The 454,452-nt window shown below is 62.0% G+C and carries 424 protein-coding genes, 4 tRNA genes and 8 pseudogenes (2 of these 436 cut by a window edge); 221 read left to right on the plus strand and 215 right to left on the minus strand.

Annotation, left to right across the window (positions count from 1 at the left end):
• The 3 genes from BLR13_RS22670 to BLR13_RS22680 all read left to right on the plus strand — a co-directional run.
• Nucleotides 1-118: the final stretch of a calcium:proton antiporter gene (locus BLR13_RS22670; protein WP_074819399.1), read on the plus strand. The gene continues 980 nt to the left of window position 1, outside the view; only the last 118 of its 1,098 coding nucleotides appear in the window; its start codon lies beyond the left edge, outside the window; its stop codon occupies nt 116-118.
• Between the two features lie 46 nt (nt 119-164).
• Nucleotides 165-449: a cupin domain-containing protein gene (locus tag BLR13_RS22675; RefSeq protein WP_074819397.1), complete on the plus strand. Its 285-nt coding sequence runs from the start codon at nt 165-167 to the stop codon at nt 447-449.
• Nucleotides 450-614: 165 nt separating this feature from the next.
• Nucleotides 615-1,580: a hypothetical protein gene (locus BLR13_RS22680; protein WP_074819395.1), complete on the plus strand. Its 966-nt coding sequence runs from the start codon at nt 615-617 to the stop codon at nt 1,578-1,580.
• 156 nt (nt 1,581-1,736) lie between these two features.
• Here the strand turns inward: BLR13_RS22680 and BLR13_RS22685 are convergent, their stop codons facing one another.
• Together BLR13_RS22685 and rpsU are read right to left on the minus strand one after the other, a co-directional pair.
• The gene (locus BLR13_RS22685; protein WP_244524918.1) at nt 1,737-2,333 is read right to left on the minus strand and encodes a tetratricopeptide repeat protein; all 597 of its coding nucleotides are present in this window, start codon (nt 2,331-2,333) and stop codon (nt 1,737-1,739) included.
• 242 nt (nt 2,334-2,575) lie between these two features.
• The gene (gene rpsU, locus BLR13_RS22690; protein ID WP_074819392.1) at nt 2,576-2,881 is read right to left on the minus strand and encodes a 30S ribosomal protein S21; all 306 of its coding nucleotides are present in this window, start codon (nt 2,879-2,881) and stop codon (nt 2,576-2,578) included.
• A gap of 258 nt (nt 2,882-3,139) precedes the next feature.
• Here rpsU and aqpZ point away from each other — a divergent pair, with 258 nt between their 5' ends.
• Complete coding sequence (aqpZ, locus tag BLR13_RS22695; RefSeq protein WP_074819390.1) at nt 3,140-3,862, plus strand: aquaporin Z; 723 nt, start codon at nt 3,140-3,142, stop codon at nt 3,860-3,862.
• A gap of 13 nt (nt 3,863-3,875) precedes the next feature.
• Here aqpZ and BLR13_RS22700 read toward each other — a convergent pair whose 3' ends face one another.
• Together BLR13_RS22700 and purE are read right to left on the minus strand one after the other, a co-directional pair.
• The gene (locus BLR13_RS22700; protein ID WP_074819388.1) at nt 3,876-4,979 is read right to left on the minus strand and encodes a 5-(carboxyamino)imidazole ribonucleotide synthase; all 1,104 of its coding nucleotides are present in this window, start codon (nt 4,977-4,979) and stop codon (nt 3,876-3,878) included.
• Nucleotides 4,976-5,464 carry a 5-(carboxyamino)imidazole ribonucleotide mutase gene (gene purE, locus BLR13_RS22705; protein ID WP_074819386.1) on the minus strand — a complete coding sequence of 163 codons (489 nt, stop codon included), beginning with the start codon at nt 5,462-5,464 and terminating at the stop codon, nt 4,976-4,978. The genes BLR13_RS22700 and purE overlap by 4 nt, the downstream gene beginning before the upstream one ends.
• A 302-nt stretch (nt 5,465-5,766) precedes the next feature.
• Between purE and BLR13_RS22710 the strand changes: the two genes are divergently transcribed.
• On the plus strand, nt 5,767-6,300 hold the full coding sequence (locus BLR13_RS22710) for a GGDEF domain-containing protein (RefSeq protein ID WP_244524919.1): 534 nt from the start codon (nt 5,767-5,769) through the stop codon (nt 6,298-6,300).
• 158 nt (nt 6,301-6,458) lie between these two features.
• Here the strand turns inward: BLR13_RS22710 and BLR13_RS22715 are convergent, their stop codons facing one another.
• Nucleotides 6,459-6,710 (minus strand): hypothetical protein, encoded by a 252-nt coding sequence (locus BLR13_RS22715; protein ID WP_074819382.1) that lies wholly within the window; start codon nt 6,708-6,710, stop codon nt 6,459-6,461.
• A 26-nt stretch (nt 6,711-6,736) separates the two neighbouring features.
• Nucleotides 6,737-6,943 (minus strand): hypothetical protein, encoded by a 207-nt coding sequence (locus BLR13_RS22720; protein WP_074819380.1) that lies wholly within the window; start codon nt 6,941-6,943, stop codon nt 6,737-6,739.
• Between the two features lie 91 nt (nt 6,944-7,034).
• Between BLR13_RS22720 and BLR13_RS22725 the strand changes: the two genes are divergently transcribed.
• A complete protein-coding gene (locus BLR13_RS22725; protein WP_074819377.1) occupies nt 7,035-7,256 on the plus strand; it encodes a hypothetical protein in 222 nt (73 codons plus the stop codon).
• Between the two features lie 10 nt (nt 7,257-7,266).
• On the opposite strand, the gene BLR13_RS22730 is transcribed toward BLR13_RS22725, so the two are convergent.
• Nucleotides 7,267-7,473, minus strand: a complete 207-nt coding sequence (locus BLR13_RS22730) for a YdcH family protein (protein WP_027538800.1) — start codon at nt 7,471-7,473, stop codon at nt 7,267-7,269.
• Between the two features lie 238 nt (nt 7,474-7,711).
• Between BLR13_RS22730 and BLR13_RS22735 the strand changes: the two genes are divergently transcribed.
• Nucleotides 7,712-7,897 (plus strand): YdcH family protein, encoded by a 186-nt coding sequence (locus BLR13_RS22735; protein ID WP_074819376.1) that lies wholly within the window; start codon nt 7,712-7,714, stop codon nt 7,895-7,897.
• 145 nt (nt 7,898-8,042) lie between these two features.
• Here the strand turns inward: BLR13_RS22735 and BLR13_RS22740 are convergent, their stop codons facing one another.
• Entirely contained in the window at nt 8,043-9,146 is a 1,104-nt protein-coding gene (locus BLR13_RS22740; protein WP_074819374.1) for an NAD(P)/FAD-dependent oxidoreductase, read from the minus strand.
• Nucleotides 9,147-9,405: 259 nt separating this feature from the next.
• Here BLR13_RS22740 and BLR13_RS22745 point away from each other — a divergent pair, with 259 nt between their 5' ends.
• Nucleotides 9,406-12,114 (plus strand): sensor domain-containing protein, encoded by a 2,709-nt coding sequence (locus BLR13_RS22745; RefSeq protein ID WP_074819371.1) that lies wholly within the window; start codon nt 9,406-9,408, stop codon nt 12,112-12,114.
• 40 nt (nt 12,115-12,154) lie between these two features.
• Nucleotides 12,155-13,624, plus strand: a complete 1,470-nt coding sequence (locus BLR13_RS22750) for a glycerol-3-phosphate dehydrogenase (protein ID WP_074819369.1) — start codon at nt 12,155-12,157, stop codon at nt 13,622-13,624.
• Nucleotides 13,625-13,630: 6 nt separating this feature from the next.
• On the opposite strand, the gene BLR13_RS22755 is transcribed toward BLR13_RS22750, so the two are convergent.
• Nucleotides 13,631-14,938 carry a tetratricopeptide repeat protein gene (locus BLR13_RS22755; protein ID WP_074819367.1) on the minus strand — a complete coding sequence of 436 codons (1,308 nt, stop codon included), beginning with the start codon at nt 14,936-14,938 and terminating at the stop codon, nt 13,631-13,633.
• Nucleotides 14,939-15,090: 152 nt separating this feature from the next.
• Here BLR13_RS22755 and BLR13_RS22760 point away from each other — a divergent pair, with 152 nt between their 5' ends.
• Genes BLR13_RS22760 through BLR13_RS22770 form a run of 3 tightly spaced genes read left to right on the plus strand, consistent with a single transcriptional unit; the run spans nt 15,091 to nt 18,010 of the window.
• Nucleotides 15,091-16,284 carry an ABC transporter ATP-binding protein gene (locus BLR13_RS22760; protein ID WP_079586063.1) on the plus strand — a complete coding sequence of 398 codons (1,194 nt, stop codon included), beginning with the start codon at nt 15,091-15,093 and terminating at the stop codon, nt 16,282-16,284.
• Nucleotides 16,281-17,195, plus strand: a complete 915-nt coding sequence (locus tag BLR13_RS22765; protein WP_074819365.1) for an ABC transporter permease — start codon at nt 16,281-16,283, stop codon at nt 17,193-17,195. Before BLR13_RS22760 ends, BLR13_RS22765 begins: the two co-directional genes overlap by 4 nt.
• Complete coding sequence (locus BLR13_RS22770) at nt 17,195-18,010, plus strand: ABC transporter permease (protein ID WP_074819363.1); 816 nt, start codon at nt 17,195-17,197, stop codon at nt 18,008-18,010. The genes BLR13_RS22765 and BLR13_RS22770 overlap by 1 nt, the downstream gene beginning before the upstream one ends.
• Before the next feature lie 28 nt (nt 18,011-18,038).
• Here the strand turns inward: BLR13_RS22770 and BLR13_RS22775 are convergent, their stop codons facing one another.
• From BLR13_RS22775 to BLR13_RS22785, 3 genes are all read right to left on the minus strand, one after another.
• Nucleotides 18,039-18,890: a carbohydrate ABC transporter permease gene (locus BLR13_RS22775; protein ID WP_074819361.1), complete on the minus strand. Its 852-nt coding sequence runs from the start codon at nt 18,888-18,890 to the stop codon at nt 18,039-18,041.
• Nucleotides 18,887-19,756: a carbohydrate ABC transporter permease gene (locus tag BLR13_RS22780; protein ID WP_074819359.1), complete on the minus strand. Its 870-nt coding sequence runs from the start codon at nt 19,754-19,756 to the stop codon at nt 18,887-18,889. Before BLR13_RS22780 ends, BLR13_RS22775 begins: the two co-directional genes overlap by 4 nt.
• Nucleotides 19,757-19,968: 212 nt before the next feature.
• Complete coding sequence (locus BLR13_RS22785) at nt 19,969-21,354, minus strand: ABC transporter substrate-binding protein (protein ID WP_074819357.1); 1,386 nt, start codon at nt 21,352-21,354, stop codon at nt 19,969-19,971.
• A 382-nt stretch (nt 21,355-21,736) separates the two neighbouring features.
• Here BLR13_RS22785 and BLR13_RS22790 point away from each other — a divergent pair, with 382 nt between their 5' ends.
• Nucleotides 21,737-22,021 (plus strand): hypothetical protein, encoded by a 285-nt coding sequence (locus tag BLR13_RS22790; RefSeq protein WP_074819355.1) that lies wholly within the window; start codon nt 21,737-21,739, stop codon nt 22,019-22,021.
• Nucleotides 22,022-22,142: 121 nt separating this feature from the next.
• On the opposite strand, the gene BLR13_RS22795 is transcribed toward BLR13_RS22790, so the two are convergent.
• The 4 genes from BLR13_RS22795 to BLR13_RS22810 all read right to left on the minus strand — a co-directional run bounded on the left by BLR13_RS22795 (nt 22,143) and on the right by BLR13_RS22810 (nt 27,931).
• Entirely contained in the window at nt 22,143-22,949 is an 807-nt protein-coding gene (locus BLR13_RS22795; RefSeq protein ID WP_074819352.1) for an RMD1 family protein, read from the minus strand.
• A 16-nt stretch (nt 22,950-22,965) separates the two neighbouring features.
• Complete coding sequence (locus BLR13_RS22800; RefSeq protein WP_074819350.1) at nt 22,966-23,526, minus strand: GNAT family N-acetyltransferase; 561 nt, start codon at nt 23,524-23,526, stop codon at nt 22,966-22,968.
• A gap of 10 nt (nt 23,527-23,536) precedes the next feature.
• On the minus strand, nt 23,537-25,894 hold the full coding sequence (locus tag BLR13_RS22805) for an Orn/Lys/Arg decarboxylase N-terminal domain-containing protein (protein WP_074819349.1): 2,358 nt from the start codon (nt 25,892-25,894) through the stop codon (nt 23,537-23,539).
• A gap of 114 nt (nt 25,895-26,008) precedes the next feature.
• Complete coding sequence (locus BLR13_RS22810) at nt 26,009-27,931, minus strand: AsmA family protein (RefSeq protein ID WP_074831207.1); 1,923 nt, start codon at nt 27,929-27,931, stop codon at nt 26,009-26,011.
• A gap of 280 nt (nt 27,932-28,211) precedes the next feature.
• Here BLR13_RS22810 and BLR13_RS22820 point away from each other — a divergent pair, with 280 nt between their 5' ends.
• From BLR13_RS22820 to BLR13_RS42605, 3 genes are all read left to right on the plus strand, one after another.
• A complete protein-coding gene (locus tag BLR13_RS22820) occupies nt 28,212-28,919 on the plus strand; it encodes a CoA transferase subunit A (RefSeq protein WP_074819344.1) in 708 nt (235 codons plus the stop codon).
• A gap of 33 nt (nt 28,920-28,952) precedes the next feature.
• Nucleotides 28,953-29,603 carry a 3-oxoacid CoA-transferase subunit B gene (locus BLR13_RS22825; protein ID WP_074819341.1) on the plus strand — a complete coding sequence of 217 codons (651 nt, stop codon included), beginning with the start codon at nt 28,953-28,955 and terminating at the stop codon, nt 29,601-29,603.
• A 242-nt stretch (nt 29,604-29,845) separates the two neighbouring features.
• Nucleotides 29,846-30,388: a hypothetical protein gene (locus tag BLR13_RS42605; RefSeq protein WP_074819339.1), complete on the plus strand. Its 543-nt coding sequence runs from the start codon at nt 29,846-29,848 to the stop codon at nt 30,386-30,388.
• A gap of 103 nt (nt 30,389-30,491) precedes the next feature.
• Here the strand turns inward: BLR13_RS42605 and BLR13_RS22835 are convergent, their stop codons facing one another.
• The 6 genes from BLR13_RS22835 to BLR13_RS22860 all read right to left on the minus strand — a co-directional run bounded on the left by BLR13_RS22835 (nt 30,492) and on the right by BLR13_RS22860 (nt 38,259).
• Complete coding sequence (locus tag BLR13_RS22835) at nt 30,492-32,717, minus strand: xanthine dehydrogenase family protein molybdopterin-binding subunit (protein ID WP_074819337.1); 2,226 nt, start codon at nt 32,715-32,717, stop codon at nt 30,492-30,494.
• Nucleotides 32,714-33,208, minus strand: coding sequence for a (2Fe-2S)-binding protein (locus BLR13_RS22840; RefSeq protein ID WP_074819335.1), 495 nt, complete (start codon nt 33,206-33,208; stop codon nt 32,714-32,716). The genes BLR13_RS22835 and BLR13_RS22840 overlap by 4 nt, the downstream gene beginning before the upstream one ends.
• On the minus strand, nt 33,205-34,527 hold the full coding sequence (locus tag BLR13_RS22845; RefSeq protein WP_074819334.1) for a cytochrome c: 1,323 nt from the start codon (nt 34,525-34,527) through the stop codon (nt 33,205-33,207). The genes BLR13_RS22840 and BLR13_RS22845 overlap by 4 nt, the downstream gene beginning before the upstream one ends.
• Nucleotides 34,528-34,638: 111 nt before the next feature.
• Complete coding sequence (locus BLR13_RS22850; protein WP_074819332.1) at nt 34,639-36,006, minus strand: MFS transporter; 1,368 nt, start codon at nt 36,004-36,006, stop codon at nt 34,639-34,641.
• 76 nt (nt 36,007-36,082) lie between these two features.
• Nucleotides 36,083-37,612, minus strand: coding sequence for an aldehyde dehydrogenase (locus BLR13_RS22855; RefSeq protein WP_074819330.1), 1,530 nt, complete (start codon nt 37,610-37,612; stop codon nt 36,083-36,085).
• Complete coding sequence (locus tag BLR13_RS22860; protein WP_074819328.1) at nt 37,609-38,259, minus strand: GntR family transcriptional regulator; 651 nt, start codon at nt 38,257-38,259, stop codon at nt 37,609-37,611. Before BLR13_RS22860 ends, BLR13_RS22855 begins: the two co-directional genes overlap by 4 nt.
• Before the next feature lie 173 nt (nt 38,260-38,432).
• On the opposite strand from BLR13_RS22860, the gene BLR13_RS22865 reads away from it, so the two are divergent.
• Complete coding sequence (locus BLR13_RS22865) at nt 38,433-39,227, plus strand: alpha/beta fold hydrolase (RefSeq protein ID WP_074819327.1); 795 nt, start codon at nt 38,433-38,435, stop codon at nt 39,225-39,227.
• Between the two features lie 112 nt (nt 39,228-39,339).
• Nucleotides 39,340-39,825 (plus strand): Crp/Fnr family transcriptional regulator, encoded by a 486-nt coding sequence (locus BLR13_RS22870; protein WP_074819326.1) that lies wholly within the window; start codon nt 39,340-39,342, stop codon nt 39,823-39,825.
• Here BLR13_RS22870 and BLR13_RS22875 read toward each other — a convergent pair.
• Both BLR13_RS22875 and BLR13_RS22880 read right to left on the minus strand, forming a co-directional pair.
• Nucleotides 39,764-40,591 (minus strand): metallophosphoesterase family protein, encoded by an 828-nt coding sequence (locus tag BLR13_RS22875; protein WP_074819324.1) that lies wholly within the window; start codon nt 40,589-40,591, stop codon nt 39,764-39,766. The two genes, BLR13_RS22870 and BLR13_RS22875, sit on opposite strands and share 62 nt — an antisense overlap.
• A 144-nt stretch (nt 40,592-40,735) precedes the next feature.
• Nucleotides 40,736-43,996, minus strand: a complete 3,261-nt coding sequence (locus BLR13_RS22880; protein WP_074819323.1) for a PAS domain S-box protein — start codon at nt 43,994-43,996, stop codon at nt 40,736-40,738.
• Between the two features lie 328 nt (nt 43,997-44,324).
• On the opposite strand from BLR13_RS22880, the gene BLR13_RS22885 reads away from it, so the two are divergent.
• The 6 genes from BLR13_RS22885 to BLR13_RS22910 all read left to right on the plus strand — a co-directional run bounded on the left by BLR13_RS22885 (nt 44,325) and on the right by BLR13_RS22910 (nt 47,574).
• Nucleotides 44,325-44,699 (plus strand): phasin, encoded by a 375-nt coding sequence (locus BLR13_RS22885; RefSeq protein WP_074819322.1) that lies wholly within the window; start codon nt 44,325-44,327, stop codon nt 44,697-44,699.
• Nucleotides 44,700-44,973: 274 nt separating this feature from the next.
• Entirely contained in the window at nt 44,974-45,408 is a 435-nt protein-coding gene (locus tag BLR13_RS22890) for a phasin (protein ID WP_074831205.1), read from the plus strand.
• 303 nt (nt 45,409-45,711) lie between these two features.
• Nucleotides 45,712-45,788: transfer RNA gene (locus BLR13_RS22895), tRNA-His, on the plus strand.
• A 140-nt stretch (nt 45,789-45,928) separates the two neighbouring features.
• Entirely contained in the window at nt 45,929-46,309 is a 381-nt protein-coding gene (locus BLR13_RS22900) for a hypothetical protein (RefSeq protein WP_074819319.1), read from the plus strand.
• 94 nt (nt 46,310-46,403) lie between these two features.
• Nucleotides 46,404-46,712 carry a hypothetical protein gene (locus BLR13_RS22905; RefSeq protein WP_074819317.1) on the plus strand — a complete coding sequence of 103 codons (309 nt, stop codon included), beginning with the start codon at nt 46,404-46,406 and terminating at the stop codon, nt 46,710-46,712.
• A gap of 181 nt (nt 46,713-46,893) precedes the next feature.
• A complete protein-coding gene (locus BLR13_RS22910) occupies nt 46,894-47,574 on the plus strand; it encodes a ParA family protein (RefSeq protein ID WP_074819316.1) in 681 nt (226 codons plus the stop codon).
• Between the two features lie 207 nt (nt 47,575-47,781).
• On the opposite strand, the gene BLR13_RS41105 is transcribed toward BLR13_RS22910, so the two are convergent.
• Nucleotides 47,782-47,919 carry a hypothetical protein gene (locus tag BLR13_RS41105; protein ID WP_171944945.1) on the minus strand — a complete coding sequence of 46 codons (138 nt, stop codon included), beginning with the start codon at nt 47,917-47,919 and terminating at the stop codon, nt 47,782-47,784.
• A gap of 312 nt (nt 47,920-48,231) precedes the next feature.
• Between BLR13_RS41105 and BLR13_RS40285 the strand changes: the two genes are divergently transcribed.
• The gene (locus tag BLR13_RS40285) at nt 48,232-48,372 is read left to right on the plus strand and encodes a hypothetical protein (RefSeq protein WP_154070798.1); all 141 of its coding nucleotides are present in this window, start codon (nt 48,232-48,234) and stop codon (nt 48,370-48,372) included.
• A 162-nt stretch (nt 48,373-48,534) separates the two neighbouring features.
• Here BLR13_RS40285 and dapA read toward each other — a convergent pair whose 3' ends face one another.
• The 3 genes from dapA to trxB form a co-directional block, all read right to left on the minus strand.
• Nucleotides 48,535-49,467 (minus strand): 4-hydroxy-tetrahydrodipicolinate synthase, encoded by a 933-nt coding sequence (gene dapA, locus BLR13_RS22915; RefSeq protein ID WP_074819314.1) that lies wholly within the window; start codon nt 49,465-49,467, stop codon nt 48,535-48,537.
• Between the two features lie 703 nt (nt 49,468-50,170).
• Nucleotides 50,171-51,094, minus strand: a complete 924-nt coding sequence (locus tag BLR13_RS22920) for a LysR family transcriptional regulator (protein WP_074819311.1) — start codon at nt 51,092-51,094, stop codon at nt 50,171-50,173.
• A gap of 2 nt (nt 51,095-51,096) precedes the next feature.
• Nucleotides 51,097-52,062, minus strand: a complete 966-nt coding sequence (gene trxB, locus BLR13_RS22925) for a thioredoxin-disulfide reductase (RefSeq protein WP_074819306.1) — start codon at nt 52,060-52,062, stop codon at nt 51,097-51,099.
• A gap of 259 nt (nt 52,063-52,321) precedes the next feature.
• On the opposite strand from trxB, the gene BLR13_RS22930 reads away from it, so the two are divergent.
• Nucleotides 52,322-52,801: an Lrp/AsnC family transcriptional regulator gene (locus tag BLR13_RS22930; protein ID WP_074819304.1), complete on the plus strand. Its 480-nt coding sequence runs from the start codon at nt 52,322-52,324 to the stop codon at nt 52,799-52,801.
• A gap of 72 nt (nt 52,802-52,873) precedes the next feature.
• Here BLR13_RS22930 and BLR13_RS22935 read toward each other — a convergent pair whose 3' ends face one another.
• From BLR13_RS22935 to BLR13_RS22960, 6 genes are all read right to left on the minus strand, one after another.
• Nucleotides 52,874-53,287, minus strand: coding sequence for a DoxX family protein (locus BLR13_RS22935; RefSeq protein WP_074819302.1), 414 nt, complete (start codon nt 53,285-53,287; stop codon nt 52,874-52,876).
• Between the two features lie 10 nt (nt 53,288-53,297).
• Nucleotides 53,298-53,693: a DoxX family protein gene (locus tag BLR13_RS22940; protein ID WP_074819300.1), complete on the minus strand. Its 396-nt coding sequence runs from the start codon at nt 53,691-53,693 to the stop codon at nt 53,298-53,300.
• 162 nt (nt 53,694-53,855) lie between these two features.
• Nucleotides 53,856-54,137, minus strand: coding sequence for a hypothetical protein (locus BLR13_RS22945; protein WP_074831204.1), 282 nt, complete (start codon nt 54,135-54,137; stop codon nt 53,856-53,858).
• A 52-nt stretch (nt 54,138-54,189) separates the two neighbouring features.
• A complete protein-coding gene (greA, locus tag BLR13_RS22950; RefSeq protein ID WP_074819298.1) occupies nt 54,190-54,666 on the minus strand; it encodes a transcription elongation factor GreA in 477 nt (158 codons plus the stop codon).
• 215 nt (nt 54,667-54,881) lie between these two features.
• Nucleotides 54,882-58,346 carry a carbamoyl-phosphate synthase large subunit gene (gene carB, locus BLR13_RS22955; RefSeq protein WP_074819297.1) on the minus strand — a complete coding sequence of 1,155 codons (3,465 nt, stop codon included), beginning with the start codon at nt 58,344-58,346 and terminating at the stop codon, nt 54,882-54,884.
• Nucleotides 58,347-58,804: 458 nt separating this feature from the next.
• The gene (locus BLR13_RS22960; protein WP_074819295.1) at nt 58,805-59,500 is read right to left on the minus strand and encodes a class I SAM-dependent methyltransferase; all 696 of its coding nucleotides are present in this window, start codon (nt 59,498-59,500) and stop codon (nt 58,805-58,807) included.
• A 120-nt stretch (nt 59,501-59,620) separates the two neighbouring features.
• Between BLR13_RS22960 and BLR13_RS22965 the strand changes: the two genes are divergently transcribed.
• Nucleotides 59,621-60,160, plus strand: coding sequence for a Dps family protein (locus BLR13_RS22965; protein ID WP_074819293.1), 540 nt, complete (start codon nt 59,621-59,623; stop codon nt 60,158-60,160).
• A gap of 107 nt (nt 60,161-60,267) precedes the next feature.
• Here BLR13_RS22965 and BLR13_RS22970 read toward each other — a convergent pair whose 3' ends face one another.
• Complete coding sequence (locus BLR13_RS22970; RefSeq protein WP_244524920.1) at nt 60,268-60,798, minus strand: hypothetical protein; 531 nt, start codon at nt 60,796-60,798, stop codon at nt 60,268-60,270.
• Between the two features lie 72 nt (nt 60,799-60,870).
• Nucleotides 60,871-61,968, minus strand: coding sequence for a mandelate racemase/muconate lactonizing enzyme family protein (locus BLR13_RS22975; RefSeq protein WP_079586061.1), 1,098 nt, complete (start codon nt 61,966-61,968; stop codon nt 60,871-60,873).
• A 154-nt stretch (nt 61,969-62,122) separates the two neighbouring features.
• Between BLR13_RS22975 and BLR13_RS22980 the strand changes: the two genes are divergently transcribed.
• Nucleotides 62,123-62,878 (plus strand): SDR family oxidoreductase, encoded by a 756-nt coding sequence (locus BLR13_RS22980; protein ID WP_074819288.1) that lies wholly within the window; start codon nt 62,123-62,125, stop codon nt 62,876-62,878.
• Between the two features lie 157 nt (nt 62,879-63,035).
• Here BLR13_RS22980 and BLR13_RS22985 read toward each other — a convergent pair whose 3' ends face one another.
• A complete protein-coding gene (locus tag BLR13_RS22985; protein WP_074819286.1) occupies nt 63,036-63,536 on the minus strand; it encodes a PaaI family thioesterase in 501 nt (166 codons plus the stop codon).
• A gap of 237 nt (nt 63,537-63,773) precedes the next feature.
• The gene (gene carA, locus BLR13_RS22990; protein ID WP_074819285.1) at nt 63,774-64,964 is read right to left on the minus strand and encodes a glutamine-hydrolyzing carbamoyl-phosphate synthase small subunit; all 1,191 of its coding nucleotides are present in this window, start codon (nt 64,962-64,964) and stop codon (nt 63,774-63,776) included.
• Between the two features lie 149 nt (nt 64,965-65,113).
• Here carA and BLR13_RS22995 point away from each other — a divergent pair, with 149 nt between their 5' ends.
• From BLR13_RS22995 to BLR13_RS23020, 6 genes are all read left to right on the plus strand, one after another.
• Nucleotides 65,114-65,815, plus strand: coding sequence for an alpha/beta fold hydrolase (locus BLR13_RS22995; RefSeq protein WP_074819282.1), 702 nt, complete (start codon nt 65,114-65,116; stop codon nt 65,813-65,815).
• Between the two features lie 180 nt (nt 65,816-65,995).
• Entirely contained in the window at nt 65,996-66,451 is a 456-nt protein-coding gene (locus tag BLR13_RS23000; protein ID WP_074819280.1) for a GatB/YqeY domain-containing protein, read from the plus strand.
• Nucleotides 66,452-66,580: 129 nt separating this feature from the next.
• Nucleotides 66,581-67,444 (plus strand): macro domain-containing protein, encoded by an 864-nt coding sequence (locus tag BLR13_RS23005; RefSeq protein ID WP_074819278.1) that lies wholly within the window; start codon nt 66,581-66,583, stop codon nt 67,442-67,444.
• Entirely contained in the window at nt 67,444-68,001 is a 558-nt protein-coding gene (locus tag BLR13_RS23010) for a TIR domain-containing protein (RefSeq protein ID WP_074819275.1), read from the plus strand. Before BLR13_RS23005 ends, BLR13_RS23010 begins: the two co-directional genes overlap by 1 nt.
• A 114-nt stretch (nt 68,002-68,115) precedes the next feature.
• Nucleotides 68,116-69,726, plus strand: a complete 1,611-nt coding sequence (locus BLR13_RS23015) for an acyl-CoA synthetase (protein WP_074819274.1) — start codon at nt 68,116-68,118, stop codon at nt 69,724-69,726.
• Nucleotides 69,727-70,069: 343 nt separating this feature from the next.
• Nucleotides 70,070-70,336, plus strand: coding sequence for a hypothetical protein (locus tag BLR13_RS23020; protein WP_074819272.1), 267 nt, complete (start codon nt 70,070-70,072; stop codon nt 70,334-70,336).
• 54 nt (nt 70,337-70,390) lie between these two features.
• Here the strand turns inward: BLR13_RS23020 and BLR13_RS23025 are convergent, their stop codons facing one another.
• The 4 genes from BLR13_RS23025 to BLR13_RS23040 are packed head-to-tail and all read right to left on the minus strand — an operon-like array spanning nt 70,391 to nt 72,140.
• Nucleotides 70,391-70,903: an SRPBCC family protein gene (locus tag BLR13_RS23025; RefSeq protein ID WP_074819270.1), complete on the minus strand. Its 513-nt coding sequence runs from the start codon at nt 70,901-70,903 to the stop codon at nt 70,391-70,393.
• Nucleotides 70,904-70,911: 8 nt separating this feature from the next.
• Nucleotides 70,912-71,373, minus strand: a complete 462-nt coding sequence (locus BLR13_RS23030; RefSeq protein WP_074819268.1) for an SRPBCC family protein — start codon at nt 71,371-71,373, stop codon at nt 70,912-70,914.
• On the minus strand, nt 71,366-71,833 hold the full coding sequence (locus BLR13_RS23035) for an SRPBCC family protein (RefSeq protein WP_074819266.1): 468 nt from the start codon (nt 71,831-71,833) through the stop codon (nt 71,366-71,368). Before BLR13_RS23035 ends, BLR13_RS23030 begins: the two co-directional genes overlap by 8 nt.
• A complete protein-coding gene (locus BLR13_RS23040) occupies nt 71,826-72,140 on the minus strand; it encodes an ArsR/SmtB family transcription factor (RefSeq protein ID WP_074819264.1) in 315 nt (104 codons plus the stop codon). The genes BLR13_RS23035 and BLR13_RS23040 overlap by 8 nt, the downstream gene beginning before the upstream one ends.
• A gap of 131 nt (nt 72,141-72,271) precedes the next feature.
• Here BLR13_RS23040 and BLR13_RS23045 point away from each other — a divergent pair, with 131 nt between their 5' ends.
• Complete coding sequence (locus BLR13_RS23045) at nt 72,272-73,195, plus strand: NADP-dependent oxidoreductase (protein WP_074819262.1); 924 nt, start codon at nt 72,272-72,274, stop codon at nt 73,193-73,195.
• Nucleotides 73,196-73,244: 49 nt separating this feature from the next.
• On the opposite strand, the gene BLR13_RS23050 is transcribed toward BLR13_RS23045, so the two are convergent.
• The gene (locus tag BLR13_RS23050) at nt 73,245-73,778 is read right to left on the minus strand and encodes a cytochrome P460 family protein (protein ID WP_074819261.1); all 534 of its coding nucleotides are present in this window, start codon (nt 73,776-73,778) and stop codon (nt 73,245-73,247) included.
• A gap of 152 nt (nt 73,779-73,930) precedes the next feature.
• Here BLR13_RS23050 and BLR13_RS23055 point away from each other — a divergent pair, with 152 nt between their 5' ends.
• Both BLR13_RS23055 and BLR13_RS23060 read left to right on the plus strand, forming a co-directional pair.
• A complete protein-coding gene (locus BLR13_RS23055; protein WP_074819259.1) occupies nt 73,931-75,373 on the plus strand; it encodes an LVIVD repeat-containing protein in 1,443 nt (480 codons plus the stop codon).
• A gap of 11 nt (nt 75,374-75,384) precedes the next feature.
• Complete coding sequence (locus BLR13_RS23060; protein WP_074819257.1) at nt 75,385-75,933, plus strand: hypothetical protein; 549 nt, start codon at nt 75,385-75,387, stop codon at nt 75,931-75,933.
• A 91-nt stretch (nt 75,934-76,024) separates the two neighbouring features.
• On the opposite strand, the gene ggt is transcribed toward BLR13_RS23060, so the two are convergent.
• On the minus strand, nt 76,025-77,698 hold the full coding sequence (ggt, locus tag BLR13_RS23065; protein WP_079587849.1) for a gamma-glutamyltransferase: 1,674 nt from the start codon (nt 77,696-77,698) through the stop codon (nt 76,025-76,027).
• Between the two features lie 272 nt (nt 77,699-77,970).
• Here ggt and BLR13_RS23070 point away from each other — a divergent pair, with 272 nt between their 5' ends.
• Nucleotides 77,971-79,974 carry a hypothetical protein gene (locus BLR13_RS23070; RefSeq protein ID WP_074819255.1) on the plus strand — a complete coding sequence of 668 codons (2,004 nt, stop codon included), beginning with the start codon at nt 77,971-77,973 and terminating at the stop codon, nt 79,972-79,974.
• A gap of 79 nt (nt 79,975-80,053) precedes the next feature.
• Here BLR13_RS23070 and BLR13_RS23075 read toward each other — a convergent pair whose 3' ends face one another.
• The 5 genes from BLR13_RS23075 to BLR13_RS23095 form a co-directional block, all read right to left on the minus strand.
• Entirely contained in the window at nt 80,054-80,611 is a 558-nt protein-coding gene (locus tag BLR13_RS23075; RefSeq protein WP_074819254.1) for a sugar O-acetyltransferase, read from the minus strand.
• Nucleotides 80,612-80,743: 132 nt separating this feature from the next.
• On the minus strand, nt 80,744-81,157 hold the full coding sequence (locus tag BLR13_RS23080) for a DUF1801 domain-containing protein (protein WP_074819252.1): 414 nt from the start codon (nt 81,155-81,157) through the stop codon (nt 80,744-80,746).
• Nucleotides 81,154-81,369, minus strand: a complete 216-nt coding sequence (locus tag BLR13_RS23085; RefSeq protein WP_074819251.1) for a hypothetical protein — start codon at nt 81,367-81,369, stop codon at nt 81,154-81,156. Before BLR13_RS23085 ends, BLR13_RS23080 begins: the two co-directional genes overlap by 4 nt.
• Nucleotides 81,370-81,452: 83 nt before the next feature.
• Nucleotides 81,453-81,863, minus strand: a complete 411-nt coding sequence (locus BLR13_RS23090) for an SRPBCC family protein (protein WP_074819249.1) — start codon at nt 81,861-81,863, stop codon at nt 81,453-81,455.
• A complete protein-coding gene (locus BLR13_RS23095; protein ID WP_074819248.1) occupies nt 81,860-82,183 on the minus strand; it encodes an ArsR/SmtB family transcription factor in 324 nt (107 codons plus the stop codon). The genes BLR13_RS23090 and BLR13_RS23095 overlap by 4 nt, the downstream gene beginning before the upstream one ends.
• Before the next feature lie 261 nt (nt 82,184-82,444).
• Between BLR13_RS23095 and BLR13_RS23100 the strand changes: the two genes are divergently transcribed.
• Entirely contained in the window at nt 82,445-83,062 is a 618-nt protein-coding gene (locus BLR13_RS23100) for a LysE family translocator (RefSeq protein WP_074819246.1), read from the plus strand.
• Between the two features lie 87 nt (nt 83,063-83,149).
• The gene (locus tag BLR13_RS23105; RefSeq protein WP_074819244.1) at nt 83,150-84,139 is read left to right on the plus strand and encodes a DUF3592 domain-containing protein; all 990 of its coding nucleotides are present in this window, start codon (nt 83,150-83,152) and stop codon (nt 84,137-84,139) included.
• Here BLR13_RS23105 and BLR13_RS23110 read toward each other — a convergent pair.
• Nucleotides 84,136-84,945: an N-formylglutamate amidohydrolase gene (locus BLR13_RS23110; protein WP_074819243.1), complete on the minus strand. Its 810-nt coding sequence runs from the start codon at nt 84,943-84,945 to the stop codon at nt 84,136-84,138. The two genes, BLR13_RS23105 and BLR13_RS23110, sit on opposite strands and share 4 nt — an antisense overlap.
• A gap of 97 nt (nt 84,946-85,042) precedes the next feature.
• On the opposite strand from BLR13_RS23110, the gene BLR13_RS23115 reads away from it, so the two are divergent.
• The 3 genes from BLR13_RS23115 to BLR13_RS23125 are packed head-to-tail and all read left to right on the plus strand — an operon-like array spanning nt 85,043 to nt 87,287.
• Complete coding sequence (locus BLR13_RS23115) at nt 85,043-86,041, plus strand: transglutaminase family protein (protein ID WP_083387592.1); 999 nt, start codon at nt 85,043-85,045, stop codon at nt 86,039-86,041.
• 2 nt (nt 86,042-86,043) lie between these two features.
• On the plus strand, nt 86,044-86,856 hold the full coding sequence (locus BLR13_RS23120; protein ID WP_074819241.1) for a transglutaminase-like domain-containing protein: 813 nt from the start codon (nt 86,044-86,046) through the stop codon (nt 86,854-86,856).
• 32 nt (nt 86,857-86,888) lie between these two features.
• Nucleotides 86,889-87,287 carry a gamma-glutamylcyclotransferase family protein gene (locus tag BLR13_RS23125; RefSeq protein WP_074819239.1) on the plus strand — a complete coding sequence of 133 codons (399 nt, stop codon included), beginning with the start codon at nt 86,889-86,891 and terminating at the stop codon, nt 87,285-87,287.
• 98 nt (nt 87,288-87,385) lie between these two features.
• Here the strand turns inward: BLR13_RS23125 and BLR13_RS23130 are convergent, their stop codons facing one another.
• Nucleotides 87,386-87,952, minus strand: a complete 567-nt coding sequence (locus tag BLR13_RS23130; RefSeq protein ID WP_074819238.1) for a chlorite dismutase family protein — start codon at nt 87,950-87,952, stop codon at nt 87,386-87,388.
• Between the two features lie 197 nt (nt 87,953-88,149).
• Here BLR13_RS23130 and dnaG point away from each other — a divergent pair, with 197 nt between their 5' ends.
• Together dnaG and rpoD are read left to right on the plus strand one after the other, a co-directional pair.
• Nucleotides 88,150-90,183, plus strand: a complete 2,034-nt coding sequence (gene dnaG, locus BLR13_RS23135; protein WP_074819236.1) for a DNA primase — start codon at nt 88,150-88,152, stop codon at nt 90,181-90,183.
• Nucleotides 90,184-90,542: 359 nt separating this feature from the next.
• Nucleotides 90,543-92,672, plus strand: a complete 2,130-nt coding sequence (gene rpoD / locus BLR13_RS23140; RefSeq protein WP_074819234.1) for an RNA polymerase sigma factor RpoD — start codon at nt 90,543-90,545, stop codon at nt 92,670-92,672.
• 96 nt (nt 92,673-92,768) lie between these two features.
• Here rpoD and BLR13_RS23145 read toward each other — a convergent pair whose 3' ends face one another.
• Nucleotides 92,769-93,005: a hypothetical protein gene (locus BLR13_RS23145; protein ID WP_074819231.1), complete on the minus strand. Its 237-nt coding sequence runs from the start codon at nt 93,003-93,005 to the stop codon at nt 92,769-92,771.
• A gap of 138 nt (nt 93,006-93,143) precedes the next feature.
• Between BLR13_RS23145 and BLR13_RS23150 the strand changes: the two genes are divergently transcribed.
• Complete coding sequence (locus BLR13_RS23150; protein WP_074819228.1) at nt 93,144-93,524, plus strand: thiol-disulfide oxidoreductase DCC family protein; 381 nt, start codon at nt 93,144-93,146, stop codon at nt 93,522-93,524.
• 82 nt (nt 93,525-93,606) lie between these two features.
• The gene (locus tag BLR13_RS23155) at nt 93,607-94,425 is read left to right on the plus strand and encodes a lytic murein transglycosylase (RefSeq protein ID WP_074819226.1); all 819 of its coding nucleotides are present in this window, start codon (nt 93,607-93,609) and stop codon (nt 94,423-94,425) included.
• Between the two features lie 219 nt (nt 94,426-94,644).
• Here BLR13_RS23155 and BLR13_RS23160 read toward each other — a convergent pair whose 3' ends face one another.
• Entirely contained in the window at nt 94,645-95,490 is an 846-nt protein-coding gene (locus tag BLR13_RS23160; protein WP_074819224.1) for an SDR family NAD(P)-dependent oxidoreductase, read from the minus strand.
• Nucleotides 95,491-95,637: 147 nt separating this feature from the next.
• Here BLR13_RS23160 and BLR13_RS23165 point away from each other — a divergent pair, with 147 nt between their 5' ends.
• From BLR13_RS23165 to BLR13_RS23190, 5 genes are all read left to right on the plus strand, one after another.
• Complete coding sequence (locus tag BLR13_RS23165) at nt 95,638-96,051, plus strand: response regulator (protein WP_074819222.1); 414 nt, start codon at nt 95,638-95,640, stop codon at nt 96,049-96,051.
• Between the two features lie 135 nt (nt 96,052-96,186).
• Nucleotides 96,187-96,804 carry a LysE family translocator gene (locus tag BLR13_RS23170; protein WP_074819220.1) on the plus strand — a complete coding sequence of 206 codons (618 nt, stop codon included), beginning with the start codon at nt 96,187-96,189 and terminating at the stop codon, nt 96,802-96,804.
• A 743-nt stretch (nt 96,805-97,547) separates the two neighbouring features.
• Nucleotides 97,548-98,777 (plus strand): GGDEF domain-containing protein, encoded by a 1,230-nt coding sequence (locus BLR13_RS23180; protein WP_074819216.1) that lies wholly within the window; start codon nt 97,548-97,550, stop codon nt 98,775-98,777.
• 31 nt (nt 98,778-98,808) lie between these two features.
• Nucleotides 98,809-99,447, plus strand: a complete 639-nt coding sequence (locus BLR13_RS23185; protein WP_079586057.1) for a peptidoglycan recognition protein family protein — start codon at nt 98,809-98,811, stop codon at nt 99,445-99,447.
• Nucleotides 99,448-99,513: 66 nt separating this feature from the next.
• Complete coding sequence (locus BLR13_RS23190; RefSeq protein WP_091976676.1) at nt 99,514-99,996, plus strand: hypothetical protein; 483 nt, start codon at nt 99,514-99,516, stop codon at nt 99,994-99,996.
• A 200-nt stretch (nt 99,997-100,196) separates the two neighbouring features.
• Here the strand turns inward: BLR13_RS23190 and rpoH (BLR13_RS23195) are convergent, their stop codons facing one another.
• Entirely contained in the window at nt 100,197-101,096 is a 900-nt protein-coding gene (rpoH, locus tag BLR13_RS23195) for an RNA polymerase sigma factor RpoH (RefSeq protein ID WP_074819215.1), read from the minus strand.
• Between the two features lie 216 nt (nt 101,097-101,312).
• Complete coding sequence (locus BLR13_RS23200; RefSeq protein WP_091976679.1) at nt 101,313-102,359, minus strand: RluA family pseudouridine synthase; 1,047 nt, start codon at nt 102,357-102,359, stop codon at nt 101,313-101,315.
• Between BLR13_RS23200 and BLR13_RS23205 the strand changes: the two genes are divergently transcribed.
• The 4 genes from BLR13_RS23205 to BLR13_RS40290 all read left to right on the plus strand — a co-directional run bounded on the left by BLR13_RS23205 (nt 102,358) and on the right by BLR13_RS40290 (nt 104,516).
• On the plus strand, nt 102,358-102,696 hold the full coding sequence (locus BLR13_RS23205; protein ID WP_074819213.1) for a hypothetical protein: 339 nt from the start codon (nt 102,358-102,360) through the stop codon (nt 102,694-102,696). The genes BLR13_RS23200 and BLR13_RS23205 overlap by 2 nt on opposite strands.
• Before the next feature lie 150 nt (nt 102,697-102,846).
• Nucleotides 102,847-102,921 (plus strand) — tRNA-Glu (locus BLR13_RS23210).
• Between the two features lie 333 nt (nt 102,922-103,254).
• Nucleotides 103,255-103,932 carry a hypothetical protein gene (locus BLR13_RS23215; protein ID WP_074819211.1) on the plus strand — a complete coding sequence of 226 codons (678 nt, stop codon included), beginning with the start codon at nt 103,255-103,257 and terminating at the stop codon, nt 103,930-103,932.
• A 38-nt stretch (nt 103,933-103,970) separates the two neighbouring features.
• A complete protein-coding gene (locus tag BLR13_RS40290; protein ID WP_074819210.1) occupies nt 103,971-104,516 on the plus strand; it encodes a hypothetical protein in 546 nt (181 codons plus the stop codon).
• A 126-nt stretch (nt 104,517-104,642) separates the two neighbouring features.
• Here the strand turns inward: BLR13_RS40290 and BLR13_RS23225 are convergent, their stop codons facing one another.
• From BLR13_RS23225 to BLR13_RS23235, 3 genes are all read right to left on the minus strand, one after another.
• Nucleotides 104,643-105,671 carry a RelA/SpoT domain-containing protein gene (locus BLR13_RS23225; protein WP_074819209.1) on the minus strand — a complete coding sequence of 343 codons (1,029 nt, stop codon included), beginning with the start codon at nt 105,669-105,671 and terminating at the stop codon, nt 104,643-104,645.
• Nucleotides 105,672-105,888: 217 nt separating this feature from the next.
• The gene (locus tag BLR13_RS23230; protein WP_074819207.1) at nt 105,889-106,299 is read right to left on the minus strand and encodes a hypothetical protein; all 411 of its coding nucleotides are present in this window, start codon (nt 106,297-106,299) and stop codon (nt 105,889-105,891) included.
• A 26-nt stretch (nt 106,300-106,325) separates the two neighbouring features.
• Nucleotides 106,326-106,742 (minus strand): hypothetical protein, encoded by a 417-nt coding sequence (locus tag BLR13_RS23235; RefSeq protein ID WP_074819205.1) that lies wholly within the window; start codon nt 106,740-106,742, stop codon nt 106,326-106,328.
• Nucleotides 106,743-106,944: 202 nt separating this feature from the next.
• Here BLR13_RS23235 and BLR13_RS23240 point away from each other — a divergent pair, with 202 nt between their 5' ends.
• The 3 genes from BLR13_RS23240 (at nt 106,945) to ltrA (BLR13_RS23260) (ending at nt 112,875) form a co-directional block, all read left to right on the plus strand.
• Nucleotides 106,945-107,316 (plus strand): hypothetical protein, encoded by a 372-nt coding sequence (locus BLR13_RS23240; protein WP_074819203.1) that lies wholly within the window; start codon nt 106,945-106,947, stop codon nt 107,314-107,316.
• Between the two features lie 1,110 nt (nt 107,317-108,426).
• Complete coding sequence (locus BLR13_RS23255) at nt 108,427-110,883, plus strand: arylsulfatase (protein WP_074819199.1); 2,457 nt, start codon at nt 108,427-108,429, stop codon at nt 110,881-110,883.
• A 660-nt stretch (nt 110,884-111,543) separates the two neighbouring features.
• Nucleotides 111,544-112,875, plus strand: coding sequence for a group II intron reverse transcriptase/maturase (gene ltrA / locus BLR13_RS23260; protein ID WP_143039567.1), 1,332 nt, complete (start codon nt 111,544-111,546; stop codon nt 112,873-112,875).
• 275 nt (nt 112,876-113,150) lie between these two features.
• On the opposite strand, the gene BLR13_RS23265 is transcribed toward ltrA (BLR13_RS23260), so the two are convergent.
• From BLR13_RS23265 to BLR13_RS23300, 10 genes are all read right to left on the minus strand, one after another.
• Entirely contained in the window at nt 113,151-114,224 is a 1,074-nt protein-coding gene (locus tag BLR13_RS23265) for a CHAT domain-containing protein (RefSeq protein ID WP_074819197.1), read from the minus strand.
• A 230-nt stretch (nt 114,225-114,454) separates the two neighbouring features.
• Entirely contained in the window at nt 114,455-115,186 is a 732-nt protein-coding gene (locus BLR13_RS23270; protein WP_143039697.1) for a hypothetical protein, read from the minus strand.
• A 519-nt stretch (nt 115,187-115,705) separates the two neighbouring features.
• Nucleotides 115,706-116,479, minus strand: a complete 774-nt coding sequence (locus tag BLR13_RS23275; protein ID WP_074819194.1) for a hypothetical protein — start codon at nt 116,477-116,479, stop codon at nt 115,706-115,708.
• Nucleotides 116,479-117,120: a hypothetical protein gene (locus tag BLR13_RS23280; protein WP_074819192.1), complete on the minus strand. Its 642-nt coding sequence runs from the start codon at nt 117,118-117,120 to the stop codon at nt 116,479-116,481. The genes BLR13_RS23275 and BLR13_RS23280 overlap by 1 nt, the downstream gene beginning before the upstream one ends.
• A gap of 142 nt (nt 117,121-117,262) precedes the next feature.
• Complete coding sequence (locus BLR13_RS40295; RefSeq protein WP_143039696.1) at nt 117,263-117,826, minus strand: hypothetical protein; 564 nt, start codon at nt 117,824-117,826, stop codon at nt 117,263-117,265.
• 7 nt (nt 117,827-117,833) lie between these two features.
• A complete protein-coding gene (locus BLR13_RS23285; RefSeq protein ID WP_074819190.1) occupies nt 117,834-118,190 on the minus strand; it encodes a hypothetical protein in 357 nt (118 codons plus the stop codon).
• 893 nt (nt 118,191-119,083) lie between these two features.
• On the minus strand, nt 119,084-121,162 hold the full coding sequence (locus tag BLR13_RS23290) for an AAA family ATPase (RefSeq protein WP_083387591.1): 2,079 nt from the start codon (nt 121,160-121,162) through the stop codon (nt 119,084-119,086).
• Nucleotides 121,155-121,463: a hypothetical protein gene (locus tag BLR13_RS40300; RefSeq protein ID WP_143039695.1), complete on the minus strand. Its 309-nt coding sequence runs from the start codon at nt 121,461-121,463 to the stop codon at nt 121,155-121,157. The genes BLR13_RS23290 and BLR13_RS40300 overlap by 8 nt, the downstream gene beginning before the upstream one ends.
• Nucleotides 121,464-121,468: 5 nt before the next feature.
• Entirely contained in the window at nt 121,469-121,831 is a 363-nt protein-coding gene (locus BLR13_RS40305; protein WP_143039694.1) for a hypothetical protein, read from the minus strand.
• A 458-nt stretch (nt 121,832-122,289) separates the two neighbouring features.
• Nucleotides 122,290-123,561 (minus strand): tyrosine-type recombinase/integrase, encoded by a 1,272-nt coding sequence (locus BLR13_RS23300; RefSeq protein WP_074819186.1) that lies wholly within the window; start codon nt 123,559-123,561, stop codon nt 122,290-122,292.
• A gap of 149 nt (nt 123,562-123,710) precedes the next feature.
• Here BLR13_RS23300 and BLR13_RS40310 point away from each other — a divergent pair.
• The 3 genes from BLR13_RS40310 to BLR13_RS23315 all read left to right on the plus strand — a co-directional run bounded on the left by BLR13_RS40310 (nt 123,711) and on the right by BLR13_RS23315 (nt 126,808).
• Nucleotides 123,711-123,779, plus strand: a tRNA-Glu gene (locus BLR13_RS40310).
• A 390-nt stretch (nt 123,780-124,169) separates the two neighbouring features.
• Nucleotides 124,170-124,352, plus strand: coding sequence for a helix-turn-helix domain-containing protein (locus BLR13_RS42610; RefSeq protein ID WP_074819184.1), 183 nt, complete (start codon nt 124,170-124,172; stop codon nt 124,350-124,352).
• 1,259 nt (nt 124,353-125,611) lie between these two features.
• The gene (locus BLR13_RS23315) at nt 125,612-126,808 is read left to right on the plus strand and encodes an aspartate kinase (RefSeq protein ID WP_079586040.1); all 1,197 of its coding nucleotides are present in this window, start codon (nt 125,612-125,614) and stop codon (nt 126,806-126,808) included.
• Between the two features lie 21 nt (nt 126,809-126,829).
• On the opposite strand, the gene BLR13_RS23320 is transcribed toward BLR13_RS23315, so the two are convergent.
• Genes BLR13_RS23320 through BLR13_RS23330 form a run of 3 tightly spaced genes read right to left on the minus strand, consistent with a single transcriptional unit; the run spans nt 126,830 to nt 129,667 of the window.
• Entirely contained in the window at nt 126,830-127,858 is a 1,029-nt protein-coding gene (locus BLR13_RS23320) for an SIS domain-containing protein (protein ID WP_074822108.1), read from the minus strand.
• Nucleotides 127,845-128,738, minus strand: coding sequence for an N-acetylmuramic acid 6-phosphate etherase (locus BLR13_RS23325; protein WP_074819182.1), 894 nt, complete (start codon nt 128,736-128,738; stop codon nt 127,845-127,847). Before BLR13_RS23325 ends, BLR13_RS23320 begins: the two co-directional genes overlap by 14 nt.
• Entirely contained in the window at nt 128,732-129,667 is a 936-nt protein-coding gene (locus BLR13_RS23330; RefSeq protein ID WP_074819180.1) for a BadF/BadG/BcrA/BcrD ATPase family protein, read from the minus strand. The genes BLR13_RS23325 and BLR13_RS23330 overlap by 7 nt, the downstream gene beginning before the upstream one ends.
• 155 nt (nt 129,668-129,822) lie before the next feature.
• Between BLR13_RS23330 and BLR13_RS23335 the strand changes: the two genes are divergently transcribed.
• On the plus strand, nt 129,823-131,049 hold the full coding sequence (locus BLR13_RS23335) for an N-acetylglucosamine-6-phosphate deacetylase (RefSeq protein WP_074819178.1): 1,227 nt from the start codon (nt 129,823-129,825) through the stop codon (nt 131,047-131,049).
• A 356-nt stretch (nt 131,050-131,405) separates the two neighbouring features.
• On the opposite strand, the gene BLR13_RS23340 is transcribed toward BLR13_RS23335, so the two are convergent.
• Nucleotides 131,406-132,254: an ImmA/IrrE family metallo-endopeptidase gene (locus BLR13_RS23340; protein WP_074819175.1), complete on the minus strand. Its 849-nt coding sequence runs from the start codon at nt 132,252-132,254 to the stop codon at nt 131,406-131,408.
• A gap of 1,181 nt (nt 132,255-133,435) precedes the next feature.
• Here BLR13_RS23340 and BLR13_RS41800 point away from each other — a divergent pair.
• Nucleotides 133,436-133,720, plus strand: a complete 285-nt coding sequence (locus tag BLR13_RS41800; RefSeq protein WP_244524921.1) for a transposase — start codon at nt 133,436-133,438, stop codon at nt 133,718-133,720.
• On the opposite strand, the pseudogene BLR13_RS41805 reads toward BLR13_RS41800, so the two are convergent.
• Nucleotides 133,714-133,974 (minus strand): annotated as a pseudogene (locus tag BLR13_RS41805) (DUF983 domain-containing protein); the annotation flags it as partial. The gene BLR13_RS41800 and the pseudogene BLR13_RS41805 overlap by 7 nt on opposite strands.
• 119 nt (nt 133,975-134,093) lie before the next feature.
• Between BLR13_RS41805 and BLR13_RS41810 the strand changes: the two are divergent.
• The 3 genes and pseudogenes from BLR13_RS41810 to pqqA all read left to right on the plus strand — a co-directional run.
• A pseudogene (locus BLR13_RS41810) lies at nt 134,094-134,312 on the plus strand (GntR family transcriptional regulator); the annotation flags it as partial.
• Nucleotides 134,313-134,357: 45 nt separating this feature from the next.
• Nucleotides 134,358-134,588, plus strand: a pseudogene (locus tag BLR13_RS41815) (c-type cytochrome); the annotation flags it as partial.
• 199 nt (nt 134,589-134,787) lie between these two features.
• Nucleotides 134,788-134,868 (plus strand): pyrroloquinoline quinone precursor peptide PqqA, encoded by an 81-nt coding sequence (gene pqqA, locus BLR13_RS40320; protein WP_143039870.1) that lies wholly within the window; start codon nt 134,788-134,790, stop codon nt 134,866-134,868.
• A 451-nt stretch (nt 134,869-135,319) separates the two neighbouring features.
• On the opposite strand, the gene BLR13_RS23370 is transcribed toward pqqA, so the two are convergent.
• Nucleotides 135,320-135,550, minus strand: coding sequence for a hypothetical protein (locus tag BLR13_RS23370; RefSeq protein WP_143039693.1), 231 nt, complete (start codon nt 135,548-135,550; stop codon nt 135,320-135,322).
• Between the two features lie 372 nt (nt 135,551-135,922).
• Here BLR13_RS23370 and BLR13_RS41115 point away from each other — a divergent pair, with 372 nt between their 5' ends.
• On the plus strand, nt 135,923-136,093 hold the full coding sequence (locus BLR13_RS41115) for a hypothetical protein (protein ID WP_171944944.1): 171 nt from the start codon (nt 135,923-135,925) through the stop codon (nt 136,091-136,093).
• A 246-nt stretch (nt 136,094-136,339) separates the two neighbouring features.
• Here the strand turns inward: BLR13_RS41115 and BLR13_RS23375 are convergent, their stop codons facing one another.
• The 6 genes from BLR13_RS23375 to BLR13_RS23395 form a co-directional block, all read right to left on the minus strand.
• Nucleotides 136,340-137,806, minus strand: coding sequence for a cytochrome-c peroxidase (locus BLR13_RS23375; protein ID WP_091976686.1), 1,467 nt, complete (start codon nt 137,804-137,806; stop codon nt 136,340-136,342).
• A gap of 122 nt (nt 137,807-137,928) precedes the next feature.
• Complete coding sequence (locus BLR13_RS23380) at nt 137,929-138,498, minus strand: NADPH-dependent FMN reductase (RefSeq protein ID WP_074819169.1); 570 nt, start codon at nt 138,496-138,498, stop codon at nt 137,929-137,931.
• Between the two features lie 283 nt (nt 138,499-138,781).
• On the minus strand, nt 138,782-139,216 hold the full coding sequence (locus BLR13_RS23385) for a class I SAM-dependent methyltransferase (RefSeq protein WP_143039692.1): 435 nt from the start codon (nt 139,214-139,216) through the stop codon (nt 138,782-138,784).
• Nucleotides 139,209-139,400, minus strand: a complete 192-nt coding sequence (locus BLR13_RS40325) for a class I SAM-dependent methyltransferase (RefSeq protein WP_143039691.1) — start codon at nt 139,398-139,400, stop codon at nt 139,209-139,211. The genes BLR13_RS23385 and BLR13_RS40325 overlap by 8 nt, the downstream gene beginning before the upstream one ends.
• Nucleotides 139,401-139,674: 274 nt before the next feature.
• Nucleotides 139,675-140,262, minus strand: a complete 588-nt coding sequence (locus BLR13_RS23390; protein WP_074819162.1) for a thermostable hemolysin — start codon at nt 140,260-140,262, stop codon at nt 139,675-139,677.
• A 378-nt stretch (nt 140,263-140,640) separates the two neighbouring features.
• Entirely contained in the window at nt 140,641-141,618 is a 978-nt protein-coding gene (locus BLR13_RS23395) for a helix-turn-helix domain-containing protein (protein ID WP_079586032.1), read from the minus strand.
• A gap of 128 nt (nt 141,619-141,746) precedes the next feature.
• Between BLR13_RS23395 and BLR13_RS23400 the strand changes: the two are divergent.
• Nucleotides 141,747-141,946 (plus strand): annotated as a pseudogene (locus BLR13_RS23400) (formaldehyde dehydrogenase, glutathione-independent); the annotation flags it as partial.
• 77 nt (nt 141,947-142,023) lie between these two features.
• Here BLR13_RS23400 and BLR13_RS23405 read toward each other — a convergent pair.
• Nucleotides 142,024-142,770 carry an MIP/aquaporin family protein gene (locus tag BLR13_RS23405; RefSeq protein ID WP_074819158.1) on the minus strand — a complete coding sequence of 249 codons (747 nt, stop codon included), beginning with the start codon at nt 142,768-142,770 and terminating at the stop codon, nt 142,024-142,026.
• A 125-nt stretch (nt 142,771-142,895) separates the two neighbouring features.
• Nucleotides 142,896-144,359 (minus strand): catalase, encoded by a 1,464-nt coding sequence (locus tag BLR13_RS23410; protein WP_244524922.1) that lies wholly within the window; start codon nt 144,357-144,359, stop codon nt 142,896-142,898.
• 425 nt (nt 144,360-144,784) lie between these two features.
• Here BLR13_RS23410 and BLR13_RS23415 point away from each other — a divergent pair, with 425 nt between their 5' ends.
• The 9 genes from BLR13_RS23415 to BLR13_RS23455 all read left to right on the plus strand — a co-directional run bounded on the left by BLR13_RS23415 (nt 144,785) and on the right by BLR13_RS23455 (nt 153,027).
• The gene (locus tag BLR13_RS23415) at nt 144,785-145,738 is read left to right on the plus strand and encodes a hydrogen peroxide-inducible genes activator (RefSeq protein ID WP_074819153.1); all 954 of its coding nucleotides are present in this window, start codon (nt 144,785-144,787) and stop codon (nt 145,736-145,738) included.
• Between the two features lie 192 nt (nt 145,739-145,930).
• Nucleotides 145,931-146,176 carry a hypothetical protein gene (locus BLR13_RS23420; RefSeq protein ID WP_074819151.1) on the plus strand — a complete coding sequence of 82 codons (246 nt, stop codon included), beginning with the start codon at nt 145,931-145,933 and terminating at the stop codon, nt 146,174-146,176.
• A 6-nt stretch (nt 146,177-146,182) separates the two neighbouring features.
• The gene (locus BLR13_RS41820) at nt 146,183-146,920 is read left to right on the plus strand and encodes a hypothetical protein (protein ID WP_171944943.1); all 738 of its coding nucleotides are present in this window, start codon (nt 146,183-146,185) and stop codon (nt 146,918-146,920) included.
• A 485-nt stretch (nt 146,921-147,405) separates the two neighbouring features.
• Nucleotides 147,406-148,644 (plus strand): molybdopterin-dependent oxidoreductase, encoded by a 1,239-nt coding sequence (locus tag BLR13_RS23430; protein WP_074819143.1) that lies wholly within the window; start codon nt 147,406-147,408, stop codon nt 148,642-148,644.
• Nucleotides 148,645-148,656: 12 nt separating this feature from the next.
• A complete protein-coding gene (locus BLR13_RS23435; protein ID WP_074819140.1) occupies nt 148,657-148,989 on the plus strand; it encodes a sulfite:cytochrome C oxidoreductase subunit b precursor in 333 nt (110 codons plus the stop codon).
• 306 nt (nt 148,990-149,295) lie between these two features.
• Complete coding sequence (locus tag BLR13_RS23440) at nt 149,296-150,210, plus strand: ABC transporter permease (protein ID WP_074819137.1); 915 nt, start codon at nt 149,296-149,298, stop codon at nt 150,208-150,210.
• Complete coding sequence (locus tag BLR13_RS23445) at nt 150,207-151,085, plus strand: ABC transporter permease (protein WP_074819135.1); 879 nt, start codon at nt 150,207-150,209, stop codon at nt 151,083-151,085. Before BLR13_RS23440 ends, BLR13_RS23445 begins: the two co-directional genes overlap by 4 nt.
• A complete protein-coding gene (locus tag BLR13_RS23450; protein ID WP_074819133.1) occupies nt 151,082-152,074 on the plus strand; it encodes an ABC transporter ATP-binding protein in 993 nt (330 codons plus the stop codon). Before BLR13_RS23445 ends, BLR13_RS23450 begins: the two co-directional genes overlap by 4 nt.
• Nucleotides 152,071-153,027, plus strand: a complete 957-nt coding sequence (locus BLR13_RS23455; RefSeq protein WP_074819131.1) for an ABC transporter ATP-binding protein — start codon at nt 152,071-152,073, stop codon at nt 153,025-153,027. The genes BLR13_RS23450 and BLR13_RS23455 overlap by 4 nt, the downstream gene beginning before the upstream one ends.
• A gap of 15 nt (nt 153,028-153,042) precedes the next feature.
• On the opposite strand, the gene BLR13_RS23460 is transcribed toward BLR13_RS23455, so the two are convergent.
• The 5 genes and pseudogenes from BLR13_RS23460 to BLR13_RS23480 all read right to left on the minus strand — a co-directional run bounded on the left by BLR13_RS23460 (nt 153,043) and on the right by BLR13_RS23480 (nt 158,891).
• The gene (locus BLR13_RS23460) at nt 153,043-154,569 is read right to left on the minus strand and encodes an ABC transporter substrate-binding protein (RefSeq protein ID WP_074819128.1); all 1,527 of its coding nucleotides are present in this window, start codon (nt 154,567-154,569) and stop codon (nt 153,043-153,045) included.
• 128 nt (nt 154,570-154,697) lie between these two features.
• The gene (locus BLR13_RS23465) at nt 154,698-155,879 is read right to left on the minus strand and encodes a serine hydrolase domain-containing protein (RefSeq protein WP_074819127.1); all 1,182 of its coding nucleotides are present in this window, start codon (nt 155,877-155,879) and stop codon (nt 154,698-154,700) included.
• A 385-nt stretch (nt 155,880-156,264) separates the two neighbouring features.
• Nucleotides 156,265-156,783 (minus strand): annotated as a pseudogene (locus BLR13_RS23470) (transposase); the annotation flags it as partial.
• A gap of 427 nt (nt 156,784-157,210) precedes the next feature.
• Nucleotides 157,211-158,086 (minus strand): amidohydrolase family protein, encoded by an 876-nt coding sequence (locus BLR13_RS23475; protein WP_197679486.1) that lies wholly within the window; start codon nt 158,084-158,086, stop codon nt 157,211-157,213.
• A 61-nt stretch (nt 158,087-158,147) separates the two neighbouring features.
• The gene (locus BLR13_RS23480) at nt 158,148-158,891 is read right to left on the minus strand and encodes a GntR family transcriptional regulator (RefSeq protein WP_074819125.1); all 744 of its coding nucleotides are present in this window, start codon (nt 158,889-158,891) and stop codon (nt 158,148-158,150) included.
• A 236-nt stretch (nt 158,892-159,127) separates the two neighbouring features.
• Between BLR13_RS23480 and BLR13_RS23485 the strand changes: the two genes are divergently transcribed.
• The 8 genes and pseudogenes from BLR13_RS23485 to BLR13_RS23520 all read left to right on the plus strand — a co-directional run bounded on the left by BLR13_RS23485 (nt 159,128) and on the right by BLR13_RS23520 (nt 167,839).
• The gene (locus BLR13_RS23485; RefSeq protein WP_074819123.1) at nt 159,128-160,111 is read left to right on the plus strand and encodes an ABC transporter substrate-binding protein; all 984 of its coding nucleotides are present in this window, start codon (nt 159,128-159,130) and stop codon (nt 160,109-160,111) included.
• A gap of 8 nt (nt 160,112-160,119) precedes the next feature.
• A complete protein-coding gene (locus BLR13_RS23490) occupies nt 160,120-160,929 on the plus strand; it encodes an ABC transporter permease (RefSeq protein WP_074819121.1) in 810 nt (269 codons plus the stop codon).
• Between the two features lies 1 nt (nt 160,930).
• Entirely contained in the window at nt 160,931-161,713 is a 783-nt protein-coding gene (locus BLR13_RS23495; protein ID WP_074819119.1) for an ABC transporter ATP-binding protein, read from the plus strand.
• Between the two features lie 2 nt (nt 161,714-161,715).
• On the plus strand, nt 161,716-162,444 hold the full coding sequence (locus BLR13_RS23500; RefSeq protein ID WP_074819117.1) for a maleate cis-trans isomerase family protein: 729 nt from the start codon (nt 161,716-161,718) through the stop codon (nt 162,442-162,444).
• A gap of 4 nt (nt 162,445-162,448) precedes the next feature.
• Entirely contained in the window at nt 162,449-163,453 is a 1,005-nt protein-coding gene (locus BLR13_RS23505; protein ID WP_074819115.1) for an NAD-dependent epimerase/dehydratase family protein, read from the plus strand.
• Complete coding sequence (locus BLR13_RS23510; RefSeq protein WP_074819112.1) at nt 163,450-164,229, plus strand: SDR family NAD(P)-dependent oxidoreductase; 780 nt, start codon at nt 163,450-163,452, stop codon at nt 164,227-164,229. Before BLR13_RS23505 ends, BLR13_RS23510 begins: the two co-directional genes overlap by 4 nt.
• Nucleotides 164,230-164,258: 29 nt before the next feature.
• Nucleotides 164,259-165,680: a dihydropyrimidinase gene (gene hydA, locus BLR13_RS23515; protein WP_074819110.1), complete on the plus strand. Its 1,422-nt coding sequence runs from the start codon at nt 164,259-164,261 to the stop codon at nt 165,678-165,680.
• A gap of 803 nt (nt 165,681-166,483) precedes the next feature.
• Nucleotides 166,484-167,839, plus strand: a pseudogene (locus tag BLR13_RS23520) (tyrosine-type recombinase/integrase).
• Between the two features lie 184 nt (nt 167,840-168,023).
• Here the strand turns inward: BLR13_RS23520 and BLR13_RS23525 are convergent.
• Nucleotides 168,024-168,395, minus strand: a complete 372-nt coding sequence (locus BLR13_RS23525; RefSeq protein WP_074831188.1) for a response regulator transcription factor — start codon at nt 168,393-168,395, stop codon at nt 168,024-168,026.
• 63 nt (nt 168,396-168,458) lie between these two features.
• A complete protein-coding gene (locus BLR13_RS23530) occupies nt 168,459-172,403 on the minus strand; it encodes a trifunctional serine/threonine-protein kinase/ATP-binding protein/sensor histidine kinase (RefSeq protein WP_074819109.1) in 3,945 nt (1,314 codons plus the stop codon).
• Between the two features lie 47 nt (nt 172,404-172,450).
• On the opposite strand from BLR13_RS23530, the gene BLR13_RS23535 reads away from it, so the two are divergent.
• From BLR13_RS23535 to BLR13_RS23550, 4 genes are all read left to right on the plus strand, one after another.
• On the plus strand, nt 172,451-175,444 hold the full coding sequence (locus BLR13_RS23535) for an autotransporter outer membrane beta-barrel domain-containing protein (RefSeq protein WP_433994285.1): 2,994 nt from the start codon (nt 172,451-172,453) through the stop codon (nt 175,442-175,444).
• A 185-nt stretch (nt 175,445-175,629) separates the two neighbouring features.
• Complete coding sequence (locus BLR13_RS23540) at nt 175,630-176,346, plus strand: helix-turn-helix transcriptional regulator (protein ID WP_143039689.1); 717 nt, start codon at nt 175,630-175,632, stop codon at nt 176,344-176,346.
• A 105-nt stretch (nt 176,347-176,451) separates the two neighbouring features.
• Nucleotides 176,452-177,132, plus strand: coding sequence for a hypothetical protein (locus tag BLR13_RS23545; RefSeq protein ID WP_074819099.1), 681 nt, complete (start codon nt 176,452-176,454; stop codon nt 177,130-177,132).
• Nucleotides 177,129-177,857 (plus strand): iron-containing redox enzyme family protein, encoded by a 729-nt coding sequence (locus BLR13_RS23550; protein ID WP_074819095.1) that lies wholly within the window; start codon nt 177,129-177,131, stop codon nt 177,855-177,857. The genes BLR13_RS23545 and BLR13_RS23550 overlap by 4 nt, the downstream gene beginning before the upstream one ends.
• Before the next feature lie 73 nt (nt 177,858-177,930).
• Here BLR13_RS23550 and BLR13_RS23555 read toward each other — a convergent pair whose 3' ends face one another.
• The 3 genes from BLR13_RS23555 to BLR13_RS23565 form a co-directional block, all read right to left on the minus strand.
• Nucleotides 177,931-179,430: a tetratricopeptide repeat protein gene (locus BLR13_RS23555; protein WP_074819091.1), complete on the minus strand. Its 1,500-nt coding sequence runs from the start codon at nt 179,428-179,430 to the stop codon at nt 177,931-177,933.
• 94 nt (nt 179,431-179,524) lie between these two features.
• Complete coding sequence (locus BLR13_RS23560; RefSeq protein ID WP_074819087.1) at nt 179,525-180,031, minus strand: GDSL-type esterase/lipase family protein; 507 nt, start codon at nt 180,029-180,031, stop codon at nt 179,525-179,527.
• Between the two features lie 310 nt (nt 180,032-180,341).
• The gene (locus tag BLR13_RS23565; RefSeq protein WP_079586021.1) at nt 180,342-180,920 is read right to left on the minus strand and encodes a MarR family winged helix-turn-helix transcriptional regulator; all 579 of its coding nucleotides are present in this window, start codon (nt 180,918-180,920) and stop codon (nt 180,342-180,344) included.
• Nucleotides 180,921-181,128: 208 nt separating this feature from the next.
• Between BLR13_RS23565 and fabA the strand changes: the two genes are divergently transcribed.
• The 4 genes from fabA (at nt 181,129) to pyrC (ending at nt 185,088) form a co-directional block, all read left to right on the plus strand.
• Nucleotides 181,129-181,659, plus strand: a complete 531-nt coding sequence (gene fabA / locus BLR13_RS23570; protein ID WP_074819082.1) for a bifunctional 3-hydroxydecanoyl-ACP dehydratase/trans-2-decenoyl-ACP isomerase — start codon at nt 181,129-181,131, stop codon at nt 181,657-181,659.
• A 33-nt stretch (nt 181,660-181,692) separates the two neighbouring features.
• The gene (locus BLR13_RS23575; RefSeq protein WP_074819079.1) at nt 181,693-182,940 is read left to right on the plus strand and encodes a threonine ammonia-lyase; all 1,248 of its coding nucleotides are present in this window, start codon (nt 181,693-181,695) and stop codon (nt 182,938-182,940) included.
• Nucleotides 182,937-183,869, plus strand: a complete 933-nt coding sequence (locus BLR13_RS23580; protein WP_074819076.1) for a Gfo/Idh/MocA family protein — start codon at nt 182,937-182,939, stop codon at nt 183,867-183,869. The genes BLR13_RS23575 and BLR13_RS23580 overlap by 4 nt, the downstream gene beginning before the upstream one ends.
• Before the next feature lie 124 nt (nt 183,870-183,993).
• Nucleotides 183,994-185,088, plus strand: a complete 1,095-nt coding sequence (gene pyrC / locus BLR13_RS23585) for a dihydroorotase (RefSeq protein ID WP_074819074.1) — start codon at nt 183,994-183,996, stop codon at nt 185,086-185,088.
• Nucleotides 185,089-185,185: 97 nt separating this feature from the next.
• Here pyrC and BLR13_RS23590 read toward each other — a convergent pair whose 3' ends face one another.
• Nucleotides 185,186-186,184, minus strand: a complete 999-nt coding sequence (locus BLR13_RS23590; protein ID WP_074819071.1) for a Bug family tripartite tricarboxylate transporter substrate binding protein — start codon at nt 186,182-186,184, stop codon at nt 185,186-185,188.
• Nucleotides 186,185-186,270: 86 nt separating this feature from the next.
• Between BLR13_RS23590 and pgm the strand changes: the two genes are divergently transcribed.
• The 3 genes from pgm (at nt 186,271) to BLR13_RS23605 (ending at nt 189,037) form a co-directional block, all read left to right on the plus strand.
• The gene (pgm, locus tag BLR13_RS23595; protein ID WP_074819067.1) at nt 186,271-187,911 is read left to right on the plus strand and encodes a phosphoglucomutase (alpha-D-glucose-1,6-bisphosphate-dependent); all 1,641 of its coding nucleotides are present in this window, start codon (nt 186,271-186,273) and stop codon (nt 187,909-187,911) included.
• Between the two features lie 230 nt (nt 187,912-188,141).
• A complete protein-coding gene (locus tag BLR13_RS23600; RefSeq protein WP_091976692.1) occupies nt 188,142-188,468 on the plus strand; it encodes a hypothetical protein in 327 nt (108 codons plus the stop codon).
• Between the two features lie 152 nt (nt 188,469-188,620).
• The gene (locus BLR13_RS23605; RefSeq protein WP_244524924.1) at nt 188,621-189,037 is read left to right on the plus strand and encodes a helix-turn-helix domain-containing protein; all 417 of its coding nucleotides are present in this window, start codon (nt 188,621-188,623) and stop codon (nt 189,035-189,037) included.
• A 140-nt stretch (nt 189,038-189,177) separates the two neighbouring features.
• Here the strand turns inward: BLR13_RS23605 and BLR13_RS23610 are convergent, their stop codons facing one another.
• Nucleotides 189,178-189,732 carry a hypothetical protein gene (locus BLR13_RS23610; protein WP_143039687.1) on the minus strand — a complete coding sequence of 185 codons (555 nt, stop codon included), beginning with the start codon at nt 189,730-189,732 and terminating at the stop codon, nt 189,178-189,180.
• Nucleotides 189,733-189,800: 68 nt separating this feature from the next.
• Here BLR13_RS23610 and BLR13_RS40335 point away from each other — a divergent pair, with 68 nt between their 5' ends.
• Nucleotides 189,801-190,151, plus strand: a complete 351-nt coding sequence (locus BLR13_RS40335; protein WP_143039686.1) for a hypothetical protein — start codon at nt 189,801-189,803, stop codon at nt 190,149-190,151.
• 207 nt (nt 190,152-190,358) lie between these two features.
• Nucleotides 190,359-192,440 carry a BTAD domain-containing putative transcriptional regulator gene (locus BLR13_RS23620; protein WP_171944942.1) on the plus strand — a complete coding sequence of 694 codons (2,082 nt, stop codon included), beginning with the start codon at nt 190,359-190,361 and terminating at the stop codon, nt 192,438-192,440.
• Nucleotides 192,441-192,442: 2 nt separating this feature from the next.
• Here the strand turns inward: BLR13_RS23620 and BLR13_RS23625 are convergent, their stop codons facing one another.
• Both BLR13_RS23625 and BLR13_RS23630 read right to left on the minus strand, forming a co-directional pair.
• On the minus strand, nt 192,443-192,856 hold the full coding sequence (locus tag BLR13_RS23625; protein ID WP_074819048.1) for a hypothetical protein: 414 nt from the start codon (nt 192,854-192,856) through the stop codon (nt 192,443-192,445).
• Between the two features lie 40 nt (nt 192,857-192,896).
• Nucleotides 192,897-194,645, minus strand: coding sequence for a peroxidase family protein (locus BLR13_RS23630; RefSeq protein WP_143039685.1), 1,749 nt, complete (start codon nt 194,643-194,645; stop codon nt 192,897-192,899).
• 264 nt (nt 194,646-194,909) lie between these two features.
• Between BLR13_RS23630 and BLR13_RS23635 the strand changes: the two genes are divergently transcribed.
• The 3 genes from BLR13_RS23635 to BLR13_RS23645 all read left to right on the plus strand — a co-directional run bounded on the left by BLR13_RS23635 (nt 194,910) and on the right by BLR13_RS23645 (nt 201,057).
• Nucleotides 194,910-197,591, plus strand: coding sequence for a M1 family metallopeptidase (locus tag BLR13_RS23635; RefSeq protein WP_091976695.1), 2,682 nt, complete (start codon nt 194,910-194,912; stop codon nt 197,589-197,591).
• Between the two features lie 151 nt (nt 197,592-197,742).
• Nucleotides 197,743-198,618, plus strand: a complete 876-nt coding sequence (locus BLR13_RS23640; RefSeq protein WP_074819044.1) for a dihydrodipicolinate synthase family protein — start codon at nt 197,743-197,745, stop codon at nt 198,616-198,618.
• A gap of 114 nt (nt 198,619-198,732) precedes the next feature.
• Nucleotides 198,733-201,057: a xanthine dehydrogenase family protein molybdopterin-binding subunit gene (locus tag BLR13_RS23645; RefSeq protein WP_074819036.1), complete on the plus strand. Its 2,325-nt coding sequence runs from the start codon at nt 198,733-198,735 to the stop codon at nt 201,055-201,057.
• 212 nt (nt 201,058-201,269) lie between these two features.
• On the opposite strand, the gene BLR13_RS23650 is transcribed toward BLR13_RS23645, so the two are convergent.
• Genes BLR13_RS23650 through BLR13_RS23660 form a run of 3 tightly spaced genes read right to left on the minus strand, consistent with a single transcriptional unit; the run spans nt 201,270 to nt 204,485 of the window.
• Complete coding sequence (locus BLR13_RS23650) at nt 201,270-202,466, minus strand: acyl-CoA dehydrogenase family protein (protein ID WP_074819035.1); 1,197 nt, start codon at nt 202,464-202,466, stop codon at nt 201,270-201,272.
• Nucleotides 202,467-202,480: 14 nt separating this feature from the next.
• A complete protein-coding gene (locus BLR13_RS23655; RefSeq protein ID WP_074819034.1) occupies nt 202,481-203,614 on the minus strand; it encodes an acyl-CoA dehydrogenase family protein in 1,134 nt (377 codons plus the stop codon).
• Nucleotides 203,615-203,633: 19 nt separating this feature from the next.
• Nucleotides 203,634-204,485, minus strand: a complete 852-nt coding sequence (locus BLR13_RS23660; protein ID WP_074819032.1) for an enoyl-CoA hydratase — start codon at nt 204,483-204,485, stop codon at nt 203,634-203,636.
• 185 nt (nt 204,486-204,670) lie between these two features.
• Here BLR13_RS23660 and BLR13_RS23665 point away from each other — a divergent pair, with 185 nt between their 5' ends.
• From BLR13_RS23665 to BLR13_RS23675, 3 genes are read left to right on the plus strand one after another with little or no spacing between them, the layout of a single operon-like run.
• Nucleotides 204,671-205,297 carry a LemA family protein gene (locus BLR13_RS23665; RefSeq protein WP_074819031.1) on the plus strand — a complete coding sequence of 209 codons (627 nt, stop codon included), beginning with the start codon at nt 204,671-204,673 and terminating at the stop codon, nt 205,295-205,297.
• Nucleotides 205,298-205,330: 33 nt separating this feature from the next.
• Complete coding sequence (locus tag BLR13_RS23670; RefSeq protein WP_074819028.1) at nt 205,331-206,236, plus strand: TPM domain-containing protein; 906 nt, start codon at nt 205,331-205,333, stop codon at nt 206,234-206,236.
• A gap of 28 nt (nt 206,237-206,264) precedes the next feature.
• Nucleotides 206,265-206,762 carry a TPM domain-containing protein gene (locus BLR13_RS23675; protein ID WP_074819026.1) on the plus strand — a complete coding sequence of 166 codons (498 nt, stop codon included), beginning with the start codon at nt 206,265-206,267 and terminating at the stop codon, nt 206,760-206,762.
• A 175-nt stretch (nt 206,763-206,937) separates the two neighbouring features.
• Here the strand turns inward: BLR13_RS23675 and BLR13_RS23680 are convergent, their stop codons facing one another.
• From BLR13_RS23680 to BLR13_RS23690, 3 genes are all read right to left on the minus strand, one after another.
• Nucleotides 206,938-207,552: a glutathione S-transferase family protein gene (locus BLR13_RS23680; protein ID WP_074819023.1), complete on the minus strand. Its 615-nt coding sequence runs from the start codon at nt 207,550-207,552 to the stop codon at nt 206,938-206,940.
• 175 nt (nt 207,553-207,727) lie between these two features.
• The gene (locus BLR13_RS23685) at nt 207,728-208,540 is read right to left on the minus strand and encodes an MBL fold metallo-hydrolase (protein WP_074819021.1); all 813 of its coding nucleotides are present in this window, start codon (nt 208,538-208,540) and stop codon (nt 207,728-207,730) included.
• Nucleotides 208,537-208,911 (minus strand): Crp/Fnr family transcriptional regulator, encoded by a 375-nt coding sequence (locus BLR13_RS23690; protein WP_074819019.1) that lies wholly within the window; start codon nt 208,909-208,911, stop codon nt 208,537-208,539. Before BLR13_RS23690 ends, BLR13_RS23685 begins: the two co-directional genes overlap by 4 nt.
• 248 nt (nt 208,912-209,159) lie before the next feature.
• On the opposite strand from BLR13_RS23690, the gene BLR13_RS23695 reads away from it, so the two are divergent.
• The 5 genes from BLR13_RS23695 (at nt 209,160) to BLR13_RS41125 (ending at nt 214,974) form a co-directional block, all read left to right on the plus strand.
• A complete protein-coding gene (locus BLR13_RS23695) occupies nt 209,160-210,179 on the plus strand; it encodes a hypothetical protein (protein ID WP_074819017.1) in 1,020 nt (339 codons plus the stop codon).
• 219 nt (nt 210,180-210,398) lie between these two features.
• Nucleotides 210,399-211,940, plus strand: coding sequence for a hypothetical protein (locus BLR13_RS23700; RefSeq protein ID WP_433994227.1), 1,542 nt, complete (start codon nt 210,399-210,401; stop codon nt 211,938-211,940).
• Nucleotides 211,941-212,030: 90 nt separating this feature from the next.
• A complete protein-coding gene (locus BLR13_RS23705; protein WP_074819014.1) occupies nt 212,031-213,266 on the plus strand; it encodes a flavin-dependent oxidoreductase in 1,236 nt (411 codons plus the stop codon).
• Between the two features lie 96 nt (nt 213,267-213,362).
• The gene (locus BLR13_RS23710) at nt 213,363-214,793 is read left to right on the plus strand and encodes an MFS transporter (RefSeq protein WP_074819011.1); all 1,431 of its coding nucleotides are present in this window, start codon (nt 213,363-213,365) and stop codon (nt 214,791-214,793) included.
• Between the two features lie 13 nt (nt 214,794-214,806).
• Complete coding sequence (locus BLR13_RS41125) at nt 214,807-214,974, plus strand: RnfABCDGE type electron transport complex subunit D (protein WP_143039684.1); 168 nt, start codon at nt 214,807-214,809, stop codon at nt 214,972-214,974.
• Nucleotides 214,975-215,069: 95 nt separating this feature from the next.
• Here BLR13_RS41125 and BLR13_RS23715 read toward each other — a convergent pair whose 3' ends face one another.
• The 3 genes from BLR13_RS23715 to putA all read right to left on the minus strand — a co-directional run bounded on the left by BLR13_RS23715 (nt 215,070) and on the right by putA (nt 220,275).
• Nucleotides 215,070-215,717 (minus strand): glutathione S-transferase family protein, encoded by a 648-nt coding sequence (locus BLR13_RS23715; protein ID WP_074819008.1) that lies wholly within the window; start codon nt 215,715-215,717, stop codon nt 215,070-215,072.
• 26 nt (nt 215,718-215,743) lie between these two features.
• Nucleotides 215,744-216,949, minus strand: a complete 1,206-nt coding sequence (locus BLR13_RS23720) for a CaiB/BaiF CoA transferase family protein (protein WP_074819006.1) — start codon at nt 216,947-216,949, stop codon at nt 215,744-215,746.
• 314 nt (nt 216,950-217,263) lie between these two features.
• On the minus strand, nt 217,264-220,275 hold the full coding sequence (putA, locus tag BLR13_RS23725; protein ID WP_074819004.1) for a bifunctional proline dehydrogenase/L-glutamate gamma-semialdehyde dehydrogenase PutA: 3,012 nt from the start codon (nt 220,273-220,275) through the stop codon (nt 217,264-217,266).
• Nucleotides 220,276-220,382: 107 nt separating this feature from the next.
• Between putA and BLR13_RS23730 the strand changes: the two genes are divergently transcribed.
• Nucleotides 220,383-220,847 carry an Lrp/AsnC ligand binding domain-containing protein gene (locus BLR13_RS23730; protein ID WP_074819001.1) on the plus strand — a complete coding sequence of 155 codons (465 nt, stop codon included), beginning with the start codon at nt 220,383-220,385 and terminating at the stop codon, nt 220,845-220,847.
• Nucleotides 220,848-221,003: 156 nt separating this feature from the next.
• Nucleotides 221,004-221,606, plus strand: a complete 603-nt coding sequence (locus BLR13_RS23735) for a hypothetical protein (protein WP_091976698.1) — start codon at nt 221,004-221,006, stop codon at nt 221,604-221,606.
• 207 nt (nt 221,607-221,813) lie between these two features.
• Here BLR13_RS23735 and BLR13_RS23740 read toward each other — a convergent pair whose 3' ends face one another.
• The 5 genes from BLR13_RS23740 to BLR13_RS23760 form a co-directional block, all read right to left on the minus strand.
• Nucleotides 221,814-222,014, minus strand: coding sequence for a cold-shock protein (locus tag BLR13_RS23740; protein WP_028351035.1), 201 nt, complete (start codon nt 222,012-222,014; stop codon nt 221,814-221,816).
• Nucleotides 222,015-222,335: 321 nt separating this feature from the next.
• Nucleotides 222,336-222,647, minus strand: coding sequence for a sulfite:cytochrome C oxidoreductase subunit B (locus tag BLR13_RS23745; RefSeq protein ID WP_074831181.1), 312 nt, complete (start codon nt 222,645-222,647; stop codon nt 222,336-222,338).
• Nucleotides 222,648-222,658: 11 nt separating this feature from the next.
• Complete coding sequence (locus BLR13_RS23750) at nt 222,659-223,858, minus strand: molybdopterin-dependent oxidoreductase (protein WP_074818997.1); 1,200 nt, start codon at nt 223,856-223,858, stop codon at nt 222,659-222,661.
• Between the two features lie 200 nt (nt 223,859-224,058).
• Nucleotides 224,059-224,316, minus strand: a complete 258-nt coding sequence (locus BLR13_RS23755; RefSeq protein WP_074818995.1) for a hypothetical protein — start codon at nt 224,314-224,316, stop codon at nt 224,059-224,061.
• A 199-nt stretch (nt 224,317-224,515) separates the two neighbouring features.
• Nucleotides 224,516-226,258, minus strand: a complete 1,743-nt coding sequence (locus BLR13_RS23760; RefSeq protein ID WP_433994228.1) for an adenylate/guanylate cyclase domain-containing protein — start codon at nt 226,256-226,258, stop codon at nt 224,516-224,518.
• Between the two features lie 278 nt (nt 226,259-226,536).
• On the opposite strand from BLR13_RS23760, the gene BLR13_RS23765 reads away from it, so the two are divergent.
• A complete protein-coding gene (locus tag BLR13_RS23765) occupies nt 226,537-228,087 on the plus strand; it encodes a glycosyltransferase family 39 protein (RefSeq protein ID WP_074818992.1) in 1,551 nt (516 codons plus the stop codon).
• Nucleotides 228,088-228,867: 780 nt separating this feature from the next.
• On the opposite strand, the pseudogene BLR13_RS23770 reads toward BLR13_RS23765, so the two are convergent.
• Nucleotides 228,868-229,059, minus strand: a pseudogene (locus BLR13_RS23770) (heme-binding protein); the annotation flags it as partial.
• Between BLR13_RS23770 and BLR13_RS23775 the strand changes: the two are divergent.
• A complete protein-coding gene (locus tag BLR13_RS23775; protein ID WP_074818989.1) occupies nt 229,046-229,234 on the plus strand; it encodes a hypothetical protein in 189 nt (62 codons plus the stop codon). The pseudogene BLR13_RS23770 and the gene BLR13_RS23775 sit on opposite strands and share 14 nt — an antisense overlap.
• A 675-nt stretch (nt 229,235-229,909) precedes the next feature.
• Nucleotides 229,910-230,434, plus strand: a complete 525-nt coding sequence (locus BLR13_RS23785; RefSeq protein ID WP_079586017.1) for a hypothetical protein — start codon at nt 229,910-229,912, stop codon at nt 230,432-230,434.
• A gap of 58 nt (nt 230,435-230,492) precedes the next feature.
• Here BLR13_RS23785 and BLR13_RS40340 read toward each other — a convergent pair whose 3' ends face one another.
• Together BLR13_RS40340 and BLR13_RS23790 are read right to left on the minus strand one after the other, a co-directional pair.
• Nucleotides 230,493-230,684 carry a hypothetical protein gene (locus BLR13_RS40340; RefSeq protein ID WP_143039683.1) on the minus strand — a complete coding sequence of 64 codons (192 nt, stop codon included), beginning with the start codon at nt 230,682-230,684 and terminating at the stop codon, nt 230,493-230,495.
• Nucleotides 230,685-230,857: 173 nt separating this feature from the next.
• Nucleotides 230,858-231,196 (minus strand): GlcG/HbpS family heme-binding protein, encoded by a 339-nt coding sequence (locus tag BLR13_RS23790; protein WP_074818982.1) that lies wholly within the window; start codon nt 231,194-231,196, stop codon nt 230,858-230,860.
• Between the two features lie 201 nt (nt 231,197-231,397).
• Here BLR13_RS23790 and BLR13_RS23795 point away from each other — a divergent pair, with 201 nt between their 5' ends.
• The 6 genes from BLR13_RS23795 (at nt 231,398) to BLR13_RS23820 (ending at nt 235,180) form a co-directional block, all read left to right on the plus strand.
• Entirely contained in the window at nt 231,398-231,628 is a 231-nt protein-coding gene (locus BLR13_RS23795) for a hypothetical protein (RefSeq protein ID WP_074818979.1), read from the plus strand.
• Entirely contained in the window at nt 231,629-232,519 is an 891-nt protein-coding gene (locus BLR13_RS23800; protein WP_074818976.1) for a DUF1259 domain-containing protein, read from the plus strand.
• A 116-nt stretch (nt 232,520-232,635) separates the two neighbouring features.
• Complete coding sequence (locus BLR13_RS23805) at nt 232,636-233,391, plus strand: sulfite exporter TauE/SafE family protein (RefSeq protein ID WP_074818973.1); 756 nt, start codon at nt 232,636-232,638, stop codon at nt 233,389-233,391.
• A 7-nt stretch (nt 233,392-233,398) separates the two neighbouring features.
• Nucleotides 233,399-234,295, plus strand: a complete 897-nt coding sequence (locus tag BLR13_RS23810; RefSeq protein ID WP_074818970.1) for a YncE family protein — start codon at nt 233,399-233,401, stop codon at nt 234,293-234,295.
• 34 nt (nt 234,296-234,329) lie between these two features.
• A complete protein-coding gene (locus BLR13_RS23815; protein WP_074818968.1) occupies nt 234,330-234,794 on the plus strand; it encodes a chromate resistance protein ChrB domain-containing protein in 465 nt (154 codons plus the stop codon).
• Nucleotides 234,795-234,919: 125 nt separating this feature from the next.
• Nucleotides 234,920-235,180: a DUF1127 domain-containing protein gene (locus BLR13_RS23820; protein ID WP_074818965.1), complete on the plus strand. Its 261-nt coding sequence runs from the start codon at nt 234,920-234,922 to the stop codon at nt 235,178-235,180.
• 48 nt (nt 235,181-235,228) lie between these two features.
• On the opposite strand, the gene BLR13_RS23825 is transcribed toward BLR13_RS23820, so the two are convergent.
• Nucleotides 235,229-235,609, minus strand: a complete 381-nt coding sequence (locus tag BLR13_RS23825; RefSeq protein ID WP_074818962.1) for a nuclear transport factor 2 family protein — start codon at nt 235,607-235,609, stop codon at nt 235,229-235,231.
• A gap of 514 nt (nt 235,610-236,123) precedes the next feature.
• Entirely contained in the window at nt 236,124-236,255 is a 132-nt protein-coding gene (locus BLR13_RS42270; protein ID WP_283808254.1) for a hypothetical protein, read from the minus strand.
• 127 nt (nt 236,256-236,382) lie between these two features.
• On the opposite strand from BLR13_RS42270, the gene BLR13_RS23830 reads away from it, so the two are divergent.
• Nucleotides 236,383-237,423 carry a hypothetical protein gene (locus BLR13_RS23830; RefSeq protein WP_074818959.1) on the plus strand — a complete coding sequence of 347 codons (1,041 nt, stop codon included), beginning with the start codon at nt 236,383-236,385 and terminating at the stop codon, nt 237,421-237,423.
• Here the strand turns inward: BLR13_RS23830 and BLR13_RS23835 are convergent.
• Both BLR13_RS23835 and BLR13_RS23840 read right to left on the minus strand, forming a co-directional pair.
• Nucleotides 237,420-238,457 (minus strand): YcjF family protein, encoded by a 1,038-nt coding sequence (locus BLR13_RS23835; RefSeq protein ID WP_074818957.1) that lies wholly within the window; start codon nt 238,455-238,457, stop codon nt 237,420-237,422. The two genes, BLR13_RS23830 and BLR13_RS23835, sit on opposite strands and share 4 nt — an antisense overlap.
• Nucleotides 238,454-239,917 carry a YcjX family protein gene (locus BLR13_RS23840; protein ID WP_074818954.1) on the minus strand — a complete coding sequence of 488 codons (1,464 nt, stop codon included), beginning with the start codon at nt 239,915-239,917 and terminating at the stop codon, nt 238,454-238,456. Before BLR13_RS23840 ends, BLR13_RS23835 begins: the two co-directional genes overlap by 4 nt.
• Nucleotides 239,918-240,110: 193 nt before the next feature.
• On the opposite strand from BLR13_RS23840, the gene trhA reads away from it, so the two are divergent.
• Both trhA and BLR13_RS23850 read left to right on the plus strand, forming a co-directional pair.
• Nucleotides 240,111-240,806 carry a PAQR family membrane homeostasis protein TrhA gene (gene trhA / locus BLR13_RS23845; protein WP_074818951.1) on the plus strand — a complete coding sequence of 232 codons (696 nt, stop codon included), beginning with the start codon at nt 240,111-240,113 and terminating at the stop codon, nt 240,804-240,806.
• 23 nt (nt 240,807-240,829) lie between these two features.
• On the plus strand, nt 240,830-241,627 hold the full coding sequence (locus BLR13_RS23850; RefSeq protein WP_074818947.1) for an SDR family oxidoreductase: 798 nt from the start codon (nt 240,830-240,832) through the stop codon (nt 241,625-241,627).
• Nucleotides 241,628-241,715: 88 nt separating this feature from the next.
• Here the strand turns inward: BLR13_RS23850 and mdlC are convergent, their stop codons facing one another.
• From mdlC to BLR13_RS23880, 6 genes are all read right to left on the minus strand, one after another.
• On the minus strand, nt 241,716-243,332 hold the full coding sequence (mdlC, locus tag BLR13_RS23855; RefSeq protein ID WP_074818944.1) for a benzoylformate decarboxylase: 1,617 nt from the start codon (nt 243,330-243,332) through the stop codon (nt 241,716-241,718).
• A gap of 116 nt (nt 243,333-243,448) precedes the next feature.
• The gene (locus BLR13_RS23860) at nt 243,449-244,309 is read right to left on the minus strand and encodes an FAS1-like dehydratase domain-containing protein (protein ID WP_074818941.1); all 861 of its coding nucleotides are present in this window, start codon (nt 244,307-244,309) and stop codon (nt 243,449-243,451) included.
• Entirely contained in the window at nt 244,306-245,436 is a 1,131-nt protein-coding gene (locus BLR13_RS23865; protein WP_074818938.1) for a CaiB/BaiF CoA transferase family protein, read from the minus strand. Before BLR13_RS23865 ends, BLR13_RS23860 begins: the two co-directional genes overlap by 4 nt.
• Nucleotides 245,437-245,445: 9 nt before the next feature.
• Nucleotides 245,446-246,609, minus strand: a complete 1,164-nt coding sequence (locus BLR13_RS23870) for an acyl-CoA dehydrogenase family protein (RefSeq protein ID WP_074818935.1) — start codon at nt 246,607-246,609, stop codon at nt 245,446-245,448.
• 159 nt (nt 246,610-246,768) lie between these two features.
• Entirely contained in the window at nt 246,769-248,043 is a 1,275-nt protein-coding gene (locus BLR13_RS23875) for a cytochrome P450 (protein ID WP_074818931.1), read from the minus strand.
• 25 nt (nt 248,044-248,068) lie between these two features.
• Entirely contained in the window at nt 248,069-249,340 is a 1,272-nt protein-coding gene (locus BLR13_RS23880) for a cytochrome P450 (protein ID WP_074818928.1), read from the minus strand.
• Nucleotides 249,341-249,567: 227 nt separating this feature from the next.
• Here BLR13_RS23880 and BLR13_RS23885 point away from each other — a divergent pair, with 227 nt between their 5' ends.
• Nucleotides 249,568-250,740, plus strand: coding sequence for an isovaleryl-CoA dehydrogenase (locus tag BLR13_RS23885; RefSeq protein WP_074818926.1), 1,173 nt, complete (start codon nt 249,568-249,570; stop codon nt 250,738-250,740).
• 13 nt (nt 250,741-250,753) lie between these two features.
• On the opposite strand, the gene BLR13_RS23890 is transcribed toward BLR13_RS23885, so the two are convergent.
• Entirely contained in the window at nt 250,754-252,646 is a 1,893-nt protein-coding gene (locus BLR13_RS23890; RefSeq protein WP_074818923.1) for a caspase family protein, read from the minus strand.
• 153 nt (nt 252,647-252,799) lie between these two features.
• The gene (locus BLR13_RS23895; RefSeq protein ID WP_074831176.1) at nt 252,800-253,258 is read right to left on the minus strand and encodes a hypothetical protein; all 459 of its coding nucleotides are present in this window, start codon (nt 253,256-253,258) and stop codon (nt 252,800-252,802) included.
• A gap of 259 nt (nt 253,259-253,517) precedes the next feature.
• On the opposite strand from BLR13_RS23895, the gene BLR13_RS23900 reads away from it, so the two are divergent.
• On the plus strand, nt 253,518-254,489 hold the full coding sequence (locus BLR13_RS23900) for a Bug family tripartite tricarboxylate transporter substrate binding protein (RefSeq protein ID WP_083387587.1): 972 nt from the start codon (nt 253,518-253,520) through the stop codon (nt 254,487-254,489).
• Between the two features lie 12 nt (nt 254,490-254,501).
• The gene (locus tag BLR13_RS23905) at nt 254,502-255,305 is read left to right on the plus strand and encodes an amidohydrolase family protein (protein ID WP_074818920.1); all 804 of its coding nucleotides are present in this window, start codon (nt 254,502-254,504) and stop codon (nt 255,303-255,305) included.
• Between the two features lie 175 nt (nt 255,306-255,480).
• On the opposite strand, the gene BLR13_RS23910 is transcribed toward BLR13_RS23905, so the two are convergent.
• The 3 genes from BLR13_RS23910 to BLR13_RS23920 form a co-directional block, all read right to left on the minus strand.
• Complete coding sequence (locus tag BLR13_RS23910) at nt 255,481-256,479, minus strand: LysR family transcriptional regulator (protein WP_074818917.1); 999 nt, start codon at nt 256,477-256,479, stop codon at nt 255,481-255,483.
• A 118-nt stretch (nt 256,480-256,597) separates the two neighbouring features.
• Complete coding sequence (locus tag BLR13_RS23915; protein ID WP_074818915.1) at nt 256,598-257,410, minus strand: DUF2927 domain-containing protein; 813 nt, start codon at nt 257,408-257,410, stop codon at nt 256,598-256,600.
• A gap of 90 nt (nt 257,411-257,500) precedes the next feature.
• Nucleotides 257,501-258,079 carry a L,D-transpeptidase gene (locus BLR13_RS23920; RefSeq protein ID WP_074818912.1) on the minus strand — a complete coding sequence of 193 codons (579 nt, stop codon included), beginning with the start codon at nt 258,077-258,079 and terminating at the stop codon, nt 257,501-257,503.
• Between the two features lie 239 nt (nt 258,080-258,318).
• On the opposite strand from BLR13_RS23920, the gene BLR13_RS23925 reads away from it, so the two are divergent.
• From BLR13_RS23925 to BLR13_RS41130, 3 genes are all read left to right on the plus strand, one after another.
• Nucleotides 258,319-259,866 carry an acetolactate synthase large subunit gene (locus tag BLR13_RS23925; protein ID WP_074831173.1) on the plus strand — a complete coding sequence of 516 codons (1,548 nt, stop codon included), beginning with the start codon at nt 258,319-258,321 and terminating at the stop codon, nt 259,864-259,866.
• Nucleotides 259,867-259,900: 34 nt separating this feature from the next.
• Nucleotides 259,901-260,416 carry a hypothetical protein gene (locus BLR13_RS23930; RefSeq protein WP_074818909.1) on the plus strand — a complete coding sequence of 172 codons (516 nt, stop codon included), beginning with the start codon at nt 259,901-259,903 and terminating at the stop codon, nt 260,414-260,416.
• A 194-nt stretch (nt 260,417-260,610) separates the two neighbouring features.
• Nucleotides 260,611-260,787 carry a hypothetical protein gene (locus tag BLR13_RS41130; RefSeq protein ID WP_171944941.1) on the plus strand — a complete coding sequence of 59 codons (177 nt, stop codon included), beginning with the start codon at nt 260,611-260,613 and terminating at the stop codon, nt 260,785-260,787.
• Nucleotides 260,788-260,933: 146 nt separating this feature from the next.
• Here BLR13_RS41130 and BLR13_RS23935 read toward each other — a convergent pair whose 3' ends face one another.
• The 4 genes from BLR13_RS23935 to BLR13_RS23950 all read right to left on the minus strand — a co-directional run bounded on the left by BLR13_RS23935 (nt 260,934) and on the right by BLR13_RS23950 (nt 262,919).
• The gene (locus BLR13_RS23935; protein ID WP_074818906.1) at nt 260,934-261,167 is read right to left on the minus strand and encodes a hypothetical protein; all 234 of its coding nucleotides are present in this window, start codon (nt 261,165-261,167) and stop codon (nt 260,934-260,936) included.
• A gap of 3 nt (nt 261,168-261,170) precedes the next feature.
• Nucleotides 261,171-261,542, minus strand: coding sequence for a DUF4118 domain-containing protein (locus tag BLR13_RS23940; RefSeq protein WP_074818903.1), 372 nt, complete (start codon nt 261,540-261,542; stop codon nt 261,171-261,173).
• 188 nt (nt 261,543-261,730) lie between these two features.
• A complete protein-coding gene (locus BLR13_RS23945; RefSeq protein WP_074818899.1) occupies nt 261,731-262,495 on the minus strand; it encodes an alpha/beta fold hydrolase in 765 nt (254 codons plus the stop codon).
• Nucleotides 262,496-262,532: 37 nt separating this feature from the next.
• Nucleotides 262,533-262,919, minus strand: a complete 387-nt coding sequence (locus BLR13_RS23950; RefSeq protein ID WP_074818894.1) for a carboxymuconolactone decarboxylase family protein — start codon at nt 262,917-262,919, stop codon at nt 262,533-262,535.
• A gap of 153 nt (nt 262,920-263,072) precedes the next feature.
• Between BLR13_RS23950 and BLR13_RS23955 the strand changes: the two genes are divergently transcribed.
• Together BLR13_RS23955 and ltrA (BLR13_RS23960) are read left to right on the plus strand one after the other, a co-directional pair.
• On the plus strand, nt 263,073-264,053 hold the full coding sequence (locus BLR13_RS23955) for a tripartite tricarboxylate transporter substrate binding protein (protein WP_157793714.1): 981 nt from the start codon (nt 263,073-263,075) through the stop codon (nt 264,051-264,053).
• 1,539 nt (nt 264,054-265,592) lie between these two features.
• Nucleotides 265,593-266,924 (plus strand): group II intron reverse transcriptase/maturase, encoded by a 1,332-nt coding sequence (ltrA, locus tag BLR13_RS23960; RefSeq protein ID WP_143039567.1) that lies wholly within the window; start codon nt 265,593-265,595, stop codon nt 266,922-266,924.
• A gap of 694 nt (nt 266,925-267,618) precedes the next feature.
• On the opposite strand, the gene BLR13_RS23965 is transcribed toward ltrA (BLR13_RS23960), so the two are convergent.
• The 3 genes from BLR13_RS23965 to BLR13_RS23975 form a co-directional block, all read right to left on the minus strand.
• Nucleotides 267,619-267,693 (minus strand) — tRNA-Val (locus tag BLR13_RS23965).
• Nucleotides 267,694-267,788: 95 nt separating this feature from the next.
• Nucleotides 267,789-269,090 (minus strand): hypothetical protein, encoded by a 1,302-nt coding sequence (locus BLR13_RS23970; protein WP_074818887.1) that lies wholly within the window; start codon nt 269,088-269,090, stop codon nt 267,789-267,791.
• 152 nt (nt 269,091-269,242) lie between these two features.
• Nucleotides 269,243-269,848: a DUF1134 domain-containing protein gene (locus BLR13_RS23975; RefSeq protein WP_074818884.1), complete on the minus strand. Its 606-nt coding sequence runs from the start codon at nt 269,846-269,848 to the stop codon at nt 269,243-269,245.
• 155 nt (nt 269,849-270,003) lie between these two features.
• Between BLR13_RS23975 and BLR13_RS23980 the strand changes: the two genes are divergently transcribed.
• Entirely contained in the window at nt 270,004-270,468 is a 465-nt protein-coding gene (locus BLR13_RS23980) for a YHS domain-containing (seleno)protein (RefSeq protein ID WP_074818882.1), read from the plus strand.
• A 160-nt stretch (nt 270,469-270,628) separates the two neighbouring features.
• On the opposite strand, the gene BLR13_RS23985 is transcribed toward BLR13_RS23980, so the two are convergent.
• Nucleotides 270,629-271,453 carry a 3'(2'),5'-bisphosphate nucleotidase CysQ family protein gene (locus tag BLR13_RS23985; protein WP_074818879.1) on the minus strand — a complete coding sequence of 275 codons (825 nt, stop codon included), beginning with the start codon at nt 271,451-271,453 and terminating at the stop codon, nt 270,629-270,631.
• 140 nt (nt 271,454-271,593) lie between these two features.
• On the opposite strand from BLR13_RS23985, the gene chpT reads away from it, so the two are divergent.
• From chpT to BLR13_RS24015, 6 genes are all read left to right on the plus strand, one after another.
• Nucleotides 271,594-272,241 (plus strand): histidine phosphotransferase ChpT, encoded by a 648-nt coding sequence (gene chpT, locus BLR13_RS23990; RefSeq protein ID WP_074831172.1) that lies wholly within the window; start codon nt 271,594-271,596, stop codon nt 272,239-272,241.
• A gap of 282 nt (nt 272,242-272,523) precedes the next feature.
• Nucleotides 272,524-275,247: a hybrid sensor histidine kinase/response regulator gene (locus BLR13_RS23995; protein WP_074818876.1), complete on the plus strand. Its 2,724-nt coding sequence runs from the start codon at nt 272,524-272,526 to the stop codon at nt 275,245-275,247.
• A 12-nt stretch (nt 275,248-275,259) separates the two neighbouring features.
• A complete protein-coding gene (locus BLR13_RS24000) occupies nt 275,260-275,733 on the plus strand; it encodes a chemotaxis protein CheW (RefSeq protein ID WP_074818873.1) in 474 nt (157 codons plus the stop codon).
• Nucleotides 275,734-275,805: 72 nt separating this feature from the next.
• On the plus strand, nt 275,806-276,171 hold the full coding sequence (locus tag BLR13_RS24005) for a response regulator (RefSeq protein ID WP_074818870.1): 366 nt from the start codon (nt 275,806-275,808) through the stop codon (nt 276,169-276,171).
• 80 nt (nt 276,172-276,251) lie between these two features.
• On the plus strand, nt 276,252-277,412 hold the full coding sequence (locus BLR13_RS24010; RefSeq protein ID WP_074818867.1) for a protein-glutamate methylesterase/protein-glutamine glutaminase: 1,161 nt from the start codon (nt 276,252-276,254) through the stop codon (nt 277,410-277,412).
• Nucleotides 277,409-278,281 carry a CheR family methyltransferase gene (locus BLR13_RS24015; RefSeq protein WP_074818865.1) on the plus strand — a complete coding sequence of 291 codons (873 nt, stop codon included), beginning with the start codon at nt 277,409-277,411 and terminating at the stop codon, nt 278,279-278,281. The genes BLR13_RS24010 and BLR13_RS24015 overlap by 4 nt, the downstream gene beginning before the upstream one ends.
• A 126-nt stretch (nt 278,282-278,407) precedes the next feature.
• Here BLR13_RS24015 and BLR13_RS24020 read toward each other — a convergent pair whose 3' ends face one another.
• The 5 genes from BLR13_RS24020 to ctrA all read right to left on the minus strand — a co-directional run bounded on the left by BLR13_RS24020 (nt 278,408) and on the right by ctrA (nt 281,568).
• Nucleotides 278,408-279,565 carry a glutathionylspermidine synthase family protein gene (locus BLR13_RS24020; RefSeq protein WP_074818861.1) on the minus strand — a complete coding sequence of 386 codons (1,158 nt, stop codon included), beginning with the start codon at nt 279,563-279,565 and terminating at the stop codon, nt 278,408-278,410.
• On the minus strand, nt 279,565-279,786 hold the full coding sequence (locus tag BLR13_RS24025) for a hypothetical protein (protein ID WP_074818857.1): 222 nt from the start codon (nt 279,784-279,786) through the stop codon (nt 279,565-279,567). Before BLR13_RS24025 ends, BLR13_RS24020 begins: the two co-directional genes overlap by 1 nt.
• 111 nt (nt 279,787-279,897) lie before the next feature.
• Nucleotides 279,898-280,308 (minus strand): hypothetical protein, encoded by a 411-nt coding sequence (locus BLR13_RS24030; RefSeq protein ID WP_074818854.1) that lies wholly within the window; start codon nt 280,306-280,308, stop codon nt 279,898-279,900.
• A 2-nt stretch (nt 280,309-280,310) separates the two neighbouring features.
• Nucleotides 280,311-280,715: a DUF350 domain-containing protein gene (locus BLR13_RS24035; RefSeq protein ID WP_074818850.1), complete on the minus strand. Its 405-nt coding sequence runs from the start codon at nt 280,713-280,715 to the stop codon at nt 280,311-280,313.
• A 151-nt stretch (nt 280,716-280,866) separates the two neighbouring features.
• The gene (gene ctrA, locus BLR13_RS24040) at nt 280,867-281,568 is read right to left on the minus strand and encodes a response regulator transcription factor CtrA (protein ID WP_015688285.1); all 702 of its coding nucleotides are present in this window, start codon (nt 281,566-281,568) and stop codon (nt 280,867-280,869) included.
• 366 nt (nt 281,569-281,934) lie between these two features.
• Here ctrA and fliI point away from each other — a divergent pair, with 366 nt between their 5' ends.
• From fliI to BLR13_RS24060, 4 genes are all read left to right on the plus strand, one after another.
• Nucleotides 281,935-283,260, plus strand: a complete 1,326-nt coding sequence (gene fliI, locus BLR13_RS24045; RefSeq protein ID WP_074818847.1) for a flagellar protein export ATPase FliI — start codon at nt 281,935-281,937, stop codon at nt 283,258-283,260.
• Nucleotides 283,261-283,369: 109 nt separating this feature from the next.
• Nucleotides 283,370-283,789, plus strand: a complete 420-nt coding sequence (fliJ, locus tag BLR13_RS24050) for a flagellar export protein FliJ (RefSeq protein ID WP_074818845.1) — start codon at nt 283,370-283,372, stop codon at nt 283,787-283,789.
• 177 nt (nt 283,790-283,966) lie between these two features.
• Nucleotides 283,967-284,512 (plus strand): sigma-70 family RNA polymerase sigma factor, encoded by a 546-nt coding sequence (locus BLR13_RS24055; protein WP_074818841.1) that lies wholly within the window; start codon nt 283,967-283,969, stop codon nt 284,510-284,512.
• Nucleotides 284,513-284,539: 27 nt separating this feature from the next.
• Nucleotides 284,540-285,412, plus strand: a complete 873-nt coding sequence (locus tag BLR13_RS24060) for an anti-sigma factor (protein WP_074818838.1) — start codon at nt 284,540-284,542, stop codon at nt 285,410-285,412.
• Between the two features lie 426 nt (nt 285,413-285,838).
• On the opposite strand, the gene BLR13_RS24065 is transcribed toward BLR13_RS24060, so the two are convergent.
• On the minus strand, nt 285,839-286,039 hold the full coding sequence (locus BLR13_RS24065) for a hypothetical protein (RefSeq protein ID WP_074818835.1): 201 nt from the start codon (nt 286,037-286,039) through the stop codon (nt 285,839-285,841).
• Between the two features lie 315 nt (nt 286,040-286,354).
• Nucleotides 286,355-288,487, minus strand: a complete 2,133-nt coding sequence (gene flhA, locus BLR13_RS24070) for a flagellar biosynthesis protein FlhA (RefSeq protein WP_074818831.1) — start codon at nt 288,485-288,487, stop codon at nt 286,355-286,357.
• A 486-nt stretch (nt 288,488-288,973) separates the two neighbouring features.
• Here flhA and BLR13_RS24075 point away from each other — a divergent pair, with 486 nt between their 5' ends.
• Nucleotides 288,974-289,168: a hypothetical protein gene (locus BLR13_RS24075; RefSeq protein WP_074818828.1), complete on the plus strand. Its 195-nt coding sequence runs from the start codon at nt 288,974-288,976 to the stop codon at nt 289,166-289,168.
• 702 nt (nt 289,169-289,870) lie between these two features.
• On the opposite strand, the gene BLR13_RS24080 is transcribed toward BLR13_RS24075, so the two are convergent.
• Entirely contained in the window at nt 289,871-290,374 is a 504-nt protein-coding gene (locus BLR13_RS24080; protein ID WP_074818825.1) for a ferritin-like domain-containing protein, read from the minus strand.
• Between the two features lie 116 nt (nt 290,375-290,490).
• A complete protein-coding gene (locus BLR13_RS24085) occupies nt 290,491-291,693 on the minus strand; it encodes a DUF2252 family protein (protein ID WP_074818823.1) in 1,203 nt (400 codons plus the stop codon).
• On the opposite strand from BLR13_RS24085, the gene BLR13_RS40345 reads away from it, so the two are divergent.
• The 3 genes from BLR13_RS40345 to BLR13_RS24100 all read left to right on the plus strand — a co-directional run bounded on the left by BLR13_RS40345 (nt 291,683) and on the right by BLR13_RS24100 (nt 295,708).
• A complete protein-coding gene (locus tag BLR13_RS40345) occupies nt 291,683-292,075 on the plus strand; it encodes a hypothetical protein (RefSeq protein ID WP_157793715.1) in 393 nt (130 codons plus the stop codon). The genes BLR13_RS24085 and BLR13_RS40345 overlap by 11 nt on opposite strands.
• 307 nt (nt 292,076-292,382) lie before the next feature.
• Nucleotides 292,383-292,859, plus strand: a complete 477-nt coding sequence (locus tag BLR13_RS24095; RefSeq protein WP_143039681.1) for a hypothetical protein — start codon at nt 292,383-292,385, stop codon at nt 292,857-292,859.
• A 20-nt stretch (nt 292,860-292,879) separates the two neighbouring features.
• On the plus strand, nt 292,880-295,708 hold the full coding sequence (locus BLR13_RS24100; protein ID WP_244524925.1) for an autotransporter outer membrane beta-barrel domain-containing protein: 2,829 nt from the start codon (nt 292,880-292,882) through the stop codon (nt 295,706-295,708).
• Between the two features lie 54 nt (nt 295,709-295,762).
• Here the strand turns inward: BLR13_RS24100 and BLR13_RS24105 are convergent, their stop codons facing one another.
• The 4 genes from BLR13_RS24105 to BLR13_RS24120 all read right to left on the minus strand — a co-directional run bounded on the left by BLR13_RS24105 (nt 295,763) and on the right by BLR13_RS24120 (nt 301,182).
• Nucleotides 295,763-298,921 (minus strand): efflux RND transporter permease subunit, encoded by a 3,159-nt coding sequence (locus BLR13_RS24105; RefSeq protein ID WP_074818812.1) that lies wholly within the window; start codon nt 298,919-298,921, stop codon nt 295,763-295,765.
• Entirely contained in the window at nt 298,918-300,318 is a 1,401-nt protein-coding gene (locus BLR13_RS24110) for an efflux RND transporter periplasmic adaptor subunit (protein ID WP_074818807.1), read from the minus strand. Before BLR13_RS24110 ends, BLR13_RS24105 begins: the two co-directional genes overlap by 4 nt.
• A complete protein-coding gene (locus BLR13_RS24115; RefSeq protein ID WP_074818806.1) occupies nt 300,315-300,722 on the minus strand; it encodes a FixH family protein in 408 nt (135 codons plus the stop codon). Before BLR13_RS24115 ends, BLR13_RS24110 begins: the two co-directional genes overlap by 4 nt.
• Nucleotides 300,723-300,804: 82 nt before the next feature.
• Complete coding sequence (locus tag BLR13_RS24120; protein ID WP_074818804.1) at nt 300,805-301,182, minus strand: hypothetical protein; 378 nt, start codon at nt 301,180-301,182, stop codon at nt 300,805-300,807.
• A 287-nt stretch (nt 301,183-301,469) separates the two neighbouring features.
• On the opposite strand from BLR13_RS24120, the gene BLR13_RS24125 reads away from it, so the two are divergent.
• On the plus strand, nt 301,470-302,687 hold the full coding sequence (locus tag BLR13_RS24125; RefSeq protein ID WP_074818801.1) for an MFS transporter: 1,218 nt from the start codon (nt 301,470-301,472) through the stop codon (nt 302,685-302,687).
• On the opposite strand, the gene BLR13_RS24130 is transcribed toward BLR13_RS24125, so the two are convergent.
• Nucleotides 302,675-303,082, minus strand: coding sequence for a DUF4864 domain-containing protein (locus BLR13_RS24130; RefSeq protein WP_074831169.1), 408 nt, complete (start codon nt 303,080-303,082; stop codon nt 302,675-302,677). The genes BLR13_RS24125 and BLR13_RS24130 overlap by 13 nt on opposite strands.
• 117 nt (nt 303,083-303,199) lie before the next feature.
• Nucleotides 303,200-303,523: a hypothetical protein gene (locus tag BLR13_RS41825; RefSeq protein WP_244524926.1), complete on the minus strand. Its 324-nt coding sequence runs from the start codon at nt 303,521-303,523 to the stop codon at nt 303,200-303,202.
• Here BLR13_RS41825 and BLR13_RS24135 point away from each other — a divergent pair.
• The 4 genes from BLR13_RS24135 to BLR13_RS24150 all read left to right on the plus strand — a co-directional run bounded on the left by BLR13_RS24135 (nt 303,480) and on the right by BLR13_RS24150 (nt 308,145).
• Nucleotides 303,480-306,629 carry a CHAT domain-containing protein gene (locus tag BLR13_RS24135; RefSeq protein ID WP_433994229.1) on the plus strand — a complete coding sequence of 1,050 codons (3,150 nt, stop codon included), beginning with the start codon at nt 303,480-303,482 and terminating at the stop codon, nt 306,627-306,629. The two genes, BLR13_RS41825 and BLR13_RS24135, sit on opposite strands and share 44 nt — an antisense overlap.
• 86 nt (nt 306,630-306,715) lie before the next feature.
• Nucleotides 306,716-307,165 carry a hypothetical protein gene (locus tag BLR13_RS24140; protein ID WP_244524928.1) on the plus strand — a complete coding sequence of 150 codons (450 nt, stop codon included), beginning with the start codon at nt 306,716-306,718 and terminating at the stop codon, nt 307,163-307,165.
• Nucleotides 307,165-307,371, plus strand: a complete 207-nt coding sequence (locus tag BLR13_RS24145; RefSeq protein WP_074818790.1) for a hypothetical protein — start codon at nt 307,165-307,167, stop codon at nt 307,369-307,371. The genes BLR13_RS24140 and BLR13_RS24145 overlap by 1 nt, the downstream gene beginning before the upstream one ends.
• A 6-nt stretch (nt 307,372-307,377) precedes the next feature.
• Nucleotides 307,378-308,145 (plus strand): hypothetical protein, encoded by a 768-nt coding sequence (locus BLR13_RS24150; RefSeq protein ID WP_074818787.1) that lies wholly within the window; start codon nt 307,378-307,380, stop codon nt 308,143-308,145.
• Nucleotides 308,146-308,209: 64 nt separating this feature from the next.
• Here the strand turns inward: BLR13_RS24150 and BLR13_RS24155 are convergent, their stop codons facing one another.
• On the minus strand, nt 308,210-308,401 hold the full coding sequence (locus tag BLR13_RS24155; protein ID WP_074818785.1) for a hypothetical protein: 192 nt from the start codon (nt 308,399-308,401) through the stop codon (nt 308,210-308,212).
• Between the two features lie 341 nt (nt 308,402-308,742).
• Between BLR13_RS24155 and BLR13_RS24160 the strand changes: the two genes are divergently transcribed.
• Nucleotides 308,743-309,111, plus strand: a complete 369-nt coding sequence (locus tag BLR13_RS24160; protein ID WP_244524929.1) for a response regulator — start codon at nt 308,743-308,745, stop codon at nt 309,109-309,111.
• A 108-nt stretch (nt 309,112-309,219) separates the two neighbouring features.
• Nucleotides 309,220-309,987, plus strand: coding sequence for a sensor histidine kinase (locus BLR13_RS24165; protein WP_091977587.1), 768 nt, complete (start codon nt 309,220-309,222; stop codon nt 309,985-309,987).
• A 78-nt stretch (nt 309,988-310,065) separates the two neighbouring features.
• On the opposite strand, the gene BLR13_RS24170 is transcribed toward BLR13_RS24165, so the two are convergent.
• Nucleotides 310,066-310,614, minus strand: coding sequence for a cupin domain-containing protein (locus BLR13_RS24170; protein ID WP_074831166.1), 549 nt, complete (start codon nt 310,612-310,614; stop codon nt 310,066-310,068).
• 203 nt (nt 310,615-310,817) lie between these two features.
• Here BLR13_RS24170 and BLR13_RS24175 point away from each other — a divergent pair, with 203 nt between their 5' ends.
• Both BLR13_RS24175 and BLR13_RS24180 read left to right on the plus strand, forming a co-directional pair.
• Nucleotides 310,818-312,098 (plus strand): aspartate aminotransferase family protein, encoded by a 1,281-nt coding sequence (locus BLR13_RS24175; RefSeq protein ID WP_091977591.1) that lies wholly within the window; start codon nt 310,818-310,820, stop codon nt 312,096-312,098.
• Between the two features lie 197 nt (nt 312,099-312,295).
• Complete coding sequence (locus BLR13_RS24180) at nt 312,296-313,561, plus strand: D-amino acid dehydrogenase (protein ID WP_074818775.1); 1,266 nt, start codon at nt 312,296-312,298, stop codon at nt 313,559-313,561.
• A 7-nt stretch (nt 313,562-313,568) separates the two neighbouring features.
• Here the strand turns inward: BLR13_RS24180 and BLR13_RS24185 are convergent, their stop codons facing one another.
• On the minus strand, nt 313,569-315,161 hold the full coding sequence (locus tag BLR13_RS24185; protein ID WP_074818772.1) for a gamma-glutamyltransferase family protein: 1,593 nt from the start codon (nt 315,159-315,161) through the stop codon (nt 313,569-313,571).
• A 69-nt stretch (nt 315,162-315,230) separates the two neighbouring features.
• Nucleotides 315,231-316,091 carry an enoyl-CoA hydratase-related protein gene (locus BLR13_RS24190; protein ID WP_074831164.1) on the minus strand — a complete coding sequence of 287 codons (861 nt, stop codon included), beginning with the start codon at nt 316,089-316,091 and terminating at the stop codon, nt 315,231-315,233.
• A gap of 208 nt (nt 316,092-316,299) precedes the next feature.
• Here BLR13_RS24190 and BLR13_RS24195 point away from each other — a divergent pair, with 208 nt between their 5' ends.
• A complete protein-coding gene (locus BLR13_RS24195; protein ID WP_074818769.1) occupies nt 316,300-317,031 on the plus strand; it encodes a gamma-glutamylcyclotransferase in 732 nt (243 codons plus the stop codon).
• Nucleotides 317,032-317,250: 219 nt separating this feature from the next.
• A complete protein-coding gene (locus tag BLR13_RS24200; protein ID WP_074818766.1) occupies nt 317,251-318,915 on the plus strand; it encodes a flavin-containing monooxygenase in 1,665 nt (554 codons plus the stop codon).
• Between the two features lie 19 nt (nt 318,916-318,934).
• Here BLR13_RS24200 and BLR13_RS24205 read toward each other — a convergent pair whose 3' ends face one another.
• The 6 genes from BLR13_RS24205 to BLR13_RS24230 all read right to left on the minus strand — a co-directional run bounded on the left by BLR13_RS24205 (nt 318,935) and on the right by BLR13_RS24230 (nt 328,404).
• Nucleotides 318,935-319,882: an IS110 family transposase gene (locus BLR13_RS24205; protein WP_074818763.1), complete on the minus strand. Its 948-nt coding sequence runs from the start codon at nt 319,880-319,882 to the stop codon at nt 318,935-318,937.
• 326 nt (nt 319,883-320,208) lie between these two features.
• On the minus strand, nt 320,209-320,643 hold the full coding sequence (locus tag BLR13_RS24210; protein WP_074818760.1) for a hypothetical protein: 435 nt from the start codon (nt 320,641-320,643) through the stop codon (nt 320,209-320,211).
• Complete coding sequence (locus tag BLR13_RS24215) at nt 320,640-321,671, minus strand: phosphotransferase family protein (protein WP_074818758.1); 1,032 nt, start codon at nt 321,669-321,671, stop codon at nt 320,640-320,642. The genes BLR13_RS24210 and BLR13_RS24215 overlap by 4 nt, the downstream gene beginning before the upstream one ends.
• Nucleotides 321,668-322,771 (minus strand): hypothetical protein, encoded by a 1,104-nt coding sequence (locus BLR13_RS24220; RefSeq protein WP_074818756.1) that lies wholly within the window; start codon nt 322,769-322,771, stop codon nt 321,668-321,670. The genes BLR13_RS24215 and BLR13_RS24220 overlap by 4 nt, the downstream gene beginning before the upstream one ends.
• Before the next feature lie 244 nt (nt 322,772-323,015).
• Complete coding sequence (locus BLR13_RS24225) at nt 323,016-327,512, minus strand: hypothetical protein (RefSeq protein ID WP_074818752.1); 4,497 nt, start codon at nt 327,510-327,512, stop codon at nt 323,016-323,018.
• 34 nt (nt 327,513-327,546) lie between these two features.
• Complete coding sequence (locus BLR13_RS24230) at nt 327,547-328,404, minus strand: tetratricopeptide repeat protein (RefSeq protein WP_074818749.1); 858 nt, start codon at nt 328,402-328,404, stop codon at nt 327,547-327,549.
• Between the two features lie 100 nt (nt 328,405-328,504).
• On the opposite strand from BLR13_RS24230, the gene BLR13_RS24235 reads away from it, so the two are divergent.
• Nucleotides 328,505-329,812, plus strand: coding sequence for an IS701 family transposase (locus BLR13_RS24235; protein ID WP_083387697.1), 1,308 nt, complete (start codon nt 328,505-328,507; stop codon nt 329,810-329,812).
• On the opposite strand, the gene BLR13_RS24240 is transcribed toward BLR13_RS24235, so the two are convergent.
• The 6 genes from BLR13_RS24240 to BLR13_RS24265 form a co-directional block, all read right to left on the minus strand.
• Nucleotides 329,792-330,763: a hypothetical protein gene (locus BLR13_RS24240; RefSeq protein WP_143039680.1), complete on the minus strand. Its 972-nt coding sequence runs from the start codon at nt 330,761-330,763 to the stop codon at nt 329,792-329,794. The two genes, BLR13_RS24235 and BLR13_RS24240, sit on opposite strands and share 21 nt — an antisense overlap.
• A gap of 421 nt (nt 330,764-331,184) precedes the next feature.
• Entirely contained in the window at nt 331,185-331,994 is an 810-nt protein-coding gene (locus tag BLR13_RS24245) for a GntR family transcriptional regulator (protein ID WP_079586008.1), read from the minus strand.
• Nucleotides 331,978-332,481: a MaoC family dehydratase gene (locus tag BLR13_RS24250; protein ID WP_074818742.1), complete on the minus strand. Its 504-nt coding sequence runs from the start codon at nt 332,479-332,481 to the stop codon at nt 331,978-331,980. The genes BLR13_RS24245 and BLR13_RS24250 overlap by 17 nt, the downstream gene beginning before the upstream one ends.
• A gap of 4 nt (nt 332,482-332,485) precedes the next feature.
• Complete coding sequence (locus BLR13_RS24255) at nt 332,486-333,610, minus strand: CaiB/BaiF CoA transferase family protein (RefSeq protein ID WP_079586007.1); 1,125 nt, start codon at nt 333,608-333,610, stop codon at nt 332,486-332,488.
• Complete coding sequence (locus BLR13_RS24260) at nt 333,607-334,776, minus strand: CaiB/BaiF CoA transferase family protein (RefSeq protein ID WP_074818739.1); 1,170 nt, start codon at nt 334,774-334,776, stop codon at nt 333,607-333,609. Before BLR13_RS24260 ends, BLR13_RS24255 begins: the two co-directional genes overlap by 4 nt.
• Nucleotides 334,773-335,948 (minus strand): acyl-CoA dehydrogenase family protein, encoded by a 1,176-nt coding sequence (locus BLR13_RS24265; RefSeq protein ID WP_074818736.1) that lies wholly within the window; start codon nt 335,946-335,948, stop codon nt 334,773-334,775. Before BLR13_RS24265 ends, BLR13_RS24260 begins: the two co-directional genes overlap by 4 nt.
• 219 nt (nt 335,949-336,167) lie before the next feature.
• Here BLR13_RS24265 and BLR13_RS24270 point away from each other — a divergent pair, with 219 nt between their 5' ends.
• From BLR13_RS24270 to BLR13_RS24310, 9 genes are read left to right on the plus strand one after another with little or no spacing between them, the layout of a single operon-like run.
• Nucleotides 336,168-337,031: a branched-chain amino acid ABC transporter permease gene (locus tag BLR13_RS24270; RefSeq protein ID WP_074818732.1), complete on the plus strand. Its 864-nt coding sequence runs from the start codon at nt 336,168-336,170 to the stop codon at nt 337,029-337,031.
• Complete coding sequence (locus BLR13_RS24275; RefSeq protein WP_074818730.1) at nt 337,028-337,993, plus strand: branched-chain amino acid ABC transporter permease; 966 nt, start codon at nt 337,028-337,030, stop codon at nt 337,991-337,993. The genes BLR13_RS24270 and BLR13_RS24275 overlap by 4 nt, the downstream gene beginning before the upstream one ends.
• A complete protein-coding gene (locus tag BLR13_RS24280) occupies nt 337,990-338,694 on the plus strand; it encodes an ABC transporter ATP-binding protein (RefSeq protein ID WP_079586006.1) in 705 nt (234 codons plus the stop codon). Before BLR13_RS24275 ends, BLR13_RS24280 begins: the two co-directional genes overlap by 4 nt.
• A gap of 37 nt (nt 338,695-338,731) precedes the next feature.
• Nucleotides 338,732-339,901 (plus strand): amino acid ABC transporter substrate-binding protein, encoded by a 1,170-nt coding sequence (locus BLR13_RS24285; protein WP_157793716.1) that lies wholly within the window; start codon nt 338,732-338,734, stop codon nt 339,899-339,901.
• A 7-nt stretch (nt 339,902-339,908) separates the two neighbouring features.
• On the plus strand, nt 339,909-340,673 hold the full coding sequence (locus tag BLR13_RS24290) for an ABC transporter ATP-binding protein (RefSeq protein WP_074818719.1): 765 nt from the start codon (nt 339,909-339,911) through the stop codon (nt 340,671-340,673).
• The gene (locus BLR13_RS24295; RefSeq protein WP_074818716.1) at nt 340,666-341,382 is read left to right on the plus strand and encodes a nitroreductase; all 717 of its coding nucleotides are present in this window, start codon (nt 340,666-340,668) and stop codon (nt 341,380-341,382) included. Before BLR13_RS24290 ends, BLR13_RS24295 begins: the two co-directional genes overlap by 8 nt.
• 3 nt (nt 341,383-341,385) lie before the next feature.
• Entirely contained in the window at nt 341,386-342,345 is a 960-nt protein-coding gene (locus tag BLR13_RS24300; protein WP_074818713.1) for a hydroxymethylglutaryl-CoA lyase, read from the plus strand.
• Nucleotides 342,342-343,298: an HpcH/HpaI aldolase/citrate lyase family protein gene (locus tag BLR13_RS24305; protein ID WP_074818710.1), complete on the plus strand. Its 957-nt coding sequence runs from the start codon at nt 342,342-342,344 to the stop codon at nt 343,296-343,298. Before BLR13_RS24300 ends, BLR13_RS24305 begins: the two co-directional genes overlap by 4 nt.
• Complete coding sequence (locus tag BLR13_RS24310; protein WP_074818707.1) at nt 343,295-344,485, plus strand: CaiB/BaiF CoA transferase family protein; 1,191 nt, start codon at nt 343,295-343,297, stop codon at nt 344,483-344,485. Before BLR13_RS24305 ends, BLR13_RS24310 begins: the two co-directional genes overlap by 4 nt.
• 131 nt (nt 344,486-344,616) lie before the next feature.
• Here BLR13_RS24310 and BLR13_RS24315 read toward each other — a convergent pair whose 3' ends face one another.
• From BLR13_RS24315 to BLR13_RS24360, 10 genes are all read right to left on the minus strand, one after another.
• Nucleotides 344,617-345,765 carry an acyl-CoA dehydrogenase family protein gene (locus BLR13_RS24315; protein ID WP_074818702.1) on the minus strand — a complete coding sequence of 383 codons (1,149 nt, stop codon included), beginning with the start codon at nt 345,763-345,765 and terminating at the stop codon, nt 344,617-344,619.
• Nucleotides 345,762-346,823: an acyl-CoA dehydrogenase family protein gene (locus BLR13_RS24320; RefSeq protein ID WP_074818698.1), complete on the minus strand. Its 1,062-nt coding sequence runs from the start codon at nt 346,821-346,823 to the stop codon at nt 345,762-345,764. The genes BLR13_RS24315 and BLR13_RS24320 overlap by 4 nt, the downstream gene beginning before the upstream one ends.
• A 39-nt stretch (nt 346,824-346,862) precedes the next feature.
• Nucleotides 346,863-348,146: a TRAP transporter large permease gene (locus BLR13_RS24325; protein WP_074818695.1), complete on the minus strand. Its 1,284-nt coding sequence runs from the start codon at nt 348,144-348,146 to the stop codon at nt 346,863-346,865.
• The gene (locus BLR13_RS24330) at nt 348,143-348,709 is read right to left on the minus strand and encodes a TRAP transporter small permease (RefSeq protein ID WP_074818694.1); all 567 of its coding nucleotides are present in this window, start codon (nt 348,707-348,709) and stop codon (nt 348,143-348,145) included. The genes BLR13_RS24325 and BLR13_RS24330 overlap by 4 nt, the downstream gene beginning before the upstream one ends.
• Nucleotides 348,706-349,170 (minus strand): MaoC family dehydratase, encoded by a 465-nt coding sequence (locus BLR13_RS24335; protein WP_074818691.1) that lies wholly within the window; start codon nt 349,168-349,170, stop codon nt 348,706-348,708. The genes BLR13_RS24330 and BLR13_RS24335 overlap by 4 nt, the downstream gene beginning before the upstream one ends.
• Complete coding sequence (locus BLR13_RS24340; RefSeq protein WP_074818686.1) at nt 349,167-350,393, minus strand: CaiB/BaiF CoA transferase family protein; 1,227 nt, start codon at nt 350,391-350,393, stop codon at nt 349,167-349,169. The genes BLR13_RS24335 and BLR13_RS24340 overlap by 4 nt, the downstream gene beginning before the upstream one ends.
• Before the next feature lie 63 nt (nt 350,394-350,456).
• Nucleotides 350,457-351,482 (minus strand): TRAP transporter substrate-binding protein DctP, encoded by a 1,026-nt coding sequence (gene dctP, locus BLR13_RS24345; RefSeq protein WP_074818682.1) that lies wholly within the window; start codon nt 351,480-351,482, stop codon nt 350,457-350,459.
• A 41-nt stretch (nt 351,483-351,523) separates the two neighbouring features.
• Nucleotides 351,524-352,252, minus strand: coding sequence for an IclR family transcriptional regulator (locus BLR13_RS24350; protein WP_074818679.1), 729 nt, complete (start codon nt 352,250-352,252; stop codon nt 351,524-351,526).
• A 154-nt stretch (nt 352,253-352,406) separates the two neighbouring features.
• The gene (locus tag BLR13_RS24355) at nt 352,407-353,537 is read right to left on the minus strand and encodes a CaiB/BaiF CoA transferase family protein (RefSeq protein WP_074818675.1); all 1,131 of its coding nucleotides are present in this window, start codon (nt 353,535-353,537) and stop codon (nt 352,407-352,409) included.
• 28 nt (nt 353,538-353,565) lie between these two features.
• On the minus strand, nt 353,566-354,360 hold the full coding sequence (locus tag BLR13_RS24360; protein WP_074831160.1) for an enoyl-CoA hydratase/isomerase family protein: 795 nt from the start codon (nt 354,358-354,360) through the stop codon (nt 353,566-353,568).
• Between the two features lie 164 nt (nt 354,361-354,524).
• Here BLR13_RS24360 and BLR13_RS24365 point away from each other — a divergent pair, with 164 nt between their 5' ends.
• Entirely contained in the window at nt 354,525-356,081 is a 1,557-nt protein-coding gene (locus BLR13_RS24365; protein WP_074818671.1) for a long-chain-fatty-acid--CoA ligase, read from the plus strand.
• Here BLR13_RS24365 and BLR13_RS41830 read toward each other — a convergent pair.
• A complete protein-coding gene (locus BLR13_RS41830; protein ID WP_244524930.1) occupies nt 356,074-356,265 on the minus strand; it encodes a hypothetical protein in 192 nt (63 codons plus the stop codon). The genes BLR13_RS24365 and BLR13_RS41830 overlap by 8 nt on opposite strands.
• Here BLR13_RS41830 and BLR13_RS24370 point away from each other — a divergent pair.
• Nucleotides 356,257-357,342: an ABC transporter substrate-binding protein gene (locus BLR13_RS24370; protein WP_244525269.1), complete on the plus strand. Its 1,086-nt coding sequence runs from the start codon at nt 356,257-356,259 to the stop codon at nt 357,340-357,342. The two genes, BLR13_RS41830 and BLR13_RS24370, sit on opposite strands and share 9 nt — an antisense overlap.
• Before the next feature lie 51 nt (nt 357,343-357,393).
• On the opposite strand, the gene BLR13_RS24375 is transcribed toward BLR13_RS24370, so the two are convergent.
• The gene (locus BLR13_RS24375) at nt 357,394-358,227 is read right to left on the minus strand and encodes an IclR family transcriptional regulator (RefSeq protein ID WP_244524931.1); all 834 of its coding nucleotides are present in this window, start codon (nt 358,225-358,227) and stop codon (nt 357,394-357,396) included.
• A gap of 346 nt (nt 358,228-358,573) precedes the next feature.
• Between BLR13_RS24375 and BLR13_RS24380 the strand changes: the two genes are divergently transcribed.
• On the plus strand, nt 358,574-359,437 hold the full coding sequence (locus BLR13_RS24380) for a MaoC/PaaZ C-terminal domain-containing protein (protein ID WP_074818666.1): 864 nt from the start codon (nt 358,574-358,576) through the stop codon (nt 359,435-359,437).
• 30 nt (nt 359,438-359,467) lie between these two features.
• On the opposite strand, the gene BLR13_RS24385 is transcribed toward BLR13_RS24380, so the two are convergent.
• Both BLR13_RS24385 and BLR13_RS24390 read right to left on the minus strand, forming a co-directional pair.
• On the minus strand, nt 359,468-361,003 hold the full coding sequence (locus BLR13_RS24385) for an acyl-CoA synthetase (RefSeq protein WP_074818663.1): 1,536 nt from the start codon (nt 361,001-361,003) through the stop codon (nt 359,468-359,470).
• Between the two features lie 120 nt (nt 361,004-361,123).
• Nucleotides 361,124-362,263, minus strand: a complete 1,140-nt coding sequence (locus tag BLR13_RS24390; RefSeq protein ID WP_074831158.1) for an acyl-CoA dehydrogenase family protein — start codon at nt 362,261-362,263, stop codon at nt 361,124-361,126.
• A gap of 142 nt (nt 362,264-362,405) precedes the next feature.
• Here BLR13_RS24390 and BLR13_RS24395 point away from each other — a divergent pair, with 142 nt between their 5' ends.
• The 10 genes from BLR13_RS24395 (at nt 362,406) to BLR13_RS24440 (ending at nt 372,355) form a co-directional block, all read left to right on the plus strand.
• Nucleotides 362,406-362,819 carry a Zn-ribbon domain-containing OB-fold protein gene (locus BLR13_RS24395; RefSeq protein WP_027538065.1) on the plus strand — a complete coding sequence of 138 codons (414 nt, stop codon included), beginning with the start codon at nt 362,406-362,408 and terminating at the stop codon, nt 362,817-362,819.
• 5 nt (nt 362,820-362,824) lie between these two features.
• Nucleotides 362,825-363,964, plus strand: coding sequence for a thiolase C-terminal domain-containing protein (locus BLR13_RS24400; protein ID WP_074818660.1), 1,140 nt, complete (start codon nt 362,825-362,827; stop codon nt 363,962-363,964).
• Between the two features lie 151 nt (nt 363,965-364,115).
• Entirely contained in the window at nt 364,116-365,030 is a 915-nt protein-coding gene (locus BLR13_RS24405) for an SDR family NAD(P)-dependent oxidoreductase (RefSeq protein ID WP_074818657.1), read from the plus strand.
• Between the two features lie 134 nt (nt 365,031-365,164).
• A complete protein-coding gene (locus BLR13_RS24410; RefSeq protein WP_074818654.1) occupies nt 365,165-366,385 on the plus strand; it encodes an ABC transporter substrate-binding protein in 1,221 nt (406 codons plus the stop codon).
• 40 nt (nt 366,386-366,425) lie between these two features.
• A complete protein-coding gene (locus tag BLR13_RS24415) occupies nt 366,426-367,610 on the plus strand; it encodes a lipid-transfer protein (RefSeq protein WP_074818651.1) in 1,185 nt (394 codons plus the stop codon).
• A gap of 218 nt (nt 367,611-367,828) precedes the next feature.
• Entirely contained in the window at nt 367,829-369,073 is a 1,245-nt protein-coding gene (locus BLR13_RS24420) for an ABC transporter substrate-binding protein (protein ID WP_074818648.1), read from the plus strand.
• Between the two features lie 9 nt (nt 369,074-369,082).
• The gene (locus BLR13_RS24425) at nt 369,083-369,802 is read left to right on the plus strand and encodes an ABC transporter ATP-binding protein (protein ID WP_074818643.1); all 720 of its coding nucleotides are present in this window, start codon (nt 369,083-369,085) and stop codon (nt 369,800-369,802) included.
• Nucleotides 369,795-370,499: an ABC transporter ATP-binding protein gene (locus BLR13_RS24430; protein ID WP_074818640.1), complete on the plus strand. Its 705-nt coding sequence runs from the start codon at nt 369,795-369,797 to the stop codon at nt 370,497-370,499. The genes BLR13_RS24425 and BLR13_RS24430 overlap by 8 nt, the downstream gene beginning before the upstream one ends.
• Before the next feature lie 12 nt (nt 370,500-370,511).
• Nucleotides 370,512-371,378, plus strand: a complete 867-nt coding sequence (locus BLR13_RS24435; RefSeq protein ID WP_074818637.1) for a branched-chain amino acid ABC transporter permease — start codon at nt 370,512-370,514, stop codon at nt 371,376-371,378.
• Nucleotides 371,375-372,355 (plus strand): branched-chain amino acid ABC transporter permease, encoded by a 981-nt coding sequence (locus BLR13_RS24440; protein WP_074818634.1) that lies wholly within the window; start codon nt 371,375-371,377, stop codon nt 372,353-372,355. The genes BLR13_RS24435 and BLR13_RS24440 overlap by 4 nt, the downstream gene beginning before the upstream one ends.
• A gap of 16 nt (nt 372,356-372,371) precedes the next feature.
• Here BLR13_RS24440 and BLR13_RS24445 read toward each other — a convergent pair whose 3' ends face one another.
• Complete coding sequence (locus BLR13_RS24445) at nt 372,372-373,076, minus strand: substrate-binding domain-containing protein (protein WP_143039679.1); 705 nt, start codon at nt 373,074-373,076, stop codon at nt 372,372-372,374.
• Between the two features lie 85 nt (nt 373,077-373,161).
• Nucleotides 373,162-374,118 carry an alpha/beta hydrolase gene (locus BLR13_RS24450; RefSeq protein WP_083387586.1) on the minus strand — a complete coding sequence of 319 codons (957 nt, stop codon included), beginning with the start codon at nt 374,116-374,118 and terminating at the stop codon, nt 373,162-373,164.
• Between the two features lie 259 nt (nt 374,119-374,377).
• Here BLR13_RS24450 and BLR13_RS24455 point away from each other — a divergent pair, with 259 nt between their 5' ends.
• The 4 genes from BLR13_RS24455 to BLR13_RS24470 all read left to right on the plus strand — a co-directional run bounded on the left by BLR13_RS24455 (nt 374,378) and on the right by BLR13_RS24470 (nt 379,609).
• A complete protein-coding gene (locus tag BLR13_RS24455) occupies nt 374,378-375,997 on the plus strand; it encodes an FAD-dependent monooxygenase (RefSeq protein WP_074818629.1) in 1,620 nt (539 codons plus the stop codon).
• A gap of 94 nt (nt 375,998-376,091) precedes the next feature.
• Nucleotides 376,092-377,138, plus strand: a complete 1,047-nt coding sequence (locus tag BLR13_RS24460; RefSeq protein ID WP_074818627.1) for a serine hydrolase domain-containing protein — start codon at nt 376,092-376,094, stop codon at nt 377,136-377,138.
• A gap of 56 nt (nt 377,139-377,194) precedes the next feature.
• On the plus strand, nt 377,195-378,490 hold the full coding sequence (locus BLR13_RS24465; RefSeq protein WP_074818623.1) for a spinster family MFS transporter: 1,296 nt from the start codon (nt 377,195-377,197) through the stop codon (nt 378,488-378,490).
• Between the two features lie 138 nt (nt 378,491-378,628).
• Nucleotides 378,629-379,609, plus strand: coding sequence for a Bug family tripartite tricarboxylate transporter substrate binding protein (locus BLR13_RS24470; RefSeq protein WP_074818622.1), 981 nt, complete (start codon nt 378,629-378,631; stop codon nt 379,607-379,609).
• A gap of 75 nt (nt 379,610-379,684) precedes the next feature.
• On the opposite strand, the gene BLR13_RS24475 is transcribed toward BLR13_RS24470, so the two are convergent.
• Nucleotides 379,685-380,359 (minus strand): FadR/GntR family transcriptional regulator, encoded by a 675-nt coding sequence (locus BLR13_RS24475; RefSeq protein ID WP_074831155.1) that lies wholly within the window; start codon nt 380,357-380,359, stop codon nt 379,685-379,687.
• A 744-nt stretch (nt 380,360-381,103) separates the two neighbouring features.
• On the opposite strand from BLR13_RS24475, the gene BLR13_RS24480 reads away from it, so the two are divergent.
• Both BLR13_RS24480 and BLR13_RS24485 read left to right on the plus strand, forming a co-directional pair.
• Nucleotides 381,104-382,078 (plus strand): hypothetical protein, encoded by a 975-nt coding sequence (locus tag BLR13_RS24480; protein ID WP_074818619.1) that lies wholly within the window; start codon nt 381,104-381,106, stop codon nt 382,076-382,078.
• A gap of 486 nt (nt 382,079-382,564) precedes the next feature.
• Nucleotides 382,565-382,900, plus strand: a complete 336-nt coding sequence (locus BLR13_RS24485; protein ID WP_074818613.1) for a GYD domain-containing protein — start codon at nt 382,565-382,567, stop codon at nt 382,898-382,900.
• A 709-nt stretch (nt 382,901-383,609) separates the two neighbouring features.
• Here BLR13_RS24485 and BLR13_RS24490 read toward each other — a convergent pair.
• A complete protein-coding gene (locus tag BLR13_RS24490; protein ID WP_074817232.1) occupies nt 383,610-384,665 on the minus strand; it encodes an IS110 family transposase in 1,056 nt (351 codons plus the stop codon).
• Between the two features lie 505 nt (nt 384,666-385,170).
• Here BLR13_RS24490 and BLR13_RS24495 point away from each other — a divergent pair.
• Nucleotides 385,171-385,563, plus strand: a complete 393-nt coding sequence (locus BLR13_RS24495; RefSeq protein ID WP_074831154.1) for a hypothetical protein — start codon at nt 385,171-385,173, stop codon at nt 385,561-385,563.
• 362 nt (nt 385,564-385,925) lie between these two features.
• Nucleotides 385,926-387,146 carry a tetratricopeptide repeat protein gene (locus tag BLR13_RS24500; protein ID WP_074818611.1) on the plus strand — a complete coding sequence of 407 codons (1,221 nt, stop codon included), beginning with the start codon at nt 385,926-385,928 and terminating at the stop codon, nt 387,144-387,146.
• Between the two features lie 85 nt (nt 387,147-387,231).
• Here the strand turns inward: BLR13_RS24500 and BLR13_RS40350 are convergent, their stop codons facing one another.
• The 3 genes from BLR13_RS40350 to BLR13_RS24510 form a co-directional block, all read right to left on the minus strand.
• Nucleotides 387,232-387,435 (minus strand): hypothetical protein, encoded by a 204-nt coding sequence (locus BLR13_RS40350; protein ID WP_143039678.1) that lies wholly within the window; start codon nt 387,433-387,435, stop codon nt 387,232-387,234.
• Between the two features lie 217 nt (nt 387,436-387,652).
• On the minus strand, nt 387,653-387,970 hold the full coding sequence (locus BLR13_RS24505; RefSeq protein ID WP_074818608.1) for a hypothetical protein: 318 nt from the start codon (nt 387,968-387,970) through the stop codon (nt 387,653-387,655).
• 310 nt (nt 387,971-388,280) lie between these two features.
• A complete protein-coding gene (locus tag BLR13_RS24510; RefSeq protein WP_074818604.1) occupies nt 388,281-388,511 on the minus strand; it encodes a hypothetical protein in 231 nt (76 codons plus the stop codon).
• A gap of 429 nt (nt 388,512-388,940) precedes the next feature.
• Here BLR13_RS24510 and BLR13_RS24515 point away from each other — a divergent pair, with 429 nt between their 5' ends.
• From BLR13_RS24515 to BLR13_RS24530, 4 genes are all read left to right on the plus strand, one after another.
• Nucleotides 388,941-389,618, plus strand: a complete 678-nt coding sequence (locus BLR13_RS24515) for a response regulator transcription factor (protein ID WP_074818602.1) — start codon at nt 388,941-388,943, stop codon at nt 389,616-389,618.
• Between the two features lie 67 nt (nt 389,619-389,685).
• Nucleotides 389,686-391,050, plus strand: a complete 1,365-nt coding sequence (locus BLR13_RS24520; protein ID WP_074818599.1) for a sensor histidine kinase — start codon at nt 389,686-389,688, stop codon at nt 391,048-391,050.
• 343 nt (nt 391,051-391,393) lie between these two features.
• A complete protein-coding gene (locus BLR13_RS24525) occupies nt 391,394-391,657 on the plus strand; it encodes a hypothetical protein (RefSeq protein ID WP_074818593.1) in 264 nt (87 codons plus the stop codon).
• A 156-nt stretch (nt 391,658-391,813) separates the two neighbouring features.
• Nucleotides 391,814-392,050 carry a hypothetical protein gene (locus BLR13_RS24530; protein WP_074818590.1) on the plus strand — a complete coding sequence of 79 codons (237 nt, stop codon included), beginning with the start codon at nt 391,814-391,816 and terminating at the stop codon, nt 392,048-392,050.
• A 91-nt stretch (nt 392,051-392,141) separates the two neighbouring features.
• On the opposite strand, the gene BLR13_RS24535 is transcribed toward BLR13_RS24530, so the two are convergent.
• Both BLR13_RS24535 and BLR13_RS24540 read right to left on the minus strand, forming a co-directional pair.
• On the minus strand, nt 392,142-393,020 hold the full coding sequence (locus BLR13_RS24535) for a LysR family transcriptional regulator (protein ID WP_074818587.1): 879 nt from the start codon (nt 393,018-393,020) through the stop codon (nt 392,142-392,144).
• A gap of 6 nt (nt 393,021-393,026) precedes the next feature.
• Nucleotides 393,027-394,112 carry a YeiH family protein gene (locus BLR13_RS24540; protein WP_083387584.1) on the minus strand — a complete coding sequence of 362 codons (1,086 nt, stop codon included), beginning with the start codon at nt 394,110-394,112 and terminating at the stop codon, nt 393,027-393,029.
• Nucleotides 394,113-394,317: 205 nt separating this feature from the next.
• On the opposite strand from BLR13_RS24540, the gene BLR13_RS24545 reads away from it, so the two are divergent.
• Nucleotides 394,318-395,607: a molybdopterin-dependent oxidoreductase gene (locus BLR13_RS24545; RefSeq protein ID WP_079585996.1), complete on the plus strand. Its 1,290-nt coding sequence runs from the start codon at nt 394,318-394,320 to the stop codon at nt 395,605-395,607.
• A 9-nt stretch (nt 395,608-395,616) separates the two neighbouring features.
• Nucleotides 395,617-395,961, plus strand: coding sequence for a hypothetical protein (locus tag BLR13_RS24550; protein WP_074818583.1), 345 nt, complete (start codon nt 395,617-395,619; stop codon nt 395,959-395,961).
• Nucleotides 395,962-396,085: 124 nt separating this feature from the next.
• Here BLR13_RS24550 and hemA read toward each other — a convergent pair whose 3' ends face one another.
• The 5 genes from hemA to BLR13_RS24575 all read right to left on the minus strand — a co-directional run bounded on the left by hemA (nt 396,086) and on the right by BLR13_RS24575 (nt 401,570).
• Nucleotides 396,086-397,348, minus strand: coding sequence for a 5-aminolevulinate synthase (hemA, locus tag BLR13_RS24555; RefSeq protein WP_074818579.1), 1,263 nt, complete (start codon nt 397,346-397,348; stop codon nt 396,086-396,088).
• Nucleotides 397,349-397,512: 164 nt separating this feature from the next.
• Nucleotides 397,513-398,988, minus strand: a complete 1,476-nt coding sequence (locus BLR13_RS24560; protein WP_074818576.1) for a catalase — start codon at nt 398,986-398,988, stop codon at nt 397,513-397,515.
• A 43-nt stretch (nt 398,989-399,031) separates the two neighbouring features.
• A complete protein-coding gene (locus tag BLR13_RS24565) occupies nt 399,032-400,033 on the minus strand; it encodes an agmatinase (protein ID WP_074818574.1) in 1,002 nt (333 codons plus the stop codon).
• Nucleotides 400,020-400,712 carry a winged helix-turn-helix domain-containing protein gene (locus BLR13_RS24570; protein WP_074818571.1) on the minus strand — a complete coding sequence of 231 codons (693 nt, stop codon included), beginning with the start codon at nt 400,710-400,712 and terminating at the stop codon, nt 400,020-400,022. Before BLR13_RS24570 ends, BLR13_RS24565 begins: the two co-directional genes overlap by 14 nt.
• 216 nt (nt 400,713-400,928) lie before the next feature.
• On the minus strand, nt 400,929-401,570 hold the full coding sequence (locus BLR13_RS24575) for a glutathione S-transferase family protein (protein WP_074818568.1): 642 nt from the start codon (nt 401,568-401,570) through the stop codon (nt 400,929-400,931).
• Nucleotides 401,571-402,516: 946 nt separating this feature from the next.
• Between BLR13_RS24575 and BLR13_RS24590 the strand changes: the two genes are divergently transcribed.
• The 3 genes from BLR13_RS24590 to BLR13_RS24600 all read left to right on the plus strand — a co-directional run bounded on the left by BLR13_RS24590 (nt 402,517) and on the right by BLR13_RS24600 (nt 406,406).
• Entirely contained in the window at nt 402,517-405,252 is a 2,736-nt protein-coding gene (locus BLR13_RS24590) for a PAS domain-containing protein (RefSeq protein WP_074818563.1), read from the plus strand.
• Nucleotides 405,252-405,911 (plus strand): response regulator transcription factor, encoded by a 660-nt coding sequence (locus BLR13_RS24595; protein WP_074831149.1) that lies wholly within the window; start codon nt 405,252-405,254, stop codon nt 405,909-405,911. Before BLR13_RS24590 ends, BLR13_RS24595 begins: the two co-directional genes overlap by 1 nt.
• Nucleotides 405,912-406,013: 102 nt before the next feature.
• Nucleotides 406,014-406,406 (plus strand): response regulator transcription factor, encoded by a 393-nt coding sequence (locus tag BLR13_RS24600; protein WP_074818560.1) that lies wholly within the window; start codon nt 406,014-406,016, stop codon nt 406,404-406,406.
• Nucleotides 406,407-406,502: 96 nt separating this feature from the next.
• On the opposite strand, the gene BLR13_RS24605 is transcribed toward BLR13_RS24600, so the two are convergent.
• Nucleotides 406,503-407,225, minus strand: coding sequence for a transcriptional initiation protein Tat (locus tag BLR13_RS24605; protein WP_244524932.1), 723 nt, complete (start codon nt 407,223-407,225; stop codon nt 406,503-406,505).
• Between the two features lie 269 nt (nt 407,226-407,494).
• On the opposite strand from BLR13_RS24605, the gene BLR13_RS40355 reads away from it, so the two are divergent.
• Nucleotides 407,495-407,677, plus strand: a complete 183-nt coding sequence (locus BLR13_RS40355) for a hypothetical protein (protein WP_154070785.1) — start codon at nt 407,495-407,497, stop codon at nt 407,675-407,677.
• Nucleotides 407,678-407,833: 156 nt separating this feature from the next.
• Here BLR13_RS40355 and BLR13_RS24610 read toward each other — a convergent pair whose 3' ends face one another.
• Nucleotides 407,834-408,748 carry an AraC family transcriptional regulator gene (locus BLR13_RS24610; RefSeq protein ID WP_157793717.1) on the minus strand — a complete coding sequence of 305 codons (915 nt, stop codon included), beginning with the start codon at nt 408,746-408,748 and terminating at the stop codon, nt 407,834-407,836.
• A gap of 310 nt (nt 408,749-409,058) precedes the next feature.
• On the opposite strand from BLR13_RS24610, the gene BLR13_RS24615 reads away from it, so the two are divergent.
• The 5 genes from BLR13_RS24615 (at nt 409,059) to BLR13_RS24635 (ending at nt 415,138) form a co-directional block, all read left to right on the plus strand.
• Nucleotides 409,059-410,081 carry an NAD(P)-dependent oxidoreductase gene (locus BLR13_RS24615; RefSeq protein ID WP_074818559.1) on the plus strand — a complete coding sequence of 341 codons (1,023 nt, stop codon included), beginning with the start codon at nt 409,059-409,061 and terminating at the stop codon, nt 410,079-410,081.
• A gap of 59 nt (nt 410,082-410,140) precedes the next feature.
• The gene (locus BLR13_RS24620) at nt 410,141-411,166 is read left to right on the plus strand and encodes an aldo/keto reductase (RefSeq protein WP_349517533.1); all 1,026 of its coding nucleotides are present in this window, start codon (nt 410,141-410,143) and stop codon (nt 411,164-411,166) included.
• Between the two features lie 234 nt (nt 411,167-411,400).
• On the plus strand, nt 411,401-412,816 hold the full coding sequence (locus BLR13_RS24625) for a cytochrome ubiquinol oxidase subunit I (protein ID WP_074818554.1): 1,416 nt from the start codon (nt 411,401-411,403) through the stop codon (nt 412,814-412,816).
• 70 nt (nt 412,817-412,886) lie between these two features.
• Entirely contained in the window at nt 412,887-413,870 is a 984-nt protein-coding gene (gene cydB / locus BLR13_RS24630) for a cytochrome d ubiquinol oxidase subunit II (protein WP_074818551.1), read from the plus strand.
• A gap of 14 nt (nt 413,871-413,884) precedes the next feature.
• Nucleotides 413,885-415,138, plus strand: coding sequence for an arsenic transporter (locus BLR13_RS24635; RefSeq protein WP_074818549.1), 1,254 nt, complete (start codon nt 413,885-413,887; stop codon nt 415,136-415,138).
• 48 nt (nt 415,139-415,186) lie between these two features.
• Here the strand turns inward: BLR13_RS24635 and BLR13_RS24640 are convergent, their stop codons facing one another.
• From BLR13_RS24640 to BLR13_RS24665, 6 genes are all read right to left on the minus strand, one after another.
• Nucleotides 415,187-415,603, minus strand: coding sequence for a thioesterase family protein (locus BLR13_RS24640; protein ID WP_074818546.1), 417 nt, complete (start codon nt 415,601-415,603; stop codon nt 415,187-415,189).
• Nucleotides 415,604-415,698: 95 nt separating this feature from the next.
• Nucleotides 415,699-416,946, minus strand: coding sequence for an oxalate decarboxylase family bicupin (locus tag BLR13_RS24645; RefSeq protein WP_074818544.1), 1,248 nt, complete (start codon nt 416,944-416,946; stop codon nt 415,699-415,701).
• 129 nt (nt 416,947-417,075) lie between these two features.
• On the minus strand, nt 417,076-417,615 hold the full coding sequence (locus BLR13_RS24650) for a cytochrome family protein (RefSeq protein ID WP_074818542.1): 540 nt from the start codon (nt 417,613-417,615) through the stop codon (nt 417,076-417,078).
• Nucleotides 417,616-417,820: 205 nt separating this feature from the next.
• Complete coding sequence (locus BLR13_RS24655; RefSeq protein ID WP_074818538.1) at nt 417,821-418,225, minus strand: cupin domain-containing protein; 405 nt, start codon at nt 418,223-418,225, stop codon at nt 417,821-417,823.
• A 139-nt stretch (nt 418,226-418,364) separates the two neighbouring features.
• Nucleotides 418,365-421,475 carry an efflux RND transporter permease subunit gene (locus tag BLR13_RS24660; protein WP_074818535.1) on the minus strand — a complete coding sequence of 1,037 codons (3,111 nt, stop codon included), beginning with the start codon at nt 421,473-421,475 and terminating at the stop codon, nt 418,365-418,367.
• Nucleotides 421,472-422,659 carry an efflux RND transporter periplasmic adaptor subunit gene (locus tag BLR13_RS24665; RefSeq protein ID WP_074818532.1) on the minus strand — a complete coding sequence of 396 codons (1,188 nt, stop codon included), beginning with the start codon at nt 422,657-422,659 and terminating at the stop codon, nt 421,472-421,474. The genes BLR13_RS24660 and BLR13_RS24665 overlap by 4 nt, the downstream gene beginning before the upstream one ends.
• A 113-nt stretch (nt 422,660-422,772) precedes the next feature.
• On the opposite strand from BLR13_RS24665, the gene BLR13_RS24670 reads away from it, so the two are divergent.
• On the plus strand, nt 422,773-423,165 hold the full coding sequence (locus BLR13_RS24670; protein WP_143039676.1) for a hypothetical protein: 393 nt from the start codon (nt 422,773-422,775) through the stop codon (nt 423,163-423,165).
• A gap of 788 nt (nt 423,166-423,953) precedes the next feature.
• Nucleotides 423,954-426,290, plus strand: coding sequence for an FdhF/YdeP family oxidoreductase (locus tag BLR13_RS24675; RefSeq protein WP_074818527.1), 2,337 nt, complete (start codon nt 423,954-423,956; stop codon nt 426,288-426,290).
• Between the two features lie 186 nt (nt 426,291-426,476).
• Here the strand turns inward: BLR13_RS24675 and rpoH (BLR13_RS24680) are convergent, their stop codons facing one another.
• Together rpoH (BLR13_RS24680) and BLR13_RS40360 are read right to left on the minus strand one after the other, a co-directional pair.
• Nucleotides 426,477-427,409 carry an RNA polymerase sigma factor RpoH gene (gene rpoH, locus BLR13_RS24680; protein WP_079585992.1) on the minus strand — a complete coding sequence of 311 codons (933 nt, stop codon included), beginning with the start codon at nt 427,407-427,409 and terminating at the stop codon, nt 426,477-426,479.
• 297 nt (nt 427,410-427,706) lie between these two features.
• Nucleotides 427,707-428,102, minus strand: a complete 396-nt coding sequence (locus BLR13_RS40360; RefSeq protein WP_143039675.1) for a hypothetical protein — start codon at nt 428,100-428,102, stop codon at nt 427,707-427,709.
• Nucleotides 428,103-428,683: 581 nt separating this feature from the next.
• On the opposite strand from BLR13_RS40360, the pseudogene fdhD reads away from it, so the two are divergent.
• Nucleotides 428,684-429,518 (plus strand): annotated as a pseudogene (fdhD, locus tag BLR13_RS24690) (formate dehydrogenase accessory sulfurtransferase FdhD).
• 8 nt (nt 429,519-429,526) lie between these two features.
• Entirely contained in the window at nt 429,527-430,585 is a 1,059-nt protein-coding gene (locus BLR13_RS24695) for a GlxA family transcriptional regulator (protein WP_244524933.1), read from the plus strand.
• 87 nt (nt 430,586-430,672) lie between these two features.
• Here BLR13_RS24695 and BLR13_RS24700 read toward each other — a convergent pair whose 3' ends face one another.
• The 3 genes from BLR13_RS24700 to BLR13_RS24710 are packed head-to-tail and all read right to left on the minus strand — an operon-like array spanning nt 430,673 to nt 432,805.
• Nucleotides 430,673-432,034, minus strand: coding sequence for a PQQ-dependent sugar dehydrogenase (locus BLR13_RS24700; protein WP_074831143.1), 1,362 nt, complete (start codon nt 432,032-432,034; stop codon nt 430,673-430,675).
• Nucleotides 432,035-432,039: 5 nt separating this feature from the next.
• Nucleotides 432,040-432,510 (minus strand): DUF2231 domain-containing protein, encoded by a 471-nt coding sequence (locus BLR13_RS24705; RefSeq protein WP_079585989.1) that lies wholly within the window; start codon nt 432,508-432,510, stop codon nt 432,040-432,042.
• A gap of 43 nt (nt 432,511-432,553) precedes the next feature.
• Nucleotides 432,554-432,805: a hypothetical protein gene (locus BLR13_RS24710; RefSeq protein ID WP_074818518.1), complete on the minus strand. Its 252-nt coding sequence runs from the start codon at nt 432,803-432,805 to the stop codon at nt 432,554-432,556.
• Between the two features lie 326 nt (nt 432,806-433,131).
• On the opposite strand from BLR13_RS24710, the gene BLR13_RS24715 reads away from it, so the two are divergent.
• From BLR13_RS24715 to BLR13_RS24725, 3 genes are all read left to right on the plus strand, one after another.
• Nucleotides 433,132-433,377, plus strand: coding sequence for a hypothetical protein (locus tag BLR13_RS24715; RefSeq protein ID WP_074818514.1), 246 nt, complete (start codon nt 433,132-433,134; stop codon nt 433,375-433,377).
• 347 nt (nt 433,378-433,724) lie between these two features.
• Nucleotides 433,725-435,014 (plus strand): sulfite dehydrogenase, encoded by a 1,290-nt coding sequence (soxC, locus tag BLR13_RS24720; protein WP_074818509.1) that lies wholly within the window; start codon nt 433,725-433,727, stop codon nt 435,012-435,014.
• Nucleotides 435,001-435,564 (plus strand): c-type cytochrome, encoded by a 564-nt coding sequence (locus tag BLR13_RS24725; RefSeq protein ID WP_091976718.1) that lies wholly within the window; start codon nt 435,001-435,003, stop codon nt 435,562-435,564. Before soxC ends, BLR13_RS24725 begins: the two co-directional genes overlap by 14 nt.
• A gap of 125 nt (nt 435,565-435,689) precedes the next feature.
• On the opposite strand, the gene BLR13_RS24730 is transcribed toward BLR13_RS24725, so the two are convergent.
• Nucleotides 435,690-437,114: an MATE family efflux transporter gene (locus BLR13_RS24730; RefSeq protein ID WP_079585988.1), complete on the minus strand. Its 1,425-nt coding sequence runs from the start codon at nt 437,112-437,114 to the stop codon at nt 435,690-435,692.
• A gap of 102 nt (nt 437,115-437,216) precedes the next feature.
• On the opposite strand from BLR13_RS24730, the gene gcvA reads away from it, so the two are divergent.
• The gene (gene gcvA / locus BLR13_RS24735) at nt 437,217-438,095 is read left to right on the plus strand and encodes a transcriptional regulator GcvA (RefSeq protein ID WP_074818499.1); all 879 of its coding nucleotides are present in this window, start codon (nt 437,217-437,219) and stop codon (nt 438,093-438,095) included.
• On the opposite strand, the gene BLR13_RS24740 is transcribed toward gcvA, so the two are convergent.
• Nucleotides 438,092-438,979 (minus strand): LysR family transcriptional regulator, encoded by an 888-nt coding sequence (locus BLR13_RS24740; protein ID WP_074818495.1) that lies wholly within the window; start codon nt 438,977-438,979, stop codon nt 438,092-438,094. The genes gcvA and BLR13_RS24740 overlap by 4 nt on opposite strands.
• Before the next feature lie 143 nt (nt 438,980-439,122).
• Here BLR13_RS24740 and BLR13_RS24745 point away from each other — a divergent pair, with 143 nt between their 5' ends.
• Complete coding sequence (locus BLR13_RS24745) at nt 439,123-439,800, plus strand: hypothetical protein (RefSeq protein ID WP_244524935.1); 678 nt, start codon at nt 439,123-439,125, stop codon at nt 439,798-439,800.
• 59 nt (nt 439,801-439,859) lie between these two features.
• Nucleotides 439,860-440,765, plus strand: coding sequence for an SDR family oxidoreductase (locus BLR13_RS24750; protein ID WP_074818492.1), 906 nt, complete (start codon nt 439,860-439,862; stop codon nt 440,763-440,765).
• Between the two features lie 154 nt (nt 440,766-440,919).
• Here the strand turns inward: BLR13_RS24750 and BLR13_RS24755 are convergent, their stop codons facing one another.
• Nucleotides 440,920-442,419, minus strand: a complete 1,500-nt coding sequence (locus BLR13_RS24755; RefSeq protein ID WP_074818489.1) for a helicase HerA domain-containing protein — start codon at nt 442,417-442,419, stop codon at nt 440,920-440,922.
• A gap of 225 nt (nt 442,420-442,644) precedes the next feature.
• On the opposite strand from BLR13_RS24755, the gene BLR13_RS24760 reads away from it, so the two are divergent.
• From BLR13_RS24760 to BLR13_RS24785, 6 genes are all read left to right on the plus strand, one after another.
• The gene (locus tag BLR13_RS24760) at nt 442,645-443,892 is read left to right on the plus strand and encodes an MFS transporter (RefSeq protein ID WP_079585987.1); all 1,248 of its coding nucleotides are present in this window, start codon (nt 442,645-442,647) and stop codon (nt 443,890-443,892) included.
• Nucleotides 443,893-444,245: 353 nt separating this feature from the next.
• Nucleotides 444,246-444,809, plus strand: coding sequence for a GNAT family N-acetyltransferase (locus BLR13_RS24765; RefSeq protein ID WP_074818482.1), 564 nt, complete (start codon nt 444,246-444,248; stop codon nt 444,807-444,809).
• 94 nt (nt 444,810-444,903) lie between these two features.
• Nucleotides 444,904-445,500 carry an adenylate kinase gene (locus BLR13_RS24770; RefSeq protein WP_074818479.1) on the plus strand — a complete coding sequence of 199 codons (597 nt, stop codon included), beginning with the start codon at nt 444,904-444,906 and terminating at the stop codon, nt 445,498-445,500.
• 48 nt (nt 445,501-445,548) lie between these two features.
• Entirely contained in the window at nt 445,549-446,394 is an 846-nt protein-coding gene (locus tag BLR13_RS24775; protein WP_244524936.1) for an SDR family NAD(P)-dependent oxidoreductase, read from the plus strand.
• Between the two features lie 51 nt (nt 446,395-446,445).
• Complete coding sequence (locus BLR13_RS24780; protein WP_074818476.1) at nt 446,446-447,225, plus strand: esterase/lipase family protein; 780 nt, start codon at nt 446,446-446,448, stop codon at nt 447,223-447,225.
• A gap of 183 nt (nt 447,226-447,408) precedes the next feature.
• Entirely contained in the window at nt 447,409-447,618 is a 210-nt protein-coding gene (locus BLR13_RS24785; protein WP_143039674.1) for a hypothetical protein, read from the plus strand.
• Nucleotides 447,619-447,654: 36 nt separating this feature from the next.
• Here the strand turns inward: BLR13_RS24785 and BLR13_RS24790 are convergent, their stop codons facing one another.
• From BLR13_RS24790 to BLR13_RS24805, 4 genes are all read right to left on the minus strand, one after another.
• Nucleotides 447,655-448,500, minus strand: coding sequence for an HD domain-containing protein (locus BLR13_RS24790; RefSeq protein WP_074831137.1), 846 nt, complete (start codon nt 448,498-448,500; stop codon nt 447,655-447,657).
• A 111-nt stretch (nt 448,501-448,611) separates the two neighbouring features.
• Nucleotides 448,612-448,803, minus strand: a complete 192-nt coding sequence (locus BLR13_RS24795) for a hypothetical protein (protein WP_074818469.1) — start codon at nt 448,801-448,803, stop codon at nt 448,612-448,614.
• 924 nt (nt 448,804-449,727) lie between these two features.
• The gene (locus tag BLR13_RS24800) at nt 449,728-450,591 is read right to left on the minus strand and encodes a tetratricopeptide repeat protein (RefSeq protein ID WP_074818466.1); all 864 of its coding nucleotides are present in this window, start codon (nt 450,589-450,591) and stop codon (nt 449,728-449,730) included.
• A 99-nt stretch (nt 450,592-450,690) separates the two neighbouring features.
• Complete coding sequence (locus BLR13_RS24805; protein ID WP_074818462.1) at nt 450,691-451,347, minus strand: FecR family protein; 657 nt, start codon at nt 451,345-451,347, stop codon at nt 450,691-450,693.
• Between the two features lie 304 nt (nt 451,348-451,651).
• Between BLR13_RS24805 and BLR13_RS24810 the strand changes: the two genes are divergently transcribed.
• Nucleotides 451,652-454,452 carry the 5' portion of an Ig-like domain-containing protein gene (locus tag BLR13_RS24810; protein ID WP_143039673.1) on the plus strand. It continues 1,360 nt past the right edge of the window, so the window shows 2,801 of its 4,161 coding nt (coding positions 1-2,801); it begins with the start codon at nt 451,652-451,654; the stop codon falls past the right edge of the window.

The raw sequence follows: 454,452 nt of genomic DNA on the forward strand, positions 1-454,452 counted from the left end.
GGTGCTGACCTTCATCATCAGCATGCTCACCTTCGGCACCGGCCGCACCAATATCCTGTTCGGACTGGTGCATATGGTGGTGTTTGCCGTTTTCCTGTTCATGGTATTCGTGCCTTAACGTCCCGGAAATTGCCCGTCCCGGGAATGATCTGGAGTGCCTCGCGATGCTCAGCGCCAAATCCGATGTTCAGGTCGACACCGCCGAAGTCCGCGTCACCGAATGGCGGCTGGCGCCCGGCAGCGCAACCGGCCATCACACCCACGGCATGGACTACGTGATCGTGCCGGTGACTTCGGGCGAGATGACCATCGTGGCGCCCGACGGGACGCGGTCCAAGGCGCAACTTGGGGTCGGAAAGTCCTATTTCCGGAAAGCCGGCGTCGAGCATGACGTGCTCAACGAGACCGCGACCGAAATCGTGTTTCTGGAGGTCGAACTGAAGCCCTGAATCCCGGTCCGCGACCGGGTCGAGGGGGCAGGCGTCAAGTTCCCGGAACAGGTCCCGGGGACACGAAACGTTGCGGGGAAAAGCCAATTGCCACCGATCCGTCGCAGTTGATCCCTGAATATGCCCAGAAGTTCCCGCATCAAAGCCCCTCGGGGAGTGGCCGGAATGCTGAATTACCTGAAGAAGTTTGCTTTGGACATCTTGCCCTCGGTGGCGGCGACGATCATCGGGGCGTATATCGTCAACCACTACATCGCGACCAAGCCGGGCGCCGAAGCGCCGGTCGCGGCCGCCGTATCGCCTGCCGCCCCCAAAGCTGTCGACCTGAAGGCCGCCGACGTCGGCAACCTCCCGGCTGCGGGTGTCAAGGCCAAGGGCGTTTCCGAAAAAAGCCTGATGGAGAAGACCGCCGCCGAACGGCCGACCGTGGTCGAAAAGGCGCAAGAAAAGGCGCAGGACAAAGCCCAAGATAAGGCCGAAACCAAGACCGAAGCCAAGACCGAAGCCAAGACCGAAGCGAAGGCTGACGTGAAGTCCGTCGACGCACCCGTCGAGACCGCCAGTATTCCCGCCGATCCGCGCCGCCATGCGGCCGCGCCGCGTGAAAAAATAAGGGTCGTGCTGCCGTCGCTGGTGCAGCCCGCGACGCCTGCCGCCGCTCCGGTTGCCACAGCGCCTGCGCCCGTTCCGCCGGTCGAGGCCGCGGTTGTGCCGGAAGAGCGCCGCGACGCCAACGATCTGGCGCGCGCCGCCATCGAGCGTCTGCGCGGCAATGGCGACACCGCACCGCGGGTGCAGGAGGCTTCGCGAACTGTCGATGCGCCGCACATCGTGACGGCGCCTGCAGTCGCCGCCCCCGCCGTGCGGCCGCTGCCGCCGCCGATCATGGTCTCGGCGCCCCCGGCGGATTCCTATGGTCAGGGCTCGGCGCCGCCGCGGCCGCCTTACGCGGCCAATGCCGGCGCCGCCGATCCGAGCCGTCCGACGCCGCCGGCCGACATTCCGGTTTCACGGCCGCTCGACCTGCGTGCCGAGGTAGCGGAGCCGTCGGTACGCGAGCGCACCACGGCGGTTGCCGAAGACGTGCTGTCGACGGCGAAATCGCTGTTCCACGCCGTCCTGCCGAAATAATCCAGCCGTAGCGTTTTCGAGCGAAGTGGTTTCCGGTTCGCGTAAAGAAAACGCGTCAAGAACAAGAGGCTATCGCGTTTTCGAGCGAAAGCCTGCCCCGGAATTGATTCGGGGTGGTTTGCGGTTCGCGGGAAGAAGACCCTTCAATAACCAGAACTAGCCGCCGGTGCGCGCGAGGCCGCTTCGCGCGCTTTCGTCCCTCGGGCGCAGCGCAAGCGCGCGGCTGTAGGAAGCGGATGCGTTGGCCTTGTCGCCCAGCCGCTCGTAGGCGGCGCCTCGGCTGGACCAGGCTTGCGCGCTGTTCGGATCGGCCTGTACCGCTTCGTCGAGATCGGCGACCGCTTCCTTGGCCTTGTCGAGCGCGAAGTAACTGTTCGCGCGGGCGAGCAGCGGCTCGGCCTTCTGCGGTGACAGGCCATTGGCCGCGGTGAAATCCTCGATCGCCTGCTGATGCTCTTTCTCGGACTGACGGATCAGGCCGCGCCCGTAGAGCGCCCGCACATTGTAGGGATCAAGCGCCAGCGCGCGCTCGAATTCGGCGAGCGCTTCCTCGTTGTTGCCGGATCTGGCGAGAACCTGACCGTGCGCGGCGTAGCCCTGGGCGTCGCTGACGCTGCGGGCGCTGATATTGTCGGTCGATTTTGTCTCGGCCTGCTGCTGCGGCTTTTCCTTATCCGGCCCCCACGATCCCAGGTCGAACGAGCATCCGCCAACAGGCAGCGAACATGCCATCGCCAGCAAGATGCTCGGCACCGGCGCGTGGCGCCAGAACCGCGAAACTCCGGACAAAAGCGGGGGCGCCGGGTGGGCCATTACGGGAAATGCTCGCGCGATCAATCCGGAATTGGTAGCCCGCCATAGCGCAAAATGCATCAGCGGGTACGGCACAAAAGCCGAAACGAACTTTGCGCGTGGAACACGCACGATATCCAGGCAGAAAAAAATAACGCGGGCGCAAGGCCCGCGTTATCGAACTTCCAGATCCGTGGAATCACTCAGCGCGGCGGGCGACCTGCGCCCGGGCCACCACGGCCGCCGCCAGCACCACCGCGCTCGGCACCGGCACCAGCGCCGAACACCGGCTTCGGCTTCATCGGCAGCAGGCCTTCGCGCTGCAGCTTCTTGCGGGCCAGCTTGCGCGCGCGGCGCACGGCCTCGGCCTTTTCACGGGCCTTCTTCTCGGACGGCTTTTCGTAATGGCCGCGGAGCTTCATCTCGCGGAAAATACCCTCGCGCTGCATCTTCTTCTTCAGCGCCTTGAGGGCTTGGTCGACGTTGTTATCGCGGACGAGAACCTGCACGCGGCATCCTCTTTCAATTGATCGGATAGGAATCTGGTAAAGCAAAGGGCTGGCGAAAGGCCTAGCCCTTAACCTGAAGGCGGGCATTTACCAGACAAAACCCGGAATGTCCACCTGAGAAGGCGGATTTGGACCGCGGAAAACCACGAAATTCCGACCAAATTCGGCCCGTAGACCTCAGATTTGGGGGTTAGATATCTTCAACGGGGGCGTGTTAGTTTTCCGACGACTCAAAAAAGCACCACGGGGAGGGGCCCAATGAATACCAAAAAATATGCCGCCGAGGCGATCGGAACCTTTTGGCTTACCTTTGCGGGTTGCGGCAGCGCCGTCATCGCCGCGGGCTTTCCGCAGGTTGGTATCGGCCTGGTCGGCGTGTCGCTGGCGTTCGGCCTGAGCGTCGTGACAATGGCCTATGCGATCGGCCATGTGTCGGGTTGCCATCTCAATCCTGCCGTGACGGTCGGCCTTGCCGCAGGCGGCCGTTTTCCGGCCGGTCAGATCCTGCCCTATGTGATCGCACAGGTCGTTGGCGCGATCGCCGCCGCCGCGCTGCTCTATGTGATCGCAAGCGGCGCTGCCGGATTCGATGTCGCCAAGGGCTTTGCGTCGAATGGCTATGACGCACATTCACCCGGTCATTACAGCATGGTGGCCTGCTTCATCACCGAAGTGGTGATGACCATGATGTTCCTGTTCATCATCATGGGCGCCACCCACGGCAAGACACCCGCGGGCTTTGCGCCGCTGGCGATCGGATTGGCGCTGGTGATGATCCATCTCGTCAGCATCCCCGTCACCAACACCTCGGTCAATCCGGCGCGCAGCACCGGGCCGGCGCTGTTCGTCGGTGGATGGGCGCTGGCGCAGCTCTGGCTGTTCTGGATCGCACCGCTGATCGGCGGCGTGCTGGGCGGTGTGATCTATCGCTGGGTCAGCGACGAGCCGACCGGCACGGTGGAAGGCACGCAAAAAGCGTAGCTGCCATTGCGGGCTATATCTTGGAACGCGGGGCCACTTCGGTGATGTGGCCCATTTTCCGGCCCGGCCGGGGCGGGCCCTTGCCGTAGAGGTGCACGGTGGCGCCGGGCACCGTCAGCCACTGCTCGTAGCTCAGGATATCGTCGCCGATCAGGTTGGTCATGGTGACCGGGCCGTGGCGGACCGGCTTGCCGAGCGGCCAGCCGGCGATCGCCCTTATGTGCTGTTCGAACTGGGAGATCGAGGCGCCATCCAGCGTCCAGTGCCCGGAATTATGTACCCGCGGCGCGATCTCGTTGACCAGCACGTGAGGGCCGCCGTTCCCGGCGACCACGAACATCTCGACCGCGAGCACGCCCACGTAATCCAGTGCATTGGCGATCTGGCCCGCGATGTCGCGCGCCTGCGCCGCCAGTTCATCCGATATCGCTGCCGGCGCGCGCGAGATCTTCAGGATGTGATCGCGGTGTTCGTTTTCGGTGACGTCGTAACACTCGACATGGCCGTCCGCCGAGCGTGCGGCGATCACGGAGATCTCGCGCTCGAACGGAATGAAGGCCTCGAGGATCGCGGACTTGGTGCCGAGGTCTTCCCAGACCCGGCCGGGATCATCGCCCTCGCGGATGATCGCCTGACCCTTGCCGTCATAGCCGAAGCGGCGGGTCTTGATGACGGCGGGCAGGCCGATGCGCGCGATCGCGGTGCGCAAGGTCTCGGCCGACGACACGTCGGCGTAATCGGCGGTGCCGATGCCGAGCCGCTTGATGAAGTCCTTCTCGACCAATCGGTCCTGCGTGGTCTCCAGGATCTTCTGCGCGGGCAGCACGGGGCGGCGCGCGGCCAGCACCATCGCGGTCGCGGCCGGCACGTTCTCGAATTCATAGGTGATGACGTCGACGTCGTTGGCGAACAGTTCCAGCGCCTCGACATCGGCATATTCCGCGCAGGTCGCGTGCTGCACCACGTCGAAGGCGGGTGAGTCCGGATCGGGCGAGAACACCTGGCTTTTCAGCCCGAGTCGCGCCGCCGCCATGGCCAGCATCCGGCCCAACTGCCCGCCGCCGAGAATTCCGATGGTGTCGCCCGGCTTCAGCTTCACCGGATGGGAAGCCGTCACGCCGAACCCTCCGGACGCTCTTTGACGGCGTCGGTCTGCTGCTTGCGCCACGCGGCCAAACGCGCCGCCAGCGCCGGGTCGTTCAGGGCCAGCACGGAAGCCGCCAACAGCGCGGCGTTGATAGCGCCGGCCTTGCCGATCGCGAGCGTGCCGACGGGAACGCCGGCCGGCATCTGCACGATCGAGTAGAGCGAATCGATACCCGACAGCGCCTTGGATTCGACGGGAACGCCGAACACCGGAAGCTCCGTCAGCGCCGCCGCCATGCCCGGCAGGTGCGCAGCCCCCCCGGCGCCGGCGATGATGATCTGGAAGCCTTCGGCCTTGGCGCCCTTGGCGAAGGCGAACAGCCGGTCCGGGGTGCGGTGAGCCGAGACGATGCGTTTATCGCAATCGACCCCGAGCGCGGTCAGCGTCTCGGCGGCATGACGCATGGTCTCCCAGTCGGACTGGCTTCCCATGATGATGGCGATGGGTGCGGTCATTTCGTCAATTCTGTTCGGGAATCCAGAAACATAGGCCGGATTATAGAGGCGGCCGCGGCGTCATCCAAGGCGTGGCAAGGGGTCAGGAATGGACTATCCTGTCTTGGTGAATCCCGGCAAGCCTTCATAAGCAAGCCTGCACAGAGAAGGCCATGAAGAAGAAATCCACGGCGACGGCCTCGAGGGCCCCAAAACGCCCCAAAAGCGCGGCTGAGAGGCAAAAAGCCGCACCGCGCCGGAAGGCTGCGGTCACACCCCGACCGCCCGCCGCCCCGGTAGACCAGCGATCGACGATTCGCCGGTTGAAGGCGGAATTGGCCAGGGCCGAGGCGCGAATCGAGGAGCTGCAGGCTTCCGCCGATACCGACTTCCTGCTCGATATTCCGAACCGGCGCGGCTTCGAACGGGAACTCCATCGCTCGATCGCCTACATCAAGCGCTATCACGCCAGCGGCGCCCTGATCGTGCTCGACGTCGATCGCCTGAAGCCGATCAACGATACCTTTGGTCATGCCGCTGGCGATCAGGTGCTCAAAGCCATCGTCGCCACGCTGCTGGGGCAGGTACGCTCCTCTGACGTGATCGGCCGACTCGGCGGCGACGAGTTCGCGCTGCTGCTGTGGCATCTCAGCGAGACCGATGCCAAGGCCAAGGCCGCCGCGCTGGAGGAGATGATCGACCGGCTCACCTTCGTTTTCCGTGGCCGCACCGTTTCCGCGGGCGCATCCGCCGGTGTCACCATCCTCGACAGCCATTCGGAGGCGGGCCGCGCGCTGGAAGCGGCCGACAGCGCGATGTATGTGCGCAAGGCGCAGCGGCGCCACGAGGTGTCGTGAAAGAAATAGGGTGGGCAAAGGCGTTCTTCACGCCGTGCCCGCCATCGACCCGACGGATTGGAAACGGTGGGCATGCGGAGCCGGTCATCCGGGCGCGCATTCGCGCGACCCGTTGGCTTTGCCCACCCTGCGGTCTTCGCGCCTTGCAATGACAGCTGCTAAAGCCCGCTGAGATCGTCCGGCACGCTGCCGAATTTGCGCAGCAGTTGCGCGTCGCCGAATTCGCCGATCATGGGATCGCCGGTGCGGCTGAACGCGACCGCACCGATGCTGCCGGGCGTGCGCGACAGGATCTCGGCGCGGCGCAACGCCATTGTCGAGCTCTGACATTCCTCCGCCGCGCCCGCGACCGGCGAGCCGCTGTCGTCCTGCAGGAACGGCATCGCGACGTAATAGGTGACATCAGCCATTTGATCGCTCCTTGATCGCTCCGGTTTCAGGCCGCGTTGCTGCTCGAATATTTGGCCGGCACGCAGCCGGCGGCGACGGCGGCCTGCAATTCCTCCAGCTCGGTTTCCAGATATTCGTTGGCCATGATCAGCGCCTTGATGGTCGAGCGCAGATTGCCGTCGCACATCGCGATGGCCTGATCGCAGGCCTGCTCGTAGCGGCTGTTGTCGGACAGGGACGACGGGGCGGACATGGCAAAACTCCCTTGGCTGGCGGCAGGAAGATATGTTCCTCTTTTGTTCTACTGGAGTCAAGCATGAGGTGGGCGATCTGACGATCTGGCGGTGGGTCAGGAGCCCTGGCCGCCGATCAAGATCGTCGCGGCATCTGCCCTTGTGGATGTCGGGGAAAAGGATTTGCCAGGACGGCGGGCGGCTTTTGCCAAGGCGCGATCGCGCAAGGCAGTTCGCAGCGATGCGGCGCGAATTGACGGACATTTGGAGTTCGTCATTCCCCGATGCGCAATTGCGCATCTGAGGTTCGATGCTCCGCAGCGCCCGGAATGACCGTCAACTATCAGGCGATGATATCCGGCGTGATCTGGTCTTCGATGAAGGCGATGCGGTCGCGCAATTGCAGTTTGCGTTTCTTCAGCCGCTGCAGCCGCAGCAGATCCGGCGCCGGCGATTGATGCAGCGCGTCGATCGCTGCGTCGAGATCGCGGTGCTCCTGCTGCAGCCTGGCGAGTTCGTTTTCGAGCTCGCGCTCATCTTCGTCGGTCATGGTGTACGCTAGCTGGAGAGCACGATGAGGTTGTGAACGATTTGCGGAAGCTGGCGGTAAATATCGTCCCTGCAGAGCCGCTCCGCAAGCTGGCCGGGTTCCATACTCACGATTGGTTACAGATAAATCCGAAAATATGAGAGGCCCGATTCTGGATAGCCATCGACAGATTCGGCGGCTGGTGTACACTCCGTTGTCCGGATCGAATCTGAGGTTTCACCCACCGAGGAGATTTCGTATGGCACTACAGGCGCATCTTGTTGAACTTGAACGTAAACACAAGATCCTCGAAAACGAATTGCACGACGCCCTCGTGCATCTTTCCACAGACGATTTGCAAATTGTCGAGTTGAAGCGCCGCAAGTTGATGGTCAAGGACCAGATCGAGCGGTTGAGACACACCAGCAGCGAAACGCTGCACTAGTCGGTTTCCCCTGCACAATATCGAGAACCACACTTCATCGCAGGATGGGCGCTGACGCGCTCATCCGCGGAAGGGTTGTGTTTTCGCTGAAGTATTGCATCCGCGGCGATCGTTTGGAGCGACGATCGTTTGCGGATTTGCAAGCTTACGGATTTGCCAGTCCGCCGACATGGTCCGCGATGGCCAGTGAGGACGTCAGTCCCGGCGATTCGATACCGAACAGGTTGATCAGCCCGGTAACGCCGTGGTCGCGCGGTCCCTGGATCAGGAAATCCTGCGTGGCGACCGCGGGCGGCACGATCTTCGGCCGGATTCCGGAATAGCTCGGCATCAGCGCCCCGTCCGGCAGCGTCGGCCAATAGCGCCGGATCGCGGGATAGAATTTTTCCGCACGCGCAGGGTCGACCGCGTAGTCGATGCTCTCGACCCATTCCACGTCGGGGCCGAAGCGGGCCTGGCCGGCCATGTCGAGCGTGAGGTGCACCCCGAGGCCGCCGGGCTCCGGCACCGGATAGATCAGGCGTGAAAACGGCGCCCGCACATTGCAACTGAAATAGTTTCCCTTGGCGAGATAGGCGCACGGAATCAATTCGACCGGCATGCCCTCGATGCTGCGCGCCGCCGCGGGCGCGCCCAGTCCGGCCGCGTTGACCAGCAGATCGCAGGCAAGCGTCATCGGCGCGTCGCCGCCGGCCTCGATCTCGATGTGGCCTGCGTTCGCGCGTGCACGCAACAGCGGCGTGTGGAATGCGTAGGCAGCGCCGGCCGCTTCCGCGTCGCCCTTCAACGCCAGCATGTAGGCGTGGCTGTCGATGATGCCGGTGGAGGGCGACAGCAGCGCCGCATCGCAGTTCAGCGCCGGCTCGAGCGCGCGGGCCGCTTCGCCCGCGAGCAACTGCATGTCGTCGACGCCGTTAGCCTCGGCATGCGCCCGGATCGATTGCAGCTTCTCGGTTTCTTTCGGGGTCGTCGCTACGATCAGCTTGCCGCAATTGCGATGCGGAATGCCGTGATCGGCGCAATATCGGTAGAGCGCATGCCGGCCGCTGACGCACATCTGCGCCATCAGGCTGCCGGCACGGTAGTAGATGCCGGCATGGATCACCTCGCTGTTGCGCGAGGAGGTCACCGTGCCGATGCCCTCCGCCGCCTCCAGCACGATCACTTCGCGGCCGGCCAGCGCGAGTTTGCGTGCGACCGCAAGCCCGATCACCCCCGCTCCGATAACGACGCAATCAACTCTGTCCATGTCAGCTTCAGGTCCGGGATTATGACGCGAGATGGGGCGATGGCCGCGCCCGGTTACTATCATTCCGCGCACAGAAACGTCCAAGCAACCCGTTGGTTTGCCTTGAGATACGCCTTTAGCGCGGTCCCGTTAGTGAAGCATTAATCATGTCAGGGCAATTGCCGTAATTTGTGTCACATTTTTGAGTTGCAAGGGTACGCGTTTACCCGATCCAAACCCGTCAAGCCGGACACTCCGCCTGGAAATCCGCGGGTGAGTGATGGCTGGCAAGAATTGGCAGGCAGGCGGGAAGAATTCGATTCCGGCGCAGGCCGTCTTGTGCCTGTTGGCTGCCGCTGGGCCGTGCGGATTGGCATGGAGCGCGCCGGTGTCCGGCCGCGGCTTCGCGCCGGCTAGCTATATCGGCGAGTTCGATCCCAACCTGGTGTGGGAGCTCCTGATCGGCGGCATCGTCGTCGCGTCCTTTCTCGGCGCGGTCGGCCTCTGGGTGCTGAGCGCGTTGCGCAAGTCGCAGCGTGCCAAATTGCGGCGCAACGCGTTCATCAGTTCGGCGCTGAACAATCTCAATCAGGGGGTGCTGATGTCCGACGCGCAGGGCCGCGTCGTCTTCTGCAACGATCGCTTTCTCGATATCTACGGATTCACGCGCGCCGACATCGCAACCTGCAAGACCGGCCGCGACCTGATCGAGTTGCGACGCACGCGCGGCCTGTTGAATGTCACCGCCAAGGAATTTGCCGCATTGGCGCGCCGTCCCGAAGGCTTCGTCACCGAAATGCCCGGCGGAAAATCGGTGCTCTCGAAGATCTTTCGATTGCCGAACGGCGGCACGATCGGCACCCATGAGGATTGCACCGAACAGCGCAAGCTGTCGCGCAAGCTGGCCTCGACCACCCAGTTCCTGGAATCCGTGCTCGACAACGTTCCGGTCTGCGTCGCCGCCAAGAACATCGAGGACGGCCGCTATATCTTCGTCAACCGCGCGTTCGAACGCTTCTCGCGGTTCTCCCGCGATCATATCGTCGGCAAGCGCGCCGACGAGATCTTCCGGCCCGAAACCGCGAAGAGCATCGACGTCGCCGATCAATCGGCGCTGCAGGCGCCGGAGGGCCATCATCGCAGCGAGCTCACGGTCGAGCGTGGTTCGGAGAAGCGAATTCTCGCCTCCAACCGGGTGATCGCGCGCAACGAGCACGGCGAGCCGGAGTTCCTGATCGCGCTGTTCGACGACGTCACCGAACGCCGCTCGCTGTCGCGCGAACTGGAGAACACCAAGAAGTTCCTGGAACTGGTGGTCGACAACATTCCGGTGTCGCTGATCGTCGAGCGCGTCAGCGACGGGCGATACCTGCTCGCCAACCGCAGCGCGGAAACCATCCTCAATCGCCGCCGCGAGGATGCCACCGGGCTGACCGCTGCCGATATCTTCAATCCCAAGGAAGCCAAGCTGATCATCGCGCGCGACGAGGCCGCGATCAAGAAGCGCGGCCTGCTCACCGAGGAACACCCGATCTCCACCAAGGACGGCTTGCGGCTGTTCCTGACCCGCCGCATGACCGTGCTCGACGATGCCGGCGAGCCGCAATATCTGATCAAGACCCATGAGGACGTCACCGACCGCCGCCAGACCGAGTCGCGGATGGCGCACATGGCCTATCACGACGGCCTGACCGACCTGCCGAACCGCGCCGCCTTCCTGCAGGCGCTGGCCCAGATGATCGAGGCCTGCGCCGGTACCGACGAGGAATTCGCGGTGCTGTGTGTCGACCTCGACGGCCTGAAGGAAATCAACGACGTGTTCGGCCACGCCATGGGCGACAAGCTGCTGATCGAGGTGGCGCGCCGCATCCAGGCTTCCGCGCGCGGCGGCGTGGTGGCCCGGCTCTCCGGCGACGAATTCGGCATGATCATCGACGGCAAACAGCCGGAGGCCGGCAAGGCGCTGGCCGAAAAGCTCGCCGAGGCGCTGTCGAACGAATTCCCGATCGACGGCAAGTCGGTCCGCACCGGCGTCACCACCGGCATCTCGGTATTTCCGCACAACGGCTCGGATGCGGCCTCGCTGCTCGCCAATGCCGGCGCGGCGCTGTTCCGCGCCAAGGCGAAGTCGCGCGGCTCGATCAGTCTGTTCGAACCCGAGATGGACCAGCAGATCCGCGACCGCCGGGTGCTGCACCAGGATCTTTCGGTTGCGATCAGGAACGGCGAACTGTCGCTGTACTACCAGCCGCAGGCCACCTCGGGTGCGACGGTCGCCACCAGCGAGGTCATCGGCTTCGAGGCGCTGGCGCGCTGGCAGCATCCGCTGCGCGGCTTCGTGTCGCCTGCCGATTTCATTCCGCTCGCGGAGGAAAGCGGCCTGATCGTCGAGATGGGCCAATGGATCCTGCGCGAAGCCTGCCGCGAGGCCGCCTCCTGGCCGGTGCCGCTGCAGATCGCCGTCAACCTGTCGCCGGCGCAGTTCATGCACGGCGACGTGGTCAGCCTGGTGCATTCGATCCTGCTGGAAACCGGGCTGGCGCCGGACCGGCTCGAACTCGAAATCACCGAGGGCGTGCTGATCGAGGATTTTGACCGCGGCCTCGCGTTGTTGCGGCGGTTGAAGGCGCTTGGCGTGCGGATCTCGATGGACGACTTCGGTTCCGGCTATTCCTCGCTCAGCTATTTGCAGGCGTTCCCGTTCGACAAGATCAAGATTGACCGCGCCTTTGTCATGAATCTCGGGCGCAACCCGCAATCGGCGGCGATCGTTCGCGCCGTCATTGACCTCGGTCATGGTCTCGAAATGTCGATCGTCGCCGAGGGCGTGGAAACCCAGGAACAGCTCAGCTTCCTGTCGGAAGAGGGCTGCGACGCGGTGCAGGGTTATTTCATCGGCAAGCCGTTCCCGATCGGGAAGTACGCAACCCTGGTTGGCCGCAGCGATGGCGATGTCATTGTCGTGGAGCCTGCGCGCAAGACCGGCTAGAGTCCTGCTCGGTTGGGACTCTCTCCGGTAAGCGTTGCGTATGGCGGACTACGATCTGGCGATTATCGGCGGTGGCCTGAACGGCGTCAGCATCGCGCGCGATGCCGCCGGACGCGGTCTGCGCGTGATCCTGCTGGAGCAGGGCGATCTCGGCGCGGGCGCGTCCTCGGCCTCGCCGCGGCTGATCCATGGCGATCTGGCCGGGCTGGAGCGCCGGCGCTTTCTTCGTGTCCACCGCGCGCTGGCCGAGCGCGACATCTGGCTCCGGATCGCACCGCATCTGGTGCGCCCGATGCGCTTTGCCATCCCCGCCCATTCCGACGAACGCCCGGCCTGGCAGTTGCGGTCGTGGTTGTTGCTCTACGACCGGCTGGCCTCGCGCAACGGCCTGCCGGCCTCCGCTACCGTCGACGTTACGCATCATCCGGTCGGCAATGCGTTGAAGCGGCCGTTCGGCACCGCGTTCGAATATTCCGACTGTGTGGTGGACGATTCCCGGCTGGTGATCCTGAACGCGGTCGATGCGGCGGCGCGCGGTGCGGTGATCCGCACCGGCGCGCGCTGCACCCGGGCGGAACGGGGCGCAACGTGGCGGCTGGTGATGATTGATCGCGGCCATCGCCAGGTCGTCACCGCGCGCGCGCTCGTCAACGCGACCGGGGCCTGGACCGCCTCCGTCGCCGAGACCGTGTTGCGCCAGCCGCCGCCGAACGCGGCCATCGTGCAGATGAGCCAGATCGTGGTTCGCCGCCTGTTCGACAGCGACAATGTCTATGTGTTCCAGAACAGCGACGGCCGGCTGATTTTCGCCAGCCCCTATGAGCGCGACTTCACGCTGATCGGCACGGTGGGCCGTGCCTTCAGGGGCGATCCTGCCATCGTGGCGACGTCGGCCGGCGACGTGGCCTATCTTTGCGACGCGGCGAACCGCTATTTTCGCGAGCGGATCGAGGCCGTCGATGTGGTGCGAACGGTTTCCGGCGTGAACATGGCGATGGGCCCCGCAAGCCAGCGATCGCCACGCGATGGTGCGATGACATTCGATCATGGGCGCGGCAAGGCGCCGCTGATCACGATCTTCGGCGGCGACGTCACGACCTCGCGCCGGCGCGCGGAGAAGGCCGTCTCGAAGCTGACGCCGTTCTATCCGATGTCGGCACGCTGGACGGCGAGGACGCCGCTGCCGGGCGGCGATTTTGCCTGGGGCCGCTTCGAGAACGAAGTCGACGCGGCGCGCGAGCGTTGGCGGTTTCTCGGCGAGGAGCAGGCGAGGCGTCTGGTCGCCGCTTATGGCACCAACGTCAAGACGATCCTTGGTGAGGCAAAGGACCGCGCCGACCTCGGCCCTTCCTTCGGCCCCGAACTGACGGGCGCCGAAGTGCGCTATCTGATGGCGCAGGAATGGGCGCGTTTCCCTGACGATATCCTGTGGCGCCGAACCAAACTCGGCCTCACCATGCCGCCTGGGGATCGTGAGGCGCTGGCGGCGTTCATGGCGAAAGCGACGTAAGGTTTGTCACGCCTTGGCTTGCCGTGACCAGGCTTCGTCCCGTGCGGAAGGCCTGCGGTCGAGCCGCGTGGAAATGCGGCGCGCGGCCTTGTCGCCGCGGCCGGCGCGCAGGCAGGCGACGATCAGCGTGTCTTCCCACAATTCGCGCTGGGCGTGGCTGCCGCCGATCCGGGCCAGTTCCGATATCGCAGGTTCGAGCAGCCGGATCGCGTTGTCGTTGTCGCCGTCGGCGAACGCCTTGATGCCGCGGCAGAGCTCGATTGCGGTGCGGCCCGGCGCCAACCGGCCGGCGGCTTCGCGTTCTTCCAGTTGGGCCATGCGGGCTTCGAGGGCGTCGCCGCCGATCATCGCTCCGGCCAGCGCATAATGAACGTCGGCGAAATGCGCGCCCGCCTGCCGAAAATATTTCTCGCCATAGGCGGCGATCTCCCGCCAGTGCGGCTCCAGCCCGGTTTGTCCGGCTAGCGACAGTCGCCACAGCAGCGAGGCGCCGTCGGTGAAGATATTCAGCGGCGGGTAGGGCCGCCCGGCCGGCTTGATCTGCTGTTCGTAGATCGCGAGCGCGCCGTCGAGGTCGCCGGCATCGAGCGCGCTCAGCGCGCCGTGCCAGGCCAGATGACCGTGCAGGAAACTCTGGCGGTCATGCGCGGGCATCCATTGCGCGAGAAATTGGCGGCCGGCTTCCATATCGCCCTGCTCGAACATCGCATGCGAGAGACCGTGCGCGGCATTGCCGTTGGCCGATCGCAGCTCGACCGCGCGTTCGCTCAAGGCCCGTCCTTCGCGCAGGTTTCCCGCTTCGGTATGCGACCAGCCGAGATAGCTGATGAACCACCAGTCGTCGCCGTAATGCGTGGCATTGCGCGTACAGATCGCGAGCTTGGCGGCATCGTGGTCAGCGCGGCCGGAGAAGGCGTAGAGGCCGAAGGCGCCCAGCAGCAGCGCCAGCACCAGCGCATCGCGCGGATGCGCGTCGAGATGCGCCTCGGCACCATCGATGGCAATTTTCGGCTTGCCGTCGATGACCGCGGCCATGACCTCGACATAGTTGATTTCCCGGGGCGTCGCGCCGGCCACGAGCTGTCTCGCGTGCGCGGCCATGGCGCGGGCTTCCTTGCCTTCCATGTTGAGCTGATGCAGGCGGGCGCGCGCGATATGGGCCAGCGCGAAGCCGGGGTCCTGCGCAATGGCGCGATCGAAGGCGGCCTCGGCGCCGTGCCAGGCCGACAGCATGCAGTCGACGCCGTCGCGGTAATGCGCCGCGGCCTGGTCGGAGGTGGTCGTCAGCACCAGATCGTATCTGTCCCGGTTCATTTTTATTCCATCATCGCGAGGGTTGCGCCAAGTCTGGCAGAGACGTGACCGGCGGCAGGCACAGTATAATATTATGGATGGCGCGTTGCGAAGCGGTTGAGCGGATGTCGATCCGCCGCTAGCGTGCAGCGACGATGGGGCAGGCAGGGGACATGACCGAGGAATCGCCGGAAATCGACGCGCCGAAAATCGAGCTGGCGACAGCGGAGGTCAAGCCCGAGCCGCCGGCCGTGGTGACCGCCGACATGCCGCTGCTCCGTATCGAGGGGGTCGGCAAGAGTTTTGGCAATTTCCGTGCGGTGGACCGGCTCTCGCTCGACATCCGGGCCGGCGAGTTCTTCGCGCTGCTCGGTCCGAGCGGCTGCGGCAAGACCACGCTGCTGCGAATGCTGGCCGGTTTCGAGACGCCGGACGAGGGCCGCATCCTGCTCGACGGCAAGGACATCGCTCAGGTCGCGCCGCATCAGCGGCCGGTCAACATGATGTTCCAGAATTACGCGCTGTTTCCCCATCTCAACGTGCGGGACAATATCGCGTTCGGCCTGAAACGCACCGCGATCACCAAGGTCGAGATCGCCGCCCGCGTCGCGGAAATGGTTTCACTGGTCAAGCTGGAGGGGATGGAGAAGCGCAGGCCCGATCAGCTCTCCGGCGGCCAGAAGCAGCGCGTCGCGCTGGCGCGCTCGTTGGCGCGGCGCCCGCAGGTGCTGTTGCTCGACGAGCCGCTGGCGGCGCTCGACAAGAAGCTGCGCGAGAGCACGCAGGCGGAATTGATGGAGCTGCAGCGCCGTCTCGGCACCACCTTCGTGATCGTCACCCACGACCAGGAGGAGGCGATGACGATGGCAAACCGGATCGGCGTGATGGATGCCGGCCGGCTCGAACAGGTCGCAATCCCGCGCGAGCTCTACGAGGCGCCGCGGTCGCGCTGGGTCGCCGAGTTCGTCGGCGACATCAACCTGTTCAACGGCGAGGTCACGTCCGGCGACCATAACCGCCTCGATGTTTCGACCCGGGAGGCCGGAGCACTGGTCGTGGCCGCGCCGCGTCAGCCGGTGACCAAGGCTACTGTCAGCGTCGCGATCCGGCCCGAGAAGGTCAAGCTGTCCCGCCGCGGCCCGGTATCGGACGCGGTCAATTCGCATGCGATCAACCGGCTCGACGGCGTGGTCACCGAGGTCAGTTATCTCGGCGGCCTGACGGTCTACAAGGTCAAGCTCGATTCCGGCGCAGTGATGCGCTCGTCAATGGCCAATACCGCACGGCTCGATATCGACGCCTATATCGCCGGCCAGCGCGTGGTGGCGTGGTTCACGCCCGACGATTGCGTGGTGCTCGAGCAATGAGCGCCCGCCGCATCTTCGCCCGGCCCGCGCGTTACGCCGCGATCGCGCCTTACGTCTGGATGGTGCTGTTCTTCCTGGTGCCGTTCGGCTTCGTGCTCAAGATCAGCCTGTCGCAGACCGCGATCGCGCAACCGCCCTATCTGCCGCTGTTCAACCTCAGGGAAGGCTGGGGTGCGATCAAGGCCGCATTCGCAGCGCTGTCGCTGGATAATTTCAGGCTGCTGCTTTCCGACAATCTCTACATCACCTCGTACCTGCGCAGCCTCGTCGTCGCCGTGACGTCGACCTTGATCCTGCTCCTGATCGGTTACCCTATCGCCTATGGCATGGCGCGGCTGCCGCAGCGCTGGCAGGGCATCGCGATGATGCTGGTGATCGTGCCGTTCTGGACCTCGTTCCTGATCCGCATCTATGCCTGGATCAACATCCTGCAGCATGACGGCCTGCTCAACCAGATTCTGCTGGCGCTGCATCTGGTGTCGGCGCCGGTGGTGTGGCTATCGACCGACACTGCGATGTATCTCGGCATCGTCTATTCCTATCTGCCGTTCATGATCCTGCCGCTCTATGCGACGCTCGCCAAGCTGGATCCCGCGCTCTTGGAGGCCGCGGGCGATCTCGGCGCGTCGCCGCGGCAAGCGTTCTGGCTGGTGACGTTTCCGCTGTCGCTGCCGGGCGTCGGCGCCGGCGCGCTGTTGTGCTTCATTCCTGTTGTCGGCGAATTCGTGATCCCGGATCTTCTGGCCGGCTCCGGTTCGATGATGATCGGGCAGACGCTGTGGCTGGAATTCTTCACCAACAGGGACTGGCCGGTGGCCTCGGCGGTTGCGATCGCGTTGCTGCTGCTGCTGGTGCCGCCGCTGCTGCTCTACGACCGGCTGCAGCGCCGAACGCTGGAAGGGGCGGGCTGATGGCGCGCCGGGTCAACCGGATCTCGCGGTTCAACGTCACCTCGCTGGCGCTGGGGCTGGCGTTTCTGTACCTGCCGATCGTCATTCTCGTGATCTATTCCTTCAACGCCTCGCGGCTGGTGACGGTGTGGGGCGGCTGGTCGCTGCGCTGGTACCACGAATTCTTCAACGACCGCGCCATGCTGGACGCCGCCTGGATGAGCCTTCGTGTCGCGGCAGTATCGGCCACGGCTGCGACGCTGCTCGGCACGCTGGGCGCCGTGGCGCTGGTGCGCGGCGAGCGCTTCAAGGGCCGTGCGCTGTTTTCCGGCATGCTGTATTCGCCGCTGGTGATGCCGGAAGTGATTTCCGGCCTGTCGCTGCTGCTGTTGTTCGTGGCGCTGAACGCCGAACGCGGGTTCTGGACCGTCACGATCGCGCACACCACGCTGACCATGTGCTTCGTCACGGTCGTCGTGCAGTCGCGGCTGGCCTCGCTCGATCGCAGTCTCGAGGAAGCCGCGATGGATCTCGGCTGCGGCCCGGTGCAGGCGTTTCTCGCCGTCACGCTGCCGCTGATCGTTCCGGCGATTGCAGCAGGCTGGATGCTCGCCTTCACGCTGTCGCTCGACGACGTCGTGATCGCGAGCTTCACCACCGGGCCGGGCTCGGCGACCTTGCCGATCCGGATCTATTCCGAGGTGCGGCTCGGCGTGAAGCCGGAGATCAACGCGATCTGCACCATGGTGATCGCGTTCATCGCGGTGGTGATCGTGGTGGCTTCGTTCGCGTCAAAACTGTCGAGTTCGCAAGCCGAGAGCGCGGCGCCGCTGTAGTTCCATCGTCATTGAGGGGATGTCAGCTTCACGACTTCACTGCACCTGCGGTCAATCCGCCGACCATGTAGCGCTTGAAGGCGTAATAGATCGCGGCCGGCGGCAGCGCGTAGATGAAGCCGGTGGTCATCAAGAGTTCCCAGGGCGAGTCGTCGGCGGCGAGGAAGTTGCCCAGCGCGACCGGAAGCGTGATGTCGGTGTCCTTGGAGAGCAGCAGGAACGCGTAGAGATATTCGTTCCACGCCAGCAGCAGCGCGTAGGTGCCGACCGCGACCAGCGAGGGCATCATCAAGGGCACGTAGACCAGCCGGAACAGTTGCAGCGTGGTGGCGCCGTCCATGGTGGCGGCTTCGTCGAGTTCGACCGGCAGCTTGTCGGAGGCCTGCTTCAGCACCCAGATCGCGTAAGGCGAGGCGATGGTCACCATGGCCAGAATCAGCGACCAGTGATTGTTGAGCAGGCCGTAAGTGCCCATGGTGCGGTACATCGGCACGGCGAGGAACGCCGCCGGAATGAAGTAGGTGAACAGCGCCATGTTCATCACCGTGCGGCCGCCGGGCACGCGCAGCCGCGAGATCGAAAACGCCGCCGCGGTTGCGATGATCAGCGTCAGCGCGCCGGCGGACACCGCGATGACCAGCGAATTCCAGAACTGGATCCAGAAATCCCTGAGGAAGTAATGCTCCTGGTAGAACACGATGTGGAAATTGTGCAGCGTCGGATGCGTCGGCCACAGCTTGCCGGAGAACGCGTCTTCCTTCGGCGAGATCGCGAACAGGAACATGTGGTAGATCGGCACCATGGTCCAGATGAACACGGGAATGCCGATCAGCAGCAGGCGCGCCTCGGTGCCGACTTCCCTGAGTGTTGGTAGCTTCATCGCGACAACCGTTTCATCATGAAATACATCAGCGGCAGCACGAACGGCAGCGCGCAGACGATCGACGCCATTGCGAGGCTGAGCTGGTCGAGCCGGAGATAGCGGATGCCGAGCGTCGCCAGCACATGGGTGAGATCGGCGGGGCCGCCGCCGGTCAACAGGTATACGCTGTTGAAGTCGCCGAGCGTCCAGATCATCGAGAGCAGCGTACAGGTGATGTAGAGCATCTGCATCGAAGGCCAGGTGATGAAGCGGAATTTCTGCCACCAGCTCGCGCCATCGACTTCGGCGGCTTCGAACAGGTCGTGCGGGATCGCCAGCCGGCCGGTCAGCAGGATCAGTGTCCAGAACGGCAGCGATTTCCAGATGTGGACGCCGATCGCCATGGTCAGCGCCACCGTGGGATCGTTCAGCCAGTTCGGGCCGTCCTCGCCGGTGAGTTTGAAGATCAGCGTGTTGATGACGCCCCATTCCGGATTGAACATGAAGCGCACCGACAGGATGGTCGGGATCGACGGCACCGCCCAGGGCAGGATGAACAGCACCGACAGCCATTTGATCCAGGGGCGCTGCTGCGCGAAGAAGCCGGACAGGAACAGCGCCACCAGCATCTTGAAGTTGATGCCGATGACCAGGAAGATCAGCGTGTTGACCGCGGCGCGCGCGAAGATCGGGTCGTGATAGAGCGCGACATAGCTGGCGGGATGCCGCGCCAGCCATAGCCCGTAGCAGACCGGATAGACCACGAAGGCCAGGAACACCAGCAGGTAGGGCGTCAGCAGCACGATGCCCCAGACCTGCGGCGTGCTTATCCGCGCCGACAGCGGCGGGCTGGGGATGTCGGATGCTGAGAGTGTAATCGCCATGTGTTTACTCTAGTTACGATGTCGTCCCTGCCTAGTGCGCAATTGCGCACGGGAGCAGGGACCCATAACCACAGGCCGTTGTGGCTGCGCAAGGTCGTTGAACAGCATCTTTCATAACGACCGCCGCGGAGTATGGGTCCCTGCTCCCGTGCGCAATTGCGCACTAGGCAGGGACGACGACATACTTTCGCGGCGGCCGGCATCGCTTACTCCTAACCCGCGACCTGCTTGAGGCGGGCGATCAGTTCGTCGACGGCCTTGTCGACCGGTACCTTCTCGCTCACCACCCGGTTCATCGCCTTGGCCCAGACGTTCTCGTTGTTCAGGATAGTGAACTTCCAGTTCTTGGTGAAGTCGAACGGCGTGGTGCCGCCGGTGAACTGGGCGTGGACCGCCTTGCGATGCCGGTCGGCCTGCCAGAACGGGCTCGCCTGGCTGGCGGTCGTGACCGGGAACCAGCGGCCGAGCGCGCCTTCGACATAGGGCCGCAGGTTTTCTTCCTGCATCAGGAAGGCGACGAACTGCTTGCCTTCCGCCTTGTTCTTCGCATTTGCGAAGATCAGCCCGGTCTTGACGTCGGAACGGTACTTGATCGGTGTGCCATCCGGCTTGTTGGGGAACGAGGCGGTGATGATGGTTTCCTCATACGCCTTTTTGCCGGCCGCGCGCTGTTCCGGGGTCAATGCCGGGTTGTTGGCGTCGTCGAGCCACTTTGCCGCGATCGAGATCGTGAAGTTGTGCGTCATCACGATCGTTCTGTTGTGGAACGCGACGTTGTTGTCCGGATCCTTCCAGGTGGTGGAGGAGGGCGGCGTGCAGCCGCGGACATAGGTGTCGGTGTAATCCTTCAGCGCGCTGATCAGGTTGGCGCGCACCTTGGGATCGTCGACCAAAAGCTTGCCGTCGTCGTCGACCAGCTTGACGTTGTAGGCGTCCATGAAGGTGTAGAACGACTGGAACGAGTCGGTGGATTCCACGCCCATCGGCTGGCCGACGGCGTAGATGCGCTGGCCGGTGGCCTTGCGGATCGCGGGCTGCACCTTGTCGCACCAGAACGACCAGTAATCTTCCCATTTGGTCGGGATGTCGCTCTGCTTGAAGCCGGCCTGTTCCAGCATGTCCTGCCAGATCTGGACGTGCATGCTCTGCTGCTTCAGCGGGAAGCCGTAATAGGCCTTCTTCTTGGCGACGTCGTTATAGAGCAGCGCCGTCTCCAGCGTGTTCGGCGCGAACGCCCCCTTCATCGGCAGCAGGATGTCGGAGAGGTCTTCGAGCTTGCCTTCATAGGCCCACTTGCCCTGCGCCTGCACGTCGTAGCTGTCGGAATAGGCGACATCGGGCACGGTGCCGGAATCCAGCGCCGCCACCGTCTTCGGGATCATGTCCTGGATGGCGTATTGCGACAGTTCGACCTTGATGCCGGTCTTGGCCTCGAATTTCTTGATCGTCTCCAGCAGCGCGTCGTCCTCGGACTTGTAGAAGCCCTTGCCGAACCAGACCGTGATCGTCTTTTGCTGAGCGAACGCGGGCGCTGCGGCATACAACAGCCCGGCAGCGGCGATCGCGATTGAAAGCGCACCAATTCCCTTGGATCTCACGTAGTCCTCCCTTGGATATGCCCGGGTTTTTAACCGGTTGGATAAAAGATAGCGCAACCAAGCGGCGTGATCCAGATGGAGAATTGCCTACTTCTGTAGGGGGCAAGCCCTCATCGGGCAAATGGTTCAACCATTTTGGTTCCGACAATTCGTTCCGCCAATTGGCGTCCCCGGAATGCCTTTCTAATGGCACCTCCGATCTGGGTACGAGTCTACCCGGTATTCTTTAGGTGCAAGTGCACCATATGCACAATTCGGTCCGCTTCGACTTGATCCATTCGCTGAAATCCATGTAGCTCTCCCGCGACTGTGGCTTGGCAGGGTATACCCGCATTGCTGCGGTCGAGAATCTGCTTTCGACGACAGGCAACACGGGAGCTTCATGTCAAACCGCATCGACAGGTCATGGACCGTCTTTGTCAGCGTCGAAAACTTCGAGCACGACCGATGCGTAGATATTTTTCGCAGAGCAGATGGCAGTTACGGATTCGAGGAATTCAGGCGGGACACCGAAGATAACGGGCAGTGGACGCCTGTGCAGTACTATTCAGGTGTTGCCTACACCTCGCCCGGCGATGCGCTGGACACGGCCGAGCGCTGTATTCCCTGGCTGCCCCACGTCCTTGCGCAGAAGCCGGAACTAAAGACGCGGATCGGTTTGGGTTGACCGCAGTGAAGCGTTGCCAAAGCAAGTACAACGGGCACGCCTTAGGGCGTGCCGCTCGTGCCAGCCGCGGGCCACCCCGCAGCGGCGCCGAGGCGGCTGGTGGCGGGCCACAGCGCGTCCTTCAATGCGTCCCGCGCGCAATGAAGATCTGATAGAAGCTTGTCGCGATTTCGATTGCGATCAGCAGGACCACGATGATCTCGAGACGAAGCGAACGCCGTGTGTCGATGATGTCGGCCAAGGTCTCCGCGGTATCGGCAATCACGGTCAGTTTCCGGTCGAGGGTTTCGACCCGCTCTTTCAATTCGTACTCGTCCTCAAGCCGGGCATAGAGCCGTTCCAGATCGGGCCGGTCCCACAGTGCGTCCGGCTTCTCCGCAACGGCAACGCGGCCGGACACCCGGTGCTGAACCAGCAGGGCGTTACCGACCAGCTTCAAAATCTCGGTCCGGTTGCGGCGGGTGCGGCCATGCGCGGCCAGCTCCGCGGCAAAGGGTTCGATCACGCCGAACACTTTCGTGACGTCGCGCTCGTCGCTGGCAAGTGCTACGCTCTTGGCCAGGGTGTCGGCGACAATGAGCATGCGCGGCAACGACATGTCGCCAAGCCCAATCGGGCCGCCCGCGGAGATCTGGTCTTCAGCGCCTTCGGCGATCTCGACGAACGCATTCTCTTCCTCGGCAACGCCGAGCCTGCCGACGACACGGGTCGATATCTTCCGCAGAAACGCAGCTTCTTCTTCCGGCGTGAAGCCGATCAGGACGGCGACGCCATAGCGGAACAGCACCGCGACGCCGCTCTGCCCGTTTCGAACGGCCAGCGGCACCGCCGAGAGTATTTCGCCGTCGTAGCCGACCGTGTTGATCCGGTCGCCGAGATGAAGGGCGTGGACCGAAAGGCGTCGTCCTGGTTGCGGAGATTTATCCATTAGAGGATTTTTCCATTCAGGGCGCCGTCGTGCTGCCTGACGCGAGCGAGCGCTGAACCATGATGGTATCGGCCCAGCGGCCGTGCCGATAGGCGACACCGGGCAGCAAACCTACCCTGGAGAATCCGAACCTCGCATGAAGGCCAAGGGAGGCGGCATTGTCCGCATCGATATAGCCGATGATTTGCCGAAAGCCCGCCGCGGCGCAGACGTCGATCAGTTCCTGCATCAGGATTCGCCCGATGCCCTGGCCGACCTGCGCGTGATGAACGTAGATCGAGTGTTTGACCGTGTAGCGATAGGCCGGCCGCTTGCGAAACAGCACCACATAGGCGTAACCGACCACCTCGCCGCCGCGCGTCGCCACCAGATGCGGGAAGCGGCGGCTGCGCAGGTTCTTGCGCCGGTCGCGCAGGTCGTCGGGCTGCGGCGTCTCGGCGTCGCTGACGCCTTCCTCAACGCCTTGGCGAATGTGGCGGCGATAGATCGCCAGCATGGCCTCGACATCGGTGTCGCGCGACGGCCGCACCAGGATCGGCTGTTCGGGCTCGTCTGCCGTTCGGGCTTCCGCTTCCATACGTCCCCCGCTATTCGCTGACCACGTAAGTATAAAGCCGGATGCGGCCGTTGGCATCCACCTTGCGGTAAACGCCCTGGATCTCGACGTCGAAGCCCGGAAACGTATTGAAGCAGGTCTCGAACATCCTGAGATAGTCGATCATGGGCTGGGCCCGCTCCGTGAGCCGCTCGCCCGGCACGATGGTGGCGATGCCGGGCGGATAGACCACGAAAGGCGTGGTCGCGATGCGGCCGGCGATCTCGTCGATCGGGAGATAGTCGACGTCGTTGCGCACCAGAGCGCGCGCCGCGGCGTGGGGAGAGATCGCGATCTCGGGCAGATGTTCGGACGCGAATTGCCTGGTCTGCAAGGCGCTGACATCGGCCTGCCGGAAGAAGCGATGCATGTCCGCGCAGAGGTCGCGCAGCCGGATGCCGGCATAGCGCGCCGGCCGGCGCCTCGCGAATTCGGGAATCGCCTCCTCGAGCAATGCGTTGTCGTCGTGCAATTTCTTGAAGGCGACCAACCCGCTGATCAGCGTGCCGGCCTTGCTGGCTTCGACGCCGGGCGTGAGCAGGAAGAGCAGGGAGTTGAGGTCGTTCTTTTCCGGGACGATGCGGTTCTCGCGCAGGAACTGCGCCACCACAGGGGCCGGGATGCCGTGCTCGGCGTAACCGCCGGAGGCGCGGTCAAAACCCGGCGTCAGCAGCGTCAGCTTGTTCGGGTCGGTCATGGCGAAACCGGCCGTCATGCCCGGAAAACCATGCCAGGTGACGTCAGGCCCCAACTGCCAATAGGAGGGATTGGTGGCGAGCTGGTCGGTACTGACGCTCTCCCAGGGTACGTTGTGCACGGCGCCTTCGCGGGATACGTCGGGAATCTCGACGCGCTCGGGCACGAACGGCTCGAAGAACCAGCGCCGCTCGGGACGCGGCTCCTTTTCCTCGAATTCGCGACGCACCGCGCGGATCTTCTTGCGCAGTTCGATGCCGAGCCTGATCGTGTCGTCCCACAGCACTTCGCCGGAGCGTCCCTTCATCATCTGCGCGCCGACGTCCAGCGACGCGAACAGCGGATAGAACGGCGACGTCGAGGCGTGCTGCATGAAGCTTTCGTTGAAGCGCCGATGCTCGACCCGACGCTTCTGACCGCGGATATGGCGATCCTTCATGTGGATCTGCGACGCCTGCGAGAAGCTCGCCAGTTGCTTGTGCGTCGACTGGGTGGCGATGATGCCGGGCGAGTCCGGCCCGAGTTCGGTCAGCCCCATGGCAAAGCGGCCGGCATAGAGCGGATGGAACTTCATGAAGCCGGCCCAGGCTTCGTCGAACAGGATGTAATCGCAGAGATGACCGATGCGCTTGATGATCATCTCGGCAGAGTAGATGGTGCCGTCATAGGTGCACTGTTCGACCACGGCGACCCGGAACGGGCGCGGCCGGCGCCACGCCTCGGGATCCTTGACCAAAGGATTGGTGCGGATGCGTTCGCGAAGTGCGTCTTCCTCGAAGGCCTGCCAGTTCATCGGGCCGATCAGGCCCCAGGGATTGCGCACCGTCGGAACGTAGATCGGAACGCCGCCACTGATCATCAGCGCGCCATGCAACGCGGCCTTGTGGTTGTTGCGATCGAACAGCACCAGGTCGCCGTCGGTCACCAGCGCCGACAGCGCGACCTTGTTGGAGGTCGAGGTGCCGTTGAGCACGAAATAGGTTTTTTCCGCGCCAAAAATCTGCGCGGCCTCCTTCTGGGCCTGCAGCGCCGGGCCTTCATGGGTCAAGAGGTCGCCGAGATCGAGCACCGAGTTGTCGATGTCGTCGCGGAAGACGGCCTCGCCGAGGTGCTCCATGAACACCCGTCCGATCGGGCTGCGGCTGTAGAACACCCCGCCATTGTGTCCCGGGCAGGTCCATAGCTGGTTGCCTTCCTCGGCATAATCGACCAGCGCCCCGAAGAACGGCGTCTTCAATGTCTCGGCGTACTGCTTCAGGCGGCTGACGAGATTTTTGGCGATGAACGGCGGCGTTTCCTCGGACAGGAAGACATAGCCGTCGATGAAGTCGAGCACCTCGACCGGGACGTCCTCAAACCGCTTGCGGCGGATCAGGAGGATGATCGGGAAGTCCAGCCCGCGGCGGCGCATCAGGTTGATCAGCGCCGCGGTCTTGCCTTCCAGGCCTTTCTTGCCCCAATCGACCACCATGCAGCCGATGGCGGCGTCGGTCTGAACCGCGATCTCGGCGTCTTCGAGCTTGCGCGCCTTCACGACCTCGAAGCCGGAGCGCTCGATCTCATCGACGATCTGATTGAGGCGGATGCCTTCGAGATCGTCGGCGTCGAACGTCGGCATCGCGAACAGGAAGGTAAAGCGTCTGAAATAGTCCATCCATGCACCAAATGTTATTCAGTGCACTCTCTCGCTGCGTTACATGACAATTGGGTGACCATGCTCGCCTGCAGGCATTCTGGCCCTGAAAACCTTTTCGGAAGGCCAGCAGCGTTAGTTCGTCTTGCCACCCTCTGCAGCCGCCGGCGCTGGCGGCCTTGCGCCACCGCCGGTAAACCGTTCGATCACCGATTTCACGGCGTCGCGGGCCTTGGTGTCCTTGATCGAATCGAGCAACTGCGCCGCACCCGGCGAGCGCCGGATCAGGCTTTCCGGATCGGGAAACACCAGCGGGTCGTCCCACGGGCCTTGCACCACGAACGGCAGGTCGAAGCCGGGCGGGGCTGACGGCGCCGAGGTCAGGCTGGCGACGCCCTTGAGATCGTATTCGCGCGACGGCACGGAAGCGGTGCCGGTCAGGGTCAGGCGTGTTGCTGTGCTTTCGAGGCGGACGTCTTCGGCGGTGGCGACGCCTTCGTTGAACTTCACCGAAACGGTGAGATTGTCATAGGGCGTCGAGCCGGAGCGGAAATTGCCGCCGCCGGACAGCGGCCGGCGCTCCAGCCGCTTCAGCAGTTGCTCGACATTGAAGCCCGCGATGGCGCCGTCATGGCCGGTCAGCGTGGCGGAGCCGTCGATCGAGGAGGCGAGGCCGAACGGGCTCGTACCCGACGCCACCAGCGAGACGCTGAGATTGCCGCGGCCGGACAGTTTGTTGATCCCGAACAATTCGCTGGCGCAGGCCTGCAGGTCGACGTCGGTGAACTGGAACTGGGCCTTGACGTCGGCGATCGTGTCCGAGCGCGCGATGCCGAACGAGCCCTTGGCGATGCCGCCATAGACCTGCGCTTCGCCGACCGAGAGCGCCAGCGCGCCGCCGCGCAAATTGGCGCCGAACGCCGTCCGTCCGAGCCTGGTCGCGCCAACCGTCACTTTCGCGGCCGACAGCCGCATGTCGAGGTCGGTGGTGGACAGTGCGTTGAGGTCGAAGAGTTGCCGGTTCCAGTCGCGGGCGCCGCTGGCGAGCAGCCGGAAGGTCGAGATATAGGGCGTGAAATCCAGCGCGCCGGCGGCGAGCGTCGCCTGCAATGTCTGGCGGCCGTTGTTGGTTACCGTCATGACGCCCTCGGCGACATTGCTGTCGAGTTCGACGTTGACGTTGGTCAGCGCAACCGAGGCGCCGACGACATTGGCGCGGGCCTTCAGCGCGAAGCGGCCGAACCCGCCGCCGCCGGGCACCGACTGTCCCATCCACCGCAGCGCATTGCGCAACGACAGGCTGTCGATGGTGACGGTGCCTTCCATCATCATGCTGGTGCGATTGGCTACCGTGCCGTCGAAGGCGAGTTTCAGCGGCGCCGAGGCCAGCCGCGCCTTCAGGCCGGAGCGGTCGCCCGACAACATCGCGACGAAGTCGCTGGCGCTGATCGAGCCGTCGACGCGCTCGCCGCGCCAGTCGAATTGCCCGGTCGCGGCAAACGAGCGCGAGATCGACGGCCAGGCCAGCGACAGATCGATATCGCCGAGCTGTTCGGAAACATGGTTGGTGGCGTCCTCGTAATTGAGCATGCCGTCCTGGATCCGGATTTCGGAGAACGACACCTGATTCTCGGCACCGGGCGTCATGGTGCGCGCGATGGTCTCGACGAACGGCGTCCAGTTGCTCTCGCCATTGCCGTCCCTGACGACGCGGATCAGCGGCCGCAGCATCATGACGTCGGCGATCTCGAAACGCCGCAGCAACAGCGGCAGCAGCCGCAAATTCGCGGTCAGCACGTCGACCCGCAGCGCCGGGTCGGTGGTGCCGCCGCCCTTCAGCCCGACGTCATGGAACGAGACATAGCTGCCGGGAAATACCGAGACGTCGATCGAACCGTTGACGACGAGGTCGAGGCCGGTGACGGCGCGGATCTGCGCCTCGACCGCCTGGCGCAACGCGTCCCGGTTGAGGAACCACGACGTCCCGATCAGGCCGATCATGGCCACGCCGAGCAGCGCCGCAATCGGCACCGCGAGGCGCTTCATTCCTTGGGCCATCGTCAATGACATATCCGGGTCTGGCTAAACCGAAGTCGGCTTGCGGTATTGAGGTCAGGGTTGATGGGGCAGGCGGCGCATGTGTGAGTGCCGGTGCCAACCCACACAACTTGAAGGCTTTTCTTGACGCTTTCAAGGCCATCTTCAAGGCCATCCCGCACCCCGGGGTAGGGGTGGAGGGGCAAAATCCCCCGTCATTGACGCACCGCGAAGAATTCGCCTAATAATCCCGGGATCAACGCGGGCCTCAGGCCACCCCCTCCATCAGGTCATAATTTCCATGAAAAAGGTTTACCCCGACGCCAAATCGGCTCTCGACGGCGTTCTCAAGGACGGCATGATGATCATGTCGGGCGGTTTCGGTCTGTGCGGCATTGCCGAGACCCTGTCGGACGCGATTCGCGATTCCGGCGTCAAGAACCTGACGGTGATCTCCAACAATGCCGGCGTCGACGGCATCGGCCTCAGCCGGCTCCTGGAGACGCGGCAGATCAAGAAGATGATCTCGTCCTATGTCGGCGAAAACAAGCTGTTCGCGCAACAATACCTCGCCGGCGAACTGGAACTCGAATTCAATCCGCAGGGCACCCTGGCCGAGCGCATCCGCGCCGGCGGCGCCGGCATTCCGGCCTTCTACACCAAGACCGGCGTCGGCACGCTGATCGCCGAAGGCAAGGAAGTAAAGGAATTCGACGGCGAGAAGTACATCATGGAGCGGGGCCTGTTTGCCGACCTCGCGATCGTGCATGCCTGGAAGGGCGACACCGCCGGCAACCTCGTCTATCGCAAGACCGCGCGCAACTTTAACCCGATGATGGCAACGGCTGCGAAGGTCACCATCGCCGAGGTCGAGCACCTGGTGCCGGCCGGCGAGATCGATCCCGACCACATCCATACGCCCGGCATTTTCGTCCAGCGCATCGTCGACGTCGGCACCGGCAAGAAGCGCATCGAGTTCCGCAATACCCGCCCGCGCCCCGCCGCATAAGCATCAACGCAAAACCAGAAGCAGGAGAGCCTCATGGCCTGGACCCGTGAACAGATGGCCGCTCGTGCCGCCAAGGAGTTGCGCGACGGTTATTACGTCAATCTCGGCATCGGCATCCCGACGCTGGTCTCGAACTACATCCCCGATGGCATCGACGTCTCGCTGCAGAGCGAGAACGGCATGCTCGGCATGGGACCGTTCCCCTACGAGGGCGAGGAAGACGCCGACCTGATCAACGCCGGCAAGCAGACAGTCAGCGAATTGCCCGACACCAGCTATTTCTCCTCGGCCGAATCCTTCGCCATGGTGCGCGGCGGCCATATCGATCTGTCGATCCTCGGCGCGATGCAGGTGGCGCAGAACGGCGACCTCGCCAACTGGATGATCCCCGGCAAGATGGTCAAGGGCATGGGCGGCGCGATGGATCTCGTCGCCGGCGTCAAGCGCGTCGTCGTTGTCATGGAGCACTCCGCCAAGGACGGCGCCAAGCTGCTGAAGAAGTGCAACCTGCCGCTGACCGGCGAGAAGGTCGTCGACATGGTGGTGACGGATCTCGCCGTCTTCACCATCGACAAGCACGGCAAGGACGGCATGGCGCTGATCGAGCTCGCCGACGGCGTCACGCTCGACGAAGTGAAGTCCAAGACCGAAGCCGAGTTTCGGGTGGCGCTGAAGAACGCGTAAGCGGCCATGGGGCGGTCGTTTCCGACGATACGCCCCGCGCGCGCCGAAGACGCAAGCTTTATCGTCCGCAACATTCTGTCATCGCAGCGTGGCCCGCCCCGGCGGGCGGCAGCCTCTAATCGGTAGGCGGTGGTTCGTTCCGCCCAAGCGCGGCCGCCACTGAGTTGCCCGCGCATTACCGCAATTTGGTCAAATATCTAGGGATTTCTGGGCTGAGGGCAGGTGCTAAACCGGAGCCCTCTATGCTTAAATATGTATACGTTGCGTTGGCGTTCCTTGCTCTCACTTCAACCGCTTCGGAAGCGCGTTCGTTCCGAACGATGAGCCAGGCGCCCGGCTGCAACGTCACGATGCCTTGCGATTTTTCAACATCGCAAACCAATCAATCCTTCGTACAAGCACAGCAACATCGTCGCGTTTTGCAGCAAAGTCGCCTCGATTACGGTCGGCAAGACGTTGCGCAAGGCGATGTTGCGAGCGCACGGACCGTCAGCGGTCGTCGTCCTTCCGGCTGCCCTCGATCTTTCTGCGGTTGCGGTGCTTCCTTACGCGTTTTCGGCCGGATCGTTCCGGAATTGAACCTGGCGGCTAACTGGCTTCGCTTTCCTCGAACCGCTCCTGCCCCAGGCATGGTTGCGGCACGACACGGGCATGTATTCGTTTTAGAGCAGCATGTCGCAGGTGATACCTGGATGGCATACGATGCCAACTCTGGCGGCCACACGACGCGGATACACGCGCGCTCGCTTCGCGGATATACGGTCGTTAATCCGCGCGCAGCCTGACGGTTCAGCCCAGCGCTGTGCGATGGGCGTGGCTTATGTCGAAAGATACGGGCCACGCTCTGTCCGGTCTAATCCGTTCAAGGCGGATTAGAGCACGCTGCCCTCACGCGTCGATGGCGCCCTTGATCCGCTTTCGCGTCAACGGCAGATCGCGCAACCGCTTGCCGGTGGCGTCGGCGATCGCGTTGGCGATCGAGGCGGCGGCCGGGCCCTGACCGGTTTCGCCGCTGCCGAGGAACGGCTGGCCGGGGCGGTTGATGATGTGGACGTCGACCTTTTCGGGCACGGCGTCGAAGCGCAGGATCGGATAGGTCTGCCAGTCGATGCTGGTGATGCGCGTGTCGTCGAAGGTGACGCTCTCATACAGCGTCCAGCTCATCGATTGCAGGATCGCGCCTTCGATCTGGTTGGTCAGCCCGTCCGGATTGACCACCTGGCCGCTGTCGACCGCCGCCACCGCGCGCACCAGCCGCGGGCGACCGCTCTGCCGGTTCACCTCGACCTCGGTGGCAATGGCGCAATAGGCCGCGAGGTTCTTGTAGCGCGCGAAGGCAAAGCCGTAGCCGCGATCCGGCGGTGCCTTCTGGCCGCTCTGCCAGCCGAATTCCTTGGCCGCCTTCTCGATCACGTCGCGTCCGCGCGCGTCGTCGAGATGTTTCAGCCGGAACGCGACCGGGTCGGCGCCGGCGGCGACCGCGAGTTCGTCCATAAAACTCTCGATCGAAAACACGTTGTGATAGGCGCCGAGCGCGCGCATCGCCGAAATCCGCAACGGCATCGCCGGGATGAAGTGATGCACGACTTTCGCGTTCGGAAACTTGTAGAACGGGATGGCGTTGCGGTCGCCGCCGCCTTCCGGCAGTGGAAGCGGTTTTGGCGCCGGCACGGCGAACGGCTGCGCCATGTGCTGGGCCGCCAGCATCGAACCGGCGCCGCCCGGCCGCATCGAATGGGTGTTGCTCCAGACGTCAAAATTCCAGTCGACGATGGCGCCGTTGCCGTCGAGCGAGGCTTTCAGTTTTGTCACCATCGCCGGCCCGAACGGTTCCCAGGCGTGTTCCTGCTCGCGCATCCATTGCACGCGAACGGGCACGCCGGGTAGTGCGCGCGCGATCAAGGCGGCATCGGCCGCGGCATCATCGGCGCCGTTATGGCCGTAACAGCCGGAGCCTTCGACATGGATCAGGCGAACGCTGGCCGGCGGCGCCCGCAGCATTTCCGCAATGCCGGCGCGATCGGGATAGACGCCTTGCGTGTGCGTCCACACCGTCATGGCGTCATTGATCGATTGCGCCACCGCGCAGGACGGCCCGATCGAGCCGTGGGCCTGATAGGGCCGCGTGTAGGTCGCCTCAAACGTCCGCGTGCCCGATGCCGACGGATTGCTCTGCGTGTAGATGGTGGTGTCCTGCGACGGCAGGCCGGTAATCACGTTTGGCAGGTCATCCTGCTTCGGCAGGCGTGCAGTCTCGCGCCACTTCGCCACGCTTGCGAGCGCGCGCATCGCCTTGACCGCCTGGTATTCCCCGGCGGCCACGACCGCGAGGAAATTTCCGTCGCGCACAATCTTGACGACGCCGGGCAGCGTTTCGACACTAGCGGAATCCAGCGCGATCAATTCCGCGCCGTAGCTCGGCGGCCGCACCACGCGGGCATGCACCATGCCCGGCAGCCGCATGTCCTGGATATAGGCCGCACCGCCGGTGACTTTGGCGGGAATGTCGACGCGCGGCACCGGCTGTCCCATGATCGAATACGTCGCCGGGTCCTTCAGCTTCGATTTGGCCTGCGCCTGCACATGCAGCATGTCGCCGGCGACCAGTTCGCCGTAACCGAGTTTTCGCCCGTCCGGCGCGATCACCGCGCCGCCTTCGGTCTTCAGCGATTCCGGCGGCAGTTCGAAGCGCCGCGCCGCCTCCGCGATCAAGAGTTCGCGCACCTGCGCGGCCGCGTTCTGGATCGCGGTGCCGCTGTATTTCGTCGAGTTGCTGCCCGACGTGTAGCCCTCATTGGCGGTGCGGCGCGTATCGGCGGTAACGACGTTGACTGCCTTGAAGGGAACGCCGAGCTCTTCCGCGGCGATCTGCTGGAACGCGGTTTTGAAACCCTGGCCGAGTTCAGCCTTGCCGGTAAAGGCCGTGATGGTGCCGTCGGCATCGATGCGAATCCAGGCATCGAGATAGGGCGTCTCGGCGAGACTGCCGGGCGGCTTCGGCGCGGGCGGCGCGCTTTGGTCGTCGGCGAGAGCTTCACCCAGCGAGAAGCTGACGATCAACGCGCCTCCCCCGGCGAGCACGCTGCGGCGATTGAGCCTGATAGGGCCGTTCATGGCGCGCTCCTCTGCACGGGCGAGGCGTCGGCGGTCTGCATCAGATGGCTGGCGCGGTGCACGGCGCGCAGGATCCGCATTTGGGTGCCGCAGCGGCAGAGATTGAGCTGCAGCTCGGCCCTGATCTCGGCGTCGGTCGGCTTCGAATTGCGCTGCAGCAGCGCCTGCGCCCGCATCACCATGCCGGCGATGCAGTAGCCGCATTGCGCCGCCTGTTCCTCGATGAAGGCGCGCTGGATCGGCGCCGGCGTCTCTGATGTGCCGAGGCCTTCCAGGGTGGTGACCTTCTTGCCTTCCAAGAGCAGCAGCGGCGTCACGCAGGACAACACCGCCTTGCCGTCGACGATGACGGTGCAGGCGCCGCACTGGCCGAGCCCGCAGCCGAACTTGGCGGCGTTGAGCTTCAAATCCTCGCGCAGCACGTAGAGCAGCGGCGTTTCCGGATCGGCGTCGATCTGATGGTCCTGACCATTGACCTTCAATGTCATCATGGCTGATCTCGCTGCAGCAATACGGTCTGGGTTCGTCGGATATCGCGAACGATGTCGGCGGTGTTGGTCCATGGCGGCGCGTTGCCGAAGCGTGCGCGCAGATAATCGAGTACCGCAACAATCTGGCCGTCGCTCATGCTGTCGGCAAAGCCGGGCATGATCGGGCTGCGCTCACCCGCGGTAGGGCGAATTCCCGACAGCACGATGTTGGCGGCGTTGCGCGCGTCGGGGCTCGTAAGCGCGGTCGAGAGCGCCAGATCGATTCCGCCGAACGGCGGCGCCCGGTCGGTGGCGTGGCAGATCGCGCAGGCCGCGGCATAGATCTGCGCGCCTGATGTGGTGCCGTCGTTGGCCGGTTGCGCCGGGCGGGAATTGGCCTGCGCCAGCACTTCATCGCCGCGGCGCTTGCGCGCTTCCGTCGGCGCGCCGAACACGCCGGCCATGTAGGTCGCGATGGCGCGGACGTCGCTTTCGGGCACTTCGGACAGATTGCTGACGACCTCGGCCATCGGCCCGCGCGCGACGCCGTGATCGGGATGCCAGCCCTGGCGCAGATATCTAAACAGCGCTTCCGCATCCCACGGCACCGGCGCGGATGACTGGCTGTTGATCGCGTAGGCGTGCCAGTTGTCGACGTCGCCGCCGGCGAACGACGCTTGCGTCTTTTCCGCGCCTAGCGCGTTGCGCGGCGTATGACAGGCGCCGCAATGCGCCAGTCCCTCGACCAGATAAGCACCGCGATTCCATTCCGCGCTCTTCGTGCTGTCGGGCTGGTAGCTGCCGTGGCGCAGGAACAGGACTTTCCAGCCCGCAACCGCGATACGCTGGTTGAACGGAAACGCCAGATCGTTTTCGCGGGCCGGCGCGCGAACCGGCCGCCGCGTCATCAGGTAGGCATACAGCGCGCGGTCGTCGTCGTCGGACACATGGGTGAAGTGGTCAAAGGGAAAGGTCGGATAGAGATGCTGGCCGTCGCGGTTGACGCCGGACTGCATGGCGCGGCGGAACGCGGCTTCCGACCAGCGGCCGATGCCGGTCTCGGCATCCGGCGTGATATTCGAGGAATAGATGGTGCCGAACGGCGTCGGTACTGCCAGTCCGCCGGCAAAGTCCTTTCCGCCGCGCACGGTGTGGCAATTGTTGCAATTGCCGATTGCCGCCAGGTCGCGGCCGCGCTTGACCAGCGCGCTGTCGAACGATGACGGCGCCGGCGGGTCGATCGCTGCAATCGCCGGCCGCCACACGATGGCGGCCGCCGCGATCGCGCCGGCGATCACGGCTATGGCGACGACACTCCCGATGATCCGCGGCGATGCCATTGGATGCGCACCTGCTCTTGAGCCGCCCTGACGTCCGCGTTGTAGCACGGACGCCATTCCGGTTGCTTCACTAAGTCGAAATCAAGCCGCGCGTTCCCGTCGGGAGTGCGCCTACGAAGCCTCTTTCAGAACGCCCGGCGCGGTGTCGTCGCGCTTGAGTTCCTCGAGGCTGCGATGCCGCGGCTCGATGCCAAGCGCCCACACCGTGACGATCTGCACCACCAGCAGCCCGATCATCAGCGCCATCACGCCGGCGACGCCGCGGGCCTCGAACAGCATCACCACCAGGAACGGCGTCACGATGGTGGCGCCGCGGCCGAGCGTGTTGACGATCCCGGAGGCGCGCAGGCGGACTTCGGTCGGGAACAGTTCGGGGATGTAGACGCCGAACAAGAGCGCCACCAGCACATAGATCGGTACCGTCAGCGCAAACCCCACCGCTGGCAGCAACATCGGATCCGAAATCATCGGATAGATGATGCCGAGCACGACCGTGATCAGCGAAGCGCCGATGATGGTCGGCTTGCGGCCCCAGCGGTCGGCCGTCAGCGCGCCGATCGCCGAGCCGATCGGTGCGCCCAGCGCCATGATCAGGGAATAGCTGAACGACGTCGCGACCGTCAGTCCCTGCTTGATGAAGAACACCGGCAGCCAGGTGACGAAACCATAGAGCAGGGTGTTGATCGTGATCAGGCAGACCGAGCCCACGATCATCCGCGACAGCAGCGGCGCGGTGAACAGCGTGCCCAATTCACTGGAGGCGGCGACGGTTGCGGCGGCAGCAGGAGCCGGTAACGGCTGGCCTTGCGCTGCTTCCTTTTCGATCGCCTGCATCAGCGCCTCGGCCTCCGTGGTGCGGCCGACGGCTTCGAGCCAGCGCGGCGATTCCGGCAACGACTTGCGCAGGTACCAGACGATGAGCGCGCCGACGCCGCCGAGCACGAACATCGCGCGCCAGCCGAATTCGGGTACCACGATCGAGGCCACCAGCAGCGAGATCGGCAAACCGGTGACGACGCAGACCGCCATCAGCCCGAGCCATTTGCCGCGCGTCTTGGCCGGCACGAATTCGGTCATGGTCGAATAGCCGACCACGTTCTCGGCCCCGAGCCCGAAACCCATCACGAAGCGGCAGGCGATCAGGATTGCCATATTGGGTGCAAAGGCCGCCGCCAGCGAGGCGAGGCCGAATACCAGAAGGTTGAACTGGTAGGTGAAGCGGCGGCCGTAGCGGTCGCCGAGAAAACCGGTCGCGAACGAGCCCAGCATCATGCCGACAAAGGTCGCCGAAATGAACATGGCGTTCTGCGGCAGCGTGGAGAAGCCGGACTTCAAGGTCACGCCGAGCACGGTGCCGGCCAGATAGATATCGAAGCCGTCGAAGAACATTCCGATGCCGATCAGGAACATGATGCGGCGATGGAACGGGCCGATCGGCAGCCGATCCAGCCGGCTGCCCGCGTTTACCGATGTCGACATGGTCTCACTCCCCTTTACCCATTGGTTTCGTTGATGCGGCCTCCCGTCTCTCTGGACGGTTCGCCGTGTATTTTGGCTAGTTCAGTCGTTTTTGCGTCGCCGTGTCGCGGTACCAGTCGAACGGCTGATCGTGCGTCGCGACCATCACGCTCTTGGTGTTGAAGTGATCGTCGAAACTCTCGGTGCCGCATTCGCGCCCGATGCCGCTGTCGCCGACGCCGCCCCAGGGCGATGCCGGGTCGAGGCGGTGATGGTCGTTGATCCAGACGATGCCGGCCTTGACCGCGGACGCCACCCGATGGGCGCGGCCGACATCGCGAGTGCGGATCGCAGCCGCCAACCCAAACGGCGAATCGTTGGCCAGACGTAACGCGTCGGCCTCGTCCTTGAACGGCGTCACGGACGTGAAGGGACCGAACACCTCCTCCTGGAAGATGCGCATGTCGGATTTCACGTCGGCAAACACCGTCGGTTCGACGAAATAGCCGTTGTCATGACCGGGCACCTTGGCGGCAACGCCGCCGGTCATCAGCCGCGCGCCGTCTTCATGGCCGAAACGCGAATAGGTCAGCACCCGGTCGCGCTGCCGTGCCGAGATCACCGGGCCGAGTTGCGTCGCGGGATCGAAGGGATCGCCGATGCGGATGCTTTGGGTTTTCGCCTTCAGCTTTTCGACGAATTCGTCGTAGATCGTGGCTTGCACGATATGGCGCGAGGCGCAGACGCAGGTCTGACCGGCGCCGATGAAGGCGCCGAACGCGGCGTAATTGACCGCGCGTTCGACGTCGAAATCGTCGAACACCATCACCGGCGTTTTGCCGCCGAGCTCCATGGTCTGGTGCGCAAACACTTTTGCCGCGGCACCGCCGGCAATGCGGCCGGCCTCGGTGCCGCCGGTCAAGACCAGCTTGTTGATATCGGGATGTTCGGCCAGCATCTTGCCGGCCGACTGGCCGAGGCCGAGCACGATGTTGAAGACGCCGGGCGGTAGGCCGGCTTCGGTAAAGATCTGCGCCAGCTTCAGCGTCGTCAGCGGCGTGTATTCCGACGGCTTGACCACGGTGACGCATCCGGTCGCGAGCACGGCGGCCAGCGACTTGCACAGGATCATCAGGGGATGATTGAACGGCGTGCAGTTGGCGACGATGCCGATCGGCGTGCGCAGCGTGTAGTTCAGATACGCGCCTTCGACCGGAATCACGGAATCGCGGCGCGCCAGCGCAAGGCCGGCGAAGTAGCGGAAGAAGTCCGGCAGCCGCGACAGCTGCGCGCGGGTTTCGTTGACGGGGCGGCCGTTGTTGAGCGTTTCCAGCCGGTACAGCGTGTCGAGATTGGCCTCAAAGGCGTCGGCGAGGCGATTGACCAGCCTGGCACGCGCACGGATGTCCATGCCGCCCCAGGCCTTGCCGTCGAAGGCCGCCCGCGCGCTCTTCATGGCGCGGTCGATGTCTTCCCGGGTCGAATTCGGAATTCGCGCAATGACGTCGCCGGTGGCGGGATTGCGTACATCGAGCATCTCGCCGGAGCCGGCCTCGACCTCGCGGCCGTCGACGAAATTGCCGTGGATTTCCACGTCGATGGTGTCGGTCCTGGACGGGATGTTCATGCTTCTCTCCCGTCGACGATGACGGCGTTTCGCTTCAGCGCGGGCAGCACGCGCTTTTCGGTCTGCGCAATGTGCGCCTTGATGATCCGCGCGGCGGTGCGCGCTTCGCGGCGCTGCATCGCCTCGATCAGCGCGACGTGTTCGGCGACGAGTTTCGCCGGATCGTGGCCCTTCACGTTGGCGACGCTGACGCGCACCAGCCGGTCGGCCTGTCCGATCAGGTCGCACAAGGCTGCCGCCATGCGGCGGTTGCCAGAGGCGTGTGCCAGCGCCGAATGAAAGGCGCGGTTATAGGCGATGAAGTCCTCATGGTTGCCGGCGAAGCGGCGGAATTCGTTTAGCGACTTCAGAACGTCGTCGCTGGCATTCTCGATCGCCTCATTGACGCAGGCCGGCTCCAGCGCCATGCGGAATCGCAACAGATCGCGCGCATCGGCCAGCGAGATCGGATTGACCCGGTAGCCCTGGCGGGGCTGCACGGTGACGAGATGCTCGCGCTCCAGCCGCAGCAGCGCTTCCCGCACTGGCTGGCGGCTGACGGCATAACGCTCGGCGAGATCCTGCTCGCGCATATCATCACCAGGCGCGAAATGGCAGGTTAGAATATCAGATCGGAGGCTTTCGTAGACATTGTCGCGTAAAAGCATCAAAAGTCCTTCTGTGGTTCGCTATATCTTGCAGTCGTGAAATATCACGTCAAGGCCTAAAGGCTTGAATTGTTCGAGTTTTGATCTATCAATCCGCGGATTGGCGCGCCAAAACAGGCACTTCAAGGCGATTTGCCAAAGCGATTAGAAGATCAGTTGAAAGTGAGAGCGGGATGGATCGGTTATTGGCAGGCGGCACCGTCAACGCGGCAGAGTCCGGCAAGGGGCCGCCGCTGTTTCTGTTCCACTCGCTGCTGTCGGACCGCGCGAGTTTCGATGCCATCGTTCCGGAACTCTCGACCTCGTTTCGGGTGATCGTGCCCGAGTTGCCGGGCTTCGGCCGCTCGCAGCCGACTGGCGGCGGATTGGCTGGGGTTGCCGACCGCATGGCGGAAGCGGTCAGGGACGCTGCCGGCGGCAAAGAGGCGATCGTGCTCGGCAACGGCTATGGCGGCTTCGTCGCGCTGCAGATGGCGATCCGCCATCCCGGGATCGCGACCAGGTACGTGCTCGCCGACTGCGGTGCGGCGTTCTCGGAAGCAGGGCGCGAGGCGTTTCGCAACATGGCGGCCGCGTCGAAGGCCAAAGGGCTATCGGCGATCACCGACGTCGCGATGCGGCGCCTGTTCGCGCCGGAATTTCAGGCCGCGCATCCCGACCTGATGGCCGATCGCCGCGCGGCGTTTCTGCGCACCGACCCCGAAGTCTTTTGCGCCGCCTGCGATGCGCTGGCGAGCCTCGATCTGCGGCCCGACCTCGGCAAGGTGACAGTGCCGGTGCTGGTGGTGGTCGGCCAGCATGACGAGGCGACGCCGCCGCCAATGTCGCGCGAACTGGCGGCTCTGCTGCCGCAGGCGCGTTTCGAGATCATCCCGGGCTGCGCCCATGTGCCGCAACTGCAGTCGCCGCGGCTGTTTCTGGACGTGATCGGCGATTTCCTGCCCGCCACCAACTCGGCAACCGCGTAAGCCGCCGCGCCGGATGGCGCGCTTATGCCGAGAATTTGAGCAGCGGGCCGCGCGTAATCCCTTCGACCTTGGCATACTCCGTGCCTAGTCTGCGAGAAGCGGAGGTCATTTGATGCGCGCGATTCTGGACTATTGCAGCGGTAGAAGCCGGCGGACGATGCCGGCGGGCGCGCTCGTTATCCACGAGGGCGGCAAGACCGGGCATTTGTTCGTGCTGGTCGAGGGAAGGGTGGAAGTCGTCAAGGGCGACAGCGTCGTCGCCGTGATCACCGAGCCCGGCGCGGTATTCGGCGAGATGTCGCTGCTGCTCGATCAGCCGCATACCGCTACGGTGCGCGCGGCCTCCGATTCCGTGATCGTCGAAATCGACGATGCCGCGTCGTTCCTGCGCGACCAGCCGGAGGTGGCGCTGTTGATCGGGCGGCTGATGGCGCAACGGCTTCATGTGGCGACCACCTATCTCGCCGACCTCATGCACCAATATGCCGGCCACGGCAGCCACCTTTCGATGGTCGGCGAACTCCTGCAGAACATGATCAACCTGCCGCCGTCGCAGGTCTCGCCAGGCTCGGATCGGCAATCCGACCCAAGGATGTGAGCCAGGGCGGCGGATCAAGGACCGGTTGCGCCGGCCGCTGCAGCGGCGACTTGAGGTCGATCCATTGCGCATCGCCGGCCGAGAGCCAGAACGCCGCACCGGCACCGATATCGAGCACAATATAGACCGGCGGCCATCCTGCCTGCAGGCCGGTGTTGAATACCCAGGTGACGCCAAGCCGGTCGAACCAGGAGCCGTCGGGAATGAAGGGCGACTGGTGCACATGGCCCGAGATCACCATCGACGGCTGATAGCGCTCGATCCATTGCACCAGTTCGACATCGCCGAAGAAACGCTTGCCGCCCCAGCTCGTCGGTGAATTGGCCGGCGGCGCGTGGTGCACCCAGATCCAGCGCGGCAGCCGTTGCGCGCTGGCGTCACGAAGTTGGGTCTCGATGCGTTGCTTGACCAGCGGCCCGTCCCACCACGGGCATACCGTAAACAGCGTGTCGCCGATAACAACGTTGTCGCCGTCGCAGGCGATGCCGAGTTCGCGGACTTCGCCGACCCAGCGCGAGATTTTTTCGCCTTCCGGGCTGCGATCGTCGAGGTCATGATTGCCCGAGCAAAGAATGACGCGGGTGATGCCGGCCAATAGCGACAGATATTTCTTCACCACCACGATCTGGGCGCGGAAATCCACCAGCGAACCGATGTCGAGCGCATCGCCGGCGAAGATGACGAGATCGAATTCGGGTGCTGCCGCCAGCAGCCAGTCGAACTGCGGCAACGAATAATGCAGATCGGCGACAATAAGAGCGCGCATAATCGATCAGATCCAAATGCCTGCAAAATAGGCGATCCGGTGAGGGATGCATTCAAGCAAAATGGATTCGAGCAAAAATTGTGCCGGGCTGTGCCGATCAGACGCGACACATCCTCGCAGCGCCGCCGCGGTCAGACTTACTGATCAGACTTTCGCGACGGCTTGCGGAAACACCACCTCGATCAGCGTACCCGAGCGTCCGCCGGTCTTGATCTGGAATTTGGCGCGGTTGGCTTCGACCAGGGCTTTGGTCAGCGACAGGCTGACGCCGCTGTCAGACGTTTGATCCGACGGCGCCCGGGTCCGGAACGGCTCCAGCGCGGCAGCGACCGCGTTGTCGTTGAGGCCGTGGCCGGTATCGCGGACCCGCAGCATCACCTCGCCGAAATCGGACAGTGCAGTCGAGACGATGACCTGGCCGCCGGCATTGGCGAGATGGATCGAATTGCCGATCAGGTTCAGCGCAATCTGGCGCAGCGCGCGCGCGTCGGCGACAACAGGCGGCAGCGTATGCGCCAGCGAGGTGCGGATGATGATGCGCTCGCGGTTGGCCTGCGGCTGCATCACGGCGACGCAGCTTTCGACCAGCTCGTTCAGGTTCTGGGTGGTGAAGGCGAGATCGAACTTGCCGGTCTCGATCCGCGACAGGTCGGACAGGTCGTTGATAACAGCGATCACGCGTTCGCCGGACGCACGGATGTCCTTCATGTATTCGACGTAGCGCTCGTTGCCGAGCGCGCCGAAGCGCTCGCCGATCATCACTTCGGCAAAGCCGATGATGGCGTTGAGCGGCGTGCGCACCTCGTGGCTGATCCGGGCCAGCACGTCAGCCCTGGCGGTGCCGGCGCGCTCGGCCAGCCGTCGCGCCTCGCGCAATTCGTTTTCGGTTTGCCTCGCCTGCGACAGGTCGCGGAACACGGCGAAGAAATTCGGGCCGTCGGGGCGGGTGCGGCCCATCGTCATCGACAGCGGGATGATGCCACCCTTGCTTTCGCGGCCCAGCACGTCGCGGCCGTGATCGAGCAGGCTGGCGACGCCTGATGACTTGATGCCGGCAAGATAGTCGAACACCGCATGCCGGCTTTCGGGCGCGAACAGGTCGGCCAGGTTGCAGCGGGCGAGTTCATCGCCGTCATGGCCGAACAGCGCTTCCGCGCTGCGGTTGGCGGAATTGATATTGCCGTCGGCGTCGAACATCACGATGCCTTCGGCCGTGGTGTCGAGGATGGCGCCGAGTTCTTCGGCGTCGGCGTGGCCGACCGGCGAGGGGGGATCGGCGACGGGCGGTTCGGCAACCAGCGCCTCGACGACCGGGCTTGGCTGAACCGGGCTGGCCTGTGCGATCGCTGCTGCGACCGCTTGGCCTTCATGGCGCGTGCCGGAGAAGATCAGCGCCAGCGCGGAATCGTCGTCCCAGGAAATCGTGTAGAGGCGGGCGTCGGCCGCGGCCGGCGGTGAATGGGCCTCCGAAGGCTGGCTTGCGGAAATCGTCACCGGCGTGCCGGTGTCCGATGTCGAGGATGCGTTCGAGACGCCGGGCTCGACATAGAGCGCATCGAGGCCGCCGGCATCCTCCAGCGCATGCAGGGACGGATAACCCATCTGCGTCAGGAACGCCGAGTTGGCATAGAGCAGCCGATCGAGCCGGTAGATCAGAATGCCGACCGGCAGCAGATCGAGCAGTGGCTTGTCGCGCCTGGCTTCGCCGCGGGCGGGCGACTCCGGGTTAGCCAGCCATTCGGGTGTCTCGGCGGCCGGCGCTTCGCTCGGGCCCTCGTACATCGCCGCCGCCGCGGGCTTCTCGACGACGGTGTCGTCGAAGCCGGCGACCTCAGGCGCCTCGGTGCTGCCATCGGTGTCGAGCCGCGCCGACAATTGCCGCGCCAGTTCGTCGAAGGCGCTGTTTTCGACCGGCGTCAATGGCGGCGGTTTCGCATCGCCAAGCGGGCGGAACGGTAAAACGTTCTTCGGCGTTTCCATGGGCGCTTCCGCCGGGATTTCCGTGATCGTTTCCGTTGGCGTGTCCTTGGGCGGTTCCACGGGGGTTTCCAAATCGGTTTGGTGTGAAGTCTCTGAGGCTATCGGGTCAGGCAATTCCGCGAACGAAGATGACGCAGCGCCGGCCGGGTCGGGAGAATCTTCGGCGCGCATGTCGTGCGGTGGGGCGTCCGGGGCAGGTCCGGCCTGGACGATATCTGCCGACCACGGCGGCGGCGCGGCCACGCCTTCGGACGATGGATGATCGCGCTCGGCCGCAAGCCGGGCGAGGGCCTCGGTATCGCGGCAGACGCCGAAGCCGCGATAGCCGTAGAAATTCCGTGCGGCATCGAACACCGGCAAGCCCGACAATTCGACCGGCAACCGACCACCGCCGTCGACCGGCCAGTTCAGCGTCATGCCGGTCCAGGTCGCACGGGTGGCGAGCGCCTGCGTCACTCGGCCGTCGGCATCGAGGCCGAACGTTTCGGCAATCTCGTGCCACGGCCGGCCGAAACGGGCGGCGGTGTGCGGCCCGATCAGGCGGATGAATTCGTCTGTGGTGAGCGTGAAGCGGTCGTCCTGATCGACCTGCCACATGAAGCGCAGCGGCAGCCGGTGCGGGGCAGACAACGGCGCGTCGACAGGCGATGGCGCCGGGGCGGCGATGGCTTCGGCATTCGCCGGCTCGTCGGCAACGGCTTCGATGGTGGGCGACGGCTCAGGCGCAGGCGCGTCGATCGTGGGCGATACTTCCGGCGCCGCTTCGGCGTGTGGCGTCTCGCGCGGCGTAGCTTCGACATGCGGCAGATCGAGTTGCAGCACGCTTTCGAGATCGGGCTCGGGCGGTTCGGCCGCAACGTCAGGCTCGACAACCGGTGTCGCTGATGGTTCGGCAAAGGCGTCGAACAGCGCAAGCTCAGCTCGTGCGTCGACCGGCGACGGCGACGGTTGCCCGGCGTCTGCCGTTGCGGGCAAGGGCTCCGCGTCGGCAACAGCAGGCGGCTCGGCCGGTTTGGTGTCGGGCTGTACCGTCGCGACAGGGCGTTCGCGCACGACCGGCGGCGCGCTGGCGACAATCAGAAGGCCGTGGCTGCCGTCGTGAAAATCGATCCGCTGGTAGCCGCAGGTCGCGAGCATGCCGGGTGCTGCGCCAAAACCCTGCAGCCGCTCCAGCCGGATGGCGCCGCTCGTCGCCACGCGGCTCGCAAGCCGCGCGACCTGACGGCGATGCTGGTCGGCCGGTCCGAAAATTCTGTTCGCAAGCGCTGCGCCGTCGGCCGCGCCGAACACGCCGGCGCCAACCGGATTGGCCCACAGGATCTGCGTGCCGTCGGACGACCACAACCAGGCCGGCAAGGGACTGGCCGCGTAGGCCGCCAATCGCGGATCGCCTGATGCCTGCAACTGAAATTCCGCAAAGTTCATCGCGATTATTGGACCGTCCGGCCTTGGAATCGGCCGTCAAATGCTGACAGCCTCGTGGGGATCGTAAGTATCGCAAGCGGGGAGCGGTAGGTCCACGGCCGGGCCGGGTCCAACGGGGCCAAAGCCGGGATAACCTTAATCCGGCTGGCCCGAACCCTTCGGCCATCTGCGGCGTTGGTTGTTGCAAACGGCCGCCAGAGGTCCACGATGGGAAACCTTTGGACACTGTCATACCGGCCAGGCCGTTCGGGGATATCCGGGTGTTTCTCCAAGTATTACTCCAGGTATCACTCCAGGTATTCCTTGGCCAACGCAACAGGAGTGGACCATGAGCGACGATCGTTTTGAGATCCCCAAGGACATGCGGGCGATGGCGGAAGCAAGCTTCGATCAGGCCCGCAAGACGTTCGAGAAATTCGTGGCTTCCGCGCAGGCGACCGCGGGCACCATCGAGGAGCGCGGCGCCACGGTTCGCGCCGGCGCCAAGGACATCGGCGCCAAGGCCGTCGCCTATGCCGAACAGAACGTGCAGGCCTCGCTCGACTATGCGCAGTCGCTGCTGAAGGCCAAGGATTTGACCGAGGTGATGCGGCTGCACAGCGAATATGTGCAGGGCCAGATGCGGTCGCTGGCGCAGCAGGCCAGCGAAATGGGCCAGATCGTCAGCAAGGCGGCGATGGACGCGGCGAAGCCCAAGGGCTGACCTGAGCTGACCTAGGCTGAGCCGCCCCGAGCGGGCCATACAACCATTGGATAGCCGGGCGGGAACCTGCATCCTGCCCGGGCCACATATGTGGCATTGCACCAGAAATTGCGTTGCGTTGCACAAATTTGACATGATATGGGTGCTAGTTAGGCAGGCCCGTGGATGGGCGCTTCCGTGAGTTTGTGTACGTGCTCCCTTCGGTATTCAGGCCGCTTACCGGCCACCCGTGAGGGGGAAACTCGTTTAAACCCCATTGTGAAGGATGCATGCCGTGACCAGTTCTACCGATCCGTTCTCCGCCTCCATCATCCCCTTCGAAGTCCCCGAGCAGATGCGCGCGTTCGCCGAAAAGGGCGTTTCGCAGGCCCGCGACAACTACGCCAAGTTCAAGGATGCCGCCGAGACCCATAACGGCACCATCGAGGCGGTATTCACCACCGCCAGCAAGGGTGCCGGCGAGTACTCGGCCAAGCTGGTCGAGTTCTTCAAGGCCAACACCTCGTCCTCGCTCGACTTCGCGCAGGAACTGTTCGGCGTGAAGACCCCGGCCGCCGCGATGGAGCTGTGGACCGCCCACACCAAGAAGCAGTTCGAGACGCTCGCCGCCCAGGCCAAGGAGCTCGCCGAGCTCAGCCAGAAGGTCGCCAGCGAAGCCGTCGAGCCGATCAAGGCCTCGGCGTCGAAGCTCTACAAGCCCGCCGCCTGATCGATCGGGCTGGAATCAAGAAAAGCCCGGGCGATCGGCCCGGGCTTTTTGCTGGGTAAAGGTGCCATCCCTGTAGCCCGGATGAGCCAACGGGTCGCGCGAATGCGCGCCCGATGACAGGCTCCGCGACATCCGGGACCCGTCCCGCACTGCCCCGGATGTCGCTGCGCTCATCCGGGCTACGAGATTTTGGGACGTTTTACTCTCGCAATTGAGGGTCTTACGGCCTTGCCAAAGCGGGGCGTTGCACCTAGTTTCCGCGGAATTCGTGACCCCCCTTTTTGAGGGGCCTCGCAAAAGGATGCAGTTGTAGCTCAGTTGGTTAGAGCGCCTGTCTGTGGAACAGGAGGTCGGTGGTTCGAGCCCACCCAACTGTACCACGCGTGCCATCCGTCCCCGTTCCTGTCCCCATCGTCACCGACCTGACGCGACACTTGCGCTGTGACGGGTTGCCGGCCCCTGCTTGCCAAGGTTCGGCCGTTCACCCACAATTCCGGGAATCATTGCCTTTGGGGGGAAGATGTTTTTCCGGATCAGGAGTTTTCATCTTGGATTGATGCTGGCAACGGCGCTCTCGGTTTCGATGTGGTCCAGCGCCGGCCAGGCCTATACCCCTGAGCAGGAGCAGGCCTGTACCGGCGATGCGTTCCGGCTCTGCAGTGCGGAGATTCCTGACGTCGCGCGCGTGACCGCCTGCATGGCCCGTAACAAGTCCCAGCTCTCGCCGGGGTGCCGCGCCCAGTTCAGGCCGGACCCCGAGCCGCGCGCCGCGGCAGCCGCACCCACCAACATCAGGCCGGTGGCGCGCAAGCCGGTCGCCAGCAAGGCGCGCAAGCCGGCGTCCAGGAAGCCTTCGACCAAACCTTCAACCAGGCCTGCGAAAAAGCCCGCCTCAACCTGATCGCGACGCGGCGTTTCAAGCCCCCTTCGCGCGACAGACTGACGCCTTGCGGCGCTGTGACCAGTGAACATCTCCTGAAACAAGGAGAAACTCATTGAGCAATCACCAGGAAGAGCTCGACCGGCATTTCGCCTGGTTCGAAGGCAAGCTGCCGCCGAAGCCGGCGAAGTTCGTCGGCTGGCTGCGCCGTCCGTCGTCGCGCTACGCTAGGATCCCGCTCGCCATTCTCTTGATCGTCGGCGGCATCTTCAGCTTCCTGCCGGTACTCGGACTCTGGATGCTGCCGCTCGGACTCCTTTTGTTCGCGCAGGACGTGCCGGTCCTGCAGAAACCGATGGCGCGGATGTTCGGATGGATCGAGCGCAAGTGGATCGAACGCCAGCGCGCAAAAACCATGCAATGACCGGATCAGGCCGTTCCGGCCGTTCCTCTTCTGGTTGCATTGCATTGCACCGCAGGTGTGACTCAAAAAGCAGCTTTGTTGGCAAATCAGTGGCTTCACCGCGGCGGACATCAAATTTTTCTTTAACGAATCAGCGCGCTGATTCATTTTCGCCTCCTGGGGTCAATCTGGAGGCCAAGGTATGAACGTCATAGTTTTCGCTTCGCGTAAGGGGGGCTCGGGAAAGAGTACCCTGGCTGCTCACCTCGCTGCCCATGTTCACAAGGCAACGAAACCAATCCTGATGGTCGATGCCGATCCGCAGGGCTCGCTCACGCTCTGGCACAAGTTGCGTGGCACCAACGAGCCGCCGATCAAGGCTGCGGTGAATTCGGTCAGCGGCATCATCGCCGCCGCCAAGCGTGACGGCGTCGAGTGGGTGTTCATCGACACGCCGCCGAACCTGTCGGCCGTGGTCGACGACGCCATCCGCAATGCGACGATGGTGATCATTCCGGCGCGGCCCGGCGTGTTCGACGTCAACGCGGTGCAGGAAACGATTCAGACCTGCCGTTCGGCGCGCAAGCCTTATGCGGTCGTGATCAACGGAGCGCCTGCCGAACGTGACGGCGCCGAAAGCCGCATCGTCGCCATCGCGCGTGAAGCGCTGATCAAGTTCCGTGCGCCGGTGTGGAGCGGTCAGATCACCAACCGTGCCGATCTCCTGATGGCGTTGAGCCAGGGCGAAGGCGCCCGCGAATATTACGCGGAAGGCCGCGCTGCCGCCGAGATTACCCGGCTGTGGGCCGCGATCGAACGTTCGATCAAGGCGATCCGCGGAACGGCGTCGGCATCGGGCGCCATGCACAAGCAGGCGGCGTAACAACGCCGCCTGGTTTGGACGACAAAGAGCGCGCGGGCTCCGCGCGTTTTTCTATGTGTGCGAGGAATCCCTCGGCCTCATTGCGAGGAGCGTAAGCGACGAAGCAATCCAGACTTCCTTTCGGGCCTTCTGGATTGCTTCGCGGAGCCTGTCATCGGGCGCGCATTCGCGCGACCCGTTGGCTCGTAATGACGGAAGAGACGCTGCTTACGCCACCATCAGCACGTAAAACACGACAACCGGCGACAGCGTCAGGATCACCGACCAGATGCCGACCGCCCACAGGATGTCCGCGGTCGTAAAGCCCTGTTGCTCAGGGATGGTGTTGTTGTTTTCGAAATGCACGACGCGCCCCCGCGTTTTGTTGTTGTGGGGATAGTGATACGCGCCTCGTTTTAAAAACCCGGTCGCAATATCGCTCGCATTTGACCGCAGGTGCTACCGCCGATTAACCACGGCGGCGCCACGGGTCGATCGACACCTTTATGTGACGGGCTGGATGGCAGGGGTCGCTGGCGCAGCCGCACACGTTTCGATTCGCCCCGGGTGGTTAACGCTTGCTGACCGCGAAGCGTCAAAGTCGAACGACGCCTGGCCCGCAACGTTAAAATTTTACGCGTATGGATATTCCCTCAAGAAAAAAACGGGGGGATACCAATGTCTGGCGATAACAAGAAATATCCGGTCTGCGAGCACGCCCAGAGAATGCACGACGTTCTCTTGGTGTCGGCATTTGCGGTCTGGGCCATGCTGCTCGGCTTCGCGCCGGTCATGACCTACCGGCTCCTGGTGAGCTGATACGATCTTCGCCCTCTCGCCGGTTGCCGGCGAGAGGGCGCGCACTTGGCTTGAAAACGCCCTGCAGCGTTTTCCAGCGAAGTGGAAGCCGGTTCGCGTCAAGAAAACGCGTCAATCAAAAATCTAGAGCCCCGTTCCGATTCCATCGGAACGGAAAAGGCTCTAGGCGCGCCGCAACAGCGGCGGCCTGCGCCGCGCAATGTCGGCATCGAGCAGCGCAGCGAGCTCCTCGCTCACTTCAACCATCGGCAGTCGAACCTCGGCACTGTCGATCAGGCCATGGCGCGCCAGCCAGTACTTGGCCGGCGCCGGGCTCGGCTCGGCGAACAACAGCCGCGTCAATTCGGAAACACTTTCCCAGCACGCCTGCGCGCCGTCGCGATCGCCCTGCTTGATCAGCTTGTGCACCGATGCGAACGCCTCGGTTTCCAGATGCGCGGACAACAAGATGCCGCCGTTGGCGCCGTCGCCGAGCGCGTCGTGATATTGCGCGTCCTCGCCGGTCAGCACGCGGAAGCCGGCCGGCCGTCGCCTGAGGAAGTCGATCGACTGGGCGCGGTCGCTGCTGCAGTCCTTGATGCCGACGATGTTTCGATGTTCGGCGAGTTGCAGCAGCGTCTCGTTGGTGAGATTGACCGCGGTGCGGTAGGGGATGTTGTAGAGCACGATCGGCCAGGAGGCGTGATCGGCGAGCGCCTTGAAATGCTGCACGAGACCGCGCTGCGACGGCCGCGTGTAATAGGGGCTCGCGATCAGATAGCCGTCGATCGGCCAGACCGCGGTCTCGTCCAGCACATCCAGCAGCTTCGAGGTGCTGGCGCCCGACAGGCCGAGACAGATCGGCAGGCTGCGTCCGCTGCCGGATATTTCCTCGTGCGTCAGCGCCACCAGCCGCTCGAGTTCGTGCGCGCCGAGCGACATGCCTTCGCCCGATGTGGCGCCAAGGATCAACCCGTCGATCGGGCCGCGCGCATAGTGCCGGACAAGTCGTCGCAGGCTGGGCTCGTCGAGTTCACCGTTCCGAAACGGCGTGACGAGGGGCAGCCACAGGCCTTGCAGCCGGCTTCGCAGATCGGGTGTTGGTTGGTCGGTCATCGTTCCATCTCCTTGGGGCTTGAAGAGCCGGAGACGGGACCAATAATAAACCCCGTCCTCGCGGCGGGGTTTTCGGGATCGGGCAGGCGAAGAGATTATTGCGCGCGTCGATCTCGGGTCCCCGGCAGGGGACCTTTTTTCGACGACAGCGATGCGCACGAATTCGTGATCATTTGCAGATGATGCGGTGCGCCGCATGGCATGTCAATCCGCGGGGCAACATGACGCAGGCATGCGAGCGGCTTGCGAACGAACGCCGCCCGGCAATCAAACGCAAAAAAAAGCCGGACTCAAAAGAGTCCGGCTTTAAGGCATTGGCCACGTGAGGCCGACACAATCACCTTCCAAGAGGGATTACTGAACTTCCGCGCCACTGGAGGAGGGGGACATATGCGCGACGCGGCCGTTCAGCGTGGAGACACTATGATCCCCATCGGCGCCTCGCAGCAACCGCCCGAGCCGCATGTCAGTCATGCGGAGAGCGGGCCTCTGTGCGATCAGCGTATCCCGAAGCGGGATGACGAAGACACCCGCTGCCAGAGTGTTTTCGAGTGAAGCATGCCCTCGGACTTGATCCGAGGGTGGATGCCGGTTCACGTCGCAATCAAGTTTACGCAGATTGCGTAGACTTATCTGCGGTAGAAAACGCGTCAAAAGCAAAAGGCTAGAGCCCGGTTCTGATCCAATCAGAACCGATCAGGCTCTAGGAGGGCCAGCGCTGCGCCTTGCTGACCACGAAATCGCGGAACACCTGCACCCGCGCCACCGTCTTGAGTTCTTCCGGATAGACGAAATAGGTGTCGACCTGGATCGAGTCGGTCTCGCCGAACAGCTGCACCAGCCGGTTGTTTTCCTCGACCAGATAGTCCGGCAGCGCGGCGATACCGAGCCCCTGCTGGCAGGCGCGAACCAGCCCCAGGATGTTGTTGACCTTGAAGAACGGCTCGCGCGGACCCGAGCCGTTGCGGCCGGCGTCGATCAGCCAGGAGCGGTTCTGCAGGTGCGGCGGCACCTGCGCGTCGCCGAGCATGATGATGCGATGCGAGTCGAGGTCGTCGAGCGTGCGCGGCGTGCCGAAACGCTTGATGTATTCCGGCGAGCAGTAGGCATGGAAGCCGATCGAGAACAGCTTGCGCTGGATCAGGTCGGGCTGGGTCGGCTTGCGGGTTCGGATCGCGACGTCGGCCTCGCGCATCGACAGGTCGAGATCCTCGTCGGTCACGATCAGCGAGATGCGGATGTCCGGGTAGAGCGCGGTGAATTCGTCGAGCCGCGGAATCAGCCAGTTGATGCCGAGCGCCGGCGGCGTGGTGATCTTGAGGTCGCCGCTCGGCCGCTCGCGGCTGTCGGTGAGCTTGGCGCGCGCCGCCTGCAACTGCATGAACACGTCATGCGCGGTGCGGAACAGCAAGTCGCCCTGCTCGGTGAGGATGAGCCCGCGGGCATGGCGGTGGAACAGCGAGACCGAGAGCTCCTGCTCCAGCGCCGAGACCTGCCGCGATACCGCCGATTGCGACAGCCCCAGTTGCTCGCCGGCATGCGTGAAGCTTCCCGCTTCCGCCGCTGCGTGAAACACCTTCAGCTTGTCCCAATCCATGTCGTTAAATCCGTTTCGCGTGCGAGCCATGTCTATTCAGCCGCCGCGCGATCGCTCGCGCGCAAAGCCATGAAACGTTCAGCCTCAAGAGCCGCCATGCAGCCGAGGCCGGCGGCGGTGACCGCCTGGCGGTAGGTTTCATCCGCGACGTCACCGGCGGCAAACAGCCCGGGCACCGACGTGGCGGTCGAGTTCGGCGCCACCTCGACATAGCCGGATGGTTTCAGCTTGATCTGGCCGGCGACGAGGTCGGTTGCCGGCGCATGGCCGATGGCGATGAAGACGCCGTCGGCCGGCACTTCCGTCAGCGTGCCGGTCTTGACGTTTTTCAGCCTGACATGGGTAACCTTGCCCGGGTTCCGGGTACCGCAGATCTCGTCGATCGCTGAGTCCCAGACCACCTTGATCTTGGGATGCTTGAACAGGCGGTCCTGCAGAATCCGTTCGGCGCGGAAATGGTCGCGGCGATGCACGATCGTGACTTGTGACGCGAAGTTGGTCAGGAACAGTGCCTCTTCGACCGCGGTGTTGCCGCCGCCGACCACGACCACTTCCTTGTTGCGATAGAAGAAGCCGTCGCAGGTCGCGCAGGCCGAGACGCCAAAACCCTTGAAGGTTTCTTCCGAGGGGATGCCGAGCCAGCGCGCCTGCGCGCCGGTGGCTAAAATCACGGTCTCGGCGATATAGACATCGCCGCTGTCGCAGGTCAGGCGAAACGGCCGTTGCGATAGCTCGAGCTTGGTGACGAGATCGGTGACGATCTTGGTGCCGACATGGGCGGCCTGCTTCTCCATCTGCTCCATCAGCCAGGGGCCCTGGATGACGTCGGCGAAGCCCGGATAGTTTTCCACGTCGGTGGTGATGGTGAGCTGCCCGCCGGGCTGAATGCCCTGAATCAGGATCGGCTCGAGCATGGCCCGTGCCGCGTAGATCGCTGCGGTGTAACCGGCCGGGCCGGAACCGATAATGACGACCTTGGCATGGATAGGGGCAGACATCGGTAGTTCCCTTTCTTAAGGGAGTTTGGTCAGGACGTGAGCGGAAAGCGGCCGGAAAAGGCATCGCGGCGGCGCCAAAAGTGTCAAATCCAAGTCTAGGACATCTGGGTAGCTATGCAAGAATTGCAATCCAAATCAGCGATTTTTCCCCGTATCTGGGCCAAATGACGCGCTGCACGCGCAATAAAATTGCGCATCTGGGCTCGGCTGCGCTATGAGTGTTCGACAAGCCCAGCCAGCCCCAGGGAACCGGACCCGCGTGTCGAAGAATCTTGACGAAATCGACCTCAAAATCCTCGCCGAAATCCAGGCCGACGGCCGAATCACCAATGTCGAACTGGCCAAACGGGTCGGCATTTCGCCGCCGCCCTGCCTGCGCCGGGTGCGGACCCTGGAGGAGGAGGGCTACATCCTGGGTTACCGCGGCTTGCTGGATCCGCGCCGCCTCGGCTTCGACGTCACGGTGTTTGCGTCGGTGCATCTGTCCAGCCAGGCGGACGCCGATCTGCGGGCGTTCGAGGAGTTCGTCCGCGCCGAGCCCTTGGTGCGGGAATGCTGGATGCTCTCGGGCGAGGTCGATTTCATTTTAAAATGCGTCGCGCCCGACATGGCGACGTTTCAGGAGTTCGTCACCCACCTGACCGCGGCGCCGCATGTGCGCAACGTCAGGACGTCGCTGGTGCTGCACAATTCGAAATACGAAGCGGCAGTGCCGCTGGACATGAAGGTTGTGGGCTGACGTCTGCATCGCCGTCACTCCGGGTTCGATGCCTCGCATCGTCCCGGAATGACAGGTTGATAAAGCTCCGCGTTACTTCTTCTTCATCATCGCATCCACGCTCAGCGGTCCGCCGCCGGCGCAGGCGAGGTAGAGGCACGCGAAGCAGAACAGGATCGCCGCGCTGCCGCCGTTGATGAGCGGGGTGAACACCGGCGCGGCCGGGGTCTTGAACATGTGTCCCATGAAATAGGCGAACGCCATTTCACCCGACAGAATGAACGCCACCGGGCGCGTCCACAGTCCGATGATCAGCAGCGCGCCGAGCACGAGTTCGATTCCGCCCGCGGTCATGATCAAGGGCGGCGGGCTCGCGAAATAAGGCAGCACGGGAAATTTCAGGATCTTGGCTACGCCGTACTGAAACAGCAGCAGCCCGGTGACGATCCGGAACAGGCCGAGAACCATCGGTTCGCCGCTCGCCAGCAGCTTGTTGAATTTGTCCATGGTCGCCCCCTCAAGCCTGGTTGTTCTTGGCGTCGACGCTCCACGGGCCTGCGCCTGCCGTCGACAGATAGAGGCAGGTGAAGCAGTACAGGATCGCCAGCGTGCCGCCGTTGATCAGCGGCAAGAATCCCTTCGGGAAGTGCCCGATGAAATAGGCAAACGCCATCTCGCCGGCGAGGATGAAGGCAACCGGGCGCGTGAACAGACCGAGGATCAACAGCGCGCCGCCGATCAGCTCAATGAAACCTGCCGCGCCGATCAAAGAGAACGGCTGGACGTTGGCGTACATCGGAAATACCGGGAAGCCGATGATCTTGGCCATGCCATGCTGGATGATCAGCAAGCCGGTGATGATGCGTAAAATACTCAATGCACGCGGCGTCCACGCCGCGAGTGCTTCTGTCATGATGTCCCCCTCGAGTTAGATAGCAGCCACAATTCGTATCGTGTCACGACAAGGAGGAAAAGCACGTCCGGATAAGAATTACGTGACGTGCTGCGAAGCACCATCGGAATATTCGCAACGGTGAAGTGTTGGCGGTCACTCGCAGGTGACCTGCCTCGCAGGCTATTTGCCCTGCGATGTCTCCGGCGTGAGGCAGCGGATGGCCTTGGGTTGGCAGGCAAAGCCGATATTCGAGCACACCGGTGCTTCGTCTGATGTCGCGCCCCGCGCGCAATTGACGCATTCGTCGGTCCACCGCGCGCAGTGCGGCGGACCTTTTTGCATGGAGAAGTCGGCGGGCTTCTTGCGCGAGGGTATCGCGAGGTCGGCGGCCACGGCCGCATCGGTCGCGATCGCCACCGCAGCGACGGTCAGGAGCCAACACAGTCTCCGCTGATCGCCCATCAGCCGCATCTCCGCCCCGATGAATCAGGTATTGCCCGGCAAGACGCCGGGTCTACCGCCACTCGACCTTGGTGATCTCATAGGCCTTGGCGCCGCCGGGAGCCATCACTTCCACGGTCGCGCCCTTTTTCTTGCCGATCAGGGCGCGCGCCAGCGGCGAGGTGATGGAGATGCGGCCTTTCTTGGCGTCGGCTTCCGGCTCGCCGACGATCTGCCACACCGCCTTCTTCTCGGTGTCCTCATCGACCAGCGTGACGGTGGCACCGAACATCACGGTGTCGCCGGACAGCTTCGAGATGTCGATGATGTCGGCGCGCGCGAGCTTGTCTTCGAGCTCGGCGATGCGGCCTTCATTGTGCGACTGATCTTCCTTGGCGGCGTGATATTCCGCGTTCTCCGAGAGGTCGCCATGCGAGCGCGCCTCGGCGATATGCTCGATGATGCGCGGCCGGTCCTCCGACTGGCGCCTCTTCAACTCAACCTCCAGGGCGGCATAGCCGCCCGCGGTCATCGGAACCTTTTCGACCATCTCTTCTGTCCTTCGATCGCGCGAGCCGCCAGGGGTGGCGCGCACGAGCCTCTCTTCGATTTCGATTCCCGCCTCGACAGCTCAACGTTGCGAGCCCGGCGGCCTATTGATTTTCGGCCCCGTCTGGGGCCATTCAACATCCAAGCGAACAGTGGGTTCCAGCCATACCGGCTTTATTACCAATCGTTTAGCGGGCCTCTTCGCCCGGCAAACGGTCAGTTTTCGGAAAAGTAGCTCTGCAGGGTGCGGACCTCAAGGTCCCCGCCCAGATAGGCGCGGATGCCCTGCGCGGCCGCCACAGCACCCGAAAGAGTGGTGTAATATGGCACTTTATGCAAGAGGGCAGCACGCCGCAACGAGCGGCTGTCGGCCAGCGCCTGCGGCCCTTCCGTGGTGTTGAAGACGAGCTGGATGTCGCCATTGGTGATGGCGTCGACGATATGCGGCCGGCCCTCCAGCACCTTGTTGACCTTCTCGGTCGGCACGCCGAAGTCGGTGAGGAAGCGCTGGGTGCCTGACGTCGCCATCACCTTGAAGCCGAGCGAGTACAACAGCCGCACCGCTTCGGCGATGCGGGTCTTGTCGCTCTCGCGCACCGACACGAACACCGTGCCCTTGCGCGGCACGCGGGTGCCGCCGCCGAGCTGGCTCTTGGCGAACGCGATCTCGAACGAACGGTCGATGCCCATCACCTCGCCGGTCGATCGCATCTCGGGACCGAGCACGGTATCGACACCAGGGAAGCGCGCGAACGGGAATACCGATTCCTTGACGCCGACATGGCCGAGCTGGCGCTTCTTCAGGTTGAAGTCGGCAAGCTTCTCGCCTGCCATGATCCGAGCCGCGATCTTGGCCACCGGCGTGCCCACCACCTTGGCGACGAACGGCACGGTGCGCGACGCCCGCGGGTTGACCTCGAGCACGTAGATCTCGCCGTCCTTGATGGCGAACTGCACGTTCATCAGGCCGACCACGTCGAGGCCGAGCGCGAGCTCACGGGTTTGCCGTTCGAGTTCGCCGATCATCTGCGCGTCGAGCGAATGCGGCGGCAGCGAGCAGGCGGAATCGCCGGAGTGAATGCCGGCTTCCTCGATATGCTCCATGATGCCGACGATGAAAGTATCCTTGCCGTCGGACAGGCAGTCGACGTCGATCTCGGTGGCATCCGACAGGTAACGGTCGAACAGCAGCGGGTTCTTGCCGAGCACGGTGTTGATCTGCCCGGTCTTGTCGTTGGGATAGCGCGCCTTGACGTCGGCCGGCACCAGCTCGGGCAGGGTGCCGAGCAGGTAGTCGTTGAGCTGGTTTTCCTCGCGGATGATCTGCATCGCGCGGCCGCCGAGCACGTAGGACGGGCGCACCACCAGCGGCAAATCGAGATCGGCCGCCACCAGCCGCGCCTGCTCGACCGAATAGGCGATGCCGTTCTTCGGCTGCTTCAGGCGCAGCTTGTCGAGCACGCGCTTGAAGCGGTCGCGGTCTTCGGCGAGGTCGATGGCGTCGGGCGAGGTGCCGAGGATCGGCACATCGGCGGCTTCCAGCGCGCGCGCGAGCTTGAGCGGGGTCTGGCCGCCGAACTGCACGATCACGCCGTGCAGCGTGCCGTTCTGCCGTTCGGTGGCGATGATTTCCAGCACGTCTTCGGCCGTCAGCGGCTCGAAATAGAGCCGGTCGGCGGTGTCGTAGTCGGTCGACACGGTTTCCGGATTGCAGTTGATCATGATGGTCTCATAGCCGGCGTCATGCAGCGCGAAGCAGGCGTGACAGCAGCAATAGTCGAATTCGATGCCTTGGCCGATCCGGTTCGGTCCGCCGCCGAGAATGATGACCTTCTTTTTGTCCGAAGGCGCGCTCTCGTCGGCGGGAAGTCCCGCGAACGGCGCTTCATAGGTCGAATACATGTAGGCGGTGGGCGAAGCGAACTCCGCCGCGCAGGTGTCGATGCGCTTGAACACCGGGCGAACGGCGAGGGCGTGGCGCTTGGCGGTGATGTCGGCCTCGGTGGTGTCGGCGAGAACCGCAAGCCGTGCGTCCGAAAAGCCCATTGCCTTGAGCGTCCGCATGCCGAACGCATTCTGCGGCAATCCGCTGGCCTTGACCTTGGATTCCATGTCGACGATGCCGCGCATCTCGGCGAGGAACCACGGGTCGATCTTGCAGGAATTGAAGATCTCATCGTCGGACCAGCCGAGCCGCATCGCCTGCGCGACCTGCAGGATACGGTTCGGCGTCGGCGTGCCCAAGGCGGCGCGGATCGCGTTCTTGTCGTCGCCGCGGCCGAGCCCCTCGATCTCGATTTCGTCGAGGCCGGTCAGTCCGGTCTCCAACCCGCGCAGCGCCTTCTGCAGGCTCTCCTGGAAGGTGCGGCCGATCGCCATCACCTCGCCGACCGACTTCATCGACGTCGTCAGCGTGTGGGACGCGCCGGGAAATTTTTCGAACGCGAAACGTGGAATCTTGGTGACGACGTAGTCGATGGTGGGCTCGAACGAGGCCGGGGTCGCGCCGCCGGTGATGTCGTTGGCGATTTCATCGAGGGTGTAGCCGACCGCGAGCTTGGCGGCGACTTTGGCGATCGGAAAGCCGGTGGCCTTGGAGGCCAGCGCCGAGGAGCGCGACACCCGCGGGTTCATCTCGATCACGACCATGCGGCCGTCGGCCGGATTGAGGCCGAACTGGACGTTGGAGCCGCCGGTCTCGACGCCGATCTCGCGCAGCACCGCCAGCGAGGCGTCGCGCATGATCTGGTATTCCTTGTCGGTCAGCGTCAGCGCCGGCGCGATGGTGATGGAATCGCCGGTATGCACCCCCATCGGATCGAGGTTCTCGATCGAGCAGATGATGATGCAGTTGTCCTTTTTGTCGCGCACCACCTCCATCTCGTACTCTTTCCAGCCGAGCACGGATTCCTCGATCAGCACCTCGTTGGTCGGAGACGCGTCGAGCCCGCGCTCGATGATGTCGAGGAACTCTTCCTTGTTGTAGGCAATGCCGCCGCCGGTGCCGCCCATGGTGAAGGAGGGCCGGATGATCGCGGGCAAGCCGATCTCGGACAGCGCCATCAGCGCCTCGCCGAGCGCGTGCTCCTGATAGCGCTTGCGGCGGTCGTTCTCGCCGAGCGTCCACTGCCGATCAAGCTCTTCCAGTGCTGCGCCGGACAGTTTCTCCCGCTCGGCCTGGTGCTTGTCGCGATAGGACTTCTTCAACGCCGACGCATTGGCGAGCCGCGACTTCGGCGTCTCCAGCCCGATCCTGGTCATGCACTCGCGGAACAGCTGGCGGTCTTCCGCCTTGTCGATGGCATCGGCCGTGGCGCCGATCATCTCGACATCGAATTTGTCGAGCGTGCCCTGGCGGCGCAGCGACAGCGCGCAGTTCAGCGCGGTCTGGCCGCCCATGGTCGGCAGCAGCGCAAAGCCGCCCGGGAGGACGTGGCGCTCTTTTTCGATGATCTTGGCGACGATTTCAGGGGTGATCGGCTCGATATAGGTGGCGTCGGCCAGGTCCGGATCGGTCATGATGGTGGCCGGATTGGAATTGACCAGGACGACCCGGTATCCCTCTTCCTTCAGCGCCTTCACCGCCTGCGTGCCGGAATAGTCGAATTCGCAGGCCTGGCCGATCACAATGGGACCGGCGCCGATGATCAGGATGGTGGAGATATCTGTTCTTTTGGGCATCAGGTCTCGCGGACTGGATTTTGGGCACAAAAAAAGGGCGCGCGTGCTGCGCGTCCCCTAAGCCAAGAGCGCGGGTTACCCTCGCGCGCGGGACGGTCTTTAGACCAGATTCCGCACCCGCGTAACCCCCAAAAAGGCCCCATCAACCGCGAAATTCGAGGATTTTGCGCTCGGTTCGCCCGCGCGCAGGGCGCTTTGCCGTGGCCCCAGTCCGTCTACGCTTCCGCTTCGCTTAGGCTATGCCGGACACGCTTTGCCCCCGCCGGTCTGGCGTGGCTGCGCCACGCGTAGCCCGTCAGGGCGAAGCGTGGAGGCCCGGCCTGGACTTGAACCAGGATAAAGAGCGATGCATCGCCCCCGCGTAGACACTTCCGCCACCGGGCCGCGGCGATCATCGCCGATCACGGGACGGTGAGCTAGGTGTGCCGTTCGTCAAGGTTAACAGTTCAACCGATGATCTAGAAGGCGTGCCGCGCCACGAAGGTCATCCGCCAGGGATTGTGTCCGATATTGGTCAGGGCGCGCGAGGCGGAAAAGCCTGATGCCGCGAGCTTGGCGATCATTTCGTCTTCGCCGTAGCGCTGCAGCCCGACCCGGCTGCGCAATTGCCGGTAGTCCGACAGCGCGGTGCTGGCGAGGCCGTAAAACGCGTCTTTCAGGAAGCCGTGGCGGCCGGCGAATTTCAGCAGCGCCAGCACGTCTTTGCCCATGCCGACCTCGGGCCGCAAAATGTCGCCCAACACCAGCCGTCCGGTGGGTTTCAGCAGCCGGCGAATGACGGCAAAGGCCGTATCCAGTTCTCTTGGCGTCATATATTGCGCGACCGAGTTCATGACGACGAGATCGACCGATTTCTCCTCCATCTTGCGCAGGTCATCCAGCGAGCGGACGCGGATCTTGGTGTTCGGCGCAAACCGCGCGATCAGCCGGCCGCGAACGCCGGGGGCGGGCTCCGCGAGGTAGAGTTTGCTGCAGGCCTCTGCCACCCTGGCGGCCGACAGCGCCTCGCCGCAGGCATAGTCCAGCACCACCGCGTCGGGCGAGCTGATGTAGCCGATGATGTCCCGCGCGATGACCTGGAAATGCAGGTCGCGATGCAGCTTGCTCGCATAGATCGTGTGCGTGGAATCGTAATAGTCGATCCATTCATCCATTCGGGCGGCGTCCGGCAAAACTGGGTTCCGGTCACAGGAACCGGAGGTGGAGTGATGCGTTAGAGGGCTGGCGACCGTGCTTGGGCCGCCGATGTCCGGTTCCTAACAGGAAGGTTCGTCGTGAGCAAAGCCAAGACAGAGAACAAGTCTGACAAAGTATCCCCCGATCTCGATACCCCGACGGACCTGCCGCAGGCCGCCGTGGACAAGATCTCGGTGTCACTCAACACGCTGCTGGCCGACGCCTTCGCGCTTTATCTGAAGACCAAGAATTTCCACTGGCACGTCTCGGGCCGGCATTTCAACGATTATCATTTGATGCTGGACCAGCAGTCGGATGCGATTTTCGGCACCACCGACCAGCTTGCCGAACGCGTTCGCAAACTCGGCGGCACCACGATTCGCGGTATTGGGCAGATCGCCAAGCTGCAGACCATCAAGGACAACAACGAGGAATACGTCCCGCCGCGCGAGATGCTGCGCGAACTGATGGAAGACAACAAGCACATGGCGGCGGCGATGCGCAAAGCCCACAAGCTCGCCGACGACCACGAGGATTCCGGCACCGCCGGCCTGCTCGAGACCTTCATCGACGAGACCGAGCGCCGCACCTGGTTCCTGTTCGAGGCCAGCCGTCAGGAAGGCGCCAACGCGGCGTGAGCCGCTGACGTCTGAACCGTCATTGCGAAGAGCGTCAGCGACGGAGCAATCCATCTTCCTGTCTTGAGGTTCCATGGATTGCTTCGCTTGCGCTCGCAATGACGAGATTAGCTTGGGAGCGTCCACAGCCTCACCAGCGGCCCATCCGCTCCCATCACCGGATCGGCCTGCGGCATCTTCACTTGCGGAATCGTCTGCAGCGCCCTGGCGTGGTTTTCCGGCGTCGGCCGTGTAATCTCGACCGGTGGCCCGGGCGGGTAGGCGCCGACGACGGAGAAATCACGGCTGGCGGACAGGCATTGATGCCCGGTGCCCGCAGGCAGGATGGCGACATCGCCGGCCGCGATCGCAACCTCGGTGCCGCGGTCGCCGCCGAACCGCACCACCGCATTGCCGCGCGCGACGCCGAGCACCTCGTGCACGGTCGCGTGGTAGTGCAGGTAATCGTAGACGCCGTTGCGCCACATCGCGCCCCAGCCATTGGCACCGAACAGTTTTTCGATGGTTGCCTCGGGATGACGGGCGTCGAGTTCAATGGCGCGCTTGTAGACCAATAGCGGCATCGCATTGTTCGGCACCAGGCCGTCGTCGCCGAAGATGAAACTGAGCGGCTGGAGATCGGCATCGACAACGGGCAAGGCAATTCTCCGGAATTTTTGAAGCATGATCTCCGAACAAACCAACGCGTTGGTCCGGAAAACCGTTCCAGTTCAAATCCTGAACTTGAAGACATCCTCCTTGAACCTCAGCCCGTGCCCCGGGCGTTCCGGCGCCGTGATCATGCCGTCGGCGATTTCGGGCGGATCGATCCAGAGGTCGTCGATCAGGCCCATGTTTTCGCACCAGATGCCGTTCGGGATCGAGGCCAAGAGGTGCACGTTCAGTTCGGGAAACAGATGCGGCGCGATGGTGATGCCGAAAGTGTCCGCAAGCGTCGCGATCTTGCGCAAATCGGTCATGCCGCCGCGCATCGGGTCCGGCTGCAGGATCGGCAGGCAGGGGTTGATGAAGAACGGCCGCAGGTCGTAGCGCGTGAAATGGGTTTCGCCGCCGACCACGCGCATATCCAGTGCCGCCGCAATGCGCTGGTAGCCGGCAAAATCGTCGGCCGGCACCGGCTCCTCGAGCCAGTAGATGTCGTATTTCTCGAACTTGCGGCCCATCTCGATCGCGACGTCCGCGCTCCAGCCCATGTTGACGTCGATCATGATGTCGATGTCGGGCCCGAGCGCCTCGCGCATGCGGCGCACATTGTCGAGGTCTTCGGCCGGGGTATGAACATGCGCGACCTGCATCTTGATCGCCGTGTAGCCCTGCTTCACGAAGTGCAGCGCCTTCTCGATCATGCCGTCGCCGCCGGCGCCGCGGAAGCAGCCCGAGCCGTAAATCGGGATCTGCGAGCGATAATGCCCCCACAGCCGATGCAGCGGCAAGCCGGCGCGCTTGCCCACCGCGTCCCACAGCGCGATGTCGAGCGCCGACATTGCCATCGCGGCGATGCCGCCACGGCCATAGGTCATCGTCGCGGTCCACAGGTCCTTCCAGATCGCCTCGATCGCGGTGGCATCCTTGCCCTTGACGCGCGGGATGATGCATTCCTCGAGGCAGGCCGCGATCGACCTCATCCCGGGCCGGAACACGAACAGATAGCCCATGCCGGTGATGCCGCCGGCGGTTTCGACGTCGAGGACCAGAATGTCGCGAGTCTCGCCCAGCGCATGGCCCTTGAGCCAGCGATCGTCGGCCCAGGGCAGCCGCAGCATCGTCACGCGGATATCGCGGATGGTCATATCGGCATTCCCGGTCATTGAACGTTTCCCATGTTGGCCCCATGTTCGGCGGCTGGCTCGGTGGCCATTCGAACACGAAACAGCGCCCGGATACTACAGCCCGGATAGATTGCGGACACCGCGGTTTCGCGGTTGTGCTAATTCTGAATCGATCGGCGATGAGGAGAGGGATATGGGTGCACTGCAGGGCAAGACCGCGGTCGTGACCGGAGGCAGCCGTGGCTTCGGCCGGGGCATCGTCGAAAGCCTGGCGGCGGAGGGCATGCGCGTTGTAGCGATCGCACGCAACGAGGATGGCCTGGCTGCGCTGAAGCGCGACGTGAAGGGCGACATAGCCACCGTGAGCGGCGACGTCACCGATGCGATCTTCGCGGCGCGCGTGATCGAACGCGAGAAGCCCGATGTGCTGGTGCTGAACGCCGGCGCGCGCGGGCTCAACCGGCCGACGCGGCTTCACAGCTGGGAGACCTTCTCGACCCAGTTCAACGTCGATGTGAAGAGCGCATTCATCTGGACCAGGGAGGCGCTGATGCTGCCTTTGCCGAAGGGCAGCGCCGTCATTATCGGTTCCAGCGGCGCTGCGCTCCGGCCGATGTTCGTCAACGCCGGTTATGCTGCCGCCAAATCCGCGCTGTGGGCTTTCGCGCAAGGCGTGGCCGGTGAGGCGTCGCAATCGGGAATCCGCGTGCATTGCCTGTTGCCGGTGATGGCGCCGGACAGCGAGGTCGGGCGCGAGGCGCTGAAGGATTTTTCCAAATATACCGGCGTGGCCGTCGAGAAAATCATCGAAGACAAGGGCATGAAGCCGCCCGTCACGCCTGATATCGTCGGCAAGGCCGTGGTCGAAATTCTGACCGATCCCGTGAATGCAGATGTCATTGGCTTCAGGATCACCGGAGCCGGCCTGCACGCGATCAAGCAAGGCTAGCGCCCTATCGGTTCTGATTGAATCAGAACTGAGGCTCTGTCTTTTTGCTGTCACGCGTTTTCTTCACCCGAACCGGATTCCACTCCGGATCAAGTGCGCGGGTATGCTTCGCTCGAAAACGCGATCGATCACAGCGTGCAGCAGTGGCGTTTCGGGCTCACGCGTCTTTGGGAATCTCGAACAGCAGGCAGGTCGTGGTGGCATGTGCGAGCAGGCGGCCTTTTGAATCGGTGAGGCGCGCTTCGGCGGTCGCGGCGCGGCGGCCGACGCTCAGCGTCTTGCCTTCGCTGCGCACCGGCCCGGTATCCTTGGTCATGCCCTTGATGAAGGAGATCTTGAATTCCAGCGTGGTGTAGCCGCTGCCGGCGGGAAGGGAGCTGTGCACCGCGAGCCCCATCGCGGAATCCAGCAGGGTCGCGGCATAGCCGCCGTGCACCGAGCCGATCGGGTTGTAGTGCCGAAATCCCGGCACGCTGTAGAACACGACGTGGCCGAATTCGGCGGACTGGTCGTACGGTTCGATATTTTGCATGATCGGCGGCGCCGGCAACTTGCCTTCAAAGAACGCGCGGACGAAATCGAGGCCCGTCATCGACGCCATCACCTGCGTCGGCGTTACGCCATATTCGACTTTTGCGGCGGCGGGCTTGTCGTCCATGGAAGTGGTCCTGCGGTTCGTCTTTAATGATGGTTATCACACAATAGGGTCCGCGATTGGACCGGTCCAAATTGGACTCCGTCTGACGCAATCGCCTGCAATGGAAATCGTCATTGCGAGGAGCGAAAGCGACGAAGCAATCCATTCTTCCTCGTGCGGATAGATGGATTGCTTCGCGGAGCCTGTCATCGGGCGCGCATCGCGCGACCCGTTGGCTCGCAATGACGGCGGAAGACCCTACGCGCTCTTGTTCGCGCGCATCAGGTCCGCGAACCGCTGGAACAGGTAATGCGAGTCGCGCGGGCCGGGGGAGGCTTCCGGGTGATACTGCACCGAGAACACCGGCTTGCCGTCGAGCGCGATGCCGCAATTGGAGCCGTCGAATAGCGAGATGTGGGTCTGCGTCGCGCCCTTCGGCAGCGTCGCCTGATCCACGGCAAAGCCGTGGTTCATCGAGGTGATCTCCACCTTGCCGGTGGTCTCGTCCTTGACCGGATGGTTGGCGCCGTGATGGCCCTGATGCATCTTTTTCGTTTTCGCGCCAACCGCGAGGCCGAGCATCTGGTGGCCGAGGCAGATCCCGAAGGTCGGCGTGCCCGAATTGATCACCTGCTGAATCACCGGCACCGCGTATTTGCCGGTCTCGGCGGGATCGCCGGGGCCGTTAGAAAGGAACACGCCGTCGGGCTTCATCGCCAGAATGTCTTCGGCCGACGTCGTGGCCGGCACCACCGTGATCTTGCAGCCGACGCCGGCGAGCAGCCGCAGGATGTTGCGCTTGATGCCGTAGTCGATCGCGACCACGTTGAATTCCGGCGCGGTCTGCCGCCCAAAGCCCTGTTCCCATACCCACGGGGTCTCGTCCCAGGTGAAGCGCTGCGCTGAGGTGACCATCGGCACCAGGTCCATGCCTTCGAGGCCGGGCCATTCGCGCGCTTCTTCCTTCAGGCCGTGCAGGTCGAACTCGCCGTTTCTGGCGTGGGCGATCACCGCGTTCGGCATGCCCTTGGAGCGGATCAGCGCGGTCAGCGCACGGGTGTCGATGCCGGAGAGGCCGATGATGCCGCGGGCTTTCAGCCAGGCGTCGAGATGCTTGGTGGCGCGGTAATTCGAGGGATCGGTGATCGCGGCGCGCAAAATGACGCCGCGGGCGCCCGGCGTCGCCGCCATGTTCACCGTCTCGATATCCTCGTCGTTGGTGCCGACGTTGCCGATATGCGGGAAGGTGAAGGTAATGAGTTGCCCGGCATAGGAGGGATCGGTGAGGATCTCCTCGTAACCGGTTATCGCGGTGTTGAAGCAGACCTCGCCGACAGCGTGGCCTTCCGCGCCGAGGCCAAACCCCTCCAGCACGGTACCGTCGGCAAGCACGAGCAGCGCGGTCGGTTTGTGGTCCGGCCAGGCAGAAGCATTTTCAGATGTGGTCATGAGCGCACTACATAGTCCCCACATCCGGCCCCGTCAAAGCCGGAAAGGCCCTGATTCACATGCGTTTGCCGCATATTTGACAGGCAGCGGTGCGGTCTTAAGCTGAGGTTCCCGCTTTTCCGCCAAATCCGCCCGAATCCGGAGCCGACATGGACAATTCGATGCCGATCTTGCTGATTCCGGGCCTTGTCAGCTCGCCTCGGATCTATGCCCCCGTGCTGCCGGCCCTGTGGCGGTGCGGCCCGGTGACGGTCGCCAACCACATCCGCGACGACAATATGGGGGCGATCGCGCGCCGGATTCTGGCCGAGGCGCCGCCGCGCTTTGCGCTCGCCGGGCATTCGATGGGCGGTTACATCGCCTTCGAGATCATGCGGCAGGCCCCGGAGCGCGTGGCCCGGCTGGCGCTGATCAATACCCAGGCGCGGCCGGATACATCTGAGGCGACCGAGCGGCGGCGCGGCCTGATGGCGCGTGCGAAGAGCGGCGGCTATCGCGAGGTGATTGACGAGCTGTTTCCCGGTTTTGTGCATCCCTCGCGGCGCGAGGATGAAAGCCTGCGCCAGCTCGTCCGCGACATGGGCGAGGATGTCGGGGTCGACGCCTTCATCCGCCAGCAGACGGCCGTGATCAGCCGGCCCGACTCGCGACCGGCGCTGGCCTGGATCAGATGCCCGACGCTGGTGCTGTCGGGCGATCAGGACAACACCATCCCGAATTCGCTCTCGATCGAAATGGCCAGCAACATTCCCGACGCCAAACTCGTGATCCTGCCGCATTGCGGTCACCTGCCGCAGCCGGAACAGCCAGAGGCGACCGCGGCCGCACTGGTCGAGTGGTTGCAGAGTTAAAGCGTTTTCAAGCGAAGTGGGCACCGGTTCGCGTGAAGAAAACGCGTCCGCTTTAGAGTTGTTCTGGCGGTCCGAACGGCCTAGATCAGGGCTGGATTTTTGTTTTTGACGCGTTTTCTTCCCGCGAACCGGATACCACTTCGCTTGAAAACGCTTTGAGAAATTCGAAGAGGTACCAAAATGCTGCGCGACGACATCAACAATGCGGTCAAGGACGCGATGCGGGCCAAGGACGAGCGCAAGCTCTCCACGCTGCGCATGGTCAACTCGACCATCAAGAACGCCGATATCGACGCGCGCGGGCAGGGCAAGCCGCCGCTCTCAGATGCCGACCTGCTTGGCGTGTTCCAGAAGATGATCAAGCAGCGCCAGGAATCGGTCGAGCTCTACGACAAGGGCGGCCGCGCCGAACTCGCCAACCAAGAGCGCGAGGAGATCGCGATCATCTCCGCCTATCTGCCGAAGCAGATGTCGGAAGACGACGTCAAGGCCGCGATCGCGGCCGCCGTTGCCGAGACCGGCGCCGCCGGCATGAAGGACATGGGCAAGGTGATCGGCGTGCTGCGTGCGAAATACGCCGGCCAGATGGACTTTGGTAAGGCCAGCGGCATGGTGAAGGCGGCGCTGTCGTCTTGAGGGCGTAGAAAAGTCTCTCTCCGTCATGCCCGGGCTTGTCCCGGGCATCCACGTCTTTATCCCTATCCTGACACAACTTGGAAGTGTCGAGGCGTCTTGATATGTCTCTCTTGGGCGGGGGAAAATACGATGTTGGACGAGGTTATCAAATCTTTGCAGGTTGGTATTGCGCGCCGCTGGCAGTCAGGCCTCGCGGAGGCTCTAAGCGTAGCGGGCGCAATCTGGCTGATTACAGAGATCAGCACGAAGGTTTCAGACACGGCTGAGCATTGGGTCAAGGATCACGGCAACCATTATAGTGCCTTTGTGCTCGTGACTGCCGCGATCTGGTTTATTAAACATGTCTATGAGGTGCGATCGGTCTCATTCAATCTACCTACGACCAATACGAAGATCGAGATTCGCTACGGCGATCTATTCAAGGAGCAAACTGGTTGGTTGATAGGAGTGGGAGAGTTTTTTGATAGCGCAGTGGGGCAAGTAGTCTCGAAGAACTCACTGCATGGGAAGCTTATAGACAATGTCTACAATGGTGATGCTGACCGGTTTCGTGGTCTAGTCGACGCGGAGTTGGTCGGCGTGAAGGGTACGCGAACCCAACGGTCGATCTCACCCAAGATGAAGTACGAAATCGGCACGACGGTTGTTCTCGCCAACGGCGCACACAAGGTATTTCTTGTAGCGATGTCTCGAACGCACCTAGAAACTCATAAGGCGTCATCTGACGTGCCGACCTTGTGGATCGCCTTGCGTGGAGCACTGGAAAGCATTCATAATCACGGGAACGGAGCGCCAATCTCTTTGCCGCTCATCGGCAATGGCCAGTCCAGCGTCAATATCGATCCGCAGCATCTACTACGACTGATTGTTCTGGCAATCGTGGACTATGGACGAAAAGCAGGATTGCCAAATCAGGTGAGCATTATAGTTCCAGAAGATTGCTTCAGAGTGCTCGACATCCGAGAGATACGGCGCGACTGGAGGAGGCGCTAGTGGCCTATCGCAACGGGACCTACATTGCATTTCACGCTGGAGGAACAACTGATCCAACTGCCTCCGACATCAAATATTATCGAATGCTCAAGGCATGGCACGAACATGACGCAATTGATTTCCAGTTTATCAATAGTCACGACAAGGTCGCTAGTGTTCGCGACACCAGCAAGAAGGCAACGCTCCTACGAAGTTTGATGGAGCGTCTAAATAACTCGAAAAATATGGTGCTTATCATTGGGCCGACCACGCGCTTTGATACGGATTGGGTGCCCTTCGAGATCGGTTATGCCGTGGATCGTTGTAAAATTCCAATCATTGCAGCTTACACTGGCTGCGATTGGGTCTTGCAGCCAATCCAATTGCGGCCGTTGTGGCCCACGGCATTCTCAAATCGAATTGCGAATTCAACTGTTCGTGCGATTCATATTCCATTCAAGCAAAGAGCGATCGATGCAGCGATTCAACAATTCAGTCACGACAACTTGCCAACTACACCTTTGAGTTACTACACCGCGGAGGCGCATCGGTCGCTTGGGATCGCTGCGCCTGTGTAGATTGGTTTAGGCAATATCCGGCCTTGTGCCCGGCATCCACGTCCTTAAAACTAGCCGCAAGCAAGAAGAACGTGGATGGCCGGGACAAGCCCGGCCATGACGAGGGACGGAAACATGCTCACCGAAGCCTCCACCTACGACGAACTCTACCGCAACTTCCGCTGGGACGTGCCGGCGTGCTTCAACATGGCGACCGCGTGTTGCGATCGCCACGCGGACGGAACCGGACGGCTGGCGCTGGTCTATGTCCACGATGACGGCACCACGACCCGCACCTCGTTCGACGAGGTCGCGGACATGTCGCGCCGCTTCGCCAACGTGCTGGTGGCCGACGGGCTGACGCGCGGCGACCGCGTCGCGGTGTTCCTGTCGCAGTCGCTCGAGCTGCCGGTCGCTCATCTCGCGGCCTATCGCGCCGCGATGATCTCGATTCCGTTGTTCGCGCTGTTCGGCGAGGACGCGCTGGAGTTTCGGCTGTCGAATTCCGAAGCCAAAGCCATCGTCACCGATGAAGCCGGCTGGGAAAAACTGTCGAAGATCCGCGACCGGCTGCCCGAACTGAAGAACATCTACGTCATCGGCGATTCCGCGCCCGCCGGCACAAAACCGTTCTGGCCGTCGGTGAAGGCGGCATCGCCTGACTTTGCGACCGTCGATACCTCGGCCGACGACCCCGCGCTGATCATCTACACCTCGGGCACGACAGGGAATCCGAAAGGCGCACTGCATGCGCATCGCGTCGTGCTCGGCCATCTGCCCAATGTCGAGATGTGTCACAACTTTTTGCCCAAACCCGGCGACCTGATGTGGACGCCGGCCGACTGGGCCTGGATCGGCGGGCTGATCAACGGGCTGTTCGCGTTCTGGTATCACGGCATTCCGCTGGTCGGTCATCGCGCGCGCAAGTTCGAGCCGCAGGCGGCGATGGCGATGATGGCCGAACTCGGCATTCGCAACGTGTTCCTGCCGCCGACCGCGCTGAAACTGATGCGGCAGGCCGACGTGAAAAACCCCGGCGTGAAACTGCGCAGCATCTTCACCGGCGGTGAATCGCTCGGCGGCGAACTGCTGGGGTGGGTGCGCGAGACCTTCGGCATCGATGCCCATGAAGTATTCGGCCAGACCGAGTGCAATCTCGTGATCGGCAGCAACTCGAACCTGTTTCCGATCAGGCCGGGCTCGATGGGGCGGGCGACGCCGGGTTTCGACGTGCGCATCGTCAACGACAAGGGTGAGGAGCTGCCGCGGGGCACACGCGGCGTCATCGGCGTGCGCCAGCCCTGTCCCTGCACCATGATCGAATACTGGAAGAACCCGGAAGCCACCGCAAAGAAATACGCCGGCGAATTCCTGCTCACGGGCGATCTCGGCATCCAGGATGAGGATGGTTACTTCTGGTACGTCAGCCGCGAGGACGACGTCATCACCACCGCGGGCTATCGTGTCGGTCCCTCCGAGATCGAGCACACGCTGATGAAGCATCCGGCGGTGGCGATGTCGGCGGTGGTCGGCATTCCCGATCCGATCCGCACCGAATCGATCAAGGCCTGGATCGTGCTGCGCCCGGGCTTTGCGCCCGACGATGCGCTGGCGCGCGAGATCCAGGAGTTCGTGAAAGTGCAACTCGCCGCCCACGAATATCCGCGCTTCGTGCAGTTTGCGGAAACGCTGCCGATGACGGCGACGGGCAAGGTGCTGCGAAGGGAGCTAAGGGCGCTGGGATGAGGACCGTCGTCCCTGCGAACGCAGGGACCCATAGCCACCGGCCGCAATCGTTTGCTCGCTGGTCGTTGCCTTCCTTTGCCAACAACATCTGCCGCGGAGTATGGGTCCCTGCGTTCGCAGGCACGACAGCTATCCAGGCGTCCCGATCCCCACGGCGGCAAACGACGCGGGTTTGATGCAGATCAAATACCCTGGCGGCAACAGCCCTCACCATTTCCGGAACTGAAGTGGGAGGAATCGCGATGTTGCCGCCGGTTCCATTGAACCAGATCAACGCATGGCTTTCGTTTGCGCCCGACGGTTGCCTCCCTTACAGTCGCCTCTCTTGGAAAGGGAGGTCGTCATGAAACGGACCAGTCTGAAGCGAGCATTGTTGGTTGCTGCCGTCGTGGCATGCGGAGTTTCCGGTTCGGTTGAATGGACCAACGAGGGTCTTTCAATTTCCATCGAAAGCGCCCAGGCGCGGGTAGGACGGCCGCTGACGCCGGTCAGCGTCGCCGGCGTTGCCCGCCGAACGACCCGCCGGGCGGTCGTCGGTGGAGCCGTGGTCGGCGGCGCCGCCGCGGGCTGCGTCCGCGTTCTCGTCAACGGTGCCTACGTCTGCCGCTGATTTAACCGCGTAGCCGGCTCAATAGAAGGGCGTCACGCCTCCGGGCATGGCGTCCTACGGCGTCCCTATCCCCATTTCCCTCAGCGCGGCCAGCATCCGTTGCGGCGGTTGCATCTTGATCGCAAGCGGTTGCCCCGTCTCCAGTACGCTCTTCAAGCTCGACAGGATCGCAGGCCAGCCCTGGCGGCCGCCTTCGAGGATGTCGTCGCTGATATCGCGGTCGTGCGATTGCAGCATCGTCAGTTTGACGGCGTCGCCGGCCTGCTCGATCTCATAGGTGACGAGGGTCGGCCCGAGCTTTTCCACCAGCGCCGGCCAGTTGACGTTCCAGGTGATGGTGAGTTTTCGGGGCGGATCGCATTCGAACACTTCGCCGCTGATATGCACCGAACCGTCGGGCGCGCGCGCGATAAAGGCGCCGCCGACTTTCAGGTCGGCCTCGATCGCAAAGCCGGAAAAATATTGCCTGGAGAATTCCGCGGTCGTCAGCGCCTGCCACACCTTCTCCGGCGTCGAGGCGATGTAGATGGTGTAGACGATGGCCGGCTTGAAGGTGTCGATCTCCATCGCAGAACTCAGCCTTCCATTTTGAGCGCTTCGAACGGGATTTGCAGCGGCTGCCCGGTTTCCAGAATGCTCTTGAGGCTGGACAGGATCGCGGGCCATCCCTTCGAGATCCCATTAAAGAACTTGCTGCCTTCCGAAAACCCTTCATGGGTCAGCGTCAGTTTCATCAGCTTACCATAGGGTTCGAGCACGAAAGTGGCGAGCGCGGGGAACTCGTTCTTGTATTTGTCGGACAGATTGATGAACGTATAGGCCAGCCGCCGCGGCGGATCGCATTCGACCACCTTGCCGGCGTCGGAAACGGTGCCGTCGCTGCGTACCATTTCAAAAGACGAACCCACTTTCCAGTCCGACCGCAGGCGCGCGCCGAACCAGTAGCGCTCGGTGAAATTGCCGTCGGTCAGCGCCTGCCAGAGTTTTTCCGGCGTGGTCTCGATATAGGTGGTGTAGACGAATTCGGGCTTAGGCACAGGAGGTCTCCATTGCGATCGACGGTAGATCAGAGGGGAGGGCATGTCCGGTCTCCAGCAGGCTCTTCAGGCTCGCGATCACCATCGGCCAGCCGCCGGAGATGTCGCGCAGGGTCTTGCCGCCTTCGTCGAGATTGTCGTGCGTCACGGTCAGCTTGACGGTGGCGCCACGCGGCTCGAGATCGAAGGTGACGCGCGAGATCTGTTCGCGCTTGGCTTCCGCCGAGCAGGGGTCCCAGGTGTAGGCGAGCCGTTTCGGCGGATCCGATATCAGCACCTTGCCCTCGTTGGTCGGCTTGCCCCCGCTGGCAAATGTGTAAGTCGATCCGACCTTCCAGTCGGAGGCGATCCGGTAGCCGAACCAGTAGCGCTCGGTGAAGTTGCCGTCGGTCAGCGCCTGCCAGAGCTTCTCGGCTGTGGTCTCGATATAGGTGACGTAGACGAATTCGGGCTTACTCATCACGCTTCTCCAGTTGCCGTTTCAATTCGCTGAGCGCGGCGAGCTTGCCGCGCTCGAATTTTTTGATCCAGCGTTCGCCGATCTGATGGATCGGGACCGGATTGAGGTAGTGCAGCTTCTCGCGGCCATGGCGGAGCGTCGTGACGAGGTTGGCCGCTTCGAGAATCCCAAGGTGCTTTGTCACCGCCTGCCGCGTCATGGCGAGGCCGTCGCAGAGTTCGTTCAGCGTCTGACCGTTCTGGGCGTGAAGCCGGTCCAGCAGCGAGCGTCGCGACGCATCGGCCAGCGCTTTGAAGACTTCATCCATGGCTGACATAATAGGCAACCAAATGGTTGCATGTCAAGCGCCGACTTCCAGGCCCTCGCGGAGGAGGGCAGCCGCATTTGAATGCGACGGTTAAAAATGCGACCGTCGTTCGATCACATCGGGGAACGACCATGAAAGCTGCCTTCATCGAACGGCACGGCGGACCGGAGGTTCTCAAATTCGGCGAGATGCCGGATCCGGTGGCCTCATCCGGCGAGGTCGTGGTCGATATCGTCGCCGCCAGCGTCAATGGCGCGGACTGGAAGGTGCGTGAGGGCAAATCCGGTCAGCTTGCCCGTTTCCCCTATATTCTCGGACGGGATTTTTCCGGAGTCGTTTCCGCCATCGGGGCAGGGGTTGAGGACTTGCGCGTCGGCGACGAAGTGTTCGGCGTCTGCGACGTCGGCCAGGAGGGCGCCTATGCCGAGAAGATTGCGATCAAGGCAGCCATCGTCGCCCGAAAAACCGACCGCCTGTCCCATGTCGATGCCGCAGCACTTGCGTTGGCCGGATTGACGGCGATCTGCGCCGTCGAGGACACGTTGAAACTCAAGGCCGGCGAAACCATCCTGATCCAGGGAGGCGCCGGCGGTGTCGCCAGCTTTGCCATCCAGTTGGCGAAACATCTGGGCGCTCGCGTGATCACGACCGCGAGCCGGTCGAACCATGACTACCTGCGCGAGATCGGCGCCGACGAGATCATCGACTACAATGCGGTGGATTTCACCAAGGTGGTGAAAGATTGCGACGCGGTATTCGATACTGTCGGGGGAGATGTCGCGCAGCGATCCTTTGCCGTGCTGAAGCCAGGCGGCCGGGCGGCCTTTATTGCCTCGGGACCGCAGGCGCCAAAGCCTGACCGTAGCGACGTCGTTGGCTTGAGGCCGGCGGTCGGCCGCGACCGGCCGCATCTCGAACGCATCGCGGCGCTGGTCGCCGCGGGCGCCGTCCGGCCGCCGGAAGTGACACGCTACAAGCTCAGCGAAGCGGTCGCCGCGCACGAGGTCAGCCAATCCCGCCACTTTCGCGGCAAGCTGGTCTTTCTGGTCCGTTGAGCCGCCCCGGTCACGACAATGAAGCGCGATGATGAATCATCGTCGCGGCTCAACGTTTCTGGTACGGGTGGAAGATGTAATCCTTCGCCTTCACGGCGACGTGGCAGGCGTGTCCGCAATCCGAGGGGCTGGGATCGGCCGCGAACGTGTCGGATGCGGCCTCAAAGTTGAACAACGCATATCCCCACCCGCCGCTCTTCGGAAATCTTGCGCTGTCCTTTTCCATGACGAACGCCTGCGAGAAGACGTCAGGCACATCCACGGCGAAGGGGGCCTCCGTGCTCTTCTTCGGCTTCCACTGCAGCTTCGCGATCATGGCGCCGTCCGGGAACGGCTTGCCGTTGCCGGGGATGCCGGCCTTGTAGGCTTCGATCATGGCCGGATTGGCGACGATCACCTTCAGCACTTCGTCGGTCCGGGCCGAGGAGACCACCGCCCAGTCCTCGTATCCCCTAAAGTCGGAGAACGCTACGCCGTCAGGCGATTTCAGCGCGTATTTGTCTTGCGCGTAAACGGCCGCGCCGCCGAGAACGGCGAGCACGGCTGTCGCGAGGGCGATTTTAGATTTGTTGTTGCTCTTCATGGCTGATCCTTTCCTGATTGTCGTGGGCCAAACTCTCAGAGGTCGATCACCGGCAATTTGTTTTTGCATAGCGTAGTGCAACGCGGGTGAACTCCGCTATGCTAACCTCTCGAACGAGCCAGCAAAGATTGGCCGGTAACCGGGGTGGAAACATGAGTGGTCGCGTCAAACTCGCAATTCTCGCCGCATTTTCAATCGCCTGCACCGATGGCGCCGCGGCGCAGCCGCAGAAGATCGGCGCGCCGCCGGAAGCGTCCAACATGAAGCTGGTCGGAACCAGCGACCTGCAGGCACGCAGCGCCTATCAGCCGACCATTCATCATCAGGGCGACCGCTGGATCGCCTATATCGGTCATCACGGCGGTACCGACGAGATTCCGGCGCCGGTCAATCCGCAGACCGGCAAGGCCGAACCGAACGGCACCTCGATCGTCGACGTCACCGATCCTGCGCAGCCGAAATATCTGCGTCACATTCCCGGGCAGGAAGGAAAATATGAAGCCGGCGGCGCGCAGATGGTGAGGATCTGCGACGGCAAGCAACTGCCGAAGGGCGATCGCAACGCGGTCTACATGCTCAGGAGCTTCGGCAGCGAAGCCCATGAGATCTGGAACGTCGCCGATCCCGCCAATCCGGTCTTGATCACGCGGCTCGGCGGATTGAAGGACACCCACAAGAACTGGTGGGAATGCGACACCGGCATTGCGTTTCTGGTCTCCGGCGCGCCGGACTGGCGCACCCGCCGCATGACGCAGGTCTACGATCTCTCCGATCCCGCCCATCCCGTGAAGATCCGGGATTTTGGTTTGCCTGGCCAGGAGCCCGGTTCGACCGGCGCGGTGCCGACCGAACTGCACGGCCCGATCTCGACCGGGCCAATCGGCAACCGGGTCTATTTCGGTTACGGCACCAACAAGGGCGGTTTCGTGCAGATCGTCGACCGCGACAAGCTCATCAACGGACCGAAGGAGCCGACGCCGGACAATCTGCGGCTGCCCGAGATTTCGCGGATGCCGATGTCGGCGCTGAACGGCGCCCACACCACGTTCCCGATGCTGGGCATGCCGATCGCGGAATTTGCCAGGGACAAGGACGGCAAGAACCGCGATATCGTGATGATCGTCGACGAGGCGATCCTGAACGAATGCAGCGAGCCGCGGCAGATGGTCTGGTTCGCCGACGTCACGGTGGAAAACCGCCCGATGATGATCTCGAGCTTCACCGTGCCGGAGGCCAGCGGCGACTTCTGCGAGCGGGGCGGCCGGTTCGGCTCGCATTCCTCCAACGAGAGCATGGCGCCGGTTTTCTACAAGAAGATGGCGTTCATCGCCTTCTTCAATGCCGGCGTCCGCGCGCTCGACATCCGCGACCCCTATCACCCCACAGAAGTCGGCTATTTCATTCCGTCGATCACGGCGGCGACCGACAAGCGCTGCGTCACCGTCGACGGCAAGGACCGCTGCAAGGTCGCGATCCAGACCAACAATGTCGAAACCGACGAGCGCGGCTACGTCTATATCGTCGATCGCGCCAATACCGGGCTGCACATTCTGGAACTGACCGGCCCGGCGCGCGCCGCGGCCGGCTTGCCCTAGGGATGTGACGCGTGCGACGCGGGCTCATCATCGCAGCCTTGATCGTCGGGCTCGGCGCGTTGTCGGGTGGCGCCGCTTATGAACGCGTCGCGCCGGGCAAAAACCCCGGGAAACCGGAATGGCAGGAAATCGCCTGGCCGTTTCCCCGCGACGGCTGGCCCGCCGGCAAGGCTTTCCGCTGTGGCGCGACCGGTTGCGGCGGCGAGGTCGAGGTCTATGTCCGTCCCAAGATCGGCTTCTGCAATTGCGACGCCGGCGTGACCGATGACGACGAAGTCGATCGCGTCGCCGATCTCGATCTGATCAGCGCGCATTTCGCGCCGCTGGAACCGGGCAAGGTGGTTCGCGTCGCCGATATGCCGGGACGCATCAGGCCCTACGAGCTCGCGATGTCCGACGGGTCTCGCCACACCGCCATCGGGATCGCGGTGTCACACCGCTGCGACCTGATGGTCGCGGTGGCCAAAGGCAGTGGCGACGCGACAGCCGTCCAGCGCGCCGCGCTGGACTTTCTGGCGGAGATGTCGAACTGGATGAGCGCGGCGATGGAGGGACGCTAGCGCTCGGCCTGGTGGACGTGCCGGACTTACTGCTGGTTTAACCCGGTAGTGAATGATGACCCGAACGAACCGTTCCGCGCGAATACCCCAGCTAGTAACCCAGCGCCTGTCCCGTGCCGCCACGCGGATCGTTCGCACCGTAAAACCTGTTTCGACCGATCGCCTTTCCCCCAAGCTTGGGAGCACCGACAAGAATCGCCGCTACGTGATTTGTCGGCTCCGAATTTTCGAACCGATGCCCCATGCTCTCCAGCACCTTGCTTGTGTCAGGCGAAAGCGCGTAGCGCTCCATATTCGTCACATCCGGCATCCACTGATGATGGATGCGGGGGACATCGACGGCTTCCTGAATGTTCATCTGGAAATCGACGACGTTCAGGATTGTTTGCAGAACAGTCGTGATAATCCGGCTTCCGCCCGGAGTGCCGAGAATGAGGACAGGCTTGCCGTCCCTCGTCATGATCGTTGGAGTCATCGAACTTCGGGGTGTCTTGCCCGGCACGATGGCGTTCGCATCTCCCTGGACAAACCCGTAACTATTGGCGGCACCCGGGTTCGAGGTGAAATCGTCCATTTCGTCATTCATCAAAACGCCGGTGCCTGACGCAACGACCTTCGCTCCGAACCAGTCATTAAGCGTAACCGTCATCGAAACGGCATTGCCGGCATCGTCGATGATCGAGAAGTGCGTTGTGTTGCTGCCTTCGTGAGGCGCAACACCCTGCCTGATATCACCGGAGATTCCGGCCCGATCCGGCTTTATCGTGTCCCGGATTTTTGCGGCGTAGCCCTTGTCGATCAGCTTTTGGATCGGAATGCCGACAAAGTCGGGATCACCGACAAGACCGTTTCTATCGGCAAAAGCGTGACGCATCGCCTCGATTTCGTAATGCAGCGCCTGCGCGGATCCCCAACCCAGGTCGCGGAGCGGATATTCCTCCAGGATGTTCAGCATCTCGCAGATGGCGACACCGCCAGAACTGGGCGGGGGTGCCGAGATCACGTGATAGCTGCGGTAATCGCACTCGACGGGCGGGAGTTCGCGAGTCTTGTAGCGGTCCAGATCTTCCTGATCGATGATCCCTCCGCCCGCCCGACTGGCCTTGACGATGGCCGCCCCCGTCTTGCCCTTGTAGAAGCTGTCGGCGCCGTGCTTTCTGATCAGACGTAACGTGCCTGCAAGGTCAGGCTGCACCAGCCTTTGGCCAGCCGCAAAAGGCTGTCCCTTGTTGAGAAAAATTTCAGTAGTGGCCGGAACTTTTCTCAAGTCCTCGGTCGCAGAAGCGAGCATGTCGACGTCGCCTTGCTCAAGGCTGAAGCCATCCTCGGCCAGTTTGATCGCCGGCTCGATCAACGATTTCAGCGTCATCGTTCCATACTTTTTTCGCGCATATTCCAGACCCGAGACAGTACCGGGGACGCCAACTGCCAGCCATCCGGTCGTACTCAGGCCCTTGATGATGGTTCCGTCCTTGTCGAGGTACATGTCCCGGCTCGCCGCACGGGGAGCCTTCTCTCGAAAATCGAGGAAGGTCTTTCGTCCATCGGCAAACCGGATCGTCATGAAGCCGCCACCGCCCAGATTGCCGGCGGCCGGATAGACGACGGCCAGGGCATACCCCACCGCGACAGCCGCATCTATCGCACTGCCGCCGTGCTTGAGAATGTCGACGCCGACCTCGGTCGCCAGGTGCTGTGCAGTGACCACCATGCCCTTTTCCGCGGCTACCGGCGTCACCGAGGCCGCATGGGCGGCCGACACCATGACCAGTGACCAAACGCAGCCAACCAGCAGGCAGACCCCCGTCAACGTTCCAAAGATGATGTCGGTGAGCCCCGGCCGAATTTTCAATTCGCGGCTTGAAACTGCCAAAGACATGAAACTCCTCTCTCCCGTTCGGTGTCGTCTCATGGCCGCGAAACGCCGCTGAAGTCTAATCAATTCCGCTGACTTGTTCCCGCTAATTCGGTATCGTGCCATCCGGCCCACTTGGGTCGAATGCAGGTTCCGGGTGCTTTGGCAGGGGTTATATTGAAATGCTTCTTGCGCGCCGCTCAGCTTCAGCCGCGACGACATGCTTGCTGATCACACACGGATTTCTGCTCCTGCTTTTCGCAACGGCGCAATCCCCGGCCGCAGCGGCATCCGGCAGCTGCGCGACTTCAGCCGAAGTTACCGTGTTGCCGTCGCCGCTAGCGCCCTGGACCGGCGCGCCGCTGCGCGTCATGGTCGTCACCGAAAAGCCGGTAGAGGGCGTGCTGTCGCTGATCGCGCCCGACGGAACTGCCGCTGTTAAGTCGTCCGAGCGGCACGAAGGGCCACCTTATTCCTGGTTCGCTGAAGTCGCAGCCCCCGCCGCCGGCACCTGGCGCGTGACGCTGTCGAGCGGCGCGGCGGCGGATTGCAGCCCGGTCACGCGCGAAATCGCCGTCAGCGGCAAAAAGCCGGAGTTTCGTATTCCGGCGGGAAGCATCTGGCGGGTGCGCGATAGCTGGAACGCCACCAACGAAGCGCTGTTCTCGGCATGGATCGCAAAACTGTTCGACGCGCCGCCCGACCAGAACCTGGACTGGAAGGTCTGGTACGAAGTGCTGCGCGACCAGTCACGCAACTTCCTCTACAACCATCTCGGCCGCAACGAGGACAAGACACAGACCGGCTCGCGTCCCGACTGTGCCGACTTCGTCTATTTCCTGCGCGCTTATTTCGCGTTCAAGATGGGGCTGCCGTTTGGCTATTCGAATTGCTCGCGCGGCGCCGGTGGAAGTCCGCCGAAGTGCTACCAGTGGTTCGACGTCGAACACCCCGAGGTAACGCGTCCGCCGCCGCCACCCGACCCGAACGCCGGGGCGACGAACGCCGCCGCCGCGCCGCCGCCCGCGGAGCAGCCGAAGATCCTCGGCATCTTCGGGCGATCGGAGCCGCCGCCGGCCGACCCGTCGGTAACGGCGCCCGCGAAGCCTGCTCCGCCCAAGCCGAAGCCGCCGACCAATTTCGCCGAATATGTGCGCGACGTCGGCGACGTCGTTCACACCGGCGCGGTGCGCGCGGGCGACGACAATGCCGATTTCTACACAGTGCCGCTGACCGAGAAGGCGTTGCGCCCGGGCACGGTATATGCCGATCCGTACGGTCACGTGCTGATGCTGGTGCGCCGCGTTCCCGAGGTGAACGGCACGCCGGGCGTCTTCCTCGCCGTCGATTCCGAACCGGATGGATCGGTGACTCGCAAGCGTTTCTGGCGCGGCAATTTCCTGTTCGCGCACGAGCCCACGCTCGGCAGCGCCGGCTTCAAGCATTTCCGTCCCATCGTGAAGGAAAAGAACGGCCCGTTGAAGCGGCTGAGCAATGCCGAGATCGGCAAGAATCCGAGTTACGGCGATTATTCGGCCGAGCAGTCGCAAATGACGATGGAGGATTTCTACGATCGCATGGACGACGTGATGTCGCCCGAGCCGCTCGATCCGGTGCGCGCGATGACGGACGCCATCACCAGCCTTACCGAGCAGATCAAGACGCGCGTCACCTCGATTGAAAACGGGCGGAAGTGGCAGGCCAAGGCCACCGGCGACGCGACCATGCCGGATGGCGCTGCGATCTTCGCGACCACCGGCGCCTGGGAGGATTTTTCGACGCCGGCGCGCGATTTCCGCCTGTTGATCGCCGTCGACGTGGTGCGGAATTTTCCCGATCGCTTCGCGCGTCGCTCGGCCCGGTACGCGATACCGGCCGGCAAAAGCGTTGCGGACGTCAAGGCCGAACTGCAGGGCATGCTGGCGGCCGAGCTTGCCTCACGCAAGATCTCCTATACGCGCAGCGACGGCTCGCAGTGGACGCTATCGGTCAAGGATGTGGTCGATCGGGCAGTCGATTTCGAGATGGCCTACAACCCCAACGACTGCGTGGAGCTGCGATGGGCCGCTGCCGCGAACAGCGATGAGGCCTCGACGTGCAAGCGTCATGCGCCGGCGGCCCAGCGCGCAAAGATGTCGGACTACCGCGCCTGGTTCCGCGAGCGGCACTGGCCCGCGCACAGCTAGGATACGCGCGGGAGCGGATATTCTGAATCTACTTCTGCTTTCGGCTTCATTTCGGACACGACTGAACTTGCTGGTGCGATCAGTCGGCAATCGAACGAATGACTCTCGCCGGGTTTCCTCCGACAAAAGTGTTGGGGGGAACGTTCTTGGTGACCACGGAACCCGCCGCCACAACGGAATTTTCGCCAACCGTCACTCCGCCGATAATCGTTGCGCCGGCGGCGATCCATACGTTTCTTTCAATCACGATGGGCTTGGCGATGGTGACAGCGCGCCGCCGAGACGGTTCAAGAGGATGGCCAGACGTGATGATGCTCACGTTCGGCCCGATCATCACATCGTCGGCGATATCGAGCCCGCCAAGATCATAAAAAGTGCAGTTCTGATTTACGAAAACATTGCGCCCGATACGGATGTCGGGTCCGCCGGTCGTGTAAAATGGCGGGATCAATAAAAAGCTGTCGTCCACCTTCTTCCCGATGAGTTCGCTGAACAAGGCCCGGACTTCGTCCGCATCATTGAACGTCAAACGGTTGAGATTGGCGGTGATCGCCATCGCTCGTTTGACGTTTGCCAGCATGGTTGCCGATTCCGGCGTTCTCCGGGAGATCACCTTGGTACGATCGTCATTCGTCATTCGTTGTTTTCCTCAGAGCGCGGTCGAACGAACATTCGGCGCATGACGGCCGCGCCGAGATTCGTTGAATATAGCCGTCTCGATTGATCAGTACGCGGCTTGGTGCAGCGGTTCCCGAGCGAGGGAACGGCTTCAAGTCTTTTTGGCTTTTTTCGCCCGGCTATCCGCAGGCGCTTTCTTCTTCACCCGGCTCTGATTGTATTCGATGGCGGCGCGGATGAGATCCTTCAGCGCTCGCTGGTTGATCTTGTCGCCTTCGAGAAAGTCGATCGCGCGCCGCGCATTGCCTTCGAGGCCCGCGTTGAACAGTTTGTCGGGATCGGCCAGCTTCGCCCCGTACATGAAGGTCAGCTTCACCTTTCCTTTATGGGCGTTGGCGACGGCAATGATTCCGTCGCGCGACCACACCGGGCTTCCCATCCACTTCCACTCCTCGATGATCTCTTTGTCCGCCTCGAGGATGGTCTTGCGGACGCCGGCAAAGGTCTTGCCGCGCCAGTCGGTGATTCCTTCGATCAATTGGTCGATACGCTGCGATGGAGTCATTGCGTCCTCATACTGCGATTAACCAGCCGTCGAACAACATGGCCCTTCCACATCCACAGCCCCGACAGCAGCATGACGGGAAAGAACACGAACCGGGTCGGGGGAGCATAATCCGGAATCACCTCGAACGGACTATAGATGTAGCCGATGATCGGAATCGCGCAGATGATGTGAATCCAGCGCACGATCGAACGTAGAGTAGTATCTTTCATGAGGGGTGGTTCCGGTTGTCGGTACTAACGCGTGGTGTGTCCCAGTCAGGTCTTGAATCGCGGGGCCTTAATCGGTCTTCGCCTCAATCGACCCGCGCCAATACCTGTTCCAGGCTTGCCAGGAATTTCTGCCATCCGAACCGGGCGCCGTGGAACGCCTGCTTCTGATCCGGCCGGAAGCCCGCTTGCTCCATGCGCAGCAGCGTCCCCGTGCCTGATGGCGTCAGCGTCCAGGTGACGACACTGTCGAGACCATGGGCCGCCCAGGTGTAAGACAATGTCTTGTTCGGCTCGATGGCCATGACCTGACAATCGACAGAGCCCCAGTCGGCGCGAAAACTGAAACGGTGGTCCACCGCGGGGCTGAAGTCGCTCTTCATCAGCCACTCCTCGATCAGGTGCGGTTGCGTCAGCGCGCGCCAGATCTTTTCCGGCGGGAAGGGGATTTCGCGTTCGACAATGACGGAAAGCGTTTCGGTCGCGGGTGCGTTCACTGGTCCATCCTTTTCAGCAGGTCTTCGAGGTGGTCGAACCGGCTTTGCCAGAAGCCGGCCATCTGGCTGGTCCAGTCGATCAGCGGGCCGAGCGCGCCGAGCTGGGCGCTGTAGTGAGTCTGGCGACCTTCGTGGCGGTCGCGTACCAGCCCGGCCTGCTTCAGCACTCCGAGATGTTTTGAGACCGCCGGTTGCGAGACGCCTGCCTGGGTCGTCAGCGCCCCGACCGTTTGCTCTCCCTTGCGGCACAATTGCTCGAAGATCGCCCGCCGGGTCGGATCGGCGAGCGTTTTGAACAGCGTGTCGGAAGCGTTCGGCATCTGAGATCGATAACTCTCTGGCTATGGATTAATGCATAACCGACGAGATATGGGTTAGTCAACCGGGAAAATCGTGGGTCGCCGGCGAGAATGCTTTGATATGGTCTTGGCTGTGGGGACCCGATCGCCTGGACGATGCTCTCCAGCATATCCCGCTGGTTATGTATTAAGGCGTGGTCGCGGAAAGGGCAGAACCCCGGTTTCCATCTCCACCCGCCGCAGGCATAATTCGGAAAACCGCCTCTCACCGGATTTCCCCCTATGTCCCTTCAGGCCTATCTCGCTTTCGTTGCCGCCTGCGTCGCGCTGGCGCTCATCCCGGGTCCGGTGGTGACGCTGGTGATCGCCAACGGCCTGCGGCATGGCACGCGCGCGGCCCTGACCAACATCGCCGGCGTTCAGGCCGGCCTGACCATCGTGATCGGCATCGTCGCGGTCGGACTGACCACGCTGATGGCGACCATGGGCTACTGGTTCGACTGGGTGCGCTTTGCCGGCGCCGCTTATCTGATCTGGCTCGGCTACAAACTGGTTCGTTTTCCGGTCGAAGGCGTCAATGCCGACGAGCCGCCACCGCCGCCGCGCGGCGGGTTTTTCCTGCAGGGCTTTCTGGTGCTGCTCAGCAACCCCAAGGTGTTGATTTTCTTCGGCGCCTTCATTCCGCAGTTCATGGACATGAGCAAGGATCACTTCTCGCAGGTGGCGCTGCTCGGCTTCACCTTCATGATCACCGGCGCCATCACCGATTCGATCTATGCGGTGCTGGCCGGCCGGGCGCGGCGGTTCTTCTCGGCCAAACGCACACGGCTGCTGTCGCGCGTCTCCGGCGGCTTCATGATCGGCGGCGGCATCTGGCTGGCGCTGACGCGGGCAAGGTGAAGCGCAGGCTGTTTTGAATCCAGGCCACTTGAACCCCAAGCCGCGACGGCGCGTCTAATCCCAGCGCCGTCTCTGGGGGGAAGCCTGATGCCCAATCTGCCGTGGTACGTCTATGCGATGCTGCTCGCGCCGCTCGCGCTCATTCTCGTCGTCGCGGCTTACAAGGCATTGCAGGTGCGTGCCGCCCGCGAATGGCCGTCGGCGCCGGGCAAGGTGGTGATCTCGAATTCCGAAGTGCGCGACGTCCGCGTGCTCGACGATAGCAGGGAGATCGGCCATCGCTTCGAAGAGCGCAACTTCGCCAACATCGTTTACGAATACACCGTCCGAGGAAAGGTGCTGCGCAACAACCGCGTCAGCATCGGCGAGGACCGCGGCAATTTCGAAGTTGCGGAAACCATCGCGAAATATCCGGCCGGCATGGCTGTCACCGTCTTCTATAATCCGCTGCATCCGAACGAAGCCGTGCTGGAGCGCGATTTGCCGAAGGGCCTGTGGGGCTGCCTCGGCATCGGCACGGCGGTCGTGCTCGCGATCGTGTTCGGCGGCGTATTCGGACTCAATCGGTTTTCCGAGTTCCTTTCGGCCCGGCTGGCGGATCCAAAGGTGTCGCCGCTGGTGATGGCGTTCGGCGCGTTCGGCGTCGTCATCGCGCTGTTCGCGCTGGTGATGCAGAAGCAGCAGCGGCTCGCGATGAAATGGCCGGTCGTGTCAGGCACCGTCCAGATGTCGGATGTCGAACAATACCGGGCGGCGCCGAGCGAGCAGGGATCGCGCGGCGCGATGATGTACCAGCGGCAGGTGTCGTACGCTTACCGGTTCAACGATGTCGACTACACCGCCATCGAAGCCCGCTTCGCCACCGGCAGCAACTCGACCTCGGGCTGGCTGATGCGCAAGTTCATGACGGCCTATCAGGACGGCTCCGTCGTCAAGGTCTACGTCAATCCGCTCAATCCGTCGGAGGCGACACTGAACCCGCGCACCAGTTTCGCCTGGGTGTTGTGGCTGCTCGCAGCCGGGTTCGCGGGCGTCACCTACTACACGGCGGTCCATGGTTGGGCCGAAAATAGTTAGGCAGAAAGCAATCGCTGCGCCCGCAGCAACGGCTCGATCTCGGTGAAAATCCGCGCCAGCCGGTCGGCCCAGGATTTCTCGCCGGCGGGATCGGAGATCAGATCCTGGCGGATTTCGATCCCGGTGTTGATCAGGCCGCGCGCCTCGCCGTGCACGGGAATGGTGTAGTCGGTGTCGTCGCTCACCGCATACGGCTCGTTGTCGCCGACCACGAGATCGCCCTCGGCGCGCAAGCCCTTCAGCACCAGCGGCGGCAGGCGGGTGTCGCGGTGGTAGAGCGTTCCGATGTGCCATGGCCGTGCGATCCCGGCATAGGCGGGGGTAAAGCTGTGCAGCGACACCAGCACCGTCGGCAGGCCGGCAGCGCGGCGCGCATCGATGATCTCGCCGATGCGGCGGTGATAGGGCTCGAAGATTTTTACGCGCCGCAGTTCCGCAGCCTCGCGCGAAAGCCCCTCGTTGCCGGGAATGGTGGTGGCCTCGCTGATGCGCGGGATCGAGCTTGCGGCATCGGGCGGGCGGTTGCAGTCGATCACGAGCCGCGAGTAGCGCTGCACGATCAGATGCGCGTCGAGCTGTTTCGACATGGACTCCGCGACGCCGGCAATGCCGATGTCCCAGGCGATATGCCGCGTCAACTCGCTCTCGGGCAGCCCGAGATCGTCGAGCCCGCGCGGAACGAGCCTGCCGTAATGGTCGCAGGTGAAAAAGAACGGCGATCGTCCCGCTTCATTGAACTCTTGGACCGGGGGAACATCTTCGGTTCCCAGAAGTAAGCCTGTGTCGTCTGCGGGCTTCAAAAGCATTTTTCCCCTGATTGATGCCTATTCAAGCGGCATACGACCTGCAAATGAGCACGGTTCGGTCTAGATTAGCACACCCAGAATCGATGATTGTTGAACGATGCCGCTCCTGACCATCCACCACAAGACCGTATATCGCTACAACCGCCCGGTGGCGTTTGGCGAGCATCGTATCATGCTGCGCCCGCGCGACGGCCATGACCAGCGCGTGCTGTCGTCCAGCCTCGAGATTTCACCGGAGCCGATGTCGCTGCGCTGGATCCACGACGTGTTCGGCAACAGCGTCGCGATTGCAACCTTCGACGAGCGCGCGGAAACGCTGTCGTTCACCTCGATGGCGACCGTCGAGCACAATCCGGCCGAAGAGTTCGCGCTGACCGCCGACGACACCGCCTATTTCTATCCGTTCATCTACGACCGCGAGGAATTTCCCGACCTGCAGCAGTTCATCGCGCCGCAGTATGGCGATCCGAACGGTGAGCTGTCGGCGTGGGCGCGGCAGTTTCTCGACGCGGACGGGCCGACGCCGACCTTCAACATCCTCAGCGGCATGACGCATGGCATCCGCGAGGCCTTCACCTATCGCAAGCGCCACGAGCACGGCACCCAGCATCCGCTCGACACGCTGCAGACCGGTTCGGGCACCTGCCGCGACTATGCGATGTTCATGATCGAGGCGCTGCGCCGGCTCGGCATCGCCGCGCGCTTCGTCTCCGGCTATCTGTTCATTCCCGGCGACAGCGCGCACGGTTATGTCGGCGGCGGCTCGACCCATGCCTGGGTGCAGGTCTATCTGCCCAGCGCCGGCTGGATCGAGTTCGATCCGACCAACGGCATCGTCGGCACCCGCGACCTGATCCGCGTCGCGGTGGCGCGCGACCCGCGCCAGGCGGTCCCGCTGCACGGCTGCTATCTCGGTTCGGCCGACGCCTATGTCGGCATGGAGATCGGCATCAACGTGGTGTCGGTCGGCGATGACGAAGTGCGATCCGACGAGGCGCTTGAACAGCTCGAAGCGCCTGTCCGGGACGTGCCTGAAGAAGAATCCGACGCGCGGTCCGTAGCGCAGTCCCAGAGTCAGTCTCCCGAGAAGGTCTGACCATGGAGATCGACGTCGGCTTCGAGATTTCTTATGCGGCGGTGGCGCCGACGCCGATGGTGATGATGCTCTCGATCCACCCGTCGCGCATGTTCGACATCATCGGCCAGGAAAGCATCGTCGCCGAACCCGATGTGCCGATCGGTTTCTACCGCGACGGCTTTGGCAATGTCTGCGGCCGGCTGGTGGCGCCCGCCGGTGGCGTGACATTGAAGGGAAAGGCGCGGGTGCGCGATTCCGGGCTGCCGGATGCGGTGGCGCCGACCGCGCAGCAATTGCCGATCGACCGGTTGCCCGATGACGTGCTGCAATATCTGATGCCGAGCCGCTATTGCGAGACCGACAAGCTGATCGACATCGCCTGGTCGCTGTTTTCAGCGACCAAACCCGGCTGGGCGCGGGTGCAGGCCATCGTCGATTTCGTCCACGACCACGTCACCTTCGGCTACGAGCACGCGCATCACATGAAGTCGGCGCATGACGTCCATGAGCAGCGCACCGGCGTCTGCCGCGATTTTGCGCATCTGGCGCTGACCTTCTGCCGCTGCATGAACATCCCGGCGCGCTACTGCACCGGCTATCTCGGCGATATCGGCGTGCCGCCGGATCCGGCGCCGATGGATTTCTCCGGCTGGTTTCAGGTCTATCTGTCCGGCCAGTGGTACACCTTCGACGCCCGCCACAATCACCCGCGCATCGGCCGCATCCTGATGGGCACCGGCCGCGATGCAGCCGATGTCGCGCTGACCACGAGTTTTGGCCGGATGGACCTCGTCAAATTCGTGGTGGTGACCAACGAGGTGGTGGCGGCTTGATCCCGGCCGCGTTGACGGGATAACTGCGCGCCATGATTTCAGATCGTCTGTTCGTCTACGGCACCCTGATGCGCGGCTTCGACCATCCGATGGCGACGCTGCTGTCGCGCAGCGCGGATTTTCTGGGCGAAGCGCGATGTCAGGGCCGGCTCTATCTGATCAAGCATTATCCGGGGCTGGTGCTGTCGGAGGACCCTTCGGAAATCGTGTTCGGTGAGCTGTACCGCCTGCGCGACCGCGACGCACTGCTCGGCGAGTTCGACATGTACGAAGCCTGCGGCGAAGGCTTTCCGGAGCCGACCGAATACCTAAGAAGGATGCTGCAGGTCACGCAGGAAGACGGCACCGCAAGCGAGGCGTGGACCTATGTCTACAGCTGGCCCGTCACCGGCCTGCCGCACATCGCCTCGGGGAAGTTTCTGGAGCCGTGAACTGTCATTGCCGGGCTTGACCCGGCAATCCATCAAAAAGAAGAGCATTTTGCGAAGTGGATGGATGGCCGGGTCAAGCCCGGCCATGACAAGCAAAATCAAACAGCATCCAGCCGCTCGCGCTCCACCCGAATATCCACCTCGCGCTCGACATAGCTCCATTCTTCGGTCTCGCGCAGCATGCCGACCAGTTCCTCGAACAGCGATTCGTGCGCCAGCCGGTATTCGAACCAGGTCAGGAAATCGAAGGCGCCGCCGAGGTCGCGGCAATGGTAGAGCTGCCGCGCGATCGCGGGCAGGAATCTCAGGGTGGAGGCGATGTGGTGCGACTTGTCCTCGAAAATCCCGCGCCGTTCTTCTTGCGTCAGTTCCCACCAGGCCGCCGATTTTCGGATCGGGATCAGCGCCGCGAGCGTCGCCTCGGGCCGGCCGAGCCCGGCCTGCGCGGCGGCAAGTTGCTCTTTCTCGGCGCGTTCGACATAGCGCACATGGCTGGCGACGCCGACGAGCCGCCAGCCGGTCTGCGAGGGCAGGATCGGCAGCGCGACCGAGTCGGAATGGGTGACGGACAGCGCCGGCGTCGGCGTCAGGCCCTCGCCCTTCACCGCCGCCAGCCGCTTCACCTGCCACGCCCCGCTTTGTCCGCCCCTGAACACCGAGAACATGGGGGATATGGAAGCGTGGAACCCGAAATGATTCAAGCGGAGTAAGGTGCGCTAACCGTCGTCAAGCCCGGCGATGACGAGAAGAGATTGTCACTTTGCCCCTGTGAATAGTGGCAAGAACTGAGAAACATCTCATATTTTGCTATATCCATGATCGGTTGGCACAAGGCCGCCGACTTAAGGCACTCACCAACCCCATGCGCTTCACGCCCCAATTTCTCGACGAACTGCGTGCCCGGCTTCCGGTTTCGGAAGTCGTGGGCCGGCGCGTGAAGTTGAAGAAGGCGGGGCGGGAATATAAGGGGCTGTCGCCGTTCCAGCAGGAGAAGTCGCCGTCCTTCACGGTCAACGACCAGAAGGGATTTTACCACGACTTCTCCTCCGGCAAGCACGGCGACATCATCTCGTTTTTGATGGAGACCGAGGGCGTCGGCTTCACCGAAGCGGTCGAGCGGCTGGCCTCGATGGCCGGCATGGCGCTGCCGGCGGTGACGCCGGATGCCGCGCGGCAGGATCAGCGCCGCAAGACGCTCTATGACGTAATGGATCTCGCCGCAAAATTCTTCTGCGACACGCTGGCCTCGCGCTTCGGCGCCAAGGCGCGCGGCTATCTCGCCGATCGCGCCATTACGCCGGCGACGCAGCTCCAGTTCCGCATCGGCTATGCGCCGGGCGGCCCGGGCGAGCGCTTTGCGCTGAAGGAATATCTCGGCGCCCAGGGCATTCCGACCGAGGACATGGTCGAAGCCGGACTTCTGATCGGCGGCGACGATATTCCCGTGCCCTACGATCGCTTTCGCGACCGCGTGATGTTTCCGATCACCGACATTCGTAACCGGGTGATCGCATTCGGCGGCCGCGCGTTGGAAAAGGATGTTCCGGCAAAGTACCTGAACTCGCCGGAAACGCCGCTGTTTCACAAGGGCGACAACCTCTACAACCTTAGCTCAGCGCGGCAGGCGACCCATAACGGCGCGCCCCTGATCGTGGTCGAAGGCTATGTCGACGTCATCGCCATGGTCACCTCGGGCTTTGGCGGCGCCGTCGCGCCGCTCGGGACCGCGCTCACCGAAAACCAGCTCGCACTGATCTGGAAGATGGCGGACGAGCCGATCCTTTGTTTCGACGGCGACCGCGCCGGACAGAAGGCCGCCTACCGCGCCGCTGACCTGGCGCTGCCGCATCTCAAGCCCGGAAAAAGTCTGCGCTTTGCGTTGCTGCCCGAAGGCCAGGACCCCGACGATCTCGCGCGCTCCGGCGGACGAGCTGCTGTCGAGGAAGTCATTGGTGCCGCGCGTGGCCTCGCCGACATGCTGTGGTCGCGCGAGATCGAGGGCGGCAGCTTTGCCACGCCCGAACGCCGCGCGGCGCTGGAAGCGCGGATCGGCGAACTCAGTAACGGCATCCGCGACGAAGTGGTGCGGCGCTATTATCGCCAGGATCTCGCTGAACGGCTGCAGCGCACCTTTGCGCCGGAAGGCGGGCGCGGCGGCGGCTACGGCAGAGGCAATTTCAACCGCGGCGGAGGCGGCGAATCAGGCCGCCGTTTTGCCCCCCGCGGCTCGTTCACCCCGGGTCCGGCCGGCCGATTTGCCGCCGGCGGCGGCCGCGGGCAGGGAGCGTCGGCCAGCCAGACCATCAACCGGGGTCCCTACCAGGCGGCCAGCCCCCAGTTGGCCAACAGCCCGATCATGCGCGGCCAGCGCTCGGCGATCTCCCGCCGCGAGGCCTTGATCCTGCAATCTCTGATCAACCACCCCTGGCTGTTGCACGATCATCTGGAGGAGGTGGCGGCGCTGGAACTGGCCCATCCGGAGGCCAACAAGCTCCGCGCCGGCATTATCGCGGCCTTTGCCAACGACCATCACCATTCGCCGGAGCCGGAAGAGCAGGCCGAAAAGATGCGGGCCGATCTCGAGGCGCGCGGATTAGGTGAGATTCTTCAAAGGGTTGAACGGGCGATCACGACTTCGGCGGTGTGGGGGAGCAAGCCCGGCGCAGCAAGGGAAGATGTTTTAGCCACCTGGCAGCAACTCGTTGTCTTGCATCAGAAAACCCACGCCTTACTTAGGGAGAAGAAGGACGCCGAGCTGGCCCTGGGCGAGGACTCTAGCGAGGCGAATATGGGGTGGCTGAGAGATGTCAGCGCCCGGCTGGACTCGCTGGACGGCACCGAGGCCCTGATTGAGGGTTTTGGCGAACTTTCGGGCCGGTTCCGAAAAAGCGTCTGATGAAAAATTCATGCGGACGGCCGCGGCCGGAGCCGTTAAAAGACTCGCCAAACCCATGGTTTGGCTGCAAAAACAGGGTTAAGCGAAACTTAATAGCCGCAAGGGTACACGAGCGGTGAAGGGTACTCAGCGATAGCAAGGCTTACTTAGAGATAGCAAGGCTATTGGCATAACACCGGTGACGAGGGGTTTAGGGGTGGCGACGGTTTGCGCCGCCCTTTCCGCGTCATGAGCATGAGGATCATGCTCGAAGAGTGAAATCGAGCGGGACGGCTTTTCGCAGAAAAGTTGTCTCCAGTAATTCAAGGCAGGCAGCGGCTGACGCTGTCCCGCATGAGCGCGTTTCGGGAGCTTGATGAATGGCCACCAAGGCAAAGACGCTGCAGGTTAAAGACAAGGAAAAAGACGACAAGGCAGCGGACGCCCCTGAGAAGGATTCGCCGGACGCGCCGTCGCCGTTGCTCGACCTGTCGGATGCCGCGGTCAAGAAGATGATCAAGCAGGCCAAGAAGCGCGGCTTCGTGACCTTCGATCAGCTCAACGAAGTGCTGCCCTCCGACACCACCTCGCCCGAACAGATCGAAGACATCATGTCGATGCTCTCGGACATGGGCATCAACGTGTCTGAAGCCGAAGAGGCCGACTCTGAGGACGAAAAGGAAGAGGCCGAGGACGACACCGACAACGAACTCGTCGAGGTCACGCAGAAGGCCGTCACCGAGGTCAAGAAATCCGAGCCCGGCGAGCGCACCGACGACCCCGTCCGCATGTATCTGCGCGAGATGGGCACGGTCGAGCTGTTGTCGCGCGAGGGCGAAATCGCGATCGCCAAGCGCATCGAGGCCGGCCGCGAGGCGATGATCGCGGGTCTCTGCGAAAGCCCGCTGACGTTCCAGGCCATCATCATCTGGCGCGACGAACTCAACGAAGGAAAGATCTTCCTTCGCGACATCATCGATCTCGAAGCCACCTACGCCGGCCCCGACGCCAAGAACAACATGAACCCGGCGCTGATCGCAGCGCCCGTCGGTCCCGACGGCCAGCCGCTGCCGGCCGCCGCAGGTGCCGCGCCCGCGCATGTAGCACCCCCGGCCGCCCCGCCGTCGCCGACCCCGTTCCGCGCCGCAGCCGCTGCACCCGCGGCCGGTGGCGAGACCGTGGAAAAGGATCCGGCCGAGTCCGCCGCCGACGGCGACATGGACGACGACGAGTTCGAAAACCAGATGTCGCTCGCGGCCATCGAGGCCGAGCTGAAGCCGAAGGTGGTCGAGACCTTCGACAAGATCGCGTCCGAATACAAGAAGCTGCGCCGCCTGCAGGAGCAGGACATCGCCAACCAGTTGCAGAGCGAGACGCTGTCGCCCTCGCAGGAGCGCAAGTACAAGAAGCTGAAGGACGAAATCATCGTCGAGGTGAAGTCGCTGCGGCTGAACCAGGCCCGTATCGATTCGCTGGTCGAGCAGCTCTACGACATCAACAAGAAGCTGGTCTCGTTCGAAGGCCGCCTGCTGCGCCTCGGCGACAGCCACGGCGTCGCGCGCGAGGATTTCCTGCGCAACTACCAGGGCTCGGAGCTCGATCCGCGCTGGCTCAACCGTGTCTCGAAACTCTCCGCCAAGGGCTGGAAGAATTTCGTCCATCACGAAAAGGACCGCATCAAGGAACTGCGCGGCGAGGTCCAGCAGCTCGCGGCATTGACCGGTCTCGAGATCGGCGAATTCCGCAAGATCGTGCACGGCGTGCAGAAGGGCGAGCGCGAGGCGCGCCAGGCCAAGAAGGAAATGGTCGAGGCCAACCTGCGTCTCGTGATTTCGATCGCCAAGAAGTACACCAACCGCGGCCTGCAGTTCCTCGACCTGATCCAGGAAGGCAATATCGGCCTGATGAAGGCGGTCGATAAGTTCGAATACCGCCGCGGCTACAAGTTCTCGACCTATGCGACGTGGTGGATCCGGCAGGCGATCACGCGAAGCATTGCAGATCAAGCGCGCACCATCCGCATTCCCGTGCACATGATCGAGACCATCAACAAGATCGTGCGCACCTCGCGCCAGATGCTGAACGAGATCGGCCGCGAGCCGACCCCGGAAGAGCTCGCCGAAAAGCTCGGCATGCCCCTGGAGAAGGTCCGCAAGGTCCTCAAGATCGCGAAAGAACCGCTCTCGCTCGAAACCCCCGTCGGTGACGAGGAAGATTCGCATCTCGGCGACTTCATCGAGGACAAGAACGCGATCCTGCCGATCGACGCGGCGATCCAGTCCAACCTGCGCGAAACCACCACCCGCGTACTGGCCTCGCTCACGCCCCGTGAAGAACGCGTGCTCCGCATGCGCTTCGGCATCGGCATGAACACCGACCACACGCTGGAAGAAGTCGGCCAGCAGTTCTCGGTGACGAGAGAGCGTATTCGTCAGATCGAAGCGAAAGCGCTGCGCAAGCTGAAGCATCCGTCAAGGTCGAGGAAGCTGCGGTCGTTCCTGGATAACTAATTCAAGCCGTCATTGCCGGGCTTGACCCGGCAATCCATCTAAAACAAACGGCGGGCCCAAAGCCCGCCGTTTTCGTTCTGATGTCCTGGACCGTCGCTACTTCTTCTTCGCGCCGACCCGCTCGAGGCTCTTGATCGCCAGCGTGCTGCGGCCGGATTTCTCGGCGATCTCGCGGTCCTGCTCGAGAATATAGCCGCGCGCCGGCTCGTCGCCGTCGAGGCCGCCGAGCAGCTCGGCCGGCACGCGCCGGTTGGAGCGCTGGGAGCCGTCTTCATAGACGACGTTGAAAAAGGCGAATTCGCCTTTGGGATTGGTGCCGGGTTTCTTGGCCATAAGCGGGCTTGTCTCCGATAAGGCGGCTGGTGTCAATTATTGCTTCCGTGATGGCTGGCCGGCGTCTGACGGCCCGGCCGATGGCGGGAAATGCCGGAAATTGATACGTTCCGGGAAGCCCACCCGAAGGAACCCACCATGACCGGCCGCCGGCTTGTTGTCTGGTACAACACGCGCTGCCCCGTCTGCGATGCCGGCATCGACTGGCAACGCAACAAGCTGCTTGCCGCGGTGCGCGCCGGCGACATTTCCTTCTCCGACATCAACGAACAGCCCGACGCACTCGCCGGTTTCGGCGCCTCGCTCGATGACATCCGCCGCCGCCTGCATGCGACCGACGAGACCGGCCGCCTGATCGTCGGCGCCGACGTCGTCATTGCGATGTGGAAGGTGACGCCGGGTGAAGGCTGGCTGGCGTCGCTGTTCGGCAACCGCCTGATGCTGCCGCTGACACGGTTCGGCTATGACAGGTTCGCGGATGTCCTGTTCGCCTGGAATAGATGGAAGGGACATTGGTGAGGGCTGCGTCTCTCGAACAACAGCGGCAGGTATGGTAGAAGCCGATTCAATTGTCCCGCGCCCTCTCAGAAAACGGCTCCCCATGCATTTCCGTCCCGCCTTTGCCTTCTGCGCCTCTGTGCTCGCCACGCTCATCCTCGCCACCCCGTCTTACGCCGCCCGCTGCGGCGGCGACTTCAACACCTTCGTGGCGGCGATGTCGCAGGAGGCCGCGGCATCAGGCATTTCGCAAGGCGTGATCTCACAGGCGCTCGGCGGGGTGCAGCAGGATGGCGGCGTGCTGGCGTTCGACCGGCGCCAGCGCGGCACCTTCAACAAGTCGTTCGAGCAGTATGTCTCGACCCGCGTCGGGGCCGGCCGCATCAATGCCGGCCGCGCGATGCTGCAGAGGCATGCGGCGCTGCTGTCGAGCATCGAGCAGAAGTTCGGCGTGCCGCGGCAGATCCTGGTCGCGATCTGGGGACTGGAGACCGATTTCGGCAAGGGCGACATGGGAAAATTGCCGGTGTTTCGCGTGCTCTCGACCATGGCGCATGACTGCCGCCGCACCGAACTGTTCCAGGGCGAATTGCTGGCGGCGCTGAAAATCGTGCAGCGCGGCGACTTGCGTCTGAATGACATGATCGGCGCCTATGCCGGCGAGATCGGCCAGACGCAATTTTTGCCGTCGTCCTACATCAAGTATGGCGTCGATTTCGACGGCGACGGCCATGTCGATCTCCGCCACAGCGTGCCCGACGTGCTCGCCTCCACCGCCAACCTCTTGCACACCTCGGGCTTCAAGATGGGCGCGCCCTACGGCGAAGGCACTGCCAATTTCGAAGCGATGCGCGAATGGAACAGGGCGACGATCTATCGCAAGACGATCGGGTATTTCGCGGACCAGTTGGGCGGGCGGTAGACTCCGTCATTCCGGGGCGCGCGATAGCGCGAACCCGGAATCTCGAGATTCCGGATTCGATGCTGCGCATCGCTCCGGAATGACGGATAGAGTTGTTTCGTCATTGCGAGGAGCGATAGCGACGAAGCAATCCATGTATCGGCAAGCCGCGCTATGGATTGCTTCCGCCTTCGCTCGTTGAGCTTCGGCGCACGAGTCGCTTCGCTCGCAACGCCGAACTCACTTCCCCGCCTGTGCCGCCATCTTCTCCAGCCGCTTCGCCAGCACCGCCCAGTACGTCGCCGGCCGAAACCGTTGCAACAGATCCATGAACCAGGCGTCGTTGCCGATCAGGATGCGGGGCTGGTTCTTCTCGATGCCTTCGATGATGCGCAACGCCGCCGCGGCCGGCGTGGTCTTTGCCATCGCGTCAAAACGGTCGATCGATTGGGCGCGGCGGGCGTTGTCGGTGACGCCGGCGCCGGTGCGGGAGTTGCGCGCGATGTTGGTCGAAACACCGCCGGGATGCACCACCGACAGTTTCACCGAACTGTTCGCCATCGCGAGTTCATGGCGCAGGCTTTCGGAAAAGCCGCGCACCGCGAATTTCGCCGCGCAATAGGCGGTCTGGCCGGGCGGGGCGATGATGCCGAAGATCGAGGACAGGTTGACGATATGTGCCGCGCGTTGACTGGAAAGATGCGGCAGGAAGGCGCGGGTGCCGTGCACCACGCCCCAGAAATTGATGTTGATCAGCCATTCCATCTGCGCCTGCTCGACTTCGGCGAAAGTGCCGAGCAAGGCGACGCCGGCATTGTTGATGAGGATGTTGAGCGAAGGATGCGCGGCGGTGGCGGCCTGAGCGAAATCCCGGATCTGTCCGGGCTCGCCGACATCGACGCGGTGCACGCTGACCTTGCAATCGGGATTGCGGCCGATCTCGGCGGCGAGTTGTTGCAACCCGGCCTCGTCGCGGTCGGCGAGCGCGAGATCGCAGCCGCGCGCGGCCAATTCCAGCGCCAGTGCGCGGCCGATGCCGCTGGCGGCGCCGGTGACGGCGGCGGCACTTCCGGAGATCGCAGTCATTTGGACTCCATTGAGGTCGGGGAAACGGGATGGGAACTCGCGAAAAATTGCTTGTTCCCGGACATTGGCAAATTGGAACCGAACCATAAAGCGGTTTCGGCGCTTAACCCTGACGGCTCTGGGCAACATCAAAACGGAGGCGACCAAATGGGACAATCGAAACCCTTCCGCGCGACCGCACTGATCGTCGAGGACGACCCGATGCAACGGGAAATGATCTGCCTGCTGCTGGAGGAAAGCGACGTCGACGTCATCGAGTGCGAAAGCGCGGAGGCCGCCGAACTGGTGCTGGAAAACGTCGGCGACAACGTGGTGATGATGATGACCGACGTGCACCTCGCCGGCAACATGAATGGCGTCGAACTCGCGTACATCGCCCGCAAGTACAATCCCGGCATCGGGGTGATCGTCACGTCAGGCAGGCCCTTACCTCAGGAATTGCCCGACGGCGCACAGTTCTGGTCCAAGCCATGGGCGCCGCTCGACGTGATCCGCGAAGCGGAGCGGATGGCCTATGCCTGGAGCATCGATGCGCAGAGCCGACGGCGCCCGCCTGCGTGATCGCGCCCGCCGGTCTGGCGCTGCCAGGTCTTGGTGCTGCCAAGTCTTAGCGCTGCCAAGTCTTAGCGCTGCCGAGTCTTGGTGCTGTTATGTCAAGAGCTACCACGGCGGAGGCCGCCGTGGTAATTTCCGTTCATGACACTGTCCTTTCTCCTGACCTCGCTGATCGTGGTCGCCTCGCCCGGCACCGGCGTGCTGTACACGCTGGCGGTGGCGCTGACACAGGGCGCCCGGCCGAGCATCGCCGCCGCCTTCGGCTGTACGCTCGGCATCGTGCCGCAGATGCTGGCGGCCATGCTGGGCCTGGCCGCGGTGCTGCACACCAGCGCGCTGGCATTTGCCGCGCTGAAATATTGCGGCGTGGTCTATCTGCTGTACATGGCCTGGCAGGCGCTGCGCGAGACCGGGGCGCTGGCGCTCGACACACGTCCCGCCGCAGGCGAGCGATCCAGCCGACGCGTCATCGTCACGGCGATCCTGATCAACATCCTCAATCCAAAGCTGTCGATCTTCTTCCTGGCCTTCCTGCCGCAGTTCATTGCCGCCGACGAGCGCCATCCCCTGGCGCGCATGCTCGAACTGAGCGGCACCTTCATGGCGATGACGTTTGCGGTGTTCGCCGTCTACGGCCTGTTCGCCGCCTCGGTCCGCGACCGCGTCATCTCGCGGCCGAAGGTGATGGCCTGGCTGCGCCGCAGCTTTGCCGCCGGCTTCGCCGCGCTCGGCGCCAGGCTGGCGTTCGCGGAGCGGTAGTAGCTGTCGTTACGGACGCCGAGACCGTAGCCCGGATGAGCGAAGCGATATCCGGGACCGGTGCGTGTGTTTCCCCGGATGTCGCGGAGCCTGTCATCGGGCGCGCATTCGCGCGACCCGTTGGCTCATCCGGGTTACAAGTTTGAGCTTCTCCAAAAATCAAAAAGGCGGACCCGAGGGCCCGCCAGCTTTGGAAGATTGGATGCCCGGGCGGAACTGAGCGCTCCACCCGGGCGAAAATTCACTTCTTGGACTTCTTGGCCTTCTTCGCCTTCTTCGCCTTTTTCGCCTTCTTCGCTTTCTTAGCCATAGTATCCTCTCAAGGTTTTAATGGATTGAAACGCGACACCGAGGCATGTTTGGCGGAGGGCCAGCCTCACAACATCCTCAATGACAATCCCAACAGATTCGCAGCGCGATTCCGCGTGCTGTCATGCTGATGTCATCGCGTTATCCACAGCCATTATGCGTTTCGACGCGATTTTTCATCAAAACGCCGCTGGTCACGTCCGTTCGCGGCGCGCGCGTCATGCTTAACGACGAGGAAATACGCGCCCTCTTCATCAATTTAAAACCACCATTTGGATTCGCCGACAGCGGTGAGAGTCCGTTAAGCGGCGCCGATGCACCTTGTTGCCAAGACAACGGGGATTGTCGTGGGGGAAGGCCCCGGGGGCGCAAGTTTCCGGCGTTTGGTTGGGCAACAGGGGAGACGGGGCCGCATAGGCCTTGGGGTATCAGCGATGCTGAGCGTTCCGACGCTTTGGACAGTGTTCGTCATCAACTTTCTCGCGCTCGGCCTGATCTGGGCCTACGTGGTGCGCAGCTATCCGGCGTTCGCGCCGGCGCGGTTCTGGACCGGCTCGTCGTTCGTGGCGGCGGTAGGGGCCGCGGTGGCGACGCTCCGCGTCGTGATGACGGACTCGCTGGTGCCGCTAGTACTGGGCGGCACGGCGCTGATCCTGGCGATCTGCCTGGCTGCGATGGGCATTCGGAAATTCTTCGACAAGCCGCTGACGTGGCGTTTTACGCTGCTCGTGACCGGGCTGGGTTTTGCCGGCCTTTCCCTCTTTACATTCGCCTATGACAGCGTGCCGGGGCGGCTCACCGTCTTTACGATTGCCGAGACGATCCCGCTGGCGCTGAACCTGAGGCTGCTGCTGACCCCGCAGGAGGGGCGCATCAATCCGGGGGCGCGGCTGGCCGGCATTGTTGCGACGTTCATCATCGCCATTTTCGGTGTGCGGCTGCTTTGCGGACTGACCGGATTGGCTGGCGGTTTCGCCTATGCCTACTTCAGCCCGGTCCAGTCGGTGCTGGTCCTGCTGCTGGTGTTCCTGTCGATGGCGTTGAATTTCGGCTTCCTGCTGATGGCGATGGATCGCCTGCGCGACGAGGTCGCGGATCTGGCGCTGCTCGATGACCTCACCGGCGTCGGCAACCGCCGCCATCTGGTGCAGCGCCTCGCCGAGGAATGCGCGCGATCGGAGCGCAGCGGCCAGCCGTTTTCGCTGCTCGTGATCGATCTCGACGGCTTCAAGGGCATCAACGACACCCACGGCCATGCCGCCGGCGACGCCTGCCTGCAGCATTTCACCCTGATGGCGCAAACCCGCTTGCGGCCCGGCGACATGCTGGCGCGCTCCGGTGGCGACGAGTTCTGCATCGTGCTGCCGTCCTCGACGCTGCGCGAGGGCGCCATGATCGCCCGCCGCGTGCTGGAAGTCTGCCGCGCCGATGCCGAGCAATGCGTCGGCGCAGATATTCCGATCTCGGTCTCGATCGGCGTCGCGCAGTGGGCCCGGGAGATGGGCGCATCGCCCGATCAACTGATCGCGGCGGCCGACCAGGCGCTGTACGACGCCAAGAAGGGGGGCCGCAACCGGTTTGCGACCTTCGAGGCGGCGCCGCCGCTGGTCCCAGAACTCACAAGCCCCGTGGTTTCGGATATGGCCGCGCGCAAGCGGGCGTGATACGCGCCAGTGAGGCCACTGGACTGAGATCATGAACCTACGTTTCGCCGCCGTGGCGCTTGTTGGCGCCTTCACGTTCTCCTTGGCATTCGCCGTTCCGGCTTCGGCGCAAACGCCCGACCTCGCGGCCATCGCGCGCGCGTCGGGCACCCCCGACATTCCCGGCCTGAAAATGGTCTGGCTGGCGCCATGGGGCGACCCCGCAAAGGCCCATCCCTGGCGCAACATCATCGTGCACCAGACCGAAGGCCCAAGCGGCTCCGCCCGCGGCGGCGCGCAGGAGCAGAACAAAAATCCGACCCGGCGCGGCGTCATGGTCTGGGTCGAGACCGACGGCACGGTGTACTGGGCGGTCGCGGAAAATCTGGTACCGACCCATACCGACGGCGCCGACCGCAACGACAACAAATATATCGACAACAGCAAAACCTATCGCCAGGTCAACAAGGACACCTCGATCGGCGTCGAATTCGCTGGCAATTATCCCGACGTGACGCGCGGCGCGACGGAAGCACAGGTCGCGGCGTGGCGGATCCTGGTGAAGGTGTTGCGGGCGCGCTACGGCATTCCGCTCGAACGCGTCTACGCCCACAACTGGATCGACTTCAAGGACGCCCGCTATTGCGAAGGCTGCGCGCTGGCGAAACTGGCGCGGGAGTGGGGCGAGTAAGCCGATTGACCGCCTGATCGGGTTCAAGCAATCTCACTTGGCGGTGGGCTGAAAGGATTTGAATTGATGACGTCTGCTTCGATGGCCTTGCCGTATTCACGCGCCAGGAAAGCCTTCGGCGCGGTGCCGGCGATCGCGCTGTTGCTTGGCGCCACACTGCTGGCGGCGCTGGAAGTGCCGAGCAAGCCGTTCCTCGACAAGAACAGCTTCTATCTGTCGTCGTCCGGCTTCAAGGTGCAGGTCGTCAACGATGCCGCGGGCAGGCAGGCGCTGCACGCATTGCCGCCGCATCGCTTCGTCGTTCACCGCTACGGCAACGACGTGCGCTATCTCTATGCCGAGCCGATCCACTGCGTCTGCATCTTCATCGGCACGCAGGCGGCCTATCAGAATTATCGCGACATCCTCGCCAGGCCGGTCGATCAGCCCGACACCGTCGCGCCCGACTACCAGACCCAGGCCAGCGCGTTGCTCTATGGCGATCCCTACGACTGGACCTCGCTCAACCAGCCCACCAGCATCGCCGATTATCTGCAGACGTATTATTGAGGGGGACGACGGCGGGCTGCCCACCAGAACAGCCGTCATACGCGGGCTTGACCCGCGTATCCATCACGCTTCGGAAAATTCTTGCGAAGGAGATGGATGGCCGGGTCAAGCCCGGCCATGACGTCCTGATATAAGGCTCGCCCCAAAAACAAAAAGCCGGCGTCGCCGCCGGCTTTCGTCAGTTGTCGCTTCGCGCGCGGTTAGAGCGCGGCTTCCAGAACGGCGGCGTCCGCCTTCGCGATCGTGCCCTTGACGGCCGACTGCACCTTTTCGAAAGCCCGGACCTCGATCTGCCGCACGCGTTCGCGGCTGACGCCGAATTCGGCGGCGAGGTCTTCCAGCGTCATCGGGTCTTCCGCCAGACGCCGCGCCTCGAAGATGCGGCGTTCACGCGGGTTGAGCACGCCGATGGCGCCGTTCAGCGCCTGCCGGCGATGATCGAACTCCTCGTGTTCGGCCATTACGGCTTCTTGGTTGGGCGAGTTATCGACCAGCCAGTCCTGCCATTCGCCGGCTTCACCGTCGTCGCGGATCGGCGCGTTGAGCGACGCGTCGCCACCGAGGCGGCGGTTCATGTCGATCACGTCCTGGGCCGTGACGCCGAGGCGCTTGGCAATGATCTTGACCTGGTCGGGGCGGAGATCGCCTTCGTCCAGAGCCGAGATCTTGCTCTTCGCCTTGCGCAGGTTGAAGAACAGCTTCTTCTGGTTCGCGGTGGTGCCCATTTTCACGAGCGACCAGGAACGCAGGATGTACTCTTGAATCGACGCCTTGATCCACCACATGGCGTAGGTAGCGAGCCGGAAGCCCTTTTCGGGTTCGAAGCGCTTGACCGCCTGCATCAGGCCGACATTGCCTTCCGAGACCACCTCGGAAATCGGCAAGCCGTAGCCGCGATAGCCCATGGCGATCTTGGCCACGAGCCGGAGATGGCTGGTGACAAGGTGATGCGCCGCGTCGCGATCGTCATGTTCGCGCCAACGCTTGGCGAACATGTATTCCTGCTGGGGTTCCAGCATCGGAAATTTGCGGATCTCGGCGAGGTAACGGGAAAGACCGTGTTCTCCATTGAGAACCGGTAAAGTAGCTGTACGGGCCATTGTAGCGCCCTCCAGTGGTTCAGGCCCCCGATAGCGGCGGGCCCGGCAGACGGCCGCTGTGTTAAAGCCGGCCAGGCTGCGATGTTCCGCGCTGGATATTCAGCGCAGGTGCAACATACACCAAACCTGACCATTTAGGGAAGGATTGCTGACGTCACGTCCCCGTGTGCCTGCCATAACCTGTTGGCATGGCAACGCTTTTCCAAAAGGCCTGCGTCATAGCGCCGCTTCCAGGGCGCTCCTTAAGAGAAGCAAATCCTCCGGCAAAGCCGCTTCCCAGTGCAAAAGTTCCCCGGTCCGCGGGTGCTCCAGGGCCAGCAGGTAGGCGTGCAGGGCCTGCCTGCCCAAGGCAGAGAGTGCGGCCTGGGCCTGGGGCCCGAGGTGGCCGGCCTTGGTCTTGAAGTGGGAGCCGTAGACGGCGTCGCCCATCAGCGGGTGGTCGATATGGGACAGATGCACCCGGATCTGGTGAGTCCGCCCGGTCTCGAGCTGGCAGGCGAGCAGGGAAGCGACCGGCTTGCCGTCGCGGCCCTGATAGGCCGCCTGCAGCTCCCAATGGGTCACCGCTTCGCGCCCACCCTCGCGCACCGCCATCTTTTCGCGGGCATAGGGATGGCGGTCGATCGGGGCGTCGACCGTGCCGCGCTGGCGGCCGGGCGCGCCCCAGATGAAGGCCATGTAGCCGCGCTGCATCGGCCCCGTGCGGCCATGGTCGGCGAATTGCGCGGTCAGCGATTGATGGGCGTGGTCGTTCTTGGCGACCACCATCAGCCCGGTGGTGTCCTTGTCGAGCCGGTGCACGATGCCGGGGCGGCGGACACCACCAATCCCCGAGAGGCTTGCGCCGCAATGGGCGATCAGCGCGTTGACCAGGGTGCCGCTCTCATGGCCGGCGGCCGGATGCACGACCAGTCCCTTGGGCTTGTCGATGACGATGATGTCGTCATCCTCGTAGACGATATCGAGCGCGATATTCTCACCCTTCGGCTCCGGCGCCACCGCCTCCGGGACGTCGATTGTGATCGTATCGCCGGTGGTGACATGATAAGCGGGGTCGCGGACGGGGGTGCCCCTGGCGGTGACGGAACCGGCCAGGATCAGCGCCTTCAGCCGCGAGCGCGACAGTTCCGGGCGGAGCACCGCGAGCACACGGTCGAGACGGGTCGAGCCCTCGTCGCCGCCGACGGTGACCTCCAGCCTTTGTCCGCCAGTTGAAGTGCCTTGATCCAAAACCGAGCCCTGTTCCAAAGAAGAGTTCTGCATGACCGATGCTGTTGCGCCCGAACCGAGCCCCGAGCAAGCCGCCTTGTTTGCGCGGGTGCGGCGGATGATGGTGATCGCAGGCCTGACCTCGGCGCTGGCCGTCTGCATCGTCCTGATCGCTGTCGGTTACCGCCTTTATCGCGGCGAGGGAAGCGCCACGGCGGCCACCTCGGATGTCACCGCGACGCTGCCGAAGGGCGCCCGGATCGTCTCGACCGGCACAGCCGGCGAGCGGCTGGTGGTGACCCTGGATATCGGCGGGGTGACCGAAATCCGCACCTTCGACGCCAAAACGCTAAAACCGGCCGGAAAACTCAAGTTCGTCAGCGAACCCTGAGCCCCTGTCATGGCCGGGCTTGACCCGGCCATCCACGTCTTTCTTCATTTGGCAGCCAGGACGTGGATGCCCGGGACAAGCCCGGGCATGACGAATAGAACCGTACCGCCTTGCAGCAGGCCGATTTCGAGGCTATTCCCTCCAGCCAACGCTCCCTTCGTCTAGCGGTTAGGACGCGGCCCTCTCAAGGCTGAAACAGGGGTTCAATTCCCCTAGGGAGCGCCAATCTTTTCAATAACTTAGGCGAATTTCCCGCCGCGTTCGGTCCCTCCGACCAAGTATTAACCGGGTATCGCGAAGGCGGCCTAAAGGAAGCCTGTAGAGCGGCCCGCCTAGGGGCGCGGACCCGGAAAGGCGCTACCGGGAGGGCCTAGCCGGTAGAACGTCCCGGCAGCACCGTTCCGCAATGTCGGAGCACCTTCCTTAAACGGTCTAGAGGCTGCCTTCCGGAACCGGGTATCGAGGAGCCTGCCTTCGCAGGGGTGAGGAGAACGCGCGGGCGGCCCGTTTCTAGGCTGTCGAGGGCCGCTCCCGCCCAAATCGATTTGGAGGTGCGTTATGACCGACCAAGCAAAGCGACGACAGGCACTGACAGTTGCAAAAGATAAATTGCAGGCTGCGAAGCGCGCCATCGTTCGGGTCGGTGCCGGTGGTCGCGGCTTTATCGTCGGCGCTGGTGAGGATCGATTTGTCATCACCGCCGCGCATTGTTTGCCATTGGAGCGGCTTCCGACGCCGCATCTCGCGAACAGCATCAACGAATATACGTTCGAGGACATCATCGGCCCGCTCCACGCAAAGAAGCTGACGATCTGGGGCGAACTTTGCATGTTCAATCTCACCGATGATGTTGCGGCGTTCGCTGCACCGGACGATCAAGAGCTGTACGATCAATGCGCCAGGTATGAAGAATTTACCGGAGCTGCGGCGATGGCGCTCGGCAAATCGCCTGATGTTCTAGCGCCGCATCTTTGGGAAGATCACCCCGGCACGACGGCCTTCACGCTGTCGCTCAAAGGCGAATGGCAATGTTGCACGGTCTACAATAACGGCCGACTCTTGGTCATCACTGAGGGGGCGGATGCCATCAAGGGCGGAATGTCGGGCTCGCCGATCATTGATATCAATGGTGCAGCCATCGGGCTGGTTTCAACAGGCTCGGACAGCCATAACAAGAACCCGAGCTTAATGGATTGCCTGCTGCCGTGGCTACTGCGGAAGCTCGACTGGCAGTGATGCGCCGATGCCCGCGCTCAAATACAAGGAGAAGTGAAATGAAATATCTGGCAGCAATCGCGTTGACGTTCACCATCATATCTTCACCGGTCTTGGCGGATGTCGATGCGGATCGAGACATAACACTGGTAACGAAATGCACTCCGAAGATTTTCCCAAGTGACCGCGAAGGTTTGCCGCCAAGCGTTTCTATTGAGGTGTTTAGTTGGTCAGATACGACAAAAGTTTGTAATGAAATGATGCGAGTCTTGGAAGGCGTCCGTCACAAGGACATTACAAATTTCGAAAAAGCTGTGGCCGTTCTGCACTTCAGCCAAATAAGCTATGGAACGGACGATATGCAGATTTTAAAGGAACTGATCGAGATCATCAGATTGCGTGGTCTATATGACAAACCTGATCGCTGGTATGAAACCAACAACTTGATCGTTCGCGCGTGGAATGCCTTCAACGGTGTAGTGGGTCCTCGACATATCATCACTTTCCTGCGGAGCGCGGGTCCAGACGCGGCCAAAGGTCTTTCTGATGACGGTTTGACAAGGATGATTATTCTTATGAAGCATCAGTATCAGCGCGGCGACTGAAAGCCTCTGGCGTAGATTGATTTAAGGCCCCAGCTTCGGCGGGGTCTTTTTTTGATCGCGCTCAGGGGGACCGCCTTCGAAAGGGCATTCAAGAAGATCGCCCCTTTAAAACCGCGGACCTAAACTTCAGCGAACGAGTGACCGCAACACCTCAATGAAAAACTTAGTATCCGCAAAATAGTTCGGATATGCGCGCCGCAATTCATTAAGTGAGGCCGTGGCAACAAGCACCGCCTGGTTCCTGGTTCCTTTAAATTTTGCCTCCAATAAGATCAGAGACTCCTGCGCTTGATCGAACGCTTGAAGCGGGAATCCTCTAACAATAACTCGCCCCGAATCTGGGAGGATCTGCATCACGTACCAGTCAAAATTCACCCCGCGCTTCTTCCGGGTGATTTGTTGTGTGATATGCGCGTATTGTTCAAGCCGATGAATGACACCCAGTTTTCGTTCCAGCAGTTTTGCCTCTCTCGCTAAGGCGTCGTAAGCGGTGGGCACATTCGGAATCGGAGCAGTCTTTTCCGTTCGCGCGTGCAGAGCTCCGATTAATTGAAAAAAGCGCTTCCAGTCGTCAGACCCGCTTCCGAATTTTAGATTCTCACTGGTGAAGGCATCTACCGTTTCGACGGCAGTCGCCCAAGCGTGTTGCAAACTGGTACGCAGTTGAATTTCGATCCATAGCTTATTCCACGGTGAGGACGTCGCCTTACCCACAAATCGATAAATGAGATGGACGCTTCGATAGCCATCCTCCTTCGGGTTAGAAATGTAATCTCTGGTGCGCGCCAGCTTGTGGCGCAGAGGATTAGTTTCGTACATGAATCGCAGCATATTAACGCGGTTCATGGTCGAAAGGACCGCACGACATCCGCCAATGTCCTGCATCTGAGACATTTGCAGAGTTGGTTGTCGGTACAGCTTTCGAACGACAGATTCCAACCGCTTCAATCGCTGTGCGGTGACTGCGTTACCGTCGATGCGTATCGACCTATTCCGAAGGGTCATATGCAGCGCGTTGAGCGGGTAACGATGGGCAACGCGCCAGCTATTAAGTACCTGAATTCCTGCGGCAGCGTCGAACGGCTCTAGGATGGCTTTCCCGGCCCTGTCGATCTGGTTCAAAGAGTGCGTTGGCTTCTCGTAAGCCATTGACATTGCTCAAAATTCCACCTGAAAGTGATTTTTCAGGCGCAAAAGTGGAACTTTGGGCGAGTCACAACTTTATGTCAAACCGGGTTTAGCCACTAAACCTGTAAAAGTTTTTCCGAGAGGCGCTGCATAAATCCGCGTACAGCGCGGAAGATATCTTCGCGCCATCGTCGGAGCAGCCGTCATCTACATGGCTCAATTGATGAGGCGATAAACGTCGCGATTAATCCGCAAGCGCAAATGTTTCAGAAATTCCCGCGATCAAGTCGCGAGCGATCTGCAATCCAATAGCGCTCGGCAATGGCTCATACTTGCCGACCGTCCAATTCGGACCGCTGCCTTCCGGGTTCAATCTGACAATTCCGACCCGCGTTATGTCGCGCGTGTGCGGATTATACTTCAAGACCTTCAGGCATTCGATCTCAAGCTCGGCAATTGTCTTCGGTGGCGTCTGGGCATCGGATTTGCGCTTCCTGTCGAGAAAAACTGCTGTGAGTACAGCCAAGGCAACGAACACCGCCATCGCGCCAATAATTATCGCCGCCCAAAGAAATAGCATCCCCCATGGGATGGGATAATTCCACAACTCGGCCAGCCAGCCTTGGATGTCCTGAAAGATTTCCTGAAGTGACATCGCGGCTCCTGTTTGGGGTGTGAAGTTCAATACGCAATCGCCGCCAGATCAAAATCAGCGACGCTCAAAAATCCATGATATAGGTCTTTCTCGGCGCTCGATATTGCGTAGGCTTGCATTGAAGCTGCTACACAGCCGCGTTTAATACGCGAACTAGGCCCGCCATCTTGCGAATAGAGTTGCACCACCCAATGTGCCTTTCGGCCAAACAATCCCGGTTTAGCGAGCTTATGAATTTCGAATATCACGATGGTACCGTCTCTCCTGATTGGATTTTCGAGAGCTATGCCAACGACGCCTAACTGTTTGTCGTTTATGTCGAAGTCGGCTTGCCATCCCGCCTCTTTGTAGCGAGTGACAGTATTGGTGATGCCCGTCATATCAAATTCAGTAAACGCAAGATGCTCAATCATCTTACCCACACCCTCACTCAGCATTTTCATCGAACTGTCCCATTTATAAGTCCTCGGAAATTAGTTAAACGCGGCAGTGAGGTCGCGTGTACCGCCCATTTTGCGATTGATCTTCTCACGCTATCAGTGCCAGACTGAATTGCAACCATAGGGTGGGTGGAGAGAGAATGATCGAGCCAGCGGCTATAAAAAAGGGAATGTGCCGCGTGACAAGCCAAGGGCTATAAATAAAATGGAGCGTGCATTAGCGGCCTCAGCATTAACTTTAGCTCTCATCGCTTCCGGCAACGCGAAAGCCGGGGAGGCTCTGTTGTCATGCTGGGGAACAGTTGAACTGATTCAGCAAGGCAAGCAGGTCAACCCGGTAGATGAAAAATCTTCGATCGCGGTTGCAGTAGATACCGCCAGCAAAACCATCATGATCAACGGCGTGAGTTGGCCGATTGCCGGAGACGCCTCGCGCGAAACGATTGTTTCTATGGACCCAGACAAAGGCAGCGTCACGCTCAACCGAATAACTGGCGCGGTAAGTGCTCACTTCATTGAATATAACGGACTTAAGAAATTCTATGGTGAGTGCAAACCGGCGCAAAAACTGTTTTGAGGCGTAAGTTGCCTACTTCGCCTTAGCCCGTCGAGACCGCAGCCCTTAGTGTTTCTCCAGGTCGGTTTCGAGAAAATGGTTTGCGACGATCAGCGCCTTGACGGCTTCACCGAGCATCGCCGCCGCAAGCCGCGCGCCGCGATGGCCCGATCCGCAGCCGCCTCTAGTTGGGTCGGCGTCCGATTGTGGGTTTGACGCTGAGCATCGATTCCGAATATGCGAATTCGGGTGCCGTGGATTTCGATGGTGTCGCCGTCGATGACGGATGCCTGTCCGATAACGTCCGGCACGTGGGCCATGAGCGCCAACGCCATAGCCTTAAGGGTTAATTCGAAATTGCAATTGCCAGTAGCATTCTAAGTTTTAGCATATCGATAGTCGTGCGGATTGTGCCGACGCCGCAAAACCCGGCCATGGGTACCGCGCGATAAGGGACCGCCGCTCTGCCCCAGGGCGACGGCCCCGCCCAAATAAGCAATGTGCGATGGAACCGGCGCCGTGCCGGCAGTTGCGGAATGAGCCGTCCGGTGATCGCCCGGGCGGCTTGTTCTATTGGTTGCCCGAAAATAGACGTGACGGTCGCGCCTGCGTCGCTCACGGCGCTTCAGAGAGATCCGATAATCTCGTCATCCAACGCAATGCACGGTGGCAGCCAGGTACTCGTCATAGACCGTTTGCTGCACCATAGCAGGTGATGACACCGCAATCGGCAGCGTAGCTGACCGATGTCTGCTTTCAGGGGGGTACTACAGACATCCCATTTCGAGGGTGTCAGGACCGTTTTTGACGACCATGAACGGACCTCATCTAGGTGAACTTGTTGCCGCCGAAAGAGATGCAGTCACGTGCGAGCCTGCCGCACAAGAGCGCGGCCGACGGGAAATTCCGAAAATAAAGTCGATATTTGGCGAAAGACGTCATCAACACTCGATCACGCTGCCGTGATAGCCCCCGCGCGGCCGAAATCGCATAGCCTTCGAAAAATACGTCGTGCTCGTATGCGGGAGGAACTTGCGGCGAATATTGCCGATCGGCCCTGATCCCCGTCAAGCGATTGCATCGCCACTGATCAAATTGAACGCCCCGGGTGAACGAATCGGAGGAGGTACTATGAAAGCCTGCGCACGAGTGTTTTCCGCTGTAACACTGGCGGTTCTTACGGCGGTTCCTGCTTTGGCCCAGCAAACCAGTGGCGTTCCCGGTTCCCCGGCAGCCACCACCACCCTCGACGGTCGCTACATCCCTAACCCGCCGGCGCCCTTCGGCGGCGTCATCAACCTCGATGCCACGAACTCGACACCGTATTGGCCGCCGACGGTCGTTCCCCCGAAAGGAGCGCCGAATGTGTTGCTTATCATAACCGACGACGTCGGCTTCGGGGCGCCGAGCACTTTCGGCGGTCTTATTCCCACTCCCAATCTGGATCGCATCGCGAATGCAGGTCTGCGTTTCACACAATTCCATTCGACGGCGTTGTGCTCGCCTACGCGCGCGGCCTTGATCACCGGACGCAACCACCACTCGGTCGGCTTTGGCGTCATCTCGGAGCTTTCGACGGGTTATCCCGGTTACAACAGCGTCATCACCAAGGACAAGACCACCATCGGCCAGATCCTCAAGGACAATGGCTACGCGACCTCTTGGTTTGGCAAAAACCATAACACGCCGTCGTTCCAAGCCTCACAAGCCGGTCCGTTCGATCAGTGGCCCATCGGGATGGGTTTTGATTATTTCTACGGATTCATGGGCGGGGAAACCAACCAATGGCAGCCTGGCAATCTTGTCCGCAACACCACGCCGATCCATCCTTATGTCGGCAAGCCGGGCTGGAATCTGATCACGGCGATGGCGGACGACGCCGTTGGCTATCTGAACCAACTCAACGCGCTCGCGCCGCAGAAGCCGTTCTTTCTCTACTACGCACCCGGCGGCACTCATGCGCCGCACCACCCGACGCCCGAATGGATTGCGAAGTTCAACGGCAAATTCGACATGGGCTGGAATGCCGCGCGCGATCAGATATTCGCCAATCAGAAGCGGCTGGGCGTCATCCCGCAGGATGCGAAGCTAACGCCGTGGCCCGACGATCTCCTGAAGAAATGGGACGACCTGCCGGCAGACGAGAAGAAATTGTATGCCCGTCAGATGGAAGTTTATGCAGCCTATCTGGCCTATACCGATCATGAAATCGGGCGGGTGATTCAGGCTGTCGAGGATATGGGAAAGCTCGATAACACGCTCATCATCTATATCAGTGGCGACAACGGCTCCAGCGCCGAAGGCACCATCCACGGCACGCCGAACGAGATGACCAATTTCAACGGCATCGACGTGCCTGTCGCGGACCAATTGAAATACTACGATGTCTGGGGTTCGGACGTCACTTATCCGCACATGCCAGTGGGCTGGACCTGGGCCATGGATACGCCCTTCAAATGGACCAAGCAGGTCGCGTCACATTTCGGAGGCACGCGCCAGGGCGTCGCCGTGTCCTGGCCCAATCGTATCAAGGACGCCGGCGGAATCCGCAACCAGTTCCACCATGTCATCGACATCGTGCCGACGATCCTCGAAGCGACAGGCGTCGCTGCTCCGCTCCAAGTGGACGGAATCGCGCAAAAGCCCATCGAGGGCGTGAGCATGGTTTATACCTTCGACAAGGCGAACGCCGACAAGCCTTCCACCCGGACCACGCAATATTTCGAAATGGTAGGAATGCGGGCGCTCTACCACGAGGGCTGGATCGCTTCGACGACGCCGTACAGGGCGCCGTGGGACATCACCGCGCCGACGCCCAAGGACATCATCAATGGAGTGAAATGGGAACTCTACGATATCACCAAGGACTGGACGCAGTTCAACGATGTGGCGGCGACCAATCCGGCCAAACTCCGGGAACTACAAGACCTGTTTTTGGTGGAGGCGAACAAATACGAGGTGCTCCCACTCGACGCGTCCAGCCTTACGCGCATTCTCACTCAGCGCCCGAGCATTACGGCAGGACGGGCCGAGTTCACCTATGTGAAGCCGCTGACCGGCATCCTTCCCGGTAACGAGCCGAACATTTTGAACAAATCCTACGTCATCACCGCCGACGTCACCGTTCCAGCAGGCGGCGGGAACGGGATGCTCGTGACCGATGGCGGGCGCTTCGGTGGCTATGGCTTCTATCTTCTCAAGGGGAAGCCGGTTCTGTTGTACAATCTGGAGGGCGTCGCAAGATTTCGTTGGGAAGGCGCGCAGGCACTTACGCCTGGCAAGCACAGCATCGCATTCAGTTTCAAATACGATGGACCAGGATTTGGAAAGGGCGGCACGGGCGTGCTGTCCGTTGACGGCGTGGAAGCGGCGCGCCAGACGATCCCGCACAGCGTTCCGTTTGTCTTCGGCGTTGACGAAAGTTTCGATGTCGGCTCCGACACCGGCACGAGCGTCGAAGACAAGGACTATCAGGTCCCGTTCGCATTCGATGGCGAGTTGAACAAGCTTACCTTCAGGTTGGAGCCGGCGCAGCTGAGCGGGGAGGAAAAAAAGGTGGTGCAGGACAAGAACGGCAAACGCGACTAGTAGGCATTTTTCTACCGCGCGGGGTTTCGAACAGGTTTTGGTCGATCCCCGCTGGCGATTCGGGCACATTGAGTTCTTTGCCATGGATAGGTTGGTCGGGACGCATTCTTGTGCCGATGCCTGCATCTGGCACACTTTTCGGACATGGCGCGATGTCTGACTTGAGTGTGCGCCGTGGAAAGGCGGCGCTTTCCAGTGGGTGTAAGTCCCACCCGGCAACCGCTCCAGCCGGAAGCAACCGGAGCAGTCATGGAGGTAACAAAGTGGCTGAAGCCTTCGGTATGCGTGTCACGAATTGGTGACAGCGCGAGTGTGCAGGCCGTAACGCGAGTAAACGCCGAGCAAACCTCGAAAAGGACGATGCGCAGGCCGACCCGACCACTCTTTCGGGGAAGGCTGATACGGTTGGGTGCAAGAGCGAATTAATACTCCCAGCCGCTGCGCCGGGGTAGTGGCGACGGCATGTACACAAGGAAAGCGTACGCAACACGGGAAGCCCCATGGCGTGGCCAGCGATGACCAACCGAACGCCCGCGAGGGACAGGTCGGGCGCCTTGGGGTGGCGGAGAGGTTCGCAGTACCGCTGAAGCCGGGTAACGCCGGTGGAGGGAAGGGACCTCAGTTCAAGACAGACGCAACAAGTAGTGAGGGATTTGGAGATTGGGTAACCTATCAACTCCGAAAACTGTTCAGAAACTGCAGAAGGCGTTGCACGCGAAAGCGAAGGCAGAAGCCGGCTATCGGTTCTATGCCCTGTACGACAAGATCAGCCGCGAGGACATTCTGGCCCATGCCTATGCCCAGTGCCGCTCCAACAAGGGCGCACCGGGTGTGGACGGTCAAGACTTTGCGGATATCGATGCGTATGGCGTAGGGCGATGGCTTGGCGAACTGGCGCTTGCGCTCCGGGAGGAAAGCTACCGACCGGATCCTATCAGAAGAGTGTTCATCCCGAAGGCCAACGGCAAGCTCAGGCCGCTGGGCATCTCGACCGTGCGGGATCGGGTCTGCATGACGGCAGCGATGCTGGTGCTGGAACCGATCTTCGAAGCCGACCTTCCACCCGAACAGTACGCGTACCGTCCTGGGCGAAATGCCCAGCAGGCGGTAATTGAGGTGGACCGGCTGCTGTTCCGAGGCCATCCGGAAGTCGTTGACGCCGACCTCGCGGACTACTTCGGGAGCATCCCCCATGCCGAACTACTAAAGTCGGTAGCGCGCCGGATTGTTGATCGGCGCGTGCTGCATCTGATCAAGATGTGGCTGGAATGCCCCGTAGAAGAAACCGATGATCGAGGAAGGAAGACACGCACGACCGAAGCCCGGGACAACCGGCGAGGCATCCCGCAAGGGTCACCCATCTCCCCACTACTGGCGAATATTTACATGCGCCGGTTTGTGCTGGGATGGAATATGCTCGGGTTGGAGCAAAGCCTCGGCTCTCGTATCGTGACCTACGCCGACGATCTCGTGATCCTGTGTCGGAGAGGCAAAGCCGAAGAAGCCTTGCAGCAACTGCGCAAGATCATGAGCAAGCTGAAGCTCACGGTCAACGAGGAGAAGACACGAATCTGCAGGGTTCCGGAAGGTGAGTTCGACTTCTTGGGCTACACGTTCGGACGGATGTTCTCAGAGAGAACCGGCCAGGCGCGCCTGGGATACCGGCCATCGAAGAAGAGCATCAAGCGCATGGTTGAGAAAATCCACGCACTGACAGACCGAACGGGGACATGGCAAGAAACCACAAAGCTGGTGGGCAAGGTGAACCGCACGCTGCGCGGATGGTCGAACTACTTCCAAGTAGGCACTGTCAGCAAGGCGTATCGGGCACTCGATAGCTACACCGCGATGCGGTTGCGCCGGTGGTTGCGCATCAAGCACAAGGTCAGGCGACGCAAGGGCGGGACCTATCCACTCCCGCATCTCTACGGGCACTTCGGGCTCGTACGGCTGAGCATGCTTGGGCACGACGTGCCGTGGGTGAAGGCGTGACGTTTTGTCCGAGAGCCGGATGCGGGAAATCCGCCTGTCCGGTTCGATGAGCGGAGTGTGAAAACGGGGGCCATGGTCGAACCAGTAAGGCACCGCCAAACGAAAGGGGCGGAAACAGATATGTTCGAACCTAAAACTACCGCGTCACACTTCGACTCTACCCGCTATCGGGGGCAAAGCGGAAGTTGGACGTTGGGGCCCTCAGGGCAGCTTTTGACCCTAAGCAGAATTGTAGACGGTGAACTCGGCCGATGCACTTTTACCATTTTCGAAAATCACAAATTCAGACGCTTCTGCCATGATCCAATTAGCTGTTGTTGACGTGCCTCACCTACGGATTGGGTTAGTGCAAGACGAACTGTTGCCATGCAGTACGCGCAAATCATTCTGCGTTCCTGACAAGCTAATTTCCAAAGCCGGAAATAACCTTCTTCGACATCAAGGGACTCGTAAGGACCAGAGACGTCGAACTCCAGAAAACCAAACATGCTCTTTGGAGTACTCGTTGCTTCCGAAGCCTCTCTTTTGGCCTCGTTCAAAAACTGTTGCATTGTTTCCGGGGGGTTTTTAGTTCCATTAGCGACAAGCAAGCCGAAAAACGCAGACAGCACATATTTGTAACCCTCCGCATCTTCTTGCAACAAGCCAGAATGTGTCCAAATACGGAAGAGGTTGCCGAGATAGTAGTTTTCATCTTCGTCAGCGGCCCCACTTGGATGTTGCGCCGCTAGTTTAGAGTCCGCGAGACGTTTTTTTCCTACTCCATCGTTGGTTATCAAAATAGGCGTTAAATGTTCTGAAATGGTGCTCCAGCTAAGCGCGTTGCAGGCAATGTGATACGCAAATTCGTACGACTCTCCCGATCCTAGAGCATCATAGAAGGCTACTGAAAATTCTATCGCCGCCCGGTCTCCAATGGCTTTCTTCATTCCTATCACATACTGTATGTGCTTTGAGATACCTCTGGCTTGCACAGCCGAGTAGCAGGCGTTTAGAAGCACGCAGTCGACCGAGTCGGCGAAGAGCTTGAATAGGCCCCCAAGCGCCCGCGTGCTTACGAGTTTTGCGTTTCCAAGTGGGTCTTCAAAAACGAGTCCTTCGCTTCCGGACCCGTGCCCGCAAAAATGAACAATTCCTGGCCTAATGTCGAGCATTGCGCGACGGATATCTGCAGAGCGTGGGGCGAGCCTCTGCGCGAGAACGAATTGGTCCCGTTTGCGCGCTCTCTCTAGCCCGCTCTGAACTTCGCGAAATTCCTCATCGAGACGGAGCCTTGCTGTGTTCTTGGGATTGGCCGCGAGAAACAGGATCGTTCTAGCCATAGTGGTCGCCTTCGGTGGCGGGATCATGCATTAAGGAGCGTGCCGGCTCCGCATGTGGCAGTTCTCAATCGTACACATCAACGCCTCGGAAGTCTGCTCCGAACCAGAAGTGAGGTAGGCAGACAATGTCGCCTATTGGCACAAACCGGAAGTGCCGCCGTGGTCGCTGCATGTCCGTTGTTGGGTGACACTGGAAGACATTTGCTCGCAGCGAGTATTTCCGGGTTTGACCCACAACGGATATCCAGTGTCTGCACCTAAGGTTTCAATGCAGCAGTCAATTTTCCGAACCATTTGTTCCGGTTGATAAGAACGATAGGCTTCCCTGCGTCAAAGAGGGGCTCTTCTTCCACCGTCAAACCAAAATCAGTGTCATTTTTGAATAGGTACCTCAATATCGGCAGCTTCCAAGCGAGAATTAAACTGTCGGGCGTCACCAAATTCGTCTCTGCGCAAACCAAAATAACGTCGCCAACTTTTGGCGAGAAGGTATCCTTATTCAACTTGTAGGTATCTTTCTCCCCCTTCTTCGGGGAGACGCCGCCACCCTTCAGAGCTTTAGATTGCACATTCATTATATCGCCAGGCTTTAGGACGAACGGCTCAACACCAAAGTCAAACCAATCTGTCCCGAACGCTTTATCGCTAGAGCACTTTGCTCCGATTCCTTCGTCGATTGTTGCCTTTCTAGATGTAGCTTTAACATTCATTATCGACGCAGATCGATTCCCGGAATTCACAAAGGCGAGCCCAACATTGCCCGAAATTATCAGTTCGCCGCTGTGTGCGTCGATTCCAACTGACGGCGTATGTTCAATCACCATCCGAACATCGTCCGCTTCCAACAATGTGGAAAAGAAGAAGCTGAGAACGGAGATCACAAAGGATACTGCCGAGATAGAAAATGCTATCCAATGCCGCTCCTTTTTCTCGGGCAGCGGACTTGAGCGGTTGACTGGTCTGACAATAATCGTTCGTACACGCGCCATTTTCAGGATACCTAAAAGTCGCAAGCGAGAGCACACTAACGCTAAACTTGTGGCCGCCTCAATGGCTTTTGGAACCCGTAATGAAGGAGTGTTGTGGGTACATCCCACCGCACGTCGGCAATTGGCACTTTTCCGCCATGGCGCGATGTCTGACCTAGGTCCGTTATGCGCATATAGAGCGGACATGGCCCGCGCCACGAACGAATTCCAAAAACAACTTTCCAAAAACAACTTTTAAAGTGCCAGGGCCAGTCTTCGGAGGTAACGACGAAGAGGGAGTTGCACCCTGTCTAAGGCCGCCCTGGCTGTGGGCGTTGTTTTTCCCGCACGACCACCCACTGCGCACGCCGGGAAGGAATGGACTGACCCGTTCCCGGAAAAATTGGGTGATGGCGCTCCACCAAAGGAGAAAAAGAAACCGCCACCACCCCTCGCGATGACGCGCGGCCGCAACTCCACGTGATGCCATCGCGAAACCAATTTATCAGAGTTCAACTTCTCCGTTGCGACGGGCGATAGTCATGGCACTCGATCCCGACCGCTGCCCTGAAGCTCGTCACCGCTCGTTGAACTGCTGGGAAGATGGTGCCGCGTATAGGTGCGGTTTGCCAACGCGCGATTAGCTGGGTCTTCAAACACCTGAGTAAAGCTGCGGTGCTGTTTTTCCGCCATCTCGCTCAGTAGCCGGACAGCTTCCGCACTGTCGTCTGATACCTGGGTGCTGCCGACTTCGGTGGAGGTAGGTTCGAGCGACGCCATGCCCTTGCCCAGCGCCATAAGGTGCTTGGCATCTGTAAGGTCGCGCCACTGTTTCCTGAAATCGATGTCGTTTTCATATTTTCGGCTGAAGGACTTGGCGTAGCTTTCGCCGGGGCACTTCGTGACCTGCGCTAGGAGACCTTGCTCTGTGATGGCAATTACTTTCATAATATCGATTTGGGGCATTCGGTGTTCCTTTGCTTTGGAAATTGAATTGAGGTGCTCGGCCAGCTTGCGGCCATGCGGGGAATGCAGCAGGAAATGCATCGCGTGTTCTTCGGAAAGGGAAGGTACGGAAGCGATCAGTGCGGCGACCATTTCTTTCAGCTTGCCGGATAGTTTCTTGTCGGTATCGCCGGGATGGTCACCGGTGACGTCGTCAGAAACATTTGCTTTCAGATAGTCGCCGAACTGCTCGAAGGTCTTGGTCATGGCAGCAGCCTTAGCCACATTGTTATCGTCAGCGGTAATGATCGAAGCGACTGACGCAGCCAGTGCCTCCATCGACTTATCAATGAGCGTGTTGTGCGGCATCACGCCACCTCCTTGCGCTTCTCTCCAAAGCGAGCGGCAATCTGGTTTTCAATCGTCAAGCCCCACGCCTCCGCAAGCTGCTTAAACTGCCGCTTCTGTGATGGAGCAAGTCGGGCGAATTCAAAATCTGAAATATAATTTTGGGGCAGGAGTTGCAGCGCTGTTTTTATCGCGATGATGGAATTGATCCTGAACATCGGATCAGTTGGCGAAGTGACACCGAGGCTGTGCAATTGCGAAAGCAATTCTTTCGCGGTGAGCACTGAGGAGATAGCATCAGCGAGTGCGTCCTCCGCATCATGGAGTTGTTCGCGGAATTGCGCATTCAGCCCGGCGATCTGTTCCGCCTTGGTGCGGTCGGCGGATTGCGCTTCAGCAGCCTGCGCGTTCGCGACGTTAGCGCGGGCCACTACTAGGGCCGCCTCAACGGAAGCAATGTTGGAGGCGAGGCCGATGTCCTCCAGATTAATGCCGCGCAGCTTCTCCTTAGCCTTGGCGTCGCCTGTATGAGCAGCAAAGGCCACGGCCTCGCGCTGCTTGTTGAGCAGCTTGGCACGGGAAATAAGCGCCTCTCTTTGTTCCTCGATGCTGTTGAGATCGCGCGTTGCCTTTTCAAGGTCTTTTTCAATGTCCTGGGTCATAGTATTTTTTCTCCATTAAAAATTATTACATCATGTTATTTTTTAAAATTCCGGGCCGCTCGCTCGCTCTGGTGCGTGCCCCGTGAAAGTGAAAAGCATGCTTGATTTGCGTTTTTGAAAATCCATTTCCAATCCTCCAATCTCATTGTGGACTCCATGGATCGCGGCGTGACGCTGACCATTCATAGAATAATTCGGTTGATGTCGGCTCGCGCGGTGCTGCCTGCGGCGGCCGAGCGGCGGGATGAAATGGCTTCAGTGTGACTACATTGTCAGGCTGCGACGCGGCAGACTGCTGTGCAGGGTCAGGCGCGGGCTTGTCCGCCGTAGCTTTAGCGAAGGCGGGAGACGGTGGACTGCCATCTATGGTCTGCGGTGCATGCTCAATGGTAACCGGAGCTTGCCCATCTTCATAAACTCGTTCACCGTCTACATAGACTGCACCTGTGTCTTTCCCTTTGGCATCGATGATGCGATGGAAGGCATGCGCTAGCGCCGCGCGCGCTTGAACTTCATCGAACTTGACGGTGTTGTTGATATTCGTTTGCACAACGGGCTGGCTAATGAGCTTTCCGAAAAGCGAATAGAATAATGTTCGATGTGTCCTTGCCCAGGTCGTCATGCCTGCAATGCCGCCGGTCCGCTTAAATACCTCGATGAACGCAAGCTTGGGGTCTACCGGGTCGGGGGTTTTAGGTTTTGTCATTGCGCCCTCATTCGTCCAAGGCGGAAAGCGAGCGCCGCTGCGCGTTCACGAGATTAGTGATCGAGATAGGATCAATGAATTCGCCGGTCTCCCGCCGGTCTTTCATTTCCATTATTGATGCACCGAGGTCCGCCGCGTTCTGCGCGTGAATAAGTTGAGTTACACTGAGTTCGTTGTCGCGCTCCGCTACGATCGCCGCGAAAATTTTAGCAGCCCGGCGTTTGAAGACACGCGCCTGCGTTCGGCTGCCATGCTTTCGTGGGTGATGCGGGTGGCCAGGCTGATAACGATGGCCTGGGTTTTTCGGCTGCCCGGTTTTGGCAAACCCTATTTTTGCAAATCCTACATTTTCGGTTGTCGTCATTAGCGGTTCCTTGACTAAGGATTTACGGTTCGCGTTCGCATTTCGCGGGCATTTTCGAACAGCAGTCCGGGCCTCTGGCCGACCCGCTAAAAACCAGCGATCTTCCCAGCGGTACCCGGTCGGATACCCGGTCCGCGAGGATTTAGACGCCAAAAACGGCTGTTTTTAAAGGGAAATTGTGATTTCGTTTCCGCCGTAGTGAGGCGGAGGAACGACCGCGAACGACGGGAGACGACCGCGAACAGATACGTGCGATTAGAATTATTGTTGAGTGACCAGAGGTAGTGAAGTTGGTTTTCGTCGCGTGTGTCGCGTGTGTCGCGTGTGTTGGGACAATCGTTGGCAGGAAAAAGTTGGGGCTGTAGGGACGCGCGCGAATTTTGTGGTGTGTGAAATAGCGATATCGGAACCGGGCGGGCGGAACCGACGGGGAGTGCAAACGAGGCGCAAACGCAAATATTTGCAAATTCGTTTGCGGTTTGGTGTGTTTTGGCGGCTTGCAAACACAAACTGCAAACTTTTCCTTAGGAAAGTTTGCAGCGTTTGCGCCGAACGGGCAACTAGACGCCTTCAGGGGGAACCGGAACCGGACCCGGGAAACCTGCTTAACCCGCGACCCTCGACCCTCAACGGAACCGCCCCGCCGCGCCCCTCCGGACGCGCTCCGTTCGTCCGTTTCGTCCCGGCCTAGGGGCGGCCCCAGGGCGGCGGGAGACCCTGTTTTTTCAGCCTCCCTTTACGGTGCGCACTTGACCTGAAATTCCTGTCGCCTTCCAGGCGGTTCCGCAATAAAGCGGTTTTTTCGCCGACGACGATGCCGCCGACGACGACGACGACGCTGCAGACGACGACGACGACGCTGCAGACGACGACGACGCGGATCGCGTCATGACTTAGAACGGCTCTTCATCTTCGAGCCAGGATAGATATTCGACCCCCTCGATATCGGTACTCTTAATCTTGTCATGACTTTTGAGTGCCTTTCGGAAGCGTTCGTCCTTAGCCGCTTTGGCCACGTTCTCTTTCTCTGACTTGTAGGCATCCCGAAACGCGTTGCGAACATCTTCCCGCCGCGCCATTTTTATTTTGCCCACCACCTTCCCCTTCGCGGCGAGCACTTCGTTCAGAACCTTTTCGAGCAGCGTTTCATTTTCAGAACGATACTTCGATCTAGGTTGCACAGTCCAATTGATGATGCGCGAGGTAACTAGCTCGCCGTGCTCATCCTGCCCCATATTCACTAGGTCCGCTGTGAAGGGGATGGTGAGCCCTTGCGGGCCATCTCTTAGCTTGCGCAGGACTAGCTCAGTATCCTTGACGCTGCCGTCTTGCGCCTTATTGCCGGTGGCGGTTAGGACAAAATCAGAATTGGACTCCTTGGCCGAAGCGCCGCGGGCTCCTGCCTCGGCATTCTTGCCTAGATGATCGATACCCATAACCACTGCGCCGGTTGCCGTACTCAAGTCGCGCAGCATGGCCATCGCACGCGAAGCCTCTGCATTGTCGTTCTCATCTTTCCATCCGGCAGCGGTCGCCATTGTGTCGATCCAGATCAGCGATAGTGGCAAGTCATACTCCGTCCTAAAGCGCGCGGCGGCAGTCGCGGCGGTCGCCACCAGCGTCGGCAATGGATTTTTGCCTAGCAGGGGTGGACAAGAATTCGTCCACTCGAACGGCAACCGTTCTGGATCAAAGGTCACTTCATCCCTACGCTTGGCGATCTTGTTCTCCACGAGCGCCGCCAGCCGTAATGCGATGCTGTTTGCGCCCTCTGGCGCTAATAGGAGTACACCGCCTTGGCGATAGATACGTTCGCCGGTCCAAGACCAACCGAGCATGATGTGGGCTGACAGATCGAGTGCTAGGAAAGTTTTATACATTCCCCACTGCCCGATCATTAGCCCTGCGCCGGTTTCCGGCAGCCGGTTGCGCACCACCCATCGCATTGCCTCCGCGCGTACTTCGCCGTGCTTGAACGTTGCTAGGGGTTTTACGCTACTGCGGGGTGGCAGTTCGGACGTTTGGTGTGGTGGTGGATCTTGTAGCGGTGGACTTTCATCCGGTGGCGATGAATCTAATCCAAGACTGCGCTTGATGTGGTCGTCGCTATACTCCCATTGCGCTGTATCTTCCGGCCTATCGCCGGTGTAGCCCAATATCTTGGCCACCTTCTTGGCTGGCGCGTCGCCAAAGAACTCGATCAGTCCCGGAAGTCCATAGACCTTTTCGCCGCGCGAGTGTGATTCAGCAGCGTCAACAGCATCCTTCGCCCGGCCAGGAGCATCGGTGGACCCTCCGAGCCGCGCGACGATCTCCACGAAATACCGGATGCCGTTAATTTCCCACCCGGCGCGGGCGAGGAAACCACCGAGCGCCAGCGCTGCGTCGTGGCGACTGCCCTTAGCCGGGAACCTGCGGATCAGGATCGTCGCGATGGCGATTTTCGTTACTGCTGTCCTGAGTTCGGCAAAGTTGGACTTAGCGGGTTCACCATCTTTCGCCCATTCGATGGCTTCGCCCGATTCATGCACGCTACCCGGAAAAACAGTCTGGGCGCCTTTGGTCCCGCCGCCCATCCGCAGTTCGGCAATGCAGTCGCCTCGGCGGCCTTCGGGAGTTACATCGGTCAGTTTGATCGATGCACCTTCCGGCGCGTTGTCGATGTAATAAAGGAGATGCGAGCGCGGCTTGCCGGCTCTGCCAAAAATAGAATCAGTCTTGGGCAGGAAATAACGAGCCAAACTGATGGCCTCGTGACAATCGAGATCAATGTCGGTGAGCCCATTGGACCTAGGGCCAAGCTGTACACCAACGTTCTGAAGAGCACCGTTGAAGTATTTCGGCAGCGTGGCTTCGGTTAGATCGCGCGTCTGCCATGCGTCATCGACCGGCTTCTTTTTGCGATATGGTATCGGCACAGGGTTCCAACCTCTGGCTTTGTACCTAGAAGCGATGGCGAGGGCGTCACTCATGGCGCGCCTCCAATCCAGTCAGACGCTCAACCCACCGCCGGTATCGTCTCCAGACCCTTGGCGCGAGCCTTATCGCAATTAGACAGGCATGCTGTGAGATCAGATACGAACGGAATTGATCGAGGCTGTCGAAACTCTCCGGCAGCGTGTTGTCGTGTTTCAGGTCGAGGACGAGATGATCGGAAAGACGGCTGGTGTTGACCCGGATGATCCTGACCCAGTCGGTAAAGGTTCTGCCGCCGAGGAGGAGGGTAATATGGCGCAGGGCGGCTTCGACATGGGAGCTATTGAATAAGGCCATGACCATCACGCCTTCGCCGACTTAGACTTGGACTTGCCTTTTTGGCGCTTGGATACATGTAGTGGTGACGCTGCAGCGTTCCTTCCGGCGTTCTCTGCAAACGCGCTACGGCGTTGCGCTTCGAGCTTGGCTGCCTCTGACTTGCGCTGCTCTTCAATCTTGGCATGCCATTCGCGGCGGGCTTCCGGAGTAATCCGGGCGAACGTCATTCCGGGAAAATGGGTTTCGGCAGGTCCGTTACCGGCACGTTTCAATTTATGAAACGTCGAAAGACTCATGTTTTCTAACTCGCAGAATTGCTTGCGAGTCATCGAGCGCGGCTGTTGGTCGTCGCGTGATGGTTCTGTAACGGGATTATTATCGGTCACGGTCGCGGTCCTTCTCTTAAGCGAACCGCACAGCATTTGCTGGAGGCGTGTACGCGAAAGGCCGGAGCTACCGGGCCTTAGAGAGAGGACCATTCACCTGACGGGTCGCGTTCTATATCCCTACGGAGAGGGGCGAGAGTCGTCGGGATCCAACTTCCATTACTGGAAGATACAACCTTAGAAGGTCGGGCCGAGACTAGGTCAGCGCAGCGTGCCGCTTTACCGTATCGCAGCTCTTAAGCTAGATGCGAGTTCCCTCGAAAAAGGGCGAGCTATTTCGGCCTTCCGCTCGTACGGCTTACTTATGCGGCCTTATTATAGGCCTTCGCCTTCCGGTTAGAAACCCCCTAAAACGACTAGAAACCGGAGGGGAAAGAAAGAAAGAAAGTAGCACCAAGCCGCGACGGCAGGGCAAAGTCCGATTTTGCACTGACGCCGCGCTGATCGGAGCGGCACCACTATCGGAGCGGCACCACCTTCTTATCCGCCTTGATGCCATACTTCGGTGCGCCTTTGCGGATCGCATCCACCACGAAACCCGGAGCGAGATGGCCATAGACGCGCTCGACTTGTCGGGTGTCGCGATGTCCCAGATTTTTCGCCACCACGATCAGCGGCGTTCCATTCATAACCGCATGCGAAGCCCAGGTGTGTCGCGTTCCGTGAAATGTTATCGGAGGGGTTATCTGTGCATTTTTGTTAGCCTCCAGTATTGGCCGTCTCTGCTCAGAAGTGTTCCAAGGCGATCCATCCGCGTGCGCGAACATCAATTCCGATCCGGCACGTCCAGCGGTATGCGCCTTGAAGAATGCCGCGCCTTCCTTCGTCAGGATAATCTGTCGCGCTTTTCCTGACTTGCTTTTCCGGACAGCAACGGTGCCGCTGTCGGGATTAAAATCCGCCACCAGCATTCGCGCTAGTTCGGCATAGCGTGCGCCAGTCTCTAGCGCGCCGCGCACCAATGGCCGAAACTCGGACTCACATCTGTTGTAGAACCGCTGAACTTCGACGATGCTCAGATATCGAACGGGTGGCGCATCCACCTGCGGGAAAGGTTTCAACTTCCGTCCCCAAGCGTCACGATGGCTGACGTGGCCCTTGTCATAGACGTAATTCAAAATTGCCTTCAGCATCGTTAGTACCCGGTTGGCGGTGGCGCGCCGCTTACGGATAGCGTCTTCACCGACTGGCGCTGGCCGGAACTGCACTACACCTTTCTTAGGACGGTTTTGAGCAGGGGCCTCCGCGATATCGAACAGCCATTGCTGCAACTGCTCATCGGTTAACTCGCTCACTATCCGGTCGCCCAGCTTGGGCAGGATGTGTGCGGTACCTCTTGATGATACGTCAGCCACAGATTGGCCGAGCCGCTTCTTCTGTGCGACATACAGCGCCATTCCTTGGCGGACTGTGATGCGTTGTATCTTCTTATCGCCGTCCGGCGTCTCCATCATCGCCAACGCCTTGGATTTCGCCTGATCAAAGCTCAGGATTTTAGTGCCATCGGAATCGGCGTCATCGTCGGCCAAGCCCAGCGGAATAACGCGATACTTGTTTCCGCCGCCTAAGTAGCGTCTCAAAACCCATCTTCCATCTTTGGAAGATTTCTGGCGCTGATATCCGAGATGGTTTTGCGGCTGTAGCTCCTGCCAATGCGGCTGACGCCCCTTCCTAAGTTTAAGCCGGGCGGTGCGGCTATCGAGCTTCGCGTGCTTAACGGTTCGGGCCATATTGAATCCTCCTGCTGGAAGCACGAAGCGGCTTTATGAGCCTCAATCCGACCGGGTATGGACCGGGTATAGAGGGCTTTGCGGCGGTTCTCCGCCGTTTGCCGTTGTTCTAAGTATCTACCATTACAGGGGTTTTTAGAAGCTAATAGTTTGCGGCGGTTCTAGTGCGCGGCCCTCTCAAGGCTGAAACAGGGGTTCGATTCCCCTAGGGAGCGCCAGTAAACTCAGGCACTTAGGTAGCCATCAGCCGCGTTCGTTGAATAATGGTTGAATAAGACGCTGGTGAACCGCGGCGAACGCTTTGGGAATTTGCTGCCGACATTAGCGGACTAGCCTCGGCGCGATGCCTCACTGTGGCTGGCGCATTCGCAAAAAATTTCCTCGTCGCCCTTGGTGTCCGGAAATATTCAAACCGCCGCTGACGTGCGCTGTCGTACGCGAGCGCGCTCGGATGTTCGCATTGACGTTGCTCGTCGCACAATCAACTCTTGTCCTGCCGAGCTTTGTGCGAATAGGAGGGCCACGTGAGATACAATCGACGAGAGAAAACTGGCGGACAACAGTCACATGTCAGTCTATCCGCTCCGAAAGCCGCGGAACCGAGCACGATGCCATTCGCCCAGCGGTTCACCTGCACGATTGACGATGCATGCGAAGTGACCGGCTTGGGACGCACGAAGCTTTACGAATTGATAGGAGCTGGGCGTATCGTCACGACAACGATCGGACGTCGGCGACTAGTAGTGGTGCGTTCACTTCTGGCGCTCCTTGACACCAACATGTCGAACTAATGAACGTGCGATATCCTTTAAGGTGTGCGAGCATAATCTCGCCGATGAACGAACCGTCCGGGGAGAAGCCGTCCGATCGCGTTTGCTGCGTATTGGTTGGGGCGTTTCTGGTGCGAAACTGGTGCTGTGACTCAGGTAGAGGTGCCAAGATTGGTCTCTCGCTGCTGAAGCAGCTGACTCCTAATCATCGGGTCCCAGCTTCGAGCCCTGGTGCGCCCACCAGCCCTTTCAAGAGCCTAGCGGGTTTCACCGTTTGAGCCGCGCCGACTAAAACCGTTTTTCAAACGGTATTTCTTGGATGCCGGCCGACGTATACTCCCGACAATGTGATTGGCAGGGTCGGCCGATAACGCGGCTCGAAGAACGGCTTCTTGCTTTTTCGGAAGGCCATTCATTCACCACGCGCCGAACGAGCGTATCGCCAATTCGAATCCCTCTCCCTCCGCCAGCTTCGCCGCAGCCGCTTGTTCTCTGCGCCTGGATGTTGGCAATGTGAGGCCAGTATTAGCAGTGATTTCTGATCTGAGTTGCGGACTCCTAATCGGCAGAGCCCGCCCATTCTTCTCCGAATAGCCCAATTCTCTCCAGAACTCTGGACTCTGCGAGTTCGGTACGGTTCTAGAAAGTCGATTGTTTCGAGCAGTTTGTGCATGCTGATGAAATGGGGTTCTTCAAATCCTCTCGAACAGGCAAGAGCATCCGCTTTTGAGATCGCCATATCGAGGTTCGATCCCTTCCGCCCCAGCCACGCACTCGCTCAACTAGAGATAGCGAGCACTTTGTGGGCGAAAACCCCGCATTTATAGGGGTTTTTGCGCATTCGTGGGGCGTCTCCAGTCTCCGAAAAACGGCAACTCTAGCGAGAATCTGCTGAAAGTCTCCAGCCAATACCGCAGAAATTCCCGTTTTGAGGAGACTTTAGGCGGAGACAGATTTCGATCCCACTGAATGGTAGAGGTGGCAGTTCCAGCGCCGGCCGATTCTCGGGCAGAACTGGACAATCATGACGCAATGAGCGGTGTAGGATGCAGTCAACTTCGTCAACGGGAGGCCCTAACGAAGCCTGGAATCTTTGCAATTGTTGAATGCCGAAAACTTGGCGCGTCAAGGCTCCTTGCCCCACACCTTGCCGCGGCGCCGCGGCGGATGGGGAAGGGGCGTTCACAACGATCGCATTCGCATTCCGAAAGGGCTTAGAGCCACCTGGTAGTTCGTTCGCGCTGGTATGTCGGTCTTCAGGGCATTCTCCGGTAGGTAAAATGCGCATCAATCCGATCATCGTGCAAAAGTACGGCGGCGCCTGTCTTGAAACGCCGACAAAAATTCGCGCGGTCGCAAGCAGTCTCGCCGATTTGCATAGCCGTGGCCATCGTGTTGTGGCGATCGTTTCAGCGATGGGTAAGACCACCGACGAACTTGTTAAGACCGCGTATCAAGTGAGCTCGCATCCAAATCGCCGTGAACTCGATATGTTACTAACCGCTGGTGAGCGCATCAGCATGTCGTTAATGAGCATGGCGCTGTCTGATCTAGGCGTGCCGGCGATTAGTTTTACCGGCAGCCAAGCCGGAGTGATGACCGACGAATCCCATTCCTCCGCGCGCATCTTAGATGTGCGGCCCGTTCGCGTGCGCGAAGAACTCGATCGCGGACGCATCGTGGTTTTAGCGGGCTTTCAGGGCGTGAATCCGGTGACCAAAGAAATCACCACACTGGGCCGGGGCGGCAGCGACACTACTGCGGTCGCCATGGCCGCGGTGTTAAAAGCTAACTGCTGTGAAATTATCAAAGAGGTCGACGGAGTTTGCTCGGCCGATCCGCACATCGTAGCGAATGCAAAGTCCATACGCCAATTGGATTTTGCATCGTTATCCGAAATGTGTTTTTGGGGTGCGAAGGTTTTGCATTTTCGCAGCGTGGAGCTGGCACAAAGCCAAAATGTGCCCTTGGTTCTAAAAAAATGGGGCGGCGGCGAAGAACACAGCACGCAAGTCATGAAAGGGGTTGCAGGAATGGAAAGCGGAAAGGTTTTGGCCGTCAACTCAATGGCTCGCGTTGAGCATGTTGAGATCGATTCGTCAGATCTCAATCAAGGTTTTGAGAAGTTCGCGCGGCATCTCAAAGAGAACGGCTTACCTTGGCCGCAACTTCTCGCTTCAGCTTTCACTGCCGGAAAAACGCGCATTATGATGACTTGCGACGCGGAGTCGCTCGACACTTTGCTGCGAACGGTGGAAAGGACCAAAGACTTACGCAAACAGCGCGAGACTTTAAGTTCTGTGAGCTTGACTTGCTTCGGCGGCGTTTCTTCAGACCTGCCCTTTAAGGCAATTCAGATTCTGCAACATCACGGAATTATCGCCGACAAATATGTTTTGTCACCGCATTCGGTAAACCTATTTGTTCCTGTCGAGACTCGCGAAGCCGCGGTCAAGGCTTTGCATTCCCTGATCTAGCGTCGCCGCGATGGCCATCGATTACATTGTTTCTGTAATTTTGGTGAGATTTGGCGGATTGTCTGGATCGAAACCGCGATCTCGTGCGGCCTGCTCTACGGCGGCATAGGCTGGCAGCAACATCGTAATTGCATCGCAAATCGGATCGTCGTTTCCTATCCAAGGGAGTGTGCCGCCTGAATCCCCTACGGAAAAGACATTGAGGTTCCTGGCGCGAAGATCGGCGATTAAGGTATCCACCATCGCAGACGATCCGTCGTTCTGCCTTAGGACGAGAAATGGCGTCTCAACGGTAGCACAGGAGAGGGGACCATGCCTCACCTCTGCTGCGCTATAGCTTAACGTTGGTAGCCGCATGGTTTCGGCGACCTTAAGCCCGATCTCGCGCGCCGATCCTAATCCAAACCCGCGTCCAATTACAAACCCAGCACGTGCTGCCGCTAGGCTGCTGCTCCATGCCGACCAATCGCAGGTAAGTGCGTCACTAAATCTTTGTGGGAGCTGCCTGATCTTTTCCATCAAATCATCATTGGAGGTAAGCGATGCAACGAGTTGCGCCCCTATCATCATTGAAAGGACAACCGATTTTGTGGCTGCGACTGAACGCTCCAGGCCGGCGCCAATCGGCAGCGTCAATTCGCAGGCCAAGGCAACGGGGGAGGTCAAATCGTTCACAATTGCAATTGTCAGCGCTCCATTTTTTCTTGCCGATTGGGCCCCCATCACGAGATCCGGGCTTCGACCGGATTGTGATATGACGATGAAAACGGCGTTCCGCATGTCAATCGATTGTTCGTAGGTTGTCATAACCGACGGAGCTGAGGTGGAAACGAGTAAACCTGCCCGCGCTTCAAACAGGTAGCGAAGGAGTGTTCCAGCATTCCCGGAGCTCCCGCGGCCTGAAATCACAACGACGCGCGGATCGGCCTGTCTGATGCGATTTGCGACTGTTATGATTGAGGCCTGTTCTGCCAGAAGTCGCTCAGCCGTCGTCGGGATCTCACGGATCTCTCGAGCCATGGCCGTTTGGGAGCGGTCATCGTCGATCACGGGCTAGCTCGTCAATGGCCGCTCTCAGATTACCCTCGTGTTTGAGCAATGCTTCACGGGCGTCGGCCTGCTCCCATCCAAGACCGAGTAGTACTGCGACTTTAACGTCGCCCTCCGCGTGTTCAACGAACTTGGCAGCATCATTCTCGGCGCATCCCACAATCTGGCGAACAATGACCTCTGCGCGCCGAAGAAGCTTTGCATTGCTGGCGCGCATACTGACCATCAAACCCCGGTAAACCCGGCCGAGCTTGACCATTACGGCGGTAGAGAACAGATTAAGGACAATCTTTTGTGCCGTTCCCGCTTGCATCCGCGTTGAGCCAGCAAGCACCTCAGTGCCGGTCTCTATCAAGATACGATGGTGGGCTGGTTCGAAAAGGCGCGCTCCTCGGTTGTTCGCCACAGCAATACAGAGGGCTCCCCTCGCTCTTGCGGAACGTAGCGCGCCGATAGTGAACGGTGTGGTGCCGCTCGCAGCGACAGCTATGACAACGTCATTTTCATTAAGCTCAGCATTGGCGATTGCTTCAGCCCCTTTTGTTTCGTCGTCTTCGGCGCCCTCAACGCTCTCCAGTACCGCTTGCAGCCCTCCAGCCATTACGAAAACGATACGGTCGCTTGGCCAATCGTACGTTGGACCAAGCTCTGCGCCGTCCTGAATAGCAATACGGCCAGAAGTGCCAGCCCCTACATAAACCAGGCGACCACCACATTTCAGGGCCGGTACCGCGTCATCCACGGCGGCATTTATTGCCGGCAAGGCCGGTCTTACGGCTGCGCAAGCGGTGAGTTGCCCGTCATACATAGCTTCGATCATATCGCTGGTGGACCACGAATCGAGGTCGACGAAGCGCGGATTTATGTGCTCTGTCAGCATATCTGCGCACCTTTCCTCTGCCCGCTGGAATCGATTGGGACGGATCCTTTGCGCCGGGCCAAAAGCAGGGCCCCAGCTACTGCATCAGCCTCGGGCGGGGACAGAAAGTGCGCGACCTCAGGTGAAAGCCACTGAACCATGCGCGATGCCAGACCCCCAAGCAGAGAGATGTGGGGCGCACCGAATTCCACCAAGGAACGAATGAGCACGCCAGCCTGCCGGGCGCCTTCGGCTACGATCTCCTCCGCAAACGGGTCACGTGCCTCTGCGTAGGTCAACGCAACCGGAGCCAAGCTCGCATAGTCTTTGGCTGTCGCCTGTTCGGCCCATGCGACCAACGCAACCGGATCAGACCCAAGCTTTTCGATCACTTCTAGCAAAAAGGGGCTCGGACTTATCCTGCCGTCATGTGCGCGAAGCGCGAGCCGCACGGCCTGAAGTCCGAGATCGGCACCACTTCCCTCATCAGAGATTGGGAATCCGTATCCTCCGATACGGAGCTCGCGGCCTTTTACGCTAGCGAAACCAATACTGCCGGTACCCAGAACGACAATACCACCATCGCGACCACGATGTGCCCCTAAGCAAGCAACGTTCGCGTCACTTGCGAAGACCACGTCTTGGAACGGATGGGTGACGCTCATAAGCGCTTCACGGGCTCCCTTACGGTCAATTCCGGCCAATCCCACTCCTGCTATCAAATGACCAAGGGCACTCGGCATAAGACTGGCATCCATTACTGCCGCCTCACTCGCCGTGCGCACCGCCTGCATAGAACTATCGACGCCAATCCGCGTTGTAGCGGGACCAGCGGTGCCTTGACCTAATACGTTACCCTCCGCGTCTTCGATGCGGGCACGGCAACTGGTTCCACCTCCATCGATACCGATATAGAGCTGAGTAGAGTTGGGTGAAACGGGGGTGCTCATCCAATTACTCGTGAATTGTGTGGCGCTGACGCGCAAAAGCTCCGGCTGCCCTCTCAGGAACGTTTGCTGGCTCGTTGAGTTCCGCTACCATGGCTCCTGCGCACCGAGGCGGGCAACACATCCCGACCAAGGATCGCCAGTGAGGAAGTGAGGCGATGGGTTCAGAGAAAGCCGAACCACCCCCGTTTGCAATTTCGGCGGACCGCATTTTCGATGGATACCGATGGCACAATCATGCGCTCATTTTGATCGCAGGTGGGATCGTTCAGTCTATCACGTCCCGTGATGAGAGTGCGAGTCGCTGGTCAACCGAAGTTATGCCGCCCGGAACGATACTCGCGCCTGGGTTCATCGACCTGCAAGTCAATGGCGGCGGTGGCATTCTCCTCAATGATCAGCCAACGCCGGACGCGATGCGTGCCATCGCCCAAGCGCATCGCCGGTACGGCACCACAAGCTGCTTGCCTACGTTGATAAGCGATACCCGCGCGAAGGCCATCGTTGCAATTGCTGCAGCAAAATCCGTCGCAGGTGGTGACGGAATCCTGGGTCTTCTTCTCGAAGGTCCTTTTATCAGTCCTCGACGTCCCGGGATTCATCGCGGCGATTACATCGCGACTGCGACAATGGAAGACCTTGATTGGCTAGGGGAGCTATCGGCAGTCGGCTCGTCCATGGTGACCCTGGCGCCAGAATGCGTACCTGCGAGATTTGTGAAGACCCTTGCTACAAGCGGGATTCGATGTTCAGTCGGTCATAGCGAGGCAACTGCCGACACCCTGACAGCTGCCGTTGACGAGGGGCTTAGTGGTGTTACACACCTCTTCAATGCAATGCCCGCCATGAGCGCCCGAGAACCCGGCATCGTTGGCATGGCCCTTACAGACGACCGTCTCACAGCGGGCATTATTGTCGACGGCATCCATGTCGATCCTGTTGTCGGCATTATTGTCGACGGCATCCATGTCGATCCTGTTGTCGTACGCGCCGCCTTCTCTGCAAAAAATCGCAATAATATTGCGCTTGTAAGTGACGCAATGCCCACTGTCGGCACTGAGCAAGATCATTTCGAACTCATGGGAAGGCAGATTCAACTGCGGGACGGCCGATTAGTCTGCGAAAACGGCACGCTCGCCGGCGCCCACCTAAACCTGGCATCGGCTGTCAAAAATGCCGCAACATTCGGGGGAATGTTCCTCGACGAGGCGCTTCGCGCTGCATCGCTTGTGCCGGCACGGTTTTTGGGAATCGAAAGACATCGCGGTACGCTAGTTGCTGGGGCTCAAGGAGACATCGTCGCATTAACACCAAACCTCGAGGTCCTTACGACTTGGGTGGCCGGCAATCGCCCACAATCCGTCCCTAACCCCGAACGGGGGTAATCAGATCGGCAGCTGTCGCAGCTTCGAACTGCAAAAGTCTCCAGGTCGAATTTGGCGCCAAATTGGCGGAAATTCTTTAGATATTTCAAAGGTCTTTTTTCAGGTGGGAATGTTGTGGTTCGATCCCTGCGTGGTCAGCCGGCCATTCCTGCGGTTGGCGACGGTTTGCAACCTGGGCCTCACAGGCCCGGAAATCCCGGCTTTTCGCGCATTCGACTTTGTCTCCAGACTCCCGATCTCCAAATCTAGGGAGCGAAATTGCCGAAAGTCTCCGGCCCTGTCCGCGGAAATTCCCGTTTTGCAGAGATTTTCGGCGGAGACCCGTTCGATCACGACTGCCGCCCGACCATGGCGGACTAACTGATCTGCTTTCGCGTAGATGCGCTGAGGATCGTATTGAACTCGGTTTCTCCGGGCAGAGCCACCAGCTTTGCTTTCGGGTGTTCGTCGCGCACGAGCACCAGGATTTGATGAGGAGTCTTGAAGGCTTCGCCCGTGCAGGTTCGCGTATCACCGTTCCTATCGGTCAAAACGAACTCACGTGGTGCAACCATCCGCTGCTTGGCACCTCTCGGCACCAGCGACGCGAGCGAATGTCCGGAAACAATGGCGGTGCCAAAGCCCGCAGCGTCGTACATGCGATGAAACGTCTTTGACACCACGACCCGCCGGATATCGGCTCGAAAGCCGGCATGATCGTATGTGAGCTTTGGTTCCAGCACCACGAGGCAGCAGGCGCTGGCATTGCTGGTGACGTACCGGCGAAACGTCGCATAATTGGAGCCACCGAACTGTTTGGCGAGTGCCATTCCAGTCTTGATTCCAAATTTATGATCGTTCGCGTGCTGGGCCCATAGCTCGCCCTGAAACAGCGCTTCCGAGGCGAACACGTTAGCTTCGCGTTCGAACAAATCGGCTATTTCGGGATCGAGGGTCTTTTCGCAATCGTGTATCAGCGAATACACCTTGCTCTGATGCGGCATTGTCCCGTGACCGGCCTCATGCAGTTTTACAAACGGAATGCGCGGCGCAGGGGTGTCCTTGTCGATGATCACCAGCCGGTCGTTGGCCTCGAACAGGCCCAAAACCTTGCTCAGCGCGGACTTGATCGTTGCAACGCTCGCCTTGGCCGATTTGATAAAGCGCTCGAGAAAGCTGGCGTTCAGAATTTCGTCGTCGACGACAGTGAGCTTCGCAGCTTCCATGATAGCCTTAACCGGGGTCGGAAACACGCCATAGGCCGCGGCGTCACGGCCCCTCCGGGCCGCTTCGTTTTCTATGTGAGCCGCCCCACGGCTAGATTTACCTATTGGCACTTTGCGACTTGCCGCCGAAGTCTGAGAACGTCCGGTTATCGGGGTAGACGGAAGTGGCCAGCCGGTTGCCGGAACGGAGTTTTTGACCCATCTCGGACTCCAGATTTGACATACTTTGTTGTAGGGGTTAGCCGCCATCGAGCGTCGCCGTAATTAAAAATCCTAACTTCAGGCTATTCTCCCCAACGCGGCAAGGAGTTTCTCGACAGCGGAGCAGAGCCCTTTCTGCTCTTTTTTGATCCCGCTTCGCATGAGGCAAGCGGTTACTGAAAGCCGAAACCCTACTTGCCTGACCTGTCCCTGTCGGAAACCTAATTCGGCTGGCAAGTGAAGCCGAATCGCGCAATGTTTCTATCTTATGAGAGAAGCTTGCAGCCTGATCTGGTCGGCGCTGGTATTATTGCTCCGATCGCGGGCCTCGTTGGCAGCCGAGATCCTGGTCCTTCGGCATCAGATTAACATACTGAGACGGCATTCGCCCAAGAGGAAGACGTTCAGCGTCATGGACCGCTTGAGCCGGGCTGTATCGATTGGCGCCAACAGTCCTGAACGCTCTGGCGGTTTTGAAGCCAGATACCGTTATAAAGTGGCACCGCGCCGGGTTCAGATCGTACTGGCGCTGGAGGTCACGACGTCGTGGTGGCCGACCAAACTTATCGACAGAGATACGCAAGCTTATCCGCGAGATGAGCATCGCCAACCCGCTGTGGGGAGCGCCGCGGATCCACGGAGAGTTGCTTAAGCTCGGCATCGATATCGGCCAGACGAGCGTGGCCAAGTATATGGTGAAGAGACGAAGGCTGGAAGACGTTTCTTCATAACCATGCCGACGGCATCGCGGCGATGGATTTGTTCGTCGTGCTGACGATCTCGTTTCGCCTGCTCTATGGATTGCTGATCATGGGGCACGGCCGAGGACAAATTTTGTGGTTTGGCGTCACAGCTAACCCCACTGCAGAATGGATCGCAAATCAGTCACGGAAGCATGCGGTTGGGAACAGGCTCCCCGCTACCTGATCCGTGACCGGGATGGGGCCTATGGTGAGGTCTTCATCCGAAGACTTCGATCAATGGGCATTCGTGACCGGCCGACATCGCCGCACTCCCCATGGCAAAACGGATATGCCGAACGGCTGATCGGTTCGATCCGGCGGGAGTGCCTTGACCACGTTGTTGTGTTCGGCGAGCGACACCTCCGTCATGTACTGCCGTCGTACATGAAATATCACAACGAGATAAGGACGCATTTATCTTTGGAGAAGGATGCGCCGGTCTCGCGCGCCGTCAAACTGGCCGGGACCATTCTTTGCCGCCCGGTCCTGGGCGGGCTGCACCACCAATATGTTCGGAGTTGATTTACGACAGGCACAGGCAGCCATATAGCGAGTTGAAGCCACGCCGGCGGCGCATAAGCCATTTCAACTGCGAGGATCGCCGGTACGATCGAGTGACCGACAACAATAATCACAAGATAGGCCGGAAGGTCGTCGGCACGTTGATGATGGAAGTCCTCGCCGCACCGCTCGCATTGGTCGGTGACCTTCAGGAAGCGACCGAACAGCGAACCCTTTCCACAGCTAGAGCACTTTCCCAAAAAGCCGCGCCACATTGCTGTGCCCGGGAGATTCGATCATGATGGGTTTCATCCAAATATTCCTTGATCGCAATTCGATGCTCCATACAGTAAGTACGAAATAGCAGACAATCAAAACAGTCTGGCCAAATTGCATGGAATGGATCCCTACAATTACGGAGCGGTCGGGGCCGGTTTACATCCGCATCGTTGATGTACTTTCGGCCGATATCGCGAGCGGTCGTCTGACGCGCGGCCAGCAACTCCCGACGCACCGCGCCCCGGCGCGCGCGCTCGACATTGATCTCACGACGGTGACACGTGCTTACAGCGAAGCACGGCGGCGCGGCCTGATTGATGCCCGGGTTGGTCGAGGCACTTTCGTGTCGGAGACGACTGCGAGGGTCGCCACAGACCCTCCGCTAGGAAGCGGTACCGTCAATCACGGCCGCGAAATCTTTGATCAGCAATGCGCGGCTTGTCACGGCGCAAGAGGTGAGGGTAGTGTTGGTGGTCGGCTTGTCGGCGGGCAGGGCACACTCGCTACGCCAAACCGGGTGAGGACCGTCGGCAGCAGCTACTGGCCATACGCCACAACATCGTTCGACTATATCCGCCGCGCCATGTCGCAGAACGCGCCGCACGGACTGCTGAGAAAAAAGCAAAAGACACCCACCGGGTCCGTTAGTAACCCCGCCTCACAACGCTAAACGCCAATTTAGTTGGAGGTCGGCATCGCATCGCTACGTAGGAAAGATAGCGATGAAGGCGCGCGTCTCGCAAGCTGGACCAAGACTCCGGAACATTTCCGCAGCTTTGGTTACCTTCCTCTTATTTGGGAGTGCTCTAATGACCGGGAAGACACCGAAGATCGTTGAAGTGCAGGTTGGTATGGAAATCAACATGTACGTTTGCGCGATGCGCAAATAGTTTCGCGTATGCCTGCTTGGCCCGAGGAGCACATTCTGGTTTGCTCTTCGGGCAGCAGGAAAGCCCACCGATCACGCCTCTGCGTCAGCCGGACCGCTCATCGCTGCTTTGCATCGCCGAGCGATCGAGGTCGTCGAGCATTGTCAGCCCGGATTTTCCTACGCCGTCGTCACGCGGCTGGTTCGCCATGTTCGGCGAACCAGCGCGTTTTACGCCCTCACAAGTCGAGTTGCTTGAGCATAGGCATCAATTCTGGGAGGGGCTGCCTCGCCGAACAACTCGTTGAGGGTCGCCAGCATGCCGAGCACATCCTCATCAAACCCGGCGATCTCAAGATGCCGGATTGGGATCGACCTGAGCCCATGCCATTCCGGGTGGCACCAAGCAGCGCGCCGAGGGTGTGCTGACGATCTTTGAGCAAAGAAGCGGCCTTACGGGCACTCTTCTTCCATCATCCGCGGTGGGGCGGATGGCGAAGGTGCACACGGGGCTGCTCCATGGAGGCGTTTCCGTTCCGCCAGTTGCCGTCGGTGTAGGGATTGCCGGGACCCAGGTTTTGACAATTGGCGTTCGGGTAGAACTGCGCGCAATAGCCGGGGTCTTCGATCACCTGTTGCGCCAGCACGGGCGTTGCGAAAGCTGCCGTAGCGACAGCAGCGATGCCAATCAGTGCGAGTTTCATCTTGGTCTCCTGGTAAGTGTAACGAAGTAGTTGGTGTAACGGGAAGATGGGCAGGCCTCCAGCGTTTCGCCAGTTACCATTCAGCAAGCTCCTTAGAACGTGAAAATCCGTCATTGGGTTGGACGCCACCGAGATTGTCGCACGCGTTAGCCAACTCATCGCCAGCCACTGAAGCGTTCTTGCAGGAAATCGCTCGCCAGCCATCGCGGCGCTTCGTGCCCTCGTAAAATTCAATTTAGTGGTCTCGGAGGAATGCGAACCTACATGAGCGTCAGGCGCAAAGGCGATCAGCCGTCACCTTGATCGTGCCTTCGATCCGCCGCGCCCGGCGCAAGCGCCTCCGCTCGCAACCTGCAAGTTCAGAGTCATCCAATGAAAACGGTCTGGATCTACGTGACCGACTATGGGCGCATCGGCGATGAAGATTGGGTTAAGGTGTTTTCCTCCAGCGACGCCGCCGATGAATGGTTAGAACAAAACGATCCGGAAGGTGTCGCGTGGGAATACCCCATCCATGATAAGGTCACGGGGCCACTGCAATGAACCGCATCAAAAGGGTCGCTTAGACGAGGCGGGGCAATTAGGCCAGTATTGCCGCGACCGCCTCCGTGTCCGGGATCACGCCGTGATCGTGGAGATACTTGCGAAACGCGGCATGGCGCATTCCGATGCTGCGCGGGCAGAAGGTGATTTCGCCTCCTTTGTGTCGCGCGCGGCGCGCGAATCTCGTCGCGGCGAGCTTGTGAGGCGCCTCGCGAAGATAAGGAAGGCAAGCCCATCAAGACGCGATTAGTGCATAAACCCATCCGTCAGCGTCTGCATGAAGCGAACGAGCGCGTCCTCTTCTGCATCTGATAGACCCAAACGACCAACTTTGCTCTTGTTCATATTGGCAGTCGACTCCGGCGCCGGCCAGCAGATCGTACTTTCGCCCGGATCATGGGGCTGGCAGCGCGGCAGCACATCGCGCGTGTTGTAGAAATGCACGATCTGCTTCAGGCTGGTAAAATATCCATTATGCCCGTAGGCCTTCACGAAGGCCGGATCAGGCCGCTTGTCCACGTTGCGCAGTGTGGGCACCTGTATTCGCGCCTGGTTATCCGGTGCCAGCTTGAGCCATCGCGCGTCGATCGCCGAGGGCTGGCTTAGCAGATGTCCGCTGCTGAGAAAAGTACCGACACCCCTATCGACGAAGGACGATCCCATTGGATTGGCGACGTAGCCCAACGCGTCGGGCCGGTCCTCGCTATAGTAGGGAAGTCTCGGGTTGGCGGGAGTGCCGATATTGCTGGCGGTGAAGTCTGTGAATAGCGGGTCCTCACCTGGCTCACCGTCGCGGTGACATTCATTGCATCGCGCCTTGCCTCGGAACAGATCGTAGCCCTGCTGCTCCTGCGGCGTAAACTGCGCCTGCTTAGCGAGCACCGCGTCGAATTTCGAAGTGAACGACGTCACCTCGGCCGAGGCTTCATAGCCGGCGATCGACTGTGCCATCTGATCGAAGGTCGCACCGGCGCGGCCGCGATCGATCGGGCTCAGATGGACCGGCAACGGATCGGCCGCGGCGGCCGGCCCAGGCCTGTTGCAGACCTGCTCGATGTCGCCCGGCCATGCAATCGCAAAACTCTGCGGACCCCATACGCCCTCGAATAGGGGGCGATAGGGCCGCTGCGAGACGCGATAGACCGCGCATGCGATATCTGGCAGCCCCATCTCCACGGGATTGGTGGGCGGACCTTGCGCCTGCTCGGCGGCCGGATTGCCGAGCCGGCGTCCCGTCGCGCGCATGTCCCAGAAATTTCCGCCGACGAGGTCGCCCTGTCCGGGATTGAAATGCAGCACGGGCGACAGCGGCGCGTAGGCGTGAGATTGAGGCTTGCGGTTGCTGAAACGCGTGCGAACCGAACCCGGGTAAGCGCCCGTGGTCCGGTTCAACTCCGACACCGGACCCGTAAAGCCTGTCTCGGGCATGTGGCAAAAGGCGCAAGCCTCGTTGCGGTTTACCGACAAATTCTTGTCATACAGCATCAGCTTGCCGAGCAATTCGATCTGCTGGATTTGATTGTCCGGCGGCGCCGCAAGCCGTTCGATCGCTCTCGCCTCGGTAAGGTCAATCTTGGTCTCGACCCTCGCAATTTCCTGCAATACCTGAGGCGAGAGGTTTGAGCTTCTCTCCTCCGCGCCGGGCGGGTCCGCGCCCATAGCGACTGCGAGTACCGCAGCCGCGATCGCCAAAATTGCGCTCTGTATTTTCATATCGGATCCCCCTCAAGCCGACCCTGAATAGCCTGCGAGTCGACACTGTAGGAGTTTGCAACACTTCGTGCCAATAACCGACGCGCACATCGCCACCGGGCATCAGCAGAGCGGTCGTCACCTCATGCCGCCACTCGAACAAGGCGTGCGGCCCTGATCTCGTCGAGGAGGTCATCCACGCCTGCCAGCGCAAAGCGCAGCGTGGCCTCGTCGACGATGCGCCCGTCGCTGACCTTTTCATGCACGCTCCCGATCACGATCTGGGGCCGAAGCACAGGACGCGCTGGGATCGATGCGAGCGTCTCGTTCATTTGCTGCTGCGCGCGCACGCCGCCAGTGAAGGCAGGCGAGGTCGTCATCGTCAATACCGGCTTGCTCCTCAGCACTGAACATCCATAAGGCCGGGAGGCCCAGTCGAGCGCGTTCTTCAGGACGCCGGACATGCCGTGATTGTACTCGGGCGATACCATGATTACGCCATCCGTTGTCTCGATGGCCAAACGCAGAGCGCGGACTGATTCTGGCGCGTGCTCACCATCGTTATCCTCGTTATAGAGCGGCAACCCATGCAAGGAGAAAATGTCGAGCACAGCCTTCGGCGCAAGTGCGTCCTGAAGACCGCGCAGTACCGCGGTGCCGTTGGAAGCCCGGCGCAGGCTGCCGGAGAGGCCGAGAAGGCGGTGTTGGGTCATGGGGCGCAGTTCCTGAAGGGCTTCGTTTCTTGTGCCACCACGAACATCACTCAACCTCGACCAGCTCAAGTAAATTCGAGTTTAAAATTCGACTTATGGGCTCCCCAGTTGCTGAAGCGATTTCGCCTTTGGGTCAGTCGCGCTGGGTTACTTCCAACCAAGCAGGCCGCCATGTCTGTAGGCGCGTTCGCGCGGCTTTCTTTCTTCCCAGTTCTGTGTGGCTCGTCTGCTGAATGTGCAATCCCCCTGCGCTTTCGATTCGGCAATGCCGCGCAGAGGTGCTCTAGGGTGGCGGATTCAGCCTTTGCCGCCGCGTGGCCGGCGTGGGTCCATCGGGCGTACTCCAAGATTTTGCAGCGGTCGCCAAGAGACCCATTATTCCGAAAGGAAGTCGCACGTCTTCAATGGCTATGTCCGATGGCTGAAATCCAGCGCCAACGAGAAGATCGAGTAGCTCACAGCGGTCATAGAGTTTATGTGTTTCGGGACCAGTAAACGGCCATTTGGCCATGGTTTCGCGAGACGTGAGGTAGATGACGGAACGACCGCCCGACCGCAGCACGCGATAAACTTCAGACATATCCCGGCCATCGGAATCGAAAAAATAAGCCACGTTGACCAGCAACACCTTGTCGAACGTCTCGTCGATCCAGGGAAGCGGACTGAAAGGCCCCTGCACCAGCACCATTCGACCCGAGGATACCGCCACCTCATTCACGCTTAGCCTGCTCGAGCATTCGGGCGGATTGGTCCACGCCGTACACTCGGGCACCGCGAGTACGCTCGGCGATGCTTCGGAGGCCCCAACCCGGGCCGAAGCCGAGTTCAAGGACATTTTCACCCGGCCCCAGGTTCAAGGCATCGACAGCCAACCGGTTGGGCTCGTCATTAACGAGCGCCATGAGCCATCCGATCAGAGACCCGAAAACGCCGGACGGATGCTGTAACTGCGCACCCAAAGCATGCCATAGCCAATCCAAAATGTGACGGGGGCGCACGACGAGGTCGTCGCCCCGAGACAGGTCCCGTTGAGAATCCGTCACTGCTTTGCCGCGATGCTGTCGAGCCGTTCCTGGATCACAAGTCGCCGGTTCTTGTCCCACAGCGGACGATCGGGATGGGGCGGCAGAACGAGCAGTTTTATCTCCCGCCTCGCGAGCGAGACGGTGCATTGCGTCAAACAGATTCCGCATGGAGTGATCCTGACCCCTGAGCGTAATTGCCATCGAGCCCGAGGAGAGGACTCGCGATTGCGAACACCTTCGGCTGCGAGGCGTAGTAGGTGCCCCATCGCTGGTGATCCGGAATTCGCCGGTAGTCTGCGTCTGCCAAGTGGGTCAGAGGATGGCCCAATCGCTCCACCAGCCGGTGCAAACGTTGGGTCAGCGTAAAGAACGACCATGCGAAGCCGTTTTGCACGCCGAAGAGTCCGAGTGATTTGATGAATTTCATTGTCGCCCGAGGGGCCCGGCTTGCGAAGGTGGTGACCTCGAAGATCTCGTTGCGAGTAATGGTCCGCTTGGACGCCGTGCAGAGCTCTTGTTCGATGGGTGAATCTAGATAAATCTCGGAGAAGAAGCCATCCTCCTGAAGCCTCACACCGGCGGCGCACATGATCTCGGCGCGCTCGTTCGTAAGCGCAAAAAGGCGGGGTGGAAACGTCTGCAACTGTGCGCCGTATTCGGCGGCATAGACATTGCGGATGAACGTTTCGACGACGCGCCTCAAGGCGTCACCTTCTCTGACGACAATGGTCTCGCACATCGGTGTGCCTCGTGCATTCATCAGGAGGCGTGTGTCCCCAAACAATGGTTAAATTAAGCATGGCGTTGTTCAACAAACGCTCACGAGATCGCGAACGCGTGATGCCGAATGATAGATGCGTGTACGATCGAGTACCCCGTGCGCGAATGCGCGCGGAGTTAGTAAGTACGAGTTTCGAATGGGTCCACCCACATGTCGAAGTAAAGGCTTCTTAATCAGTATTAGCTTCTCGTAATGGTAGAAACAATCAGACACAAGAATGGGTTGGGATGGTCGTCACCATCTTCCCTTATCGTCAAGAAAGGCTTCGAAATCGACGTCTTCGGCTGTCCCGATCGGGTAGCGAAGCGCCTATCACGCGTCTCCTTCTGACTCCTTTTAGTCGAGACTGCGACGATAGCGGGTTGGAGTTTGGCCGGTCAGTCGGTGAAATGCGGCGGTGAATGTACTCGTGTCGCTGAAGCCGATATCTAATGCAATCGCGGTAACGGGCAGCTGATCATTCGCCAATAGCTGCTTGGCCCGTTCGATCCGGCGGTTCGCATGGTATCTGCGCGGCGGCATGCCAAAGGAACGTTTGAACGAGCGGGAGAAATGGTACGGGCTCAGCCGCGCCAATTCGGCAAAGGTCGCGAGCTGGATATCGTCGGCGACATGCTCCTCGATATAGGCGGACACCCGTTTTTGCTGCCAACACGCAAGGCCGCCCCGGTTGACTGGCGCGTTAAGGGTCGCGTCGCCGTTGATGCGAACGAGTTCGTGCGTCAGCAAGGTGCCGAGCGCCTCGGCGTATCGCCCGTATATCGAGGTCGGGTTCTCGACCAGCGACTTGAGCTTGAGAGCGATCTCCCACAGATCACGGTCGTAAAAGAACAGGCGTGGCTTGAACTCGACCTCGCCAAACCGCAGCGCGGGATCGGCGAGAGGCCCGCGCGGATCAATGTAGATGTAGGTTGTACGCGTCAGCGCACGCGGTCTCTGCGATCCGCGAAAATCATGTCCAGCAGGAACGAAAGTCAGCTTCCGCGTGAAATCGCGCAAGGCCGATCGAGGGAGGCCCTCGACAAACGTCTCACCTTCGTAGCGCTCAGCAAGCTCTGCCGCGATGAGAAGATGGCAGGGAGCCCGGAATCCATATTCAAAAGGCGTGTACCGCATGACCTGGACCGTTTCCACGTGCACGCCCGGCAATGCCGCGGAGCGGCGACTGATGATCTCAGGCGGCGAGAAGTCAACACTCGAGCGAGCTTCAACGCCTGACTGCAACGGTGCCGGCGCGTGATATTCGGGGATCGGACGTACCGGAGGCGACTGGGAAGCGTATTGACTCGATGTCTCTTGGGCGGAATTGGCCATTGTTCGATCTCACTCGCTCCCCGCCTTGGGTCCGCTGCAAGCGACATAGGGCGATCGCGCAATCCGTCAAGACGCCGAGCCTGCCGCTCTCACGCCGAGTTGAAATTCGAGCGTCACGATGATTTGAGGCAAAGTCCCAGACCTTCCACACCGGCCAGACGCCGGGCAGCTCATGCAGGCAATACTCTGGGATCGGCTGCCCATCGCCAAAATCAATGTCAAGGTGGTCACTCTCGAGCTCGCGCCGGAAGCCTACAAATCCTTCGACGCCGGCGTCGCCAACAAATTCGTCATCGATCCGCACGGGCTGCTCGCCAAGGCGGCGTAAGCGTCGAGGCGCGACTGAGCGGCTCTCCGACCAGATATGGCGCCGCCGTCCTCCGGCAACGGCGCCATTTCGCGGACTTATTCGGCCGGCGTCTGCGCGGCGCTGCCCGGCTGGGTTGCTATCGCTCGCTCTTGGACAAGCCTGGCAAGGCCCGTATGCAAGAGCGCTGCGACGACGGCGCCAACAATCGGGGCGGTCATGTACAGCCAGGCATCGTTGAAATTTCCGGTCGCGACCATCGGGCCGAGCGCGCGTGCCGGGTTGAAGGGGGCCCCAGTGAGGGCTCCACCCATGATTATATTGAAGGTCAGCGTCATTCCTATTGCCAGCGGCGCAAGATTGCCGGCGCGGCCCGCAACCGCCGTGCTGAGTACGACCGTGACCAGGAAAAAGCCGAGCAACGCCTCGATCACAAAGCCGGCCTCCGGCGTGATCGTGACCGTGGTGGCGCCGAGAGCAAGACCGTGCGCGAGTGCAGGCAGACCAAGGCCTGTGGCGGCCCCGCCCAGAACCGTCCGCAACAACAACGCGCCAGCGATGCCACCGATGAGCTGGCTGATGATATAACCGGCCGCCTCACCGACGCGCATCGCGCCGGCGGCGAGCACGCCGATAGTGACCGCGGGGTTCATGTGTCCGCCCGACACCGGGCCGTAAGCGAAGGCGAAGGTCATGATGGCCAAGCCGTGCGCGAAGGCAACCGCTGTGATGCCGTTGAGGCCGGCACCGCCGCCGACCACGGCCGCTGCGCCGGCGCCGATGAATACGAACGAGAAGGTACCGATGAATTCCGCAAGGAGCTTGGGTGCAATCCAGTTGGACATGTTTGTCTCCAGAGATGAGATTGAACGCCCGGCGCGATTAGGTTTGCGCCGGGGAACGATACGTCGGTTTGGGCGAGGGGGCCGACGGCACGCGAGCGCGCCGCCGGCCGGCGAAGCGTGCGGGCCTACTCCGCGGCGATCGTCTGCGGTTTGAAATCGATGCCTATCGCCTTCGCGACGCCAGCACCGTATTCGGGATCGGCCCTGTAGCAATGGACGATCTGCCGCTTCACGATCTCGACCGGCACGCCTGCCATCGCTGCCTTGTAGTTCTGGAAGAGCTGCTCTTTCTGGTCGGCCGTCATCAGCCGGAACAAGTCGCCAGGCTGACGATAGTCGTTGTTGCCGTCGCGGCGATTGTAGCGGTCGGCATCGCCGGAGATTTTCAGCGGCGGCTCGCGGAAGCGCTCGTCCTGGACGGGGCCGTTGAACGAGTTCGGCTCGTAATAGGCATCAGGATTCGGGTTGCCAGCGAGCCGCATGGCACCATCGACGTTGTACGTATGCACCGGGCAGCGCGGCTTGTTGACGGGAAGCTGATCAGCATTGACGCCGACGCGATAGCGGTGCGCGTCCGCATAGGAGAAGATGCGCGCCTGCAGCATCTTGTCCGGCGAATGGCTGATGCCGGGCACCATGTTTGCGGGTGAGAGCGCGGCCTGCTCGACCTCCGCGAAATAATTTTCGGGATTACGGTTCAACTCGAGAACGCCGACCTCGATCAGCGGATAGTCCTTGTGCGGCCACACTTTGGTGAGGTCGAACGGGTTATACCAGTGCTTGCCGACGTCGCTCTCGGGCATGATCTGCACCGAGAATTTCCATTTCGGGAAATCGCCGCGCTCGATCGACTCGAACAGATCGCGCTGATGGGTCTCGCGGTCGTGGGCGACCTTCTCGGCGGCCTCGGCATTGGTCCAGTTCTTGATGCCCTGCATGGTCTTGAAATGGAATTTCACCCAGTGCCGTTCATTGTTGGCGTTGATGAACGAGTAGGCATGAGAGCCGAAGCCGTCGATATTTCGATAGCTCTGCGGCAAGCCGCGGTCGGACATCAGGATGGTAACCTGGTGCAGGCTCTCGGGCGAAAGCGACCAGAAATCCCACATCGCGGTCGGCGAGCGCATGTTGGTTCTCGGGTGCCGCTTCTGGGTGTGTATGAAGTCAGGGAACTTCAACGCGTCGCGCACGAAGAATATCGGCGTATTGTTGCCGACCAAGTCCCAATTGCCTTCTTCGGTATAGAAGCGCAGCGCGAAGCCGCGGACGTCGCGCTCGGCGTCGGCGGCGCCGCGCTCGCCCGCCACCGTCGAAAAGCGCAGGAAAGCTTCGGTCGTTTTTCCCTTCTGTAACACCTTCGCCTTGGTGTATTTCGTGATGTCGTGCGTGATGGTCAGCGTGCCATAAGCGCCCGAGCCCTTGGCGTGCTGGCCACGTTCGGGAATGCGCTCGCGGTTCTGGTGAGCAAGCTTCTCGAACAGAAAGAAGTCTTGCATCAGCACCGGGCCGCGCGGGCCCGCCGTGATGCTGTTCTGGTTGTCGGGAACCGGCATGCCGCTGTCGGTAGTGAGGGTGGGGCGTTTGGCCACGGATTACTCCTGTATTACGAGATATTTAGATCCCGGCAGCGCAACTGCTCTGCAGCAGCGTTACTCTTGCTTTCGCAACCTCGCCAGTTGGACTGAATTGCGTTTGCGAGAAACCGGGCGCGGACCGAAAATGTATGCATCCGCTTCGCAACGACTTTGGTTCGATTGCTGCGATTGCGCCGGTTTTGCGCCAATCTCCGGAAGCCGGAATTTATCACCCTCGCGGCAAATTGCCTTGATGATGGCTTCGAAATGTTGACGGTATTTCATGGTGCTTCACCGGATAGTGACACGTTTGCAAGTGATTGATTTATAAGTATGCGGCCATGGAGAGTCTGCTGGCTCATATCTCGTGTGTGCGGTTGGCCCGCATTCTTTGCCATTGGTCCAATTGATAAAGACGCACAGCTTCAGTGAACATTCCGATGGCCATCCTGCCCAGTCTTCAACAACTCCGCTTTCTCTGTGCTCTGGCCGAGCAATGCCATTTCGGCCGTGCTGCGGAAAGTTGTGCCGTCACGCAATCGACGCTGAGCGGAGGGATCAAGGAGCTCGAGGCACGGCTGGGCATAACGCTGTTTGAGCGCAGCCATCGCCACGTGATACTGACGCCCTTGGGGAAAGAGATCGCGACGCGCGCCCGGCGACTGCTGGTCGACGCCGAGGAGCTGGTCGGGTTGGCCCACAACGCGCAGGAGCCATTGTCCGGGCCGCTCCGGTTCGGGGTAATCCCGACAGTCGGGCCGTATGTCCTGCCCTCGCTGCTGTCGCATCTGGGCATTGCGCTGCCGAAGCTCAAACTGTACGTGCGGGAGGCACCGACTGCAGTGTTGCTGGACAGGCTCGCTGGAGGAGAGCTCGACATTTTGTTGGTGGCAATTCCTTATGACCTTGGCGATGTCGAGGCGATGGAAATCGCAAAAGATCCAATCGTCGTAGCGATGCCGCGCAACCATTCTCTTGGCCATCACAAGGTGGTGAGCCGTGATGACCTGGCGCGCGAGCAGCTGCTCCTGATCGAGGACGGACATTGCCTGCGCAGCCATTCACTGCAGGCATGCCGGATCGCGGATCCGGTTCGCAATGAAGTCTTCCAGGCGACCAGCCTGCGAACGCTTGTCCAGATGGTGGCCGCTGAACTTGGCATCACGCTAATGCCCCAGATTGCGGTGGATTCAGAACTCGCTTCAACTCGCAATGTTGTGATTCGGCCGCTCTCTCCAGACAAGCCGTTCCGGACCCTGGTCCTGGCTTGGCGGCCGACATCCTCGCGCGGCGTCGAATTCAGGATGCTCGGAAATCTTATCCGAGAGTGTCTGACTGGTAGCAAGAGAGCAATTGCGCCTGACCGGGACACTGAAGTACTGGCAGCGCCCTGAGCAGCGCGCCAGGTCGGCATCCATTGTGGCGATGCCTGTGTGCTGGCCCGGCGTCATCGGCTGCTTCGATCAATGCCTTCGAAATTTCCCGTTAGCGATTGGGAGCCGGGCGACCATATGTGGCCTAGGCGAGAAATGATCGCTAGTGGCTCTGGCCATTGAAAGGAAAATGACATGACTGAACGAAGAACGATGATGCAGACCAAGATGAAATTCGCATCGATTGGCGCTGCCGCTTTTGCCGCGACAGCTTTCGCAACTCCCGCGCTGGCGCAAGCCGTTATCAACGATCCCGGCTATTGCGCGCAGTTCTACCCAAATGCAAATTGCCAAAACCTGGGAGCGGGCAATCCGTACACCAATGGCGGCTACTGGCAGAACGACAACGCGTCCGTGGAACCTCGTCTGCACCGTCACTATCGGGTGCACCGCGGATAATGGAAAATGAAGCGGCCAAGCGGCCGCTTCCAATCGCTGCGCTCTATGGCCTTCAAAATCTCCAACGACCCGATGATGATCTGTCGGCATCCGAGCGCCATCGCGCCCTGGAATTCAGCGGCCGGTGCCATTGGCAGCTCCGGTTACCGCCTTCGAAATTTCCCGTTAGCGATTGGGAGCCGGGCGGCCACATGCGGGGCGAGAAGTTCGATGATCACTGACGGCTCTGCCCGTCGAAAGGAAAATGACATGACTGGACGAAGAATGATGACGGTATTGGCAACCGCCCTCCTTGCCGGCTCTCTGCTCGCGACGGGTGCACAAGCGCGCGGCGGTGGAGGCGGCGGCGGTGGAGGCGGCGGTGGACATGGTGGCGGCGGCTTTGGTGGTGGCGGTGGCTTCCACGGAGGAGGCATGGGCGGCTTTGGTGGCGGCGGCTTCCACAGTGGCGCTTTCGCTGGAGGATTTCACGGTTTTGGCCCCGGCCCCGTCGTTCGAGGATCCAACAATGGCGGCTTCCATGGCTTTGGCCCCGGTCCCGTCGTTCGAGGATTTAATGGCCACGACTACGGGCACCACCACTACGGCTACCGGCCGTATGGCTACTGGAACGACTACGCTTACGATTATCCGTACTACACCTACGACGATTCTTACTACGACGACGGCAGTTGCTACGTTCTTCGGCGACGGGTGCACACCGCGCATGGCTGGCGTCTGCAACCCCGCCAGGTATGCGGTTGATCGACCGTCGCTTATCGATGTTGATCGCGGTCTGAAACGTCAACTGACTGCATAAGTGTCGATTGCCATGAGAAGACCTCGGCGCGGTCCCGCGCTGAGGTCAATTTTCGCGGGAGGCGGCTACTTCCTCGCTGCGACCCGCTACGTTTCCGAAATCACGTAGCTGTGCTCGACACGCGCAAGCTCAACATTAGAGTTTCACGCACGTTTGCCAGGCGTCCGTTCAGCCGCCGCGGGTGGCCGAACACTCAAGCGTGATGAGCATGGTGCTCGTTCCTTCCTACATCTGGAAAAGTGAGGCGCTTGGCTTGCGTTCACGGCAGACGAAGAACCGTGACCGCGAAAGCGGGCCGGCACTCGCGAAATCGTACGACAGACGGGTCCTGCATGCAGTGCGGACACTCCGGCGTACTGAAGCTGTCGTCAAGTCTGACGCCGCGGACCTGGTTCGGCCGTACCGCAAGGGCACAGGATAGGAGCAGCTGATGCGGGATCACGACGTGCAACCATCGGGACTGACGCGACGGCGCGTACTGGGCGGGATGGGCGTTGCCAGCCTGGCGCTATTGTCTTCGCCGGCGTCCGCGCAAGAGACGGTCGATCTGCATGTGCCGGGCGGTCCGAGTACGCGGATGATCACTACCTCCTATCCGCAAAAGGGCCGAATGATTTTGCAGCGATCCAGCCCGCCATGGCTTGAGACGCCCTTCGAGGTCTTCGACAAAGGCGTGTTCACCCCAAACGACCAGCATTATGTCAGCTGGCACTGGGCGAATTTCCCGGGCGACATCGATGTCGACAGCTTTCGTCTGACGGTGCGCGGCCTAGTCAATCAGACCCTTTCGCTGTCGCTCAAAGATATCTTGCAGGGCTTGCCGAGATTCGATATCGCCGCTGTCAACCAATGCGCCGGCGCTTCGCGCATCTACGCCGTTCCACGCGTTGCCGGCGCTCAATGGGCAAATGGTTCGATGAGTAACGCGATCTGGACCGGTGTGCGTCTCAAGGACGTGCTTGACCGTGCCGGCGTAAAACCTGGCGCCATTCAGGTCCGCTTCGGTGGCTTGGACGAGCCGGCGATGCAGGACGCGCCGAAATTCCTGAAGTCGCTGACCATCGATCACGCCCGCGATGGCGAAGTGATGATCGCTTTCGGCATGAACGGCGAACAGCTTCCATTGTTGAACGGATTTCCGCTGCGGCTCGTCGTGCCCGGCTGGTGCGGCGTCTACTGGATCAAGATGCTGAACGACATTGAAGTATTGGATCAGCCCGACACCAATTACTGGACGGCGACCGGCTACCGCGTGCCCGATACGCCGCACAATACCGTCAAGCCGGGCGAGACGGGATTCAAGACGGTTCCGGTGACCCGCAATGTTCCGAGGTCGTTTATCACCAATATCCGCAACGGCGACAGCGTGCCGGCGGGGGTGCCGGCTTCGGCGCGAGGTATCGCCTTCGGCGGCGATTGCGGCGTTGCCCGCGTCGATCTGTCGATCGATGGCGGCAAGAGCTGGCAGCCGACCCAACTCGGTGCCGACCAGGGGACATACGGGTTCCGGCAATGGCAGACGCAATTTACGCTGCCGGCGCGCGGCGTGCGCACCCTGATGGTTCGTTGCACCAACACTGGGAACGAGGCCCAGCCCGATTTCCCGATCTGGAATCCGACCGGCTACATGTACAATACCATTGAAACGACCCATGTGGTCGCGGCCTGAGGAGGAACTAGGATGCGTGCTGTTCTTCTGATGGCCGCCGCCGTTGCCGGTCTCGTTCTGTTGCGACATCCCGGCGAGGCCGCAACGATCACCACATTGAAGTCGCCGAAGCTGGATGTCCCCACCAGCGACGCGATGTTCCCGGCCGGTCCGGGATCGGATGCGATCAACAACAATTGCCTGGCCTGTCACTCGGCCGACCATGTGTTGAACCAGCCTTCGTTGTCCAGGGAGGCCTGGCAAGAGGTCGTCAACAAGATGATTACGGCCTACAAGGCTCCCGTCAGCCCTGACGACGCCAAAGCGATCGTGAACTATCTGGTTCGCACCAAAGGCGCTTCATAGGACCGGTAACACAAGCCCGGGGGCGACAGGATCCTGGCGCGCCGCCAAACCTAAACGAAACGAAACAGCTCGCCATGACGAAACTTGGAATTGGTGTTGGAATGTCCCGCCTCCGGTGGCGAATGAGCTTACGCCATGAACCTTTTTTGCTCGTACGTGAGAGCGGCGGTCGGTGCCGCAGGCTTGGGCGTATGGCGAACATATTGCGAGCATATGTAAAAAAACACCGGCAGATTTCGATGTCGCCATTGCAATGTTTCTACTTCTGAACTTGCAGTGACTGGCTCGCTATCGTAGTTGTCGGTAATGGTCTTGTTTATCGTCCGCAGACTGTGGCTGGCCGCCTTGGTGTGCCTCACCGTTCTGGTCGTCAGCTTCATCCTGACACGCCTCTCCGGCGATCTGGCCGCGTCGATCGCAGGCCCGAACGCTTCCGCGGCCGATGTCGCAATCATTACCAGGAATTATGGCCTCGACCGCCCTTTGGTGGTGCAGTTTCTCGAATGGGCCGGCCACGCAGCCGAGGGCGACCTCGGCCGATCCTTCCTGTACCATGTCCCGGTCTGGGGACTGATCCGCGATCGATTGCCGGTCACTCTGGCGCTTGGCCTGACCGGCCTTGCGATCGCGCTGTTGGTCGCCCTGCCGCTGGGCATTCTGGCGGCGGTGCGAGAGGGCTCGGCGATCGATCGGGGCATCATGATGGTGGCGCTGTTGGGGCAGGCTATGCCGGGCTTCTGGTTCGGTCTGGTGATGATCGTGCTGCTTGGCCTCGACCTGCAATGGCTGCCGATTTCGGGCGTGGACACCTGGCAAGGCTACATCATGCCGGGGATCGTGCTGGCCTTTTCGGCAATCCCAGCCTTGATGCGCCTGACCCGCTCGGGAATGATCGACGCGCTGGCGGCGGATTACATTCGCACCGCGCGCGCGAAGGGACTGAGCCGGACGAAGATCATCCTCAAGCATGCCTTGCGCAATGCGGCGATGCCGGTGGTCTCCATCGCGGCGGTGCAACTCGGCTTTATGTTGGGAGGATCCGTGGTGATCGAGTCTGTCTTCGCACTGCCGGGCGTCGGCTATCTGGCCTGGGAGTCTATCACCAAGAATGATTTTCCGGTGGTCCAGGCCGTCGTGCTGTTTTTGGCCGTCATCTACATCGCCCTGACCTTGCTGGCGGACATGATGAATGCGCTGCTCGATCCGAGGTTGCGCGGATGAGTGCCATTGTAATTGTCCAATCCCGGCCGGCCCGGCGGTGGTTACCTGCATTTCGTCACCTCGCCACGCTGCTGGGCGCAGTGATCATAGGGGCCGCAGTGCTGGTCGCGATCTTCGCACCCTATCTGACGCCGCATGATCCATTCGCTCAGGATCTCAACCAGCGCCTCATTCCTCCGGTTTGGATGGAGGGCAGCCAGCCGACGCATCTATTGGGCACGGATCAGATCGGCCGCGATTACCTGTCACGCCTGATCTACGGCACGCGCATTTCCATGCTGATCGGCATGCTGACCGTCATCACATCCGGCGTCATTGGTATCACGCTGGGAATCATCGGCGGGTTCTATGGCGGGCGCACCGACGACGTCGTGATGTTCCTGATCACCTGCCGCCTGTCGATCCCGCTGATCCTGGTGGCGTTGACGGTGGTGGCGCTGGTTGGCAGTTCGCTTGCGGTGGTGATTCTGACGCTCGGGCTGTTGCTGTGGGACCGGTTCGCCGTGGTGGCGCGTACCACCGCGATGCAGGTACGCAACCTCGATTACATCGCCGCAGCCCAGGCTGCCGGTGCATCGCGCCTGCATATTCTGCTGCGCGAGGTGCTTCCCAATATCGCCAATCATTTGGTGGTGGTGGCAACGCTGGAAATGGCGCTGGCGATCCTGCTTGAAGCGGCTCTGTCATTTCTCGGACTGGGCGTGCCGCCGCCCTTGCCGAGCTGGGGGCTGATGATCGCCGAAGCCAAGGAATACATGTTCTTCAGCCCGTGGGTGATCATGACCCCCGGGGTCGCGCTGTTCGTGCTGGTGCTCGGCATCAACCTGCTGGGCGACGGGCTGCGCGACTTGCTCGGGGCGGATATGCGGCGATGACACCCGTCGTACCGGACCCGGTTCTCAGCGTCGCCAATCTGCGTGTCTCCTTCGGGCAGACCGAAGCCGCGCGGGGCGTGACGTTGGCGGTGGCGCGCGGCGAAACGCATTGCCTGGTCGGCGAGTCCGGCTGCGGCAAATCCGTTACCGCGCTATCGGTGATGAACCTGCTGCCGCGCGGGATCGCCCGCACCGCCGATCACCTTCGCTTTCAGGGGCAGGATCTGCTGGGCATGTCGGAGCGGCAGACCGCACGGCTGCGCGGCGACAAGATGGCGATGATCTTCCAGGAACCGATGACGAGCCTGAACCCGGCCTATACGATCGGATCGCAGATGTCCGAGGTGTTCGAACGCCATCGTGGGGCGACACGGCGGCAGGCCATGGACAGGGCGGCCGAGTTGCTGGCGCGCGTGGGCATTACCGCTCCGGGGATGCGCCTCGGGCAATATCCCCATCAGCTCTCCGGCGGTCTGCGCCAGCGGGTGATGATCGCCATGGCGCTGATGTGCGATCCGGAGTTGCTGATCGCCGACGAACCGACAACGGCTCTCGATGTGACGGTACAAGCGCAGATCCTGCGGCTGCTGCAGAAGCTGCAGCAGGAGTTGGGATTGGCATTGCTGTTGATCACGCATGATCTCGGCGTGGTGGCGCGGATGGCGCAGCGAGTCTCGGTGATGTATGCGGGCGAGGTGGTCGAAACCGGTACGGTGGCCGAGGTGTTCGCAGCACCCACGCACCCCTACACGCGCGGGCTATTGGACTGCATTCCCGTGCCCGGCATGACGCGGGCGGGCGAGCCCCTGGGCAACATTCCGGGCGTGGTACCGCGCATAGCGCCGGGCTTCATCGGTTGCGGGTTTCGCGACCGCTGTACTTTGGCCATGCCGGAATGTGCCCAGACCATGCCGTTGCGCAATGCCGGCGGCGATCATTTCTATCTCTGCCGGCTGCCGCCGGATTGGAAGCGAGCTGCCGCCGCATGACCCATGCGATCGAAGTCCGGAATGTCTACCGCGAGTTCCAGCAACGCAGCGCTATGGCAGGCCTCCGTCACAAGGTGCGCGCGGTAGACGGCGTCACGTTCTCGCTTCCGGCGGGCGATGTGCTGGGGGTGGTGGGCGAGTCCGGCTGCGGCAAGTCAACGCTTGCCCGTCTCATCATGGGCCTGCTGCCGCCGACCTCGGGCGAGATTCTGGTGGATGGACGCAGCCTGGCCGGCATGGATCGGCGCGAACGTGCCCGACTGATCCAGCCCGTGTTCCAGGACCCGTACTCCTCGCTCAACCCGCGCCAGCGTATTCGCGACATCGTCGGCCTGCCGCTGGCCTCCCAGGGCAATCTGCCGAAGGCGCAGCAGGCCGATCGCGTCATGGAGATGCTGGCGCGCGTTGGAATTTCCAGCGAGATGGCCGAGCGCATGCCGGGCCAGCTCTCCGGCGGCCAGCGGCAGCGTGTGGCCATCGCGCGTGCCCTCGTGCTGCACCCGCGCATCGTGGTGTGCGACGAGCCCACCAGCGCGCTGGATGTCTCCGTGCAGGCGCAGATTCTCAACCTGCTGGCGGAATTGCGGCGGGAGCTCGGACTGACCTATCTCTTCATCAGCCACAACCTGGCGGTGGTGGAATACATCGCCACGGAAGTGGCGGTGATGTACCTCGGCCGGATCGTCGAGCAGGCGCCGGCGCAGGAGCTGTTCCGCACCCCCACGCACCCCTACACACAGGCGCTGCTGGCCTCCGTGCTGACACCGGACCCGGCTCTCGGCCTTCCCGATGTCGGTCTGGGCGACGCCTACCCGGATCCCACCAATATCCCGCCGGGTTGTCGTTTCCACCCGCGTTGCCCGAGCGCATTGGCGAAATGCGCCGCTACGATGCCGGACAACATCCGCAAGGATGGCCGTCTGGTCGAATGTCTGCTGGCAATCCCGGCATAGGGCAGGCGCCAGTCGCTATTTCCAGGTCGACAGATAGAAACGCGGCACATCGTCCGGGAAGCCCTGGAAATTCAACTGCTTTGAAAATGCGACGTAGCGGACGTCGCTGAACAGCGGCACGAAATCAACGCGTTCCGTGGCGAGGTGGATCGCCTCGCCAAAGGCCTTGCGACGCTCCTCCGGATCGATGCTGGCTCCGGCCTGTTTCAACAGCTTTTGCACATCGGCATCGCGCGCGTAGTCGTTCAATCCGCCGCCGAGCCAATAGGGCATGAACGCCGAGGTATCGTTGACGGAATTGCTGCCCCAACTCCCCGAATACAACGGCGCCTTGCCGGCTTCCGCCAGCTGGATGGCAGCGCCGATCTGGAGCTGCTGGATCCGCATGTTGATGCCGACAGCCTTGAGATAGTTCTGCACGGCAGCGCCAACCTGCGGTGTTGCATAGGACACGAGTTCGGTATCGAAGCCGTTGGGATAACCGGCCTCGGTTAGAAGCTGCTTGGCCTTGGTCGGGTCGTATGGATATTTCACGGCCGCCGCTATGTCACAGCCGAACTGGCTCGGAAAACACGGCGTGTCGATGACCTGCGAATTGCCCTGGATCAGCTGCTTGGCCATCGTGCCGCGGTCGATGGCCGAGATGACCGCCTGTCGCACCTTCAGCTTGGTCAGCGGATTGTCGGCGCCGGAACGGCCGGCGGCGTCGACGGTCATGAAATGGACCCGCATGGTGCCGAACCGCACCGCCTCCAGATTTGGCATCCGCGCGATATTCGCGAACTGATCGGCATTATAGCCCCAGATCCAGTCGGCTTTTCCGCCGAGCAGTTCGGTCAGCTCGGTGGTTGCGTCGGGCACTTCGTGGATCTTGATATAGCGGATGGCAGGCCGGCCCTTGGGGCTGCCGGCGTAGTAGCCGTCATACCGCTCCATATCGATCTCGGTGGTGCCGTCGACCTTGGTGATCTTGTAGGGGCCGGTGCCGATCGGGGCACGGGCGTAGGCATCGGCACCGATTTTCTCGCGATAGGCTTTCGGCCAGATCGGCGTGACCATCGCCAGATATTCCATCACGGCCGGAGACACTCCGGTCAGCTTCAGGCGGACGTGAAAGTCGTCGATCTTCTCCGCGCCGGCGTAGGAGATGTAGTAGGCGGGGATGGCCACCTGCTTGTCGTGGACGATGTCGTTGATCGTGTAAACCACGTCGTCGGCGGTAAACGGGTCGCCGTTCTGGAACGTCACGTCCTCGCGCAAGGTGAAGTCGATCGTGGTGGCATCGACCTGCTTCCACGACGTGGCCAAAGCAGGCTTTATCTCCATGGTGACGGGATCGCGATACACCAGACAATCGAAAGCGTGGAAGGCCACGACCATGCCGGTGCGCTGCGAATTATAGTACGGGTCGACATCGGGAATGGCGTCGCGCCAGGTGATGCGCAGCGTGTCAGCCGATTTTTGCGCAAGCGCCGGGGCCGCCATTGCCAATGTCATGCAGGCGGCCAGGAGAGCGCCGCGGCGCCAGATATCGGTTCGCATCTAGTTGGTCCTTTTCAATTCCGACACTTTAGAGGGCATCGGAAACATACTACGCGCAAACATACGGCACCGGGAATAGAAGCAACCTGCATGCCAACGCAGTGGTTGCGGGCCGCTGACGCGCCAACCTATCTGTGATCGATGGCCGCGAGCAACCGTTTCAGGAAGCCGTCGATCGCCTCACCGTCGATCCAGCGAACCACGGCCACGAGATCGTGCTCCGGATCGACATAGACCAGGTTGGTGCCGTTGCCGCTATGGGCGAAAGCGGTAGCCGGGGCACTCGGCCAGCGCTTGCGGTCGGTGTTGAGGAACCAGTTCATGTAGCCGTAGATCGGCTCCGGCCTGGTCGGCGTGCGTGCCTGATCGATCCATTGCTCCGAGAGCAGTTGACGATCCTTCCACTTGCCGCGACGCAGCGTTAGGTAACCGAAGCGGGCCATGTCGTAGGCATTGATATACATGCCGCCGCCCCAGTGGCCGCCGCCGGTCACCGACTGCATCAGGCTGCCGTCCAGCACCACCCAGGAATTCTCGTAGCCGAACCAGCGCCAGCTGTTGGAGGCGCCGATCGGGTCCATGATGGTTTCCTTCAGCACCTGCGGCAGCGGGCGTCGCCAGACATTGAGGGCTGCGAGCGCCAGGACATTGGTGCGGACGTCGTTGTATTTATACACGGTGCCCGGTCTGTTGCGCGGCCGCGTGGTCCATTGCGCCGGATTCTCATCGGGCCGGTCTGCCCAGTCCGGCTTGCCCCACAGCGTGCCTTCCCAGTCGCTGGTCTGCCGCAACAGATTGTCCCAGGTGATCGTGCGGTTGTGCGGCGATTCAAAGGGCAACAGCAGATCGGGCGTGGTGAGCCGATCCGATTTGTTGGTGGTCGAGGGCGGGGCGTAGAGCTGTATCGGTGCGACATATTCCCTTACGGCGTCATCGACGCTTCTGATCATGCCGCGCTCGACGGCAATTCCGACGACGCTGGAAAGCAGGCTCTTGGTCACGCTGTGAGTCATGTCTACACGAAGCGGCTCTCCCCATTCAGCGACGATGTAGCCGTTGTGAATGATGATTCCGGTCGGATCGCCGCGTTCCCTGATCGGCCCGATCGCGTAGCCGAACGGTTCGCTGCCGAAGGTTTGATAATGGTTCATCACGAGGTCGCGGGGTGCCTTCGTCTCCCCGGCGACTGCAAAATCGATCGCCTGCTTCAGGAGGTCGGGACGGACGCCCGATTCTGAAGGCGTCCGGTGCTGCCACGTTGCATCGGGGTAATAGGCCGCTGGTCCATACAGGCTGGAACGAGAAGTCATGACTTTCCTTCAATTAGGATTCTTCAGGAACCCGGCCGCGGGCTGACCTCCGGCTTCGACGGATTCAGCAAGATGTCCGCCGATGTCTGTCCTGACCGCCTACACTATCCCACTGCAATTGCCTACCGTCCGATGGAGCGCACAGGCCTTCGCGCAAGACCGATAGCCCGTTCGACCAAGCTGACGAGGGAAGTAAAGATTATCCCGCGCAGGCAGGCCTGTCCTCAGGTCACGTCGCCGTTATCCAGCGAATGCCCGCTTGTGGCGGATATTGTTGATTTAGTCGCCGCTTTGTTTCCGGCTCCTCCGTTTGCGGGCCAGGTCTATTTATTGGGGGGTTGTCTCAGGATCGGGCCGGGCATCGGCGCCGATTGCTTTGGAGCCGTCATGCCGGCACAGGGCAAGCGGCTGGCATCGGTCGAAGCTTTGCGAGCTTCCTCAGGTTCTGGGCCGTGGCCGCGAGTAGGAACTCGTCTCGCGCGCCACTCGGGCCGCGCAATCTGAGGCGACCGGGTCGGAGAATGCGCTTGAGATGGGCGAACAGCATCTCGACCCTCTTCCGGCGATGACGCGAACGCTCGTAGGCCGGCGTGTTTGCTAGGCTTCGGGCGACATCGCGCGCATCTTCGTCGAGGTCACGCGGCACTTTACGCTGCGGCGTATTCGGGCAGCACTTCGCCTTGAAGGCGCAGCCCTGGCAATCAGACTTGCTCGATCGGTATAACCGCGTCCCATCCTTGGTAATGCCCGAGCGCGGCGTCGCGTAGGTTCGCCGGAACTGCACCAGCAGCTTGCCCTGCGGGCAGGTGTAGTGGTTGCGTTCAGCGTCGAACACGAAGTCGGATCGGGAGAAGGTGCCGTCGGTCCGGTTGGACTTATCGAACACCGGGATGTGCGGTTCGATCTGTCAATGCGTCGGAGCAGGTGATCTTCGGGGACATGGTCATCGAGGCAGAAATCGTAAAACAGCCGCGCCGGCGCCGTCTGCGTCCCCATCATCGTTCCGCTCCTCCGCAAAGCAACACGAGGAGAGAATCACGCCGGCCAACGCCGTTCAACCGCAGACTAAATCAACAATATCGGCGCAAAGTGGACGTTTGCCAAATTGCGGCGTCAGCTAAGTGCCCAACAACGGAACATGTTTCCGGTCTCGGCTTAATGCGTCATAGCGGCGGCTTCCGCGGCTGACATGGCCCGTCACTTTTGTTCCCCGACAAATTTGTCGCTCCGCACGGCGAAGCGGCCGCGCATCATCGTGGTGATCGGCCAGCCGGTAATTGTCATGTTCTCGTTAAGCCTTTATGGCAGCGCATTAAACGAGCAACACGTCATCACCCCGCCCAGTACTGACGGCCTGCATCGCCCCAAACCTCGCGCGCGGCTTTCTCGGCCTCGCGGCAGATGACATCCATGTCGACGCGCGTGGGCCGCCCGTCCTTGACCAAGATTTCGCCATCGACCAGCACCATCGCGACATCTCGTCCGTGGCCTGTGTGCACCAAGTTGCCAAGCGGGTTGACCTGAGGCGTCAAGTGGGGCCGCTGAAAATCAAATACGACGAGGTCGGCGCACTTTCCGACTTCAATGCTGCCGACCGAGGCGGCTATGCCGAGCGCATTGGCTCCACCGAGCGTCGCCATGTGGAAGACGTGATGCGGTTGCCATTCATCGTCCACGCCCCCGGTTTGCACGCGCGCGGTCACAAGGGCCCAGCGCATGAGCTCCACCATGTCGCCGTGCTGTGTATCGGTAGCCAGCGCAATATTGATTCCGGCTCGCTTTAACTTCGGGGTCGGGGCAAACCGGCCGGAAGAAGCGTTGCATTTCGGGATATGTACGACGTGAGCACCGCTCCGCGCCATCCGGGCAATGTCGGAGTCGGTCAGATAGATGCAATGCCCACCCATCAGGCGGGAATTCAGTAGCCCGACGTCTTCGAGTACCTCCGTCGAAGTCTTGCCGGTACGCTCACGAACCCGATCCACCTCGACGATGCTCTGTGCCAAATGCGTGGTGACGACCAGGGAGTGGCGGCTTGCCAATTCGGAGATCTCGCGAAGAAAACCGTCAGAGCACGTGTCTACGGCATGTGCCGCCAAATTCACCGTGACCCGTCGAACCGTCACGGATCTCGGGCTGGTCCGGGTTTGCCGTGAGAATAGTGCCCCCGTGAGGAAAAGGTCGAAGTGATTCAAATCGGAAGTCAAAGCTTCGCCTCCCATACGGCGTTATTCCCAGTCGAGCAGTGCTTGGATTGATCAGTTGTCTTCATCGTTCCTCGCGGAGCGCCGTCAGCATGGTACACACGGCGGAGCCGGTCCGGCGCATGTGCTCGCTGAGCGCGTCCGCGAAGCCTTCAGCTTCGCCCGCACGCAACAGCGCCATGAAATGTTCGTGCTCGTTGATCGACTCGTCCCACCGCTTGGCATCGAAGTTGGCAAGCGACCTGGCCCGCACGATTTTGGCTGTCAGAGCCGCCCATATCGTTTGTAGCACCGGATTGCCGGCCAGCCGGGCGATTTCCGCATGGATTTGCTGGTTCATGCTGAAATAAGCGGCGCGTGAACCGTCGCGATGGAGCGCCACAAGTGTTGCATGCATCGCGTCGATTGCCGCGATCTCTTTTGGTGTCGCGAGGCTCGCGGAACGAAGTCCGACCAGTTGCTCTAGCGCCACCATGACTTCGAACACCGCCGTGATTTCGTCGGGATCAATCAGCGTGATCTGAGGCGTGCGGTGCGGGCGCAGCTCGATCAGTCCCTCCGACGCCAGAACCTTGAAGGCTTCGCGAAGCGGCGTACGGGATACGCCGAAGCGCTCGCACAACATTTTTTCAGGCAGTGCTGTGCCCGGGCGCAGTTCGCTGTTCAGGATCATCTCGCGGAGCTTCGCCACCAATTGGTCATGCAGGGAGTGTCGTTGCAGGGCTTGCTTCGGCGGGATTACTGACAGCTTCAGCCGCGCCGACTTGAAGCGCGGACGGACGCGGGTCCGCGTTGCCGTTTCGGTCATGTTGACCTCGTGCTCGAAGCGGTGTGCCTCATTTTCATCCGTTTTTCCCCTGTGCAGCCTACAAAAGCGGCAGTAATGGCTTCTCTAGTCATATTCTATCTATTTGCTTGTACTATAAGAAATGTCTTTTGCATATCGTATTCAATTTGGCATGGCGGTTGCAACGAGTAGGACACCTCGGTGCCCCCTCTGTTCGGAGTGTTCTCATGAAGAAGTTGATTTGCCTCGTTGCGGGCATGGCCTCGCTCGCCGTGCTGGCCATGAATGACGTGCCCGCGGCGGCTCAGGCCGAGCCGACCATCAAACTCGGTTACGCGAAATGCGCGCACTGCACGCCCCTCGCCCTGCTGCCGCAATATGCCAAGGGCGTCAAAGTCGAGGCCATCGGCTTTAGCACCGGAAACGACGTTCTCACCGCGCTGGTGTCGAAGAGCATCGATGTCGGGCAGGTTACCTATCTGCATTATGCGGTCGCTCTGGATAAGGGTTTCGACGTGGTTGCGATATCCGGCCAGGTGAATGGCGGATCTGCGATGCTGGTGACCAACGATCTGCCCGTCACCCCGGAAGACTGGGGCTCGCTTAAGAAAGTGATCGCTCAGTACAAGGCGGACGGCAAGCCGTTCCGCGTGGCCGCCTCGCGCGGCAATGCGCAGGATATCCACATGCGCGGGGCGTTCGCCAAGCAGGGTATCGACGTCAACAAGGACGTTCAGTTCATCAATATTCCGAATCCATCCGATCATCTGCAGGCGTTGCGGCGTGGAGAAATCGAGCTGATCTGCACCGTCGAGCCGTTCGGCACGCAGATCTTGCAGATGAACGCTGCCAAGCTGTTCACCCATCCCTATGATCAGGCGGCAGGCAAGCTTACAAACCTGATGTTGACCCGCTCGGACGTGATCGCCGCCGAACCGAAGGCGCTCGAAGAAACCGTAAGGGCGATCGTCAAGATCGACGACTACATCGCCGGCGACAAGCCGGCCTGGATCGACGTCATCAATAAGGTGACCGGCCTCGACAAGGCGGTGGCCGCCGATGCTATCGGCAACCTTTATCCCGACCCCAAGATGTATCGCGCATCGGCCGTCGCGATCGCAGCGATGATGCGTGACCTGAAATACATCAACTCGGACGTCTCGGGCGCGGTGGAAAAGAATCTGGATTACCGGTTCCTTGAGGCTGCGACCGGAAAGCCAAAGTCTGATCTCGGCTATTGAGCCGCGCTGTGAAGTCGCCGCGACTGAAGGGGTTGGAACGATGGATCGTTCCAGTGCTGATCCTGGTGGGCTGGGAGATCTTTTCGCGCTCTGGCACGCTGCCGGCCGCGCTGCTCCCTGCGCCGACGACCGTGCTGCGGTCATGGGCCGACTGGGTGTTCGCGACCGACGGCAATACGCAAACCTACAGCGGCAGCTGGATTTTCGATACCGCGGCCAGCATCACCCGCGTGATGGCTGGCTTCGGCATCGCAACCGTGCTGGCCGTGTCGCTGGGCGTGGCCATCGGCTGGTCGCGGCGGATCGAGACCATCATCGAGCCGACCTTGCAGGTTTTGCGTCCGATACCACCGGTGTCGTGGATTCCCCTCGCCATCATCTGGTTCGGCATTGCCAACAAGCCGGCGATCTTTTTGGTGTTTCTCGGCTCGTTTTTCCCGATCCTGCTCAACACTATCCACGGTGTGAAGAGTTGCGACCGTAACCTGATCCGGGCCGGCGCCATGGTTGGCGGCGATCAGAGGCAGTTGCTGCGCTACATCGTCATACCTGCGGCGTTGCCCAGCATATTTGCCGGGCTTCGCATTGGTATCGGCTCGGCGTGGATGCTGACCGTGACGGCCGAACTGGTCGCGGTGAAGAGCGGCCTCGGTTATGTGCTCTGGGATTCCTATTATTTCCTGCGCTACGACCTCGTGCTCGCCGCCATGGCCAGCATCGGACTGCTCGGCTTTCTCAGCGACCTGGCAATTCGGGCGCTGATGGCGCGCGTCCTGCACTGGCAACGCAACACCACGATTCAGGGCGCGGAGGGCTGAGATGGCGACGATCCAAATCTCGAACGTCAGCAAGACTTTTCGTGACCTCAAGCGCAAGACCGATGTCGTTGCGCTCGACGACATCACCCTGTCGGTCGAGAAGAACGAGTTTCTCTGCCTGCTCGGCCCCTCCGGCTGCGGAAAGTCCACGCTTCAGAATATGATCGCGGGTTTCGAGAAGCCTAGCTCAGGTCAGGTGACCGTCGATGGCCAGGTAATCACCTCGCCCGGCGCCGATCGCGGCATGGTCTTCCAGCATGCCAACCTGATGCCGTGGTTGCCGGTGTGGGAAAACGTTGCCTTTTACCTGCTGCTGCGCGGGAGCCAGAAGCTGATGCGTCGCGAGGCCGCGCAGCGCTATATCGATATGGTGGGTCTGACGGGCTTCGAAAACCATTATCCATCCGAGCTGTCAGGCGGGATGAACCAGCGCGTCGGGATTGCCCGCGCTTTGCTCATGAACCCCCAGGTCATTTTGATGGATGAGCCGTTCGGCGCGCTCGACGAGCAGAACCGCATGGACATGCAAAATGAACTGGTTGGCATCTGGCAAAAGCACGCCGGCACCATCGTCTTCGTCACCCACAGCATCGACGAAGCTCTCACGCTTGGCACCCATGTCGCGGTCATGACGGCCCGCCCCGGGCGTATCCGCGAGTTGATCCCGATCGATCTGCCTCGCCCCCGCGATATAACGAGCCCGCGGTTCAACGACATCAAGCGCCACATCCTGAGCTTGTTAAGGCCCGAACGGGCCGAGGCTGGCCCTCTCGCAATGGAATAATAATGACCAAACGTGTTCTCCTCGGCATGTTGACGCCTTCCTCCAACACCGTACTCGAGCCGATCTCCCAGGCGATGGTCGCCGGCCTGCCGGAGGTCAGCGTGCATTTTTCCCGCTTCAAGGTCACCGAAATCGCCCTGTCCGCGAGCGCGCTGGCGCAATTTGACGATAGCGAAATCCTGCGCGCGGCCGAACTGCTGGCGCATGCGAAAGTGGACGTCATCGGCTGGAACGGCACGTCTTCGGGCTGGCTGGGTTTCGAAGCCGACGTCAGGCTGTGCGAGCGGATCACCTCAGTGACCGGAATTGCCGCGACAACATCCATGCTGGCGTTGAACGAGGTGCTTGCCTCCACCAAGGTCAAGCAACTCGGCTTCGTAACGCCCTATCTTGACGACGTGCAGGGTCGCATTCTGGCGAACTACGGCGCCTTGGGGATCGCTTGTCGGGGCGAGCGCCATCTCGGACTTCAAGACAATTTTTCGTTCTCCGAGGTCACCCGGCAGCAGATCATCGACATGACGCGGATGGTCGCAAGGGAAGCGCCGCAGGCCATCACCGTGATCTGCACCAATCTGAATGCGGCGCCGCTGGTCGATGGCCTGGAGCAGGAAGTCGGCATTCCCATCTACGACACGATCGCAACCGTGATTTGGAAAAGCCTGATCCTCGCCGGCGTCGATCCGACCCGTGTCACCGGTTGGGGCACGCTGTTTCAAAAGGCGGCCTGATCCGATGGCTGCGTTTGTCACGGGGGCGGCGGGCTTTATTGGTCTGGCGGTGACCGAAGCGCTGCTGACGCGTGGAGAGCGCGTCATCGGCTTCGATCTTTTTCCGGTTTCGGAACAGGCGAAGCGGACGTTCGCCGGCCTTCCCGGCAGGTTCGAGCAGGTCATGGGGGACATCTGCGATGCTGAAGGCCTGAAAGTAGCGTTGCGTCAGAGTGACGCGAATTGTGTGCTCCATCTTGCTGCGGTCACCGCTGGCGCGAGCCGTGAAATCGCCGATCCCGTCGGGATCGTGCGCGTCAACATCGGTGGTGCGGCCGCCACGCTCGAGGCTGCGGCGGCGTGCGGCATCCGGCGCGTGGTGCATCTGAGTTCGGGGTCGGTCTACGGCAGCAGCGGGCGAGATGTTGATTTGCTCACGGAAGATACGCCACTGCGTCCCGAACAGCTCTATGGCATCACCAAACAGGCGAGCGAAGCGGTCGCGCTCCGGCTCGCCGATCTGCATCGGCTCGACCTTTCGATCGGCCGTCTCGGCACCTGTTTCGGCCGATGGGAGTACGCGACCCGCGCGCGGGATACGCCGAGCGTACCGTATCAGGTGGTGCAGGCCGCCCGATCGGGCATAGCGGTGATCCTGCCCCGCTCGCACCTGCGCGACTGGCTTTATGCGCGGGATGCAGCGGCCGCCGTGCACGAGTTGCTGTATGCCCGCACCCGCCGCCACCGGGTCTACAATCTGGCGGCTGGTTTCATGTGGTCGATCGCGGATTTCTGCGCCCGCCTGCAACAAGTCCGCTCCGGCTTCGAATGGCGTTTCGCACGGCCCGGTGAGCAGGCCAACATCGATTATTACGCGCCCTATGATCGCTCGGCCATGGCTATCGAACGCCTGCGAGGCGACACCGCCTTCCTGCCGCGCTACAATCTTGCGGAAGCGCTGGCCGACTATCTGCAGTGGCTTGGTCCAGCATGCGACCCAGTTTCCAGGTACGGGGGGACGCCGTCATGATCGGCCTCAGGCTTGCGGATCAGGTGTGGATCGTGACCGGCGCCGCGTCCGGCATCGGCCGCGCCATCGCCCGGCTATTTGCGTCCCAAGGCGCACGTGTCGTGGTTGCAGATGTGACGCAACAGGTTATCGAAGGCGGCCCGCCGACCATCGATGTGATTTCGACGGAGGGCGGCAACGCCATCTATCTTCCCACCGATGTCGCGCAGCGAGAGCAGGTTGACGCCACGGTCGCGGAAACCGTCTCCCGTTACGGCCGCCTCGACGGCATCGTCAACAATGCCTGCATTCGTCATGCAAGGACGCTACTGGAGATGGACGAAGGCAATTGGGAGCGCGTTCTCAAGGTCAATCTAACGGGGACCTATCTGTGTTGCCGCGCGGCCGTCGGGCAAATGATAACTCAGGAGCGGCGTGGCGAGGTCCGGGGGCGGATCGTGAATCTGTCTTCGCAGCACGGGATGATCGCCGCACCGTCCGACATTGCGTACGGGACGACGAAGGCGGCAATTGCTTACCTGACCAGGCAAATCGCGGTCGATTACGCCGCCCAGGGCATCGTCTGCAATGCTGTCGCGCCAGGAAAAATCCAGACCGGCGCCACCGGTCGTGCGATCGATCCCGATGTGCTGGATCGCGCACATCGGCGCACGCCATGGCCCCGGCTCGGGCTGCCCGATGACGTGGCACGGGCGGCGTTGTTTCTTGCCAGCGATGATGCGAGTTTTGTCACCGGCATCAATCTGATGGTCGACGGTGGCTGGACCGCGGCCTGAGCTTCGCACCGATCGACAGGAGAGACGCAATGTCTAAGCTGGATCTTGCCATTCGTGGCGGCACCGTCGTCACGGCTTCCGATACATTTCGCGCGGATGTCGGCGTCCAGGCGGGACGCATCGTCGCGGTCGCCGCTGAGGTCGAGGGGGCGACGCGCGAGATCGACGCCTCGGGGCTGCTGGTGCTTCCGGGCGGCATCGACAGCCACGTGCATATCGCCCAGCCCTCAGGCCCCGATGTCGTGATGGCGGATGATTTCGCTTCGGCTACTGCCGCCGCCGCCGCCGGCGGCAATACCTGCATCATGCCGTTCGCCCTGCAACAGCGCGGCACGAGCTTGCGCCGGTGCGTCGAGGATTACGTGCGTCAGGCCGAAGGCGAATGCCACATCGATGTCTCCGTTCACTTGATCATCTCCGATCCTACGCCTGAGGTTCTCGGACAGGAGCTGCCGGCGCTGCTGAAGGCCGGCTACACATCGTTCAAGGTGTTTATGACCTACGACGATCTGGTGCTGAACGATCGGCAGTTGCTCGAAGTGTTCGAGGTGGCGCGCCGTGAGCGCGCACTCGTGATGGTGCATGCGGAAGGCTATGATGCCATCAAGTACATGACCGACCGACTCGAGCGCGCGGGACAGACCTCTCCGTTTTTTCACGCGACCTCCCGCCCGGAACTGGTTGAGCGTGAAGCAGCCCATCGCGCGATCAGTCACGCCGAACTGATCGATGTGCCGATCATGATTGTTCACGTTTCGGGTCGTGAAGCCATGGAGCAGATTCGTTGGGCGCAGCAGCGCGGCCTGAAAGTTTATGCCGAGACCTGCCCGCAATATCTGACACTGACTGCGGACGATCTCCAGGGCCTGAACATGGAAGGCACGAAATACGTGTGTTCGCCGCCGCCTCGCGATGCGGCAAGCCAGGCGGCGATCTGGGAAGGCCTGCAGCAGGGCGTGTTCCAGACCTTCTCCTCTGATCACTGCCCGTTCCGATACGAAAGTAGCGAAGGCAAGCTCACGCCCAAAAGCAAGACGTCGTTTCGCTGGGTTCCGAACGGCATCCCGGGGATCGAAACGCGGCTGCCGATCCTGTTTTCGGAAGGAGTTTCGGCGGGCAGAATTTCGCTGAACAGGTTTGTCGAACTAACTTCTACTAATCACGCCAAGATATACGGTCTCTACCCCCGAAAGGGGTCGATCGGCGTCGGCTTCGACGCCGATATCACGTTGTGGGATCCGCACCGTCGCGAGACGATCCGACAGGAGAACCTGCATCATGGTGCCGACTACACTCCGTGGGAGGGCTTCGAGGTTACCGGATGGCCGGTGATGACGATCGCCCGAGGCGAGGTTGTCGCACGTGATGGCGTGATCGTCGGCAAGAAGGGAGCGGGGCGGATTTTGGAGCGGGATATTTCTGCTTACGCCGCAACCGGCGAAATGCCCTGAGGCTTCAAGCACGTCAATGCACGGCCAGACGGACAGATAACGGACCTCCATGATTTCAATGGTACCGCCCAGACCACGAATCGGGGGGGCAGGAGTTCAAATCTCTTCGGGCGCGCCACCTAAGTAATTCAAAAATTGATTTTTTCGACGCCTTCCTGGAATGGGCCCAGACTAATAATCCGGTTTAGTCGGGTTTTAGTCTGAGGGAAGTTTTTCATCCATCGTTGGACGACCCGACGTCCAGGGGGCGGAAATAGCGGTTCGATGTTTCCGGCGTCCCGCTCATGACCTTTCAGGTCAAAGGTTCAAACCCTGTCCCCGCTTTGAACCTACCCGCGACCGAACTCGAATGTTCTACGCATCTGACCAAACCAAATCTCGCGGCCAGTGACAGCGAACGTGCTCTTCCAGGCAAGATTCCGGGCCGAAAACTCGATTAGAAGTCGGCGAGCGGCTCGTACGACAAACTGCCGCGATCCCGGCGATTCTGCGCCAGCGTTGGATTATTTTTGGTGAGTTTGTGGTGAGTTTTGCTTTCACCCACGCCAGGACGCTTAGGCTAAGTAATTGATTTTATGGCGCACCCGACACGATTCGAACGTGTGACCTTTGCCTTCGGAGCAAGATAACGTGTCCAACCGAAAAGTGCGATAGGGCACGCTACACTACGCTATCCAGTTGAAGCAACTAGATATTCTCAAATACACAAGCGACGTTCCTATCCGAAAACACGCTCCGATTTTCTCCCGCCTGCTTACGCCCTGCTTACGCGAGAGAGATCGGGCTCGGAAAGAAGGAACGCCATGGTCAAGATTACGAAGAGGGTTGTCGAGGCGGCGGATTCCCGAGAGAAAGATTACCTGATCTGGGACGATGAACTACCGGGCTTTGGAGTCCGGGTCTTCAGTTCCGGCAAGCGCAGCTACGTCATCCAGTATCGCACACGGCCGGTCTCGTCGGTACACCATTGGACTTCACGGAGCCTGGACACCAGAGACTGCGCGCCGCGAGGCAAGGGTGCAATTGGGGCGGGTTGCCGGGGGTGATGATCCCGTCGAAGAACGCAAACTCGATCGTAGGGCCATCACTGTGAACGAGCTATGCACACGCTATTTTGCCGATCTTCAAGCCGGACTCATCTTAGGGAAAGGTGGGCGACCGAAGAAGGCCTCGACGATCGTCACAGACACCGGCCGGATCGAGCGGCACATCATTCCGCTTTTGGGCACGAGGCGGGTCAAGGATCTTACCAAGGCCGACATCAACAAGGTCCTTAAGGACATCATGGCCGGGAAGACGCGAGTTTCGGTCAAGACCAAGAAGCTGCGCGGAAAGGCTATCGTCCGAGGCGGCGCTGGAACGGCCACGCGTACCGTTGGTCTCCTCGGCGGCATTCTTACCTACGCCGTCGAGGCAGGGATCATCGAGAGCAATCCGGCACATGGCATCCGCAAGCCAAGGACAACGTGCGAAAACGCCGACTGTCGGAGGCGGAGTATCGAATTTTGGGTGGGATGCTCCGCCAGGCCGCCAAACAGGAGAAATACGCCACGACCGTAGACATTATTCGCCAACTTGCGCTGACAGGTTCCCGACGAAGCGAGATGATCGGCTTGAAATGGACGGAGGCGGACACCGAGGCGAGTTGCTTGCGGTTGGAAGATAGTAAGGAGGGTGAATCCATCCGTCCCATTGGGCTACCTGTCGTCGAGTATCTCGAACGACGGCGCACCGACAAGGTCGGCACATACGTTTTCCCGGGGCAGGGTGAGGACAACGCATTCGGCAGTTTTCCGAACCAATGGAAGCATCTCTTCGAGGACTCTCCGCTATGCGACGTTACTCCTCACGCCCTCCGTCACAGCTTCGCGAGCATTGCCAACGATCTTGGTTTTACCGAGGTGACCATCGCGGCTCTGGTCGGCCATGCCAAGGGCTCGGTCACGAGCAAATACATCCATACGCTTGACACCGCGCTCATCATGGCTGCGGACACGATCTCGGGTTACATTCAAGGGCTCCTTGACGGAATCGAGTTCAAACAAACCGCCTACGCACTGGATCGCGATTCACGAAAAGCAGCCTTGGCCCGATTCTTAAGGCGCGCTTCGGGTAGTGAACAGGAGGCATCCGAGGAGGAGCGCCGATTAGCCGCATAATCTTGAGCCGCAATGCACGGCTAGGGAGCGACCGCTCACGCACGCGGACGTTGTCGCGAATTCTCAGGCTGCGCGGTTAGAAAATGACTGCGCCGTGTAAAGCGTTGCTCATGGGGAGCACTTTAACAAGATAACCTAACACCCTCGGCGACACGAGCGGTTGGGCGCGTCTCTACTAATCGTATCATCTGCGATGCAGTGCATTCCGAATGCACTTCATCAAATCCTCCCTACGCACCGGCTTGCTGAGCACGCAGACCGCTCCCGAATTGAACGCTCGAGTGCGTGTCTGGCCATCCGCGAATGCCGAGATGATAATCGTCGGAATCAGCAGTCCCGACGCGGCCAGCCGGTCCTGCAACTGAAGACCTGACATGCCGCCTAACCTCACGTCTGCAATCAGACACGACGTTGCTTCGAGCTGGCCGCAGTTGAGAAATTCCTCCGCTGACGAAAACCCGTTGACCCCGAAGCCGGACGCATCAAGTAAATCCTCCAATGCCTCCAGGATCGCAAGGTCATCGTCCACACATGCGATTAGCGCTTCTTGCTGCACGGTGCCTCCATTCAACTGCCATTCCACCGAACTGATCTGAATATTATGCCGCTGGCCCGGCATTCATTTTTGGAGGCCTGTAGCCGTTGGAATCGTAAAGCTGAATATGCTGCCATTCGGACGGCGCTGTTCCACCCACAACCGACCGCCATGTACTTCCACAATGGAACGGCAGATCGCCAGGCCCATTCCCATGCCTTCGGGCTTTGTCGTGAAGAACGCGTCGTAGATCTGGCTCGATTTATCGGGGTCCACTCCCGTCCCTGAGTCCTCAACACGTATCGTCAGACTACCTGGTTCTACCTCCTGCGTTTCAATGCGCAGCAGTCGCTTGCGATCCATGATCTCGGCCATCGCGTCAATGGCGTTTGCAATCAAGTTCAATAGTACCTGCTGCAACTGTCCGCGATCGCCAATAACCGTCGCAGTACCCGCGAGGTTCAGGTCTAAAGCGATACTCAGTTGACGGATCCTGGTCCGGGTCAGATCCACAACGTCGCGAATGGCTTGGTTCGCGTCGAATCGATCGATGCCGGGAGAGGCTCTCTTGAGCAACGCGCGAACGCTCCTGATCACCTCACTCGCGCGATGCCCATCTCTAACGACGCGTTCTGCCGCGCTGCGCGCCTTTTCAATCTCTGGCTGGTCCTTCTTCAATCTGAGCAAGCACGTCTCTGCACTAGTCACGATCGCCATCAATGGCTGACTTAGTTCATGTGCGATCGAGGCAGCAAATTGCCCCATGGTCGTGCGTTGAGCGACCTGGGCAAGATCGGCGTGGGCTTTCCTCAACGCTTCTTCAGCTTGTTGCTGCTCAGTGATATCCTTGCAAATTGACGCAATGCCCTTCTTTTCGCCAGTCTGCTTATCAATGATGTAGAAAAGATTCTGCAGTACCGGAATTGGCGCATTCGTCTTGAAATGCCGCAAGTTTCGCTCTCCGGTCCATCGGCCGTCTCGCACGAGAGCCGGATGGATCTCTTCAATGTATCTTTGGTCTTCCTGGGCTGGCCGCAAATCGCTAATCTGCACTTCGGATATGTCCGCATCTAGCTCGATCCCGACCAGGCGCCTTCCGCCGGCATTGATGTAGCTATCGCGACCTTTTGTCGGCAAATAACCTATAAAGTCGCTGCTGTTTTCGATGAGAGAAACGTGCATTTGCATTTCGTCGAGAGACGCCTGAAGCCGAGCTTCTGTGTTCTTGAGATCGGAATACAAACGGGCATTCTCAAGCGAGATCGCTGCCTGCGAAGCCAACACTCTCAGTACAGTAATGCGCTCCGGCGCAAATACGTGCGTTGCCAGACGGTTTTCGAGGTAAAGAGCACCAACCAAATGCGATTGCTTTATCAAAGGAAGGCACGTCAACGAACGAACGCAATTTCGGCGAATGTAGTCGTCCTCGACGAAATGACCATTCGCCGACGCGTCATCCAATAAGATGCTTTCTTGCGTGCGAACGACATATCGGAGGATTGGCTCGCAGAGCTCGGTGGACGACACACGCTCGCTTCGAAAGGCAACTTGGACGGCGCCTCTCACAATTTCCGCCTCGGCTTCAATCCGTACGTCGCCATCAACCGAAAGTATCAGCAGGCCTCGGTCAGCCCCGGCGTGTTCGACGGCGATAACCATTATACGCTCGATCAATCGATCCAGAACGATTTCCTCCGAGACCGCCTGTGACGTCTCGATCACCGCCGCAAGGTCGACATGCTCCAAACTCGGCGCAGGTCGAAAGTCGCCGGCCGGACGTCCCTCGGTTAGATCGGGATGAAGCGCATCGAGCTGCTGAACTTTGTGAGACGCGCCCCACCGGTCGTAGCAAAGGCGCGCAAGCCAGAGGTAACCTTTGGCTGCCTTACCAGCTCCGCGGGTTTGATAGAATTTTGCTGCAAGCTCAGACGCTATGCCCTCATTCTGGACAAAGCCGTTCTCTCTGGCCGATTTGATCGCCTCCTCATAGAGCCGCATCGCATCGGACTCGCGCCCGTCAAGATTTGCAAGTTCGGCAGCAATCAGCGCTTCACGGTGCGCATGATTCGCCGAGCAACCGTCAGCCCACTTGGCGATTTGCCGTCGATGCGCCTCGATAGCCTCGATAGTGAGCTGACGCTGCTCCGCAGGGACAGACTCGCAAGTGGCTACCAATATCAACGCGCTATAGAAATGATAGTCGACGATCTCGAGAAAGTGTCTCGTCGACCAAATGACGTTGTGTGCTCTCGCGATCACCGCGACCGCCGCGGAGATATCGCCTGCGAAGAAGTGTTCCTGCAGCTTGTATATATAGTATCTGGCCGCAGCGACGGTCAGACGCGAGCCCCCTTCGTTGAGACGCCGCTCGAAACCGCGCTCGTCTCCATCGATCTCGAGGAATAGATTGCGATCGAGCCGCTGTCCACGAAGCGTGCGAATGAAAATCAGTTGGGCGACCAGCGAGTCGGCGGCGAGCCCGAATTTTGCGCCGCGCATGAACAAAAGTGCTTGGTCGACCTCCTGTTCAATGTCCGCCAGCGGCTCTCCCGACGCCATTATGTTGGCGACCAAACTCCTGAGACTATACGCAACGTATGTGAGGTCGCCGGTAGCAGTTGCCGCATCAACCGCGCGCTTCAACATCGCGCGACTGCAGGAATAGTGCATTGCCGAAGGAAGAACGAATGTCCCGAAAAACGTGTAAACCTTCGCCTTGAATCGATCCAGACCGCGCTTGTCCACGAGATCGCAACCGAGTTGACCAAAGCGCAGAGCTGCGCGATGCTCGCCATGACCAAGGCCCAATACGATGTTGAGCAGCGCGTAGGCGCAAGCCGAAGCATCGCAGTTACCGTGCTGCAAGCTGAGATTCGTCATCCGCAGCACCGCGAGGTCAAACAGGTTATTGTCTGTGAAGGTGGCAGGGGCCAGAAATTCCGCCAGGACGTCCACGGTAGCGAGAAGTTCTGGATCCTTCATCAATGGCAGATCGATTAGGCCCTCTATTCGCCGTTCGGCGAGTAACTGCCACATCCTCGCCAGTTCGCGGTCTACTTCGTCGTCGGTCGGATGGGGCAACCACTCGATGCCGACGTGGCGCAAAAAGTCGAGGCCACCGGCGACCGCACGATCTGTCCGATCAAGCGTCGTATAGAGCGTCATGCGAAGGCGGGTAACTGCCCCTCGGTCAGCAACAGTCTCCGCGCGATCGTAAAGTGTGGACAGTCTGTTACCCGCCGCCTCAAGGTCCCCGGTCAAATACTCGCACTCAGCTCGGTCCAACTCGATCTCAAAATTCAGGCGATAGCAATGATCCCAGGTTTCCACGGAGAGCAACGACGCGCTACCGGCCACGAAATATCTCAACGCTGCCCTGTAGGCGGTTGAAGCCTTGGAACGTCTGCCGGCCGTCAAATTTAACCGGGCCACTTGCTGACGTTCTGATGGCGTTTCAATCAAGTTTACAGCACGATTGAATTGATTGACGATGTCGAAAACTTGCGTGTTTATCTCTTCCGCGGTCAGACTCGTCACAAGTGTTCGGCCGATTTGAAGGTGGATGGGCGCGCGCTCGGCTTCAGGGATCAACGAGTAGGCCGCTTCCTGAATTCGGTCATGAGTAAAGGAGTACGTGTCGTGATTGGAGGATACCAAGTCGAGGCGCACAGCCTCCCATAACGCTGTGTCGAGCGCCTCGCGAGTATCCCCGTATACGGCCGTCAAGGTAGCAACGCGCGCGCTGTTGCCCATGCATGCGAGCTGTTTTAGTGCTTGCTGCACGTTACCTGGCAGCCGGCCCAGCTTCGCAACCATGAGATCCACCACGTTCTCGGTGAAGCTCTTCGTTACGATTTCCTCAACGTTCCAGGCCCAACTGGCCCTGCCAGCGGCGAACGCGAGCAAACCTTCCTGCTCGAGCGACGAGAGAAACTGGATGGCAAAGAACGGATTGCCGCCGGTTTTGGAATGGACGAGCTGCGCAAGCGAGCGCGCATGATCTGGCTGGCAACGCAGCGAGTCGGCCACGAGCCTGGTAACATCCCCCAGAACCAGGTTTTACCGGCACCGGCTCGCTGACCAAGACCGGCGCCGCCACGCTGACGCTGTCGGGCGCGAACACCTACACCGGCGCTACCACCGTCGATGGCGGCACGCTGGTGGTGAGCGGCTCGATCGCGTCGTCCAGCATCACCAACAACGGCGGCCTGTTTTTCGCAAGCACCAGCACGGCCGGCAGCGCCAGCATCACCAACAACGGCGGCCTGTTTTTCGCAAACACCAGCACGGCCGGCAGCGCCAGCATCACCAACAACAACGGCCTGGAGTTCCTCAACAGCAGCACGGCCGGCAGCGCCACCATCACCAACAACGACTTCCTGGCCTTCAACAACGCCAGCACGGCCGGCAGCGCCACCATCACCAACGGCACCAACAGCCTGGCCTTCAACGACAGCAGCACGGCCGGCAACGCCACCATCACCAACAACGGCGGCGGCTTGACTTTCAACGACGCCAGCACGGCCGGCAGCGCCACGATCACCACCAACAGCGGCGGCAGCACCCTTATTGAGCAACGCGCCAGCGGAGGAACCGCGCGGTTCATCTTGAACGGCACCGGCCTTCTCGACATTTCAGTTGTCAGGACCGGCGGCACCACGGCCGGCTCGATCGAGGGCGACGGCAGCGTTTCTCTGGGCTCGAACAACCTGGCGGTCGGCGGCAACAACCTCTCGACGACGTTTTCCGGCGTCATCCAGGACGGCGGCGGCGGCACCGGCGGCTCGCTGACCAAGACCGGCAGCGGCACGCTGACGCTGTCGGGCGCGAACACTTACACCGGCGGCACGACCATCAATGCCGGCACGCTGGCGATCTCGGCCGACAACAACCTCGGCGCCAATACCGGCGGCCTGACGTTCAACGGCGGTGCGCTGCAGTTCGGCGCGGGCTTCGATCTGGCCAACACCCGCGCCATCACACTGAACGCGGGCGGCGGCACGTTCGACACCAACAGGTTCAACACGATGGTCTCCCAGGCGATCGGCGGCACCGGCGCGCTCGTCAAGGCCGGCAGCGGCATGCTGACACTGTCGGGCGTCAATACCTATACCGGCGGCACCACCGTCGAGGCCGGCACATTGCGGGCGGGCGCCACCGGGGCATTCGCGGGCAATACCGCCTATGCGGTGAATGGCGGCACGCTCGATCTCAACGGTTTCAATCTCACCATGTCGTCGCTGTCAGGCACGGGCGGCACCGTCGCCTTGGGAGCGGCAGCGCTCGCGATCAATCAGGCGACCGACACGAACTATGCCGGCGCTGTTACCGGCACCGGCTCGCTCGTCAAGACCGGCAGCGGCACGCTGACGCTGTCGGGCGTCAACACCTATACCGGCGCCACCACCGTCGATGGCGGCAGGCTGGCGGTGAACGGCTCGATCGCGTCGTCCAGCCTGCTGACGGTCAATGCCGGCGGTACGCTCGGCGGCAATGGCATCGTCGGCAACACGGTGATCAATGGCGGCGCGCTGGCGCCGGGCAATTCGATCGGCCTGTTGACCGTGCAGGGCAGCCTGACGTTCACGGCGGCCTCGAGCTACATGGTCGAGGTGTCGCCATCGATTGCCGACCGCACCAACGTCACGGGCATAGCCACGCTGGGCGGCGCCACCGTGAACGCCTCATTCGCCGCGGGCACATATGTCGCCAAGCAATACACCATCGTCCATGCGACGGGCGGCGTGACTGGCACGTTCGGTTCGCAGGTGAACACCAACCTGCCGGCCGGCTTCAAATCGAGCCTGAGCTACGACGGCAACGACGCCTACCTCAATCTGGTGCTGAACTTCGTTCCGCCGCCGGGTACCGGATTGAGCGGCAATCAAAATGCCGTCGGCAACGCCATCGTCAACTTCTTCAACCGCAATGGCGGCATCCCGCTGGTCTACAGCGCGCTCACGCCCACCGGGCTGACCCAGGCCTCCGGCGAGACCGCGACCGGATCGCAGCAGACCACGTTCAACGCCATGAACCAGTTCATGGGCGTGATGACCGATCCGTTCCTCGCCGGCCGCGGCGATCCCGTCGGTGCGGGCGGAGCACCGAATGCCTATGCCGGGGAAAGCCTCGCTTACGCATCGAAGGGGGAGGGTCGTTCGCGGAGCGAGCGCGATGCCTACGCGATGTTCACCAAGGCGCCGCTGGCGCAAACTTACGATCCGCGCTGGAGCGTGTGGGCGGCGGGCTTCGGCGGTTCGCAGACCACCGATGGCAATGCGGCGCTCGGATCGAACGCCACCACGAGCCGCCTGTTCGGCACCGCGGTCGGCGCCGACTACCGCTTCTCGCCATTTACGCTGGCGGGCTTTGCGCTGGCGGGCGGCGGCACCAATTTCAGCGTGACGGGTGGCGGCAGCGGCCGATCCGACCTGTTCCAGGCCGGCGCCTTCGTGCACCACACGGTCGGCGCGGCCTATCTCTCGGGCGCGCTGGCCTATGGCTGGCAGGACGTCACGACGGATCGCACGGTGACGATCGCCGGGGTCGATCGGCTGCGCGCGGCGTTCAATGCGAACGCGTATTCGGGACGTGTCGAAGGCGGCTACCGCTACGTCACGCCATGGGCCGGCGGCGTCGGCCTCACGCCCTATGCCGCCGGACAATTCACCACCTTCGACCTGCCCGCCTATGCCGAACAGGCGATCTCCGGCGCCAACACCTTCGCGCTGGCCTATGGCTCGAAGAGCGTCACCGACACCCGCAGCGAACTCGGCCTGCGCGCCGACAAATCCTATGCCGTGCAGAACGCCATCCTCACCTTGCGCGGCCGCGCCGCCTGGGCGCACGACTTCAACCCGGACCGCACCATCGGCACCACCTTCCAGGCGCTGCCCGGCGCGAGCTTCGTCGTCAACGGCGCGCGGCAGGCGAGCGACTCCGCGCTCACCACGGCCTCCGCCGAGATGAAATGGATCAACGGCTGGTCGGCGGCGGCAACCTTCGAAGGCGAGTTTTCCAATGTCACCCGCTCTTACGCGGGCAAAGGCGCGGTGCGATATGCGTGGTAGCGGGTGCTCGAATTGCATCGCCGACCTGTGCATGAATATCCCATGGGGCGCCTAACGATATTATATTGCAATTTCAAAAACATATGAGTTCGCAGTTTTATTCAAATAGGCATGAAAATCAGTTGCTTGCAGGGATGACGGGTCGTTGACGGAGGCTTGACGGCCCAACGTGCACGGTTCCGGCCATGCAACATTTAGAGCCGGAAATTGTAGGCTATCAGAGGCTGGAGTTCCGGCCATCCGGCCTGTTTGAACCGGCATTTGCCAAAGCGTCCGAAAACGCCTCGCCGCCCGGAGCGTCGATGGCGCCGTCCCGGATCGAACTCATGGTCGATACCCTCGGATTTCTCGAATGCGGGTGGGCCATTCTCGACCGCCATCTGAAAGTCCTGCATTTAAATGCAAGCATCCGGGAGTTTCTTGGCAAGGGGCTAACCCTCGTTGATCGACAATTGTCGTCAATGCGCCGCGCCGATCAGGCGAAATTGACGAATTACTTACGTCGCGTCATCGCCGGAAACATTTGCACAACCGAGTCCGATCATGACTTCGTGCATTTGCCGCGGCGAGACCAGTTGCCGCTGATTGTCCGGGCACATTGCGTATCTCGATCATCCCCGGAGGAGAATCCGGATGCACTCGGAATCGTGCTCGTGACCGATCCCGAGCACAGTCCCTTCCCAAGACAATCCCTGATTCAGCTAACGCTCGGGCTGAGCAATAGCGAGGCGCGGATCGCCTTGGCCCTGATAAACGGTGCTTCACTTGTGCAAGCAGCACAACACGTCGGTATTACGCACGAAACGGCACGCACGCATTTGAAGCATGTCTTCGCGAAAACCAACACCAATCGGCAGAGCGAGCTTGTCGTGCTTCTCAGCCGTATTTTCAGGCTCAGCTAAGCCATCACGCGCGCCGACGTCGAATTCACCCAATCGGGGGAGGCCGATTCCGCGCATTATTCTACAGTCGATATTCGTGAACAAGCCGCGATCGAGGATATTGACTTGCATCCGCCTCCATGCATTCCGAAAAACGGCGACAGCGATCGGTTCAGAGAGCCCGCCACGTTCGCGGCTTCGTCCATCGCGATTGCCGAGACCGACCAGGAACTGCTGCAAATAGGTCGCTTGCGCTACGAGCTGTTTATCGAACGCGACGGAAAGTCGTATCGCGGCGCCGACAAGGACCGGCGTCTGTTCCTGGAGCCGGTTGACAAATGCAGTCTCAATTTCTTCGGAACGATCGGAAATGATTGCGTCGTCGCGGTGCGGTCGACAAAAGTGCCGGACGCGAAATGCGACGAACAACTTTGCCGCATTGTCGAGCAGTCTTCGCTGCCAGCCGAGCAAACCTCAACGACCGTGATTAGTTCGCGCTTCGTTGTTTGCGAGCGAATACGAGCGCGCCTGCTTATTCCCGAGCTGTTTCGCCATGTATACCGCACTGCGCTCTCATCAGGGGTGACGCACAGCATATTGGCGGCGCGTCCATCCCTCATCCCCATTTTCGAGAGATTCGGCTTCCTGGCGGCGTCCACGGCCTTCTTGGACGAGATCGCGGGCCCGATGGTGATCATGAAACTGGACCTGCTTGATCGCGACCACATGGTCAAGTCGGGCTCCCCGCTTCTCCCGGACCATGACGACTTTGTTAGCCGCCGTTCAACCCATGGGAATTCATCATGACGAAACCTGTCGCTGCCACGACCCACAATTATTCCGCTGAAGCTCACCATGCTTTCGACGAACTCGATCGAAGGGTCGATGGCGTTTTCGAGCAGTTGAAGGCGTGGCGCGGCTGGCAACTGTTCGTTCATCCGGACACACATCACGATCAAATGCTTGCAATGATCCGCGAGATCTTGAAGGCCGTCACCTGGTATCAGCCGCATACGACGGAAGCCGGCTTTCACATGATTGGGCGACTTGCCAAAAGTGAGGTCAAGCTGGTTCAGGCTCTCTGCTCCCACAAGGCGGAAGAGGCGGAACATGGCCTTTGGGCTCTCGAAGATCATGGGATCCTCGCAGACAAGGCCGCCAAAGCGAAGAAGGAGCCTTCATCACCCGCGGCATTCGCCGTTGCCTCTGTATGGTGGCGCATGGCTCAGGTCGAGGATGCGTTTGGCTACCTCGGCGCGGAGTATCTATTCGAAAAGCTGACCGCGCTGGTCACGCAGGCAGCCCTCCCCGTGATCGAGGAACGCGACCTTCCCAGAGGCGGCTTGCGCTTCGTTATCGAGCACGCCACCGAAGACGCCAAACATGCCAAATTCCTGAAGCACCTCATTCTCGACGTTGTGACGCGCTATCCAGAGAGCGTCGTGGCGATGAACCGATGCTTCGATTATTTCAATGCGGTCTATCCGCTTCCGGTCTGGGACGAAGCCTACGAGAGGGCGATGCGCGCCTGAACGCATCCGCTCAAGCCAGTTCAGCTGTCAAAGCGCGGGTCATTTGCCTTGCAATCAGTTATCGGAAGCCATGCTAACGCGCCGGATTTGGAGGTGTTACCGCCTCCGAATCCGGCGCTGTCGCGCGTGAAATAAGCTTGTCGGCGCGCTGCTTGATATTGGCGGGCAGTTTCTCGCCGTTGCTTACCCTGTTTTTGATGATCGTCGAAAGCCTGCTGCCATCGGCGGCGTGCCCCTGACCGAATTCGGCTTCTGCGAGTCCAACCTGAAATCGGATGTTGTCCGGCTGCATTTCGTAGGCTTTGCGCAGCGACCCCAACGCTTCATAGTTGCGTCCTTGCCGTTGAAGATCCTCGCCATAGTCCGATTGAAGCATCGCGCTGCTCGGCACCATGGCGACCCCCGTCAGCAGCGCTTCGCTGGCTTCCTTGCTTCGGCCCGCGTCGCGGAGGGAAATTGCCAGCCGACGATAGCCGACGATACTTCGATTGTTCTTGCGAAGCGCCATCTTGTGGGCTTCGATCGCTTCATCTTTGCGGCCGATCGCGTTCAAAACGATGCCGAGGCTGTTGTAGCTGTTGTCGGAGTCAGGCGCCCGATCGACCCCTCGTTTCGCGCTTTCAAGGGCTTCTTCCGGCCGCTTTTGGGCGAGCAGAACGAACGCCTTGGCATAGTCGACCGCAACAAAATCGGGATCCATGGCCCGCGCGCTATCGGAGGCCGCCATCGCCTGGTCAATCTGGCCGCGGCCTAGGTAAATGTATGCCCTCAGGTTCAGCGCGTATTTCTCTGCGTCGGGGTGACCGCCGGCAAGGGCCACCGCCGTCAGCCGCATCGCGCTCTCCTCGTCGCCATACTCGCGAAAATATATGCCTGCTGCAATCTCGGGATCGATATGCTCCAGCAAGTTGAGCGCAGCCTTCTTGAACAGGTCTTCGGCGCCCTGCGCGGTCTCGACATCAATCAGGCTTTCGCGGCCGGGGGTTTGACGCAATCGGAGCCTCGTCAATTCCTTCCCATCCTCCTTTCGCGTGGTTATCTCGCCGGAAATCTGGATGATCGTCTTTCCCAACACCCGCTGAATCAGCGATTGAAACGATTTGAGATCGAGGTTTCCCGCCGGAGTTTCGATTGACGATAAAGCGTCGATCAATTGCGTATCGCCGAGAACGGTTTTTGGCTTTGCGGCGTTCGATTTTCGATTCAGCGCCGCGATTTCGTCGAGTAGCCGTTGCGTCGCAGTATCCGACGTATAGCCCGCCGCTTCGAAGGATTGCGGAACGCGGAGGGCGGTCATTACAATGCCGTTCTCAACCATGGCCTTCGAGATGACGATCACCGTCAATATGGTTGGCACGATCGTGACAAGGGCGACGGCCAAACCCTTGGCAAACAATGCAAGTTCCGCGGCGGTTCGATTGCGGATCTGAACCTTCAGATATTCTTTGGTTCGAGTATGAAGCCGGCGCTTCGCGTTGGGAGCCGGCGATGCGTCTTCGGCGGGGAAAAATTCGTGGTTGAGAGGGGGATCCGATGGCATGGCCTGGTCCAGGTTCGATGGAAAAGCACGCAAGGCCCACTACGAGCCAGTTGTAGTGGGCCTTCTGATTTGACACGCGCAGGAATGCATTCCGCGCGCGACGTGTCGGCACATTGAACGGCGAACGTTATCTGATCGAACCCATCAGCTGTGATGCCACTCGCTGATGGCCGGCGGCCGTGAGATGAATGTGATCGCTCTGAGCCAGTCCCGACTGGAGCGCGGCCTTGACAAACCCGTCGGCCTGAATGGTCTTGATACCACGTGCACGCAGTTGTTGTTGGATGCTGGCGATATTGGCCTGCCGCGCAGCCGGTGAGATACCTTGACGAAAGTCGTTGCCTCCGAATTGTAGAATAACAATCTTGGTGCCTTCGGGGACGCTGCTTGAAAGTCGCGAAAGCATCCCACTCGTGGTGTCGCCAAAAACCCCGGCGTTGCTAACGTGAGTGCTGGACCCCTTGGCCTGGAGCATCCGTTCCAGCTGAGCGGGGAATGCTTCCGACGAACCAACGCCATGCCCTTCGGTGTTGCTGGCGCCCAATGCAACCACCTGAGCCGATGCCGAATACGCAGCTCCCAGGCCGGCGATGGCCAGTGTTAGCGCGAAGATGAACATCTTAGAGATTTTCATGACACTCCTCATCCTGCCTTCAAATCTGCTCCACAAACTCAGATATCGAAATCTTGCTGTGGGACGGGATCGGGTAATTCCGATCCGCATAAGCAGGTTCAAGCATCAAGCCACGAAACCGGCCCAGCTCCTTCACCCAATTGGGTGGCCCCTGCCGCGATCGCGGGGACGTGACGCTTAAAATTTTCGCCGCCGAGACGGCGGCGATGCAGGCGCATGTCGTTTCCGGTTGGATTGCTTTGCAGCTTGGTATTTGAAGGGCGTTGGCTGTTACCGGACCGGGCGCGGCGACATTCCAGCCCGGGTAGGGTCACGCATCCGCAATGACCTTCAAGCGCCCCTTTTCCAGGCGATTTCTCAAGCCGCTGAGTGTATCGACCAATTCATCAAGTTGCTTGTTGCTGAGTTCGGCAAAAATGAACTCGTTGAGCGCTTCCTGCCGGACGGCAAGGTCTGCCATTTGCTTGTAGGTCTTGTCGGTCAGGGACATCTGCACGACTCTGGCGTCTTCGGTGGAGGTTTTCCGGCGAAGGAAGCCCTTCTTCTCCAGTAGTTTTGATTGCGTCGTAACGAACGACGGATCGACATGAAGCTTCTTGGAGACAACATTGACGGGAATGCCGTCCTTGTCGTCGAGATCGGCGAGCGCCATCAGGATCATCCACTGCGGGCCGCTGATTCCGAGGGCCTTGGCCCAGAAGTAGCGCAGCTCTTCCAGGTGAACGCCGACAGAATTGATCACCCAGGCGAACCGCCGGATGGCGTCCTGATTCTTTGGAGCCGTTTCGCCCAATCGATATTCCTTGCTTGTACGGAGGGCGTCGGTCCTGCCCGTACTCAATCTATCTTCGCCAATTCCATTTCCAAAACAAGTAAAAATATCCTGCATTATGGTAATCCGGTCAGCTAAGTCCACTCCGCCCCAGCTTTTGTGGTAGGTGTAAGGACAAGCTGGTGGTCCACCGGTTGAGCAGGTATTCCGCCGCTCAGCACATGGGTGACGCCTGCGCCGGACGGCTGGCTCTGGCATCGAAAAGATCGCGGCAACGTCGCCTGACGTTTCGCGACCGCCGGCCGAACACCGAAGGATATCGTTCTTGTCAGACCCTCGCGACTTTCACGCGCCGCAACCGTCCTACACCAAAGAAGAGCTGCTCAGATCGGGCGAGGGCGGCTATTTTGGCCCGGGCAATGCCCAACTGCCGGCGCCGCCGATGCTGATGATGGACCGTATCACCGAGATCAGCATGGCCGGTGGCGAGTTCGGCAAGGGCCATGTCATCGGCGAACTCGACATCACGCCGGATCTCTGGTTTTTCGACAGTCACTTTCTCGGCGACCCCGTGATGCCCGGATGTCTCGGGCTGGACGCCATGTGGCAGATCATCGGCTATTGGCTCGGCTGGTCGGGCTCGCCGGGCAAGGGCCGCGCCGTCGGCGTCGGCGAGGTCAAGTTCCGGGGGCATATCACCCCGGACACCAGGCGCGTGCGCTACGAGGTGAATATGCGCCTCGTCAGGCGCGGCAAACTCGCGCTCGGAATTGCCAATGGCAGCGTGTTTGCCGACGACACATGCGTCTATCTTGCCAAGGATATGCGCGTCGGATTGATAGCGCCCGCGACCTGAGACGCGGCCCGAGCTGCCACCGGAGATTCGACTATGACGGTTCAAACGGCACGGGCATCCCTGGCACAATTGCCGGTGACACTCCCCGACATCGAGGCCGCCGCAGCGACGCTTGCCGGCCTGGTTAAATGCACGAACTTCGACCGCAGCCGGACATTGTCCGACATCACCGGCGCCAGCGTATGGCTCAAGTTCGAAAACCTGCAGTTCACCGCGACCTTCAAGGAGCGCGGCGCGCTCAATCGGCTCTCGGCCCTGTCGGCCGATCAGCGCCAGCGCGGTGTGATCGCGGCTTCGGCCGGTAATCACGCGCAGGGCGTGGCCTATCACGCGGCGCGGCTTTCAATACCGGCCACCATCTACGTGCCGATCGGAACCCCGACGGTGAAGATCGATAATACCCGGCGGCATGGTGCGACCGTGATCGAAGGCGGAGCGACGCTGGAAGAGGCTGCCGCGTTGGCCACGACGCATGGCCGAAACGAGGGCCTGACGTTTATTCATCCCTACGATGATCCCCTGATCATTGCCGGTCAGGGCACCATCGCGCTCGAGATGCTGGCCGCAATGCCTGACCTCGACGTTCTGATCGTGCCGATCGGTGGGGGCGGGCTTATTTCCGGCATGGCGGTCGCCGCCAAGACGCTCAAGCCGGACATCGAGGTGATCGGCGTGCAGGCCGCGCTCTATCCTTCGATGTACAACCTCATCAAGCAACAATCGCTGCCGATGCGCGGTGACACGCTCGCGGAAGGCATTGCCGTCAAAGCCCCCGGCCGGATCACGTCCGAGATCGTGCGCGCGCTGGTCGACGATATCGTTCTGGTGACGGAGCAGGATGTCGAGCATGCGCTGAGCCTGCTTCTCACCATCGAAAAGTCCGTGACGGAAGGTGCCGGAGCCGCCGGTCTGGCCGCCGTGCTCGCCGATCCCAAGCGCTTCAAGGGCCGCACGCTCGGCCTCGTGCTGAGTGGCGGAAATATCGACACCCGGCTGCTATCGGGTGTGCTTACCCGTCAACTCGCGAGGGAAGGCCGCCTTTCGCAGCTCAGGTTCGACATCGTCGACCGGCCGGGGCAGCTCGGCACGGTGGTCGCTGTGCTGAGCCGGGCCGGCGCCAACATCGTCGAAGTATCCCATCAGCGCATCTTCACGGACCTGCCAGCCAAGGCGGTGCATCTGGAGATCGTGGTCGAGACCAGGGACCGGTCTCATCTCGATGCGACGATCGACGCGCTGAGGGCCGCCGACCTCAAGGTGGTTGTCGGCTCCACATCATGAGCCCGCTTCGCATTGCCATCGTCGGCTTCGGCAAGATCGCGCGGGATCAGCATGTGCCGGCGATCGCGGCGACGGAGGGCGCGGTGCTCGCTGCTGTCGCCAGTCCCAACACTTCGCTCGCCGGCGTGCCGCAGGTGGCGACGCTCGAAGAATTGTTGCGCAACGGGCCGCCGTTCGATGCCGTGGCGCTGTGTACTCCGCCGCAGGTGCGCCGCGATCAGGCCGCGATCGCGCTCGCCGCCGGCAAGCATGTGTTGCTGGAAAAGCCGCCCGGTGCCATGTTAAGCGAAATCGGACCGTTGTTGACGGCCGCCGTTGCCGCGCGGCGCACGCTGTTCGCCACCTGGCATTCGCGCGTTGCGCCCGCGGTCGAGCCGGCGCGGCTGTTGCTGGCGGGCCGGCGGATCACGGCCGTGCGAATTTCCTGGAAGGAGGACGTTCGGGTCTGGCATCCAGGCCAGGCGTGGATCTGGCAGCCGGGTGGCCTCGGTGTGTTCGACCCCGGCATCAATGCGCTCTCGATCCTGACCCGCATCCTGCCGCAGCCATTGTTCGTGACATCGGCAGATCTGGCTTTTCCCGCCAATCGTGACGCGCCGATCGCGGCCACGCTCCGGCTTGCCGATGCGGCGGGACTGCCGATCTTCGCCGAATTCGATTTCCGGCAGACCGGTCCGCAGAGCTGGGACATCCATCTCGACACTGACCAAGGACCGGTCATCTTGTCTTCGGGCGGGGCGAAACTGTCGGCTGGAGGCGTGCAACACGTTGTGGCCGCCGCGGCCGAATATGCCGGGCTTTACCGGCGCTTCGTCGAACTTACCGCGACCGGCGAGCCCGACGTCGATCTTACGCCGTTCCAGCTGGTCGCCGATGCCTTTCTGCTGGGACACCGCCGCACCGTGGAGCCGTTCGAGGACGCGACCTGAACGGGCTGTTGGTATATACCGCCAAATGTTCTATCTGCTCCGACAAGCAGGGAACTTGCGCGATTCCGGTAATTGCTGCGTTCCTGTCCGCTGCGCTGTATGAATTTCTTGACGAGGCCGAGCCATGAATCTGGATACACTTTTCAACGTCTCCGCGGCCGCTCGCGGAAAAGCGGCCGACGGCATCACGATCCGGCGTCCCGACGACTGGCACGTTCATTTGCGCGACGGCGAGATGCTGCGCACGGTGCTTCCATTCACGGCAGGGCAGTTCGCCCGCGGCATCATCATGCCAAACCTCGTACCGCCCGTGACCACGGTGGATGCCGCCATCGCCTACCGTGCCCGTATCCTCGCGGCGCGGCCGGCCGGCAGCGATTTCGAACCGCTGATGACCTGCTATCTAACCGACACGACATCGCCCGACGAAATCGAGAAGGGCCATTCCGAAGCGGTATGGACCGCCGCAAAGCTCTATCCGGCCGGCGCCACCACCAACGCGCATCACGGCGTCACCGATATCAAGGCGCTGCGTCCGGTTCTGGAGCGGATGGAGCGGATCGGCATGCCGGTGCTGATTCACGGCGAAGCCACCGATCCCGCGATCGACATCTTCGATCGCGAGGCCGTGTTCATGGAACAGAGCCTGTTGCCGCTGCTGCGCGACCATCAGGGCCTGAAGGTCGTCATCGAGCACGTGACGACGGCGGAAACGGTCGCCATCGTTCGCGCCCACGCGCCCCGCGTCGCCGGAACCATCACGCCGCATCATCTGATGATCAACCGGACCTCGCTGTTCCAGGGCGGGTTGCGGCCACATTATTATTGCCTGCCGGTCGCCAAGCGCGAACACCATCGCCTCGCGCTGCGCAGCGCCGTGACATCAGGCGATTCGTGTTTCTTCATCGGCACCGACACGGCGCCACATCTGTCCAGCCTCAAGGAGGCCGCCTGCGGTTGTGCCGGCGTATTCGTCGGCGCCACCGCGCTGCAGACCTACGCGCAGGTGTTCGACGAGGAGGGCGCCCTCGACCGGCTGGAAAAATTTGCCTCGCTGAACGGCGCCAATTTCTATGGCCTGCCGGCCAATGCCGGCACGATCGAACTCAAGCGGCGCCCTGCGGCGATGCCGGCGGCCATCGCCGTTGACGGCGGCGATATCGTGGTCTTCCGTGGCGACGAAGCATTGCCGTGGTCTATCGGCGAGGTGCGGCCCTAGCCATAGCGTTTTCGAGCGAAGTGGACACCGGTTCGCGTCAAGAAAACGCGTCAAAGCGAGTAGAGTCGGTTCTGATCCAGTCAGAACCGGCTCGTCGCTAGTCCACCTTCGCGCCGGACTCCCGGATGATCTTCGTCCATTTCGCGGTTTCGTCGGTGAGGAATTTTCCGAACGCTGCGCCGGAAACGGTGCCGGGTTCGGCACCGAGTTCGTCGAAGCGCTTCTGCACATCGGGCATCTTCAGGATGGCGTCGATGTCGCCTTCCAGCTTCGCAAGGACCGGCGCTGATGTCTTCGCCGGTGCCACCAATCCGAACCAGGCCGAGGCCTCGAAACCGGGCACGCCGGATTCGGAGATCGTCGGCACGTCGGGCAACGCGCTCGCGCGTTTCGAACCTGCGACCGCGATCGCGTTGATGTTCTTGCCTTTGACCTGCGGCAGCACCGCCGGGATGTTGTCGAACATCATTGGAATGTGGCCCGCGACGAGATCGTTCATCGCCGGCGCCGCGCCCTTGTAGGGGACGTGCACGATATCGATGCCGGTCATGCTTCTGAGCAATTCGCCGGCCAGATGGTTGGTCGAGCCGTTGCCGGACGATCCGAAAAACAAGGTGCCCGGCTTCGCTTTGGCGAGCGCGATCAACTCGCTCACGTTCTTGATCCCGGTCGACGGATGCACCGCCAGAACGATCGGTACCGCGGCGATCAGCCCGACCGGTGCAAATGCGGTCGACGGATCGTATCGCAGGTCTCGGTAAAGTGCTGCGTTGATGGTGAGCGGCGGCGGCGCCGTCAGCAGCAGCGTGTAGCCGTCCGGATCCGAACCCGCGACCGCCTCGGCGCCGATATTGCCGCCGGCGCCGCCGCGGTTTTCGACGTAAAATGTCTGTCCGTTGTTACGCTCCGACAGCTTCTGTGCGACGACGCGGGCGACGATGTCGTTGGAGCCGCCGGCCGGGAACGGCACCACGATCTTGACGGGACGGGATGGATAATTCTCGGCCGCAGCGGTGCCGGCGAGCAAACAGGCGCTGCCCGCGAATATCGCGATTCCGCAGGCAATCAGGATCGAACGGCGGCAGAACGGCTGCATGGAACGCTTCCTCGTTGTTATTATTGGTCTAGCTAGCGCCTTCCTCGTATATATCTTGGAACGCGCTATCTGTCCTGAGAGGTCACGTGACTGCCCAAAATCCCGCCGCCGGCAAACCGGTCGATCCCGCTTCCCTCATCAATGTGCCGCGGCTGGTGACAGCCTATTTCGCCTCGAAACCCGATCCCGCCGATCCCGCCCAGCGCGTCGCCTTCGGCACCTCGGGGCATCGCGGGTCGTCGCTGAAGAATTCGTTCAACGAAAATCATATCCTGGCGACGACGCAGGCGATCTGCGACCACCGTCGCGAGACCGGCCTGACCGGACCGTTGTTCGTCGGCATCGATACCCATGCGCTGGCGGAGCCGGCGCTGGCGAGTGCCGTGGAAGTGTTTGCCGCCAATGGCGTCGAGATCATGATCGACGAGCGCGGCGGCTACACGCCGACGCCGGTGATCTCGCACGCGATCCTGAGTTACAACAAGGGACGGAGCGGCGGCCTTGCCGATGGCGTCGTCATCACGCCCTCGCACAACCCGCCGGAAGACGGCGGCTACAAGTATAATCCGCCGCATGGCGGTCCTGCCGATACCGATGTGACGGCCAAGGTCGAGAAGGCTGCGAACGCCTATATGGCTGCCGGCATGAACGGCGTTGCGCGGATGCCGTATGAGCGTGCCCGCAAAGCGCCCTCGACGCATCTGTACGATTATGTCCGCCCTTATGTCGCCGATCTCGGCAGTGCCGTCGATATGGCGCTGATCAAATCATCCGGCGTGAAAATTGGAATCGATCCGCTCGGCGGCGCCGCGGTGCATTACTGGCAGCCGATCATCGAGCACTACGGCATCAACGCCACGGTTGTGAACGCTGCCGTCGATCCGACCTTCCGGTTCATGACCGTCGATTGGGACGGCAAGATCCGGATGGATTGTTCGTCGCCGTTTGCCATGGCGGGCCTGATCCAGATGCGCGACAAATTCGACGTCGCGTTTGCCAACGATACCGATGCCGACCGGCATGGCATTGTGACGCGTTCCAATGGCCTGATGAATCCCAACCATTTTCTCGCGGCCGCGATCGCCTATCTGTTCGAGCACCGGCCGCAATGGAGCCGGCAGGCCGCGATCGGCAAGACCATCGTCTCGAGTTCGATCATCGACCGCGTCGCGAGGAAGCTGAACCGTAATCTGGTCGAGACCCCGGTCGGCTTCAAATGGTTCGTCGAGGGCCTCGGCACCGGTGCGTTCGGTTTCGCCGGCGAGGAGAGCGCCGGTGCGTCGTTCCTCAAGCAGGACGGGTCGGTGTGGACGACCGACAAGGACGGCATCGTGATGGGGTTGTTGGCGGCCGAAATCCTCGGGCGGACCGGCCGCGATCCCAGCCAGTTGTTCGCGGGGCTCACGGCCGAACTCGGCGTGCCCTATTACGAGCGGATCGACGTGCCGGCGACGCCAAAGCAGAAGAATGCCTTGAAGGCGCTGGGGCCGGAGCAATTTGATATGCGCGAACTCGCCGGCGAACCGGTCAGCGCCGTCAGGACCCGGGCGCCGGGTAACGATCAATCCTTCGGCGGCATCAAGGTTGAGACCGGGATGGGCTGGTTCGCCGCCCGGCCATCGGGCACCGAGGACGTCTACAAGATCTACGCGGAGAGCTTTCGCGACCAGAACCACCTGAAACTGATTCAAGAGGACGCCCAGCGCGCCATCGCCAAGGCGCTCTGAGCCGAAAAGGCTCCTGATGTCATGGATATGTCAGGGATCGGCGGCGAACGCCTCAAGCCGCACGCCGGGTGCGTCAATTCGGCGCAAGCAGACTACCCCGGCCGGGTGGCTCCGGCGCAATCACGCTGAAATCACGACAGGCGACGCACTCTGACGGTCGGTGTTAGCTGCCAGGAAACCCTTCCCGGGGAGGGGGACTCGTGGGCTATCGCGAAGGATCGGGGGAAGACATGAGTGCGGAATCGGTTGTTTATTATCTCAATCGCGTGCCCGAGAGCGATCCCAATGACCAGACCGAATGGCTTCTGACGGCGTTAGGGCGCTTTACCGGGGCGGAGCTGCGCGAATTGCTCTATGTAGCGGAAGAACCGGGGTTTTTTGAGCTGATGCGGGGGCTGTTTGCGCTCTCCGACGAGAGCCGTTCGGTGCTGCAGCACTATCTCGAGACCGGTCATCCTGCGGCCACGAAGGCGGCCATCGACCCGAAGGGCCGGCTGACGCTCGACCACGTCAATGTCGAGCAGCGGTTCAAGGTCCTGCCGGGAATTGCGAACTAGCGGATCGCAAATTAGCGCCCGCAACGCCCTGAGGTTGTGTTAGTCTTCCCGAACTCGGAAAGTCGGGGAGCCTGACAATGGCGGTTAGGAAATCTGGTCCACTTGACGCAATGGTGGGCGCCAAGATCCGCATATTCCGGATCAATCGCGGAATGAGCCAAACGGCGCTCGCGGAGCGGATCGGCGTTTCCTTCCAGCAGGTCCAGAAATACGAGAAGGGCGCAAACCGGGTCGGCGCCAGCCGGCTGTCGCAGATTGCTTCCGTGCTCGGGATTGCGGTCGGCGAGTTGTTCGAATCTCCGCTGGAAAAAATCGCAGCTTCGAATTCACCGGTTCACTTGCTCGCCGAGCCCGGCGCATTGCGTGTTCTCAAGGCCTATCTGCGAACCAATTCACGCGTGCGGCTGGCGATCGCGAGGCTGCTGGAAAGCATCGCCGACCAGAAGCCGACCGTTCAAAAGGCGGTCGTTCAGAAATCCATCGTTCAGAAATCAATGACCAAGGCTTCGGTGGCGCGGCTCGACGCCGCTTCGCGTGACGAACGCAGCAGCTCGCGCGTGCGGACGTAGAGCCTTATCGGTTCTGATTGAATCAGAACCGGGCTCCACTCTTTTGTTTTGACGCGTTTTCTTTACGCGAACCGGGGTCCACTTCGCTCGAAAACGCTATCGTTTCGATCAGCAACGCTGCGCCGCGGCGTTTGACCTCGTCAGCCGGTGGCGCGAATCGGGATCCGCTCCCGCGGCATTGTCCCCGGAATGAATTCGCCGATCCAGTCGCGCCGCGACGCCTCGATATGCCAGCACATCGCTTCGGCCGAGGAAGGCGCCGGATCGGGAATGTCCTTGCGGATCTCCCTGCCGTCGAGCCAGCCGCAACTATGCGAGTAGCGCGCCTTGCAGACGAGGTGGATGTCTTCACGTTGCTGCATGAGCACGTACCCATCGGCGGGAAAGAACGTGCCGGCAAGTTCGATCCCGCCAGGCAACTGACGCACCAGCAGGAACGTGCTCGTGGCGTCCCTCTGCGATTCGGAAATCAGCACGCCGAACAGGCTGTGGATCGGCTTGATCGCCTGCGGCGCGACCTGCGCAAGAGGTTCCGCAAGCGCGCCGGCGGTTGCGATTGAAAGATACTCGCCGTCCGGTCCCCAGCGGCAGGCGATCAGCCACTCGCGGCTCCGGCTGCGAATCAGGGTTGGCTTTGCATAATCCGACCGGGCAATCTCGGCTGCCATGGCTATGACTAAGGCTTTCGCGAGCATAAATTCCTCCAGGGCGAGGGCGGGGCTGGCCTCACGTCCGAAGTTTGCGGATCAGGCGTGAGGTCACCGTGAGCGGCGCTGAAAGTTCCACGGCAAATTTGTTCCTGTCCGACGCTAATTTACTGCTGGGCGAGCCATCGGACGCGACCGGCGATCACGATTACCGGGATGTGCCAGCGCGAACTTGCCGACGTCGTCATCGCAACCAAACGACCGGGCGCGGGGACGCCGCGCTCAATGCGCAGGACCGTACCCACCTGCACCGCGCCATCATCAATGCCGATCGATGCATGTTGCTGCAGCCGGCCGCCGGCCGCGCCACGCATCTCGCCATCGACGCAACCGAAGCGAGTGCCATATTTGAGTTAATCGCTGAGCGTTTGAAAGAGCCGGGTATCGAGACCCCTGCATCGATTTGACATGCCAGCGCTTTGCCGTTCCTGTGGTGCGCGTCGTCGCGCCCGGCCTGCAGCTTGAGCCGTCCGAGATCGTCACGGCGAGATTGCGGCATGCCATTGCGCGAACCGGTGGCGGCGCAACCTATACCGACGGCGTCGCTTTGATATAGACTGGCGATAATTTCAGCCAGGCACGGAATTCCTTGGATGCGGGGCAGCGCAAGCGCCATGTCAGCAGACGAAGCCGCGATGGCACGCGAAAACGCCCCGCGACTGTCGGTGTCGCTGGTCGGGCGCTTCGGCCTGAGATTAAACGGCCGGCCGATCGAACTGCGAACCCGCAAGGCGGCCGCGGTCCTCGGTTACCTTGCGCTATCGGATACGAAGCATGAAAGCCGGGAACGGCTGGTTGGCCTGCTGTGGAGCCGATCGGATGAGGAAAAGGCGCGCGCCTCGTTGCGCCAGGTCGTTCGCGAACTGCGCTCGGTGCTGGAGGAGGCCGGATTTGGCGGCTTCGTCGCTGAGCGGTTGATGATCGGCATCAGCATCGCGCAAATGGAAGTCGATATCGAGAGCGTGCTTCAGCAGGCCGAGAACGAGCGGGTCCATCCCCTGCTGCTCGATGCGCCACAGCTTGACGAGCGGTTGCTCGAAGGCATGGACGATCTCGATCCGTCTTTTCGGGTTTGGGTACTGGCCAAGCGTCAAACGATCCACGAACGGCTGATGCGAAGCCTCGAAGCCGGTTTGATCGGCGCAAACGTACCACGCGACACCAAGAAGAAATTCGCGGCGGCGATCGTCAACCTCGATCCGACCCATGAACATGCCTGTCGCTATCTGATGCGCGCGCATGCCGAGGAAGGGGATACTGCCGGCGCGTTACGCATCTACAAGTCGTTGTGGGACCTGCTGGATCGCGACTACGGCATGGAGCCGTCGCCGGCGACCGAGGAACTGGTGGCAAGCATCAAGCTCGGCGTTTTCGAGCCGCCGCTGGCCGATCGCGGCGCCCATGCGAAGAATGGGGTGTTGGCGGTCCGGGCCATCAACGGATCCGGTCTCCAGCCGGCTCCCGCGGCTTCGCCGCTATCAAATGCGCCCGTCAAGACGCTTCTGGTGCTGCGGCCCTTTGCAATGCATGGCATCGACGAGGACCACGGCCATCTGGTGCAGGGCTTCTCCCAGCATCTCGCCGCATGTCTCGTTCGCTTTCGCGAATGGAGCGTTGTCGATCGCGCTCCGGCCGCCGACCTGCTTCCAGTAACCGGCGCGGCGCCGCAATACTGCATCGAAACCACCGCCTACCAGGCCGGCGCCGAAATCAACATCGTGATGGTGCTGCGGGACGATACCACCGGAATCTACGTGTGGAGCGAAAGCTTCCGCTTAGGTCTCAGCAACTGGTTCGAAACGCAGCAGCGGATCATCCGTCGGATCGCGACCTCGCTGAACGTGCAGCTGTCGACCGAGCGGCTGATGCGGCTTGCGGGTGAGCCCGACGTTTCGCTCGATCTGCACGATCGCTGGCTTCGCGGGCAGAACCTCATCACGAAGTTCGATCCGGAGAGCTGGCAGCGGGCCGTCAGCATCTTTCGCGACGCGATCCGCGAAAATCCGACTTTCTCGCCGTGCTACAGCAGCCTCGTGCAAATGAACAACATTGAACATTTTGTGCATCCGGGCTTGTTTCATGATCTCGAAAAGGCGCGGACGACCCTCGAACTGGCAAAGACCGCCGTTCAACTCGACCCGGTCGATTCCAGGGCGCATCTGTGCTGCGGCTGGTCCCACGTGATGGTGGGACGTGGCGCCGAAGCGGCGCCGCACATGGAGCTGGCTTGCGAACTGAACGACAACGATCCGTGGACCTTGCTGTCCTGTGCGGCCTACTGCGCATTCTGCGGATCGATCGAGCAGGCTGAATTGCGTGCCCGTCAGGCGCATGCGCTTTCGCTGGCGCCATCCGGCCTCGAATGGGGGTACCAGAGCATCATCGCCTTTTTGTGCGGTGACTATGCCGGTGCGATAGAGGCCAGTGGGCGGGCGCATGGCGTCATCAAGACCTTGCCCGCATGGCGAGCGGCCGCGCTGTATGAACTGGGAGATACCGAGACCGCACGCGAAGAGGCGCAGCGGTTCCTGAACGGAATACGTTCCTTCTGGGTCGGCTCAGCCGCGCCCACCGACGAGGCGGTCACGCGCTGGCTTCTGCAGGCTCACCCCATCAACATAAATTCGAGGTGGGAAGCCCTGCGCTCGGCCTTGGGTGGCGCAGGGCTTCCCGTCGAAAGCATCACTCGTATCTGACCTCAGGCGCAGATGCTGATCGTGTAGTCGCCGATACGCTCGGCATGCACCCGGAACTTGTCCTCTTCCGAGATCACCGGGTCGATACCATTGAACAGGCGCTTGTAGAACGGCGGCAGCGGATAGGTCGATCCCGGCTGGTTGAGCAGGGCCTCGGAGTCTTCGATCATCACTTTCGGCGGCAAGCGCACGAGGATGGTCTCCTGGTCCGAAGACACAAACTGAATCTGCTTGAAGCGCTCCGGCACGGTCGCGAACACCTGGGCCTTGGCGAGCTGCTCCTTGAACTCTTCCATCGTCTCCGGCAACGGATAGGTGTTGTCGTCGTCCATGTAGTTCTGGCCGGTCGCCCAGGTCTTTACCAGCTTGCCCCAACGTTCGTGGTTGGTCACCTGTAGCCTTTCGATGCGCTGCATGGTCTTACTCCTCCGGGTTGCGTGAGGCAGACAATTCTGCTCACAGAAATGCGGGTACGGCCTGCTTCAGCTCGGCGATTTCAGCGGTGAATTCCACCAGCTGCGCCATGCTCGAAATATCGGGAACGTCCTGGAAAAAATTTGCCGGGTAATGTTCGCGCGACAGATCGGCAAGCTGATCGGGCAGTGAATCGCCGCTGGACGAGCGCAGATCGCCGGCGAGCGCGCCGAAAATCACTTCCGACACCATGATCGAGCCGAGTGGCCCAAGGCGCAGTCCTTCCGCCCCGGGTTGCCGCATGGCTTCGAACAGGATGAAGAACGGCAGCGGTGGATCGTTCGAAAGCGTTTCAATGTCCTCGTCCGTCAGCTTGCCATAGGCCGGCGCGGCGGCGAGCCATTCGCGGAGCTGGCTGACGCGATAGTCGCGATCGAACAGCAGGCGCGACATGGCGACGAAGTGCGGTCTGCGCGCGGCGAGCTCGGCGATCAGCGCGTCCACCGACCACATGCCCGCGAGCCCGGCGCCGAGCAGGTCGCGATAAAGCAAGCCCACCCGTTCGGTCTCGTCGAACGCCGGAAAGATCTGGTCGTTGCCCAGTCCGTCGCTGAGATAGGGCCCGATGCGCCGGCTGAAATTCGGTTTCGACCCGTTGATCCGGAAGAAATGCGACCACCGTATCATCCAGGTCTCGTCGAGCGGCATGTTGACCGGATCGTTCGCGGAGGTCTTTTCGAGGGTGTTGTAGAGATCCTGGTTGGACAGGTCGTTGATGTTGTATTCGGGCCGCACCATGGCGTGGCCGAACCGAAACGCGCCGTGCGAGAACTCGAACGGAATTTGCCAATCGCCGGTCGCGGAATCCCCGGCGGACTGATCGGGCCGGTCGATGAAGTTCGGGGTCGGTCCGCTATAGGCCGCGTAGATCGTCGGATGGATCACCCTCTGCATCAGATCCTTGCGCAGAATGTCGTGATAGATCGCCGTAACGGCCTCCCTGACACACAGGAAACGCTTGTAGGCAGCGCCAAAGCGGTCGTTCGGCCCATGGCTTCGTTCCTGCCGGCGGACGTGATCGATCAGGCTGTTGTGCAACAGCGCGAACAGCGCCGTCAGTTGCGACATCACGGCGTGGTCGTCGTTGCGCGGATCGGCGACCAGCGCTTCGGTGAGGGCCACCCGCATGCCTGCGATGCTGCGGTCGATCCCGGTGACATTCTCGGCCCCGGTTCGCGCGATATCGCGGAACGGGCAGCCGGTCGCGGGCTCGTTCTCTTTCCAGCGCATCCGCCCAAGCCGCAGCTTGGTGCGCCGGTCGTCATTCGGGGCGTCGAGTGCATAGATGTGCGGCGATCCGACCGGGCCGCTGCCAAACAGGGTTTCGAGCCGAAGCGGTATGCGCCGCGCATTGGCGGTCCCGGCGCCGAGCGTCCCGGCCACCGAAAGCGGGATCGCCGAATGAACCAGGTCGTGGGCAACGAATTGCAGCAGGTAGGTGTAACCCGAGGGGATGCGGGGATTTTCCCAGTGTTCGGCCGCTTCGTCGTCGTGCTGCGGCCAGTATATTTCGGCATCCATCCGCCGCGACAGGCGGTGCATCAGTCCGCGCAGTCGTGGCTGGAGCGCGGGAGATTCCAGCGGGTCGATCCCGAAAACGCGAAACCGCTGCGAAGGCAGCGGCGTACGGAGGAAGTGACGAAAGCCGGGGGCGGTGGGCTGAACAGCGTCGCGCGCTTCTGTTCCAGAAGTCTGGAGAGTGGAAGCTTCAGCGACCTTCGGTACCGCCATCGACAGTGTCTCGCTTGTTGGTCCGGCCGGTAGACTGCTGAGAAGGTCGTGAAATTATCGTGAGCTAAATCGTTAGAGGTTGTGGACATCTGTGGACATCTTTGCGGCGCGCGATTTCGCTGCGAGCGTCGCGTGCCGGTTTTTCCCGACACGACGCGCGGATGTCACGATCGTTTCCGGCGAGCCGGTTGGTGCGGTGGCAGGCACTTTTGCCTATGGCCGAACGACGGACACGAATATGATGCCGCGCGCCTGGCGCGCGGAATGACGAAGGAGATTGGCGTGAACCCGATTGCGATATCGCATGTGCTCCAACGGCTCGCTGCATCGTGCGCGATGATGTTTTCGGTATACGGCGCCGCTTGCGCCGAGCCGGTTTTTTCCTTCGACGGCACGCCCGGAAAATTGCCGAAGACGGTCGTTCCCATCCACTATGCGATCGAGCTCAAGCCCGACATTGCGAGCCTCGCGCTTCCTGGCGTGGAAATCGTCGACATCGAGGTGCGCGCGCCGACTGCGCGGCTGACCCTCAACGCCGTCAATACGACCTTTGCGGCCGTCACCGCCGACGGCGACACGGCGCGCGCGGACGTCGCGCTCGATGCCGGTGCCGAGACCGCCACGTTTACCTTTGCGCAACCGCTTGGCGTGGGCGCGCACCGGCTTCGCATCGAATTTGCCGCGCAGATCAACAAATTCGATCGCGGCTTCTTCTTCGTCGATTATCCGACCGATAACGGCGTGAAGCGGCTGCTCACCAGCAAGCTCGAACCGTCGGACGCGCGGCGGATATTTCCGTGCTGGGACGAGCCCGCCTTCAAGGCGAGTTTTGCGTTGACGGTAACGGTGCCGCGAAACTTCCTCGCGGTCGGCAACATGCCTGTTGTGCGCGAAGAGCCGCTGGAGCCGAACCTGAAGCAGGTCGCTTTCGCGACCACGCCGAAAATGTCGACCTACCTGTTCGTGCTGACGGTGGGCGAACTGGAGCGGATCACGGCGGAGGTGGACGGCGTCACGGTCGGCGTCGTCGCCACCGCGGGCAAGGCCGCGAAGGGGCAATTCGCGCTCGACAGCGGGGTCAAGCTGCTGTCCTGGTTCAACGATTATTTCGGCGTCAAATACCCGCTGCCCAAGCTCGATTTGATCGCGGTGCCCGGCGGCTTCGGCGGCGCGATGGAGAACTGGGGCGGCATTACCTTTTTCGAGAGCCGGCTGCTGTTCGATCCCGCGACAAATCCGGACAGCGCACGGCGCGGCATCTTCGGCATCATCGCGCATGAAATGGCGCATCAATGGTTCGGCGATCTCGTCACCATGGCGTGGTGGGACAATCTCTGGCTCAACGAAGGTTTTGCGACCTGGATGGCGACCAAGGCCTCGGAGCAATTCTACCCGCAATGGCAGAGCTGGCTGAACGGGTATGCCCAGAAGCAATATGCCCTGGCCCTCGACGCGCGGCGTACCTCGCACCCGATCCAGCAGCCGATCGCCGACGAGAGCGAGGCGATGGTCGCGTTCGACGCCATCACCTACAACAAGGGTCAGGCGCTGATCCGTATGCTGGAAAGTTATCTCGGCGAGACGGCGTTTCGCGACGGTATTCGCGGTTACATCGCCGGACATGCCTATGGCAACACCACCACCGCGGATCTCTGGCAGGCGCTGGAGAGCGCCGCCCATAAACCGGTGACCGGCATCGCAGCCTCCTTCACCGAACAGGATGGGGTGCCGCTGATCATGGCCGAGACGAGCTGCAGCGGCGGCGACCAGCGGCTGACGCTGCGACAGGATCGCTTCGTGATTGCGCCGGTGCGGGCGGGCGTCCCGGCCTTGCCGCCGCGCAACTGGCAAATTCCTGTTGCCGTCGGGCCGCTGCGTGCGACGCAGCCGCCGGAGATTGTGCTGCTGCAAGGCTCCATGGAAATCCCCGCGCGATCCTGCGGCGAGCCGATCAAGGTCAATTCAGGTGATATCGGCTACTACCGGGTCGAATACGGGCCGGTCAGCCGGGCGGCGCTGGCGAAATCGCTGCCGCAGATGTCGGCCGAGGATCGCGTCAATTTCCTCACCGACAGCTGGGCGATGGTGGCGGCCGGCCGCGCCGAGCCGCCGTCCTATCTCACGCTGGTCGAATCTGTCGGCGCCGACGATCGCCGTCCGGTCTGGGACCAGGTGATCACGGTGTTCACCGCGCTCAACCGTCTGGCGCGCGACCGCGCCGAGCGTCCGGCGGTGCAGCGCTACGCCAGGGCAACGTTGCGCCCGGTGTTCGACCGGCTCGGCTGGGAGGGCAGCGGTTCGGGCGACGACGACAACACGCTGCTCCGCGCCAGCCTGATCTCGGTGCTCGGCGAATTCGGCGACGAGGAGATCATCGCCGAGGCGAAGCGGCGCTTCGCGGGCTTCCTGCAGGATCCGAAATCGCTTCCCGCCGCATTGCGCGATGCGGTCACCCACATCGTCGGAATCACGGCCGACCGCGCCACCTATGACACGCTGCTGGCGCTCGCGCGCAAGAGCACCGTGACCAACGAACGCCTGCGTTATTATTTCGCCGCGGCCGGCGCGCGTGACGCGTCGTTGGCGCGCGCCACGCTGGCGCTGGCCCTGACCGACGAGGTGCCGGGCACGATTGTCACCGGCCTGATCAATTCGGTCGCCGCCTCCGGCGAGCAGCCCGATCTCGCCTGGGACTTCCTGCAGAAGAACTACGATACGCTGTTCGCAAAACAGGGACCGCAATTCCGCGACCAGTTCATCGCAAACTTCATGACCAATTTCAGCGACGACGGCCATGCCGCCGAGCTGGCCGCCTTTGCGCCGGCACAGGCGACCTCCGGCGGGCGTGTGATGGCCGCGCGGGCAACGGAAACGATCGCGATCTCCGCCGACCTCAAGGCGCGGGCGCTGCCGGCGGTCGATGCCTGGATCAGGCAGCGACACTGATCCCGCTGCTGCGCTTCGCCTTCTTCGGGATGAGGTCTTGATCGACCGGCTGAGCTGGTGAGGTTGTCGTTGCCCTGCGATCGTTGCCTTGCCCCGGCATTCCGGGTAGCGATGGCGGCCAGACTTTCCAGGCTGAGGCACGATCCCTACCATGGCTGATTTCCACGGCGTTTTTCCCTATCTCGTCTCTCCCGTCGATCCCACAGGCAATATTCGCACCGAGGTGCTCGGACGGCTTTGCGACGATCTGATCAAGGCCGGCGTGCACGGGCTGACGCCGCTGGGCTCGACCGGCGAATTTGCCTATCTCGGCCAGGCCCAGCGGGCGAGCGTCGTGCAAACCGCGATTGAGGCGGCGAAAGGCCGCGTGCCTGTGATCGCCGGTGTCGCCTCGACCTCCACGGCGGACGCGGTGGCGCAGGCCAAGGCCTATCAGAAGCTCGGGGCCAACGGCATCCTCGCGATTCTGGAGGCGTACTTTCCAGTCGCCGACGCGCAGATCGAATCCTATTTCCGCGCCATTGCCGATGCCGTTGATATTCCCGTGGTGATCTACACCAACCCGCAATTCCAGCGTTCCGATCTGACGCTGGATGTGATCGCGCGGCTCGCGACCCATCCGCGCATCGGCTACATCAAGGATGCCTCCACCAATACCGGCCGGCTGCTGTCGATCATGAACCGCTGCGGCGACAGCATCAAAGTGTTCTCGGCCTCCGCGCATATCCCGGCAGCGGTGATGCTGATCGGCGGGCTGGGTTGGATGGCGGGGCCTGCCTGCATCATTCCGCGGCAGAGCGTCGAACTTTACGACCTCTGCACGGCGGCGCGCTGGGAAGAGGCGATGGCTCTCCAGCGCAAGCTGTGGCGCATCAACGAAGCCTTCGCGCGCTTCAATCTGGCGGCCTGCATCAAGGCCGGACTCGACATCCAGGGTTATGCCGTCGGCGACCCCGTCCCGCCGCAGGCGGCGCTCACGTCAGAGCAGCGCAAGGTGGTCGAGCAAGCCCTGCGGGATGTCGGGTAACTGGCTTGCGAGTTGCATAAACCGCATTACCTCGTCCCTTCGGGACCGAGTTGTATCAGCCTCAAAACCGGCTAAAACCCGCCCAATCCGACAAGAAGCTCGAAGGACAAACTGATGAATATTCTTCCCGGCAATATGCGTTTTGGTGCGGGCAAGGCGGTCAAGCGTTTGGAAGACCAGAGACTGCTCACCGGGAAGGGGCAGTTCATCGATGACAAGCCCGAGGAGGGCGCGCTGTGGCTCTACGTGCTGCGCTCGCCGCATGCGCACGCCAAAATCGTCTCGATCGACGTCACGCCGGCAACCGGGATGCCGGGCGTTGAAGCGGTTTATACCGGCGCCGATCTGATCAAGGACGACATCGGCACCATTCCGACGCTGTCGATCTTCAAGCGGCCCGACGGCAAGCCGATGACGGTGCCGCCGCGGCGGCTGCTCGCCCATGAAATCGTGCGCTTTGCCGGCGAGGCCGTGGCGGCCGTGGTGGCGACGTCACGCGTGCTGGCGCAGACCGCGGCCGAGGCGATCGCGGTCGAATACGCGGTGCTGCCGTCGGTGGTCGATCCGCTGGAAGCGATCAAGCCGGGCGCGCCGGTGGTGTGGACTGAAGCGCCGGACAATATCGTGGCGGCCATGAGCTATGGCGATGCCGCCAAGGTCGAGGCGGCCTTTGCCAGCGCGGCGCATGTGGTCTCGCTCGATCTCGTCAGCCAGCGGCTGATTCCGTCGGCGATGGAGCCGCGCTCGACGATCGCCGAAATCGAAAAGAAGACCGGCCGGCTGATCCTGCATGTGCAATCGCAGACGCCGGGTTCGACCCGCGATCTGCTCGCCGAGTCCGTGTTGAAGCGGCCCAAGGAAAGCGTCCGGGTGCTGGTCGGCGACATCGGTGGTGGTTTCGGGCAGAAGACCAGCCTCTATCCGGAAGACGGCATCGTCGCCTATGCCGCGACCAAACTGGAGCGCAAGATTCGCTGGCGCGGCGACCGCACCGACGAGTTCGTCGGCGGCACTCACGGCCGCGATCTCACCTCGACCGGTGAATTCGCGCTCGATGCCAAGGGGCGCGTGCAGGCCTACCGCGTGCGCTCAGTCGGCGGCACCGGGGCCTATTCCTCGGGTGCGGGCAATATCATTCCGCTGGTGCTCGGGCCGTTCGTGCAGACCGGTGTCTACGATCTACCGCTGGTGCATTTCGAAGTGAAATCGGTGATGACCAACACCGCGCCGGTCGGCGCCTATCGCGGCGCGGGGCGGCCCGAGGCGGTGTTCATTGTCGAGCGGCTGATGGATGCGGCAGCGCGCCAGATCGGCATGGATCCGCGCGCCATCCGCAAGGTGAACTACATCAAGCCAGCGCAACTGCCCTACACCAACGCGGTCGGTCAGGTCTACGACTCCGGCGCCTTCGCGCATATGCTAGAACGCGCTTCCGACCTCGCCGACTGGAACGGCTTTGCCGCGCGCAAGAAGGCGGCGAAGAAGAAGGGCCTGCTCTACGGCCGCGGCCTGACCAGCTACATTGAATGGACCGGCGGGCGGGCGCACACCGAGAAGGTCTCGCTGCACGCGACGTCGGAAGGTCGCATCATCCTGCATTCCGGCACCATGGCGATGGGGCAGGGCCTGCAAACCACCTACACCCAGATGGTTTCGGATTCGCTCGGCATTCCCATGGACAAGATCGACGTGGTGCAGGGCGACACCGATCTCGCCACCGGGTTCGGCAGCGTCGGCTCGCGCTCACTGTTCGTCGGCGGCACGGCGGTCGCGGTCTCCACCAACGACATGATCACGAAAGCGCGCGAGAAAGCGTCGAACGTGCTGGAGACTTCGGTCGAGGACATCGAATACCGCGACGGCTGGCTGACGGTGGTCGGCACCGACAGGCGCATCAGCCTGTTCGAGATTGCGAAGAAGGAAGACGGCGCCAAGCTATCCGTCGATAGCGAAGGCGAAGTCGACGGCCCGAGCTGGCCGAACGGCACGCATATCTGCGAGGTCGAGATCGATCCCGAGACCGGCGTCAGCAAGGTGGTGCGCTACACCACGGTCGACGACGTCGGTGTCGCCGTCAATCCGATGCTGGTGACCGGCCAGGTCCATGGCGGCGTCGCGCAAGGCATCGGGCAGGCGCTGTATGAGGGTGTCGCCTACAGCGAGGAAGGCCAGTTGCTGACCGCAAGCTATCAGGATTACTGCGTGCCGCGCGCCGACGACATCCCGCCGATCGCTGTCACCCTCGACGATTCCGCGCCCTGCCGCACCAACCCGCTCGGCGCCAAGGGCTGCGGCGAATCCGGCGCCATCGGCGGCCCGCCCTGCGTCACCAACGGCGTGATGGATGCGCTCAGCGAACTCGGCATCAAGCAGCTGAATACGCCCTTGACGCCGGCCAAGATCTGGCAGGCGATAAGGGACGCGAAGGTGGCGGTTTGAGGAGTCATTCCGGGCGACACTTACCCTCCCCTGGAGGGGGAGGGTCGACGCTCATGAAATGAGCGGCGGGGTGAGGTGAAAGTCTCTCCTCGCGCGCAGTGCCCGAGTGGAGAGATCACCCCACCCCGTCTCGCATTTCGCTGCGCTCAATACGAGCCGACCCTCCCCCTCCAGGGGAGGGTAAGAGCGGCTCCGCTCATCACGGCAGTGACCTACAGCCCCAGCACCATCTTCGCGACGATCTCGCGCTGGATCTCCGACGAGCCGCCGAAAATCGTGTAGGCGCGGGTGTTGAGGAATTCCGGGACTACCGGGAGCATTTCTTCCGGAATGCCCGGCGCTTCGTTGAGCCGGTAGAGCGGACGGATCGGCTCGACATAGAGGCCGTCATTGCCGATCACCTCGACGCCGAGCCGCGTCACCGCCTGGCGGATTTCGCTGACGCGCAGTTTCAGGAGCGATGATACCGCGCCTGGATTCTGTCCGGTCTGCAACGCCGACAGCACTCGCAATTCGGTCATTTCCAGCGTGTCGATATCGACCTCGATCTCCGACATCCGCACCGCGATATCGGGATCGTCGATGGCGCGGCCGGTGGTCTCGGATTCCGCGAGGTCGGAGACCATCTTCAGCGCCTCACGCAGTTTGGCCGAGGCGATGCCGGAGCCACGCTCGAACTCGAGCAGATACTTGCCATAGGTCCAGCCCTTGCCTTCGTCGCCGACGCGATTAGCGACGGGGACGCGGACGTCGTCGAAGAACACCTGGTTCACCTCGTGGTCGCCGCCGATGGTCAGGATCGGCCGTGTCGTGATGCCCTTGCTCTTCATGTCGATCAGGATGAAGCTGATGCCGTCCTGCTGCCGCTCGGTGTCGTTGGTGCGCACCAGCGCGAACATGCGGTTGGCGTGATGGGCATGCGTGGTCCAGATCTTGGTGCCGTTGACGATGTAATCGTCGCCGTCGCGCACGGCGCGGGTCTTCAGCGAGGACAGGTCGGAACCCGAGCCGGGTTCGGAATAGCCCTGGCACCAGTAATCCTCGCCGGAGAGAATTTTTGGCAGATAGAAATTCTTTTGCTCGGGTGAGCCGAAGCCGATGATGACGGGGCCGACCATCTTGACGCCCATCACGTTCACGTTGGGTACGCCGGCGCGGGCGCATTCGGCCTCAAAAATCCAGCGCTGTGCCGGGGTCCAGTCCGGCCCGCCATGTTCTACCGGCCAGCCCGGCGCGCCCCAGCCCTTTTTATTCAACGCCCGTTGCCAGGCCATGCCGATATCGGGATCGGAAAAGACCGAAGGGGTCAGTGCGGTGGCGCGCTTCATCTCCGGCGTGAGGTTTGCAGAAATGAAGTCGCGGACTTCCTGCTCGAAAGCGCGCTCTTCGGCGTTGAAGGTGAGATCCATGGTGCGCTCCGGTATCAGGTTTGAACGGCACGGCCGCCGAGGGCGGCATAACGGCGATAATGATGGGCGCTGCCGCCGAACAAGGTGTCGAAGGCGAGCAGCCGCTTGAAGTAGGAGCCGATGTCGAGTTCGTCGGTGACCCCCATGGCGCCGTGAAGCTGTACCGACTGTTCGGCCACGAATCTTGCGCATTTGCCGATCTTGGCCTTGGCGCCGGAAGCCGCGCGCGCACGCGCGAGGGGTTCGGCGTCGGCCATCAGCGCCGCGCGCAGCGCCATCGAGCGGGCCTCGTCGCACTGCATCGCCATGTCGGCGAGGCGGTGGCGGATCACCTGGTTGGCCGACAGCGGCCGTCCGAACTGCTTTCGAATCTTGGTGTATTCGAGCGTCTGGTCGAGCAGGGTCTGCATGATGCCGACGGCTTCGGCGCCGAGTGCCGCCATGGCGCGGTCGACCACGCTTTCGATCGCCGGCAATGCATCGCTGCCGTCGCCGAGCAGGGCATCTGCCGGCACCCGCACGTCCCTGAGGTCGAGGTTGCAGGCGCGGCCGCCGCCAAGCCGCGGGAAGTCGCGTGAGGTGAGCCCGGGCGCACCTTGCGGCACCAGAAACAGGCAGAGTTTGCCGTCGTCGACGCGGGCGGAGACGATGATCTGTCCGGCGGCGTGGCCGTCGAGCACGGCGGTCTTGTGGCCATCGAGACGCCAGCCATCCGGCGTCTTCTTTGCCGTGGTCTTGACGTCGGCCAGATCGAAGCGCGCCTGCCGCTCCGAATGCGCGAAGGCGAGGTAAAGCGAACCGTCGGCGATCTGTGGCAGCAGCGCCTGCTTCTGCGCCTCAGAGCCGCATTCCGCGATCAGCGCCGCGCCGATCACGACGGTCGACAGATAAGGCTCGGAGACGAGGCCGCGTCCGAATGCTTCCATCAGGATGCCGATCTCGATGGCGCCGCCGCCAAATCCGCCATGGTCTTCCCTGATCGGCAGTGCGAGCCAGCCCAAGTCGGCGAACTGTTTCCAGATATCGGCGCTGAAGCCGCGCGGATCGTTCGCCGATCGCTTGCGATGGTCGGCATTGTAGGTTTCGGTGACAAAGCGGTCGGCGCTTTCGCGCAGCATCCGCTGCTCGTCGCTCAAGGTAAGGTCCATCTGATCTGCTTTGCTTCTCTTATAAGGGCTGTGCCGGTTTCCTGACGGAGGGATGGAGGCCCGCGGGATCCACCACCATTCCGAATTCCTGCAGATTATGCGCGTGGCAGAGCTGGTGCAGCGCGAACGCCTGCTCGATCGCTGCGGGCTGTCCCATGACGTCGATCGAGCGATTGACCGCTTCCTTGGTCAGCTTGAGCGCAAACGCGGGCTTTGCCGCGATCCGCTGCGCCAGCGTCATCACGAACGAAGAAAGCTCGTCGTGCGGCACGACGTGGTTGACCATGCCGAGCCGATGCGCTTCCTCGGCGTTCCAGACGTCGGCGGTGAACAGTAATTCCTTGGCCTTGCGCGGACCGAGTTCCCAGGGATGAACGAACCACTCGACGCCGCAGACGCCCATCGTGACAACGGGATCGCAGAATTCAGCATCGGCACTGGCGACGATGAGGTCGCAGGCCCAGGCCAGCATCAGGCCGCCGGCGATGCACTTGCCGTGCACTTCAGCGATCGTCGGCTTGGCCAGGTTGCGCCAGCGCCGGGTCATCTGCAGATAGGTTTCCTGCTCGCGGGCGAAGCGGCCATGGGCATTGGGTTCGGCGAAGCCACCCCAATTTCCGACCGGCGGAAAATCGACGCCGGCGGTATTCTTGGCCCCGGGGCGCAGATCGTGCCCGGCCGAGAAATGCGGCCCGTTGCCGGCGAGAATGATGACCTTGACCGCGTCGTCCTGAACGGCTTCGTCGAAGGCCGCGTTGAGATCGTAGGTCATTTGCAGGTTTTGGGCGTTGCGCGCCTCGGGCCGGTTCATCACGACCCGCGCGATGCCAGGCTCCGGCCGCTCCACGACGATGGTTTCATAAGCGGTCAATCGGCCCTCCCTTTATTGTTATCCGGCCATGTTGTGGTCTCAGCGAATGATAGGCAAGAGGCTTGAATCACCACAACCGCGTCATTCCGGTCTGGTTCTTCGGACCATCCCGGAATGACGAAGTTAGAGTATGGGCCTTCACATCGATCTGGTATGCTCGCGGCAGATTTACCGGGAGAATTTCGATGCGCAGATTATGGACCGTGCTGGCGGCGCTGGCGACCTTGAGCCTGACCAATTGCGGCTACAACGCGATCCAGACCAATGACGAGCACGTCAAGGCGAACTGGTCGGAGGTGGTCAACCAGTACCAGCGCCGCGCCGATCTGGTGCCCAACCTCGTCAATTCGGTGAAGGGTTTCGCCCAGCAGGAAAAAGACGTGCTGCTTGGCGTCACCAACGCCCGCGCCAAGGTCGGCAGCATCCAGGCGACGCCGGAAGTGCTGAACGATCCGGCCGCCTTCCAGAAATTCCAGGCCGCCCAGGGTGAACTTTCCAGCGCGCTGTCGCGACTATTGGTCGTGACCGAAAACTATCCGCAGCTCAAATCCGATACGTTGTTTCGTGACCTGATGTCGCAGCTCGAAGGCACCGAGAACCGCATCACGGTGGCGCGCAACCGCTACATCAAGTCGGTGCAGGACTATAATGTCGGTATCCGCACCTTCCCGAACAATCTGACGGCGATGGTGTTCGGCTACAAGGAAAAGCCGAACTTCGCGGTCGAGAACGAGAAGGAAATCTCGACGGCGCCGAAGGTGGATTTCAATCCGACGCCAGCACCGGCGGCACCTGCCGCGTCCTCGAAATAGTCGATCCAAAGTGCCGGCAACAGACAAATCGCGATGAATGCTGCGAGAGCTTCCCTTCTTGCGTTGCTGCTGTGCTGGGCGTTCGCACTCCCCTGCGATTTCGCACGCGCCACGGTCGCGGTGCCGCCGCTGTCAGGGCGCGTGGTCGATCAGACCGGCACGCTTGGCGCCGGCGATATCGCGTCTCTAACGCAGACGTTAAAGGATCTTGAGACCCGAAAGGGCAGCCAGATCGCGGTCCTGATCGTGCCGACGACCGACGGCGAGGCGATCGAGCAGTTTTCGATCCGGGTCGCAGAGGCCTGGAAGATCGGTCGCAAGAAAATTGACGACGGCGCGCTGCTGGTGATCGCCAAGAACGATCGCCATTTGCGGATCGAGGTCGGCTACGGCCTCGAGGGTTCGCTGACCGACGTCACGTCCAAGCGCATCATCGACGAAGATATCACGCCGAAGTTCAAGGCCGGCGATTTCGCCGGCGGCGTTTCCGCCGGCATCGACCGGATGATCCGGATTATCAATGGCGAACAATTGCCGGCGCCGGAGCCGCCGCACTGGCAGCCGTCGGCGCACTCGTTCGATCCGAGCTATCTATTCAACCCGTTCCTGATCATTCCCGTATTGCTGTTCGGCGGCGCGATACGGAGCGTGCTGGGCCGCCTGGTCGGATCGGGTGTCGCCGGCGGTCTGGTGGCGCTGATCGCCTGGTTCTTCTTTGGCTCGATGGTCGCGGCGCTTCTCTCAGGTATTGTGACGTCGATGCTTGTGATGTTTAGCGACGCCATCACTGCGCCATCGCCGCGTGGGCGCGGCGGGAGCTGGTCGGGCGGCAGCGGCGGCTCGTGGTCCGGCGGCAGTTCGAGCAGCAGCAGCGACAGTGGCAGTTTCAGCGGCGGAGGCGGCAGTTTCGGCGGCGGCGGCGCATCCGGTAGCTGGTAGCTGGTAGCTGGTAGAGAGAGCTGGTAACATGGGCATTGCGCGCATCGGCAAGCATCTGCTGCATCATCGCTGGTGGCAGCGGCGATATTTTCCGCCTGCCGTGCTGGCTGCGATCGAAGCCGCGATCAAGGCCGGCGAAACCACGCATTCCGGCCAGGTGCGTTTCGTGGTGGAAGGCGCACTCGACGGCGCGCCGCTGTTCCGCGACCAGTCGGCGCACGACCGGGCGCTCGATATCTTCGGTCAATTGCGGATCTGGGACACCGCCCATAACAACGGCGTGCTGATCTATCTCCTGCTCGCCGACCGCAATGTCGAGATCGTCGCCGACCGCGGCATCGATGCCAAGGTCGGCACTGCCGGCTGGGAGAAAATCTGTACCGCAATGGAAGCCGATTTCAGGGCCAGGAATTTCGAAGCCGGCGCGATCAAGGGGATCGAAGCGGTGTCGCGCGAACTGGCGGCGCATTTTCCGAAGCAGGGCCCGGGCCCCAACGAGCTGCCGGATGCGCCGGTGGTGATTTAGGGCGCTTTACTCTCCACGTCATTGCCTGCAACAAACGCGAAGCGTTTGTGCAAGGGGGGGAAGCGACGAAGCAATCCATTCTTCCTTCGTGCCGCAAGATGGATTGCTTCGCGGAGCCTGTCATCGGGCCGGCCAGAGGCCGGACCCGTTGGCTCGCAATGACGAATAGAGAGGCCTACGCCCTCGCCGAAGGCCTTTCGCCAACACGCGCCATCCACGCCACGATATGGGCATTGGTGGTGTCCACCGGCTGGCCGACCTGGCTGGCGAATTCGAGCCAGCAATAGAGCAGGATGTCCGCCAGCGTGAAGCGCTTGCCGCAGATGTATTCCCTGCCGTCGGCCATCTGTCCGTCGAGCCATTGCAGGCGGTTGGCGGCGATCATCTTGAGGCCGGGCGACGCCTCCGGCGCGCAGGGGATGCGGCTCTGGAAGAACTTGAGGCCTTCGCCGAACCGGTAGCCGTTGCCGAGGTGCTCGCAAATATTGAGATCGACGCGGCGCGTCCACATCCGGCACTCGGCGCGTTCTTCCGCGGTTGCCCCGATCATCGCGGGCTTCGGATTCTTCTCTTCGAGATATTCGCAGATCGCGGTGATCTCGGAGAGATAGTGCCCATCGTCGAGTTCGAGCGTCGGCATCTGGCCGTGCGGATTGCGCTTCAAATGCTCGGCTTCGCGATTCTCGCCCTTGCGCAGATCGACCGCCTGCCGAGGCATTTCGACGCCTTTTTCCGCCATGAACATGCGGACAACGCGCGGGTTCGGTCCGATCGAGTCGTAGAGCTTCATGGTGCATTCTCTCCCGTTGTTTTTTGATGGCGCGGTTTATTGGCTGCTTTTGAACAGGCCGCCGCGGCATTTGTCAAATGGGAGGTTCACACGTTTTGCTTCGCCGAATGTGATTCAGCATCACGCGAAAAATCGGCGCCGGGCGGGAATAAATCCGGAAAATCGCGATCGCGCGCTAGCCGTCGTCGAGCTTGTTGAGGTCGCGCACCGACTGCATGATCGGTTCGAAATTCGAGCGCGCATCCAGCGCGTCGAACAGTTGCGCGGTGTCCGACAGCAGCGTGTGCGAACGCTGGATCGCGATCCGGACGTCGTCCTGCGGCGTATCCGACAGCCGGCCGTGGCCGGACAGCAGGATCTTTGAGTTCAGGCCCTTGAGCCGCTCCAGCGACTGGATGTAGTCGGCGATGCTGCCGGAGCCGAACACCCCGCCCATCACGCCACCGGGCATCAGCGTGTCGGCGGCGAACAGCAATCCCTTGTCCTGGTCAAACAGCGTGATGCAGGCCGAGGTGTGGCCGGGCGTGTGCATCACGTTGAGGCGGAAATTGCCGAGGTCGATCAGATTGCCCTCTTCAAGCCAGATGTCGACATTGATCGGCACGTTCGGCTCGTTGAACATTTTTCGAAGCATCGAGAAATCGTCGCGCAGCATGATCTTGTTGGCGGCGAGCCGGTGCGCGGCGATGAAGGTGCGTCCTGAAAAATGAAAGGCCGCACCGATGTGATCGAGATGCTCGTGGCTCAGCACCACCATGTCGATGTCTTCGGGTTTCACTCCGACATGGTTGAGGCAGGTCAGCAGATGCGGATAGTTCGACGACAGCCCGACGTCGATCATGATGGTGCGCGAACTGCCGCGCACCAGATAGGCGTTCGCCGCGCGGTTCTTGAAACGGATCTGATAGACGTCCGCGGCCGCCTCGATCAGCGTGCAGACCTCATTGTCGAGCAGGGTCTTGAACGGGCTCGGCTTGCGGTCGCTCATGGAGCGGCCGCGGCTTTGAAGTTGACGGCGTTCGAGGCCCGCAACCGCTTGGACAGCGCATCCATGATCATCAGCGCAAACGCCGGCTGCTGGCTGACCAGGTAGACGAAGCGGGCATGGTTGATCCGCATCACGCGGGTATGGGGGGCGGCGGCAATCGCGGTCGCCGAGCGCGACGAGCCGTCGATTACGGCCATTTCGCCGAAGAACTCGCCCTTGCCGAGCGTCACAATGACGGTCTTGCCGGCGCTGCCGACCTTGGCGATCTCGACCTGGCCTTCGAGCACCACGAACAGCTCGCGCCCGGTCGAGCCTTCCTCAAAAATGACGTCATTGACATCAAACTCGTTGATGCATTTCTCGATCGCCACGGCGCGCTCCCTGCCTTCTGGCTGGTGGTGGCATGTTAGTCGGTAAACCAGCCGGCGCAAACGGCACTGCCGGGATTGCCGCAGGGCAGCATGGCAAGGGGCTGGATGGCGCCGGCCGCGCTGCCGCCGCCTTGCGGCCACAAAACCGGCCCGGATGACTCCCTAAAATTTCGGTAAGCCGGCGGCCGGTAACGATTTCGCAAGCAATAAAAGTTACCAAAAGGTCAACCAATCCTGGAGTATTTGATGTGAGCGATCTCAAGTCCGAGCCGATCAGCGCTGAAACCGGAACCGTTGGCGCCGGGGTGGCCGCCTCCGATATGTCCGTGCCGGTGACGGCCGAGGTCGAGTCCCCGAGGCTCGCACCCGAGCAGGAAGAGACTTCGCCCAAGGCCGATACATCCAAGGCGGAGGCGCTCAAGGCCGAAATGCCCAAGGTCGAGCCGTTCAAGGTGGACGTCCCCAGGGTAGACGCCCCCAAGGTCGAGGCGATCAAGGTGGAAGTTCCGAAGGTGGACGCCGTCAAGCCGGAGACGCCGCAAATGCCCGGCAAGATGATGATCATGTCGCCGGGCGAGCGCGTTGGCGCCGATGCGAAGGCTGAAGCGGCATCGGGCGAGGGATCGCCCGGCAAGCGCCGGATGTCGGCCATGGCCGCCGTGGTGGCACTGGCGACGGTTGCGGGGGCGCTGGGCGGCGCCCTGGCGACCACGGGTTTCGGGCATCTGATGAGCGGGGATTCCGCGGCTGCGAACGCCAGCGCGCTGGAAGCCTCGATTGCGCGGATCGATGCCGATATCGTCGCGCTGAAAGCCGGCGTCGAGCACACCTCGAAGTTGGCGACCGGCCAGTTCAACAAGACCAGTGACCGCCTCGACAAGGTCGAGAAGGCGCAGGCCGAACCCGCCGCGAAACTCGCCAAGCTCAGCGAAGCCGTCGACAAGCTCCGCGCCGCACCGGCGCCGGCCCCGGTCGCCGCCGCCGCGCCGGCGGCTCCCGCGAGGGACGTCACGGGTTCGGTGTCGCAGCCGGCTGCGGTTGCTGCTGCCGCGGCTGCTCCGCCCAAGCCCGACTTCGCAAGGTTGCCGAGGGTGGAAGGCTGGGTGCTGCGTGACGTCGCCAATGGCGGCGCGCTGATCGAAGGCCGCCAGGGCGTCTTTGAAGTCTATGCCGGCGATCCCGTCCCCGGTCTCGGCCGCGTCGATGCCATTCGCAAGCAGGATGGCAAATGGGTGGTCGTGACCAGCAGGGGCCTGATCTCGCGTTGATGCATGGACCGCGAAATTCTCGGGCGCGGCCCGAGGATCGTTGCGGATCGGTGATCATTCGCCCGATCAAAATTATTCCCTCACTCTCACGTGAAATTGCATCCCGATTGTCGCAAGACAACCGAGGCGCTATCAGGCTAATTTCCTGAACACAACACGCCCTAACGACGCCTGCTGGCGGCGTTGCGACGGCGGCATTGATCAGGATACGGCTTGCGCGTGCGCTACCTTCTCATCGCTCTATTTCTGCTCGCCGGCGTAGTGCCGGATCGCTCCGCACGGGCCGCGGCGCTGGAGCGTGGCACCGCCATCATCGATCCCGCGGCGTTGCGCGAACTCGACCGCGGCCAATTTGGCATCGGCCGCATGCTGCTGCCGGAGCGGTCGGCGAATATTCCGCTCGCGGACAGCCAGCTTTTCGCGTTGCCGGCGATGCTGCCGGTCCGGCGGGCCCTCGACGGCGAGTTCGAACGTTACGTGGCGAGACACCAGACAAGCCTGCCGAACGAGACGATCGGCGTCGGCGACGGTTTTGATTTCCAGCTGTTCGACCGGGCATTGCTCGATTCTTCCGAGACGCGGTTCGTGCTGGCGGGAATCGTCAACCGGATGGACCGCGCCTATGTCGGGGAAGCCGACTGTGGTGAGATCCGGCTGATCTACCGGTTGACACGAACGGACGAGCCGAACGTCGGCGACAATGCCGTGTCGCCGCGGCTACCGATGACGCTGAACCTCGTGCTCAAGGCCAGGGTTGAAGGTCAGGCAATAACATGTTCCGACATCGCAAGACGCTGGCTCGCCGCAGGCGATCTGGCGCTGACGGGTACCGAACTCACCGCCAAGCTGCTGGCAAAGGACGGGCCGCTCGACCTGATCAGCTACGCCAATATCGATCGCATCGAAACCAATCTTCAGATTGCGCATGCGCCGAAATCGGCGGTCCGCGATTTTCGCACCGATTATCTCCTGAAGGTGTTTCGCTACGATCCGCAGGCGCACCTGTTTCAGGAAGCGCCGATGGAAAACCAGATCGACCGCGATCGCATTCTGGCCGATGACAGCCTCGGACGCGAATTCAAGGCGTGGCTGCTCGATCCGAAGCATCTCGTCGCGTTCGATCGCGGTGTTGCCGTGATCCCGGAAAAATTCCTCGCGCATGGCGCGATTGCGCCGACACCTGCTGGCTTCGACCCATCGGAATTGCAGCCGGAGTTCGGTCTGGTGCAAGGCGAGGGTGCAGTCGACAATCCCGTATTCGCCGAGGCCGACATCGTGGCGGCCCTGCGAAAGGCATCGGCTGACGGCGTGACATTGCAAAACATCCGCTCGGTCGGAGGTTTTGAGCGGCGGCTGAACGACATCACCTGCTCCGGCTGCCACCAGACCCGCGGCATCGGCGGTTTCCATTTCCCCGGCGTCGACTGGATGGCGGCCAAGCCGTCGAATTCAACCGTGGTGCCGGCATCGCCGCATTTCTTCGGCGACCAGGTCCGGCGCCGCGATATCCTCACCGCGCTGCGCGACGGCCGGCCGCCGGATTATTCCCGGGGCTTCTCCAGCCGCCCGCAATGGCGCGGCAGCACCGAACTCGCCGGCACCGAATATGGCGACGGCTGGGGCGCACATTGCTATGCCCGAAGCCCAAAGACCGCCGACAACGACCGCAGCTTCAATTCCTGGAACTGCGCCGAGGGCTTGGCCTGCCAGCCCGCCGGCAAGGCCTCGCGGATGGGCATGTGCTTCGTCAAAAGCCACTAGAAACGGCCGCTTTGGAGCCTCGGCACAATTGACAGTAGGCTTACTAATCATGTTTCATCCGGCCAATAATTTATTTCGCGGGAAGGAAATATGGACGAGGTCATTATCGTCGGCGCAGGCATCGGCGGGCTGACGCTCGGACTGGCGCTGCATCAAGCCGGAATTCCCTGCCGCATCTTCGAGTCCGCCGCCGAGATCAAGGCCGTGGGTGTCGGCATCAACCTGCTGCCGCATGCGACCAAGGAATTGGCCGCGCTCGGCCTCGAGCGCGCGCTGGCCCAAGTTGCGATCGCGACTACCGATGCGACCTTCTTCAATCGCTTCGGCCAGTTGATCTACCAGGAGCCGCTTGGCCGCATGGCGGGTTACGATCATCCGCAATTCTCCATTCACCGCGGCGACCTGCAGCGCGTCTTGCTTGATGCCTTTGTCGCGCGCGCCGGGGGCGACAGGCTGCTGACCAACCAGCATTGCGTCGGCGTCGCGCAGGATGCGGCCGGCGTCGCCGTGACGTTCTGCGACGGACCGGGCGGCTCAAACCGTTCCACCGTACACGGCCGGGCGGCGATCGCCTGCGATGGGATCAATTCCGCGGTTCGCAAGCAGTTCTATCCCGACGAAGGCGAACCGCGATATTCCGGCATCAACATGTGGCGCGGCGTGACCCCCTGGAAACCGATGCTGTCGGGCGCCAGCATGGTGCGTGCCGGCTGGATGTCGCACGGCAAGATGGTGATCTATCCGATCCGTCCGGCGGGCGCCGACGGCAAGCAATTGATCAACTGGGTCGCCGAAATTGAAACGCCAGTCTATCGCAAGCGCGACTGGAACCGGTCCGGCTCGCTCGACGATTTCATCGGCGCCTTTTCCGATTGGCAATTCGAGTGGCTCGATGTGCCAGCCTTCATTCGCGCCGCCGATCATGTGCTGGAATTCCCGATGGTCGATCAGGATCCGCTGCCGCGCTGGAGCTTTGGCCGGATAACGCTGCTCGGCGATGCTGCGCATCCGATGGTGCCGCGTGGTTCCAACGGTGCCGGCCAGGCGATCCTGGATGCGCGCGCGCTCACGACGGCTTTGCGCGAGCATGCGGATCCGGTAGCAGCGCTTGCGGCTTACGAAAGCCAGCGGCTCGAAGCCACCACGCGGATCGTGCTCACCAACCGCACCAATCCCCCGGATGCGATCCTGCGCGAAGTGTTCGAACGCACCGGGGACCAGCCGTTCAAGACGATCGAGGACGTCATCAGTCGCGAGGAACTTGTCGGGCTGTCCGAAGGCTACAAGCGGATTGCGGGCTATTCGAAGGAAGCCTTGCGCGGGTGAGTAGGGAAAATCCTGCCGCGGTCATTGAATTCGAGCTAGGTTGAGGCAAGGCGGTCGGCAAGAACCGCAGTCCGGCGCTTTGGGGGAGAAAACAGCATGGCGGTTTCTCAGGGGCAAGGTGACGGCGCATCGCTTGTCGATGTCGCCGGCGCATCGTCTGTCGATGTCGCCGGCTTTATCGACCGGCAGCCGGTCGGCGGTTTCCAGATCAAATTGTTGCTGACCTGTGCCGCGGTGCTGTTTCTCGACGGCTTCGACACCCAGGCGATCGGCTATGTCGCGCCGGCGCTTGCCAAGGAGTGGGGCCTGAGCAAGGCAGCACTCGGGCCGGTGTTCAGCGCCGGACTGTTCGGCCTGATGATCGGCGCGCTGGTGTTCGGGCCGCTGGCCGACCGCATCGGACGCAAGAAGATCATCATCTTCTCGACGCTGGCCTTCGGCATCGGCACGCTCGCGACGGCTTTCATCGGCGACGTCAACACGCTGCTGGCGATCCGCTTTCTGACCGGTCTCGGTCTCGGCGGCGCGATGCCGAATGCGGTAGCGATGACATCCGAGTTCAGTCCGCACCGTCGCCGCGCCACCATGGTGATGGTCATGTTCTGCGGCTTCTCGATCGGCGCCGCACTCGGCGGCCTGCTTGCGGCCGCACTGATCCCGCAATTCGGCTGGCGCTCGGTGTTCGCCGTCGGCGGCATAGCACCGCTGTTGCTGGTGCCCATCCTGGCGCGGCGGTTGCCGGAATCCGTGCGCTTCCTTGCGCTCACCGGGCGGGCGCCGGCCCGCGTTGCCGAACTGCTCGGGCAGATCGATCGCAACGCCGGTTTCACGGCCGCAACGAAATTCGTCGTGCACGAGCCGCAACTCGCCGGGATGCCGGTGCTGCATCTGTTCCGGGAAGGGCGAATGTTGCCCACGCTGTTGCTGTGGGTGGTGTTCTTCATGAGCCTGCTCGATCTTTATTTTCTGTCGAACTGGCTGCCGACCGTGCTCAACGATCTCGGCGCCTCGGTGTCCTCGGCCGCCCTGATCGGGTCGATGCTGCAGGTCGGCGGCGTGGTTGGAACCTTCGCGCTCGGCAGCATCATCGACCGCTTTTCGTTCCGCGCGCTGGCGCTGGTGTATTTTGTCGCCGTATTCGCGATCGGCGCGATCGGCCAGCTCGGCCACTCCGTCGCGCTGGTGACGGCGGCGATCTTCGCGGCCGGGTTCTGTATCGTCGGCGGCCAGATTGCCGCCAATGCGCTGGCGGCGGGATTCTATCCCACCTCCGTCAGGGCGACCGGCGTCGGTTGGGCGCTGGGCATCGGCCGGGTCGGGTCGATTGTCGGGCCGCTGGTCGGCGGCGCGCTGTTGACGGCGAAATGGAGCACCGGATCGGTCTTCATGGCGGCCGCAACGGCCGCCATGTGCGCGGCGCTGGCGGCCTTCTCGCTCAGCCGGCTCGCCGGCATGGGCGGCGGCAAAGGCGCCGACCAGCCGTCATCGATTAATGCTAGGCTGCGCACGGCAGCAGCAGCGAACTGAGCGGGGACCGGCGATGAGCTCTTCCGACCAGGAGAACAAGGACCGCAATCGCGAGATCGCGGAGAATGAAGCCAGGCGCGAGACGGCAAGCAACGTCCGCGTCAGCACCTGGGCGATCGCGGTCGCGGTCATTGCCGGCGTGATCGTATTTGCCATTGCCTGGGGATGGCTCGGCCGCTGAGTGACCTGGTTTTGACGCGTTTTCTTTACGCGAACCGGCGTCCACCCACGGATCAAATCCGAGGGCATGGTTCGCTCGAAAACGCTATGAAGCGCTTACTTGGCGTAATGCGTCATTCGCTTGCCGGGCAGCAGCTCATAGGCAGACTTCCAGCCCGGCAATTGCGCCATCCGCCCGAGCCAGGCGCTGATCGCGGGATGGCTCGCCGCCAGGTCGTATCCGGTCTCGTCGGCGGGATAATGCAGATAGGCCATCATGGAAATATCCGCGATCGTCGGCCGTTCGCCGATGGCGAATGCGTTCTTCTGCATATGCGCTTCGAGAATCGACAGGAAGTCGTCGAGCCGACGGCGAAAATGGTTCAGCACATGCTGGTCCGGCGTCGGCGTGAACGCGCGGTAATAGCGATAGGTCGCCATATAGCCGGTCAGCTTGTGATTGTCCCAGAACAGCCAGCGCAACAGGTCGAACTGTTCCGGCTCGGTCTCGCCGCCGAACCGGCCATATTGCTTGGCGAGCTGCAGCAAGATCGGCGCGGTCTGGGTGTGGCGCTCGCCGTCCACCTCCAGCACCGGAATTTCACCCATCTCGTTGACGTCGCGCCGCCATTCCGGCGTCCGCGTGACGCCGCCGGCGAAATCGGTCCACACCGGTTCGAAGCGCTCGCCGCACAGCGTCAGCATCAAGGCGAGCTTGTAGCTGTTTCCCGACTCCGGGAAATAATGCAGGCGATAGGTGGGCATGATCGATCTTTCTCCGAGCGGCGCGGTCAGGCGACCGCGCCGGTCGCCCGCAAGTTCTTGATCGCGGCTTCGTCATAGCCGGCGTTGCGCAAGATCTCGTCGCTATGCTCGCCGAGGCCGGGCGGCTTGCGCGGCTGCACCTTCTTGCTGCCGTCGACCCAGATCGGACTGCTGATCGTCATCATGGTATCGTTCTCGAACGGCACCAGCACCTCGTTCTCGATCATCTGCTTGTCGTGCGGAATGTCGTCGAGAATGCCGACCACGCCGAACACCAGCCCGTTGCCGTCGAGGATCTTGCGCCATTCGGAAAGGTCTTTGGTCGCGAAGGTCTCGTCAAAGATCTTGATCAGCTCCAGCGACCGCGCATGGCGTTCCTTCTTGGTCTCAAAGCGGGGATCGGTGACCAGATCCTCGCGGCCGAGGATGCGCGCCAGCGTCGGCCATTGCTTGTCCTCGTTGAGCAGCGACAGAATGAGCCAGCGTCCATCCTTGCACTGGTAGTGATTGGTGACCGCGTTCAGCGCACGCTCGCGCGGACGCCGTTCGCCGAATTTCGCGCCGACCAACTTGGCCTGCGCCAGCACGGAGGCGGCCCAGACGCCGTTCGCCATCAGGTTCGAAGACACATGCGAACCCTTCCCGGTGCGCTCGCGCTTGTAGAGCGCGGTCACGATCGCGCCGTAAAACGCCATCGCGCAGGGATGATCACCCATGCCGGCGATCGACCGCGCCGGCGTGGTGTGTTCGTCCGCGCGCACCAGGTCCATCAGGCCCGAGCGCGCCCAATAGGCGTTAGAGTCGAAGCCGGGCTTGTTGGCTTCCTCGCCCTTTTCGCCGTAGCCGGTAAACGAGGCATAGATCAGCCGCTCGTTCGTCGGCGCCAGATGGGCGTGGGTAATTCCAAGCCGTTCGCGCACCTGCGGCGGATAATTGGTGATGAAGACGTCGGCTTCGGCTGCGAGCTTGTGCAGCACGGCCTGGCCCTCGGGCTTTGAAAGGTCGAGCGCGAGGCTGCGCTTGTTGCGGGCTTCCAGCATCCACGCAAAATTATGTTCGCTCTGGGGATAGCCCGGCAAATTCGGCAGATTGCGATAGGGATCGCCGGCGCCGGGAGGCTCGATCTTGATGACGTCGGCGCCGAAATCCGACAGCACGGTGGCGGCCGCGGGGGCTGCGATAAAGCTCGCGCAGTCCAGAACCTTCAGGCCTTCAAAAATACCTTTTTCCATGGCGCCGCTCCCGTGACGTTTGTTGGTTTTGTTTGACTATCGCGATGAGCGATCCGGTTCAAACGCCATTTGAACCATGTCAGGGGGATGATGCAACGGGGCTCTTACCCTCCCCTGGAGGGGTCCGAGACGAGCGAAGCTCGCTCGTGGGTCGGCTCGCATTGAGCGTAGCGAAATGCGAGACGGGGTGGGGTGATCTCTCAACTCGGGCACTGTTTGTGAGGAGAGACCGTCACCCCACCCCGCCGAGCATCTTGCGATGCTCGTCGACCCTCCCCCTCCAGGGGAGGGTGTAGGAGCTGTGGACGACGTGCCTACTCCCCGCCCGCCAGCAGGGCTGCATTGCCACCGGCCGCGGCGGTGTTGATCGTCACCGTTTGTTCCGTCGCAAATCGCGCCAGATAATGCGGGCCGCCGGCCTTGGGGCCGGTGCCTGACAGACCGTGGCCGCCGAACGGCTGCACACCGACGACCGCGCCGATCATGTTACGGTTGACATAGATGTTGCCGACGGAAAGCCGGTCGATCACGGCCTCGACCATATCGTCGATCCGCGAATGGATGCCGAGCGTCAGCCCGAAGCCGGAGCGCTCGATCGATTGCAGTATTTGGTCGAGCCGGTCGGCGCGGTAGCGCACGACGTGCAGCACCGGGCCGAATATTTCCTCGGTGAGTTGGTCGGCATCGGACAGTTCGAAAATATGCGGGGCGACGTAATTGCCGGGCGGCGCGATGCCCGCGAAATGAGTCCGTGCTTCCGTCTTCATGCGCGCGATGTGCGCATCCAGCCGCTGCTTGGCCTCGACGTCGATCACCGGTCCGATATGCGTTGCGGGATCGCCGGGGTCGCCGATGCGCAATTCGTGCGCTGCGCCCGCGATCATCTCGATCATGCGGTCGGCGACGTCGTCCTGCAGGAACAGCAGCCGCAGCGCCGAGCAGCGCTGGCCGGCCGAACGGAACGCTGAGGTCACGACGTCGTCGGCGACCTGCTCGGGCAGCGCGGTGGCGTCGACGATCATCGCATTGATGCCGCCGGTTTCCGCGATCAGCGGCACGATCGGCCCATCCTTGGCGGCGAGCGCGCGGTTGATCGTGCGCGCGACCTCGGTCGAGCCGGTGAAGACCACGCCGGCGATGTCGGCATGCGCCACCAGCGCGGCGCCGATCCGGCCATCGCCCTGCACGAGATGCAGCGCGGACGACGGCACGCCAGCTTCATGGAGCAGACTCACGGCTTCCGCCGCAATCAGCGGCGTCTGTTCGGCGGGTTTTGCCACGACGGCATTGCCGGCCATCAACGCCGCCGCGATTTGGCCTGAGAAGATTGCCAGCGGAAAATTCCACGGCGATATCGCGGCGAAGACGCCGCGGCCGCGCAACCTGAGCACATTGCTCTCCCCGGTCGGGCCCGGCATCGCCTTGCTGTCGCCGAACTGCCCGCGGCCTTCCGCGGCGTAGTAGCGGCAGAAATCGACGGCCTCGCGGACTTCCGACTGCGCATCGTCCAGCGTCTTGCCGCCCTCGCGTTGCAGCAGCGCCATGAAATGCGCGGCGCGTTGCTCGAGCAGATCGGCGGCTCTTTCAAGAGCAGATGCGCGCGTTCCGGCCGGCGTTCGGCTCCAGTTCTCGAACCCGACGCGCGCCGCTGATATCGCCGCATTCGCCTCTTCCGGTGTCGCATCGACGCCGCGTGCTGCGGCGGGCAACGGCTCCGCGGCGACCGCCGCAACGAGCGCGTCGAGCGCCGCGCGCTCGCCGAACTCCAGCCCGCGCGAGTTTGTCCGCCGCGGCCGGTAGAGATCGCGAGGCAGCGGGATGTTGGGATGCCCGGCATGGTCAGCACTGCCGATGATATCGGCCGGGCGCCGCAGCAAGGCCGTCACGGGCACGGCCTCGTCGGCGGCCAGCGCAACAAAGGAGGAGTTGGCGCCATTCTCGAGCAGCCGCCGCACCAGATAGGCGAGCAGATCGCGATGGCTGCCGACCGGCGCGTAAGTCCGACAGGCGATCTCGGGGCGATCTTCGGCAAGTTTTGCATAGAGCGCTTCGCCCATGCCATGCAGCCGCTGGAACTCGAATCCGCTTTCGCCACCGGCCAGTTCGAGGACGGTTGCGACGGTCAGCGCGTTGTGGGTGGCGAATTGCGGAAACAGCCGCGGCCGCAGCGCCAGCAATTGCCGTGCGCAGCCGACGTAGTTCAAATCCGTCATCGCCTTGCGGGTGAACACCGGATAGCCGTCGAGGCCGCGTTCCTGCGCGCGCTTGATCTCGGTGTCCCAATAGGCGCCCTTGACGAGGCGCACCATCATCCGCCGGTTCAGGCGGCGCGCGAGATCATCGACATAGCCGATCGCGGCGGATGCGCGCTTCTGATAGGCCTGGATCGCCAGCCCGAAACCATCCCAGCCCGCCAGCGATGGATCACGAAACGCCGCGGTGATCACGTCGAGCGAGAGTTCCAGCCGATCGGCTTCTTCGGCATCGACGGTAAAATTCAGATCATGCGCCTTGGCTTGTCGCGCGAGATCAATCAGGCGCGGGACCAGTTCGGTGATCACCCGCGCGCGGCTCACGGCCTCGAAGCGCGGATGCAACGCGGAAAGTTTGACCGAGATGCCGGGCCGGTCGGGCAGGGACCCTTCACCGACCATCCGGCCGATCGCCTCGATCGCGCTGGCGTAGGAATTTTGATAACGCGCCGCATCCGCGGCCGTGCGCGCGCCTTCGCCGAGCATGTCGAAGGAATAGCGCCGGTGCCGCGACGAATGCGGCTGCGCGCGTGCCAGCGCAGCCTCGATGGTCTCGCCGAGCACGAAATGATTGCCCATCAGCCGCATCGCCTGGCGTGTCGCGGCGCGCACCGCCGGCGCGCCGAGCCGCTTGGTCAGCCGGCCGATGGTTCCCTGCGGGGTCTCGCCGGGCTGGATCACGCGCGCCGACATCCCGAGCGCCCATGCCGAGGCATTGACGAGAAAGGCGCTGGATCGGGTCTCGTGATGGACGAAATCGCCCTGGCCGAGCTTGTCCTCGATGAACTGGTCGGCCGTGCGGGCGTCGGGGACCCGCAGCAGGGCTTCGGCGAGCACCATCAGCGCCAGCCCCTCTTTGGTCGACAGTGCGAACTCGCGCAGCATGTCCTCGACGCCGCCGAGCGGATCGTCATTGGCCCGGATTGCCTCGATCAGCCGCGTCGCCGTGTGGTCCACGCGCTGTTCTCCGGCCGCATCAAACCGCGCAGTCTCAAGCAGGCCGGCTGCGATCGTGCGGTCATCGGGCGCGTAGGGCGCGCTGAAGGGCGGCAATGGCGATTGATCGTTCGGCATCTGATTCCCGGCTGGGTGAAATCTACTGCCGAGTGAACCGTAGTTCGATAGACAAATTCGTCATTTTCCCTTAGAAATTGTCGACGATACTCAGACTTGCCGGATAAATGACCGAAATAGACAAGATAGACCGCAAAATCCTCTCTATCCTTCAAGGGGATGGCCGCATCGCCAATGTCGAGTTGGCGGAGCGGATCGGGCTGTCGCCGACCTCGATCGGCGAGCGGCTGAAGCGGTTGCAGCGCGACGGCTTTGTCGAGGGCTATGGCGCCCGGCTCAATCCGCACCGGCTGGGCCTCGGGTTGCTGGTGTTCGTCGAGGTGATGCTCGACAAGACCACGCCCGACATCTTCGCGCGCTTCGCCAAGGCGGTGCAGGCCGCGCCCGAAGTACTGGAGTGCCACATGGTGGCGGGTGGCTTCGATTATCTGGTGAAAGCCCGGGTCGCCGACATGACGGCCTATCGCCGGTTCCTCGGCGAGAGTTTGCTGGCGCTGCCGGGCGTGCGCGAGACGCGAACCTACGCCGTGATGGAGGAGATCAAGCGCGACGCGCCGCTGCCGGTCGGCTAACACCGGGACGTGATCCACAGGCGTTGGTCATGCATATTGGCAGCGCGACGGCGCCGCGCTAATTCTCGATCACGCCGTCACTTGGGAATAACAGGAATGATGCGAGACGCCGGTCCTCCGACATTTGGAAATCAGACACACGTCAGGCCAGGCGCGATGCTTTGCGTCGTTCTCGCCGTGTTGCTGGGCGCGCCGACGGCAGAGGCGTCCGAGATGAGCCGCGAGGTCGCGGCGCTCTACAGCACGGTGTCGATCTATCCGCCGTCGGCCACATCGATGACGGTCTGCTACGGCTTCGTCTGCCGGCGCCGCGAGATCCTCAATTTCACGGCGGGCGATCGCGCCGCGCTGACGCAGATACTGAATGCAGGGCACGCGTCGGCTGCGGCCGAGCGCGCGGCGGTGCAGAGAGCGGTGGTGTGGTTCGACCGCCGCATGGGACCGATCATCGGCACCAACAAGCGGGTGGCCAAAGCGGATTTCCGCTACTTCGACGACAAGCACAATTACGATTGCTGGGACACCACCCGCAACACCACCAGCCTGTTGCTGGTGCTGCAGGAGTGGCACCTCCTCAAGTTCCACACCGTCGGCGATCCGCATTATCGCGGCAATACGCTGGTGCTGCAGACGCCGCACAACACCGCGGTGCTGCTCGACCGCGCCACCAAGATCGAATGGGTCGTCGACCTCTGGCCGCGCGGCTATCTGCAGCCGCCCGATGTCATGACGGTGCAGAAATGGGTGACGGAGGATTGAACGCGGTTGGTGCGTTCGTTCGGCGCGTGCCGCCCAAAAAAAATCCGTCCTGATGCGATCAGAACGGAATGGCAATGTTGGCCTATTGGCGTGCGCGTCAAAGCGGTGCCCGCTCCGCCGAACGCTCACAGTTTTTTCTGGAGATCCTTGTCAGCCCAACTCCCGGATCACGTCCGAGAGTCTGCCGTTGCCGAACGCGCTGTTGCGCTAAACCTTGAGGTTCTCGGCTGAGGTCTTGCCGCGGTTGGCGATCTCTTCGTACTCGACGGTCTGCCCTTCATTGAGCGTCGAAAGACCAGCTTTCTCAACTGCCGAAATATGAACGAAAACGTCCTTGCCGCCACTGCTGGGCTGGATGAATCCATAACCCTTAGTCGGGTTGAACCACTTCACCGTACCTTTAGCCATTCACGTCGTCTCCGCGGAATCAAAAAATAAAACGAGCCGCCGGTCCCCGCACATACCGGCCTGCCCGAGGCATCAGGATACGCGGGTTGTGGCGGACTGGGTAGCGCAAACGGCATCGCCGTTTCGGCAAAAAAGCGGCATGTTGCACCGCATTTCCGCCGTTTTGCCGGATTCACGGTCATTTGACGCGGCGAAATCGCGGCGGGGCGAGCCTTTCCGCTTTCACCCGCAGAGCGAGGGGCGGGGTCGCGGGCCCCCGACGACCCGCCTGCCGAGGCCGGCGATTTCCGCAAAGTGCCGAGTCCTCCGGGGCCCGTCGCCTTAGTAGTTGGCGGCGAGATAATCGACGATCTTGCCGACATCCGCGTCGTCTATCGGCGCGCCGTAGACCTTGATCATCTTGGTGACTTCGGCGGCCCAGAAATCCTTCTTGAATTTTTCGCCGCGCGGCTGGGTCCTGATGTAATCGGCGGAGTGGCAGGCGGTGCAGTTGCCCTGCGCCACCTCGAGACCCGCGCCGGGCTTGAAGGCGGCGGTTTCCTCGGGAAGCTGGTAGCCGACCGGGGCAGCAAAGGCGGCGGCGAAGCCGAGGCTTGCCGTGACGGTGAGGGCGAGAAGGATCCGGTATCGCATGATCATTCCCCTCATGCCGCCGTGACGCGAACGGTTTCGACGACGTTGCGCAGATAGCCGGCCGGATTCCAGAACGGCGTCATCGGCTGCACGTCGCCGCCATTGCCGGTGGCGCGCACCTTGAGTTCGTAAGCACCGGCCGCGAGCTTGACCGGCAGCTTCCATTCGCGGAACGAATATTTGCCGAGATCCTTGCCGAGCTTCGCCGGCGTCCAGGTCTTGCCGCCGTCGGTGGAGACGGCGACTTCCTTGATGCCCTTGCCGCCGTCGAAGGCGATGCCCTTCAGCGTGGTGGAGCCCGGCTTCAGCTTGGCGCCATCGGTGACGTTGGTGATGAACGAGCGAACCGTGAACCGGTTGATCGGAATCGTCGCCTTCGGTGCCGTGCCGGGCTCGACGCTGTTGTTGGGCGTATCCGGAATCCGGTAGGCGGATTTCATCCAGAAGCCCTCGAACACATTGTCGATGACGGTGATTTCGTTGAGATGCTTGACCCAGTAGGTGCCGTAATAGCCGGGCACCACGAGGCGCAGCGGGAAGCCGTTCAGGAGCGGCAGGTCGTCGCCGTTCATGCCATAGGCCAGCATCACTTCGCCGTCACGGGCGTGGTCGATGTCGAGCGCCTTGACGAAATCGGGCGTCCTGTCGCTGACCGGACCATCCATGCCGTTGAAGGTGACCTGCTTGGCGCCCTGCTGCACGCCGGCCATATCGAGCACGGCCTTCAGCGGCACGCCGCGCCAGCGCGCATTGCCCATGGCGCCGTTGGCCAATTGCCCGCCGGCAACCCGCGGCGTCGAGAAGCCGCGGCTGTTGCCGGAGCACTGGTTGACCGCGACCAGTTCGACGGCCTTCAGCTTCTTGATGTCTTTCAACGAGAGTTTGAGCGGGCGATCGACCTTGCCCTTGATCTCGAGCGTGAACTTGTCCGGATCGATGTCGTAGGGCACGTCGGCCAGGTGGTAGCGGACGAAGAACGCGTTGTTGGGCGTGATCGCGCCGTCGTTGAAGATGGCGAACGGGGTTTCGAGCTGCGGCGGCCGCTCCGTCAGGCCGATCATCGGGCGCTTCTGCGGGTATCGCACCAGCGGCCGTTCGCCATTGTCGAATGGCAGTGTCACGGTATCGAGCGCGAACGCCCGTTGTGAACCAAGGCCGGTCACCAGCGCCGCCATACCGGCGCGCTTCAGCAATTCTCGTCGATCGAGCATCGTGCTTCCTCCGAAGCTTCTTCTGTTGAGCCGGTCATCACCAGACTCATCGATGCGAAGTTGTCGCATCGGAGGAGGCGGAGTCAATTGCTGCTTTCGGAGTGAGCATGTCACATTAGTGTTGCAAACAAGGTTCAACGGAAAGCCCCGGCCGCTGACGTGAGCGACCGGGGCTTCCGAGCAAGGCGAACGGCGTTGTATCAGTAACCGCAGACGTTGATGGTGCGGTAGCGATAGCCGAATGGCGTCATCACCGGGCGGGTCACGTAGCAGCCGTCGTCGCCGCCACCGATGAAGCCGATGCCGAAGCCATGGCCCCGGTGGTGGTGATGGAAGCCACCGCCCCAGCCACCACCCCATCCGCCGCCCCACGGTCCCGCCGAAGCGGCAGTGGGAGCCAGCGCCATGGCGCTGAGGGAAGCGGCGGCAACAAGTGCGAGCGTTACTTTGCTAAGCATGGTCGTTCTCCTTCGATGTGCGCGTTGATCGTTTCGTCTCGGCGCGGGTTTCAGTCTCAGTCTCACCAACGCCCATCAGTCGTACGCGCCGGAAACCGGGTTCGAGGAAACGCCTTTGAATTCGCTGACAATTTTCTGAATATCCGTTCAGGTGTGAGATAGATCACGCTCGCTTCGCGCCACGCCTGGCGAAGCGATGCTAAGCGGCGGCGCTTTGCTCGCCGCCGAGCAGCGCCGCCAGCGTCCGCGTATCAGCGACGGTGCGCACGACCATCGGCTCGTTGCGTCCGCGGATCTCGACCTGCTGCTGCGGCAGCGCGTCGGCAGCGACACCCGCGGTGGCGCGAACCTCGTCGGAGATGACGGCCTCGCAGGCAAGACCCTTGGTCATGTCCTGCAGCCGCGCCGCGACATTGACGGCGTCACCGAGCGCGGTGAATACCATGTGGTCGCGGTAGCCGATGTCGCCGACGATCACCTCGCCGCCGTGAATGCCGATGCCGAAGCGGATCGGCTCGCGCAGGTCGTGCGCGAGAAATTTATTCAGCTCGTCGACATTGGCCGCGATCAAGGTTGCCGCCTTCAAGGCCTGGCGGCAGGCTTCCTGACGGCTCGAGGAAAGGCCGAACAGCGCCAGCATGCCGTCGCCGATGAACTGGTTCGGCCTGCCGCCGCTCTCGATCACCGCCTGCGACACCGCGCCGAGGAAGCGGTTGACGATGAACACGGTGTCGAACGGCAGCCGCTTCTCCGCCAGTTTGGTCGAACCGCGCATGTCGACGAACATGCTGACGAGATAGCGCTCCTGGCCGATCCGTGCAGGATTCGACGCATGCGCACTGGCCGATGTGGTGTGCGGCAGGAACAGCTGGAAGAAGGAGAGGTCGGTTGCCGGTCGCAACTGGCAGGCGAGGCGGATCGACGGATCCGTGGTGCCGACCCGCCCGAGCACGAACGCCTCGCGCTGCGACGGTTCGGGCAGCGCGCTGCAGTCGCCGATGATGCGGATGCGGCAGGTCGAGCAGCGCGCGCGGCCGCCGCAGACGCTGGCATGGGGGACGTTGTTGCGCAGGCTGGCTTCGAGCACGGTCAGTCCCCGCGGCACCCGCACGGTCCGGCCGTTGCCGTAGGACAGATTGATCATGCCGCCGCGGCGTTCGTGAACGGCGCGAGCGCCTCTGGCGAGCAGCACGAAGCCGATCAGGCCGAGATAGCCGATCAGGAAATAATCCGTGATGCGATCGAGCACTTGCGCCTGGGCCCGGGTGCCCATCGTGCGTGGCGACACATTTTCCTCCCGCCATTCGAGGCTGTCGCTGTCCATGACGTTTCGCCCGCCCTGATAAAGGCCGAGCAGCGCGAGCGTCGGAACCAGTATAGCGGCCGCCAGCAGATACGGCGCGGCTTTCTGGTAGAACGGCTTCATCCGCAGCCAGAAGTGCAGGCCGATGCAGGCGTGAACCCACGAGACGATCATGACGGCGGTCAGCATCCAGGCCTTGTAGGGCGTCGAGATCCAGTACGCGAAGAATACCTGCGGGTAGAGCTTTTCGTGGCCGTACAGCGCCTGGCCGAGCCGCACCCCGACAATATGCGCGACCACCATCGCCGGGATGCTCAGGCCGAGCACGAGCTGGATCGGCTCGATCGCCTTCCAGCGAAACTGCCGGCGCTCGTACAGCGCCCAGATGCCGAGCGCAGTGTGCACGAAGCAGGCGGTGTAGAACACGATCGCAACCGGCAGGAATTGCCAGAACAGGACGTGGAAATGGACGCCGATCGCCAGCGCCTTCATCGAGATATTGCCGAGCGCGTGGTTGAGAAAATGGCTGACCAGATAAGCGAGCAGGATGACGCCGCTGACGAGGCGGACCTGCCGGAGGCTGATGCCGCGGATGAAGGTCACGAGCTGCTCGCGGTTCAAGGTGGGCATGCGATCCATGGATTAGATATCGGCGATAACGGTGTTTAATTCCATCACGTACTCTTAATTGTCGTCCCGGCGAACGCCGGGACCCATACTCCGCGGCCCATCAATCCAGGCTGTGGCCCGAGCCGTTTCTCCTTATCACGGCCTGTGGTTATGGGTCCCGGCCTTCGCCGGGACGACGGGACGTATTTTCCGCCACCGCACGTTGACACCCCCCGAGGAGTCGAGGAGAAAGCGCCGTGACGATTGCCCCGCCCGACAACAGCCCGGTGAAACCGGCCCGTCCTGCCATGCCGCCATGGCTCGGCGTGGTGGGGCTGATCGCCGTGCTGACCGTGATGCGGATGGTCTATGCCGGCGTCATGGAGCTGCGCACCGACGAGGCCTATTACTGGACCTGGTCGAAGGAGAGCGCGCTTTCCTTCCTCGATCACCCGCCCGGCATCGCCTGGATGATCCGGTTCGGCACCGCTATTTTCGGCGACACCAGTCTCGGAGTGCGGTTTTCCGGCATCGTCGCGATGCTGGTCACGCAATTGCTGCTGGCTGATATCGTCCGGCGGGTGACCCGTGATTTTCGCGCCGTCGTGTTCGCGGTGCTGCTGCCGGAGGCCGCACTTTACTACGGCCTGCTGATGGCGAAGGTGGCGCCGGACACGGCGATGATCCCGTTTGCGACAGCGATGCTGTGGGCGCTGGTGCGGCTCCATGAAAGCGACAACCCGCGCTGGTGGCTCGCCGCCGGCCTGTTCGCCGGCCTGGCGCTGCTGTCGAAATTCACCGCCGTGATGCTGGCGCCGGCGGTGCTGGCGTTCGCGCTGGTGCCGGACTGGCGGCGGCGCTGGCTGCTCAGCCCCTATCCGTGGCTGGCGGCGCTGATCGCGGTTGTGGTGTTCCTGCCGGTATTGATCTGGAACGCGCAGCATGACTGGGCCTCGTTCCGTTTTCAGTTCGTGCGCGCGGTGGCGGACCATGAACTGTCGTTCCGCACCGTCGGCGACTTCATCGGTCTGCAGTTCGGCCTGGTCGGGTTCGTGCTGCTGCCGGTGGTGTTGTCCGGCGTGACGCTGACGGCGTGGCGCGGCTATCGTAGCCGCGAGCCGGTCGCGATCCTGCTGTCGACTGCGGTGCTGGTGCCCTTCCTGTATTTCTTCTGGAAGTCGCTGACGTTGCGGGTCGGTGATACCTGGCCGATGTTCCTGTGGCCGGCTGGCTTTGCCGCCACCGCGATCAACCTCTTCATGCTGTCGCGCGAGGGCTGGCCGGACTGGATGGTGAAGTCCTCGTTCGCTTGGGCGAAGGTGGCCGTCATTTCCGGTATCGCCTTCGTCGTCGCCGTGTTCCTCTACTATGTCGCCGCGCCCTGGAATTTCATCGGCCGCGCCGACCCGGTCGGCGGCGAGGCGGGTTACGAGCGGGTCGTGGAGCGCGCGCGCGACCAGTTGCAGAAGACCGGTGCGACCTGGATCGCGACCACGGATTATCGCACCTATGCGATGCTGCGCTGGTATTTCAACGGCAGCGGCGTGCCCGTCGTCCAGATCAACGAGCGCGGCCGGTTCCAGGATTTTCGCGATCCCGGCATGGCTGTTATCAAGGACCATACCGGCCTCTATGTCGGACGCGAACCGGACAATCGGTTGCCGCTGTGGAATCTGACGACCGCAAAGCGGCAGACGCTCGAACGGGTCGAACGAGGCTGGCGCGGCGTCGTGATGGATACCTACGCGCTGGAAAAAATCACCGGCTGGACCCCCGATCTCTCGCCGCCTCCGGACTCGCCGCTGTTCAGGTGGCGCGTGCTGGCGGGGACGGTGGAAGTTGATGGGGCAACGTCTTAGGGCGGAAATGGCGTGCATGGGCTTTGCTCAGGCCGTCATTGCGAGCGAAGCGAAGCAATCCATCGCACGGCATAAAGAAAGAATGGATCGCTTCGCTCCTCGCAATGACGGAGGAAGGAGCGTCCCACAGTCGTCATCCCCCGCACATGCGGGGGATCCAGTACGCAGCGGCCTGTCGTTTCAATCACTAGCGCCTCTGGAATACTGGGTCGCCCGGTCAAGCCGGGCGATGACAGCGGAGATTGTTCTCGCGGCGCGGTGCGCCCGGAGTTTTGCTGGAAACCTTGCCCTCGGAAACAGAGGGCGCAGGGAAGACCGGATGCGCGCTGCACCCGCGGTCTCGCGTGCGATGCGTATTAAAAATGCTGCACACGAGCATACAGGTTCAGCGGAGAACACTCGGCCTTCCCTGCGCAATGGCTTTACGGCTCATACGTGATCGTCCTGGTGAACGGCTTTCTTGCCACCATCGTCCGCTCGAAGCGTTAGCCTCTCGCGACCTTGACGCCAGCACCGGGGCGTCGGACCCAAACGATTTCGCCGTACGCATCCGCCGCGCTCGTCAGTCGCAGCTTCGCGTCCACCGCTCGCCGAGCCCTACGTCCGTGACGATGGCCTACGCCCCTCTTGCGGGCCGGGATGCGCGAAGTTCTAGAGCTGATTTGACCGACGGCGAAAGTGGAATATTTTCTTATGTAGGTCTTGACAGACTTTGGGGTGATTTGCCCATCGAGGCTGGGAAGCAGACGTGACCGCCGATTCCACGGGAGCGCTGTGCCGTTAAAACTCCAGTTTGGATTGAATCGCATCCATTCCAGCCTTGGCGCAGGCTTCGTTGGCGTCGCCTCCGGGGGCTCCCGAGACGCCGATCGCGCCAACCAGCGAACCGCTCGCTTCGACCACGAGTCCGCCGGCAATGACGACCGCGCCCGGAAGATTGCGAATACCTGCCTGCATCATGCCGGGCTGGCTGTCACTTCGCTGCGGCCATCGGCTGCGCGCTCAACTCGAAGGCTACGCGCTGGAGATACCGGACTACGCGCTCGACATGCACACGATGAAAGGCAAGGCGATGGGCCGTGGTCTCGATCACTTCCGCAAGGAAGGCGCGAAGCTCGTACTGCCGCCGACCGCTGATGATCCCTGATGAAGCCTGCCGGGTTGTGGGCGGTCAAGCAGCACAGCAAGTAAGCCAAAGCAGCCTTCGTGCGAGCAGCCGCCTCACACAATCGTGAAAGCCAGCAAGCTCGAACCCAGCAGTACGAGGCTGGCCGCTATCAGCGTGAGGAACCCATCGGAGACTAAATCGTGATTGCGCATGATACACCTGCGATGTGCGATGCTCGTCCGAACAGAGCGCAGGCCTGAGCAGCGCCTCTGCTGCGTGACACAATCCGCGATTTGGGTAGGTTCTTCCATTACACGTGCGTGTGGTCGCATAACCTCTTCTGATCGCCCGCAATAAACCTTGGTATGACCGTCACGGCGAAGCGGCAGCGAAGTCCGGGAGGCGACGCTCACGCCAGCGCCAGCAGCGCGACCGCGATGGCGACCACCGCGATGAAGATCAGCGCCTGAACACCCGACATTCGCCACATTCGCGCACCGCCTTTGTGTACGAAGCAGTGCACAATTTAGGCCGGTGTGATGAATTGCAAATATATTCATACCGGGCGCGGTCCGGCGTTCCCCGCACCCTCCGACGATCTCCACAGTACCTTGCGACCGATGCCCCGTTGCGGAGGGACGCCATCCCCCGATGACTCCAATCGGGTCCCATCATCAGCTATCATGAGCTGAATTCTGATTGGGTCTCGCCCCCATGACCGAAGATCATCCGTTCGGATCGGGCCAAACATTGACCTTTGCCTCAGGCAAACCCGGGTTCCGAACCTTCGTCTTGTTCGGCTTCATTGCCGTCCTTACCATCCTGGCCGTCATAACTGGCAACTCGCGGGCAGTCGCACCGCCAGAGAACGCGGCCGGTTTGGTCCTCATGTTCGTCGTCTATACGTCCATCCTGTTCCTGACGATCACCCGCCAGTGGACCGCCGAGATTGATCTCGATACGCGAAGACTCAGGATATTCCGCCGATCTTTCGGCCGCTGGAGGCGGAGTATCGTCGATTGCTCGCTCGATGAATGCACCGCGCTTGGAACGATCGTATACGGCAACGACGGTCATTTTTCTTACGGCGTGTACGTGCGATTAAAGTCGGGTGCGCGACACGCGATTCCCTTGGGGAATCCCATATTCATGGGGAGTTCCACATTCAGCGAAGCTGCGAGCGTCGCGTCGCAACTGTCGGCTGCAACCGGGATTCCAAGGCTCGATACGTGGATTTGACAAGCCAAGTAGCCGATATGGCGTGGTCGTGCTCAGCCAGCGCGTCGGCCAAGGTCCTTCACTTGATTTTCTGCTCCCATCGCCACCACTCCGCCAATAGCACGACCCCTATTACGACCAAGGCCGTAATCCCGATCCCCCAGTACCTGTTGGGGTAGTCAATTCCGAGCAGTGCCAGCACCGCCCAGCACACCGCAATGATCACGCGAGACGTGACCGTCATCATAGATGGGCCTTCATCCTCATCCACGGCCTACTCCAAGGTAGCCAACAAAGGAGCCAACTTTCAATTCAGCGCCGCTGTTGCCATTTTGCGGCGACACTGAGACTTCAAGCAAATTACGACAACTTCCCAATTTCAATTTTAGCTCGGAAGGCTGGGCAAGCAGCCGTGACCGCCGATTCTACGGGAGCACTGTGCCGTTAAAAGTCCAGTTTGGATTGAATCGCATCCATGAACAGGTTGCTCGTGCTGCTGCGGAAGGTCGCCGCGGTCCATGCCTTGCCCGAAGCGGTGGCGGGGGTGTGAGGTCCCGCGTAGCGATCGCGCAGGATGACCTGGACCACGCCGAACCGATCGACCACGGCGACTGCCGCTTGATAGCCGCGTTTCTGACAATCCAGCAGCGCGGCCTGGGCCAACTCGAGCGCAATTGCCGGACTCAGGGACTTATAGGTCACAAGCGATTCCTGCGCGTGGCACGGAGTTGAAATCAGCAGAGCGAGACTTGTTGCCAGATGTACGAAACGTTTGGTGTCCATGACCGATCCTGTTCGTGGCCTGGTGGTCCGATCTGACTCTGCACACAGCCTCGTGACATCGGAACCGAACCATATCCTGGGTCTGGCTATTGCGTGTGCACCGCACTCTGACTAAAAAAGTTTCGGGGAAATGCAGACTCCCCGTCAGACGGTTCCCGTCCAAGCTCTGCGCAACGCTCGATTTTGTCGAGAGGATTGCGCATGGACGGCCGAAAGCTCTCAACCTCACCCATTGCTCGTTGTGGACAAGTCGACGCTGACGCGGTGCCGACCGATTCCACTCGCGAGAGCTCGTCGGTCACTTATTCCGGTAGTGCACAGCGGATCAGCGAAGGCTTTGCCATTGCGCTACGCGCGATGGGATTCGAGGCTGGCATTCTGCCACCGGATATTGCGCGGTCTGACGCCACCTCAAACCCGGAGGACAATTAAATGGGCTTCAAACTTTGGCACGTGGCCACGATCCTTGCGGCCTCGTTCGCAACCGTCGCGAACGCTCAGGACATCGACTGGACCAAGGTCGATGAGGCGTTCGGCAGAAAACCCGCCGTCTCGGGCGACGTGCACCGCTACGGTTTTCCCCGCACCGATCTGACCGTGACCCTTGACGGCGTTACCATCAGGCCGGCACTGGCGCTTGGCGGCTGGGTCGCGTTCAAGCCGATGCACGGCGAGGCCATGGTGATGGGCGACCTCGTGCTCCTCGAGACCGAAGTCAATCCGGTCATGCTCAAAATGATTGAAGGCGGGCTCGAGATCACCGCCGTCCACAATCACCTGCTTCGCGCCAGCCCAGCCACGTTCTACATGCATGTCGGAGGCCACGGCGATCCGGCCAAGATGGCTATTGTTATTCGCGACGCGCTGGCGGCGAGCAAGACTCCGCTCGCGACACCGGCCGCGCCGGCGCCTCCGCCAGCCGTCGATCTCGACACCGCACAGCTTGATCAGATCATCGGCGTCAAAGGGCAGGCGAACGGCGGCGTCTATCAATTTGCCGTGCCGCGCCGTGATCCGGTCACGGAGAATGGCATGCAGATCAGTCCGGTCGGGCCGATGGGCGTGGCGATAGCGATCGGTTTTCAGCCCACCGGTGCCGGCAAAGCGGCGATCACCGGGGATTTCGTTCTGTCCGGCGACGAGGTGAATCCCGTCATCAGGGCCTTGCGAGCGAACGGCATCGACGTAACCGCCGTCCACAGCCATATGCTGGACGAACAGCCGCGGCTGTTTTTCCTTCATTTCTGGGCCAATGACGATGCGTTGAAACTTGCCCGAGGCCTTCGCGCTGCGCTCGACAAGACGGCCAGCACGAAGAGCTAGAATTGGAGGAATTCGATCGCGTTACCAATTAACTTGAAGACCATGGGGACCCTGAGCCTCCCCAACAGATGGATATCCATCCAAGTGCTCGTTACCTCGCTTTGGGGGAACGACTTATGGATGGATGGATTCTCACTCTTTTTGCTCTTGCGGCCTTTGCCGGCGGTTTCGTCAGCGGCTTTTCCGGGTTCGCAATGGGTCTCGTGGTGTCGGGTGTGTGGCTGCACATCATTACGCCGATACAAACCGCAGCACTGATCGCCGGCTACGGTTTGCTCACGCAGGGCTACGGCATCCTGAAACTGCGTCAGGCATTGAACTGGCAGAATATATGGCCGCTGGTGCTGGGCACGACGATCGGAATCCCGATCGGAGTGATCCTGTTGAGCCATATCAACCCGGTCTATCTGCGGTCCGGCGTCGGTGTGTTGCTCGTGCTCTACACGGTTTACGGCTTGGCACGTCCGGCGTTCAAGCCGATGAAAATTGGAGTTGGGTCTGACATTGCCATTGGCGTTGTTAACGGACTGGTGGGCGGACTGACCGGACTTGGTGGCATCGTGTCGACGATCTCCTGCCAATGGCGCGGCTGGACCAGGGATGTGCAACGAGCGGTGTTCCAGCCGGTGCTGTTCGCTGCCTTTGTGGTGATCTGCATTTCGATGGTCGTCACGGGCGCGATCACGCCCGAAACGCTCAAACTGTATGGGCTGGGCTTCCCGTTTATGCTCGCCGGGCTTTGGGTCGGATTCAAGCTCTATGGAACGATTAGTGACGAGACGTTCCGCAAAGCCGTGCTGGTACTACTTCTGTTTGCCGGGCTGTCGCTGATCGTGCCGACGCTGATCGCTCCCGCTACCGGGACGTCGTGAGGTCATTATGCCATTGAAAACAGTCGGAACCATCGCAATACCAAACGCGGCGGGCAGCGAATTTGATCACGCCGCCTTCGATGCGAAGAGCCGGCGTGTCTTCATTGCACACACCGCACGCGATTGTATCGAGGTGATCGACCACGACGCTGGCCGCCACCTCGCAACGCTGCCGGGATTTCCCGGCGTCGCCGGGGCCGTTGCTGACGACGGACAGATTTTGGCAACCAACCGCGGCAGCGCCAGCGTCGCTTGGCTTGATGCCGTCACGCTGGAAACCCGCGCCGTGTTCAAGACCGGCGGGCGGCCGAATGGCGCCGTGATCGTCGCCCGATCCGGCCTTGGAATTGCTGCCTGCATCGGCGTCGATGGAGAAACGCCGACACTGCAGCTCTTCGGATTGCGCGACCACAAGCATGTATCGATCGACCTGCCGGGGCGACCACGCTGGTGCGTCACCGACGCCGAAGCCGGGCGGGTATTTCTCGCCATCCGTGAGCCCTCGATGGTGCTGGTGGCGCGGCTGCCGGATCTCGGCGCGGTGACGCACTGGAAAATTCCATCGTCGGGCGCTCATGGTCTCGACATCGATCATTCCCGAGGCCGGCTTTATGTTGCCTGCGATGACTCAACCCTGGTCGAGATGAACAGCGCCTCGGGCGAAGTCACCAACGTCTGGCCGATCGGAGGTCCGCCCGACGTCACGTTCTTCAACCCGGTAACCGGTCTGGTTCATGTCGCCATCGGAGAGCCGGGACTTGTCGACTCAATTGACCCGCGCAACGGCCACGCCACGCGAACCGTGACCGGCGCCGGTGCTCATACGACGGCGCTGGTGGCGCCGGATCAGCTCTACGTGATTTCGCCCGCGCATGGCGGAGTTCTCGTCCTATCGGACACCTGAATTCGACGACCAAAAGCTGCACAGGAGGAACAAAATGAAATGGATCACCCGCGAAAAGGTCAAGGTCGACCGTGTTGCATGCCCATGGCTGATCAAGAAGTTCGTCGATGAGGATGCCGAGTTCGTGTTTGTGCCGGGAGAGAAGGTGATGGCGGAGGCGAAGCGCCTCGATGCCATTCCCTATGACGTCAAGGACGTCGAGCTTGGTCATCACGGCAAGGAATGCTCGTTCGAAGCGATCCTGAAAAAGTACAAGCTCACGGGCGATCCCGCGTTGATGCTGCTGGGGCGGATCGTCAACGGCGCCGATACCGATAACACGTTGTACCATCAGCCGGAGGGACCGGGCCTTGAAGCCGTCGCCGAAGGCTTTCGGCATCTCGGCTTCAAGGACGACCACGAACATAATGCGGCGGCGTGGATCGTCTATGACGCGCTCTATGCTTATTGCCGCGAGATGGTCAAACGCGGCAAGCCGCATGGCGACTTCATGAGTTGATGCTTCGCTTGCTGTCGCTTGAGCACAAAGGGTGGTTGTGGTAGAGAGATCACTCGGGCTACTGACAACCGCCCGATGAGCTCCCGCAGCCAAGCGTTGTTTCGCTCCTTTTGAGGAGATGAAACATGCCTTGCAGCAGCACCATCAACCATTCAACCAACACGCTCGACGAAGCCGCAGCTTCTTTTCCGACCTTGAGATGGTCCTGGAAAATCCCTCTGGCCTGGGTGGCCGGAGTGGCGCTGTGGTTGGAAAGACGGCACCAGTACAGGCAACTTCTCGAACTTGATGATCGGCTGCTCGCCGACATCGGGGTATCGAAAGCGGATATCGAAGAGGTGCGAAGGTCTTCCTTGTATCTGGATGCCTGGCGCGACAGCCGATGACAATCCATATTCGCTCGGGGTCGATCAGCGCGTTCGGGATAAGTTGATTTAGCCTGTTCGCTCAACAATGTGTGCCCGCGAGGCCGAAGGGTCGAAACGATCGGCGAAATATTGGGTTTCGTGGGCGACGAGTCCGTCGCGGAATTCCATGATGCTCACCGTGTAAGACGGTACGCCGTCATAGCTGAGCACGAACTCGGTGACCCAGAGATCGCCGCTGCCGATCATTCGCCGGACCGTAAAGCGCTTCGTGTTCGGCTGGGCGCGCCGGCTCTCCTGAATATTGTGCCGGCCGCGGATCCGTTCGCCGGACTGCGGATAATCGAGCACGGCATCCTCGCGGTAGATTTCATGTTCGGCCTCGAAATCGCTCGCATCGGAAGCCTCCCAATGGCGCTCGAGCGCGGCTCGCACGGTTCGGTCATCCATCTCGATCTCCTCCCTATGCCCGGGATTGCCTGATGGTCATGAGCCTGACCAAATCTTCAGCAGCCATTCCGCAGGTATCCGGCAGATACGCATGAATTGATTCAAGACGACGGTATTCCGGCTTTTTACAGATCAATTTTTAGGATTATTTAGAATGTGAGATCCTCAATCCCTGCCAAGGGCAGCAATATGACGCCTCGAAAAGCTTTCGTGATTGGGAACCTGCTGTCGGCAGGCTTTGGGGTTCTCATTGTCACCAATCTCGGTAACGCAATCTATCATTGGTATCTCACGGGCGACCTCTGGATGATATCGAGGAGGGGCCTCGGGCGGTACGAGCTCTAGCCAGTTTCCGGTCGAGGTCACTTCCGCCTTGTGCGTTTATTCGCTCATTCTTGCGCTTGGTATCTTATGTCTTGGGGCAGCTCTCATTAACCCGGTGTACTACTGGCGACGCCTGATGCGGAAAGACTGAGCGGTGTCTTTGCCGAGCGATCGTCCGCCGGGATAACCCTCACTCCTCGTCGTCCTTCTTCCGCAACAAATCCTTGGCGAGATCGGCGAGCGCCGGGCGCGGCAGCGCGGTGAACGGCAAGGGACGGGTGACGTCGATGGCGCCCGACCTCCGGTGACCCTGATGAGACATTAGTGCAACAACCGTCGGCTGAAATTTCGGGAGTCGCTTCGTTAACATGCTGCCGCCCGCTTCTGGCGATATAATTGCGTCGACGGTTCCAGAGGGAATTTGTCGACGGTTCCAGAGGGAATTTCCGGTGTCGAAGTTTGCGATTGGCGAGCAAGTCGAAGATGTCGCTGCTGATCACGACCTGAGTGCGGCTGTTGCCGCGTTTCCGGCCGTTGGCGGAAGCGCGCCGCGCGCTGTCGACACCGAAGGTTACGCGGCAACCATCGAAAACATAAGGGCTGCAGTATCCGGCAAGGCGCCCTTGGCTGCAACGAAACGCAGCCGTTCCGCTCCGGTGCCCAATCGCACCAAGGCAACCAAGGCCAATGCCAGGAAAGAGGCGCCCAGCGCGCCGCTGACGGTTTCCGCCGCACCCGCCGTGGTGGAAGCTGTTCCTGCCACGCCGGAACGCGGCAGCGGCGCCCTTGCCCTCATTGCAGCTATCGCTTTGGCGACGGTTGCCGCCTATTTTTCGGTCACGGGCATGGCCGAAATATTTCCCGGGGCTCCGGTTGCGATTATGGCGCTCGCTGCCACGATGGAGGCCGGCAAGCTCGTGATGGCCGGATGGCTGGCCGCGCATTGGCGCCGGGTTGGATGGAAAATGCGCTCGGCCCTGGTCGCGCTCGTTACCGGCCTTGCACTTATCAACGCCGCCGGTGTGTTCGGCAAGCTGGTCGAGACGCATGTCAGCGTGGCGGCCTCGGCGCGTTCCAGCGTCGCCGAACGCATTGATGCGCTCGACGCCCGCGTCGCGGCGCAATCGGCTGTTGTTGCCGACCTCGGCAATCGCGTTGCGCAAATCGATCGGACGGTGGACGAATCGACGCGGCGCGGCTGGGTGACCCGGTCCATCAACATAGCAACCCAACAACGCGTGACGCGGGATGGGTTAGATGCGCAGCGGCAGGCGGCAACGGCAACGCTGGTTGGACTGCAGGCGCAGCGCGCGACGCTTGTCGCTGAACGTTTCCGCATTGAAGCGTCCGCCGGCCCGATCCAGTATCTCGCTGTCATGGTCGGTGCCGCGCCCGAAACCGCGGTACGATGGCTGATACTTTTGATCGTGCTCTGCTGCGATCCCGCGGCAATCGCCTTGACGGTAGCTGCGGCCAATTCGCGACGCTAGAGCGTTTCCTCGTCGTCCCGCTTCCGCAACAAATCCTTGGCGAGATCGGCCAGCGCCGGGCGCGGCAGCGCCGTGAACGGCAAGGGGCGGGTGACGTCGATGGCGGCGAGGCCTAGTCTGGCGGTGAGCAGGCCGTTGAGCACGCCTTCGCCGAGGCGTTGGGAAAGTTTTGCCGCGATGCCGTGGCCGAGCATCTGCTGGATCAGGCTGTCGCTGGCGGCCATGCCGCCGGTGATGGCGAGGTGTCCGATGACATGGCGCATCAGCCGGATCATGCCGAGCGTGCCCGGCCGGCCGCCATAGAGCAGCGCCAGTTGCCGGATCATCCGTAGCGACGCCACCAGCACGAACAGCACATCGATCAGCGCGCGCGGGCTCACGGCCGTGACGACCGAAACGCGCTGGGCCGCGGTCGAGACCAGCCGGCGCGCTTCCTGATCGAGCGGGCTCATCAATTCGCGTTCGGCCAGCTTGATCATGTCGGCGCCGTCGATGATGTCGTCGGTGTGGTTTTGCAACGCGGCGCGGGCGCGCGCCAGCTGCGGGTTCTGATGCGCGAGCTTGACCAGATCGGCTACCACGGCGCGGCTGGCGGCGCGGTCGTCGCTGAGCAGAACTTCGGCGGCGCGCAGATGCAGCTTTTCGATGGTGGCCAACCGCGCCAGCCCGAAGGCTTCGCGCGCGATTACCACCGTGAGCGCCAGCGTGGCGGCGGCCGCGAAGGCGAGGCCGAGGAAGCCGAGGCTTTCGCTGCGCGCAAACAGATCCTCGACCAGGTTGAGGATGCCGAGCCCGGTGCCGAGCAGCACCAGGCCGCCGACGGCGGCAAAGAACAGCGTGCCCCAGCGAAAGCCGCGGCGCGCCGGCACCAGCGGCGCATCCATCGGCACTGGCAGCAGCGACGGATCGCTCTCCGGCGTGATGCGCACCGTGCCGCGGGCAGGGCGGCCGGTTTCATCCGGGGCCATCACGACCACGCCGGGATCGTCGAGCTTGAACGTCGCCGGCCGCCGATGCGGCGTTTTCTCGCTCATTGCAGTCGGTCTCCGATCAGGAACTGAAGGGCGCGGTCAAGGCGGATGTGAGGCAGCGAAGGCTCTTCCGCGCCGTCGCGTGCGACCAGAGGCGGCCGGAAGCGCAGGAAACGGAAATCGGCCTTGTCGGAGGGCGCGCTGGAGAGGCCGCGAAACCCGCCGTTGAACAATTCCTCGGGATTGTCGGGCAGGTCGCCCGGAAAGGTCGCGACTTCAGTCTCGCCATCAAACGTCTCGCCATTGGCGACCTCGCCCGGCGCGGGCGTGCCGAGGATGGAGGGCAGCTTGTCGCGGCCACGGGTGACGACGGCCTCGCGGGTGGCGCGCACGGCCGCCAGCGCCACCACGTCGATGGCGGCGCCGGCAACTTCGGCGCGATCGGTGGCCTTGGCGACCGCGCGCCGCAACACTGCCTCGAGCCGGTCGTGGCTCTGGTGGTGCAGATGATCGGCCTTGGTGGCGGCGAACAAAATACGATCGATCCGCGGCCGGAACAGATTGCTGAGTAGCGTGCTGCGGCCGATCCGGAAGCAATCCAGAATGCCCGCAAGGGCGGCTTCGAGATCGTGCAGCGCTTCCGGGCCGGCATTGAAGGCGGCGAGCGCGTCGACCAGCACGATCTGGCGATCGAGCCGGGCGAAGTGATCGCGAAAGAACGGCCGCACCACGACGTCCTTGTAGGACTCGTAGCGCCGCTTCATCATCGCCCACAGCGAGCCGTCGGGCGCCGTGCCGTCGGCGGCGACGTCGAGCGGCGCAAAGGTCAGCGCCGGCGTGCCCGCCATGTTGCCCGGCATCAGGAAGCGGCCGGGCGGCAGCAGGCTCATGGCAAAGCGTTCGTCGCGGCAGGCGCGCAGATAATCCGTGAACAGTTTGGCGGCGGTGAGCGCCGCCTGTTCGTTCTCGCGGCCTTCGGCGGCGAGGCTCGCCAGATGCGCATGCCAGGGTGCTGCGAGTTTGGCGCGCGGGCCCTCGCGCGACAAAGCCAGACTCTCGGCCGACCATTGCTCATAACTTTTAGCGAGCAGCGGCAGGTCGAGCAGCCATTCGCCGGGATAGTCGACGATGTCGATGGTCAGCGTGCGGTCCGCGCCATTTTGCCGCTGATAGTCGATCACCAGCCGCAGTTCCGAGATGTCGACGGTGGAACTCGGCCAGCGCCGCTCCTCGATCAGGGTGCGGACGTGGTTCTCGTAATCGAAGCGCGGCACCGCATCGTCCGGCTGCGGCTCGAGCCGGGCGCGGGCGATCCGCCCCGACGCATAGGGCTCGAACACCGGAAACCGGCCGCCGCGGGTCAGGCCATGGATCAGCGCCGTGATGAACACGGTCTTGCCGGCGCGCGACAGGCCGGTGACGCCGAGCCGCACGGTGGGATTGAAAAAACCCTCGCCGTAATCCAGTAGCGCCCGCGCCGACAGGCGCGCTTCCTCGACGATGTCTGAAAAACGGGGGGCCATGCGGGGGGAAGGCTCGATGAGAGAGGCGGGGCGCGGACCCCCGAAAAATGGCGATTGACGGGCCGAAATCAAGCTTCATCATTCGGTCGCGTTTATGGGCGAAGGCGGCCCTTGAACCGTACGTTGACCTCGCAGGACCCGAGTCTTATGGCTTATGTCCTATGGCTCCCAGACCCCCTTTCGGAAGGCCGTCATGACGATCTTCAGACTGAAGCAAATCGCCTCGACTTCGATGCATGCGGCGGCCGGCGCCATGCATTGGAATTACGACCGCGCCGAACTGATCGCCGACGGCGTCGTGCATGTCATCGGCATCTGCCTCGGCCTGGTGGCTGCCACCGCCCTGATCGTGCTGGCGGCCGTTTACGCCAGTGCGACCGACGTTGCCGCGGTGTCGGTCTATGTCGCGGGGCTGCTGGCGATGCTCGCCATGTCGGCGACCTATAATCTTTGGCCGGTGTCGCGGGCCAAATGGGTACTGCGGCGGTTCGATCATTCGGCGATCTATCTGTTGATCGCCGCGACCTATACGCCGCTGATCATGGAATTGAAGGACAGCACGTTTGCGATCGCGCTGCTGATCGGGGTGTGGTGCATCGCGATTGTGGGGATCGTGCTGAAACTGACGCGGCCGGGACGATACGACCGCACCGCCGTCGGCCTCTATCTCGCCTTGGGCTGGAGCGGGGTGATGCTGTACGATCAGGTCGTGAAGGCGCTGCCGAGCCTGGCGCTGGGGTTCGTGGTCGCGGGCGGCGTGCTGTACAGTCTCGGCGTGATCTTCCACGCCTGGCAGCGGCTGCGATTCCAGAATGCGATCTGGCACGGCTTCGTCTTGCTAGGCGCGGCCTGCCACTATACGGCTATCCTCGATGTGGTTCTGACGTAGAAAAAATAAGGGAGCGAACGGCCATGCAGGTGACCGGCAAAGTCGTGGTTGTCACGGGTGGCGCCAACGGCATCGGCAAGGCGATGTGCGAAGCCTTCCATCGGGCCGGCGCCGCCAAGGTCGTCGTCGCCGATATAGATCCGGCAGGCTCGCGCGCCGTCGCCACCCCGATCGGTGGGGCCGCCTTCAAATGCGATGTCGGAAAGGAAAAGGACATCCTTCACGTCATCGAGGAAACCGAAAATCAGTTCGGCCCGATCGCGCTGTTCTGCTCCAATGCCGGCATCGGCGGCGGCTTCGATCCGCTGTCGAGCAACGCGGGCGGAACCTCCGACGAACCCTGGTCGCGAAGCTGGGCCGTTCACGTGATGGCGCATGTCTATGCCGCACGCCACCTGATCCCGCGCATGAAGGCGCGCGGCGGCGGCTATTTCCTCAACACGATTTCCGCGGCCGGCCTGCTGTCGCAGGTCGGAAGCCCGGCCTATTCAACCACCAAACATGCGGCGGTGGGCTTTGCGGAAAATCTCGCTATTTCGCACAAGGACGATGGCATCAAGGTTTCAATCCTGTGCCCGCAGGGCGTCGATACCGCCATGCTGCGCTCGATCCCGAAAGGTCCGCAATCCGGTGACGGCGATCTGACGCCGGAGCAGGTGGCGCAGGATGTATTGGCCGGCCTGGAGCAGGAGACGTTCGTGATCCTTCCGCATCCCCAGGTGCTGGGCTACATGCGCAAGAAGACCGAGAATTACGACCGCTGGATCGCCGGGATGGCGAAGATCCAGGCCAAGATGCGGGAAGCTTACGGGAAGTCGTAGGCGTAGCCCGGATGAGCGAAGCGATATCCGGGAACTTCGCAAGACCGACCCCGGATGTCGCTGCGCTCATCCGGGCTACGCAGTGATCCTAGCTCTTCTTCGCGTACAGCAACGGCACCGCCGAATCCACCATCACCTCGATCAGGCTGACGCCATCATACCCGAGGCCGCGCTTGAGCGCGCCCGCCAGTTCCGATGCCTTGCTGACGCGTACCGCGTCGCAGCCCATACCCTCCGCGAGCTTGACGAAATCGATGCCGGGCAGTTCGAGACCCGGCACATTGCGCACCTGCATCACCTGGCTGAACGAGCGCATCGCGCCGTAGCCGGAATTGTTGATGACGACGACGGTCAGCGGCAGCTTGCGTTGCGCCGCGGTCCACAGCGCCTGGATCGAATACATCGCCGAGCCGTCGCCGATCAGGCAGACGGTGCGCACGCCGGGCCGTCCCAGCGCCATGCCGACCGCAGCCGGCAGACTCCAGCCGAGGCCGCCGCTTGCCATGGTGTAAAAGCTGTCCTGGCCGCGCATCGACATGAATTTTTGCATCGCCGGACGGTGCGACGGGGCTTCCTCCACCAATGCGGCATCATCAGGCATGGCGTGGAACAGCGCGTCCAATAAATATTCGACCGGGATCGGATCGGCGGCGGATGGTTTTGGCGGCAGCACGCGGCCGGCGGGTGCGGTGCGCTTGGTCTCGGGCAGCAGGTCGAGCAGCAACGTGAGCGCCGGCTTCATGGTCGCGACGATGCTGGTGCCTGATGGCGTCACGGCGGCGGCGGTCGGATCGTCGGTGATCTGGAACAGCGTGGTTTCGCCGTCGAAGATCGAGGCGTGGCCCTCGACGTGGAACGTAAACACCGGCGCACCGATCACGACCACCAGGTCATGCGCGCGCAGCGCGTCCGACAGTTGCCCCGGCGAGGCGTGCAGGAAGCCCGCGAATTGCGGATGCCGTTCCGGGAACGAACAACGCGCGGAGAATGGGCTGACCCACACCGCGGCTTTTGACTTCTCCGCCACCCGCACCATCAGGTCGACGGCTTGCGCGCGGTCGACGCCGGGGCCGATCACCAGGGCAGGGTGTTTTGCGGCTGTCAGCGCCGCGGCCAGTGACTTCATCGCGGCCGGATCGGGGCCCAACTCGCGGCTGACCTGGCGGGCTTCGACCGGCTGCGCCGGCCGTGTCCAGTCGTCGATCGGCACCGAGACGAAGGTCGGTCCGCACGGCGGCTGCATCGCCACGTAATAGGCGCGCGCGATCGCGGATGGTACGTCCTCGGCGCGCGCCGGCTCGACGCTGTATTTGACGTAAGGCCGCGGAAATTCCGACGCGCGCTCGGCCTGGAGGAACGCCTGCAGCGGCAGGATCGAGCGCGCCTGCTGGCCGGCCGTGATCACCAGCGGCGTCTGGTTGCGGTGCGCGGTGTAGATATTGCCGAGCGCATTGCCGACGCCGGCGGCCGAATGCAGGTTGACGAAGCCGGCATTGCGGGTCGCCTGCGCATAGCCGTCGGCCATGCCGATCACGGAGGCTTCCTGCAGGCCCAGCACGTAGTCGATGTCGTCAGGCCAGTCGCTCAGGAACGGCAGCTCGGTCGAGCCGGGATTGCCGAAGACTTTTTTGACGCCGAACGCGCGCAGCAAGGCGAAGGTGGCGTCCTTGACGGTGGTGGAGGCTTTGGCTGGCTTTTTGGACAACTGCTTGCGTCCTCGGAGTTATGCCGTCATTCCGGGATGGTCCGAAGGACCAGACCCGGAATCTCGAGATTCCGGGTTCGATGCTTCGCATCGCCCCGGAATGACGGGGGAGCACCTCACCACGTCGCCGTGCCCTTCATGGTCGGCTGTCCCTGGGCATTCGCGGTCCACAGTTCCATGCCGGCGGCGGTGTCGTTGGCGTTGACGGAGAATTCGCTGCCTTCGAACAACGGCTGCAGCCCGCGGTAGCTGAATTTCTTCGGCGGCTTGCCGCCGTGAAGTTTTGCCGCGAATTCGACGATCAAGGCGGCTTGCAACGGGCCGTGGAAGACCAGGCCCGGATAGCCTTCGACCTTGGTGACGTAATCGCGGTCGTAATGGATGCGGTGGCCGTTGAAGGTCAGCGCGGAGTAGCGAAACAGCAGCACGGGATCGCTGACTCTGATTTCGCGATGTTTTGCCACCGGCGCCGGCGGGGGCGCCTTGGCCGCCGGCGCGGCGCCGCCCATGTCGCGATAGACCAGGTCCTGGCGCTCGCGGATCGCCATGCCGCGCGGCGTCGTGATGATATGTTCGACCGAGACGAAGCACAGCACGCCGGTCGAGCCGGTCTTGATCGTCACATCGGTGATGCGCGAGGTGCGCTTGCTGTCGTCGCCGACGCGCAGCGCGTCGAAAAATTCCAGCTCGCCGCCGGCCCACATCCGGCGCGGCAGCGGCACCGGCGGCAGAAAACCGCCGCGAGTCGGGTGGCCGTCGGGGCCGAGCATCGACATCGGAAACACCGGCTGCGCCAGGCACCAATGCGTGGTCCAGGGCGCGGCGTCGCCGGTCTTGGGCTCACCGATATCCTGAAACAGCGTGGCGCGCAGCCCCTTCACCAGGTGCGCGGTGACGATGTCGGACGCTTCCGTGGTCTTGCCGATCCACTGGCGCAAATGATCGAGGTCGAGTTTTTCGGCGACAGCTTCGGTCATGATTGGTTGCTCCGGGCGCGGGCCGTCTTCGGCAGTTCAACATGTTCGCCGATCGCCGGCACGGCGCCGTAGTGGCGCTCCTCGCCGACGAAGATCGCGGCGGGCGCGGCATAGTTGATCTTGCCGTTCGGCGTATCGACCTCGATGCGGCGCAGATGCGGGTGCACCGCGAGGTCGGCCATGGTGTTGACCTCGGCAAACGCAATGTCGGCGTCATCAAGCCGCTTCAAGAGATCGACGCGGTTCATGGTGGCAAAACGGTCGGCGACGGTCTTGTCTGTCAGCGCGCGGTTGCGCACGCGTTCGACCATGTTGGAAAAGCGCGGATCATCAGGCAGATCAGGCTGGTCCAGCACGTCGGAACACAGCTTCTTCCATTCGCGCTCGCTCTGGATCGAGATCAGGATGCCCTTGCCGTCCTTCGAATTGAACACGCCGTAGGGCGCGATCGAGGGATGCGCCAGCGCCATCCGCTTCGGCGGATTGCCGGCCTCGGAATTGATCAGCGGCACCGCCATCCAGTCGGCCATCACGTCGAACATCGAGATCCGGATATCGGCGCCCTTGCCGGTGCGGCCGCGCCCGATCAGCGCCTCGAGGATCGCGGCATGCGCGGTGGCGCCGGTCGAGATATCGACGACGGAGATGCCGACCCGCGACGGGCCTTCCGGGCCGCCGGTGATCGAGGCGAGGCCACTCTCGGCCTGGATCAAGAGGTCATAGGCCTTGCGGTCGGCATAGGGGCCAGAGTCGCCATAGCCCGAGATGGTGCAGCAGATCAGCGCCGGATAATCCTTGCGCAGCCGTTCCAGCGAGAAGCCGAGCTTGTCCATCGAGCCCGGCTTGAGGTTCTGCAGCAGCACGTCCGCGCTTGCGATCAGCTCTTCCAGCGCGGCGCGCCCTTCCTTGGTGGCGAGGTCGATCACCACGGAGTTCTTGCCGCGGTTGAGCCAGACGAAATAGCTGCTCTGGCCTTTGGCGGCGGCGTCATAGCCGCGGGCAAAGTCGCCCTCGGGGCGTTCGACCTTGATGACATGGGCGCCGGCATCGGCCAGCCGCGAACTGCAGAATGGTGCTGCGACAGCCTGTTCGACGGCGACGACGATCAATCCTTCTAGCGGCAACATCTGATGTTCTCAGTAGGAGCGGGGCATGCCGAGCACATGCTCGGCGACGTAGGACAGGATCAGATTGGTCGAGATCGGCGCCACCTGATACAGCCGGGTTTCGCGGAACTTGCGCTCGACGTCATATTCTTCCGCGAAGCCGAAGCCGCCAAAAGTCTGCACGCAGGCATTGGCGGCATCCCAGGCCGCATCGGCCGCCAGCATCTTGGACATGTTGGCCTCGGCGCCGCAATCGAGCCCGGCCTCGTATTTGCGGGCGGCGTCCTTCACCATCAATTCGGCGGCGCGCATCTGCGCGTAAGCCTTGGCGATCGGGAACTGGACGCCCTGGTTCTGGCCGATCGGGCGGCCGAACACCACGCGCTCCTTGGCGTAGGCGGTGGATTTCGCCGTGAACCATTTGGCGTCGCCGATGCATTCCGACGCGATCAGGATGCGCTCGGCGTTCATGCCGGACAGGATGTAACGGAAGCCCTTGCCCTCGTCGCCGATCAGGTTTTCGGCCGGCACCTTCATGTCGGTGAAGAACACTTCCGTGGTGGCGTGGTTCATCATGGTGCGGATCGGGCGGATTTCGAGGCCGTTGCCCTTCGCCTCGCGCATGTCGACGATGAACACCGACAGACCATCGGTGCGCTTCTTGGCGTCTTCCTTCGGCGTGGTGCGCGCCAACAGGATCATCAGGTCGGAATGTTCGGCGCGGCTGGTCCAGATCTTCTGGCCGTTGACGATGTAGTGGTCGCCGTCGCGGCGCGCGACGGTCTTCAGCGACGAGGTGTCGGTGCCGCTGGTCGGCTCGGTGACGCCGAACGCCTGCAGCCGCAATTCGCCGCTGGCGATCTTCGGCAGCCACTTCGCTTTCTGGGCGTCGTTGCCGTGCCGCAGCAGCGTGCCCATGGTGTACATCTGGGCGTGGCAGCCGCCGCCGTTGCAGCCGGCGCGCTGGATCTCTTCGAGGATCGCGGCCGCGGCCGACAGTTTCAACCCGGCGCCGCCATATTCCTCGGGGATCAGCACCGAGAGGTAACCGGCTTCCGTCAGCGCGTTCACGAACTCCTTCGGGTAGGCCATCTGGCGGTCGAGCTTGCGCCAGTATTCGCCCGGAAACTGGGCGCAAAGCTTGGCGACGGCGTCGCGGATGTCGTGGAATTCGTCGGTTTCGTGCTGGGTCATCGGGGAGACGGGTCAACCATGTGAGAGGGGAGTTCGACCGCCCGCATGGGCTGCGGGGGCGAACGCGAAGGGAGCGTTCAGCCCTTTTCTTGGTAGATCGCGCCGGCCGTTGCAACGCCTATTGTCCCGCCAACCTGCATGGCTCTGGCGCGGGCCATGTCAGGCCGGAATGCGAACCGGCAACTGCTCGATGCCCCGGACGAAGCTGGAATAGACCCGCTTCGGCTCGCCGACCACCTCGATGCGGTCGAAACGCTTGAGCATTTCCTGCCACACGATCTTCAGTTGCAGCTCGGCGAGCCGCATGCCGACGCAACGGTGAATGCCGAAGCCGAACGACAGATGGGTGCGGGGCCGGGCGCGGTCGATGATGAACTCTTCCGGCTTCTCGATGCCTTCCTCGTCGCGGTTGCCGGAGACGTACCACATCACGACCCGGTCGCCCTTTTTGATCTTCTTGCCGTTAAGTTCAGTGTCGACCAGCGCGGTGCGGCGCATATGGGCCAGCGGGGTCTGCCAGCGGATCACTTCCGGCACCATGGTGTCGATCAAATCAGGATTGTCGCGCAGCTTCTGGTACTGGTCGGGATGTTCGTTCAGCGCCAGCACCGAGCCGCTCATGGTGTTGCGGGTGGTGTCGTTGCCGCCGACGATCAACAGGATGATGTTGCCCATCAGGTTGTCGGGGTCCATGTGCCGCGTCGCGTCGCTGTGCGCCATCATGGATATGAGGTCGTTGCGCGGCGGCGCATTGACGCGCTCGTTCCAGAGTTTGGTGAAATAGGCCGCGCATTCGTCCATTTCCTGGCGGCGCTGCTCGGCGGATTCGACGACGCCGCTCTTCGGCAGTGCGGTCGAGACGTCCGACCATCGCGTCAGCTTGCGGCGCTCCTCGAACGGAAAGTCGAACAGCGTTGCCAGCATCTGCGTGGTCAGCTCGATCGACACCCGCTCGACGAAGTTGAAGGTCTCGTTGCGCGGCAGGTTTTCGATCACCTTGATGGCGCGCTCGCGGATCAGTTTGGCGAGTTCGTCCAGATGCGTCGGCGTGAACATCGGCGACACGGTCTTGCGCTGCGACGAATGCTTCGGCTGGTCCATCGCAATGAAGCTTGGGTAGTCGTAGCCCGGCGGAACGTCGCGGATCGAGATGCCGCCCAACGTGGAGTCGGACGAGAAGATGCCATGGTTGGTGTCGACATGCATGATGTCGTTGTATTTGGTCACCGACCAGTAGGGCTCGATCGGCGCATTGGTGCAGTAATGCACCGGCTCTTCCTTGCGCAGCCGCTCGAACCACGGCCACAGCGTGTCGTTCTGGAACAGCTTTGGCGCACCGGGATGAAAATCCTTCAGCGGCGTGGAATAGGCTTCCTCGCGCGCGGCGCGCAGAAGCTCGGTCCTGTCGGCCCTGATTGATGTCTGGACGTTCATCTGATCATCCCGGGGATGTTAGGGGTTAGCCGGCGATGCGAACCGGCAGGGTCTCGTAGCCTTTGACGAAGCTGGAATATACCCGCTTCGGCTCGCCCACCACCTCAATATTGTCGAACCGCTTGAGGATTTCTTCCCAGATGATCTTCAATTGCAGCTCGGCGAGCCTCAAGCCCACGCAACGATGAATGCCGAAGCCGAACGAGATGTGGGTGCGGGGCCGGGCGCGGTCGATGATGAAGTCGTAGGGGCGGTCGATCACGTCCTCGTCGCGGTTGCCCGAGACGTACCACATCACGACCTTGTCGCCTTTCTTGATCTGCCGGCCGCGGAAATCGAAATCGGAAAGCGCGGTGCGGCGCATATGCGCCAGCGGCGTCTGCCAGCGGATCACCTCCGGCACGAAACTGTCGATCAGCTCGTGATTTTCGCGCAGTTTGCGGTACTGATCCGGATTCTTAGCTAGCGCAAAGATGCTGCCCGACAGCGTGTTGCGGGTGGTGTCGTTGCCGCCGACGATCAACAGGATCAGGTTGCCGAGAAAGTTCTTCGGGTCCATGTCGCGGGTGGCCTCGGAGTGCGCCATCATCGACAACAGGTCGCTCTTCGGCGGCTGATTGATCCGTTCCTTCCAGAGCCTTGCAAAATAGGTCGCGCATTCCATCAGTTCGGCCTGCCGCTCGTCCTCGGTGGCTACGACACCGTCCGGGCCGGGCAGGGTGGTGGCGACGTCGGACCAGCGCGTCAGCTTGCGGCGGTCCTCCCAGGGGAAGTCGAACAGCACGGCGAGCATCTGGGTGGTCAGTTCGATCGAGACCTTGTCGACCCAGTCGAAAACTTCGCCCTTCGGCAGATTGTCGAGGCACTCGGCCGAACGCTTGCGGATGTTGATCGCGAGCTGGTCGAGATGGGTCGGGGTGAACATCGGCGCCACGGTCTTGCGCTGCGCGGCGTGGCGCGGCTGGTCCATGGCGATGAAGCTTTCGCGGCGCAGGTCGGGGTCGACGTCGCGGATGGTGATGCCGCCGAGCGATGACGCCGACGAGAACACCGCATGGTTGGTCTCGATGTCCATGATGTCGTTGTATTTGGTCACCGACCAGTACGGCCCGAACATGCTGTCCTTGCAGTAATGCACCGGGTCTTCGCGGCGCAGCCGGTCGAAATACGGCCAGAACGAGTCGGTCCTGAACAGTTCGGGATGGCTGACGTCGATATCGGCAAGCGGCAGCGAATTGGCCTTGTCACGCGCGGCCCGCAGGTGGGAATCCCCCGACGATTCGATCGTTCCGTGCATGAGGCGTCTCCTGTTGGCGTCCCGCCCTGGTGAGTCCCGGAGGGCAATGTTTTACCCAATTACATTCCATCGCGGGTGCCAGAGCAAGCGGGAGTTTGCCGCAGCCGCGGTATACCAGAGACCGCCCTGAAGCCCCGTTTTTTGGTCTGTTTTGAGGCCGTGACAAGCGCATTCCGGGGTAATAAGCCTGTAGGCAACAAGCCCTAGATGCCGGAGGCCGCCCCACCATGATCCCCAACGCGTATCGGATGTTCAATTTCGATCTCGGCGAGACCGCGGATGCGATTCGCGAGACCGTCCACGCCTTCTCGAGCAACGAGATCGCGCCGCGCGCCGCCGAAATCGACAAGAGCAACCAGTTTCCGCGCGACCTCTGGCCGAAGATCGGCGCGCTCGGCCTGCACGGCATCACCGTGGAAGAGGAATATGGCGGGAGCGGCCTCGGCTATCTCGAACACTGTATTGCGGTGGAAGAAATGTCGCGGGCGTCCGCCGCGGTTGGATTGTCCTACGGCGCGCATTCCAACCTCTGCGTCAACCAGATCCGCCGCAACGGCAACGAGGCGCAGAAGCGCAAATATTTGCCGAAGCTGATTTCGGGCGAACATGTCGGCTCGCTGGCGATGTCGGAGCCCGGTGCCGGATCCGACGTGGTGTCGATGAAGACGCGCGCCGACAAGAAGGGCGACCGTTACGTCCTCAACGGCAGCAAGATGTGGATCACCAACGGTCCGGAGGCGGACACGCTGGTGGTCTATGCCAAGACCGATCCGGAAGCCGGCCCGCGTGGCATGACCGCCTTCATCATCGAAAAGGGCATGAAGGGATTTTCCACCGCGCAGAAGCTCGACAAGCTCGGCATGCGCGGCTCCGACACCTGCGAACTGGTGTTCGAGGATTGCGAGGTGCCGGAAGACAACGTGCTCAGTGAAGTCGGCCGCGGCGTCAACGTGCTGATGTCCGGTCTCGACTACGAGCGCGCGGTGCTGGCCGCGGGGCCGATCGGCATCATGCAGGCCTGCATGGACGTCGTGCTGCCCTATGTCCACGAGCGCAAGCAGTTCGGCCAGCCGATCGGCACCTTCCAGCTGGTGCAGGGCAAGCTCGCCGACATGTACACCACCATGAACGCCTCGCGCGCCTATGTGTATGCGGTGGCGAAAGCCTGCGACCGCGGCGAGACCACGCGCGAGGATGCCGCCGGCGCGATCCTCTACGCCGCGGAGAAGGCGACGCAATGCGCGCTCGACGCCATCCAGCTGCTGGGCGGCAACGGCTACATCAACGACTATCCGACCGGACGCCTGTTGCGCGACGCCAAGCTGTATGAAATCGGCGCCGGCACCAGCGAGATCCGGCGCATGCTGATCGGCCGCGAGCTGTTCGACAAGTCGGCGTAAGGCTGAGCTGCGCCTAGTTGCAGACTTGTCTTTGCCCTATCGTGGTGTTCTGGATAATCCTGCAACCTTGCGCGACCGGCCGGCATCCCTGCGGGTCGCAAAGTACCTGTCCTGAAGCGCGGGTTTTCGGCTCGGCGGCGGATGCGGCCGGTTTTGGCGCTGCCGCAGGTTCCTCGCGCTTGGCAACCGGCCTGGCGGGTTTCTTCACCTCGGTCTTCTGGCAGGTGTTGTCGTCGCCGACCTCATAGCCCGGCTTGCAGGTGATCCTTGTGCAGGTTTCGCCGTCAGCCTTGAAACCGTGGTCGCAGATCAGCGGACAAATTCGCGCGGTACGGCCCTTCACCATATCGAGGGCGTCGAGGCTCGCGACCTTGACGTCAAGCCTGGTCCCCGCGTTCTTGTTGAACAGAGCAAGCGAACGCTGAGACGCCGCGTTCCAGTCGCCGTCAACAGCACCCTGGCTGCAGCCGACGCGGCGCAATTCGGTTTGAAGCAGACGAGGGATATCGGCCGCCGCCGGAGGCGCGGGCTTCACGGCCTGTTCCGACGGCATCAATGCCGCCACGGGCCCCGGCGGCTTGTTGTCTTGAGCTTTGGTGTCCTGGGCATTTTGTTCAGCCAGTTTGGCCTGTGCCGCAGCACTGGCACGTTCGGCTTCAAGAACCCGCGCGGCCTCGATCGCTTTCTGCTTTTCCGCGGCGATACGGGCTTCCTCGGCGGCCTTGGCGTCGCTTGCGGCCTTGGCTTCGCTGGCCGCCTTGGCCTTCGCGGCAGTATTGGCACGTTCGGTCTCAACCTTGGCGGCCTCGATCGCTTTCTGCTTTTCTGCGGCGACACGGGCTTCCTCGGCGGCCTTTGCCTCCCTTGCCGCCCTGGCCTGTTCGTTGGCCTTGGCGCCTTCGGCAGCGAGCCGCGCCTTTTCTTCCTGGGCAAGCCGTGCCTTCTCGGTGGCGGCGACGCGCGCCTCTTCGGCGGCGATCTTGTTCAACTGCCCTTTCGCCAGACTGGCGTAGAGACCTTCCGGATATTGCGCGAGGAACGCCGTCCAGACGTCTCGCGTTCCAACCCGTTCGGCCAGTTCGTAATCGCGCCGCATATCGGCCTGGTTGCTCGGCGCCGGTGCCAAGGTCGTGGGCTTTGCCGGCACCAGCGGAACGTCGTCGCCGCCCAGCGAGCCGTAAACATAGGGCTCCTGCTTGTTGCCGGTATTTCTCAGCACGTCATCGCGGACGTAACCGAACGCCTTGCGCAGATCGAGGCCCGGCGTCGTGATGTGCTTGACGAGGGCGGAGGTGAACGGGCTGTTCTTGCTGTCGCCGTCGGAAGCCGTCGAGCCGGCCTTCGAGGCAAACGCAATCAGGGTGTTCGGGCTGGTCGGTTCGACCTTCGCCAGGCCGCGGCCAATGGCGCGGGACGCCAGCGTCCGCTTCATGGTTTTCGAAAACGGGTTGTCGCGGCAGGCGTCGAGGATGACCAGCCGAAGCTGCCTCGCCGGCTCGATCGTCACCAGAATCCGGTCGAGTGGAAGCGCCTCGTCATAAACATCGAGATCGCGTTCCAGGGCGGCATCAACGGGAATGAGATAGTTCGTCCCGTCGACCTCGATGCCGTGGCCGGCATAGTAGACGACGGCGACATCCGCATCGCGGGCCTTGTCGGCGAAGTCCCGGAACGCACGCCGCATCTCGGAAATTTTCAGATTGTGGCGGGATTCGACCACGTCAAAACCGGCTTGCTGCAGGGTTGTCGTCATCGCGGCGGCATCGTTGGCCGGATTGCCGAGCCGGCTGACGTTTTCGTAAGCGGAGTTGCCGATCACCAGCGCAACGCGCTTCTCGGCGTGCACCGGCCCGCCAAACCACAAGACCGAGCAGATTGATAAAACAAGCGCTCCGAGCGCGCGCATCAAAATCCCACCTGGGCAATGGCGGCAGGCTACCACCAATGCGGACGTTCGCAATGCCTTGCGTGGCCGCCGGACGGCGCAAACCATCGCCTCTAGTGGCCTAAAACGCCCTTCAGGCCGGCTTGTCGGCTGCGCGCCAGGGCGAATGGCTTGCTAGGGCGAAACGCTGAGAAGAAACGTCGTCGTCGTCCGCCGTCCCTCCGAATCCTGCAGTTCGACGCGCAGCAGATGTTCGCCCGGCGGGACTTCGGCCTCCTGGATCTCGATGCCTTCCGGCCCCGCGTAGGGTCTCACGCGCTGCGTCAGATCGACAATCGGCGACTTCATGTAGGTCACGCGAAGCGAGTCCAGATTGATGGTGGCGCCGCCGAATCCCTTGAACTTGAGCTGCAGCGGCAGCGGCGAACGCAAATGCCCTTCGTCTCGGCTGGCAAGGTCGATGTGCGGTCCGCGGGTGATCGCGCGGGAGGCGAAAACGTCTTTGGGGGTCGGCAGCCGCGCTTCTTCGGGGGTGATCAGCACCATGCCGGCCAGGGCCCCGCGGGGCGATGCTACGGCAGAAAGCGCGGCCAGAATCACCAGACAGAACACCATCGATATTCTACGGCGCATCATGTTTACCCATACGTGTCGTGGCTGCTGTTGCGGCTCGATCCCTGTCGTCTAGCATTCGTCAGCCAGTTTGTTGACTCGCGCCGGTTGCGTTGCAGCTTGCCGTGATGCCCTCCGAACGGCCAAGCTAGCCGCATCGGATCGGTTTGGCCTAACGTCCCGTTGGATATTCGCGCTCAAGACTTCCAGAATGTGTGACTGAAGTCACAATAGGCCGTCCGGAACGGGCGGCGGAAAAATTCCAAAGGGAGGGGCGGTCTTGCGTTTCAGAGCGGCGGGCATGCTGATCGCCTTTCTCCTCGGCGCGGTAACGACGGCCCCCGCACGGGCACAAGCGCCTTACCCCAGTCGGCCGATCCGCATCGTCGTGCCGTTCGGCGCGGGCGGTTTTGCCGATATCACCGTCCGCCTGCTGGCGGACAAACTCGCGCAGCGCGCCAACGCCCAGGTGGTGATCGAGAACCGGCCCGGCGCCGGCGGCATCGTCGCCGCCACCGCCGTCACCTCGGCGGCGCCCGATGGCTACACTTTGTTCGTGTTCTCGAGCGGCATCGCGCTGTCGAAGTCGCTGCTCAAATCGATGCCGTTCGATCCCGCCACCGCCTTCGCGCCGATCTCGACCATGGCGCAGTTCGACCTGCTGGTGCTGGTGCAGGCGGGTTCGCCCCTGCGCACGCTGAAGCAGGCGCTAGATGCCGCGCGCGCCGATCCGCAAAAGTTCAACGTCGGCACCATCAATCCTGGCAGCACCCAGAATGTCACCGGCGAACTGCTGCGTTCGATATCAGGCATTCCGATCCCGGTGGTGCCGCATCGTACCTCCGCCGAGGTTCTGACCGCGCTGCTGCGGGGCGACATGCAGATCGGCATCGAATCCTATGCGGCGCTGAAGTCGGCGATCGATGCCAACCAGATCCGCGCCATCGCTTCGTCCGGCGCCAGGCGTTCGCCGCAGCAGCCCGATGTGCCGACGTTTCGCGAGAGCGGCATCGACGCCGCGGTGGACGGCTGGAATTCGCTGGTGGCGCCGGTAGGCACGCCGCGCGATATCGTCGCCTTCCTCAACGGCCACGTCCGCGCCATCATCGACGATCCCGATTTCCGCAAGCGCATGATCGAATTGGGCGGCGAGCCGGTCGCGAGCTCGCCGGAGGAACTCGATGCGCGGCTCAAATCCGATATCGACTTATGGGCCGCCGTGGTGAAGAAGGTCGGCCTCGAGCCGCAGTGAGACGAAAGCCCCATGTCCGACAGTTTCAAGATTGATGCCCATGTGCATGTCTTTACGTCAGACATCCCGCTGATCGACAATCCGCGCCACGCGCCAAAATACAGTTTCACCCACGAGCAGTTGATCGCGACGCTCGACCAGAACGGCGTCGACCGTGCGGTGATCGCGGCCGCAAGCCCGTGGGGCGACTACAACGACTACATCCTGGCGGCGCTCCGCGCCCACCCGAAACGGCTGCGCGGCACCGCGATCTTCCGGCGCCCGATGGAACGGTTCGAGCTGGAAGCGATGGGCCGCGACGGTTTCGTCGGGGTCCGGCTTCCGTTCATCGGGCTGCCCGCGCTGCCGGACATCACCACATTCGACTATCGTTCGCTGTTTCGCCGCCTCGCCGATCTCGACTGGCACGTTCATCCCCATGTCGACGGCGAAGACCTGCCAAAAATCCTGCCGACGCTGGAAGCCTCCGGCGTCAAGATCGTGGTCGATCATCTCGGCCGCCCCGATCCGAAGTCCGGCATCAACAGCGAAGGTTTTAAAGCGTTGCTGCGTTCCATCGACAAGGGGCGCACCTGGGTCAAGGTGTCGGGCGGCTACCGGCTCGGGCCGGAGGCCAAGACATATGCGCGCGAGCTGCTCCGCGTCGCAGGTCCCGACCGGCTGGTATGGGCGAGCGACTGCCCGTTTGTCGGCCATGAGGGGCAGTTCCCGTATCAAGCCACCATCGACTGGCTGGTCGATGCCATTCCCGACGCCGCTGCGCGCGCGAAAGTCTTCGGCGCGACGGCGCGCGATCTCTATTTCAACGGCGCGTGACGCTGCGTCGCGAAAAGGAAGCCCGCCGACCGGGCGGGCGAAGTTTCGGGAGGAAACGCCCTGTCAAGGAGCGCCAAGCGAATCTCGCTGATTCGGTCGCGATCGCCAAGATCGTAGAACTACCGCCGCCTCTGGAAGCGGACGTCGGGCGTGGGATACCAGGCATGGAACGGCGTCACCGCGCCGCGCCCTTGCGCGATCGCGCCGCTTCGATCGGCGGCGGTGGCGTGCCGGATGGGGTCAAGTCCCACACCGCCTGCATCGCCGAGAAGGCGTGCGCGATCATGTCTTCATGACGCCGCGACGCCAGGCAGGCAAAGGAGAGGTCGCAGGTCACCGTCACCTTGTCGGCAATCACGAAATCCCGCTTGCGCGTGACGCGATCCAGGATGCCGTCGCGGGCGAGGCCGAGACAGATGCCGGATTCGACGAAGTCGATCACGGCCTCTTCCTGGTCGGTGAAGGCAACGCGCTTCGGCAGTGCGCCCAGGGTGCGGAAGATATCGTCCGTGAGCCGCCGGTGCGCCGAATGCAGCGGCGTTGCGAGCCATGGCAGGTCGGCGAGGTCGGCCCAGTCCTTGCCCAGAACCCGGTCGCTCCATGCCATCGGCGCGATCACGCGGTAATCGTAGCGCATCAGCGGTGCGAGCCGGAATTTTCCATCGCCGATGCTGCGCTCGGAGTTGGGCGGCGACGCCGACAATCCCGGCGGCGCCGCGTCGATATAATATCCGACATCGAGCTCGCTTTTGCCGATCTGCGTCAGCACGTCGTCGCTGATGCCATAGCGCAGGAACACTTCGGTTTTCTGCAGCGAGGTGGCGAGGCTGCGCACGAACGGTCCAAGCCGGATGAACCCGGGCTCCAGAATGGTGCCGACGCGCAACGTTCCCCGCAGCTGCTCCCGCAGCGAGGCCGCCATCGTCTTGAAATCCGATGAGGCCGATACCGCCTTCTGCGCCAGCGGAAGCAAGGCGGCGCCGGCTTCGGTGAGCGTAAAGCCGCCGGGCGTCCGGTTGAAGAGCAGCAAACCGATGCTTTCTTCCAGGCCCTTGAGCTGCAGGCTGACGGCAGGCTGGGTCAAAGCAAGCAGCGTGGCGGCGCGCGAAACCGAACCTTCACGGGCGATCATGATGAAACAGCGCAGGGCCTGGGTTCGCGGCAGGTCGTTCATTTGAAATGCTTATATACGAAGGCACTCTCAAAAGTAACTGTATTTTATAAATGAAACCCTGCGTTGTTGCCGGGCGGGCATGACCATTGGCCAATGGGCGGGTCAGCGAGCCGGGTCGTCACTCCGGCAGGTTGTTGACCTTGCGCACCCAGGCGCGGACGTCGACGAGCACGTCGGGCAGCACTTCCTTGACGTCCTGCACGGTCATGCCGGCCTTGACCCTGGGATCGTAGAGCAGGTTCAGGATGTACTGGTCGTAGATGTCGAAATAACCCATCGACACATTGTCGTTGAACATGGTCCAGGGCACCGTCGAGGTATCGTTGATCGGTCCCAGCGACTGCAGCAACTCCTCATAGCCGCAATCGAAGAAGACGAAGTCGCCATTGTCGACGGTGAGGATCACGTCGGAATGCTCGATCTCGAATTTCTCGTTCTTGCGAAAACCCGACAGGCATTGCGGATCGAGCGACGAGCGGATCTCTTTCGCTCGTTCGCTGCCGTAGAAGGTGGCGATGGTGCGGTTGAGGTCGCGGTCGCGCACCAGCTTGACCAGCACGTTGGCGTCGTCGTTGCTCGCGGCCATGGCGATGTCGAGGTGCTGAACCTTGGCGGCGATATCGGCGACGATCCTGGCGAGCTGGGCCTTGCGGTCGGGGCGATTGCCGTCGGCGAACACCCGCACCGGCATGTCGTATTTGCGGATGCGGTCGACGCGGCCGGCGAGGTGGTATTCGGCGCCGAACGCGGTCTTGAGAAAGCCTTCGACGATCTCGCTGTCGGTGAAGATCTTCTTCTCGGTGCGCTGACGCTGGGCGACGCCGGGAATTTCGGCCGCCGGAGCGGACAGCGACGAGATCGCGCCAAGCGCGATGGCGGACAGAACGGCCGCGAGGGTTGCCAGAGAGCGGGATCGGCGAGGCGTGCGCATGACGGCGACGCTGCAGCAATCGGAGGGGGCGCGCAAGGATTGATCAGGCCTTTGCGCGTTCGGCTTGCGCCGGGTTCCGCGTTTCGGCGGTCAGTTCTTGACGACGACGGTGGTGCCGACGCCAACGCGGCTATAGAGGTCGGTGACGTCGTCATTGGTCATGCGGAAGCATCCGGACGACACCGCCTGGCCGATCGTCTCGGGCTCGTTGGAGCCGTGGATGCGGTACAGCGTCGATCCCAGATACATCGCGCGCGCGCCGAGCGGATTGTCGATGCCGCCGGCCATGTGCCGCGGCAGGTCGGGCCGCCGCGCCAGCATCTGCGACGGCGGGGTCCAGCTCGGCCATTCCTTCTTCGCGGTGATGCGGTGGGTTCCGCTCCAGCGGAAGCCGTCGCGGCCGACGCCGATGCCGTAACGCAGCGCCTGGCCGTTGCCGAGCACCAGATAGAGCCGCCGTTCGGACGTGCTGATCAAAATGGTGCCGGGCGCGTAATTGCCGGTAAAGTTCACGGTCGTGCGCGGGATCGGGCTCGATCCGCCGCCGCTGCTCTGGAAATTGGGGCCGCCGCCGAGGATGTCGCGCAGATCGAAGCCCTGGGCTTGCGCCTGGCCGGCAGCTGCCAGCATCGTCACCGCCGCAAACAGCAAAGCCAGAACCCGGGTCATTTTCTTCCTCGCGAAAACATCAAATCGACAGGTCGAGACAGGCCATAATTGCCGTGATTTCGCAAGCAACGAGGCCGTGAGCGCGGCATTATCGGCCGCCTGGGTTAAAAAAGGCAACACGCTGGAGGCGATGGCTGCATTGTTCCGCTAAACCTTTGACGAAACGCGTGAAGAATGATTGATCTTCGCGAGCCTAATATAACCAAGCCTTGCAGAACAATGCGGATGGGAGCGAGACCATGAACGGTGCGGAAAGTCTGGTGCGGACATTGGTCGCAGGGGGCGTCGACGTCTGCTTCGCCAACCCCGGCACCTCGGAGATGCACTTCGTCGCCGCGCTGGATCGAGTCGATGGCATGCGCTGCGTGCTCGGCCTGTTCGAGGGTGTCGTGACAGGCGCCGCCGACGGCTATTACCGCATGAAGGGCACGCCGGCTTCGACGCTGCTGCATCTCGGGCCCGGCCTCGCCAACGGCCTTGCCAATCTACACAACGCCAAGAAGGCCAATTCCGGCATCGTCAACATCGTCGGCCAGCACGCGACCTACCATATCGGCTACAATGCGCCGCTGACCTCCGACATCGAGGGGCTGGCGCGGCCGATGTCTTCCTGGGTGCGGACCTCGCCGGACGCAACATCGGTCTCGGCCGACGGCGCTGCGGCGATTGTCGCCGCCAAGAGCGCACCGGCGCAGATCGCCACTCTGATCCTGCCCGCCGACACCGCCTGGAACGAGGCCGACGGCATCGCGCAGGTGCCGGCCGAGAGCCAGCGCGCCAATTATTCGTCGCAGGCCGTCGACAATGCCGCGAAAGTGCTGCGCGCCGGCGGCGGCGAAACGCTGCTGCTGATGACCGGTAGCGCGCTGACCGAGCACGGCCTGGCGTTGGCGGCCCAGATCGCCGGCAAGACCGGCTGCAAGGTGATGGGCCAGACCTACAATCCGCGGATGGCGCGCGGCAAGGGCCGCTTCGCGATCGACCGCATCCCCTATGTGATCGAGCAGGCGCTGCCGATCCTGAAGAACTTCAAGAACATCGTGCTGGTCGAGGCCAACGATCCCGTGGCGTTCTTCGCCTATCCGAACAAGCCGAGCATGCTGAAGCCGCAGGGCTGCGAGGTGCATCGGATGACCACGGGCGCGGAAAATTCCGTCGCCGCACTGGAAGCGCTGGCATCCGCGCTCGGCGCCAAGCCGGCCGACCGCCAGCCGCAAAAGATGGTCGATATTGCCAAGCCGACCGGTGCGCTGACGCACGCCTCGATCGCGCAGGCGATAGCGATGGCGATTCCGGAAAACGCCATCGTGGTCGACGAATCCATCACCACCGGCCGCGGCTTCTTCCCGCCGACGGCGGCCGCCGCCCCGCATGACTGGCTGCAGAACATGGGCGGCTCGATCGGCTTCTCGACCCCGGTCGCGACCGGCGCCGCGGTGGCCTGTCCCGACCGCAAGGTGATCTGCATGGTCGGCGACGGCAGCGCGATGTACACGCTGCAATCGCTGTGGACTCAGGCCCGCGAAGGCCTCAACGTCGTCACGATCGTGTTCGCTAACAAGATCTACCAGATCCTGCGCGGCGAATTCGACGGCGTCGGCGCCGGCGAGCCGGGACAGCGCGCGCTCGACATGCTCAAGATCAACCGTCCCGACCTCGACTTCGTCGCGCTGGCCAAGGGCATGGGCGTGCCGGGCCGCTCGGTCGCCAATGCCGACGATTTCAACAAGGCGCTGGCGGAAGCCATCGCCGAGCCGGGTCCGCGGCTGATCGAAGTGCAGATGTAACAGCGGCCGTCGCCGCCCGCGGAGTGGAGGCGTCATGCAGACCGAACTCAACAAGGTCATCACGGCACTCCACGAATTCTACGCGCGCGAAACCTTTCTGCTCGAAAAGGATCTCGGCGAGCGCACGCTGACCCACCGGCTCGCCGTGCATGTCGAGAGCCAGTTCCCGGGCTGGGAGGTCGACTGCGACTACGACCGGCTCGGCGACCGCACGCTGCGGCTGCCGCACGGCACCATCGTCTCGACCGACGATCACCTCGGAAAATCGGTTTACCCCGACATCGTCGTGCACCAGCGCGCGATCCCCAACAACCTGCTCGCGCTCGAGGTCCGAAAATCAGGCAATCATCAGCCGGTCGAGCACGACCAGCACAAGCTGCGGGCGCTGACCGACCCGCATCTGTGGTTCGCCTACTGGATCGGCGTGTTTGTGACGCTCGGCAAGAAGCAGGTCACGACGGCAGAGGTCTATGCCAGCGGTGTGAAGGACGAGGCCCTGTCGAACTGGTTCGCCGGCCGGCTGAAGGAAGCGGGTTTGAGGGCGGAGTGAGCCTCCCGCCTGCCTCAGTCGGCCGCGTCTTGCCGCCGATTGGACAAATTGTCAGCAAATTGCGGACAAAGCCCGATTCAAACATCCCCTAAGCGTTTTCGAAGAAAGCGCGTCAAAGCGAAAGAGTGGAGCCCGGTTCTGATTCATCAGAACCGATCAGGCTCCAGGGATCGTTGAGTGCGTAAGGGGATATCATGAATTACAGGATCGTCGCGGAACGCGGGAACGAGACCGTGAGGATGGACAGGGCGAGTTCGCTGATGGCGGTCGCCAAAGCGAGGGTGTGGGCCAGCGAAGGCTGGCAGGTTACCATCATCGTTCAGGACCAGGACGAATACGCCGACTCCGAACCGATGGCGCTCGCATCGTGATGTGACCGCCGTCTTTCGGCGGGTAGCGCGAACGAACAAAAAGGCCGCCGACAGGCGGCCTTTATCTTGTCGGCGATCGCCTTCGGGAATCCCGCCTCGCCTCTCGAAGCGAAGCGGTGCTCGGAGGCGCGCAACGCCTCGATCGATTATCGCTGCAGCACGCGCTTGCCGCCTGACATGGACAGCCCAAGCCTGCGGCCGATCAGCAGGCCTGCGACCACCAGCAGGCACCAGACGGGCAGGAAGAACAGCGTCAGGATGCCGGCGTCTTCCGGCTCGGTCTGCAGCAGCCATTTGACGACGCCGATGGGCGCCAGCAATCCGACCGCGCCGCCGGCCAGGCTGGTGATCGCTACCGCGAGTTTCTGAGTGCTCATCATCAGCTATTTTCGCATCAGGACGCGCGCTTCCCGATAGAGATGGGAAAAGCAGATCATCAGCGAGGAGACCAGCACGAAGGTGGCGAAGCTGTCGTAATCGGCTGATGTCAGTGGATTGAACTCGAAGTGCGGCGGCATGAACGCCCACCACACCACGGGAATGGTGAGGAGCACCGCAAAGGTGCCGGCCGGCGCGCCGCCGAGCAGGCTCACCACCAGGATCGCAGGAATGAAGCCGGCGAAGTAGGGCGTGATCCCAAACGACGCCACGATCTCCTGCAGGGTCGCCGCAAACACCACCGCGGCGACCGCGGCCGCGAACGCCGACAGCGACCATGGCTGGAGTCTCGGCAGGTAATCGGTCCGGTAGCGCATCAAATTCCCCCCAATCGGATGCTGAAAGCCGGAGGCTAGCGAAGGAAAAACATAAAGAAAAGCCCCGTGCCGGCCGGGCGGAACCAGAATTTTTCGGAATTTTGCGGGGCGGGCGGTGTCCCGCCGGCGGGATCCGGGAGCAACCAAATGTCCGAAATACGTGACGGAACAACCGTTCCGCTATCTTCTCAACTTCCAGTACTTTGAGAGAGAAACGTCTGGATCCTGGTGGCGAGGATGATCGGCGTTTCCTGCATCGGGTAGTGTCCGCAATTGGCCATCTTCTCGATCTCGGCGTGTGGATAGAGGCCCGGATAGACAGCCCTCACCATGGCTTCGCTGACGCCGTTGTCGTGCTCGCCATAGAGCACCAGCATGGGTGCCGTGACTTTATTTGCCATCGCCGAGTGGTCGTCCTTGATGAATGAATGCATGTAATTTTTGAACGCTGCGGGCGCCGCGGTCTCCCGTGCCCGTCGGAGCATCAGCTGCAGCCAGATTGCCGAGACGCGATTGCCAAGCGAATCGCCCATGATGGCGAGTGCGGCAGCGTCGCTTTCGCATGCCGACGCGAAGAAGCCGAATACCTCATCGTCAAAAGGCAAAGCCGAGGCAGGCACCGGCGTCACGGCAACCACGGATCTTATCCGCGCCGGGGCGTCCATCGCCATCTTCTGAGCCGCCTTGCCGCCCATGGAATGGCCGATCACGTGAAATTCCCGCCAGCCAAGCTGGTCGGCGAGCGCGATGCCATCCGCGGCGACTTCGTTGATCGAGAATGCGCCGGCGACGTCGCGCGAATGGCCGTAACCGCGGATATCAACAAAGGCGTAAGTGTAAAGGTCGCGGTCGAGCGCATCGAACATCGGGGTGAATACGCGATGATCCCAAAACCACCCATGGATCACCAGAACCTTCGCAGGACCGTTGCCGATCGTCATATGCCAAACCATTCCGGCTCACTCCCTTGGTGATTGAGCGTCGCCGTGCTCAGGGCTTGTCGGCGACCGCGAAGACCTCCCGGCAGGCCGCGACGCCGTTGATCGCGGCCGCGACGCCGACAAATGGCGCGAGCTGCATCATGATTTCGACCAGCTCCTCCCGCGTCACGCCACAGCGAAGGGCTCCGCCGATATGCGTTCGCAACTGCGGCGCCGCGGTGCCGAGTGTCGCCAGCGCGGCGACGGTCACGATCTGCCGCGTGCGCAAATCAAGTGTCGGGCTTTGGTAGATCTCGCCATAAATTGTTTCGAGCACGTAGGTTGCAAGTTGCGGTGCAACATCGCCGAGTGATCGCTCGACCTGTTCCGGTGTCTGGCCGAGAACCTCGCCGATCTTTTGCGCACCACGCGATCGGCGCGAGGAGTCTGAACGCATGGTGATTTCCCTCCGTCCGCGCCCGAGCTACAGTGAACCCGATCGGCAATAAAAAAATAGAATGGTGATCGATCTGTATGGCCGTTGTTTGTGGCCGTCAAGAAAACGACCTGCGAATGGCTTCGCGAGCAAGGGGGAGTGATGCGAGGGGGAATGATGTTTGACAATTTTCTCAAAACCGCCGCGCTGTGCCTGGCTGTGGCGGTAGGCGTTATTGCCGGTGGCGCCGCCGCGGCGGCAACCTATCCGGCACAACCGATCAAGATTGTCGTCGGCTTTGGACCAGCCTCCGCGGCGGACATCCTCACGCGGCTTATCGGCAAGCGGATGGAGGTCAAGCTCGGCCAGCCCGTCATCGTCGAAAACCGGGCCGGAAACAGCAGCATGATCGGGGCCGAAGCCGTCGCGCGAGCGCCGGCAGACGGATATACGCTGTTCACGGCGACGATCGCCAACACGCTCAACCCGGCGCAAACAAAATCCGATTTCGACCTTGGTAAGATGCTCGCGCCGATCGCCCTTCTTGGCGTCGTGCCCAATGTGCTGGTGGCGCATCCCTCCGTACCGGCTTCAAATTTGAGCGAGCTGATCGCGCTGGCGAAGAGCAGGCCGGAAACGCTCACTTTCGGTTCGTCGGGCGCAGGAACGGCCAGCCACATGGCCGCGGAGTTGTTCAACGAAAAGGCCGGCACCAGCGTCGTGATCGTGCCGTACCAGGGAGGAAGCAATCAGGCCGTCAGCGATCTGCTCGCCGGGCGCATCGCGCTGATGTTCAATGTGGCGGCAACGCTTGCGCCGCATGTCGAGGCCGGAAAGCTGAAAGCGTTCGCCGTCGCCCAATCGCGGCGCGCGACCATCATGCCTGATGTACCAACCCTCGCCGAAGCGGGAATGAGTGAATACGACGCGGGAGTCTGGATCGGTCTTCTTGCCCCGGCGGGAACGCCATCTGCCATCATTGATCGGCTTTCAATCGCGGCAAACGAGGCGTTGAAGGACGAGGAAGTCCAGCGGGCCTTGAAGTTGCAAGGCACCGATCCGGTTGGCAGCACGCCGAAAGAGTTTGCCGATTTCATCCGTGCCGATGTCGAGAAATGGAAGGCGGCTTTTGCAGCGGTCGATGCCAGGAAGTAGTCGGACGCGGTCGTTCGCGGGTTTGGGTGCAGCGCGGCCAATGACAGGAAATACCGGATGACTACGGGGGTGGCCGGATTGGCTTTCATCTTCGTGGGTAATCAACGAAGCTTCAATGATTGGACCGGAGATTCGCGCTTGGCTCGGATTTGAAACGCGAATCGGCGTCGAACCGGTACTCGCTCATGGAGGAATGGATGCCCAGGCACTTCGGTTTGAAGGCGACATCGGAAGCCGAACGCGCGGGATCGATCAGGGTGTCCGATCCCACACCGGCCTTGGCGGCACCAGCCGCTGTATTGACCGGCCTTTCTCCGAACCCCTCTCCGGAATCAGAGCTCGCTTCACCGGGCCTGGCGCTGCCGTTCTCGCCGGCGAGCTGGCGGGGCTGTCACGGGCGGCGATCCATCTCGGCGAACTGAACCAGGTTGAACATTCTCATGTGAGGTCGCGATTGCAGGGGACGTCAGGCATTTGCTTTTCTTCAGGCGTTTAGTCATGCGCCGAAAAACCATCCCCACCAGAAGGATGATGGTCTCCGCCATCTATCGACGGGCCGGGGCCGTAAACATTAGCCCCAAGGCCGGACGTCTTCTTTCGACGCGGCCATGCCAACGCCATTCCGCCCGCAACTACTAGGGACAACACGATCACCGCAATCCAATGAGAAATCATGTCTTTGGCCCCGAGTGCTTTATGCTTTGGTCGGTGGCTCCGATGCTCAGTTTAAAATTTTCGGTCAGGTGCTTTAACACCGTGTAGCGTTTCCCGACGCTCTTCCGACCAAACAAGGCTCTTGAATGCGGACCTGCGTAGTGAAGCTGACACATCTGCTCTCTCCGCCCGCCACTTCAAGAGCGAAATCTGCCCGTTCAGTTCCGGCAGCGTCAGTTTCGCAACTTCCTCATCGGTAGTCGCTATGGCGGATCGTTTTCCCATGCGGCAATCTCACTAGCATAGACAACCTGACGGCGAACTGAACCAAAAATCCGGAAATGTCTGAATTTGGCACATCTCGGACACATGCCGCGATGTCCGACTTGGGTGTGCGCCGTGGAAAGGCGGCGCTTTCCAGTGGGTGTAAGTCCCACCCGGCAACCGCTCCAGCCGGAAGCAACCGGAGCAGTCATGGAGGTAACAAAGTGGCTGAAGCCTTCGGTATGCGTGTCACGAATTGGTGACAGCGCGAGTGTGCAGGCCGTAACGCGAGTAAACGCCGAGCAAACCTCGAAAAGGACGATGCGCAGGCCGACCCGACCACTCTTTCGGGGAAGGCTGATACGGTTGGGTGCAAGAGCGAATTAATACTCCCAGCCGCTGCGCCGGGGTAGTGGCGACGGCATGTACACAAGGAAAGCGTACGCAACACGGGAAGCCCCATGGCGTGGCCAGCGATGACCAACCGAACGCCCGCGAGGGACAGGTCGGGCGCCTTGGGGTGGCGGAGAGGTTCGCAGTACCGCTGAAGCCGGGTAACGCCGGTGGAGGGAAGGGACCTCAGTTCAAGACAGACGCAACAAGTAGTGAGGGATTTGGAGATTGGGTAACCTATCAACTCCGAAAACTGTTCAGAAACTGCAGAAGGCGTTGCACGCGAAAGCGAAGGCAGAAGCCGGCTATCGGTTCTATGCCCTGTACGACAAGATCAGCCGCGAGGACATTCTGGCCCATGCCTATGCCCAGTGCCGCTCCAACAAGGGCGCACCGGGTGTGGACGGTCAAGACTTTGCGGATATCGATGCGTATGGCGTAGGGCGATGGCTTGGCGAACTGGCGCTTGCGCTCCGGGAGGAAAGCTACCGACCGGATCCTATCAGAAGAGTGTTCATCCCGAAGGCCAACGGCAAGCTCAGGCCGCTGGGCATCTCGACCGTGCGGGATCGGGTCTGCATGACGGCAGCGATGCTGGTGCTGGAACCGATCTTCGAAGCCGACCTTCCACCCGAACAGTACGCGTACCGTCCTGGGCGAAATGCCCAGCAGGCGGTAATTGAGGTGGACCGGCTGCTGTTCCGAGGCCATCCGGAAGTCGTTGACGCCGACCTCGCGGACTACTTCGGGAGCATCCCCCATGCCGAACTACTAAAGTCGGTAGCGCGCCGGATTGTTGATCGGCGCGTGCTGCATCTGATCAAGATGTGGCTGGAATGCCCCGTAGAAGAAACCGATGATCGAGGAAGGAAGACACGCACGACCGAAGCCCGGGACAACCGGCGAGGCATCCCGCAAGGGTCACCCATCTCCCCACTACTGGCGAATATTTACATGCGCCGGTTTGTGCTGGGATGGAATATGCTCGGGTTGGAGCAAAGCCTCGGCTCTCGTATCGTGACCTACGCCGACGATCTCGTGATCCTGTGTCGGAGAGGCAAAGCCGAAGAAGCCTTGCAGCAACTGCGCAAGATCATGAGCAAGCTGAAGCTCACGGTCAACGAGGAGAAGACACGAATCTGCAGGGTTCCGGAAGGTGAGTTCGACTTCTTGGGCTACACGTTCGGACGGATGTTCTCAGAGAGAACCGGCCAGGCGCGCCTGGGATACCGGCCATCGAAGAAGAGCATCAAGCGCATGGTTGAGAAAATCCACGCACTGACAGACCGAACGGGGACATGGCAAGAAACCACAAAGCTGGTGGGCAAGGTGAACCGCACGCTGCGCGGATGGTCGAACTACTTCCAAGTAGGCACTGTCAGCAAGGCGTATCGGGCACTCGATAGCTACACCGCGATGCGGTTGCGCCGGTGGTTGCGCATCAAGCACAAGGTCAGGCGACGCAAGGGCGGGACCTATCCACTCCCGCATCTCTACGGGCACTTCGGGCTCGTACGGCTGAGCATGCTTGGGCACGACGTGCCGTGGGTGAAGGCGTGACGTTTTGTCCGAGAGCCGGATGCGGGAAATCCGCCTGTCCGGTTCGATGAGCGGAGTGTGAAAACGGGGCCATGGTCGAACCAGTAAGGCACCGCCAAACGAAAGGGGCGGAAACAGATATGTTCGAACCTAAAACTACCGCGTCACACTTCGACTCTACCAGCCATGTGCAGCAAAGCGGACCCGGCTAAGGCCGCTTCAGTTTGTAACCGCGCTCAGCAGCATCCTTTCGCGCGCGGCGCCGTACAGCATCGCCGATCCAAGCCAGCGCAGCCATCAGACAGCTTCGTAGGGGGTGTCCCGTTGCGAAACAGCAAACCTTGGCACGGGGTGTGCAGAGGCACCTGTACCGGGATTTTGCATTACCCTCCCGGGGCTGGAAAGCCGCCGCCCGCGACAGTTTTAAGCGGGCGGCGTTTTTGCTTCCGATCAGTGGGGTTCAGGAGCTTCGGAGAACCGCTGCCTGTGGCGGGTGTGGATAAGGCGGTGGCGATCAGTACCTGGAAGCTGGTAATTGCGCGCCCCCGCGATGGCCCCAGTGTCGTGTGAATCCAGCAAGTGCAGCGGGACGAGACGAGAACAAATTCCACGGATTTTCCACGGATTGATCTGCGCGGTTCGTGGATCGTTCCGTCGTGAACAGTCGAATAGGTCTGGTGAGCGACGGAGAAAGCCTCATAAAACAGCGGCTTTCTGGTGGGCGCACAAGGGATCGAACCTTGGACCTCTCCCGTGTGAAGGGAACGCTCTCCCGCTGAGCTATGCGCCCGGGAATTTTGGCCCGAAATGAGGGCCGTCAGAGCCCGCGATTTACGTTTTGCGGACCCATGGTGTCAAGCCAGCATACGGGTCGGGGCAGGGGAATTACGCCCCCTGCTGGCGGGCGCGGGAGGCGTGGGATTGCAGGGCGCGGATGCGTTCGGCCAGCGTCCCGCCGCCTTCGGAAGGGCCGACGGGGGCGGCGGCGCCGTTGCCGGCAATGTCGTTGGCGGGTTTTGTGGGGGTTTTGGGCGCCGCCGGTTCCGCGGCCAGCATGGCCTCGATCGCCGAATTCGGCCCCTCGAGCTGCATCGCGAGCTTGGCGACCTCGGCGGCGATGTCGTTGATGCGCTCGCGCAGCAGCGCATTTTCCATGCGCTCGGTGGCCCAGGAGCTTTCGGCCTGCTGCTGGATCGCGTTGATGTCGCGCTGCAGCTTGGCGCGTTCGTCGCGTGCGATACCAAGCTGTTCTTCGACGGCGGCCTTTTCGTTGCGCAATTTCTCGATCGCCGCCGAACTGGCGCCGCTCGACGATGTCGTCGCGACCTCGTTGCGAAGGTCCATCATGATGCGCTCGGCGGCCGCGTTGGCCTGCTTGAGCTGGTTGTTTTCATACTCGCGCTCGGCCAACAGCTTGCCCTGGGTGGCGAGGCGGGATTCCAGATCGTTGACGCGGTTGCCGAGCATCTCGGCTTCCTTGACCTGGACGATCAGCTGCCGGTCGAGGTCGGTGACGCGCTGGCTCAGATTTTCGACACGTCCGCGCGCATCCGTCAGTTCGCGCGTCACGTTTTCGGATTCGGTTCGTTCCTGCGCGAGCCGGGCTTGGGTTGCCGAAAATTCCTTTTCGGCATCGCCGACGCGGCCCTTCAGTTCCTCGATCTGCGTGCGCACCGCGACCAGTTCGACCTGGCGGCTGTCCGCCATCATCGAGCGGTCGGACAACTCATGATTGATTTTGGCGAGTTCGGCCTGCTTGTCGGTCAGCGCCGCTTCGGCGCCGCGCAGCATCTCGGTCTTGGCCGCGAATTCCTCTTCGGTGGCGCGCAACTGTTCCTTCATCGCCTTCTCGCGCGCTTCGAGCGAGAAGATCGTGGCGTTCTTTTCGCCGAGCTCGATCTTCATGCGATTGATCGCGTCGGATTTCTTGCCGAGTTCGGCGAGCTGGCTGGAGGTCTTGTTGCGGAGCTGATCGACGCTCATCTCGAGCCGGCGCGCCGACATCGCGAATTCCGCGCGCAACTGGTCCTTGTCGGCCTGGATCTCGGCCATCGACAGCGGAGTCGCAGCCTCGAGCCGCCGGGTCGTCAGCCGCACCGCGCGGTTATGCACCAGCGGCACGATCATCAGGCCAAACAGCATCGAGACCAGAAAACCGATCGCCAGATACATGATCGGTTCGATCATAGACGGTCACTCCACACCAAAAGGAATTGTTAAGCACAATGCCATGGCGGACCGGCCAAAGGCCAGCCCCATGCCGCGTTAACCTGAATTGGCAAGCCAAGAATCGACAAGCATGCGCACGTCAGCGCAAGCGAAGGCGTGCGCCAACAGGCTCAGAACGGGTTCCAGGTCGCGCGCGGGGTATATTTGAGATAGCCGACATTGGCGCCGAGCCGCAGTCCGATGCCGGAACGGATCGGAACCAGCACGATGTTGTTGGCGGTCAGCGCGGTCATGCCGAAACCGCCGACGATATAGGCAGAGCCGTCGACGCCGACGAAGCGCTGATAGATCGCGTTGGTGGCGGGCAGGTTGTAGACCAGCGTCATGGTGCGCGCGCCATCGCCGCCCCAGTCGAAGCCGACCGACGGTCCCTGCCAGTACACCCTGAGGTCGCCGGCGTTCTTGGTGTAGAGCGTGCCTTCGCCGTATCGGAGCCCGGCGACAAAAGCGCCGCTGCCTTCCTCGCCGAGCACGTAGCCATTGGGCAGGCCCCATTGGCTGACCGCGCGCTCGATGATCGAGGCCAGGCCACGCGAGACGTTGCCGAAGAACTTGTGCCCGGCACCGACCAGCTCGTCCGGCCCGAAGGTTGCGGGGCCTTGCTGCTGTTGCGGCGGCGGCAAAGGCTGCGGTTGCGCCTGCTGCGCGAGAGCCGGCATGGCCCAGCACATCAGCGCGGCCAACGTCACCGCGGCAAGGCGTGAAGCAAAAATCATCAAAGAACCCCTGGTATCGAAATTCTGGCCGCCGTCCCTTAACCTGACGCCAACATGCACGGCTCTAGGTTGCGTCCAGTGTCCCCTCGACTCGTCTGTTATCGGTATCAACTATGACGGCACAACGGCAGGAAAGATACGGTTGGCGCCCCGGAATGGCCTTTTTTGCGCTGTTGGCGGGCTTTTTGGCGGCTTTCGGCGTCGATTTCGCTGCTGACGCCGCGACCACCGAACGGGTGGTGGTGAACCGCTATTCCGGCCTTGCGATCGAGGGTTTTGATCCCGTGGCCTATTTCACCGAATCGCTGGCCACCCAGGGGCTACCCGATTTCGAGGCCGCCGAGTCCGGTGCGGTCTGGCGCTTCCGCAACGAGGGCAACCGGGCCTCCTTTGTCTCCCATCCCGAGGTCTACGGCCCGCGGTTCGGCGGCTACGATCCGGTCGATGTCGGGCGAGGGGTGACCTATGCCGGCAACCCGCGGATCTGGCTGATCGTCGATCGGCGGCTGTTTCTGTTCGGCCGCGAGGACAGCCGTGACGCTTTCGCGGCCAATCCGGCGCGTTTCCTCAAAGACGCGGACGCGCGCTGGCCGGCGCTGGAAGAGGGGCTTTCGCAGTAATCAGCCCGGTCTTGTAGCCCGGATGAGCCAACGGGTCGTGCGAATGCGCGCCCGATGACAGGCTCCGCGAAATCCGGGACAAAGCCGGACGAATTCGACAGCCGCCCTCGTGTTACCACCGGCCCCGGGTGTCGCTTCGCTCACCCGGGCTACGAAGTGTTCAACCCACCGCCGCCGGATCGCCCCAGGCGATGAACTCCGGAATGATGAAATCCTCGCGCCCAGCACCGAATCTCAGGGCGGCGCCATTGGAATCGGTGATCTTGCCGCCGGCCGCGGTGACCACCGCATGGCCGGCCCCGACATCCCATTCGCAGGTCGGCGACAGGCGGGGATAGATGTCGACCATGCCTTCGGCCACCCGGCCGAATTTGACGGCGGAACCCAGTTCGGACCGGACCGCGCCCGGCCGCCCCGCAATAAAGGCTTCGGTCCTGGGATCGCCATGCGAGCGGCTGACCGCCACCGTCCACGGCGCGCCGCGCGGCGGGCAAGGGCGGGTGTGAATCGGCTGTATCTGTGGCGCGCCGTTGCCAAGCGTCAGCCGCTCGGCGCCACGGCCGACGATGCCGCGCCAGATCAGCCCCAGCGCCGGCGCGCTGACGATGCCCAGCAGCGGCGTGCCTGATGTCACCAGCGCCAGATTGACGGTGAATTCGTTGCGGCCGGCGACGAATTCCTTGGTGCCGTCGAGCGGGTCGATCAGGAAGAAGCTGTCCTTGAACGGCAACCGCGCCTCGCGGGCGCGCTCCTCGGAAAGCGAGGGTATATCGGGCGCCAGCCGCGCCAGGCCTTCGGCGATGATGCGGTCGGCCGCGAGGTCGGCCTCCGTTACCGGCGATCCATCGCTCTTGCCGTCGACCTTCATGTAGCTGCGGTTGACGGCCAGAATGGCGGCGCCGGCCGCTATCACCAGGTCGGTCAGCGGCTCCATCAGCGCGGCAGCGGCCTCGCCATCGACGACAAGCGGGCGTGCCTCATTCATGAGCGGGGCCCATTTGCTGTTCGTCCTCCGTACCCGTGATCGCCCCGTGCTGGCAGCACGCGGCTGCGCGGTGTATCACACCAGCAAGCAAGCGTGATTCGTAACAGTCCGCGACTCCAGCGGTTTTCCAGGAACATATGATGTCTGGCACTTCGTCTCCCGGTCCGGCTCCCGACGCCCTCGAACTTGCGGCGCTATTGTGTTCGCGGGTTTGTCACGATCTCATCAGTCCAGTTGGCGCCATCGTCAATGGGCTTGAAGTTCTCGACGACAATCCGAAGCCCGAAGATCGCGATTTCGCGCTCGATTTGATCCGCAAGAGCGCCAAGACCGCTTCGGCACGGTTGCAGTTCTGCCGCCTGGCCTTTGGCGCGGCGGGATCGGCGGGCGCGCAGATCGATCTCGGCGACGCCCAGAACATGGCGCGGGGCCACATCGAGGACGGCAAGATCACCATCACCTGGAATCTGCCGCGCCTGCTGCTGCCGAAGAATCGGGTCAAGCTGCTCCTGAACATGCTGATCATTGCCCAGCAGACCATCCCGCGCGGCGGCACGCTGACGATCGACCCGATCGGCGACGGCGAGACCATGAGCTTTCGTGTGACGTCGGCCGGTCTCAATGCCCGCGTGCCGCAGAATATCGCCGACCTCGTCAGCGCCAGTTCGACCGCGTCGATCGATGCGCATGCGGTGCAGCCTTATTATACGCGGCTGCTGGCGCAGGCCTGCGGGTTGAGCGTGACGCTCGCACTCGACGGCGAAAAGGTGGTGGTGACCGCGTCCTAAAGCGTTTTCGAGTGAAGCATGCCCTCGGACTTGATCCGTGGGTGGATACCGGTTCACGTCAAGAAAACGCGTCAAAAACAAAAGACTGAGCGCACCACCTCGCCCATTTCGTTAATCAAAGGTTGACGACAGGCCGCGGGATTCCTTGCCGCGGTCTTATCTCTTTGTTGAGCCCGTTCTTTTCCATTTGCTCAACCAATATTAAACGCTTTGCATAGAAGCTGGCCAAGTTCCGTCTGGGTACGTCGATGTCGCGTGCCGGTGCGTGCGAAGGCCAGTTTCATGGATGATTTGTTGCGGGAGTTCCTGACCGAGACCAGCGAGAGCCTGGATACGGTCGATAATCAGTTGGTGCGGTTCGAGCAGGACCCGACTGACGCCAAGATACTGGATAACATCTTCCGCCTGGTTCACACCATCAAGGGCACCTGCGGCTTCTTAGGACTGCCGCGGCTCGAAGCGCTGGCCCATGCCGGCGAGACCCTGATGGGCAAATTCCGCGACGGCATGCCGGTGACGGCCGGCGCCGTGACGCTGATCCTGTCCTCGATCGACCGCATCAAGGAAATCCTCGCCGGCCTCGAAGCCACCGAGACCGAGCCGGAAGGCACCGACGAAGACCTGATCGAAAAACTGCACGCGATGGCCGAAGGCAAGCATGCCGCGGTTCCGGTGGTCGCCGCACCCCCGGTTGCACCCGCGGCGCCCGCGGTCGCGCAGGGCACGCTGGTCGAGCAGGTGCTGGAACGCCCGTTGCGTCCCGGCGAAGTCTCGCTCGACGACCTCGAACGCGCCTTCCGCGAGACCGCCATCGAAGTCGCGCCGCCCGCGCCTGCGCCCGCACCCGCACCGGTCGTCAAGGCCGCCGAGCCGGAGACGGCCCCCGAGCCGCGCGCCAAAGCCAAGCCGTCGAAGAAGGCGGTCGCCGCCGAGACCGACGTCCAGGAAGCCGACAAAATCGCCAACCAGTCGATCCGCGTCAACGTGGACACGCTGGAACACCTGATGACCATGGTCTCCGAGCTGGTGCTGACCCGCAACCAGTTGCTCGAGATCTCCCGCCGCAACGAGGACACCGAGTTCAAGGTGCCGCTGCAGCGGCTCTCCAACGTCACCGCCGAACTGCAGGAAGGCGTCATGAAGACGCGGATGCAGCCGATCGGCAACGCCTGGCAAAAGCTGCCCCGCATCGTCCGCGACCTCTCGGGCGAACTCGGCAAGCAGATCGAGCTGGAGATGCACGGCGCCGACACCGAGCTGGACCGCCAGGTGCTCGACCTGATCAAGGATCCGTTGACGCACATGGTGCGCAACTCCGCCGACCACGGTCTGGAGACGCCGGCCGAACGTGCCGCCGCCGGCAAGCCCGAGCAGGGCACCATCCGCCTCTCCGCCTACCATGAAGGCGGCCACATCATCATCTGCATCGCCGACAACGGCCGCGGGCTCAACACCGAGCGGATCAAGGCCAAGGCCGTTCAGAACGGTCTGGTCTCCGAGTCCGATCTGGAGAAGATGACCGAAGCCCAGATCCACAAGTTCATCTTCGCGCCGGGCTTCTCCACCGCCGCCGCCGTCACCTCGGTCTCCGGCCGCGGCGTCGGCATGGACGTGGTGCGCACCAATATCGACCAGATCGGCGGCACCATCGACATCAAGTCGGTGGCCGGCGAGGGCTCTTCCGTCACCATCAAGATCCCGCTGACGCTGGCCATCGTCTCGGCCCTGATCGTGGAAGCCGCCGGCGACCGCTTTGCGATCCCGCAGCTGTCGGTGGTCGAGCTGGTTCGCGCCCGCGCCAACTCCGAACACCGCATCGAGCGCATCAAGGACACCGCCGTGCTCAGGCTGCGCAACAAGCTGTTGCCGCTGATGCACCTGAAGAAGCTGTTGAAGATCGACGACGGCTCCTCGTCCGACCCCGAGAACGGTTTTATCGTGGTCACTCAAGTGGGCAGCCAGACCTTCGGCATCGTGGTCGACGGCGTGTTCCACACCGAAGAGATCGTGGTCAAGCCGATGTCGACCAAACTGCGGCACATCGACATGTTCTCCGGCAACACCATTCTGGGTGACGGCGCCGTGATCATGATCATCGACCCCAACGGCATTGCCAAGGCGCTCGGCGCGGCAGGCTCCGCCTCGCGCGAGCTCGCCGACGAGCATGCCGCGGCGCACGCCTCCTCGGGCGAGCAACTGACCTCGCTGTTGGTGTTCCGCGCCGGCTCCAATCAGCCCAAGGCGGTGCCGCTCGGGTTGGTGACCCGTCTGGAAGAGATCGCCACCGACAAGATCGAACTCTCGAACGGCCGCTACATGGTGCAGTACCGCGAGCAGCTGATGCCGCTGGTGCAGATGGACGGGGTCACGGTCCAGACCTCGGGCTCGCAGCCGATCCTGGTGTTCGCCGACGACGGCCGCTCGATGGGGCTCGTGGTCGACGAGATCATCGACATCGTCGAGGAGCGGCTGCACATCGAGGTGGCGGGCTCGCAGTCCGGCATCCTGGGTTCGGCCGTGATCAAGGGCCAGGCCACCGAAGTGATCGACGTCGGCCACTTCCTCCCGATGGCGTTCGCCGACTGGTTCTCACGCAAGGAGATGCGGCCCTCGATGTCGGCGCAGTCGGTGCTGCTGGTCGACGACTCGGCGTTCTTCCGCAACATGCTGGCGCCGGTGCTGAAAGCCGCCGGCTACCGGGTCCGGGTCGCCCCCAACGCCCAGGAAGGCCTCACCGCGCTGCGCTCGGGCCAGACCTTCGACGTGGTGCTGACCGACATCGAGATGCCCGACATGAACGGGTTCGAGTTCGCCGAAGTGATCCGCGCCGACCAGCATCTGAGTTCGATGCCGATCATCGCTTTGTCCTCGATGGTGTCGCCGGCGGCGATCGAGCGCGGCCGGCAGGCCGGCTTCCACGACTACGTCGCCAAGTTCGACCGTCCCGGCCTGATCGCGGCGCTGAAGGAACAGACCGCCGCCCCCGAGATCAGGCACGCGGCTTAAGGGCAATAGATCATGACAACGACCAAGACCGAGACCATCGAGGGCACCGTGGCCGAATACGTCACCGCGGTGATCGGCGGGCAATTGTTCGGCCTGCCGATCTCCCGCGTCCAGGACGTGTTCATGCCGGAACGGCTGACGCGGGTGCCGCTGTCGTCGGCGGAGATCGCGGGCGTGCTCAATTTGCGCGGCCGCATCGTCACCGTGGTCGACATGCGCGCCCGGCTCGGCCTGCCGAAGAACGAAGACGGCAAGCCGCCGATGGCGGTCGGCGTCGACCTGCGCGGCGAGTCCTACGGCCTCTTGATCGACCAGATCGGGGAGGTTCTGAGACTCCGCGACGACAGCCGCGAGGAAAATCCCGTCAACCTCGATCCCCGCATGGCCAAGCTCGCCGGCGGCGTCCACCGGCTCGACGGCCAGCTCATGGTCGTCCTCGACGTCGATCGCGTCCTCGAAATCGTGCCTGACTTGATGGCGGCATAACAAGCAAGCTGCGAAACGAACCTGGAACGGAAACGTCCCTTTCTAAGGGATTGGGAAGTAGAGGGCAGAAAAATGAGAACATGTCTGGTCGTCGATGACTCAAGCGTCATTCGAAAGGTCGCGCGCCGCATTCTGGAAGGTCTCGATTTCCAGATCATCGAAGCCGAGGATGGCGAGAAGGCGCTGGAAGCCTGCAAACGTGCCATGCCCGAGGCGGTACTGCTCGACTGGAACATGCCCGTGATGGACGGCTACGAATTCCTCGGCAATCTGCGCCGCATGCCCGGCGGCGACGCCCCCAAGGTGGTGTTCTGCACCACCGAGAACGACGTCGCGCATATCGCGCGCGCGCTGCATGCCGGCGCCAACGAATACATCATGAAGCCGTTCGACAAGGACATCGTGACCGCGAAGTTCCAGGAAGTCGGACTGATCTGATCCTTATGCTTGCGATCCGGCGGCCGAACGGCCTCCGGTTTTGTTTTGTTGATTGTACCTCGTGGCGTTTCGGTGAAGTAATGAGTATTGCGTTGACAAGTCCTGCGGCCCCCACGTCGACACGCCAGGAAAAGCTGCGCGTGATGGTGGTCGATGACTCCGTCGTGATCCGCGGCATGATTTCGCGGTGGATCGGTGCGGAGCCGGACATGGAGGTTGCCGCCTCCCTGCGCACCGGTCTCGACGCCGTCAACCAGATCGAGCGGGTCAACCCCGACGTCGCCGTGCTCGATATCGAAATGCCGGAGCTCGACGGCATCTCCGCGCTGCCGCAACTGCTGGCGAAGAAGCGCAACCTCATTATCATCATGGCGTCGACGCTGACCCGCCGCAACGCGGAGATCAGCTTCAAGGCGCTTTCGCTCGGCGCGTCCGATTACATTCCGAAGCCGGAAAGCACGCGCGAGGCCGGCGCGGCCGATATCTTTCACCACGACCTGATTCAGAAGATCCGCCATCTCGGCGCCAAGGTCCGCCGCACCGTATCGCATGCGAGCCCGTCCCTGGCCCCGGTTCTTGCGCGCGAGGCCACGGCCCGTCCGGCGGCAGCGCCGGTGGCGCAGACGCAATTGATGCGCCGGCCGTTCGGTATGCTGGCGCCGCGCGTGCTCCTGATCGGCTCATCGACCGGCGGTCCGCAGGCCTTGATGTCGCTGGTCACGGAAATCGGCCCGGTGATCGACCGCTTTCCCGTGCTGATCACCCAGCACATGCCGCCGACCTTCACCACGATTCTCGCCGAGCATCTGGCGCGTTCCAGCCGCCGTCCGGCCCGTGAAGCCGTCGACGGCGAGATCGTCAGGGCCGGGCAGATCTATCTGGCGCCGGGTGGCCGCCACATGCGCGTCGTGCGCCACGGCGCCGACGCCGCGATCGCGCTCGACGACGGTCCGCCGGTGAATTTCTGCAAGCCCGCGGTCGATCCGCTGTTCACCTCGGCGATCGATGTCTGGCAGGGCGGCGTCATGTCGGTGATCCTGACCGGCATGGGTTCCGACGGCATGCGCGGCGGCAAGGACATCGTCGCTGCCGGCGGCAGCGTGATCGCCCAGGACGAGGCCACCAGCGTGGTGTGGGGCATGCCGGGCGCCGCCGCCAATGCCGGCATTTGCGCCGCCATCCTTCCGCTCAATCAGATCGCGCCGAAACTGATCCGACTGTTTTCGGGAGATCGTTCGTGACGCCTCTGGACTATGAGTATCTGCGCAAGCTTCTGAAAGAGCGTTCCGGACTGGACCTGTCGGCTGACAAGCAATATCTGGTGGAAAGCCGCCTGGCGCCGCTGGCGCGCCGGTCGGGTCTGCCGGGCATTGCCGAACTGGTCTCGAAAATGAAGAGCGGCGCCGAGCCGCTGGTCGCCGAAGTGGTCGAGGCGATGACCACCAACGAGACGTTCTTCTTCCGCGACAAGGTGCCGTTCGATCATCTGAAGGAAGCGGTGCTTCCGGCGCTGGCGCAGGCGCGCGCGGCCCGCCGTGCTTTGCGGATCTGGTGCGCGGCTTCCTCGACCGGGCAGGAGCCGTATTCGATCGCGATGTGCCTGAAGGAAGCCGGTGCGATGTTGTCGGGTTGGCGGACCGAGATCGTCGCGACCGATCTCTCGCTCGGCGTGCTGGAAAAAGCCAGAGCCGGCGTCTTCAGCCAGTTCGAAGTGCAGCGCGGCCTGCCGATCCAGATGCTGGTGAAGTATTTCACGCAGAACGGCGAGCTGTGGCAGCTCAATGCCGACATCCGCAGCATGGTGCAGTTTCGCCAGCTCAATCTGCTGCAGGATTTCTCCCATCTCGGCACGTTCGACATCATCTTCTGCCGCAACGTCCTGATCTATTTCGACCAGGCCACCAAGATCAACATCTTCGACCGGATGTCGCGCATGATCGAGCCCGACGGCGTGCTGGCGCTGGGCGCGGCCGAGTCGGTGGTCGGCATCACCAACGCGTTCAAGCCGTTTCCGGACCGGCGCGGACTTTATTGCTCGAACGTCACGCCGGCCGCGCGCGGCGGCGTTGCGTCGCTCGGGCTCAGGGCCGTCGCATCCGCGGCGCGTTGATTTCTTCCGGTTCTTACGACATCGAGACTGGTACTACTCCTTTGTTTTGACGCGTTTTCTTTACGCGAACCGACGTCCACCCACGGATCAAGTCCGAGGGCATGCTTCGCTCGAAAATGCTATGGCCTACAAAATCGCGTGCGGCAGGAACCGCGACGTATTGCCGGTGATCGGATTCTCGTCCTCGCGGATCGACACGCCGCATGGCTCATGGTCGACCAGCCAGCTTCCGAGCACCGGATACTGATCGGAAAAATTCGGCAGCGGCGCCAACGCCTGCCGGATGAATCCTTCCGCGCCGTACGGTCCTTCCTGCTCCACCAGCGTGGTGCCGGCGCTGACCAGCGCGACATTGGCGCCTTCGCGCGAATAGAGCGGCTTGCGCACGAACGAGGTGCCGAGGCGGGCGGCGTTCGGATCGTCCTCGAAATAGGCCGGCAGCAGATTGGGATGGTTCGGAAACATCTCCCACAACAGCGGCAGAATGCCCTTGTTGGACAGGATGGCCTTCCATGGCGGCTCGATCCAGCGCGTCGGCGCGCTCAATAGCTTCGCGCCGAACGCATCGTGAAACATCCACTCCCAGGGATAGAGCTTGAAGGCGAGTTCGATGGCGCGGTCGTCGAGATCGACGAACTGGCCGTCGTCGCGCAGCCCGATGTCTTCGATGTCGATCAGCGTGGTCTTCAATCCGGCCTGCGAGGCCGTGTCCTCGAGATAGGCCAGCGTTCCCGCATCCTCGGCATCCTCGGTCATCCCTGCGAGATGCAGGTGATGCGCGCCGCCGAACTTCTTCCAGGCCTCGATCAGCCGCTCGTGGATCGAATTGAACTGGTCGGCGCGCTTCGGAATGATGTTGCGTTCGATCGCCTGTTCGAGCCAGGTCCACTGGAACACCGCCGCTTCGAAGATCGAGGTCGGCGTGTCGGCGTTATATTCCAGCAGTTTTGCGGGGCCGTGAGCGCCGAAACTCAGGTCAAGCCTGCCATAGAGGCTGCCGTCGTCGCGGTGCCAGCTTTCCGAAATCAGCGGCCAGAACGTTTCCGGCAGCTTCAGCCGGCGCAGATAATCTTCGTCGTCGACAGCATGGCCGACCAGTTCGAGGCACATCGCGTCGATTTCGGCGGTGGGCGCCTCGATCCCGCGTTCGATCTCATCGAGCGTGAACGCGTAGTAGGCGCGCTCGTCCCAATAACGTTCGTCGTCGATGGTGTGAAAATCGAAGCCGGTGCTTTCGGCGGTCGCACGCCAGTCGTCGCGTTCAGGGCAGACGATGCGCTGCATCAACCGCCGCCATGCGCGTGTCCGCCATGACCGTGACCATGCAGTCTGCCCGGTGCGCCGCCAAAGCCGCGGTAGGTCGCGCGGCAATACCTGCGTCCGTCCGGGCCGGGGACGGCCTCATTTCCCGGTCCGCAATCCTGTCGCGGCACCAGCCCCATCGACACCGCACCGATCGCGGCACTTCCCATCAATGTCAGCACCACCCGGCGCGAACGTTTCATGGTTGCGATCCCTGTTTTCCGGTTTCCGTTTTCCGGTCAGCCGGTAGTTTCCATCACCTGCACAAGCGGACGCAAGCGAAAGCCCGCCGCTTCACGGCTTCGTGCGGGCACTCAGCCGCCGCCGGAGAAATGTCCGGCGAAGGCATGCGCGAACGAACCAAAGCCGCCGCGTTGCACGCCGCCCGAACCTGACTCCGAAGCGCCCGAGCCCGCGTGGCTCGAAGAAGAGTCGCCCGAGGAAGAACTGCTTGAGAAGAAGTTGCTGCGCGAGGAACCGCCGCCCGAGCCGCTGTGGCCGCCGGAGGAAGATCCGCGCGGCTGGCATTCCGTCGATGCCGCCATTCCCGGCGGTGTCTGCTGGCAACTCTCGCTCGGCATCAGCGCATAGGCGCCGCCGCCGACCGCCAGCGTGCCCATCAGCAACAGTGCGACATGGCCGGAGCGTTTCACCGGCGCCGGCGTGATCAGCGGGGTGCCGACCGGTCTGCGCTTGCCGAATTCAGGGGAGGGCTTGTCGGTCATGGTCAGTAGATCATGCAGGCGGCGTTGAGCGCGCCCGCGGCAAGCGATGACAATCCGAGCCAGATCGCGGCGGCGAGTTCGCCGGCCGCGATCCGCGCCGACAGGTTCGGCACCGGGATCTTGACGATGTAATAGACGGCGATCTGCACGATCAGCGCAATCGCGCTCCAGATCAGGCAATCCACCACGTTGGCGGAATGGGCGATGGCCGAGACCACCGGCAGCACGAAGCCGAGCAGGCTCAGGCCGAGCGCGATCGCGGCCGCCGGATCGTTGGCGCGGATCAGCGCGAACTCATCATGCGGCGTGACGCGGGTGTAGACGAACAGGTAGGCGACGACGGCGACCAGTGCCGTGCAGAAATAGACCAAGAACGCCGGCAGCCCGGCGAGGGATTGTAGGATCATTCGACGTGCCCCGACTCGACCAGCCCTCAGGCTGGCACCATTGGTCGGTGCACGCGAAGTGACGGTTCAATCCCAAACAAAAACCCCGCCATTTGCGGCGGGGTCCAGTCGGGAGGAGTGAGCCTTCTGGCTCGCTGTAAACCCGTAAAGTCTAGGCGGGGATGCGTTCTTCCTGCTCGTGCGGCTCGCGCAGCACGTAGCCGCGGCCCCACACGGTCTCGATGAAGTTGCGGCCTTCGGAGGCGTTGGCGAGCTTCTTGCGCAGCTTGCAGATGAAGACGTCGATAATCTTCAGCTCGGGCTCGTCCATGCCGCCATAGAGGTGATTGAGGAACATTTCCTTGGTCAGGGTAGTTCCCTTGCGGAGCGAGAGCAGCTCCAGCATCTGGTATTCCTTGCCCGTCAGGTGTACGCGCTGGCCGCCGACTTCGACCGTCTTGGTGTCGAGATTGACCACGAGGTCGCCGGTCTGGATCACCGACTGGGCATGACCCTTGGAACGGCGCACGATCGCGTGGATGCGGGCGACCAGTTCGTCCTTGTGGAAGGGCTTGGTCATGTAGTCGTCGGCGCCGACGCCGAGACCCTTGACCTTGTCCTCGATGCCGGCGAGGCCGGAGAGGATCAGAATGGGTGTCTTGATTTTCGAGACCCGGAGCTGCTTGAGCACGTCGTAGCCGGACATGTCGGGCAGGTTGAGGTCGAGAAGGATAATGTCGTAATCGTAAAGCTTACCGAGATCGACGCCTTCTTCTCCGAGGTCCGTCGTATAGACGTTGAAGCTCTCGGATTTGAGCATCAGTTCGATCGACTGCGCGACGGCGCTGTCATCTTCTATCAGCAAAACGCGCATGCCAGTCCCCTATCGTCGCCGCTCCGGGCGTCAGGTCGGCCGCACTTGCGGCACTCAAAACGCCTTTGAACAACTGATTCGGATCCTGACGACATATGGTTAACAAAATCTGATTCACGTTCGCAAGCTCTATCAGTGCAATTTTTATCGAATCGCCCTAAGATATTGCGTCGAAGCAGCTTTTCCCTACCGTTCTCGTTCAAGCTCCACTTTAAGAGACGGAACTAACCGACTCCCGCGACTCGACCTTCGTTCTGTCGGCCGAGCGCTCTCAGTCACCAAAGACAGTGACGTAATGATTAACGATGCGGGTAAACACGAGGTTAAGCGCCGGGCTCTAAAGCGCGGAAACTTAAGGTTTTCGCAATGAAGGCCCTCGCGGAGCAGATCGGCGACATCGACGGCGTCAATATATATGGCCGTGTGGTTGGCGTGCGCGGACTGATGGTCGAGATCGCGGGGCCGATCCACGCGATGTCGGTCGGCGCCCGCATCGTGATCGAAACCGGCGGCAGCCGTTTTATCCCGGCCGAAGTCATCGGCTTTTCCGGCAGCAACGCTGTCGTCATGCCGTTCGGTGGCCTCGAAGGCGTCCGGCGCGGCTGCCGCGCCGTGATCGCCAGTGCCGGGAACCAGGTGCGGCCGTCGCCGGCCTGGCTCGGCCGGGTGATCAACGCGATGGGTGAGCCGATCGACGGCAAGGGGCCGCTGGTGCAGGGTCCGTCGCCGATGCCGTATCGCGCTTCGCCGCCGCCGGCGCATTCGCGCAAGCGCGTCGGCGCGCCGCTCGATCTCGGGGTGCGCGCGCTCAACACCTTCCTGACCTGCTGCCGCGGCCAGCGGCTCGGCATCTTCGCCGGCTCCGGCGTCGGCAAGTCGGTGCTGCTGTCGATGCTGGCGCGCAACGTCGATGCCGACATCACCGTGATCGGCCTGATCGGCGAACGCGGCCGCGAGGTGCAGGAATTCCTGCAGGAAGATCTCGGCGACGCCGGCCTGGCGCGCTCGGTGGTGGTGGTCGCGACCTCGGACGAGCCGGCCTTGATGCGGCGGCAGGCGGCTTATCTGACGCTGGCGATCGCCGAGTATTTTCGCGACGAGGACAAGGACGTGCTGTGCCTGATGGATTCGGTCACGCGCTTTGCGATGGCGCAGCGCGAGATTGGGCTTTCCGCCGGCGAGCCGCCAACCGCCAAGGGCTATACGCCGACCGTGTTTACCGAGCTGCCGAAGCTGTTGGAACGGGCAGGGCCGGGCATCAGCGTCGGCACCATCACTGCGATCTTCACGGTTCTGGTCGACGGCGACGATCATAATGAGCCGATCGCGGACGCCGTGCGCGGCATCCTCGACGGCCACATCGTGATGCAGCGCTCGATTGCCGAGCGCGGACGGTTTCCGGCGATCAACATCCTCAGATCGGTGTCCCGCACCATGCCGCGGTCGGCCGATCCGGCCTATCTGCCGGTGATCACCAAGGGCCGCCAGGTAATGGCGACCTACGCCGACATGGAGGAGCTGATCCGGCTCGGCGCCTATCGCGCGGGCTCGAGCCCGGAGGTCGACGAGGCGATCCGGCTGCACGAGCCGCTGGAAGGTTTCCTGCGCCAGTCCAGGGACGAAAATTCAAGCCTCGCCGACGGCTACCGCCAATTGGCTGAAATCCTGACAAATTTGGAAACGGAACGCTAACTTTGTCAGGCCATCATCCCCGGCACATGATTAGCCATGCCGGCGGGGCCCAGGGGGGAGCCGGCTTTGTCCCGCGTATAAAATTGGGACTTCTGGGGAGTATGAGTCGATGAAGTCACGTGAAACGCTGATCCGCTTGAAGAAATTTCAGGTCGATGAAAAGCGCCGAAGGGTCACCCAGATCGAAGGCATGATCGCCGATTTCCAGCGCATGTCGGTCGACCTCGAGCGCGAAATCCAGACCGAACAGGACCGGGCCGGGATCAACGATCCCACCCATTTCGCCTATCCGACCTACGCCAAGGCGGCGATCCAGCGCCGCGAAAACCTGACCCGCTCCGCCGACGAACTGCGCGTCCAGCTCGAGGACGCCAAGAGCCTGCTCAGCGAGGCGTTCGAGGAACTCAAGAAGGTCGAACTGCTCGACGAGCGTGACCAGGCGCGCGAACGCGCCGAGGAGAGCGCGCGGGAGCAGGCCGACATGGACTCAATCGGCCTGATGCGCGCCCGCATCGGCGCGATCGCCTGACGCTCCACCGCCGGTTGCCAACGATCGAAAGCCCGGGCTGCAACGCCCGGGCTTTTCCTTGTTGATCCGGCGGAACCCGCGACTTGGTGGCTGGTTTGACGCAAGGTATGCTACGAAGGTGCTCGATTGCTCCCGGCGTAAGCCGCGATGGGGGGATCGCGATTTGGGGGACGCTGAATGCTGACGCCAGCTGAGCTGGTCTGGCTGATTGCCGCTGTGGCGAAGGGGGATGAGGCTGCTTTCGAGCGCCTTTACGCCGCCACGCGCGCGAAACTCTTTGGCGTGGTGCTCCGTATCTTGCGGCGACAGGATCTCGCCGAGGAGGTCATTCAGGAGGCCTACGTCAAAATCTGGAACAGTGCCGGACAGTTCAATCCCGGCCTGTCTTCACCGATTACATGGATGGCATCGATCGCGCGCAACCGGGCGATCGACGTGGTGCGCAAGAAGAGTGAGACGTCGATCGAGGAGGAGCCGACCGCGATGGAAGTCGCGGCCGATTCACCCGATCCCTTGGCGCGGCGCGAGATGACGGAAGAGTTGAAGCGGTTGCTGGAGTGCGTGGGGCGTCTGGAGCCGGATCGGCAGAAGCTGGTGCTGCTGGCCTATTACAATGGCTGGAGCCGCGAGCAGCTTGCTGCCAAGTTCGAGACGCCGGTCAATACGGTGAAGACGTGGCTGCGCCGCAGCATGATGGATATCCGGGAATGTCTCGGACTCTAGGAATTTTGGGTGTCTGGACTTTGAACGATGGCCTATAGCGAAGACCATATCGCACTCGCGGCGGAATACGCGCTCGGCACCCTCGATGCCGGCGAGCGTACGCAGGTCGAGATGATGATGGCCGTCGACACCGAGTTCACGACGGTGGTCCATGCCTGGGAATACCGGCTCGGCGTGCTGAACCAGATGGTCGGTTCGGTCGAGCCGCGGCCGATCGTGTGGGAAAACATCAAGGCTGCGATCGGGCATTCCGGCGAGCAGGCGCCGCTGGTGCTGCCCGAGGCGACGCCGCCGGTCGCTCCCGTCGTCGAACAGGTGCCGGTCTCGGTCAGTCCGCCGGACGATTCCAACGTCATCCAGTTGTCGGGGCGCCTGAAGCGCATGAAGACGCTGGCTTCGGTTGCGACCGCGTTGGCGGCTGCCTTGGTCGCGATGCTGGCCATCCAGATTTATCAGCCCGACCTGTTACCGGACGGGCTTCGCGCCAAGCCGCGGATCCGGACCGTCGAGGTCAAGACGCCGGCGCCGCCGGCTGTGCCCTCGGCGCAATATGTCGCCTTGCTGCAGCGCGACGGCGGTTCGCCCGCGTTCATTCTGACGGTCGATGCCGCGACCAAGAATTTCACGGTGCGCAAGGTCGGTACTGACGCCGTCGAGGCCGGCAAGAGTCTTGAGCTGTGGCTGATCTCCGACCGGCTGCCGCAGCCGCGTTCGCTCGGCGTGATCGGCGCCGGCGACTTCACCGCGCGTCCGGTGCTGGCGTCCTACGACGCCAATACGATCAACGCCGCGACCTATGCGGTGACGGTCGAACAGGCCGGCGGCTCGCCCGACGGCAAGCCGCACTCGACGCCGATCTATACCGGCAAGCTGATCGAGACCGTGCCCGCGGCGCGCTAGTTTTCCCGCAGCGATCTCTAACCGCTCATGACGCGTAGCTCCTCATGGTGAGGAGGCGCCAACGGGTCGCGCGAACGCGCGCCCGATGACAGGCTCCGCGCGCGTCTCGAACCATGAAAAGCGCGTCTGCAGCCATCCTTCGAGACGCAGGCTTCGCCTGCTCCTCAGGATGAGGTCGGTGGGGGTGACGCGCTGAGTCTGGACGCGCCAGCATGCTATCTCCTCATGGTGAGGAGGCGCGAAGCGCCGTCTCGAACCATGAGGTTGCGCCGTTTCATCAGCGCACAAAAAGAAAACGCCCGTGGGGAGCGGGCGCTTTCTCAGTCAACTTGGGGTAGTTGGGGTCTTAAATATCCACGTGGCGACTTTGGGGGGCTATAAAGAGCCGCGTGAATTCGTGAATTCCTTATACCGTACGACGTTGCCTTACCGGACGAGCGAGCTGCCTGAACTCGTGACCACGACCGGCTTGCCGGCCTTCATGACTCGCGCCGTCTGGGTGAAACCTTCATCCGAAGTGGTGCGCGTCGAGATGCTGAACCCGGCGACCAGAATGCCCGCGACAAGTGCGACAACCACGATCTTGAGATGGGTCGTGCGATCTGCGCTGTAAATCGAGTGGTTCATGGAAGTCTCCTGCCGCCTTCCCGCCTGTGAATTTCGTCGGTCTCGAACACAGGCCGGTTCAACGTCTCCGCACAGCAAACGTAGGAATTCCCGCTTTCGTTCCACAGATCCGATCACAAGGCGGTGAAAAGACTTGAAGATGCGCGACTGGTCGGCTCGCATCGGCCGTCTGAAAAGTAATATTTATTAGTTATTTCAATATCTTGCTTGATATTTTCCCCAGGCGGGGAGAAATCGCGCCGGCCGGCCCGATTCCAACAAAGCGTTTGCCTGTGGCGAAAAAGCTTCGCCGCCTCTTGCGCTGATTTGCGTTGCTCAAACGCTGCCGACCGTCTTCAGCCGGGCGCGGGGGTGGATTTCCGCCTGCGACAGCACCGTGGTCTGGGCCCGGAAACGCTCGACCAGCGAGCGCACGAACGGGCGGATCGCCGCCGACGTTACCAGCACCGGCGCCTCGCCTTCGCGGGCGGCCTGCTCGAAGCAGTTACGCACGGCGGTCATGAACTCCGACAGCTTGGACGGCTGCATCGCGAGGCTGCGATCCTCGCCGGTGCCGACGATGGATTCCGCAAACGCCTGTTCCCACCGCGCCGACAGCGCGATCAGCGGCAGATAGCCGTTGTGGGAGGTGTTCTGGGCGCAGATCTGCCGCGCCAGCCGGGCGCGGACGTGCTCGACCATGGTCGCCGGGTTGCGCGAGAACGCCAGCGCGTCGGCAATGCCTTCGAGGATGGTGGAGAGGTCGCGGATCGAGATCCGCTCGGCCAGCAGCAGTTGAAGCACGCGCTGGATGCCCGAAATCGAGACGGCGCTGGGCACGATGTCCTTGACCAGTTCGCCCTGTTCCTTCGGCAGGTCCTTCAGGAGCTTCTGCACCTCGCCATAGGACAGCAGGTCCGACATGTTGTTCTTGAGCAGTTCGGTGAGGTGGGTCGACAGCACGGTGGCGGAGTCGACCACCGTATAACCCTTGAGCGACGCTTCTTCCTTGAGCGCGGCATCGACCCAGGTCGCCGGCAGGCCGAACGTCGGCTCGACGGTGTGAATGCCGGGCACCGCCACCTGGTTGCCGGCGGGGTCCATGACCATGAAGTGGTTCGGCCAGATCTTGCCGGTGCCGGCGTCCACTTCCTTGATCTTGATAATGTAGGTGTTGGCCTCGAGCTGGACGTTGTCGAGGATGCGCACCGCCGGCATCACAAAGCCCATTTCGACCGCGAGCGAACGGCGCAGCGCCTTGATCTGCTCGGTCAGGCGGTCGGTGCCGTCGGGGCCGTTGACCAGCGGCAGCAGCGCGTAGCCGAGTTCGATCTTGAGATCGTCGATCTTGAGCGCGGTGGCGATCGGCTCTTCCGCCGCGGCGGTCGCGGCCGCTGCCGCAAGCTCGGGGGCGGCCAATTCGGCGGCTGCCTTGGCCTTGGTGCTGCGGTTGTGGTTGCGCGCCTTCCAGGCCAGCGCCGCAGCGCCGCCGCCGAGGGCCAGGAACGGCAGCATCGGAATGCCCGGCAGCATGGCCAGTACCAGCATCACGCCGGCCGACATGCCGAGCGCCTGCGGGTAACCCGAGAGCTGCTTCATCAGCGCCTTGTCGGCCGCACCGGTGATGCCGGCCTTCGACACCAGCAGGCCCGCCGCGGTCGAGACGATCAGCGCCGGCACCTGGGTGACCAGGCCGTCGCCGACGGTCAGCACGGTATAGGTGCGGGCGGCGTCGCCGAAGGAGAGCCCTTGTTGTGCAACGCCGATGATGATGCCGCCGATGACGTTGATGAAGACGATCAGAAGGCCCGCGACCGCGTCGCCGCGGACGAATTTCGAAGCACCGTCCATGGCGCCGAAGAAGCCGCTTTCGTCTTCCAGCTCCTTGCGGCGCGCCTTGGCGGTCTTTTCGTCGATCAGTCCGGCGGACAGGTCGGCGTCGATCGCCATCTGCTTGCCCGGCATCGAGTCCAGCTGGAAGCGGGCGGCGACTTCGGCGATGCGGCCCGAACCCTTGGTGATGACGACGAAGTTCACGATCACCAGGATCGCGAACACGATAATTCCGATCACGAAATTACCGTTCATGACGAAGTTGCCGAACGCCTCGATGACGTGGCCGGCGGCGGCGGTGCCCTCATGGCCCTTCGACAGGATCAACCGGGTCGAAGCCATGTTCAGCGACAGCCGCAGCATGGTCGAGATCAGGAGGATGGTCGGAAACGACGAGAATTCCAGCGGCGCCTGGATGAACAGCGAGGTCATCAGGATCAGGATCGAGACCGTGATCGAGATCGCCAGAAACAGGTCCAGGACGATCGAGGGCAGGGGGAGGATCAGCACCACCAGGATGGTGAGAACGCCGAACGCCAGCGCCAGATCGCCGCGCCTGAGGATATCGCCGATTTCACCGAGGCTGGGGAAACCGTTGCCGGTACCCGCGCCTTGACCCGCCGTGACGTCGACCATGGTTGCAGCCCCTCCCCGCGCGTGACGGCCGCGGCCGCCCAGCGTCTGCGCGACGGCCGGAGGGCCGACGGTCCGAAAGTGAGGTACCGCACTGGCGTCCACGGGTTCTCCCGTTTTACGCGATCGACGACACTCGACTTCACCCGGCAATTATTGCCGGGTGCATGGTTAGCAAAGGGTTAACGGGGGCCACTTTGGCGTCATTCCGAGGCCGACGGCTTCCTCCCGTCATTCCGGGGCGCGAAGCGAACCCGGAATCTCGAGATTCCGGGTTCGATGCTGCGCATCGCCCCGGAATGACGGCGAACCTCCGCTCTCTCGCCATCATTGCGAGGAGCCAACGGATCGCGCGAATGCGCGCCCGATGACAGGCTCCGCGACGAAGCAATCCATGTCTCAACAAGCGGCGACAATACGGCCTCGGTGGTGACCTTCGCCTTCAGGAAATATCTCACCGTTCGGCCGGTGGCTCTGTCATAAGGACGAATGGCAGATCCAGCAGGTTTTGAAATCGTCACCTATCAACGGCAACCCGGTCTCTGGCGCGCCAGCGTGACCCCGAGCGGGCGGTCAAGCTCCGGCAAGATCATGCGCAGCATCGTCACCCCGGACGATTGCGTGACGGAGGAAGACGCCCGGAAATCGGCGATGCGGGCGATCAAGAGCATCGACTCCGAATAGGCCGGCGCAGCGACAACCCAAATGAGGCAGGCCGCTGTCCGTTGCGGCAGTGACGCTTACGCGTCCCGCTGCTTCCTTTCAGGCCGCCTCACTCAGCTGTCATCCTGCCCTTGCCACCGCAGGTCTTGCAGGGCGGCGGATAGATCCTGCGGCCCGGGTCTGGCTGTTTGACCGTCGGAAAACCCGTGCCGTTGCAGGCCGGGCATTTTTCCTCGTTCGGGTTTGACCTGATGGGTTTCATGGCTTGTTTCTCTACCTTTATGGCCGACGAAATACGGTGACTGAACGCAAAGGTTTCAGTCCGCCGTCAATCATAGTGCGGATCAGAGTTGATCAATTGGACCAAGCGTCGCGATCGACGAGTCCCTGTCGTGATTGATGGCCCCAATCGGTGGTTTCCGCAAACTGCAAATACCCGGATCGCCAGGAGCGGAATAATCGGCAGCGGGACGCCGATAAACCAAAGCAACGCGCCTTTTACTTCTGAATCAAAACCGTTCGTCGCTATGGGCGCCGAACCGGAGTGTGTGACTCGTACGACGAGGCCGCCTGTGGGCGGCCTCGCGTCTTGGAGCCTTACCGGTTCCGATGGAATCAGAACCGGGCTCTACTCTCTTGTTTTGACGCGTTTTCTTTACGCGAACCGGAGTCCACCCACGGATCAAGTCCGAGGGCATGCTTCGCTCGAAAACGCGACAGGAACTACAGTTCCGCCTCGGCTTCCACATTCACCACGGTCTTTGCCAGACCGGTCAATGCGACATCTGTGGCCTTCTCTTCCTTGAGCGTGGCTTCGAGCAGGGCCGCGGCATCCGACATGCCGAGCTCTTCCGCCCAGGTCCTCAGCGTTCCGTAGCGGGAGATCTCATAGTGCTCGACCGCCTGTGCCGCCGCGGTGAGGCCGGCATCGAGCGCGGGCATGCCCTTGTAGTCCGTCATGATCTCGGCGCCCTCCTTGGTGATGCCCATGATGGCCTCACACTTCTTGGCTTGCGGTCGCTTGCCCATGATCTTGAACACCTGTTCGAGCCGCTTGACCTGGCCGCGGGTTTCCTTCTCGTGCTTGAGGAATGCCGCCTTCAGGTCTTTCGATTGCGCGGCCTTCGCCATTTTTGGCAGGACTTTAAGAATCCTGTTTTCGGCGAAGTAGACGTCCTTGAGCGTGTCGTGAAAAAGGTCGCTCAGCAATTTCGGCTTTTTGGCCATGGTGATTCTCCAGTAAAAATGCCCCTGCAAGGCAGGGGCGGGATCCTGTTGTGTGTTGGCTCGCCATGGGCAACAGCGCGTGCAGAACAAAGTTCCTGCACGGTGATTCCGGCAAGTCATGCCGCGGCGTTTTGGCTCGCATATCTCCGGCAATGTTCGAGATAGGCCACCTCATGCTTGCCGATCAGGGCCACCACGCTTGACCAGAGCCAGCTCGGCGCATCCAGCGTTCGCGACCGGTGCCGCTCCAGCTCCTTGATCCAGCGTTGGCGTGTTGCCTTGTCCATCTGGCGTGCATGCGCCTTGCCGACGACACCGGCGAGGAAGCTCGCTGCTTTCATGGCCTGTTTCGTGGTCAGGCGGTCGATTTCAATCTTGAGATCCTGCGGCAGCAGTTCGCGGATGAAGACCGACCGCTTTCCGATCGATCCCGCTTCCATCCGGTTTCCCAGATGCGGTGAAAGATGTCGCGCACCTTCCACCACGCGTTGGGCATTGTCTTTCGGCATTTTCCCGCGGGCGTAACGCGGGGCGGCTGCCACCACCGCCTCCTTCACGTCCATCAAGGCGAGATCGCGCTTCTTGCCTTTGCCGATCCCGAGCAGGACGGCAAACCGCAGCAGTCCAAGCGAGCTGCACCCTTTCATCCAGTAGGCGGCGTCGAGCACTTCGACCGGGGCGTCGTCCTCGCGGGAGCGCAGCGACGTCGCCAGATGACGCAGCGCGGGCGTTTCCCATAATTGCTCGATCTGGTCCCGTTCGGTCCGGGCAAGCGGCCAGAATTTGGTGCCGAGCGGTATCGTCGGCTTCGGGTCTTCCAGACGCTCCTTGGCCAATGCTTTCCAGGAACGGCCGACCGATTGCTTCATGACGATTTGCACCGTGTCGGGCGCGTCCTCGATCGTATCCGCGTCGTGCCGCAACGCCGCCTGATAGCCGTCGATCACCTGTTCGAGAATTCGCGCCGTGGTGACACCCGGCAGATCGGAGCCGCGCGAAGCGGTCGCGAGCGACAAAGCGAGGCGGATCAGATCGTGGGCGGGATTGCCGATCACGGTCTGATCGAAATCGCGTATCTGAATGTCGATGCGTCCATCGATGCCGGCAACCGGTCCCAGATTGCCCGCATGGCAATCGCCGCAAATCCAGATCGCGGGTCCCTCCGGCAAGGTGCCACGCTTTTGGGCTTCGAGCCACGCGTAGAATTGCACGGTACTGCCGCGCACATAGGCATGCGCCGAGCGCGCCATCTTCAAGGTCTGCTTGAGCGCGAGCGCAGGCGCGCGATCGACAGGCCGTATCGATCTCGTGGAAGGCATGGCAATCCGATCAAAAAAGCTGATGGTGATTACGGGAGCGGCGGTCCGCGTACCGGCTCGCCGCCGGTCACTTCCGCGGTTCGCGCTGAAGCAGCAACTGGCTGCTATGTGCGAGCGCTTCGCAGGCCAGGGCGCGGTCGATTTCCGCATTTCGTTTCGGCCCGGGTGGCAGCGCTTCGGCGTGCCGGCGTGTCAGGTAAGCCTGGTTGTTCCAATCGATCGTGGAGAAATCCGCATCGTCGCGCAACTGCATGGCGTGTCCTCAGTGATGCATGAAGATCGCAAGCAGCAGGATGATCGGCAGCGGGATGCCGATCAGCCAAAGCAACGCACCTTTTCCGAAACCCATCGCAGCCTCCGTGTGACGATCAACCGCAGGTGAAACTCGCCCGGGTTCCTTTGGTTCCTCGGCGGGAACGCCGGCCAAATGGCATTACTTGTCGACTTCAGAGTTTTGCAGAACCTTTGTGTTGAATATTATAGTTGATGCAACGTTTGATTGATTTTCACGCATGTGTCTGGATTGTCACAGTCGTGATCCAAGTCCTGGTTCGAGTGCGATAAATCAGAGCTCCATTGCGGCAAAACGTATCAGGCGTTGTTTTTTTGCCTTACGCTGCACGGGGAAGTCCCAGCAAACGTTGCTGGCGTTGGAAGGGGCGCGGCGATATTTCCGCCGCGAAGGAAATGTGATCTTCGATCGTGGATTTGTTGCCGGCACTGGAGCGCGCACGCGCAAGCTACTTCTGGCCGGAACGGCGCTGGCAACTGTCGTGCTGCTTCCATCGCTGGCACAGGCGCAGGTCTGGAACGGCACCTCGACGGATTACAATACACCCGGCAACTGGTCGACCGGCACCGTGCCCGACACCGCGGGTGAAACCGCCACGTTTTCCAATACCGGCAGCAACGTGGTTGACGTATCGCTCGGTCCGATCGCGCCGCAGTCCTGGACCTTCGATGCCACCTCGCAGAGCTACGCGATAGCCGGCCAGGACGTGAACTTCGTCACCGGCATCACCAACAACGCCAGCGCCGGCGCGGCGATTTTTATCAGCAACCTCATGACCGGCACGACCTTGTCCCAGGCCGGGGCCAGCCCGGCACCAACAGCTTCACCACCACGTCGGTCTCGGCCGGCACGCTCGACAACAGCGGCTCGCTGACCTCGGCGGTCAACGTTTCCGTGGGCGGCACCTTCAGCAACAGCGCCACCGGCACGGTGTCCGGTGCGGAGTTGATCAACTTGGGAACCGCAACCAACGCTGGAACCATCAATAACGGCGTGGGTAACGGCGGCAGTTTTACCAACAGCGGTACCGTGAATGGGGGCGTCGGTAATAGTACTTTCGGCACCGTTACCAACACGGGAACGGTAAATGGCGCTCTGAACAACAGCTTCGGTACCTACAATCAGACGGCGGGAACGACCAACGGCGGCACCTCCAACAGCGGCACCATCAACGCCAACGGCGGCGCCTTCAACGGCGCGATTGTCAACGCGAATGGCGGCTTCGGCGGCATCTTCAATATCGGCGGCACGGTCACCAGCGACAGCACGTTCAACAACAGCACGGGGACGTCGCGTCTGGTGCTCAATTCGGGCACCTACACGGTCGCGGGCCTGATCACGAACTCGGGCACCAATGCGGGCGGCGGCATCCGGGTGCTCGCAGGCGCCACGCTGACGGCGAACGGCGACATCACCAACAACCCCAATGGCAGGATCGTCAACAACGGTACCGTCAATGGCGTTTTGAACAATAACGGCGTCGTCGACAACTTCGCTTCCTACAATGGAAACCTGACCAACACCGGTACGCTCGCGAACCACGCGACCGGTACCTGGACCGGCAACATCATCAGCAATACCGCCACTCTGATAGGCATCACCAACGACGGCATCTGGGCCGGCAACGTCCAGGCCAACACCGGCAAGATCAACAACAACCTGACCTGGAACGGTACCGTCAACAATACGTTCGTCTTCACCAATAACGCAGCGGGTACGGTTACGGTGCTCGTCACCAATAATGGCGGCGGTGCGGTGACGACGACGGGAACGCTGGCCAATGGCTTGGCTAACTCAGGCATCGTCTTCGCGCAGGGCACGATCAACGGCGGGATCACCAACAATGCCGGCGGCATCAACATAACTGGCGCGCTGGTTGGCAACTCGACCGTCAACAACGCTGCGGGCGCGACGATTAATATCAACAATCAGTCGTTCACCGGAAACACCACCTACACCAACGACGGAACCACCAATCTCGGCGGCGGGGGCGCCGGCACGCTCGGCGTGACCTCGCTCGTCAACACGGCGAACGGAACCTTCAACAGTTCTGGCACTACGGGTACTGTCACAGCGACCTCGATCACCAACAGCGGCACGTTCCTCAACAATGGCACGACCACCGGCACGTTCACGATGGCGGCGGGCAACCTGATCGGTACCGGCAACACCCAGAGCCTCACCGTCAATGGCGGCACCTTCGCCCCGGGCAACGGCACGGCGGGCACCTCGATGACCGTCACCGGCAGCCTCGTGTTGCAAGCGGCGGCGACATACCTGGTGCAGATCAACCCGACGACGGCGTCGTTCACGAACGTCACCGGTGCGGCGTCGCTGGGCGGCGCCAGCGTAAGCGCCAATTTCGCCGCCGGCAGCTACATCTCGAAGCGCTACACCATCGTCACGGCAGCAGGTGGCAGGATCGGCACCTTTGGCGCACTGGTCACGACCGGCCAGCCGGCGAGCATGAACTCGACGCTCAGCTACGATGCCAACAATGCCTATCTCAACCTGAACCTGAGCTTCGGCCTGCCAGGCACGCTGAACCAGAACCAGCAGAATGTCGGCAACGCGCTGACCGGCTTCTTCAACCGCACCGGCGGCATCCCGGCAGCCTTCGCGTCATTGAACGCGGGGCAGCTTACTCAGGCGGACGGCGAGACGGCAACTGGTTCGCAGCAGTCGACCTTCAACGCCATGAACCAGTTCATGGGCGTGATGACCGATCCGTTCGTTGCCGGACGCGGCGATCCGGTTTCGGCCGGCGGCGGCGCGACGGGATATGCCGACGAACAGGCGATGGCGTATGCGGCGAAGCGCAATCCAAACGATGCGCTGGCCGCGATCTATACCAAGGCGCCGCCAGTGGTATCGTTCCAGCAGCGCTGGAGCGTGTGGGCGGCGGGCTATGGCGGGTCGCAGACCACCAGCGGCAACGCAGTGCTCGGCTCCAACAACACCAGCAGCAACCTTTATGGCGTGGCCGTCGGCGCCGACTACCGCTTCTCGCCGGATACGCTGGCGGGCTTCGCACTCGCCGGCGGCGGCACCAATTTCAGCGTCGCCAACAATCTTGGTTCGGGCCGTTCCGACCTGTTCCAGGCCGGTGCATTCATCCGGCACAACATGGGTGCGGCCTATCTCTCCGGCGCACTGGCCTATGGCTGGCAGGACATCACCACCAACCGCACGCTGACGATTGCCGGCGTCGACCAGTTGCAGGCGAAGTTCAATGCCAACGCCTGGTCGGGCCGGGTCGAGGGCGGCTACCGCTTCGTGACGCAGGGGATCGGGATTACGCCCTACGCCGCGGGCCAGTTCACGACCTTCGACCTGCCGGCCTATGTCGAACAGGCGATATCCGGCGCCAACACCTTTGCGCTGGCTTACGGCGCGAAGAGCGTGACGGCGACGCGCAGCGAACTCGGTCTGCGCACGGATAAATCATTCGCGATGGAAGACGGGGTGTTCACGCTGCGCGGCCGGGCGGCCTGGGCGCACGACTACAACCCTGATCGGGCCATCGGCGCCACCTTCCAGACGCTGCCGGGCGCATCCTTTGTCGTCAACGGCGCCAGGCAGGCCAGCGATACCGTGCTGCTGACGGCGTCCGCCGAAAAGAAGTGGCTGAACGGCTGGTCGGCCGCCGGCACCTTCGAGGGCGAGTTCTCCAGCGTCACCACCAGCTATGCCGGCAAGGGCGTGGTGCGGTACGCTTGGTAAGGGTGCAGCCGCCCAGGGCTGAATAGCCCTGCGGGTTGGTTTCTCCGCCTGATATCATGGTTCGGCCGGCATCGCGGTTTTCGGGACGGTGGCCGTAGTCTCCCGCGACAGCGACCAGCCCTTCACCAGGCCGAACACCGCCGGGATCACGATCAGCGTCAGCAGTGTCGAGGACACCATGCCGCCGATCATCGGCACCGCGATGCGCTGCATGATTTCGGAGCCGGTACCGCTGCTCCACATGATCGGCAACAGGCCGGCCATGATCGCGACCACCGTCATCATCTTCGGGCGCACGCGCTCGACTGCGCCTTCCATGATGGCGTCGTAGAGATCGCCGCGCGTTACGGCGCGGCCCTCCATGGCGCGTTGCGCCGCGATGCGGGCCAGCGCCTGGTTCAGGTACATCAGCATGACGACGCCGGTTTCCGCGGCGACGCCGGCAAGCGCAATGAATCCGACGGCCACCGCCATCGACAGGTTGAAGCCGAGCCACCACATCAGCCAGAGGCCCCCGACCAGCGCAAACGGCAGCGACAGCATCACGATCATGGTCTCGACGATCGAGCGGAAGTTCAGATACAGCAGCAGGAAGATGATCAGCAGCGTCACCGGAATGACGATTTGGAGCCGCGCGGTGGCGCGTTCCAGATATTCGTACTGGCCGCTCCACATCACGTAATAGCCCGGCGGAAACTGGATGCCGGCCTGCACCGCCTGCCGCGCTTCGGCGACGTAGCCGCCGAGATCGCGGTCGCGAATGTCGACGTAGATGTAGGTCGCGAGCTGGCCGTTCTCGGTCCGGATCGTGGTCGGCCCGCGCGCCGGCGTCACCGTGGCGACCTCGCCGAGCGGCACCGCGCCGCCCGCCGGCATCGGCACCAGCACCTCGCTGGCGATAGCTTCCGGATTGTCGCGGAGGTCGCGGGGATAGCGCATGTTGACGGTGAAGCGCTGGCGGCCTTCCACCGTCGTGGTCACGGTCTGGCCGCCGAGCGCGGTCGCCACCGTGTCCTGCACATCCTGGACCGCAATGCCGTAGCGCGCCAGCGCCGTGCGGTCCGGCGTCACGTCGAGATAGTAGCCGCCGATGCCGCGCTCGGCATAGGCCGACGAGGTGCCGGGCACGGCCTTGATGATCTGCTCGATCTGTTTGGCGAGCCGGTCGATCTCGACCAGATCGGTGCCGATCACCTTGACGCCAATGGGCGTCCGGATGCCGGTCGACAGCATGTCGATGCGGGCCTTGATCGGCATGGTCCAGGCGTTCGACACGCCGGGAAACTGCAGCGCCTTGTCCATCTCGGCGATCAGGCCATCGACCGAAAGGCCGGCGCGCCACTGCTCCTTCGGCTTGAGATTGACCACGGTCTCGAACATTTCGGAGGGCGCCGGGTCGGTCGCGGTGGCGGCGCGTCCGGCCTTGCCATAGACGGAAGCGACTTCCGGAAACGAACGGATGATGCGGTCCTGCATCTGCAGCAACTCGCCGGCCTTGGTGACGGAAATTCCCGGCAGCGTCGTCGGCATGTAGAGCAGGGTGCCTTCGTTCAGGTTCGGCATGAATTCGGTGCCGAGCTGCCGCGCCGGCCAGACGCTGACCGCGAGGGTAGCCAGCGCGAGCACAATGACGAGAGTCTTGGCGCGCATCACACCCTTGATCACGGGCCGGTAGACCCAGATCAGGAAGCGGTTGATCGGATTCTTGTGCTCCGGAACGATCTTTCCGCGCACGAAGATCACCATCAGCGCCGGGACCAGCGTCACCGACAACAGCGCCGCCGCCGCCATCGAGAAGGTCTTTGTGAAAGCCAGCGGACTGAACAGCCGCCCCTCCTGCGACTCCAGCGTGAAGATCGGCATGAAGGAGACGGTGATAATGAGCAGGCTGAAGAACAGCGCCGGCCCGACCTCGGAAGCGGCCTCGATCAGGACCTCGATACGCGACTTGCCGGGCTTCGCCCGCTCCAGGTGCTTGTGGGCGTTCTCGATCATCACGATCGCGGCGTCGACCATGGCGCCGATCGCAATCGCGATGCCGCCGAGGCTCATGATGTTGGAGCCGAGGCCCAGCAGCTTCATGGCGCCGAACGCCATCAGCACGCCGACCGGCAGCATCAGGATCGCCACCAAAGCGCTGCGGACATGGAGCAGGAACACGATGCAGACCAGCGCGACCACGACGCTTTCCTCGAACAGCGTGTGCTTGAGGGTTTCGATCGCCGCCTTGATCAGGTTCGAGCGGTCATAGACCGGCACGATCTCGACCGATTTCGGCAGGCTGGAGGCGATTTCCGCAAACCGCTTCTTGACGTTGTCGATGACGTCGAGGGCGTTGACGCCGAAGCGCTGCAGCACGATGCCGCTCGCTACCTCGCCTTCACCGTTGAGTTCGGTGATGCCGCGCCGCTCGTCGGGACCGAGTTCGACGCGGGCGACGTCGCGCAACAGCACCGGCGTGCCGCCGCTCGACTTGAGCACGATGTTGCCGAGATCGTTGATGCCTTTCAGATAGCCCTTGCCGCGGATCACATATTCGAATTCGGAGAGTTCGATGGTGCGGCCGCCGACGTCGGAATTGCTGGCGCGGATCGCCTCGCGCATTTTTGCCATGGTGACGCCGCGGTCGCGCATGCGCTGCGGGTCGAGGACGACGTTGTATTGCCGGACGAAGCCGCCGACGCTGGCCACTTCGGCGACGCCTTCGGCCTTTGCCAGCGCGAATTTCAGATTCCAGTCCTGGATGGTGCGGGTATCGGCGAGGTTCAATTCCTTTGACATCACCGCATACTGGTACACCCAGCCGACCCCGGTCGCGTCGGGCCCCATCGTCGGCGTCACGCCCGACGGCAGGCGCGACGCCGCGCCGTTGAGGAATTCGAGCACGCGCGACCGCGCCCAGTAGATGTCGGTGCCGTCCTCGAAGATGACGTAGACGAAAGAGACTCCGAAGAACGAGAAGCCGCGGACGACTTTGGATCGGGGCACCGTCAGCATCGCTGTTGTCAGTGGGTAGGTGACCTGGTCCTCGATCACCTGCGGCGCCTGGCCGGGATATTCGGTGTAGACGATCACTTGCGTGTCGGAGAGGTCCGGAATGGCATCGAGCGGCAGGTGGACGAGGGCGTAGATGCCGGCCGCGGCCGCAAAGCCGGTGCCGAACAAGACCAGCAGCAGGTTACGCGCCGACCAGGCGATCAGACGCGCGATCATGGCTTTGACCCTTCCGAAAAGCCCTTCAGTGCGGCCTTCAGGTTGCTTTCGGCATCGACCAGGAAATTGGCCGAGACCACCACGGGCTCGCCTTCGGCAACGCCCTCTCGTATCTCGACATAGCCGTCGCCGCGCTGACCGAGTTTGACGTCGCGCGGCTCCAGCCGGCCCTGCCCCTTGTCGACGAACACGGCCTGCCGGCTGCCGGTGTCCATGACGGCGCTCTCGGGAACGGTGAGCACCGCAGCACTGCTGCCGATCGTGATCTCGGCGTCGACATACATGTCGTGCAGCAGCAACTCTTCGGGATTGGGCAGCACGACGCGGAGCCGTGCGGTTCGCGTCTCCTTGTTGATCTCGGGATAGACGACCTCGATCCGGCCTGTGAATTCGCGGCCGGGAAAACTGCGGGCCCTGACGGTGGCCGATTGGCCGAGGCGGATGGCGCCGAGATCGCGCTCGGCGATGTCGATCAATGCCCAGACCACCGTGTGATCGGCGATCCGGAACAGCACGCCGCCCGGCTGCACCCGCATCCCTTCGATGGCGCCGCGCTCCAGCACGATGCCGTCGCGCGGGGAGTCCCATTCGACCGAGGTCGGAACGTTGCGGGTTTTCTCGATCGCGGCAATCGCGGCGTCGGGCATATCGAGGTTGATCAACCGCTGCCGCGAACCGCGGCCGTACAGGCCGTCGCCTGCGGTGGTCTTCGAACTGATGGTGGCGATGTATTCGGCGGCGGCGGACGAAATCGCCGGGCTGTAGATTTCCATCAGGCGCTGGCCCTTGGCGACGTGCGATCCCGTCGTGACATTGGCGACATTGAGCACAAAACTTTCCGACCGCATCGCGATCACGGAAACCCGCCGTTCGTCGAGCTGGATGGTGCCGGGGGCGCGGATCACGCTGCGGATCGCGCGCCGCACGGCGGGTTCGGATTTGACGCCGGTGCGCTGGATCTTGCCGGGCGACAGTTTGACGGTATCGTCGTCGGGTTCGTCTCCGTCGAACACCGCGATGTAGTCCATTCCCATCGAGTCCTTCTTCGGCACCGGCGAGGTGTCGGGAAGGCCCATCGGGTTGCGGTAGTATTTGATCTTGCGGTTGCCGCCGTTGCCGCCGCCCGCGACCGAGGCCGCGGGGGTCTTGTCGACGCGAACGTCGTCATCCGCCGAAACCGGGCGGTAGTCGCGTCCGTCCGGGGTCTTCTTCGGGACCGGCGAGTAGTCGGGCTTGCCGTCGGGATCCTGGTAATAGATCGGCGGTTGGTTTGCTTCGGCCGCCGCGGAAGTGACGTCGGCGCGCGCCGGCGACCGGCCGGCGCCGGTCGCGACGAGCCCCGCACCGGCCGCCGCGATCAACGCGACGCCGGCGCATGCGAGAACGGCGCGGTTCATGGCTGCGCCGTGATGACGAGCTTGTTTTCGAGCGTGCCGGTCTCGCCCTGGATCTTGGCGCCAACGGAAAGTTGCCAGCGGCCGGCCATGCCGAACGTCGCGCGGAACTTGTAGGTGCCGGGCTCGCCGTCCGGGACCGGCGTGACCTTGGTGACCATTTCCTGCATCGCATCCGGCGCCATGTCGAGCCGGGTCGCGAAGATCACGGCGCCGGGCACCGGCTTGCCGGTCTTGTGGTTCATCAGCCGGATCGCGATGATCTTGTCGGGGCCGGCCTTGACGGCCTGGTCGACGAGCTCGAACCGGTAATCGCTGATATCGGCAAGGGCTTGCGTGCTCGCGCAGCCGATGGCCGCAACGATCAGCGCCGCTTGCGCGGTGCGCGTGGTGTTCAACGTCTTCATATGTTCTGTCCTCGAATGTCCTGGGCTGCCGCAAGGCGGCATGCGTCATCCGCGCGCCGGAGCGGCGGCGGCTAAACGTGCGTCAGGCCAGGTTTCGAGGTGGTTGGTCGGGAGGGGGGCGGTTGAGCCCGTCGGCGAAAACGTCGTCACGCAGCGCATGCGTGGTGTGGATCGCATGGCGTACCGGCAAGGCCGAGGTCGCCGGCGGAGCCGCCTGGGCCGCCGTCAACACGCACATCGCGATCAGCGGACAATCCGTGCACGTCTTGCTCTTCTGTTCGTCGGGACAGCACGTCATATCGGCCGCCATCGACGACATGTCGGCAATTGACGACATGTCGGTCATTCCGGCGTCCATGTTGGAGGCCTGCATGGCGGCCGGCGCCGCGACGGGCGCAACGGCCAGTCCGACGACGATGGCGATCGCCAGCAACCGGGTTATGAACAGACGGAAAACCATGCCGTATTCTGGCACGGCGACCGGGGCGTGTGGAAGGGGCACCGCTTCACATCCGCGGCAGACGCCACGCTGATTAACCGTACCGAAGGCGGTTCATTGCACCGATCAGCCGATGATTGCTCCGACAGGAAAGGACAATCGGGGTCGCAGGGCGACGCGTGGCGCCAGATCTATTCCATCCAGATCTGCATGCCCAATATCGCGGCAACGTGGCTTGACCCGGAGGCATTCACCTACGATGTTGCGCCGCCGTGGAAATTCCTTCTCACCTCACCCGAGATTCCGACATGTTCGTTCCCGATTCGCGCCGGGCATGGACCCGGCTTGCCGTTGCCGTCCTGATCGGCTCGCTCGGCAGCGTCGGCATGTGGTCCGTCGTGGTCGCGCTCCCGGCGGTGCAGACGGAATTCGGCGCGAGCCGGGGCACCGCGTCGCTGGCCTTTACGTTGGTGATGCTCGGATTCGGATCCGGCGGGGTGCTGACCGGCAAGATCACCGACCGCTATGGTATCGTCACGGCGATCGGGCTCGGTATCGGCATTCTCGGCCTCGGCTATATCGGCGCCGGGCTTTCAACTTCAATATGGCAATTCATCCTGGTGCATTTTGCGATCGGGCTGTCGTCGTCGGCGACGTTCGGTCCGCTGATGGCGGAGGCCTCGCACTGGTTCAGCCGCTACCGCGGGCTTGCGGTCGCCATCGCAGCCTCCGGCAACTACATCGGCGGCACGATCTGGCCGCCGCTGGTGAACTGGGGCATGCAGACCTACGGCTGGCGTCACACCCATATCGCGGTCGGCATCTTCACCGCGGTGGCGATGACGCTGGCGCTGATCGGCCTGCGCATGCTGATGGGTGCCGGGACACAGCGCGACCATGTCAACGCGCCGCCGCCGCGCGTCAATCTGCGGCTCTCCACCAATACGCTGACGGCGATCCTGGCGCTCGCCAGCATCGCCTGCTGCGTGGCGATGTCGATGCCGCAGGTTCATATCGTCGCCTATTGCGGCGATCTCGGCTACGGCGTGGCGCGCGGCGCCGAGATGCTGTCGCTGATGCTGGGCTTCGGCATCATCAGCCGGATCGGCTCGGGATTCCTCGCCGACCGGATCGGCGGCATCCCCACGCTGCTGATCGGCTCGGTCGCACAGGGCTCGGCGCTGTTGTTCTATCTGTTCTTCGACAGCCTGACCTCGCTCTACATCATCTCCGCGATGTTCGGGCTCTTCCAGGGCGGCATCGTGCCGAGCTATGCGATCATCGTGCGCGAGGCGATGCCGGCCTCGGAAGCCGCCACGCGCGTCGGCATCGTGATCTTTGCCTCGGTGTTCGGCATGTCGTTCGGCGGCTGGATCTCCGGCGTGATCTTCGACGCCACCGGCTCCTACGGCGCGGCGTTCATCAACGGCGTCGCCTGGAATCTGCTCAACGTCACCATCATGGTCTCACTGCTGATCCGGGCACGCGGCTATTCGGCCAAAGCGGTCGCGGCTCAGACCGCCTGACCGGCCTTCAACAGCGAACAGCCGGTGATCTTCAGGCTGCCGTCCGGCTGCGCCTCCAGCGTATAGAGCGCTTCCCAGGCCTCGCCATTCGCGTCGACGATGTGAACGCGCTGCGCGATCTGGCCATTGGCGGCGCGCGCCTCGCCGAACTCAAGACTCTTGTGGCGGTAGATCGGCGCGTAGCTGTTCTGGACCATGAACATGAAGATGTCGGCCTGCGGAAACAACTGCCGGATCGCCGGCGCCGCATAGGAATAGGCCGCCGCGGCATCGTCACGGCCGAACGCCTGCTCCTGCGAACGAATGACGCTTTGGGCGGTGGCGACATCGTCGGCGGCGAAGGCCGTAGAACCGAGGCCGATCAGGATTGTGGCCAAAAGCACCAGCATGCGCATGAAACCTGCCTCATGGTTGACCATTTTGCCGGCATGTCCATGACAGATCCGATGACGGGTCGTCGCAGCGTGCTTGACCCTCGATCAAGGGCTCATCATAATTGTGACGCCTGAATACTATCGAAAAGATTGCTTTTCGAAAGGACAAGTTATGAAGGCAACCGCACGAATTTTCGGCGCGGCTATTTCATTGTCGCTTATTTCGGTTTTTGCTGCGTCGATTGTTACCGCCTCGATTGCTCCCGCGGACGCACTTGAACTCAACCAGGCGATCGAGAATTGTCGCAACAGCGTAGGCAGGCCGATCGTCATGGGTTGCATGCGCGCCGGCGGTGGCAGCCTGGAGGCTTGCCGCGAGAAGGCCCACCCCAAAGTCAAAGCTTGCGTGCAAAGTGCGATGGCGGCGTCACGGCCGAAGGCCGACTTGTTCGATCCAGCCAAGGTCTCCAAGGCCAAGCCTGAAGAAGCGGCGGCGGATGCCGCTGTTGTCGCCAACATGGCGCCGGTCGGTCTGGTTGCGCCACCGCGCACGATTTCCGATATCACCGCCATTCTCGACCAGCAGAAGCCCGATGCCGGAAGGGTCGCGGAACTCACTGCGACGGCCGATGCGCAGGTCCCTAACGGACTGAAAGGGGCTCAGCTGGCCGATTTCCACTACAAGCGCGCTCAGGCGCGCGTGCTGCTCGGCCGATCCGAGGACTCCCTTGCCGACGCGGAAGTGGCGGTCGCCAACATGCAGGGCACCGACTACGTGAATGTCGGGAGCCGATACGAACAGGTGCTTATTCTACGGCTGCGTGATGCGGGTCAGCACAAGCGCGCCAACGCGCTGATCACCAAGCAGATGACGGCTTTCGCCAATCAGTCGAAGGGACGTCTGTTCGGGCTGAACTACATCCTCGCGCTCGGTCAGATCAGAAATGGCGATATCAACGCGGCGGAGAGCTACGCGGGCCGGAATCGGACGCTGCTCGCTGAGGCCAGGCGGTGGCCCAATTTTCCGATCTATGGCGCGAACTGGCAGGCGACGGTCGAGGATTGCAACGCACGCGTTGCTGAATCCCGGGGCCGCTATGCCGACGCCGAAAGCGGTTACCGCAATGCGGCGCTTCTCTACACGGCCTCGGTGAAGACGCTTCCGCAGTGGCAAAGCAAACCGCCGGAGGGCCTGATCGAGCGCCAGGCGGATTGGGCTTTGGCGCTGGAGGGGCGCGTCAAGGTCAAGCAAGGCCGCGTCGGCGAAGGCGAGGCCGACGTACGGCGGGCGCTGCTGAGCCGCCTCAGCAAGTCCGGAAAATTCCACGCCGACACCGCAGGCGTTCTCGGCGTGCTGGTCTATGTGATCCAGGAGCAGGGCCGCTACCAGGAGGCAGAACAGCTGCAACGACGGGTGATCGATATCTACCAGGGGCTTGGTTACGGCGTGGACTCCGGTCAGATGGTCGGTGCGCAGGTGTTCCTGGCCCAAATCCTCAACCTGGAACGGCGCTACGAGGAGGCCGGCAAGCTATACGACCAGGTCGATGTGTGGACGGCGAAGTGGGAGCCGTCGCGTCGCGAAGCGATCAGCGGCGGACTGGCGCGCGTTTCCGTCATGATGGTTCAGGGCAGCAACGACAACGCGCTCGAGATTGCCCAACGAACCTTTGAGCGCGAACGTGCCAGATCGGGCGACAAGAGTTTCAATACGGCCGTAGCGCGCGGCTTTTACGCCATTGCTCTCGCGCGCAAAACGAAGCCGTCGGAGGCCTTGCAGGCGTTCAGGGAATCCCTGCAAGTGCTGCTGACGGCCTCCGGCGGCACCGACGACGACAGCGGCTCGACTGCGGCGGCGCGCGAAGGGCGCGTTCGATTCGTCATCGAAGGCTATCTGCGCTTCCTTGCCCTCAACCCCACACTGTTCCCCGGCAATATTGCCGATGAAACCTTTGGTTATGCCGATGTATTGCGCGGGCAATCGGTTCAGCGCGCGTTGCAGGCCTCGTCCGCCCGGTCGGCGGCCAACAATCCCGAGTTGGCCAAGCTGGTGCGCGCGTCGCAGGACAGCGAGAAGCAGATCGGCGCGGCCGTCGCCACCTTGAACAACCTGCTGACGCTGGCGCCGTCCGAGCGCGACGAAAAGATTCTTCGGGCAACGCAAGCCGAAATCGACGCCCTTCAAGCCACGCGGGTGCAAACCCTCAAGGAGATCGCCAGGAAATTTCCCGACTACGGCGATTTGATCAACCCGCCACCGCCGAACGCGGCCGCCCTGCAGAAGTACCTTGCCGATGACGAGGCGCTGCTCTCGTTCTACTTCGGGCGCTTCGACAGTTTTGTGTGGGTGGTACGCAAGGACAATCCGGTGCAGTTCGCGCGGATCAAGATGTCCATTGGGGATCTGAACGACAAGGTTACCAAGCTGCGGGAGGCGCTTGAACCGAACGCGGCGATGATTTCGGATATTCCGCCTTTCGACCTCAAGCTCGCCTCCGAACTCTATGATAAGATACTGAAACCGATCGAGGGCGGCTGGAAGCCGGCAAAAAGCCTGATCGTGGTCACCAATGGCGGGTTGGGGCTTCTGCCGCTGTCGCTTCTGCCGACGGCGCCGGCGGAAATCGTGACGGACGATGATCCGTTGTTCTCGAGCTACAGAAAGGTACCCTGGCTGGCGCGGACTCATGCCGTGACCATGGTGCCGTCGGCATCCGCGCTGGAAACCCTGCGCAAGCTGCCGCCCGGAAAGGCTGCCCGCGACGACCTGATTGGCTTCGGCGATCCCTATTTCAGCAAGGAACAGGCCGACGAGGCGGCAGCCGAGAATGACAAGACGGTTCAACTGGCCAGTGCGCCCGCCGCCACGCGGGGCATGCCGCTCAAGCGTCGCAACAGCCCGAAGCTCGAAGGCGCCGACAACGCCGAACTGTCGATGTTGCCGCGCCTGCCGGATACGGCCGACGAACTGAAGTCGATCGCGCTGGCGCTGCAGGCGGATCCCTCGAAGGTGCTCAACCTTGGCAAGGACGCCAACGAGAATGCGGTCAAGACCATGGACCTTTCCGGGTTCAAGATCGTCGCTTTCGCCACCCACGGACTGGTGCCTGGTGAGCTTGACGGATTGACACAGCCGGCCCTTGCATTGTCGGCGCCGTCCTTGTCTGGTTCCGAAGGCGATGGCTTGCTGACGATGGAAGAGATCCTTTCGCTCAAGCTCGACGCCGACTGGGTGGTGTTGTCGGCGTGCAATACCGGTGCCGGCGCCGGCGCGGGAGCCGAAGCTGCGTCGGGTCTTGGCCGGGCGTTCTTCTATGCCGGTACGCGCGCACTACTGGTCACCAACTGGTCCGTGCATTCGCAGTCAGCAAAGGATCTCGTGACCGATCTGTTCAAGCGACAGGCGGATGATCCGAAGCTGACGCGCGGTGAAGCGCTGCGGCAGGCGATGATGGCGTTGATGGACGGCAAGGGATTTACCGACGCTTCGGGCAATACCGAGTTCGCCTATGCCCACCCGCTGTTCTGGGCGCCCTATACCATTATCGGCGATGGCGGCCGGCGTTGACCGACATCGGCGATATTCGTAGCGTTGGCCGCAGGTTGTGCTGTGGATCGGAATGAGCGGAGAGCAGGATGCCCCGACTTCGTGTTGTGTTGACCGGTGCGGCAATTCTCGCTGCCCTGCTGACGGCGATGCCGTTCCGCGCGTTCGCAGGGCAACTGATTACGGAGGATGAAGCCAAGCTGCCGGCGCAAAAAGGGGCGGTTCCCAATTCGGGGCGCGGCATCACGCGGGGGCCGAAGATTCTGGTCCCGGACGGGGAGGCCGCCGTGCAGGCGTCGCCGATCCGATTGCAGCTCAAGTTCCAGACGTTCGGCGGGTCCAGCGTCGATCTCGATGCGCTGAAGGTGACGTATCTGAAATCGCCGGTGGTCGACCTCACGTCGCGCGTCAAGCCATTTGCGCAACCGACGGGCATTGATATGCCGGATGCGCAATTTCCGCCCGGAGAGCACCTGCTGCGGATCGATATCAAGGACTCCGACGGCCGCCCGGCCAGCATCAGTTTCCTGCTCAAGATAGCGCCTAAAGTGCCTTGATGCCGTGTCCGTTCTGCGCTGATGAAAAAGACGAACTGGCTCCGGTTTGCGCGAGCTGCGGTCGCGATACAGCGATCCCGAAGGCCTTGATCGCGGAGCGGATCGAACTGCTGCAGAAGCGCGATGCCCTGCGGGCGGAGCTTGCCGAGGCCAATGCCCGGCTCGCGGCCCGTCGCAGGCGCAAACCTCCCGCCAAACCGGCTTGATGTCCGATGGAATGTCCCTTTTGCGCTGAAACCATCAAGGATGAGGCGATCGTCTGCAAGCATTGCAACCGCGATCTTCGCATCGTGCTGCCTGTCATCAAGGAGATCCACGAGACGGTGCTCGAGCTCGACCGGCTGCAGCGTCACCTCGACCGGGTGAATACGTCGCTGGCACTGCTCGATCGCCCTGGGCGCTTCCTGTTCCTCAACGGCGGCATCTATGTCTTGCTGCCTTCGCTGCTGCTGCTTGCGGCGCACGTTCTCGTCACCGTAACGCTGAACGTGTCGCCGCTCTATTTGAGGATCGCTTCCGTCATTATTCCGCTGCCGTTTGGAATGGCGGCTTTTGCGTTGAGCAAGATTGGTTATCGTGGCGCGTTCGGTTTGGGGATCTTGACCGCGATCGTCAGCGTGACCGCGATGTTCGGCGTCGTTGCCTATGTCGACGGCGCATCGATGGTACCCGACTCCGCGCGCGAATGGCGCGAGACAGTCGAGTATGGCCTGAGCATTGCGCTGGCCTTCTTGACCGGAAATATCCTGGCGATATTGATCTTGGTGGTGCTGCCCTCGACGATCGCCTCAGGGGGCAAACCGAATGCCGCCGCCTATCGAATAGCCCGGATGCTCGGCCAGCATGTCGGGCAGGAAACGATGCGGCGGCGTGCGCGCCGGATCCAGGATTTGATTCGGACGATGGGACCGCTGGCCGGTGTGCTGGTGACCGCCGCAGGCTCCGTCTATACCGGACTCAAGGGCGTGTTCGGTCATTGAAGCGGACGGTTATTCGCTCAATTGTCCTACGCCGCATCGATTCCCGGAAGCGACCGCGAAGCGGCTATTCGCCCAGCGCCAGACGGCGCAGGCCGGCCGCGGTCAAGCCGAGTTCGCCGAGCCGTCTCACCGCGTAGCCGAGGCCGACCAGACGCTCCCAGTGCAACTGGGGAATCTCCTGCTGCGCTTCGCCCTTGCCGACCTCGATCAGGGAGGCGAACTCCTCGGCGCTCAAGGCGGGGTTAGCGTCCGTCATCGTCGGTCCATACCTTGCTTCTAAGCGCTTGAAGTGGCTACGAAGCGGGCGAGTACAAGGCTGAGGCTGCCTTGTTCGGTCAAATGCGCGCATTCTGGCTCCTGAGGAGCACCGACTTCCGCTGATTGCGCAAATATAAGCCCGCCTCTTGTGGAACTCAGCAGCTTCGGCTTTGTTGCCTACTGATCCCCAAACGCAGCGGGATTGGCGACCCGCCACAGTCAGCAGCCCCACATGGTCAAATCTCTTGCGGCCCTCGCGATGTCTGCGTTTCTGGGAGTGTCGGTTCGCGAGGCTCGCCTTGTGACCGCGCATCGCGAGCCATGATGCCGCTGGATCACATGCTTTTGCCACCCGTCATCCTCGTCGTCGAAGACGAGATGCTGCTGCGCATGCGCGCGGTCGATATGGTCGAGGACGCCGGCTATGCCCCGGTCGAGGCCGTGGATGCGGACGAAGCGCTCGCCATCCTCCAGTCCAGGTCCGATATCGTCCTGTTGTTCACCGATATTCAGATGCCGGGCAGCATGACCGGCTTGCAGCTCGCGCTCGCCGTCCATGAGCGCTGGCCACGGATCAAGATCATCCTGGCGTCCGGGCAACTGAAGTTGTCACAGAGCGAGATACCGGAAAACAGCCGTTTCTTCGGAAAACCGCTGGATTCCGGCGATATGGTCGCGGAAATCCGGGAGATGCTCGGTCATGTCTGACCTCAGTGGACCCAAAATCGCTATCCCGGCACGGTCTCCATGCAGCCTGCCCAAATCGTTACCGGAAAGAAATGACCGGAACCGGACAGATGGTGGTATCCATTGTCGATGTTGAAAAGCAGCCATGATCTGGTCGGCGGCAGTCTGGCGTCCGATCCGGCGTCTCCGGAGGAGTTGCTGACGGCAGAAAACGTCAGCCTGCGGCTGTTGCTGACGCAGGCCAAGCTCAGCGCCGAGACGTTGCTGGCGCAAGCCGGTATCGACGCCAAGGAGCGTGAGGCGGCCGACAAGCTTCAGAAACTCATCCTGGAAGAGCTTCATCATCGCATCAAGAACACGCTCGCAACGGTCGGCGCTATTGCTTCGCAAAGCCTGCGCAATGCGCCGAACATGCGGGATGCGCAGCACGCGATCGAAGGGCGATTGCTGGCGCTCGGCCGCGCCCACGACCTGCTGTTGCAGGTGCGCTGGACCGGCGCGGATCTGCGAAAAATCGTCAGCGGCGCGACCGAGCCTTTTGACAACGCGGATAAGCCAAGATTTTCGATCGACGGCCCTGACGTCGAAATGGCGTCGGGCGCGGTCATCGCGATCGCGATGACCCTCAACGAGCTCTGCACCAACACCACGAAATTCGGTGCGTTATCGGTGCCCGATGGTCATGTCGACGTCAGTTGGGTCGTGGATGCGGCGCGATTGCGCTTCACCTGGAAAGAACAGGGCGGACCGGCGGTCGCGGCGCCGACCAGGCAGAGTTTTGGCACGCGCCTGATCGAGACGCTCGGCAGGCAACTGAAAGGCGACGTCAAACTCACCTATGCGCCTGATGGCTTTGTCTACGTGCTCGACGTTCCCCTGGCTTCTCTCGAATCCTGAGCGGCTCTCACCGCCGCATTTCGCCGGGATTTTGCCGGCGCTTCCCGCGTCATAACTCGGCGGCCTTGCGGTCGCGGTTCAAAACGTCGGCGGCGTGCAGGCGCTGATGACTTCGCAGGGTTTGGCGCCGACGCAGCGAAACCGGTGCGGGCGGCGGCTTTCGAAATAATAGGCGTCGCCGGGATCGAGGATGCGGCGCTCGTCGTCGACGGTGACCTCGAGCCGACCGGAGACCACGATGCCGCCTTCCTCGCCCTCGTGGGTCAGCGGCACCCGGCCGGTGTCGCTGCCCGGCTCGTAGCGTTCCTTCAGAATCTGCAACGTACGCCCGAACAGGTTGTCGCCGACCTGGCGGTACGAGATCGGCTTCTTGCCGATTTCGGTCAGTTCGTCGGAGCGGTAGAACGCCTTGCGCGGGCGCTCCGGTTCGATGGCGAAGAATTCCGCCAGCCCCATCGGAATGCCGTCGAGGATGCGTTTGAGCGCGCCGACCGAGGGGTTCATCTGGTTGGATTCGATCAGCGAGATCGTCGAATTGGTCACGCCCGAGCGCTTCGCCAGTTCGCGTTGCGACAGCTTGTGACGGCTCCGGACGAACCGCAGTTGCCCACCGATATCGACGCTCATCGCAAATCCCTGTTGCAGGTGTTTCGGATCGAACAAATATGACCTCATGGGATCAACAAAATCAATTGGTTGCAGGAGCGCAGAAAAGGACTTGTTGCGGCTTCCCAACCGTGGTCCGGCTAGCATCTGCAAGCTGCCAGCACAGGAGCTAAGCCGTGACCCTTCATCAGATTCCGAACACCCTGCAAACCGACGCGTTCTGGATGCCGTTCACGGCCAACCGGCAGTTCAAGGCCGCTCCCCGCATGTTCGCCTCCGCCGAGGGCATGCACTACACCACCGTCGACGGCCGCAAGGTGATCGACGGCTCGGCCGGGCTGTGGTGCGTCAACGCCGGCCACGGCCGTCGCCAGATCGCCGCCGCCGTCGAAAAGCAGTTGATGAACCTCGACTTCGCGCCGTCGTTCAATATGGGCCATCCGATCGCGTTCGACTTCGCCGAACGGCTCGCGGCGATCGCGCCAAAAGGTCTCGACCGCATCTTCTTCACCAATTCGGGTTCGGAATCGGTCGACACCGCGCTGAAGATCGCGCTGGCTTATCAGCGCGCCGCCGGTCAGGCGACCCGCACGCGCCTGCTCGGCCGCGAGCGCGGCTATCACGGCGTCGGCTTCGGCGGCATGTCGGTCGGCGGCATGGTGAACAACCGTCGTGCCTTCGCGACGCATCTGCCCGGCGTCGATCACATCGGCCACACCTACGACCTCGCCCGCAACGCCTTCTCGAAGGATCTGCCGGCCCATGGCGCCGAACTCGCCGACGATCTCGAACGGCTGGTGAATCTCCATGGCGCGGAAACCATCGCTGCCGTCATCGTCGAACCGGTGCCGGGCTCGACCGGCGTGCTGCCGCCGCCGCAGGGCTATCTGCAGCGCCTGCGCCAGTTGTGCGACAAGCACGGCATTCTGCTGATCTTCGACGAGGTCATCACCGGCTTCGGCCGGCTCGGCACGCCGTTCGCCGCCGATTATTTCGGCGTGACGCCCGACCTGATGACGACCGCCAAGGGCATCACCAACGGCACCGTGCCGATGGGCGCGGTGTTCTGCAGCCGAAAGGTCCACGACGGGCTGATGGTCGGCCCGGAAAACGCGATGGAGCTGTTCCACGGCTACACGTACTCCGCGCATCCGGTGGCGTGCGCCGCGGGCCTCGCGACGCTCGACATCTACAAGGACGAGGGGTTGCTGACGCGCGGCGCCTCGATGGCCGAATACTGGCGCGACGCGCTGCATCAGCTCAAGGGCCTGCCGAACGTGATCGACATCCGCAACGTCGGCCTGATGGGCGCGGTCGAACTCGCGCCGCGCAAGGATGCGCCCGGCGCGCGCGGCTATGAACTGATGGTCGATTGCTTCAATCGCGGTCTTTACTTCCGCCAGAGCGGCGATGCCGTCGCGGTGTCGCCGCCCTTGATCGTCGAGCGCAGCCATATCGACGAAATGGTCTCGATCCTCGGCGACGCCATCAAGCGCGTGGCCTGATCCTTGCTCGAAAGGAACCGCCGGGATCCCGGTTCTGATTGAATCAGAACCGGGCTCTGCTCTTTTTGTTTTGACGCGTTTTCTACCGCAGATAAGTCTACGCAATCTGCGTAAACTTGATTGCTTTGCGAACCGGCGTCCACTTCGCTCGAAAACGCTATTGTGCCGGCGGTGCTGCAGCGGGAGCCAGGATTATCGTGAAGGTCATTGTTCTCGGCAGCGGCGTCATCGGCGTCACCACGGCCTATTATCTGGCGCGCTCCGGCCATGAGGTTACGGTCGTCGACCGTCAGCCGAAGCCCGCGCTGGAAACCAGTTTCGCCAATGCCGGCGAAGTCTCGCCCGGCTATTCCTCGCCCTGGGCCGGCCCCGGCGTGCCGGTCAAGGCCATCAAATGGCTGTTGATGCGGCACGGCCCGCTGGTGATCTGGCCGAAGCTCGATCCGGTGATGTGGATCTGGATGCTGAAGATGCTGCGCAACTGCACCTCGGCGCGGTACGCCGTCAACAAGAGCCGGATGATCCCGATCGCCGAATACAGCCGCGATTGCCTGCGCGCGCTGCGTAGCGAGATCGGCATTCACTACGACGAACGCAGCCGCGGCACGCTGCAGCTGTTCCGCAAGCAGGCGCAGCTCGACCATACCGGCGGCGACATCGCCGTGCTCAAGCAGTATGGCGTGCCGTACGAGGTGCTCGACCGCGACGGCTGCATTGCCGCCGAGCCCGCGCTCGCCGGCGTCCGGGAAAAATTCGTCGGCGGCATGCGCCTGCCGCAGGACGAGACCGGCGACTGCCACATGTTCACCGACGCGCTCGCCGCCGAGGCGGCGAAGCTCGGCGTGCAGTTCAAATTCAATACCGCCATCGAGCGGCTGGAGACGGACGGCGCTGACATAACCGGCGTCGTCACCGGCGCCGGCACGTTGCAGGCGGACGCCTATGTCGCCGCGCTCGGCAGCTGGTCACCGCGATTGCTCAAGCCGATCGGCGTGTACGTGCCGGTTTATCCGGTGAAGGGCTACTCGATCACGGTGCCGGTCATCGACGAAGACGGTGCGCCGGTCTCGACCGTGATGGACGAGAGCTACAAGGTCGCGATCACCCGGCTCGGGGATCGTATCCGCGTCGGCGGCACCGCGGAAATCTCCGGCTATTCGAAGAGTCTTGATCTGGCGCGGCGGGCGACACTCGATCATTCCCTGACCGACATGTTTCCGCGCGGCGGCGATCTTTCCAAAGCGACGTTTTGGTGTGGCCTGCGGCCGATGACACCGGACGGCCCGCCGGTCATCGGCGCGACGCGCTATGCCAACCTGCATCTCAACACCGGACACGGCACGCTGGGCTGGACCATGGCCTGCGGCTCGGCCCGCGTGCTGGCGGATCAGCTGTCCGGCCGCAAGCCCGACATCGACGCGAGCGAACTCACGCTGACCCGCTACGATCATCGGTTCGGGTAAAGCGATCTTACGCTTGCGCCACCGCTTCGCTCCAGGGCTGGAACGGCTCGGTGGCGCCGCTGTTGGTTAAGCCGTCGCGCAGCACCACGCTGGGGCAGGCGAACTTCATCGGCAGCGTCTGGATGCGCGCTTCCTCGTAGTCGAACCGCGCGCCAAGCTCCTTGCGGACCGGCGCCGGCAGGCGGACATCGCCGATCACGACCGCGCCCTCGCTGGCGTCGATGCGCGGCGCATGGATCGCGGCATCGAGATCCATGCCGTAATCCATCACGAACGACAGCAACTGCGCCACCGCCGGCAGAATGCGACGGCCGCCGGAGGCGCCGATCGCCACGCGCCTGCCGTCGGCGGCCTGCGCCAGCACCGGCGTGTAGTTGGTGAGACAGCGCTTGTTGGGTGCGAGCGAGTTCGGCGTGCCCGGCGTCGGGTCGAACCACATGATGCCGTTGTTCATGGTGACGCCGGTCTGCGGCGAGACGAATTTCGAGCCGAACGTCGAAAGCAAAGTCTGCGTCACCGCCGCCATGTTGCCGTCGCGGTCGACGGCCGAGAAATGCGTGGTACAGGCCGGCGCCAGCGCCTCGGCGCCGAGCGCACGGCGGCCGTCGGCGTCGCCCATGTCCTTCAGGCGTTCGCGATAGGCCGCTTGGAGCGCCGACGCATAGGCGACATAGGCCGCCGCATCCGGCTCGCCGCGCGCGGGCTTCAGGCTCTCTTGCAGCAGACCCAGCGTACGCGACAGCGTCGGTCCGGCGGTAAGTTCGGGCGTCGCGAACACCTTGCCGCCGCGATAGGGGATCGCCAGTGGCTCGCGCAAATGCGCGCGGAACGGCGCGAGGTCTTCGACCGATAATGCACCGCCGGCGCTCTGGATATCGGCGGCGAGGCTCTTCGCCAGATCCCCCTCGTAGAAATCGCGCGGGCCGGCGGCGGCCAGTTGCGCCATCGTGGCCTTGAGCCGGTCCTGCGGTAGGCGGACCTGGGACTTGATGCCCCATGGCGCGTTCGGCGGCAGGCCGTCGACGAGATAGGCGGCAGCACTTGCGGGATAGCGCCGCAAATCCGCAGCCGAGCTTGCGATCGTCAGCGTGGTCCACCAATCGACGCCAAGGCCTTCGCTCGCGAGTGCGATGCTCGGCGCTAGTAACTCCTTCCACGGCAGTTTGGCGTGGCGGCGATGCGCTTCCTCCATGCCGGCGACGACACCGGGCACCGCGATCGAACCGGGGCCGTGCAGGTTGCGGTCGTCTTTGATCCGCGCCCACGGGAACAGGTCGGAGGCGGCGCCGTCGCCGGTCAGCGGATAATCCTCGACGCGCAGGCTGCGCGGCGCGCGCATGCCGTAATCGATCACTTCATGGCGGTCCTCGTTCGCGCGGTAGAGCACCATGGCGCCGCCGCCGCCGAGCCCGCTCATCCACGGCTCCAGCACGCCGAGCGCAAACGTGGTCGCGATCACGGCATCAACGCAGTCGCCGCCGGCGGCCAGCACCTCGGCGCCGACCTGCGCCGCCTTGCCCGATTGCGCGGCGACGATACCGCCCTTGGAAGTCACCGCGGGTTTGCGGATTTCTTGCATGTTGGAGAACTGGTCGCGCATGGGTTCGCTTTCGATATCATTGACGGTGGCGTTGGCCGGCGATTCCGGCAGTTATTCCTTGGGTCTATTCTAGCCTTTTGAGGGAGCCGGCCACCACGGATACTGGCTCGGCATGTCCTGCGACACTTTCCCCGGAAATGACGGCGGGCGCTTTTCGAGAAAAGCCGCAACACCCTCGCGCACGTCGGCGTGGCCGCCGCGCTCGATCGACATCGGCTTGTCGATATCAAGCAGTTCGAACGGCGCGGGCGCGCCGGCGAAGCGCCACAGCATCTGCCGCGTCAGTGCAATCGCGACCGCGGAAGTCGCGTCCGTCATCTCGCGCGCGATTTCCTTGGCGCGGTTGAGCAGTTCCGCGGGCTCGACGACTTCGCTGACCAGGCCACCTTGCCTGGCTTCATCGGCGTCGAACGTTCGCCCCGACAGGCACCAGCGCAGCGACTGCGACAGGCCCACGAGTTTCGGCAGGAACCAGGCGCTGCCGGCTTCCGGGACCAGGCCGCGGCGGGCAAAGATGAAGCCGATCTTGGCGCCCTTGGCTGCGATCCGCACGTCCATCGGTAAGGTCATGGTGATGCCGACGCCGACCGCCGGTCCATTGATCGCCGCGATCGAGGGTTTTCGGCAGTTGAAGATCGCCTCGACAAAGCGGCCGCCGCCAGGCTTCGGAGCGGCAAAGACACCGGCGCCGTGTTGGCCTGAGGTGTCGAAGCTCGCCGCGCCTCCCGATACATCGGCGCCGGCGCAAAAGGCGCGGCCCGAGCCGGTGACGATGACGGCGCGGACGTCGTCGTCGGCATCGGCGCGTTGAAAGGCGTCGGTGATCTCGGCGCCCATCTGGCCGGTATAGGCGTTGAGCTTTTCGGGGCGGTTGAGGGTGACGACCATGAGCGAGCCGTCGAGATCGCACATGATGTGTTCGTAGTTCACGACAGCGCCTCCCATGTCAGTTTTTTGCTCTTTTTTGCAGCCTGCTGATCGATAGCGCCGTCAGGTGCCGGGAACAATGGGGTTGGATGATTTAAAGTCTGGCCTGCCGTGAGTTAAAGTCATGCCGGGGTGGCCATGGTTTGAATTGGCGTGAGGTGCCAACAATGGCACATTACGAACGTCGGAAGCATCTTGCAAAGGAGCTGGCTTGACCGCGGACGCCTTCGTTCACCTGCCTGATTTGCGCGACCGCGTGACGCAGCCGGCGCAATCGCTGCTGCGGCTGACCCCGGAGATGCTTGCGATGTGGGAGAGCCGCGCCCGCGCCGTTGGCTTGCCGGCAAGCTGGCGGCTGCCGGATGAAGCGATCGAGGCGTCCCGGCTGGCGCTGCTCGGCGATCACCGAAGCGGCGACGATCTCTGGATCTACTCCTATGGATCGCTGATGTGGGACCCCAGTTTTCACTTCGCTGAAGTCCGGCTCGCCGATGTCGAAGGCTATCAGCGCCGCTTCACGCTCAGGATCGATCTCGGCCGCGGGTCGCGCGACTACCCGGCGCTGATGCTGTCGTTGGAGAAGCAGCGAGGCTGCTGCCGCGGCCTGGCGTTCCGTATCGCCGCCGACGCCGTGCATGCGGAATCGGCGATCCTGTGGCGCCGCGAGATGCTGCGCGGCGGCTATGCGCCGGCGATGGTGCCGATGACGACGCCGCAGGGGCCGATCACCGCGCTCGCCTTTGTCTCCAACACCGCGCATCCGGGCTATGTCGGCGAACTGCCGTTCGCGGAGACCGCGGCCATAATTGCGCGCGGCAAGGGCGTGCTCGGCACCAACCGCGAATATCTGGTGCAACTGGCGACACAACTGGAAGCGCTCGACATCCATGACCCGTATGTCGCGCAACTGCACGCGAGCATCAGTGCCGGTGTCGGCGCCTGAAGCGGCGGATCCTCTTCCGAGCACCTCATCCCACGAATCCAGCATCGGCGCCCGGGCGCGGACCCGCCTCGAACAGGTGGATCTGCAGCGTTTCGTTTCAAACAATGTTTTACGGCGGATTTCCCAGGCGCCGATCCCGACATCCTGACGCAAGTGCAAGCGGCGGATTCTTGCTATAACGAGGTACAAAAGCATCCGAAAAGAACAGGGACCGGTAACATGACCGAGGAAACCAAGTCGCACCACGAAGTCATCGTGATCGGCGCGGGCGTGGCGGGCATCTACCAGATCAAGCGTTTGGCCGACCTCGGGGTCGACGCGCTGGTGCTGGATGCCGCCCCCGATCTCGGCGGCACCTGGTACTGGAACCGCTATCCCGGTGCGCGTTTCGATTCCGAAAGCTACACCTACGGCTATTCCTTCTCGAAGGAATTGCTCGAGGAGTGGCACTGGAAGGAACGCTTCTCGGCGCAGCCGGAAAATCTGCGCTACCTCAATTACGTCACCGACAAATTCGATCTGCGCAAATACATGCGGTTCAACTGCAGGGTCGAGAAGGCGCGGTTCGACGAGGCGGAAAATATTTGGCACCTCGCGCTCGCCGACGGCAGCGAACTGACCTGCCGGTTCGTCGTTCTGGCTGTTGGACTGCTGTCGGTGCCGACGCCGCCGCGGCTGGAAGGGATGGATGCCTTCAAGGGGCGTTCATTCCATACCTTCTACTGGCCGCACGAACCGGTGGATCTCACCGGCAAGAGGGTCGCTGTTATCGGCACCGGCGCCACGGCGATCCAGATCATCGGCGAGATCGCCGACAAGGTCGGCGAATTGACCGTGTTCCAGCGCCGGCCGAACTGGAGCGCGCCGCTCAACAACAGTCCGATCTCGAACAAGGAGATGGCCGATATCCGCGCGCGCTATGACGAGATCTTTGCGGCCTGTGCCCGCACGCCGGGCGGATTTGAGCATGAGCCCGACCGGCGTGGCTTCCATGAAGTCACCCGTGAGGAGCGATTGGCGCTCTGGGACAAGCTCTATGACGAGCCCGGCTTCGGCATCTGGCTGAGCAACTTCCGCGAGATATTCACCGACGAGGCCGCCAACGCCGAGTTCTCGGCCTACATCGCCGATCGCATCCGCCGCCGCGTCAAGGATCCCGTGACCGCGGAGAAATTGATCCCGAAAGACCACGGTTTCGGCGTGCAGCGGGTGCCGCTGGAGACACGCTATTTCGAGGCCTATAACCGCGACAATGTGCATCTCGTCGACATCAGCGAGACGCCGATCGAGCGGGTCACCGAAAAGGGCCTGCGCACTAGCGCGCGCGACTACGAATTCGATATCATCGTCTATTCCACCGGCTTCGACGCCATCACGGGCGCATTCGACCAGATCGACATCAGCGGCATCGGCGGCGAGAAACTGTTCGACAAATGGCGCGACGGTCCGTCGACCTTCCTCGGCATGCTGGTCCACGGTTTTCCGAACCTGCTGATGCCGACGGGACCGCAGAGCGGTTCGGCGTCGACGAACTTTCCACGCGGCATCGAGAACGGCGTCAACTGGTGCATGGATCTGCTCCAGCACATGTGGGACCGCGGCCATGTCAGCGCCGAGCCAACGCTTGCGGCGCAGGAACGCTGGACCGCCCACGTCACCAAGATGTATGCGATCATGCTGATGCGAAAAGCCAAGTCGTGGTTCACCGGCTACAATTCCAACGTCCCCGGCCATGAGCACGGCAAGGTTCGCTACTTCGTCTACAATGGCGGCACCCCGAAATACGTCGCCGCCATCAATGATGTCATGGCGAAGGGATATGAGGGAATCGTGTTCGGCGGAGAGGCGGACAGGCCCGCGGTCAGGTCGAGCGCCGCAGAATAGCATGTAGCAACCATTAAAGCTAAGCGGCATTTTCAGTCCACGGGGTGCCGCGCTGGACGACGGTATTTGCGTAGATGAGGAGCTTTCGCGCGCAGGCGATTAGCGCTGCGTTGTGGGCCTTGCCCTTTGCAGTGAGGCGGGCATAGAGGGCGACCAGAGCCTTGTTCCATCGGAAGGCCGCCGGGAGGGCTGCGGCAAACAGTGAGCGCCGCAGCCGGCTGCGGCCTCCAGCGATTTTGCGCTGACCTCTGTGCTGTCCGCTATCGGCGGCGAACGGAGCCAGCCCGGCCAGGGCTGCGGCTTCTTCACGGCTGACGCAACCGAGCTCGGGCATGCGGATGACGATCGCCAGCGCTGTGCGTTCGCCGATACCTGGAATGCTCAGCACCAGCTTTAGCCGCTTGGCCAGATCGCCGTGGCCGCGAAGACGCTTGGCAATGTCGCGTATCTGCGCCGCCTTGCGTGCTTTCAGCCGGGCTATATCGCTGTTGACGATGCGCCGCAGCGCAGGCTCGTCAATGTGCTCGAGCCGGTTCTTGAACCGCTTGATGTCTTCCTCGATCTGCTCGAGGAAGGTCAGATAATCGGCCAATTCCGTCAACCGCGGATCCGGTGCGATCTCCGGTGGATCAACCGCTGCAGCGCAGGCTGCGATCAATATCGCGTCGAGTGCATCATTCTTGGCACGGCGCAAATGTACCCGGCCGAAGGCTTTGACCTGTAGCGGCTGCAGCAACAGCACGATAAAGCCTGCCGCCCGCAGATGCTCTACCACGCCGCGTTCATAGCCGCCCGTCGCTTCGATGCCGACACGCGTCACGCCGGACTTGGCGAGGCTAGCCACAAGGGACCGCCAGCCAGCTAAATCGTTGGTGACCTGCCAACGTTCGGCCCGGTCGTGAACCGCGATATCGAGTTTAGCTTTGGACGTATCGATTCCAGCCGTCGTTATGTTAGACTTTGTCATCTTCCTCGACCCTGCCTTGTGAAGCGAACCAAGTTGTTCCGGCAACCATCCGGGTCCGATGAAGGTGCTGACGCGATCAAGCTACGGGGCAGCCACAAACTGCTCTGGGTGGGTTCGATCCGATCGCCAGCGGCCTGCCGCGGGGTGCAAACCGCGGCAGGCCATTCCTCACGGAACAAGCCGACGATAACTGATTGCGCTATTACAAGGGTGGGTTAGCATAGCGTAACCCACCGTTGGCCTTACGCGGCGCGATCAAGTTGGCGGGGTACGGCTTCGCCTAACCAACCCTACGAAACCGGATGAGAAGCAGCGTCGATTCTCGCTCAAGCCACCGCCTTCACCGGCGCCAGATGCAGTTCGCGCCGCCGCGCTATCTCGCAATAGAGCTTTAGAATTTTGCGGTCGAGCTCGATATCGCGGGCCTGTTCGGCGGCTTCATGCAGGCGGATGAGGAGGCGGCGCAGCCGTGCATTTGCCGCATCGAGCGCGGCCAGCGAATAATCGCCGTCGGATGTTTCCACGGCGTCGCCGGGTGTCACGCCATGCCTCGGTCCAGCTTCCGCGATCAGCGCACGGAGCGTGGTGTTTTCCCACACCCGCACGGCGGCGCCGTCGGCGCTTTCGAGCGCGACCAGCCTGTTGACGAGGGCGATCAGGCGAAGGCGCGCCGCCGAGAACAGGCCGGCGTCCTCCGGCCGTGGTGGGGTCATCAGCGTCAGCATGCAGCCGTTGAGCAGCTCCGGCACCGTCGGCGTCATGACCAACCCTCCTCGACCAGCCGCGCCAGGAGGTCCGCCGTGATCCGGTCATGCCGGCGCGCGGTGTAGGTGCCGGTAAATCCCAGCACCAGATCGTTGCTGGCGACAAATTCTTTTGCCGACGTGGTCCAGATCGCACAGCCCTTCACCGCGCTGAACAGCTTCCACCATGCCAGCACGGATAGATCGACGCGGAGACCGCTTTCACGCTCCCAGATCGCGATCGCTTCCGCTTCCGGGATCGTCCCGGCGACCCGGCTATCATCGAAATGGCTCCATAACGGGTCGAAGCACCAGGCGAGGTCTTCGATGGGGTCGCCGAGATGCGCCATCTCCCAGTCGAGCACGGCGATGATCTTTCCCCGTCCGTCGTGCATGAAGTTGCCCGAGCGATAATCGCCATGCACCACGGAAATCTTTTGCGCCGGCTTTGGCGGATTGCGGCGCAGCCGGCGGATCGCGGCATGGACGATCGGCTGCGGATGACGTTCGTCGCGCTCGATCACCTCGCCCCAGTAGTCCAGCGCCACGCGCCAGCAGTTGGCGAGGGCAGGGGCGGCGCAGCAGTCGTTGATCGGCAGCGTTGCCGGATCGCGGCGGGCGATGCGCCCCAGAATCGCAAACAATTCGCGGCCGATCGCGCCGGCATGTTCGCCATAGGGCTCGAGATTCATCACCGACGGCACCTGACCGCCATCGATCCGGCTCATGATGAAGAACGGCCGCTCCAGCGCGCCGCCTTCGGTTTCCAGCACCAGCGGTTCGGGCACCGGAACGCTGCCGTGGAACGACTGGTAGGCCATGAATTCGGTTTGCCGGTCGGTGTCGATCAGGCCGCCGACGGGATCGCGGCGCAGGATCATCCCCCTGACCTTGCCGCCGACCTCCGCATCGAAGCGGTAGGTCTCGCGGCTGGCGCCGCCTGGAATGCGCGTGAGATCGTGCACCGCGACGCTTTCGCCCCAGTGCTTGCCGAGATATTGCTCCAGCCGCCGGCCGAGCGTTTCGCCCGAGGTCGACGAATTCATGGCGCGAAATCCAGCGTGGACTTGAACCCCGATGGCGCATGCGGGCCGAGCGCCAGTTGCTCCAATACGCCGCGCCCGTGATGGACGCGGCCTTGCGCATCGCGGCAGCTCACGTCGCACAGCGCCTGAACGTGGAGATGCTGTTGCTGTCGCACGTCGACATCATCAAGCACGATGTCTTCGCGCTCGACCGCGAGTTCGCCGTGGTTGAGCCCGTGCGCCCATTTCGGATGCCCATAGCCGAGGCCGAGCATGAAAAAGTTGTAGATCGGCGTGAACGTCGCTTCGAGCCGCTGCGAACCTTCTCCGAGCGTGACGGTGGCGGATGTTGCGTGCCGCGTGCCGGATTTCCAATTCAGCTGCGCGGCGGCGTGTTCGATTTCCTGCAGCGGGGCGTTGTCGGGCGCCCAGACTGCGCGGCGATTCCAGGGCAGGCCGGCGGCGTCGTCGTTGGAGTGGAAGAAAAGACTGGCGCTCTCGAAATTGCAGGGCGACCACAGCCAGAAGAATTGCGGCGGTGCCGCGGGCGCGAGCGCCTGCGGATCGCGGAGGCCGACGGGGCGAACGCCCCACGAGCGGTCGCGCGTGCCGACAAAGCCGTCGACCGGTTCGCGAACGCCGTCGAGTTCGATCCAGCCCTGATAGCGCCCGTTCTGCGTCAACCTGGTGTAGTCCATCAGGGTGCGCGGGCCGATCCGCCGGATGAAGCGCGGCTCCTCGATCGGGGCGCTGCGGCCGGTGAACACGATATCGGCGGATAGGCCATGGTCCGGCGCGTCGACGATCATGCGCAATTTGCGCAGGGGCTCGACGACCTCGATGCGGACAGGTCCGACGGCGAGGTCCATCCGCTCCATGTTGAGGCAACGCGAGGCATGCAGCGCGGTCTCGACGCCGTTGCGCACCACCACAAAGGCGGCATCCGCAATGTTGAGATGCGGATAGACGCCGAACGCCGCCGCGAAGAATGACGTGTTTCCGGGCTCTGTCGAATAGCCATTGAAGAAATAGCGGTCGTAGAAATTGCGGTCGGTCCCCGCATACGCCACCGGTTCCGGTGTCTGGTGGATCGGGTAATCATCGCCCTTGCTCAGCGCCAACGCGTTCGCTCCCGGTAAACGTCTGTGGCGTTTTTCGCCATTCTGGGATGCGGAGAGTACTGGCGCGGGAGGTGAATGCAAGGGGAGGCTCTGGCCGCGCAGCGTGGCGCGAATTCACTGGAGCCTTATCGGTTCTGATTGAATCAGAACCGGGCTCTACTCTCCTGGTTTGACGCGCTTTCTTTACGCGAACCGGCGTCCACCCCCGGATCAAGTCCGAGAGCAAGCTTCGCTCGAAAACGCTCTACGTAGGTTGATGAGCGTCTGCTTCAGTGGCGTTGTTGACAGGCTTTCTCTTAGAGAGGCAAAGCTGAACGAATTCCGCCAGGAACATCAGCGCCGATCGGCCGGGCAGGAAGAAATAGCCGCCGCCGTGAACCGTCACGAAGCTCTCGCCGCCCGGTAGCGCCAGCGAGCCGGCCGAGGTCGGGATCGTAAATCGCGTCGATGCACCTGATGGCTTCACCGCCACGATCGGATCGGGTTCGTTGGTCAGCCCGGCGAAGCTGGTAGAGCCCAGCCAAGATTGCTGGATGAATTCGAACTGGCGTTCGAGATCCGCGCATAGGCCAATGAACAGAAGGCCCTTTTCGCCTTCCTGTTGATAGGATCTGCCACGCCGCAACAGACGATGCCGGTTGGTGATCATCAGTTGCGAATCGTCTCCCGGCGCCAGGCTGCCGCGGGGATTGGTTCGGCGGATATGCGCGCCGAACGGACAATAGAGACCCTGGGGGTCATCGACCCCGAAGTTCAGGTCGGTATCGGTCTCTTCGAGAGAGCCGTCATCGTCCTGCGGCGGCGGAACAGGTCCGATCGGACGGACGATCAGCGGCACGCCGTCATGCCAGCGTCCCATCATCTTGGCTTCCACCCAGTCCCGTGTCACCGCGCCGCCGATCAGGCCGGTTAGCTGATCCGGGTCTCCCAGCGCCATTACGCAACGATCAGCGTAGGCGTGAAATTCGTCGACATGCTGTTCGAGTTGCCGGATCGCCAGGAAGGTGCCGTTGCGTCCGAAGTCGCGCACTTGCGGACGCGGATCCTGGAAGGCGGAGAAGCGGGTATCGCCCGCTGACGGGACCGATCCAAGCCGGTTGCCGGTGTCGCTTTCGCGGGCGACCACGGGCGTTGGCGGATAGTAGCCCTGGTTACTTTGGTAGCCGAGCAGGAATTCGCCGGGCGCCATGATGTCGCGGGGCTGTTGCGCACCGCTCGCAAAACGCTGGGTGCCGCGTATCACCGGCTGCGAAATGCCGTCGCGGAAGCCGAAGTGTTCGTAGCTGATGCCCTTTTCGATGTGGTCGGCGCTCTTTTTGGTCGGCTGAGTATTTAACTCGGTGATCGCAAGACCTGCGCCGGTCAGCGACGAACGATGCAGCTCGAACAGGGTGTCGCATTCCTCCTGCGATTTTCCATAGACAAAAATCGCCGCGTGAACCGCCTTGTCGGGGTCGGCATCCGACCAGCGCCATGACGACGGTTCGGATGCAGCATAGTCGCCGAGGATGCGCTGTCGCGACGACATTCCAAGATTGAACGCGGTAGGGAATGTCGACAGCGTGTCGAACCCGCAATCGTTCGATTCCTTGAGGAGGTGGGACAGGCCTGCCGCCGTAAAGGCGACGCAGGTTGCCGAAGGCTCTTCGCCGATCAGCGGCCGGTCGCCGAACGTGACCTGCAAACGCTCATCCGGCTCCGGATCTCCGGTACCGTGCGGATCCCATGTGCCGGACACCAGCGATGCCAGCCATCTGGCGCAGACATTGCGATCGTCGGGCAGGCGGATGGCAGCGAACTTCATATAGGGAAGCCGCTTGAAGCCGCGGAATACGACGGACTGCACCTCCGGGGTCTCAATCACCGTATCGGTCTTCGGCATCGAGCCGAAATAGCTGAGCCATGCACGGGCCTGCGAGTCGGTGGTTGCGCGCGCCAGCTCCCAGGAGATTACAGCGTTGTTGCGCAGCTGATCTGCGGTCAGATGCGAGAAGTGGTGAAACCAGAATTGCGTCGGCTGCTGCTGGCGACGAACCCATCGCTTGAAGCGATCGCCGTCTTGTGCGCCGCCTTGGACCAGCCATTTGGTGCGCGGAAAACCGACGGCATTGCTCCAGGCCGCGTTCTGGCCCAGATAGGCCTTGGTGACGAAATCCTCGAGATAACTTTCCCAACTGCCGTCGTAGTTGGAGAGGAACACCAGGCGCTCCGATCCCGGCGGCCGGAACCAGCGCGCGAAATGGATCGTCCCCATGTTGACGATGTAGCCGGGGCGGAAGGCGCGGCTCACGACGAGTTCGATCCCCCACAGCGCGACGCCGAGCGTGAGCTTCCGGAACCAGCCGGGTTTGAGCGGCGAGACCGACAGAAAATGATTCTGCTCGCAGTTGGGATCGTTTTCGCGTTTCGCGATCTCGCGAACCTTCGCGAGATTGGGGTCGAGATCTTCCGGCCGGTCAGTGATGTCGGCCCAATGCAGTCGTGCGGCAAAGGCGCCGACGAGGATGCCGACCAGCGTCGCGGCGCCGATACATCCCGCGACCAGCGAAATGAGGCATTGCCCGATTGTCGTCAGAAGATGCGCCGGCGCGAACGACAGCGTGAAATCGTACCATATGAAGCATAAAACGCTGACGATGATCGCGATCGCCGCCAGGATAAAGTAGGTCGGAAACAGCGTTGGTGAGGACAGCACTGCGGCGAGACGGCTATCCGGCTTTGTCCAGCAGAGGGTCGGCGGTTCCTGGCGGCTTGGGATCGTCAGATAGCGCCTGAAGGCAGGGCCGCGTTCCAGCAGCGACCTTGTTTTTGGATCGTTCATTGCGCGTAGTCTGGGCTTGTCGTGAATGAGGTCGCGAACGAACTGCAGGGCATTGGTGGCGTGGCTGCCGATACCGGCATGAACCTCCACGAAATGATCGACGGCTTCGCGGCAGAACTTCGCCAGATCGTCCTGTTGCTGGATGCTTGCTATCGACTGGCCGGGCAAGCCGAAGAAGCACAATCCGGCCGTTCCCCATGGTCGCGCCTTCAGCTTGATCTCGCTGGCTCTCAGCAATTGGCCGAGCACCGGACCGGTGCTCGCCGGGACGGGAGTGGTGTCGCCGTTCGCAGCCGATCGGAACAGGCTCAGCAGCCACGGGCTGGCAGAGGCATCGACCGCGTCGATCAGCCTGTCGGAAGTCCCGTCGCCATTCACTTCCAGCAGCAGATACGGCGCCGGGGCAATCGGATCGCCAAGATCGATGACGTTGAGCGAAGCGAAATGAACGAGGTTCGTGCGCTGGAGTGCGTCACGCATATTTGGTTGTGGTTGCGCGCCAAGATTCTCGATCGCCTGACGCCAGGCGTTGATGTCAGCTTGTGCGGTAAGCGGCGCCAGCACGGTGACCATGCTCTGGATTTGCGATCCGTAGGCAGGCTTGAACTCCATGTCGAGGCGGCGGGGAAACACGCCGACCCGGTAGATCTGTCCCCACTGATCCTTTCTGACGTGCACCGCGTCCCTGGACAGCAGCGATTCGAAGATCGCGGTGATCTGCGCCATCGCCAGCGTCTTGCCGAGGCAAGCATGAACGCCGGATCCGAACACCAGTTCATAGCCCCTCGACTGGCGGTCGCGCATCGCCGAGGCGGTTGCGACCAGCAAGACCGATCCGGCGGCAATCCGGTGTGAGCCCGACGCTGTCGTGACGGTTGCGTCCTGCGCGGCATAGCGCCATTGCCCCGGGTTGAGCGCCGGGTTGAGCCGTGCCGCCTCGAACAGAAGTTGCTCCAGCCGGTCGCGCGCCGACGGGTCGTCGCTGCTGCGCGCTTGCTTCGCCGCCGCGGCGACCGCATCCAGTCCGTCTGGTTTCCGCAACAGCTGCTCGAGGATGTTGCCGGCCGCCAGGGTCGTGGTCGGGATGAATCCCGTGATCATGCCGACCATGATGGCGCGAATTTCAGCTGGCGGCGTTCCGGTGTCGACGAGGCGTTCAAGGATCGTCTTGCCCAGTCCTTCGGTCGGCATTGGCGGGTCGACCGGGAGCCGCGCCATGGCGGCATCGATCACGGATCGTACCCGCGCTGCCCCGGCAAGGGCGAGCTTGCGGGTCGCGGGCTTGCCGAACGGATCGGCGAACAGCAACGCCGATATCGACATCGACCATTCGGCGAAAGCGTCGGGGTCGTCGACGCCGAGCCCGAAGAATTCGGCGCAGGTCTCGGACGCCACCCTGGTGATGAGATCCTTCATGACATCGATACGGCCCTCGGACGCATCGAGCAGCGTATCGGCGATCTGCCGTGTCCGCTGGATCAGCCATTTCGCGTCCTGTTCGCCGATCAGGTCGCGAATAAGGTCATGTTGGCGCTGCTGCTCGACACCTTCGAGGCCGAGGACAAACGTTGCGGCACCGCCGCCGAGCTCCTTCATCTCCGGGCCGTACGGCACGCGGAAGATGTCGTGCTTGGCGAGCACGTCGCGCACGTCGGCGTCGCGGGTGATGATGACCAGCCGGCCGAATTTCGGGATCGGCCAGCATGCCCGGAAGAAAGCGAACGTTACCCGCAACGACCACAGCCAAAGCCGTCGGAGAACCGGCGACCAGGACCGATCGGCGCCGAGGTCGTTAAAATCGAATTCATCTTCGTCGGATGCGTTCCCGTTCCCGGATATCGCCTGGGCTGCGGTAATCTTGTCGAAATATTTCAGCGTCCACCCGGCGAATAGTCCCCCTGCCGCCTTCGCGTCCCCCATAACTTCCCCTTCGTTCTGAAATAACCTTCGCGCTCTAACGTCGTGAATTATTGCCTTCGGTCGCGAGGCGGGTGCGTCCCGCCGAGAGCGAAGCGACCGACTCGACAAACCGATGGTTCACCGAGCGGTCTTCAAATGGAATCCAGTCAATATACTTGGTCGTAAAGCGCGGCCTGACGGCCCGGAGCTCCTCAAACGCCACCTTGGCCTGCTGCGTTTCGCCCAGTCTGAAAAGGGCGTCGATCTTGACCATATGGGCGTACCAATATTGTTCCCGCCGGACGATGGCCAGATCCGCATAGGCGATCGCTTCCCGGTAATCCCTGAGCAGGCTGGACCTCATGGCCAGTTCGCCAAGGACGAAGAACAGATGCACGTCGAACGGACTGAGCCGTCGCGCCAGTTCGAGGTGCCCGCCAGCCTTCTCATGCCCGCCGGATAGATTCAGGGTGGAGCCGATCTGGGCGTGCGCAATGGCCAGACTCGGCGTCAGTTCGACCGCCTGGTAGAGCAGGTCCAGCGCGGGTTGCATGTGCCGCAACCAGGTCTCCGCCGTGCCCGCAAGCCAGTAGGCCCGGCCGTCGGACGGATCGGCGCGCATCGAGCGCTGGGCGAGGCCCCGCATTTCCTGCACCCGATTCCCCGACTCCCGACCGGTCCAGATCGCCCAGGCCAGTCCATGGGTGACGTTGATCAGGGCTTCCGGGGAATGAGGATCGAGTGCAAGCGCCCTGGCGAACAGCTCCTGCGCCTGATCCGAATCCGCATGATGCAGTCGGTTCAAATGCCAACGACCGCGCCAGAGCAGATCGGTGATGTTCGCGTTCGACGGCACCCGTTCCCGCGCGCTTGATTGCTCGCCGTGATCGATCTTGGCGCCGAGATGCGCCACTAGCACTACTTTGGCAGATTATTGCAATTGATCGGCGAAACTGGATTCCCGAATCAGATTTTCAATGATTCATGGGTGGTCGGCTTTTGGAGGGCCGACCATGGTGAACACGACACCGAAGTGGGAAGACGAGCTTGGACGCTGGCTCAAGCCATTCCTGGATCGCTTGGGTCACAAGGCCCGGCGACGGATGTGTCCGCTTTATATCTCGGGACTGATTGGACCAGGCGATCGCAAGAGCGTCCAGCCGATGGCGGCGCGGCTGGCACCGGGCGACTATGACCAGTTGCATCATTTCATCGCTGATGGTGTCTGGGATGCGGCGCCATTGGAGTCGGAATTGCTGGTTCAGGCCGATCGCCTCGTTGGCGGCAGTGATGCGGTGCTGGTCATTGACGACACCGCGATGCCGAAGAAGGGCGATCGTTCGGTTGGTGTGGCTCCTCAATATGCCTCATCTCTCGGCAAGACGGCCAATTGCCAAACGTTGGTGTCGCTGACGCTTGCGCGGGGTGAAGTGCCGGTCATGGTGGCGTTACGTCTCTTCGTTCCCGAGAGTTGGACGAGCAATCCGGTGCGTTTGAAGCGTGCGGGCGTTCCAGTCGAGCACCGCGCAGCGCGGACCAAGCCAGAGATCGCCTTGGCGGAGATCGATCGCGTGATGGCAGCCGGTATGCGCTTTGGCTGCGTGCTGGCGGATGCCGGTTACGGCCTCAGCGCGCCGTTCCGTCAGGGGCTAACGACACGCGGCCTGGCCTGGGCCGTCGGTATCCCTCGTCACCAGAAGGTTTATCCGGTGGAGGTTAAATTGATCTGGCCGGTCGCCGGTCGAGGTCGTCCCCGCAAGCGGCACATTCCCGATATCCTGTCGAGGGCAGCCGAAGACATGCTGGCCAATGCTAAGTGGCAAAATGTGAGTTGGCGAAACGGGACCAAGGGCCGGCTGGAAGCTCGCTTCGCCGCGATTCGCGTGCGGACCGCTGATGGACCTCCGCAGCGGATCAAGGACATGGGCCAGCAGCATCTTCCGGGGGACGAAGCCTGGCTTATCGGCGAACACAGGACGTCGGGGGAGAAGAAATATTATCTCGCCAATATGCCGGCCGAGATGAATCTGCGCACGTTAGCTGCCACGATCAAAGCTCGATGGATTTGCGAACAGGCCCATCAGCAGTTGAAAGAGGAACTCGGGCTTGATCACTTCGAGGGACGATCCTGGCAGGGCCTTCATCGTCATGCGCTCATGACCATGATCGCTTACGCATTCCTCCAGCATCGCCGTCTCGCACAAGCGGGGCGGAAAAAAAAGAATCAACGGTCCACCGCCTCAGCCGAGCCTGCCGGCCGTACGCCAAGCCATCGTCGATCTCATCGTTCAACCACGACCTCAGCGATGCCCGTACTGTAGAAGACAAATCGGCGGAAAGCAGCAGCGTGAATAAATCTGCCAAAGTAGTGCTAGCTCCTGCAGACATTCGTCGAACGCGGTCGCAATCACCGATCGGCCGATCTCGATCCGTTTCGACCAGACCGCCTGAAGCCGCACCGCCTCATAGAGCGTGACGTCGATCCGCATCAGGTCTGCCGCGGTCCGGATCGATCCGTCGAGGAAATATTTGGCGCCGAGCCCTCGCGCTTCCTGACTGGAGATCGTCGCACCCCGCGGGTCGCCGGAGTCGCCGGCGATCACCGCCAGCCATCGCACGCGCGACAGACGGTTGATCAATTCCTGCTTGAAGCCCTCGGCAAAATAGGCGTCGTCCGGGTCGCCGGTCAGGTTTGTAAAGCGCAGGATCGCCAGCGAGGGGCCATCGCTTGCGGCCTGTCCCGGCCAGATCGGGCTGGATACGGAGATGGCGGCCGGGGCCCGCGGCGGTGCGGCCCTGGTCGCAGCGTTATCTGCCGCGGACCTGAGCAGGCGCGCGCGTTGCTCGCGCAGCCAGTCTTCAAAGGCTTCCTCCCCGGGAATATCGATCCCCTCGAGGAACTCGCCGGACTGACCGGCGCCGTGTGTGCCGGCCTCGTCGTCCGGTTCGAAAATGTCGACACTGACGATGCTGAGGTCGAGCCGTACCCGGTCCCGCTCGCAGATCAGCGGCGTCCAGGACGGGCGGTTGAGACGCTGGCGCAAGTCCGACAACTCGCGCCGCAGGCTACCGTTCGCCTCCTTCGGCTCGCGGCTGCCCCACAGTTGGGTCTGGAGCCAGCCGCGGGCCCGCTCGCCGTCCTTGGAAACGGCAAGCATTGCAATCAGCGCCGCGCCCTTGCGGCTGGAAATTACAATCCGGCGCCCTTCCGGGTCCACGAAGCTGAATGGACCGAGCAGACGAAGCTTAAATTTCGACGTCCAAGTCAACATTCAGCAGCCATCCCCACCTCCGATGATAGCCGACAAACCGCAACTTTCACGCTTTTTTTTCGATTTCTGAACGTTGCGGTCGCGGCTCGCGCAACGGCGCGATGCCAGGTTTTCAGCGCGCGCTGAATTCGGGGAACTGCGGGCGGCAAGGCCCGTCGGTTTTCCGACATTCACGCGGGCCGGGTGCGTGGAGATCGATCTCGACGCGCGCACCGCTGCACGATGAATCCGGAAATGTTTCACGCAAGGGTTGCGGATGCTGAGTCCGGTTCGGGATGTCAATTCCGGTCGAGGGCGAACTAAAACAGGGGCGCCCTTTCGGCGGACTCAAGCCGCGGCTCGGGGAGTTGCGGCAGGAAAAGATCGGCGGTCGGGCCAACGCCTGACCCTGCCGCGGGGCCGCATGTCACTTCTGAGCAATTCAGCCCTTCACGCGTCGCATCGTCATCGAATGGCGAAAGCGGGCTGCGGGATGGGTATTGATCGCGACCTGCGCGATCTTGCCGGTCGCGAGCTTGTAGGTGCGTTGCACCTCGAGCGCCGTGGTGCCGGGCTTGACCTTCAGGCCGCCGGCCAGTTCCGGCGAAATCAACGCCGCCGCGATATCCTGATGGACTTCCACAATACTCTGGCCGAACAGGTCTTCGATCAGATGAAAGATCGGGCCGGTGTGACGCTGCAGCAGGCGGCCGACCGCGGCAAACTCCCGGTTGATGTAAACCTCGGTCCAGCAGATCGGAAATTCATTCCCGTCGGTGTGGCGAAGACCGCGGACCGACAGCCATTCTTCGCCGCTGGCGATGCCAAGACGAGCGGCGAGCTTGGCATCGACGACGATCATCTCGATCGCGTCGATCGCAAACCGGACGCCGGTGGCGAAGGCGACGAGGTCGTTGATCGACATCACCTCGTGGACGAAGGAGTCGGCCGGGCGCGGCGGCACCACGATCGTTCCGGCCCCTTGCCGCGAGGATACCAGATTGTCCTCGCGTAACCGTCGCAATGCCTCGCGTACGGTGTAGCGACTGACAGAAAACCGCTCGCACAGTTCTTCCTCGGTCGGAAGCTGCGATCCGACCGGATGCACGCCGCTGACGATCTCGTCCTTTAGCGCGCGCACGACCTGGAGATAAAGCGGATCGTCGGATTTGACCTCGGCCGGGGCGCGCGTCTGCGGCCTCACTTTCGGTGAGTTCGCCTTGCGCGTCCTGGTTTCAGTCTTCGATGCCATGGCCTCTCTTGGCGATCAGCGCGGTCCGCTCAAAACTCATGAAGGGCGTGCCGTCTCCCTTCTTGCCGATCGTTCGTACGGTGACAAGGCCTTGTCCAGGCCGCGATGCTGATTCTCGCTTTGCCAGCACCTCTGATTCGGCGTAGATCGTATCGCCGACGAACACCGGCGCGGTCAGCTTGATGTCGTTCCAGCCGAGATTGCCGATGGCCTTCTGGCTGATGTCGCTCACGCTCATTCCGACCACCATCGACAACGTCAGGCAGCTGTTGACCAGCGGCTGCTTGAACTCGGATTTGGCCGCGTAGACCTTGTCGAAGTGCAGCGGGTGGGTGTTCATCGTCAGCAAGGTGAACCAGGTGTTGTCGCTTTCGGTGATGGTGCGGCCGGGGCGGTGCTCGTAGACGTCGCCGATATTGAAGTCGTCATAGTAGCGGCCGAAACTTTCGCGATAGCGCTGGGGACCGATTTGATCGTGGCCTTGCATGTCATTACTCCGAAGCTGAAGCATTCCCGAGAAACTGGGTGGTGTGTTCGCCGAGGGCCGGTTCGTGCAGGTTCGGGCGTGCCGGCTCATGGCTGAAGCGAATGGGAGGACCGATGTGGCGGCGGTCCAGTCCGTCGTGCTGGATCATCCCGCGGGCCAGCAGGTTCGGATGCGCAAGCGCTTCCGGAAGCGTGTTGACGCAGCCGTAGCAGACATCGAGCGTCGCAAGGTAAGTGTTCCACTCGGCCAGCGGCTTTCCGCGAAATTCGGCCGCGAGGAATTCCATCACCGGCCGCTGGTGCGGGCCCGGTCCGCGCAGGCACAACTCGGCCAGCTCCGGACGGCCGAAGGCGCCGAGCAGGTTATGAATGAACTTCGGCTCCTGCCCGGCCAGCACGAGGTAGCGGCCATCCTGCGTCTCGTAAGGACGGTAGAAAGCGGCGCCTCCGGTGGTTCGCTCGTGCGCGGCGATCGGTTGGCGGTTTTCGGCGAATGCCGGCCCCAGGATGTTCAGCATGCCGCCGACCATGACCTCATGCATGCTGATATCGATGTGGTCGCCAAGCCCGGTGCGCTCGCGCCGCAGCAGCGCCATCAGCACGCCGGACAGTCCTTGAAGCCCGGCGAGAACGTCGGCGGCGGGGATGCCCGGCATGGCCGGCTTGCCGTCATTGCCCAGCGTCATGCTGAGCAGTCCACTTTCGGCTTCGAGCGCGAGATCGTGTGCCGGACGGCCACGGAGTTCGCCATCCTGTCCGAATGCGCTGATCGAGCAGTAGACAATGCGGGGATTGCGGGCGCGCACGGCCTCATATCCGACGCCGAGGCGATCGACCGCCCCCGGGCGAAACGATTCCACGAACACGTCGGCGGTCTCGCAGAGGGCGAGCAGGGTGTTGCGTTGCGCGTTGTCCTTGAGATCGAGCACCACGCTCTTCTTGCCGCGATTGAGGTTGCGGAAGAACACCGTGCTCGGTCCGTCGGAAAGTCCGATGTGCCGGCCGGGATCGCCCTCGCCGGGCGCTTCGATCTTGATCACCTCGGCGCCGTGATCGGCCATGGCGAGGGTCAGATACGGACCCGGCAGGAACACCGAGAGGTCGATGACGCGGATGCCTTCGAGCTTCATGAGGAACCCGCAGGTTCGGCGGAACGGACCTTGCCGACATAGGCCGCGTTGTCGGCGCCGAATGGCGAGCAGGGCGCCTGGCTGAGACGCTGCCCGTTGATCTTGATCGGGTTCGCCAGCACCCGCATCTCGGGCTTGGCGGGGTGCGAGATGACGTTGATCATGTCGGTGGTCTTGAGGAAGGGATTGTCGAGAGCCTGCGCCAGGTCGAGTACCGGTGCGACCGGCAGCACGCCGTTGAACTTGCCGAGCCAGTAGGCCGTGGTTTGCTTGCTCAGCTCGCGATCGATGATTTCGGTCAGGGCGTCGCGGTTGGCTTGACGCGTCGTCATGGTCGCAAAGCGCGGATCGGCTAGCAGATCCGCTTTTCCGATCGCGCCGACGAATTCGTTCCAGAACTTGTCGGTCATGCACATGATGAACAGCCAGCCGTCGGCGGTCGGAAAGGTCTGTACCGGGGCCACTGAATAATGCGCGCTGCGACGCTGGCGCATCGAGACGTGTCCCTCGTTGAGGTACCAGGTGGCGACATAGCCGAGTTGATGCAGCGCGACGTCGAGCAGGCAGGTATCGACGTCGCACCCCTTGCCGGACGACCGCGCCTGGATCACCGCGGACAGAAGCCCGACGGCCGCGGTCAAGCCCGTGGTCTGATCAATGATCGAGGGGGCGCCGAGGCGGGAGGGCGGCCCGTCAGGCTCGCCGGTGAGGTGCATCAGGCCGGATTCCGCCTGCATCAGGTAGTCGTAGCCGGGCCACGAGGCGCGCTCGTTGTTGCGGCCGTAAGCCGAAAGATGCACGCATACGAGCCTGGCGTTGACCGCCGACATCGACTTGTAGTCGAGACCGAGCCTGGCGGGCAGATCGCCCCTGAGGTTGTTGAGCAGGGCGTCCGCGGTCGCCGCCAACTCGTTCAGCGCGGCTTTGCCCTCATCGGTGCGCAGGTCGATGGAAACGCTCTTCTTGTTGATGTTGAACGCCTGATAGTACTCGCTGTCGTTGTCGCCCAGCATGAACGGGCCGGTCTTGCGCGAAGGATCGCCGCCGATCGCGGCGTTCTCGACCTTGATGACCTCGGCGCCGAGGTCGGCAAGCAGCATGGTCGCGTAGGGTCCTGCGCCGAACTGCTCCACCGAAACGATTCGCACGCCCTGGAGTGGCTTCATAGCGCGGGGTTCCTTTTGATGTGCTGCTTGGAAATGATGATGCGCTGCATTTCGTTGGTGCCTTCGCCGATGCAGGTCAGCGGCGCGTCGCGATACAGGCGTTCGATGTCGTATTCGCGCGAATAGCCGTTGGCGCCGTGAATCCGCATGCCCTCGATCGAATTCTCCAGCGCCGCCTCGCTGGCGAAATATTTGGCCATGCCGGCTTCCATGTCGCAGCGTTCGCCGCTGTCGAAGGCGCGCGCCGCATCCAGCGTCAGCAGCCGCGCGGCCCGTGCCCGCGTCGCCATCTCGCCGATCTTGAGCGCAATCGCCTGATGTTCGCAGATCGGCTTGCCGAAGGTCTTGCGGATCTGCGCGTATTCGGTCGCCAGCTTGAGGGCGCCTTCCGCGATGCCGACGCCGCGCGAGGCGACATTGATCCGTCCGAGCTCGAGCCCGCCCGTGGTCTGGAAGAAACCCCGGCCCTCGACGCCGCCGATCAGATGGTCGGCAGGGACGCGATAATCCTCGAAGATCAGCTCGGCCGTATCGATCGACTTGTAGCCGAGCTTCGGCAATTTGCGGCCGACCTTGAAGCCCTGCATCTTCGGCGTGATGAACAGGCTCATGCCGTTGTAGCGGGGTTTGGCGTCGGGATCGGTCTTGACCAGCATCGCCAGGCACGACCCCTCGGCGCCGTTGGTGATCCATGTCTTGGTGCCGTTGATGACGTAGTGATCGCCGTCGCGCCGCGCGACCATGCGAATGCCCTGCAGGTCGGTGCCGGCGTCCGGCTCGGTGAGGGCGAGGCCGCCGCGAATTTCACCGGTCGCAAGCTTGGGCAGCCATCGCGTCTTCTGCTGCGGCGTGCCGAATTTCTGGATCGCGAGCGCGAGCATCAGGTGCGAGTTGATGATCCCGGTCACCGACATCCAGACCGAGGAAATGCTCATGATGATCTTGGCGTAGGTGGTCGCAGACAATCCGAGGCCGCCATATTCCGGGCTGATGATCGCGCCGAACAGTCCCAGCTCCTTCATCTGCTCGACCACATGCGTCGGATAGCGGTCGGCATGATCGTATTCGCGAACGATCGGTTTGAGCTCGCGGGCGACCCAACGCTCGATGGAATCGAGCATCTGCGTCTCTTCCTCGGTGTCGATTTGCGCGTTTCGGATCGCATCAGCCATCGGCAGAGTCTCACAAGTTGTCCGGACAAATATTTGGAGGTGCTACAAAACGTCTATAACTCGAGCCTTGACGTCAAGTAAAGTCCTCAGTAGTTGTCTGGACAATAGCAAGCGCTGGTCGAGAGGGAGAAATTCAATGTCAGGCGAACGCGCGGGATTTCCGCAGGCAACACCGCCTTCGCGCAAACTCTCGATTTGCAGCGCGCCGGAATCTGCTTCATGCCGCTGACGGAACTCCTCATCGGCGGAATACTGCTCGGCGGCGTCTATGCGCTGATGGCGTGCGGGCTCAATCTCATCTTCGGCGTCATGCGCGTGATCAACTTCGCGCATGGGGATATTCTCGCGGTGGCCGCGCTCTCGACGGTTTCCATCGTCGTCGGTTTCAAGCTGCCGTTCTGGCTGGCCGTGATTCTGGTTCCGACCGGCTGCGCGCTGCTCGGAATATTGATCCATGTGCTTATCCTGCGGCGGATCGAAAGCGCGCCGATGATCATGTCGCTGCTCGCGACCTACGCGCTCTCGACCATCCTGGTAAACGTCGCGATCCTGATCTGGGGCGGCGGCTACAGTGGTCTGCCCGGCGTACTGGGCGGTTCGATCCGGCTTCTTGGGGTCAATGTCTCGGTCTCGCGACTGGTGTCGTTTGTCTGTGCGATCGGCGTCAGCCTGGCCATTTGGTGGCTGTTGCAGTTCACCCGCTTCGGACGCGCGGTGCGGTCGGCCTCGCAGGCTCCGGAGCTTGCAAGCATTTCCGGCATTGCGGTCGAGCGTGTCAGGCTCGCGACATTCGCGCTTGGTTCCGGCATGGCCGGGCTTGCCGGCGTTCTGGTCGCGCCGGCGTTCGCCATTGATCCCCAACTCGGTTCGCGATTCATCATCAAGGCGTTTGCGGTGATCATCGTCGGCGGCATGGGCAGCTACCCCGGCGCCATGCTGGCCGCGCTGCTGCTCGGCGTGGTCGAGGTCGTGGGCAGCTATTTTGCGGGTGCCGTGATCGGCTCCGCATTCCTGTTTTTGCTGATGCTCGGCGTTCTCCTGGTCCGGCCGCGCGGGTTGCTTGGTGCGGGAGTTCGGATATGAAGCAACTGGGTCCCTTCGGCGTCTTCGCCATTGCAGCCGTCGCAGCCGGCGTGGTGCCGCTGGTCGGGTCCGACTACGCGGTGTCGTTCTCGATCCAGTTGCTGATCTTCCTGGTGCTTGCGTATTCCTGGAACCTGATTGGCGGTTACACCGGCTATACCCATTTCGGCCAGGTCGCCTTTTTCGGCATTGGCGCCTATGTCGGCTCGCTCCTGATCTTTCACTGGAACGTGCCCTGGTATCTGGCCGCGCTGGCTGCCGCGCTGGCCGGGGCAATGACCGCGTTGCCGCTCGGCGGCGCGATGCTGCGGCTCAAAGGTCCGTTCTTCGCCATCGGCATGTTCGGCCTCGCCCGCGTCCTCGAGGCGTTTGCGCTCGGCTTCGATGGTATCACGCAAGGCGGGACCGGCATTTATCTGAAGCCGCTCGGCGATCTCAAGCCGCTGTACTACGTCGTCGCCGCGGTGGCTGCGGTGATGATGCTGCTGACCTGGCGGCTCGACAATTCACGGCTCGGGCTCAAATTGCTGGCGATCCGTGAGGACGAGAATGCCGCCGAGTCGCTCGGTATCCCGACCACGCGTCTCAAGATCGGCGCGTTCGTTGCGTCCGCGGTGGCGCCGGCCGCGATGGGGTGCCTGTACTCGGTCTATCTCGGCTTCATCGATCCGCCGACCGCATTCGCGTCGAATATCGAACTCACCACCATCGCCATGGTGTTGCTGGGCGGCATGGGCACCGTGCTGGGTCCGCTGTTGGGCGCCATCGTGCTCTCCGTCGTCAACGAGGTCCTGTGGGCGAACTATCCGCAGATCTACCTCGCTTCGGTCGGCGTCATCGTTCTCCTGGCCGTGCTGTTCACGCCGCGCGGGCTCGTCAACATCGGCATGAAGGGCGGATGGCTGGCGCTCGGCCGGCCTCTGTTCCGGCGGCCCGCCCAACCCGCGAGCCAATCGTCATGACCGACCCGATACTCGTTGTCGAGAACGTGTCGAAGCGGTTCGCCGGCCGCATTGCGCTGGAGAACGTCAGTATCGACGTCACGCGCGGGTCGATGACCGGGGTGATCGGACCGAACGGTTCGGGCAAATCGACGTTATTCAACATCATCGCCGGTACGCTGCGGCCCGATATCGGGCGCGTCATCGTCGGCGGACGTGACATCACGCGGGCAAGCCCGGCGGAAATCTGTGGCCACGGTGTTGCGCGCACGTTCCAGATCAGCAGGCTGTTTGCGGAAATGACCGTCCTTGAAAACCTCGTTGCGGTCGCGCGGGGCAGGGATGATCGCGCCGCGATCGAGCTTGCCATGGAACTGCTCGATTTCCTGGAAATCACCGCAATCGCCGACAAGTGGACATCCGAACTTTCCTATGGGCAGCGCAAGCTGGTCGAGATCGCGCGGGCGCTGATGCTTCAGCCCAAGATACTTCTGCTCGACGAACCGTTCGCCGGCATCAATCCGCGGCTTCAAAACCGCATCGTCGAGCATTTGCACGCGCTTTGCGCCAGAGGCATCACGGTCTTCTTCATCGATCACGAGATGCGGATCGTGCTGAGCGAGTGCGATCTCGTTTATGTGCTCGCCGAGGGCCACGTCATTTCCAGAGGCGACACCCAAACGGTCCGTAATGACGCCAGGGTACTTGAGGCTTATTTCTGAACAATCGGCGGCAACGAATCCGCAAAGGGAGGGAAAAATGATCAGAACAACGATTCTCGCTGCAGTGATGGCCGCGCTGACGTTACCGAATGCGGTAAACGCCGCCGAACCCGTGAAAATCGGCGTGGCGCTGTCGCAGACCGGCAACCTCGCCGACTCGGCCGCTCCCTATTTCAAGGGGCTCGATCTCTGGCGCGAGCAGGCCAACGCGCGCGGCGGACTGTCCGGCCGGACGATCGAGTTTGTCGTCTATGACGACCGCTCCGATCCCGCGACCGCCGCGCGGCTCTACGAGCGCCTGATCACCAGCGACAAGGTCGATTTCGTGATTTCGTCGCTCGGTTCGGCGACGGCCGCAACCGGGTCGGCGGTCGCGGAAAAGCACAAGATGCTGATGATCAATGGCGGCGGCGCCGCGGAAGCCATCCAGCAGCGTGGTTTCAAATATGTATTCCAGACCGCGGCCCGGATCTCGTCCTATGCCGACGGCGTCCTGCCCATGATCCAGAAATACGGGGTCAAGAGCATTGCGCTGGTCTCCCGCGACTATGCTGCGGCGCGCGACATCAGCAAGGCCATCAAGCAGACGATCGACGGCAAGGACGTGAAGGTCGTGATCGACGAATATTTCCCGGCGGGAACGGCTGACTTCTCGTCGCAGATCGCCAAGGGCCAGCAGCTGAAGCCGGACCTGTGGATCGGGCTGCTCTATCCCAGCGAGGCGATCGAAACCGTTCGGCAGTTTCATTCGATGAACTACATGCCGAAGCTGTTCGTCGCCAACGGAGTGTCGCAGGATGACTTCATCACGGCGGCGGGCAAGGACGCCGAATATGCCGTTGGCATGTCGCTGTACGAACCGTCGCTGCCGAGCGAGGGCAACAAGGAGTTCGTCAAGACCTACCGGGACAAGTTCAGTTCCGACCCCGGCTACTACGCGGCGTTCGGCTTCGTCGCCGGCACCGTGCTCGAAGCCGCTGTAAAAAAGGCAGGTTCGACCGACACCGAAAAGGTTCGCGAGGTCCTCACCAGCCTGAAGCTCGGAACCGTCATGGGCAAGCACGAGGTCGACCCCAACACGTACATGCAGATTGGCGTGCGCGGACTTCTCGTTCAGGTCCAGAACGGCAAGCGCGAGGTGATCTGGCCGGAGGACTACAAGACGACCGAGCCGAAGCTGCCGATACCGGCATGGGACAAGCGGTGAGGGCGGCATGAAAGACGAGGCTGCGCCGCTCGAGCTTCGCGATGTGACGTCGGGTTATGGCGACGTTCCGGTGATCCGGCGCGCCAGCATGATCTTTCGCGAACGGCTGATCACGACGATTGTCGGCTCGAACGGGGCCGGCAAATCCACCGCGATCAAGGTCGCGGCCGGGCTGCTGCGCGCCTGGCAAGGTAGCGTGTCGACGTATGGCACCGATATCACGCGCGAGCCCACCGACCGGCGGGTTTATCGCGGCATTGCCTATGTGCCGCAGGGTCGCATCGTGGTTCCAGAGATGACGGTGCGCGACAATCTCATGATCGGCGCCCATATCCTGGGCAGCGACCGGCGCGCGATCGAGGCGGCAACCGAACGGGTGTTGCAGCTGTTTCCGGCGTTGAAGACGCGCATGAAGCAACACGCCGACACCATGAGCGGCGGCGAGCAGCAGATGCTGGCGATCGGCCGCGCGCTGATGACGAGCCCGAAGGTCATCATGCTGGACGAGCCTTCGCTCGGGCTTTCGCCAAAATATGTCGAGATCGTCTTTGAGCGCCTGCTGTCGCTGCGGGACGCCGGCATGACGGTCGTGATGGTTGAGCAGAAGGCCTCGCATGCACTCGGCATGTCGGATCGCGGTTATGTGATGCACCTCGGACAGGTGGCCTATGAGGGCGCAGCACGGGACTTGCTGGCGAACGACGACGTCAAGCGGCTGTTCCTCGGTGAAATCCCCGAAAGCCTGAAAGCACTGAATTTTACCGATGCATGATGCTCCGCACCAGATCTCGCGCGAGGCCGCGATCGCCGCCGTGGATGAAGCCATCCAGTCGCGCCAATCCGTCCGCGCGTTCCTTCCCAAGCCCGTCGGGCGAACCGTGGTCGAGGAACTGCTTCGGCTTGCGAGCCGAAGCGCCAGCGGCAGCAACATTCAACCGTGGCGTGTCAGGGTGATTGCCGGCGACGCCAAAGCGCGTTTGACCCAAGGCATTTCCGATGCCGTCGCCCGCGACGGTTTCGAACCTTACCAGCGCGAGTGGAACTACTATCCGGTCCGCTGGCGCGAGCCCTTCCTCGCGCGGCGGCGCCAGATAGGCTGGGACATGTACAGCCTGCTCGGTGTCGCCAAGGGTGACTTCGAGGGCACCCAGCAGGCCAGGATGCGCAACTACGAATTCTTCGGCGCGCCGGTCGGCATGATCTTCACGCTGGACGAGGATCTCGAAATCGGCAGCTGGCTCGACCTCGGCATTTTCTTAGGCGCGGTCATGATCGCGGCGCGCGGCCACGGTCTCCACACCTGTCCGCAAGCGGCATTCGCGGATTTTCACAGCGTGATCCGGCCGCTGCTCAACATTCCCGAGAACGAGGTTATCATTTGCGGGATGGCGCTCGGCCATATCGATCCGGATGCGCCGGTAAACGCGCTGAAAACCGCGCGAGCGGATCTGGACGCGTTTGCCACGTTCGACGGTCTCTGATCCATGGCGCTCAAACTCCCCAAAAACATTGTCATTGCCGAAGTCGGACCGCGCGATGGCCTGCAAAGCTTTCCGCGATGGATCGATACCGACACCAAGGTCGCCATCATCGACCGGCTCTCCGATCTCGGGCTGCCCGTTGTCGAGGTTTCCAGCTTTGCGCACCCGAAGGTCATTCCGCATCTGCGCGACGCCGAAGAGGTTTTCCAGCGCATCAAGCGCCGGCCCGGAACGGTGTACCGCGCCCTGGTCCCCAACGCCCGTGGCGCCGAGCGGGCGGCGCTGGCGCGGGTCGACGAGATGCTCGGACTGATCACGATCAGCGCGACCTACACCCGCAAGAACCAGAACATGACGATCGATCAGGCGATCGAGCAAAATCTCGAATCGTTCCGGATCGCCGAAGCGCGCCAAATCCCGTTCGTCATGGCACTCGGCATGGCGTTCTGGTGCGCGTATGAGGGCTCGATTGCGGAAGCTGATGTCATCGCCGTGGTGCGGCGCCTGCATGACGGCGGCATCCGCCGCTTCTATCTTGCCGGCTCGCTGGGGATGGAAGATCCCGCGCACGTCAACCGGCTGTTCGCGCGACTTGGCGCGTTGTTTCCGGATGCCGGCTTCGGCTTCCACATCCATAATCTCTCGGGCATGGCGACCGCTAATATTCTGGCCGCGCTCGACGCCGGCGCCGAATGGCTGGAAGGCGCGATCTGCGGGATCGGCGGCGGAATCGCGATGCCGAACAAGCTCGGCTCCGTCGGAAATTTTCCGACCGAGGATCTGGTCGCCATGCTGGCGGAGATGGGCATCGAGACCGGGCTCGATCCGGAACGGGTGGTTGCCACATCGCACGCGATCGCCGGGATACTCGGCATCGAGCCCCAGAGCCACCGCGGCAACGGCGCAACGCGGAAAGCCGTGATGAACCTCGCGTCCACCAACCCGAACATGAGATATTCATGACATCCAGGACATTTCGGTCGCTTCTCGCGGTTCCCGCCACCTCGCCCCGTTTCCTCGAGAAGGCGGCGCAGGGGCCTGCGGATGCCATCTTCATCGACCTCGAGGATGCGGTCATCAACGCGCTCAAGCCGAAAGCACGAGCTGAGGCCATTGCAGCGATCAACGGGCTGGACTGGGGCGAGCGCATCGTCGCGGTGCGCGTCAACGGCCTTGGCACGTCATGGGGCTGCCGCGATATCCTCGACGTGGTCGAGGCCTGTCCGCGGCTCGACTATATCCTGTTGCCGAAATGCGAATCGCCCGGCGACGTGCATGCCGTCGACGTCATGATCCGGTCCGCCGAGACGGCGGCATCGCGCGATCGCAAGGTCGGGATCATGGGGCTGATCGAGACGCCGCGCGGCGTCGCCAATGTCGAGGCGATCGCGCAGGCCGGCGGCGGGCTCCATGCGCTGGTGTTCGGCGGCGGCGATTATCAGCTCGATCTTGGCAGCTTCCAGCGGGCGGTCGGCGCGCCTTCCGCCGATTACGTGGTGCTGACCGACGATGACGGCCGCAATCCGCGCCAGCGGCACTGGAACGACCTCTGGCACTTTGCCACGGCGCGGATCGCCAATGCCTGCCGTGCCTTCGGGCTGCTGCCGATCGACGGTCCATTCTCCGGCATCCGCGATGTCGACGGATTGCGCGCCGCCGCGTGGCGCGCCAGCGCGCTGGGCTTCGAGGGCAAGATGGCAATCCATCCCTCGCAGATCGAGATCATTCACGAGGTGCTGACACCGGCTGCCGGCCAGATTGCCTGGGCCAACGAGGTGATCGAAGCGATGGCCGCGGCCGAACGCGAAGGACGCGGTGCGGTCAAGGACAAGAACGGCGAGATGATCGATCTCATGCACATCAAGGTTGCCAGGAAATTGCTGGACCGGGCCGCCAGCATCGGGGGAAAGCCGTGAGCGCATTGAAGGGGATTCGAGTTCTCGACCTCGGCACGTTCATCGCGGGGCCGCATTGCGCCACCATTCTCGGGGAATTCGGCGCCGAGGTCATCAAGGTCGAACCGCCGACGACCGGTGACTCGCTGCGGCGTCTCGGCACCAACACCGATTGCGGCGATACGCTGGTGTGGCTCTCCGAGGCTCGCAACAAGAAATGCGTGACGCTGAACCTCGCCAGCGAACGCGGCCGGGAACTGCTGAAGCAGCTCGCCGCCAAGTGCGACATCATCGTCGAGAATTTTCGGCCCGGCACGCTGGAAAAATGGGGCCTCGGCTATGAGGAACTGAAGAAGATCAATCCCGGCGCGATCCTGGTGCGTATCTCGGCTTACGGCCAGGATGGACCGTTGCGGACGCAACCGGGCTTTGCCCGCATCGCGCATGCGTTCTCCGGCCTGACCTATCTCGCCGGCGAGCCGGGCGGCATTCCGGTCGTTCCAGGTTCGACCTCGCTGGCCGATTATATGTCAGGCATGTACGGCGCCATCGGCGCACTGGTCGCGTTGCAGGCCCGTGGGGCGAGCGGCGAGGGCCAATGCGTCGATCTCGCGCTTTACGAATCGGTATTTCGTGTTCTCGACGAGATTGCGCCAGCCTATCAGAAGTTCGGATATGTCCGGGAGCGGATGGGCGCGGACACGGTGAATGTCTGCCCGCACAGCCACTACCAGACCAAGGATGGCAAGTGGATCGCGATCGCCTGCACCAGCGACCAGATGTTCGTGCGGCTGGCGGAAGTGATGGAACAGCCCGAACTTGCCTCGGCCGAACGATACGGCCCTAAGGACCTGCGGCTTGCGGCGCGCGACGAGGTCAACAGGATCGTCGCGCATTGGGTCGCGTCGCTGGATTGCGAGACGGTACTTGCGCGTTGCAAAACAGGCGGTGTGCCGGCAAGCCTGATCTTCAGCATTGCCGACATTTTCGAGGACCCGCAATATCGCGCGCGGGGCAATATCAAGATGATGCCATCCCGCGCCGGCGAAATCGCCGTTCCCGAAGTCGTGCCGCGGCTCTCCGAGACGCCTGGACAGGTGAGCTGGCTCGGCGAAGGGCTTGGCGCGCAGAACGATGAGATCTTCGGCGGTCTGCTTCAATTGAGCGGCACCGAAATCCAGGCGCTGCGGGATAACAAGGTCATCTGAAACCCGGAGCCGAGCGCTAGCGACAGCTGCAACGGTCGAATCGACCCATCGAAGCCCCGACACCGTGCTTGGCAGCTGCCGACGGTGACGCGTTGTTGCGCGTTACATCGCCAGTCGGCCACGCGAGCCGGTTAACGCAGCCCCAGGCCGCGCGCGATGATTCCGCGCAGGATCTCGCGGGCGCCTCCGCGGAGAGAAAACGAGGGGGCGTGCAGCGTGGTGTAGGCCAGCACCGCGGAGAAGTCCGTCGCCGATGACGAGGTCGGCTCGGCGCCGACCAGCAGGCGGGCGATTTCCGGAACTTCCTGTTCAAGTACCGCGCCGAGATCCTTCACGATCGCCGCCTGCAGCGTCGGATCGGACCCCGCCTGCAGCATTCCGGCGACGGATCGGGACATCCGGCGAAGCGTCACGATATGCGCGACGAGGCGACCGACGGCAGCCTTGGCGTGGTCGGACGGCGAATTTCCCAAGGCGCGGACCATTTCGACCAGCAGTTCGAAGGAAGAAAGAAATCGCTCGGGCCCGCTGCGCTCGTTGGCAAGCTCGGAGGTGACCTGTTGCCAGCCTTCCCCGACCTTGCCGATTACGCTGTCCGCCGGCAGGAAAACGTCGGTGAAGACGACCTCGTTGAAATGATGCTCGCCGGTCAGCGCGATGATCGGCCTGACTTCGACACCCGGCGTCTTCATATCGACCAGGAACTGGCTCAGCCCCTGATGCCGCTCGCCGCCGTCACCGGTCCGGCAGAACAGCACCATGTAATGGCTGCGATGGCCGTTGGTGGTCCAGATCTTGGTGCCGTTGACGCGGTAACCGCCGTCGACCGGTACCGCCCGCGTTCGCGCCGATGCCAGGTCGGAGCCGACATCCGGCTCGCTCAACCCGATGCAGACGAAGCAGGTGCCGGCGGCGATGCGCGGCAGGATTTCGAGGCGCTGCTGTTCGGTGCCCGAACGCAGCAACAGCGGGCCGGATTGCCGGTCGGCGATCCAGTGCGCCGAGACCGGCGCGCCATGCGCCAGCATCTCTTCGAGCACCACATAGCGTTCGAGCGCACTGCGCTCATGGCCGCCATAGCGCTTCGGCCAGGTCATGCCGATCCAGCCGCGCTCGCCCATTTTGGCGCTGAATTCGGCACTCCAGCCGTTCCAGCTTTCGGCGCGTTGCAGGGCAGTGGTGCCGGCCAATTCGGTCTTGAGGAAGTCGCGCACCTCGCGCCGCAGTTCTTCGGCCTCGGGCGAACGCGGCGGCGGCGCAAACGGGAACTGGTTCGTCATCGGGACGCTCCGATATCGGTGATGCCGTACCACAGCCGATCCGGACCGCCCTTGATCATGGCCTGCCCGATGCGTGTGCTCCATTCGGTCTCGTTGCCGAACTCATCGCGCCAGGACAACAGCCGCCGCGTGTAGAAGTGGAGGCTGTGCTCGTGGGTGAATCCGAACGCGCCATGGATCTGATGGGCGATGGCGGAACCGAGGCCTGCCGCTTCGCCGCAGCGGACTTTCGCGCAACCGATCGCCAGCGCCTCGACGCCTTCGTCGGTCACGGCCTCGGCGGCAAGGTCCGCCGCCGCATTGGCAGCCTCGGTCTGGGTCGCCAGAACCGCCAGACTCTGCTGAATGCTCTGGAATTTTCCGATCGGGCGCCCGAACTGAACGCGCTCTTCCGCGTAGCGGACGCTCATCGCGATTACCTTCGAAAGCGCACCGGCGATCTGCTGGGTCCGCATCGCCGCACCCATCGCGCGCAGATCCAGGCGTGAGAATTCGGACGGCGCGATCTCGCCGTCCTTCAACGCCAGGTCGATCGTGAAGCTGTCGCGCGGCTCGCGGGCGACATTGTCGGCGCAATCCGGCGCCATTCCGTCGGTTGAGATGAGTACGACGTAAGGCCGTTCCTCGAAGTCGGCGACCGCAACGACCGTTTTGACATGCCGCCCCCAGGGAACATGGCGCAGGCTGCCCGCCAGCGTCCATCGGCCATCGCTTCGCTTGAGCGCGGCTTGATCCGCCGAGGGCACGCTGATCGGGCCGGACGGGATTGCAATGCCTGCTTTCGCCAGCAACAGGCCCGCCAGCATGGTTTCGCCAAGCGGCAGCGGCAATGCGTGCTCGCCCGCGGCGCGCAACACCGAGAAGGCTTCCACCGGCGAAGCGCCGAAGCCGCCGGCGTCCTCGGGAATGAGCGCGCCCGGCAGTCCGGCCGCTTCGACAGCCGACCACGCCGCATCAGGCCATCGGCCGGTCTCGGCGTCCGCCAGATCCTTCGGATGGCAGAGGTCGCCGAACAGCCTGCCGGCCATGTCGAACAGTGGATTTTCGGTTTGCGTCATCGATGCGTCTTTCGCGCAGTTGGAAGGGGAAAGCCGCCGCTACATTCGCGACGGCAGCCACAGGATGATCGAGGGAAACGCGACGAACACCGCAATGATGAAGAGGTGCGCGATGAAATGCGGGAAGATGCCATGGAAGACGTCGGCCACCGGACGGTTCGCGTAGCGGGCGACGATAAAGCAATTGAGCCCGATCGGAGGCGTGATCATCCCGACTTCGGCGGTCACGATCTTGATCACCCCGAACCAGATCGGATCGAAACCGAGGCTCTTGATCAGCGGCAGCACGATCGGCACCGTCAGCACCAGAATGGCGATCTGGTCCATGAAGGAGCCGAGGATGATGTAGCCGCAGAGGATGAGCGTGATGATGACCCACCGCGAGACGTCGAGATGGCCGACCCAGTGCACCAGATCCTGGGTCGACTGCGTCAGCGTGAAGAAATAGCCGAAGATGCTGGCACCGACGAGGATCATGGTGATCATGCAGGTGCCCTGCGCCGCATGCGTGAATGCGTGCACGAAGGTCTTGCGATTGATGCGCCCGCGCCAGATCGCCAGCGCGAACGCGCCGGATGCGCCGAAAGCGGAAGCCTCCGTGGGCGTCGCGATGCCGGTATAGATGACGGTGGTGACGATGCCGAACAAGACCAGCATCGGCCCGACGGCCTTCAGCAGGCGCAGCTTCTCGTGCATCGGCACGTTGGTCAGCGAAGGTGCCCGCGTCGGATCCTGCCAGACCAGGAAAAGAATGGTCGCCATGATCGTCAGCGTTACCAGGATGGCCGGAATGATGCCGCTGACCAGCAGCTTGCCGATATTCACCTCGGCCAGCAGGCCGTAGATCACCAGCGCCACGCTGGTCGGCAGCAGCATCGATAGCGTGCCGGAAATCGCGACCACGCCGGCCGCCATTTTCGGCTCGTAACCCTGTTTGAGCATCGCCGGCAGGCTGGTCGAGGAAAGCGTGGCTGCGGAAGCGGTGCTGGAGCCGCAGATCGCGCCGAATCCGGCGCCGGCCAGTGCGGTCGCCATGCCGAGGCCGCCGGGCACGCGCCCGATCCAGGCCGCGGCGGCGCGAAACAGATCGTCGGCGACGCCGCTGACCAGCACCATTTCCGCCATCAGCAGGAACATCGGGATCGTCAGCAGTTCATAGGATCCGACCACCGAGAGCGGCGACGTCTGAATAATCCCCGACACCATGTCGGGACCGCCGATGAGGCAGAGGCCGGCGCCGCCCGCTATTGCCATGGCGAAGCCGACCGGAGTTCCGATGGTGAGAAGGACGAAGAGGCTGAGGATGACGAAAAAGACGATCATTCGAAGGATCCGCTCTGAATGGCTTGGGCCGATCCGGCGATCGGGGGAAGCGGGATCACTTCGCGTCCGGTCGCCAGCGTGTAGACGTGACAGACCGTCGACAGGATGAGACGCAGCGTAATCATTCCCGCGCCGAGCGGCACGAACGCCGCCGAGGCCCATGCCGGCCACGCGAATGCGCCGGCCAGAATATCGTTGTCGATGTAGTTCTGCCACGCCCGGGCCGCGCCGGCCTGCGTCATCCACGCGAACAGCACCGCAGACAGCAGGCAGATCACCACTTCGCAGGCGCGCCTTGCCGGCGGATTGAGATAATGATGCAGCAGGTCGACGCTGATATGGCCATTGACGGCGAAGGTTCGCGACAGCGCCAGAAAGAACAGTCCGACGATGACGTAGAGCGAGATGAAATCGAACGACCATCCCCAGGGACGATTGAACAGATACCGCAGCGCGACGTCGGTGGCGACGATCGACATGATCATGAACAGCGCGACCGCCGCCAGGAACGAGGCGGCACGTTCCACGGCGGTCAGCGCGCGATCGAGGCGTTTGAGGATCATTGCGGCCGTCTCCTCATCAGGCGCAGCGGCGTATAGATCAGGACGGTGTCGCCGCGCTGGGTCAGGACGCGGCTGGTGCAGCGAACCAGGCCCCGATGTCCTTTGGAGGCTGCGCGAAGTTCGGACACCTCGCATTCGATGTGAATGGTATCGCCGACCAAGGTCGGCCCCTTCACGTCGAGATCGGCGTGCAGGAAGGCGAGTCCGGTGCCCTGCATGAACGGCGTCAGCAGGCCCTCGGCGAATGAATAGACCAGCGCCGCCGGCACCACGCGCTCCCTGATCGCCATGTCGTCGCGATCGGCGTCATTGGTGAACAGCTCTTCGGTGAGCCATGTCAGGTTGACGAAGGCCGACAGGTCCGCGGCGGTGATGGTTCGGCCGGCGGTGTGAAACCAGGATCCAACGGCAAGATCGTCGAAGTAGAGGCCGCGTCCGAGCAGGGTTCCTTTTTTCGTCACGGCGCGATCTCCTCTGGCGCCATGCGCGGTTCCGAGGTGATCCCGGCCGCCACAAGCGCGTCGATGGCTTCGGTTGCATAGCCCGCAGCGCGCAGGATGTCGCGGCTGTGCTCGCCGAGCCGCGGCGCCGGGCCGCCGATGTCGGCCGGCGATTTCGAAAACATTGTCGGCACGCCCGGCATTCGCAGCGGGCCCTCGGTGGGATGCTGTTGCATCTGGAAGAAGCCCTTGGCCTGCAGATGCGGATCGTCGACGAGTTGCTCGATGGTGCGCAGCGGCTCGACCGGAATATCGATGGCGGACAGCAGCTCGACCCATTCCGCCGTGGTCCGCTGCGTCATGTAGGTCGTCACCATCGCGTAGATTTCGTCGATATGCCTGGAGCGGCTGGTGATGGTGGCGAAGCGGGGATCGCCGGTGAAAACCTCGGGTTCGCCGATCGCCGTGAAGAAGCGGCGCCACTGCCTGTCGCTGTAGACCAGCGCGCAGACGTAGCCGTCCTTGGTGGGATAGGGCCGGCGGTCATGCGACAGCAAGCGGCCATAGCCCATGTCGCCCAGCGCCGGCTCGAACAAGCCTCCGCCCATGTGATCGCCGAGCACGAGTTGCGCCATGGTCTCGAACATCGGGATATCGATGCGCTGGCCTTCGCCGTGGCGCTCGCGATGCCACAGCGCGGCGGTGATGGCGCCGACCGCCCAGATGCCGACCACGCGATCGGCGATCGCCAGCGGCGCGTAGCGCGGCGCGGGATTGCCGGCCCGCTGCACCAGGCTCGGGATTCCGGTGCCGCCCTGCATCAAATCGTCATAGGCCGGTCGCGCGGCATAGGGGCCATCCTGGCCGTAGCCGAACAGCCCGGCATAGATGATCTTCGGGTTGGCGGCCGCGACGTCGGCATAGCCGAGCATCAGGCGTTCCATCACCTGCGGCCGGAGGTTGTAGACCAGCACGTCCGCGGTCTCGATCACCTTCAGCAGCGCCTCACGGCCCTGCTTCTGCTTGAGATCGAGCACGATGCTTCGCTTGCCGCGATTGGCCTGCAGAAATATCGAACCCATGCCGGGGTTGCGGAACGGTCCGATGCCGCGGACCGAATCGCCTTCGGGAGATTCGATCTTGACCACATCGGCGCCCATATCGCCGAGAATCTGCGTGGTGTAGGGCCCCATCAGAACGGTGGTCAGATCGAGGATTTTCAGACCGGTGAGGGGGCCTGTCATTTGCCAAGCCCTCTCAGCCTGCAGCTGCGATGCGAGAACCGCGGCAACGATCGGGAAGTCGGTTCACTTGAGCGCGCTCTCGAACGCGGCGAGAACTTCCGATCCGGGTTTGCCGCGGCCGTCGAGTTCCTTGGCCCACTCCTTGCTGACGTCGACCATCTGGGCCTGGATGCGCGCCTTGTCGGCGGGGCTGAAATCGACTTCCAGCACGCCGCGGGCCTTGAGCTTTTCCTGGTCCTGCAGCTCGTTGCGCTGGGATATTTCGCAGCCGCGCTCGGTGGTCTCGCGGCCGACCCGCTGCATCGCCTCCTGGACATCGGGCGGCAGGGTCTTCCAGCGCTTCTCCGAAATCACATAGGTGACGACGAAGCTGCCGAAATTGGCGCCGACCGAAGCCGACTTGATCAGGTCCTGCACGTCGTAGGAAAAGATGCTCGAATAGGGAAACAGCATGCCGTCGATGGTGCCGCGCGACAGCGACTGATAGACGTCGGGAGAGGCGATCTGCAGCGACACGGCGCCGAGTTTCTGAACGGCAAGCTCCTTGGCCTTGCCGGAGGTGCGGATCTTCAGGCCCTTGAGCGCGTCGATGCCGGGAAACGTCGCGCTACGCAGAAAGATCTGGTAGGGCGGCAGCACGATCGTGAACAGCAACCTGACGCCGGCCGGTTCCAGTTCCCGCTTGGCGATGATGCCGTCGGTCGCCAGCTTGTAGAAGGCCGCCGTGCCTTCGCACGATGTGGAAAAGCGCAAGGGAAGTTCGGCGACGACCGAGAGCGGGAGCTTGTCGGTCACGAACGACGGCGCGACGTAACCGATGTCGACGACGCCGGTCTGCGTCAGCGAGAGCAGGTCCTTGGCTTTTCCGAGCTGCTCGGACGGATAGTATTGAAACGCGATTTTATTGCCGGTCTCCTTGGCGACGCGGTCCATGTACCATTTCGTGACCTGCTCGCTGATGTAATGTCCGCCGGGAAATGAATCCGCCACGCGAAGGGTGAGCGGATCGGCAGCATGGGACGGTGCGATCGAACCGATTGCGAGCGGCGCGACCCAGAGCGCGGCAACGATGCCTGACAGTTTCCTCATTAACGTTCTCCCGTTTTCTTATTGCTTGGTTGCCCGGAAATTCAGCCGGCATCGGCGATCGAGCGGCAGGCGCGCTGCAACTGACCGGCCCTGGCGGCGATCTCGTCCTTCATGCGGTAGCGCGGCCCTGCCAGCGCGACCGCAAAATGTTCGTCGTTGATCTTCATGGCGACGGCGACGCCCATCACGTCCGCGACGCTCTCGCCATCATTGAGGCAATAGCCGCGCTTCAGCGACTTGGCGATGTCGGTCGCGTAGGCGGCGGCCGATGGCAGCGTCTGCTTGGTGTATTTGGTGAATTTCAGCCTCGAGATGACGGCTTTGCGCTCCGCCTCGGGAAGCTGGCCGAGCAGGGCCTTGCCCATCGAATTGGCGTGCAGGTCGCGGATTTCGCCGACCTCGGCCGAATAGCGGATCCGGTGCGACGACTCGAATATTTCCATGTACACGACCTTGTCGCCGCTGCGCTTTGCCAGCACGACGGTTTCGCCGGTCGTGTCGCGCAGTTCCGACAGCGCATGGGAAACGCGCGTGCCGATCGGGTCGTGCTGCGCGATCGTGGTGACGAGCTGCAGCATCCGCTTGGTCGGATACAACCCGCGGCGCGATCCCAGCGAATAGAGGAATCCGCGGGCTTCGAAGGTGCGAACCAGGTTGAAACAGGTCGAGACCGGCATCTTCATCTGGCGGGCGAGGTCGGACAGCGTGATCGGCGCCTGGATGCGCGCAAACGTCTCGAAAAGGTCAAAGGTGCGCGACGCCGATTTCATCTGTTTTCACTATTGTGAAAGATCATTCATCAGTTGGAATAAGGTAAAGCGCGTGCGCCGTGGAGAGTCAAGGAGGGTTTCCGCAATGCCGGATGCGCGCCGCCGCGACGCGATCCTGCAACCGTTAGCGGCGCCGGGTACCGCCGCCTCGAGCTTATTTCGTGGTCAGCGCAATGGCTTTGGTCGCGGCGAACCCGTCGATGTCGGAGTCGGAAAATCCCCATTCCAGCAGCGCCTCGCGGGTGCCGGCGCCGGGTGTTTCCGGAGGCCGCGGCAAAGCGGGCTTGGTCCTTCCGAACCGCGGCGCGGGCGCGGGCTGGACCACGCCGTCGATGTCGACGAAGGTCTGACGCAGCTTGTTGTGGGGATGATGCGGCGCCTCGGCCATGGTCAGCACCGGGGCAAAACAGGCGTCGCTGCCCTCGAGCGTTGCGCACCACTGATCCCGGGTGCGGGTCTTGAACGCCGCTGCAATCCGCGCCCGCAGTTCCGGTCCGTCATTGCCGGGCTCGATGCCGAGCAGGCGGAACAGATCTGCCCGGAACTTCATCTCGATCGCGGCAACCGACACGTAGAGGCCGTCGGCGCAGGGATACACCCCGTAGATCGCGGATCCGCCATCGAGAATGTTGGTGCCGCGGTCCAGGCTGTACAAGCCCGCGGCGTGCATGCCGAAGAACATCGTCATCAGCGATGATGCGCCATCGGTCATGGCGGCATCGACGACCTGTCCCTGGCCGGAATGCCTGGCTTCCAGCAACGCGCACGCCATGCCGAAAGCGAGGTAGAGTGCGCCGCCGCCGAAGTCGCCGACCAGGTTGAGCGGCGCAACCGGCGCTTCGCCGGCGTTCCCGATCGCCGACAGCGCGCCGGTCAGCGCGATATAGTTGAGGTCGTGCCCGGCGGCCTGCGCCAGCGGCCCTTCCTGGCCCCAGCCCGTCATCCGGCCGTACACCAGCCGCGGGTTACGCGCGAGCGCCACCTCCGGTCCCAATCCCAACCGCTCCATGGTGCCGGGGCGAAAGCCTTCGATCGAAGCGTCCGCACGTGCCACCAGTTGCAAGGCGAGATCGATGCCGGACGGCTGCTTGAGATCGATGGCGATCGAGCGCCGTCCGCGCATCAAGAGGTCGAACCGGGCTGGCTTGTGGACCCCGAGATCGCTCGGTGCGGTTCGATCGAGACGCACCACCGTCGCCCCCATGTCGGCCAGCAGCATCGCGGCCATCGGCCCCGGACCGATGCCTGCGAACTCGACCACGCGTATTCCCGCCAGCGGTCCCATTGTCTTAACTCCCAAACGTTATCCGCGGTTAGCGGTTGTTCCTGAAATCAGGCTTGCGCTTGGCGTGAAAGGCGTTGACGCCTTCGGCGAATTCCTTGCTGCCGAAGGCCACGGCCTGGGCCATCGCTTCGGTGGCAAAGAAATCGTTGATCGGCCCGTAGGCATTGTTGAGCAGCATCTTGGTCAGGCCGAAGGAGGTCGCGGGCCCGGCGGCCAACTCGCTCGCGAGCTGCATGGCGTCAGCGAGAAGTGCTGCGGCGGGAACCACGCGTTTGGCAATGCCAATCGCGACGGCCTCGGCAGCCTCGATGCGGCGATTGGTCAGCAGAATATCCTTGGCGCGGGCGCTGCCGATGCTGCGCGGCAGTGTCAGCGCGAGCCCGAGATCCGGAACCGCGCCGAGGCCCGGAAAGGCCGCGCGAAAGTAGGCGTTGTCCGCGACGATTGCGATGTCGCACAATAGCGCGAGCGAAAAGCCGGCTCCCGCTGCTGCGCCGTTGACCGCTGCCACGACGGGCTTTTCGCCGGTCAGAATGCGTTGCGACCATGCGTAGGTCTGATACATGCGGGCCCGCACCGACGGCGCACCGCGATCGTTCATGTTGTTGATGTCGCCGCCGGCGCAGAAGGCTTCTTCGGAGCCGGTGATCACCAGGCAGCGCACGGCGCTGTCGTCCATCAGGGTGGGGATCGCCGCTTCGAGACCCGCCTTGATGTCGGGACCGAGGGCGTTGCGGCTGCGCGGCCGGTTGAGGCGCACCAAAGCGACGTCGTCATGACGTTCGACAGTGACCGCGTCTGTCTTGTTATCCTGAGCTGCCATCTCTTCCTCCCGCCGGGTGCAAGTTTCCGGATTGTTGTGAATTTCGACCTCGTCGAGCACGATTAGAACGAAACCGCGAAAAATGAAACTCAATTTCGCATATTGAGTCCGGCCGTCGGCATGTATACGATGACCGCCAAATAATCGGCAATATCGGGGAAACGATGAACCTGACGATGGGCCTTCGAAAGGCAATCGCATTCGGCGGTGACGCCGAGGCGCTGGTATGCGGCGATGTGCGTCTCGACCATCGCACCTTTGTCGATCGGGTTGCGCGCCTTGCCGCGGCCTTGCGCGGACTCGGGATGGGCGATGGCGACCGGGTGGCGATGCTGGCGGCCAACGGCCAGCATTATATCGAGTATTATTTTGGCGTGTTGTGGGGCGGCGGCGTGATCGTCCCGATCAACTCGCGGTTTGCGCTTCCGGAAATGATCGAGCAGATCCGTGACGCCGGTCCCACGGTTCTGATCGTGGACGCGAATTTTGCCGAGACCGGCGCGCAACTGGCCGAAGCCGCGCTGTCGGTCAAGGCGTTGCTGTATGCGGGTGCCGGCAAGGCGCCCGGGAACGCATTGGATTACGAAGCCGTGCTCGCGGGCGCGCGTCCGTGCGAGGATGCGCTCAGGGGCGGCGATGACCTTGCGTGTATTTTCTACACCGGGGGGACCACCGGCCGTTCGAAAGGCGTGATGCTCAGCCATCGCAACCTGTGGGCCAATGTCGCGGTGACGGCCGGGCGCCTCGGTTTGGACGAGAGCATTGTCAGCCTGCACGCCGGGCCGTTGTTTCATCTCGCCGCCGGTGCGCGGGTGTTCACGACCGCCATGCTTGGCGGCAAGCATGTTGTGATACCGCGCTTCACGCCGGCTGACGTGCTCAATGCCATCGCGCGCGACAAGGTCACCGTGGCGACCTTCGTGCCGACCATGCTGTCGAGGCTGCTCGAACTTCCTGATCTTGCTTCCTACGACCTGTCGAGCCTGCGAATGATCACTTACGGCGCCTCGCCGATGCCGGAAGCGTTGCTGATCGAATGCATGAAGCGCTTTCCCGCCGTCCGGTTTGCGCAGTCCTACGGCATGACCGAACTGTCACCGGTTGCGACAATGCTCGGGCCGGACGACCACCTGCCCGATGCGCCGAAACGACATCTTCGATCGGCCGGGCGTCCGATCTGGTCGGCCGAGGTGAAGGTCGTCGATGAAAAGGATTGCGAACTGCCGTTCGGGAAGGTCGGCGAGATCGTTGTGCGTGGCCCGATGGTGATGCAGGGTTACTGGAACAAGCCCGAACTCACCGCGGAAACCTTGCGGGGCGGCTGGATGCACACCGGGGACTCCGGATATTTCGAACCGGATGGCTACCTCTATATCGCCGACCGGATCAAGGACATGATCATATCTGGCGGCGAGAACGTCTATTCGACCGAGGTTGAGAATGCGATCTGTTCGCATCCCGACGTGCTGCAATGTGCCGTGATCGGGATTCCCGATGCCCGCTGGGGCGAAGCCGTCCACGCCGTGGTGGTTCGGCGGCCGGCGGCCGCGCTGACCGGCGCGGATATCATCGCTCACTGTCGCGGACTGATTGCCGGCTACAAATGTCCGCGCAGCGTGGATGTCCGGGATGAGGCGCTGCCGCTGTCGAGCGTCAACAAGATCAACAAGGTCGAACTGCGCGAGCCGTTCTGGAGCGCGCATGCACGGCAGGTCAATTGACCGATGCGCAACCGGTCATCACCGTGCCTGCCACAGGACGTAGCCGACAGGGGAGGCAAATGAAGTTGAAATTCATGATACCGGTACTGACCGGGATATTTGCGATCGCAGTGTTGTTTTCAGCAGATGCCGCGGAAAAAAATACAGCGTTGGCGCGTCCGACACGGAAATCAAGATCGGTCATACGACCGCCTACAGTGGTCCGGTATCCGCATTCGGAGCAGGCGGACGTACCCTGGTGGCCTATTTCAAGATGGTCAACGAGGCGGGTGGAATCAACGGTCGCCGCGTCAACGTCATTTCCCTGGACGACGCATACAGCCCGCCAAAGACGGTAGAGCAAACGCGGAAGCTGGTTGAAGATCAGGAGGTGCTGCTGATCTACGGCGTATCCGGAACGCCGACCAATTCCGCCACTCAGAGATACCTCAACGGCAAGGGCGTACCGCAAATTCTCATTGCTACGGGGGCGTCGAAATTCAACAACCCCAAAGACTTTCCGTGGACGATGCCATTCTGGCCTTCCAATGGCCTCGAGCAGAAAATCTATGTCGATTATATTCTCAAGATAAAGCCGGAAGCGAAGATTGCGGTTCTTTATGCAAACGACGATTACGGAAAAGACCATCTCGACGGCATCAAGGCTGCGCTGGGCGCGAACCCGGGCTCCAAAGCTTCGATTGTCGCCGAACTGAGCTACGAAACGTCGGATCCGACGATCGATTCCCAAATTGTAAATCTCAAGGCGTCAGGCGCCGATGTGTTCATCTGCGCCAGCACGGGGAAATTTGCAGCCCAGGCCATCCGCAAGGCGCACGAGATCGGGTGGTCGCCCCTGAAGTTTTTGACCAATGCTTCAAGCTCGGTCAGCGCCGTACTCAAGCCCGCGGGCCTTGAGAATTCGGTGGGTGTCATGACCGCGGCCTTTCTCAAGGCGCCCAACGATCCGGTCTGGGCGAACGACAAAGACGTCAAGGACTACGTCGAGTTCATGAAGAAGTGGAATTCGCAAGACAACCCGAACGACTTCTATGCAACGGTTGCTTACGTCAACGCGGCGATGCTGCGCCACGTGCTTGAGAGCAGCGGCGACGACCTGACGCGGGACAATGTTATGAAACAGGTAGCGAATATCCATGATGTTCGTCTGCCGTTGCACCTGCCGCACGTGGTGCTGAAAACAACTCCGCAGGATTTTAACGCGTTCAGATCGCTCCAGTTGCAGCGATTCGACGGCGAAAAATGGACTGATGTCGATTAGGCATGGCCGGGCAGAGCCTGTCCTTGGGTGAGCCTCAAGGAGTACCGTTCTCTAGATATTGGAGCCTCCGAGCGAAGCGCTTATCTTCTTCGCCGCGGCGGCTATCGCCGGGCCGTATTCGTGATCGAGCTGATCCTGCGACACCTGATACGCCGGCCCGCCGACGCTCAGCGCATAGATGCTTCCAGCGTTAGGTGTGATGATCGGAGCTCCTACGGCATTAATGTCTTTGCGCCATTCCCCGGCGGACGTGCAGAATCCGCGTTCCGCAACATCACGGATCGACTCCTCGACGGATCGCGTGATCAGCGGCCAGTCATCGCCGTGCTGCTTGCGGATGGCGTCGAGAATGCTTTTTCGTTCGCTGTCAGGGGCCACGGCGAGATAAGCCTTACCGACCGCAGTGACGGCAATCGGAATCCGCGAACCCGGCGCCAGCCGAAGGCCGACCAGGCCGTGGCCTTCGCAGGTTTCGACGTTAAGCATCATCAGCCTGTCGCGCGTGCCGAGCGCGATATGCAGGTTATGGGTGTCGGCAAGATTCTCCATGATCGGTCGGGCCACGCGCCGGACATCGAGGTTGGCGAGCGCCGCATAACTCAGCGACAACGTGCGGCCGCCCAATTCATAAGTCCCGAGCCGGTTGTCGTAGGCGAGATAGCCCAGTTGGGTGAGCGTGTGCGTAATACGCGAGATCGTCGGTTTCGGCAGTTCCGTCCGTTTCGCGAGATCGAGGTTGCCGAGCGCGCGGTCGCCCGCTCTGAAGGCGCTGAGGACTTCAAGTCCGCGCGCCAGCGCGGTGACAAACAGCCGGCCGCCGGCGTCGTCCGCAACCTCGTCCTTTGCGGCGGCCCGCGGTCTGCGGGCAGCGCGTTGTAGCAGCATGCGCGCGCTTTTCTTTTTCGCTCGCTCTTCAGATGCAGCGGAGGGCGCCTGACCGGGCGGTTTGCCGCTCCTGTTCTTTGTGGTCAGGTTGCGCGCTCCTGAACTGGATTTGCGCGGCGGCTTGTCGACCTTCATAGCTCTCAACCTCTTGCTCGGTGCCGGAACGCCTCTGGAATGTTCGCGGGTCACAATGCCAAGGGACTTATCAGTTTCCTGCCGGTTTGTCGCTGCGTCGTGCTCTAAATCAGATTTGCGAAATGATATTTCGCATATTGTCTTGTTGGCGGCGCCGTGGCAACTTCAACGGCAGTTTTGATCCCTCCAAAATTCAAGGAAGCGCCCGCAGATGCCGATCGATCCCAAAACCCTGCTGCAATGGCCCTTCGCCGATCTCGAGCATACCTATACCGAGCGCGACACCATGCTCTATGCCCTCGGGCTCGGCTGCGGCGCGGATCCGATGGACGAAAGCCAGCTTCAGTTCGTCTATGAGGGCCGGCTGCGGGCGCTGCCGTCGATGGCCGTGGTGCTGGGGTATCCCGGATTCTGGATCAGCGATCCGGGCACCGGCGTCGACTGGAAGAAGGTACTGCACGGCGAACAGGGCATCACGATTTTCAAGCCGTTGCCGACGGCGGGAACTGTGATCGGTCGCACGCGGGTGACCGGCGTGTTCGACAAGGGCAAGGATAAAGGTGCGGTACTCGTCTCGGAGCGTGACGTCATCGACAAGGCGAGTGGAGATTTGCTTTGCCGCCTGACGTCGACGACCATGATGCGCGGCGATGGCGGCTTCGGCGGCCCCTCCGGTCCGCTCCCGGCGCCGCACGCACTGCCCGATCGGGCGCCGGATAAAACCGCCAGCATTGCAACGCTGCCGCAGGCCGCGCTGATCTACCGGTTATCCGGCGACTACAATCCGCTTCATGCCGATCCCGCGGTGGCGCGGAGCGGCGGGTTCGACAAGCCCATCCTGCATGGTCTGTGTACGTTCGGCGTGGTCTGCCGCGCGTTGCTGGATATGGTCTGCGGCAGCGATCCCTCCGGGTTGCGCGCGATGCAGGTCCGGTTCAGCTCGCCGGTCTACCCGGGTGAGACCATCGTGACCGAGCTGTGGAAGGAGCCAGGCGGCATCGTCTCGTTCCGCGCCAAGGTGAAGGAGCGTGACCTCGTGGTCATCAACAACGGCCGGGCCGAAGTGGCGGCGTGAGCCGCCACTTCAATCATTGCCCAAGGCCGCTCAAATCCGGCGGTTGGATTTTTCCCAATACGGATCCCGCAGGCGCCGCTTGAAGATCTTCCCGGAATCCTCGCGCGGCAGGCCTGCCTGCAGCGCGATGTGCCGGGGTATCTTGTAGTCGGCCAGCGTCGCCTTCAGTTGCGCGCGAATGGTGTCGGGATCGATGGCGATGCCGGGCTGGGGTTCGATCACGGCCATCAGGGCTTCGCCGAATTCGTCGTCCGGGATGCCGAAAACCGCGCAATCATGCACGCCGGGCAGGGCGTGCAGCGCCGCTTCGATCTCGGCCGGGTAAATATTGACGCCGCCCGAGATCACCATGTCGCGCTTACGGTCGGAAATGAAGACATGGCCGTCGTCGTCGATGTAGCCGACGTCGCCGCTGGTGATGAAACCGTCGCGCTCGATCTCGATCCGCTTCTCCGGCTTGTTGTGATAGCTGAAATCCGGGCTGCCTGTGGAGCGCGAATAGATCTCGCCGATGGTTCCGCGCGGCAGAACGTTGCCGGCATCATCGAGAATCCGCAGCAGGGCACCGTCCAGGATCCTCCCGACGGTGCCGGGTTTCTTGAGCGCATCTTCCGGTGCCGCGTAAGTCACGGCGCCGGATTCCGTGCTGCCGTAATATTCGTGGATCACCGGTCCCCACCATTTCATCATGGCCTGTTTGACATCGGGCGGACAGGGCGCAGCCGCGTGCACGATGTGACGCAACGCGGAGACGTCGTATTTCTCGCGGACCCCCGCCGGCAATTTCAACAGGCGAACGAACATCGTCGGCACCATGAAGATGGTGTCGATGGCCTGTTCCTGAACCAGCCGGAGAAGTCCTTCGGCGTCGAACCGCGGCATCAGAAACAGCGCGCCGCCGAGACGCCCGGCACGCAGCGCGAAAACGTTGGGCGCGGAATGATAGAGCGGTCCCGGCAACAGCGCTCGCACGCCCGGCTTCAGGCCATAGACGCGCGCCCGCATCGCCTCGGCGGCTGCGGCCTGTGCGGGGGTTGGCGCTTCCCGGCGGACGCCCTTGGGCTGCCCGGTGGTGCCCGAGGTGTAGATCATGCTCTGCGGCTGCGGCAGTTTCGGGCCGTCATACGGCTTTTGTCTGCGCATCCAGGGTTCGAGATCCTCCGCGCCATGCGGCAGAGCGCGGCGCGAGGGATCGATCCGGTAGGCGCCCTCGATCTCCGGCGGCGTCGGAAGGTTGAGCAGCGTCATGTCGCAAGCAACAACATCGCCCAGCGCATTCAGGAGATCGGCATGGCCGATCAGCACGCGGGTTCCGGTGTCCTTCAGAATGTATTCGACTTCCTCGGGCTTGAAGTGCCAGTTGACCGGCACCGCATATGCCCCCAGCAACATGACCGCGTAGCTCACCTCGAGAAAGGCAATGTCGTTTCGCATCAGGATGCAAACGCAGTCGCCCTCGCTGACGCCGAGGCCTTGCAATCCGCCGGCGATCAGCAGCGCCCGCCTTTCGACTTCATCGAAGCCTCGTTGGCGTGAACCGCTGATGATGCCGGTGGATACGGTCATGAGGATCTCCCGTCGCGCGAGCTTGTGCGCCCCTCTCTGGTGAAACCTGCCGCGTGGATATCGGGCAGGGCGGTTATTGCAGGCCGGGCGTTTTCAGTGGCACGCCCCACCGCGCCGGCGCTACAGCGATCGCGCAATGAGTTCGCGCATGATCTCGTTGGAGCCGCCATAGATCCGGCGCACGCGGGCGTCGGCATAGGCGCGGGTGATCGGGTATTCGAGCATGTAGCCGTAGCCGCCATGCATCTGCACGCATTGGTCCACCACGCGGCATTCAAGCTCCGTCAGCCAGTATTTGCACATCGCGGCGGCCTCGACGTCGAGCTTGCCGTCCAGATGAAGCTCCATGCAGCGGTCGAGGAAGACCCGGCCGATCTGGATCTCGGTCTTCATCTCGGCGAGCTTGAACCGGTTGTGCTGGAATTCCGCCAGCGGCTGGCCGAACGCCTTGCGCTGTCGCGTGTAGTCGAGCGTCCATTCAAGCGCCGCTTCGGCGCCGGCGACCGCGGTGATGGCGACCAGCAGTCTTTCCTGGGGAAGTTCGTTCATCAGGCATCGAAAGCCGCGGCCTTCCTCGCCCAGCAGGTTGCTGGCCGGTACCCGCACATCGGCAAAGAACAGCTCGGACGTGTCCTGCGCTTTCATGCCGAGCTTTTCGAGGTTGCGACCGCGCGAAAAGCCCGGGCGGCTGGCCTCCACCAGAAGAAGGCTGATGCCCTTGGAGCCGCCGCGCGGATCGGTCTTGCAGGCGAGGATGACGAGGTCGGCGAGCTGGCCATTGGTGATGAAGGTCTTGGATCCATTGACGACGAAATCATCGCCGTCGCGGATGGCGGTGGTGCGGATCGACTGCAGATCGCTGCCCGCGCCGGGCTCCGTCATCGCCAGGGCGACAATGACTTCTCCTGTCGCCATCAGCGGCAACCATTGCCGCCGCTGGGCCTCGGTGCCGTAATGCAGGATATAGAAGGCGGCAATGTCGGAGTGCACACGGAAGCCGGGACCGTTGAAGACGCCGCGCGAGAGTTCTTCGGTGACGATCGCGCTGAGGGTGAAGTCGCCACCGCCGCCGCCATATTCCTCCGGGATGGCCGGACAAAGCAGGCCGGCGGCGCCGGCCTTGTTCCAGAGGTCGCGGCTGACCACGCCGTCCTTCTCCCACTGCGCATGATGCGGAGCGATCTCGTGGTCGACGAAACGCCGCACGGTATCGCGGAATGCCTGGTGTTCGCCGCCACCGTAGATCGTTTGCGGTATCATGATCTGTTTGTCCTCCCAGCGGCGTCGTGCCGGTTGCGAAATCGTATTTCGCATATTTGACATTTACAAGTACGCATGGCAAATGCGCTTGCGATCAAGCCGCCGAAAGCTGCAAGGCGGCAATCCGGGAGGAATGCCTGATATGGCTGAGCCAGCGCGCGCCAAACCAAAACCGACGCCGGAGACCCAGCATTTCTGGGACGGCACTGCGGCCGGCGAGTTGCGCCTGCAGCGCTGCGACGCCTGCGCCAATGTCTATTTCCCGCCGCGCCCGTTCTGTCCGTCCTGCGCCTCGCGCAAGGTCAGCGTGTTCAAGGCAAGCGGCAAGGGCACGCTCTACAGCTACGTCATCAACCACCGCCCCGCAGCGCCGGGCTTCACCCCGCCTTATGCGATCGCGATCGTCGAGCTCGCCGAAGGCCCGCGCCTGATGAGCAACATCATCGATTGTCCGCAGACCCCGGAGGCGCTCGAACTCGACATGAAGCTCGAAGTCGCGTTCGAGAAACTCGACGACAAGATCACCCTTCCCCAGTTCCGTCCGGCGAAGGGCTAAGCACCATGCGCAGAAACGCAGTCGCCGTCGTCGGCGCCGCCGAAACCACCGAACTCGGCGTCATCCCCAACATGTCGCAGATCCAGCTCCACGCGGATGCGGCGCTCAACGCCATCGCCGACGCCGGGCTGAAGCTGTCCGACATCGACGGCATCGCCACCGCGGTGGAGACCCCGCAGCAGATCGCGCACTATCTCGGCATCACCCCGACCTGGGTCGACGGCACCTCGGTCGGCGGCTGTTCGTTCATGCTGCACGTCCGCCACGCCGCGGCGGCGATCGAGGCCGGCCTGTGCAAGACTGTGCTGATCACGCATGCCGAAAGCGGCAAGTCGATGATCGGCAAATTGCCGCGTTCGACGCCATCAGACAGCCTCAACGGCCAGTTCGAATCGCCCTACGGCGTCTACGGGCCGCCCAGCATGTTCCCGATCCCGGTGCTGCGCTACATGAAGACCCACGGCATTACCCACGAGCAGATCGCTTCGGTGGCGGTGGTGCAGCGAGAATGGGCCGCGAAGAATCCGCGCGCCACCATGAAGGACCCGATCACGGTCGCCGACGTCCTGAACTCGCGGATGATCGCCTACCCGTTCCGCATCCTGCAATGCTGCCTCGTCACCGACGGCGGCGGCGCGCTGATCCTGACGTCGGCGGACCGCGCCAAGGACTTTCCGAACAAGCCGGTCTATATCCTTGGCACCGGCGAGAGCGTGGAAACGCCGATGGTCAGCCAGATGAAGACGTTCGATAGCTCCGGCGCGTTCCGGGTCGCGGGTCCCACCGCCTTCAGAGAGGCCGGCATCGCCCACAAGGACGTCGATCACCTGATGATCTACGACGCCTTTGCGCATCTGCCGCTCTACGGCCTCGGCGACCTCGGCTTCATGCCGCATGAGGAAACCGGCAAATTCATCGCCGACGGCAACACCCGCCCCGGCGGCAAGCTGCCGCTCAACACCAATGGCGGCGGTCTCAGCTACATGCATTCCGGCATGTACGGCATGTACGCGCTGCAGGAAAGCGTCCGGCAGATGCGCGGCATCGCACCGGCGCAGGTCAAGGGCGCCAAAATCTCGGTCTGCCACGGCGTCGGCGGCATGTTTGCCGCGTCAGGCACCATCATCTTTACGAACGAACGATAGAAATGGTTGGCGCGAATGCAGCATTCTATCCGTCATTGCCGGGCTTGACCCGGCAATCCATCTTCTTCTGAAGAAAGATGGATGCGCGGGTCAAGCCCGCGCATGACGAGTAGAAGTCCGCTTCGGCCTCCGAACAACAGGACAGAGAAGCATGGCCAAATCACTGCAAGACAAAGTCATCATCGTCACCGGCGCAGGCCGCGGCATCGGCAAGGAGATCGCGCTGCTCTGCGCGGCCGAAGGCGCCAAGGTCGTGGTCAACGATCCCGGCGGCGCGGCCGACGGCGCCGGCACCAGCGCGGCGCCCGCCGAAGAGGTGGTCGACGAAATCAAGCAGAAGGGCGGCACCGCGATCGCCAATTTCGAGACGGTGGCGGAAGCCATTCCGGCCAGCAAAATTGTAAAAATGGCCACCGACACCTATGGCAAGCTCGACGGCGTGGTCAACAACGCCGGTATCCTGCGCGATGCGATCTTTCATCGCATGAGCATCGATGCCTTCGAGTCCGTCATCAAGGTTCACCTGATGGGCTCGTTCTATGTCGCGCACGCCGCAGCCCGGCTGTTCAAGGAACAGGAAAGCGGCTCGTTCGTCCACTTCACCTCGACCTCGGGTCTGGTCGGAAATTTCGGTCAGGCCAACTACGCCGCGGCAAAACTCGGCATCGTCGGCCTGTCGAAATCGATCGCGCTCGACATGAGCCGTTTCAACGTGCGCTCGAACTGCGTCTCGCCGTTCGCCTGGAGCCGGCTGATCGGAACCATTCCGACCGAGACCGAGGAAGAGAAAGCCCGCGTCAAGAAAATCCAGCAGATGGGTCCGGAGAAGATCGCGCCGATCTGCGCCTTCCTGCTCTCGGACGCCGCCAAGGATGTCACCGGCCAGATTTTTGCCGTGCGCATGAACGAAATTTTCCTGATGGGCCAGTCGCGCCCGCTGCGTTCGGTGCACCGCGGCGAGGGCTGGACGCCGCAGACCATTGCCGAGCATGGCATGCCCGCCCTGAAGTCGTCGTTCTACAAGCTCGACCGTTCGGCGGACATCTTCAACTGGGATGCGATCTGAGCACCCGCAGTCGGTGTGCAGCCAGCGAACTTCCCGGGAGACCATTGCATCGAATTGCCACGGAGACATCGACCGTCGGGGTCGGATAAGCCGGTCGTCAAAGAAATCGGCAAGAGCCAACGAGGGAGAGAGAAATGCGAACGAGGTTTTCCATTCTTGCGCTGGCAGTGGCCATTGCTGCCGCGACGCCGTTCTCGATCAACGCCGCAGAGAAGAAGTACGGTCCGGGGGTAAGCGATACTGAGATCAAGATCGGCCAGACGATGCCTTACAGCGGGCCGGCGTCCGCGTATGGCACCGTGGGCCGACTCGAAACCGCCTATTTCGAAATGATCAATGCCGGCGGCGGCGTGAACGGCCGCAAGATCAATCTCATCAGCCTCGACGACTCCTACAGCCCGCCCAAGGCCGTGGAGCAGACGCGCCGGCTGGTGGAGCAGGATGAGGTGCTGGCGATCGTCGGACAGCTCGGCACGCTGACGAGTTCGGCCGCGCAAAAGTACCTCAATGTGAAGAAGGTTCCCCAGATCCTGATCACATCGGGGGCGGCCAAATGGGACGACCCGAAGGCCTTTCCCTATTCGACGTTTCTTTATTCGCCCTACCGGCTGGAAGGCCAGATCTTCGCGCAGTATCTGCTGAACAACAAGCCGGACGCCAGGCTCGGCGTGTTCTCCCAGAACGACGATGCGGGGCGGGACTACGTCCGTGGCTTGAAGGACGGCCTTGGCGACAAGGCCTCCAAGCTCATCGTCAAGGAACTGACGTACGAGACCACCGATTCAACGATCGATTCCCAGATCGTGACGCTGAAAGCCGCCGGCGTAGACACGCTTTTTGTGATGACCACGCCGAAGTTCGGCGCCCAGACGATCCGCAAGATCGCCGAGCTGGGCTGGAAGCCGCTGACCTACCTGTCCGCCGTATCGACTTCCCTCAAGACCGTGCTCGAGCCTGCCGGGCTGGACAACTCCAAAGGCCTGATCACGGCGCTCGCCGTCAAGCGGCCGGACGATCCCCGTTGGGAGAACGAGAAGGACGTCCAAGATTACAAGGCCTTCCTCAAGCAATGGTATCCCGCCGGAAACATGGCCGACAGCAGCAACATTTCCGGATATATGGCGGCCTTCGTAACGGTGAAGATCCTCGAACTCTGCGGCAACGACCTGACCAGGGAGAACCTGCTGAAGCAGGCGACGAACCTGACCGATCTCGCCGCGCCGCTACTGCTGCCGGGCATCACCATCACGACGACGCCCACCCGGTATACGCCATTCAGTCAGATGCAGATCGCGCGTTTCGACGGGACTACCTGGGTACCTGAAGGCCCGCTCATCAGCGCGAATGAGCCGTAACACCGATTGACCTGCCAAGGGAACGCGAGGGGAAACGACGATGAGCATGGATGTAAGGGTCGTGGGCGTCGGAATGATTCCATTCGCGAAACCCGGCGCCAGCGAAAGCTATGTGGAGATGGGCGCCAAGGCGGTAGCCGCGGCGCTCGCCGATGCCGGCTTGTCCTACACGGCGATCCAGCAGGCCTATGCCGGCTACGTCTATGGAGATTCGACCTGCGGACAGGCTGTGCTCTACCGCGCCGGTCTGACGGGTATCCCGATCTTCAACGTCAACAATAATTGTTCGACGGGCTCGAGCGCGCTGTTCCTGGCGCGCCAGGCGGTCGCGAGCGGCCAGGTCGAATGCGCGCTTGCGGTCGGCTTCGAGGAAATGCGGCCCGGCGCACTCGGATCGAATTTTCCGGATCGTGTCGGGCCGATGGCCCGGCATGCCGGCCTGATGGGCGAATTGCAGACGCACGATCCGAAGGCGCCGCGCGCGGCGCAGTTCTTCGGCGGCGCCGGCGCGGAGTACGCGGAAAAATACGGCACCGGTCCGGAAGTGTTTGCGAAGATCGCCGCCAAGGCGCGCGTGCACGCCGCCAACAATCCTTTCGCGATTTTCCGCAATCTGCTTTCGGTCGAGGAAATTCTGGCCTCACCCCGGCAATATGGGCCGATGACCCGTTATCAGTGCTGTCCGCCGACATGCGGCGCTGCCGCTGCGATCGTCTGTTCGCCGGCGTTTGCCGCGCGCCACGGCCTCGATGGTTCGGTCGCGATCAAGGCGCAGGCGATGACCTCCGATACCGCGAGCACGTTCGAAGAGCGCTCGATGATCAAGCTGATCGGCTACGACATGGCCAGGGATGCCGCGTCGGCGGTCTATCAATCGGCGGGTGTCGGCCCCGAAGACATTCAGGTGGTCGAACTGCACGATTGCTTCACCGCCAACGAGTTGCTGACCTACGAGGCGCTCGGCCTCACCCCGGAGGGAACGGCCGAGCAGTTCATCACCGACGGCGCCAACACCTACGGCGGCAAGGTCGTTACCAATCCTTCGGGCGGGCTGTTGTCGAAGGGACATCCGCTTGGCGCCACCGGCCTGGCGCAATGCACCGAACTGGTCTGGCAATTGCGCGGCACCGCGGGTTCCCGCCAGGTGCCCGATGTGACGCATGCGCTCCAGCACAATCTCGGGCTGGGCGGCGCCTGCGTCGTGACGCTGTACGGCAGAGCCTGACAGGCTGGCCGCATCGGCAACGGAGACGGCCGCGCCGGCGCGCGATCGGTCTCGCTCCGCTGTGGTTGCATTTGGTGGCGCCGCGATCACCAATAGCTGAATCGATGGCAGCGGCAATGGCGGTATGCGAGATGACGGTTTGACGGGGCGGGAAAAACCCGGCTTAGCTTTTCGCGAAGCGCAAGCCTCGACCGAAGCTTAAAGGGAGACACGACAATATGGCCATCAACCGGAGAACATTCGGAATAGGCGCGTCCGGACTGCTGCTGGGACCGATCGCGGCGCCGTTCATTCGCCGCGCCGGCGCCGCCGAATCGACCATCCGGATCGGCGTGGTCAACTCGATGAGCGGCAGTCTTGCCGCCTACGCCCAGGAAGGCCAGCCGGCGTTCGAATACGTCATCAAGAAGATCAACGCCGAAGGCGGCATCAAGAGCAAGGGCGGCGCCAAGATCGAACTGGTGATGGCTGACGACACCAGTCAGCCGGCCCGCACCGCGGCGGAAGCGCGGCGGCTGATCACCGAGGAAAAAGTGCAGTTGCTGACCGGGACCATTCTCAGCGCGCAGATGCTGGCGCTGACGCCGGTGCTGGACGAACTGAAGATGCCGACGCTCTCGGTCTGGGCCGGCGGATCGCAGTCCGATTACATGTTCACGCTGGGCTATCCCTACGATCGCGGCTACGCGCAGTCGATGCACGACTTCGTCGTCTCGCTGCGCGACGACAGCAAGTTCGCGATCAAGACCGCGGTGATGGGCTACTCGAACTACGAGGCCGGCCAGCAGGTCAACAAGTTCCTGGTGGAGAAGCTGAAGGCCAGCGGCGTCGAAATCATCGGCGAGGCCGCGCTCGACATCCGCGCGCAGGATCAGACCGCCGCGATGATCCGCATCCGCTCGCTGAAGCCCGATATCGTCGTCGGCCTCGTCACGCCGCGTGACGGGATCCTGCTGCATCAGGCCCGATACAATCTCAACTATCACGGCAGCATTTTCTGCGGCGGCACCGGCGGCTATACCGACCTGTCGCTGTGGAAGGACCTTGGACCCGAAATCGGCAAGGCTGTGCTGACCAAGAACCTGTTCGGCATGACCGGCTTCAGCGCCGGAGCCAAGATCGACTCGATGCAGAAGATCATCGCCGAATTGCGCGACGTCGCCAAACTCGACAAGATCGGGCAGGGCGCCGTTCAGTATGCACAGGCCGCCCGCGTGCTTCAGCAAATTCTCGAGAACGCCGCCTCGCTGCAGAACGATGCGCTGCTCGACGCCTTCAAGAACGTCAATATTCCGTTCGGCGATCCCAACCTCTATGTCGCCAAGCCGAAGGGCCTGCAGTTCGCGCCGGACCGCCTGCTCAAGGACGGCTCGGCGATGTTCATCCAGTGGACACCCGAGCAGGATCAGCAGGTGGTGTTCCCGAAGGAGTTCGCCCAGGTGCCGCCCCGGCCCCGCATCTAAGAGGTTGCCGTGGCCTTTCTCGAAGTCGCCGACGTCACGAAGCGCTTCGGAGGGCTGGTCGCGCTGAACGCGATCAGCTTCTCCGTCGGGCAGGGCGAGATCGTCGGCATTATCGGCCCGAACGGCGCTGGCAAGACCACGCTGTTCGGTGTGATCTCGGGCTTCATCGCGCCGAGCCAGGGCGACGTCAGCTATGACGGCGAAAGCATCATCGGCATTTCGCCGGACCGCCTGGTCCGGCGCGGGCTGATGCGCAGCTTCCAGATCGTGCAGTCGTTCGCCGATATGACCGCACTCGACGTGGTGACGACGGCGGCGCTGACCCGCCGGCCGATGCGGGAGGCGATCGACTATGCCGCGCAGGCGCTGATCCGTGTCGGTCTCGGCGGCAAGGAGCTCAAGGTGCCGCTGACGCTGTCGCTGCAGGACAAGAAGCTGCTCGAGCTTGCCAAATGCATCGCCACCGATCCGCGCTGCATCCTGCTCGACGAGGTGATGGCCGGCCTGACCATGAGCGAGACGGCGGCGCCGATTGCGGTAATCCAGGAGCTGAACCGGCAGGGCGTCACCATCGTCATGGTCGAGCATGTTATGCCGGTGATCATGCGGCTGGCGACGCGGATGGTGGTGATCAATTTCGGCGAGAAGATCGCCGAAGCGACCCCAGAGGAGATATTGAAGGATCAGCGCGTGATCGATGCCTATTTCGGAGATCATCTCGATGCTTGAGATCGAGAATCTGACGGCGGGCTATGGCGGCGTGCCAGTGCTGCGCGACATCAACGTCAAGCTCGGCGCCGGCGAGATCGTCGGCCTGCTCGGCGCCAACAACGCCGGCAAGACCACGCTGATCAACAGCCTGTCCGGCACCGTCAAGCCGATCTCCGGGCGAATCCTGTTTCAGGGCGAGGACATCACGGCGATGCCGCCGCGCCGGCGCGTCGAACGCGGCATCGTGCAGGTGCCGGAAGGCCGCCTGGTGTTCCCCGACATGAGCATCCGGGAAAATCTGCTGCTCGGCGGCATCAACAGCCGGGCGCGGCCGCATCGCCGCCGGCTGATGGACAAGGTGCTGGAGCTGTTTCCCCGGCTCGGCGAACGGCTTTCGCAGAATGCCGGTTCGCTGTCGGGAGGCGAGCAGCAGATGCTGGCGATCGGCCGCGGACTGATGGCCGAGGCGCGCGTGCTGATGCTCGACGAGCCCTCGCTCGGCCTCTCGCCGCTGTTCGTGCAGTATATTTTCGAGATCATCGACCGGCTGCATGCCGAAGGACTGACGATCCTGCTGGTCGAACAGAATTTGAATTTGACGTTGCGTCACGCCCAGCGCTGCTACGTGCTGGAGCGCGGGCATGTCGCGGTGGAGGGAGTTAGCGATGCGGTCAGGGACGATCCCCGCACCAAGAGTGCCTATCTTGGCCTGTAACCGGAGGACGGCGTGAGCGAACTCTACCAGGCTCTGGCGCAGGGCCTTCTGATCGGCAGCACCTACGGGCTGCTGGCGCTGGGAATGGGGCTGGTTTACGGCGTCAGCGGCGTCGTCAATTTCTCGCATGGCGACTTCATCTCGCTCGGCATGTTCATGTGCCTGGCGTTGTATTCGGCGCTGTCGCTCGATCCCTATGTCTCCGTGATCATCACGGTGCCGGTGATGACGGCGATCGGGGCGCTGGTTTACCTGTTCCTGATCAGGCCGATGGTCGGGCACCAGTTCCTGATGGTGGTGCAATTGACCCTGGGATTGAGCCTGGTGCTGCAGAACGGCATCCTGATGGTGTTCGGCGGACAACCGGCGCGTACGCCGTCGGTCGTGGAATCGAAGCTGTTTCTTCTGGGCGATGTGGTGCTGCGCGTGCCCCATGTGATCGCGTTCGCGGTCTCGTTCGTTCTCGCCGGCGGCCTCTATATCATGCTGCGATCGACCGACTTCGGCCGCTCGATCCGCGCCGTGCATCAGAATGCCCATGCGGCGGCGCTGATGGGGATCGACGTCGGCCGCGTCCAGGTCATGACCTTCGCGCTCGGCATCGGGATTTTGGCGCTGGCCGCGGCGTTGCTGCTGCCGGGCACGCCGATCCAGCCCACCCAGGGCCTGCGCTACACCGTCATCACATTGCTGGTGGTCGTGCTCGGCGGCATGACCAATTTCGTTGGCATCATGCTGGGGGGACTGGTGATCGGCATCGCCGAGGCGTTCGGCACCATCTATCTCGAAGGGCCGCTCGGTCTGCTGATGCCCTATATCATCTTCGTGCTGATCATGCTGTTCCGGCCGCAAGGGCTGACCTGGAGTTCCTCGCGATGAGAGAGGAGTTCTACAAGACGCTGTCGTCGCCGATCTGGTGGGGCGTGCTGGCCGTTGCCGCCACGCTGCCGTTCATGCTGTCGAGCTACTACCTTCACATCCTCACGCTGTCGCTGGTCTATGTCGCATTGGCCTCGTCGTGGAATATCGTTGGCGGCATGGCCGGGCAGATCTCGCTGGCACACAGCCTGTTCATCGGCATCGGGGCGATGCTGTCGAGCGCGCTGCTGCTCAAGCTCGGCATCAACATGTGGTTGGGCCTGCTGATTTCGGCGCTGATTTCGGGCGCGCTCGGTGTCGCCATCGCCTGGATCGATTTCCGTTTCCAGCTCGGCCATCTCTCTTTCGTTCTGATCACGCTGGCGTTCGCCGAGATGGGGAGCATCATCGTCGAGGGCTGGGACTTTCTCGGCGGCGCGTCCGGATTGTTGCTGCCCAAGGATACCGGCAACTTCCTCGCCTTCCAGTTTGGCGGCGGCGGTGGCGCATTCTGGATGATGCTGGCGCTGGCGGCGGTCTGCGTGCTCGTCAATGTCGCGATTCTCAATTCGCCGCTCGGCTACTATCTGCGCACCATCCGCGACAACGAAAAGGCGGCGCAAGCGATCGGCGTCGACATTCTGCGCTACAAGATCACCGCCATGGCGATATCGGCAGTGCTCGCCTCGGTCGTCGGCACCGCTTACGTCCGCTACCTGACGTTCGCGGATCCCTATCTGCTGATCTCGCCGGTCATCACCATCGAGATCGTGCTGTTCGCCACCGTCGGCGGTCTTGGCCGGGCCTACGGTCCGGCGCTCGGCGCGCTGCTGCTGGTTCCGCTCGGCGAGGTGCTGCGCGGCAAGCTCGGCAGCACGCTGCCGGGCCTGCACTACTTCATCTACGGCATTGTGGTGATCGGCGTCATTCTGGTGACGCCGCGCGGGCTGCTGCCGCTGTTTGAGGGGCTGTGGCGACGCTGGCGACAGGCCCGCTAGCTGTGAGCTTTTATCGCTACAGCTCGTACCGATAAACGCCGTGAGAGCGAAGATAGGCGTCCAGCTCCGGGTCCGACAGGAACTGGATCAGCCGTAAAGCCATTTCAGCGCGGCTGTTTCGGTGGACGAACATCGACATGTCGATGTTCAGACCCAACTCCGGCGGAAAGGTCGCGATCGGCGCGACGCCGGGAGCGGCGATGATTCTCGACAGCGGGGCGATGGCGTACTGCACCTGACCTTTCGCGGCGGCGACCGGCGGTTCGCCGGGCCCCATCGGGCGCAAGCGATCGCGGATCTGATCCTGCAGGCCCATCACTTCCATGGCTCTCAAGAACGTTTTCCCGCTCGTTCCGGTGGAGATGTACGCGATTGAATCCGCGTTGAGCAAAAGTTCACGCACCGCCTCGTGGGAAGTGGCGATTGCCTCCGGCTCGGGCCCGGCTGCTCCGATCGTCAGCGGAACGCGCCCGAACGGAACGTGGATGTCCGGAATGATACGGCCGAGCGAGACCATCTCGTCGACATACCAGGGATTGGTCAGCCCGACGTCGAAGTCTTCGCCGTCCAGGACGCGCTTCGCGACGGCCGGATTGACGTCGTAGTTCACATCGACTTCGATCCCGTGCTGACGCCTGAACCGCGGCAACAGCTCCTCGATTTCCGCGTGTACTGCGACGGCGCTGATAAACGTCAGTCTGTCGTCGGTTGCCGTGCCCATGATCTGCTCCAATCCGCCGTTGCTTCTTCGATGATGTCGAGGGCCGGGCTTGCGCGATATCGCGCGGCCGGAACCGGCCGTTTCCCTACCGTGGGTTTGTTACGAAATTCACGATCGCCTTCCCGAGCAGGTCGTCCGATGTGCCGATATGCGCGATGGCAGACGTGTGATTGTGACCGGGCAACCACATCATGGGAGGGGACTTCCGCTTTGCTTCCGCCAGACGAAACACCAGCTCGGCGCAGTATACGTCGATCAGCGGGTTCTCGAACTCCGCCCAGGCAACGAACGTCGCGACGCTGTCTCGATTGATGTGGTGCACGGGAGAATAGCCTTCGAACCGCGAAGCGTCGGTGCCGTAATATTGTTCGACCCGCTTCGCGTTCGGATTCTCTGCGAGGTTGTCGATCCTGACCCTGCCGCTCACCACGATCATCCCGGCGAGCGGCGGTCTTCCGGCCGATGAGAACGCGGGATCGTAGGCGTAGCTTCCAGCGTGAGCGGCGCCGGCCGAATGGGACATCAGGAATACCCTGTCGGGGTTCCAGCCATATTCATGTGCATGGGCGCGGGCCCAATCAACGGCTGCGGCGATGTCCAGCGTGGCGCCGGGATATGCCGCATGCGTGGCCAGTCGATATCCGACGTTGACCGCCGCGATGCCGCGTTGGGCGAGATAGCACAGGACATTCGAGTATATTTGCTCGCTCCGGTTACGGTGCCCGCTGACAAACGCGCCGCCATGAACGAACAGCACGACAGGTGGCGCCATGACATTCCCGGTCGGCAGGAACACATCGAGGTGCTGCCTCTCATGCGGCCCGTAGGGGATGTCACGATGCACGGTCACGCCGTCCCGGGAAGTCAGTTTCAGGACTTCCGAGAACTCTGCAATCATCAAGTCGACGTGACCTCTGGTATCGTCGCGCCATTTCGGGCCGACCTCGGCCATCAGCGCGCGCAGCGGTCCGGGAATATTCGGCAGATTCAAATCGGAGGGCGTGGTTGCCGCACTTCGTTGAACAGATATGGCGTCTGACATGTGATCGCTCGCTCGAGATATTGAAAGCAACGAAGCCAAATGGTGAGACCATTTAATATTAAAGGTCCCGAATTTGATTTCAAAATGCTATGAATATGGGATATTTCGATAAATGCAACATCGTGTAACGAACCATTCGTTTTTAATCTTGACACATCGTTCGTCCAGGAATTACACCAAACTATAAAATCGCCACGGACCCCGAAGCGGGACGTGAACGCCCGAAGCGAAGTGCTTCGCGAAAGCTAAGGAGGCTCGCATGTTTGAGGCGGACGTCGTGGTCGTTGGTGCGGGGCCGGTCGGGTTGACGACATCGATCGCTCTTTCTCAGCACGGCGTCAGTCACATCGTGGTCGAGCGCCATCCGAGCACCTCGATCGCGCCCAAGGCCCGCGGCATCAATGCGCGCACCATGGAAATGTACCGGCAGATGGGCGTCGAAGGCGACATCCGTGCTGCGGGGATGCCCGCGAGATTCGGAGGCATGATCCTCTGGGCGGAAAGCCTGGCGGGCAAGGAAATCAACCGTCTCACGCCAGGCAGGGCAACGCCGGCGGGGCAGGCGGTATCGCCGGTCGCCAACTGTGGCTGCTCGCAGGATGTCCTCGAGCCGGTGCTGCGCCGCCACGCGGAAGCGTTGGCCCCCGGTGGCATCAACTTCAACACCGAGCTCTGCGACTTGCGGCACGAAGGCGGCGGCGTGACCGGTGTGCTGAAGGACCATGTGAGCGGCGAGACAAATCCATTTCGCGCGCGCTACCTCGTCGCCGCCGACGGAACGCGGAGTTTCGTCCGGGAGAAGCTCGGGATCGGCAGGTCAGGCGAAAAGGACATCTACGATTCGGTGAACGTGCACTTTCGTGCGGATCTACGGCCGTGGGTCGAAGACCGGCCGGCCGCACTCTATCTCATCGAGCAACCGGAACTCCGGGCGACATTTCTCACGGTGAACGGCAGCGATCGTTGGGGCTTCCTGGTGCACAGCCTGAGCGCCTACGATTTCACGAAGGAGAACCTCACGCCGGAGCGATGCATCGAGCTGGTTCGCCGGGCCGTCGGGGTCGCCGACCTTCCGGTGGAAGTCCTCGGCATCAACTTCTGGAATTGCTCGGCCATGGTCGCGGACAGCTTCCGCAGCGGCAACGTATTTCTGGTTGGCGACGCCGCCCATGAGACCACGCCGAGCGGCGGCTTCGGCATGAATCTGGGCGTGCAGGACGCACAGAACCTGGCCTGGAAGATCGCGGCCGTGCTTCACGGCGCGGCAGACCCCTCGCTGCTCGACAGCTACGAAGCCGAACGTCGGCCTCACGCCCTGGAAGTCGTGCAGGCGACGCTGCTGAACATGCAGAGTTTCGACCGTACCAAGCGCCAGGCGGAGGCGCGGCTGCCGCGAAAGGAATTTCTCAACGAACGCGGCCTCATCTTCGGCGCGCGATATCAATCGCTGGCCGTCGTGCCCGACGGCTCGAAGCCGCCGGAAGTGAGCGATCCCGTCACCGAGTATGTGCCGTCGGCTCATCCCGGCTGTCGCGCACCGCACGTCTGGCTGGAAAATAAAGGCCAAAGGATCTCGACGATCGATCTCCTCGGCCGTGGTTTCGTGCTGCTGGCGGCCGCTGGCGGCGCGTTCTGGCGGTCCGCGGCCAGCCAGCACGGCCTGCCGCGCATCGACGTGCGGGTTCTTGGCGAAGACATCGTCGATTCCGAGGGGGCATGGATGGCCGCCTACGGGGTAGGGGAAGGGGGCGCCGTGCTTGTGCGCCCCGACGGATATGTCGCCTGGCGCGTTGCGTCGGCGCCCGCCGATCCCGCGCGCGCTCTCACTGAGGCTTTCGGCCAGATCTTCGCTCGCGCGGCCTTGAAGCAGGCCGTCTAGTCATGATCGCTGAGACAGCGTCCTCTCCGATTGCGTCCGCCAGTCCGGAAGCCCTCGGTCTCGATCCCGCGAAATTGAGCGCGCATGCGAGATCGTGGTTTCCCATATCGCGGGTGATTTCCATCCGGGCGCGCAGCTCGCTGTGGCGCGGCATGGCAAGCTCGCGCTTTACCGCGGCTTCGGCAACGCGACGGTCGACCCCTCGCGTCCTGTTGACGAGCGGACGCTGTTTCCGCTGTTTTCGAACACCAAAGTCATCACCGCGGCGGCGGTCTGGACGCTGGTCGAGGAAGGCAAACTTCGCTTCTCGGACCGTGTCGCGGAACATGTTCCCGGATTCGAGGCGCATGGAAAGGAAGGCGTTACGGTTGCGCATCTTCTGACGCACCAGGCGGGGTTCCCCGCCGCGGAAGTGACTCCGGAATGTTTCATGGATCGCGAACGGCTTCGACGTGCGGTTTGCGAGTTCAAGCTCGAATGGCCGCCGGGTTCTCGCTCGATCTACCATCGCACGGCGGCCCATTGGGTCGTTGCGGTGCTGATCGAAGCGATCACCGGCAACGACTACCGCGACGAAATACGCAAACGGGTGATCGAACCGCTGCGGCTCACCCGGGAGATGTTTCTGGGCCTGCCCGAGGCGGAGGATCATCGCGCCGCCGCGATGTACACGCCCAGGCAGACGGAGAAATGGCCGCTCGACCCGATGGTGTCGGCGCCCCTGTTCAGGCGCTCGGGGATCCCGGGGGCCGGCGGTTACGCGACGGCGCGCGCGATGGCCGTCTTCTACCAGATGATGGCGCAGGGCGGCACGTGGGGCGGGGTGCGTATCGTCTCGCCGCGGATGATCGACTATGTGACCCGCGACTTCACCGGCGATCTGGTCGACGACTATACCGGCTACCCGATGCATCGCGGTCTCGGCCCGTTCTCTCTCGGTCAATCCGGGCATCCGGGCCTGGGAGCCATCGGGCATCCGCGCACCTTCGGACACAGCGGCGTCGGCACGTCCTACTGCTGGGCCGATCCGACCAGCGGACTGTCATTCGCCTTCCTGAGCAACTGCCGTCGCGACAACGCGTGGCACAACAAGCGCATGGACACGCTGAGCACGCTCATCCATGCGTCGATCCTGGGATGAACGCTTACGGACCGTCGAGCATGACGCGATAGCGGTGTCCGAGAGGGAGCACAGTCTTGACCATAGCCATTCCGGATACGCCGGGCATTCCACAAGCAGAGCGGGTCGAAGTTCGCGTCACATGGTACGCCTGGTATGTGACGTTCATCCTCACTGCTTGTTACACACTGTCATTCCTGGATAACAAGATTCCATTTATTCTGGTGCAGCTGATCAAGAGGGATCTTTCGCTGACCGACACCCAGATGGGTATCCTGGCCGGACCGGCATTTTCGCTGACCTATGCGATATGCACCATTCCTTTGGCGAAATTGTCAGATAGGTTTTCCCGAAAATATGTCATCGTCGGCGCGGTGACGATCTGGAGTGCATTCACGGCGTCATGTGGTTTCGCTCACTCGTTCGCTTTATTTATGTTTGGCAGGGTCGGCGTTGCATTTGGCGAATCGGCGCTTACGCCAGCGGCGCATTCGATGATTGCCGACTACTTTCCCGAACGGCAGCGCGCCAAGGTCATCGCGATCTATTTCACCGGCATCGCCGTGGGAGGCTTCCTTGCTCTTTCAGTTGGCGGATTTCTGGCCGATCGTTACGGCTGGCGTTCTGCAATGTATGCCGTAGGCGCTACGGGAATTGTACTTTCGCTGCTGATGCTCACGACGGTGAGAGAACCTGTTCGAGAACAGAAAAATCCGGCGCGAAAGTTGTCGGAGGGCAGTCTGGTCGCGCTATTTGCTCATCCCGCAATTCGAAATACGATCATTGGCGGCACTTTGCTCGGGATGGCATTCGCATCGTCAAGCGCCTGGTCTCCGGCTTACATTATGCGTAGCTACGGCATGTCAGCCTCGGCCACTGGCGCAAGTCTCGGTGCGCTGTCGGGGACGATAGCCCTCGCTGGAACGCTATTGGGAGGTTTTCTTGCGAGCTGGTTTTCCCGCAAGGACATACGCTACGGCCACCGATTTCTAGCGATCGCTTTCCTTTTGGCTGCGCCCTTAAACGTCATCTCCTTCTTCGTGGACAGCTATCCACTGTTCCTGCTCTTCCACGCAATGGCGGCCTTGCTTGTGATAACCTATCCGGGCCCCACCTATGCAACCATACAGTCGCTTGTGGAGCCGGGGTCGCGAAGTTTCGCGGCGGCAGTCACGCTCTTCTGTATCCAGGGCATTGGCATTGCATTCGGTGCCTTTTTCACGGGTTATCTCAGCGATCAACTGGCTGGGCAGTTTGGCCAGAACTCGTTGCGCTGGTCCATTGCTGCCATGTCGCTTTTGTCCATTGGGGCTGCCTTTCACTATTGGGCAGCGTCAAACCATATGGGTGTTCGAAAGGGAGGACAGTCTTGACCATAACCATTCCGAATACGCCCGGCATTCCGCAAGCAGAGCGGGTCGCGTTCGCGGCATATGGACGAGTCACGTTGCTGAGGCCTTTGCGATAGATCCGGCCACATTGGCCACCCCGTTCTGGAAGAAAGAAGCGCTATGCGTCATGCGGCATTGGTATCGGCAGTTGTCGTCACCCTGGTTGGTCTCGCCATAGGGGTTCGGAACGCCGAAGCCGCGTTCCCGGACCGCACGATCCGGATCATCGTGCCGTTTGCCCCCGGTGGCCCTATCGACGCCATCGCGCGTCCATTGGCCACGACGATGCAGGAAATACTGGGCGCGACCGTGGTCATCGAAAACCGCTCCGGCGCCGGTGGCATCACCGGGTCGGAGTCGGTGGCGAGTGCCGCCGCTGACGGATACACGCTGCTGATGACGACGGGATCGCACATCGGCAATAAGGTGTTCAACTCCGCACAGGTTCGCTACGATCCCTTGCTGGGCTTTACGCCGGTGGCGGGGCTGATCGAATCCAACGGAATTGTTCTTCTCGCGCGCAAGGAGATGCCTGCCGACTCGATCGCCACCCTCAATGCCTACGCGAAAACCCAACCGAATGGCCTGACCTACGGACACGCCGGCATCGGCAACATTTCGTACATCGCCGGGGAGCTGCTCAAGGTGCAGGCCGGCATGCCGCTTTCCGGCATTCCATATCGCGGCACTGCCGCCGCCATGAGCGATCTGGTCGGCGGTCAGGTCGATCTGTGTTTTGTAGGCATTTCCGGTGCGCGCAGTTACGTCGATAACGGACAGGTCAAGGTCATCGCCTCGACCGGCGCGGAACGTGCTCCGGTTCTTCCCGGCGTGCCGACGATGCGGGAGGCCGGCTTCCCGGATTTCGTGGTGCTCGGCTATATCGGCCTGTGGGCTCCGCGCGACACGCCGAAGGCCGTCGTGACGCGCCTCTACGATGCCGTCAGGGAGGCGCTGGCGCGTCCAAACATCCGGCAATTGCTTTCGACTTTCGGAGCGGCGACGGAGGCCACGCCCCCGGACGAGTTTGCGCGTTTCCTGGAACGCGATTTCGCTACCCAGCAGCGTTGGGCGCGCGAGCTTGGCGTCATCCCGAAATAGCATAGCGGCGTCGGCTCTTTTCCCGCGTCGGATCCAGCCGATGGCCCGGCAGAACTGTCGCCGTTCCTCGACTGCCTACTCGAAGAGATTTCGCTGCGTGTTCAGAAGGTGATCCCGCATCGCCCGGCTGGCATCGTCGGCGGATCGTTTTCGCAGCATGTCGCAGATCGTGCGGTGATGGGCGATGGTCTTGCGTCGTTTCTCGGGCGTGATGGTTGCGAGGCGCAAAGCCTGCCAGTCGCCGGACGATCGCGCCTCGTTGAACGCGGTGACCAGGCTGACGAGAACGTCGTTTCGCGTCGCCTTGGCGATGGCAAGGTGAAATGCACCGTCCCACTTGATCCAGTCCTCGTCGTTCTTGACCTCGGTCGTGCGCCGCATGCAGGTCTCGATGTTCAGGAGATCGGCTTCACTGGCCTTCAGTGCCGCGATCGCGGTCATCGAAGGCTCGACGACGAGGCGGGTCTCGAGCACGGATGCCGGACTTCCACGTACGATGCGCTGGTCGATGCTGATTGGCCCAACCGTTCGGCGACCGAGAAAGGTGCCGTTGCGTCGCCCTCGCCAGATATGTCCGTCAAGTTCCATTCTGGTCAGGAGATGTCGCAACGCGCGACGGCTGATCCCCAGTTCGGATGCAAGCTCACGTTCGGGCGGAAGTTTGTCGCCTTCAGCCAACTCGTGCTGCGCGATGAAGGCCAGCAGCTCGTTGGTCTCGACGGATTCGGATCGTTGCTCAGATTTGGTCACGTAGGCCAGGTCCGGTTCGATGAACTGAGTCTTCGCCAGTGGCAATGTACCCCTCTACTATGCCGACACCTGTCTTGACAGCTCGATAAGCGGATAACGCCGAACATTAGCGCAATCGCGGGGGCCGTCACCAATTTTTAGCCTGAGGGTCACGGGCTTTGACAGGTCTTGGACCCGCCAAACCGCCGCTACCTCGCCGTCGACGCGGCATTGGCGCGAGACGGCTGGCGAGTTTTCCCCAAATGCGAAAGGGCACGATCTGCGGCGCGTTCATAGGAATATGGTCTTAGAATATCGGCGCAGAGGTGTGCGGACAGGACGCCCGTCAATATCGGAGCGAATTGCAAGGCGTGCAAATGATGCGCTTCATCGGCGAGCGCTGAGGGTGAAGCGGAAATACCGCCGACATACCGAAACGTCGCTTTTGACCCACAATGGTCATCAGCTGCTCGACACATTACGCCGTGCGGGGCAAACCCGCGTCCAATTCGGAGCGGCCTGACGATGTCCGCTGTTGGGAGTAGAGCGGAAAACACATGCGCGTGCCGAGCTTTTCCGCTTTTGACCCGAAGCGGGCATGCTGTGAGATGCTTTGGTCACGCATAGCCGCGTAATCGCAAGGTGCAATCACTGGTGCCTCTTTCGTGGCTTGTCCTTTAACCAATTGATTAATCGTTTTGTTACGTGCGCACCATAGGTTGTGCAACCTAAAGCCGAGGTAACTCAAGCGACGGAGCGACGTCTTTGGTGCTGAATGCGCTAGTTTTCGGAATATTCCACGTTGCCATTCTCGTCATCGTCGGCGTCGTTCTATGGCGCGTTTTTCTTGCGTTGTGCCGCAAGTACGCCATCGGTCGAAACATCGGGATCGCTGTCGCTGTCCTCGGCAGCCTACTGTTGTCCGGTCTCGTGTTTAGAACAATGGTGCAATACACCCTCTTGGCGGTCGAGTTGCTGCGCCAGAGGCAGGAAGGTGACGCGAGCTTCCAGGCCCACCGCGAGGAATTTCGCGAGAAGGGGCTTTATCTCTCGCTGGAAGATTTAGAAAAATTGCAAGAGCTATGCCCGCCCGATCGGATCATCGAACTTAGGGTCGGAGCGAAATCATTCTACCTACCTTGGCGGTGGATCCGGGGGCAGCACACCTTGGCCAGGTCTGTCTGGGCGTCGACCAGCGGCGCCGCGTGCCCGGTTGATCCGGTGCAATCGGATCAGTTGTTCCTATTTCCGCCCGATCCCGAGATTGCCCGCGAGCGCGATCTAAATCTGTTCTTTATAAAGCTGAGACTGGACGAATGGAGCAGCGGCCACCCCCGCGTTCCTCTGAGCAATCCCGCCTCCCGCATCACCTACTCCGACGGCAGCTATTTGGAGGATGTGACCGACGCGTGGCGAGCGAGAAACAACAATCCTCTGTATGTCAAAGACGACTTTCGGGCGTACCTGTTGCAGCAGGCTGCCGCTGTCGACCGAACGCATGCCACGCCCATTGAGATGACCTGTACAACGCTCGATGCGAAAACAGAAACGCGATCCTGCTCTGCCCATTTTCAGTATGACGATTTGACTGCGGAATATACGTATTATCCCAAACGGAGCAGAAGAACGTCTCTAGACGAAATTCTTCATCTTCCCGACGGCCCTATCGAAACAGATGGCTTTTTGCCGTTCGACGCACGCGTCCGCAAGTGGATCGACGATATACAGAAAAAGCCGTGACGTAACGTTCGGTGTTGGCACGAACCGGACCTCCGGCGACGTCCGCAGTTCAGTCGCTATCGGGGGAAAAGCGGACGTGGCGCTGACGGCTCAATTCGGTAGCGAATGACCCAACCCGGACCTGCTGGCACGTCCGCTATTGCGCCGCGATTGTGAGACAAGCGGACATCGAACGCGCTCTGATCGCTGCGTCATGAAGCTGCGCAACCTTTGGTGGGTGCAGTGACCCGCACCGACCATGCCAAACCGTGCCAACGCTCCTCGGTCTCGCGCGGAAGAGCGGGCTATCTCTTCCTCACGATCGGCAAGTGATGTACTCTGCCTCGGAGCCGTCACCGAAACGTGCCGAAGTTTTGGAAATCAGCGGCGGCCAATGTAGCCCACGGCGGGCGTAGCAAACTCCTGATTTTTGACTATCGACAGTCTGCTCCGATCAGTTCGGAACGGAAAAGGCGATTATTGAAAACCCATTACAGGAGTATAGCCATGCATTTCTGTCTTACCGGACAATACACGCCACGAGCCGTCAAGAACCTTCTCGAAAATCCCACGCAGAATCGCGCTGAAGCGGCCAAGAAGTTGGTCGAAGCGGCGGGTGGGAAATTGGTTTCATTCTACGGCATGCCCGTGAAAGGACCCGGTGTCTTGACGATATTCGATGTGCCCGAGCCCGGCTCGGCGGCCGCGATAGCTGGCCTCGTCGTCGCAGCCGACACCCTGCAAAACGTCAAGCTGATGCGTCTGCTGACACAGGAGGAGGTGGTGGAGGTTCGGCAGAAGGCAAACAAGCTTAAGGCTGCTTATTCTCCTCCCGGCAACTGATCGATATTGCTGGAACGGCAGTCCCTCGAGTGGCTCTGCTGTTCGGAAACGGAAATGGGCCGCCCGATATCGCGGGCGGCCTTGCCCGTTTCCGGGGCGCAGACGCAAGCTCCTGCACGACAAGTCGGTGATACTCGCTAACATGCGCAACCTCGGCCGCACGCATGTGTTCGTCAGCTGCGCATGGGCTGCAACATGGTCGCGCTTGGTTCGCCTGTTCTCGATTTCGTTTTAGATGTTCGTCCCGCGTTCGTAGCCCCGCCGACGAAGTGATCGAATAGGCCCCATTTTGACGCGGCGCATGAGTCCGGAATGGCACGAAACAGACCTGCCGCCGTGGGTATGGGATGTCCGCTGTCGGACGACGAACGGACCTGACGTGGACGCAGCTCCAGGTCTCAGTTTGACCCATATGTATGGACCGGCCGTGCGTTGCAAGCCGAATGTGAACAAATGGAGGGGGCTGGTCTTGCGCATCTGTATCCGGCCCTTGCATGGAGCGTTTATGCTCCTGGCCATCATGGATATCCGCGCGCACCCGATCTCATTCTGAGAAAGGCCCTGAGAGGCCGCTTGGGTCACCAGATCACGGGTACGACGGCGAGACCGTTTCTCCATTTCCTCCATCCAACTCGCAGACCTCGGCAGGTATCAGTTACGTCAGGGATCAGCGTCGGACATCCCCTCGGCGAGTTCGAACATGTTGATCCTATGCGACCTTTGGCTCGACGCGCGCTTCGTAGCTGCGACCTTGTGCCAACACAGTCCAAGCGATCCGCGCCAGCTTATTGGCAAGTGCGGTTGCCAGGACGTTATGGTGTAAGCGTTGTGCTGCGGCGGTGAGCCATAACCCAAAGCTATGCTTCGCCCAGTTTGCTGGCCTGAGCAAAATAACGCGAGCACCCTGCATTAACATCGTACGTAGATAGCGATTGCCGCGCTTGCTGATGCGCCCGAGGATCGTCCGATCGCCGGTCGACATTTGCTTCGGTACCAAGCCGAGCCAGGCGGCAAAGTCACGGCCCTTGGCAAAGGCAGCACCATTGCCAATGGCCGCTACCATGGCGCTGGCGATGAGCGGGCCGATGCCCGGAGCGGTCATCAATTGGCGGCAACTCTCGCTGCTATTTGCCAAAACCTCGATCTCTTCGGTGATGTGCTGGATACGCTCATCAAGACGCCGCCAATCGCCGCTGAGATCTTCTATGATCCTGATCATGCGAGGTGACAGCACGTCGCCGCGTTTTGCCAGGATGTCTGGAAGCTGTTGGCGGAGGAAGCGAAGCCCCTGACGTACCGCAATGCCATGCTCCAGGAGAAAGCCGCGGATCTGATTGATCACAGCCGTTCGTTGGCCGACCAGGCGAGATCGCACCCGGTGCAGTGCTTGTAGATCAAGCTGATCGTCGGTCTTAACTGGAACGCAGCGTGTCGACGGCCGCTGCACAGCTTCCGCGATCGCGTGGGCGTCTCTGAAGTCGTTCTTGTGGCCTTGCCGGAACGGTTTGGCATAAGCTGGTGGTACCTGCCTTACGTCATGACCGAGCGCAATTAGCTCGCGAGCCACGTAGTGGGTCGCCATGCCAGCTTCGATTCCGATCAGGCACCGCGGCACATTGGCGAACCGGGCTGCGATCCGGCCGCGGGCGATCTTCTCCCGCAAAACGATTGCCCCCTTGTCGTCGAGGCCGATCAAATGCAGGGTGTTCTTGCCCGTATCGATGCCGATGGTGTGTGCGCCTGTAGCGGCTGTCTTATGGGACATAGCGATGTGCTCCTCGTGCTGCTAAGCCCCCCGCTCATTCTCTGAGCGGTTCGGGGCGGGAGCACGGCCGGTCCATCCCATTCTGAGACGTCGGTGATGGGTGGAGAACAGTCTCCCAATCGAGACCCACCATAGCCATATCGCCGCGCAGTCTCACATTCGTTCGCAACACAAACGCGGGAGCTGAGCAGAGCCCCACGGTCCACGCTGGCGGGTCTTTTCAGCCGTCACGCTTGCTTTGGACCCAATGCAGAAGACAGCATTGCGCCCCAACGTGATGGGGCTGGTGGGCATGACGAGCTGTGGTGTTGGAATGCTCAGCAACCAGGTCTGACATATGCGGAAGGTGCTATTGTGCAGTGCACAATTCCTTTGTTAAAAGCTGTGGAAAAGCGAGACAAATCCGTTGACGTTGCTAAACTCCATTTGTCGTAACAACTTATGGAGCGTTCGTATGAGTGTTAGTACAGAAGTCCTAACCCGTGCCCCATTTGAGTTGGATCAGTTGGAGCGCGAACTCAACAACATGGTGGGTCCACATCGGCCGCGCGGCACCGTTCGGCCGCTCTCACCGATGCCGGACTACGTCGAGCACCGGAACGGCGTCAACGAGGTTGGCAAGCTGTCGGCCGAGGCCGTGGTGCGCGAATACGAAGCGGCGGTGAACGAGATCGAGGCCCTGGGAACAGAACTGCAGGAAGCCGCCACGAAATGCGAGGCGATGGTGGCAGGCGTCCATAACGTGGTCGCCGAAATCAAGGAGTTCGCTGCAGGGTATCGCGACCAGGGCAAGCGTTACTTCCTGCAGATCGAGGCCGTTTCGTTGATGACAACAGAGGTTCGGAACACCTGCGAAACACTTAAGAAGAAGATCGCGGCCGAGACATTGACCAAGTGATATTTCGACTATGGCCGTATCTTGTGATCAGCGCACCCTTGGTTATTGCTGTGATCGTGGGGCTGATCTGATATCAGGTGAACGGTCGCGCCATTCCGGCGCGGCGAAACGTGGTTAGTTCTATTCAATACCCAAGTTGCTCGGCATCTTGCCCCCGCTTCGGCGGGGGTTTTTTGTGTCATGAGAGGGGCAATCACTGCGCGCGGCAAGGTAATCGAATGTCAGTTTCTGACCCCGTCTCGGACATCGGTTGCCGATGGCAGAAAGTCTGCCGTTGGGGCTAAATTCACGTGTGAGGTCGGAGCGCAAGGAGGAGGGGAAACAGCGTGGCAGCGCGCGGATCAGGTGGACCGCTCCTTTGCGTGGCTATCCTGCTTGCGATGCCGGCGCTCGCCGCCACGTCGGGCGACCGGGGCGAGTGCGCCGCCAGCGCCGACAAGCCCGACGTCGGCTTCGAGGCCTGCAGCCGCATTATCGGCGATGCAAGCGTGTCGGTGGCACAACGCGTTACGGCCTTCAAGAACCGGGGCCGCGGTTCCTTCAACAGCAAGAATTACGACCGCGCGATTGTCGACTACGGCGAGGCCATCAAGCTCAGCCCGAAAGACGCCTGGGCCTTTGCGCACCGCTGTGAGGCTTACGAGAGCAAAGGGGACCACGACGCGGCCGTTGCGGATTGCACCGAGGCGATCAGGATCGATCCGAAATATGGCTGGGCCTACAACAACCGTGGCGTCGCCTACTACGGTCTGCATGAATACGACGCAGCGCTGGCCGACCACGCCGAGGCGATCAGGGTCGACTCCGGGGATGCGTGGGCCTATGCCCGCCGCGGCATGGCGTGGACCGAAAAGGGTGAATTCGACCAGGCGGTCGCCGATCTCACCAAGGCGGTCACCATCGATCCGAAATACGCCTTTGGTTTTGGCCAAAGGGGACACGCGCTTTTCAGGAAGCGGTTGATCACGAAAAAAAGCGGATGGGAGCCTGCGATCGCGGACTACAGCGAGGCCATCAGGCTCGATCCAAATCTGCTCTGGCTGTATAGCTCGCGTGGCGTTGCCTACAGCAACAATCGCCAGTACGACCTCGCCGTTCCCGATTGCAGCGAGGTCATCAAGCGCGAACCAAAAAATGCCGCGGGGTACAATTGCCGCGGCGTCGCGTACGAAGGCTTGAAGGACTATGGCCGCGCGATCGCCGACTATGATCAGTCGATCGGGATCACTCCCAAGAACGGCGTGGCGTATTGGAATCGCGACAATGCGTATCTGGCGCTGCGCAGGGTCGATGACGCGATCCGGGACTATGACCAGGCGATCGCGATAAACCCCAAGGACTTCAACGCTTTCAACTCCCGCGGCAAAGCCTGGGTCGCAAAGGGTGACAGCAGCCGCGCGGTTACAGATTTCACGCAAGCGATCCAGTTCGGTCCATCTTATGTCGAGGCCTACAACAACCGCGGCCTCTCCTATGTCGTGCTGGGCCGCCGCGCCGAGGCGATCGCCGATTTCCACAAGGCGCAAGCGATCGACCCGGCCGACCCAACCAGCAAGCAACAGCTCCGCGTGCTCGGTTTCTGACCGCGTGCCGTTCAATTTCGATTGTCAGGAAGGATTCTTTGCCGGCAATCGCGCCGAAGCGCCCGTTGCCGGGCAGGGCGGCAGGCTAGGGGCGGTTTGCAACTTGGGCGATGATGGAATAGTGCCGCTGATTTGCCCGACGTGTCAAAATGTTTTTTGCGGGATGGCTCAGGGCAGGGATCGCCTTGCTACTTTGCATGGGGTTGTTTTCGAGATTTTGGTTGGGGATGGCGGCGTAGCTTCCCCATGGGGCCCGGCAGGACTGACCGCTTGCAAAGAAATCAAACACTTATCATTTCTTGAGACAATCGGAACTCTCGATCGTTCCCGATGTCTCGCATGCCCCTGATAAGAAGCCTGAAAGGCGCTCGATGAGATAGCGGAGGGCGTAGTCTTGCTGCAGGATCGCATGCGCTGAAAAAGACGAGCATGATGGCAGTTCGCGTTGGTTGCAGAGAGGTATCGGGCAGAGAAATCGGCTGTCCGCCTGGCGACGGCGGTGCACGTTACTGCGGCGCCTTGGCCTCTCTCTCGATTCTCACGTCTCTCTCCATTTGGAGGCACGTCAGAAACTCCACATAGCTGGCGCTGTCATCGATGCTGGTTTCTCTGATGCACTGGAGCTTGGCGCTGGGACTAAATTGTATCCATTCCGCATGAAGTTGGTCGCGTGCTTGCATCTCATCCTGCGCGCACCTTTGCTCCGTCTCTTTCGTGCCGCCTTCGACCCGGCACTCCCGCACGACGTCGAATTGCGGTACAGCGTCGGCGACAGCGATGGGGTGCAGGGAAGTCAGGATAATGATTGGCAGGTGGATCAGCATTTGTTGTTCTCCAGGGCTACATGATGTCATTCGGTCTGCCGCGCCAGCGGGCGAACATCTATGACGTGTGTTGAGACCAGCGTTGAACGTCTTGCCCAGGCTTGGTCCCTTGATCGTGCGTAAAGCTCCGGCGCTCCGAAGTGTTTGGTTCTCGAAAGGCATGATTAAGCGCGGGAGAAAGTCGGGCTGACAGGATTTCAATGCCAGCCCGACCTCGTCGAGGCGGTAAGCGCTCAGTCCGGACCGATATCGATCCGGACTTGTTGCTTGAGACCAGCGAATTGCTAGGCCGGTCCTCGATCCGGACGTATCAATTGACCGACGCGGGTTCGCAAGGGGCGCCGTTATCCCAGGGCTGTGTGGCAAATGCACCCACGGCCGGAGCAGGGATGCAGGCGCGCCCGTCAACGTCACGCGCGTCGGACGTAGTGGTCACATTGGCTTGGTGTCGCGCGGTTACATGGCTCTCGCGAGCCATGGCGGGCGTTGCGAGCGTGGCTGCGGTGATCAGTGCAGCCGACAGAAGTTTAAGCGTGGTCATTCGATTTCTCCATTGGATATGACAAGCCTGCACGTTTGGCTCGTCTGTGGAAATGGAGCGGCGATCAGCCATTCAAAGTAACAATTATTCACCCCGTTTCAACGCCGCGTGAGGGCGGTGCCAGGCAACGCCCCGAGCTGGGCCAATTTTAAAATGCTATTTAGTAGTGCGGATCATTCATGAGCCCTATTCTTGGTGAGCGGCCACCCCCGCGCTGCTCCCTGGGCGGTGGGCAGATGCCGCCGAGCGGACGGCGACGCTACGCCATTTGCCTCCCCGAAAGGCGGGCGGCGCTGTCCGGCTCTCTTCAGGAGAAACCCATGGTTGTTGCAGGTCATTGACATGGCGGTGGTCACGGGCAAGCGTGCAGACGTGGGGACAGGAACCTCAAGCCCGGCGGATGTTTTCGCCGGAGCCGGGAATCGATCGATGACAAAAGTGCTGCTGATCGAGGATGACAGCGAAACAGCTGAGGAAATTACAGCCGAGCTGGCCGATCGCGGTTTTGAGGTCGAATGGTCTGCCAACGGCATCGAAGGCCTCGACAAGGCACGATCATCGCAGCCCGATGCCATGATCGTCGATCGGCTGTTGCCCGGAATGGACGGGCTCACAGTCATCGAGGCGCTCCGCAAGGATGAGGTGCGTACCCCCGTGCTGGTGCTGAGTGCACTCGGCGCAGTGGATGATCGTGTACGCGGCTTGCGGATGGGTGGCGACGATTATCTTACCAAACCATTTGCGCTGGTTGAGCTTGTCGCCCGGGTAGAAGCGTTGTTGCGCCGGCCGGCAGAATCGCGCGAGACGACGCTGCGGGCAGGGCCGCTGGAGCTGGATCTGATCGAGCGCACGGCCAAACGCGGCGACCGCGTGATTGATCTCTTGCCGCGTGAGTTTCGCCTGCTCGAATACATGATGCAACGTCGCGATCAGCTGCTGACGCGAGCCATGCTTCTGGAGGAGGTCTGGAACTACAAATTCGTTCCGGCGACGAACCTGGTGGACGTACATATGGGGCGGCTGCGTCACAAGGTGGACGGACCGGGCGACGTTCCCATGATTCATAATGTTCGCGGTGCCGGCTTCATCCTTCGCACCGGACCATAGGGGCAGATGGCCGGGGGCGCCCGCGCCGCCACGGACATCAAATAGAAGGTCCACGCGACGAGATCCGATGCGTCAGGCGCAAATCATACGTTCGAATACCTTCCAGTGGGCGCTGACGGTGGCCGGCGTGTTCGCTATTTTCATCATCGTGCTATTCGGATTCATCTATTGGCAGACCGATCAATACCTGATCGCCCGGTCCGACCGAATGATCGCCAGGCAACTCAACGTTATCGCGGCTTTGCCGTCCGAACGGCAGCCGGACGCGATCGATGAACATTTAAGGCAGGATTCCCGTGGCGTTCAATATGCCGGACTGTTCGCCGCAGATGGCCGCAGGATAGCGGGCAATCTGGAGCAGTTCCCACCAGAGCTCAAGCCGAATGATTCCGTCCAGAGCCTCTCGGTTGTCCGGACGCTGCCCGCCGGTCGAGAGACCCACGTGATCCGGGCGATCGCCCGGCGAATGCCGAATGGCGATGCGCTGGCGATCGGACGAGAAGTCGACGAAACCAGGGAGATTTCCCACGTCGTCGGCCAGGCATTCGCGCTGGGTCTGTTGCCGGCGTTTTGCCTGTGCCTGCTGGCTGGTGCGTGGTTGAGCATGCGGGCTCAGGAGCGTGTCGAAGAGGTAAATCAGCGGGTTCAGCGCATTGTCGCCGGCGATCTAAGTGAGCGGCTTCCGCACCGTGACGTCGACGAGCCGTTTTCGAATCTTGCGGCCATCGTCAATGGCATGCTGGATGAAATGGAAACAATGATCCACGCGCTGGCCGGCGTCGGCAACGATATCGCCCATGATTTGCGAACGCCGCTGACGCGGGCGCGGCTCGCTCTGGAGCGCGGCCGCACCAACGCAACGACGCTGGAACAGCTCCAGGTGGTTGCGGACAAGGCAGTCGCGAATATTGATCATTCGCTGACAATCATCACGGCGCTGTTGCGCCTGGCCGAAATCGAGAACAGCCGGCGCTCAGCGGCCTTCGGTAACGTCCCATTGCAAGAAATGCTGCGTGAGGTCTGCGATATCTACGAACCCATCGCCGAGAACAAGAATATCAAGTTGCGGGTCGAGGCGGGACATCAGCTTAACGTCTGCGGCGACCGCGACCTCCTGCTCGAGGCGGTTGCCAATCTCGTCGACAATGCCATCAAGTTTACGCCTGAAGGCGGCAATGTGGATATCGAACTGTTGCGTGGCGATGGCGAAACCATCATGCGCGTAACCGATACCGGTGGCGGCATCAGCGAGCAGGAGCGTGAGGCCGTGTTGCGGCGTTTCTACCGTTCCGACAAGGTCCGAAGTACGCCGGGCGTGGGCCTGGGCCTCAATCTGGTGGCCGCGATCGTGAAGCTGCACGGCTTTCGTCTCGCGATCCATTCCGGCCCGGGTGGCCGGCTGGCGATCATTTGTCCCGACAGGCAAGATTGAAAGCGTGGCCCCTCGGATCGCCGAGCGGCGGACCAACAGAGGCCTTCCTGCTGCTGGAGGCAGGATCAGGATCCGGTAGCTGCTATCGGCCGACGCCTCGGCCTTGCCATTGCCATTGGCTCGTCTTCGCGAAGCGAGCTGCGATAGCGTTGTGCGGCGATGCCGGAAGGCGCGCATTCGTGGCCTTAACCTGACTCGATCGGGTTCCGAAAGGATGAAACCGATTTTAATGGAATCGACCATCCGTGCGCGTACATCGGGAATATCAGCATGCCGGATCGTCACCGGTCAGACGCGCGACTGAGTCACATTTGAAGCCGCGCTCAATTCGATGGAGTAATCCATGCGCTCGACCTTGCTCATCACACTGGCCCTCGGGACCGCGCTTGTGGCTTCGGGCGACGCCGCTGTTTTCGCCCAGTCAATCGCAGGGGCGACGACTGGAGTACCAACTGCGCCAATCGGGCACTTGCAGCCGCGGAGGCAGCAGTTCTCTTCGCGCTCTGCAGCGGAACAGGCCGAGCAGCAGAAGATGTCGCAGTTCGATGTCGAGCAGCAAAAGCTGGATGGGGAACTCGACAAGCGGTTGAACATCTGCCGGTGCTGAGGCTTACCGGAGACCGGACAAGATGGTGTCTCCGGTCTTTTCCGGCCGCCGGCCTGGCGACTTCCATGCCCCTAAAGAAAAGTTTAGTGGGACGGTCGAGAATATCGCTTATCTACACGTCAAGGGCGCACAACGATCTACATGAAGGACGCAATTATGAAACTCACGACAATCGCATTGGCAACGGCGTTCGCCCTCTCAGGGACGGCCGCCTTTGCAAACACAGTTCATCATAAAGCGGCCGTGAGGGCCGATCGCAATACCGTCGGCATGGTTCAGCTGCATCCGAACTATGGCAACCCGAACGGAAATCCGGACGGTCCGACCACGCTGAGCGGCACCGGAGACTCGTCGTTCGGCGGCTCCTCGCCTGGTACCAGCGGCTACAACTAAGAAAGCGCACTGCGCTTGCGTGGAGCTGAGTGCCCGCGCATGATTGCGGGACCGCCTTGTGAAGGTGAAGCTGCCGTCGGCGGCTTCGCCTTTACAACCCGATTGAAGCAAGCAGGGCTTTTTCTGCCTGACTCGCGTAACGTTCCTTGTGTCTGAGCGCGATGAATGAACGCTTCGGCAGATCAATCTTGACACGGTGAAGTGTCCCTGCAGCGATCGACTGCGCTACCACCAGATCCGAAATAGCTGTGGCACAGTCGCCGGATTCCACGGCAACGCGCACGGCTTCATTCGATGGCAGTTCAAGTCGGATATCGAGGTCCGACATCTTGACCTGAAATTTCCTGAGCACGGCCTCGAACATGGACCGGGTGCCGGATCCCGGCTCTCGCAAAATCCAGGATGTCTCGGTCAGAAGCCGTGGTGTGATGCGCGCCCTACCGACCCACCGATGGCTCGCTCCCACAACAATGGTCAATGAGTCGCCTTCCATTCTCCGAATGGCCAGCGAGGGCTCGTCGACTTCACCCTCAACGAAGCCGAGATCTGCATCTCCCTGGATGACAGCGTGAGCGACCTGCTTGGTGTTTGCGATCCTGACGCGCAGATCGATGCCGGGATATGTTCGCCGAAATGTCTCGATGCGTGGTGGCAGCCAGTAATTGGCGACGGTCTGGCTTGCTGCCAGAGTTAGCGAGCCACGCTTGAGGCCAGCCAGATCGTCCAAAATTTGCGCCGCGGCCTTGGCGCGTGCCACGACGGCGCGTGCCTCATCGAGGAAATCCCGGCCGATCTGGGTCAGCACAATACCGCGGCCGACACGGTCAAACAGCTTGATCCCGTACCGCCTCTCGAGCGCCGCGATAGCGGCGCTCGTTGCTGACTGCGTCAGGTTCAATTCGCCTGCGGCGCGCGTCACGTGCTGCTTTTCAGCGACCGCGATGAAAATGCGAAGCTGTTCCAAGGTCATGGCGTGTTACCCCGTCAGTGTGATCAGCGTGAGGCTGAAGGCCGCGATGAACAAGAAAGAAAATGCGCCGAGCAGAGCCGGCCGTAACCCTCTCGACGCCAGTTTGGCGATGTTGGTTTCCAGACCCATTGCGGCAAGTGCAATCGACAGCAGGAATGTGGTCGCGGCCACGATCGATGCCTTCGCTTCGGCGGGGATCGTCACCAGGCTGTTGACCCCGACCAGCACCACAAATCCGAGTACGAACCACGGCATCGGCGGACGAGCCGTTGTTTTGTCCGCCGCTGATTGCCGACGTGTCGCGCTGCGAGCGGTCATCAGTCCGATCGAAATGACCATCGGCGCCAGCAGCATGACCCGGGTCAGCTTGGCGATCGTTGCAAACTCGCCGGCCTTTTGTCCGTCCTGGAATGCCGCGGCGATAACCTGCGCAATCTCATGAATCGATGCGCCAGCCCATAGTCCGAATCCACGGGGGTCGAGATGCAGAAGGCCCGGAAGAAGCGGATAGACGAACATTGCGGCCGAGCCGAAGACGGTGACGCAGGCGACCGAATAGGCGACGTCTTCGTCATCGGCATTTGTGACGGTATTGGTGGCAATGACGGCCGACGCGCCGCAGATCGACGTGCCGGCCGCGATGAGTTGTGCCAATTTCGGCTCGACCCCGAGCAGTTTCCCGATCCAGACGGTAAAGGCGAAGGTGGCGAGTACGGTTGCAGCGATGATGCCGAGACCGCGGTCGCCGAGCTCGATGACCTGGCTCGAGGTCAATTGAAGCCCGAGCAGGATGATGGCGATACGAAGCAACCGGCGGAGACTGAATGTCACGCCCTGTTTTGCCCAGGCCGCCGTGCCGACGATGTTGTGGTATGCGATTCCGATAACCATCGACAGGATCAGGGGGCTGAAGTTTGTCATCCCTGGCAGCATTCTGATGCCAAATGATGCGCCCGCCACGATCGATGTGAGGCAGAGGCCAGGTAAAAGTTCGCGAGCGCGCCGGCCGGACCATTGGGTCAAGAAGATGAGACGGGCGCTGCTCCTGTCATTCACAGGTTCGGGGGAGTTGCTGGCTGAGATAAGGGGCATGAGTTGGCTCCATTGGCTTCTTCTCCCAATGTCGCGTCGCTAGTTCGATCAATCCAACAGATAATAATTGTCTGATCAATAGATTTATAAGATTGATTACCAAGGGGTCATCCATAAATTTTGTCGATCGGAACCACACAAACAACGAGTTGGATAGCTGAATAGGAGACCGCTACGTTGGCCATGAAAGGCAAGGAGATCGATCATGACCAATGCCGCATTACCAAGCCCGAAGCGCGCATTCGAAGAACGCCTGACCCACTCGAGTGGAATTCTTGGGCGCCCGTCGTCCCGGCGTTGGTTTCTCGGCCAGATCGGATTGGCCGGATTGTCTCTCGCCGCCACGCCGGCCTGGTCGGAACAGACGGTCAAGTTACCGCTGGCGGGCGATCCGCGGGACCGGCCGATTAGCAACGACTTTCCGCAGAAGCGTAACGTGATACTGCAGCGTACCCGGCCACCGCTACTGGAAACCCCGCTTGAAGCATTCGATCGGGGCGTGTTCACGCCGAACGAACAGTTTTATGTGCGTTGGCACTGGGCGGTGATCCCGAATGCGGTTGACGTCGGAACGTTCCGACTTTCGGTGCGCGGTCATGTCAACCAGGTCCTTTCGCTATCTTTGAACGATCTTGTTCGCGGGCTGCCACGAGTCGAACTGGTTGCCGTCAATCAATGCTCCGGGAATTCGCGCGGCGATTTCCTGCCAAGGGTGCCGGGGGCGCAATGGGCTCACGGCGCGATGGGTAACGCCAGATGGACGGGAGTGCGGCTCAGGGACGTCCTCGACCGCGCCGGCATCAAGTCCGGCGCCATCCAGGTTCGTTTCAACGGACTCGACGAGCCAGTGGTACCCGATGCGCCGGACTTCATGAAATCGCTGGAGATCGACCATGCCCGCGACGGTGAAGTGATGATCGCATTCGCGATGAATGGTGAGCAGCTGCCGTTGCTTAATGGCTTTCCGCTGCGGCTTGTCGTACCCGGCTGGTATTCGACTTATTGGGTCAAGATGCTCAGCGACATCGAAGTGCTGGACAAGCCGGACAACAATTACTGGATGACCCAAGCCTATACGATCCCGGACACGCCGTACGCCAACATCGCGCCCGGGCAGACCGGCGTGAAGATGGTGCCGATAAGCCGCATGGTCCCGCGCTCCTTCATTACCAACATCACCCCGGGAGCTTTGTTACCCGCGGGAGCACCGACCGTGGTGCGGGGCATCGCATTTGGCGGCGATACCGGTGTTGCCAAAGTCGAATTCTCGTCAGACGCCGGAAAGTCCTGGCAGCCGACGAAGCTCGGAACGGATTATGGCAAATACAGCTTTCGCCAGTGGGAAACGAGCTTTGCACCTGTCGGCATGGGCAACCATTCGATCATGGTTCGATGCACCAATACTGCGAACGTGGCCCAACCCGATACCGCGAACTGGAACAATAGCGGGTTCATGCGCAATGTCGTTGAAGCCATACCGGTCGCAGCGATCTAGGAGGGGCAGATGTCGAAGCATATCCTGGTATTGGCTTTCCTGACCGCGGTGGCATTGGCGCCAACGCCGGCATGGGTTCAGGACCTGACCGCGCTCAAATCGGTGAATGCGGATCTGCCAGCGGGAGATCAACAGCTCCCTGGCGGCTCCGAGGCCGATGCCATCAACAACAACTGCCTCGCCTGCCATTCCGCCGACATGGTGCTGAACCAGCCGGCGCTTCCGAAGGCGACCTGGGAGACCGAGGTTCATAAGATGATCAATATCTACAAAGCGCCAATCGACGACGCCGATGTCGGATCGATCGTCGCATATCTCGCGAAAACGAAAGGCCTCGACGCCGACGGGCGATGATCCTAACGCAGGAAATTTCAAGCAGATGGCGCGGAAGACTCGTCCTGCGCGACATGAAAAGAATGCCGAGTGCCATGAGGCCAAAAAAGAGATCGAAATGGATTCGCGCAACGGCGCGGCGAGGCTAGCCGCCGGCCGCGAGCATCTGTGCGCGCCGCTCGACGTATCGGTAATCTCTTCCGAGCGGGAGATCGAGCCCCTGCCAGACCGAAACCAAGGCATCAGCCAACTGTTGGATCAGCCGGACGTCGTGCGCAGGGGTGGGGGTAATCCGCAATCGCTCGGTGCCTCGGGCGACCGTCGGATAATTGATCGGCTGGATATAGATCCCGTGCCGCTCAAGCAGAAGATCGCTCGCCTGCTTGCATAGCGCGGGATCCCCGACCATGACCGGCACGATATGGGTCTCCGTCGCCAGCACCGGCAGGCCGGCGCCCCGCAGGGCAGCCTTGGTCGCCGCCACGGCAGCGCGCTGGCCCATGCGCTCCACGTCCGATACCTTGAGATGGGCAATCGAGGCTATCGCAGCTGCTGCAACCGCGGGCGGCAGAGCGGTTGTGAAGATAAATCCGGGAGCATGGGATCGGACCGCGTCCACGACAGCGCTGCTGCCGGCGATGTAACCGCCGAGCGTACCGAAGGCTTTTGCAAGCGTTCCCTCGATCACATCGATCCGCGCCATGACCCCATCGCGCTCGGCGATGCCGGCGCCGCGCGGCCCGTACATGCCAACGGCGTGCACCTCGTCGAGATAGGTCATCGCGTTATAGCGCTGCGCGAGATCGCAGATCGCCTTGAGTGGAGCAACGTCGCCGTCCATCGAATAGACGCTCTCGAACACGATCAGCTTCGGGCGGCCGGGCGCCGCGCGCGAGAGCAATTCCTCCAGGTGCTCAAGATCGTTGTGGCGCCAGATCTGCCGGGCACAGCCAGCGGCACGCACGCCTTCGATCATCGAATTGTGGTTGAGTGCGTCTGACAGGATCAGGCAGTCCGGAAGCAGCCTCGCGATCGTCGCGATACCTGTGTGGTTGGAAACATAGCCGGACGTGAAAACGAGTGCGGCTTCCTTGTTATGCAGGTCGGCGAGCTCGGCCTCCAGCTGGACCAGCGCCCGATTTGTACCCGAAATGTTGCGCGTTCCGCCTGCGCCGGCACCCATCGTGCGGGCGGCGGTGCACATTGCTTCGATCACCTTCGGGTGTTGGCCCATGCCGAGATAGTCGTTCGAGCACCAGACAACGACATTCCGCGCGCCGCCTGGGCTGTTCCAGAGCGCATGAGGGAACTGTCCCGCTTTGCGCTCCAGGTCGGCGAAGGTGCGATAGCGGCGCTCGCGTTTCAGCGCAGCAATGGCGGATTGAAAGCTTTCATTATAGTCGAACATTCCAGGGTATCCTTTGCCGATCGAATTCGTCTTTCACGTCACGCTGACAGGCGAGGTGTTCTGTCTGTTCGAGATAGACAGCTCGGCGCGACCAGGTGTCGCCCGGGCGCGATAGATTGATTGGAGCGGCCGGCAGCGCGGGCGAGCGTTGCCGGCCAGCGGGCCTATCCGGCGGCGATCATCTGCGGCCGGAAATCGATGCCCAGCGCCTTGGCGACGCCCGCGCCGTAGGCCGGATCGGCCTTGGCACAGTTGGCGATATGACGTTCCTGAATGTGCTTCGCGGCGCCGCCGACCTGACGGGCCGTATTGTCAAACAGCATTTGCTGCTGCGCAGGCGTCATCTTGCGGAAGAGATCGCCCGGCTGCTGCCAATGATCGTCGTCGACACGATGGTCCCAGTGCGCGGCCGCTCCTTCTGTCTCGAGTGGCGGCTCGTTGAGCTGCGGCTGATCGATCCACTCGCCCCGGCTATTGGGGAAGTAGGTCGGCGTTCCACCGAGATTGCCATCGGTGCGCATCGCGCCATCACGATGATAGCTGTGAAACGGGCATTTCGGCGCATTGACGGGAATGTGGTGGTGATTGACGCCCAGGCGATACCGTTGCGCATCCCCATAGGAGAACAGGCGCGCCTGCAGCATCTTGTCGGGCGAATAGCCGATGCCCGGCACGATATTGGCAGGCGAGAACGCCGCCTGTTCGACCTCGGCGAAGACGTTTTCGGGATTTCGGTGCAGCTCAAAAAATCCGACCTCGATCAGCGGGAAGTCGCCCTTCGGCCAGACCTTCGTCAGGTCGAAGGGATTGAATGGGAAAGCCTTCGCCTGGGCGTCCGTCATCACCTGGATGAAGAGCGTCCAGCGCGGGAAATCCCCGGCCTCGATGCTCCCGTAAAGATCCCGCTGATGGCTCTCGCGATCCTTGCCGACCAGGGCCTCGGCTTCCGCGTCCGTCAGGTTCTGAATGCCCTGCTGACTGCGGAAGTGGAACTTGACCCAGATGCGCTCGTTTGCGGCGTTGAGGAAACTATAGGCATGGCTGCCGAAGCCGTGCATGTGGCGGAAGCTCTTCGGGATGCCGCGTTCGCTCATGACGATCGTGACCTGATGCAGGGCTTCCGGCAGCAGCGTCCAGAAGTCCCAGTTGTTGTCGGCGCTGCGCATACCGGTTCGCGGATCACGCTTGATGGCGTGGTTGAGGTCCGGAAACCGCAACGGATCGCGGAAGAAAAACACCGGCGTGTTGTTGCCGACAACGTCCCAGTTGCCCTCCTCAGTATAGAACTTGAGCGCGAAGCCGCGGATATCGCGCTCGGCGTCGGCGGCGCCGCGCTCGCCCGCGACGGTAGAGAAGCGGGCGAACATCGGGGTCTGCTTGCCGATCTTGGAGAAGATCTTCGCCTTGGTGTAGCGGGTGATATCGTGCGTGACGGTAAAGGTGCCGTGGGCGCCGGAGCCCTTGGCGTGCATGCGGCGTTCCGGAATCACTTCGCGCGCGAAATGGGCCAGCTTCTCGATCAGCCAGACGTCCTGCAGCAGCGCCGGCCCTCGCGGCCCGGCGGTCTGAATGTTGAGATTGTCCGTGACGGGGGTGCCCGACGCATGGGCCAGCGGCGGGCGTTTGGTTTCACTGCTCATTGAGTTGCTCCTTAGCTGTGTGTTGAACGGGTTGGAGAAATGATCACGCGGCGGCCCGGGGCTGCCTGCCGCGTCGCTTGGTGCGTTCGTGAAAAATGGACCCGATGAAGTCGAGGCTGGTTCGCGCGGCCAACAGCGCGGTGATCCCGGAAGGATCGTAAGGCGGCGAAACCTCGACAAAATCAGCGCCGACAACCTCAAACCGCCTGGCGACCTCGCGGAGAATGTCCTTGCCTTCGTAGTAGCTGAAGCCGCCATGGCTGATCGTGGCCGTGCCCGGTGCGATCGACGGATCGAAGCTGTCGATGTCGATCGAGACATAGACGCGTTCGCCGTCGGGAATGTGCGCGAGAGACGCGGCGACGCCCTGGGCGCGGAGCTTACGCAAGGGAACGACGTGCGTGCCATACGCCTTTGCGGCTTCCCAATCCTTCCGGCTCACGGCCGCCATGTTGTGCGGTCCAAGCGTAGTGATGCCCTTCACATGCCGCATCTCGGATGCCCGTCGCATCGGGCTGCCGTGGCCCCACGTGATGCCGTTGCGCTCGTCGATGAAATCGAAATGCGCATCCAGATGGACAATGTGGATCGGTTTCTCGTTCGAGAAGGCGGCGACCGTCGCCATCGTGATCGCGTGGTCACCGCCCAGGATATAAGGCATGGTTCTGGCATCGAGCAGGGCGCGCACGGCTTGCTCGGCGTTGGCCAGGCTGCGCTTGGTGTCGGCGTAGATCACATCGCTGTCGCCGGCATCGACGATCTTCACTTCGGCAGCAGTCAGATAGGTGACTTCGTCCTCGAAATCGAACACGCCCTCCTGCCCGAAGCTGTGAAACATCGAAACCTCGCGGATCGCACGCGGGCCGAATCGCGTGCCGACGCGATAGCTCGATGCTGTGTCGATCGGGATCCCGAGGATGGCGACGTCGGCTCCGTCGAGCTTGTCCCAATCGGGGCATGCCGGTTGGCGGGCGAAGGTTGCCAGACCGACGAAGGGCAAATCCATCCGGTCGGGTGTGTTGCGGCTGGTGTTATCGGCGGTCATGGCGACCCCTTTCCAAGAACCCGGGCGACCTGCCGTCGACGGCCGGATGGGCTGATCGTTCGGCATCATTCGGCGGTGCGCTGCCCGACAGCGGAGCGGTGCTTAGAACGAAGCCGACGCCCCGCACGTTGCGGATCATGGGGGCTTCATTCGTCCCGTCGACCTTGCGACGCACTCGGCCCATGTGAACATCGACAAGATTCGTTTCGGGGACGAATCTATAATTCCAGACCTCTTTCAGGAGGATCTCCCGCGTCAGCAATTTGTTGCTCCGCTGCATCATGTATTTGAGCAAATGAAATTCTCTCGGTCGCAGATCGATCTTGCGGTCGCCACGCTTCGCAGTCCGATCCATGAGATCAAGCTCCAGCGATCCCACGCGCAGCACTGTCTCGTTCAACAGTGCCTGCATCCGGACCAAAGGTTCTCCGCTCGATATCAATTCAACCGTCGCGAGCGGCTGCTTGCAGGTATCCTCCTCTCGGAGGGACGTTCCACGCATCCGATCAACCATCCTCTCGAGCGTGCTCGACAGCAGCGAATGAATGTCGGCGCCATTGGAGACGAGGCGGGAGCGCACTTCGGCGGATACCTCGTTGAGGCGGAAACGAACCAGAATCGGCAAGCCGTCGATATCCGCCAGAAGCTCCGTTGCTTCATCCTGCAACGTCGGCGGCATTGGCGTGCTCCGAACGGAGCTTCGATGCTGCCCAGGTATGGATGGCGTCAGCAGATGTATTGAGGCTGATCGCGGCTCCGCAGTCTTCGAACCGGCGCCGATGAATGCCGAATTCATCCGGTCGGCTCTGGTGCGGCTGGTCCTATGAGCTATCATGGCAGTGTCCTTTGCACCGACCGTGCGGATTCGCCTCCGGTGGCCGGATTGGTGGATCGTTCAGCAGATTTCGTCGGCGATTCCTTCCTGCTCGTAGGCGCGGCGGACCGAGTGGAGGCCCGTCATCCTGTCGAGCAGCTTTGAGATGTTGGGACGCGCACGCGGCGGCTGAGCCATCGGGCGCGCCCAGCGCGAAAGCATGACCAGGTAGAAATCGACGGCGCTGAGGTGTTTGCCGAGAAAAAACGGGCCGTTGGCCTTGAGATGATCTTCGACAACGTCGAGAAACCGACTGGCGCGCGTCTCGGCACCGTGCCTGACGATGTCGGTCGCGGAAGCATCCTCGCCGGTCAGGCGATCCGGATACTGCCAGATCATCAGCTCCTCCTGCAGCGAGTTCGTCAGGAAGGTCAGCCACTGGTAGAACGTCGCGCGCTCAGGCGTTCCAAGCCGAGGGGCCAGCCCTGCCTCCGCATGCCGATCGACGAGATGGAGCACGATAGCGGCGGCCTCGGACATGATCAGATCGCCGTCAACCAGAGTGGGGATACGTCCGTTCGGATTGATCTTGAGATATTCCCCGGACTTCTGGGCGTTCTTGGCTCGATCGACGAGAACGAGGTCATATGGAACTCCGATCTCCTCGAGCAGCATGTGCGGCGCGGCGTTGGCATTCGCCGGGAAATAGTGCAGCTGATACATCGAAATACTCTGGGCCGTTGTTTCACTACACCAGCAAATAAATCGATGTCGGGTTGGCCACAACGGCCGATATCCGACGATTCCGGCCAAAGGCCCGGCTTATCTGGCCGCGAAGGGTTCATGATGCTCTCGCCTGATTTTCGAGAAGCAGGACGGCGCTTTTGCAGTGCTCCGCGTAGCAATCGTGATCGCAGTAGATGAGGTGCGTCCCGGCCTCTCGCAGATAGCGCGGGCCGATAGGCGCTTCGCACATCACGCAGAAGGATTGCCGAAAGGGCGTCCTGCCATTTACGAGGATGTATCTCATGAGGTGTTTCCCGATGCGAAGCAGAGCAACGCCTTGAACTGGTGATGGACGCTGGGTGGAGGCGCGCGATGCGCGCCGTAGCTGTTGTCAGGCGGCAGCTGGAAATCGACGCAACCATCTGCGGTCGTCGTCCTGACGAGTCTTGAAGCGGTCGGCACACTTCCTCGAACAAATTGCGGTTCGCCAGCAGTAGTAACGGATGAGGCCAAACTTCCTGTTACATATCGCGCAACGCCCGGTCGCGCCGTTCCAAAGACGTTGGGGACCGTTGTGCATCGTTGCCTCCCGTGGGCTCTGCGTGGGTAGCGGTCGGTACTTGCCTTTACGTGACGAAGTCCGCCGTACTCAGGACGGTTGCGCTCAATCTCTTTGACCGAGATCCTGGACATGTTGTCACCTGCGATCGGATATTCCGATTGGCAGTGAGATTAGGAGGATCGGGATCATCCGCTCAATCGTACGCAGGTAAGCATCCGATATAGAATGGGTTTGGAAGAACTATACGGACGTTTAGGGTGCTCCGTCGTACCCCATGTCGCCGGACCGTATAGGTGTGCGATCGTATCGATCGACGGAATTGCTGATTTTCCTGCAAAGTGCTCTAATTGCCGTCGCCGGAGCCGCAGGACGCACTTGTAGATGACACGTATCCAGCCCACCCAATTCCGGAATCTGGCCGCGCGGCATTTCCTCGGCAGCGCCGACCATCGGATCTCCTCTTACGTCGTGGCGGTCCTGTCGGTTGCTGTTGCAATCATGGCTGGGGAACTTGTGACAAGTCTGCTGCAAGCCGAGCCAATCGCTTCGCTGATGCTTTGTGCTGTCATCTTCACCGCGTGGTTCGCCGGCTTCGGACCCGCGCTGTTGGCGATCGCACTCGCCCTTCTGGCTTTCCATTATTATCTGGTGCCGCCCATCAATTCATTTACCTGGAAGCACAGTCTATTCGTTCTGCATGTTACGGAGGTGCCACGCCTCATACTGTTCTCTATCACGTCCTTCCTTGTTGCATGCGTGATCTCGTCGCAGAAGAAAACAACAGAAGATTTGCGGCGTTCCGGCGAAGATCTGCAAGCGGCGATAGAAGATCAAAAGCGGATTGAAGCCGCGCTCATGGCCAGTACAATGTATTTGACCGAAGCGCAGAGGTTGAGCCGCACCGGAAGCTTCGGTTGGAACGTCGCCAGCGGAGAGATCTTCTGGTCAGAGGAAACCTTCCGGATCTTCCAGCATGATCCAGCAGCGAAGCCGACCCTCGAAGTGATTGTCCAGCGCACCCATCCGGAAGATCGCGTCGCCGTTCAAAAGACCATTGAGCATGCTTCCATCGACGGAAAGGATTTTGACCACGAATATCGATTGTTGATGCCGGATGACTCGGTGAGATATGTCCACGTCGTGGCTCATGCGGCAAGAGATGCGTCGGGTAGCACCGAATTTTTCGGAGCCGTCACCGACGTTACCGTTGCAAGAGAGGCGGAGGGGAAGCTGCGACGGAGTGAGGCCTATTTGGACGAAGCCCAGCGTTTGAGTCACACAAGCAGTTGGGCCTGGGACGTGCGGCGCCGTGAGTTCGCTTATCGGTCACCCGGAGTGTACCACATTTTCGGCTTCGATCCGGACAAAGGTCCTGTGTCGCTGCAGGCGTTCCGGGACCGCATCCATCCCGAAGACAGGGGCCGCAATATCGAAGCAGCGTCTCGAGCAATCCGAGAGAAAGAGGTTTTCGACGTGATTTTCCGGATTGTACTTCCGGATGGATCGATCAAGCGTGTGCGTTCCGTGGGGCACACCGTCATCAATAGCGACGGCGATGTGACTGAGTTAATCGGTACGCATGTGGATGTAACCGAGCAATTCGAAGCCAAGGAGAAGTTGCAACGGGCGTTCGAGGAAATCCAGAGATCCGAAGACCGCATTCGACTGGTGATCGACACAATCCCGACGCTGGTCTGGCGCGCCGGTGTGGACGGGGTTCCCGATTTCCTCAATCAGCCGGCGCTCGATTACACCGGCCTCACACCGGATCAAGCCGAAGCCGGCTGGCCTCGCGCCTTTCATCCTGACGACAAGAAGGGCATGCTGGTGAAGTGGAGCGCAATACGGGCGTCCGGTATGCCCGGAGAGCTTGAAGCCCGGCTGCGGCGTTTCGACGGTGAATATCGCTGGTTTTTGTTCCGAGGCGTGCCGCTGCGCGATGAGTCAGGCAACATCGTCAAATGGTACGGGTCGTCGACCGACATCGAGGACCGCAAGCGGACCGAAAATGCTCTGCGCCAGAGCGAAGCCTATCTGGCCCAGGCACAGCGATTGAGCCTTACCGGTACCTTCGGCTGGCGCGTCGCTACCGGCGAGAATACCTGGTCAGCGGAAACCTTCAGGATTTTTGGATACGACGAGGCGTCATCCGCGACCGTCGATATGGTTCTTGCGCGAACGCATCCGGAGGATCGTGTTGCCGTGCGAAAGGCCATCAACCGTGCCTCCACCGATCAAAATGATTACGATCATGCGTATCGGCTGATGATGCCGGATGGCTCGGTGAAACATGTCCGCGCGGTGGCCCGTGCTACGAGAGATGCATCAGGTGGCATCGAGTTTGTTGGGGCGGTGACGGATGTCACAGCGACCAAACGGGCCGAGGAGAAGCTGCACAAAGCACAGGCCGAACTCGCACATGTGACGCGCGTGACCGCGCTGGGTGAGCTGACGGCCTCCATCGCCCATGAGGTTAATCAGCCGCTTGCCGCCGTCGTCGCCAATGCAGAGGCATGTCTGCGCTGGCTCGACCGCGCAACTCCTGACTTGGCCGCCGCTCGCCGCTCGGCAGAATGGGTCATCAACGACGCCACTCGGGCGAGCGAGGTTATCCGCCGTGTCCGGGCGCTCGCGAACAAGACCGACGTTGAGAAAGTGCCGCTCGACCTCAACGACGTCGTGAGGGACGTCATGGTGCTGGTGCAGCGCGAACTGGCCAGCCACCGCGTATCGGTGCGAATGGAGCTGGCGCCGCTGCCCATGATCCTTGGTGATCGGGTGCAGCTGCAACAGGTGATCATCAACCTGGTGATGAACGGGATTGAGGCGATGCAGCCAGTCACGGATCGACCGCGCGAACTCGCAGTACGATCAGGCCAGGACGAGGCACGACACGCGCTCGTAAGCGTGACCGATTGCGGCATCGGGATTGCTGCCGACAATGCAAATCGGCTGTTCAACGCTTTCTTCACCACCAAGTCCAGCGGCCTCGGGATGGGGCTCTCGATCTGCCGTTCGATCGTGGAAGCTCACGGTGGACGTCTGATGGTGTCCCGCAATGAAGGGCCTGGTGCGACATTTCAGCTGGCTCTGCCCGCGCATCAAGAGGATGCATGATGACCGATCGACCCAAATCATCGCATGAACCGGCAAGCACCAGCGAGTCGATCGTCTTTATTGTCGACGACGATGCTTCCGTGCGCAGGGCGCTGACCAACCTGTTTCAGTCGGTTGGCTTGACGGTTGAAGTATTCGGCTCGGCGGCTGAAATGCTGCAAGGCGAACTTCCAGACGTCGCCAGCTGCCTGGTTCTCGACATCAGGTTGCCAGGACTGAGCGGTCTTGATTTCCAATCCGAGTTGACCAGGGCGAACATTAATATTCCGATCATCTTCATGACCGGCCATGGCGACATTCCGATGAGTGTCAGGGCCATGAAGGGTGGGGCGGTCGATTTTCTGACCAAGCCGTTTCGCGATCAGGACATGCTGGATGCCGTGACGGTAGCGGTTGAACGGGATCGCAAGCGGCGCGAAACCGACAGGATAACCGCGCATTTGCAAGTGCTTCTTAATTCCCTGACCCCCCGCGAGCGGGAGGTTTTGGCTTTGGTTTCGTCCGGCCTCATGAACAAACAGGTAGCAGCGGAACTTGGACTTGCCGAGATCACCGTGAAGCTCCATCGGGGTCATATCATGAGGAAAATGGGAGCGAACTCGCTGGCGGATCTGGTGAGAATGACCGAAACGCTCGGAATTCATCGCAATAAACCCTAGCGTCTACAAACCTAAGTATGGTTTTGCAAAAGTGATTCATGGCGCATTTATCGAATAGGGCCTTGCTAGGGCAAGTGCCTTGGTCCCGCTTCAGGAAGCCCTATGTTGCCAACACTCTCGGTGATTTCAGTTATCGACGACGATGCATCCGTCCGCGCCGCCACCAATAACCTGCTCAGTTCGCATGGATACCTGGTCCATACATTCGCGTCGGCCGAGGAGTTTTTGCAGTCGGCTCGTCTAAACGACTCGTCGTGTGTCATTGCAGACGTCCAGATGCCTGCCATGAGCGGCTTGGACCTCCTGACCTATATGCGCGCCCAGGGGAACGCTGCGCCGTTTATCTTTATCACGGCGTTTCCCGAAGAAAGCGTTCGTGCCCGCGCGTTGAAGGCCGGCGCCCTCGGTTTCCTGGCCAAGCCGTTCGCTGGAACGGAACTGGTCAACTGCGTCGAAGCTGCCGTTAATCGAAATCACGGCGGAACCGGCAAGTAAGACGGTCCAGGCGACCACCAAGTGCCGTCTTAAGGCAAAGCCGACATAAGCGGGCTCGACAGTCAGGACCTGGTCTCGATCCATTGCAGGCAGCTGCTACGTTGCGTAGTGAAAGCCGGCCTGTTGCAGCTCGGGCAGCGTGCCGGCGGCACCTGGAATGAGGACGACGCCATCCACCAGATGGTTGGTCAGTTCCGCGGCAAGCGCGGCGTGAGAGAGCTTGCCGGGGTTGATGTCGAATTTGATGAGGGCCCCGGCGTGTTCCCAGATTGCGTTGTGGCAGGACATGAAAACAACGCCGCGCCGCATCAGCGCGGGGATCGAATTATCCTCGCCGGAGAAGGGTCCCGCCGGGTCCTCATAGTCGACGGAATCGGCGGCCACCGACTTCCGCTCTATGATCGGCGTATTGGTCCTGAACTCGTCGCCCGCAAGGCGCGTGAGCTGGTATTTGTCCCAGATAGCCTGATCGTAGAGCGCGAGCTGCGCCGTGCCGTGGGTCACCGAAACGGCGAGAAAATCCGGATGCTTGAACGACCATATCTGCGAATTGAGCGCGTTGCGCATCAGATTCAGCCACGGCCCTCCGATGTTGGTGTTGTCCCAGGCCTGCCTTGGCGCAGGCCGATAGGAGAACACCTCTGTCAACGCTTCGTGATCCCATTGCTCCTGATGGTTCAGGATCATCGGCACGGTCTTGAAATCGCGACGGCGCGGCGCCTGGGCCAGGCGTTTCTTCAATGCGTCAAGGTAGGTGGCGCCGGGAGGCGTCAATGCGGATTCGACGGCTGCCGCCGCGGGCTCGGCCCGCGCCGACACAAGACCGATCACACTTGTGGCCGCGGTCAAAGCCAACGTCCTCAATACGCCCCTTCGTCCTGGGATGACGTTCACGGTCGCTATCTCCTGTCTGTACCTCTCAGGCAAATAGGCACCGGTGTTGTCGTTGGCTGCTAAATCATTTGTATGAGATGAACGCGCCAGCGCCCGGCATCCGAGGGGGTTCTGACGCGGAGTTTACTGGCGGAGAGGAAATTTCGTTCCGATGTAACTCATCGCCTACCCCAATAACATCCAGCCAGGAGACTATGATGAAATTAGCATTGATTGGTGCAGCCGCGGTCGCCGCGGCAGCTTTCGCAACTCCCGCCTTGGCACGGGCCGATGCCGGCTACTACGTCTACTCGCAGAACGGGAACGCCGTGATCTTGGATCACACGGCTGCGTCCGACGCATACCGCTATCACGGCGGGCCGAAAGCAAACGATTGATTGCAGGCTGCGAGGTGATCGGCGCCATCGGGGCCAGCTTCGACACGCAGGAGCACGACGTGCAAATCGCGCAAGCCAGGTTGGCAGCGACCCTCATTGAATTGAGCCCCGCCAATGGGTTCTGACGCAAGTGATCCTGATTTTCAGCTTCCGAAGCTAGTCCTCTCGGTGGCGCCGATACTCGGTCGGCGTAAGTCCGGTGAATCTGCGAAATGCCCTGGTGAACGAACTGGTCTCGCGAAAGCCGATCCGAATGCCGATCTGCGTCACCGAGAGCGCCGGCCTCTGCAACAGGCTCCTCGCGCGATCCATCCGCCGGGCCATATGGTAACGGTGCGGCGGCACGCCGAAGGATTGCGTGAATGCGCGAGCAAAATGATAGAGGCTCAGATCGGCGAGTTCTGCCAGAGCGGCCAGCGAAATCTCCTCCGCAAGATGCTCCTCGATGAATTCCGTCACATGCTTCTGCCGCCACACCGGCAAGCCGCCACGTAGTGGTTTGGCCGCAGCGGACGTCGCTCCTTCCAACCGCATGATTTCGTGCATCAATACGAGGCTCAACGCCTCCGCATACTCGCGGCTACCTGGGTCGGACTTCCCGACCTCGGCCTTGAGTTTAAGCGCCGTGTCCCAGACCGTGCGATCGAAGAAAAACAAGCGTGGGCTGATCGTAGGGCAGGCGATGCCGGATCCTGGATCAAACAACCGATCCTTCAGATCGATATAGAAATAGGTGACGCGGGTCAGCACCCGCGGCGTCTGCCACCCGTAGAACCGATGTCCGGCCGGCACCAAGCTGAGCTTGCAATTGAACTCGCGGAGGGTCGATTTTGGCAAGCCCTCGATGAGCGTCTCGCCATCATCTCGTTCTGCTCGCTCGTAAGCGATCAGCAGGTGTCTTCGCGCCTGAAAGCCGTATTCGAAGGTCTCGCGCCGGGTAATTCTCACATTGTCCGCCTGTATTGCGCCCCAAGTCGCCTGTCGGCGGCGGGCGATATCAGGCGGAGAAATGTCGACGATCGATGGAGGTGAGGAGGGAAAATCGGAACGGCTATCGCCGACATCACTCATTCGTTCTCGCGACACTCGCATCCCTGCGCTTTCATCAGAATTGTAGTCGCACCGAGACTATTCGGATGGATCGTTGCGGCCATTAAATTCCGGTTCAGATAGCTAAATTCGATTTTATTCACGGTGAGAGGCGCGAGCCCCCGGACGGAACATGCAACCTGACGAGTGTCCGGCTGTGCCATCTCAAATCCAAGCAAGAAGACGTAAGGCGCGGCAAGCTGAGACAAGCGCCAGCTCCGTCCGTCACCAGTTAGTGGGGTGTGTCCGTCGCAAGCCGCGGACGATTCGGCCGGACCCGTCAGGAACCTCTATGTCCAAGCATAAATCTTCCCCCGTCGCTCTTGGGGGGGCATCTGAAAATCCTTCCCGCGAGCACTCTGTCATTTCGAGATCAGCCGCCACCTGCCGGTCGGCATTGGGCGAAATCGGCTTTGTCGGCCTTGGTCACATGGGACGGCCGATGGCCGCAAACCTCGCAGCCGCCGGACGACGGGTGATCGCATATGTCCGCCGCCCGGATCAGTTTGGTGAACTCGAGGCGCTCGGTCTGAACCCTACGACGGATATCGGCGACCTGCTCGACTGCGACGTCGTCATCAGCATGTTGCCGGACGACGATGCCGTAAGGGAGGTCGTATTCGGTGACAGCAGCGACAATCTCGACGGTCTGGCGGCGGGTTTGATGCCCGGCGCGATCCACCTATCGATGAGCACCATTAGCACGGCGGCGGCGTCGGCCATGGCGAGCGAGCATGCGCGGTACGGGCAGGGTTACGTGGCTGCGCCGGTGTTCGGGAATCCGGATGCAGCCAAAGCGCGTCAGCTGTTCATCGTTGCCGCTGGTGCTTCGGCCGATATAGAGCGTTGCCGGCCGGTCCTCGACAGCCTCGGACAAAGGACTTTTACCGTCGGTTCCGATCCAGGAGACGCAAACCTCTTCAAGCTGCTCGGCAATATGATGAGCGCAACGGCGCTGCAGATGCTGGGGGAAGTCGTTGCCGTCGTCCGCAAGCGCGGGCTGGATCCGCAGCCGTTCATCGACATTATGACGAGCGCGATGTTCGGTGGACGCGCGCACAAGATCTATGGCGACAAGATTGCCAAGCAGATCTACACGCCCGGATTCGTCTTGCCCCTCGTGCTGAAGGATGTGCGCTTGGCGCTCGCGGAGGCAGAGAAGGCCGGCGCTCCGATGCCGTCGGTGGGCATCGTTCGGGACCGGCTGATCTCGGGTATTGCCCGTGGTTACGGCGACCTTGACTGGACTGCCCTCGGGCTCATCGCCGCCGAAGAGGCAGGACTCTACGCAGTGCCTTCGGTCACCGCCGGTTGAGGTTGGACTTGCCCGCCACCAATAGCCCCAAGGCGCGCGCACTCAAGGAGAACAGGATCATGGCTCGTCAAGCAGAAGCTCGCAAAATGAACATGGAACGCACCAACATTCCCGGCACGTCGCTCAGGGTGTCGCCGGTCGCTATCGGGACGTGGGCGATCGGCGGGTGGATGTGGGGTGGAACCGACGAAGCTGAATCGATCGCTACCATCCAGGCCGCTTTCGAGCATGGCATCAACCTTGTCGACACGGCCCCGGTTTACGGATTCGGTCGCTCCGAAGAGATCGTTGGCAGGGCGATCGCCGAAGGCGGGCTGCGCTCGAGCGTGATCATCGCCACAAAGGTCGGACTGCAATGGGAGAGCGGGAAGGTATCTCGCAACGCCAGTCGCGCCCGCATCGCGCGGGAGGTCGAGGATTCGTTGCGCCGGCTTCGAACCGATTACATTGATATCTACCAGGTTCATTGGCCCGACCCCTTGATTACGATCGAAGAGACCGCGGACGCGATGCACATGCTGTTCGCGCAGGGAAAAATCCGAGCCATCGGAGTGAGCAACTTTTCGGTCGGCCAGATGGAACGATTTCGCCGCGTCGCGCCGCTGCATGTACTGCAGCCGCCGTACAATCTGTTCGAGCGCGGTATCGAGGCCGACCTTCTGCCCTATTGCCAGAAACACGGAATTGCGATGCTGGGATATGGAGCGCTGTGCCGCGGCCTCTTGTCCGGACGAATGCAGGCGAATACCGCTTTCAGCGGCGACGATCTGAGGCGAGCCGACCCGAAATTCCTCCAGCCGCGATACTCACAATATCTGGCCGCCGTGGGCAAGCTCGACCGCCTCGCGCAACGTTTCGGCAAGCGCGTTATCCACCTGGCGGTCCGCTGGATGCTGGACCAGGGCGTCACCACGGCATTGTGGGGCGCGCGTCATCCCGATCAGCTAAAGCCGGTCGACGAGGTGACTGGCTGGTCGCTCGATGCCGCTGCCAAGGCCGAGATCGACCTTATCCTGCGCGAGACCATCACCGATCCGGTCGGGCCCGAATTCATGGCGCCGCCGGAACGAAGCGCCGCAGCGTGACGTGCACTGACGCAATCTCGCCCGAGCAGTTGCTGCTTGGTGAGGCTCTTGACCCGCTGGCCGGGGGTACTGGATCGCGCGACCGATCAGGGGTGAGGTTAAAGCCTAACGGCGAATTTAATAGTGGTCCGTTGTCCTGTTGCTACCTTCAGGTAGTTGCCCTTGTCCTCCACGGTCGACTTCCAGAGCAAAGGGCATCCAGTTATTGCGGCGAGCCCGGGCCAGGAGAATTAAATGGATATGACGGCGCTTCTTCTGTCGCGAATCCAGTTCGCCTTCACCATCACGTTCCATATCATCTTTCCATCCTTCACGATCGGACTGGCGGCCTGGTTGACCGTTCTAGAAACGCTTCATCTTAGGACCGGTCGCCCGGTCTATCAGGTGCTGTTTGAATTCTGGCTGAAGATATTCGGCGTGGCATTCGGATTGGGCGTGGTGTCGGGGATCGTGATGGCATTCCAGTTCGGTACCAACTGGAGCGTGCTGTCCAAAATGTCCGGACCCATCCAGGGCCCGCTTCTGATGTATGAGACGTTTACCGCCTTCATGCTCGAAGCCGGTTTCTTCGGTGTCCTCATCTTTGGCCGCAGCCGCGTGCGTCCGTGGTTCTACTTGTTCTCAACCGCGATGGTGGCGCTTGGGACTACGTTTTCGGCGTTCTGGATCATGGTCAATAACAGCTGGATGCAGGTGCCCACCGGCTTCGCTATGGAGAATGGCGCTTTCGTTCCAAACGACTGGACCAAAATCATCTTCAATTCGGTGGTGTGGTCGCGATTTCCGCATATGCTGCTGGCTTCCTACCTGACCGGTGCCTTCTGCGTTGCCGCGACCGGCGCCTGGTACCTGCTGCGGAAGGTATATCACGCCGAGTCCCGCATCATGCTGCGCATGGGCCTTGGTCTCGCCGCTGTGCTGATGCCGGTCCAGCTGCTGTTTGGACATCTGGTCGGTGGGTACGTCAACACATACCAGCCAGCCAAGATGGCTGCGATCGAGGGACGCTGGAACGACGAGAGACCAGGCTCCGAAGTCCTGTTCGCTTGGCCGGATGTGGAGAACCGGCGCAACCTGTTCGCAATCACGCTGCCACCGCCTTTCGGCAGCTTGATCGATTCCGACAGCCTCACGGCGGGGGAAACCGGACTCAACAGCATTCCCCCGGAGAACTGGCCGCCGGTGGTTATCCCGTTCTACAGCTTCCGCATCATGGTGGGATGCGGCCTGGCGATGCTGGGGCTCGCCTGGTTCGGTACCTATCTGAGTTTCAGGCATCGCCTGGCCTACATTCGTCCCATGCTCTGGCTGACTTTCCTGAGCTTTCCACTCCCCTTCATTGCGATCATTACCGGCTGGTTCACCGCTGAAGTCGGCCGTCAGCCCTGGGTGGTCTATGGCATGTTGCGAACCGCGGACGCGATGACGCCGTTCCTGACCACGCGCGCGGCGACCATCTCGCTCGTGATCTTCTGTGCGGTCTACGCCTTCATCTTCCTGTTCGGTACGTTTTATATCTATCGACTTATCCGCACTGGTCCCCGCAGCAAGCTGTTCGAGACTTCGCATCTCGCGGTTCCGAACCGGCCGATGTCGCTGGCCGACCAGGAACAAAGTCAGGAACCAGGCTACGTCAGCGCTGGAGAATAGCCATGTTCCTGCTTTGGGCATCGCTGTTTGCCGCCAGCATTCTGCTCTACGTCATCACCGGAGAATGAATATGGTCATGTTCTGGGTCTCGCTTTTGGCCATCAGCATTCTGCTCTACGTGCTGCTCGACGGTGTCGACCTCGGCGTCGGCTTGCTGTTCGGACTGGCGACCGGCGAAGCCAGGCGTGGCGCGATGCTAAGCTCTGTCGCGCCGATCTGGGACGGCAACGAGACCTGGCTGGTGGTCACCGCGGTGATCCTGTGGGGGGCTTTCCCCATTGTCTATGCCACGTTGCTGTCGGCCTTCTATCTCCCTCTCATCGTCATGTTGCTCGGCCTGATCCTGCGTGGTGTGGCGTTCGAGTTTCGCTACAAGACCGAGCGACTGCGGTGGATCTGGGATTTGAGCTTTGGCGGCGGGTCTCTTATTGCAACTTTCATCCAGGGGTTGACCGTCGGGGCCCTGGTGGAAGGATTGCCACTCACAAACGGCGACTATTCCGGCGGGGAGATCGGCTGGCTCACGCCATTTGCGGTCCTGTGCGGTATCGGCCTGTGTCTTGGCTACGCGCTTCTTGGCGCCTGCTGGCTGCTCAGGAAGTGCGACGCCGAGGTTCGCGACATCGCGCGCCGCCAGATTCCCGTGCTTGCGATTGGTGTGCTGGCGTTCCTTCTACTTGTGTTCGCCTATGCGCTCGTCGAGCACCTTCCGATCCTGCATCGCTGGATCGATCGCCCCTATCTGTTCGTGTTCCCCGTGACGGCAGCGCTCGCAGCAGCGGTACTCGCGCTCAGCATCCTGAACCACGACGATTACCTGCCGTTCTATATGGTCGCGCTGATCTTTGTATCGGCCTTTGGCACCCTGGCGCTGTCCTTCTGGCCCTATATGATCCCGTTCGTCATCACCATCGATGGGGCCGCCGCGCCGCAGTCCAGCCTTGTCTTCATGTTTTGGGGTGGCGTCGTCGTTTTCCCGCTGATGCTGATCTACACGGTCATCAGCTACAGCGTTTTCAGGGGCAAGGTCGTGCCAACGGCCGGACACCATTAAGTTTCCACGCGTTCATGCTTTTCAATTCGGCGATCTGGATTATTGCGGCTGCTGCAACATTAGGCGTAATCGCCCGGCCATGGAATTTGCCGGAATTCGTCTGGGCGGTGATGGGTGCCACGATGCTGTTGCTGTTCAACTTGCTGCCGTGGCGGACGGCGGCCGCGGCCGTCGGTGAGGGCACCGACGTCTATCTCTTCCTGATCGGCATGATGCTGTTGTCGGAGGTCGCCAGGAAGGAGCGGCTGTTCGACTGGCTCGCGACCCGGGCGGTCAGGCATGCGCGAGGCTCAGCCAAACGACTATTCCTGATCATTTACGTCGTCGGCGCCCTGGTGACGGCGTTCCTGTCGAACGACGCCACCGCTGTGGTGATGACGCCAGCGGTCTATGCAACGACCCGGGCCGCGCAGGTCGAGCCGCTGCCTTATCTCTTCATCTGCGCTTTCATCGCCAACGCCGCGAGTTTTGTCCTCCCGATCGCCAATCCTGCCAACCTCGTCGTGTTCGGCGGACAGATGCCGGCGCTTTGGGATTGGCTGCGCTATTTTGCCGGGCCATCACTCGCTGCGATCCTCGCGACCTACGTCGCACTGCGGCTGACGCAACGGCGGGCGCTCGATGCAAAGGTTGCCGCGATCGAGGTCACGCCGCCGCTGACGCCAGGTGCCACACTTGCGGCGATCGGAATCGCACTCACCGTAGTGGCGCTTCTTGTGGCATCCGCGTTCGACCGGCCACTCGGGTTACCGACCTTTTGCGCCGGCGCATGCTTGACGGCCATTGTGCTGGTCATCGCCCGGAAATCGCCGCTGCCGGTTCTCAACGATATTTCGTGGGGCGTGCTGCCACTGGTTGCGGGTCTATTCGTGCTTGTCGCGGGGTTAAATCAAACCGGTGTGTTGTCCGCGCTGGCCCGCAACCTGCACGACGCTGCGGCGGTTTCGCCGCACGCGACGTCGTGGATCGCAGGCATCATCGTCGCCGTTGGAACCAACATCGTCAACAATCTGCCGCTGGGTCTGATCGCCGCGACCACAAATCATGCCGCACGGTTGCCGGCGCAGGTGGCCGGCGCGATCCTGATCGGCGTCGATCTCGGGCCCAATCTTTCCGTAACAGGATCGCTCGCCACTATGCTGTGGCTGATCGCATTGCGCCGGGAGAGCGAGAACGTGACGTTGCACCAGTTTCTCAAACTGGGTCTCATCGTCATGCCACCCGCGCTGCTGCTGTCGCTGCTTGCCTTTTCCGCGATGTCGTCGTGAAACGGAAAATCATCCGTGGGCTGGGAAGGGCCGCGCTTTCGGATGGATTCAATCGATACTCACGGTGAGCTGCTTTACGCCGAACCGCTGCTCAAATTCCCGCACATTTACGGTGCCCCGGCGATGGGTACCATCGCCGATCTTGCGATCGCCGTCCCAGGCCTCAACCTCGAACAGCACGCTCCTGGGATCGATCCTGATCACGCGAGAAATGGCGCGGACGTTGCGACCAGCCGGCGTTGCGGCGAGGTGACGGACTTTCACGTCCATGCCGACGCTGACGAAGCCCTCCGGCAGATGCGAGGCGATCGCGGAGCCGGAGGCCATTTCCATATGCAGGATCATCATCGGCGTGGCGTAGACCTGCGGCATGTCAGCCACGAAATGACCGACCGTCATCTCCGAGGTTACCGTCACGGTTTTCTCTGCGGTCATGCCGATCGTGACGTTGTCGAGCGCACCCATATCGGCCTCGTTCGTGATCCCGTTATGCGCTGGCGGCTATTTGCGGCGCCACCAGCAACATTTGGTGTGTCAAAGCCCGACCTTGGCTCCGTGATCTACGATTCGGGCATTACGCCCGGGGCGTTGTCCGGCCATTTCGCGATGGTCTGCTCGTCTACATTCAGATGCTGGGCGACCATCGCCGGCGGCGTGTGCGTCAGCCAATTGGACAGAGAAACCTCCTCATAGCGTGAGGCCTTAAAGACCGCGACAAAGACCATATCGGTGTCGCCGACGTTCTCGATATAGTGGCCCAGGTTCTTCTTGACGTAGCCGATGTCCCCGGGATTGAAGTCCATCGTCATCGCATTCGGCCCGGTATTGAACACGGTCATGCGCGCCTTGCCCTTGATGTAATACTGCCATTCGTCGGCGTTCGGATGCCAGTGCATCTCGCGGATGCCGCCTGGACGAACCGTCACCAGCGCGGCCGCAATCCTCGTCGAGACCGTGAAGTTGCTGCTGTCGGCAATCCGCACGTCGCCGCCTTTGGATTGCTTGGTCGGAGTTGACGATCCAAGCCTGAAGATAAACGGATGCGGTGGAACGTCCCCGTTCTTCCTGACCGCGCCGCGGTCCGAGGCCAGATCGCCGGGCAGCGTTCCCTGGAAGATCCACAGATTCTGCAGCGGAATCCTGGCGAACGTCTGGGCCGGAACGCCAAAATTCTTGGCCAGCACCTCGGGAGGCGTATGGGCGAACCAGTCCGTCACCAACAGCGTATTGAACTCGCTGGCGTCGCCGTCGTCAAAGCAGATCACGAATTCGCAACCGTCCGGGCCGAGACCCTGCAGCGAATGGGGCTGGCCTGCCGGGAAATACCAGAGGTCGCCTTCATTGACGTCGGCAATGTAGGGCCGCCCGACGGCGTCGAGAACCGTCACGCGGCAACTGCCGTATGTCATAATCGCCCACTCCGCGGCCTGGTGCCAGTGCAATTCCCGGATGCCCCCGGCTGTCAACCGCATGTTGACGCCGGTGATCGTGTCGGAAATCGCAAAATCCTTCTGCGTCACCTCGCGCGCCCAGCCGCCGTTCTGGACGCGCTTTGGCGCGTTGTTGAAGGAGGCCCAGTCCATCGGCATGCCGCCGACGTCGGTCGCCGGCGGAAATTGCGCCGAAGGAAACTGGTTGCCGATGGCCTCGCTTTGCGGGCCGGGATCCCTGAGATTTCCCGGAGCCCTGGCGTTGACTGCACCTTGCGGCGGCAGGTCCGGATTGCCGAAGGAGGCGGCACGTGCTGCGCTGGCGGTCATCACAGCGCCCGCAGCGGACACTGCCAGCATATCCCGTCTCGAAAACATGTTACGTCTCCTATCCAAAATTGACTGGGTGTAGGTGAGAGATAGGCTCACGATTATCGTGAGCCATTAAATTAACATTCAGGATGCTTTTGCGGATCGGGCCGATTTGAATCGCCTGCATGGCATGCTTCAATTTCGAGGGGTGTTGTTGGTGTTCAAGTCCGACGCGGACGTCCGGTTCGGTACGCGGACGTCGACCACGCCGTGGTTGAGAGCTTGATGGCATGAGTTGCATGCGTCAGTCAGGTCGGCATAGGCCTTGGCAAAGGCTGTGGTGTCTTTCGAATGGATCGCGCTGTTGAGCTCCTTGAACGGCTGCTCTGTAACCGAAGCGATCATGTCCGGAAAAGAGATGTCGTGTTCCGTTGGATGGGCTTGGCCGAGCCGATTGAACGCCCCGTGTAGATTGCCAAGCTCGTAGGCAGCAAATTCCCAGTTGCCATCCTGTTCGGCCCGCCAGAGCCGCTCGTGCCGCGGTTGAATTGTCGCGATCATCAGGTCGCTGATACTTGGCAGATATCCGGCGGCTTGAGGTGAGGGCGCTGCGTCTGGCCCCGCGGCCACGCTCCGCGTCGTCGCAAAGCCGACCGCCAGGATCGCGGCGGCAATAGCGATCGCCCCAATTGCGATCTGATGGCGTCGGATCCCAGCTGCGTTTGGGCCGCTCATGCGCGCACCGGGAGCTTGGTCAAGAGCGGCGTGGAGGTCCCGGTTTCGATGACCGTGCGGCGGGTAACCTCAACTGCGTTTAGCCCGGTATTGAATTCGCGCTCGTCCATGATGGCTCCATGTTCGCCGAGTCGTTCAAGCTGCTGGCAGGAAGACATTGGGCTTACGGCCGGTGTCGTCCTGCCGCCCCCAGGAAGCGCCCGGCTTACGGCCAGGTATCGTCCGGAAGGTTGACAACGATTGGTGTCGCGGTGCTGCGCACGACCACCCATCGAAACGGCTCCTGTTTCGACGGATTGATTTCCATGTGCGGCAGGAAAGCGGGGACATGAATGAAATCGCCGGCGCGTGCACGCGCGACCGATTCGCCGCTTTCGCCCCAGCGGATTTCGCAGATGCCGGAGAGGACGTAAGCAATCGTCTCCTGCTCTCCATGATGATGGATTCCCGTCCGCGATCCCGGCTCCACCTCGAACAGTCCGCCCCAGATGGCCGATGTAATGCCGAGCGCCGGCGCGATGGCGGCGCGACGTTCGGAGCCTGACGTCTGCGCCGTACCCCGATCGAATTCGGCCGGGCTGACGATGTGGATTGCAGCAGATGAACTCATGGCGTCCCGGATCGGTTTGAATTCCTGCCTGCTAAATTAAGCAGCGGCCGATGGGAGAGCCATTAAATTGGAGTTTAGCAATACGCGCCGAATTGAGGCAGGCCCTTCGAGGAGGACCGCAGGGCCTGCCAAACCACGTTCATTCGGCAGGCGCCGCCTCAGCGTGGCCCGGGGCGGCCTGCTTCTTTTCCCCGAACAGCCAGGTCTGCAAGCGGTCCAGGTAGATATAGACGACCGGCGTCGTATACAGCGTGAGAACCTGCGACAGAGCGAGGCCGCCGACGATGGCGTAGCCGAGCGGCTGGCGAAGCTCCGATCCGACTCCGCTTCCGAGCATCATCGGAACGCCGCCCAGCAGCGCCGCCATCGTCGTCATCAGGATCGGCCTGAAACGCATGATGCAGGCCTGATAAATCGATTCCTCCGCCGTTAACCCCTGCTCATGCTCGACGTGCTGGGCAAAATCGACCAGCATGATTCCGTTCTTCTTGACGATGCCAATGAGCAGGATGATGCCGACGATCGCGATCACGCTGAGATCGTAGTGAACCGCCATCAGCAGCAGCAGCGCGCCGAGACCGGCCGATGGCAAGGTCGAGATGATCGTGATCGGATGAATCAGGCTCTCGTACAGCACACCGAGAATGATGTAGATGACGAACAGCGCGGCGGCGATGAGGATCGGCGTGCTCGACAACGAGTCGCCGAACGCCTGGGCGTTGCCCTGAAAGCTGGTCTGGAGCGAGAGTGGCTTGCCGAGGTCTTTCTCGATCTTCTGGATGGAACTGACCGCCTGGCCGATCGCGGTGCCCGGCAGGAGGTTGAAAGAGATCGTCACCGACGGGAACTGGCCCTGATGATTGACCACTAGCGGCGCCACCTTCACCACCGAGTCGACAAGCGTTGATAACGGCACCTGCTGACCGCTCGATGATTTGACGTAAATGCCGTTGAGCGCTTCGGGCCCATACTGGAATTTGGGATCGACCTCCAGGACGACATGATACTGATTCAGGGTCGTGTACATGGTCGAGACGATACGCTGGCCGAAAGCGTCGTCGAGTGTGTTGTCGATGGTATAGGGCAGGATGCCATAGCTCGAGGCGACTTCGCGCTTGATGGTAATGTCGAGCATCGGCCCGGCATTGAGCTGGTCGGTGGCGACGTCGGCGATGCCAGGGATGGTCTTGATCCTGTCGAGGAACAGCCCTGCCCAATGGTTTAGCTCGCCGGGATCGGCGTCGTTCAGCGTGTACTGATACATCGTCTTGGACACGCGGCCGCCGATCGTGATGTCCTGCGCGGCCTGCATATAGAGCGTGATCCCCTGGATCTTGGCGAGGTTGGTCCGCAGCCGCGCGAGCACCTGGTCCATGCTGCCGCGCTGACTTTGGGGCTTCAGCGCGATATACACGCGGCCGTTATTGACCGTGGTATTGCCGCCGCCCGCACCGACCGCCGCGCCGACTGTGGCAACCGCGGGGTCTCGCATCACCGCGTCGAGCAAGGCTTGCTGGCGCTCGGCCATCGCCTGGAAGGAGATATCCTGCGCGGCCTCGGACAGGCCGATGATCAATCCGGTATCCTGTTCGGGGAAGAAACCCTTGGGGATCAGCACGAACAGATATCCGGTCAACGCAATGGTGCCGAGCATTGTCATCAGGGTGATGAAGCGGTGCCGCAGTACGATCTTGAGGCCGGCCTCATAGAGGTGGAGCAGGCCATCGAAGCCGCGTTCGGAAAGCCGGTAGAGCCATCCGTGTTCCTTGCTCTCCGGCTTGAGCAGGTAGGCGCACATCATCGGCGTAAGCGTCAGCGAGATCAACAGCGACAGTACCAGCGCAACACTGACGGTGATGGCAAACTCGCGGAACAGGAGGCCGACATATCCCCCCATCAGGAACAGCGGAATGAACACGGCGATCAGCGACAGCGTGATCGACACGATGGTAAAACCGATCTCGCCGGCGCCTTTCAGCGACGCTTCGAACGGCGAGGCGCCTTCCTCCATGTGCCGCACGATGTTCTCGATCACGACGACGGCGTCGTCGACCACGAAGCCGACAGCGATCGACAATGCCATCAAGGAGAGATTATCGAGACTGTAGCCGAGCTCGTAGAGTACGGCGAAAGTGCCGACCAGCGACAGCGGCACGGTGACGGCCGGAATAACGGTGGCCCAGAAATTGCGGAGGAATAAGAAGATTACCATCACCACCAGCGCGACCGTGAGCATTAACGTGAACTGCACGTCGCTGACCGAAGCGCGGATGGTCTCGGTGCGGTCGGAGATGATATTGACCTTGACCGCGGGCGGAATCGAGGCCTGAAGCACCGGCATCGCTGCCTTGATGCGGTTCACCGTGTCGACCACGTTGGCGCCGGGCTGGCGCTGGATCGCCAGGATGACCGAGCGCTTCTGGTTGAACCAGCCGGCGATCAGGTCATTCTCCGGCGCACTGACGGCGCGGCCAACGTCGCGTATGCGGACCGGCGCCCCGTTGCGATAGGCGATCACCAGATTGGCGTAGTCATCGGCCTTCAGCAACTGATCGTTGGTGTTGAGCGTGTAGGTCTGGCGCGGGCTGTTGAGCGTACCTTTCGCCAGATCGACATTCGCTTGGCCGAGCGCCGTCCGAACATCCTCGAGGTTGATGCCGCGAGCCGCCAGAGCCTGCGGGTCGAGCTGCACGCGAACGGCGGGCTTCTGCTGACCGCCGATACCCACAAGACCGACGCCGGATATCTGCGATATCTTTTGCAGCAGGATATTCTCTGCATAGGCGTCGACGGTGGTCAGCGGCAGGGTGTCTGAGGTCAGGCCGAGCACCAGAATCGGCGTGTCGGCTGGATTGACTTTCCGGATCGTTGGTGGGTACGGCATGCCCACCGGCAAATACGGGGTCGCAGCATTGATCGCCGACAGCGCGTCGCTGACGGTCCCATCGATCTGACGGTTCAAATCGAACTGCAGGGTAATCTGGGTATAGCCGAGTGCGCTCGCCGACGTCATCTGGGCGAGACCCGGGATTTCGCCGAACTGCAATTCGAGTGGAGTCGCCACTGAAGACGCCATGGTCTGCGGATCGGCGCCCGGCAGCTGGGCCGTGATCTGAAGGGTCGGGTAATTGACGTTCGGCAGAGCCGCCACCGGCAATAGCGGATAGCTGACCAGGCCGCCGACCAACAGCCCGACCATCAGCAGGGCGGTAGCGATCGGCCGATGGATGAACGGAGCGGATATGTTCATGGGATGGGTGCCTGCTGAGCGCTCTGTGCAATAGCTTCCTGCGCTGCCTGGCCGTGCAGCATCGTGACACGCGTGCCCGGTTGCAGCTTGTATTGTCCGTCGACCACGACCTGCTCATTGGCCTTGAGCCCGGAATCAATCAGGGCCTGGCCGCTGCTGATCTGAGCGACCTTGACCGGCTGGCTCTGGACCGTGTTGTTGTTGGGATCGATGACGTAAACGTAGGCGCCACTCGGACCCTGCTGCACCGCCGATGCAGCGACGGTCAGGCCATTGCGCCTTGTATCAACGAGCAGCCGCGCGTTGACGAGCTGGCCAGGCCAGAGCCGGTGCGTTTTGTTGGCAAAATTCGCCTTGAGCTGGATTGAGCCCGTGGTCTGCAGGATCTCGTTGTTGACGAGGCCGAGCGCGCCTTGCTCCAGCAGGGTCGTATCGTCCTGGCTGTAGGCGAGAACCGCAAGCGGAGCTTTGGTATTCTGCTGTTGCTGCTGAATTTGCGGCAGGACGGTCTCGGGGAGAGTGAAGATCAGCGAAATCGGATCGATCTGCGTAACGACGACGAGGCCGTTCGTGCTTGAGGGACTGATGATATTGCCGACGTCGATCTGGCGAATGCCGGCCACGCCATCGATCGGCGACGTCAGGCGCGTAAAGCTGAGCTGCACTTTGGCGGCGTCGATCAACGCCTGATCGGCCTTGATTGCCGCCTCGAGCTGTCCCACTTGCGCCTTCTGGGTCTCGAGCAATTGCGGAGTGGCCCAGCCCTTCTCACCCAATGTGGTGTAGCGAGCGAGATTGGCCTGGGCGTTGATGAGCTGGGCCTGGTCGCGTTCGAGGTTTCCGGTGTACTGATCGATCAAGGCCTGATAGGGCCGCGGATCGATCTGCGCGAGCAGGTCGCCGGCATGCACGGTCTGGCCTTCGGTGAAGTTGATGCTGATGATTTGCCCCTGGATCTGAGCGCGCACGACGTCGGTGTTGTAGGCAATCACCGTGCCGACGCCGCTGAGATAGATCGGCACGTCATGCTGGGCGACCACGTCGGCGACGACCGACACCGCAGGTGGTGGAGCGGGCGCGGCCGCGGCCGTCTCCAGTGGGTGAGTGTGCGTGAAGTACAGAAGACCGCCGGCCGCGATAGCGGCGGTCAGTACAGCAGCGGAAATGGTGGCTTTCTTTTTCATGGTCGGTCCCACTCACGGATGAATAGTTATTTCAGCAGCCGCTCGTATTGCTCGATGCTCCGCCGGTGCCGCCCGTCAGGCACGGGAACAGATTTGTCGCAGGAGATGAAACAGTGGACGGAGTTGTAATCGTCGGCATGGTTGGCACCAACGTGGTCAGTCCGACGGTGCCCACAGTCGGCGATGCGGTCATCGTCGGTACTGCCGCTGCGGAGCTGACCCCAAGATTCCCGATCTCGATGGATCCCAACGGAACTCCCGTTCGGGCGGCGCCGCCCGGAGTTGTGGGCGACGTTGACGTTGGGGTCGACGATGAAGCAATGCTGCTCGAGCCGGAGCCGCACATTCCCGACAATCCCGACGTTTCCAGCATCCCGGAGGTCGTCGACATTCCCGATGTCGCCGATATTCCCGACGACGTCGACATGGCTGACGATGTTGACATTCCCGACGTTGCCGCCGTCGCCGGCGTCGCGGTTCCCATTGCCATTCCACCGCCGTCATAGGTCGAGGTCGATCCGTACATCCCGGATGGCGCAGTCCCAACGGTCGTGCATGTCGTGCTGCTGCCCGGCATTGCAGTTGCGCCCGTCGAATAGGTGGTGGGCGCTGGACTAATTCCAGGTGATGCGAGCTCGGTAGAGCCAAGGGGGATGCCGGTTGGCGAAACCGTCCCCAAGCCAAGCGGCGAGGTCGCACCGATGGTAGGGGTCGGGCTGGCCATTCCACTGACTTGTGCGATGGCGCCGTTGCCGGCGAAGAGCGCTGGAATGACTGCGGCAACCAGCGCGAATCGCATGAGCGTTCTTCGTTTGCCGACCGCGTGACTGCGGCGAGCGCCTGTGTCGATCGGCTTTGCGGCGATCCCGCCTGGTGCGAGGCTATCGGACATCGGTCAATCCCTCAGTAGGAGCTCAAAAAGGCTTCTGAATAGTCTGCGGCGGCAGATGACAAGCTTCTTGTCCAGCGCCACGTCCGATTTGGGTTGTCGCGGGTCGTACATCGCAAGGCTGATTGGCTGAGAACGGGTCTCAGGTCTGATCTGATCGGGAAGGTGATTGGTCCGCGCGGGCTGTTCAATTAAATACGCGTTTATGGTCTTGGCACCGACTCCATCGCAGCTAGCCGCAACGGATGAAGGGAGGCCGAGCCAATTTCGGTTTCAGAAGTCTAAATTCGATTTTAGTTGAGCGGAGCTCGTTCGCGCCCGACGTCATTGGACTATCTCTGACGAAAAACATTCATCGAAACGAGAAATGCCTTTCGGCAAGCATTAGCGACTACGGAGATCACCATGGGCAAGGACGATGTCGTTGGCGTCGGCGATTACGAGGGCGCCGCAGCGGGATGGGGCGCTCTGAAAGCGGTCGCGGATGCCGTTCGTGGTCAGATGGATATCGTAAAGGAGACGCGCGGTCTCCTCAGCATGAACCAACCACACGGGTTCGATTGCCCGGGTTGCGCCTGGCCCGATCCGAAACATACGTCGTCGTTCGAGTTCTGCGAGAACGGCGCCAAAGCCGTCTCATGGGAAGCGACGGCCAAACGGACGACGCCGGAATTCTTTGCGGCGCACACAGTCAGCGAACTCTGGAAATGGTCGGACTTCGACCTGGAGAATGAGGGCCGTCTGACCCATCCGATGGCCTACGATCGGGCCACCGATCGATACCTTCCAATCTCGTGGGACGAGGCGCTCGCCAGGATTGGCGCCACGCTCCGAGCGTTACCGCACCCCGATATGGCGGAGTTCTACACGTCCGGCAGGGCGTCCAACGAGGCGGCTTTTCTCTATCAGCTGTTTGTACGGGAATACGGAACCAACAACTTCCCCGATTGCTCGAACATGTGTCACGAGGCGACGAGCGTCGGCCTGCCCGAGTCGATCGGTGTCGGCAAGGGAACGGTGACCCTGGAGGATTTCGATCACTGCGACGCGCTCTTTTGCATCGGCCATAATCCAGGGACCAATCACCCTCGGATGCTGACGACGCTGCGTGAGGTCGCAAAGCGGGGAGTGCCGATTATCGTCTTCAACCCGCTGCGCGAGCGCGGCCTGGAGCGGTTCACGTCACCGCAGCATCCCGTCGAGATGCTGACGCTTGGCTCGACGCCAATTGCCTCGACCTACTATCAGGTGAAAGTAGGTGGCGATATCGCTTTGCTGAAGGGAATCATGAAGACCCTGTTGGCGCTCGATGCGAAAAGCGTTGCCGATGGCGGTCCAGGTGTTCTCGATCGCGGCTTCATCAAGAATCATACTGCCGGAATTGACGAACTGCTGGCTGATCTCGATGCCACCTCGTGGGACGCGATCGAAGCGGCTTCGGGTTTGTCGCGTTTGGATATCGAGTTCGTCGGCAATATCTACGCCAAGGCGGAGCGGGTCATTATCAATTACGGCATGGGCATCACCCAGCATCGGCACGGTACAGGCAATGTTCAGCAGATCGCCAACCTGCTGATGCTTCGCGGCAATATCGGACGAGAGGGCGCCGGCATTTCTCCGCTGCGCGGTCACTCGAATGTGCAGGGAGACCGCACGGTCGGCATTACGGAGGTTCCGAATGACGAATTGCTGGACGGAATAGCCCGCGTGTTCGGATTCGACCCGCCCCGCCACAGGGGCCACAACGCGATCGAGGCTGTCGAAGCGATCCGGGACGGACGTTCAAAGGCGTTGGTCTGTCTGGGCGGCAATCTTGCAGTTGCAATGTCCGATTCGGAAGTCACGTTCAAGGCGATGAGGAACCTCGATCTCGCGGTGCATATCGCTACCAAGCTCAATCGCTCCCATTTGCTGCTTGCGAAGCAGTCCTTCATCCTTCCCTGCCTGGGACGCACCGAGCTTGATGTTCAGGCGACGGGCCCCCAGTCGGTCACGGTGGAAGATTCAATGTCGATGGTCCACGCCTCTCGTGGCGGACTGAAGCCCGCGTCCGAGCATCTCAGGTCGGAACCAGCAATCATCGCCGGGATGGCGTTGGCCACATTACCGGAAACCCGGGTCGGATGGGCGAACCTGGTTTCCGATTACGGAAAGATCCGTGATTGCATCGAAGCGGTCTTCCCGGAGTTCGCCGACTTCAATGCTCGCATCAAACAGCCAGGAGGATTTCGGCTGTATGTTGCTGCATCAGAGCGAGAGTGGCTGACACCGACCAGGAAGGCAAATTTCTTCGTTTACCCCGGTCTCGATGAGGATCCGCGTGCGGCGAATCCAGCAGCCCTGACGCTCACGACGATCAGGAGTCATGATCAATATAACACGACGATCTATGGCCTGAATGACCGCTACCGAGGCATTACCGGGCGCCGTGACGTCGTGTTCGTCAATGAGCGGGATCTCGCCAGCCGCGGGTTGAAGCACGGAGACCTGGTCGATGTCAGCGTCGTGTCCGATGTGGGATCGTCACCGGGCGAGCGCGTTATGCGCAACCTGACGGCGGTCGCCTACAATATCGCGCAGGGATCGATCGCGGCGTATTATCCGGAAGCGAATGTCCTGGTTGCGCTCGATCATTACGACGCCGAATCCGGAACCCCGTCCTACAAGTCGACACCGGTTCTGCTCCGCGCTTCGCCAAGCCATGAGGTGCTGCGCCGATTGGTTCAGGCCGCCAATGAATAGAGCCGAAACTCGATGGCGAATACCACAAACCGGCCGGGCGCCGGGAAAGCGCCGGCGAGCGCATGAATTCAGATTGGTGGAAGAGGCCCACGTCGCATGATGCACCATGCGTGCAGTTTATGCGGGCCAATCCATGGCTCAACAACCTGGCGCGTTTTGAACGCGATCTGCTGATCGGCTCTTGGTTCAGGCACGCCAGGCCTGCTGCATCACCGCCGACGCGCTTGCGGCGAGGTTCCTGGCTGCTTTTCGTACTTTTTCGAACGCGCGTGCCTCGATCTGCCGGATCCGCTCGCGCGACACGTTGAATTGTACCGCGAGGTCTTCGAGCGTCAGTGGTTCGTCGACAAAATGCCGAGCCTCGAAGATACGACGTTCGCGGTCGTCCAGGACGTCGATCGCAGCGCTCAGTGCCTTACGCTGGTGGTCGTTCTCGTCCAGTTCGACGACGATCGCTTCCGGCGAGGGGGACTGATCGACGAGATGGTCCTGCCATTCGCCGGTCTCACCGTCCTCGTGAAGCGGCGCATTGATCGATCGATCGCCGCCAAGGCGTCGATTCATGTCGACCACGTCATGCTCCGCGACATCGAGGCTCTTTGCGATCTGAGAGACCTGATCGGGATGCAGATCGCCTCCTTCGAGGGCGGCGATCTTGCTTTTTGCCGAACGCAATTTGAAGAAAAGCTTCTTCTGGTTCGCGGTGGTGCCGATCTTCACGAGTGACCACGAACGCAGGATGTAATCCTGGATGGAAGCCCGGATCCACCAGATCGCGTAGGTGGAGAAGCGAAAGCCCTTTTCCGGTTCGAAGCGATTGACGGCCTGCATCAGGCCGACGTTGCCTTCGGAGATGATTTCCGAAACGGGAAGGCCATAGCCGCGGTAGCCCATGGCGACTTTGGCGGCGAGACGCAGATGACTTGTAACGAGCTGGTTCGCGGCATCCCGGTCGCCGTGGTCGCGCCAACGTTTGGCGAGGCTGTACTCCTGGTCTCTTTCGAGCATCTTGAAGCGCCGGATATCGCAGAGATAACCCTTGCCGGGTCCGTTTCCGACAAACGCTGGTGCGTACCGTGTTCGAGCTGCGAGGCCCGCGAATTGTCCTTCAATGCCCATTTCAGTCGCTCCGCTGTGAAAGTTGGCGTCCGCCGTTCGAAACTCGAGCGGATTACTGAAGGATAGGCGCAGCGCGCGGGGGAGCCATTAAAATGAGGTTTAGGACATTAAATTCGAATTCAAGCGCGAGTTCGTTAGTGAATAGCTGCAGTCACGACATCAACGATAACGCCTCGAACCACTGCTCTCGCAGGTTGGCTCACCCGGTAGAGCTGGCGTTCTGCCGTCGGCATCTTCTCCAGGCGAGCCATAAGACGGCGGAAGCCGCCCGTCGGCGGCTTCCGGATCAGCTTGCATTTAGTAGGTGCAGGTATACGGCCAGGTGCTTGACGTGTAATTCGGGTTATAGGGACAATCGAGGCCGTAGTCGTAGTAGCCGCCGAAATGACGCCGCCCAGCGCCAAGGTGATCGTGCTCCATGCGGGCCATGTGGCCGGAACCAAGGCCGCCGACGTGGCCTCCGCCAAGGCCTCCGATGTGAGCCCCGCCCATAGATCCGATGTGATCACCGCCAAATCCGCCCATGTGGCCACCACCAAAGCCGCCCATGTGGCCACCGCCAAAGCCGCCCATGTGGCCGCCGCCACCGCCACCCATATGGCCACCACCGCCACCGCCACCGCCGCCACCGCGGGCTTGTGCACCCGTGGCAATAAGGCTGCCGGCAAGCAGTGCACTTGCCAAAATCATCATCGCTCGTCCTCGCATAACATTCTCCATTTGGATGGGCGGACTTTCCGCCACAGGGCCTTGTCAGACGTTGGCGGGTCTCAGCAAGGTAAACGCCAACGTCGCGATGGACTGGAGATGGGAATGGCTGTTCTTCGTCTCTACTAAATTCTCTTTCAATCAACCGATGAATGCCCACCTCACCAAGGCGAACAGGCGCGCTTGCAATTGATCGAGGGGTGCTGAAAGTAGGCCGGGATTTCATCCCTCGCAAAAAATTGGACGGCGCGCACCCGCCTTGAGGGGGCATGAAGCGCGGCGCGCGCCGTCCACTCGACAGCCGCATGATATCGCCTCGGGGGACAGGCGTGGCTGTTCTGAACGTGATCTACGCTCGCAACGTCAATCGCGCCATTAAACAATGTTTCAGAAATCATCCACGTTGTTCCTGGTGGTAGGACCAGGAATTGACCGACTCTCTCCCTCTCGCTGTCGAACCCCGGAAAGCTAAATTCGTTTTTAGTTGAGAAGGCGATGTCAAGCAGCGACGGTACCACCGGCGGGCTCTTGTTTCCGGCGTGGCGTCCCCCTGAATGGAGCAACACATGATGGAGCCGGCCCGAGCCGTTTCTCGACGGATTTGGCGAGAGGGCAGTCTGAGCGTCGGTAGTCGTTCGATTCCGGAAGAGACGGCGGTGGCGCTTACATATAACGGCGGGACCTATGCGGTAATGATGACGACACCGCGGGATTTGGAGGATTTTGCGGTTGGCTTCAGTCTGAGTGAAGGCGTTATCAGCTCTTCTGCCGATATCGATTCGCTTGACGTCGTGCCACTCGATGATGGTGTCGAATTGCGGATGTGGCTCAGCAAGCCAAAAGCCGATCGGCTGCGAGAACGACGGCGGCACATCGCCGGACCGACCGGCTGCGGATTGTGCGGCATCGAATCAATCGCGGAAGCGCTACGCCCGGCGACCGCCATCGGGCCCGGCCCGCAATTCTCGCCCGAACAGATCATGGTGGCTATGCAGAGCCTGCCATCGCGCCAAAAGCTCAACATCGAGACGCGCGCGGTACATGCCGCGGCCCTCTGGAATGCCGCGGCCGGCATCGTTGCCTGGCCGCCATAACGCGCTCGACAAGTTGTCGGGTGCGCTGGCTCGTGCGTCCATTGTGGCGGGCGAAGGGATCATTCTTCTCACCAGCCGGATATCAGTTGAGATGGTGCAGAAGAGCGCCGCGATCGGAGCGCCCGTGATGGTGTCGGTTTCGGCTCCAACTGCGCTAGCCGTTCGCATGGCGGATGCGGCGGGTGTCACACTTGCCGCCATCGCGCGCGCAGACGGATTCGAAGTGTTCACGCATCCGCGCCGGATTTCACTTGAGGCTGCTGCCAATGTCGCAGCTTGCAAGAGCGTTGCTCGCGGCAGCTCGTAGGTGCAGAATTGGAGTTGCCAGGCGCGCTTTCAGATGGAAGCTCGTGCACTCGGTCTGGCTTCGTTCTCAGGGCAGGGGAGGAAAGCAGAAAAATGGTTGCGAAGACCGCGCGGAAATCCGTTGCCATCATCGTGCCGCCGAAGGCGCAATCTCTCGATGTGTCGGGGCCGTTGGATGCCTTTCTGGAAGCCAATCGTCACGCGTCCGGCGGGCCTCTCTACGAGGTTCGATTGGTGGCGATCGGCACCGGGCGAACGATCAAGCTGGGAGGGATGTCGCTGGTCGCGGATAGTTCGATTTTCGACGACGGCAGGTCGATCGACACGATGCTCGTGGCCGGAACGCCCGACTACGCCATCGCCCATGACAGCACAGATTTCCACGCCTGGCTGCGCCGCCGCGCGCCGAAGACGCGAAGATATGGCTCGGTATGCACAGGTGCATTCTTTCTCGGTGCGTCAGGCCTCCTCGACGGCATGAGTGCGACGACGCATTGGCAGCATGCCGCCGAACTTGCCGAACGTTTTCCGGCCGCCAAGGTCGTGCCTGACCAGATCTATGTTCAGGATGGCGCGCTTTACACGTCGGCCGGAGTAACCGCCGGCATCGATCTCGCATTGAAGCTGATCGAGGACGATCACGGGCGCGATCTTGCATTGACGGTCGCGCGCCGCCTGGTGGTGTTTTTGAAGCGTCCCGGCGGCCAATCGCAGTTCAGCGCGCATCTGGCGGCGCAGATGGCGGACGAGGGGAAGATTCGATCCCTGCAGCATTGGATCCTCGATCACCTCTCGCTCGATCTCAGCCTGGTTTCGTTGGCGAGCCGGGTCGCGATGAGCGTCCGCAATCTTACGCGTGTGTTTCAGGACGAAACCGGTACCACGCCCGCGGACTTTGTCGAAATGGCGCGGGTAGACGCGGCAAGGCGACTGCTCGAGGAGAGCGAAACCCCATTGCAGCGCGTGGCGTCGCGTTGCGGCTTTGGCAGCCTGGATACGATGCGCCGCGCCTTCCTCCGAAGAATCGGCACCGGGCCCAGCGACTACCGGGAACGATTTCGGCGTTGACGGCCTTGAGGCCGTCAACGCCGATAAGTATTTCCATTTGGTGCGCAGGCGAGCGCCGCCGGAATTCTTTGAGGTTTCCGTGGGCTGCTAACTGGCTGGCTTTGGGGAAGAACCCGGCTTGAGTGATGACACCCGCCATACGGTGTTACCAACATCGTCGGCGATCAATAACCCGCCACTGCGATCGACGGCCAGACCGACCGGCCTTCCATGCGCGTGATTGTTCGCATCGAGGAAGCCGGTGACGACATCCTGTGGCGGGCCGCTCGGCCGTCCACCGCTGAACGGCACGAAGACCACTTTGTAGCCGTTAAGAGGCGATCGATTCCAGCTTCCGTGTTCGCCGACGAACGCGCCGCCGCGGTAGCTCGCCGGAAGATCGGTGCCCGTGTACATGGCTACGCCCAATGGCGCCACGTGTGAGCTTAGCGCGTAGTCCGGCTTGATCGCTGTGGCCACCAGATCGGGCCGCTGCGGCATGATCCGGGGATCCAGGTGCTGGCCGTAATAGCTGTAGGGCCAGCCATAGAAGCCTCCGTCCTGCACCGAGGTCAGATAATCCGGTACCAGGTCGGGCCCGATCTCGTCGCGCTCGTTGGCGATGGCCCAGAGCTTGCCGGTCTCGGGTTCCCACTGCAGCCCGGTGGGATTGCGAACTCCGCTGGCGAAGATCCGATGCGCGCCTGAAGCCCGATCGACCTCCCAGATCGCGGCGCGTTCGTATTCGGCCCCAATTCCGTTTTCGCCGATGTTGCTGTTCGAACCGACGCCGACATAGAGCTTGGAGCCGTCCGGACTGGCCAGCAAAGCCTTGGTCCAGTGATGATCGATCGGCCCGCCAGGCAGATCGGTGAGCTTGGTGCCCGCGGCCGTGATGCTGGTTTGTCCGTCCTGATACGGATAGCGGACGATCGCATCGGTGTTGGCGACGTAAAGGTCGTGACCAACCAGGGCGACGCCGAACGGCGAGTTGAGGTGATCCAGAAACACGGTTCGCAGCTCGGGAGTGCCGTCGGCTTTGGCACCCCGCAGCAGCGTGATGCGGTTCGCGTCCTTCGCCTTGGCGCCGGCGAACGACTGAACCCAGCCGGTGATGATGTCCTTGGGGCGGAAGATCGGTGCTTTCGGACCATTGCTCTCAACCACCAACACGTCTCCATTGGGGAGAACGTAGAGCGACCGGGGATGCTGAAAGCCGGTCGCCAATGCATGGACCTGCAATCCCTGCGGCACCGTGGGGGTTTCCTTTCCCCATCCGACCACCTTTGCGACCCGCATCGGGGGCATCAGATACTGCTGTACCGCGGGCAGCGCGGGATTGGCACCGATCTGCAGTTTTGGATCGGCGGCATGGTCGTCGCAACCGGCGAGTCCCAGGCCGGCGACACCGACGAGGAGAAGCGCGAGACGCGACAGATGCGCCGTACGGACATTCTTGAGGGTCTGCATCATGATTATCCTCCAATACGTCGGCGCTTCGCAAAGGCCATGCTGACGAATGCCGTTACCACGAGAACGGCGACGGTAAGCCCGGAAAGCATCATGCCGGTCGGTACCACTGCGGTATAACCGTCGCGGCTGTGAACGAAGGCGTTGATCAGCGCGAGCAAAACCGCGAGTGCGTAGCCAACCGCGCGGGGCCACGCTGGCCTGTCCATTCGTCTGCGGCCCGCCAGGTCGATTACGAAGGCGATGGTGGCAAGGCCCGCCATGATCAGGCCGGCGACAATCAGCCAGATGGAGAACTTCTCCCACATCACGTCAGGCATCTGCCAGTAGACAATGTCGGTGGCGAGAGCGCCCGCGAAGTAGGCGGCCGAAAACGACACCAGCACCTTATGCATCGGTCGTCTGCGACGCTTCTGTGTCAGTGTCAAATTAGCATCGCGTATGGATGTCGCTTCCGTAATCGTAGCATGCTTCATGCGTCAGTACTCCTGCTGCGCGAGACCGCGAGCTCTCTTCGCCTTACTTGAACTGCGGAATTGCCGGGACAGTTATGTGCGGCTGCGGCAGCGGAGCAATCCTGGAAGCGTTGCCGATGCCGCTCGGATCGGCGACCACATTGCCGATTCCGCCGCGGGTAGCGGGGCCCGACGGGATTCCACTGATTGGCGAATTTCCCGCCCCTGCTTCACCGGCCATCATCGCAAATGAAGCGGTAGGCGCCGCGAAGGACACGAAGAATGCGAGAGCAATTTTTACCGAGGTGTTGGACATGAGAGGCCTCATTTGTTTGATTTGACGGGACCTTTGGGTACGAGAAGTTATCTAGGCCTGTCGATCCGCCGTGCCATTAAATTGGAGTTTAGAACTTCGGACCCAAATGCGTGTTGGCAGAGCTGTGCACGCTCCGAGCTGTGCCCGTCGTCGACGCGCCTCGAACGCAATGCCAGCTATCGGCTGAATCTCAATTTAGTTTCTTGAAGTCCAATTTAGTGGGACGCGCAGAATTGCCGCTTAGCTCCTTGGTGACGCACCTGAGCATTCAGGGCGAAAGCGAGAATTCCCCAATCTCGCTGCCAATCGATTTACGGAGAACAGCTATGACCAGATTCAAGATCCTTGGTGCGGCAGCCATTCTGTCGCTGATGTCCGCAACACCGGTGTTCGCGCAGGCGGCAATTCAGGAGCCGGGTGCGTTCGCGTTCTACTACCCCAACAATGACGTCCTGAACGGCGGCCGGCCCACGCCGGCGGCGGGGATGGACGCCAGGACACCGGTGCTGTTCGGCAGCGGCGGCCCGGTCATGGGCAGCAGTGCAAAGGGTGCGTTTCACGCCCGGCGGTAACATTCCTGCGATCCGTCTTCAGGGACGTTCCTTGGATAGGATGGACGCCGGCAGGCCTGCGAGTAACCGCTCGAAACATCAATATGGACGGCCAAGACCGAGCGCAGCCGATGGAGAAGGCCGGATCGGCAACGATGCGGCCTTTTCCATGAGCCATGTTCAGGTGAGGGCGTGGCGGGCGGCGTCCCTGTCAACGGTACCGAATTGGCAAGATTGAGACAGCCGCAGCAAGCCTCGACAAGCGGTGCCTGGCTCGATGAATTACAATAAAGCGACCTTCGTCCTGGAACGGGGCTGAGCCTCATTGTATTGTTCCAGGCCTATCGATCTTAAGCGGAGGGCGTACGATGAGCGAGCCGACCGACATCGGCGAGAGTCTCGCCGCGACATCGCGACGGCGGTTTCTGCGTAAAGGTGGCGCACTGGTGGGTGGGATCGTCGTTGCGGGCGGTCTCGCCGGCAGCGAAGCAGCGGCGGCGACGGAAAATACCGACAACCTGCCGCCCAATGTCCCGGAATGGATGAAGACGCCTGGCGATCCGATGGGAAGCCAGCTTTACGGAACGCCTTCGCCCTTCGAGAAGGATGTCGTCAAGAACATCCCGAAGAACCTGCCGCAATACTTGTCGGCGTCCGGGCGGACACCGTTGCAGGATCTCGATGGCATCATCACGCCGAATGGACTGTTCTATGAACGCCATCACGGTGGCGTTCCCGCCATCGATCCGGAGCAACATCGGCTGATGCTCCACGGCCTCGTCGACAAGCCGTTGATCTTTACCATGGAGGATATCCGGCGCTTTCCTTCCCAGTCGCACATCTATTTCCTCGAATGCTCTGGCAACCCCGGCTACAAGAAACCCTACGGCAAAACGGCGTCCGACCTCGTCGGCCTCCTGAGCTGTGCGGAATGGACCGGCGTGAGCCTCAAGCTGGTTTTGCAGGAAGCAGGATTGCAGGCGGGGGCAAAATGGGTGATCGCCGAAGGCGCCGATGCCGCCGCAGTGACGCGCAGCATTCCGATCGAAAAATGTCTCGAAGACGCGATGCTGGTGTACAGCCAGAACGGCGAGCGGCTGCGCCCGCAACAAGGCTATCCGCTGCGGCTGTTGTTGCCCGGATTCGAAGGCAACATGAGCATCAAATGGCTGCGACGCCTGCATGTCGCCGCCGAGCCCTCGTATTCGCGCGAGGAGACCTCGAAATACACGGATCTGATGCCGGACGGCTCGGCGCGTGAGTTCACGTTTTTCATGGAAGCGAAATCCATTATCACGCGCCCTTCGGGCGGTCAGCGGCTGACCTCACCCGGGTTCCATGAGATCAGCGGTATCGCCTGGAGCGGCCGCGGCAAGATCGGGCGTGTCGATGTCTCGGTCGATGATGGCAAGAGCTGGCAGGAGGCGCAGTTGCAGGAACCGGTGCTGACCCGGGCGCTGACCCGCTTCAGGCTGCCGTGGCATTGGGACGGCCAGCCTGCCGTCATTCAAAGCCGTGCAATTGATCAAACCGGTTACGTCCAGCCGACGCTGGCCGAGCTTCTCGCGGTTCGTGGCGAGAATTATTTTTACCACAACAACGCGATCTGGCCCTGGCGGATCTCGGCGGGCGGTGAGGTGACCAATGCCAATGCGTGAGCTTCGCATCGCAGCGTTCGCCGTGTTTGCACTGGCATGTGCGGCACCCGCGCAAGCGCAGAGCCCTTACGGCATCGGGCGGGCTGCGACGCCGGCGGAGATCGCGGGCTGGAATATCGATGTCGATCGCGACGGCAACAACCTTCCGCCAGGAAGCGGTACCGTCAATCACGGCCGCGAAGTCTTTGATCAGCAATGCGCGGCTTGTCACGGCGCAAAAGGTGAGGGTAGTGTTGGTGATCGGCTTGTCGGCGGGCAGGGCACACTCGCTACGCCAAACCCGGTGAGGACCGTCGGCAGCTACTGGCCATACGCCCCAACATTATTCGATTATATCCGCCGGGCCATGCCGCAGAACGCGCCGCAATCGCTTGGCAGCGAAGATGTCTACGCGGTCTCGGCTTACATCCTCTACCTGAACGGCCTGCTGCCCGCTGAGGCGACCCTCGACGCCAGGTCGCTGAGCGCGATCAAGATGCCGAACCGAAATATGTTCTCTGGTGATTCCCGGCCCGACGTCAAAAATCCGGCATGTATGACGAACTGCTGAGAAAACGGGAGAGAGATCCGCTGGGTCCGTTATTGGCTCCGCTTTAGAACGCCGCACTCCAATTTAGTTGGGAGCAGGCAGCGCATCGCGACCCAGGGGAGATTGAATTTCCTGGGGAAGCAGCGTCACTCATAGCCTGAGCGGTTAATCAGCGGTGGCAATGCGAACAGGCCGAAAGCCACCATTCCCAGTGCCACGGCAATGAAATTCCAGGTGACGTCGGCCTTGAGCCAGACCACCACGAAGCCGCCGAGCACCGCGATAGCGGCCCTGAGCAATGCGGCGAGGACTGAGGCCTCCATGCGCCTGGTCGCCTGTCCGACGCAGTACAAAGCATAGCCGATCCCGAAGAATCCAAAGAACGGCCCGACGCGGTGCAGGTATTCTGCGCCGACTTGCAGGACGGATGGATCCTGGCTGAACAGTCCGATCCATGCTTTCGGAAAGGCAGCGGCAGTCAGTCCAATCGATTCAGTCAGGGCGAAGGCCATCAACACGCCGATCCAGGACGCCTTTACGGCTCGTTCTACCTGACCGGCGCCGAGGTTCGCGCTGATTACGATTCCAACCGGGCCGCCGACACCGTAGGCGAGCGGCACCAGAAGAAATTCGAGCCGCGAGCCCGCACCATAGCCGGCCAAAGCCTCGACGCCGCCCGTTGCCACATAGGCCGTGACGATCGCGAGCGTCAGATTCGTGGTGGAGGAGACGACGGCCGACATACCGCCGACACGGAGAATGGCGAGCGCCGGCACCAGCGAAAGCCTTGGCACACGAATTGACGGCTTGAGGACGCCAAACCGGCCCCAGAGATAGGCCGCGTAGGCCAGCGTTCCCAAGGCGTAATAGGCAAGCATCGCGACCGCGCCGCCGGAGGGACCAAGACCCTGGTAGCCAAAGGCACCAAAGATCAGCGCCTGCGAAAGCGGGACAAGCATCAATCCGCCGCCACAAACCACGATCACCGGAACCTGCAAGTTGCCGGTGCCGCGAACCACCGCCATCAGGAGATTGAACAACCAGATCACCGTGGCGCCCGAAAAAATGATCAAGGAATAAGAGGCGGCGATCTCCAGAGCATTCCCGGAGACGCCCATGTGCGCGTAAAGGGTTGGGCCCAACGCAACCATGACGGCCGTCGTCGCAAGGCCGAGCGGAACGCCCAGCAGGACGGCGTACCAGGCGTATTCGCTGGCTTCCCCGATCCGGCCGGCCCCGAGGACACGTGCAACGGTCGTGACGATGCCGCCGCCGAGCGCGCCTTGCGCTATGGCGACCACCAGCGAAACCAGCGGAAACACCGCCGAGACACCGGCCAGGGCATCAACGCCGGTTCGCGATACGAAATAGACCTCCAGCAATCCGATGAGAATCTGGACGATCATCACCGTGGAGTTGGGCACTGCAAGCCGCAGGATCGTGGGCGCGATCGGCTTCGCCAGCAGCATGTGGGTGCGGGCATCTGCTTCTAAGGGACGGGCGCGAGCCTTGCTGCACGCTTCGTCCAGCGGCTTGCGCGCTTGAGGTGACAGGACGCAGGAAGCTTGCATGGCTGGTGCTCCATCTGGGAGCCTGTGCAATTACTCCCGAGGCGATCGCGGATCGAACGATAAGATTTGACAGGACATGTTAGCGTTCCTAACAATTGGCGAATGACGCGTTTACCGCCGCTGGAAACATTGCGGGTGTTCGAGGTAGCTTGCCGACACGGCAGCTACTCCGAGGCGGCGCGCGAGCTGCACGTGACGCACAGCGCTGTCAGTCAGCGCATAAGACAATTGGAGGAAGAGCTCGGCCTCACGCTGTTCGAGCGGCAGGGCAATCGAATGGTGCCCACGCCGAGCGGGCTTAGATTGCAGGCAGGCGTCAAAGGCGCGTTTTCGGAATTGAACGCAGCGCTCGGCAACATCGGGACTCGCCGGACCGAGGCAGAAATCACCGTAAGCCTGCTGCCGGTCATGGCGGCGCGCTGGCTGGTTCCGCGCCTGCCTCGTTTCACGATCCGTTATCCGCGCATCAATCTGCACATCAAAACGGGTCAGTCGCTGGCCAATTTCAAATCCGACGGCGTCGACATCGCGATCCGGTTCGGCGCGGGCGATTGGAAGGGCCTGCGGGCCATCAAGCTTCTTGATGAAGAGCTTTTTCCGGTATGCAGCCCGAGCCTCAACGACGGGCGGTTGCCGAAGGACCCTGCATCGATGTTATCGAAGCCGTTGTTGATCGACCGCAATGTGTCGTGGCGCGCCTGGTTCAGGTCTGCCGGTGTGACGCTTGATCGCGATATCGCAGGGACCTCCTTCACCGATACCAACGCGCTGATGGAAGCCGCCGTGGCAGGGCAGGGGATTGCGCTCGGCCGCCTCTCGTTCACGCGATCGGATATCCTGGCGGGAAAGCTGGTTCGCTTGTCCGAACACAGCCTGCGTCTTGCTCACGCTCACTATGCGGTTTACCCGATCTCTTCCGAGTCCAACCCGGCGCTGGTCGCTTTCCGGGACTGGTTGATCGAAGAAGCCCGACGCATTTAGGAAGTCCCGGCAAGCTTGCCGATCCTGGAAAGCAGCAGCTTCAGGACCGGCGACTTGTTCGCCTTGTGGTAGGCGAGAACCAGGTCGAGCGTCGGTACTTCTCCCTGCACCGGACGTGTGGCTATTGATTCCGGCAGATAGTTCCTCGTGTAAGCCGGCAACAGCATAACCGCGCGCGTCGACGTGATCATCGATATCGCATGGACGACATTGTGCACTTCGTGCTCCGGCTTGAGATCGATGCCGGCCCGGTTGAAATACTCCAGCACGACACGGCGGACCGCGGGGGCAGCCTTGGAAGGAAGCAGGAAAGCTTCCTTTGCGATCTCCTGCGGCGCCACCGCTGTAAGCGAAGCCAGGCGGTGGTCGGCCGGAAAAGCAAGAATCAGCGGGTCGGTGCGGACGCGCCGGTAGATCAAATCTTCCATATGCTCTTCCGGCCGGATGAAGGCGGCATCAAGCTTGCGCCGCATCAAGGTCTTGGCCAGCACCGGAGAGTAATCGCTCGACAGGCGGATTTCGATGCCGGGAAATTCATCGCGAAGGACGCGTTCCACCTCCGGCAACAAGCCGATTTCGGCTCCCGACATAAAGCCAAGGGCAAATACCGGTCGCGCCGGCTGGGCGGCACGCAGCGCCGCTTCCTTGGCGGCTTCTGCCTGAACCAGCGCCATTCGTGCATGGTCCAGAAAAGCCTTTCCGGCCGACGTCAGCTCAACACCCTGCGCGCTGCGATGCATCAGCTGAACGCCGACTTCCTCTTCGAGATCCCGGATTTGCCGGCTCAGCGACGGCTGCGAGGTGTGCAGCTTCTGCTCGGCGGCAACGGTCAAGCTGCCGGCGTCGGCCACGGCGACGAAGTAGCGGAGGTGCCGGAGCTCCATTCCAACCTCCCATATCCCACAGGCATGGGGCCAGCTTACAAAGTCTTTTTCAGGCAGGCCAGCGACTCCTATAGCAGAAGGGCGCTGTACGCGGGGGCCTGCCCGCCAGGCAGGGCGTATCCCGATCCAGACAAGATGAAGGCATGCGCATGCGCAAAGGCATCAAGGCGTCGCTGTTGTTCCTCCTGGCGGTGACAGCCATTGGCGAAGCCGCCGCGCAGTCCCCCACCCAACCGAAGGCAAGCGCCATGGAAACAGACGTCACGAAGATCAAGCAGGCCTTGCTCGGCAACTGGGAGAGCATTGCGCCTGAGGTCCGGCCAAGCGCAGCCAAGAATGCGGACGGCTCGCTCAAGCCGTTCTACTTGAAGCGCGCTTTCAAATATCTGCCGTCTGACCGGTTCGAGCTCGAGATCATCAATTCGGCGGACCCTTACGGTGCGGTGCCGCTCGCCCGCCTCAAGATTGGCGGGCACGTGCTGTGGCAGGGCGCTCACCCGATCGCGCCGGGTGCGCAGAAGGTCGACTTCATTGCCGATGAGGCCTACGAGGTCACGCCGCTCGCGGCGGGATTTGCCGACGTGCTCAACAAGGTCGCCTCGGCGGGATACGCGCCCTGGGCCGTCAACGCGTCCCAGAGCATCTTCGGAAAGACGTTTGTCCCCTTTGCCCTGAAGGAAGGGACGAATTTCATGGAGTACGACCTCGTCTACCTCGGGGGCGACCTGCTGTTCTGGGGCGCCCGCAACATCGACGGCCGTGGCTTCGATACCGAGCAGAACCGGCCCACAAACCTGCAAATCCCGCTGATCCGCAAATAGTGCAAGCGTGATAAATTGATCTTGCGAAAGTGACTTGATCCCTTGAGCAAGGTGCTTCCATGGCGACACAGGCTGAAATCCCTTCGCAGCTCGGCAAGACCGCCGTTGTCACGGGGGCGACGGGTGGTCTCGGCTACGAGACGGCCCTGGCCCTGACCAGGGCCGGTGCAGAAGTCATTCTGGCCGGCCGCGACGGCAACAAGGGGCGGTTGGCTATCGAGAAGATCAGCCGCGAGGTGATCGGCGCCAAAACAAGCTACGAACATCTGGATCTGGCCAACCTCGCATCGATCGCTGACTTCGCGCAGCGGATGCAAACCCGGCAGTCGCTTGATCTCCTGATCAACAATGCCGGCGTGATGGCGTTGCCCCGCCGGCAAACCACGGCGGATGGCTTTGAGATGCAGTTCGGAACGAACTATCTCGGTCACTTCGCCCTCACGGCCCGGCTGATGCCGCTGTTGCGCGGGGCGAGCGGACCAAGGGTCGTCAGCGTCAGCAGCCTGGCGCACCGAACCGGGCTGATCGATTTCAACGATCTGCAGGGCACTCGCCTGTATTCGCCGTGGAAGGCCTATGGGCAATCCAAGCTCGCATGCCTGATATTCGCGCTCGAATTGCAACGACGCAGTGACGCGGCGGGCTGGAATCTGACCAGCAACGCGGCCCATCCCGGATTTTCCCGCACCAACCTGTTCGCGGGCGGCCCCGGCGGCCTGATTTCCCTTGCGACCGATTTCGCAGCGCCGCTGTTCGGTCAATCCGCGGCTGACGGCGCGAGGCCGATCCTGTTCGCGGCGACAAGCCCGGAGGCAAAGCAGGGGAGGTATTACGGACCCGGAGGATTTAGCGAGCTGAGAGGGTCGCCGGCGCCCGCGCTGATCATGCCACAGGCACGAGACGCGGCAGCGGCCGCCAGACTTTGGGATGTTTCCGAGAAGCTGACGGGTACGTCATTCGAATAATGGTCGGCGGATGCAACCGCATGCAATGGTCGCGAGGAGAAATGGAATGGCCACCCCATCCAAACCAGGCAACGGAAACAGCCTCGTCCAAACCGTCAAAGCCGTGACACAGATGTTCTAATGCATTCTTCCAGGCGCGTGCCAGACCGCCGCCTCACTCCGCCGCCAGCGCGTTTCCTGCTTCCTCGGCGTTAGGATCGCCCGGCGCCGTCGCCCATGCCAGTTCGACCAGTGTGACGATCCGCCGGCCGGCGCCGTCGATCTGGCAAACGATGAGGCCCTGCTCCTCGATATAGGTCAGCAGACGCCGCGCGCGGCGCAACGAATGCGAGCCGTAAGCACGGGCGATCGCAGGGTCGCCGGGGCAGGGCCATCCTTCCTTGGCGGCGCGGGCGATCATCATGAAGACGCCCTGCATATCCTCCGGCAGCAGCGAGGCGCGGGCCGAGACGTCTTGCCATCCGTCGTCATCCTCGGTGACATCGGAGCCCAGGCCGGCGCGGGCCCGCGTCAGCATGCGGCGAAACTCGCCGAGGTCCGGGACAGCGGCGCCCAGACCCTCGATCCGGCAGCGCACGACGAACTCCTGATACAACACCCCGATGGCCTGGAACGCCGCATTGGGTTGCTGCGTGACGGCTTGCAGAACGTGGTCCAGTTGCTCCCGCCGCTTCGCCAGTTGCTCGGCCGTGAGCGATGGCTCCGCCTCGGGACGGATCTCCGACGCTATGTTTTTTGCCGCCATCAGCTGTCCGAGCAAATCCGGCGCCGCCGATCGTCGCCGGGGCCGGTTATTCTCAGCCGGCGGTGCCGCCAGAATGATCGCGTGCGCGTCGGGTGTGGCTTCCGGCATCGGCATCAGACGCGGGATGGCGTTGCGTGGCGCAGTCTCCGTCGGGCCGATGCGCAAGCCCAGCGGCCGGCGGGAGAGCGCCGGTCCCAGCGCCATGAACTGTCCGCGCTCCAAATCGCGAAACGTCTCCGCCTGCCGCCGCTCCATGCCGAGCAGGTCGGCGGCGCGGGCCATGTCGATATCGAGGAAGGTCCGGCCCATCAGAAAATTGGACGCTTCGGCCGCGACGTTCTTGGCGAGCTTCGCCAGTCGCTGGGTGGCGATGATGCCCGCGAGCCCGCGTTTGCGCCCACGGCACATCAGGTTGGTCATGGCGCCGAGCGAGAGCTTGCGCGCTTCGTCGGTCACCTCGCCGGCGATCGCAGGCGCAAACAGCTGCGCTTCGTCCACGACCACCAGCATCGGATACCAGTGGTCGCGGGCGACCTCGAACAGCCCGTCGAGAAAGGCGGCGGCGCGCCGCATCTGGTTTTCGGCGTCGAGCCCTTCGAGATTGAGCACCGTAGAGACGCGATGGATGCGCGCCCGCTCGCCGGCCACCTGCAGGCCCTGCTCGGTGTGATCCTGCGCGTCGATCAGCAGATGGCCAAAGCGATCGGCAAGGGCGACAAAGTCGCCTTCGGGATCGATGATCGTCTGCTGCACCCAGGGAGCGCTCTGCTCCAGCAGCCGGCGCAACAGATGGGATTTGCCGGAACCTGAATTGCCCTGAACCAGCAGGCGTGTGGCCAGCAGTTCCTCGAGGTCCAGTGTCGCGGGCGCCCCTGCGGTCGTCTGCCCCATCTCGATCGCAACGGTCATAACGCGACTCAGCTCTCCATCCGGAGGCGGGTGCTTAACAACCCGGCTGGATGGCGTCGAGCGTGGAATGTACGGGCGCTACAGGTTCTCCACGGGTGTGGCTTGCCTAGCCGTAGCTCGCCTTCACCCGTGGCGTTCCGTTCGCCTTTATCCACGACTCAACATTGCCTGTATGTTGCGCGCCCCGCATGAAAGGCTGATGATCGTCACCGAGGAGAGTGTGAAATGAGCCAGGTTCAGGATGTTACGGGAGCGGTTCTCCCGGACTCAGTCTCGGAGACCGACAGCAACGCCCGCAGAGCCATGTGGGGCTCTGCCATCGGCTATGCAATGGATGGCTTTGATCTCCTGATACTCGGTTTCATGTTGAATGCGATTTCAAGTGATTTGCATCTTACTTCCGTGCAAGCCGCTTCCCTGGTGACCGCGACGCTTGTGGGCGCAGTCGTCGGCGGATTTGGATTTGGAATGCTGTCGGATCGATTGGGCCGGGTGCGCGTTCTGACCTGGACCATCGTCGTGTTCGCCGTGTTTACCGGAATGTGCGCCCTGGCGCAGGGCTATTGGGATCTGCTGGTCTACCGGGGCATTGCCGGCCTCGGCCTTGGCGGGGAATTCGGGATCGGGATGGCGCTGGTGGCCGAGGCCTGGCCCAGCTCGAAACGTGCGCGCGCTTGCTCGTATGTGGGATTGGGATGGCAGCTCGGTGTCCTGGCCGCCGCCTTGCTGACGCCGCTGCTGTTGCCGGTGATCGGCTGGCGCGGCATGTTTGTCGTCGGCATTTTCCCGGCGATCGTCAGTTACTTCATCAGAAGCGTTCTGCACGAGCCGGAGTTGTTCGTATCTCACCGAAGCCGCGCGCCGGATGCACCGTCTCCGCTGCGATTGCTCGTCGCGGACGGGCCGACGATCAAAACCAGCCTCGGGATGATCATCCTCTGCTCGGTGCAGAATTTCGGGTACTACGGAATCATGATCTGGCTGCCGAATTATCTGTCGACGCGGTTCGGCTACGGTCTGACTCGCTCCGCTATCTGGACCGCCGTGACGATCGGCGGCATGGCGCTCGGTATCTTTCTGTTTGGACACATCGCGGACCGCATCGGCCGCCGTCCGGCCTTCCTTTCCTACATGCTCGGTGCGGCCATCATGGTCGTGGTCTATTCGCAGCTGGTCCACCCGCTGCATCTGCTTGTTGGCGGCGCTGTCATGGGCTTCTTTGTGAATGGCATGTTGGGTGGTTACGGGGCACTTATGAGCGAGCTCTATCCGACGGCAGCCCGCGCCACTGCGCAGAACGTATTCTTCAACATTGGGCGGGCTGTTGCCGGCTTTGGCCCGCTGGCTGTGGGCGCTGTGAGTGCCGTCTATGGTTTTCAAACGGCCATCGCGTTGCTCGCCCTGCTTTACATTCTGGACATTGCTGCGTTGCTTCTCCTCATTCCCGAACGGAAGGGAGCCGAGTTGGTCTGAGGTTCATCTTCCGCGGGTGTTTCCAAACTCAGGGCGACCATCTGGCGCGCCCGGTCCCGGAGCCGAATGATCGACGGAATAGTGGTCCGGAAAGACTGTTGCGATGTTACCACCGTGCTGCTGATTTGCCCGACGTGTCAAAATGTTTTCGCGGAGTCGCTCAAGGCAAGGATCGCCGGCTACTTTGCATGGGGTTGTTTTCGATATTTTGGGTGGGGCGGTGGCCGGCCGGAAGGCGGCGACCGAACGTACTTCTCCAAGCGGTCGCGCGAACAGGCATGGCGAGTTTGATCACAGTGGAGGCTTGACGCGTCTTCGATTGGACGGATCCAGGAGGTGAGGCCGGGACGCCCATGGCCCTCAAAGCACTGACGCGCGAGCTGCAGGCGGACGAGCGAAAACAACTGCTCGTGCACCTGCTCGCGCTCAGCGCGGACGACCGTCGTCTGAGGTTCGAGCATGCGCTGTCGGACGACGGTCTGCGCCACTACGTGGACGGTATCGACTTCTCGCGCGATGCCGTCTTCGTCGTCACGGGGGACAATCTCGCGGTCGTCGGCGCGGCGCATCTGGCCCGAAGCGATGGGCACGCCCAGTTGGGCGTATCCGTCCTGCCGCCGGGGCGGGGTCAGGGGATCGGCGGTACCTTGCTCGAGCGCAGCGCCGCCCGGGCGCGGAACTGGGGTATTCGCGTGATGTTCATGAATTGCCTGGTCGAGAATGCACCAATGATGCACCTGGCGCGCAGGCAGGGCCTCAATATCGTTGTGTCCGGTTCGGAGGCCGAGGCTTTCGTACGTCTGCCAAGAGCCGATCTGGGCAGCCTCGCCACCGAGGCCGTGTCCGAGCATCTCGGCTTGTTCGACTACGCGCAGAAGGCCCATTGGCTGGCGCTCCAGTCGCGGCTCCGGCCATGAATGCCCGTCCGAGGCGGGCGAAAGGGACGCTGACGCTGAAATCGTGCAACGGTGCGAGCTGCGTGCTTTGTGACGACAACAGAAGGGCAAGTTGATGAGGATCGTCTTGTTGGGGCCACCTGGAGCGGGAAAGGGTACGCAGGCCACGCGCATTGTTGACGAGGTAAGGGTTCCGCATCTGTCGACCGGAGACATGCTGCGCGCCGCGGCGCTCGCGGATACGGAATTTGGCAGCGAGGTCAGGCAGACGATGGCGAGCGGTCAGCTTGTGTCCGATCAGGTCATCGTCGCGGCCGTCATGGAGCGGATTTCGTTGCCGGATGCCAGGCGCGGCTTCGTACTTGACGGGTTTCCCAGAACAATGTCGCAGGCAGTCACATTCGACGACCATCTCGATAGGCAGGGCATGACGCTCGACCATGTGATCGAGCTGCGTGCGGACGAGGAGATATTGCTGGATCGGATCATGACCAGGGCGCAACAGGCAAGGGAGACGGGAAGTGCAGCGCGCGCCGATGACAACCGCGACACGCTGAAGGTGCGCCTCGATGCATATAACGAACTGACGGCGCCTCTCATCGAATACTATCGCGAGCGAAGTCTGCTTCGCAGCATCGACGGCCTGCAGGCGGTCGACGACGTGACGGCCGACCTGCTCAAGGTGATCGGCTCGGGATCGTCGGTGGCATGATCGCCCGGGATCGACGGCGCCACCGCGATACAGGGCCGACGCCGGTCCTTGGCCTTCACGGCGATGCAATTGTTCCAAGGCAACAAACGGAGCGGTCCTGTGTCAACGAAGGAAAATGAGCGCCAATGTGCGCTGGTGACCGGCGCCTCCGGTGGTATCGGCCTGGAACTCGCGCGCGTTCTCGCAGCCCATCGGTTCGACCTCGTATTGCTTGCGCGCAGTCGGGACAAGCTGGAGACCCTGGCGGGCGAGCTGAAGGCCGATCATGGCGCCAGGGTCACGGTTGTTCCTGCGGATCTGAGCGAACCGAGTGCGCCACAGGCCGTATTCGACACCCTGAATGACGCGGGCATCCAGGTCGGCCTGCTTGTGAACAACGCCGGCCTTTTGATCGAAGGCCGCTTCGGCGAACTCGATCTCGAGGACGAGCTCCGGTTGTTGCAGGTCAATGTCTTGGCCATGACGGCGCTGACCCGTCTCTTCCTCCCGCCGATGCTTGAAAGGAAACACGGGAGAATTCTCAACGTCGCTTCGATTGCTGCGTTCGTGCCGGTCCCGAACCTTGCGGTCTACGCGGCGTCGAAGGCCTATGTGCTGTCGTTCGGAGAGGCGCTGTCGCAGGAATTGAGCGGCAGCAAGATTACTCTGACGACCTTGTGTCCGGGCGTGACCGAGACCGGAATGGTCCAGGGGACCAGCCTCGCAGGCATGCCGAGGATGATGATCATGGACGCAAAGTCGGTGGCGCAGGAGGGGTATCGTGCCTGCATGGCGGGTAAACCGGTCCACGTTGCCGGAATTGCAAATGAGCTGGCCGTCCAGTGGGTCAAGTATCAGCCGAACTGGCTGATGCGGGCGGTCGGCGGTCTTCTTGGCAAGGGCCGTGATGCGTGAGGCCGCCGCTGACCGGCGTCGGGGATAGGGTCTGGCCCAGGGAGCAGGACAATGAGCCGGGATGATGAAGACGTGGTCAGTCCACCCTCGCTGGGCTTGTTCGCCGCCGAAGGGCGGGGACTGCTGGATATTCCAGCGCTGCTGGCTGTGGCGCCGCTCCTGGCCGCTGCGCCACGAGGGCAGTCGCATCCGGTGCTGGTTCTCCCCGGACTGGGCGCCGACGATCGATCGACCATCGCCATCCGCAGTTTCCTCAAACATCTCGGCTACAACGTCCATGGCTGGGGCCTTGGCCGCAATGTCCGTCCCCCGGACGCAGACCTTTCGACAGTGGTCTCACAGGTCACCGAGCTGAGCGAGGCATCCGGTTCGGCGGTCAGCCTGGTGGGGTGGAGCCGCGGCGGAATCATTGCCCGCGAAGTCGCACGTCAAGTTCCCGATGCCATCCGCATGGTGATCACGCTGGGGAGTCCATTCGCGGCACCGGGCGCGAGCAACGTTCGCGCCATCTGGACACTCCTCACGGGCGAGAAATATCAGCCTCCGAGCCACGAGCGGGTAAGCCGGCTGGCGCAACCGATCCCGGTGCCGTCGACGTCGATTTACACCCGCGACGACGGTGTGGTCGCCTGGCGCGCGTGCCTCGAGGTCGAGGGCGACCGGCGCGAGAATGTCGAGGTCAAAACGACCCATATTGGGCTCGGCTTCCATGCTCCGGCGCTGTGGGTGATTGCCGATCGTCTCGCTCTGCCGGCGGGGACGTGGAAACCGTTTCGTCCGAGCCCAATGGTGGCGGTGTGGTTTCCGCGCTCGGGCCGGGCGCGGCGGTAATCAGGCTCCAAGGTGTGAGGCATTGCTTCCGGGCAGCCCGCTTCGCATCAAGTGCGTTGCTGCATGGGTTGATCCAGTGACCTGCAGGGTTGACGAGATGAGCACCGCCGTACCGTGAGTCTGCAGTTCACTATCCTGATGGTTCTTTACGGACAGCCGGAAGGGCGTGCGAGTCTCCAGGACTTGAAGCGGTATGTCGCAATCCTGATGACCAGCGGCCCCGACTGGGCCGAACGGATGAAGGGCCTTGCCGCTCGCGCCCCGCGGCTTGATATCTTCGGACAATCATTTGTCACCCGCGACCGGGACGGCTGGGCAATCACCGAGGCAGGCAAGGCGTTTCTTGCGGCGATCGAACGGCCGATCCGGGATCAGGCGCCTGCTCCGGACTGACATGCGACCGGCTCTGGGCGGGGGCGATCCCCTTCGTCAGGGCTGAGGTCCCATCAAGCGGTAACCGTGTTCGGCGCAGTGCACGTGATGATGGAGATTGGCGATCCATTGACGTCCGGAAGCAGTCAAGTTCAGGTATTTGACGCCCTCATCCAGATGCTTGGAAACGCTGTTCCAATAGAATCCCGGATACTTGTCGATGAGATCGGCCGGTGACGAGTACCCGAGTTGCCGATTCATGCCGATCTCTTCGAACTCGCAATAGAGCGCATTGGCCTTGCGCGAGTACATGGGATCGCCAAGCTGCCCAATGAGGTCAGCCGCCTGCACCAGCCGCGGCTCCAGGTCGTCCTCCGTCGCGCTGTGATCGAGCTGGCAGGGAAAGCGAGTAAACTCGATCGCCCTTACCACGCGTTCGGCGTCGATGACCGGTGAGCTTCCGAGCCGCTCCAGGGCGAAAAGCTTCGAACGATCGACGTGATAGGGCGTGAGCGCGGCGTCCGATGCGCCACGGGTGAGAGTGATCCGTTTTCCGCTTCGATCCACAACGAATTCGGTCTCCGAGTCACCGCTCAGGACGCCCCGCACATAGCCGATGTCGTGCAGCAGGCAGGCGATGATGAGATGACTGTAATCGGCAGGTTCGATACGGCGGGACAGCGCCAGGCCGTGGAGAATATCGCGTCCCACCATCGTGACCAGCATGGTGTGCTCGAAATTGTGGTAGAGCGCATCGCTCCTTCCGAGGCATTCGATCGTACTTCGCGCCAGGGTGCCAAGCCGTTCAGCCTGATCGTCGTGGGCTCGGCCGAAAGTCTGGCGAAAATCCCTCGCCAGGAACAGGCCAAGCTTTTTGGCAGTCGATGCTGTAATCGCTTTCATGGACGACTCCAACCGCAGCCGGATCAGCGCAAACGCGCTCCCTTCGCCCGACATGGACAGGGAAGTCGTTTGTCGAGAAAGCCGGCGTCGTTATGCCGGCCAATCAGGAGTTCAATCGTATACCCTGTCTACATCGCAAGCCATCAGGGCAGTTTCGGCCAGATTGACAAGATCGACGCGCAGGTCGGTAGTGGTTCCCTGACCAAGAATGCCCTGCACCGTCAGCTCCGCCCTCAGAGCTTCGATCATACGTCTCAGGCGCCGATGGTGCATGGTTCTGTTACCCTTGCCGCCGTTGAACATCGTACCTCGCATGCCCCTTTATTCCGGTTGAGATCGGTGGCTGCCGAATCGATCTCTCTCAAAGCCGGCTCTTGTAAGCAGATCCTCCAAATCGGAACGGCCGTTCATGGCCCGAGCTACCGTGGTTCGCGCCGAGCGAATGCACCGTATTGCTATGGCACCCGTGCGCAGATGGCCGTCAAAGCACCTGCTTCCTCTGAAGAATCTTCCCATGCGTGAGGGTGCGCGAAAGGTGCGATCAGACCGGATCAGGAGTGAATTTAGGACAGTACTTGTGCCGAAAAATCCGGACGGCATCATCGACACCGCGAGGGGCGTAGATAATCGTGAGGCCGAAGCAATGAGGCCAAGCTGCGTATCGCTCAGGCCCCATTCCTTGCGAATCGGATCGATGACGACGGCAGCGGTCGGAGAAGTTGAAATCGCCTTCAGGAACGTACCGGGCTTGCCTTCGCGGGAAAGGCGCGATCCCCCAGCGATGAGGCTATTCCCAAGGTAGATCGTGCAGCGGTGTCAGGCCTCGCATTGTTGAGGCCCTCTATTGCTTTGCAAGCGCCGCCGCGGCAAAATGGCTGTTTCGTCAAGTAGTTGATCCCATTGGTGGGCCCGGCAGGGCTCGAACCTGCAACCAGCCCGTTATGAGCGGCGGGATATCGACCGGCCTCGTTGATTTTACTGCGGGTTTGTTTGATTTCGATCGCGTTCGTTGCGTTTCGGTGCGGTCGTTTCTGGCGCGAAACTGGTGCGGTGCCCCCTGAGGGCTGAATGCCCAAAGTCTCTGTGCTTGTGACTTCTGCGTCCGGACTAAAGCGGACGATCGCTGGTTCATCGAGGTCGGTCTTGGGCCCAATAGCGGTCCTTGAAGGTTGTTCAGAAAGCAATACGCGGCGTTGAGAATGCCGTGGTCGCCGCGGCTGGTGGTCCCTATCGCGCGCCATAGCGCGTGAAGTCGTCGCCTATGTTGGCCTGGATTGTCTTTGCCGCAGAGATATCGGTATCGCCGCCAGCTTTGTCGCCCTGCTTGAGCTTGGCAAGCCCGCGCCCATAGAGCGCGCTCGCCAGCTTAGGGTCGAACCGCAGTGCAGAACTGTAATCATCGATAGCCGCGGCAACCTGGCCCGTCTTCAGGTAGATCAGACCACGCGAGTCATACGTCGCGATGTTGCTCGACCCCGACTGAAGCGCCTTGTTGCAATCCACCAGCGCCGCCTGCAAGGCGCCGAGGATGGCTCGAGCCCAGCAACGTCCGTTCCATACGCCTTCCAAATCGGGCTCAAGACGAATTGCCTCATCGTAGTCCCGCGTCGCGCGATCATATTCATTCTTTTTCAAGTAAGCTCCAGCACGGTTGGCGAAGGCTTCGCCGTAGTTGAATTTGAGCTTGATTGCCTCATCGAAAGCTTTGATCGCAAGATCGTATTCGCCCTTCTTCAAGTAAGCCACGCCGCGGTTGTTGAATGGCTTGGTGTAAGTTGGATCGAGCTTGATCGATTGATCAAAATCCTGGATGGCGCGGTCGTAATCCCGCTTTGCGGCATAGGCATTGCCACGATTGTTATAGGCGATAGCCAAGGTAGTCGTCGTCGCGCCTTGGCGCGCGATGAGCGCCGTGCAACCATCAATGCGAGCTTCAAACGGCGTGTGATCCAGGCCGTTGCATAACTCAATATTCCCGAGATAGTTATCCTTTGGCTTCGGGTTCTGCGCCGCCGCAGGCGACCCGAGCAACAGCAAGATGAGAATCGGCGCTACGCCGTTGATGGTGCCGGCCTTTGCACGAATTTCCATATCAGGCTTCCCGATCTTGGGAATGTGCGGTCGCTGATTTCTGCAAGTCGCCGCCCTGCGCCGGATGGCTGCTTGCACTGACGACGGATCGCGATGAACCTAGCACCCTCGACAGATGTTGAGATTGAACTTGTGATCAGCCTTTTGCTCGGGTTGCTGCGCCGTGGGTGCACCTTGCCGTTTCATAAGCTTACTCTTGCCCTCTTCAATAAGAGTGGCAAATTTGACCGTCCCATCATCCGATATTTCGATGCGCGGCGTGGTTCCTCGAATCCCCATCGTTGCCACCGGGGTGTCGACCCTCATGTCGCCGGTCTTCGCTATGTTGCCGGCGACAAAGGTGAATGTTCCCTTCGTCAGGCTGAGGAAGCTCGAATTTGACTTCCCGTTTGGGTCGTACACGAATTCGGTCAAGGTCATGTGGGCGTTGCTCGATAGATTGAACGAGGTACCATCGGTAAAGTTGATCCCGACCCGGCCATCGGCGCCGGTCTGGACCACGTCGCCCAAATAGACGAGATCACCAATCTTCGTCTGACCGGCTTGACCGGCGACATTTGCCTGAATGACCACAGCACCCGCATGTTCGATTGTGATCGAACCCGCGGCGGTCACAACTTTCCCAATCGGCTTTGGTGCGGAATCCTGAACGGCGGATCGGCCAGAATCGCTTTGCGCCTGTCCTCGACAAGGCAAAAGACTGGCTAGCGCGAAAACGAAACCTGCCACCAATACGCTAATCGTATGTGTGCGCATGATCCTCTCCTTCTCGCGAAGATATTGTCGTGCGGCAGGCCGATGGTTGCTGACCGCCGAGCAAGACCGCAATAACCCAGACTGAGTACCTCTTCTGGAGACCGGCGTGCCGCCATTAAGACGTAGACAACTCGGGCTCAGACAATAGTATAATATCGTGAGGGCGGATATCGCGGCAAAACGACAGCAGTCCTGCCATGTCGACGTCGCGCTTAACGCGTCTCCTTTCTGTTGGAATTGGAATTGGATCAGGTCGTTTCGGCGGGCCAGCCTAGAGTTGCAAGCACCAAGACATTTTGACCTCGTGGCGCTGGGCAAGCCAAAGCAAGAAAACTTCGGCACTACTCTCGGCACTACTCCAGGCCTGAGCTACTCAGCAGGCGAGGTCGAAGCCAATGTTGCGTCCGGCGTGGAGTTCGGGGGCGCGTGCATGGCTGCTGTGGGCAAGCTTCCCCAAGTGATTGGCAACATTCAGACGGCGATCGGTTGCGGCACCATCAGGCGTGCGAGCGGCATTGCCGTTCAAGTCATGGTTGGCGATCCTGTTTGCCAGGGTGACGTCATCGAGACCGCAGCCGACGGGCGGATCGAAATCCGCTTCATCGACGGCACCGTGTTCAACCTGTCCCGCGACGCGCGCATGGTGCTGAGCGAATTCGCGCGGGACTCCAACGGCATCTTGCAGTCGGCCCTGTTCGCAGTAACCAGAGGCACCTTCGCTTTCACTGCCGGCCGGTTGGCAAAGACCGGCTCCCTGACGGTGGACACGCCTGTTGGCAGCATTCGCAGCCGGGCCCAGGGCGCCGGTATCGGCATCCTATCATTTGCGGCACTGATCTTTTCATTCATGAAGGAGGCCCAGGCCGCGGACCCGAATGTCACATTCTTGGATGACGACACCGTCACATACAAAGACCTCGAGCACGGCGTATTCGAGCTCATAACCAAGGAGGCGATCCCGCGACACATCATTGTTGAGGATCCCGGCGAGACGATTGTCTTGAGCAGACGAGGGTCCTCGGTCAGCGTGAGCGAGGTCGCGAATTCTCCTACTCGAATGCAGGAGTTGCAGGCGGCCCAACAGGACGTGCTCGCCAACTTTGCGAAAGGGCTGGGGCCAACCGGGTCCAGCACACCTCCTTTCGTCAATCCGCAGCAGTTGCTGCAGCCTATCAATTTTATTCAGACTGACCCCACCCACCCGCAAAATTCGCTCTTTTCGTTAGAGCCGGCGGTCTTCGCGGCACCTGAGGTCTTGATCATACGTCCAACGCTAGCGATCACCAGCATCGGCGGACAAATCAACGTTGCCGAAGACGACATCATCAATGCCGCCAAAGCTGACGCCGGGGTTGAGATTACGGGCGCAACGTCGGGTGTGGAGGACGGGCAGATCGTCAAGGTCTCCATCATCGATGGTTCTAACCACGTCGCTTACAGCGGTACGGCCACAGTCAACGGCGGCAGCTGGTCAATTGCCCTCAGCCCGGCGGAGGCCAAGGCGCTGGCTGACGGGATCTACACGCTGACAGCGGAGGTGTCGAATGCGACCGGCCATTCGGCGGATGCCTCGCAGCCGATCAGGGTGGACGAAACCCCGCCGACGATCGCAATCGATCCCGTTGCGAGGAACAATGTCGTCAACGCCGATACGGCGAGCGCCGGGTTCGTCATCGTCGGCACGACGTCGGACGCAGAGAATGGCCAGCCGGTGACGGTCAGGATCGTTGACGGCTCCGGCCACGTCGTCGACACATTCGTCACCACGCTGACGAACAACACCTGGTCAATCAGCGTCACCTCGACCGAAGCCAGGCTGCTGCATGACGGCAGCTATACGGTGACGGCGGACGTCTCGGATTCGGCCGGCAATACGGCGCTAGAAGCAACTCAAGCGATCACGGTCGACGAGACGCTGCCGGCGGTGACCTGGTTGCCGCCGGCTGAGAGCGGCATTGAGGGCGCGGCGATCGCACTGGGCACGATCACGGCGATCGCGAACAGCCTGCCGGGCCACAGCAACAGTGTGCAGTCGCTTGTGGTGAGCAGTATCCCGGTTGGAGCGGTACTTACCGACGGTACGAATAGCTTCGTGGCGGCGAGCGGCAGCACCTCGGTCGATGTGAAGAGCTGGACTCTCTCAAGCCTGGAGATCACCCCGCCGAACGACACCAATTTCACTCTGAGCGTCACGGCGACCGACCAGGATGCCAACACGGCGAGTACAAGCGAGTTGGTGACGGCCGCCCCCCTGGCGCCCACCCTTAATCCCGTCGCCGCGCAGGGCAATGAGAACACGGCGATTGCTCTGGACCTTGGCGCGACGGCCCGGAGCCTGTTGGGCGCCAACGGCGACGCGTCACCCAACAGCCTCGCCGCGCTTCTCGTGAGCGACATCCCGGTGGGCGCCACGCTGAGTGACGGCACCGGCTTGCCCGGCCATAGCTTTACGGCGACCGCAGGTAACACCGTGCAGGACGTGGCCAGCTGGAACCTGTCGAGCCTGACGATTACGCCCCCGACGGAATTCGAAGGAAGCTTCACGCTGACGATTGCGGCGACCGAGCGCGATTCCGAAGGCGACCTCAGCGCGACAACGACGGCAACCACGGTCGTGACGGTCGCCCCGGTTGCCGAACCGCCGACGGCAACCGGGCCACCGACGCTGACGCTCAACGAGGACGCCACTGGCGTGGCGGTTGCCGGGGTAAGCGTTGGGCCGCTGGCGGAGGACACCGACGATACGGTGAGCGCGACGCTGACGGTATCGCATGGGACGCTGCATGTCTCCGGCACGAGCGGCGTGACGGTGAGCGGCGACGACAGTGCGGCACTGACACTGTCGGGCAACGCGGCAGCCGTGAACACGCTGCTGGCCGGACTGACCTATACGCCGACCACGGAGTACGAAGGCTCCGACACGCTTGTGCTGTCGGTGACGTCGAGCGACGGCGCGAGCACCTACCCGGCGCCAGCCAAAGCCTCGACCGCGATCGAGATCCGCGACGAGGATGATGACGGCGATTCGGCAAGGGTATTGCTGACCGTCGCACCCGGGACATCGGCGCTGAACCCCGTGGCGGGCGCCACAGAGACCGTGAACGG

Source organism: Bradyrhizobium ottawaense (genome assembly GCF_900099825.1).
Taxonomy (GTDB): Bacteria; Pseudomonadota; Alphaproteobacteria; order Rhizobiales; family Xanthobacteraceae; genus Bradyrhizobium; species Bradyrhizobium ottawaense_A.

Bases quoted from the DNA above. Each gene is read 5' to 3' on its own strand.
- BLR13_RS24415 (WP_074818651.1), top strand. From the start codon at position 366,426: ATGAGCATGGATGTAAGGGTCGTGGGCGTCGGAATGATTCCATTCGCG.
- BLR13_RS22780 (WP_074819359.1), bottom strand. From the start codon at position 19,756: ATGGCGATTACACTCTCAGCATCCGACATCCCCAGCCCGCCGCTGTCG.
- trxB (WP_074819306.1), bottom strand. From the start codon at position 52,062: ATGTCTGCCCCTATCCATGCCAAGGTCGTCATTATCGGTTCCGGCCCG.
- BLR13_RS24400 (WP_074818660.1), top strand. From the start codon at position 362,825: ATGCGCAGAAACGCAGTCGCCGTCGTCGGCGCCGCCGAAACCACCGAA.
- BLR13_RS23160 (WP_074819224.1), bottom strand. From the start codon at position 95,490: ATGACTGCGATCTCCGGAAGTGCCGCCGCCGTCACCGGCGCCGCCAGC.
- BLR13_RS23995 (WP_074818876.1), top strand. From the start codon at position 272,524: ATGGATGATTTGTTGCGGGAGTTCCTGACCGAGACCAGCGAGAGCCTG.
- BLR13_RS24410 (WP_074818654.1), top strand. From the start codon at position 365,165: ATGCGAACGAGGTTTTCCATTCTTGCGCTGGCAGTGGCCATTGCTGCC.
- BLR13_RS24275 (WP_074818730.1), top strand. From the start codon at position 337,028: ATGAAGCAACTGGGTCCCTTCGGCGTCTTCGCCATTGCAGCCGTCGCA.
- BLR13_RS23670 (WP_074819028.1), top strand. From the start codon at position 205,331: ATGAATGCTGCGAGAGCTTCCCTTCTTGCGTTGCTGCTGTGCTGGGCG.
- BLR13_RS23050 (WP_074819261.1), bottom strand. From the start codon at position 73,778: ATGAAGAGCAACAACAAATCTAAAATCGCCCTCGCGACAGCCGTGCTC.
- BLR13_RS24295 (WP_074818716.1), top strand. From the start codon at position 340,666: ATGCATGATGCTCCGCACCAGATCTCGCGCGAGGCCGCGATCGCCGCC.
- BLR13_RS22735 (WP_074819376.1), top strand. From the start codon at position 7,712: ATGGCACTACAGGCGCATCTTGTTGAACTTGAACGTAAACACAAGATC.
- BLR13_RS23110 (WP_074819243.1), bottom strand. From the start codon at position 84,945: ATGCTTTTGAAGCCCGCAGACGACACAGGCTTACTTCTGGGAACCGAA.
- BLR13_RS23795 (WP_074818979.1), top strand. From the start codon at position 231,398: ATGGACGGCCGAAAGCTCTCAACCTCACCCATTGCTCGTTGTGGACAA.
- BLR13_RS22870 (WP_074819326.1), top strand. From the start codon at position 39,340: ATGCGCGCGATTCTGGACTATTGCAGCGGTAGAAGCCGGCGGACGATG.
- cydB (WP_074818551.1), top strand. From the start codon at position 412,887: ATGGTCATGTTCTGGGTCTCGCTTTTGGCCATCAGCATTCTGCTCTAC.
- BLR13_RS24455 (WP_074818629.1), top strand. From the start codon at position 374,378: ATGTTTGAGGCGGACGTCGTGGTCGTTGGTGCGGGGCCGGTCGGGTTG.
- BLR13_RS24515 (WP_074818602.1), top strand. From the start codon at position 388,941: ATGACAAAAGTGCTGCTGATCGAGGATGACAGCGAAACAGCTGAGGAA.
- BLR13_RS23915 (WP_074818915.1), bottom strand. From the start codon at position 257,410: ATGCGCACGCCTCGCCGATCCCGCTCTCTGGCAACCCTCGCGGCCGTT.
- BLR13_RS22875 (WP_074819324.1), bottom strand. From the start codon at position 40,591: ATGCGCGCTCTTATTGTCGCCGATCTGCATTATTCGTTGCCGCAGTTC.
- BLR13_RS24770 (WP_074818479.1), top strand. From the start codon at position 444,904: ATGAGGATCGTCTTGTTGGGGCCACCTGGAGCGGGAAAGGGTACGCAG.
- hemA (WP_074818579.1), bottom strand. From the start codon at position 397,348: ATGTTCGACTATAATGAAAGCTTTCAATCCGCCATTGCTGCGCTGAAA.
- BLR13_RS41800 (WP_244524921.1), top strand. From the start codon at position 133,436: ATGGGCATTCGTGACCGGCCGACATCGCCGCACTCCCCATGGCAAAAC.
- BLR13_RS23145 (WP_074819231.1), bottom strand. From the start codon at position 93,005: ATGGCCAAGAAACCCGGCACCAATCCCAAAGGCGAATTCGCCTTTTTC.
- BLR13_RS24390 (WP_074831158.1), bottom strand. From the start codon at position 362,263: ATGATACCGCAAACGATCTACGGTGGCGGCGAACACCAGGCATTCCGC.
- BLR13_RS24675 (WP_074818527.1), top strand. From the start codon at position 423,954: ATGGGCAAGGACGATGTCGTTGGCGTCGGCGATTACGAGGGCGCCGCA.
- BLR13_RS24750 (WP_074818492.1), top strand. From the start codon at position 439,860: ATGGCGACACAGGCTGAAATCCCTTCGCAGCTCGGCAAGACCGCCGTT.
- BLR13_RS23415 (WP_074819153.1), top strand. From the start codon at position 144,785: ATGGCCATCCTGCCCAGTCTTCAACAACTCCGCTTTCTCTGTGCTCTG.
- BLR13_RS24330 (WP_074818694.1), bottom strand. From the start codon at position 348,709: ATGATCCTCAAACGCCTCGATCGCGCGCTGACCGCCGTGGAACGTGCC.
- BLR13_RS24755 (WP_074818489.1), bottom strand. From the start codon at position 442,419: ATGACCGTTGCGATCGAGATGGGGCAGACGACCGCAGGGGCGCCCGCG.
- BLR13_RS23635 (WP_091976695.1), top strand. From the start codon at position 194,910: ATGACGAAGGAGATTGGCGTGAACCCGATTGCGATATCGCATGTGCTC.
- BLR13_RS23675 (WP_074819026.1), top strand. From the start codon at position 206,265: ATGGGCATTGCGCGCATCGGCAAGCATCTGCTGCATCATCGCTGGTGG.
- BLR13_RS22720 (WP_074819380.1), bottom strand. From the start codon at position 6,943: ATGTCCGCCCCGTCGTCCCTGTCCGACAACAGCCGCTACGAGCAGGCC.
- ggt (WP_079587849.1), bottom strand. From the start codon at position 77,698: ATGGTGTCGGCCGCCCATGCGGCCTCGGTGACGCCGGTAGCCGCGGAA.
- BLR13_RS24795 (WP_074818469.1), bottom strand. From the start codon at position 448,803: ATGTTCAACGGCGGCAAGGGTAACAGAACCATGCACCATCGGCGCCTG.
- BLR13_RS24440 (WP_074818634.1), top strand. From the start codon at position 371,375: ATGAGAGAGGAGTTCTACAAGACGCTGTCGTCGCCGATCTGGTGGGGC.
- BLR13_RS24540 (WP_083387584.1), bottom strand. From the start codon at position 394,112: ATGCCCCTTATCTCAGCCAGCAACTCCCCCGAACCTGTGAATGACAGG.
- BLR13_RS22790 (WP_074819355.1), top strand. From the start codon at position 21,737: ATGTCAAACCGCATCGACAGGTCATGGACCGTCTTTGTCAGCGTCGAA.
- BLR13_RS24595 (WP_074831149.1), top strand. From the start codon at position 405,252: ATGACCGATCGACCCAAATCATCGCATGAACCGGCAAGCACCAGCGAG.
- BLR13_RS24250 (WP_074818742.1), bottom strand. From the start codon at position 332,481: ATGCAAGGCCACGATCAAATCGGTCCCCAGCGCTATCGCGAAAGTTTC.
- BLR13_RS22835 (WP_074819337.1), bottom strand. From the start codon at position 32,717: ATGAACGGCCCTATCAGGCTCAATCGCCGCAGCGTGCTCGCCGGGGGA.
- BLR13_RS24170 (WP_074831166.1), bottom strand. From the start codon at position 310,614: ATGAGCGTCGATATCGGTGGGCAACTGCGGTTCGTCCGGAGCCGTCAC.
- BLR13_RS24745 (WP_244524935.1), top strand. From the start codon at position 439,123: ATGCGCATGCGCAAAGGCATCAAGGCGTCGCTGTTGTTCCTCCTGGCG.
- BLR13_RS23275 (WP_074819194.1), bottom strand. From the start codon at position 116,479: ATGCCGCACAACACGCTCATTGATAAGTCGATGGAGGCACTGGCTGCG.
- BLR13_RS41115 (WP_171944944.1), top strand. From the start codon at position 135,923: ATGAAAACGGTCTGGATCTACGTGACCGACTATGGGCGCATCGGCGAT.
- BLR13_RS24280 (WP_079586006.1), top strand. From the start codon at position 337,990: ATGACCGACCCGATACTCGTTGTCGAGAACGTGTCGAAGCGGTTCGCC.
- BLR13_RS23035 (WP_074819266.1), bottom strand. From the start codon at position 71,833: ATGAGTAAGCCCGAATTCGTCTACGTCACCTATATCGAGACCACAGCC.
- BLR13_RS23190 (WP_091976676.1), top strand. From the start codon at position 99,514: ATGACGTCTGCTTCGATGGCCTTGCCGTATTCACGCGCCAGGAAAGCC.
- BLR13_RS23925 (WP_074831173.1), top strand. From the start codon at position 258,319: ATGAACGGTGCGGAAAGTCTGGTGCGGACATTGGTCGCAGGGGGCGTC.
- dapA (WP_074819314.1), bottom strand. From the start codon at position 49,467: ATGACCGACCAACCAACACCCGATCTGCGAAGCCGGCTGCAAGGCCTG.
- BLR13_RS24240 (WP_143039680.1), bottom strand. From the start codon at position 330,763: ATGTTGACTTGGACGTCGAAATTTAAGCTTCGTCTGCTCGGTCCATTC.
- BLR13_RS24650 (WP_074818542.1), bottom strand. From the start codon at position 417,615: ATGAGCGGCCCAAACGCAGCTGGGATCCGACGCCATCAGATCGCAATT.
- BLR13_RS24150 (WP_074818787.1), top strand. From the start codon at position 307,378: ATGGAATGTCCCTTTTGCGCTGAAACCATCAAGGATGAGGCGATCGTC.
- carB (WP_074819297.1), bottom strand. From the start codon at position 58,346: ATGCCCAAAAGAACAGATATCTCCACCATCCTGATCATCGGCGCCGGT.
- BLR13_RS24285 (WP_157793716.1), top strand. From the start codon at position 338,732: ATGATCAGAACAACGATTCTCGCTGCAGTGATGGCCGCGCTGACGTTA.
- BLR13_RS24470 (WP_074818622.1), top strand. From the start codon at position 378,629: ATGCGTCATGCGGCATTGGTATCGGCAGTTGTCGTCACCCTGGTTGGT.
- BLR13_RS22920 (WP_074819311.1), bottom strand. From the start codon at position 51,094: ATGGCTCGCACGCGAAACGGATTTAACGACATGGATTGGGACAAGCTG.
- BLR13_RS23185 (WP_079586057.1), top strand. From the start codon at position 98,809: ATGAACCTACGTTTCGCCGCCGTGGCGCTTGTTGGCGCCTTCACGTTC.
- BLR13_RS24760 (WP_079585987.1), top strand. From the start codon at position 442,645: ATGAGCCAGGTTCAGGATGTTACGGGAGCGGTTCTCCCGGACTCAGTC.
- BLR13_RS22860 (WP_074819328.1), bottom strand. From the start codon at position 38,259: ATGCTTTTACGCGACAATGTCTACGAAAGCCTCCGATCTGATATTCTA.
- BLR13_RS22740 (WP_074819374.1), bottom strand. From the start codon at position 9,146: ATGGACAGAGTTGATTGCGTCGTTATCGGAGCGGGGGTGATCGGGCTT.
- BLR13_RS40295 (WP_143039696.1), bottom strand. From the start codon at position 117,826: ATGACAAAACCTAAAACCCCCGACCCGGTAGACCCCAAGCTTGCGTTC.
- BLR13_RS22960 (WP_074819295.1), bottom strand. From the start codon at position 59,500: ATGGATGAATGGATCGACTATTACGATTCCACGCACACGATCTATGCG.
- BLR13_RS23230 (WP_074819207.1), bottom strand. From the start codon at position 106,299: ATGTCACTTCAGGAAATCTTTCAGGACATCCAAGGCTGGCTGGCCGAG.
- BLR13_RS23790 (WP_074818982.1), bottom strand. From the start codon at position 231,196: ATGGACACCAAACGTTTCGTACATCTGGCAACAAGTCTCGCTCTGCTG.
- BLR13_RS24005 (WP_074818870.1), top strand. From the start codon at position 275,806: ATGAGAACATGTCTGGTCGTCGATGACTCAAGCGTCATTCGAAAGGTC.
- BLR13_RS24590 (WP_074818563.1), top strand. From the start codon at position 402,517: ATGACACGTATCCAGCCCACCCAATTCCGGAATCTGGCCGCGCGGCAT.
- BLR13_RS23000 (WP_074819280.1), top strand. From the start codon at position 65,996: ATGCTGCGCGACGACATCAACAATGCGGTCAAGGACGCGATGCGGGCC.
- BLR13_RS24105 (WP_074818812.1), bottom strand. From the start codon at position 298,921: ATGATCGCGCGTCTGATCGCCTGGTCGGCGCGTAACCTGCTGCTGGTC.
- BLR13_RS23785 (WP_079586017.1), top strand. From the start codon at position 229,910: ATGACCGAAGATCATCCGTTCGGATCGGGCCAAACATTGACCTTTGCC.
- BLR13_RS24395 (WP_027538065.1), top strand. From the start codon at position 362,406: ATGGCTGAGCCAGCGCGCGCCAAACCAAAACCGACGCCGGAGACCCAG.
- BLR13_RS23045 (WP_074819262.1), top strand. From the start codon at position 72,272: ATGAAAGCTGCCTTCATCGAACGGCACGGCGGACCGGAGGTTCTCAAA.
- BLR13_RS41830 (WP_244524930.1), bottom strand. From the start codon at position 356,265: ATGACCGATCTTGATTTCCGTGTCGGACGCGCCAACGCTGTATTTTTT.
- BLR13_RS23165 (WP_074819222.1), top strand. From the start codon at position 95,638: ATGGGACAATCGAAACCCTTCCGCGCGACCGCACTGATCGTCGAGGAC.
- BLR13_RS24740 (WP_074818495.1), bottom strand. From the start codon at position 438,979: ATGGAGCTCCGGCACCTCCGCTACTTCGTCGCCGTGGCCGACGCCGGC.
- BLR13_RS24765 (WP_074818482.1), top strand. From the start codon at position 444,246: ATGGCCCTCAAAGCACTGACGCGCGAGCTGCAGGCGGACGAGCGAAAA.
- BLR13_RS23055 (WP_074819259.1), top strand. From the start codon at position 73,931: ATGAGTGGTCGCGTCAAACTCGCAATTCTCGCCGCATTTTCAATCGCC.
- BLR13_RS24235 (WP_083387697.1), top strand. From the start codon at position 328,505: ATGGTGAACACGACACCGAAGTGGGAAGACGAGCTTGGACGCTGGCTC.
- BLR13_RS24620 (WP_349517533.1), top strand. From the start codon at position 410,141: ATGGCTCGTCAAGCAGAAGCTCGCAAAATGAACATGGAACGCACCAAC.
- BLR13_RS23930 (WP_074818909.1), top strand. From the start codon at position 259,901: ATGCAGACCGAACTCAACAAGGTCATCACGGCACTCCACGAATTCTAC.
- BLR13_RS23335 (WP_074819178.1), top strand. From the start codon at position 129,823: ATGGGTTCAGAGAAAGCCGAACCACCCCCGTTTGCAATTTCGGCGGAC.
- BLR13_RS23095 (WP_074819248.1), bottom strand. From the start codon at position 82,183: ATGCCGAACGCTTCCGACACGCTGTTCAAAACGCTCGCCGATCCGACC.
- pqqA (WP_143039870.1), top strand. From the start codon at position 134,788: ATGACCGGGAAGACACCGAAGATCGTTGAAGTGCAGGTTGGTATGGAA.
- BLR13_RS22715 (WP_074819382.1), bottom strand. From the start codon at position 6,710: ATGGCTGATGTCACCTATTACGTCGCGATGCCGTTCCTGCAGGACGAC.
- BLR13_RS22755 (WP_074819367.1), bottom strand. From the start codon at position 14,938: ATGAACCGGGACAGATACGATCTGGTGCTGACGACCACCTCCGACCAG.
- chpT (WP_074831172.1), top strand. From the start codon at position 271,594: ATGTCTGGCACTTCGTCTCCCGGTCCGGCTCCCGACGCCCTCGAACTT.
- BLR13_RS23840 (WP_074818954.1), bottom strand. From the start codon at position 239,917: ATGGCCCCCCGTTTTTCAGACATCGTCGAGGAAGCGCGCCTGTCGGCG.
- BLR13_RS24445 (WP_143039679.1), bottom strand. From the start codon at position 373,076: ATGGGCACGGCAACCGACGACAGACTGACGTTTATCAGCGCCGTCGCA.
- BLR13_RS23740 (WP_028351035.1), bottom strand. From the start codon at position 222,014: ATGGCTAAAGGTACGGTGAAGTGGTTCAACCCGACTAAGGGTTATGGA.
- BLR13_RS24185 (WP_074818772.1), bottom strand. From the start codon at position 315,161: ATGCGCGACCAGTTCTCCAACATGCAAGAAATCCGCAAACCCGCGGTG.
- BLR13_RS23505 (WP_074819115.1), top strand. From the start codon at position 162,449: ATGGCTGCGTTTGTCACGGGGGCGGCGGGCTTTATTGGTCTGGCGGTG.
- BLR13_RS24135 (WP_433994229.1), top strand. From the start codon at position 303,480: ATGGCGGCGTCACGGCCGAAGGCCGACTTGTTCGATCCAGCCAAGGTC.
- BLR13_RS24080 (WP_074818825.1), bottom strand. From the start codon at position 290,374: ATGGCCAAAAAGCCGAAATTGCTGAGCGACCTTTTTCACGACACGCTC.
- BLR13_RS23340 (WP_074819175.1), bottom strand. From the start codon at position 132,254: ATGGAAGCTGCGAAGCTCACTGTCGTCGACGACGAAATTCTGAACGCC.
- BLR13_RS23820 (WP_074818965.1), top strand. From the start codon at position 234,920: ATGCCTTGCAGCAGCACCATCAACCATTCAACCAACACGCTCGACGAA.
- BLR13_RS22825 (WP_074819341.1), top strand. From the start codon at position 28,953: ATGGCCTGGACCCGTGAACAGATGGCCGCTCGTGCCGCCAAGGAGTTG.
- BLR13_RS23620 (WP_171944942.1), top strand. From the start codon at position 190,359: ATGTCAGCAGACGAAGCCGCGATGGCACGCGAAAACGCCCCGCGACTG.
- BLR13_RS22845 (WP_074819334.1), bottom strand. From the start codon at position 34,527: ATGGCATCGCCGCGGATCATCGGGAGTGTCGTCGCCATAGCCGTGATC.
- BLR13_RS23390 (WP_074819162.1), bottom strand. From the start codon at position 140,262: ATGTGCGAGACCATTGTCGTCAGAGAAGGTGACGCCTTGAGGCGCGTC.
- BLR13_RS23215 (WP_074819211.1), top strand. From the start codon at position 103,255: ATGACCGACCAAGCAAAGCGACGACAGGCACTGACAGTTGCAAAAGAT.
- BLR13_RS23015 (WP_074819274.1), top strand. From the start codon at position 68,116: ATGCTCACCGAAGCCTCCACCTACGACGAACTCTACCGCAACTTCCGC.
- BLR13_RS23225 (WP_074819209.1), bottom strand. From the start codon at position 105,671: ATGTCAATGGCTTACGAGAAGCCAACGCACTCTTTGAACCAGATCGAC.
- BLR13_RS23240 (WP_074819203.1), top strand. From the start codon at position 106,945: ATGGAGCGTGCATTAGCGGCCTCAGCATTAACTTTAGCTCTCATCGCT.
- BLR13_RS24405 (WP_074818657.1), top strand. From the start codon at position 364,116: ATGGCCAAATCACTGCAAGACAAAGTCATCATCGTCACCGGCGCAGGC.
- BLR13_RS23755 (WP_074818995.1), bottom strand. From the start codon at position 224,316: ATGCTTAGCAAAGTAACGCTCGCACTTGTTGCCGCCGCTTCCCTCAGC.
- BLR13_RS23580 (WP_074819076.1), top strand. From the start codon at position 182,937: ATGAGCCCGCTTCGCATTGCCATCGTCGGCTTCGGCAAGATCGCGCGG.
- BLR13_RS23150 (WP_074819228.1), top strand. From the start codon at position 93,144: ATGACCGGCCGCCGGCTTGTTGTCTGGTACAACACGCGCTGCCCCGTC.
- BLR13_RS23975 (WP_074818884.1), bottom strand. From the start codon at position 269,848: ATGATTTTTGCTTCACGCCTTGCCGCGGTGACGTTGGCCGCGCTGATG.
- BLR13_RS22880 (WP_074819323.1), bottom strand. From the start codon at position 43,996: ATGAACTTTGCGGAATTTCAGTTGCAGGCATCAGGCGATCCGCGATTG.
- gcvA (WP_074818499.1), top strand. From the start codon at position 437,217: ATGACGCGTTTACCGCCGCTGGAAACATTGCGGGTGTTCGAGGTAGCT.
- BLR13_RS24665 (WP_074818532.1), bottom strand. From the start codon at position 422,659: ATGAAAAAGAAAGCCACCATTTCCGCTGCTGTACTGACCGCCGCTATC.
- BLR13_RS24365 (WP_074818671.1), top strand. From the start codon at position 354,525: ATGAACCTGACGATGGGCCTTCGAAAGGCAATCGCATTCGGCGGTGAC.
- BLR13_RS23865 (WP_074818938.1), bottom strand. From the start codon at position 245,436: ATGTTGCCGCTAGAAGGATTGATCGTCGTCGCCGTCGAACAGGCTGTC.
- BLR13_RS22805 (WP_074819349.1), bottom strand. From the start codon at position 25,894: ATGGACTATTTCAGACGCTTTACCTTCCTGTTCGCGATGCCGACGTTC.
- BLR13_RS24205 (WP_074818763.1), bottom strand. From the start codon at position 319,882: ATGACAAAGTCTAACATAACGACGGCTGGAATCGATACGTCCAAAGCT.
- BLR13_RS24625 (WP_074818554.1), top strand. From the start codon at position 411,401: ATGGATATGACGGCGCTTCTTCTGTCGCGAATCCAGTTCGCCTTCACC.
- BLR13_RS23560 (WP_074819087.1), bottom strand. From the start codon at position 180,031: ATGAAAATCTCTAAGATGTTCATCTTCGCGCTAACACTGGCCATCGCC.
- BLR13_RS23705 (WP_074819014.1), top strand. From the start codon at position 212,031: ATGGACGAGGTCATTATCGTCGGCGCAGGCATCGGCGGGCTGACGCTC.
- BLR13_RS23080 (WP_074819252.1), bottom strand. From the start codon at position 81,157: ATGACTCCATCGCAGCGTATCGACCAATTGATCGAAGGAATCACCGAC.
- BLR13_RS23450 (WP_074819133.1), top strand. From the start codon at position 151,082: ATGACACCCGTCGTACCGGACCCGGTTCTCAGCGTCGCCAATCTGCGT.
- BLR13_RS24525 (WP_074818593.1), top strand. From the start codon at position 391,394: ATGCGCTCGACCTTGCTCATCACACTGGCCCTCGGGACCGCGCTTGTG.
- BLR13_RS23735 (WP_091976698.1), top strand. From the start codon at position 221,004: ATGCTTTGCGTCGTTCTCGCCGTGTTGCTGGGCGCGCCGACGGCAGAG.
- soxC (WP_074818509.1), top strand. From the start codon at position 433,725: ATGAGCGAGCCGACCGACATCGGCGAGAGTCTCGCCGCGACATCGCGA.
- BLR13_RS23180 (WP_074819216.1), top strand. From the start codon at position 97,548: ATGCTGAGCGTTCCGACGCTTTGGACAGTGTTCGTCATCAACTTTCTC.
- BLR13_RS23630 (WP_143039685.1), bottom strand. From the start codon at position 194,645: ATGGCGGTACCGAAGGTCGCTGAAGCTTCCACTCTCCAGACTTCTGGA.
- BLR13_RS23760 (WP_433994228.1), bottom strand. From the start codon at position 226,258: ATGGATCGCATGCCCACCTTGAACCGCGAGCAGCTCGTGACCTTCATC.
- BLR13_RS23815 (WP_074818968.1), top strand. From the start codon at position 234,330: ATGAAATGGATCACCCGCGAAAAGGTCAAGGTCGACCGTGTTGCATGC.
- BLR13_RS24025 (WP_074818857.1), bottom strand. From the start codon at position 279,786: ATGAAACGTTCGCGCCGGGTGGTGCTGACATTGATGGGAAGTGCCGCG.
- BLR13_RS23775 (WP_074818989.1), top strand. From the start codon at position 229,046: ATGCCGGGCTGGCTGTCACTTCGCTGCGGCCATCGGCTGCGCGCTCAA.
- BLR13_RS23890 (WP_074818923.1), bottom strand. From the start codon at position 252,646: ATGCGCGCGCTCGGAGCGCTTGTTTTATCAATCTGCTCGGTCTTGTGG.
- BLR13_RS22975 (WP_079586061.1), bottom strand. From the start codon at position 61,968: ATGACCGGGAATGCCGATATGACCATCCGCGATATCCGCGTGACGATG.
- BLR13_RS24115 (WP_074818806.1), bottom strand. From the start codon at position 300,722: ATGAAGACGTTGAACACCACGCGCACCGCGCAAGCGGCGCTGATCGTT.
- BLR13_RS23850 (WP_074818947.1), top strand. From the start codon at position 240,830: ATGCAGGTGACCGGCAAAGTCGTGGTTGTCACGGGTGGCGCCAACGGC.
- BLR13_RS24705 (WP_079585989.1), bottom strand. From the start codon at position 432,510: ATGAAGCATGCTACGATTACGGAAGCGACATCCATACGCGATGCTAAT.
- BLR13_RS23955 (WP_157793714.1), top strand. From the start codon at position 263,073: ATGATGTTTGACAATTTTCTCAAAACCGCCGCGCTGTGCCTGGCTGTG.
- BLR13_RS24110 (WP_074818807.1), bottom strand. From the start codon at position 300,318: ATGAACCGCGCCGTTCTCGCATGCGCCGGCGTCGCGTTGATCGCGGCG.
- BLR13_RS23750 (WP_074818997.1), bottom strand. From the start codon at position 223,858: ATGCTCGATCGACGAGAATTGCTGAAGCGCGCCGGTATGGCGGCGCTG.
- BLR13_RS23300 (WP_074819186.1), bottom strand. From the start codon at position 123,561: ATGGCCCGAACCGTTAAGCACGCGAAGCTCGATAGCCGCACCGCCCGG.
- BLR13_RS23485 (WP_074819123.1), top strand. From the start codon at position 159,128: ATGGCCTCGCTCGCCGTGCTGGCCATGAATGACGTGCCCGCGGCGGCT.
- putA (WP_074819004.1), bottom strand. From the start codon at position 220,275: ATGCCGAACGATCAATCGCCATTGCCGCCCTTCAGCGCGCCCTACGCG.
- BLR13_RS23550 (WP_074819095.1), top strand. From the start codon at position 177,129: ATGACGAAACCTGTCGCTGCCACGACCCACAATTATTCCGCTGAAGCT.
- BLR13_RS23810 (WP_074818970.1), top strand. From the start codon at position 233,399: ATGCCATTGAAAACAGTCGGAACCATCGCAATACCAAACGCGGCGGGC.
- BLR13_RS23330 (WP_074819180.1), bottom strand. From the start codon at position 129,667: ATGAGCACCCCCGTTTCACCCAACTCTACTCAGCTCTATATCGGTATC.
- BLR13_RS23680 (WP_074819023.1), bottom strand. From the start codon at position 207,552: ATGAAGCTCTACGACTCGATCGGACCGAACCCGCGCGTTGTCCGCATG.
- BLR13_RS23280 (WP_074819192.1), bottom strand. From the start codon at position 117,120: ATGACCCAGGACATTGAAAAAGACCTTGAAAAGGCAACGCGCGATCTC.
- BLR13_RS24430 (WP_074818640.1), top strand. From the start codon at position 369,795: ATGCTTGAGATCGAGAATCTGACGGCGGGCTATGGCGGCGTGCCAGTG.
- BLR13_RS41130 (WP_171944941.1), top strand. From the start codon at position 260,611: ATGAATTACAGGATCGTCGCGGAACGCGGGAACGAGACCGTGAGGATG.
- BLR13_RS23315 (WP_079586040.1), top strand. From the start codon at position 125,612: ATGCGCATCAATCCGATCATCGTGCAAAAGTACGGCGGCGCCTGTCTT.
- BLR13_RS24545 (WP_079585996.1), top strand. From the start codon at position 394,318: ATGACCAATGCCGCATTACCAAGCCCGAAGCGCGCATTCGAAGAACGC.
- BLR13_RS24255 (WP_079586007.1), bottom strand. From the start codon at position 333,610: ATGAAGCTCGAAGGCATCCGCGTCATCGACCTCTCGGTGTTCCTGCCG.
- BLR13_RS41820 (WP_171944943.1), top strand. From the start codon at position 146,183: ATGAAGCGGCCAAGCGGCCGCTTCCAATCGCTGCGCTCTATGGCCTTC.
- BLR13_RS22730 (WP_027538800.1), bottom strand. From the start codon at position 7,473: ATGACCGACGAAGATGAGCGCGAGCTCGAAAACGAACTCGCCAGGCTG.
- BLR13_RS23805 (WP_074818973.1), top strand. From the start codon at position 232,636: ATGGATGGATGGATTCTCACTCTTTTTGCTCTTGCGGCCTTTGCCGGC.
- pyrC (WP_074819074.1), top strand. From the start codon at position 183,994: ATGAATCTGGATACACTTTTCAACGTCTCCGCGGCCGCTCGCGGAAAA.
- BLR13_RS23835 (WP_074818957.1), bottom strand. From the start codon at position 238,457: ATGAGCGAGAAAACGCCGCATCGGCGGCCGGCGACGTTCAAGCTCGAC.
- BLR13_RS23600 (WP_091976692.1), top strand. From the start codon at position 188,142: ATGAGTGCGGAATCGGTTGTTTATTATCTCAATCGCGTGCCCGAGAGC.
- BLR13_RS22760 (WP_079586063.1), top strand. From the start codon at position 15,091: ATGACCGAGGAATCGCCGGAAATCGACGCGCCGAAAATCGAGCTGGCG.
- BLR13_RS23945 (WP_074818899.1), bottom strand. From the start codon at position 262,495: ATGGTTTGGCATATGACGATCGGCAACGGTCCTGCGAAGGTTCTGGTG.
- BLR13_RS42270 (WP_283808254.1), bottom strand. From the start codon at position 236,255: ATGTCTCATCAGGGTCACCGGAGGTCGGGCGCCATCGACGTCACCCGT.
- BLR13_RS24715 (WP_074818514.1), top strand. From the start codon at position 433,132: ATGACCAGATTCAAGATCCTTGGTGCGGCAGCCATTCTGTCGCTGATG.
- BLR13_RS24030 (WP_074818854.1), bottom strand. From the start codon at position 280,308: ATGACCGACAAGCCCTCCCCTGAATTCGGCAAGCGCAGACCGGTCGGC.
- BLR13_RS22810 (WP_074831207.1), bottom strand. From the start codon at position 27,931: ATGGCCCAAGGAATGAAGCGCCTCGCGGTGCCGATTGCGGCGCTGCTC.
- BLR13_RS23825 (WP_074818962.1), bottom strand. From the start codon at position 235,609: ATGGATGACCGAACCGTGCGAGCCGCGCTCGAGCGCCATTGGGAGGCT.
- BLR13_RS23480 (WP_074819125.1), bottom strand. From the start codon at position 158,891: ATGACCGAAACGGCAACGCGGACCCGCGTCCGTCCGCGCTTCAAGTCG.
- BLR13_RS24060 (WP_074818838.1), top strand. From the start codon at position 284,540: ATGGCCTATAGCGAAGACCATATCGCACTCGCGGCGGAATACGCGCTC.
- BLR13_RS22800 (WP_074819350.1), bottom strand. From the start codon at position 23,526: ATGGAAGCGGAAGCCCGAACGGCAGACGAGCCCGAACAGCCGATCCTG.
- BLR13_RS23020 (WP_074819272.1), top strand. From the start codon at position 70,070: ATGAAACGGACCAGTCTGAAGCGAGCATTGTTGGTTGCTGCCGTCGTG.
- BLR13_RS23460 (WP_074819128.1), bottom strand. From the start codon at position 154,569: ATGCGAACCGATATCTGGCGCCGCGGCGCTCTCCTGGCCGCCTGCATG.
- BLR13_RS23895 (WP_074831176.1), bottom strand. From the start codon at position 253,258: ATGCGCCGTAGAATATCGATGGTGTTCTGTCTGGTGATTCTGGCCGCG.
- BLR13_RS23980 (WP_074818882.1), top strand. From the start codon at position 270,004: ATGGCCTTTTTTGCGCTGTTGGCGGGCTTTTTGGCGGCTTTCGGCGTC.
- BLR13_RS24420 (WP_074818648.1), top strand. From the start codon at position 367,829: ATGGCCATCAACCGGAGAACATTCGGAATAGGCGCGTCCGGACTGCTG.
- BLR13_RS23255 (WP_074819199.1), top strand. From the start codon at position 108,427: ATGAAAGCCTGCGCACGAGTGTTTTCCGCTGTAACACTGGCGGTTCTT.
- BLR13_RS24560 (WP_074818576.1), bottom strand. From the start codon at position 398,988: ATGAGCAGTGAAACCAAACGCCCGCCGCTGGCCCATGCGTCGGGCACC.
- BLR13_RS22945 (WP_074831204.1), bottom strand. From the start codon at position 54,137: ATGGGCGATCAGCGGAGACTGTGTTGGCTCCTGACCGTCGCTGCGGTG.
- BLR13_RS23540 (WP_143039689.1), top strand. From the start codon at position 175,630: ATGCAACATTTAGAGCCGGAAATTGTAGGCTATCAGAGGCTGGAGTTC.
- BLR13_RS23115 (WP_083387592.1), top strand. From the start codon at position 85,043: ATGCCGCTCCTGACCATCCACCACAAGACCGTATATCGCTACAACCGC.
- BLR13_RS24225 (WP_074818752.1), bottom strand. From the start codon at position 327,512: ATGGGGGACGCGAAGGCGGCAGGGGGACTATTCGCCGGGTGGACGCTG.
- BLR13_RS23075 (WP_074819254.1), bottom strand. From the start codon at position 80,611: ATGACGAATGACGATCGTACCAAGGTGATCTCCCGGAGAACGCCGGAA.
- BLR13_RS40355 (WP_154070785.1), top strand. From the start codon at position 407,495: ATGATGAAATTAGCATTGATTGGTGCAGCCGCGGTCGCCGCGGCAGCT.
- BLR13_RS24320 (WP_074818698.1), bottom strand. From the start codon at position 346,823: ATGACGCAAACCGAAAATCCACTGTTCGACATGGCCGGCAGGCTGTTC.
- BLR13_RS23465 (WP_074819127.1), bottom strand. From the start codon at position 155,879: ATGACTTCTCGTTCCAGCCTGTATGGACCAGCGGCCTATTACCCCGAT.
- BLR13_RS24065 (WP_074818835.1), bottom strand. From the start codon at position 286,039: ATGAACCACTCGATTTACAGCGCAGATCGCACGACCCATCTCAAGATC.
- BLR13_RS24215 (WP_074818758.1), bottom strand. From the start codon at position 321,671: ATGAATTCGTCGACCTCGGGCGAAACGCTCGGCCGGCGGCTGGAGCAA.
- BLR13_RS24530 (WP_074818590.1), top strand. From the start codon at position 391,814: ATGAAACTCACGACAATCGCATTGGCAACGGCGTTCGCCCTCTCAGGG.
- BLR13_RS24380 (WP_074818666.1), top strand. From the start codon at position 358,574: ATGCCGATCGATCCCAAAACCCTGCTGCAATGGCCCTTCGCCGATCTC.
- BLR13_RS24375 (WP_244524931.1), bottom strand. From the start codon at position 358,227: ATGCTGCTACAACGCGCTGCCCGCAGACCGCGGGCCGCCGCAAAGGAC.
- flhA (WP_074818831.1), bottom strand. From the start codon at position 288,487: ATGGTCGACGTCACGGCGGGTCAAGGCGCGGGTACCGGCAACGGTTTC.
- BLR13_RS24265 (WP_074818736.1), bottom strand. From the start codon at position 335,948: ATGGCTGATGCGATCCGAAACGCGCAAATCGACACCGAGGAAGAGACG.
- BLR13_RS40300 (WP_143039695.1), bottom strand. From the start codon at position 121,463: ATGGCCTTATTCAATAGCTCCCATGTCGAAGCCGCCCTGCGCCATATT.
- BLR13_RS23935 (WP_074818906.1), bottom strand. From the start codon at position 261,167: ATGATGAGCACTCAGAAACTCGCGGTAGCGATCACCAGCCTGGCCGGC.
- BLR13_RS23370 (WP_143039693.1), bottom strand. From the start codon at position 135,550: ATGAAACTCGCACTGATTGGCATCGCTGCTGTCGCTACGGCAGCTTTC.
- purE (WP_074819386.1), bottom strand. From the start codon at position 5,464: ATGACCGCACCCATCGCCATCATCATGGGAAGCCAGTCCGACTGGGAG.
- BLR13_RS24700 (WP_074831143.1), bottom strand. From the start codon at position 432,034: ATGCAGACCCTCAAGAATGTCCGTACGGCGCATCTGTCGCGTCTCGCG.
- BLR13_RS24710 (WP_074818518.1), bottom strand. From the start codon at position 432,805: ATGTCCAACACCTCGGTAAAAATTGCTCTCGCATTCTTCGTGTCCTTC.
- BLR13_RS23200 (WP_091976679.1), bottom strand. From the start codon at position 102,359: ATGCAGAACTCTTCTTTGGAACAGGGCTCGGTTTTGGATCAAGGCACT.
- BLR13_RS24645 (WP_074818544.1), bottom strand. From the start codon at position 416,946: ATGTTTTCGAGACGGGATATGCTGGCAGTGTCCGCTGCGGGCGCTGTG.
- BLR13_RS24610 (WP_157793717.1), bottom strand. From the start codon at position 408,748: ATGAGTGATGTCGGCGATAGCCGTTCCGATTTTCCCTCCTCACCTCCA.
- BLR13_RS23950 (WP_074818894.1), bottom strand. From the start codon at position 262,919: ATGCGTTCAGACTCCTCGCGCCGATCGCGTGGTGCGCAAAAGATCGGC.
- BLR13_RS22910 (WP_074819316.1), top strand. From the start codon at position 46,894: ATGAACGTCATAGTTTTCGCTTCGCGTAAGGGGGGCTCGGGAAAGAGT.
- BLR13_RS24490 (WP_074817232.1), bottom strand. From the start codon at position 384,665: ATGTCCCATAAGACAGCCGCTACAGGCGCACACACCATCGGCATCGAT.
- BLR13_RS23565 (WP_079586021.1), bottom strand. From the start codon at position 180,920: ATGCAGGATATTTTTACTTGTTTTGGAAATGGAATTGGCGAAGATAGA.
- BLR13_RS23880 (WP_074818928.1), bottom strand. From the start codon at position 249,340: ATGCACGGAACGATCGAATCGTCGGGGGATTCCCACCTGCGGGCCGCG.
- BLR13_RS23905 (WP_074818920.1), top strand. From the start codon at position 254,502: ATGTCCGACAGTTTCAAGATTGATGCCCATGTGCATGTCTTTACGTCA.
- BLR13_RS24160 (WP_244524929.1), top strand. From the start codon at position 308,743: ATGCTTTTGCCACCCGTCATCCTCGTCGTCGAAGACGAGATGCTGCTG.
- BLR13_RS24635 (WP_074818549.1), top strand. From the start codon at position 413,885: ATGCTTTTCAATTCGGCGATCTGGATTATTGCGGCTGCTGCAACATTA.
- BLR13_RS24615 (WP_074818559.1), top strand. From the start codon at position 409,059: ATGTCCAAGCATAAATCTTCCCCCGTCGCTCTTGGGGGGGCATCTGAA.
- BLR13_RS23875 (WP_074818931.1), bottom strand. From the start codon at position 248,043: ATGAACGTCCAGACATCAATCAGGGCCGACAGGACCGAGCTTCTGCGC.
- dctP (WP_074818682.1), bottom strand. From the start codon at position 351,482: ATGAGGAAACTGTCAGGCATCGTTGCCGCGCTCTGGGTCGCGCCGCTC.
- BLR13_RS22885 (WP_074819322.1), top strand. From the start codon at position 44,325: ATGAGCGACGATCGTTTTGAGATCCCCAAGGACATGCGGGCGATGGCG.
- BLR13_RS22745 (WP_074819371.1), top strand. From the start codon at position 9,406: ATGGCTGGCAAGAATTGGCAGGCAGGCGGGAAGAATTCGATTCCGGCG.
- BLR13_RS24350 (WP_074818679.1), bottom strand. From the start codon at position 352,252: ATGAAATCGGCGTCGCGCACCTTTGACCTTTTCGAGACGTTTGCGCGC.
- BLR13_RS24565 (WP_074818574.1), bottom strand. From the start codon at position 400,033: ATGACCGCCGATAACACCAGCCGCAACACACCCGACCGGATGGATTTG.
- BLR13_RS24075 (WP_074818828.1), top strand. From the start codon at position 288,974: ATGGCAGATCCAGCAGGTTTTGAAATCGTCACCTATCAACGGCAACCC.
- BLR13_RS24450 (WP_083387586.1), bottom strand. From the start codon at position 374,118: ATGTCAGACGCCATATCTGTTCAACGAAGTGCGGCAACCACGCCCTCC.
- BLR13_RS24485 (WP_074818613.1), top strand. From the start codon at position 382,565: ATGCATTTCTGTCTTACCGGACAATACACGCCACGAGCCGTCAAGAAC.
- BLR13_RS22795 (WP_074819352.1), bottom strand. From the start codon at position 22,949: ATGGATAAATCTCCGCAACCAGGACGACGCCTTTCGGTCCACGCCCTT.
- BLR13_RS24520 (WP_074818599.1), top strand. From the start codon at position 389,686: ATGCGTCAGGCGCAAATCATACGTTCGAATACCTTCCAGTGGGCGCTG.
- BLR13_RS24125 (WP_074818801.1), top strand. From the start codon at position 301,470: ATGTTCGTTCCCGATTCGCGCCGGGCATGGACCCGGCTTGCCGTTGCC.
- fliJ (WP_074818845.1), top strand. From the start codon at position 283,370: ATGAAGTCACGTGAAACGCTGATCCGCTTGAAGAAATTTCAGGTCGAT.
- BLR13_RS23025 (WP_074819270.1), bottom strand. From the start codon at position 70,903: ATGGAGATCGACACCTTCAAGCCGGCCATCGTCTACACCATCTACATC.
- BLR13_RS23870 (WP_074818935.1), bottom strand. From the start codon at position 246,609: ATGACCCAGCACGAAACCGACGAATTCCACGACATCCGCGACGCCGTC.
- hydA (WP_074819110.1), top strand. From the start codon at position 164,259: ATGTCTAAGCTGGATCTTGCCATTCGTGGCGGCACCGTCGTCACGGCT.
- BLR13_RS23590 (WP_074819071.1), bottom strand. From the start codon at position 186,184: ATGCAGCCGTTCTGCCGCCGTTCGATCCTGATTGCCTGCGGAATCGCG.
- BLR13_RS23800 (WP_074818976.1), top strand. From the start codon at position 231,629: ATGGGCTTCAAACTTTGGCACGTGGCCACGATCCTTGCGGCCTCGTTC.
- dnaG (WP_074819236.1), top strand. From the start codon at position 88,150: ATGCGCTTCACGCCCCAATTTCTCGACGAACTGCGTGCCCGGCTTCCG.
- BLR13_RS22980 (WP_074819288.1), top strand. From the start codon at position 62,123: ATGGGTGCACTGCAGGGCAAGACCGCGGTCGTGACCGGAGGCAGCCGT.
- BLR13_RS23100 (WP_074819246.1), top strand. From the start codon at position 82,445: ATGTCCCTTCAGGCCTATCTCGCTTTCGTTGCCGCCTGCGTCGCGCTG.
- BLR13_RS23155 (WP_074819226.1), top strand. From the start codon at position 93,607: ATGCATTTCCGTCCCGCCTTTGCCTTCTGCGCCTCTGTGCTCGCCACG.
- BLR13_RS23970 (WP_074818887.1), bottom strand. From the start codon at position 269,090: ATGATCGAACCGATCATGTATCTGGCGATCGGTTTTCTGGTCTCGATG.
- BLR13_RS23395 (WP_079586032.1), bottom strand. From the start codon at position 141,618: ATGGCCAATTCCGCCCAAGAGACATCGAGTCAATACGCTTCCCAGTCG.
- BLR13_RS24055 (WP_074818841.1), top strand. From the start codon at position 283,967: ATGCTGACGCCAGCTGAGCTGGTCTGGCTGATTGCCGCTGTGGCGAAG.
- BLR13_RS22995 (WP_074819282.1), top strand. From the start codon at position 65,114: ATGGACAATTCGATGCCGATCTTGCTGATTCCGGGCCTTGTCAGCTCG.
- BLR13_RS23270 (WP_143039697.1), bottom strand. From the start codon at position 115,186: ATGGCGCGTGTACGAACGATTATTGTCAGACCAGTCAACCGCTCAAGT.
- BLR13_RS23510 (WP_074819112.1), top strand. From the start codon at position 163,450: ATGATCGGCCTCAGGCTTGCGGATCAGGTGTGGATCGTGACCGGCGCC.
- BLR13_RS23640 (WP_074819044.1), top strand. From the start codon at position 197,743: ATGGCTGATTTCCACGGCGTTTTTCCCTATCTCGTCTCTCCCGTCGAT.
- BLR13_RS23655 (WP_074819034.1), bottom strand. From the start codon at position 203,614: ATGGACCTTACCTTGAGCGACGAGCAGCGGATGCTGCGCGAAAGCGCC.
- BLR13_RS24270 (WP_074818732.1), top strand. From the start codon at position 336,168: ATGCCGCTGACGGAACTCCTCATCGGCGGAATACTGCTCGGCGGCGTC.
- rpoH (WP_074819215.1), bottom strand. From the start codon at position 101,096: ATGGCCCGTACAGCTACTTTACCGGTTCTCAATGGAGAACACGGTCTT.
- BLR13_RS23040 (WP_074819264.1), bottom strand. From the start codon at position 72,140: ATGGATGAAGTCTTCAAAGCGCTGGCCGATGCGTCGCGACGCTCGCTG.
- BLR13_RS24355 (WP_074818675.1), bottom strand. From the start codon at position 353,537: ATGGGACCGCTGGCGGGAATACGCGTGGTCGAGTTCGCAGGCATCGGT.
- rpoH (WP_079585992.1), bottom strand. From the start codon at position 427,409: ATGGGCATTGAAGGACAATTCGCGGGCCTCGCAGCTCGAACACGGTAC.
- BLR13_RS23085 (WP_074819251.1), bottom strand. From the start codon at position 81,369: ATGAAAGATACTACTCTACGTTCGATCGTGCGCTGGATTCACATCATC.
- BLR13_RS24315 (WP_074818702.1), bottom strand. From the start codon at position 345,765: ATGACGAACCAGTTCCCGTTTGCGCCGCCGCCGCGTTCGCCCGAGGCC.
- BLR13_RS22680 (WP_074819395.1), top strand. From the start codon at position 615: ATGCTGAATTACCTGAAGAAGTTTGCTTTGGACATCTTGCCCTCGGTG.
- BLR13_RS23405 (WP_074819158.1), bottom strand. From the start codon at position 142,770: ATGTCCAACTGGATTGCACCCAAGCTCCTTGCGGAATTCATCGGTACC.
- BLR13_RS23130 (WP_074819238.1), bottom strand. From the start codon at position 87,952: ATGTTCTCGGTGTTCAGGGGCGGACAAAGCGGGGCGTGGCAGGTGAAG.
- BLR13_RS24655 (WP_074818538.1), bottom strand. From the start codon at position 418,225: ATGAGTTCATCTGCTGCAATCCACATCGTCAGCCCGGCCGAATTCGAT.
- BLR13_RS24570 (WP_074818571.1), bottom strand. From the start codon at position 400,712: ATGCCGCCGACGTTGCAGGATGAAGCAACGGAGCTTCTGGCGGATATC.
- BLR13_RS23265 (WP_074819197.1), bottom strand. From the start codon at position 114,224: ATGATCCCGCCACCGAAGGCGACCACTATGGCTAGAACGATCCTGTTT.
- BLR13_RS24730 (WP_079585988.1), bottom strand. From the start codon at position 437,114: ATGCAAGCTTCCTGCGTCCTGTCACCTCAAGCGCGCAAGCCGCTGGAC.
- BLR13_RS22900 (WP_074819319.1), top strand. From the start codon at position 45,929: ATGTTTTTCCGGATCAGGAGTTTTCATCTTGGATTGATGCTGGCAACG.
- BLR13_RS22765 (WP_074819365.1), top strand. From the start codon at position 16,281: ATGAGCGCCCGCCGCATCTTCGCCCGGCCCGCGCGTTACGCCGCGATC.
- BLR13_RS24780 (WP_074818476.1), top strand. From the start codon at position 446,446: ATGAGCCGGGATGATGAAGACGTGGTCAGTCCACCCTCGCTGGGCTTG.
- BLR13_RS23325 (WP_074819182.1), bottom strand. From the start codon at position 128,738: ATGCTGACAGAGCACATAAATCCGCGCTTCGTCGACCTCGATTCGTGG.
- BLR13_RS23575 (WP_074819079.1), top strand. From the start codon at position 181,693: ATGACGGTTCAAACGGCACGGGCATCCCTGGCACAATTGCCGGTGACA.
- BLR13_RS22850 (WP_074819332.1), bottom strand. From the start codon at position 36,006: ATGTCGACATCGGTAAACGCGGGCAGCCGGCTGGATCGGCTGCCGATC.
- carA (WP_074819285.1), bottom strand. From the start codon at position 64,964: ATGACCACATCTGAAAATGCTTCTGCCTGGCCGGACCACAAACCGACC.
- BLR13_RS24325 (WP_074818695.1), bottom strand. From the start codon at position 348,146: ATGATCGTCTTTTTCGTCATCCTCAGCCTCTTCGTCCTTCTCACCATC.
- BLR13_RS23205 (WP_074819213.1), top strand. From the start codon at position 102,358: ATGACCGATGCTGTTGCGCCCGAACCGAGCCCCGAGCAAGCCGCCTTG.
- BLR13_RS23920 (WP_074818912.1), bottom strand. From the start codon at position 258,079: ATGACCCGGGTTCTGGCTTTGCTGTTTGCGGCGGTGACGATGCTGGCA.
- BLR13_RS41125 (WP_143039684.1), top strand. From the start codon at position 214,807: ATGAGCTCTTCCGACCAGGAGAACAAGGACCGCAATCGCGAGATCGCG.
- BLR13_RS24505 (WP_074818608.1), bottom strand. From the start codon at position 387,970: ATGCTGATCCACCTGCCAATCATTATCCTGACTTCCCTGCACCCCATC.
- BLR13_RS23285 (WP_074819190.1), bottom strand. From the start codon at position 118,190: ATGACGACAACCGAAAATGTAGGATTTGCAAAAATAGGGTTTGCCAAA.
- rpoD (WP_074819234.1), top strand. From the start codon at position 90,543: ATGGCCACCAAGGCAAAGACGCTGCAGGTTAAAGACAAGGAAAAAGAC.
- BLR13_RS24510 (WP_074818604.1), bottom strand. From the start codon at position 388,511: ATGACCACGCTTAAACTTCTGTCGGCTGCACTGATCACCGCAGCCACG.
- BLR13_RS24790 (WP_074831137.1), bottom strand. From the start codon at position 448,500: ATGAAAGCGATTACAGCATCGACTGCCAAAAAGCTTGGCCTGTTCCTG.
- BLR13_RS24000 (WP_074818873.1), top strand. From the start codon at position 275,260: ATGACAACGACCAAGACCGAGACCATCGAGGGCACCGTGGCCGAATAC.
- BLR13_RS24660 (WP_074818535.1), bottom strand. From the start codon at position 421,475: ATGAACATATCCGCTCCGTTCATCCATCGGCCGATCGCTACCGCCCTG.
- greA (WP_074819298.1), bottom strand. From the start codon at position 54,666: ATGGTCGAAAAGGTTCCGATGACCGCGGGCGGCTATGCCGCCCTGGAG.
- BLR13_RS24290 (WP_074818719.1), top strand. From the start codon at position 339,909: ATGAAAGACGAGGCTGCGCCGCTCGAGCTTCGCGATGTGACGTCGGGT.
- BLR13_RS24385 (WP_074818663.1), bottom strand. From the start codon at position 361,003: ATGACCGTATCCACCGGCATCATCAGCGGTTCACGCCAACGAGGCTTC.
- BLR13_RS22985 (WP_074819286.1), bottom strand. From the start codon at position 63,536: ATGGACGACAAGCCCGCCGCCGCAAAAGTCGAATATGGCGTAACGCCG.
- BLR13_RS24120 (WP_074818804.1), bottom strand. From the start codon at position 301,182: ATGGTTTTCCGTCTGTTCATAACCCGGTTGCTGGCGATCGCCATCGTC.
- BLR13_RS22855 (WP_074819330.1), bottom strand. From the start codon at position 37,612: ATGAACATCCCGTCCAGGACCGACACCATCGACGTGGAAATCCACGGC.
- BLR13_RS24535 (WP_074818587.1), bottom strand. From the start codon at position 393,020: ATGACCTTGGAACAGCTTCGCATTTTCATCGCGGTCGCTGAAAAGCAG.
- BLR13_RS24640 (WP_074818546.1), bottom strand. From the start codon at position 415,603: ATGGGTGCGCTCGACAACGTCACGATCGGCATGACCGCAGAGAAAACC.
- BLR13_RS23885 (WP_074818926.1), top strand. From the start codon at position 249,568: ATGATCCCCAACGCGTATCGGATGTTCAATTTCGATCTCGGCGAGACC.
- BLR13_RS23650 (WP_074819035.1), bottom strand. From the start codon at position 202,466: ATGGATCTCACCTTCAACGCCGAAGAGCGCGCTTTCGAGCAGGAAGTC.
- BLR13_RS24155 (WP_074818785.1), bottom strand. From the start codon at position 308,401: ATGACGGACGCTAACCCCGCCTTGAGCGCCGAGGAGTTCGCCTCCCTG.
- BLR13_RS23380 (WP_074819169.1), bottom strand. From the start codon at position 138,498: ATGACCCAACACCGCCTTCTCGGCCTCTCCGGCAGCCTGCGCCGGGCT.
- BLR13_RS24550 (WP_074818583.1), top strand. From the start codon at position 395,617: ATGTCGAAGCATATCCTGGTATTGGCTTTCCTGACCGCGGTGGCATTG.
- BLR13_RS23375 (WP_091976686.1), bottom strand. From the start codon at position 137,806: ATGAAAATACAGAGCGCAATTTTGGCGATCGCGGCTGCGGTACTCGCA.
- BLR13_RS24035 (WP_074818850.1), bottom strand. From the start codon at position 280,715: ATGATCCTACAATCCCTCGCCGGGCTGCCGGCGTTCTTGGTCTATTTC.
- BLR13_RS23005 (WP_074819278.1), top strand. From the start codon at position 66,581: ATGTTGGACGAGGTTATCAAATCTTTGCAGGTTGGTATTGCGCGCCGC.
- BLR13_RS23765 (WP_074818992.1), top strand. From the start codon at position 226,537: ATGCCGCCATGGCTCGGCGTGGTGGGGCTGATCGCCGTGCTGACCGTG.
- BLR13_RS23120 (WP_074819241.1), top strand. From the start codon at position 86,044: ATGGAGATCGACGTCGGCTTCGAGATTTCTTATGCGGCGGTGGCGCCG.
- BLR13_RS22840 (WP_074819335.1), bottom strand. From the start codon at position 33,208: ATGATGACATTGAAGGTCAATGGTCAGGACCATCAGATCGACGCCGAT.
- BLR13_RS23940 (WP_074818903.1), bottom strand. From the start codon at position 261,542: ATGCGCTACCGGACCGATTACCTGCCGAGACTCCAGCCATGGTCGCTG.
- BLR13_RS24300 (WP_074818713.1), top strand. From the start codon at position 341,386: ATGGCGCTCAAACTCCCCAAAAACATTGTCATTGCCGAAGTCGGACCG.
- BLR13_RS23985 (WP_074818879.1), bottom strand. From the start codon at position 271,453: ATGAATGAGGCACGCCCGCTTGTCGTCGATGGCGAGGCCGCTGCCGCG.
- BLR13_RS22675 (WP_074819397.1), top strand. From the start codon at position 165: ATGCTCAGCGCCAAATCCGATGTTCAGGTCGACACCGCCGAAGTCCGC.
- ctrA (WP_015688285.1), bottom strand. From the start codon at position 281,568: ATGCGCGTTTTGCTGATAGAAGATGACAGCGCCGTCGCGCAGTCGATC.
- BLR13_RS23685 (WP_074819021.1), bottom strand. From the start codon at position 208,540: ATGAGCGACCGCAAGCCGAGCCCGTTCAAGACCCTGCTCGACAATGAG.
- BLR13_RS42605 (WP_074819339.1), top strand. From the start codon at position 29,846: ATGCTTAAATATGTATACGTTGCGTTGGCGTTCCTTGCTCTCACTTCA.
- BLR13_RS24600 (WP_074818560.1), top strand. From the start codon at position 406,014: ATGTTGCCAACACTCTCGGTGATTTCAGTTATCGACGACGATGCATCC.
- BLR13_RS23730 (WP_074819001.1), top strand. From the start codon at position 220,383: ATGACCGAAATAGACAAGATAGACCGCAAAATCCTCTCTATCCTTCAA.
- BLR13_RS24360 (WP_074831160.1), bottom strand. From the start codon at position 354,360: ATGGCAGCTCAGGATAACAAGACAGACGCGGTCACTGTCGAACGTCAT.
- BLR13_RS23070 (WP_074819255.1), top strand. From the start codon at position 77,971: ATGCTTCTTGCGCGCCGCTCAGCTTCAGCCGCGACGACATGCTTGCTG.
- BLR13_RS23420 (WP_074819151.1), top strand. From the start codon at position 145,931: ATGATGCAGACCAAGATGAAATTCGCATCGATTGGCGCTGCCGCTTTT.
- BLR13_RS23290 (WP_083387591.1), bottom strand. From the start codon at position 121,162: ATGAGTGACGCCCTCGCCATCGCTTCTAGGTACAAAGCCAGAGGTTGG.
- BLR13_RS22940 (WP_074819300.1), bottom strand. From the start codon at position 53,693: ATGACAGAAGCACTCGCGGCGTGGACGCCGCGTGCATTGAGTATTTTA.
- BLR13_RS40325 (WP_143039691.1), bottom strand. From the start codon at position 139,400: ATGGCGCTCGTTAATGACGAGCCCAACCGGTTGGCTGTCGATGCCTTG.
- BLR13_RS23860 (WP_074818941.1), bottom strand. From the start codon at position 244,309: ATGACCGAAGCTGTCGCCGAAAAACTCGACCTCGATCATTTGCGCCAG.
- BLR13_RS23440 (WP_074819137.1), top strand. From the start codon at position 149,296: ATGGTCTTGTTTATCGTCCGCAGACTGTGGCTGGCCGCCTTGGTGTGC.
- fliI (WP_074818847.1), top strand. From the start codon at position 281,935: ATGAAGGCCCTCGCGGAGCAGATCGGCGACATCGACGGCGTCAATATA.
- BLR13_RS23170 (WP_074819220.1), top strand. From the start codon at position 96,187: ATGACACTGTCCTTTCTCCTGACCTCGCTGATCGTGGTCGCCTCGCCC.
- BLR13_RS23745 (WP_074831181.1), bottom strand. From the start codon at position 222,647: ATGCGATACCGGATCCTTCTCGCCCTCACCGTCACGGCAAGCCTCGGC.
- BLR13_RS24725 (WP_091976718.1), top strand. From the start codon at position 435,001: ATGCCAATGCGTGAGCTTCGCATCGCAGCGTTCGCCGTGTTTGCACTG.
- BLR13_RS23715 (WP_074819008.1), bottom strand. From the start codon at position 215,717: ATGCCCACCTATCGCCTGCATTATTTCCCGGAGTCGGGAAACAGCTAC.
- BLR13_RS22750 (WP_074819369.1), top strand. From the start codon at position 12,155: ATGGCGGACTACGATCTGGCGATTATCGGCGGTGGCCTGAACGGCGTC.
- BLR13_RS23500 (WP_074819117.1), top strand. From the start codon at position 161,716: ATGACCAAACGTGTTCTCCTCGGCATGTTGACGCCTTCCTCCAACACC.
- BLR13_RS22820 (WP_074819344.1), top strand. From the start codon at position 28,212: ATGAAAAAGGTTTACCCCGACGCCAAATCGGCTCTCGACGGCGTTCTC.
- BLR13_RS23430 (WP_074819143.1), top strand. From the start codon at position 147,406: ATGCGGGATCACGACGTGCAACCATCGGGACTGACGCGACGGCGCGTA.
- trhA (WP_074818951.1), top strand. From the start codon at position 240,111: ATGACGATCTTCAGACTGAAGCAAATCGCCTCGACTTCGATGCATGCG.
- BLR13_RS24010 (WP_074818867.1), top strand. From the start codon at position 276,252: ATGAGTATTGCGTTGACAAGTCCTGCGGCCCCCACGTCGACACGCCAG.
- BLR13_RS23720 (WP_074819006.1), bottom strand. From the start codon at position 216,949: ATGGAAAAAGGTATTTTTGAAGGCCTGAAGGTTCTGGACTGCGCGAGC.
- BLR13_RS24145 (WP_074818790.1), top strand. From the start codon at position 307,165: ATGCCGTGTCCGTTCTGCGCTGATGAAAAAGACGAACTGGCTCCGGTT.
- BLR13_RS23495 (WP_074819119.1), top strand. From the start codon at position 160,931: ATGGCGACGATCCAAATCTCGAACGTCAGCAAGACTTTTCGTGACCTC.
- BLR13_RS24305 (WP_074818710.1), top strand. From the start codon at position 342,342: ATGACATCCAGGACATTTCGGTCGCTTCTCGCGGTTCCCGCCACCTCG.
- BLR13_RS23665 (WP_074819031.1), top strand. From the start codon at position 204,671: ATGCGCAGATTATGGACCGTGCTGGCGGCGCTGGCGACCTTGAGCCTG.
- BLR13_RS23605 (WP_244524924.1), top strand. From the start codon at position 188,621: ATGAGCCAAACGGCGCTCGCGGAGCGGATCGGCGTTTCCTTCCAGCAG.
- BLR13_RS40360 (WP_143039675.1), bottom strand. From the start codon at position 428,102: ATGATGATTTTGGCAAGTGCACTGCTTGCCGGCAGCCTTATTGCCACG.
- BLR13_RS23625 (WP_074819048.1), bottom strand. From the start codon at position 192,856: ATGCAGCGCATCGAAAGGCTACAGGTGACCAACCACGAACGTTGGGGC.
- BLR13_RS24200 (WP_074818766.1), top strand. From the start codon at position 317,251: ATGACCGAGGAAACCAAGTCGCACCACGAAGTCATCGTGATCGGCGCG.
- BLR13_RS22865 (WP_074819327.1), top strand. From the start codon at position 38,433: ATGGATCGGTTATTGGCAGGCGGCACCGTCAACGCGGCAGAGTCCGGC.
- BLR13_RS23105 (WP_074819244.1), top strand. From the start codon at position 83,150: ATGCCCAATCTGCCGTGGTACGTCTATGCGATGCTGCTCGCGCCGCTC.
- BLR13_RS22770 (WP_074819363.1), top strand. From the start codon at position 17,195: ATGGCGCGCCGGGTCAACCGGATCTCGCGGTTCAACGTCACCTCGCTG.
- BLR13_RS24805 (WP_074818462.1), bottom strand. From the start codon at position 451,347: ATGCGCACACATACGATTAGCGTATTGGTGGCAGGTTTCGTTTTCGCG.
- aqpZ (WP_074819390.1), top strand. From the start codon at position 3,140: ATGAATACCAAAAAATATGCCGCCGAGGCGATCGGAACCTTTTGGCTT.
- BLR13_RS24085 (WP_074818823.1), bottom strand. From the start codon at position 291,693: ATGCCTTCCACGAGATCGATACGGCCTGTCGATCGCGCGCCTGCGCTC.
- BLR13_RS24575 (WP_074818568.1), bottom strand. From the start codon at position 401,570: ATGTATCAGCTGCACTATTTCCCGGCGAATGCCAACGCCGCGCCGCAC.
- BLR13_RS24175 (WP_091977591.1), top strand. From the start codon at position 310,818: ATGCCGTTCACGGCCAACCGGCAGTTCAAGGCCGCTCCCCGCATGTTC.
- BLR13_RS23610 (WP_143039687.1), bottom strand. From the start codon at position 189,732: ATGCTCGCGAAAGCCTTAGTCATAGCCATGGCAGCCGAGATTGCCCGG.
- BLR13_RS24260 (WP_074818739.1), bottom strand. From the start codon at position 334,776: ATGAAGCCACTCCAGGGCGTGCGAATCGTTTCGGTGGAGCAGTTCGGC.
- BLR13_RS24800 (WP_074818466.1), bottom strand. From the start codon at position 450,591: ATGGAAATTCGTGCAAAGGCCGGCACCATCAACGGCGTAGCGCCGATT.
- BLR13_RS23710 (WP_074819011.1), top strand. From the start codon at position 213,363: ATGGCGGTTTCTCAGGGGCAAGGTGACGGCGCATCGCTTGTCGATGTC.
- BLR13_RS42610 (WP_074819184.1), top strand. From the start codon at position 124,170: ATGCCATTCGCCCAGCGGTTCACCTGCACGATTGACGATGCATGCGAA.
- BLR13_RS23445 (WP_074819135.1), top strand. From the start codon at position 150,207: ATGAGTGCCATTGTAATTGTCCAATCCCGGCCGGCCCGGCGGTGGTTA.
- BLR13_RS23455 (WP_074819131.1), top strand. From the start codon at position 152,071: ATGACCCATGCGATCGAAGTCCGGAATGTCTACCGCGAGTTCCAGCAA.
- BLR13_RS24130 (WP_074831169.1), bottom strand. From the start codon at position 303,082: ATGCGCATGCTGGTGCTTTTGGCCACAATCCTGATCGGCCTCGGTTCT.
- BLR13_RS40285 (WP_154070798.1), top strand. From the start codon at position 48,232: ATGTCTGGCGATAACAAGAAATATCCGGTCTGCGAGCACGCCCAGAGA.
- BLR13_RS24210 (WP_074818760.1), bottom strand. From the start codon at position 320,643: ATGACGCCGACGGTGCCGGAGCTGCTCAACGGCTGCATGCTGACGCTG.
- BLR13_RS24340 (WP_074818686.1), bottom strand. From the start codon at position 350,393: ATGACAGGCCCCCTCACCGGTCTGAAAATCCTCGATCTGACCACCGTT.
- BLR13_RS23235 (WP_074819205.1), bottom strand. From the start codon at position 106,742: ATGAAAATGCTGAGTGAGGGTGTGGGTAAGATGATTGAGCATCTTGCG.
- BLR13_RS24165 (WP_091977587.1), top strand. From the start codon at position 309,220: ATGTTGAAAAGCAGCCATGATCTGGTCGGCGGCAGTCTGGCGTCCGAT.
- BLR13_RS24245 (WP_079586008.1), bottom strand. From the start codon at position 331,994: ATGGCATCGAAGACTGAAACCAGGACGCGCAAGGCGAACTCACCGAAA.
- BLR13_RS23910 (WP_074818917.1), bottom strand. From the start codon at position 256,479: ATGAACGACCTGCCGCGAACCCAGGCCCTGCGCTGTTTCATCATGATC.
- BLR13_RS22775 (WP_074819361.1), bottom strand. From the start codon at position 18,890: ATGAAGCTACCAACACTCAGGGAAGTCGGCACCGAGGCGCGCCTGCTG.
- BLR13_RS40290 (WP_074819210.1), top strand. From the start codon at position 103,971: ATGAAATATCTGGCAGCAATCGCGTTGACGTTCACCATCATATCTTCA.
- BLR13_RS23645 (WP_074819036.1), top strand. From the start codon at position 198,733: ATGAATATTCTTCCCGGCAATATGCGTTTTGGTGCGGGCAAGGCGGTC.
- BLR13_RS22935 (WP_074819302.1), bottom strand. From the start codon at position 53,287: ATGGACAAATTCAACAAGCTGCTGGCGAGCGGCGAACCGATGGTTCTC.
- BLR13_RS24020 (WP_074818861.1), bottom strand. From the start codon at position 279,565: ATGCAGCGCATCGTCTGCCCTGAACGCGACGACTGGCGTGCGACCGCC.
- BLR13_RS23125 (WP_074819239.1), top strand. From the start codon at position 86,889: ATGATTTCAGATCGTCTGTTCGTCTACGGCACCCTGATGCGCGGCTTC.
- BLR13_RS23435 (WP_074819140.1), top strand. From the start codon at position 148,657: ATGCGTGCTGTTCTTCTGATGGCCGCCGCCGTTGCCGGTCTCGTTCTG.